The organism is Oceanimonas pelagia, from assembly GCF_030849025.1.
Classification (GTDB): domain Bacteria; phylum Pseudomonadota; class Gammaproteobacteria; order Enterobacterales; family Aeromonadaceae; genus Oceanimonas; species Oceanimonas pelagia.
Genome location: NZ_CP118224.1, coordinates 1,137,393 through 1,591,251, shown reverse-complemented (window position 1 = coordinate 1,591,251; position 453,859 = coordinate 1,137,393). Strand labels below are relative to the sequence as shown.

The 453,859-nt window shown below is 61.1% G+C and carries 420 protein-coding genes, 17 tRNA genes, 1 other RNA gene, 1 riboswitch and 1 other annotated feature (2 of these 440 only partly in view); of the genes, 170 read left to right on the top strand and 268 right to left on the bottom strand.

What is annotated here, in order from left to right; translation table 11 throughout:
* The 6 genes from acnD to PU634_RS07555 all read left to right on the top strand — a co-directional run.
* Positions 1-907, top strand: partial view of a Fe/S-dependent 2-methylisocitrate dehydratase AcnD gene (gene acnD, locus PU634_RS07580; protein WP_306763447.1) — the final stretch only. It extends 1,679 nt beyond the left edge of the window; 907 of the gene's 2,586 nt are visible here — the last part of the coding sequence; its start codon lies off the left edge, out of view; it ends in the stop codon at positions 905-907.
* Positions 908-1,019: 112 nt separating this feature from the next.
* Positions 1,020-2,204 (top strand): 2-methylaconitate cis-trans isomerase PrpF, encoded by a 1,185-nt coding sequence (gene prpF / locus PU634_RS07575; RefSeq protein ID WP_306763446.1) that lies wholly within the window; start codon positions 1,020-1,022, stop codon positions 2,202-2,204.
* Positions 2,205-2,282: 78 nt separating this feature from the next.
* Positions 2,283-4,157, top strand: coding sequence for a propionyl-CoA synthetase (locus PU634_RS07570; RefSeq protein ID WP_306763445.1), 1,875 nt, complete (start codon positions 2,283-2,285; stop codon positions 4,155-4,157).
* Positions 4,158-4,381: 224 nt separating this feature from the next.
* Positions 4,382-5,911 carry an alkaline phosphatase D family protein gene (locus PU634_RS07565; protein WP_306763444.1) on the top strand — a complete coding sequence of 510 codons (1,530 nt, stop codon included), beginning with the start codon at positions 4,382-4,384 and terminating at the stop codon, positions 5,909-5,911.
* Positions 5,912-6,038: 127 nt separating this feature from the next.
* Entirely contained in the window at positions 6,039-6,320 is a 282-nt protein-coding gene (locus tag PU634_RS07560) for a DUF503 domain-containing protein (RefSeq protein WP_306763443.1), read from the top strand.
* Between the two features lie 7 nt (positions 6,321-6,327).
* A complete protein-coding gene (locus PU634_RS07555) occupies positions 6,328-6,975 on the top strand; it encodes a DsbA family oxidoreductase (RefSeq protein ID WP_306763442.1) in 648 nt (215 codons plus the stop codon).
* Between the two features lie 170 nt (positions 6,976-7,145).
* Here the strand turns inward: PU634_RS07555 and PU634_RS07550 are convergent, their stop codons facing one another.
* Complete coding sequence (locus PU634_RS07550) at positions 7,146-8,252, bottom strand: integron integrase (RefSeq protein WP_306763441.1); 1,107 nt, start codon at positions 8,250-8,252, stop codon at positions 7,146-7,148.
* Between the two features lie 197 nt (positions 8,253-8,449).
* Between PU634_RS07550 and PU634_RS07545 the strand changes: the two genes are divergently transcribed.
* The 9 genes from PU634_RS07545 to PU634_RS07505 all read left to right on the top strand — a co-directional run bounded on the left by PU634_RS07545 (position 8,450) and on the right by PU634_RS07505 (position 16,226).
* Positions 8,450-9,751, top strand: a complete 1,302-nt coding sequence (locus PU634_RS07545; RefSeq protein ID WP_306763440.1) for a hypothetical protein — start codon at positions 8,450-8,452, stop codon at positions 9,749-9,751.
* A gap of 103 nt (positions 9,752-9,854) precedes the next feature.
* Entirely contained in the window at positions 9,855-10,451 is a 597-nt protein-coding gene (locus PU634_RS07540; RefSeq protein WP_306763439.1) for a restriction endonuclease, read from the top strand.
* 89 nt (positions 10,452-10,540) lie between these two features.
* On the top strand, positions 10,541-11,398 hold the full coding sequence (locus PU634_RS07535; RefSeq protein WP_306763438.1) for a HamA C-terminal domain-containing protein: 858 nt from the start codon (positions 10,541-10,543) through the stop codon (positions 11,396-11,398).
* Positions 11,389-13,506 carry a DEAD/DEAH box helicase gene (locus tag PU634_RS07530; RefSeq protein WP_306763437.1) on the top strand — a complete coding sequence of 706 codons (2,118 nt, stop codon included), beginning with the start codon at positions 11,389-11,391 and terminating at the stop codon, positions 13,504-13,506. Before PU634_RS07535 ends, PU634_RS07530 begins: the two co-directional genes overlap by 10 nt.
* A gap of 45 nt (positions 13,507-13,551) precedes the next feature.
* Positions 13,552-13,989 (top strand): GFA family protein, encoded by a 438-nt coding sequence (locus PU634_RS07525; protein ID WP_306763436.1) that lies wholly within the window; start codon positions 13,552-13,554, stop codon positions 13,987-13,989.
* Positions 13,990-14,068: 79 nt separating this feature from the next.
* Entirely contained in the window at positions 14,069-14,275 is a 207-nt protein-coding gene (locus tag PU634_RS07520) for a GDCCVxC domain-containing (seleno)protein (protein WP_306763435.1), read from the top strand.
* Positions 14,276-14,407: 132 nt separating this feature from the next.
* On the top strand, positions 14,408-15,316 hold the full coding sequence (locus tag PU634_RS07515) for a M14 family metallopeptidase (protein ID WP_306763434.1): 909 nt from the start codon (positions 14,408-14,410) through the stop codon (positions 15,314-15,316).
* A 15-nt stretch (positions 15,317-15,331) separates the two neighbouring features.
* Positions 15,332-15,736, top strand: coding sequence for a GNAT family N-acetyltransferase (locus tag PU634_RS07510; protein ID WP_306763433.1), 405 nt, complete (start codon positions 15,332-15,334; stop codon positions 15,734-15,736).
* Between the two features lie 157 nt (positions 15,737-15,893).
* Positions 15,894-16,226, top strand: a complete 333-nt coding sequence (locus tag PU634_RS07505) for a nuclear transport factor 2 family protein (protein WP_306763432.1) — start codon at positions 15,894-15,896, stop codon at positions 16,224-16,226.
* A gap of 355 nt (positions 16,227-16,581) precedes the next feature.
* Here the strand turns inward: PU634_RS07505 and hisIE are convergent, their stop codons facing one another.
* From hisIE to hisG, 8 genes are read right to left on the bottom strand one after another with little or no spacing between them, the layout of a single operon-like run.
* Positions 16,582-17,190, bottom strand: coding sequence for a bifunctional phosphoribosyl-AMP cyclohydrolase/phosphoribosyl-ATP diphosphatase HisIE (hisIE, locus tag PU634_RS07500; protein ID WP_306763431.1), 609 nt, complete (start codon positions 17,188-17,190; stop codon positions 16,582-16,584).
* The gene (gene hisF, locus PU634_RS07495; RefSeq protein WP_306763430.1) at positions 17,183-17,956 is read right to left on the bottom strand and encodes an imidazole glycerol phosphate synthase subunit HisF; all 774 of its coding nucleotides are present in this window, start codon (positions 17,954-17,956) and stop codon (positions 17,183-17,185) included. The genes hisIE and hisF overlap by 8 nt, the downstream gene beginning before the upstream one ends.
* The gene (hisA, locus tag PU634_RS07490; RefSeq protein ID WP_306763429.1) at positions 17,938-18,675 is read right to left on the bottom strand and encodes a 1-(5-phosphoribosyl)-5-[(5-phosphoribosylamino)methylideneamino]imidazole-4-carboxamide isomerase; all 738 of its coding nucleotides are present in this window, start codon (positions 18,673-18,675) and stop codon (positions 17,938-17,940) included. Before hisA ends, hisF begins: the two co-directional genes overlap by 19 nt.
* Positions 18,675-19,265 carry an imidazole glycerol phosphate synthase subunit HisH gene (hisH, locus tag PU634_RS07485; protein ID WP_306763428.1) on the bottom strand — a complete coding sequence of 197 codons (591 nt, stop codon included), beginning with the start codon at positions 19,263-19,265 and terminating at the stop codon, positions 18,675-18,677. The genes hisA and hisH overlap by 1 nt, the downstream gene beginning before the upstream one ends.
* The gene (gene hisB, locus PU634_RS07480; RefSeq protein ID WP_306763427.1) at positions 19,262-20,332 is read right to left on the bottom strand and encodes a bifunctional histidinol-phosphatase/imidazoleglycerol-phosphate dehydratase HisB; all 1,071 of its coding nucleotides are present in this window, start codon (positions 20,330-20,332) and stop codon (positions 19,262-19,264) included. Before hisB ends, hisH begins: the two co-directional genes overlap by 4 nt.
* Positions 20,333-21,391: a histidinol-phosphate transaminase gene (gene hisC, locus PU634_RS07475; RefSeq protein ID WP_306763426.1), complete on the bottom strand. Its 1,059-nt coding sequence runs from the start codon at positions 21,389-21,391 to the stop codon at positions 20,333-20,335. It abuts the gene before it with no gap.
* Positions 21,388-22,680 (bottom strand): histidinol dehydrogenase, encoded by a 1,293-nt coding sequence (hisD, locus tag PU634_RS07470; RefSeq protein WP_306763425.1) that lies wholly within the window; start codon positions 22,678-22,680, stop codon positions 21,388-21,390. The genes hisC (PU634_RS07475) and hisD overlap by 4 nt, the downstream gene beginning before the upstream one ends.
* A gap of 3 nt (positions 22,681-22,683) precedes the next feature.
* Positions 22,684-23,580, bottom strand: coding sequence for an ATP phosphoribosyltransferase (gene hisG / locus PU634_RS07465; RefSeq protein ID WP_306763674.1), 897 nt, complete (start codon positions 23,578-23,580; stop codon positions 22,684-22,686).
* A gap of 40 nt (positions 23,581-23,620) precedes the next feature.
* Positions 23,621-23,744: a sequence feature (His leader region), on the bottom strand.
* A 432-nt stretch (positions 23,745-24,176) separates the two neighbouring features.
* Between hisG and PU634_RS07460 the strand changes: the two genes are divergently transcribed.
* From PU634_RS07460 to rnd, 7 genes are all read left to right on the top strand, one after another.
* Positions 24,177-25,124, top strand: coding sequence for an ABC transporter substrate-binding protein (locus tag PU634_RS07460; protein WP_306763424.1), 948 nt, complete (start codon positions 24,177-24,179; stop codon positions 25,122-25,124).
* Positions 25,121-27,829, top strand: coding sequence for a diguanylate cyclase domain-containing protein (locus PU634_RS07455; protein WP_306763423.1), 2,709 nt, complete (start codon positions 25,121-25,123; stop codon positions 27,827-27,829). Before PU634_RS07460 ends, PU634_RS07455 begins: the two co-directional genes overlap by 4 nt.
* Before the next feature lie 54 nt (positions 27,830-27,883).
* Positions 27,884-28,615, top strand: coding sequence for a ZIP family metal transporter (locus tag PU634_RS07450; RefSeq protein ID WP_306763422.1), 732 nt, complete (start codon positions 27,884-27,886; stop codon positions 28,613-28,615).
* A 76-nt stretch (positions 28,616-28,691) separates the two neighbouring features.
* Positions 28,692-30,611, top strand: coding sequence for a DNA repair helicase YoaA (yoaA, locus tag PU634_RS07445; protein ID WP_306763421.1), 1,920 nt, complete (start codon positions 28,692-28,694; stop codon positions 30,609-30,611).
* Between the two features lie 6 nt (positions 30,612-30,617).
* Positions 30,618-31,298 carry a tRNA (adenosine(37)-N6)-threonylcarbamoyltransferase complex dimerization subunit type 1 TsaB gene (tsaB, locus tag PU634_RS07440; RefSeq protein ID WP_306763420.1) on the top strand — a complete coding sequence of 227 codons (681 nt, stop codon included), beginning with the start codon at positions 30,618-30,620 and terminating at the stop codon, positions 31,296-31,298.
* Positions 31,299-31,307: 9 nt separating this feature from the next.
* Positions 31,308-31,454, top strand: coding sequence for a hypothetical protein (locus PU634_RS07435; RefSeq protein WP_306763419.1), 147 nt, complete (start codon positions 31,308-31,310; stop codon positions 31,452-31,454).
* A gap of 54 nt (positions 31,455-31,508) precedes the next feature.
* Positions 31,509-32,603 (top strand): ribonuclease D, encoded by a 1,095-nt coding sequence (rnd, locus tag PU634_RS07430; RefSeq protein WP_306763418.1) that lies wholly within the window; start codon positions 31,509-31,511, stop codon positions 32,601-32,603.
* Positions 32,604-32,677: 74 nt separating this feature from the next.
* On the opposite strand, the gene minE is transcribed toward rnd, so the two are convergent.
* Genes minE through minC form a run of 3 tightly spaced genes read right to left on the bottom strand, consistent with a single transcriptional unit; the run spans position 32,678 to position 34,492 of the window.
* Positions 32,678-32,971, bottom strand: a complete 294-nt coding sequence (minE, locus tag PU634_RS07425; protein WP_306763417.1) for a cell division topological specificity factor MinE — start codon at positions 32,969-32,971, stop codon at positions 32,678-32,680.
* Positions 32,972-32,974: 3 nt separating this feature from the next.
* Positions 32,975-33,787: a septum site-determining protein MinD gene (minD, locus tag PU634_RS07420; protein WP_306763416.1), complete on the bottom strand. Its 813-nt coding sequence runs from the start codon at positions 33,785-33,787 to the stop codon at positions 32,975-32,977.
* A 27-nt stretch (positions 33,788-33,814) separates the two neighbouring features.
* Positions 33,815-34,492 carry a septum site-determining protein MinC gene (minC, locus tag PU634_RS07415; protein ID WP_306763415.1) on the bottom strand — a complete coding sequence of 226 codons (678 nt, stop codon included), beginning with the start codon at positions 34,490-34,492 and terminating at the stop codon, positions 33,815-33,817.
* Positions 34,493-34,597: 105 nt separating this feature from the next.
* Between minC and PU634_RS07410 the strand changes: the two genes are divergently transcribed.
* The 3 genes from PU634_RS07410 to PU634_RS07400 are packed head-to-tail and all read left to right on the top strand — an operon-like array spanning position 34,598 to position 35,994.
* Positions 34,598-34,885 carry a YcgL domain-containing protein gene (locus PU634_RS07410; RefSeq protein ID WP_306763414.1) on the top strand — a complete coding sequence of 96 codons (288 nt, stop codon included), beginning with the start codon at positions 34,598-34,600 and terminating at the stop codon, positions 34,883-34,885.
* Between the two features lie 11 nt (positions 34,886-34,896).
* Positions 34,897-35,559 carry a fumarylacetoacetate hydrolase family protein gene (locus PU634_RS07405; protein WP_306763413.1) on the top strand — a complete coding sequence of 221 codons (663 nt, stop codon included), beginning with the start codon at positions 34,897-34,899 and terminating at the stop codon, positions 35,557-35,559.
* Positions 35,560-35,994, top strand: coding sequence for a YcgN family cysteine cluster protein (locus PU634_RS07400; RefSeq protein WP_306763412.1), 435 nt, complete (start codon positions 35,560-35,562; stop codon positions 35,992-35,994).
* 92 nt (positions 35,995-36,086) lie between these two features.
* Here PU634_RS07400 and dsbB read toward each other — a convergent pair whose 3' ends face one another.
* Positions 36,087-36,590 carry a disulfide bond formation protein DsbB gene (gene dsbB / locus PU634_RS07395; RefSeq protein WP_306763411.1) on the bottom strand — a complete coding sequence of 168 codons (504 nt, stop codon included), beginning with the start codon at positions 36,588-36,590 and terminating at the stop codon, positions 36,087-36,089.
* Between the two features lie 121 nt (positions 36,591-36,711).
* Here dsbB and fadR point away from each other — a divergent pair, with 121 nt between their 5' ends.
* Entirely contained in the window at positions 36,712-37,428 is a 717-nt protein-coding gene (gene fadR, locus PU634_RS07390) for a fatty acid metabolism transcriptional regulator FadR (protein WP_306763410.1), read from the top strand.
* 34 nt (positions 37,429-37,462) lie between these two features.
* Here the strand turns inward: fadR and PU634_RS07385 are convergent, their stop codons facing one another.
* The 3 genes from PU634_RS07385 to PU634_RS07375 are packed head-to-tail and all read right to left on the bottom strand — an operon-like array spanning position 37,463 to position 42,207.
* The gene (locus PU634_RS07385) at positions 37,463-38,986 is read right to left on the bottom strand and encodes a SpoVR family protein (protein ID WP_306763409.1); all 1,524 of its coding nucleotides are present in this window, start codon (positions 38,984-38,986) and stop codon (positions 37,463-37,465) included.
* An 8-nt stretch (positions 38,987-38,994) separates the two neighbouring features.
* A complete protein-coding gene (locus tag PU634_RS07380; protein ID WP_306763408.1) occupies positions 38,995-40,263 on the bottom strand; it encodes a YeaH/YhbH family protein in 1,269 nt (422 codons plus the stop codon).
* Between the two features lie 21 nt (positions 40,264-40,284).
* A complete protein-coding gene (locus tag PU634_RS07375; RefSeq protein ID WP_306763673.1) occupies positions 40,285-42,207 on the bottom strand; it encodes a PrkA family serine protein kinase in 1,923 nt (640 codons plus the stop codon).
* Between the two features lie 668 nt (positions 42,208-42,875).
* Between PU634_RS07375 and PU634_RS07370 the strand changes: the two genes are divergently transcribed.
* Positions 42,876-43,466, top strand: coding sequence for an FMN-dependent NADH-azoreductase (locus PU634_RS07370; protein ID WP_306763407.1), 591 nt, complete (start codon positions 42,876-42,878; stop codon positions 43,464-43,466).
* A 67-nt stretch (positions 43,467-43,533) separates the two neighbouring features.
* Here PU634_RS07370 and aptA read toward each other — a convergent pair whose 3' ends face one another.
* The 6 genes from aptA to PU634_RS07340 form a co-directional block, all read right to left on the bottom strand.
* Complete coding sequence (aptA, locus tag PU634_RS07365; protein ID WP_306763406.1) at positions 43,534-44,856, bottom strand: omega-aminotransferase AptA; 1,323 nt, start codon at positions 44,854-44,856, stop codon at positions 43,534-43,536.
* A gap of 268 nt (positions 44,857-45,124) precedes the next feature.
* Positions 45,125-45,201 (bottom strand) — tRNA-Val (locus PU634_RS07360).
* Between the two features lie 17 nt (positions 45,202-45,218).
* Positions 45,219-45,295: transfer RNA gene (locus tag PU634_RS07355), tRNA-Val, on the bottom strand.
* A gap of 13 nt (positions 45,296-45,308) precedes the next feature.
* A tRNA-Val gene (locus PU634_RS07350) sits at positions 45,309-45,385 on the bottom strand.
* Positions 45,386-45,477: 92 nt separating this feature from the next.
* Positions 45,478-46,509, bottom strand: coding sequence for a DUF3080 domain-containing protein (locus tag PU634_RS07345; protein WP_306763405.1), 1,032 nt, complete (start codon positions 46,507-46,509; stop codon positions 45,478-45,480).
* Entirely contained in the window at positions 46,454-47,842 is a 1,389-nt protein-coding gene (locus PU634_RS07340; protein ID WP_306763404.1) for an MATE family efflux transporter, read from the bottom strand. Before PU634_RS07340 ends, PU634_RS07345 begins: the two co-directional genes overlap by 56 nt.
* A 160-nt stretch (positions 47,843-48,002) precedes the next feature.
* On the opposite strand from PU634_RS07340, the gene PU634_RS07335 reads away from it, so the two are divergent.
* Positions 48,003-48,611, top strand: coding sequence for a riboflavin synthase subunit alpha (locus PU634_RS07335; protein ID WP_306763403.1), 609 nt, complete (start codon positions 48,003-48,005; stop codon positions 48,609-48,611).
* A gap of 73 nt (positions 48,612-48,684) precedes the next feature.
* On the opposite strand, the gene PU634_RS07330 is transcribed toward PU634_RS07335, so the two are convergent.
* Genes PU634_RS07330 through PU634_RS07320 form a run of 3 tightly spaced genes read right to left on the bottom strand, consistent with a single transcriptional unit; the run spans position 48,685 to position 50,533 of the window.
* On the bottom strand, positions 48,685-48,888 hold the full coding sequence (locus tag PU634_RS07330) for a CPXCG motif-containing cysteine-rich protein (RefSeq protein ID WP_306763402.1): 204 nt from the start codon (positions 48,886-48,888) through the stop codon (positions 48,685-48,687).
* A 26-nt stretch (positions 48,889-48,914) separates the two neighbouring features.
* A complete protein-coding gene (locus tag PU634_RS07325) occupies positions 48,915-49,661 on the bottom strand; it encodes a pteridine reductase (protein WP_306763401.1) in 747 nt (248 codons plus the stop codon).
* An 8-nt stretch (positions 49,662-49,669) separates the two neighbouring features.
* Entirely contained in the window at positions 49,670-50,533 is an 864-nt protein-coding gene (locus tag PU634_RS07320) for a fructosamine kinase family protein (protein ID WP_306763400.1), read from the bottom strand.
* 86 nt (positions 50,534-50,619) lie between these two features.
* Here PU634_RS07320 and PU634_RS07315 point away from each other — a divergent pair, with 86 nt between their 5' ends.
* The 9 genes from PU634_RS07315 to cobB all read left to right on the top strand — a co-directional run bounded on the left by PU634_RS07315 (position 50,620) and on the right by cobB (position 59,062).
* Positions 50,620-51,069 (top strand): tellurite resistance TerB family protein, encoded by a 450-nt coding sequence (locus tag PU634_RS07315; protein WP_306763399.1) that lies wholly within the window; start codon positions 50,620-50,622, stop codon positions 51,067-51,069.
* Between the two features lie 186 nt (positions 51,070-51,255).
* Positions 51,256-53,190, top strand: coding sequence for a threonine--tRNA ligase (thrS, locus tag PU634_RS07310; protein WP_306763398.1), 1,935 nt, complete (start codon positions 51,256-51,258; stop codon positions 53,188-53,190).
* Positions 53,187-53,729, top strand: coding sequence for a translation initiation factor IF-3 (infC, locus tag PU634_RS07305; protein ID WP_306763672.1), 543 nt, complete (start codon positions 53,187-53,189; stop codon positions 53,727-53,729). Before thrS ends, infC begins: the two co-directional genes overlap by 4 nt.
* Before the next feature lie 74 nt (positions 53,730-53,803).
* Positions 53,804-54,001, top strand: a complete 198-nt coding sequence (gene rpmI / locus PU634_RS07300) for a 50S ribosomal protein L35 (RefSeq protein ID WP_014292509.1) — start codon at positions 53,804-53,806, stop codon at positions 53,999-54,001.
* A 14-nt stretch (positions 54,002-54,015) separates the two neighbouring features.
* On the top strand, positions 54,016-54,372 hold the full coding sequence (gene rplT / locus PU634_RS07295) for a 50S ribosomal protein L20 (protein WP_306763397.1): 357 nt from the start codon (positions 54,016-54,018) through the stop codon (positions 54,370-54,372).
* A 153-nt stretch (positions 54,373-54,525) separates the two neighbouring features.
* Positions 54,526-55,509 carry a phenylalanine--tRNA ligase subunit alpha gene (gene pheS / locus PU634_RS07290; RefSeq protein ID WP_306763396.1) on the top strand — a complete coding sequence of 328 codons (984 nt, stop codon included), beginning with the start codon at positions 54,526-54,528 and terminating at the stop codon, positions 55,507-55,509.
* A 15-nt stretch (positions 55,510-55,524) separates the two neighbouring features.
* Positions 55,525-57,912 (top strand): phenylalanine--tRNA ligase subunit beta, encoded by a 2,388-nt coding sequence (pheT, locus tag PU634_RS07285; RefSeq protein WP_306763395.1) that lies wholly within the window; start codon positions 55,525-55,527, stop codon positions 57,910-57,912.
* 4 nt (positions 57,913-57,916) lie between these two features.
* Entirely contained in the window at positions 57,917-58,219 is a 303-nt protein-coding gene (locus PU634_RS07280) for an integration host factor subunit alpha (protein ID WP_306763394.1), read from the top strand.
* Positions 58,220-58,327: 108 nt separating this feature from the next.
* Positions 58,328-59,062 (top strand): Sir2 family NAD+-dependent deacetylase, encoded by a 735-nt coding sequence (gene cobB, locus PU634_RS07275; RefSeq protein WP_306763393.1) that lies wholly within the window; start codon positions 58,328-58,330, stop codon positions 59,060-59,062.
* 48 nt (positions 59,063-59,110) lie between these two features.
* On the opposite strand, the gene PU634_RS07270 is transcribed toward cobB, so the two are convergent.
* The 4 genes from PU634_RS07270 to potA are packed head-to-tail and all read right to left on the bottom strand — an operon-like array spanning position 59,111 to position 62,873.
* Entirely contained in the window at positions 59,111-60,160 is a 1,050-nt protein-coding gene (locus tag PU634_RS07270; protein WP_306763392.1) for an extracellular solute-binding protein, read from the bottom strand.
* Between the two features lies 1 nt (position 60,161).
* Entirely contained in the window at positions 60,162-60,929 is a 768-nt protein-coding gene (gene potC / locus PU634_RS07265; RefSeq protein ID WP_306763391.1) for a spermidine/putrescine ABC transporter permease PotC, read from the bottom strand.
* Positions 60,926-61,783 carry a spermidine/putrescine ABC transporter permease PotB gene (gene potB / locus PU634_RS07260; RefSeq protein ID WP_306763390.1) on the bottom strand — a complete coding sequence of 286 codons (858 nt, stop codon included), beginning with the start codon at positions 61,781-61,783 and terminating at the stop codon, positions 60,926-60,928. Before potB ends, potC begins: the two co-directional genes overlap by 4 nt.
* A complete protein-coding gene (gene potA, locus PU634_RS07255) occupies positions 61,770-62,873 on the bottom strand; it encodes a spermidine/putrescine ABC transporter ATP-binding protein PotA (protein WP_306763389.1) in 1,104 nt (367 codons plus the stop codon). The genes potB and potA overlap by 14 nt, the downstream gene beginning before the upstream one ends.
* A 230-nt stretch (positions 62,874-63,103) precedes the next feature.
* Here potA and PU634_RS07250 point away from each other — a divergent pair, with 230 nt between their 5' ends.
* A complete protein-coding gene (locus PU634_RS07250) occupies positions 63,104-63,865 on the top strand; it encodes a hypothetical protein (RefSeq protein WP_306763388.1) in 762 nt (253 codons plus the stop codon).
* Positions 63,862-64,461: a DUF2987 domain-containing protein gene (locus PU634_RS07245; protein WP_306763387.1), complete on the top strand. Its 600-nt coding sequence runs from the start codon at positions 63,862-63,864 to the stop codon at positions 64,459-64,461. Before PU634_RS07250 ends, PU634_RS07245 begins: the two co-directional genes overlap by 4 nt.
* Positions 64,462-64,574: 113 nt before the next feature.
* Here PU634_RS07245 and ttcA read toward each other — a convergent pair whose 3' ends face one another.
* The 11 genes from ttcA to ccoN form a co-directional block, all read right to left on the bottom strand.
* Complete coding sequence (gene ttcA, locus PU634_RS07240; protein ID WP_306763386.1) at positions 64,575-65,492, bottom strand: tRNA 2-thiocytidine(32) synthetase TtcA; 918 nt, start codon at positions 65,490-65,492, stop codon at positions 64,575-64,577.
* A gap of 69 nt (positions 65,493-65,561) precedes the next feature.
* Positions 65,562-66,473, bottom strand: coding sequence for a universal stress protein UspE (uspE, locus tag PU634_RS07235; RefSeq protein WP_306763385.1), 912 nt, complete (start codon positions 66,471-66,473; stop codon positions 65,562-65,564).
* Between the two features lie 22 nt (positions 66,474-66,495).
* Positions 66,496-67,239 (bottom strand): fumarate/nitrate reduction transcriptional regulator Fnr, encoded by a 744-nt coding sequence (gene fnr / locus PU634_RS07230; RefSeq protein ID WP_306763384.1) that lies wholly within the window; start codon positions 67,237-67,239, stop codon positions 66,496-66,498.
* Between the two features lie 63 nt (positions 67,240-67,302).
* Positions 67,303-67,986, bottom strand: coding sequence for a sulfite exporter TauE/SafE family protein (locus PU634_RS07225; protein WP_306763383.1), 684 nt, complete (start codon positions 67,984-67,986; stop codon positions 67,303-67,305).
* Entirely contained in the window at positions 67,970-68,170 is a 201-nt protein-coding gene (ccoS, locus tag PU634_RS07220; RefSeq protein WP_306763382.1) for a cbb3-type cytochrome oxidase assembly protein CcoS, read from the bottom strand. The genes PU634_RS07225 and ccoS overlap by 17 nt, the downstream gene beginning before the upstream one ends.
* A complete protein-coding gene (locus PU634_RS07215; RefSeq protein ID WP_306763381.1) occupies positions 68,167-70,536 on the bottom strand; it encodes a heavy metal translocating P-type ATPase in 2,370 nt (789 codons plus the stop codon). Before PU634_RS07215 ends, ccoS begins: the two co-directional genes overlap by 4 nt.
* A gap of 2 nt (positions 70,537-70,538) precedes the next feature.
* Complete coding sequence (locus PU634_RS07210) at positions 70,539-71,024, bottom strand: FixH family protein (protein WP_306763380.1); 486 nt, start codon at positions 71,022-71,024, stop codon at positions 70,539-70,541.
* Between the two features lie 91 nt (positions 71,025-71,115).
* Positions 71,116-72,087: a cytochrome-c oxidase, cbb3-type subunit III gene (gene ccoP, locus PU634_RS07205; protein ID WP_306763379.1), complete on the bottom strand. Its 972-nt coding sequence runs from the start codon at positions 72,085-72,087 to the stop codon at positions 71,116-71,118.
* On the bottom strand, positions 72,084-72,299 hold the full coding sequence (locus PU634_RS07200; RefSeq protein ID WP_306763378.1) for a cbb3-type cytochrome oxidase subunit 3: 216 nt from the start codon (positions 72,297-72,299) through the stop codon (positions 72,084-72,086). The genes ccoP and PU634_RS07200 overlap by 4 nt, the downstream gene beginning before the upstream one ends.
* An 11-nt stretch (positions 72,300-72,310) precedes the next feature.
* Complete coding sequence (ccoO, locus tag PU634_RS07195; protein WP_306763377.1) at positions 72,311-72,919, bottom strand: cytochrome-c oxidase, cbb3-type subunit II; 609 nt, start codon at positions 72,917-72,919, stop codon at positions 72,311-72,313.
* A gap of 12 nt (positions 72,920-72,931) precedes the next feature.
* On the bottom strand, positions 72,932-74,356 hold the full coding sequence (gene ccoN, locus PU634_RS07190) for a cytochrome-c oxidase, cbb3-type subunit I (protein WP_306763376.1): 1,425 nt from the start codon (positions 74,354-74,356) through the stop codon (positions 72,932-72,934).
* Between the two features lie 306 nt (positions 74,357-74,662).
* On the opposite strand from ccoN, the gene PU634_RS07185 reads away from it, so the two are divergent.
* From PU634_RS07185 to fabA, 6 genes are all read left to right on the top strand, one after another.
* On the top strand, positions 74,663-75,133 hold the full coding sequence (locus tag PU634_RS07185) for a hypothetical protein (RefSeq protein ID WP_306763375.1): 471 nt from the start codon (positions 74,663-74,665) through the stop codon (positions 75,131-75,133).
* Between the two features lie 144 nt (positions 75,134-75,277).
* On the top strand, positions 75,278-76,567 hold the full coding sequence (locus PU634_RS07180) for a tyrosine-type recombinase/integrase (RefSeq protein WP_306763374.1): 1,290 nt from the start codon (positions 75,278-75,280) through the stop codon (positions 76,565-76,567).
* A gap of 296 nt (positions 76,568-76,863) precedes the next feature.
* Positions 76,864-77,166, top strand: coding sequence for an MTH1187 family thiamine-binding protein (locus PU634_RS07175; protein WP_306763373.1), 303 nt, complete (start codon positions 76,864-76,866; stop codon positions 77,164-77,166).
* A 302-nt stretch (positions 77,167-77,468) separates the two neighbouring features.
* The gene (locus tag PU634_RS07170) at positions 77,469-78,212 is read left to right on the top strand and encodes a phosphate/phosphite/phosphonate ABC transporter substrate-binding protein (protein WP_306763372.1); all 744 of its coding nucleotides are present in this window, start codon (positions 77,469-77,471) and stop codon (positions 78,210-78,212) included.
* 78 nt (positions 78,213-78,290) lie between these two features.
* Positions 78,291-80,246 carry an AAA family ATPase gene (locus PU634_RS07165; protein WP_306763371.1) on the top strand — a complete coding sequence of 652 codons (1,956 nt, stop codon included), beginning with the start codon at positions 78,291-78,293 and terminating at the stop codon, positions 80,244-80,246.
* A 92-nt stretch (positions 80,247-80,338) separates the two neighbouring features.
* The gene (fabA, locus tag PU634_RS07160; protein ID WP_014292546.1) at positions 80,339-80,869 is read left to right on the top strand and encodes a 3-hydroxyacyl-[acyl-carrier-protein] dehydratase FabA; all 531 of its coding nucleotides are present in this window, start codon (positions 80,339-80,341) and stop codon (positions 80,867-80,869) included.
* Between the two features lie 72 nt (positions 80,870-80,941).
* Here fabA and rmf read toward each other — a convergent pair whose 3' ends face one another.
* The 4 genes from rmf to rlmKL form a co-directional block, all read right to left on the bottom strand.
* Positions 80,942-81,118: a ribosome modulation factor gene (rmf, locus tag PU634_RS07155; RefSeq protein WP_107852562.1), complete on the bottom strand. Its 177-nt coding sequence runs from the start codon at positions 81,116-81,118 to the stop codon at positions 80,942-80,944.
* Between the two features lie 329 nt (positions 81,119-81,447).
* On the bottom strand, positions 81,448-83,355 hold the full coding sequence (gene uup, locus PU634_RS07150; protein ID WP_306763370.1) for an ATP-binding cassette ATPase Uup: 1,908 nt from the start codon (positions 83,353-83,355) through the stop codon (positions 81,448-81,450).
* On the bottom strand, positions 83,352-83,585 hold the full coding sequence (locus PU634_RS07145; protein WP_306763369.1) for a glutaredoxin family protein: 234 nt from the start codon (positions 83,583-83,585) through the stop codon (positions 83,352-83,354). The genes uup and PU634_RS07145 overlap by 4 nt, the downstream gene beginning before the upstream one ends.
* Positions 83,582-85,684 (bottom strand): bifunctional 23S rRNA (guanine(2069)-N(7))-methyltransferase RlmK/23S rRNA (guanine(2445)-N(2))-methyltransferase RlmL, encoded by a 2,103-nt coding sequence (rlmKL, locus tag PU634_RS07140; RefSeq protein ID WP_306763368.1) that lies wholly within the window; start codon positions 85,682-85,684, stop codon positions 83,582-83,584. Before rlmKL ends, PU634_RS07145 begins: the two co-directional genes overlap by 4 nt.
* A gap of 217 nt (positions 85,685-85,901) precedes the next feature.
* Here rlmKL and PU634_RS07135 point away from each other — a divergent pair.
* From PU634_RS07135 to PU634_RS07120, 4 genes are all read left to right on the top strand, one after another.
* A tRNA-Met gene (locus PU634_RS07135) sits at positions 85,902-85,978 on the top strand.
* A gap of 34 nt (positions 85,979-86,012) precedes the next feature.
* A tRNA-Met gene (locus PU634_RS07130) sits at positions 86,013-86,089 on the top strand.
* Positions 86,090-86,131: 42 nt separating this feature from the next.
* Positions 86,132-86,208, top strand: a tRNA-Met gene (locus PU634_RS07125).
* Between the two features lie 37 nt (positions 86,209-86,245).
* Positions 86,246-86,322, top strand: a tRNA-Met gene (locus PU634_RS07120).
* Between the two features lie 67 nt (positions 86,323-86,389).
* On the opposite strand, the gene PU634_RS07115 is transcribed toward PU634_RS07120, so the two are convergent.
* From PU634_RS07115 to msrC, 8 genes are all read right to left on the bottom strand, one after another.
* Positions 86,390-86,926: a cell division protein ZapC gene (locus PU634_RS07115; RefSeq protein WP_306763367.1), complete on the bottom strand. Its 537-nt coding sequence runs from the start codon at positions 86,924-86,926 to the stop codon at positions 86,390-86,392.
* An 87-nt stretch (positions 86,927-87,013) separates the two neighbouring features.
* The gene (gene pyrD, locus PU634_RS07110) at positions 87,014-88,021 is read right to left on the bottom strand and encodes a quinone-dependent dihydroorotate dehydrogenase (RefSeq protein WP_306763366.1); all 1,008 of its coding nucleotides are present in this window, start codon (positions 88,019-88,021) and stop codon (positions 87,014-87,016) included.
* A 60-nt stretch (positions 88,022-88,081) separates the two neighbouring features.
* Complete coding sequence (locus tag PU634_RS07105; protein ID WP_306763365.1) at positions 88,082-92,917, bottom strand: NAD-glutamate dehydrogenase; 4,836 nt, start codon at positions 92,915-92,917, stop codon at positions 88,082-88,084.
* A 287-nt stretch (positions 92,918-93,204) separates the two neighbouring features.
* Positions 93,205-93,429: a DUF2835 family protein gene (locus PU634_RS07100; protein WP_306763364.1), complete on the bottom strand. Its 225-nt coding sequence runs from the start codon at positions 93,427-93,429 to the stop codon at positions 93,205-93,207.
* Positions 93,429-96,035: an aminopeptidase N gene (gene pepN / locus PU634_RS07095; protein WP_306763363.1), complete on the bottom strand. Its 2,607-nt coding sequence runs from the start codon at positions 96,033-96,035 to the stop codon at positions 93,429-93,431. Before pepN ends, PU634_RS07100 begins: the two co-directional genes overlap by 1 nt.
* Before the next feature lie 74 nt (positions 96,036-96,109).
* Positions 96,110-98,116 carry a carboxy terminal-processing peptidase gene (gene prc / locus PU634_RS07090; protein WP_306763362.1) on the bottom strand — a complete coding sequence of 669 codons (2,007 nt, stop codon included), beginning with the start codon at positions 98,114-98,116 and terminating at the stop codon, positions 96,110-96,112.
* 10 nt (positions 98,117-98,126) lie between these two features.
* Positions 98,127-98,672 (bottom strand): RNA chaperone ProQ, encoded by a 546-nt coding sequence (gene proQ, locus PU634_RS07085; RefSeq protein ID WP_306763361.1) that lies wholly within the window; start codon positions 98,670-98,672, stop codon positions 98,127-98,129.
* Between the two features lie 91 nt (positions 98,673-98,763).
* A complete protein-coding gene (gene msrC, locus PU634_RS07080; protein WP_306763360.1) occupies positions 98,764-99,225 on the bottom strand; it encodes a free L-methionine (R)-S-oxide reductase MsrC in 462 nt (153 codons plus the stop codon).
* A 73-nt stretch (positions 99,226-99,298) separates the two neighbouring features.
* Here msrC and PU634_RS07075 point away from each other — a divergent pair, with 73 nt between their 5' ends.
* Complete coding sequence (locus PU634_RS07075) at positions 99,299-101,086, top strand: ABC transporter ATP-binding protein (RefSeq protein WP_306763359.1); 1,788 nt, start codon at positions 99,299-99,301, stop codon at positions 101,084-101,086.
* A 34-nt stretch (positions 101,087-101,120) separates the two neighbouring features.
* Here the strand turns inward: PU634_RS07075 and PU634_RS07070 are convergent, their stop codons facing one another.
* Complete coding sequence (locus tag PU634_RS07070; RefSeq protein WP_306763358.1) at positions 101,121-101,396, bottom strand: YebG family protein; 276 nt, start codon at positions 101,394-101,396, stop codon at positions 101,121-101,123.
* Between the two features lie 351 nt (positions 101,397-101,747).
* Between PU634_RS07070 and PU634_RS07065 the strand changes: the two genes are divergently transcribed.
* From PU634_RS07065 to PU634_RS07055, 3 genes are all read left to right on the top strand, one after another.
* Positions 101,748-102,647 carry a DNA replication terminus site-binding protein gene (locus PU634_RS07065; RefSeq protein ID WP_306763357.1) on the top strand — a complete coding sequence of 300 codons (900 nt, stop codon included), beginning with the start codon at positions 101,748-101,750 and terminating at the stop codon, positions 102,645-102,647.
* Positions 102,648-102,704: 57 nt separating this feature from the next.
* A complete protein-coding gene (locus tag PU634_RS07060) occupies positions 102,705-103,895 on the top strand; it encodes a Bcr/CflA family multidrug efflux MFS transporter (RefSeq protein WP_306763356.1) in 1,191 nt (396 codons plus the stop codon).
* A gap of 114 nt (positions 103,896-104,009) precedes the next feature.
* Complete coding sequence (locus PU634_RS07055) at positions 104,010-105,200, top strand: amino acid aminotransferase (RefSeq protein WP_306763355.1); 1,191 nt, start codon at positions 104,010-104,012, stop codon at positions 105,198-105,200.
* Between the two features lie 86 nt (positions 105,201-105,286).
* Here the strand turns inward: PU634_RS07055 and PU634_RS07050 are convergent, their stop codons facing one another.
* Complete coding sequence (locus PU634_RS07050; RefSeq protein ID WP_306763354.1) at positions 105,287-106,909, bottom strand: methyl-accepting chemotaxis protein; 1,623 nt, start codon at positions 106,907-106,909, stop codon at positions 105,287-105,289.
* A gap of 192 nt (positions 106,910-107,101) precedes the next feature.
* Between PU634_RS07050 and PU634_RS07045 the strand changes: the two genes are divergently transcribed.
* The 4 genes from PU634_RS07045 to PU634_RS07030 all read left to right on the top strand — a co-directional run bounded on the left by PU634_RS07045 (position 107,102) and on the right by PU634_RS07030 (position 111,397).
* Entirely contained in the window at positions 107,102-108,451 is a 1,350-nt protein-coding gene (locus tag PU634_RS07045) for a paraquat-inducible protein A (protein WP_306763353.1), read from the top strand.
* Entirely contained in the window at positions 108,444-110,081 is a 1,638-nt protein-coding gene (gene pqiB / locus PU634_RS07040) for an intermembrane transport protein PqiB (RefSeq protein WP_306763352.1), read from the top strand. The genes PU634_RS07045 and pqiB overlap by 8 nt, the downstream gene beginning before the upstream one ends.
* Positions 110,078-110,680, top strand: coding sequence for a PqiC family protein (locus PU634_RS07035; RefSeq protein WP_306763351.1), 603 nt, complete (start codon positions 110,078-110,080; stop codon positions 110,678-110,680). Before pqiB ends, PU634_RS07035 begins: the two co-directional genes overlap by 4 nt.
* A 156-nt stretch (positions 110,681-110,836) precedes the next feature.
* Complete coding sequence (locus PU634_RS07030) at positions 110,837-111,397, top strand: histidine phosphatase family protein (protein WP_306763350.1); 561 nt, start codon at positions 110,837-110,839, stop codon at positions 111,395-111,397.
* Positions 111,398-111,439: 42 nt separating this feature from the next.
* Here the strand turns inward: PU634_RS07030 and PU634_RS07025 are convergent, their stop codons facing one another.
* Together PU634_RS07025 and PU634_RS07020 are read right to left on the bottom strand one after the other, a co-directional pair.
* On the bottom strand, positions 111,440-111,949 hold the full coding sequence (locus tag PU634_RS07025; protein ID WP_306763349.1) for a lipocalin family protein: 510 nt from the start codon (positions 111,947-111,949) through the stop codon (positions 111,440-111,442).
* A complete protein-coding gene (locus PU634_RS07020; RefSeq protein WP_306763348.1) occupies positions 111,950-113,107 on the bottom strand; it encodes a mechanosensitive ion channel family protein in 1,158 nt (385 codons plus the stop codon).
* A gap of 332 nt (positions 113,108-113,439) precedes the next feature.
* On the opposite strand from PU634_RS07020, the gene PU634_RS07015 reads away from it, so the two are divergent.
* Positions 113,440-113,997, top strand: a complete 558-nt coding sequence (locus tag PU634_RS07015; protein ID WP_306763347.1) for an OmpA family protein — start codon at positions 113,440-113,442, stop codon at positions 113,995-113,997.
* 47 nt (positions 113,998-114,044) lie between these two features.
* Here the strand turns inward: PU634_RS07015 and PU634_RS07010 are convergent, their stop codons facing one another.
* The 3 genes from PU634_RS07010 to PU634_RS07000 form a co-directional block, all read right to left on the bottom strand.
* On the bottom strand, positions 114,045-114,221 hold the full coding sequence (locus tag PU634_RS07010) for a DUF1289 domain-containing protein (protein ID WP_306763346.1): 177 nt from the start codon (positions 114,219-114,221) through the stop codon (positions 114,045-114,047).
* Positions 114,214-114,576 (bottom strand): hypothetical protein, encoded by a 363-nt coding sequence (locus PU634_RS07005; RefSeq protein WP_306763345.1) that lies wholly within the window; start codon positions 114,574-114,576, stop codon positions 114,214-114,216. Before PU634_RS07005 ends, PU634_RS07010 begins: the two co-directional genes overlap by 8 nt.
* Positions 114,577-114,710: 134 nt before the next feature.
* Entirely contained in the window at positions 114,711-115,007 is a 297-nt protein-coding gene (locus PU634_RS07000) for a sll1863 family stress response protein (RefSeq protein WP_306763344.1), read from the bottom strand.
* A gap of 179 nt (positions 115,008-115,186) precedes the next feature.
* Here PU634_RS07000 and PU634_RS06995 point away from each other — a divergent pair, with 179 nt between their 5' ends.
* A complete protein-coding gene (locus PU634_RS06995) occupies positions 115,187-115,858 on the top strand; it encodes a Dph6-related ATP pyrophosphatase (protein WP_306763343.1) in 672 nt (223 codons plus the stop codon).
* 46 nt (positions 115,859-115,904) lie between these two features.
* Here PU634_RS06995 and PU634_RS06990 read toward each other — a convergent pair whose 3' ends face one another.
* The 4 genes from PU634_RS06990 to PU634_RS06975 form a co-directional block, all read right to left on the bottom strand.
* Positions 115,905-117,839, bottom strand: a complete 1,935-nt coding sequence (locus PU634_RS06990; RefSeq protein ID WP_306763342.1) for a methyl-accepting chemotaxis protein — start codon at positions 117,837-117,839, stop codon at positions 115,905-115,907.
* 196 nt (positions 117,840-118,035) lie between these two features.
* The gene (locus tag PU634_RS06985; protein ID WP_306763341.1) at positions 118,036-118,326 is read right to left on the bottom strand and encodes a DUF1330 domain-containing protein; all 291 of its coding nucleotides are present in this window, start codon (positions 118,324-118,326) and stop codon (positions 118,036-118,038) included.
* A gap of 73 nt (positions 118,327-118,399) precedes the next feature.
* A complete protein-coding gene (locus tag PU634_RS06980) occupies positions 118,400-118,876 on the bottom strand; it encodes a 2-thiouracil desulfurase family protein (protein ID WP_306763340.1) in 477 nt (158 codons plus the stop codon).
* Positions 118,877-118,911: 35 nt separating this feature from the next.
* The gene (locus tag PU634_RS06975; RefSeq protein WP_306763339.1) at positions 118,912-119,250 is read right to left on the bottom strand and encodes a zinc ribbon domain-containing protein YjdM; all 339 of its coding nucleotides are present in this window, start codon (positions 119,248-119,250) and stop codon (positions 118,912-118,914) included.
* A 353-nt stretch (positions 119,251-119,603) separates the two neighbouring features.
* Here PU634_RS06975 and PU634_RS06970 point away from each other — a divergent pair, with 353 nt between their 5' ends.
* Entirely contained in the window at positions 119,604-120,917 is a 1,314-nt protein-coding gene (locus tag PU634_RS06970; RefSeq protein WP_306763338.1) for a DUF945 family protein, read from the top strand.
* 64 nt (positions 120,918-120,981) lie between these two features.
* Here the strand turns inward: PU634_RS06970 and PU634_RS06965 are convergent, their stop codons facing one another.
* The 11 genes from PU634_RS06965 to PU634_RS06915 all read right to left on the bottom strand — a co-directional run bounded on the left by PU634_RS06965 (position 120,982) and on the right by PU634_RS06915 (position 135,048).
* Positions 120,982-121,254, bottom strand: a complete 273-nt coding sequence (locus PU634_RS06965) for a hypothetical protein (RefSeq protein WP_306763337.1) — start codon at positions 121,252-121,254, stop codon at positions 120,982-120,984.
* Between the two features lie 135 nt (positions 121,255-121,389).
* Entirely contained in the window at positions 121,390-121,788 is a 399-nt protein-coding gene (locus PU634_RS06960; protein WP_306763336.1) for a GFA family protein, read from the bottom strand.
* A gap of 56 nt (positions 121,789-121,844) precedes the next feature.
* The gene (locus tag PU634_RS06955) at positions 121,845-122,798 is read right to left on the bottom strand and encodes a hypothetical protein (RefSeq protein WP_306763335.1); all 954 of its coding nucleotides are present in this window, start codon (positions 122,796-122,798) and stop codon (positions 121,845-121,847) included.
* 25 nt (positions 122,799-122,823) lie between these two features.
* Entirely contained in the window at positions 122,824-123,714 is an 891-nt protein-coding gene (locus PU634_RS06950; RefSeq protein ID WP_306763334.1) for a hypothetical protein, read from the bottom strand.
* Between the two features lie 76 nt (positions 123,715-123,790).
* Positions 123,791-124,450 carry an ATP-binding protein gene (locus PU634_RS06945; RefSeq protein ID WP_306763333.1) on the bottom strand — a complete coding sequence of 220 codons (660 nt, stop codon included), beginning with the start codon at positions 124,448-124,450 and terminating at the stop codon, positions 123,791-123,793.
* 74 nt (positions 124,451-124,524) lie between these two features.
* Positions 124,525-125,058 (bottom strand): AlbA family DNA-binding domain-containing protein, encoded by a 534-nt coding sequence (locus tag PU634_RS06940; RefSeq protein WP_306763332.1) that lies wholly within the window; start codon positions 125,056-125,058, stop codon positions 124,525-124,527.
* 93 nt (positions 125,059-125,151) lie between these two features.
* Entirely contained in the window at positions 125,152-126,885 is a 1,734-nt protein-coding gene (locus tag PU634_RS06935; protein ID WP_306763331.1) for an ATP-dependent nuclease, read from the bottom strand.
* 761 nt (positions 126,886-127,646) lie between these two features.
* A complete protein-coding gene (gene mukB / locus PU634_RS06930; protein WP_306763330.1) occupies positions 127,647-132,062 on the bottom strand; it encodes a chromosome partition protein MukB in 4,416 nt (1,471 codons plus the stop codon).
* Positions 132,059-132,745 (bottom strand): chromosome partition protein MukE, encoded by a 687-nt coding sequence (gene mukE, locus PU634_RS06925; RefSeq protein ID WP_306763329.1) that lies wholly within the window; start codon positions 132,743-132,745, stop codon positions 132,059-132,061. The genes mukB and mukE overlap by 4 nt, the downstream gene beginning before the upstream one ends.
* Positions 132,726-134,051 (bottom strand): chromosome partition protein MukF, encoded by a 1,326-nt coding sequence (gene mukF, locus PU634_RS06920; RefSeq protein ID WP_306763328.1) that lies wholly within the window; start codon positions 134,049-134,051, stop codon positions 132,726-132,728. Before mukF ends, mukE begins: the two co-directional genes overlap by 20 nt.
* A gap of 226 nt (positions 134,052-134,277) precedes the next feature.
* Positions 134,278-135,048, bottom strand: a complete 771-nt coding sequence (locus PU634_RS06915; protein WP_306763327.1) for a methyltransferase domain-containing protein — start codon at positions 135,046-135,048, stop codon at positions 134,278-134,280.
* 72 nt (positions 135,049-135,120) lie between these two features.
* Here PU634_RS06915 and elyC point away from each other — a divergent pair, with 72 nt between their 5' ends.
* From elyC to gloA, 12 genes are all read left to right on the top strand, one after another.
* Positions 135,121-135,891, top strand: coding sequence for an envelope biogenesis factor ElyC (gene elyC / locus PU634_RS06910; RefSeq protein WP_306763326.1), 771 nt, complete (start codon positions 135,121-135,123; stop codon positions 135,889-135,891).
* An 85-nt stretch (positions 135,892-135,976) separates the two neighbouring features.
* Positions 135,977-136,729 carry a triose-phosphate isomerase gene (gene tpiA, locus PU634_RS06905; protein ID WP_306763325.1) on the top strand — a complete coding sequence of 251 codons (753 nt, stop codon included), beginning with the start codon at positions 135,977-135,979 and terminating at the stop codon, positions 136,727-136,729.
* Positions 136,730-136,911: 182 nt separating this feature from the next.
* The gene (pfkA, locus tag PU634_RS06900; RefSeq protein ID WP_306763324.1) at positions 136,912-137,874 is read left to right on the top strand and encodes a 6-phosphofructokinase; all 963 of its coding nucleotides are present in this window, start codon (positions 136,912-136,914) and stop codon (positions 137,872-137,874) included.
* Positions 137,875-138,223: 349 nt separating this feature from the next.
* On the top strand, positions 138,224-138,949 hold the full coding sequence (locus PU634_RS06895; RefSeq protein WP_306763323.1) for a sulfite exporter TauE/SafE family protein: 726 nt from the start codon (positions 138,224-138,226) through the stop codon (positions 138,947-138,949).
* A gap of 80 nt (positions 138,950-139,029) precedes the next feature.
* Complete coding sequence (gene rsxA / locus PU634_RS06890; protein WP_306763322.1) at positions 139,030-139,611, top strand: electron transport complex subunit RsxA; 582 nt, start codon at positions 139,030-139,032, stop codon at positions 139,609-139,611.
* Position 139,612: 1 nt separating this feature from the next.
* Positions 139,613-140,167, top strand: coding sequence for an electron transport complex subunit RsxB (gene rsxB / locus PU634_RS06885; RefSeq protein ID WP_306763321.1), 555 nt, complete (start codon positions 139,613-139,615; stop codon positions 140,165-140,167).
* Positions 140,168-142,426, top strand: a complete 2,259-nt coding sequence (gene rsxC / locus PU634_RS06880) for an electron transport complex subunit RsxC (protein ID WP_306763320.1) — start codon at positions 140,168-140,170, stop codon at positions 142,424-142,426. It abuts the gene before it with no gap.
* Positions 142,426-143,475 (top strand): electron transport complex subunit RsxD, encoded by a 1,050-nt coding sequence (gene rsxD, locus PU634_RS06875; RefSeq protein ID WP_306763319.1) that lies wholly within the window; start codon positions 142,426-142,428, stop codon positions 143,473-143,475. Before rsxC ends, rsxD begins: the two co-directional genes overlap by 1 nt.
* Positions 143,475-144,107 (top strand): electron transport complex subunit RsxG, encoded by a 633-nt coding sequence (gene rsxG / locus PU634_RS06870; RefSeq protein WP_306763318.1) that lies wholly within the window; start codon positions 143,475-143,477, stop codon positions 144,105-144,107. The genes rsxD and rsxG overlap by 1 nt, the downstream gene beginning before the upstream one ends.
* Entirely contained in the window at positions 144,104-144,799 is a 696-nt protein-coding gene (locus tag PU634_RS06865; protein WP_306763317.1) for an electron transport complex subunit E, read from the top strand. The genes rsxG and PU634_RS06865 overlap by 4 nt, the downstream gene beginning before the upstream one ends.
* Complete coding sequence (nth, locus tag PU634_RS06860; RefSeq protein WP_306763316.1) at positions 144,796-145,440, top strand: endonuclease III; 645 nt, start codon at positions 144,796-144,798, stop codon at positions 145,438-145,440. Before PU634_RS06865 ends, nth begins: the two co-directional genes overlap by 4 nt.
* A 31-nt stretch (positions 145,441-145,471) precedes the next feature.
* Positions 145,472-145,879, top strand: coding sequence for a lactoylglutathione lyase (gene gloA / locus PU634_RS06855; RefSeq protein WP_306763315.1), 408 nt, complete (start codon positions 145,472-145,474; stop codon positions 145,877-145,879).
* Between the two features lie 113 nt (positions 145,880-145,992).
* On the opposite strand, the gene cysB is transcribed toward gloA, so the two are convergent.
* Complete coding sequence (gene cysB / locus PU634_RS06850; protein WP_306763314.1) at positions 145,993-146,967, bottom strand: HTH-type transcriptional regulator CysB; 975 nt, start codon at positions 146,965-146,967, stop codon at positions 145,993-145,995.
* A gap of 202 nt (positions 146,968-147,169) precedes the next feature.
* Here cysB and PU634_RS06845 point away from each other — a divergent pair, with 202 nt between their 5' ends.
* Positions 147,170-147,934, top strand: coding sequence for a DNA repair ATPase (locus tag PU634_RS06845; RefSeq protein WP_306763313.1), 765 nt, complete (start codon positions 147,170-147,172; stop codon positions 147,932-147,934).
* Positions 147,928-148,458 (top strand): VOC family protein, encoded by a 531-nt coding sequence (locus PU634_RS06840; protein ID WP_306763312.1) that lies wholly within the window; start codon positions 147,928-147,930, stop codon positions 148,456-148,458. The genes PU634_RS06845 and PU634_RS06840 overlap by 7 nt, the downstream gene beginning before the upstream one ends.
* Here PU634_RS06840 and PU634_RS06835 read toward each other — a convergent pair.
* Positions 148,443-149,654 (bottom strand): MFS transporter, encoded by a 1,212-nt coding sequence (locus PU634_RS06835; protein ID WP_306763311.1) that lies wholly within the window; start codon positions 149,652-149,654, stop codon positions 148,443-148,445. The two genes, PU634_RS06840 and PU634_RS06835, sit on opposite strands and share 16 nt — an antisense overlap.
* Before the next feature lie 91 nt (positions 149,655-149,745).
* Here PU634_RS06835 and PU634_RS06830 point away from each other — a divergent pair, with 91 nt between their 5' ends.
* Genes PU634_RS06830 through PU634_RS06810 form a run of 5 tightly spaced genes read left to right on the top strand, consistent with a single transcriptional unit; the run spans position 149,746 to position 153,647 of the window.
* Positions 149,746-150,657, top strand: coding sequence for a LysR family transcriptional regulator (locus PU634_RS06830; RefSeq protein WP_306763310.1), 912 nt, complete (start codon positions 149,746-149,748; stop codon positions 150,655-150,657).
* Between the two features lie 22 nt (positions 150,658-150,679).
* Positions 150,680-151,243: a ZrgA family zinc uptake protein gene (locus tag PU634_RS06825; protein ID WP_306763309.1), complete on the top strand. Its 564-nt coding sequence runs from the start codon at positions 150,680-150,682 to the stop codon at positions 151,241-151,243.
* Between the two features lies 1 nt (position 151,244).
* Positions 151,245-151,943 (top strand): ABC transporter ATP-binding protein, encoded by a 699-nt coding sequence (locus tag PU634_RS06820; RefSeq protein ID WP_306763308.1) that lies wholly within the window; start codon positions 151,245-151,247, stop codon positions 151,941-151,943.
* Positions 151,924-153,171: an ABC transporter permease gene (locus PU634_RS06815; RefSeq protein WP_306763307.1), complete on the top strand. Its 1,248-nt coding sequence runs from the start codon at positions 151,924-151,926 to the stop codon at positions 153,169-153,171. Before PU634_RS06820 ends, PU634_RS06815 begins: the two co-directional genes overlap by 20 nt.
* A complete protein-coding gene (locus tag PU634_RS06810) occupies positions 153,168-153,647 on the top strand; it encodes a DUF3299 domain-containing protein (RefSeq protein WP_306763306.1) in 480 nt (159 codons plus the stop codon). Before PU634_RS06815 ends, PU634_RS06810 begins: the two co-directional genes overlap by 4 nt.
* Here the strand turns inward: PU634_RS06810 and PU634_RS06805 are convergent.
* From PU634_RS06805 to PU634_RS06780, 6 genes are all read right to left on the bottom strand, one after another.
* A complete protein-coding gene (locus tag PU634_RS06805; protein ID WP_306763305.1) occupies positions 153,635-154,708 on the bottom strand; it encodes an NAD(P)H-dependent flavin oxidoreductase in 1,074 nt (357 codons plus the stop codon). The genes PU634_RS06810 and PU634_RS06805 overlap by 13 nt on opposite strands.
* 111 nt (positions 154,709-154,819) lie before the next feature.
* Positions 154,820-155,350: a GNAT family N-acetyltransferase gene (locus PU634_RS06800; protein ID WP_306763304.1), complete on the bottom strand. Its 531-nt coding sequence runs from the start codon at positions 155,348-155,350 to the stop codon at positions 154,820-154,822.
* 12 nt (positions 155,351-155,362) lie between these two features.
* Complete coding sequence (locus tag PU634_RS06795; RefSeq protein WP_306763303.1) at positions 155,363-155,686, bottom strand: cupin domain-containing protein; 324 nt, start codon at positions 155,684-155,686, stop codon at positions 155,363-155,365.
* Between the two features lie 64 nt (positions 155,687-155,750).
* Positions 155,751-156,632 (bottom strand): patatin-like phospholipase family protein, encoded by an 882-nt coding sequence (locus PU634_RS06790; protein ID WP_306763302.1) that lies wholly within the window; start codon positions 156,630-156,632, stop codon positions 155,751-155,753.
* Positions 156,629-159,733 carry an efflux RND transporter permease subunit gene (locus tag PU634_RS06785; protein ID WP_306763301.1) on the bottom strand — a complete coding sequence of 1,035 codons (3,105 nt, stop codon included), beginning with the start codon at positions 159,731-159,733 and terminating at the stop codon, positions 156,629-156,631. Before PU634_RS06785 ends, PU634_RS06790 begins: the two co-directional genes overlap by 4 nt.
* On the bottom strand, positions 159,733-160,857 hold the full coding sequence (locus PU634_RS06780; protein ID WP_306763300.1) for an efflux RND transporter periplasmic adaptor subunit: 1,125 nt from the start codon (positions 160,855-160,857) through the stop codon (positions 159,733-159,735). The genes PU634_RS06785 and PU634_RS06780 overlap by 1 nt, the downstream gene beginning before the upstream one ends.
* 102 nt (positions 160,858-160,959) lie before the next feature.
* On the opposite strand from PU634_RS06780, the gene PU634_RS06775 reads away from it, so the two are divergent.
* Positions 160,960-163,113 (top strand): dihydrolipoyl dehydrogenase family protein, encoded by a 2,154-nt coding sequence (locus PU634_RS06775; protein WP_306763299.1) that lies wholly within the window; start codon positions 160,960-160,962, stop codon positions 163,111-163,113.
* Positions 163,114-163,169: 56 nt separating this feature from the next.
* Here the strand turns inward: PU634_RS06775 and PU634_RS06770 are convergent, their stop codons facing one another.
* On the bottom strand, positions 163,170-163,361 hold the full coding sequence (locus tag PU634_RS06770; protein ID WP_306763298.1) for a hypothetical protein: 192 nt from the start codon (positions 163,359-163,361) through the stop codon (positions 163,170-163,172).
* A 154-nt stretch (positions 163,362-163,515) separates the two neighbouring features.
* Here PU634_RS06770 and PU634_RS06765 point away from each other — a divergent pair, with 154 nt between their 5' ends.
* Together PU634_RS06765 and PU634_RS06760 are read left to right on the top strand one after the other, a co-directional pair.
* Entirely contained in the window at positions 163,516-164,196 is a 681-nt protein-coding gene (locus PU634_RS06765) for a type 1 glutamine amidotransferase domain-containing protein (protein WP_306763297.1), read from the top strand.
* Between the two features lie 46 nt (positions 164,197-164,242).
* The gene (locus tag PU634_RS06760; RefSeq protein ID WP_306763296.1) at positions 164,243-165,682 is read left to right on the top strand and encodes a heavy metal sensor histidine kinase; all 1,440 of its coding nucleotides are present in this window, start codon (positions 164,243-164,245) and stop codon (positions 165,680-165,682) included.
* Here the strand turns inward: PU634_RS06760 and PU634_RS06755 are convergent.
* The 4 genes from PU634_RS06755 to PU634_RS06740 form a co-directional block, all read right to left on the bottom strand.
* Positions 165,636-166,049, bottom strand: coding sequence for a c-type cytochrome (locus tag PU634_RS06755; RefSeq protein ID WP_306763295.1), 414 nt, complete (start codon positions 166,047-166,049; stop codon positions 165,636-165,638). The two genes, PU634_RS06760 and PU634_RS06755, sit on opposite strands and share 47 nt — an antisense overlap.
* Positions 166,050-166,129: 80 nt before the next feature.
* The gene (locus PU634_RS06750; RefSeq protein WP_306763294.1) at positions 166,130-166,621 is read right to left on the bottom strand and encodes a cupredoxin domain-containing protein; all 492 of its coding nucleotides are present in this window, start codon (positions 166,619-166,621) and stop codon (positions 166,130-166,132) included.
* Between the two features lie 39 nt (positions 166,622-166,660).
* A complete protein-coding gene (locus PU634_RS06745) occupies positions 166,661-167,503 on the bottom strand; it encodes a copper resistance protein B (RefSeq protein WP_306763293.1) in 843 nt (280 codons plus the stop codon).
* Positions 167,500-169,353 carry a copper resistance system multicopper oxidase gene (locus PU634_RS06740; protein ID WP_306763292.1) on the bottom strand — a complete coding sequence of 618 codons (1,854 nt, stop codon included), beginning with the start codon at positions 169,351-169,353 and terminating at the stop codon, positions 167,500-167,502. Before PU634_RS06740 ends, PU634_RS06745 begins: the two co-directional genes overlap by 4 nt.
* A 184-nt stretch (positions 169,354-169,537) precedes the next feature.
* Here PU634_RS06740 and PU634_RS06735 point away from each other — a divergent pair, with 184 nt between their 5' ends.
* Positions 169,538-170,215 (top strand): heavy metal response regulator transcription factor, encoded by a 678-nt coding sequence (locus tag PU634_RS06735; RefSeq protein WP_306763291.1) that lies wholly within the window; start codon positions 169,538-169,540, stop codon positions 170,213-170,215.
* A 12-nt stretch (positions 170,216-170,227) separates the two neighbouring features.
* Here PU634_RS06735 and PU634_RS06730 read toward each other — a convergent pair whose 3' ends face one another.
* Positions 170,228-171,196 carry a ribonuclease Z gene (locus PU634_RS06730; RefSeq protein ID WP_306763290.1) on the bottom strand — a complete coding sequence of 323 codons (969 nt, stop codon included), beginning with the start codon at positions 171,194-171,196 and terminating at the stop codon, positions 170,228-170,230.
* A gap of 228 nt (positions 171,197-171,424) precedes the next feature.
* Between PU634_RS06730 and PU634_RS06725 the strand changes: the two genes are divergently transcribed.
* Positions 171,425-172,699: an MFS transporter gene (locus PU634_RS06725; RefSeq protein WP_306763289.1), complete on the top strand. Its 1,275-nt coding sequence runs from the start codon at positions 171,425-171,427 to the stop codon at positions 172,697-172,699.
* 31 nt (positions 172,700-172,730) lie between these two features.
* On the opposite strand, the gene PU634_RS06720 is transcribed toward PU634_RS06725, so the two are convergent.
* From PU634_RS06720 to PU634_RS06710, 3 genes are read right to left on the bottom strand one after another with little or no spacing between them, the layout of a single operon-like run.
* Positions 172,731-173,876, bottom strand: a complete 1,146-nt coding sequence (locus tag PU634_RS06720) for a lipocalin-like domain-containing protein (RefSeq protein ID WP_306763288.1) — start codon at positions 173,874-173,876, stop codon at positions 172,731-172,733.
* Positions 173,873-176,344, bottom strand: a complete 2,472-nt coding sequence (locus tag PU634_RS06715; protein WP_306763287.1) for an ABC transporter permease — start codon at positions 176,342-176,344, stop codon at positions 173,873-173,875. The genes PU634_RS06720 and PU634_RS06715 overlap by 4 nt, the downstream gene beginning before the upstream one ends.
* Positions 176,344-177,012, bottom strand: a complete 669-nt coding sequence (locus PU634_RS06710) for an ABC transporter ATP-binding protein (RefSeq protein WP_306763286.1) — start codon at positions 177,010-177,012, stop codon at positions 176,344-176,346. The genes PU634_RS06715 and PU634_RS06710 overlap by 1 nt, the downstream gene beginning before the upstream one ends.
* Before the next feature lie 139 nt (positions 177,013-177,151).
* Here PU634_RS06710 and PU634_RS06705 point away from each other — a divergent pair, with 139 nt between their 5' ends.
* Positions 177,152-177,523, top strand: coding sequence for a glutathione S-transferase N-terminal domain-containing protein (locus PU634_RS06705; protein ID WP_306763285.1), 372 nt, complete (start codon positions 177,152-177,154; stop codon positions 177,521-177,523).
* A gap of 10 nt (positions 177,524-177,533) precedes the next feature.
* Here the strand turns inward: PU634_RS06705 and PU634_RS06700 are convergent, their stop codons facing one another.
* From PU634_RS06700 to PU634_RS06690, 3 genes are all read right to left on the bottom strand, one after another.
* Positions 177,534-177,854, bottom strand: a complete 321-nt coding sequence (locus PU634_RS06700; RefSeq protein WP_306763284.1) for a helix-turn-helix transcriptional regulator — start codon at positions 177,852-177,854, stop codon at positions 177,534-177,536.
* Between the two features lie 144 nt (positions 177,855-177,998).
* Positions 177,999-178,096: signal recognition particle sRNA small type (ffs, locus tag PU634_RS06695), an RNA gene on the bottom strand.
* A 156-nt stretch (positions 178,097-178,252) separates the two neighbouring features.
* Positions 178,253-179,980, bottom strand: coding sequence for an SLC13 family permease (locus PU634_RS06690; protein ID WP_306763283.1), 1,728 nt, complete (start codon positions 179,978-179,980; stop codon positions 178,253-178,255).
* A gap of 120 nt (positions 179,981-180,100) precedes the next feature.
* Between PU634_RS06690 and cysD the strand changes: the two genes are divergently transcribed.
* Both cysD and cysN read left to right on the top strand, forming a co-directional pair.
* The gene (gene cysD, locus PU634_RS06685) at positions 180,101-181,000 is read left to right on the top strand and encodes a sulfate adenylyltransferase subunit CysD (protein WP_306763282.1); all 900 of its coding nucleotides are present in this window, start codon (positions 180,101-180,103) and stop codon (positions 180,998-181,000) included.
* Positions 181,000-182,922, top strand: a complete 1,923-nt coding sequence (cysN, locus tag PU634_RS06680; RefSeq protein ID WP_306763281.1) for a sulfate adenylyltransferase subunit CysN — start codon at positions 181,000-181,002, stop codon at positions 182,920-182,922. Before cysD ends, cysN begins: the two co-directional genes overlap by 1 nt.
* A 108-nt stretch (positions 182,923-183,030) precedes the next feature.
* Here cysN and PU634_RS06675 read toward each other — a convergent pair whose 3' ends face one another.
* From PU634_RS06675 to prmB, 5 genes are all read right to left on the bottom strand, one after another.
* A complete protein-coding gene (locus tag PU634_RS06675; protein WP_306763280.1) occupies positions 183,031-183,315 on the bottom strand; it encodes a YfcL family protein in 285 nt (94 codons plus the stop codon).
* Positions 183,312-184,445 carry an ATP-NAD kinase family protein gene (locus PU634_RS06670; RefSeq protein ID WP_306763279.1) on the bottom strand — a complete coding sequence of 378 codons (1,134 nt, stop codon included), beginning with the start codon at positions 184,443-184,445 and terminating at the stop codon, positions 183,312-183,314. The genes PU634_RS06675 and PU634_RS06670 overlap by 4 nt, the downstream gene beginning before the upstream one ends.
* A 9-nt stretch (positions 184,446-184,454) precedes the next feature.
* On the bottom strand, positions 184,455-184,979 hold the full coding sequence (locus tag PU634_RS06665) for an elongation factor P hydroxylase (RefSeq protein WP_306763278.1): 525 nt from the start codon (positions 184,977-184,979) through the stop codon (positions 184,455-184,457).
* A 124-nt stretch (positions 184,980-185,103) separates the two neighbouring features.
* Complete coding sequence (gene aroC / locus PU634_RS06660; protein ID WP_306763277.1) at positions 185,104-186,189, bottom strand: chorismate synthase; 1,086 nt, start codon at positions 186,187-186,189, stop codon at positions 185,104-185,106.
* Between the two features lie 24 nt (positions 186,190-186,213).
* Positions 186,214-187,134: a 50S ribosomal protein L3 N(5)-glutamine methyltransferase gene (gene prmB, locus PU634_RS06655; RefSeq protein WP_306763276.1), complete on the bottom strand. Its 921-nt coding sequence runs from the start codon at positions 187,132-187,134 to the stop codon at positions 186,214-186,216.
* A gap of 49 nt (positions 187,135-187,183) precedes the next feature.
* Between prmB and smrB the strand changes: the two genes are divergently transcribed.
* Positions 187,184-187,705, top strand: coding sequence for an endonuclease SmrB (smrB, locus tag PU634_RS06650; RefSeq protein ID WP_306763275.1), 522 nt, complete (start codon positions 187,184-187,186; stop codon positions 187,703-187,705).
* A 57-nt stretch (positions 187,706-187,762) separates the two neighbouring features.
* Here smrB and PU634_RS06645 read toward each other — a convergent pair whose 3' ends face one another.
* From PU634_RS06645 to PU634_RS06630, 4 genes are all read right to left on the bottom strand, one after another.
* Positions 187,763-187,975 carry a DUF1107 domain-containing protein gene (locus PU634_RS06645; RefSeq protein ID WP_306763274.1) on the bottom strand — a complete coding sequence of 71 codons (213 nt, stop codon included), beginning with the start codon at positions 187,973-187,975 and terminating at the stop codon, positions 187,763-187,765.
* 60 nt (positions 187,976-188,035) lie between these two features.
* Entirely contained in the window at positions 188,036-188,548 is a 513-nt protein-coding gene (gene sixA, locus PU634_RS06640) for a phosphohistidine phosphatase SixA (protein WP_306763273.1), read from the bottom strand.
* Between the two features lie 400 nt (positions 188,549-188,948).
* The gene (locus PU634_RS06635) at positions 188,949-189,083 is read right to left on the bottom strand and encodes a TIGR02808 family protein (RefSeq protein ID WP_306763272.1); all 135 of its coding nucleotides are present in this window, start codon (positions 189,081-189,083) and stop codon (positions 188,949-188,951) included.
* Between the two features lie 71 nt (positions 189,084-189,154).
* Positions 189,155-189,355 carry a hypothetical protein gene (locus PU634_RS06630; protein WP_306763271.1) on the bottom strand — a complete coding sequence of 67 codons (201 nt, stop codon included), beginning with the start codon at positions 189,353-189,355 and terminating at the stop codon, positions 189,155-189,157.
* A 139-nt stretch (positions 189,356-189,494) separates the two neighbouring features.
* On the opposite strand from PU634_RS06630, the gene PU634_RS06625 reads away from it, so the two are divergent.
* Positions 189,495-189,971 carry a universal stress protein gene (locus PU634_RS06625; RefSeq protein ID WP_306763270.1) on the top strand — a complete coding sequence of 159 codons (477 nt, stop codon included), beginning with the start codon at positions 189,495-189,497 and terminating at the stop codon, positions 189,969-189,971.
* Here PU634_RS06625 and nfsA read toward each other — a convergent pair.
* Complete coding sequence (gene nfsA, locus PU634_RS06620; protein WP_306763269.1) at positions 189,928-190,653, bottom strand: oxygen-insensitive NADPH nitroreductase; 726 nt, start codon at positions 190,651-190,653, stop codon at positions 189,928-189,930. The two genes, PU634_RS06625 and nfsA, sit on opposite strands and share 44 nt — an antisense overlap.
* 66 nt (positions 190,654-190,719) lie before the next feature.
* Between nfsA and PU634_RS06615 the strand changes: the two genes are divergently transcribed.
* Complete coding sequence (locus tag PU634_RS06615) at positions 190,720-191,400, top strand: DUF2982 domain-containing protein (protein WP_306763268.1); 681 nt, start codon at positions 190,720-190,722, stop codon at positions 191,398-191,400.
* A 19-nt stretch (positions 191,401-191,419) separates the two neighbouring features.
* Complete coding sequence (locus PU634_RS06610; protein WP_306763267.1) at positions 191,420-192,394, top strand: LysR family transcriptional regulator; 975 nt, start codon at positions 191,420-191,422, stop codon at positions 192,392-192,394.
* A gap of 154 nt (positions 192,395-192,548) precedes the next feature.
* Here the strand turns inward: PU634_RS06610 and PU634_RS06605 are convergent, their stop codons facing one another.
* The 3 genes from PU634_RS06605 to PU634_RS06595 form a co-directional block, all read right to left on the bottom strand.
* The gene (locus PU634_RS06605; protein ID WP_306763266.1) at positions 192,549-194,207 is read right to left on the bottom strand and encodes an AMP-binding protein; all 1,659 of its coding nucleotides are present in this window, start codon (positions 194,205-194,207) and stop codon (positions 192,549-192,551) included.
* A 112-nt stretch (positions 194,208-194,319) separates the two neighbouring features.
* Entirely contained in the window at positions 194,320-197,613 is a 3,294-nt protein-coding gene (locus PU634_RS06600; RefSeq protein ID WP_306763265.1) for a bifunctional diguanylate cyclase/phosphodiesterase, read from the bottom strand.
* Positions 197,614-198,240: 627 nt separating this feature from the next.
* Positions 198,241-198,328, bottom strand: a tRNA-Ser gene (locus PU634_RS06595).
* Between the two features lie 200 nt (positions 198,329-198,528).
* On the opposite strand from PU634_RS06595, the gene rnt reads away from it, so the two are divergent.
* Positions 198,529-199,203, top strand: a complete 675-nt coding sequence (gene rnt / locus PU634_RS06590; RefSeq protein ID WP_306763264.1) for a ribonuclease T — start codon at positions 198,529-198,531, stop codon at positions 199,201-199,203.
* 31 nt (positions 199,204-199,234) lie between these two features.
* Here rnt and PU634_RS06585 read toward each other — a convergent pair whose 3' ends face one another.
* Both PU634_RS06585 and modF read right to left on the bottom strand, forming a co-directional pair.
* Complete coding sequence (locus PU634_RS06585) at positions 199,235-199,900, bottom strand: cupin domain-containing protein (protein WP_306763263.1); 666 nt, start codon at positions 199,898-199,900, stop codon at positions 199,235-199,237.
* A gap of 67 nt (positions 199,901-199,967) precedes the next feature.
* Positions 199,968-201,446 (bottom strand): molybdate ABC transporter ATP-binding protein ModF, encoded by a 1,479-nt coding sequence (gene modF / locus PU634_RS06580; protein WP_306763262.1) that lies wholly within the window; start codon positions 201,444-201,446, stop codon positions 199,968-199,970.
* Between the two features lie 171 nt (positions 201,447-201,617).
* On the opposite strand from modF, the gene PU634_RS06575 reads away from it, so the two are divergent.
* Both PU634_RS06575 and PU634_RS06570 read left to right on the top strand, forming a co-directional pair.
* Positions 201,618-201,863: a TIGR02647 family protein gene (locus PU634_RS06575; RefSeq protein WP_306763261.1), complete on the top strand. Its 246-nt coding sequence runs from the start codon at positions 201,618-201,620 to the stop codon at positions 201,861-201,863.
* A gap of 163 nt (positions 201,864-202,026) precedes the next feature.
* Positions 202,027-202,275 carry a hypothetical protein gene (locus PU634_RS06570; RefSeq protein ID WP_306763260.1) on the top strand — a complete coding sequence of 83 codons (249 nt, stop codon included), beginning with the start codon at positions 202,027-202,029 and terminating at the stop codon, positions 202,273-202,275.
* A 44-nt stretch (positions 202,276-202,319) separates the two neighbouring features.
* Here the strand turns inward: PU634_RS06570 and PU634_RS06565 are convergent, their stop codons facing one another.
* Entirely contained in the window at positions 202,320-202,925 is a 606-nt protein-coding gene (locus PU634_RS06565) for a peroxiredoxin C (RefSeq protein ID WP_306763259.1), read from the bottom strand.
* A 232-nt stretch (positions 202,926-203,157) separates the two neighbouring features.
* On the opposite strand from PU634_RS06565, the gene PU634_RS06560 reads away from it, so the two are divergent.
* A complete protein-coding gene (locus tag PU634_RS06560; RefSeq protein ID WP_306763258.1) occupies positions 203,158-204,480 on the top strand; it encodes a Na+/H+ antiporter family protein in 1,323 nt (440 codons plus the stop codon).
* A gap of 106 nt (positions 204,481-204,586) precedes the next feature.
* Here the strand turns inward: PU634_RS06560 and PU634_RS06555 are convergent, their stop codons facing one another.
* Entirely contained in the window at positions 204,587-205,489 is a 903-nt protein-coding gene (locus tag PU634_RS06555; protein ID WP_306763257.1) for a LysR family transcriptional regulator, read from the bottom strand.
* A 131-nt stretch (positions 205,490-205,620) separates the two neighbouring features.
* On the opposite strand from PU634_RS06555, the gene aguB reads away from it, so the two are divergent.
* On the top strand, positions 205,621-206,511 hold the full coding sequence (gene aguB, locus PU634_RS06550) for an N-carbamoylputrescine amidase (protein ID WP_306763256.1): 891 nt from the start codon (positions 205,621-205,623) through the stop codon (positions 206,509-206,511).
* Positions 206,511-207,581 carry an agmatine deiminase gene (aguA, locus tag PU634_RS06545; RefSeq protein ID WP_306763255.1) on the top strand — a complete coding sequence of 357 codons (1,071 nt, stop codon included), beginning with the start codon at positions 206,511-206,513 and terminating at the stop codon, positions 207,579-207,581. The genes aguB and aguA overlap by 1 nt, the downstream gene beginning before the upstream one ends.
* A 134-nt stretch (positions 207,582-207,715) precedes the next feature.
* Here the strand turns inward: aguA and PU634_RS06540 are convergent, their stop codons facing one another.
* The gene (locus PU634_RS06540) at positions 207,716-208,054 is read right to left on the bottom strand and encodes a Grx4 family monothiol glutaredoxin (RefSeq protein ID WP_306763254.1); all 339 of its coding nucleotides are present in this window, start codon (positions 208,052-208,054) and stop codon (positions 207,716-207,718) included.
* Between the two features lie 275 nt (positions 208,055-208,329).
* Between PU634_RS06540 and sodB the strand changes: the two genes are divergently transcribed.
* The 4 genes from sodB to pyk all read left to right on the top strand — a co-directional run bounded on the left by sodB (position 208,330) and on the right by pyk (position 213,546).
* A complete protein-coding gene (sodB, locus tag PU634_RS06535) occupies positions 208,330-208,914 on the top strand; it encodes a superoxide dismutase [Fe] (protein WP_107853100.1) in 585 nt (194 codons plus the stop codon).
* Between the two features lie 133 nt (positions 208,915-209,047).
* Complete coding sequence (gene rimO / locus PU634_RS06530; protein WP_306763671.1) at positions 209,048-210,361, top strand: 30S ribosomal protein S12 methylthiotransferase RimO; 1,314 nt, start codon at positions 209,048-209,050, stop codon at positions 210,359-210,361.
* A gap of 354 nt (positions 210,362-210,715) precedes the next feature.
* Complete coding sequence (locus PU634_RS06525) at positions 210,716-211,567, top strand: MurR/RpiR family transcriptional regulator (protein ID WP_306763253.1); 852 nt, start codon at positions 210,716-210,718, stop codon at positions 211,565-211,567.
* A 539-nt stretch (positions 211,568-212,106) separates the two neighbouring features.
* Entirely contained in the window at positions 212,107-213,546 is a 1,440-nt protein-coding gene (gene pyk / locus PU634_RS06520) for a pyruvate kinase (protein ID WP_306763252.1), read from the top strand.
* 69 nt (positions 213,547-213,615) lie between these two features.
* On the opposite strand, the gene PU634_RS06515 is transcribed toward pyk, so the two are convergent.
* The 3 genes from PU634_RS06515 to psrA form a co-directional block, all read right to left on the bottom strand.
* Complete coding sequence (locus tag PU634_RS06515; RefSeq protein ID WP_306763251.1) at positions 213,616-214,242, bottom strand: bifunctional 4-hydroxy-2-oxoglutarate aldolase/2-dehydro-3-deoxy-phosphogluconate aldolase; 627 nt, start codon at positions 214,240-214,242, stop codon at positions 213,616-213,618.
* Between the two features lie 75 nt (positions 214,243-214,317).
* Positions 214,318-216,582, bottom strand: a complete 2,265-nt coding sequence (locus PU634_RS06510) for an acyl-CoA dehydrogenase (protein ID WP_306763250.1) — start codon at positions 216,580-216,582, stop codon at positions 214,318-214,320.
* Between the two features lie 27 nt (positions 216,583-216,609).
* Complete coding sequence (gene psrA / locus PU634_RS06505; protein ID WP_306763249.1) at positions 216,610-217,239, bottom strand: TetR family transcriptional repressor PsrA; 630 nt, start codon at positions 217,237-217,239, stop codon at positions 216,610-216,612.
* 252 nt (positions 217,240-217,491) lie between these two features.
* On the opposite strand from psrA, the gene rsmS reads away from it, so the two are divergent.
* The gene (gene rsmS, locus PU634_RS06500; RefSeq protein WP_306763248.1) at positions 217,492-217,659 is read left to right on the top strand and encodes a pleiotropic regulatory protein RsmS; all 168 of its coding nucleotides are present in this window, start codon (positions 217,492-217,494) and stop codon (positions 217,657-217,659) included.
* 62 nt (positions 217,660-217,721) lie between these two features.
* Here the strand turns inward: rsmS and speA are convergent, their stop codons facing one another.
* Positions 217,722-219,626: a biosynthetic arginine decarboxylase gene (gene speA / locus PU634_RS06495; RefSeq protein WP_306763247.1), complete on the bottom strand. Its 1,905-nt coding sequence runs from the start codon at positions 219,624-219,626 to the stop codon at positions 217,722-217,724.
* Positions 219,627-219,833: 207 nt separating this feature from the next.
* On the bottom strand, positions 219,834-220,769 hold the full coding sequence (locus PU634_RS06490; protein ID WP_306763246.1) for a patatin-like phospholipase family protein: 936 nt from the start codon (positions 220,767-220,769) through the stop codon (positions 219,834-219,836).
* 93 nt (positions 220,770-220,862) lie between these two features.
* Between PU634_RS06490 and olsF the strand changes: the two genes are divergently transcribed.
* Entirely contained in the window at positions 220,863-222,578 is a 1,716-nt protein-coding gene (gene olsF / locus PU634_RS06485) for a bifunctional ornithine lipid synthase OlsF (RefSeq protein WP_306763245.1), read from the top strand.
* Positions 222,579-222,583: 5 nt separating this feature from the next.
* On the opposite strand, the gene PU634_RS06480 is transcribed toward olsF, so the two are convergent.
* Positions 222,584-222,862 (bottom strand): Rdx family protein, encoded by a 279-nt coding sequence (locus PU634_RS06480; RefSeq protein WP_306763244.1) that lies wholly within the window; start codon positions 222,860-222,862, stop codon positions 222,584-222,586.
* Between the two features lie 53 nt (positions 222,863-222,915).
* On the bottom strand, positions 222,916-223,572 hold the full coding sequence (gene folE, locus PU634_RS06475) for a GTP cyclohydrolase I FolE (RefSeq protein ID WP_306763242.1): 657 nt from the start codon (positions 223,570-223,572) through the stop codon (positions 222,916-222,918).
* Between the two features lie 153 nt (positions 223,573-223,725).
* Between folE and moeA the strand changes: the two genes are divergently transcribed.
* Positions 223,726-224,967 (top strand): molybdopterin molybdotransferase MoeA, encoded by a 1,242-nt coding sequence (gene moeA / locus PU634_RS06470; protein WP_306763241.1) that lies wholly within the window; start codon positions 223,726-223,728, stop codon positions 224,965-224,967.
* A 101-nt stretch (positions 224,968-225,068) separates the two neighbouring features.
* On the opposite strand, the gene moaE is transcribed toward moeA, so the two are convergent.
* The 13 genes from moaE to PU634_RS06405 form a co-directional block, all read right to left on the bottom strand.
* Complete coding sequence (gene moaE, locus PU634_RS06465) at positions 225,069-225,509, bottom strand: molybdopterin synthase catalytic subunit MoaE (RefSeq protein ID WP_306763240.1); 441 nt, start codon at positions 225,507-225,509, stop codon at positions 225,069-225,071.
* Position 225,510: 1 nt separating this feature from the next.
* Entirely contained in the window at positions 225,511-225,756 is a 246-nt protein-coding gene (moaD, locus tag PU634_RS06460; protein ID WP_306763239.1) for a molybdopterin synthase sulfur carrier subunit, read from the bottom strand.
* A complete protein-coding gene (gene moaC / locus PU634_RS06455) occupies positions 225,753-226,229 on the bottom strand; it encodes a cyclic pyranopterin monophosphate synthase MoaC (protein ID WP_306763238.1) in 477 nt (158 codons plus the stop codon). The genes moaD and moaC overlap by 4 nt, the downstream gene beginning before the upstream one ends.
* 3 nt (positions 226,230-226,232) lie before the next feature.
* On the bottom strand, positions 226,233-226,742 hold the full coding sequence (moaB, locus tag PU634_RS06450; RefSeq protein ID WP_306763237.1) for a molybdenum cofactor biosynthesis protein B: 510 nt from the start codon (positions 226,740-226,742) through the stop codon (positions 226,233-226,235).
* Positions 226,743-226,874: 132 nt separating this feature from the next.
* Entirely contained in the window at positions 226,875-227,468 is a 594-nt protein-coding gene (locus PU634_RS06445) for a cytochrome c3 family protein (protein ID WP_306763236.1), read from the bottom strand.
* Between the two features lie 9 nt (positions 227,469-227,477).
* Complete coding sequence (locus tag PU634_RS06440) at positions 227,478-227,924, bottom strand: nitrate reductase cytochrome c-type subunit (RefSeq protein ID WP_306763235.1); 447 nt, start codon at positions 227,922-227,924, stop codon at positions 227,478-227,480.
* Positions 227,925-227,951: 27 nt separating this feature from the next.
* Positions 227,952-230,441, bottom strand: coding sequence for a nitrate reductase catalytic subunit NapA (gene napA / locus PU634_RS06435; RefSeq protein ID WP_306763234.1), 2,490 nt, complete (start codon positions 230,439-230,441; stop codon positions 227,952-227,954).
* Positions 230,438-230,707, bottom strand: coding sequence for a chaperone NapD (locus tag PU634_RS06430; RefSeq protein WP_306763232.1), 270 nt, complete (start codon positions 230,705-230,707; stop codon positions 230,438-230,440). Before PU634_RS06430 ends, napA begins: the two co-directional genes overlap by 4 nt.
* The gene (gene napF, locus PU634_RS06425; protein WP_306763231.1) at positions 230,704-231,204 is read right to left on the bottom strand and encodes a ferredoxin-type protein NapF; all 501 of its coding nucleotides are present in this window, start codon (positions 231,202-231,204) and stop codon (positions 230,704-230,706) included. Before napF ends, PU634_RS06430 begins: the two co-directional genes overlap by 4 nt.
* Positions 231,205-231,402: 198 nt before the next feature.
* The gene (moaA, locus tag PU634_RS06420; protein WP_306763230.1) at positions 231,403-232,383 is read right to left on the bottom strand and encodes a GTP 3',8-cyclase MoaA; all 981 of its coding nucleotides are present in this window, start codon (positions 232,381-232,383) and stop codon (positions 231,403-231,405) included.
* Positions 232,371-232,523, bottom strand: a riboswitch (molybdenum cofactor riboswitch). It overlaps the preceding gene by 13 nt.
* 344 nt (positions 232,524-232,867) lie before the next feature.
* Positions 232,868-233,242, bottom strand: coding sequence for an Hpt domain-containing protein (locus PU634_RS06415; protein WP_306763229.1), 375 nt, complete (start codon positions 233,240-233,242; stop codon positions 232,868-232,870).
* Positions 233,235-234,614 (bottom strand): sigma-54-dependent transcriptional regulator, encoded by a 1,380-nt coding sequence (locus PU634_RS06410; RefSeq protein WP_306763228.1) that lies wholly within the window; start codon positions 234,612-234,614, stop codon positions 233,235-233,237. Before PU634_RS06410 ends, PU634_RS06415 begins: the two co-directional genes overlap by 8 nt.
* Before the next feature lie 228 nt (positions 234,615-234,842).
* Positions 234,843-235,601 (bottom strand): Nif3-like dinuclear metal center hexameric protein, encoded by a 759-nt coding sequence (locus PU634_RS06405; RefSeq protein ID WP_306763227.1) that lies wholly within the window; start codon positions 235,599-235,601, stop codon positions 234,843-234,845.
* 53 nt (positions 235,602-235,654) lie between these two features.
* Between PU634_RS06405 and PU634_RS06400 the strand changes: the two genes are divergently transcribed.
* Entirely contained in the window at positions 235,655-236,497 is an 843-nt protein-coding gene (locus tag PU634_RS06400) for a DUF1853 family protein (RefSeq protein ID WP_306763226.1), read from the top strand.
* Here the strand turns inward: PU634_RS06400 and PU634_RS06395 are convergent.
* The 3 genes from PU634_RS06395 to PU634_RS06385 form a co-directional block, all read right to left on the bottom strand.
* Positions 236,466-236,539 (bottom strand) — tRNA-Cys (locus PU634_RS06395). The two genes, PU634_RS06400 and PU634_RS06395, sit on opposite strands and share 32 nt — an antisense overlap.
* Before the next feature lie 10 nt (positions 236,540-236,549).
* Positions 236,550-236,625 (bottom strand) — tRNA-Gly (locus tag PU634_RS06390).
* Between the two features lie 14 nt (positions 236,626-236,639).
* Positions 236,640-236,804, bottom strand: coding sequence for a hypothetical protein (locus tag PU634_RS06385; protein WP_306763225.1), 165 nt, complete (start codon positions 236,802-236,804; stop codon positions 236,640-236,642).
* A gap of 1 nt (position 236,805) precedes the next feature.
* Here PU634_RS06385 and ggt point away from each other — a divergent pair, with 1 nt between their 5' ends.
* The 3 genes from ggt to PU634_RS06370 all read left to right on the top strand — a co-directional run bounded on the left by ggt (position 236,806) and on the right by PU634_RS06370 (position 240,517).
* Positions 236,806-238,524, top strand: coding sequence for a gamma-glutamyltransferase (ggt, locus tag PU634_RS06380; protein ID WP_306763224.1), 1,719 nt, complete (start codon positions 236,806-236,808; stop codon positions 238,522-238,524).
* A 96-nt stretch (positions 238,525-238,620) separates the two neighbouring features.
* A complete protein-coding gene (locus PU634_RS06375) occupies positions 238,621-240,177 on the top strand; it encodes a methyl-accepting chemotaxis protein (protein WP_306763223.1) in 1,557 nt (518 codons plus the stop codon).
* Position 240,178: 1 nt separating this feature from the next.
* On the top strand, positions 240,179-240,517 hold the full coding sequence (locus tag PU634_RS06370) for an MGMT family protein (protein WP_306763222.1): 339 nt from the start codon (positions 240,179-240,181) through the stop codon (positions 240,515-240,517).
* 15 nt (positions 240,518-240,532) lie between these two features.
* Here the strand turns inward: PU634_RS06370 and PU634_RS06365 are convergent, their stop codons facing one another.
* Positions 240,533-240,697: a hypothetical protein gene (locus PU634_RS06365; protein WP_306763221.1), complete on the bottom strand. Its 165-nt coding sequence runs from the start codon at positions 240,695-240,697 to the stop codon at positions 240,533-240,535.
* Positions 240,698-240,798: 101 nt separating this feature from the next.
* Complete coding sequence (gene topA / locus PU634_RS06360; RefSeq protein ID WP_306763220.1) at positions 240,799-243,426, bottom strand: type I DNA topoisomerase; 2,628 nt, start codon at positions 243,424-243,426, stop codon at positions 240,799-240,801.
* Positions 243,427-243,761: 335 nt separating this feature from the next.
* Here topA and astB point away from each other — a divergent pair, with 335 nt between their 5' ends.
* Positions 243,762-245,096, top strand: a complete 1,335-nt coding sequence (gene astB / locus PU634_RS06355; protein ID WP_306763219.1) for an N-succinylarginine dihydrolase — start codon at positions 243,762-243,764, stop codon at positions 245,094-245,096.
* An 87-nt stretch (positions 245,097-245,183) separates the two neighbouring features.
* On the opposite strand, the gene sohB is transcribed toward astB, so the two are convergent.
* Positions 245,184-246,203: a protease SohB gene (gene sohB, locus PU634_RS06350; RefSeq protein WP_306763670.1), complete on the bottom strand. Its 1,020-nt coding sequence runs from the start codon at positions 246,201-246,203 to the stop codon at positions 245,184-245,186.
* A gap of 146 nt (positions 246,204-246,349) precedes the next feature.
* Between sohB and PU634_RS06345 the strand changes: the two genes are divergently transcribed.
* From PU634_RS06345 to PU634_RS06325, 5 genes are all read left to right on the top strand, one after another.
* On the top strand, positions 246,350-247,150 hold the full coding sequence (locus tag PU634_RS06345) for a YciK family oxidoreductase (RefSeq protein WP_306763218.1): 801 nt from the start codon (positions 246,350-246,352) through the stop codon (positions 247,148-247,150).
* Positions 247,151-247,225: 75 nt separating this feature from the next.
* Entirely contained in the window at positions 247,226-248,125 is a 900-nt protein-coding gene (locus PU634_RS06340; RefSeq protein ID WP_306763217.1) for a LysR family transcriptional regulator, read from the top strand.
* Between the two features lie 62 nt (positions 248,126-248,187).
* Complete coding sequence (locus PU634_RS06335) at positions 248,188-249,324, top strand: MalY/PatB family protein (protein WP_306763216.1); 1,137 nt, start codon at positions 248,188-248,190, stop codon at positions 249,322-249,324.
* A gap of 172 nt (positions 249,325-249,496) precedes the next feature.
* On the top strand, positions 249,497-250,480 hold the full coding sequence (locus PU634_RS06330) for a TAXI family TRAP transporter solute-binding subunit (RefSeq protein WP_306763215.1): 984 nt from the start codon (positions 249,497-249,499) through the stop codon (positions 250,478-250,480).
* Positions 250,481-250,601: 121 nt separating this feature from the next.
* On the top strand, positions 250,602-253,181 hold the full coding sequence (locus PU634_RS06325) for a TRAP transporter permease (RefSeq protein ID WP_306763214.1): 2,580 nt from the start codon (positions 250,602-250,604) through the stop codon (positions 253,179-253,181).
* A gap of 75 nt (positions 253,182-253,256) precedes the next feature.
* On the opposite strand, the gene PU634_RS06320 is transcribed toward PU634_RS06325, so the two are convergent.
* Positions 253,257-253,347: transfer RNA gene (locus PU634_RS06320), tRNA-Ser, on the bottom strand.
* A gap of 53 nt (positions 253,348-253,400) precedes the next feature.
* Positions 253,401-253,601, bottom strand: a complete 201-nt coding sequence (locus PU634_RS06315; protein ID WP_306763213.1) for a hypothetical protein — start codon at positions 253,599-253,601, stop codon at positions 253,401-253,403.
* A 133-nt stretch (positions 253,602-253,734) separates the two neighbouring features.
* On the opposite strand from PU634_RS06315, the gene PU634_RS06310 reads away from it, so the two are divergent.
* Positions 253,735-254,298 (top strand): HPP family protein, encoded by a 564-nt coding sequence (locus tag PU634_RS06310; RefSeq protein ID WP_306763212.1) that lies wholly within the window; start codon positions 253,735-253,737, stop codon positions 254,296-254,298.
* A 266-nt stretch (positions 254,299-254,564) separates the two neighbouring features.
* On the top strand, positions 254,565-255,350 hold the full coding sequence (locus PU634_RS06305) for a nucleoside-binding protein (RefSeq protein ID WP_306763211.1): 786 nt from the start codon (positions 254,565-254,567) through the stop codon (positions 255,348-255,350).
* Positions 255,351-255,445: 95 nt separating this feature from the next.
* Here PU634_RS06305 and PU634_RS06300 read toward each other — a convergent pair whose 3' ends face one another.
* From PU634_RS06300 to PU634_RS06285, 4 genes are all read right to left on the bottom strand, one after another.
* Entirely contained in the window at positions 255,446-256,309 is an 864-nt protein-coding gene (locus PU634_RS06300) for a hypothetical protein (protein ID WP_306763210.1), read from the bottom strand.
* Between the two features lie 184 nt (positions 256,310-256,493).
* Positions 256,494-257,519 carry a succinylglutamate desuccinylase gene (astE, locus tag PU634_RS06295; RefSeq protein WP_306763209.1) on the bottom strand — a complete coding sequence of 342 codons (1,026 nt, stop codon included), beginning with the start codon at positions 257,517-257,519 and terminating at the stop codon, positions 256,494-256,496.
* Between the two features lie 134 nt (positions 257,520-257,653).
* Positions 257,654-259,297 (bottom strand): phosphoglucomutase (alpha-D-glucose-1,6-bisphosphate-dependent), encoded by a 1,644-nt coding sequence (gene pgm, locus PU634_RS06290; RefSeq protein WP_306763208.1) that lies wholly within the window; start codon positions 259,295-259,297, stop codon positions 257,654-257,656.
* Positions 259,298-259,320: 23 nt separating this feature from the next.
* Complete coding sequence (locus PU634_RS06285) at positions 259,321-259,833, bottom strand: replication initiation regulator SeqA (RefSeq protein WP_371319626.1); 513 nt, start codon at positions 259,831-259,833, stop codon at positions 259,321-259,323.
* Between the two features lie 121 nt (positions 259,834-259,954).
* On the opposite strand from PU634_RS06285, the gene PU634_RS06280 reads away from it, so the two are divergent.
* From PU634_RS06280 to PU634_RS06260, 5 genes are all read left to right on the top strand, one after another.
* Entirely contained in the window at positions 259,955-260,719 is a 765-nt protein-coding gene (locus PU634_RS06280) for an alpha/beta fold hydrolase (RefSeq protein WP_306763207.1), read from the top strand.
* 56 nt (positions 260,720-260,775) lie between these two features.
* Positions 260,776-260,997 (top strand): DUF2788 domain-containing protein, encoded by a 222-nt coding sequence (locus PU634_RS06275; protein WP_014292715.1) that lies wholly within the window; start codon positions 260,776-260,778, stop codon positions 260,995-260,997.
* Positions 260,998-261,000: 3 nt separating this feature from the next.
* The gene (gene ybfE, locus PU634_RS06270) at positions 261,001-261,285 is read left to right on the top strand and encodes a LexA regulated protein (protein WP_306763206.1); all 285 of its coding nucleotides are present in this window, start codon (positions 261,001-261,003) and stop codon (positions 261,283-261,285) included.
* Between the two features lie 44 nt (positions 261,286-261,329).
* The gene (gene fldA / locus PU634_RS06265; RefSeq protein WP_306763205.1) at positions 261,330-261,857 is read left to right on the top strand and encodes a flavodoxin FldA; all 528 of its coding nucleotides are present in this window, start codon (positions 261,330-261,332) and stop codon (positions 261,855-261,857) included.
* A 98-nt stretch (positions 261,858-261,955) separates the two neighbouring features.
* Positions 261,956-262,864, top strand: coding sequence for a L,D-transpeptidase family protein (locus tag PU634_RS06260; RefSeq protein ID WP_306763204.1), 909 nt, complete (start codon positions 261,956-261,958; stop codon positions 262,862-262,864).
* A gap of 107 nt (positions 262,865-262,971) precedes the next feature.
* On the opposite strand, the gene PU634_RS06255 is transcribed toward PU634_RS06260, so the two are convergent.
* The gene (locus tag PU634_RS06255) at positions 262,972-263,214 is read right to left on the bottom strand and encodes an LPP leucine zipper domain-containing protein (RefSeq protein WP_306763203.1); all 243 of its coding nucleotides are present in this window, start codon (positions 263,212-263,214) and stop codon (positions 262,972-262,974) included.
* A 441-nt stretch (positions 263,215-263,655) separates the two neighbouring features.
* Here PU634_RS06255 and fur point away from each other — a divergent pair, with 441 nt between their 5' ends.
* Positions 263,656-264,087: a ferric iron uptake transcriptional regulator gene (gene fur, locus PU634_RS06250; protein WP_306763202.1), complete on the top strand. Its 432-nt coding sequence runs from the start codon at positions 263,656-263,658 to the stop codon at positions 264,085-264,087.
* Positions 264,088-264,173: 86 nt separating this feature from the next.
* Here the strand turns inward: fur and glnS are convergent, their stop codons facing one another.
* The 5 genes from glnS to phbB form a co-directional block, all read right to left on the bottom strand.
* Positions 264,174-265,835, bottom strand: a complete 1,662-nt coding sequence (glnS, locus tag PU634_RS06245) for a glutamine--tRNA ligase (protein WP_306763201.1) — start codon at positions 265,833-265,835, stop codon at positions 264,174-264,176.
* 134 nt (positions 265,836-265,969) lie between these two features.
* On the bottom strand, positions 265,970-267,748 hold the full coding sequence (gene phaC, locus PU634_RS06240; RefSeq protein ID WP_306763200.1) for a class I poly(R)-hydroxyalkanoic acid synthase: 1,779 nt from the start codon (positions 267,746-267,748) through the stop codon (positions 265,970-265,972).
* A gap of 117 nt (positions 267,749-267,865) precedes the next feature.
* Positions 267,866-268,201: a phasin family protein gene (locus tag PU634_RS06235; RefSeq protein WP_306763199.1), complete on the bottom strand. Its 336-nt coding sequence runs from the start codon at positions 268,199-268,201 to the stop codon at positions 267,866-267,868.
* A gap of 59 nt (positions 268,202-268,260) precedes the next feature.
* A complete protein-coding gene (locus PU634_RS06230; RefSeq protein WP_306763198.1) occupies positions 268,261-269,472 on the bottom strand; it encodes an acetyl-CoA C-acetyltransferase in 1,212 nt (403 codons plus the stop codon).
* Positions 269,473-269,509: 37 nt separating this feature from the next.
* Positions 269,510-270,256: an acetoacetyl-CoA reductase gene (gene phbB / locus PU634_RS06225; RefSeq protein ID WP_306763197.1), complete on the bottom strand. Its 747-nt coding sequence runs from the start codon at positions 270,254-270,256 to the stop codon at positions 269,510-269,512.
* A gap of 845 nt (positions 270,257-271,101) precedes the next feature.
* Here phbB and PU634_RS06220 point away from each other — a divergent pair.
* The 5 genes from PU634_RS06220 to PU634_RS06200 all read left to right on the top strand — a co-directional run bounded on the left by PU634_RS06220 (position 271,102) and on the right by PU634_RS06200 (position 273,499).
* Positions 271,102-271,177 (top strand) — tRNA-Asn (locus PU634_RS06220).
* Between the two features lie 15 nt (positions 271,178-271,192).
* Positions 271,193-271,268 (top strand) — tRNA-Asn (locus PU634_RS06215).
* Between the two features lie 14 nt (positions 271,269-271,282).
* Positions 271,283-271,358, top strand: a tRNA-Asn gene (locus tag PU634_RS06210).
* A gap of 14 nt (positions 271,359-271,372) precedes the next feature.
* Positions 271,373-271,448: transfer RNA gene (locus tag PU634_RS06205), tRNA-Asn, on the top strand.
* Between the two features lie 230 nt (positions 271,449-271,678).
* Positions 271,679-273,499 (top strand): EAL domain-containing protein, encoded by a 1,821-nt coding sequence (locus tag PU634_RS06200; RefSeq protein ID WP_306763196.1) that lies wholly within the window; start codon positions 271,679-271,681, stop codon positions 273,497-273,499.
* On the opposite strand, the gene PU634_RS06195 is transcribed toward PU634_RS06200, so the two are convergent.
* The gene (locus tag PU634_RS06195; RefSeq protein WP_371319625.1) at positions 273,496-274,005 is read right to left on the bottom strand and encodes a hypothetical protein; all 510 of its coding nucleotides are present in this window, start codon (positions 274,003-274,005) and stop codon (positions 273,496-273,498) included. The genes PU634_RS06200 and PU634_RS06195 overlap by 4 nt on opposite strands.
* 116 nt (positions 274,006-274,121) lie before the next feature.
* Between PU634_RS06195 and PU634_RS06190 the strand changes: the two genes are divergently transcribed.
* Positions 274,122-274,517 (top strand): MerR family transcriptional regulator, encoded by a 396-nt coding sequence (locus tag PU634_RS06190; RefSeq protein ID WP_306763195.1) that lies wholly within the window; start codon positions 274,122-274,124, stop codon positions 274,515-274,517.
* A 63-nt stretch (positions 274,518-274,580) separates the two neighbouring features.
* On the opposite strand, the gene aroA is transcribed toward PU634_RS06190, so the two are convergent.
* The 4 genes from aroA to gyrA form a co-directional block, all read right to left on the bottom strand.
* On the bottom strand, positions 274,581-275,867 hold the full coding sequence (gene aroA, locus PU634_RS06185; RefSeq protein ID WP_306763194.1) for a 3-phosphoshikimate 1-carboxyvinyltransferase: 1,287 nt from the start codon (positions 275,865-275,867) through the stop codon (positions 274,581-274,583).
* Positions 275,868-275,970: 103 nt separating this feature from the next.
* Positions 275,971-277,071 carry a histidinol-phosphate transaminase gene (gene hisC, locus PU634_RS06180; protein ID WP_306763193.1) on the bottom strand — a complete coding sequence of 367 codons (1,101 nt, stop codon included), beginning with the start codon at positions 277,069-277,071 and terminating at the stop codon, positions 275,971-275,973.
* Positions 277,072-277,637: 566 nt separating this feature from the next.
* Positions 277,638-278,720 (bottom strand): 3-phosphoserine/phosphohydroxythreonine transaminase, encoded by a 1,083-nt coding sequence (gene serC / locus PU634_RS06175; RefSeq protein WP_306763192.1) that lies wholly within the window; start codon positions 278,718-278,720, stop codon positions 277,638-277,640.
* A gap of 131 nt (positions 278,721-278,851) precedes the next feature.
* Positions 278,852-281,464, bottom strand: coding sequence for a DNA topoisomerase (ATP-hydrolyzing) subunit A (gyrA, locus tag PU634_RS06170; protein ID WP_306763191.1), 2,613 nt, complete (start codon positions 281,462-281,464; stop codon positions 278,852-278,854).
* A gap of 150 nt (positions 281,465-281,614) precedes the next feature.
* On the opposite strand from gyrA, the gene ubiG reads away from it, so the two are divergent.
* From ubiG to yfaE, 5 genes are all read left to right on the top strand, one after another.
* Positions 281,615-282,313, top strand: a complete 699-nt coding sequence (gene ubiG, locus PU634_RS06165) for a bifunctional 2-polyprenyl-6-hydroxyphenol methylase/3-demethylubiquinol 3-O-methyltransferase UbiG (RefSeq protein ID WP_306763190.1) — start codon at positions 281,615-281,617, stop codon at positions 282,311-282,313.
* 7 nt (positions 282,314-282,320) lie between these two features.
* Entirely contained in the window at positions 282,321-282,995 is a 675-nt protein-coding gene (locus PU634_RS06160) for an HAD family hydrolase (protein WP_306763189.1), read from the top strand.
* A gap of 334 nt (positions 282,996-283,329) precedes the next feature.
* The gene (gene nrdA, locus PU634_RS06155; RefSeq protein WP_306763188.1) at positions 283,330-285,606 is read left to right on the top strand and encodes a class 1a ribonucleoside-diphosphate reductase subunit alpha; all 2,277 of its coding nucleotides are present in this window, start codon (positions 283,330-283,332) and stop codon (positions 285,604-285,606) included.
* Between the two features lie 117 nt (positions 285,607-285,723).
* On the top strand, positions 285,724-286,857 hold the full coding sequence (gene nrdB / locus PU634_RS06150; RefSeq protein ID WP_306763187.1) for a class Ia ribonucleoside-diphosphate reductase subunit beta: 1,134 nt from the start codon (positions 285,724-285,726) through the stop codon (positions 286,855-286,857).
* Positions 286,854-287,126, top strand: coding sequence for a class I ribonucleotide reductase maintenance protein YfaE (gene yfaE, locus PU634_RS06145; RefSeq protein WP_306763186.1), 273 nt, complete (start codon positions 286,854-286,856; stop codon positions 287,124-287,126). The genes nrdB and yfaE overlap by 4 nt, the downstream gene beginning before the upstream one ends.
* Position 287,127: 1 nt before the next feature.
* On the opposite strand, the gene PU634_RS06140 is transcribed toward yfaE, so the two are convergent.
* Positions 287,128-287,388, bottom strand: coding sequence for a DUF1496 domain-containing protein (locus tag PU634_RS06140; RefSeq protein ID WP_306763185.1), 261 nt, complete (start codon positions 287,386-287,388; stop codon positions 287,128-287,130).
* 463 nt (positions 287,389-287,851) lie between these two features.
* Entirely contained in the window at positions 287,852-288,325 is a 474-nt protein-coding gene (locus PU634_RS06135) for a hypothetical protein (protein ID WP_306763184.1), read from the bottom strand.
* 276 nt (positions 288,326-288,601) lie between these two features.
* On the opposite strand from PU634_RS06135, the gene PU634_RS06130 reads away from it, so the two are divergent.
* Both PU634_RS06130 and PU634_RS06125 read left to right on the top strand, forming a co-directional pair.
* Entirely contained in the window at positions 288,602-291,109 is a 2,508-nt protein-coding gene (locus tag PU634_RS06130; protein WP_306763183.1) for an EAL domain-containing protein, read from the top strand.
* 27 nt (positions 291,110-291,136) lie between these two features.
* Positions 291,137-292,969: an ABC transporter ATP-binding protein gene (locus PU634_RS06125; protein WP_306763182.1), complete on the top strand. Its 1,833-nt coding sequence runs from the start codon at positions 291,137-291,139 to the stop codon at positions 292,967-292,969.
* 70 nt (positions 292,970-293,039) lie between these two features.
* Here the strand turns inward: PU634_RS06125 and recD are convergent, their stop codons facing one another.
* Genes recD through recC form a run of 3 tightly spaced genes read right to left on the bottom strand, consistent with a single transcriptional unit; the run spans position 293,040 to position 302,061 of the window.
* Positions 293,040-295,040 (bottom strand): exodeoxyribonuclease V subunit alpha, encoded by a 2,001-nt coding sequence (recD, locus tag PU634_RS06120; protein WP_306763181.1) that lies wholly within the window; start codon positions 295,038-295,040, stop codon positions 293,040-293,042.
* Entirely contained in the window at positions 295,037-298,651 is a 3,615-nt protein-coding gene (gene recB, locus PU634_RS06115; RefSeq protein WP_306763180.1) for an exodeoxyribonuclease V subunit beta, read from the bottom strand. The genes recD and recB overlap by 4 nt, the downstream gene beginning before the upstream one ends.
* The gene (gene recC, locus PU634_RS06110; protein ID WP_306763179.1) at positions 298,648-302,061 is read right to left on the bottom strand and encodes an exodeoxyribonuclease V subunit gamma; all 3,414 of its coding nucleotides are present in this window, start codon (positions 302,059-302,061) and stop codon (positions 298,648-298,650) included. The genes recB and recC overlap by 4 nt, the downstream gene beginning before the upstream one ends.
* Before the next feature lie 221 nt (positions 302,062-302,282).
* On the opposite strand from recC, the gene PU634_RS06105 reads away from it, so the two are divergent.
* Positions 302,283-304,070, top strand: coding sequence for a BCCT family transporter (locus tag PU634_RS06105; protein WP_306763178.1), 1,788 nt, complete (start codon positions 302,283-302,285; stop codon positions 304,068-304,070).
* A gap of 48 nt (positions 304,071-304,118) precedes the next feature.
* Here PU634_RS06105 and PU634_RS06100 read toward each other — a convergent pair whose 3' ends face one another.
* The 8 genes from PU634_RS06100 to PU634_RS06070 form a co-directional block, all read right to left on the bottom strand.
* Positions 304,119-304,940: a mechanosensitive ion channel family protein gene (locus tag PU634_RS06100; protein WP_306763177.1), complete on the bottom strand. Its 822-nt coding sequence runs from the start codon at positions 304,938-304,940 to the stop codon at positions 304,119-304,121.
* A gap of 14 nt (positions 304,941-304,954) precedes the next feature.
* Entirely contained in the window at positions 304,955-305,932 is a 978-nt protein-coding gene (locus tag PU634_RS06095; RefSeq protein ID WP_306763176.1) for a hypothetical protein, read from the bottom strand.
* Positions 305,933-306,017: 85 nt separating this feature from the next.
* Positions 306,018-306,368 carry a GlpM family protein gene (locus tag PU634_RS06090; protein ID WP_306763175.1) on the bottom strand — a complete coding sequence of 117 codons (351 nt, stop codon included), beginning with the start codon at positions 306,366-306,368 and terminating at the stop codon, positions 306,018-306,020.
* Positions 306,369-306,379: 11 nt separating this feature from the next.
* Complete coding sequence (locus tag PU634_RS17225; protein ID WP_371319624.1) at positions 306,380-306,499, bottom strand: DUF3565 domain-containing protein; 120 nt, start codon at positions 306,497-306,499, stop codon at positions 306,380-306,382.
* A complete protein-coding gene (locus PU634_RS06085) occupies positions 306,475-306,570 on the bottom strand; it encodes a DUF3565 domain-containing protein (protein WP_306763174.1) in 96 nt (31 codons plus the stop codon). Before PU634_RS06085 ends, PU634_RS17225 begins: the two co-directional genes overlap by 25 nt.
* Positions 306,571-306,573: 3 nt before the next feature.
* Complete coding sequence (locus PU634_RS06080) at positions 306,574-307,080, bottom strand: DUF3087 domain-containing protein (RefSeq protein WP_306763173.1); 507 nt, start codon at positions 307,078-307,080, stop codon at positions 306,574-306,576.
* A 72-nt stretch (positions 307,081-307,152) separates the two neighbouring features.
* Positions 307,153-307,545, bottom strand: a complete 393-nt coding sequence (locus PU634_RS06075; RefSeq protein ID WP_306763172.1) for a DoxX family protein — start codon at positions 307,543-307,545, stop codon at positions 307,153-307,155.
* Positions 307,546-307,624: 79 nt separating this feature from the next.
* Positions 307,625-308,839 carry an IucA/IucC family C-terminal-domain containing protein gene (locus PU634_RS06070; RefSeq protein WP_306763171.1) on the bottom strand — a complete coding sequence of 405 codons (1,215 nt, stop codon included), beginning with the start codon at positions 308,837-308,839 and terminating at the stop codon, positions 307,625-307,627.
* A gap of 171 nt (positions 308,840-309,010) precedes the next feature.
* Between PU634_RS06070 and yegD the strand changes: the two genes are divergently transcribed.
* Entirely contained in the window at positions 309,011-310,369 is a 1,359-nt protein-coding gene (gene yegD, locus PU634_RS06065) for a molecular chaperone (protein WP_306763170.1), read from the top strand.
* On the opposite strand, the gene PU634_RS06060 is transcribed toward yegD, so the two are convergent.
* From PU634_RS06060 to ectA, 12 genes are all read right to left on the bottom strand, one after another.
* Positions 310,360-310,584: an amphi-Trp domain-containing protein gene (locus tag PU634_RS06060; protein ID WP_306763169.1), complete on the bottom strand. Its 225-nt coding sequence runs from the start codon at positions 310,582-310,584 to the stop codon at positions 310,360-310,362. The two genes, yegD and PU634_RS06060, sit on opposite strands and share 10 nt — an antisense overlap.
* A gap of 210 nt (positions 310,585-310,794) precedes the next feature.
* Positions 310,795-311,082, bottom strand: a complete 288-nt coding sequence (rplY, locus tag PU634_RS06055) for a 50S ribosomal protein L25 (RefSeq protein WP_306763168.1) — start codon at positions 311,080-311,082, stop codon at positions 310,795-310,797.
* A gap of 233 nt (positions 311,083-311,315) precedes the next feature.
* On the bottom strand, positions 311,316-315,194 hold the full coding sequence (hrpA, locus tag PU634_RS06050; RefSeq protein WP_371319623.1) for an ATP-dependent RNA helicase HrpA: 3,879 nt from the start codon (positions 315,192-315,194) through the stop codon (positions 311,316-311,318).
* 698 nt (positions 315,195-315,892) lie between these two features.
* Positions 315,893-316,366, bottom strand: a complete 474-nt coding sequence (locus tag PU634_RS06045) for an outer membrane lipoprotein (RefSeq protein WP_306763167.1) — start codon at positions 316,364-316,366, stop codon at positions 315,893-315,895.
* Positions 316,367-316,535: 169 nt separating this feature from the next.
* Positions 316,536-317,675 carry an MFS transporter gene (locus PU634_RS06040; protein WP_306763166.1) on the bottom strand — a complete coding sequence of 380 codons (1,140 nt, stop codon included), beginning with the start codon at positions 317,673-317,675 and terminating at the stop codon, positions 316,536-316,538.
* 92 nt (positions 317,676-317,767) lie between these two features.
* The gene (locus tag PU634_RS06035) at positions 317,768-318,496 is read right to left on the bottom strand and encodes an HI_1241 family integral membrane domain (protein ID WP_306763165.1); all 729 of its coding nucleotides are present in this window, start codon (positions 318,494-318,496) and stop codon (positions 317,768-317,770) included.
* A 31-nt stretch (positions 318,497-318,527) separates the two neighbouring features.
* The gene (locus PU634_RS06030) at positions 318,528-320,150 is read right to left on the bottom strand and encodes a DUF2813 domain-containing protein (protein ID WP_306763164.1); all 1,623 of its coding nucleotides are present in this window, start codon (positions 320,148-320,150) and stop codon (positions 318,528-318,530) included.
* Between the two features lie 30 nt (positions 320,151-320,180).
* Positions 320,181-320,462 (bottom strand): peptidylprolyl isomerase PpiC, encoded by a 282-nt coding sequence (gene ppiC / locus PU634_RS06025; RefSeq protein ID WP_306763163.1) that lies wholly within the window; start codon positions 320,460-320,462, stop codon positions 320,181-320,183.
* A 130-nt stretch (positions 320,463-320,592) separates the two neighbouring features.
* Entirely contained in the window at positions 320,593-322,029 is a 1,437-nt protein-coding gene (locus PU634_RS06020) for an aspartate kinase (RefSeq protein ID WP_306763162.1), read from the bottom strand.
* A gap of 377 nt (positions 322,030-322,406) precedes the next feature.
* On the bottom strand, positions 322,407-322,814 hold the full coding sequence (locus PU634_RS06015; RefSeq protein WP_306763161.1) for an ectoine synthase: 408 nt from the start codon (positions 322,812-322,814) through the stop codon (positions 322,407-322,409).
* 82 nt (positions 322,815-322,896) lie between these two features.
* Positions 322,897-324,168, bottom strand: coding sequence for a diaminobutyrate--2-oxoglutarate transaminase (gene ectB, locus PU634_RS06010; protein ID WP_306763160.1), 1,272 nt, complete (start codon positions 324,166-324,168; stop codon positions 322,897-322,899).
* A gap of 58 nt (positions 324,169-324,226) precedes the next feature.
* Entirely contained in the window at positions 324,227-324,733 is a 507-nt protein-coding gene (ectA, locus tag PU634_RS06005; RefSeq protein ID WP_306763159.1) for a diaminobutyrate acetyltransferase, read from the bottom strand.
* A gap of 527 nt (positions 324,734-325,260) precedes the next feature.
* Between ectA and PU634_RS06000 the strand changes: the two genes are divergently transcribed.
* From PU634_RS06000 to PU634_RS05975, 6 genes are all read left to right on the top strand, one after another.
* Positions 325,261-326,124: a tetratricopeptide repeat protein gene (locus PU634_RS06000; protein WP_306763158.1), complete on the top strand. Its 864-nt coding sequence runs from the start codon at positions 325,261-325,263 to the stop codon at positions 326,122-326,124.
* Between the two features lie 132 nt (positions 326,125-326,256).
* The gene (locus PU634_RS05995) at positions 326,257-326,592 is read left to right on the top strand and encodes a MaoP family protein (protein WP_306763157.1); all 336 of its coding nucleotides are present in this window, start codon (positions 326,257-326,259) and stop codon (positions 326,590-326,592) included.
* A gap of 111 nt (positions 326,593-326,703) precedes the next feature.
* Positions 326,704-328,119 (top strand): exodeoxyribonuclease I, encoded by a 1,416-nt coding sequence (gene sbcB, locus PU634_RS05990; RefSeq protein ID WP_306763156.1) that lies wholly within the window; start codon positions 326,704-326,706, stop codon positions 328,117-328,119.
* Positions 328,120-328,128: 9 nt separating this feature from the next.
* Complete coding sequence (locus tag PU634_RS05985; protein ID WP_306763155.1) at positions 328,129-328,467, top strand: CidA/LrgA family protein; 339 nt, start codon at positions 328,129-328,131, stop codon at positions 328,465-328,467.
* Positions 328,464-329,153 (top strand): LrgB family protein, encoded by a 690-nt coding sequence (locus PU634_RS05980; protein WP_306763154.1) that lies wholly within the window; start codon positions 328,464-328,466, stop codon positions 329,151-329,153. The genes PU634_RS05985 and PU634_RS05980 overlap by 4 nt, the downstream gene beginning before the upstream one ends.
* A gap of 91 nt (positions 329,154-329,244) precedes the next feature.
* Positions 329,245-329,484 (top strand): hypothetical protein, encoded by a 240-nt coding sequence (locus tag PU634_RS05975; RefSeq protein ID WP_306763153.1) that lies wholly within the window; start codon positions 329,245-329,247, stop codon positions 329,482-329,484.
* A 6-nt stretch (positions 329,485-329,490) separates the two neighbouring features.
* Here the strand turns inward: PU634_RS05975 and recR are convergent, their stop codons facing one another.
* The 5 genes from recR to PU634_RS05950 all read right to left on the bottom strand — a co-directional run bounded on the left by recR (position 329,491) and on the right by PU634_RS05950 (position 333,890).
* Positions 329,491-330,096 carry a recombination mediator RecR gene (recR, locus tag PU634_RS05970; protein WP_306763152.1) on the bottom strand — a complete coding sequence of 202 codons (606 nt, stop codon included), beginning with the start codon at positions 330,094-330,096 and terminating at the stop codon, positions 329,491-329,493.
* 110 nt (positions 330,097-330,206) lie between these two features.
* Positions 330,207-330,536 carry a YbaB/EbfC family nucleoid-associated protein gene (locus tag PU634_RS05965; protein WP_306763151.1) on the bottom strand — a complete coding sequence of 110 codons (330 nt, stop codon included), beginning with the start codon at positions 330,534-330,536 and terminating at the stop codon, positions 330,207-330,209.
* A 13-nt stretch (positions 330,537-330,549) separates the two neighbouring features.
* Positions 330,550-332,883 (bottom strand): DNA polymerase III subunit gamma/tau, encoded by a 2,334-nt coding sequence (gene dnaX / locus PU634_RS05960; protein WP_306763150.1) that lies wholly within the window; start codon positions 332,881-332,883, stop codon positions 330,550-330,552.
* Positions 332,884-332,887: 4 nt separating this feature from the next.
* Complete coding sequence (apt, locus tag PU634_RS05955; protein ID WP_306763149.1) at positions 332,888-333,433, bottom strand: adenine phosphoribosyltransferase; 546 nt, start codon at positions 333,431-333,433, stop codon at positions 332,888-332,890.
* Positions 333,434-333,497: 64 nt separating this feature from the next.
* On the bottom strand, positions 333,498-333,890 hold the full coding sequence (locus PU634_RS05950; protein ID WP_306763148.1) for a YbaN family protein: 393 nt from the start codon (positions 333,888-333,890) through the stop codon (positions 333,498-333,500).
* A 123-nt stretch (positions 333,891-334,013) separates the two neighbouring features.
* Between PU634_RS05950 and dusC the strand changes: the two genes are divergently transcribed.
* Positions 334,014-334,955: a tRNA dihydrouridine(16) synthase DusC gene (gene dusC, locus PU634_RS05945; protein WP_306763147.1), complete on the top strand. Its 942-nt coding sequence runs from the start codon at positions 334,014-334,016 to the stop codon at positions 334,953-334,955.
* A gap of 147 nt (positions 334,956-335,102) precedes the next feature.
* Positions 335,103-335,474 carry a transcriptional regulator, TraR/DksA family protein gene (locus PU634_RS05940; RefSeq protein WP_306763146.1) on the top strand — a complete coding sequence of 124 codons (372 nt, stop codon included), beginning with the start codon at positions 335,103-335,105 and terminating at the stop codon, positions 335,472-335,474.
* A gap of 222 nt (positions 335,475-335,696) precedes the next feature.
* Here the strand turns inward: PU634_RS05940 and ltrA are convergent, their stop codons facing one another.
* Both ltrA and PU634_RS05930 read right to left on the bottom strand, forming a co-directional pair.
* Positions 335,697-337,394 (bottom strand): group II intron reverse transcriptase/maturase, encoded by a 1,698-nt coding sequence (gene ltrA / locus PU634_RS05935; RefSeq protein ID WP_306763145.1) that lies wholly within the window; start codon positions 337,392-337,394, stop codon positions 335,697-335,699.
* A 1,167-nt stretch (positions 337,395-338,561) separates the two neighbouring features.
* Positions 338,562-339,554, bottom strand: coding sequence for a porin (locus PU634_RS05930; RefSeq protein WP_306763144.1), 993 nt, complete (start codon positions 339,552-339,554; stop codon positions 338,562-338,564).
* 255 nt (positions 339,555-339,809) lie between these two features.
* Between PU634_RS05930 and dinG the strand changes: the two genes are divergently transcribed.
* Both dinG and PU634_RS05920 read left to right on the top strand, forming a co-directional pair.
* Positions 339,810-341,864, top strand: a complete 2,055-nt coding sequence (gene dinG, locus PU634_RS05925; RefSeq protein WP_306763143.1) for an ATP-dependent DNA helicase DinG — start codon at positions 339,810-339,812, stop codon at positions 341,862-341,864.
* Positions 341,865-341,974: 110 nt separating this feature from the next.
* Positions 341,975-342,610, top strand: a complete 636-nt coding sequence (locus PU634_RS05920; RefSeq protein WP_306763142.1) for a YccT family protein — start codon at positions 341,975-341,977, stop codon at positions 342,608-342,610.
* Positions 342,611-342,670: 60 nt separating this feature from the next.
* On the opposite strand, the gene PU634_RS05915 is transcribed toward PU634_RS05920, so the two are convergent.
* The 4 genes from PU634_RS05915 to PU634_RS05900 form a co-directional block, all read right to left on the bottom strand.
* Complete coding sequence (locus PU634_RS05915) at positions 342,671-343,207, bottom strand: DUF924 family protein (RefSeq protein WP_306763141.1); 537 nt, start codon at positions 343,205-343,207, stop codon at positions 342,671-342,673.
* Positions 343,208-343,261: 54 nt separating this feature from the next.
* The gene (locus PU634_RS05910) at positions 343,262-344,626 is read right to left on the bottom strand and encodes a YjiH family protein (RefSeq protein ID WP_306763140.1); all 1,365 of its coding nucleotides are present in this window, start codon (positions 344,624-344,626) and stop codon (positions 343,262-343,264) included.
* A 236-nt stretch (positions 344,627-344,862) separates the two neighbouring features.
* Positions 344,863-345,516, bottom strand: coding sequence for a thiopurine S-methyltransferase (locus tag PU634_RS05905; RefSeq protein WP_306763139.1), 654 nt, complete (start codon positions 345,514-345,516; stop codon positions 344,863-344,865).
* A gap of 51 nt (positions 345,517-345,567) precedes the next feature.
* The gene (locus PU634_RS05900; RefSeq protein WP_306763138.1) at positions 345,568-345,762 is read right to left on the bottom strand and encodes a DUF4250 domain-containing protein; all 195 of its coding nucleotides are present in this window, start codon (positions 345,760-345,762) and stop codon (positions 345,568-345,570) included.
* Between the two features lie 140 nt (positions 345,763-345,902).
* Between PU634_RS05900 and PU634_RS05895 the strand changes: the two genes are divergently transcribed.
* Positions 345,903-346,310 (top strand): cell division inhibitor, encoded by a 408-nt coding sequence (locus PU634_RS05895; protein WP_306763137.1) that lies wholly within the window; start codon positions 345,903-345,905, stop codon positions 346,308-346,310.
* Positions 346,311-346,381: 71 nt separating this feature from the next.
* Here the strand turns inward: PU634_RS05895 and maiA are convergent, their stop codons facing one another.
* The 17 genes from maiA to PU634_RS05810 form a co-directional block, all read right to left on the bottom strand.
* Entirely contained in the window at positions 346,382-347,023 is a 642-nt protein-coding gene (maiA, locus tag PU634_RS05890; RefSeq protein WP_306763136.1) for a maleylacetoacetate isomerase, read from the bottom strand.
* A 9-nt stretch (positions 347,024-347,032) separates the two neighbouring features.
* Positions 347,033-347,980, bottom strand: a complete 948-nt coding sequence (locus PU634_RS05885; protein WP_306763135.1) for a tetratricopeptide repeat protein — start codon at positions 347,978-347,980, stop codon at positions 347,033-347,035.
* Between the two features lie 114 nt (positions 347,981-348,094).
* Complete coding sequence (locus PU634_RS05880; protein WP_306763134.1) at positions 348,095-349,036, bottom strand: type II secretion system F family protein; 942 nt, start codon at positions 349,034-349,036, stop codon at positions 348,095-348,097.
* A gap of 1 nt (position 349,037) precedes the next feature.
* On the bottom strand, positions 349,038-350,006 hold the full coding sequence (locus PU634_RS05875) for a type II secretion system F family protein (RefSeq protein WP_306763133.1): 969 nt from the start codon (positions 350,004-350,006) through the stop codon (positions 349,038-349,040).
* A 12-nt stretch (positions 350,007-350,018) separates the two neighbouring features.
* Positions 350,019-351,326, bottom strand: a complete 1,308-nt coding sequence (locus tag PU634_RS05870; RefSeq protein WP_306763132.1) for a TadA family conjugal transfer-associated ATPase — start codon at positions 351,324-351,326, stop codon at positions 350,019-350,021.
* A 20-nt stretch (positions 351,327-351,346) separates the two neighbouring features.
* Positions 351,347-352,555 carry a CpaE/TadZ family protein gene (locus PU634_RS05865; RefSeq protein WP_306763131.1) on the bottom strand — a complete coding sequence of 403 codons (1,209 nt, stop codon included), beginning with the start codon at positions 352,553-352,555 and terminating at the stop codon, positions 351,347-351,349.
* A 14-nt stretch (positions 352,556-352,569) separates the two neighbouring features.
* Positions 352,570-353,046: a TadE/TadG family type IV pilus assembly protein gene (locus PU634_RS05860; RefSeq protein ID WP_306763130.1), complete on the bottom strand. Its 477-nt coding sequence runs from the start codon at positions 353,044-353,046 to the stop codon at positions 352,570-352,572.
* A complete protein-coding gene (locus PU634_RS05855) occupies positions 353,046-353,528 on the bottom strand; it encodes a TadE/TadG family type IV pilus assembly protein (RefSeq protein WP_306763129.1) in 483 nt (160 codons plus the stop codon). The genes PU634_RS05860 and PU634_RS05855 overlap by 1 nt, the downstream gene beginning before the upstream one ends.
* Positions 353,525-354,979 (bottom strand): pilus assembly protein TadG-related protein, encoded by a 1,455-nt coding sequence (locus PU634_RS05850; RefSeq protein ID WP_306763128.1) that lies wholly within the window; start codon positions 354,977-354,979, stop codon positions 353,525-353,527. Before PU634_RS05850 ends, PU634_RS05855 begins: the two co-directional genes overlap by 4 nt.
* Before the next feature lie 11 nt (positions 354,980-354,990).
* Positions 354,991-355,260 carry an addiction module component gene (locus PU634_RS05845; protein WP_306763127.1) on the bottom strand — a complete coding sequence of 90 codons (270 nt, stop codon included), beginning with the start codon at positions 355,258-355,260 and terminating at the stop codon, positions 354,991-354,993.
* A gap of 19 nt (positions 355,261-355,279) precedes the next feature.
* Entirely contained in the window at positions 355,280-356,689 is a 1,410-nt protein-coding gene (locus PU634_RS05840; protein WP_306763126.1) for a type II and III secretion system protein family protein, read from the bottom strand.
* 42 nt (positions 356,690-356,731) lie between these two features.
* The gene (gene cpaB / locus PU634_RS05835; RefSeq protein ID WP_306763125.1) at positions 356,732-357,526 is read right to left on the bottom strand and encodes a Flp pilus assembly protein CpaB; all 795 of its coding nucleotides are present in this window, start codon (positions 357,524-357,526) and stop codon (positions 356,732-356,734) included.
* A gap of 44 nt (positions 357,527-357,570) precedes the next feature.
* Positions 357,571-358,806, bottom strand: a complete 1,236-nt coding sequence (locus PU634_RS05830; RefSeq protein WP_306763124.1) for a DUF8689 domain-containing protein — start codon at positions 358,804-358,806, stop codon at positions 357,571-357,573.
* Positions 358,807-358,859: 53 nt separating this feature from the next.
* Positions 358,860-359,378: an A24 family peptidase gene (locus PU634_RS05825; protein WP_306763123.1), complete on the bottom strand. Its 519-nt coding sequence runs from the start codon at positions 359,376-359,378 to the stop codon at positions 358,860-358,862.
* A gap of 44 nt (positions 359,379-359,422) precedes the next feature.
* The gene (locus tag PU634_RS05820; protein WP_306763122.1) at positions 359,423-359,629 is read right to left on the bottom strand and encodes a Flp family type IVb pilin; all 207 of its coding nucleotides are present in this window, start codon (positions 359,627-359,629) and stop codon (positions 359,423-359,425) included.
* 367 nt (positions 359,630-359,996) lie between these two features.
* Entirely contained in the window at positions 359,997-361,325 is a 1,329-nt protein-coding gene (locus PU634_RS05815) for a L,D-transpeptidase family protein (protein WP_306763121.1), read from the bottom strand.
* 48 nt (positions 361,326-361,373) lie between these two features.
* Entirely contained in the window at positions 361,374-361,718 is a 345-nt protein-coding gene (locus PU634_RS05810; RefSeq protein WP_306763120.1) for a hypothetical protein, read from the bottom strand.
* A gap of 112 nt (positions 361,719-361,830) precedes the next feature.
* On the opposite strand from PU634_RS05810, the gene asnS reads away from it, so the two are divergent.
* Positions 361,831-363,231, top strand: a complete 1,401-nt coding sequence (gene asnS, locus PU634_RS05805; protein WP_306763119.1) for an asparagine--tRNA ligase — start codon at positions 361,831-361,833, stop codon at positions 363,229-363,231.
* An 87-nt stretch (positions 363,232-363,318) separates the two neighbouring features.
* Here the strand turns inward: asnS and PU634_RS05800 are convergent, their stop codons facing one another.
* The 9 genes from PU634_RS05800 to PU634_RS05760 form a co-directional block, all read right to left on the bottom strand.
* Positions 363,319-364,611, bottom strand: a complete 1,293-nt coding sequence (locus tag PU634_RS05800; protein ID WP_306763118.1) for an NCS2 family permease — start codon at positions 364,609-364,611, stop codon at positions 363,319-363,321.
* 209 nt (positions 364,612-364,820) lie between these two features.
* Entirely contained in the window at positions 364,821-365,372 is a 552-nt protein-coding gene (locus tag PU634_RS05795) for a HupE/UreJ family protein (RefSeq protein ID WP_306763117.1), read from the bottom strand.
* The gene (gene ureG, locus PU634_RS05790) at positions 365,369-366,016 is read right to left on the bottom strand and encodes an urease accessory protein UreG (RefSeq protein WP_306763116.1); all 648 of its coding nucleotides are present in this window, start codon (positions 366,014-366,016) and stop codon (positions 365,369-365,371) included. Before ureG ends, PU634_RS05795 begins: the two co-directional genes overlap by 4 nt.
* Positions 366,017-366,020: 4 nt before the next feature.
* Entirely contained in the window at positions 366,021-366,683 is a 663-nt protein-coding gene (locus tag PU634_RS05785) for an urease accessory protein UreF (protein ID WP_306763115.1), read from the bottom strand.
* On the bottom strand, positions 366,673-367,125 hold the full coding sequence (ureE, locus tag PU634_RS05780; RefSeq protein ID WP_306763114.1) for an urease accessory protein UreE: 453 nt from the start codon (positions 367,123-367,125) through the stop codon (positions 366,673-366,675). The genes PU634_RS05785 and ureE overlap by 11 nt, the downstream gene beginning before the upstream one ends.
* 12 nt (positions 367,126-367,137) lie before the next feature.
* The gene (gene ureC, locus PU634_RS05775) at positions 367,138-368,844 is read right to left on the bottom strand and encodes an urease subunit alpha (protein WP_306763113.1); all 1,707 of its coding nucleotides are present in this window, start codon (positions 368,842-368,844) and stop codon (positions 367,138-367,140) included.
* Positions 368,841-369,161 (bottom strand): urease subunit beta, encoded by a 321-nt coding sequence (locus PU634_RS05770; protein WP_306763112.1) that lies wholly within the window; start codon positions 369,159-369,161, stop codon positions 368,841-368,843. Before PU634_RS05770 ends, ureC begins: the two co-directional genes overlap by 4 nt.
* Positions 369,162-369,170: 9 nt before the next feature.
* Positions 369,171-369,473, bottom strand: coding sequence for an urease subunit gamma (locus PU634_RS05765; protein WP_306763111.1), 303 nt, complete (start codon positions 369,471-369,473; stop codon positions 369,171-369,173).
* A gap of 25 nt (positions 369,474-369,498) precedes the next feature.
* Positions 369,499-370,356, bottom strand: coding sequence for an urease accessory protein UreD (locus PU634_RS05760; protein WP_503366775.1), 858 nt, complete (start codon positions 370,354-370,356; stop codon positions 369,499-369,501).
* 363 nt (positions 370,357-370,719) lie between these two features.
* Between PU634_RS05760 and PU634_RS05755 the strand changes: the two genes are divergently transcribed.
* The 4 genes from PU634_RS05755 to torD are packed head-to-tail and all read left to right on the top strand — an operon-like array spanning position 370,720 to position 375,274.
* Positions 370,720-370,887 carry a periplasmic nitrate reductase, NapE protein gene (locus PU634_RS05755; protein WP_306763109.1) on the top strand — a complete coding sequence of 56 codons (168 nt, stop codon included), beginning with the start codon at positions 370,720-370,722 and terminating at the stop codon, positions 370,885-370,887.
* 40 nt (positions 370,888-370,927) lie between these two features.
* Entirely contained in the window at positions 370,928-372,115 is a 1,188-nt protein-coding gene (gene torC / locus PU634_RS05750; protein WP_306763108.1) for a pentaheme c-type cytochrome TorC, read from the top strand.
* A gap of 13 nt (positions 372,116-372,128) precedes the next feature.
* A complete protein-coding gene (torA, locus tag PU634_RS05745) occupies positions 372,129-374,600 on the top strand; it encodes a trimethylamine-N-oxide reductase TorA (protein ID WP_306763107.1) in 2,472 nt (823 codons plus the stop codon).
* A complete protein-coding gene (gene torD / locus PU634_RS05740; RefSeq protein ID WP_306763106.1) occupies positions 374,597-375,274 on the top strand; it encodes a molecular chaperone TorD in 678 nt (225 codons plus the stop codon). The genes torA and torD overlap by 4 nt, the downstream gene beginning before the upstream one ends.
* A 111-nt stretch (positions 375,275-375,385) precedes the next feature.
* Here torD and PU634_RS05735 read toward each other — a convergent pair whose 3' ends face one another.
* The 9 genes from PU634_RS05735 to PU634_RS05695 form a co-directional block, all read right to left on the bottom strand.
* A complete protein-coding gene (locus PU634_RS05735) occupies positions 375,386-376,741 on the bottom strand; it encodes a cytosine permease (RefSeq protein ID WP_306763104.1) in 1,356 nt (451 codons plus the stop codon).
* Between the two features lie 241 nt (positions 376,742-376,982).
* Positions 376,983-378,434, bottom strand: a complete 1,452-nt coding sequence (locus PU634_RS05730; RefSeq protein ID WP_306763103.1) for a bifunctional 2-methylcitrate dehydratase/aconitate hydratase — start codon at positions 378,432-378,434, stop codon at positions 376,983-376,985.
* Positions 378,435-378,501: 67 nt separating this feature from the next.
* Positions 378,502-379,614: a bifunctional 2-methylcitrate synthase/citrate synthase gene (gene prpC, locus PU634_RS05725; RefSeq protein ID WP_306763102.1), complete on the bottom strand. Its 1,113-nt coding sequence runs from the start codon at positions 379,612-379,614 to the stop codon at positions 378,502-378,504.
* 258 nt (positions 379,615-379,872) lie between these two features.
* A complete protein-coding gene (locus PU634_RS05720; protein WP_306763101.1) occupies positions 379,873-381,777 on the bottom strand; it encodes a putative bifunctional diguanylate cyclase/phosphodiesterase in 1,905 nt (634 codons plus the stop codon).
* Positions 381,774-382,313, bottom strand: coding sequence for a putative pterin-binding protein (locus tag PU634_RS05715; protein ID WP_306763100.1), 540 nt, complete (start codon positions 382,311-382,313; stop codon positions 381,774-381,776). Before PU634_RS05715 ends, PU634_RS05720 begins: the two co-directional genes overlap by 4 nt.
* 137 nt (positions 382,314-382,450) lie before the next feature.
* Positions 382,451-382,618 (bottom strand): DUF2256 domain-containing protein, encoded by a 168-nt coding sequence (locus tag PU634_RS05710; protein ID WP_306763099.1) that lies wholly within the window; start codon positions 382,616-382,618, stop codon positions 382,451-382,453.
* Between the two features lie 74 nt (positions 382,619-382,692).
* Positions 382,693-384,639, bottom strand: a complete 1,947-nt coding sequence (locus PU634_RS05705) for a bifunctional metallophosphatase/5'-nucleotidase (protein WP_306763098.1) — start codon at positions 384,637-384,639, stop codon at positions 382,693-382,695.
* Positions 384,640-384,678: 39 nt separating this feature from the next.
* Positions 384,679-385,542 carry a formyltetrahydrofolate deformylase gene (gene purU, locus PU634_RS05700; RefSeq protein WP_371319637.1) on the bottom strand — a complete coding sequence of 288 codons (864 nt, stop codon included), beginning with the start codon at positions 385,540-385,542 and terminating at the stop codon, positions 384,679-384,681.
* 97 nt (positions 385,543-385,639) lie between these two features.
* A complete protein-coding gene (locus PU634_RS05695) occupies positions 385,640-386,110 on the bottom strand; it encodes a GNAT family N-acetyltransferase (RefSeq protein WP_306763096.1) in 471 nt (156 codons plus the stop codon).
* A 228-nt stretch (positions 386,111-386,338) separates the two neighbouring features.
* Between PU634_RS05695 and PU634_RS05690 the strand changes: the two genes are divergently transcribed.
* Positions 386,339-387,589, top strand: a complete 1,251-nt coding sequence (locus PU634_RS05690; protein WP_306763095.1) for a lytic murein transglycosylase — start codon at positions 386,339-386,341, stop codon at positions 387,587-387,589.
* A gap of 174 nt (positions 387,590-387,763) precedes the next feature.
* Positions 387,764-389,146, top strand: coding sequence for an L-cystine transporter (locus PU634_RS05685; RefSeq protein ID WP_306763094.1), 1,383 nt, complete (start codon positions 387,764-387,766; stop codon positions 389,144-389,146).
* 53 nt (positions 389,147-389,199) lie between these two features.
* Here the strand turns inward: PU634_RS05685 and PU634_RS05680 are convergent, their stop codons facing one another.
* Positions 389,200-389,811, bottom strand: coding sequence for a LysE family translocator (locus tag PU634_RS05680; RefSeq protein WP_306763093.1), 612 nt, complete (start codon positions 389,809-389,811; stop codon positions 389,200-389,202).
* Between the two features lie 83 nt (positions 389,812-389,894).
* Here PU634_RS05680 and PU634_RS05675 point away from each other — a divergent pair, with 83 nt between their 5' ends.
* Positions 389,895-390,821, top strand: a complete 927-nt coding sequence (locus PU634_RS05675; RefSeq protein WP_306763092.1) for a DMT family transporter — start codon at positions 389,895-389,897, stop codon at positions 390,819-390,821.
* Between the two features lie 75 nt (positions 390,822-390,896).
* Here the strand turns inward: PU634_RS05675 and rarD are convergent, their stop codons facing one another.
* Positions 390,897-391,802, bottom strand: coding sequence for an EamA family transporter RarD (gene rarD / locus PU634_RS05670; protein ID WP_306763091.1), 906 nt, complete (start codon positions 391,800-391,802; stop codon positions 390,897-390,899).
* A 276-nt stretch (positions 391,803-392,078) separates the two neighbouring features.
* Between rarD and PU634_RS05665 the strand changes: the two genes are divergently transcribed.
* Both PU634_RS05665 and PU634_RS05660 read left to right on the top strand, forming a co-directional pair.
* The gene (locus tag PU634_RS05665; RefSeq protein WP_306763090.1) at positions 392,079-392,939 is read left to right on the top strand and encodes a hypothetical protein; all 861 of its coding nucleotides are present in this window, start codon (positions 392,079-392,081) and stop codon (positions 392,937-392,939) included.
* Positions 392,940-393,008: 69 nt separating this feature from the next.
* A complete protein-coding gene (locus tag PU634_RS05660) occupies positions 393,009-394,766 on the top strand; it encodes a GGDEF domain-containing protein (protein ID WP_306763089.1) in 1,758 nt (585 codons plus the stop codon).
* 100 nt (positions 394,767-394,866) lie between these two features.
* Here PU634_RS05660 and yiaY read toward each other — a convergent pair whose 3' ends face one another.
* Both yiaY and PU634_RS05650 read right to left on the bottom strand, forming a co-directional pair.
* Positions 394,867-396,018 (bottom strand): L-threonine dehydrogenase, encoded by a 1,152-nt coding sequence (gene yiaY, locus PU634_RS05655; protein ID WP_306763088.1) that lies wholly within the window; start codon positions 396,016-396,018, stop codon positions 394,867-394,869.
* A 96-nt stretch (positions 396,019-396,114) separates the two neighbouring features.
* Positions 396,115-397,632, bottom strand: coding sequence for an aldehyde dehydrogenase family protein (locus PU634_RS05650; RefSeq protein ID WP_306763087.1), 1,518 nt, complete (start codon positions 397,630-397,632; stop codon positions 396,115-396,117).
* Between the two features lie 213 nt (positions 397,633-397,845).
* Here PU634_RS05650 and PU634_RS05645 point away from each other — a divergent pair, with 213 nt between their 5' ends.
* Positions 397,846-399,549 carry a sigma-54-dependent Fis family transcriptional regulator gene (locus PU634_RS05645; RefSeq protein WP_306763086.1) on the top strand — a complete coding sequence of 568 codons (1,704 nt, stop codon included), beginning with the start codon at positions 397,846-397,848 and terminating at the stop codon, positions 399,547-399,549.
* Positions 399,550-399,561: 12 nt separating this feature from the next.
* Here the strand turns inward: PU634_RS05645 and PU634_RS05640 are convergent, their stop codons facing one another.
* Positions 399,562-400,212 (bottom strand): L,D-transpeptidase family protein, encoded by a 651-nt coding sequence (locus PU634_RS05640; protein ID WP_306763085.1) that lies wholly within the window; start codon positions 400,210-400,212, stop codon positions 399,562-399,564.
* Between the two features lie 230 nt (positions 400,213-400,442).
* Here PU634_RS05640 and PU634_RS05635 point away from each other — a divergent pair, with 230 nt between their 5' ends.
* Positions 400,443-401,021 carry a hypothetical protein gene (locus PU634_RS05635; protein ID WP_306763084.1) on the top strand — a complete coding sequence of 193 codons (579 nt, stop codon included), beginning with the start codon at positions 400,443-400,445 and terminating at the stop codon, positions 401,019-401,021.
* Between the two features lie 73 nt (positions 401,022-401,094).
* Here the strand turns inward: PU634_RS05635 and PU634_RS05630 are convergent.
* The 18 genes from PU634_RS05630 to PU634_RS05545 form a co-directional block, all read right to left on the bottom strand.
* Positions 401,095-401,181, bottom strand: a tRNA-Leu gene (locus PU634_RS05630).
* 23 nt (positions 401,182-401,204) lie between these two features.
* Positions 401,205-401,278: transfer RNA gene (locus PU634_RS05625), tRNA-Cys, on the bottom strand.
* 115 nt (positions 401,279-401,393) lie between these two features.
* Positions 401,394-401,942 (bottom strand): CDP-diacylglycerol--glycerol-3-phosphate 3-phosphatidyltransferase, encoded by a 549-nt coding sequence (pgsA, locus tag PU634_RS05620; RefSeq protein ID WP_306763083.1) that lies wholly within the window; start codon positions 401,940-401,942, stop codon positions 401,394-401,396.
* A 48-nt stretch (positions 401,943-401,990) separates the two neighbouring features.
* Positions 401,991-403,820, bottom strand: a complete 1,830-nt coding sequence (gene uvrC / locus PU634_RS05615; RefSeq protein WP_306763082.1) for an excinuclease ABC subunit UvrC — start codon at positions 403,818-403,820, stop codon at positions 401,991-401,993.
* A 37-nt stretch (positions 403,821-403,857) separates the two neighbouring features.
* The gene (gene uvrY / locus PU634_RS05610; RefSeq protein ID WP_306763081.1) at positions 403,858-404,499 is read right to left on the bottom strand and encodes a UvrY/SirA/GacA family response regulator transcription factor; all 642 of its coding nucleotides are present in this window, start codon (positions 404,497-404,499) and stop codon (positions 403,858-403,860) included.
* Positions 404,500-404,752: 253 nt separating this feature from the next.
* A complete protein-coding gene (locus tag PU634_RS05605; RefSeq protein ID WP_306763080.1) occupies positions 404,753-406,651 on the bottom strand; it encodes a SurA N-terminal domain-containing protein in 1,899 nt (632 codons plus the stop codon).
* A 113-nt stretch (positions 406,652-406,764) separates the two neighbouring features.
* Positions 406,765-407,037 (bottom strand): non-specific DNA-binding protein Hbs, encoded by a 273-nt coding sequence (hbs, locus tag PU634_RS05600; protein WP_306763079.1) that lies wholly within the window; start codon positions 407,035-407,037, stop codon positions 406,765-406,767.
* Between the two features lie 164 nt (positions 407,038-407,201).
* The gene (gene lon / locus PU634_RS05595; RefSeq protein ID WP_306763078.1) at positions 407,202-409,553 is read right to left on the bottom strand and encodes an endopeptidase La; all 2,352 of its coding nucleotides are present in this window, start codon (positions 409,551-409,553) and stop codon (positions 407,202-407,204) included.
* 136 nt (positions 409,554-409,689) lie between these two features.
* On the bottom strand, positions 409,690-410,970 hold the full coding sequence (gene clpX / locus PU634_RS05590; RefSeq protein ID WP_306763077.1) for an ATP-dependent protease ATP-binding subunit ClpX: 1,281 nt from the start codon (positions 410,968-410,970) through the stop codon (positions 409,690-409,692).
* An 82-nt stretch (positions 410,971-411,052) separates the two neighbouring features.
* Positions 411,053-411,676 carry an ATP-dependent Clp endopeptidase proteolytic subunit ClpP gene (gene clpP, locus PU634_RS05585; protein ID WP_306763076.1) on the bottom strand — a complete coding sequence of 208 codons (624 nt, stop codon included), beginning with the start codon at positions 411,674-411,676 and terminating at the stop codon, positions 411,053-411,055.
* A gap of 87 nt (positions 411,677-411,763) precedes the next feature.
* Complete coding sequence (gene tig, locus PU634_RS05580) at positions 411,764-413,074, bottom strand: trigger factor (protein WP_306763075.1); 1,311 nt, start codon at positions 413,072-413,074, stop codon at positions 411,764-411,766.
* Positions 413,075-413,294: 220 nt separating this feature from the next.
* Entirely contained in the window at positions 413,295-414,275 is a 981-nt protein-coding gene (oppF, locus tag PU634_RS05575; RefSeq protein ID WP_306763074.1) for a murein tripeptide/oligopeptide ABC transporter ATP binding protein OppF, read from the bottom strand.
* Positions 414,268-415,233: an oligopeptide/dipeptide ABC transporter ATP-binding protein gene (locus PU634_RS05570; RefSeq protein ID WP_306763073.1), complete on the bottom strand. Its 966-nt coding sequence runs from the start codon at positions 415,231-415,233 to the stop codon at positions 414,268-414,270. Before PU634_RS05570 ends, oppF begins: the two co-directional genes overlap by 8 nt.
* 11 nt (positions 415,234-415,244) lie before the next feature.
* The gene (gene oppC, locus PU634_RS05565) at positions 415,245-416,153 is read right to left on the bottom strand and encodes an oligopeptide ABC transporter permease OppC (protein WP_306763072.1); all 909 of its coding nucleotides are present in this window, start codon (positions 416,151-416,153) and stop codon (positions 415,245-415,247) included.
* 7 nt (positions 416,154-416,160) lie between these two features.
* The gene (gene oppB / locus PU634_RS05560) at positions 416,161-417,081 is read right to left on the bottom strand and encodes an oligopeptide ABC transporter permease OppB (RefSeq protein ID WP_306763071.1); all 921 of its coding nucleotides are present in this window, start codon (positions 417,079-417,081) and stop codon (positions 416,161-416,163) included.
* A 186-nt stretch (positions 417,082-417,267) separates the two neighbouring features.
* Positions 417,268-418,881: an ABC transporter substrate-binding protein gene (locus PU634_RS05555; RefSeq protein WP_306763070.1), complete on the bottom strand. Its 1,614-nt coding sequence runs from the start codon at positions 418,879-418,881 to the stop codon at positions 417,268-417,270.
* Positions 418,882-419,046: 165 nt separating this feature from the next.
* Positions 419,047-420,744 carry an NAD-dependent malic enzyme gene (locus tag PU634_RS05550; RefSeq protein WP_306763069.1) on the bottom strand — a complete coding sequence of 566 codons (1,698 nt, stop codon included), beginning with the start codon at positions 420,742-420,744 and terminating at the stop codon, positions 419,047-419,049.
* Between the two features lie 120 nt (positions 420,745-420,864).
* A complete protein-coding gene (locus PU634_RS05545; RefSeq protein ID WP_306763068.1) occupies positions 420,865-421,947 on the bottom strand; it encodes a GGDEF domain-containing protein in 1,083 nt (360 codons plus the stop codon).
* Positions 421,948-422,175: 228 nt separating this feature from the next.
* Here PU634_RS05545 and PU634_RS05540 point away from each other — a divergent pair, with 228 nt between their 5' ends.
* From PU634_RS05540 to PU634_RS05525, 4 genes are read left to right on the top strand one after another with little or no spacing between them, the layout of a single operon-like run.
* Positions 422,176-422,526 carry an ArsC family reductase gene (locus PU634_RS05540; RefSeq protein WP_306763067.1) on the top strand — a complete coding sequence of 117 codons (351 nt, stop codon included), beginning with the start codon at positions 422,176-422,178 and terminating at the stop codon, positions 422,524-422,526.
* A gap of 19 nt (positions 422,527-422,545) precedes the next feature.
* Positions 422,546-423,679: a succinyl-diaminopimelate desuccinylase gene (dapE, locus tag PU634_RS05535; RefSeq protein ID WP_306763066.1), complete on the top strand. Its 1,134-nt coding sequence runs from the start codon at positions 422,546-422,548 to the stop codon at positions 423,677-423,679.
* Complete coding sequence (locus PU634_RS05530; RefSeq protein ID WP_306763065.1) at positions 423,676-424,335, top strand: M15 family metallopeptidase; 660 nt, start codon at positions 423,676-423,678, stop codon at positions 424,333-424,335. The genes dapE and PU634_RS05530 overlap by 4 nt, the downstream gene beginning before the upstream one ends.
* A gap of 10 nt (positions 424,336-424,345) precedes the next feature.
* A complete protein-coding gene (locus PU634_RS05525) occupies positions 424,346-424,573 on the top strand; it encodes a hypothetical protein (protein ID WP_306763064.1) in 228 nt (75 codons plus the stop codon).
* Positions 424,574-424,757: 184 nt separating this feature from the next.
* Here the strand turns inward: PU634_RS05525 and PU634_RS05520 are convergent, their stop codons facing one another.
* Entirely contained in the window at positions 424,758-427,100 is a 2,343-nt protein-coding gene (locus PU634_RS05520) for a DNA polymerase II (RefSeq protein ID WP_306763063.1), read from the bottom strand.
* 372 nt (positions 427,101-427,472) lie between these two features.
* Positions 427,473-428,456 (bottom strand): NlpB/DapX family lipoprotein, encoded by a 984-nt coding sequence (gene bamC, locus PU634_RS05515; protein WP_306763062.1) that lies wholly within the window; start codon positions 428,454-428,456, stop codon positions 427,473-427,475.
* Positions 428,457-428,652: 196 nt separating this feature from the next.
* Between bamC and PU634_RS05510 the strand changes: the two genes are divergently transcribed.
* Positions 428,653-429,201: a glycine cleavage system transcriptional repressor gene (locus tag PU634_RS05510; RefSeq protein ID WP_306763061.1), complete on the top strand. Its 549-nt coding sequence runs from the start codon at positions 428,653-428,655 to the stop codon at positions 429,199-429,201.
* On the top strand, positions 429,198-429,665 hold the full coding sequence (bcp, locus tag PU634_RS05505; protein ID WP_306763060.1) for a thioredoxin-dependent thiol peroxidase: 468 nt from the start codon (positions 429,198-429,200) through the stop codon (positions 429,663-429,665). The genes PU634_RS05510 and bcp overlap by 4 nt, the downstream gene beginning before the upstream one ends.
* 143 nt (positions 429,666-429,808) lie before the next feature.
* Here the strand turns inward: bcp and PU634_RS05500 are convergent, their stop codons facing one another.
* Entirely contained in the window at positions 429,809-430,231 is a 423-nt protein-coding gene (locus PU634_RS05500; protein WP_306763059.1) for a DUF6691 family protein, read from the bottom strand.
* Between the two features lie 2 nt (positions 430,232-430,233).
* Positions 430,234-430,653, bottom strand: a complete 420-nt coding sequence (locus PU634_RS05495; RefSeq protein WP_306763058.1) for a YeeE/YedE family protein — start codon at positions 430,651-430,653, stop codon at positions 430,234-430,236.
* A gap of 167 nt (positions 430,654-430,820) precedes the next feature.
* Here PU634_RS05495 and PU634_RS05490 point away from each other — a divergent pair, with 167 nt between their 5' ends.
* Complete coding sequence (locus tag PU634_RS05490; RefSeq protein WP_306763057.1) at positions 430,821-433,778, top strand: bifunctional diguanylate cyclase/phosphodiesterase; 2,958 nt, start codon at positions 430,821-430,823, stop codon at positions 433,776-433,778.
* Between the two features lie 15 nt (positions 433,779-433,793).
* On the opposite strand, the gene PU634_RS05485 is transcribed toward PU634_RS05490, so the two are convergent.
* A complete protein-coding gene (locus tag PU634_RS05485) occupies positions 433,794-434,264 on the bottom strand; it encodes a GlcG/HbpS family heme-binding protein (RefSeq protein WP_306763056.1) in 471 nt (156 codons plus the stop codon).
* An 86-nt stretch (positions 434,265-434,350) separates the two neighbouring features.
* Between PU634_RS05485 and PU634_RS05480 the strand changes: the two genes are divergently transcribed.
* The gene (locus PU634_RS05480) at positions 434,351-435,085 is read left to right on the top strand and encodes a winged helix-turn-helix domain-containing protein (protein ID WP_306763055.1); all 735 of its coding nucleotides are present in this window, start codon (positions 434,351-434,353) and stop codon (positions 435,083-435,085) included.
* Positions 435,066-436,397 (top strand): sensor histidine kinase, encoded by a 1,332-nt coding sequence (locus PU634_RS05475; protein ID WP_306763054.1) that lies wholly within the window; start codon positions 435,066-435,068, stop codon positions 436,395-436,397. Before PU634_RS05480 ends, PU634_RS05475 begins: the two co-directional genes overlap by 20 nt.
* Here PU634_RS05475 and PU634_RS05470 read toward each other — a convergent pair.
* The 14 genes from PU634_RS05470 to tkt form a co-directional block, all read right to left on the bottom strand.
* A complete protein-coding gene (locus PU634_RS05470) occupies positions 436,394-437,347 on the bottom strand; it encodes a bile acid:sodium symporter (RefSeq protein WP_306763053.1) in 954 nt (317 codons plus the stop codon). The genes PU634_RS05475 and PU634_RS05470 overlap by 4 nt on opposite strands.
* Positions 437,348-437,368: 21 nt before the next feature.
* Entirely contained in the window at positions 437,369-438,139 is a 771-nt protein-coding gene (locus PU634_RS05465; protein WP_306763052.1) for a 2-keto-4-pentenoate hydratase, read from the bottom strand.
* A gap of 16 nt (positions 438,140-438,155) precedes the next feature.
* Complete coding sequence (locus tag PU634_RS05460) at positions 438,156-439,565, bottom strand: amidase (protein WP_306763051.1); 1,410 nt, start codon at positions 439,563-439,565, stop codon at positions 438,156-438,158.
* Positions 439,544-440,833, bottom strand: a complete 1,290-nt coding sequence (locus PU634_RS05455; RefSeq protein WP_306763050.1) for a TRAP transporter large permease — start codon at positions 440,831-440,833, stop codon at positions 439,544-439,546. Before PU634_RS05455 ends, PU634_RS05460 begins: the two co-directional genes overlap by 22 nt.
* Positions 440,830-441,441 (bottom strand): TRAP transporter small permease subunit, encoded by a 612-nt coding sequence (locus PU634_RS05450; protein ID WP_306763049.1) that lies wholly within the window; start codon positions 441,439-441,441, stop codon positions 440,830-440,832. Before PU634_RS05450 ends, PU634_RS05455 begins: the two co-directional genes overlap by 4 nt.
* A 141-nt stretch (positions 441,442-441,582) precedes the next feature.
* Positions 441,583-442,617, bottom strand: coding sequence for a TRAP transporter substrate-binding protein (locus PU634_RS05445; RefSeq protein WP_306763048.1), 1,035 nt, complete (start codon positions 442,615-442,617; stop codon positions 441,583-441,585).
* A gap of 75 nt (positions 442,618-442,692) precedes the next feature.
* Entirely contained in the window at positions 442,693-443,859 is a 1,167-nt protein-coding gene (locus PU634_RS05440; protein WP_306763047.1) for a pyridoxal-phosphate-dependent aminotransferase family protein, read from the bottom strand.
* Positions 443,860-443,936: 77 nt separating this feature from the next.
* Complete coding sequence (gene hydA / locus PU634_RS05435) at positions 443,937-445,358, bottom strand: dihydropyrimidinase (protein ID WP_306763046.1); 1,422 nt, start codon at positions 445,356-445,358, stop codon at positions 443,937-443,939.
* A 359-nt stretch (positions 445,359-445,717) separates the two neighbouring features.
* Positions 445,718-446,413 (bottom strand): GntR family transcriptional regulator, encoded by a 696-nt coding sequence (locus tag PU634_RS05430; RefSeq protein WP_306763045.1) that lies wholly within the window; start codon positions 446,411-446,413, stop codon positions 445,718-445,720.
* 189 nt (positions 446,414-446,602) lie between these two features.
* Positions 446,603-447,334 (bottom strand): maleate cis-trans isomerase family protein, encoded by a 732-nt coding sequence (locus PU634_RS05425; RefSeq protein WP_306763044.1) that lies wholly within the window; start codon positions 447,332-447,334, stop codon positions 446,603-446,605.
* Positions 447,335-447,376: 42 nt separating this feature from the next.
* A complete protein-coding gene (locus PU634_RS05420; protein ID WP_306763043.1) occupies positions 447,377-448,657 on the bottom strand; it encodes a TRAP transporter large permease in 1,281 nt (426 codons plus the stop codon).
* Positions 448,654-449,211 (bottom strand): TRAP transporter small permease, encoded by a 558-nt coding sequence (locus tag PU634_RS05415; RefSeq protein WP_306763042.1) that lies wholly within the window; start codon positions 449,209-449,211, stop codon positions 448,654-448,656. The genes PU634_RS05420 and PU634_RS05415 overlap by 4 nt, the downstream gene beginning before the upstream one ends.
* A complete protein-coding gene (locus PU634_RS05410; protein WP_306763041.1) occupies positions 449,208-450,164 on the bottom strand; it encodes a TRAP transporter substrate-binding protein in 957 nt (318 codons plus the stop codon). Before PU634_RS05410 ends, PU634_RS05415 begins: the two co-directional genes overlap by 4 nt.
* A 357-nt stretch (positions 450,165-450,521) precedes the next feature.
* On the bottom strand, positions 450,522-452,519 hold the full coding sequence (gene tkt, locus PU634_RS05405) for a transketolase (RefSeq protein ID WP_306763040.1): 1,998 nt from the start codon (positions 452,517-452,519) through the stop codon (positions 450,522-450,524).
* 238 nt (positions 452,520-452,757) lie between these two features.
* Here tkt and metK point away from each other — a divergent pair, with 238 nt between their 5' ends.
* On the top strand, positions 452,758-453,859 hold the 5' portion of the coding sequence (gene metK / locus PU634_RS05400; RefSeq protein WP_306763039.1) for a methionine adenosyltransferase. 56 nt of this gene lie beyond the right edge of the window; 1,102 of the gene's 1,158 nt are visible here — the first part of the coding sequence; it begins with the start codon at positions 452,758-452,760; its stop codon lies off the right edge, out of view.

The window sequence follows — 453,859 nt, the reverse complement described above, 5'->3', positions numbered from 1 at the left end:
GTGGCCCAGTGATGAAGAAATAGATGCGGTGGTGGGCGAGTGTGTGAAGCCGGAGCAGTTCAACCGGGTGTACATTCAGATGTTCAAGCCGGACGACGGCGCCCGCAGCAGCCAGCCGTTGTACGACTGGCGGCCGCAAAGCACCTATATTCGCCGCCCGCCCTACTGGGAAGGGGCGCTGGCCGGTGAACGCAGTCTTTCCGGCATGCGGCCGCTGGCGATTCTGGGCGACAACATCACCACCGATCACCTGTCGCCTTCCAACGCCATTCTGCCCTCCAGCGCGGCGGGGGAATACCTGGCCCGCATGGGCGTGCCGGAAGAGGACTTCAACTCCTATGCCACCCACCGTGGCGATCACCTGACCGCCCAGCGCGCGACCCTGGCCAACCCCAAGCTGTTTAATGAAATGGTGCGGGAGAACGGCGAGGTGGTGCAGGGGTCGCTGGCGCGTATTGAGCCGGAAGGCAAGGTCACCCGCATGTGGGAAGCCATTGAAACCTACATGAACCGCAAGCAGCCGCTGATCATCGTGGCCGGCGCCGACTACGGCCAGGGCTCGTCCCGGGACTGGGCCGCCAAGGGCGTGCGCCTGGCCGGGGTGGAGGCCATTGTGGCCGAAGGGTTTGAGCGCATTCACCGCACCAACCTGGTGGGCATGGGGGTGCTGCCGCTGGAATTCAAACCCGGCACCAACCGTCACACTCTTGGGCTGGACGGCACCGAACTCTATGACGTGGTTGGCGACATCACCCCCGGCGCCGAGCTGGCGCTGGTGATCACCCGCACCAGCGGCGAAAAGCTGGATGTGCCCGTGACCTGCCGGCTCGACACCGCCGATGAGGTGAAGGTATATGCCGCCGGCGGCGTGTTGCAGCGCTTCGCCCAGGATTTTCTGGCCGGGTGAGAATAGCTCATGCCGGCCTCCGGGCCGTAACCCCGCTTAGCCGTCATTCTGACGAAGGTCGACGTGACCCCACTAATGCCGGCAACAAACGAGCCATTAAAAGGAGTTAACCATGGCAAGCAATGCCTTTCCTCCGCAGCTGAAAGTGCCCGCCACCTATATGCGGGGCGGCACCAGCAAGGGAGTGTTTTTTAATCTGGGCGATCTGCCACCGGCGGCGCAGGTGCCCGGCGAAGCCCGGGACCGGCTGCTGCTGCGGGTGATTGGCAGCCCGGATCCCTACGGCAAGCAGATAGACGGCATGGGCGGCGCCACCTCCAGCACCAGCAAGACGGTGATCGTGTCGAAAAGCGACAAACCCGATCACGATGTGGATTACCTGTTTGGGCAGGTGTCCATCGACCAGCCCTTTGTCGACTGGAGCGGCAACTGCGGTAACCTGACGGCGGCGGTCGGCCCCTTTGCCATTCATGCCGGACTGATCCCGCCCGGGCGGCTGCCGCAAAACGGCATCGCCACCGTGCGGATCTGGCAGGCCAATATTGGCCAGACCCTGCTGGTGCATGTGCCCATGAAAGACGGCCAGGTGCAGGAAAGCGGCGACTTCGCGCTGGACGGTGTGACCTTTGCCGCCGCCGAAATACGGGTGGACTTCATGGCGCCGGGCGAGGGCGCCCTGTTTCCCACCGGTAACCTGGTGAATGTGCTGGAGGTGCCGGGGCTGGGGACGATAAACGCCACCCTGATCAACGCCGGCATTCCCACCATTTTTGTGAATGCTGAATGCCTGGGCCTTGCCGGCACCGAGCTGCAGGACGACATCAACAACCAGGCCGACACCCTGGCGATGTTTGAACAAATTCGCGCTTGCGGCGCCGTGAAAATGGGGCTGATTGCGCGGCCGGAAGATGCCGCCCGCCGCCAGCACACCCCCAAGGTGGCCTTTGTGGCCGGGCCGGCAAGTTACACCGCCTCCGGCGGCCAGCCGGTTGGCGCCAATGATGTGGATCTGCTGGTGCGGGCGCTGTCCATGGGCAAACTGCACCACGCCATGATGGGCACCGCCGCCGTGGCCATTGCCGCCGCCGCCTGCGTGCCGGGCACCCTGGTGAACCTGGCCGCCGGGGGCGGCGACAGGGAATCGGTGAGCTTTGGTCACCCCTCGGGCACGCTCAAGGTGGGAGCCCAGGCCCGGCACACGGCCGAGGGCTGGCAGGTGGAGCGGGCCAGCATGAGCCGCAGTGCCCGCATTTTGATGGAAGGATGGGTGCGGGTGCCCGCCGGCACGCTGCCATAGCAGGTCCGTACTACCGAATCTGCAACACACTCACTGCGCCTCGGCGCTTATGGACAAGCAATGTCAGGAGCACACACCATGGTTACCTATCAGCAGGCATTTGATTCGGCGGCCCGTTCGCCGGAGACCTTCTGGAAGCAGCAGGCCGGCAAGCTGGCCTGGTTCACCTTTCCGCACACCATATTAAGCAAGGACGAGCACGGCATTGAGCGCTGGTTTGCCGATGGCGAGCTCAACACCGCCTATCTGGCGCTGGATCATCATGTGACCCAGGGCCGGGGGGAGCAGACCGCGCTGATCTACGACTCGCCGGTGACCGGCAAAAAAGCCCGATACAGCTATGGCGCGCTGCGGGATCAGGTGGCCAGGGTAGCCGGCATGCTGGCCGGGCTGGGGGTGACCAAAGGCGACCGGGTGGTGATCTACATGCCGATGATCCCCGAGGCCGTTATGGCCATGCTGGCCTGCGCCCGCCTCGGGGCCATTCACTCCGTGGTGTTCGGCGGTTTTGCCCCCAATGAGCTGGCGGTGCGCATTGAGGACGCCGAGCCGAAAGTGGTGCTCACCGCCAGCTGCGGGGTGGAGGTGAACAAGGTGATCCCCTACAAGCCGATGGTGGACAAGGCGGTGATGGACAGCCGCTGGAAGCCGGAGCATGTGGTGGTGGTGCAGCGCCGGGAGTGTCTGGCGGATCTGCACCATGAGCGGGACAAGGACTGGTCGGCACTGCTGCAAAAGGCCGCACCCCACGACTGCGTGCCGGTCAGGGCCACGGATCCGCTCTACATACTGTATACCTCGGGCACCACCGGCAAGCCCAAGGGCGTGGTGCGTGACAACGGCGGTCATGCGGTGGCCATGCATTACAGCATGTCGACCATCTACAACGTGACCCCCGGCGATGTGTTCTGGGCCGCTTCCGACGTGGGCTGGGTGGTGGGCCATTCCTATATCGTTTATGCGCCGCTGATCTACGGCTGCACCACAGTGCTGTATGAAGGCAAGCCGGTGAAAACCCCGGATCCCGGCGCCTTCTGGCGGGTGTGCGATGAATACAAGGTCAAGGTGCTGTTTTCGGCGCCCACGGCGTTTCGCGCCATTAAAAAGGAAGACCCCAACGGCGAGCAGCTGGCCCATTACCCCATGGACAAACTCACCACCATCTTTATGGCCGGCGAGCGGCTCGATCCGCCCACCCTGGAATGGGTGCAGAGCCACACCGGTCGGCCGGTGGTGGATCACTGGTGGCAGACCGAAACCGGCTGGGCCATTGCCGGCAACCCGCTGGGGCTGGAGCGCTTTGCGGTGAAGCCCGGCTCGGCCACCATGCCCACCCCGGGCTACCAGGTGGCGGTGCTGAGTGAAACCGGCGAGGTGCAGCCGCCCGGCGAGCAGGGCTATATCGCCATTAAACGGCCGCTGCCGCCGGGCTGTTTGCCCACCGTATGGCGCAACCACGACCGTTTTGAATCCGGTTATCTGAGCCAGTTCCCCGGCTACTATGTGTCCGGCGACGGCGGCTATGTGGATGAAGACGGTTACCTGTTCGTGATGGGGCGCATGGACGATGTGATCAACGTGGCCGGCCACCGGCTCTCCACCGGCGAGATGGAAGAGATCGTCGGCAGCCACGAGGCGGTGGCGGAATGCGCTGTGATTGGTGTGCACGACGAGCTGAAAGGCCAGCTGCCGCTGGGGCTGGTGGTGCTGAAGGACGGCTATGTGTCGGACAACGGCAGCATCGAGCGGGCACTGCTGCAACTGGTGCGCGATCAGCTGGGCGCGGTGGCCTGCTTCAAGCAGGCGATCATCGTGGACCGGCTGCCCAAAACCCGTTCCGGCAAGATACTGCGCCGGGTGATCCGCCAGATCGCCGACGGCGAGCAGTATGTGGTGCCGTCCACCATCGACGATCCCTCATCCCTCGACGAGCTGGCGCAGCTGCTGGAATAAGCGGTTTCGGTCTGTAATAGCGTGTGGTTTTTGAGCCGGTGCTTCCTGCCACCGGCTCTTGCTGCGCCCGGCGCAGGTGCGGTAATCAAATGTCTTTGCGGCATCAGGTCCTTCGCGCATATCGACTTTCTGGCCAGTGTCTTCAAGGCGTCATGCAGCCTTTATCCGGTGTTCATCTTTGGTCGCCAGAGTAACTCTGCTGATGAACCTGTGGAGGAGGAAACATGAAACGACGCGACTTTATTCAGGGCATGGCGGTGCTGGGTGGCGGTCTGCTGCTGAGCAAGACCCCGGCCATGGCGGCCAACGAGGGCAAACCAGAACAGCAAAGCGGCATTCAGATTGGCGACGTGCTGGCCCACAGCGCCATTGTGTGGGGGCGGTGCGACCGGCCGGCGCGCATGTGGGTGGAATGGAGCACCGCCCCGGACTTTGAACAGGCCCAGCGGGTGCGCGGGCCCTGGGCGCTGTCGCCCGGCGACTTTACCAGCCGGGTGGAGCTCACCGGTTTGCCCGCCGGCCGCCGCATTCATGTGCGGGTGGGCTACAGCGATGCCGGCAATGGCGAGTTCTCCGACTGGGTAACGGGCAGCTTTATGACCGCCCCCGTGGCCGCCGCCCCGGTGCGGTTTTTGTGGTCCGGCGACACCGCCGGCCAGGGCTATGGCATTAACCCAGAAATGGGCGGCATGAAAATTTACCGCACCATGGCCGAGCAGAAGCCCGACTTCTTTGTGCACAGCGGCGACAACATCTATGCCGACGGCCCCATTCCTGCACAAATAGAGGTGGAAGACGGCAGGATCTGGAAAAACCTGGTCACTCCTGAGGTGAGCAAGGTCGCCGAAACCCTCAACGAATTTCGCGGCCGCTACCGCTATAACCTGATGGACGAAAACGTGCGGCTGTTTAACAGCCGGGTGGCGCAGATCTGGCAGTGGGACGATCACGAAGTGGTGAACAACTATTCCGCTTCCAAGGATCTGAGCGGCGACGCCCGCTACCAGGTAAAAAGCGCCACCCTGTTGCAGGCCCGGGCCACCCGTGCCTTTTTTGATTACGCCCCCATTCGTCGCACCGGCCCTGAAGGCAGCGAGCGAATTTACCGCAGTCTGCCCTTTGGCCCGCTGCTCGACCGCTTTGTGCTCGACATGCGCTCCTACCGTGGCCCCAACAGCGCCAACCTGCAAACCCGGGAAGGGGACGACACCGCCATTCTTGGCAACACTCAGGTCGACTGGCTGCTGGCAGAGCTCAAGGCCTCCACCGCCACCTGGAAGGCGGTGTTCTGCGACATGCCCCTGGGCCTGCAGGTGGCCGACGGTGACAAATGGGAGGCGGTGGCCAACGGCGATCACGGCCCGGCCAGGGGCAGGGAGCTGGAAATTGCCCGGCTGCTCAAGGGCATTAAGGATGCCGGCATTCAAAACGTGGTGTGGTTTACCGCCGACGTGCACTACACCGCCGCCCACTTCTATGATCCGGCCAGGGCCAGCTTTAAGGACTTTGCGCCTTTCTGGGAGTTTGTCTCCGGTCCGCTGAACGCCGGCAGTTTTGGCCCCGGTAAGCCGGACGACACCTTTGGCCTGCAGGTGGTCTACGAGAAATCGCCCGCCACCCAGAACCAGTCGCCCCTGGCCGGCCTGCAGTTCTTTGGTCAGGTGGATATAAACCCAGAAAGCCGCGCCATGACCGTGACCCTCAAGGATCTGAACAACGCCACCCTGTTCACCAAGGTGCTGCAACCCGCCTGATACTCCCTTGAAACACACCGGCCCATATAGCGGGCCGGTGTCCTGCATAAAGTCGTTCGCGCTGCTGACCGGGACGTGAAACACTATCCTTGTCTGGCCCTGTAACACCGCCAGCAAGGAGGACGACATGCATATCGGCTTGCTGAGCATCACCTTTTCTCTGCCGGGCTGTGGCTCGTTAAAGGAAAAACGCCAGCGCATTGGGGGCCTGCACGAACGGTTCGGGCGCAACCCGGCGGTAGCGGTGTGCGAGAGCGGTGCACATAACAGTCACGATGCCAGCGAATGGACATTCGTGGTGGTGGCCGCCTCGCGCCGCGAGGTGGAATCGCTGTGCAGCCGCATTGAAGACAAGATACAGTGCACCGTGGAAGCCCGCATCATCAAGGTCACTCACGAATTTCTGTAGGAGCACCATGAAAAAGATACGAATAGATATTGTTTCCGATATCGCCTGCCCCTGGTGTGCCATTGGTTATGCCCGGCTGGCGCAGGCCATGGAGCGGCTGACAACCGAATATGAATTCAGCGTGCAGTGGAAGGCATTTGAACTGAACCCGGATCACACCGGGCAGGGTGAGCCCATTCTGCCTGCCCTGGCAAGAAAATACGGCCGCAGCGAGCAGGAGATGCGGGAAAATCAGCAGCGCATGCAGGCCATTGCTACCGAGCTTGGCCTTAACTTCGCAAAAATACAGGAGCGGTTTACCTGCAATACCTTTGATGCCCACCGGCTGGTGAAGTGGGCAGGGGAGCAGGGCCGGCAAACCGCCATGAAGCAGGCGCTGTTTGAGGTGTATTTTGGCAAGGCCATGGATGTGTCTGATCACGCCGTGCTGCTGAACTGCGTTCAAGCACTGGGGCTGGATCCGGCAAAAGCCAGACAGGTGCTGAACTCGGATCAATACGCCGACCAGGTGCGGGAAGAGGAAGCCACTTACCAGCAAGCCGGGGTAACTTCCGTGCCCGCCTTTATTATCAACAACCAGTATCTGATTGCCGGCGCCCAGGAGCCCGATGCCCTGGTGCAGGCCTTGCGCGAAATTGGTGAAGAATCTGCCTGAATGCTCACGTTATGCCCAACGGCCCGCACTGCGGGCCGTTTTTGTATAGGTCTCAATTGAAATAATCTGCCAGCGCGTCAAAATAGGTCGCAAATTTACAACGCTGCAAACAGGATGATCGCCTGCAAGGTCCGGCGGTAGCGTGGGTGGTGTTCGGAGTGTGTATCTGGTTACTGTTTGTCTGCACTGGCAAGAAAGTCGAGCGGGCTGTGTGTGCCGGCAAAGTGCTGACCGATCACATGGGTGTAAATTTGGGTGGTGCGCACATCGCTGTGGCCAAGCAGCTCCTGTACCGTTCTGATATCGCGACCGCTTTGAAGCAAATGCGTGGCAAAGGAATGGCGAAAGGTATGGCAACTGATGCGCTTGTTGCAGATGCCGGACTGACGAACTGCCGCTTTAAGCGCCCTGCGTGGAACCGAGTCATGCAGGTGATGACGGCAAACTATTCCGGTAACGGGATGTTTGCACAGGCTGACGGACGGGAAAACAAACATCCAGGCCGGTTGACGATAGGCATTGGGGTATTTTTTGCCAATGGCGTAAGGCAGTGACGGGCCAACACCTTTCAGGTTATCTTCCTGCTGAATCGACAAGGCGCCTTCTATCTGCTGGTGCAGCAGGCAATGAAGCCGCTGGCTTAACATGGTTTTTCTGTCTTTATTGCCTTTGCCATTACGCACGGTAACAGAGCCGTCGTTAAAGCCAATGTCCTGCACTCTGAGCCGCAGACACTCGGTGATTCTGAGGCCGCTGCCATACAGCAATGAAAAGATCAGCCGGTTGCGTTCATCCAGTTGTTTGAGGATTAAGGCGACTTCAGCCTGAGTAAGCACAACGGGAAGGCGGCGGTACTGATTGGCGCGATGAAAATCCAGCTCGCCAAGCTCGATGTTCAGTACCTTGTGATACATAAAGGCCAGAGCATTAAGGGCGGTTTTCTGCGTGTTGACGGCAACATGACAATCGGCGGCCAGCCAGGTAAGAAAGCGGCGCACTTCTGGTGCACCCATGTCGGCTGGATGTCGCAATCGATGAAAGCGAATAAACCGTTTGATCCAGTGCAGCCAGGTTTTTTCGGTGCGCAAGCTGTAGCCACCCAGGCGCAGCTCCCGGCGAATGCGATTCAAAAACGGACTGGCAGCCATGCTGTTACCCATCTCACGTTTAACTGTATGCATGTACAGTATATTGCAAACTGTGAGCTTTGCATGCGCGTTATCAACAAAGTGCGCGCGTGTACAGCAGCAAGATGGACTAAAGGTTATTAAAATCAATGAATTAGATCGCGGTGACGAAGATAACGAGCAAAGCTGTGTAGATATTGAGCATGCTTACTTTGATCACGGAGTAATTGCTCTAAGAGAGAGAAAATGATTGTATAATCAGGATTTTATAAAGTTTACTGAGAGTGGGTGTCTGAACATATTTGAGCACGCTCACTATTAAAATGTTAATCACTTAGGAGGTCATAGTGGCATCACCACTGTCCGATCTCGACGAGTTGGTTCTTAAATGTCGAGATTTAAAAGCAAAAAATTACATAAAAGAAGCAGTGGCATGCTACAAGGCTGGTGCTTTTCGGTCTGCCATCGTATCAACGTGGATTGCAGTATCGTTCGATATTATTGACAAGCTAAAAGAGCTCGCTCTAGCCGGTGACAAAGAGGCAGAAAAACAGATAGATTATTTCGATAAAGCTCGCAGAATAGGCGACATTTCAACATCTCTTAAATTTGAGCGCGACATTTTATCCGTTTGTCGAGATAAGCTTGAGTTAATTTCTCCAGTAGAATTTATTGATCTGGAGCGACTGCAAGAAGATCGAAACCGATGCGCTCATCCCTCGATGACTTCTGATGGTGAAGTATTTAATCCGTCTGCCGAGCTGGCAAGGATGCACATACGATCAGCCGTTGAACATTTACTTCAATTTCCTCCTGCTCAAGGAAAGTATGCGCTTGATTCGTTAACCGCTGAAGTTGAATCAGAATACTTTCCCACAGATTTAAAGAAAGCAATCATCGCGTTTGAAAATAGCCCTCTCAAAAAAGCTAGAAATAGCTTGGTAAGAAATTTCACAATAATTCTTCTGAAGAAGCTAATTAATGAAGATCAAGATGATTACAAGGAGATATATAAGATTTCTACAGCGCTTAATGCGGTAGAAAGTTTGCATAGAGAGACATTCAGTGAAACCTTGAAGGAAAAGCTCTCGACGATTATTAGGGCATTAGAAGAGCAGAACCTAGATCGAGTAATTCCACTTATTAGCAACGTAAAAGATAGCTGGACGTACTTTGACCAAGACGTGAAACAGAAAATTGAGTCATACGTTGAGAACTTACCAAAAGAACAGTTTGATGATCTGGAAACAATTCTCTCTGTCAAGGACTTAGTGGCCCCGGCAGAAAGAAGGATTCGCCGAGCGACTCGGTCGGAACTCGATAAACCTCTATTCTTTATTGTTCCACTCCAAATCAGTGAGCGGATAATAGAACTCTATGCCGAGTCTAGATCTTTTGACCAAGCAAATAGTTTTTCATCTACGGTCATCAGGTATGCAGGTGATTATACACGTGACCAAATTCGTAAAATCATTGTTGCTTGTGGTGAAAACGATCAGATTGAGTATAGTTTTGAGGTCGGTACAGTGATAAGTGCCCTTAGGAAAAACAAGAACGTAGACGACGATGAAATAGACGAGTGGTTGAGGGAGGCCGGCCTCAACAAATTCGCTAAAGTGGAGGATGAAGAGCCGGAAGACGAGGATTAACAAGTCATTTCAGTTCGTTCCCGCCCTTTGGGCCTCCACCGGACGGCCTTTTCTCCGCTTCGCTGTGTAAAGGCCGCCGCTGAATATTGGCGTTAGGAGAAAAATGAATACAGTAGCCAAAGGAGATGCTCTGGAAGACAAGACCTTTGATCTCCTCAAAGAAGAACTCGAAAAAGGGCGTTTGGGAATTGATTCATCTTCGGGAAAAATATTTAAGAAAAAGGGATACTATTCTAAAGATCGCGAGAAAGACATCATCGTTGATATCTCAATAGAAGTATGGCTGCCAAATGCTACAAACTATTCTTTACTTTGGGTGTGTGAATGCAAAAACTATGGGCATAAAGTTCCAGTAGATGATGTTGAAGAGTTTAAGGCGAAGTTAGATCAAATTGCAGGTAAAAATGTTAAGGGCGTCATCGCTACGAAAAACTCATTTCAGAGTGGGGCTATCTCCTATGCCAGAAACCAAGGTATAGGTCTTGTACGCATCATGCCTGATGACCAAGTTACTTGGATGATGCATTTTATGACTACCGCATCTCTGAAAGAAAATAGGTTAAATCCAAGAGAATTTAATGCAGCCTTATCAAACTGTAGTCATCAAGCACAGGAAAGGACTTTTTATTCTGCTTACGATGGGTACATTTTTGGTAATTGGCAAAGCTTACTTAGGCACACATTTGAAAGCAGCTCCTAACAAAGCGCTGTTGTCGGACAAATTTTCCGCAGAGCGCGGCGTTAAATGCCTAATTCAAGTTTCGAGTAAACTTCACTAAGGAAAAGATAATGTCTCATGAAGTAACACCTCCTCATCCCGATAATTTTTTAGAAGTGAGGTATCAGCAATACGAGGTCGAACCTTGGTTAGTAGCAATGTGTGTAGGATATGAACTCGGGGAATGGAGAGACGAGCAACTTGCAGAGCATGTAATGGAGTGGTTACCTGAATTTGCTTTGAAATATAGTGAATGGGAATCACTTGGCCCAAGCAACGCCGTAAGATTAATTAAGAAAGCTGCGAAAGCGATATATAAAACAGAAAAATATGGGAGTAGAGGGGAATTTGGTGAGCTATTACTTCACATTGTAATACGCCATGTTTTTAAAACATTTCCAGCCATTAGCAAGATACATTATAAAGATTCAAGAAATGATACAGTAAAAGGCTTTGACTGTGTTCATACAATTGCCAAAGAAGATAAGCTAGAACTATGGCTAGGAGAGGTGAAATTCTACAAGGATATTAGTAGTGCGATCAGAGATGTCATAAAAGAATTAGATGATCATACCAAGCGTGACTATCTAAGAGATGAGTTTTCAGCGATCACAAACAAAATAGATCAGAATTGGCCTAGTTCTGATAAATTGAGCAAACTTCTAGATAACAATACGTCACTAGATGAAATATTTGACTCAGTCACTATTCCTGTTCTTTTGTCATATGATAGTGATACTGTAAATAACCATAATCGAATTACAGACGAATTTAAGCAAGACTTTGCAGTCGAAGTAAATCAACACTGGGATACATTCAAAAATAAAAATATTCCAAAATCAGTTGATATAGTTCTAATTCTATTGCCACTGAAGTCAAAAAAAGATCTTCAGGATAAACTTCATGGAGAGCTTCAAAGATGGAAATGATAGAAGTTGAAAACCATCTTAAAGATGATGACTATATTTTACAAAACTCTTTCGACCTAGCAAAAAGTCTTTGTACTTTGTACAACAATGCGGACTCACAATCAGTCAGTAAAGTACAAAACCTAGTCATAAGGTCATTAGAGAAATATGAGCTATTTGGTTCAAGCAAAATAATAATTGATGATTTGTTAAGGGAGTTGAAATTATTCCCATACTTGAATTCAGATGAATTATCCCTAGCGGATACATTAGCCTATCTTGCACACACCACCGATATTGGCAATGACTCAGAAGCTGTACTGCATGGCCCTCAAGCTGAAATATTTTACAAGCTTTTATCCGGTGTTAGTGTTGTTCTTAGTGCGCCAACAAGTTTCGGTAAAAGCTTGATCATTGACGCTGTAATAGCAAGCCAAAAGTTTAGTAATATCGTAATTGTAGTTCCAACAATATCTCTAATAGATGAAACGAGACGACGACTTTCAAAATTTAAAGAAAATTATAAAGTCATAACTCATTCCTTGCAGGAACGGTTTGACAAGAATATATACGTTCTGACTCAAGAACGAGTAATTGAAGAAGATTTTGTTGGCGATGTTGATTTCTTCGTAATTGATGAGTTTTATAAGTTAAGTACATGGGCCGACGGAGGCAATAGATGCGCATTGCTAAATGAAGCTTTCTATAGGCTTTATAAAAAATGCGAACATTTTTACATGTTAGGGCCAAATATAAATGGTGTGGCTGGTGAATTTATTGAAAATGTAAAATTTGAATTCATCAAGTACAACTATAATACAGTTGTTACTGAAATACATGACTTCACCGGTTCTGATAAAGAAGGTTCGCTAATTGATATATGCAAAAAAGTTGAAGGGCCAACTATTGTATTCTCAAGCTCACCTGATAGAGCAAACAAAGCAGCTGAGTTAATTTACGAGAACATCCAAACAGAACCAGGCAATAAAGCTAAGCAGTTAGCAACATGGGTTTCTGAAAACTATCATGCAGAGTGGATTTTAACAATAGCATTAAGAAATGGTGTGGGTATTCATCATGCGAGAATACCTAGAGGAGTTTCTCAATATATTGTTGATTTGTTTAACTCAGGAGAAATAAAGTATTTAGTATGCACATCTACACTTATTGAAGGTGTAAATACATCAGCAAAAAACATAGTATGTTATGATGACAAGATTAATAGAAAAAAACTAGACATATTTACATTCAATAACATTTCAGGGCGAAGTGGCAGAATGTTTAAACACTTCGTTGGAAATGTATACATACTATCTCCACCTCCAGTAGACCAGCTTCCTCTCGTAGAGCTCCCCTTATATAATCAAGATGAGAATACACCTGATTCTTTGCTATTAAATATTGATGAAAAAGATCTCACTGAAAATGGCAAAGAAAAAATCAAGAAGTATTACGAACAAGATTACTTATCGCTTGAAACAATAAGGTTAAATAAAACCATCGATCCAAATGATCAAGTCAATTTTGCTAAAGCCCTTGAGATGAATTTTCAGAGCTGGAGCCATATGCTGCTTTGGAGGGGATTCCCTGACTATGAGCAATTATCTTTCATCTGTGCACTAGTTTGGAATAACTTTAATGGTAAGAGCCTTGGCAATAGAAGTGTTAGTTCGACTAAACAGCTCGCCTTTAAAATAAACCAGTTAATGTCTAAGCCTACTATTCACGACATTGTTAATGACAGGCTTAGTTATAATGAAAATTCAGATATTACAAGTATAATTTCAAAAGAACTCGACTTTAAACGACTTTGGGCAAATTTTCATTTTCCTAGAATATTGCGAGCAATCGAAACTATCACGAATGAATACTTGAGAAAAAACAATATCAACTACGAGTGTGAGTACACCGCTTATGCTTCGTCAGTTGAAAACTATTTCTATGATTCATCCATAGTTGCTCTAGAAGAGTATGGGCTTCCAGTAGAAATATCAGCACTAATAGAGGATTACCTATCTACAGATGGTGACTTAGATGAAGCTCTAAATCGGCTATCGGAAGTTGATACTTCTGCAATAGAAGACCCTGTCGTTAAAAGCTTCATTGAGAGAGCCGCCTACGGAATTTAACAAAAAAATCCAGGTGACGCCTACGGCGCACCTGATTTAGGCGTTATGTGTGCGTCATATGCAGGCCATAGAAGGAATCCAATGACTAAGCATGCTGGTTCTTGCCTGTGTGGCATAGTGACATTTGAGGTCCATGGGGACTTTGACAGTTTTTACCTGTGTCATTGTAAGCATTGCCAAAAAGATACGGGGTCGGCTCATGCAGCAAATCTATTCTCACAGTCAGCTAAGTTGGTCTGGCGGTCGGGTGCAGATGCTGTGACGACCTTTACGTTTCCAGGCACCAGTCATAACAAGAGCTTTTGCAAGTTGTGTGGGTCTGCATTGCCAAGTACTCAGATCCCAGGTTTACTTGTCGTTCCAGCAGGATGCTTGAATACTGAAATACCTATGGTACCAACAGCGCATATCTTTTTATCCAGCAAAGCTAATTGGGACGAGGGGTTAGGGAACGCTCCAGAATTCGAGGGGCTGCCAGAGTGAACAGCTATCACATAACAAACCGTGGCTCGCTACGCTCGCCGCTGCACAGGGGCGTTAAACCTCAAAATAAAGGTGAATTATGAAACCAAAATTCACATCTGAGGTAACATGCCCAAAGTGCGGTCACAGGGAAACGGAGACCATGCCAGAGGATGCTTGCCAGTATTTTTATGAATGTAAAAACTGCAAAGCCATGCTTAAACCCAGGCATGGCGATTGCTGTGTATTTTGTTCTTATGGCGATACGCCCTGTCCTCCGGTACAACGGGGCCAATCGTGTTGTTAATTGGAGATTGGCCGCGTGATAACATACTTTGCTGAGTTTACATCAGCGTACGTTGTGCTTTGTCAGCCCTGATTGCGACCCTGTTTGCACCTGATAGAATGCCCGAGAGCATGGATTACCCGGAGGCATCACATGAACACCTATCCCATTGGCACGCCGGGCCAGCCCTGGGGCGAGGCGGAGCGCGCCGCGTGGCTGGCACTGCAACGTCGCCAGCGCAGCTATAAAGAAGAGGTGCTTGCGGCCATTGAGCGCCTGGCTTCGCGCTGTGAGGTGCAGCAATATGGTGAACTCAACTATGGCGATGAGCGTTTTCCGCTGATGGCCATTCGCAACCACTGGCAGGAAGGCTTGCCGGTGGTGCTGGTGACCGGCGGGGTGCACGGTTATGAGACCAGTGGCGTGCACGGCGCACTGCAGTTTGTGGAGCAGCATGCCGGGCATTATGCCGGCCGGGTGAATCTGCTGGTGGCACCCTGCGTCAGCCCCTGGGCCTATGAGCGCATTCAGCGCTGGAATGCCAACGCGGTGGATCCAAACCGTTCCTTCCGGGAAAACAGTCCGGCCGCAGAGTCGGCGGCACTGCTGCAACTGGTGGCGCCGGTGCGGGAGCAAGTCTTGCTGCATATCGATCTGCACGAAACCACGGACACCGACGAAAGCGAGTTTCGCCCGGCGCTGGCGGCGCGGGACGGCAAGCCCTATGAGCCCTGTGGCATTCCCGATGGTTTTTATCTGGTGGATGACAGCGAACAGCCGCAGCCCGAATTTCAGCAGGCGGTGATCGCGGCGGTTGAAAAGGTCACCCATATTGCTCCCGCTGATGAGAACAATGAGATCATCGGCTCACCTGTGGTGGCCAGAGGGGTGATTGAATATCCGCTCACAAAACTTGGCCTGTGCGCCGGCATCACCAATGCCCGTTACAAGACCACCACGGAAGTGTACCCCGACAGCCCCCGCGCCACGCCCGAGCAGTGCAATGCTGCCCAGGTGGCGGCGGTGTGCGCGGCCATTGATTATGCACTGGCGCATTGCTAGGTGACCCGGGCGAACGTGAAGGTTGAAGTGCTTACGGTAGAAGAGGTGCTGCCGCTGCGTCATACGGTGTTATGGCCGAATGAGCCGATGGCGTTTTCCAGAGTGCCGGAGGACGACGCCGGTGCGCACGTTGGCGTGCGGCAACACGGCGAGGTGATTTGCGTGGCCTCGGTGTTTTGGGATGGTGACAACGCACGGCTGCGCAAGTTTGCCACCAGCGCCGAGTGTCAGGGGCAGGGCGTGGGCTCTGCGGTGCTTGAGTTTTTGATTGAGCATTTGCGTGCGCGCGGGGTGCGGGTGTTCTGGTTTGATGCCCGGGCCTCGGCCCTGGATTTTTATCAGCGGTTTGGCTTTGCGGTGGAAGGGGAGCGGTTTTACAAGCACGGGGTGGCCTATTACCGCATGAGCCGGGTGTTGTAAGCGTTTTGAGTTTTTATTTTACATAAGGTCGACTTAGGCGAAGTTGTATCGGTGACTGGTTGCCGCGTTGCGGCAATATGCAGGCGAGCCGCCTGCGCTCCAGTGATGGGTGGTGTCTTTTGGGCTGGTATGCATTGAACGAGAACAGGAGGCAGTCATGGTGGATGAAGCGGTACGTAAAGGATGTGAAGCGTTTTCTGAAGGTCGGCTTGAACCCTGTCTGCCACACCTGGATGCTAACGTCAGGTGGGAGGTAGTCGGGCAGAAAACCATTGCCGGGCTCGATTCCGTGCAGGCGTTTTGTGCTCAGATGACGGAGCAGGGCTGCCCCAACTTTCGGAATGAGCACATTACTGTTGGAGCACATTCGGTCGTGGTCGAGGGGCGGGAAGTCGATGGTGACGTGAGATACTGCGATGTTTACCACATTGAGAAGGGAAAGATCGTTTACATTCATTCGTATTGTATTTGCCCAGGCAAGGATGTCTGAACTGGTATGCATTCCCACGCGGAGCGTGGGAACGAGAAAGATGCGCATGAGCTGATTGAGGAGGGTGCGGGGTGTCTGCTTCACGACCGATCAAATGCCAGGGATGGCATTTGCCGAGCGTTACATGGAGGTACTTGAAGCGTGTCGTGAAGTAGTGCCCCAGGGCCGACGAATGTGCACGGCGTTGCAGGCGGGTTGCGATGGTTCAGGCGGCGGGGTGGCCAGGGGAAGTGTTGGGATTCGCTGCGCTCATCGCCAACCTACGGTTAATTCGTTGATTTTGAACTGGTTGCCCTAATAAATTGGGGCCTGCAGGCGTACTAAAAAGCCGGGCGTGAAACCCGGCTTTTGAAAGTTATTTGCTGTGGCGCTCTTTGAGTTTGGCCATGATGTCGGCCAGTTCCAGGCCTTCCTGCTGCAGCAGCACGGTAAGGTGGTAGAGCAGATCGGCGGATTCATTCACCAGCTCTTCCTTGTCGTGCACGGTGGCGGCCAGGGCGGTTTCCACGCCTTCTTCACCCACCTTTTGCGCTATGCGCTTGGTGCCGCTGGCATACAGGCTGGCGGTATAGCTGGACTTGGGGTCGGCGCCCTTGCGGCTGGCGATTACCTGTTCCAGCTCGGCCAAAAAGGTCAGCGCCGGCGCCTGTTGCTCGTTAAAGCAGGACACATTGCCCAAATGGCAGGTGGGGCCCACCGGCTCGGCCATTACCAGCAGGGTGTCCTGGTCGCAGTCGGTGGAAATGTCTTTCAGCTTGAGCACATGGCCGGAGCTTTCACCCTTGGTCCACAGCCGGTTTTTGGTGCGGCTGAAAAAGGTGACGTGACCGGTTTCCTGGGTTTTGGCGAGGGCATCCTGGTTCATATAGCCCAGCATCAGCACCCGGCCGCTGTGGCTGTCCTGCACAATCGCCGGCATCATGCCGTCTACCTTGTTCCAGTCCAGCTTGTTGGCATCAATCACGGATCACCACTCCTTCCTGCTTGAGATACTGCTTGAGCTCACCCATGTTGATGATGCCCTTGTGAAATACCGAGGCGGCCAGTGCGCCGTCCACGTCGGCTTCCAGAAACGCATCACGGAAATGCACCATTTCGCCGGCGCCGCCGGAGGCGATCAGCGGCACATCGCAGATGGCGCGCACCCGCAGCAACTGCTCAATGTCATAACCCTGGCGCACGCCGTCCTGGTTCATCACGTTCAGCACAATTTCGCCGGCGCCCCGTTGCTGTACTTCCTGCACCCAGTCAAAGGTGTTCCAGCGGGTCACCTGGGTGCGGCTTTCGTCACCGGTGAACTGGTGCACCTGATACTGGCCGGTGGCCTCGTCATAGTAGGAGTCGATGCCCACCACGATGCACTGTACGCCAAAGGTGTCGGCCAGCTCGGTGATCAGCGCCGGGTTGGCCAGGGCCGGGGAGTTGATGGAAATCTTGTCGGCGCCAAATTCCAGAATGCGCGCCGCGTCTTCCACCGACTTGATGCCGCCGGCCACGCAGAAGGGAATGTCGATCACTTCCGCCACCCGGCTTACCCAGCTCTTGTCTACCACTCTGTCCTGGCTGGAGGCGGTAATGTCGTAAAACACCAGCTCGTCGGCCCCTTCGGCGGCGTAGCGCTCCGCCAGCGGCACGATATCGCCGATGATTTCATGGTTGCGGAATTTCACGCCTTTAACGACCTGGCCGTCCTTTACGTCCAGGCAGGGAATTATGCGTCTTGCCAGCATGCGATGGCCTCCTTGACGGTGAATTTGCCTTCCAGCAGCGAGCGGCCGAGGATCACGCCGGCCACGCCGGTGCCCTTGAGCGCGTCAATGTCGCCGATGTTGCCTATGCCGCCGGAGGCCTGCCACAGAATGGTGGGGTAGCGGGCGGCCAGCTCGCGGTAGAGCGCCACGTTGGAGCCGGTGAGGGTGCCGTCCTTGGAAATGTCGGTGCACAGCACATGGCACAGGCCCGCGGGCAGGTAGTGCTCGAGCAGGGATTCAATGGTAATGCCACTGTCTTCCTGCCAGCCGGCGATGGCGATTTTCTTTTCACCGTCGGCGGTAATGTTGATGTCGAGCGCCAGCACAATGCGATCGGCGCCGTATTGCTTGAGCCAGCCGGCCACCATTTCCGGGTTTTTCACCGCGGTGGAGCCAATCACCACCCGCTGGGCGCCGATGTCGAGCAGGTCTTTCACGTCCTGCTCGGTGCGAATGCCGCCGCCAATCTGCACCGGTACCGGCGTGTTTTCAATCAGGCTTTTGATCACTTCAAGCTGGCGCTCGCTGCTGTTCTTGGCGCCGTCCAGATCCACCAGGTGCAGCTGAGTGGCCCCTTCGGCCACATACAGATCAAAGCGCTCCTGGGGTGAAGCGGTGTATTCGGTTTTTTGCTGGTAGTCGCCCTGATACAGACGCACTACCTTGCCACCGATAAGGTCTATGGCGGGAATGATCATTACAGCTCCAGAAAGTTTTTCAGCAGTTGGGCGCCGGCGGCACCGGAGCGCTCCGGGTGAAATTGCACGCCAAAGAAGTTTTCCTGGCCAATGGCGGCACTGAAATTCTGGCCGTGCTGGCTGGTGGCCAGGGTGTATTCGCCCACGGGCACCGCGTAGGAGTGCACAAAATAGAAGAAGCTGCCTTCGGGAATGTCCCTGAACAGCGGGTGACCCGGCATGGGAGTAATGCGGTTCCAGCCCATGTGGGGCAGGCGCACGCCGTCGCCGCCCTCCATGTGCCGGCATTCGGCATCCACCTTGCCCAGGCAGGCCACGTCACCCTCTTCCGAGTGCTTCACCAGCATCTGCATGCCAAGACAAATGCCCAGCACCGGCTTTTGCACCTGATCCAGCAGTTCAATCAGGCCGCGGTCGGCTAGGTTTTTCATCGCTTCCCTGGCGGTGCCCACACCGGGCAGCAGCAGCTTGTCGGCGGCCAGCACCACCTCCGGGTCACGGCTCACGGTCACCTCATAACCCAGGCGCTCAATGGCATAGCGCACGGAGGAGAGGTTGGCGCAGCCGGTGTCGATAATGACTGTTTTCACAAAACCCCCTTGCTCGACGGCAGCTCATTGCCTTCCACCCGAATGGCCTGGCGCAGGGCGCGGCCAAAGCTCTTGAATACGCTTTCCACCATGTGGTGGGTATTGTCGCCGGTCACCTTGAGGTGAATGTTGGCGGCCAGGCTGTCGCTCAGGGAGCGGAAGAAGTGGGGCACCATTTCCACGTTGAGATCGCCGGCCTTGGGCTGCTTGAATTCGCCTTCAAACTTCATGTAGGGGCGGCCGGAAAGGTCCAGGGTGACCGCCGCTTCGCATTCGTCCATGGGCAGCACAAAGCCAAAACGGCCAATACCGCGCTTGTTGCCGAGGGCCTTGCGCAGGGCCTCGCCCAGGGCCAGGGCGGTGTCTTCCACCGTGTGGTGATCGTCAATGTGCAGATCGCCGTCCACTTTTACGTTGAGGCGAAAGCCGCCATGGGTGGCGATTTGATCGAGCATGTGGTCGAAAAAGTGCAGGCCGGTGCTGATCTGGCTGCCACCGGTCTGGTCGAGATCCAGCTCCACGCGAATGTCGGTTTCCCTGGTGGTGCGCACCACCTCGGCGGTGCGGCCGCGGCTGGTGAGCCGGGCCACAATTTCGTCCCAGCCCAGGTTGTTGTGGCCATAGTGCAAACCGGGCAGGCCCATGTTTTCGGCCAGCTGCATGTCGGTGTGGCGATCGCCTATTACCCAGGAGTCGGTAAAGTCGATGCGGCCCTGCTGCAGGTAGTCTTTCACCAGCCCCAGGCGCGGCTTGCGGCAGGCGCAGTCGTCGTGCTGAAAGTGCGGGCAGATCAGCACCTCATCAAAGCGCACGCCCTGAGAGCTGAAAATCTGCATCATCAGGTTGTGGGGGGCGTCGAAGTCTTCCTGAGGGAAGCTGTCAGTGCCCAGGCCGTCCTGGTTGGTGACCATCACCAGCCGGTAGCCGGCGTTCTGCAGGGTCAGCAGCGCCGGAATGGCGTTGGGCAGAAACGCCAGTTTGTCGAGGCGGTCCAGCTGCTTGTCGACCGGCGGCTCTTCCACCAGGGTGCCGTCGCGGTCAATAAAAAGAATACGTTCCTTAGACACTTATTGCTCCTTTTGCAGTACGTTCAGTACCGCGTCCATCTCGGCACGGTTGCCGATGGTAATGCGAATGCAGTCGGCCAGTCCCGGCTTGCTTGCAAAGTCGCGCAATATGATACCGGCCCGGCTCATGCGGGCAAACATTTCACTGCCCGGGGCAAAGCGCACCAGCAGGTAGTTGCCATTGGGGGCGAACACCTGTTTCACCTGGTCGTGCCGCTCAAGCTTTCCGGCCAGCCCGGCCTTGAGCCGGTTAATTTCGTCCACCCGGCCGCGCATCAGCACCAGGCCCTGTTCGCTCAGCGCCTGGGCGGCAATCTGTGCCACCGGATCCGGCACCGGGTAGGGGGCAATCACCTTCAGCAGCAGGCCGATCACCTCGGGGCTGGCCAGGGTAAAGCCGCAGCGAATACCCGCCAGACCAAAAGCCTTGGACAGGGTGCGGATGATCACCAGGCCGTCGTAGTCGTTCAGCAGCTCTGCCTGGCTGTGCTCGGGGCAGAACTCGATGTAGGCCTCGTCCACCACCACCAGGGCGCGGCCCCTGGCGGCATTGAGCAGCCGCACCAGACCGGCCTGGTCCACCAGGTCGCCGGTGGGGTTGTTGGGGGAGCACAGAAACACCAGCTTCACCTTGTCGAGGCGGGCGATAATGCCGTCGAAGTCCGGCTGGCGGGCGTCGGTGAGGGGCACTTCCACCACGTCCACGCCGTTGGTCTCGGCGCTGATGGCATACATGCCGTAGGTGGGCGGGCAGATCAGAATGCGGTCTTCACCGGGCTCGCAAAAGGTGCGGATCAACAGCTCAATGCCTTCGTCGCCGCCCCGGCTCACCAGCACCCGCTCCGGTGCCACGCCGGCATAGGCGGCATAGGCGTTGATCACCGCCGGCGGCTGACACTCGGGGTAGCGGTTCAGCCGCCCGCAATCGAGGTTGAACTGGCCGCTGTCGGCGGCTTCGTTGGCGTTCAGCCACACATGACCCTGGCCGCCAATGCGCCGGGCGGACTGATAGGGGGTCAGTTGCTGCACTCTGGCCCGGGCCAGTTGAGTCAGGCTCATGCTTGTTTCTCCAGTTTCGCCAGGCGCAGGGTCACGGCGTTTTTGTGGGCATCCAGGGTTTCGGTGGCGGCCAGCAGTTCCACCGCCGGGCCAATGGCGCGCAGGCCTTGGGGGCTCAGCTCCTGCACCGTGTAGCGGCGCTGGTAGTCGGCCAGCCCCAGGCTGGAGTAGGTGCGCGCATAGCCATAGGTGGGCAGGGTATGGTTGGTGCCGCTGGCGTAGTCGCCCACCGACTCCGGGGTCCAGGCGCCCAGGAAGATGGAGCCGGCATTCTTGAGCCGGGGCAGCAGGGCGCGCGGGTTTTCGGTCTGCACAATCAGGTGCTCGGGGGCATAGGCATTGGAGATCTCCGCCGCCTGCTCCAGGTTGCTGCAAATGAAGGTGCGGCTCTCACTCAGGGCCCGGCGGGCGATGTCGGCCCGGGAGAGGGCGGTGAGCTGGCGCGCCAGGGCCTCATCCACCCTGGCGGCAAAGTCCCGGCTCGGGGTCACCAGGATCACCTGGGAGTCGGGGCCGTGTTCGGCCTGAGACAGCAAGTCGGAGGCAATAAAGTCGGCATCGGCGAACTCGTCGGCGATCACCAGCACTTCCGACGGGCCGGCGGGCATGTCGATGGCGGCGCCGTCCACATCACTCGACACCTGCTGCTTGGCCTCGGTCACCCAGGCATTGCCCGGGCCGAAGATTTTGTCCACCTTGGTGACGGTTTCGCTGCCATAGGCCATGGCCGCCACCGCCTGGGCGCCGCCCAGGGCATAGATGGCGTCTACGCCGCAGCGTTTGGCGGTGTAGACAATGGCGTCGTTGATGGGCGGCGGCGAGCACAGCACCACCCGCTCGCAGCCGGCCAGGCGGGCCGGAATGGCCAGCATCATCACGGTAGACACCAGCGGCGCGCTGCCGCCGGGCACATACAGGCCCACCTTGGTAATGGGCTGAAAGTGCAGCTCGCAGCGCACGCCGGGGCTGGTGTCCTGGATCACGGGGGTGGGCAGCTGGGCGCGGTGAAAGGCCTCGATATTGCCGATGGCCAGCTCAATGGCGGCCTTCAGCTCGTCATCCACTCGCTCGCTGGCGGCGGTGATCTCCGCCTCGGTCAGTTCAAGGGTGTCGCGCTCGGCGCGGTCCAGAGTACGGGTGAGATCGAGCAGGGCGGCATCGCCCCCTTCGCGCACCTTGGTGATAATGCCGGCTACCTGCGCCTCGCGGCCGCTCTGCTCCAGGGCGGGGCGGCGCAGGGCGGCGGCCTGCTCGGCCGCGCTCAGTTGGTTCCAGTCCAGGGTGTTCATGGCTTACTCCATCATCTTCTCAATGGGTAGCACCAGAATGGAGGAGGCGCCCAGGGCCTTGAGGCCTTCCATGGTTTCCCAGAACATGTCTTCGCTGCTTACCATGTGAATGGCCACCTGGTTGGTCTCGCCCGCCAGCTGCATAATGGTGGGGCGCTCGGCGCCGGGCAGCAGATCGATCACCTGCTCCAGCTTGTCCTTGGGAGCGTGCAGCATGATGTATTTGCTTTCCCGCGCCTGTTGCAGGCCCTGAATGCGGGGCAGCAGCTTGTCCACAATTTGCTGCTTGCCGGCGGGCAGGGCGTTGCCGCTCTGGATCAGCACCGCCTTGGAACGGAAGATGACGTCGGCTTCCACCAGGCCGTTGGCCTCCAGGGTGGCGCCGGTCGACACCAGATCGCAGATGGCGTCGGCCACGCCGGCGCGGGGCGCCACTTCCACCGAGCCGTTCAGCATCACGCTCTTGAACTTCACGCCCTGCGCATCCATAAAGCGCTTCAGCAGCCAGGGGTAGGAGGTGGCGATGCGCCTGCCTTCCAGGCTTTGCGGGCCTTGATAGTCGAAGTCGTCGGCCACCGCCAGCGACAGCCGGCAGCCGCCGAAGTCGAGGCGCTTGAGCACACTGTAGTCGGCGGCCTCGCCCTGGGCCTGGCGGTCCATCAGGGTTTCTTCCAGCACGTTTTCACCCACCACGCCGAGATCCACCACGCCGTCCATCACCAGGCCGGGAATGTCGTCGTCGCGCACCAGCAGCAGATCGATGGGCATGTTTTCGGCATGGGCGATCAGCCGCTGCTCGCGCAGGTTGAGCTTGACGCCGCAGCCCTTGAGCAGCTGCTGGCATTCCTTGCTCAGACGACCGGACTTCTGAATCGCAATGCGAAGGCGGGTTTTATCCAAAGTCATAAGCTGTGTTCCTTGTTGGTGATGTGAGTCCTGAAACGAAAAACCCCCGAAAGCGATGCTTCCGGGGGTCATAAATTCTGTCCTGCTGGAAGCCGCCAAGCGCAAGGTCTTCCAGAAAAAGCATTCTGAAAGACTAGTGTGGATGATGATGGTGATGCTTGGCGGTGTGCAGGAAGTTCATGATGCTGTATTCGGCTCGTTCAATTCGTTGAAAACGCAATCACCATAGCAAGCCGGTGCCGTTTTGCCAACCGTCAATTCATGGTTTTGTGTGAGACTGCTCCCGTTTGAGACAGGTGGTGTGTGGCAAGATCTGCGCTATAAGGCCAGCTCGGCCGGCATTAAACATGGCAACGGTATGGTGATTGGCGCAATCCACTGCATTTTCACCACTCGGCAATATGCCGCCGCATCGTTTCGGCTGGTCTTTTTATGGTCAGCGGGCGAATACTTTTTACTCGAATGAATCTATGCAAAAATAGCCGGCCTATTGTGTACATTTGCCCACAGGATTGGGTGCTGCCCGCGTCATCCGGCCTGCGGGGCCGGGCTCAGGGTACCCCGCTTACCGGCCAGGAGAGGCCCACTACATGGAACGCCGTCGTTTTCTTACCGGTTTCGCCAGCCTGGCGGCGCTGCCGCTGCTGGGCTGTGGCCCCGGCGCACCACTGCGTCTTGGCATTCATGCCTGGATCGGCTACGAAACCCTGTATCTTGCCCGCAACCTCAACTGGCTGCCCGACAGTGTGCGCCTGGTGTCGGGGGCCAGCGCCACCGACTCCCTCAAGGGGCTGCGCCGGGGCGAGCTGGACGGAGCCTGCCTGACCCTGGACGAAGTGTTGCTGGCGCGCAGCCAGGACATTCCCCTGACCATTGCCGCTGTGTTTGATGTGTCGGCGGGGGCCGACATGCTGGTGGTCCGCCCCGGCATTCGGCATCTTGAACAGCTGGCCGGCACACGTCTGGGGGTGGAGTCCACCGCCCTGGGGGCACTGATGCTGAACCGGGTGCTGCACAGGGCCGGACTGCCGCGTTCGGCGCTGCAGCTGGTGGAGCTGGCGCCCGACGAGCAACTGGCGGCCTGGCAGGCCGGCCGGGTCGATGCGGTGATCAGTTATGAGCCCATTGCCGGACGGCTGCTGGAAAACGGTGGTGAACGGCTGTTTGACAGCCGCAGCCTGCCCGACACCATTTTCGACGTGCTGGCGGTACGCGCCGATACCGCCGCCGAGCCCCTGGCCAGCCTGGTGCACTATCATTTTCGGGCTCTGGAACATCTTCGCACCAATCGCCAGGATGCCCTCTACCGTATTGCCGGACGACAGCAGGTAACCCCGGCGCAAGTGGAGCAGGCGCTGGCCGGTGTGGTCATGCCCAACCTCTCCGCCAATCGCCGTTATCTGGATAACCCGGACAGCCGGCTGGCCGGGGCGGCCCGGCAACTGCACGACATCATGCTGGACCATGGGCTGCTGCCCAGACCCGACCGGTTGCAGGGGCTGTTTACTTCCCGCTGGCTGCCCGAGGACAAGGCATGAGCCGGCATCGTCTTGCCCTGTTGCTGTTCTGCCTGCTGGCGCTGCCGGCCCGGGCCGAACAGCTGCTTACCCTGGGGGTGTTTGCCTACCGGCCCAAACCCATGATGGTCACCATGTATCAGCCCCTGGCCGACTATCTGAGTGCGCAGTTGCCCGATGCGCGAGTGCGCCTGCTGGTGCTGGATCAGGACGAAATGGAAACCGAGCTGTCCCGCAACGGTCTGGATCTGGTGTTTACCAACCCCAGCCACTACCTGCTGCTGCGCAGCCACAATGCCCTGACCGGGGTGCTGGCCACCAAAATAAGCCGTGAGCAGGGCCGGGCCGCCAGCGCCCTGGGCGGGGTGATCCTGGCTCGCAGGGATCGCACCGAGCTGACGACGCTTGAGGATTTGCGCCATCGCCATATTGCCATTCCCGGCACGCGCTTTCTCGGCGGCTATCAAACCCAGGCGCTGGAGCTGCTGGAGGCGGGCATCAGACCGGAAAAGGACACCACCCTGACCGTGGTGGGCGGGCATGACGGGGTCATTGCCACCCTGCTGGAAGGGCGGGCCGATGCCGGTTTTGTGCGCACCGGTATTCTTGAAAGCCTGCCCGAGGAGCAGCAACGTCAGTTCAGGGTGATCAATGCCCAGAGCCTGCCCGGGTTTCCCTATGCGGTGTCAACCCGCCTGTATCCGGAATGGCCCTTTCTGGCACTGCCGCGCGTGTCGATGCAGCAGGTGCGCCGCATTGCCAGCGCGCTGATGGCGCTGGAGCACAACCACCCGGCGGCGCTGGCCGCCGGCATTGAAGGCTTTGCCCCGCCGGGGGACTATCTGCCGGTGGAAAACCTGGCCCGGCGCCTGCGCCAGCCACCCTTTGACGCCGAAGAAGAGCCCAGCCTGCTGGCGCTGTGGCGCTACTACGGCCCCTGGCTGGTGTTTGTGTGCGTGCTGCTGTTGTTGCTCAGCCTCAGCCTGGCGGCACTGGTGGGCAAACACTATCAGGTGCGCCAGAGCCGCCGTGCCTACCGGGAACAAAGCCGCCGGCTGGAGGAAGTGATCTGGGGTACCGGCATCGGCACCTGGGAATGGCAGCCCGGGCGCGACCGGCTGGACTGCAGCGAGCAATGTGCCGTTCCCGCGGGTTACTCCAGAGTCTGGCCCGGTCCCTTCAGCGGCCGGCAACTGCGCGGCCTGTTTCATGGCCAGGATGCGGCCGCCCTGTTTGCCGCCTGGCAGCGGGTGCAGGCCGGACACGGCGAGCGGCTGGAGGTGGAGCTGCGGCTGCGCCACCGCCGGGGCGGCTACGCCTGGGTGCTGGTCAAGGGCAGGGTGCTGGCGCGCAACGCCGCCGGCGCGGTGGAGCGCATGTCGGGCACCCTGCAGGACATCAGCCAGCGCAAGCAGCAGCAGGCGGTGATTGCCGACAACGAAGAGCGCCTGCGCACCATAGTGGCCTTTTTGCCCATGGGCATTGCCCTGACCGACCGGCAAGGGTTGATCGTGCACTGCAACGCCGCCGCCGAGGGGCTGCTGGGCATGCGCCCACGGCACCGGCTGGAGGAAGTCTATGCCAATCAGGGCTGGCGGGTGCTGCGGGAAGACGGCAGTCCCATGCCCCGGGAAGAGTTTGCCAGCTCCCGGGCCCTGGCCGAAGGCCGGCCGGTGCACGATGTGGTGGTGTCGTTGCAGTCCGGCGAAGAGCGGCGCTGGCTGAACGTCAGCGCCACGCCCCTCGGCCATGCCAGCTACAGCCTGGTGGTGGCCTTCAGCGACATCACCGCCCAGCGCCGGGCCGATCTGGATCTGCGGCTGGCGGCGAGCGTGTTCAGCCACACCCGCGAAGCCATCATGATCACCGACGAAGGCGGCATTATTCTCGATGTGAACGAGTCGTTCACCCGCATTACCGGCTACGGGCGTGAAGAGGTGCTGCACCAGGAGGCCAGCCAGTTGCATTCGGGCCGGCATGCACCGGCCTGCTACGGAGAAATCTGGCAGGCCCTGGCGGCCCATGGTTACTGGCAGGGAGAGGTGTGGAGCCGGCGCCGAAGCGGTGAACAGTATGCGCAGATGCTGAGTGTGAGCCGGGTGCAGGATGCGACCGGTCATTCCCGGCATTTTGTGTTTATGTTTTCGGACATTACCACGCTGCTGGACCAGCAGGAGAAGCTGGAGCGCATTGCTCATTACGACGCCCTGACCGGACTGCCCAACCGGCTGTTGCTGGCCGACCGGCTGCAACAGGCGCTGGCCGCCTGTCGCCGTCAGGGCGGCGCCGTGGGCCTGGTCTACCTGGATCTGGATGGCTTCAAGGCGGTCAACGATACCCACGGTCACGATGCCGGAGACGAGCTGCTCAGGCAGTTGGGGGCCCGCATGCAGCAGTGCCTGCGCGAACACGATACCCTGGCACGCATGGGTGGCGACGAGTTCGTGGCGGTGCTGGCCGCCATGCAGGGGGTGAAGGATGGCGATGAGGTGATGGACCGTCTGCTCGCCGCAGCCAGCACTCCCATCGAGCTGGGCGAGGTGACCTTGCGGGTGTCCGCCAGCCTGGGCCTGGCGGTGTATCCGGCTGACGGGGTGGACGCCGATCAGCTGATGCGCCGGGCCGATCTGGCCATGTATGCCGCCAAGCAGGAGGGCAAAAACCGCTGGCAGCGCTTTGCCGGCCTGCGCCGGGAGCAGCTGGAATACGAGCTGGGCGAGGCGTAGGCGCCGTGATCACGCCGGCGCCCACAGACAGCGATAATAACCAAGGAGCACACCATGACCGATGTTTTGCTGATGATCGTCTTTACCCTGATGGCGGGGCTGGCCATGCCGGCCGGCGCGCTGCTGGCGCGCATTGAACGCATTCATCCCGACTGGCTGGAGAACGAATTCCGGCATTCGGTGGTGGCCTTTGGCGGCGGCGCCCTGCTGTCGGCGGTGGCCCTGGTGCTGGTGCCGGAAGGGGCGGCGCGGCTCGAGGTGAGCACGGTGGCACTGTGTTTTGCCGGCGGCGGCCTGGCCTTTATGGCGCTGGATGTGCTGCTGGCGTATTTCAGAACCCGGGCCGGCCAGCTGGCCGCCATGCTGTCGGACTTTATTCCCGAATCCCTGGCCCTGGGCGCGGCCTTTGCCTATGGCAGCCAGGGCGGCGCCCTGCTGCTGGCCGGACTGATGGCGCTGCAGAACCTGCCCGAAGGCTTTAATGCCTACCGGGAGCTGTCGGAAAGTGCGCGTCCGGGCAATGGCCGGGGGCGGGCGGTCAAATCCTTTGTCGCCATGGCGCTGCTGGGGCCGCTGGCGGCGCTGGCGGGCTATTTCTGGTTGTCGGCCAACCCGGCACTGGTGTCGGGCATCATGCTGTTTGCCGCCGGCGGCATTCTGTATTCGGTGTTTCAGGACATCGCCCCTCAGGCGGTGCTGGAGCGTCACTGGGCGCCGCCCATGGGGGCGGTGTTCGGCTTTCTGCTGGGCATTCTGGGGCACATGCTGCTCACCCACGGTAGCTGAATAAAATCACACGCCGCCTGCCGCCGGTGGGCGGCTTTTGGTATGATTCCCTTTTTTAGCAACGGAACCGCCGCCCGTGCAGCCCACCGACAGTACCGCATTATTTGACCCCGACGGCCCCCTGGCGCAAGCGATAGAGGGCTTTCGCCCCCGCGCCGCCCAGGTGGAGATGGCGGCGGCGGTCACCCGGGCCATGACCGATCGCATTCCGCTGGTGGTGGAGGCGGGCACCGGCACCGGCAAGACCTACGCCTATCTGGCGCCGGCCCTGGCCGCCGGCAAAAAGGTGGTGGTCAGCACCGGCTCGCGCAACCTGCAGGAGCAGCTTTATCACCGGGACCTGCCCACCCTGGTCAAGGCGCTGGGTTATGCCCGGCCGGTGGCGTTGCTCAAGGGCCGGGCCAATTACCTCTGTATCGAGCGGCTGGGCCGGCTTAATGACGCCGTGCCCGGGCTGTCGGCCGAGGCGCTGAATGACCTGCACACCGTGCGCCGCTTTGCCCCGCTCACCACCAGCGGGGATGTGGGCGATATTCCCGGGCTGCCCGAGCGCAGCGAGATTTTGCCGCTGATAACCAGCACCAACGACAACTGCGCCGGCCGCGATTGCGTCCACTATCAGGACTGCTACCTGGTCAGGGCCCGCAACAAGGCCATGGAAGCCCAGGTGGTGGTGGTGAACCACCACCTGTTCTTTGCCGACATGGCGGTGCGCGACACCGGTTTTGGCCAGCTGATCCCCGATGCCGAGGTGTGCATTCTCGACGAGGCCCACCAGTTGCCGGAGATCGCCGGCCAGTATTTCGGTCAGAGCCAGTCGAGCCGGCAGTTTGTGGAGCTGTCGCGGGATCTGCGGCTGGCGCAGAAAACCGAGGCCAAAGACATGGCCCAGCTCGGCAAGGCCGCGGATCAGCTGGAGCGCTGCGCCCAGGACTTTCGCCTGGCCTTTGGCCTGGACACCGGACGCGGCCAGCTGCGTCCGGCACTGGGCCGGCCGGCGGTGGCCCAGGCGCTGGCCCGGCTGAACGACAGCCTGGCCTTTACCCACGAGGTACTGAAGCTGGCACTCGGCCGGGGCGAACAGCTGGATCAGTGCTTTGAACGCTTGATCGGCCTGCGCACCCAGCTGGACGGCCTGACCCGGGTCGAGGAAAACGGCTATTCCTTCTGGTATGACTGCAGCCGGCTGCACGTGGCGCTGCACAAGACGCCGCTGTCGGTGGCCGAGCGTTTTGCGGCCGAGCTGGCGCGGGAACAAACCAGCTGGATCTTCACCTCCGCCACCCTGGCGGTGGGAGACAGCTTTGCCCATTTTTGCGCCGATCTCGGACTCACCGAGTGCCGCACCTTGCAATTGGACAGCCCTTTTGATTACCCTCGCCAGTCGCGCCTGTGCGTGCCCCGTTATCTGCCCGAAACCAGCGGCACGGGGCGGGGCACCTTGCTGGCCAACAGCCTGCTTGAGACGATTGAGCGGGTGCCGGGCGGCACTTTCTTCTTGTGCACCAGCTACCAGGTGATGCGGGAAGTGGCTGAAGTGCTGCGCGCCCGACTGGATCGCACCGTGCTGATGCAGGGAGAAGACAACAAGGTACGGCTGCTGGAGCGCTTCGGCCAGGATGGCCGGGCGGTGCTGGTGGCCACCGGCAGCTTCTGGGAAGGCATAGACGTGCGTGGCCGCGCCCTGCAGTGCGTGGTGATCGACAAGCTGCCCTTTGCCGCCCCCGACGACCCGCTGCTCAGCGCCCGGCTGGAAGACTGCCGCCGCCGGGGCGAAGACGGTTTTGCCCGGGTGCAGTTGCCCAAGGCCATCATCACCCTCAAGCAGGGGGTGGGGCGGCTGATCCGCGACGTGGACGACAGGGGCGTGCTGGTGATCACCGACGCCCGTCTGGTGAACCGGGCCTACGGTGCCGACTTTATCGCCAGCCTGCCGGCCATGCCGCGCACCCGCAGCCTGCCGGCCCTGAACGAATTTTTGTCACATCTGGAGTAATCATCCATGAGCCTGTTACTGGCCATCGACACCGCCACCGAAGCCTGCTCAGCCGCCCTCTGGCACCATGGCGAGGTGCTCAGCCGCTATCAGGTGGCGCCACGGGGACATACCGAACTGATCCTGCCCATGGTGGAGGAGCTGCTGGCCGAGGCGGGTGTACCCCTGAGCCGGCTCGACGGCCTGGCCTTTGGCCGCGGGCCGGGCTCCTTTACCGGTGTGCGCATCACCCTGGGTGTGGCCCAGGGGCTGGCCTTTGGCGCCGATCTGCCGCTGGTCGGGGTGTCCAACCTGCAGGCGCTGGCGCAGGGAGCACACCGTCACACCGGTTGCGACACCGTGCTGGCCACCATCGATGCCCGCATGGGCGAAATCTACGCCGGCGGCTTTACCCTGGAACAAGGGGTGATGGTTGAGCGCGCAGCCGAGGCCGTGCTGCCCCCGGCCGAGTTTCTGGCCGGTGCCGGTGGTCTCTGGCAGCAGGGCGCCGGCAGCGGCTTTGTCACCTATCCTGAACTGACAGGATGCGTGCAGGCGTTGTGCGAGGCGGTGCCCTTTCCCGACGCGCGCGATATGCTGCCCGCCGCCCTGCGGGATCTGGCCGCCGGCCTGGGGGTGAGCGCCGCCGATGCCAGGCCGGTGTATCTGCGTGACAAGGTGACCTGGCAAAAGCTGCCCGGTCGCTGAGGAGTCGGGGTGACCATTTTTTATTCGTTTGCCCGGGAAGAGGTGCCGCTGATGTTTGTGCAGCGGCCTTATCACAGAACCCGTCTGTGCACGCGCCGTCGCCAGCGCCAGCGCCAGCGTCTGCTGCGCCAGTGGCACCGGCAGCGACGCCGCTGAACGATCACCTGTTTTTGTGCCCGGCCAGGCCGGGCCGCATCTGACTGAGCCTGCATGACTTATACATATATTGCCGATAATCACAGCCTGGCGGAGTTTTGCCAGACCGACGCCCGCCTGCTGGCGGTAGACACCGAGTTTGTTCGGACCCGTACCTTTTATGCCCGCCCCGGGCTGTATCAGTTGCACGACGGCCAGCGCACCGCCCTGATCGATCCCCTGGCGGTGACCGACCTGAGCCCTTTGTGGCGGCTGCTGCACGACTCCAGCCGGCTGTGCCTGCTGCACGCCGGCGGCGAGGATCTGGAGTTGTTCCAGCACCAGAGCGGTGCCCTGCCGGCCCGGGTGCACGATACCCAGCTGGCGGCGGCCTTTCTGGGCCTGGGCGCCCAGCTCGGCTTTGCGCCCCTGGTGGAACAACTGCTCGGGGTCAGCCTCGACAAGGCCCATGCCCGTACCGACTGGCTGGCCCGGCCGCTGTCGCCGGCCCAGCTCAGCTATGCCGCCGATGACGTGATTTACCTCTATCCCCTGTACCAGCAGCTGCATGATCAGCTGGAGCACAAGGGGCTGCTCGGCTGGTTCGAGCAGGAGTGCGAAGGGACGGTGAAACGGCGGGCGGTCAGCGTGCAGCCGAAGCTTGCCTACCTGGAAGTTAAAAACGCCTGGACCCTGGATCGGCAGGCGCTGGGTATTTTGCAGCGGCTGTGTGAGTGGCGGCTGAACGAAGCACGCAAGCGCGATCTGGCGGTGAACTTTGTGGTGCGCGAGGCCCATTTGTTCCGCGTGGCCGAGCGGGCACCGCAAAGCCTGACCGATCTCAACCGCCTGGGGCTGGAGCCGATGGAGATAAAACGCCATGGCCAGACCCTGCTGACGCTGGTGCAACAGGCGCTGGCGGCACCGGACAGCTGGCCCGAGCGGGTGCAGCGGCTGGTGGACTTTCCCGGTTACAAGGCCGAGCTCAAGCGCATTCGCGAGCTGGTGGAGCAGGCCGGTGAGGCCTCCGGCGTACCGGCGGAGCTGATTGCCTCCAAGCGGCTGATTCATCAATACCTGAGCTGGAAGTGGCGGCTGGAGCAGAGCGAGGAGGCCAGGCCGGCGCTGTTGCAGGGCTGGCGCGGTGAGTTGCTGCAGGACAGGCTGTAATCTTGTGGTTCAGCCATAAAGACAACGGCGCTGTTGATGCAGCGCCGTTGTGATGAGTGTCCGGTTGCCGATGTTCAGTTGCCGGCCTCGGAGGGAGTGGCGGGTTTGTCTTCCGGCTCGGGCAGCATGATATTAAGCTCCAGCACCGAAAGGTTTTCCCCTTTCTGATCGAGCTGAACCGAGATCTGCTCCAGATCGATATTTACATACTTGCGAATGACTTCCAGGATATCCTGTTTCAGCTGCGGCAGGTAATCGGGGGTGTCCCGCTGACTGCGTTCGTGAGCCACGATGATCTGCAGGCGCTCCTTGGCGATTTTGGCGCTGCTCTGGTTCTTTCTTGAGCGGAAATAGTCCAGTAGAGACATGAGTTAACTCCCAAAAAGTCGGCTGAAAAATCCCTTCTTCCCTTCTTCGAGGAAACGAAACTCCCGCTCTTCACCGAGCAGGCGGGCCACAGTGTCGGTGTAGGCCTGGCCGGCGTCGGACTCGCCGTCGAGGATCACCGGTTCACCGGCGTTGGACGCCTTGAGCACGGCCTGGGACTCGGGGATCACCCCCAGCAGCGGAATGGCCAGGATCTCCTGCACGTCTTCCACGCTCAGCATGTCGCCCCGGTTGACCCGCTCGGGGGAGTAGCGGGTCAGCAACAGGTGCTCCTTGATCGGCTCCAGACCCTGTTCGGCCCGGCGGGATTTGGAGGAAAGAATGCCCAGAATGCGGTCGGAGTCGCGCACCGAAGACACTTCCGGGTTGGTGGTGACAATGGCCTCGTCGGCAAAGTAAAGCGCCATCAGGGCGCCGCTTTCAATGCCGGCGGGCGAGTCGCAAATAATGTAGTCAAAGCCCATTTCGTGCAGGTCGTTGATGACCTTTTCCACGCCGTCCCGGGTCAGGGCATCCTTGTCGCGGGTCTGTGAGGCGGGCAGTATGTAGAGCTGATCAACCCGCTTGTCGCGGATCAGCGCCTGGTTGAGGTTGGCGTCACCGTTGATGACGTTGACAAAGTCGTAGACCACGCGGCGTTCGCAGCCCATGATCAAGTCAAGATTGCGCAGGCCGATGTCAAAGTCGATGACCACCGTCTTATGGCCCAGTTTGGCCAGACCGGTGCTGATGGCTGCGCTGGAGGTGGTTTTACCCACGCCTCCCTTACCAGAAGTGACGACGATTATCCGTGCCATAAAATGTGTTCCTAAGTCGTAAGAAAATCAGATCCTGTCCAGCTTGAGCTGTTCGCCCACCAGAGAAATGCTGACCGGTTGTTCCCATTGCTCGCCCTGAAGCCCGTCGCTGAGCTGATAGTGTCCGGCGATGGACACCAGCTCGGGCATCAGTTGCTGGCAATAAATGCGTGCGTGTTCGTTGCCCTTGGCACCGGCCACGGCCCGGCCCCGCAAGGCGCCGTAAACATGAATGCTGTCGTCGGCAATGACTTCGGCGCCATTACTGACGGCACCCAGTATGACCAGAGAGCCGTTCTGGGCGTAGATTTGCTGGCCGGAACGCACCGGGCCGCGATGTACCCGGGTGCCCGGCTGGTTGAGCAGGGCGGGAGAGGGGGACTGGGCCGGCGTTGCCACCTTGCCGGTGGTCATCACCGCCAGGCCGGCGGCGCGGGCGGCGGCGCGTCCGTTGTCGTCAAGAAGGCCACTGACGCCCACCGGCACCAGCTCCAGTTCGCGCACGGCGGCGGCCAGAGCGGAAAAATCAGGGATATCCGGTAATTTTTCGATATTGATAACCAGTGGTGCGGCGCGAAAAAATTCCGGCGCCTGTGCGATTTTTTCCTGCAGTTGCTGTTTGACCTGCGCAATGTTGGCAGAGGTAATATGCAACACCGACAGGGTAAAGCTGCTGCCTTTCAATTCAATGCCACGCTCCGCCATAAGCGGCTGTCCCCCAAGGAAGTGATCCTTTTTGTTATTGGTCGTGCTGATGTTATAGTTTGCCATCCAGACTGGCAATAAACCCGACGGATTATAGCAATTTCCATGTTGTGTGCAGTGTATAAAAGCCCCAAAAAGGCAGAGACCTATTTGTTTGTGGAGCGTCGCGACGATTTTTCGCGTGTGCCCGCGCCCCTGATGGCCACCTTTGGTACGCCGCAGCTGGCAATGATGATCAACCTGGCCACCAAAACCCGGCTGGCGCTGTCGGATATCGACAAGGTGCGGGAAGCCCTGCGCACCCAGGGGTTCTATCTGCAGTTGCCGCCACCGCCGGAAAACCTGCTCAAGGAACACCTGGCCCGCCAGGCTGCCCGTCGCGACGCTGAATAAAGGATCCCGTTATGTACCAGCATATTGATCAGGAAGGCTTTGTGTTGCCCTATGCCACCGGCAAGGTGGTGTGCGTGGGTCGCAGTTACCGGGATCATGCCGAGGAGCTGAACAATCCGGTGCCCGAGGCCCCCTTGTTATTTATCAAGCCGGCCACCAGTCTGGTTCCCCTGGATGAGCCGCTGGTACTGCCGGCCGGTCAGGGCCCGGTACACCATGAAGTGGAAGTGGCGCTGCTGGTGGGGCGGCGGTTGTGCAAGGCCACTCCCGCCGAAGCCCTGAGCGGGGTGGCGGGCGTGGGGCTGGCGCTGGATCTGACGCTGCGTGCGGTGCAGGACGAGCTGAAGGGCAAGGGCCACCCTTGGGAGCGGGCCAAGGCCTTTGACGGCAGTTGCCCCATGGGCCCCTTTGTGGCGCCAGAGCTGTTGTCGCCGCTGTCGCAGCTGGATTTTTCCCTCACCGTGAACGGTGCGCCGCGCCAGGCGGGCAACACTCGGCTGATGATGTGGCCCATGGGCGAGTTGCTGGCGGAGATAAGCCGGAGCTTTACCCTGATGCCCGGCGACATTGTGCTCACCGGCACCCCCAGGGGCGTGGGAGAACTGCAGGGCGGCGACGAGCTTGTTCTGACTCTGGACAATAAATTCGTCGTTGCGGCGAAGGTAGCAAAATAAATGCAGGCAGATTTCTGGCAGACCAAAACCCTCGACGAAATGAACGACGAGGAATGGGAAGCCCTGTGCGACGGTTGCGGCAAATGCTGCCTCAACAAGCTGATCGACGAAGACACCGATGAGCTGGTGCACACCAACGTGGCCTGTGAGCTGCTCAATACCCACAGCTGCGCCTGCAGCGATTATGCCAATCGGTTTGCCCGCGTGCCGGACTGCCTGAAGATCACCCGTGAGCAGCTTGCCGATTTCTACTGGCTGCCCTCCACCTGTGCTTACCGGGTGCTGTCCGAGGGCAAGTCGCTGCCGTCCTGGCACCCGCTGCGTACCGGCTCCAAAAGCGCCATGCACCGTGCCGGCCAGTCGGTGCGGGGCAAGGTGGTACCGGAATCAAAGGCCGGCGACTGGGAAGATCACATTATTACCTGGGCGGGCTGAATAGCCGCAGGCTCCGTTTTTATCCGGCGCCCAGGGCCGTTCGCCTTTGCTCACAAAATGGATTCCGGCCCGGGGGCCGGAATGACCCGCCTTTAACCTCTTGCTCCCGCCAGCCTCACCACGATAAACAGCGCTGCCAGTGCCGCCAGCAGTGCGAAAACTCCCATCAGCCATTGCGGCATGGACAGCCCCAGCCACTGCCAGTCGATGGAAGAGCAGTCACCACTGGGATAGAACAGGGCCGGCCACCAGGCCTCGAGCCGGAACCAGGCGGGAAACTCGGCCACGGTGGAGCATTGGTGAAAGGGCGAGGGGTTGAGCTGGTAGCCCACATGCTCCCTGGCCAGTAAAAACCCCTCTGCCGACGCCGCCAGCCAGCCGGCCAGGGCCAGGTTGCTCCACAGCGGGTGACGCGGCGCCAGCCAGCCCAGCAGGCCGGCCAGTATCACGCCAGCCAGAGCCGCCCGCTGGTACACACACATCACGCAGGGGGCATAATCTTCCACATACTGATAGTAAAGGGCTGCCAGCAGCAGCGCCGTGCTGCCCAGGGTCAACAGGGCCCAGGCCAGGCGGGTGCGGGAGAACTGGTTCACGAATAAATCCTTGTTGGTAGTGATGCGGCAAGGGTGGGGCCGCTTGTGGGAGACTGGTCCGCTCTGTTATTATTTTTTGTGTTTTTTACCAAATTTAACATTCCTGAGACAGAGTGGTTCCATGGTCATCAAGGCACAAAGCCCCGCCGGTTTTGCGGAAGAATATATCATCGAGTCCATCTGGAACAGTCGCTTTCCTCCCGGCTCCATTTTACCTGCCGAGCGGGAATTGTCGGAGCTGATTGGGGTGACCCGTACCACCCTGCGGGAAGTGCTGCACCGGCTGGCCCGGGACGGCTGGCTGACCATACGGCACGGCAAGCCTACCCGGGTCAACAATTTCTGGGAGACCTCCGGCCTCAATATTCTGGAAACCCTGGCGCGCCTTGACGCCGACAAAACCCCCGAGCTGATTGAGCACTTGCTGTCGGCCCGCACCCATATCAGCAGTATCTTTATTCGTGGCGCCATTCGTCATGATCCCGAAGCGGTGCAGGCGGCGGTAACGGGGCTGGAGCGGCTGAACGACGACGCCGAGGCCTACTCCGCCTTTGACTACCAGGTGCATCATCGTCTGGCCTTTGCCTCGGGCAACCCCATTTATGGCTTGATCCTCAATGGCTTCCGGGGGCTGTATTGCCGGGTGGGGCGTTATTACTTCTCCCGCCCCGGAGCCCGGGCGCTGGCCGCCGACTATTACCGCGGGCTGGCCGAGCACGCCAGGGCGGGCCGGGCGGAAGAGGTGGTGGAGCTGGTGCGGGACTACGGCAAGGCCTCGGGCCGGTTGTGGCAGGAAATGCGCGATCAGCTGCCCGATACCCTGCTGCCGTCCGCCTGATGAAAACGCCTCTCACACGAGAGGCGTTTTGGGTTTAGCCGGCGGAGTCGCCTTTGGGCGGACAGCGGCTCAGCAGGGTGCCGCTGCCGTCGGCCTCTTCCTGCTCCAGCAGTACGTCAAAGCCCCACAGCCGGTGCACATGCTTGATGACCTCATGGCTGGAGTCCGACAGCGGAATGCGGTTGTGAGGCACGTGGCGCAGGGTGAGCGAGCGGTTGCCTTTTACTTCCACGTTGTAGACCTGAATGTTGGGCTCCAGGTTCGAGAGGTTGTACTGGTTCGACAGGGTCTGGCGCAGCTGCCGGTAGCCGGCATCGTCGTGAATGGCGGAAATTTCCAGATAGTTGCGGGTGTCGTCGTCGGCCACGGCAAACAGGTGAAAGTCCCGCATCACCTTGGGGGAGAGAAACTGGCTGATAAAGCTCTCGTCCTTGAAGTTCTCCATGGCAAAGTGCAGGGTTTTGACCCAGTCCGAGCCGGCGATATCCGGAAACCAGGCCCTGTCTTCCTCGGTGGGGGTCTCGCAAATGCGGCGAATGTCCTGAAACATGGCAAAGCCGAGCGCATAGGGGTTGATGCCCGAGTAATACTTGCTGTTGTAGGGCGGCTGATACACCACGTTGGTGTGGCTGTGCAGTATCTCCAGCATAAACTTGTCGGAAACCAGGCCCTCGTCGTACATGTGCTGACAAATGGTGTAGTGCCAGAAGGTGGCCCAGCCCTCGTTCATCACCTGGGTCTGTTTCTGCGGATAGAAGTACTGGCTTATCTTGCGCACAATGCGCACTACCTCCCGTTGCCAGGGCTCCAGCAGCGGGGCGTGCTTTTCAATGAAATACAGCAGGTTTTCTTCCGGCTCCCGGGGGTAGCGCTGTTTCTGTTTCTCTCTGGCATCGTTCATGCGCGGCAGGGTGCGCCACAGCTCGTTGACCTGGGTTTGCAGATAGGCCTCGCGGGCTTTCTGCCGGCGGCGTTCTTCCGCCAGCGACAGCTTCTGCGGCCGCTTGTAGCGGTCGACCCCGTAGTTCATCAGGGCGTGGCAGCTGTCGAGCAGGCTTTCCACTTCCGCCACGCCATATTTTTCCTCGCATTCGTTGATGTAGTGCTTGGCAAACAGCAGGTAGTCGATAATCGACTCGGCATCGGTCCATGCCTTGAACAGATAATTGTTCTTGAAAAAGGAATTGTGACCGTAGCAGGCGTGGGCCATGACCAGCGCCTGCATGGGCATGGTGTTTTCCTCCATCAGGTAGGCGATGCAGGGATTGGAGTTGATCACGATTTCGTAGGCCAGACCCATCTGGCCTCGCTTGTAGGTTTGCTCGGTCTGAATGAACTTTTTGCCGTAGGACCAGTGATGATAGCCAATGGGCATGCCGATGCTGGAATAGGCATCCATCATCTGCTCACCGGTGATGATCTCTATCTGGTTGGGATAGGTGCCGAGGCCGTAATGCTCGGCAATGCGGGCGATTTCCCTGTGATAGGCCTCGAGCAGGTCAAAGGTCCAGTCCGGTCCGTCACTCAGCGGCCGGCTTTTTTTCAGAGCTTGTGCCATAGGTCACCTCATGCCGCCTGTTTTCTGAACAGCTCCCGGAACACGGGATAAATGTCTTCCACCGAGCGAATATGCTCCATGGCAAAGGTAGAAAACTGCCGGGCAATGGATTCATACTCGTGCCACAGGCTCTGGTGGGCCCGGTTGGTGATCTCGATATAGGTGTAGTAGCGCACCAGCGGCATGATGTCTTTCTGCAGCAGCTGCCGGCACAGGGGAGAGTCGTCGGCCCAGTTGTCGCCGTCGGACGCCTGGGCGGCGTAGATGTTCCACTGATCCGCCGGGTAACGTTCGGCCATTACCTCTTTCATCAGCTGCAGCGCGCTGGAAACGATGGTGCCGCCGGTTTCCTGAGAGTAGAAAAACTCCTGCTCGTCCACCTCCTTGGCCTGGGTATGGTGACGAATAAACACCACGTCAACGTTCTTATAGCTGCGGGTCAGGAACAGGTAGAGCAACAGGTAAAAACGCTTGGCCATGTCCTTGGTGGCCTGATCCATGGAGCCGGACACGTCCATCAGGCAGAACATCACCGCCTGGGTTGAAGGCACCGGCCGCTTGACGAAATTGTTGTAGCGCAGATCAAAGGTATCGATAAAGGGCACGGCGGCAATGCGCCGTTTGAGCTCGGTGATTTCGTCCTCCAGCTCCTGAATACGGGCGTAGTTTTCCGCCGGACGTTTGCCCAGCTCCGCCAGCTCCTGTTCCAGCTCGGCCACGGTGCGTTTCTTGCCGGCCTGCAGGGCGGTGCGGCGGGCCAGAGACTGGCGCAGGGAACGCACCACGTTGATGTTGGCCGGCACGCCGTCGGCGGTATAGCCGGCGCGAAAGGTTTTCATTTCACTGATTTTGTTGAGTTTGTTTTTTTCCAGGTTGGGCAGCTCGAGGCCGTCAAACAGCAGATCCAGGTATTCGTCCTTGGAGATCTGGAACACGAAATCGTCCTGACCTTCTCCCTGATTGCTGGCTTCGCCCTGACCGGCGCCCCCGCCTCCGCCGCCGGAGGGGCGGTCGACGCGGTCGCCTTTTACAAATTGATCATTGCCGGGATGCACCTGATCCCGGTGGCCACCCTTGCCGTGATGAAAGAAGGGCTCGGAGATGTCCCGGGTGGGAATGGAGACACTCTCGCCCTTGTCGATATCCTGAATGCTGCGTTTGAGCACCGCGTCCGACACCGCCTTTTTCAGCTGTTGTTTGTAGCGGCGGATGAAGCGCTGCCGGTTGACAGCGCTCTTGTTGCGGCCATTCAGTCGTCTGTCGATAAAATGCGCCATGGTTCCCCCGACTGATAGCGATCAGCTTGACTTGCGTACCCGCAGGTACCATTCGGACAGCAACCGGACCTGCTTGCGGGTGTATCCCTTTTCCATCATGCGATCCACGAAGTCGTCGTGTTTTTTCTGCTCGTCGGCACTGGTTTTCGCATTGAAGGAAATGACCGGCAGCAGCTCCTCGGTATTGGAGAACATTTTCTTCTCGATAACGGTTCTGAGCTTTTCGTAGCTGGTCCAGTTGGGATTTTTGCCGGCATTGTTGGCCCGGGCCCGCAGTACGAAGTTGACGATTTCGTTGCGGAAGTCCTTGGGATTGCTGATGCCGGCGGGCTTTTCGATTTTCTCCAGTTCGGCGTTGAGGGCGGCGCGGTCAAACAGCTGGCCGGTATCCGGATCCCGGTATTCCTGATCCTGAATCCAGAAGTCGGCATAGGTAACATAGCGGTCAAAAATGTTCTGGCCATACTCGGAATAGGACTCGAGGTAGGCGGTTTGAATTTCCTTGCCGATGAATTCCACGTACTTGGGAATCAGGTAGCCCTTGATGAACTCCAGGTAACGGTCGTGTATTTCCTGGGGAAACTGCTCCCGCTCGATTTGCTGCTCGAGCACATAGAACAGATGCACCGGGTTGGCCGCCACTTCGGCGTGATCGAAGTTGAACACCCGGGACAGGATCTTGAAGGCGAAGCGGGTGGAAAGCCCGGTCATGCCTTCGTCGACGCCGGCGTAGTCCCGGTATTCCTGATAGGACTTGGCCTTGGGATCCGTGTCTTTCAGGGTTTCACCGTCGTAGACCCGCATCTTGGAGTAAATGCTGGAGTTCTCCGGCTCCTTGAGCCGCGACAGCACGGTGAACTGGGCCAGGGTTTCCAGGGTGCCCGGCGCACATTTGGCGGTAGACAGCTCACTGTTGGCCAGCAGCTTCTGGTAGATTTCCACTTCTTCGGTTACTCGCAGGCAGTAGGGCACCTTGACGATGTATACCCGGTCGAGAAAGGCCTCGTTGTTCTTGTTGTGCTTGAAATGCTGCCATTCCGACTCGTTGGAGTGGGCCAGAATAATGCCTTCAAAGGGCAGGGCAGACAGTCCCTCTGTGCCGTTGTAGTTGCCTTCCTGGGTGGCGGTCAGCAAGGGGTGCAGCACCTTGATGGGGGCCTTGAACATTTCCACGAATTCCATCATGCCCTGGTTGGCCTTGCACAGGGCGCCGGAATAGGAGTAGGCGTCGGCGTCGTCCTGGGCATAGTGCTCCAGCTTGCGAATGTCGACCTTGCCCACCAGCGAGGAGATGTCCTGGTTATTGTCGTCGCCGGGCTCGGTTTTGGCCACGGCTATCTGGTCGAGTACCGACGGATACACCTTTTCTACCCGGAACCGGGTGATGTCGCCGCCATACTCATGCAGGCGCTTGACCGCCCAGGGCGACATGATGGGGCGCAGATAACGGCGTGGAATGCCGTATTCCTGCTCCAGAACGGGGCCGTCTTCGGTCATGTCAAACAGACAGAAGGGGTGATCGTTGACCGGCGAACCCTTGAGCCGGTAGATGGGCACCTTTTGCATCAGTGCCTTCAGGCATTCGGCCAGGGAGGACTTACCTCCCCCCACCGGGCCCAGCAGATAAAGGATTTGTTTCTTTTCTTCCAGCCCCTGGGCGGCGTGCTTGAGGTAGGAGACAATCTGCTCGATGCTGTCTTCCATACCATAGAAGTCGGCAAAGGCAGGATAGCGGGCGATTACCCGGTTGGAAAACAGCCGGCTGTATCTGGGCACCTGGGCGGTGTCTATCATTTCCGGCTCACCGATGGCCATCAGCAGCCGCTCGGAAGCGGAGGCATAACAGCCCTTGTCGTCGCGGCAAAGGTCGAGGAACTCTTGCAGGCTGTATTCCTCTTCCTTGGCTTTTTCATAGCGCATTTGATAGTGCTCGAAAATACCCATGGTCATTCCCCCTGATTACTAACGGCTCCTGATAGAAGACAGAGCCGTGCGCACACACATTTCACGTCCTGTAGTGATAAGGTTAGTCAGGGTTCGGCCAATGTGCTCGTGTAAGACCCGGAAAAAACTGACATTTATATTCAACGCCACGGAAATTCTCTCTCGGCTGGCATGGCCAGACACCGGGCAAAGGCATGGCGGGCAGGGGAGAGGGGCGGGAGTCTCAGCCGGCGCCGGCACGGCACTGATTGAGCTAACCATGACGTTAACGTAAATCTCTGTCGGGCAAGGGTAAATCCCGGATACATTTGTGATTTTTTACGTTGACTTCACATTTTGCTCCGGTTACATTGAACCAGCATCACGGTCTAGCCACTTGCTACAGCCAATGAAAGCAACTTGTTAGGTGAGATGCGTAGCTCTGTTTAAGCACGTTTCCGTTTGTTTGACCCTCGCCAGTCGAGGGTTTTCTTTTATCTGTAACATTAACTTACGTTAACGTAAGCGGAGGGTATGGGCGCCCTGCTGTTCGAATATTTTGAATATATTGGCCATGAATTTCCGGTTTTTCCTGGCCTTGGTCTGCCTTAGTCTTTATCCAATTCAGTGAACGTTCATGTTTTTGGATGTGTCATTTATTCAATATTTCTGCGTTAAGGAGTCCGCTCATGCCCCACACTCTGGTCCTCAAATCCAGCATTCTTGCTGAACACTCCGAATCCAGCCGTCTGGTTGATGACTTTGTGGCCCGGCTGGATGAACCTAAGGTTACCGTACGGGATCTGGCCGCCGTGCCGCTGCCCTGGCTGGACGGCGAGGGAGCGCAGGCCCTGCGGGGAGCCGGGGAGCTGAATGAACGTCAGCAGGCTCTGCTGGCGCTGTCCAATGAACTGGTTGCCGAGCTCAAGGCCGCCGAACGAGTGGTGATTGCGGCGCCCATGTACAATTTTCATGTGCCGGTGCAGCTCAAGGCCTGGATTGATCTGGTATGCCGGGCCGGTGTGACTTTTCGTTATACCGAGCAGGGGCCGGAAGGCCTTCTCAGGGGCAAGCAGGCCGTGGTGATCAGCACCCGTGGTGGCCAGCACCATGGCAGTGATCGCGACCTGATCACGCCCTACATGGAAACCGTACTGGGTTTTCTGGGCATTTCGGACGTGGAATTTGTGTATGCCGAAGGCCTGAACATGGGCGGCGATGCCCGTGACAGCGGCTTGAACAGTGCCCGTGCCCGGCTGGAGCAACTGGTGGCGGGTTAACCGGCGCAGTCTTCCAAACCGCCAAAAAGGGCTGCGACTGCAGCCCTTTTTTACTGAGCGAAAACCCTTAGCCGAATTGCCGGCGAATGCAGCGCTCCAGAATGCCGATGGTCTGGTCGACATGCTCCTTTTCCAGGATCAGCGGCGGCGACATGGCAATGGCATCGCCCAGAGAGCGCAGCATCAGCCCCTGCTCCCATGCCAGGCTCTGAATTCCCGCGCCTGTGCCGCCGGCCTGACCGGCGGGAGCCTCGAACTCCACCGCGGCAATGAGTGAATAGTTGCGAATGTCGATGACTCCGGGCAGACCCTTAAGGCTGTGCAGTCCCTGCTCGAAGTAACGGCTGATCTCGCCCTCGGCGGCACCGCGTTGATACAGTCCTTCCTGCTCGTAGACATCCAGGGTGGCCATGGCGGCGGCACAGGCCAGCGGGTGGGCGGAATAGGTGTAGCCATGAAAGAACTCCACCCCGCTGGCGCTGGCTGCCATGATGGCGTCATGAATATGATCGCCGGCCAGCACGGCCCCCATGGGCGCCGTGCCATTGGTGAGCCCCTTGGCGGTGGTCATGATGTCGGGCTGTACGTTAAAGGTCTGGCTGGCAAAGACGTTGCCGGTACGGCCAAAGCCACAAATGACTTCATCGAGGATCAGCAGAATCTCGTGCCGATCGCAGATTTCCCGAATGCGCTGCAAATAGCCCACCGGGGGCGGAAGCACGCCGCCGGCACCGGTAATGGGCTCGATGATCACCGCGGCGATGCGGCTGGCATCGTGTAGTTTAATCAGTTTTTCCAGCTCGTTGGCCATTTCCACGCCGCCGTGCAGGGGCAGACCGCGGGAAAAGGCATTGCGTGCCAGATCCTGGGTATGAGACAGGTGATCGGTAGGCAGCCACTGGCCAAAGGCCTTGTAGTTGCTGGTAATGCCACCTACCGAAATGCCGCCGAAGTTGACCCCGTGGTAGCCGCGCTCACGACCGATGAACAGCTGGCGGCCGGTCTCGCCTCGGGCATGGTGGTAGGCCAGCGCCATTTTCAGGGCGGTTTCCACCGACTCGGAGCCGGAGTTGGTATAAAACACGCGGTTGAGGTTGCCCGGAGCCAGGCTGGCAAGGCGCTCCGACAGTTCAAAAGACAGCGGGTGGCCAAAGCCAAAGCAGGGAGCATAGTCCAGTTGCCGGGCCTGACGGGCGATGGCCTCGGCAATGTGCGGGTTGCCGTGACCGGCGTTGCAGCACCACAGGCCGGCGGTCATGTCCAGTACCCGGCGGTTGTCGTCGGTGATCCAGTGCATGCCTTCGGCACCGGTGAGCATGCGAGGGCTGGCTTTGAAGGCCTTGTTGGGAGTAAAGGGCATCCAGTGGGCGTTTAACGGGATTTGATTCATGCTGGTACTCTCTCGGACTCTTGTGATGGGCGCCGGCGGCGCTGTGATTGAAGCCAGTGTGAACAAAAGGGCGCGCAGGGAAAATCATGTCGTTTCAATGTTCAGTTTGGCCGGCTTAAACATGAATGAGCACGAGCGGTCACCGCACCGGAGAGTGTGTTATTCCAACATACAAAGCATCGCAACACCGGCAGATCGGTCGGGCAGCAATGGGGGAAGGGGACATGAAAAGCAAAAAGCCCGCTCGATGAGCGGGCTTTTCTGAATCTGGTGCGTTCTAGTGGATTCGAACCACCGACCCCCACCATGTCAAGGTGGTGCTCTAACCAACTGAGCTAAGAACGCATGTTATGCATAAAAACTGGTGCGTCCTAGTGGACTCGAACCACCGACCCCTACCATGTCAAGGTAGTGCTCTAACCAACTGAGCTAAGGACGCCTGTGCCAGGGAGTGGTGCGTTCTAGTGGATTCGAACCACCGACCCCCACCATGTCAAGGTGGTGCTCTAACCAACTGAGCTAAGAACGCATCGTGCCGTCAGGCGCTGCGTATACTAGCCAATGAGGCTGGCGCTGGGCAAGCCTTTTTTCTTTCGCAACAACCGTATGGAGAACAATTGCTCAGCCCGGCGAAAGATTGCACCGGTGCAGAAATTTCTGCCAGGCCCTGGCGTGATCCAGAGTCAGCCGCCGGTAGTGTGTGTAAATGCGGCTGTCGAGGCCGGAGGCATACCAGTGTACATACTCGGCCATGGCTTCATCACGGGACGGTGGCGGAGAGAGGCTTTGTTCCAGCAGGGGGGCCAGGCGCACGAAATGACGATCCAGCTCGCTCAGGCGGGCCTGAATCTCCTTGATATAGTAATGCTCCATGGCATTACGCAGCCGCTTGGCGTCGGCCTTGCCCGCCGGACCGCAGTCAACATGGGCCAAGCGCGCGAGAAAGGCGAGACTCTGCTCCAGGTAGTGGGCGGCGCTGTGCAGCGAATAATACAGCTCGCCCAGGTAGTCGTTGTTGTAGAGCCCGCCCAGGCGGTCATTGAAGGTGGTGTTGTCGATCACTCCTGGCTGCGGTGTGCCGGTGGCCTGCCGGCGCAGGGTGGTAAACAGGGTGAAGGCATTGAAGGTGGCCTGAAAGCCGCGGTGGTCGCTGAGCACCGGACGCTGGCGCGGTGTGAGGGTGGCCCGGATCTCCGGCTCGGCCACCATCATGTTCCAGTGGTAGCCGGGCAGCAGCGGGGCCTTTTTCTGCTCCAGCGCCATCAGCCAGGCGTTCAGGGTCTCGTCATGCTGCCGGGTGCGGCAGTCCTGCAAACCCTGCTGAAAACGCAAATGATAAAGCAGCACGGCGCCGGCGCTCTGGCTTTTGCCTATGGGGCTGTTGTGTTCGCCCACCAGGGCCAGCAGCCGGCACTCGCCGAGTTTAAGGGTATCGAGCAGACCGGCACTGACGCGTGGTTGCTGCAGCTGCAGCCGGCGTTGAGGTGGAAGCGGTGGCAGGGGGCCCGGCTCCGTCAGGGCCGGGGGGGCGGTATCCAGTACATTGGCTACCCGGGCCAGGTAGGTGTCAAAGGCCGGTTTCAGTGCCAGCCGGTCGTTACAGCCCGTCAACCAGAGGCAGGCCAGCGTTATCGCGATGATGGACCCTTTCATAAATCGTACGTAACCGCCATATCAACAAACAAGCCGCTATGGTCAAGCCTACCAGAAAACCCAGCCAGAAACCGTGAGGGCCCATGGCCGGCACCAGCCAGTTGGTCAGTCCCAGTACCATGCCCACCGGCAGGCCACACAGCCAGTAGGCCACCAGGGTGATGTAAAAAATCACCTGGGTATCCTTGTAGCCCCGCAGGGCGGCGGCGGTGATCACCTGCACCGAGTCGGATATCTGGTAGAGGGAGGCCAGCAACAGCAGGCTGGCGGCCAGCTCGAGCACGTAGCCATTATCGGTATAAATGCCGCTTATCCAGTGGCGGGAGAGGGCGGTGGCCAGGGCCGTGGCGATTGCCAGCAGGGCACCAAAGCCAATGCCGGCCATGCTTGCCATTCTGGCCTGTTCCGCCAGCCCTTCGCCCAGGCTGTGGCCCACGCGAATGGTCAGTGCCATGCCAAGGCTCAGGGGCAGCATAAAGATCAGGCTGGAAAAATTGATGGCAATCTGGTGTCCGGCCACCACATCGGCCCCCAGGGGAGCCAGCAGCAGGGCCACCACGGTAAAAAGGGTGACTTCGCAGAAAATGGCCATGGCAATGGGAAAGCCCAGCCGAAAGATGCGCCCGATGCGGGCCATGTCGGGAGCAACAAGGGCGGTAAATACGCCGAAGCGGTTCAGCAGGGCGGACCGCTGAGTATACACCACCATGGCAATCAGCATGGCCCAGAACACCAGTGCCGAGGCATAGCCACAGCCCACGCCGCCCAGCCGGGGCAGGCCCAGCTTGCCGTGGATCAGTATATAGTTGGCGGGCACGTTCACTGCCAGGCCAATAAAGCCAATGACCATGGTGGGGCGGGTATGGGACAGCCCCTCGCTGAAGTTGCGCAACACCTGGTACAGGGCGTAGGCGGGCATGCCCCAGAGAATGCCGTGCAGGTAACCCGTGGTCTTTTCCGCCAGCAGCGGTTCCACCTCCATCCAGTGCAGCACCATGGGCGAAAAATACAGCGCCAGCCAGGCAGGCAGCATGACCAGCAAGGTCAGCCAGAAGCCCTGGTGCACGGCGCCGGCCACCTCCTGGTGGCGACGGGCACCGTTGAGTTGCGATATGATGGGGGTCAGTGCCATGACCACGCCCTGCACCAGCAAAATGATCGGCAACCAGAAGCTGGTGGCCACCGCTACCGCCGCCATGTCGGTGGCGCTGATCTGCCCGGCCATCACGGTATCTACAAAGCTCATGGTGGTCTGGGCTACCTGGGCCACCAGGATGGGGCCGCACAAGCGCAGCAGGTGCCGGGTTTCGGCCAGGAAAGGTGTAAGAAACATGCTTCTCTCGCTCAGAATAAATGCCGCCGGCGTAACTGGCCGGCGCGGATGACCAGGCGGGGAGTGGTACTATGTTGAGAACATCGCCACAGGCCGTGAATATAACGGTTGCCGGCGTTTTTTCCCATGATTATAAACTGCTTCGATATGGATTTACGCGATGTTTACCGGAATTGTTCAGGGCCAGGGTGTCCTGCTGAGCATCATTGAAAAGGCCGATTTTCGTACCCACGTGGTGAGCCTGCCCGCGGCCCTGCTGCCGGGGCTTGAGCTGGGCGCTTCGGTGGCCCATAACGGCTGTTGCCTGACCGTAACTGCCATCGACGGCGACAGGGTCAGTTTTGATCTGATGCAGGAAACCCTGCGGGTGACCAACCTGGGTCGGCTGAATACCGGCGACAAGGTCAATCTGGAGCGGGCGGCGCGCTTCGGCGACGATATTGGCGGCCATGCCATGTCGGGACACATTATGGGCATGAGCGAGCTGCTCGAGCGCATTGAGACCGATACCAACACCACGCTGCGTTTTGCGGTGCCGGCTGGCCTGGGCAAATATCTGTTTACCAAGGGGTATATCGGTATCGATGGTATCAGCCTGACTCTGGGAGAGGTGACTGCCGAGTTCTTTACGGTGCATCTCATACCCGAAACCCTGGCTCGCACCAACCTGGGCGTGGTGCAGCCCGGTTACCGGGCCAACATAGAAGTGGATCCGCAAACCCAGGCCATTGTGGATACGGTGGAGCGGGTGCTGGCCAGCCGAGCCTGATGGCGAAAAGCCGGGAAACCCCGGCTTCTTACCATAAAAATATTATGCCAACATACAATTGCTGAGCTTACAATCAGAAGTACTGTTCATCGTCCGCATCCACACGCACTTCCACTTCATCACTGTCTTCATGACAGATAAGCCGGATACGCATGGCATTGCAGCAGGCCTGACAATCTTCGTAGTAATCCTGATCCCCCCCGGATGCATCAACCGCGATGCGCGTATGGTGACCACAATGGGGGCAGACAATGCTTTGCTCAAAATAGTCACGCATGGCAGTTCTCCTGATAAAAGACGTGGTCAGGCCTCGGGCAGGCTCTGGCAGGAACGACCGCCGTCCAGGGCGATGATCTGTCCGGTGAGGTAGCCCGGCCCCTCCAGCAAAAAGGCGACGGTGTCGGCAATTTCCTGCGGGCTGCCCAGACGAGCCATGGGCACCGAGTTCAGCACCCTGTGTTTCTGCGCCTCGTTCAGCTCGTGCTCGGGCCAGATAATGGCGCCGGGGGCAATGCCGTTCACCCGCACTTCGGGGGCCAGCTCTGCCGCCAGTGCCCGGGTCAGGGTAGCCAGGGCATTTTTGGCCATGCTGTAGGGCAGATGATGACGCAGGCCATTGGTGGCGTGAATGTCCACCATATTGACGATGGCGCCGTTTTCCCGCTTCAGAGCAGGGGTCAGGGCCTGGCTCAGCAGCAGGGGGGCGGCGGCGTTGGTGGCGGAGAGCTCCAGCCACTGGGCCGGAGTGATCTCACCCAAGCGGGTGGGGTAAAAGGCGGAAGCATTATTGACCAGGGCACTGATGCGCCCAAAACAGCCCAGGGCCCGGTCGGCCATGGCGTTGATGTCTTCCAGACGGGTCAGATCCTGCTGCAGCAGGCAAACAGTGTCCGGGCGGGCCCGGGTCAGGCTGTTGGCCAGACACCTGGCTTCCTGTTCACTGTGGTGGTAGTGCAATACCAGGCTGTATCCCTTGGCATGCAGGCAACGACTGATTTCCGCACCAATACGCCTGGCGGCGCCGGTGATCAACACCACGGGTTGCGACATGGCTTCTCCTAGCTGGCAATAATGGTTAACAGGCTGGACTTGGCCTGCTGAATATATGGCTGACCGAACAGATTAACATGATTGAGCAGGTGATAGAGGTTGTAGATCTCCCGTCGCGCCCGGTAGCCTTCTTCCCGGGGCCAGACCGTGTCATAACCCTGGTAAAACACGCTGGGAAACTGGCCAAACAGCTCGGTCATGGCAATGTCGGTTTCCCGATCGCCAAAATAGCTGGCCGGATCAAACAACACGCCCTGTCGTTCACAAAAACCAAGGTTGCCACGCCACAAATCCCCGTGCAACAGGCAGGCCGTGGGCTGATGGCTGGCCAGGCGGTTTTTGATGGCACCCACTATTTCCTCGATATCGCCGAAATGAATACCCTTGTCTTCCAGTAGTTGCAGTTGCCAGCCAATGCGTTGCTCGGCAAAAAAGGTGGCCCATTTCTTGTGCCAGGCGTTGGGCTGCACCGTGGTGCCGATAAAGTTGTCTTCATCCCAGCCATACATGGGCTGGGTGCAGCCCTTGTGCAAGTGGGCAAGCTGGCGTCCCAGCATGTGCCAGTCCTGCTCTTGTGCCTCGCCGAGTTCCAGGTATTCCAGCACCAGAAAACTGCTGCTGACCGTGGTGCCGCAGCACACCGGGCGCGGTACTTTCAGGGTCTGGCTGTTGAACAGATGCTCCAGGCTCAGCCATTCGGCGCGGAACATATCGACGGCGGCACGGTCATTGAGTTTAACGAAATAGCTGTGCTGGCCATCGCCGATGCGAAACGCCTGGTTGATGTCGCCACCGCTGAGCGGGGTACGCTCGGAGATATTGAACTCGGTGTCGATGGCATCGCTGATCTGTCGGGCAATAACGGGCCACATGGCATCTTTACTCCTGGGTACCGGGTTTTGCCACCAGTATAGGTCAAAAGCGGTAGCCCAAGGGCGGGACACAAACCAGGGGAATCATGATGATAAAACGACTGAAACAATGGCTGACGCTGGTACCGCGCGAGCAGGTTCTGCCGCCAGAGCAGGAAGTGGCGGTGGCGGCGTTGCTGAGCGAGGTGATGATGGCCGACGGTGAGGCCGGTGATGACGAGAGTGCCCGGCTTGAAGTGCTCCTGGGACGGCTGTTCAACCAGCCTCGGGAACAAGTGCACGAGTGGCTGCAACAGGGCAGGGCGAAGCAGGAGGAAGCCGTGTCTTTGTATGAATTTACCAGCCGTCTCAAGGCGCTGCCGGTAACCGAGCGCGAGGCCATTCTGCTGGCCCTTTGGCACATGGCGCTGGCGGACGGCCGGCTGGATCCACAGGAAGAAGCCATTGTGCGTCAGGTGGCGGATCTGCTTTATATTCCCCACAGCCGGTTTATTTGGCTCAAGCACAGGGCTGAAGGCGAGCTGGACGGTGAGTGACGCTGCATGGCAGTGAAGGCCGAATTCTGATAGTCTTGCCCATCCCGACCTGTGCCGCCGGATAACACCCATTGCGTGCCAGGCTGGCCAGGTAACGCCAGATGGTCGGGAACGTGGTGAATCATCATTCTTTTTCAACACATACATGTGCGCTTTGGTAGGGTGCACCACTGTTAAGGACATTTCATGCCGACAATTACTCTTCCCGATGGCAGTCAGCGCCATTTCGAGCAACCCGTCACCATTATGGAAGTGGCTCAGGATATCGGTCCGGGCCTGGCCAAGGCCTGCATCGCCGGCCGCATTGACGGCGAGCTGGCCGATGCCTGCGAGCTGATCAGCCACGATGCCAGCCTGTCCATTATCACCGCCAAGGATCAGGATGGCCTCGAGATCATTCGCCACTCCTGTGCTCACCTGCTGGGGCATGCCATCAAGCAGCTGTGGCCCGAAACCCGCATGGCCATTGGTCCGGTGATCGAAAACGGCTTCTATTACGATGTGGATCTCGAACACACCCTCACCGAGGAAGACATTCAGAAACTCGAAGCCCGCATGCTGGAACTGGCCAAGACCGAATACGCCGTGGTCAAGAAGAAGGTGAGCTGGCAGGAGGCGCGGGACACCTTTGCCCGTCGGCATGAGCCATACAAGATCGAAATTCTCGATCAGAATGTCAGCCAGAACGACAAGCCCGGCCTGTATCACCACGAGGAATACATCGACATGTGCCGGGGTCCGCACGTGCCCAACATGCGTTTCTGCCAGCACTTCAAGCTGCAGAAGGTATCCGGCGCCTACTGGCGGGGTGACTCCAAAAACAAGATGCTGCAGCGTATTTACGGCACCGCCTGGGCCGACAAGAAGTCGCTCAAGGCCTACCTGGTGCAGCTGGAAGAAGCCGCCAAGCGCGATCACCGCAAGATTGGCAAGCAGCTCGACCTCTATCACATGCAGGAAGAGGCCCCGGGCATGGTGTTCTGGCACAACGACGGCTGGACCATCTTCCGCGAGCTGGAAACCTTCGTACGCGACAAGCTCAGGGAATACCAGTACGAAGAGGTCAAGGGTCCCTTCATGATGGACCGGGTGCTGTGGGAGAAGTCCGGCCACTGGGACAAGTACGCCGAGAACATGTTTACCACCCATTCCGAAAGCCGGGATTACGCCATCAAGCCGATGAACTGCCCCGGCCACGTGCAGATCTTCAATCAGGGCCTCAAGTCCTACCGGGATCTGCCTCTGCGCATGGCCGAGTTCGGTTGCTGCCACCGCAATGAGCCCAGCGGCGCCCTGCACGGCCTGATGCGGGTGCGTGGCTTCACTCAGGACGATGCCCATATCTTCTGCACCGAAGATCAGATCCAGAGTGAAGTGTCCGCCTGCATTCGCATGGTTTACGACACTTACGAAACCTTTGGTTTCACCAATATCGCGGTCAAGCTGTCCACCCGTCCGGAGCAGCGTATCGGCAGCGACGAGATCTGGGACAAGGCCGAGCTGGCCCTGGAGGAAGCGCTCAAGGCCTATGGCATCGAGTATGAGCTGCAGCCGGGTGAAGGTGCCTTCTACGGTCCCAAGATCGAATTTACCCTGCACGACTGCCTCAACCGGGCCTGGCAGTGCGGTACCGTTCAGCTCGACTTCGCGCTGCCGGGGCGCCTGGGTGCCAGCTATGTGGGTGAAGACAACGAGCGTCATGTGCCGGTGATGATCCACCGCGCCATCCTGGGTTCCATCGAGCGGTTCATCGGCATTCTTATCGAGGAATACGCCGGTCTGTTCCCGACCTGGCTGGCTCCTACCCAGGCGGTGGTGCTCAATATTACCGATAATCAGGCCGAGTACGCCAAAAACCTGGTCGAGTCCCTCAATAATGTGGGCATTCGGGCCAAGGCGGACTTGAGAAATGAAAAAATTGGCTTTAAAATCCGCGAGCATACTCTCAAGCGGGTACCCTTCATGCTGGTGTGCGGCGACAAAGAAGTCGAGGCCGGCAAGGTTGCAGTCCGTACCCGGAAAGGGCAGGATCTCGGTACCTTTGACGTTGAAGAGCTGACAAGGCTCATTCAGCAGGAGATTCGAACCCGCGGAAAGAAAACAGTGGAGGATAGGTTATAAAAGGCGCCAAAAAAGGGGGCAAGCCCGCTCCCCGCAATCGACTGAATGAAGAAATCCGACTGAAAGAAGTTCGTCTGGTCGGCCTTGAAGGTGAAGCATTGGGGGTCGTGTCCATCAATGAGGCACTGAACGCTGCCAGCGAGGCGGGCGTCGATCTGGTGGAAATCAGTCCCAATGCCGAACCCCCCGTTTGCCGTATCATGGATTACGGCAAGTTCCTCTACGAGAAGAGCAAGGCTTCCAAGGAACAAAAGAAAAAGCAGAAACAAATCCAGGTGAAGGAAGTTAAATTCCGTCCCGGTACCGATGAAGGCGACTATCAGGTAAAGCTACGCAACCTGGTTCGCTTTTTGGAAGAAGGCAACAAGGCCAAGGTCACACTGCGGTTCCGCGGTCGTGAAATGGCGCACCAGGAGCTCGGCTTCGATTTGCTTAACCGCATCAAAGGCGATCTCGATGAACTGGCTCTGGTCGAATCCTTCCCCAAGCTGGAAGGCCGCCAGGCGGTGATGGTGCTTGCCCCTAAAAAGAAACAGTAAGGTTTAACAAGTAGCCGGGCGCTGCGTCCGGCTCGCCTTGTCTGTTTGATTTTATTAACAATGCGGAGTATTTCATGCCTAAGATGAAATCCAACAAGGGCGCTGCCAAGCGCTTCAAGAAGACCGGCTCTGGTGGCTTCAAGCGCAAGCAGTCCCACCTGCGTCACATCCTCACCAAGAAAAGCACCAAGCGTAAGCGTCAGCTGCGCGGTAAGTGTCTGGTAGCGGCGTCTGACGTTGCCCAGATCAAATCCATGCTGCCCACCGCTTAAGAGGAGAGTGAACAATGCCAAGAGTTAAACGTGGTGTCACCGCACGCGCTCGTCACAAGAAAATTCTGAAGCAGGCCAAAGGTTATTACGGCGCCCGTTCACGCGTTTATCGCGTAGCGGTACAAGCGGTAACCAAGGCCGGCCAGTACGCCTACCGTGACCGTCGTCAGAAGAAGCGTCAGTTCCGTCAGCTGTGGATTGCCCGTATCAACGCGGCTTCCCGCCAGAACGGTCTGTCCTACAGCCGCTTCATCAACGGCCTGAAGAAGGCCTCTGTTGAAATCGATCGCAAGATCCTGGCTGACATCGCCGTGCACGACAAAGCCACCTTCACCGCTTTGGTTGCCAAAGCGAAAGAAGCCCTGGCATAAGTCGGTTTACGACAGTTTTCAAAGGAGGCTACGGCCTCCTTTTTTGTTGCCCTTCGCCCGGCTCCGCGCTGGAAGAAAACAGGCATTTCCTTTATTATCAAGCCCTTTCTAATATCAAGCGTCCGTGTATACGGGCAAGTCAACGAGGAATACATGGATCAGCTGGAAGACGTGATCGTCAAGGCGCAGACGGAGATCCAGGCTGCCGCCACCGCCGCCGAACTGGATGAAATCCGGGTTCGCTACATGGGCAAAAAAGGCACCTTCACCGAGCAGTCCAAGGCGCTCGGCAAACTGTCACCGGAAGAACGCCCTGCCGCCGGTCAGGCCATCAACCAGGCCAAGCAGGCGGTCAACGACGCCCTTAACGCCAAGCGCGATGCCCTGCAACTGGCCGAACTCAATCAGAAGCTGGCCAGCGAGACCCTGGACATCAGCCTGCCGGGCCGTCGTCAGGTCAGCGGTGGTCTGCACCCGGTCAGCCGCACCATCAAGCGCATCGAGTCTTTCTTCGGTGAGCTGGGCTTTCAGGTCGCCGAAGGCCCGGAAATCGAAGACGACTTTCACAACTTCGATGCCCTCAACATTCCGGCCCATCACCCGGCCCGGGCGGATCACGATACTTTCTATTTCAATCCCAAGTTGATGCTGCGCACCCAGACCTCCGGCGTGCAGATCCGCACCATGGAACAACAGCAGCCGCCCATTCGCATTATCTCGCCGGGCCGCGTCTATCGTAACGATTACGATCAGACCCACACCCCCATGTTCCATCAGGTGGAAGGCCTGCTGGTGGATGAAAACGTCAGCTTTACTCAGCTCAAGGGGGTGCTGCACGACTTTCTGCACAACTTCTTTGAAGAAGATCTGCAAATCCGTTTCCGCCCGTCCTACTTTCCGTTCACCGAGCCCAGCGCCGAAGTGGACGTGATGGGCAAGAATGGCAAGTGGCTGGAAGTACTGGGCTGCGGCATGGTGCATCCGAACGTGCTGCGTTCCGTGGGCATCGACCCCGAGCGTTACAGCGGCTTTGCCTTTGGCATGGGGGTTGAGCGCCTGACCATGCTGCGTTACGGCGTGAACGATCTGCGCGCCTTCTTCGAAAATGATCTGCGTTTTCTCAAGCAATTCCGGTAAGCGGCAGGAGCAATAATGAAGTTTTCAAAATCATGGCTGGATGAATGGATCAACACCGGTCTTAACGCCGATGCCCTTGCCGAGCAGATCACCATGGCCGGCCTGGAAGTGGACGGTATTGAGCCGGTGGCCGGCGACTTCAGCCAGGTCGTCGTGGGTGAAGTGGTGGAGTGCGGTCAGCACCCGGACGCCGACAAGCTGCGGGTAACCAAGGTCAATGTGGGTGGTGACGAGCTGCTCGACATCGTCTGCGGTGCCCCCAACTGCCGCCAGGGTCTGAAAGTGGCGGTGGCCGTGGTCGGTGCCGTGCTGCCCGGTGATTTCAAGATCAAGAAAGCCAAGCTGCGCGGCCAGCCGTCTCACGGCATGCTGTGCTCCTACGGTGAGCTGGGTATCGACGTGGAGTCCGACGGCATTATCGAACTGCCCGCCGATGCGCCGATCGGCACCGATGTGCGTGACTACCTGGCCCTCAACGACGTCACCATTGAAGTGGATCTGACCCCCAACCGTGCCGACTGCCTGAGCATTGCCGGCCTGGCCCGGGAAGTGGGTGTGCTCAACAATCAGGACGTGGCCTGGCCCGAGATCGCCGCCGTGCCGGCGACCATCGGCGACCGGCTCGACATTCGTCTGGACGCGCCCGCCGCCTGCCCCCGTTACCTGGGCCGGGTGGTGAAGAACATCAACGTCCAGGCCGAAACCCCGCTGTGGATGCAGGAAAAACTGCGCCGCAGCGGCATTCGCAGCATCGATCCGGTGGTCGACATCACCAATTTTGTGCTGCTGGAATGGGGTCAGCCGATGCACGCCTTTGACCTGGCTACCCTCAAGGGCGGTATTCAGGTACGCATGGCGGAGCAGGGTGAAAAACTGACCCTGCTCGACGGCAACGACGTGACCCTGAATGCCGACACCCTGGTGATTGCCGACAGCGAGCGCCCGGTGGCCATGGCCGGTATCTTCGGTGGCGAAGCCACCGGCGTGACCGAGAACACCAAAGACGTGCTGCTGGAATGCGCCTTTTTCAGCCCGCTGGCCATTACCGGCCGGGCGCGCAGCTACGGCCTGCACACCGACTCGTCCCACCGCTTTGAGCGTGGCGTGGACTACCGCCTGCAGCACAAGGTGATGGAGCGGGCTACCGCGCTGCTGCTGGACATCTGCGGCGGCGAAGCCGGCCCGGTGATCGAGGCGGTGTCCGAGGCCGATCTGCCCAAGGCCGCCACCGTAGCTCTGCGCCATGACAAGCTCAACCGCCTGATCGGCATTGACATCGACGCCGGCCAGGTCACCGAAATGCTGACCCGGCTGGGCCTTGATGTGACCACCACCGCCGAGGGCTGGAGCGTGGTAGTGCCGAGCTACCGCTTTGACATCGCCATTGAAGAAGATCTGGTGGAGGAAGTGGCCCGCATCTACGGCTACAACAAGATTCCCAATGTGGCTCCGCGCGCCAGTCTGGCCATGTCGTCCCACCGCGAGGCGCAGCTGCCGCTGAACCGGCTCAAGGATGCGCTGGTGGATCTCGGTTATCAGGAAGCCATTACCTACAGCTTTGTTGATCCGGCCCAGCAGCAACTGCTGTTCCCGGGGGCCGAGCACCTGGTGCTGCCCAACCCGATTGCCGCCGACATGTCCGCCATGCGGGTATCGCTGTGGCCGGGGCTTATTCAGGCGGCGGTGTATAACCAGAACCGTCAGCAGTCGCGGCTGCGTCTGTTTGAGCAGGGCCTGACCTTTATTCCCGATGACACCGCCGAAAACGGCGTGCGCCAGACCCCGGTGCTGGCCGGTCTGGTGCTGGGCCCGGTAGTGGACGAGCACTGGAGCATGAGCAGCCAGGCCGCCGATTTCTTTGATCTCAAAGGCGACGTGGAGAGCCTGCTGGCCCTTTCCGCCGATGAGCTGGCCTTTAGTGTCGAGCGCGCTGAACTGCCGGCACTGCACCCGGGGCAGTCGGCGCGGCTGCTGCGCGGTGGCCAGCCGGTGGGTCACTTTGGCGCCCTGCACCCCAGCCTGCTGAAGAAGCTGGGTCTGAAATCCCAGGTCTTCCTGTTCGAAATCGAGCTGGCGGCACTGACCGAGCGCCGCGTGCCGGACGCGGTGGAAGTATCCCGTTTCCCCGCCAATCGCCGGGATCTGGCACTGGTGGTCGATCAGCACCTGGCTGCTGCCGATATCCTTGATTTGGTTAGGAAAGTTGGCGGTAACCAGCTGGTTGGATTAAACTTGTTTGACGTATACCAGGGGCAGGGCATTGCCGAGGGCAAGAAGAGCCTGGCGCTCAGCCTGGTATTGCAGGACACCCAACGGACGTTGGAAGAAAAGGAAATCGCCGACACCGTTGCCCGCATCGTAACGGCGCTTTCCGACGAGTTTAATGCTTCCTTGAGGGATTGAGCTTATGGCGTTAACCAAGGCCGATATAGCAGAGCATTTGTTCACCCGCCTGGGCATCAGCAAGCGGGATGCCAAAGACATGGTTGAAGCGTTTTTCGAAGAAATTCGCAGTGCGCTCGAGCAGGGTGAACAGGTCAAAATTTCCGGTTTCGGCAATTTTGAGCTGCGCAACAAGGGAGAGCGCCCCGGGCGCAATCCCAAAACCGGGGAAGACATTCCCATTTCGGCCAGGCGGGTGGTGACCTTTCGCCCGGGCCAGAAGCTCAAGGCCCGGGTGGAAAACGCCGACCTGAACAACATGGAATAAAAATCAGAGCCAGGCATTTGCCTGGCTCTGTGCGTTTAGACTAAGGCACTATTGGCTCTGCGCCTCGCCGGCTGTTAGCCTATGAGGCAGGATGGAACTAGCAGAGGCATGCACAGCGTGCAAAAAGGAAATATCGTCATTCTTACCGGGGCGGGCATTTCCGCCGAGTCGGGCATTCGCACCTTTCGGGCCGCCGACGGCCTGTGGGACGAGCACCGCATCGAGGACGTGGCCACGCCGGAAGGCTACCGGCGGGATCCGGAGCTGGTGCAGCGCTTTTACAATGAGCGCCGGGCATTGCTGCAGACGGTGGAGCCCAACGCCGCCCATTACGCCCTGGCCCGGCTCGAGGCCGAATGGCCGGAGCAGGTCACCATTGTCACCCAGAACATCGACGACCTGCACGAACGGGCCGGCAGCCATAATGTGCTGCATATGCACGGCGAACTGCTCAAGGCCCGTTGTCCCCACAGCAACCAGACCGTGAGCTGGAGCGGCGCCCTGCACACCACGGATCTGTGTCATTGCTGCCAGTTTCCCGAGCGGCTGCGGCCCCATGTGGTGTGGTTTGGCGAAATGCCGCTGCTGCTCGATCGTATTTACCAGGCCCTGAGCGAGGCCAGCCTGTTTATCGCCATCGGCACCTCTGGCAATGTTTATCCGGCCGCCGGCTTTGTGCACGAGGCGGCGATGCACAATGCCCACACCCTGGAGATTAACCTGGCCCCGAGCGAAGTGCAGGACAACTTCGACGAGCACCGCTACGGCCCGGCCACCCGGGTGGTGACCGACTACGTCAATGAGCTGCTGGCCGGCCGCAGTAAACAGGCCCTCAGCCGTTAAACCACGTCAGCCCTTACAACAAGGCCCGCACATGCGGGCCTTGTAACATTACTGGGTGCGCAGTTTGACCCAGAATTGCTCGTAAACGGCGAGCACCTCATCCCCCAGATCGTCCTGGAAGTGCCCCTTGCTGACCACCTCCGCCGAAGGGAACAGCACCGGATTACCGGCCAGCTCCGCCGGCAGCAGCGCCTTGGCGCCCTGGTTGGGCACGGCCAGCCCCAGCTCACTGATGATCTGGGCGGCCACCGCCGGGCGCATCAGGTAGTCGAGGAACTGGTGAGCGGCCTCCACCGATTTGGCGTTGGCGGGAATGGCGGCACTGTCCACCCAGAAAATGGCGCCTTCTTCGGGATAGACATACTCCAGATTCAGGCCATCCTGCCGGGTTTTGTAGGCCTGATCGCTCCACAGCAGGCCAATGCTGGTTTCGCCGGTGACGTAGGGCATGCGCGGATTGTCGGAGTTGTACAGCAGCACATTGTCCTTCAGGGTGACCAGCTTTTCATAGGCCGCTTCAATTTCCTGCGGATCCCGGCTGTTGGCGGAGTGACCCAGGGTCAGCAGTGCCATCTGGAAATTCTCGCGAATGTCGTCGGTCAGCATCAGCTGGCCGTTGAAATCCGGGCTCCACAGATCCGCCCAGCCGGTTACCCTGGCATCGGGCAGCTCGTCGCGGTTCACGGCAATGGCGGTGCTGCCAAAGGCGTAGGGCAGGCTGTAGGTGTTGCCCTTGTCAAAGTCCCGATCCAGCAGGCCGGGCTCGAGCTGGGAGAAGTTGGGCAGCTTGCTCTTGTCCAGGGGGTGCAGCATGCCTTCCCGGGCCATCTTGCTCAGCATATAGCTGGACGGAAAAATCACGTCGTAGCTTTCACTGGCGCCACTGCTCTGCAGCAGCTTGAGCTTGGCATAGAGCGCCTCGTTGGAGTCGAAACTGGCGTAGTCCACCGCCACGCCGGTTTCCGCGGTAAAGGCCTGCAACACGTCTTCGGGCAGGTATTCGGCCCAGGCATACACCGACAGGCGCTCTTCGGCCATGGCCAGAGCGGGCAGGGCGGCAGCCAGGGCTACCGCCAGCGGGTAACAGCGAATTTTCATATCAGCGTTTGTCCCTTAACAACAGTTGAGAAATCACCACCAGAACCAGCGACGCCGCCAGCATCAGGGTGGCCAGTGCATTAACCTCGGGGGAAACTCCCACCTTGACCATGGAGTAAATTCTGAGCGGCAGAATGTCGTATCCGGGCCCGGTCACAAAGGAGCTGACAATGACGTCGTCCAGCGACAGGGTAAAGCTCAGCAGCCAGCCGGCGGCTATGGCCGGCCGTGCCAGCGGCAACAGAATGCGCCGCAGGATCACGGTTTCGCCGGCCCCCAGATCCCGGGCAGCTTCAATCATGCGCACATCAAAGCCCTTGAGCCGGGAAAATACCGTGATCACCACAAAGGGCAGGCAAAAGGTAACGTGGGCAAACAGTAACGACCAGAACCCCAGTGACACGCCGATCACCACAAACAGCGCCAGCAGGGAGATGGCCATCACAATGTCCGGCGACATCATCACTACAAACAGCATGCCACCCACAAAGCCTTTACCGCGAAAGCGGTAGCGATACAGCGCCACCGCCGCCAGGGTACCGATCAGGGTGGCGATGGTGGCCGACAGCAGGGCCACGGTCACCGAATGGCGCGCCGCTTCCATCAGCCCGGCGTTATTGGCCAGGCGCTGATACCAGTCCAGGGTAAAGCCGTCCCAGCGAATACCGAAGCGGGAGCTGTTGAAGGAGTTCATCACCAGCACCCCGATGGGCAGATACAGACACCCGAACACCAGCAGCATCAGGCTGCCTTTCAGCCAGTTGATCATGCCAGGGCCTCCTTGCGGTTGAGCAGCTTGCCGGCCTGGTAATAGGCCAGCAGCAGCAGTGCCATCAGCAGGGTCAGGGTCACGCTGGTGGCGGCGCCGAAGGGCCAGTCGCGAATATTGAGGAACTGGGTCTTGATGATGTTGCCGATCAGCAGGTGCTTGGCGCCCCCCAGCAGATCCGAGATGTAGAACATGCCCAGCGCCGGCAGAAACACCAGCAGGCAACCGGCCACGATGCCCGGCAGGGTCAGCGGCAGCACCACCCGCACAAAGCGGGGCAGGGGGCCCGCGCCCAGATCCCGGGCTGCTTCCAGCAGCCGGTGGTCGAGCTTTTCAATGGCGGCATAGAGCGGCAGTATCATGAACGGCAGCAGAATGTACACCAGGCCGATGATCACCGCCGCCTCGGTAAACACGATACGCAGTGGCTGGTCGATCACGCCGAGCGCCAGCAACCCCTGGTTGAGCAGCCCCTTGGTGCCCAGCACCGCTTTCAGCGCATAGGTGCGGATCAGCGAGTTGGTCCAGAACGGCACTATGATCAGAAACAGCAGAAACGGCCGCCAGCGCGCCGGCATGCCGGCCACGGCAAAGGCGAACGGATAACCGATCAGCAGGCACAGCAGGGTGGCGGTACCGGCCATCACCAGCGAGTGCCACAGCACCTTGAAGTACATGGGATCAAACAGCCGGCTGTAATTGTCGGCGGTAAACACCAGGCTCACCAGGCTGGCGTGATCCCGGGTCAGAAAACTGGTGGCGATGATCATCAGGTTGGGCAAAAACACAAACAGCAGCAGCCAGCCCACCACCAGCCCCACCGCCAGATTGCGAAAGCCGTTAGTGGTGTTCATAAGGCAGCACCACTTCCCAGCCGTCCACCCAGCTGATGCTCACCTGCTGGCCAAGGGCATAGTCGACTCCGGGATCGTCTTCATCGAAAAAGGCCGACACCAGAATTTCCTGGCCGCCGTCGAGCCGCACCCGGGAATCCAGGGTGGCCCCCTTGTACTGGCGGTCCACCACCTGGCCACGGAGCCCGGCACCTGTTTCTGCGGCATCGCGCGCCGACATGCGCACATCTTCCGGGCGCAGCAACACGCACACCCGGTCACCGGCGCTGAAGCCGTGGCGGGTGTGCACCAGGCAGTCGCGGCCTTCCACCCGGGCATGCCAGCCCTGCTCGGCCGGGGCGACCAGCTCACCGTCCAGAATATTGATTTCACCGATAAAACGCGCCACAAACAGGTTGGCGGGCGACTCGTAAATGTCGCGGGGGGCCCCTTCCTGCACCACCCGGCCGCCTTGCATGACCAGTATGCGGTCGGACATGGACAGGGCCTCGTCCTGATCGTGGGTCACGAACACAAAGGTAATGCCGAGGCGACGTTGCAGTGCCTTCAGCTCCACCTGCATCTGCTTGCGCAGCTTGTAGTCGAGGGCGCTGAGGGATTCGTCGAGCAGCAGCAACCGCGGGCGGTTGACCACGGCCCGGGCAATGGCAATGCGCTGTTGCTGGCCACCGGACAACTGGTGCGGATAACGCCCGGCCAGGTGCTCGAGCTGCACCATGTTCAGCGCCTCTTCGACCCGCTCGTTAAGTTCCGCCCCTGCCACCTTTTGCATGCGCAGGCCAAAAGCCACGTTGTCGAAAATGGTCATGTGGGGAAACAGGGCGTAGCTCTGGAACACGGTGTTGACGTGGCGTTGCTCGGCGGGCACGTGAGTGATGTCGTCACCGGCCAGGGTAATGCGCCCGGCGTCGGCGGTTTCAAGCCCGGCCAGCAGCCTCAGTACCGTGGTTTTGCCGCAGCCGGAGGGGCCGAGCAGGGTAAGGAACTCCCCGTCGTAAATGGACAGGTCCAGCTTGTCGATGATGGTTTTGCCGTCATAGGCCTTGGTGATGCCGGCAAGGGTAACGATGGGGTCTTTGTGAACGGCCATTTGCCTGAATGCACCTCGATAGGAACGCCCGACGTTCGGTATGGTGAAGGAAGCGCGCATTCTAGGACTCGTGCGGAATGAAGCAAAGCAAATAAAAATTGCCGCATCAAACGGTTTTGTTGTTTAAACAAGGGTCAAAGAGGTTTGTTTTTCAACCTTGCAACAACGGGTTACGGCAGCCGGCCGATGTCGTTATAATGGCGCCATCCCCTGAACCAGATTTCATATCGATGAACGAACCCGAATTTGCCCGCCTGCAGCAGTCGCTGCAACGCGGTTTTTTGCTTAAGCCCAGGGCGGTTTTCCAGGAAGGCTGGGAGCGTATCCAGGGCGCCAAACTGACCCTGTTGCTGGCGGCCATTGGCGTGGCCGGCAGCTGGCTGGTGCTCAACCAGTTGCTGCTGGCCGTGACCGGCGACGGTGAAAGCGGCGACTGGAACGCCAGCCTGCTGGGGTTGCTGATTTCCATGATCATGGCGCCCATGAGCGGCGGTCTGGACATGATGGGCATTCACCGGGCGGTGAGCCGGCCCATTCGCCCCAGCCAGATCTTTGACTACTTTCGCTATGTGCTGCCGCTGGCGGTGGCGAGTCTGATCATGGGCTTTATGACCAGCCTGTTTCTGCCCCTGGGGATGTCCATCGGCTTGCCGGCGGCTTTGTCGATGTTGCCCACCCTGGTGGTGAGCGTGGCGCTGATGTTTGTGTTTCCGCTGATCCTGGAAAAAGGCCTGAGCCCGTTTCAGGCCATTTTGATTTCGCTCAGGCTGTTCGCCCGCCAGTGGCTGAACCTGATTGCCATTCACCTGCTGCTGGCCCTGCTGTTCATGGCCGCCGTGCTGACCTTTGGCATTGGTCTGATCTGGGTCGCGCCGCTGTACATGGTGGTCAAGGGCATTATTTACCGGGAGGCCTGCGGCGTGGATGGCTCGGACAACAGCACGTCGGTTGCACCTTCCTCTTCACCTTCAGGAGATCATTTCGAGGCATGAAATCATCACTGCTTGGCATTACCCTGGCCCTGCTGGCCGCGTCGGCCCACGCCGCTCCCCTCAACCTGGGCTACAGCGGCTTTTACAAACACCTCGACACCGTGGCCGATGCCGGGGTGGAGCACGCCACCCTGGGCTTTTACCTGAGTCGCAACGACGGCAGCGGCTGGTGCGCCGTTCATTCCGGCACCGTGGAGGTGGCGGGGGAAACCCGCGCTGAGGTGACCGTGTTGCCCCACGGCGAATTCGTGCTGCCCTTTGACAAGCAGCTGGATCTGGACAAGGCGGTGGTGCGGCTGGAGGTGGACCGGCCGGAGCGCTGCGAAATTTCCATTCAGATCCAGAGCCTGCTGCCCGCCGGCGAGACGAATGCCACCGAGCTGCGCGGGATTCGTGATGAAATGAAAGCCCTGCTCGAGGAAATGGCCGGCTGGCCGGGCCGCTATTTTGTGCCGGACATCAAGGGGGTACAGCTGCAGCCGCTGAATACGGAAGACTCGATTCAGGGCCTGCCCAAACTGGCGCTCGATGATGCGGCCCTGGCCGGAAGCGGAAACTGGCCACTGCCCGCCACCCGGGTCACGCCCTGGTTATAACTCATTAAAAGGGCGCCGAGGCGGCTTCGTAATGTTTTCTCTGCACACAGTGGTAACCATTGTCATCTCTGTGCAGGCGGAGAAATATGAAAGGCGCCTAAGCGCCTTTTTTATTACTTCACTTCAATGACCTGCAGTCGTTCGCCGAGCTCGGGGGCGTCGTCGTCATCCTGCTCGAAGCGGGGGGCAAAGTCGGGCTTGTCAAAGCCGATGTCACCACCGTCGATCACGCCGGAGTCGCGGTTGACCGATTTGAAGTCAAACAGCTGGTGATCCAGCAGGTGCGAGGGCACCAGGTTCTGCACCGAGCGGAACATGCTTTCAATGCGGCCGGGAAAACGCTTGTCCCAGTCCTGCAGCATGGACTTGATGGCCTGGCGCTGCAGGTTTTCCTGAGAGCCGCACAGGTTGCAGGGAATGATGGGAAATTCCCGGGCCTCGGCGTAGCGCACCAGATCCTTTTCCTTGCAGTAGGCCAGCGGCCGGATCACCACGTGCCTGCCGTCGTCACTCACCAGCTTGGGCGGCATCGACTTCATGGTGCCGCCGTAGAACATGTTGAGCAACAGGGTTTCGAGAATGTCGTCGCGATGATGCCCCAGGGCGATTTTGGTGGCGCCCAGCTCGGTGGCGGTGCGGTACAGAATGCCCCGGCGCAGTCGCGAGCAGAGCGAGCAGGTGGTTTTGCCCTCGGGGATCTTGTCTTTCACGATGGAGTAGGTGTCTTCCTCGACGATTTTGTACTCCACGCCCAGGCCGTCAAGGTAGGCGGGCAGCACGTGCTCGGGAAAGCCGGGCTGCTTCTGATCCAGATTGACCGCGACTATCTCGAAGCGAATGGGGGCGTGGGCCTGCAGGTTACGCAGAATATCGAGCATGGCGTAGCTGTCCTTGCCGCCCGACAGGCACACCATGACCCTGTCACCGTCTTCGATCATGTTGAAGTCGGCGATGGCCTCACCCACGTTGCGGCGCAGCCGCTTTTGCAGCTTGTTGAAGTTGTAGACTTGCTTGGCGGTTTGAACAGACATGATGCCCCCGGCGAAAAAACTGGGGGCTATTATAGTGACTGGCGCCTCAAGGGCAAGGCGCCAACGGGCTCAGACGTCGGGGCGCAGTACCAGCACGTCGCAGTGCAGCTTGTCGATCACGTGCTCGGCGGTGTTGCCGAGCAGCGCCGCCGACAGGCCGGTGCGGCCCACCGAGCCCAGGATCACCAGGCTGGCGTCGATGGCGTCGGCGCACTGGGGGATCACTTCTTCCGCCAGGCCTTCATGCAGGTGCAGACTTTCCGACTCCAGGTTAAAACGCACCGCATATTCGTACAGCGCCCGTTCGTGGTGCTTTTTCACCGCGGCATTGTAGGCGTGGGGATCGAAGTCGGGCAGCTCCAGCGCCATGTTCACCGGGGTAATGGGATAGGCGTTGACCAGATGCAGGGTGGCCGACAACAACCGCGCCACCTCGGCGCTTTCGGTGATGATTTTTTCGTTCAGCGCCTCCTGGGCCTCGTCGTCGCTGCAACAGTTGACCGCCGCCAGCACGGTGCCGCCCATGGGCCAGTCCCGCTCCTTCACCAGCAGCACCGGGCAGGGGCACTTGCGCAACAGGTGCCAGTCGGTGGGGGTAAAGATAAACGACTGGATCATGGCGTGCTTGTGGGTACTTTTCACCACCAGATCGTGTTGCTGCTCCTGCACCTGCTGGTTGATGGCTTCGAACGGCCGGCTGTGCCACACCACCTTGAGCTGAAAGTCGATGTTGCTGTCGGCGTAGGGCTCGAGCAGGGTTTTCAGCCATTCTTCCCGGCCCTGCAGCACGCCCTCGCGCATTTCATCCCGCTCTTCACTGGAGAGCATGGAGGTCATTTCGTAAGAGAAGTCGTAAATGGCCAGAAACAGGGTGATGCGGGCGTTTTCCTGCAGTGCCGCCACCGACACCGCCCGGTGCAGCGCCGGCTGGCTGTCGGCGACCGGATCGATCACCACCAGAATATGTCGATACTTGATCATAAGCACCTCCTTGTGGCGCCGCTTATTCCGCCTCGTGGGCGCCGGCCAGGGTGGCCAGCTCGGGCAGGTTGAGAATGCGAATGTACTTGCCGTCCACCGCGATAAGATCGTTTTTCTGAAACCGGCCCAGCAACCGGCTCACGGTTTCCACCGTCAGCCCCAGGTAGTTGCCGATATCGCCCCGGGTCATGCTCAGGCGAAATTCCCGCGGTGAGAATCCGCGCTTGGAAAAACGGCTGGACAGACCATACAAAAAGGCGGCCAGCCGTTCTTCGGCGGTCTTTTTGGACAGCAGCAGTATCATTTGCTGGTCGTCGTTGATCTCGTGGCTCATCAGCCGCATGATCTGCTGGCGAAGCCGGGGCATCTTGCCCGACAGCTCGTCCAGCACCTCGTAGGGTATTTCGCACACCATGGCGGTTTCCAGTGCCTGGGCGAAGGAGGGGTGGCTGCCGGTGCCGATGGCGTCGAAGCCGACCAGATCGCCGGCCAGGTGAAAAGCGGTGATTTGCTCATCGCCCTGCTCGGTAATGGTGTAGGACTTGACCGTTCCGGCGCGAATGGCATAGAGCGACTTCAGCTCTTCACCCGCCTTGAACAGCTCCTGGCCTTTCTGAATCGGCTTTTTACGCTCGATGATGTTGTCCAGCTCGTCCAGCTCATCGGAGTTGAGACCGAGCGGAATGCACAGCTGGCTGATGCTGCAATCCTGGCAGTGTATGGCGCGACCTGTGGCTGGCTTGCCGGTTTTGATTATTTTTCCCATGTGCTCCGTCGCCTGATTGATACTCAACCTGAATCATAGCATCAAAGAAAAGTGGTTAATAGCTTAGGAAAGCAACAGCACGGCCTGATAAAGGCTGAATAAACCGTAAAAAATCAACAAGATGCCGGAAAAGCGGCGGAATCCGGGGTGGTTCAGCCAGTGCCGCAGCGCGCCCGCCAGCCCCCCCAGGGCCAGCAGGGTGGGCAGGGTGCCGAGGCCGAACAGCGCCATCACCAGGGCGCCCTGACTCGCACCGCCGGAGACGGCACTCCAGGTGAGGGCCGAATACACCAGGCCGCAGGGCAGCCAGCCCCAGATCATGCCGAAGGGCAGCGCCGCCAGCGGGTGGCGAAAGGGCACAAAACGCCCGGCCAGGGGCTTGATGTGGCGCCACAAGCCATGGCCGAGCCGCTCCAGCGCCAGCAGGCCGTTCCACCAGCGCGCCAGGTATAGCCCCAGCAGCACCATCATGAGGCCGGCCAGCCCCCGCAGCCACAACAGTCCCTGCTTGCCCAGGCTGATGTCGGCCAGGCCGGCAAACACGCCGCCCACCAGGGCGCCGGCCAGGGCATAGCTGGCGATGCGCCCGGTGTTGTAACTGAGCAGATAGAGCCAGTGCCAGCGCCGCTGGGTTTGAGGAATGGCCATGGAAAAGGCCGCCGCCACGCCGCCGCACATGGCAATGCAGTGACCGGCGCCGAGCAGGCCGATCAGCAGGGCAGCCACCGGGTCAAGCTGACTGGTCATGGTCGTCCTTGTGCTGGGCCCGGCGGTGGGCGTCCTGGTCGTCGTCAAACAGAATGTTGTTACCGTGACGATCGAGATCCTCGAACTGGTTGCTCTTTACCGACCACAGAAACACGGCAATCACCACCACCAGCAAAATCAGGGCGATGGGCAGGATCAGGTACCAGATGGTGTCACCATTCATAAGCGGGATAACCTCAGGGAGTTGGACATCACAATCAGCGAGCTGGCCGACATGCCGATCATGGCGAACCAGGGCGACACCTGGCCCATGGCCGCCAGTGGCAGCACCACCAGGTTGTAACCCAGCGCCCAGCTGAAGTTCTGCTTGATCACCCGCCGGGCGGCGGCGGCAATGCGCCGGGCGGTGAGCAGGCGCTGCAGGCTGTCGCCGAGCAAAATGGCGTCGGCGCTGTTCTTGGCGATGTCGGTGCCGCCGGCCATGGCAAAGGACACATGGGCACCGGCCAGCACCGGTGCGTCGTTGATACCGTCCCCCACCATCAGGCAGATCTCGCCCTGTTCGGCGCGCTCGCGCAGATAGGCGAGCTTGTCGTCGGGGGTGGCATTTTTGCGCAGCTCGCTCACGCCCAGGGTGGCGGCCACCCGGTCGGCCTGGCCGGAGCCGTCGCCGGTGAGAATGGTGGTTTTCAGGCCCTGCTCATGGCAGCGGCGCACCAGCTCATGGGCTTCCTCGCGCAACGGATCCGCCAGCGCAAAGCGGGCCTGCAGCCCCTGCTCACCGGCCAGGTACACACACAGCTCACTGTCTTCGGCAGCGGGGTTGAGCCAGGCGGCACTGCCCAGACGCCATTCCTGGCCATCGATAAGCCCGCTCACGCCCCGGCCCACGTGGTTCTGCCGCCGTGCCACCTGAAGGGCGGTGCTGGCATGGGGCGCAAAGGCCCGGGCGATGGGGTGCTCGGAGCCCGCTTCAAGAGCCGCGGCCATGGCCAGCAGTTGATCTTCCGAAAGGGCGCCGAGAGTGGTTACCTCGGCCAGCGCCACCTTGCCCTGGGTCAGGGTACCGGTCTTGTCGAACACCATGCGGGTGGCCTTGGGCAGGGTGTCGAGCACATGGGCCCGGCGCACCAGCACGCCGCTTTGGGTCAGGCGCGAGGTGGCCACGGTCAGCGCCGTGGGTGTGGCCAGCGACAGGGCACAGGGGCAGGTGGCCACCAGCACCGACAGCATGACCCAGAAGGCGCGGTCGGCATCGAGCTGCAGCCAGACCAGCCAGGTGCCCAGGGTGGCCAGCAGCAGCGCCGCCACAAAGTAGCGCGACAATTGATCCGCCAGCACCGCCACCCGGGGTTTGTCGAGCAGGGCATCATCCTGGGCCCGCAGAATTTCCGACACCCGGGCGTCGGCCAGGCTGCGGCTCACACGAATGCGCAGGGGCGATTCCACGTTGGTGGTGCCGGCAAACACCGGCTCATTGGGCCCGCGCGATACCGGCAGGTGCTCGCCGGTGAGCATGGACTCGTCAATGCTGGTGTGGCCTTCGATAATATCGCCGTCGGCGGGGATCACCGCGCCGGGAGAGACCCGCACCACCTGGCCCGGCATCAGGGTGCGGGCGGCCACTTCCTGCTCATCCTGGCCGCTTTCCAGCCGGGCCAGCATGGGAATGTGGTGAGTGAGGTTGGCGGTGCTTTCCGAGGCCTTGCGCTTGGCGCGCATTTCCAGAAAACGGCCGGTCAGCAGCAGAAAGGCGAACATGGACACGCACTCGTAATACACCTCGCCACTGGCGGTGACGGTGGCGTACACCGAGGCCACAAAAGCGAACAGCATGGCCAGCGACACCGGCAAGTCCATGTTCAGGGCACGGTGTTTCAGGCCGCGCCAGGCATTGCGGTAAAAGGGCAGGGCGGAGTAGCCCATCACCGGCACCGACAGCCACAGGCTGACCCAGCGAAACAGCTGCACCAGGCCGGCGTCGATGTCGGGGAACAAATCTTCGTACAGGGCAAAGCCCACCATCATCACCTGCATGCTGGCGATGCCGGCCACGCCCATGCGCAGCAGGTAGGACTTCACTTCCCGGTTGTAATCCTGCTCCTGCTGGTGGGGCAGAAAGGGACGGGCCTGATAGCCAATGTGGGCAAAGGCGGCGAGCAGGGTGCTGAGCCGGGTTTCACGGTCGTCCCAGCGCAGCCGGGCCCGCTCGGTGGTGGTGTTCACCTGGATGAGGGTGACCCCCGGCACCTGGGACAGGTGGCGCTCAATCAGCCAGGCGCAGGCGGCGCAGGTCAGGCCGCCGATGGACAGCTGCACCTCGCGGATATGATCCCGTGCCAGCACGAAGTCCTGCTGAATTTCGTCCAGATCGTAGTGCTGCAGGCGGCGCAGCTCGTCGGGCAACGCCTCGGCCCTGGGCGCATTGCCGGTGCGGTGCTGATAATAGCTGCCCAGACCGCAGTCGATGATGGTTTCGGCCACCGCCTGGCAACCGGGGCAGCAGAACCGGCGAGACTCGCCCTCCAGCTCGGCGCTGAAGGCGGCATCGGCCGGCAGTGGCTCGCCGCAATGAAAACAGCCGGTCATGGTCAGCTACCGGCGCGGATCACGAGCCGGTCGGCAATGGGCAGATAAATGCGCTGCTGAATCCGCCAGCGCTGGTCAAAGGCTTCCAGTTGCAGGTTCCACTGGCCCTTGAGCAGCTCGTGCTCGGGGCGGAACCGGTAGATACCGTTGGCATCGCTGGTGAGCAGGGTGCGTACATCCTGCTCGGCCAGGGTGGGGTGGCTGAGCAGCAGGTGAATGGCCTCGCCCTGCTTGTGCGCGCCCTGCATTTCAAGGGTGAGCAGGCCGTCGGTAAAGCGCAGCTCGGCCACCAGCCCCAGGCGCTCGGCTTCCTTCAGCTCGCTCAGATCCTGGTTGATGGCGCGGCCTTTCTTGTAGTAGTCATCCACCACCATGGTATCGGCATGGGTGCTTGCCAGGTGCAGGGTATAGAGGCTGGCCACCACCACGCACAGGGGCAGGGTGATCAGAAACCAGGGCCAGAATTGCTGATACCAGGGACGTTGCATAACAAGAATTCCTACTGCGAAAAAGGTCGGACGCTAATATAACAAAAAAGCCCCGCGAGCGGGGCTTTCAATACAAGCCCGAAGGGCTCGGTTAGTTGCTGTTCAGGCTGTAGATGTAAGACGCCAGCAGGTGCACCTTGTCTTCGCCCAGAATGTCTTTCCAGGCGGGCATGACACCGGCGCGGCCGTGACGGATGGAGTCTTCCACCGCGGCGCGGGAGCCGCCATACAGCCAGATGCCGTCGGTCAGGTTGGGTGCGCCCATGGCGGTGTTGCCCTTGCCGTCCATACCGTGACAGGCGGCACACATGGCGAAGCGGGCCTGACCCTTCTGGGCTTCTACCGGATCCACCTTGCGGCCGGACAGGCTCAGCACATAGGAAGCCACTTCCTGCACGCCTTCTTCACCCAGGCTGTCGCCCCAGGCGGGCATGGCGCCCTTGCGGCCGTGCATGATGGTGGCCTTGATGGCGTCAGGCGAGCCGCCATACAGCCAGTCGGCGTCGGCGAGGTTGGGGAAACCGCGGGCACCACGGGCGTCGGAGCCGTGACACTGGGCACAGTTCTGCAGGAACAGACGCTGGCCCACCTTGGTGGCTTCCTCGTCCTGGGCAATGTCGGCAATGGCGCGGTAGGTCTGACCATCGGCCTCATAGGCCAGTTCGCGGAACTTGGCACCGAACACCTCGTCGGCCTTCACCATTTCACGCTCATACTGCACCAGGCGACCCTCTTCACGGGCGGCGGCAGAGGCGGCGCGGGACTCTTCCAGGGAGCGTACGTCCTGGTTGGAGCTTTCCCAGCCCAGCACACCCTTGAAGTTGCCCAGTCCCGGATACAGCACCAGATAGATCAGGGAAAAGATGATCATGAACACGAACATGTAGCTCCACCACTTGGGCAGCGGATTGTTCAGCTCGGAGATGCCGTCAAAGGTATGCCCGGTGGGCGCGCCTTCTTCCATTCCCATCTTGTCTTTGGTGCACCAGATCAGCAGGAACAGGCAGCCGAAAATGGTGCCCAGGCTGATCACGGTTACAAAAATGCTCAAAAAAGTATTCATTCTTTATTAGCTCCTGCGCGATCCTGCTCAGTACCCCGGCGCTGATTCTGCCGTTCGTCTTCATCAAAGATGGAGTTGGCGGCATCATCAAACTTGCCCTTTCTGCGTTTGCTGTAGGCCCACCACACTATGCCTACGAACAACACCAGCAAGGCCAGGGTCTGAAAGCTTATCAGCATCGGCTTGAGGGCTTCCAAGGTACTGAAATCCATATCGACTCCGGTTATTTAAGGGCGTGTCCCAAGGATTGCAGATAGGCGATGACGGCATCCATTTCGGTCTTGCCCTTCACGGCTGCCTCGGCACCTTCAATGTCGGCGTCGGTGTAGGGTACGCCGAAGTGATCCCGGAAAACGCGCAGTTTTTCGGCGGTGTTGGCACCGTCCAGCACGTTGGTTTCCAGCCAGGGGAACGCCGGCATGTTGGACTCGGGCACCACGTCACGCGGGTTGATCAGGTGCACACGGTGCCACTCGTCGGAGTAGCGGCCACCCACCCGGGCCAGATCCGGACCGGTACGCTTGGAGCCCCACAGGAAGGGGTGTTCCCACACGCTTTCACCGGCCACGGAGTAGTGACCGTAGCGCTCGGTTTCGGCACGGAACGGACGGATCATCTGGCTGTGACACACGGAGCAGCCTTCACGGATGTAAATATCACGACCTTCCATTTCCAGCGCGGTGTAGGGGCGCAGGCCCTCAACCGGCTCGTTGGTCTGCTGCTGGAAAAACAGCGGCACGATTTCTACCAGACCACCGAAACTGATGGCAACAACGGTCAGAATTGCCAACCAGGTGACATTCTTTTCGACCAGTTCATGACGGTTTTTCATTCACGAGTCTCCTTAGGCCGGTTGGGGGATAGCTTGCAGGGAGCCTTTCGGCGCCTTGATGGTGCGGTACACGTTGTACAGCATCAGCAGCATACCGGCGACGAAGAAGCAACCGCCCAGGAAACGCACGAAGTAGAACGGGTAGGAAGCCTGCAGACCTTCAACAAAGCTGTAGGTCAGGGTGCCGTCCTCGTTGACCGCACGCCACATCAGGCCCTGCATTACACCGCTGATCCACATGGACACGATGTACAGCACGGTACCGATGGTGGCCAGCCAGAAGTGGGTGTTGATCAGACCCAGGCTGTACATGCGACTCTGGCCGAACAGGTTCGGAACCAGGTGATATACGGAGCCGATAGACACCATGGCAACCCAGCCCAGGGCGCCGGAGTGCACGTGACCCACGGTCCAGTCGGTGTAGTGGGACAGGGCGTTCACGGTCTTGATCGCCATCATGGGGCCTTCAAAGGTGGACATGCCGTAGAACGACAGGGACACGATCAGGAAGCGCAGAATGGGGTCGTAACGCAGTTTGTGCCAGGCGCCGGACAGGGTCATGATGCCGTTGATCATGCCGCCCCAGGACGGTACGAACAGGATCAGGGACATCACCATGCCCAGAGACTGGGCCCAGTCGGGCAGGGCGGTGTAGTGCAGGTGGTGCGGGCCGGCCCAGATATACAGGGTGATCAGCGCCCAGAAGTGCACGATGGACAGACGATAGGAGTAAACCGGACGACCGGCCTGCTTGGGTACGAAGTAGTACATCATGCCGAGGAAACCGGCGGTCAGCAGGAAGCCCACGGCGTTGTGACCATACCACCACTGGATCATGGCGTCGGCGGCACCGGAGTACATGGAGTAGGACTTCAGGCCCGCTACCGGAATGGCCATGCTGTTAACAATGTGCAGCACGGCGACGGTCAGGATGAAACCACCGTAGAACCAGTTCGCCACATAAATGTGGGAGGTGGTGCGCTTGTACAGGGTACCGAAGAAGACGATGGCGTACGCCACCCAGACCACGGCAATGGCGATGTCGATCGGCCACTCCAGCTCGGCGTATTCCTTGCTGGTGGTGTAGCCCAGGGGCAGGGTGATCACTGCCGAAACAATGATGGCCTGCCAGCCCCAGAACACGAAGGAGGCCAGGGGGCCACCAAACAGCCGGGTGTTACAGGTGCGCTGAACCACGTAGAAGGACGTGGCCATCAGGGCGCTGACACCAAATGCAAAGATAACCGCATTGGTGTGCAACGGACGCAGGCGGCTGTAGGTCAGCCAGGGTGTTTCGAAGTTGAGGGCAGGCCAGATAAGCTGTGCTGCGATCAGCACACCCAACGACATACCTACAACGCCCCAGATTACGGTCATCACCGTAAACTGACGAACTACTGTGTAGTTGTAGTTTGGTTGATTATTAGTTTGACTCATCGTTATAGTTCCGCTTCCACTGCTGTTATTCAGATCTTGTGTTCACGCTAAGTGCTCACGTCGGAAGGATAAAATTACCGGTTTCTAGCTAGGGCCTTCAGCGCCCGCCCGGCTTCGTTAACCCTTTGTTAACAAAGCAAAGGGGCCCGGAAAAACCCGGCACTGATGATAAAGGAGTGGGTGCCAAAAAAACAGTATAAACAGTAATATGATTACTCCTTTAGGCCCCCCACAAGGCATGGCGACGCGCGTTGATCGAGATCAAGCCAGTCCCTGAATACTCCTTCAAACAGGAAACAAACCCCCATGAGAGAGCGACTCACCGGTCCCAAATTGGTGCAAATTCTGTTGGTCATGGCTGTTTTGTCCGCCGCCTTCTGGTTGCGGACCTGCAGCGATGAGCAGGAAACGACTGAATCCGTCACGGAAAAATTTGATTATTGTGATATAGCTCACGAAAAGTGCGCCATTGAACAGCATGGCCTGACCGCCGCGGCCCGTTTGCTCGGGGGAGGGGTTCAGGCGGAAACACCTTTCAAGCTGGAGCTGAGCCTGTCGGATCCGACGGCCAGGGTAACGCACAGCGTGCTGGAAGGGGACACCATGTACATGGGCACGCTGCCGGCGCTGCTTCAGCCCGCAGGCGAGGGGCAGTGGCGGGGGCAGGCGCTGGTGGGCAGCTGCACCGAGGCCCGCATGCTCTGGGCCTGGGTGGTGACAGTGGAGCATCAGGGGCAGACGCTGACCTATCGGTTTTTGTTTGAAGTGCGCCACTGACGGCACAGTCTGTGCCGGCCCGTCAATCCGGCATGTTCCGGCCTCCGCCGGAGTATGCCGGAATGCGCTGACACGGACCTTATTGCCGATAACTGGATTTATCGGCATTATGCCACCCCATGTTTTATCGGCCGTTTACCTCTGATGATCATGCCGCCCGTTTTACCCCTGTTTGATGCCCCCCAGTATCTGGAAGAGGGCAACAGCGCCGTTAACCAGCACATTGCCGACATTACCCTGAACCGGGTGCCCGATGCGGCCTTTATCTATGAACATGCCGTGGACTGGTTGCTGGAAAGCCGCCACAGCGAAAATAACTACAAAACCTACCGCAGCGAGCTCACCACCTTTTTGCACTGGTGCCTGGAGGTGGAGCAGATCTCGCCAATTGAGGTGACCCGGCGCACCATGAACCGCTACGTGGATTATTGTCTGGCGCCGCCCGGGGCGCTGATTGCCTATCGCAACGTGGCCCAGTTTGTGGCCGACAAGGAGCTGGGCGAGCGCCGACCCAATCCGTTGTGGCGGCCGTTTCTGGGTAAAAAGACCAACGGCACCGAGCAGCCGTACCGGCTCAGCGACAAGGCCCTGAAAACCAAGATGGCCGTATTGTCTTCCTTTTATGCCTACCTGATTAATGAAGAAGTCACCGAGCGCAACCCGGCCACCATGTGGATGCGGCACAGCCGTTTTGGCTCGCCGGCACCGGTGACCGCCCGGCTTGGCGAAGAAGACGAGGTTCGGGTATTCAGCGATCTGCAATGGTCCTATGTGATGAGCACGGCACAGGCCCTGGCCGAGGCATCACCGGAACGCCACGAGCGCACCCTGTTTCTGGTGTCGCTGATGTACGGCTGTTACCTGCGTATTTCCGAAGTGGCGGCCCGTCCCGGCTTTTCGCCGGTGATGAGCCAGTTTCGGCGGGATGCCAAAACCGGAATATGGAGCTTTTACATTCCCGTCAGCAAGGGCGGCAAAAAGCGTACCGTGGCGGTATCCCGGGAGCTGCTTGACGCTCTCAAGCGCTACCGGGGATATCTGGGATTATCGGCGCTGCCGGCACCCAACGAAGCCATTCCGCTGTTTGTCCGTCACCGGGCCGCCGGGCGCGGCCGGGAACAGGGTCTTGTCAACGCCAACCTGGGTATTCGCCAGTTGCGCGAATTGCTCAACGAACTGCTGGCCGCCGCCGCCGATGCCGCCATGACCGATGGCTTTGATCAGGACGCCGCCGAGATGCGCACGCTCACGGTACACAGCATTCGCCACACCGGCATCACTCACGACATCAACTACAACGGCCGGCCGTTGTCCCATGTGCAGGCCGATGCCGGCCATGACAGCATCGACACCACGTCGCAATACCTGCACACCGGCAAGGTGGAGCGCTATGAAAGCGCCGTCAACAAGCGCCTGGATCGGTTGCGGGAATAACACCCGCAGCCGGGTGCCTTGGTGGGCACACACCGGCATCCTGGCCGACACAGCCCCGATGACGTTGCTCACACACCACTTCGCATAATGTATATTATGTTAAATAAGGTATTCTTGAGTTCAATGCCGAGCTGGCTTTTGTGGGTTTCAGTCAAAAATGAGATCTTTACAGTGCAGTGAGATCTTTCACCCTGGCCAACTCAAACTCTCCATCTGGCCCTTGTACCGTTTCCGCGCTTTGGCTCGAATGGCGGAGTGATGTATTCACCCGTTTTATTTCAATCCAAGGAGCAGTTATGTACGTATTGATGGATATCATGGTGTCACCCGGTGGTGTTGGCGTGTCGGTGTCGCCCTACGTGGCCATGTGCCAGCAGATTTTTGAGGATGCCGGACTCACCCACACCATGCACGGTTACGGCACCAATGTGGAAGGTGAATGGGACCATGTGATGGCGGCGGTCAAACGCTGCCATGAAGTGCTGCACGATGCCGGTGCCGTACGCATTACCAGCCATATCAAGCTGGGCACCCGCAACGACCGGGAGCAGACCATGGCCGACAAGGTCATCAGCGTGCAGCAAAAGCTCAACAGTTAACGGCTGAGTCACGCCAAAGAGCCGGTATGCGGCTCATTCGTTTCATGAAACAACATCAGGGCGCTTGGCCGAACGCTGCATGGAGGCCGAGCGGCGTTCGGGTGAGGCAACCCTGATGTTGCTTTGCAGGCTCATCATTCAGCATTTTATGCTGGCGAGTCTCAAATATTCCCGGTGCTGTATTCGCGAGTGCAGACATTTATTCTGTCAGACGCACTGAAACCGCCCATTTGTTTACTTGCGGTCATGGGCTGATTAGACTCTGGCTTTTTCATGCCATGATAAGCGGCAAGGAGACTCCGTTGCGCCTGATTGCCAGTCTGCCCTGGTACGATTTACCGCCGGCCCGGACCGGGCTGAATGCCTTCTGGCGTGTGCTGCGAAGCGAGCTGGAACCCATCAGCGCCCTGCCCTTGCCCGATGCCCTTGAGCGTACCATGCCGCTGATGGAGCAATGGTTTCATGCCGGTTTGCTGCTCAGCCAGTGCTGCGGACCGGATCTGTTTACCCCGGCGGCCCGCTATCTGGTGCCGGTGGCACGGCCGGTATTTATGAATCTCGACTGCGCACCCGGGGATTACTACAGCCATATCGTCACCATCCATCGCAGCCTGCCGGCCCGGCCCAGGCTGGTGGTCAATTCACCCAGCTCGCGCTCCGGCTGTGCGGCCCTGTATGAATGGCTGCGCCGGCAACAGATCGAGCCCGGCGCCGTGACCATCAGCGGCGCCCATGCCACCAGTCTTGAACGCCTGCGGAATGGCGATGCCGATGTGGCCGCCATCGATGCTCACAGCTGGCCGCTGCTCAACACGCCAGGCCTGCGCATTATCGGCCGCAGTGCACCCGCGCCCTCGCCGCCTTTTGTTATGCACCAGGGCGCGCCATTCAGCCGGGCACAACTGCAGCATGCACTGCACACCGCCATTGCCGGCGCCGGTGAAGCCATTGGCATCAGCGGGCTGGTCAGTTCCGGCCGGGAGGATTACACCGCCGTTCACGCCGAGCCCGCTAAACGGCAAACCGGCTGCGCCGAACTGGCCTGAGAATATTGCCGGTGCGGCTGTATCGGGCGCCCGGCTGCAGTATACTGGCCGCCATTGACCCCAAGAACGAGTGAACCAGTGCAACCACTGAGCCCGGCCGAGCTGGCCCCCGCATTTTCCTTACCGAATATCACCACCCTTGATGACGCGGCTCCCCTGCCCTTCAGTGCCCTGCAACAGCGGGCCGACTCGGCCTTTGCCACCCTGGCCGGGCTGAACGGCGTCAATCCCATTTTGCTGCTGAACGGCTTCGCCGGCCTGGACGTGGAAGAGCTGGTGCAGGATCTGGTCAAGCGGCACGCCAATCACGCCGATCTGTTCGACCTCTGTTATGCGGAAAACCTGCATCATCCGCAAAAACCCATCTGGCTGCGGCTCAAGGCCGGCACCGGCATTGAGTTTTGCGAGCTGGTGGGCCAGTTGCTGGAGTTGAGCTCCCGCCATCTGGAAGCAGAGCACATCGTGGAGCGCATCCTCAAAAAGCAGGAGCGGGATGAAAAGGTGGCCGACTATCTTTCGAGCCTGGCCCGGCACGTGGCCGCCGGCGGCGGCTTCAGCCACCCTGTTCTGATCAACCTGATGGTGCACCGGCACGACCATAGCATTCCCATCGTGCATGCCCGCCAGTTCACTCCCGAGCAGCTGTTTGGCGCCATTCACTTTCAAACCGAGCAGGGCTCGGTGTTCAGCCATCATCACCTGCTTGAGCCCGGTCTGATCCATCAGGCCAATGGCGGTTATCTGATCGTGCCCATCGAGGAACTGCTGGAGCAGCCTTCGCTGTGGTTCCGGCTGAAAAACGCCCTCGCCACCCGGCGGGTGGAATGGAGCCGGCCCGGCGAGATGGCGGCGTTTTACTTTCAGCCCGAGCCGCCGCCCCTGGATGTGCACCTCATTCTGGTGGGCGATCGCCTCGCCGTGGCCGAGCTGCACCTGCTCGACCGGGAGCTCGACACCCTGGCATTTCTGCGTGCCGACATCATTCCCGAATGGGATGCGGTGGCCGATCTGCCGTCCTACCTGGGCTACCTCTCCCACCTGCGGCACAAGCACAGGCTGCGCAACATGGACGCGGGCGCCGTGGCCCGGCTGTGCCGCTACGGCAGCCGCATTACCGAGCACCAGCACCGGCTGTCGCTGGTGGAAGGCCAGCTGGTGGCCATGATGCAACTGGCGGATGTCATTGCCGCCCGTGAGCACAGCGAGCTGGTTACCGAGCGCCATCTGCGCCTGGCCCAGGAAGAGCAGGATCAACGCCTCAACTTTCTGGTGGAGCAGTCGGATCTGGGGGTGCGCGACGGCCAGTACCTGATCCAGACCCAAGGCCGCGAGGTGGGCCAGATCAACGGCCTGTCGGTGATTCAGATTGCCGGTCATCCCTACGACTTCGGCGAGCCGGTGCGCCTCACCGCTACCGTGCACCTGGGCGACGGCGATGTGGCCGACATCGAGCGCAAGGCCGATCTGGCCGGCCACATTCACGCCAAGGCGATGATGATTATTCACGGCTACCTGGCCAACCTGTTTGGCGCCGAGCATCCCTCGCCGCTGTCGGCCAACCTGGTGTTTGAGCAGTCCTACCACGAGATTGACGGCGACAGCGCCGCCCTGGCCGGACTCTGCGCCCTGCTCTCGGCGCTGGCGCGGGAGCCCATTTACCAGCATTTCGCCATTACCGGCGCGGTGGATCAGTTTGGCAATGTGCTGCCGGTGGGCGGCGTCAACGAAAAAATCGAGGGCTTTTACCGGCTCTGTCGCCTGCAGGGGCTCACCGGTGAGCAGGGGGTGCTGATCCCGGCCAGCAACCGGCTGCAGCTCAACCTGTCGGATGAGGTGGCCGAGGCGGTGGCCGAGGGCCGTTTCCATATTCATCCGGTGGCCCGGGTAGAAGACGCCATCGCCCTGCTGATGGGCTGTGAAGCGGGCAAGGTGGATGATCCCTACACTCTGTTCGGCCGTATTCGCGAACGGCTGGACGACCTCAACGGTCATAATATGGAAAGCGGTTTCTGGCGCCGGTTGTGGCGTCGTTAAGAGATCGGACTTGTCGGGCGCACAGCCGTTCGCTAAAGTGTCGCCAATTTTACACCCGGGCCCAGAGCCCGATGAAAAAACGGAAGAGTGGAATGCCTTCACAAAAAGAACTGGGTAAACACAGCTTTACCAGAGAAGAACTGCTGGCCTGCAGCCAGGGCGAGTTGTTTGGCCCCGGCAACAGTCAGCTGCCCGCCCCCAACATGCTGATGATGGACCGCATTGTGCACATCAGCGACGAGGGCGGCGAGCACGGCAAGGGCGAGATCCTGGCCGAGCTGGATATCACTCCCGACCTGTGGTTTTTTGACTGCCACTTCCCCGGCGACCCGGTCATGCCCGGCTGCCTGGGCCTGGATGCCATGTGGCAGCTGGTGGGTTTCTTCCTGGGCTGGAAAGGCGGCCCCGGCAAGGGCCGTGCCCTGGGCGTGGGTGAAGTGAAGTTCACCGGTCAGATCCTGCCCACCGCCAAAAAGGTCACCTACAAGATCACCCTGAAGCGGGTGATCTGGCGTAAGCTCATCATGGGCATCGCCGACGGCGTGGTGGAAGTGGATGGCCGTCCCATCTATGAAGCCAAGGATCTGAAAGTGGGCCTGTTTACCGACACCTCCACTTTCTGATTTAAACGGTGATAAAGAAAACGAGAAGGCCCCGCGGTTGCGGGGCCTTTTTTGTTGATAATGAATGCTCGTTTATTTGATGAAGAGGCCGGAACCTTTGTCTTCCATGGCATCTCGCCAGCCACCTAACCAATGGCCCTTGGCGTCAAAATCGGTATAGGGGCACTGCTCTTTGGAACGTCCACTGACTCCAGCTTGGTAACCGCGGGTGCGCGCTCTTTCCAAACGGTCACGTTTTTGTCTCTTCATAGGTATTACCCTCGTTTAATCAACAAAAAGTGCGCGGCCTATCAACCTGCCGCTCTTTAGAAATAGATGAGTTGCAGCGCGTTAACAAGGGCTGATTTCTGAGCATAGGGTAAGCCGGTGTTTTAGCGACTGATATTTATGAAGTTTTGATGAAAAAAGAAAACACCGAAATGTGATCTTGATCGCGTTGAAGGGGGCGTCCCGGTGGATGAAGCCGGGGCCATTCCGGCCTTGAGCCGGGAGCCCGGTGGCGAAGCGGCACGCTTGCCCATAAAAATGCCGGCTTCTGGAGCCGGCATGACTGAGTGGCTGTGGCAGAAAAAACAGCGTTAACCCGCCGCCAGCTCCTCCAGCTCTTCCCAGCGGGCAAAGGCCTGCTCCAGCTCGGCCTCCACCGTCGCCAGCTGCTGCAGTTTTTCCTGGGTTACCGCTTCCGGCTGAGTGAAAAAGTCCGGACCGTTGATCTCTTCCTGCAGGGTTTCAATCTGCTGCTCCAGCTGCTCAAGGCGGGCCGGCAGGCCGTTCAGCTCCTGCTGCTGTTTATAAGACAGCTTTTTACCTGACGAGGCCTTGGGTTTCTGGATCTTGGCGGTGGCCGGCTTTTCGGTTTTTTCCGGCACCGGCGCGGCTTCGGTCTGACGGGCCCGCTGGGCCAGCATGTCCTGATAGCCGCCCACAAATTCATCGATACCGCCCTGGCCGTCAAACACCCAGCAGTGGGTGGCGGTGTTGTCGATAAAGTCCCGATCGTGGCTGACCAGCAGCAGGGTACCCTGATAATCGGCGAGCAGCTCTTCCAGCAGCTCCAGGGTTTCCACGTCCAGATCATTGGTGGGCTCGTCGAGCACCAGCAGGTTGCTGGGTTTCAGAAACAGCCGGGCCAGCAGCAGGCGGTTTTTCTCGCCGCCCGACAGGGCCTTCACCGGGGTGCGGGCGCGCTTGGGCTCGAACAGGAAGTCCTGCAGATAACCCAGCACATGGCGGCTCTTGCCACCCACTTCCACTTCCTGCTTGCCGTCGGCCAGGTTGTCCACCACGGTGCGCTCGGGGTCAAGCTGCTCCCGGTACTGGTCAAAGTAGGCCACATCCAGCTTGGTGCCGCACTTGAGCGTGCCCTGTTTGGGCTGCAGCCTGCCCAGCAAGAGTTTTATCAGGGTACTCTTGCCGCAGCCGTTGGGGCCGACCAGGGCGATTTTGTCGCCCCGTTGCACCAGGGCGGAAAAGTCCCGGATCAGCGGCTTGCCTTCATAGTCAAAACTCAGGTGCTCGGCTTCGAACACGATTTTGCCCGAGCGGCGCACGTCGTCCAGGGTCACGGAGACCTTGCCCAGGCTTTCCCGGCGCTGGCTGCGCTCGTTGCGCAGCGCCTTGAGTGCCCGTACCCGGCCTTCGTTACGGGTGCGGCGGGCCTTGATGCCCTGGCGGATCCAGGCTTCTTCCTGAGCTAGGCGCTTGTCGAACAGGGCGTTTTGCTCCGCTTCCACCCGCAGGGCTTCTTCCTTGTTGACCAGGTAATCGTCGTAATTGCCCGGCCAGCTCGACAGTTTGCCCCGGTCGAGATCGAGAATGCGGGTAGCCATCTTGCGAATAAAGGCGCGGTCATGGCTGATAAACACGATGGCGCCACGGAATTCCACCAGAAAGCTTTCCAGCCAGGCGATGGCGTCAATGTCCAGGTGGTTGGTGGGCTCGTCCAGCAGCAGAATATCGGGGTCGTTGGCCAGCGCCCGGGCCAGGGCCACCTTGCGCAGCCAGCCGCCGGACAAGTCCTTGAGCCGGGTGTCGCCGTTCAGACCCAGCAGGGTCAGGCTCTGGTTGATGCGGGTGTCAAACTGCCAGCCGTTGGCGTGCTCCACCTGCTCCTGCAGCCGCATCAGCTCGTTCATGGCCTTGTCCGAGCCGTCGTGGCCGACCTTTTCCAGCTGGTGATGGTAGCGGGCCAGCAGCTCGCCCAGCTCGGCCAGGCCGGCGGAGACATAGTCGAACACCGTCTGATCGTCGTCCACCTGGGGCGGATCCTGCTCCAGGCGGGCGATCACCACGTCCTGCTGCACCTGGCGACGGCCGTCATCAAGCTGAATGTCGCCGGCGATCACCTTCATCAGGGTGGATTTGCCGGCACCGTTGCGGCCGACAATACACAGCCGCTCGCCGGCCTGAATGTTAAGCTCTACCCCGTCCAGCAGCGGCGCGTCGCCGTAGGCCAGCAGGGCGTTTTGCAGGGTCAGCAGACTCATGAATTTTCCCGGTTAAATGCGATAAGGTCATCGGCGCTGAAGGGCCAGTCCAGCTCGGCGCCATCGGCCCGGCGCAGCACCGGAATGCGAATGCGGTAGGCGTCCAGCCACTGGTCGTTGTCGATGATGTCTTTTATTTCGGCGTTGACGGCCAGCCCGGTCTGCTCCAGCAGAGTCCAGGCCTGTTCGCACAGGTGGCAGCCATCGGTGGAAAACAGCGTCAGGCTCATTGTGCACTCCAGCGAATTTCCCAGCAGTTGTGGATTTGCGGATTGCGGGCAAAGTCTTTCGGCAGCGTTGAGCGGGTGATGTCCTTCGCCTCCAGCCCCAGCGCGGCCAGACCGTCAACGTCCATTTTGAAGTTGCGCTTGTTGTTGGAAAAGATCAGCAGCCCCCCCTTGCGCAGGTGCCTGCTCAGCAGGTGCAGCAACGCGATGTGATCCCGCTGCACATCAAAGCTGTCTTCCATACGTTTGGAGTTGGAGAAGGTCGGTGGATCGGCGAAGATCAAATCGTAATCGCCGTCGGTGTGGCTCAGCCAGCTCAGGCAGTCGGCCTGTACGAACTGATGGCGACGCCCACCCTGACCGTTGAGCTGCATGTTGCGCTCGGCCCACTGCAGGTAGGTCTTGGACATGTCCACCGTGGTGGTGGAGCGGGCGCCGCCCAGGGCCGCATGCACGGTGGCAGTGCCGGTGTAGGCAAATACATTGAGCACATCCTTGCCGCTGGCCAGTTCCCCCAGGCGTTTGCGAATGGGCCTGTGATCCAGAAACAGGCCGGTGTCCAGGTAATCATGCAGGTTCACCAGCAGCCGGGCGTTATGCTCCTGCACTTCCATCCACTGTTCGCGCTTGTCGAGCTTTTCATATTGCTCATTGCCCTTCTGGCGGGTACGGACCTTGAGCACCACCTTGTTGCCGGGCACGCCGGTGACCGTCATGGTGGCCTGCACCAGGTCAAAGAAACGGGCACGCGCCTTGTGCTCGGGTACGCTCTTGGGCGCGGCGTATTCCTGAATGACCAGATGATCCTGGTAACGGTCGATGGCTGCGTTGTATTCGGGCAAGTCGGCGTCGTACAGGCGGTAGCAGTCGATGCCCTCGCCCCGGGCCCACTTGTCCAGGGCCTTGATGTTCTTGGCCAGGCGATTGGCGAAGTCTTCCGCCAGCGGCCGTGCCGGCCGGGCGTCTTCGGCCACCAGGTAGTTACGCAGCTCGCAGGCCAGGGCGCCGTTAAACAGCTTGTAGGTTTTTTCCGGGCGCAGGCGCAGGCAGCTGAGCAGCTCGGGGGAGCTGGAAATCAGGCTGACGTGCCAGCCCCTGAACCGCTCCCGCAGGGTGTCACCCAGGCCCTGGTGCAGGCCCAGCAGCGACGGGAACTCGCTCAGGCGCTCGCCATAGGGCGGGTTGGAAATCAGCCAGCCCGGTTGCTCGCTCGGGTTTTGCAGCTCACCCACGGCCCCTTGAGTAAAGTGGATCAGGCGCTCTACCCCGGCCGCCTCGGCGTTTTCCCGGGCAAAGGCCAACACCCGCTGGTCCTGATCAAAGCCATAAAGCACGGCACTGGCCTTGTTCAGGCCGCGGGTAGCGCGCACCGTGGCCTCGGCGTGCAGACTCTGCCACAGCTCCCGGTCGTGACCGGACCAGGCCATAAAGCCAAAACGCGGGCGCAACAGTCCGGGCGCCTGATCGGCGGCCATCAGTGCGGCCTCAATCAGCAGGGTGCCGGAGCCGCACATGGGATCCACCAGCGGGCTTGTGGTATCCCAGCCGCTGCGCAACAAAATGGCGGCGGCCAGATTTTCCTTCAGCGGTGCTTCCCCTGCCTGCTGACGGTAACCGCGCTGGTGCAGGGCAGGACCGGACAAGTCTAGGGTAATGCTCAGCCGGTCCCGTTTGAGGTGGGCCAGAATGCGAATGTCGGGAAAGCGCTTGTCCACGCTGGGACGCTCGCCCCGGCGCTTGTTCAGCCGGTCGACAATGGCGTCCTTGATCTTGAGGGCGCCGTACTGGGTATTGGTAATGGCGCGGTTGCTGCCGGAAAAGTCCACCGCAAAGGTCTGGCCCTGCTGAATGTGGGTTTCCCACTCCACGTTGCTGGCGCCCAGATACAGGTCCATGTCGTCGCGCATGGGAAAGTCGGCCAGCTGCAGCATGATGCGCGAGGCCAGCCGCGACCACAAACAGGCCCGGTAGGCCACGTCCAGCTCGCCTTCAAAGGCAACACCGGCCACGGTTTCCTGCACTCGGCTGGCGCCCAGGGCTTGCAGTTCATCGGAGAGTAAGGATTCCAGCCCCTTGGGGCAGGTAGCAAAAAACGGCAGCATAATCACGCATGGTCAAACAAAAGAGAGGGCACATTATACATGAGTGGTAATGCGATTTCTGCGGATTAATGGTGGGCGGGCGGGTACCGGGTGAGCAAAATAAAGGCAATGTGAGTGACAGGCAAACATACTGCTGCTTTAACCAGCAAACAAAATAAAGTTTCAATCAAGGGCTTGCGTTCAGTGGGCCGGATCACTAGTATACGCCACCTGAGGACGCGGGATGGAGCAGCCTGGTAGCTCGTCGGGCTCATAACCCGAAGGTCGTCGGTTCAAATCCGGCTCCCGCAACCAGTTCTCAGACAGTGTACGTTGATGTGTTACCGGCCGCGGGATGGAGCAGCCTGGTAGCTCGTCGGGCTCATAACCCGAAGGTCGTCGGTTCAAATCCGGCTCCCGCAACCAACCGGTCAACACCAGCGACACAATGGCATTATCAGTTATCGGCGCGGGATGGAGCAGCCTGGTAGCTCGTCGGGCTCATAACCCGAAGGTCGTCGGTTCAAATCCGGCTCCCGCAACCAACTGATATTGCAAGCATCAAAAAGTGATTACACCGGCCGCGGGATGGAGCAGCCTGGTAGCTCGTCGGGCTCATAACCCGAAGGTCGTCGGTTCAAATCCGGCTCCCGCAACCAATCCGGTGAACAGTCACTCCCCTGCTTTCAGATAGATTCCCCCCGAAAAATACATACGCCGGCATCATCAGCCGACGCGGCGCATTTCCTGTACCTGCATGTCTGCTTCCAGGCTGAACAGCCTGTCGTTCATTACCTTGATGGCGCCAAACACCGGTAATTTCTTTGACTCACTCAGCACCACGTCTGCCGACAGGGAAATGCACAAGGACGCCGACGGCGAGGTTTCCACCACCATCATGGTCAGATGACGCTCTCCACAGTCGAGACCAATCAGCTCACCCAACTGGGGCTGGTGGTAGTCGGCCTGAGGCTCAAAAAACCAGCTCTGGGGCATCAGCGGCTTGTAGAAGCGGGCCACGGCCACACCGTTCAGTGCCGCCTGAATTCGCCGTGAGGGCGTGGCCACACAGCTGAGTTTGTCGAGAAAGGTATAATACAGCCCGGTGTCTTCCACCGAGAAATTTTGCCGCAGGTCACCGGCGCAAATCAGTTTATGTTGTAAATAGGGAGTGGCAAACAGCATGTCTTCTCCCAGATCCAGCATCAGGTGCCGGTCTGCGCCGACAAACCAGCACCACTGATCATTTGGTTGTAGCAGCATTCACGCACCTTGTGAAAATAAAGAAATGTCCCCAACGCTCTAAATATATATTGAATTTAGCGGTTGGGGGCAAATAATTATCACAGCTTACAGATGGCTCGCCAGGTTTTGTACCAGTTTCGGGCCATGATAAATAAAGCCGGAATAAACCTGCACCAGGCTGGCGCCGGCGGCCATTTTTTCCCGGGCGGCGGTGAGCGAGTCAATGCCCCCTACCCCGATAATGGGCAGCTTGCCGTCGAGCCGGCGTGACAGCTCGGCAATGACCCGGGTGCTCTTGTTCTGTACCGGGCGGCCGCTGAGCCCGCCCGCTTCCTGGGCGTGGGGCAGCTCAAACACCAGCTCCCGATCCAGAGTGGTATTGGTGGCGATCACACCATCGATATTAAAACGCACCAGGCTGTCGGCGATCTGCTCTATTTCCGCTTCATTCAGATCCGGCGCTATCTTCACCACCAGCGGCACCTGCCTGTGATATTTCCCGGCCAGTTGCGCCTGTTTTTCTTTCAGGGATCCCAGCAGATCGTCGAGGGCGTCGCCATATTGCAGCGAACGCAGATCCGGCGTGTTCGGAGAAGAAATATTTACGGTAATGTAGCTGGCGTGCTCAAAGGACTTTTCCATGCAGATCAGGTAATCGTCCTTGCCGTGCTCAATGGGAGTGTCCTTGTTTTTGCCGATATTGATGCCGAGAATGCCCGTGTAGCGGGCGTTTTTCACGTTCTCGATCAGGTAATCGATGCCCCGGTTGTTGAACCCCATGCGGTTGATAATGCCTTCGGCGGGCTTGACCCGAAACAACCGGGGTTTGGGATTGCCGTCCTGGGGACGGGGGGTGACCGTACCCACTTCCACAAAACCAAAGCCCATGGCAGCGAAGGCGTCGATACACTCGCCGTTCTTGTCGAGGCCCGCGGCCAGGCCCACCGGGTTGCTGAAGGTCAGCCCCATCACGGTCACCGGGTTGTGAATGGCCGGACGACGGTACAGGGCTGCCAGCGGCGTGCGCTGGGTTTTGGCCAGGGCCTTGATGGTCAGCTCGTGGGCATGTTCGGGATCACACTGAAACAGCAGGGGTTTTACCAGGGAGTACACGTTTTGCTTCCTTATAAAAAAGCCCCGGTCATGGCCGGGGCTTTTGTCGTGGCCACCTGATCAGGCGGCGTTCACACAATTGAGATGCAGCAGGTTCAGCTCGCGCAGGGCGACGGAAAACTGGGCGAATTCATGACTGCCGGAGGTTTTGAAGTCTGCCAGCAGATGTCGCCAACGATTGAGCAGCTGCTCATGCTCATCAAGCCACTGGGCGAGCATGGTAGCGCATTCCCCTTTTCCTTTACAGTTTTTCAGCACCACCGAGGTGAGGCTGCGCTGCTGAAAGTCCAGATCCTCCCGGAAGGCCGCCCGGGCCAGGGCCTGCCAGTGGTTGCCCACCGCCTGCTGATTGATCTGATCCAGGAACCAGTGCAGCTCCAGCGCCGCCCCCAGATGGAAATAGACCTGGGCCGCGCCCCGAATGTCCTGCTGGTGCTCATGGCTGATCTGGGCCAGATCCAGCGCCGAGAACAGCGAGCTCATGTGGGTGATCCGGGCCGCCAGCGATTCGGGAACTCCCTGCTCCACCAGCCGTGCCACTTCCTGCTGGTGCTCGGCCACTTCGCTGTCCACCATCACCTCGTACAGGTGCTCGCCCAGAGTATCGTAGGCGGGCTTGAACTGGGCGATGGTTTCTTCCAGCCCCTGGTTGCGGTTGCGGTTGCGCAGGAACCAGCGGGTGGCCCGGCGCACCATGCGGCGGGCCTGGTAGAACATCTGCAGTTGCAGCTCGGCCGGCACCTGGTTGTCCAGCGCCTCGATGTCGCGCAGCAGCTGGTTCATGCCGAACACTTCCCGGGCAATCATAAAGCTCACGGCAATGTCGCCGATGCCGGCACCGGTTTCATCGAGCATGCGGTTGGCAAAGTTGCAGCCCATGTCGTTGACCATGATGTTGGCCAGCCGGGTGGCGATGATCTCGCTGCGCAGCGGGTGTGCCATCAGCGCCTCGCCAAAGCGGGCTACCAGCTTCTCCGGCATGCTGTCCGGCAGCAGCCGGGCGATAAAGTCATTGTTGGTGATCTCGGGAATATTGAGCATGTCCTTCAACACCATCTTGCCGTAGGCCACCAGAATGGCGAGCTCCGGCCGGGTCAGGCCACGGTTGGCGGCCATGCGCTCGGCCAGCTCCTCGTCGCTCGGCAGATATTCCAGCCCGCGATCGAGGCTGCCTTCCCGCTCCAGCCAGTGCATAAAGCGCTGGTGCTCCTTCAGTGCCTGGGCTCCCCTGTGCTGGGTGATGGAGATGGTCTGGGACTGACGGTAGGCGTTGGTCAGCACTATGTCCGCCACCTTGTCGGTCATGTCAAACAACAGCTGATCCCGGTGCTTCTGGGTCAGCTCGCCCTCGGCGACCAGCTTGTTGAGCAGGATCTTGATATTGACTTCATTGTCGGAGCAGTCCACACCGCCCACGTTGTCGGTAAAGTCGGTGTTGATGCGTCCGCCCTTGCTGGCATATTCGATACGACCGAGCTGGGTGCAGCCCAGGTTGCCGCCCTCGCCCACCACACGGGCTCGCAGCTGGTCACCGTTAATGCGCACGGCATCATTGGCCCGGTCGCCCACGTCGGCGTCGGTCTCCCGGCGCGACTTGATATAGGTGCCGATGCCGCCGTTCCACAGCAGATCCACCTGGGCCATCAGCAGCTGGCGAATCACCTCGGTGGGGGTAAGGCTGGCCTTTTGCGTGCCCAGCAGCTTCTTCATCTGGGGCGTCAGCGTGATGGCCTTGGCGGAGCGGGCAAAGACGCCGCCGCCTTCGGAAATCAGTGACTTGTCGTAATCGTCCCAGGTAGTGCCGGGGGTGGTGAACAGGCGCTGACGTTCTTCATAACTGCTGGCAGCATCGGGATCGGGATCGATGAAGATGTGCTGGTGGTTGAAGGCGCCCACCAGCCGAATGTGTTTCGACAGCAACATGCCGTTGCCGAACACATCGCCGCCCATATCGCCAATGCCGACACAGGTAAAGTCGGTGGTCTGACAGTCGATGCCCAGCTCGCGGAAATGGCGCTTGACCGACTCCCAGGCCCCCCGGGCGGTGATGCCCATTTTTTTGTGATCGTAGCCCACGGAGCCACCGGAGGCGAAGGCATCCCCCAGCCAGTGGCCGTATTCGGCGCTGATGCTATTGGCAATGTCGGAGAAGGTGGCGGTGCCCTTGTCGGCGGCCACCACCAGGTAGTAGTCGTCTTCGTCGTGGCGTACCACCTGTTTCGGCGGAATCACCTCGCCGTTGACGATGTTGTCGGTCACGTCGAGCAGGCCGCGAATAAACAGCCGGTAGCAGTCCTGGCCTTCCTTCAGGAAGGCGGCCCTGTCCCCTTCCGGCAGCTGCTTGCACACGAAGCCGCCCTTGGCGCCCACCGGCACGATCACGGTGTTTTTTACCTGCTGCGCTTTTACCAGGCCCAGCACTTCAGTGCGGAAGTCTTCCCGGCGATCGGACCAGCGCAGACCGCCCCGGGCCACCTTGCCCCAGCGCAGATGCACCCCTTCCACCCGCGGCGAATACACGAAGATCTCGTATTTCGGCAACGGCAAGGGCATGTCGCTGATGGACTCGGGGGCCAGCTTGAAGGAAATGTAGTCCTTGGCGCGGCCATCGGCGGCGGGCTGATAGAAGTTGGTGCGCAGGGTGGCTTCAATCATTTCCATGTAACGGCGAATGATGCGGTCGTCGTCCAGATTGGCCACCTTGTCGAGCTCTGCCAGCATTTCCTGGTGCAGGGCCTGCAACTGCTTGGCGCTTTGCCTGCGGGCGGGCGACAGCCGTTGTTCAAACAGGGTAAACAGCAGGCAGGCCAGGTGCGGATAGCGGGACAGGGTTTCTTCGATGTAGGCCTGACTGAAGGTGACCCCGGTCTGACGCATGTAGCGGGCGTAGGCACGCAGCACGCTCACTTCCCGGCCGGTCAGCCGGGTGGCCAGCACCAGGCGGTTGAAGCCGTCGTTTTCCAGCTCGTTGTGCCAGATCTGGGCAAAGGCCTGCTGAAAACGCTGCTGGCTGGCGTCGAGATCGAGCGGACCGCGCGGATGCAGCATGGAGAAGTCGAGGATCCAGAAGGTTTCCTCACCGCAGTCGATTTCGTAGGGGGTTTCTCCGATCACCCGCAGTCCCATGTTTTCCAGCATGGGCAACACGTCGGACAGGTGAATGGGCTCGGCCCTGTGATACAGCTTCAGGCGCACCCGGTTGGAGTCCTGGCCCTGCTCCTGGGCCCGGTAGAACAGCATGCCCAGCCGGTTGTCGTCGCTGAGCGCTTCCAGCTGCTCGATGTCGGCCACCGCCGAGCCCGGCATGACGTCTTCGGTATAGGCACGGGGAAAGGCCTGATGATACTTGGCCTTGAGCCGGTTGCCCTCGGCTTCGCCAAAACTGGCAGACAGGGCCTGCTCGAGCTTGTCTTCCCAGCTGCGGGCGGCTTCAATCAGATTTGACTGGATCTCGTTCACATTGATGTCCATGGTGTTGTTCTGCACGCGGATCAGGTAGTGAGTGCGGGCCAGCACCCCTTCCGAGAAATAGGTGGTGAACTCCACTTCCTCATCCGAGCCGAAATAACGCTGGAAAATGCGCTGGGTTTTTTCCCGCAGAGCGGTGTTGTACCTGTCCTTGGTGACATACACCATGCAGGAAAAGAAACGGCCAAACAGATCCCGGCGCACAAACAGCCGGGTCATGTCCCGCTCCTGCATGCCCAGCACGCCCATGCCGATCTCCAGCAATTCGTCTTCCCGGGCCTGGATCAGTTCGTCGCGGGGATAGGTTTCCAGAATGTTGAGCAGCGCCTTGTAGGCGTGGGAGCCGGCTTCCAGCCCGGAGGCATTGATAATGCGCTTGAGCTTGGCACCGATCAGGGGAATCTGCATGGCGCTGGTGTTGTAGATGCTGGAGGCATACAGGCCGATAAAGCGGTCTTCGCCGACGACATTGCCCTTGCTGTCGAAGCGCTTGATGCCGATGTAGTCGATATAGGCGGGTCTGTGCACCCGGGACTTGTGGTTGGTTTTGGTCAGCACCAGTATGTTCTTGCTGAGCGCCTCTTTTTGCGCGGTGGGCGTCAGGGTGCTCAGGCGCAGGCCGTCGCCGTGCTGAATATGGCGCATCAACCCCAGGCTGGTGTCGTTTTCCGGCACCAGCTCGTAGTCGCCTTCGATGGCGGAGATATGATAGCGGCGGTAACCCATCAGGGTGAAATTGTGATCCGCTATCCAGCGCAGGAACGACATGTTTTCTTCCGCTTCTTCCCTGTCGTGCTGTTTCAGCTGGGCCGGCAGCGCCTCGATCACCTCGTTGAGCCGCTTCACCATGGGCTGCCAGTCATCCACCGCCAGTGCCACTTCCTCCACCACCGACAGCAGTTCGTCACGCAGTTGATCGCGCTTTTTCTTCTCGGGCTGGCGGTCGATTTCAATCAGGAAGGCGGTTTCCACCCGGTTTTGCTGGGCCTTGTCCTTACTGGACAGAATACGCTCCAGCCGGCCTTCCTGGTTTCGCACCAGGTGCATGGGCTGGTGCAGCATCAGGTGTGCGGTAATACCCAGCCGGGTCAGGGCCATACGAATGGAATCCACCTGAAAGGGGGCGTCGCGCAGCACCAGCTCGACGATGGTATGAGGCGACTGCCAGCCGTGGCGGGACAGTTCGGGGTTGTACACCTGCACGTGGGGAGTGTCATCGGGACGGGTTTCAAAGTCGTTCCACAGGTTGATGGCGGCACCATAAAGATCGCTGTCGTTACGATGGTGCAAATCATCATGGGTCATGCCGCTGTAGAGTTTGCGGACAAAGGTCTGCACCAGGGGGGCGGTATGTTCGGGAAATTTTTCACCGACCAGGTGTTCGACATTTTCCAGCAGCACGGAAGTGGTGGCATCATTGAAAATCATGGTTTCGGATTCCTCGAGACAGGCATGGACCATGGAGAAAAGGGTAGCCAATGGGGCAGTCGTTTGACCCCTTGGAATGGGCCCAGTGTATGCCCGGCACCAGGGGAAAGCGAGGCATGAACGGGGAAAGAATGCTAAAAATATCGACCGGATCACTGCCGGGCAGAATATATACAACGGCTTTTGAAAATAACTGAATTTATATTCTTAAAGACGGCATATTTTCCTGGTTAATATTTTTTAACACCGCCCGAAAATAAAAAAGACGGGCACTCAGGCCCGTCTTGTCATCCCTCCACACGCTGCAATTGCTGCAGGGCATTGCTCTCGTTCAGCACCACTTCAAAGCGGCCGTTCAGACCACCATGCCCCACAAAGCGCCGGAAATGGTGCAGCGGCAATTGCAGCCGCAGTCCCTGCTCGGTCATTACCGTCAGCGCCGATACCCGGCCGGTGTAATAGCGCTGCAGCTCGGAGGCAGAAATGGCCAGCCGAAAGCGAAGTCGCCGCATCAGTCCAGGGCCTTGCTGATCTTTTCGAACAAATCCCGGGACAGGTCCGGCAACGCCATCAGCCGTTGGAGCCGTGCCCGGATCAGTGCCTGGCGGGCATCATCCAGCCGGCGGAACTGAATGAGCGGCGTCAGCAGCCGGGACGCCACCTGGGGGTTGCTGCGGTTAAGCTGCTCCAGCACCTCCACCAGCAAATCGTAGCCGGCGCCGTCGAGACGGTGGAACTGCACCGGGTTGCCCTGGCTGAAGGCGCCGATCAATGCCCTCACCCGGTTGGGATTGGTCAGGCTGAAGGTGGGGTGGCCCATCAACTCGCGTACGCGATGCAGGGTATCGGCCCCCGGGGCCGTGGCCTGCAGACGGAACCAGTTATCCAGCACCAGGCCGTCGTGACGCCATTTTTGCTCAAAGTCCGCCAGCATGGCGTGGCGGCAGCCGAGCTCGCCGCGCACCGCGGCGCGCAGGGCCCCAAGCGTATCGGTCATGTTGTCGGCACCGTCGTACTGGCCGGCTACCGCCTGTTCGGCACCGGTCAGGGCCAGATAGCCCAGGGCGGTGTTTTTCAGCGAGCGGCGGGCCATGTCGTGATGATCAATCCGGTATTCCGGCGTCAGATTGTCGTCGAAGGCCTGTTGCCAGGCGGGCATGAGCGCCTCGGCCAGCTCCCGGGCCAGATGACGGCGTACCTCGGCCAGCTGCTCAATGTCCACCTGCTCAAACAGCTCAAGCAGGCTGGCCAGATCCGGCAGGGTCAGCATTTCGGCCTTCAGTGCCCGATCCAGGTTGTCGTCTTCCAGGGTGCAGCGAAACACGTCCAGCAGGCTGCGGGGCAGCACCAGGGGCTCCCCCCGCCGGCACAGCTCGACATTGCGGCGCACGGTTTCGTTTACCAGCATCTGCACCGCATCCCAGCGAACAAACTCGTCCAGGCTGGCACGGGCCAGCAACGACAGCTGCTCGTCGCTGTAGGGATAATCCAGCTTCACCGGCGCCGAAAAGCCCTGCAACAGGGCCGGCACCGGGCGCGACGGCACCTGCTCAAACACAAATTCCTGCTCCCGTTCAAGCACGTCGAGCACCGAGTCCACCGAGCGGCCGTTCATCATCAGCGGCAGCGGTTCACCCTGGCCGGTATACAGCGCCAGACTGAGAGGAATGTGCAGGGGCAGCTTTTCCGGCTGATCCCGGGTCGGGGGCGTGTGCTGAGTCACGCGCAGAGTATAGCGGCCGGTGGCGGCGTCATAATCGTCCCGTACCGTCAGTACCGGGGTGCCCGACTGGCCGTACCAGCGTTTGAACCGGGTCAGATCCCGGCCACTGGCTTCGCTCATGGCGGCAACAAAATCGTCGCAGGTGGCTGCCTGGCCGTCATGACGCTGCAGATACAGGGCCAGCCCTGCCTGAAAGGCCTGCTCACCCAGCAGGGTGTGCAGCATGCGAATGACTTCCGCCCCCTTTTCGTATACGGTCAGGGTGTAGAAGTTGTTCATCTCGATCACCGCATCGGGGCGGATCGGGTGCGCCATGGGCCCGGCGTCTTCGGCGAACTGGGGGCCGCGCAGAATGCGCACATTGTGAATACGGTTCACGGTGCGAGACCCCAGATCGGACGAAAACTCCTGATCCCGGAATACCGTCAGACCTTCCTTCAGCGACAGCTGAAACCAGTCCCGGCAGGTGACCCGGTTGCCGGTCCAGTTATGAAAGTATTCGTGACCGATCACCCGTTCCACGTCCAGGTAGTCGTCGTCGGTGGCGGTCTGGGCATCGGCCAGCACGAACTTGGCGTTGAACACATTCAGGCCCTTGTTTTCCATGGCCCCCATGTTGAAAAAGTCCACCGCCACTATCATGTAGATGTCGAGATCATACTCCAGGTTGCAGCGCTGCTCGTCCCAGCGCATGGAGGCCTTGAGGCTGTCCATGGCGTGGCCGGCCCGGTGCAGGTTGCCCTTGTCGACGAAAATTTCCAGCGTCACCTCACGGCCGCTGTGGGTGGTGTAGCGGTCGCGCAGCACATCGAAGTCCCCCGCCACCAGGGCGAACAGGTAGGCGGGCTTGGGAAAGGGATCCTGCCACTGCACCCAGTGGCGGCCGTCGTCGAGCACCCCCTGCCCCACCCGGTTGCCGTTGGACAGCAGATAGGGACAGGTAATGGCGTCGGCGGTAATGCGGGTAGTGAAACGGGCCAGTACATCGGGCCGGTCCAGGTAATAGGTGATACGCCGGAAACCCTGGGCTTCGCACTGGGTACAGTAGGCATTGCCGGACTTGTACAGACCTTCCAGAGCGGTGTTGGCGGCGGGGTTGATGCGGTTTTTAATGGTCAGCACGAATTCCTGAGGCACCTGGGGCAGCACCAGGCTGCCTTCACCCTGCTCGTACTGGGTGGTTTCCACACCGTTTATCGAGACCGACAACAGCTCCAGCTGCTCACCGTCCAGCACCAGCGGCTCGTTGTGCTCACCGTTGCGGCGCACCCGGCTGATGGCCACCACCTCGGTGGCGGAATCGTGCAGCTGAATGTCCAGATCCAGGGTGTCAATCCAGTAATGGGGCGGCTGATAATCGTCGCGATATTGCACCTGAGGTTGGCTTTGGCTCATAGTGAATCTCGTTAAAATAATGAAGAGGAAAGACGTGAAAAAACGGGGCCGCAAAGGCCCCGATTGGCAAACACTCAGCCCAGCAGCCTGGCCAGATCGGCGGTAATGCGGGCGGCTTCCAGCAAATAGCTGTCTTCGGGCTCAAAGTCCTTGGGCGCTTCGTCCAGGGTGCTGACCGGCTGCTTGTGAGCGCGTTTCAGCCGGGCGTTGAGGCGCTCCAGGGATTTGGCGTCCTGCTCGTTGAGCTCGGCCTTGCGCTCGGCCAGGTTCAGGGATACCGAGTCCTTGTCCTTGAGTTTGCGGTACTCGCGAATGTCCTCAAACACATAGGCGAACTCCGGATCCTGCTCTATGCGCGCCAGGTGACGCTGACGCAGCTTGGGCAGGTAGGGCGACAAGTCCTGCACATGGGCGAATTCCAGGCTCTCTATCTGATCCCAGGGCAACGCGTTTTTCTCCAGACTCTCCCCGGTTTCTTCGGCTTCCACCGCGGTGGGGAACGGAATGTCCGGGCTCACCCCCCGGTTCTGGGTGCTGCCGCCGTTGATGCGGTAAAACTTGGCAATGGTGAACTGCACAAAGCCCATGGGGTTTTCATACAGATCATAGATGCGCGACAGGCTGCGGTGCTGCTGCACCGTGCCCTTGCCAAAGGTGTTTTCGCCCAGGATCACCGCCCGGCCGTAGTCCTTCATGGCGGCGGCAAAAATTTCCGACGCCGAGGCGGAATAGCGATCCACCAGCACTGCCATGGGGCCGTCGTAACTGATGCGGTCATCGTCGTCGCCGTTCACCGAAATTCGGCCCAGGCCGTCGCGGATCTGCACCACCGGGCCGCTGTCGATAAACAGGCCGGTGAGTGCCGAAGCCTCGGTCAGGGCGCCGCCGCCGTTGGCACGCAGGTCGATCACCAGGCCCTGAATCTGTTGCTGCTTGAGCTTGTCGATCTCCCGGGCCACGTCCACGCTCAGGTTGACGTAAAAGCTGGGGATCTCAATCACGCCAATGCGCTGGTCATTCACCTCCAGCACCTTGCCGTTGGCGGCCCTGTCTTCCAGACGCACGGTGTCGCGGGTAAGTTCGATAATACGCGGCGTGGCGGCCACGGCCTGGCCGCGCTGAATTTGCAGCCACACCTTGGTGCCTTTCGGCCCCTTGATGAGATCCACTACTTCATCCAGCCGCCAGCCGATAACATCGGTGATTTTGTCGGCAGACTGCCCCACCCCGATGATGCGGTCGTCGGGCTGCAGCTCGCTGGACTTGGCCGCCGGACCGCCCGGAACCAGAGAGCGGATTACGGTGTAGTCGTCTTCCGCCTGCAACACGGCCCCGATGCCTTCCAGGGAGAGGTTCATTTCGGTTTCAAAACGCTCGGCGTTGCGCGGGCTCAGGTAGCTGGTGTGCGGCTCAATGGCCCGGGCAAAGGCATTGGCAAAACTCTGAAAGGCATCCTCACTTTCGCTCTGGGACAGGCGCTTGATGGCGTTGTTGTAGCGCTTGGTGAGGGTGTTCTTGATTTCGTTCCAGTCCTTGTCGGCCAGGGCCAGGCTCAGGGCGTCAAATTTCACCCGTTTACGCCACAGTTCGTCCAGTTCTCGCTGGCTGGCGGGCCAGTCGGCCTCGGAGCGGTCAAACTGATAGTCTTCGGCGCTGTCGAAGTCCATCGGCTCATCGAGCAACGACAGGGCATAACCGAGACGCTCGTAACGGCGCTTCAGGCTTTCGTTGTACATGTCAAAGGCGGCATCAAGCCGGCCGGCCCGCAGCAGATCGTCAAAGCTGTCGCGGTAGCGCTCAAAGCGGCGAATGTCTTCCCGCGTAAAGATATTGCGACTGTAGTCCAGGCTTTCGATGTAACGATCAAAGATCGCCTCGGAAAAGGCATCATCCAGCCTGAACTGCTTGTAGTGAGAGCGGGTGAACAGCGCGGTAATCCGCTTGGCCGCGACCGCATGCTGGCTTTCCGGGGCCAGAACCGGAATGGCATCGGCCTCAATGGCCGGCGTGACCGCCCGGGCCAGCCCGGCAGCCAGCACGGCGGCGGCCACCAGGGAAAAACGAATTCCGTGACTGATCAAACCCTACTCCTCAGAGAACTATGTGATCGAACTTGACGCGAACCGACATGCCGGTTTTAAGCTCCACCTGAACATCGTCCCGGGTCACTTCCTTAATGGTAGCGGGAACCGGAGACTTGCCCAGCAATACTTTGACATTTTGCTCAACGGCGAGTTTCGCAGGATCGACCTTTTTCACCCGCGGGCGGGGCTTTTTGCCGGCGGGCTTTTCCTTGCGCGGACCGAAGACCTTTTCCTTGCTGTCCTTGAGGGCCTGTTTGGCGTGATCGATGTGCTCCTGAGTCAGCTCGCCACAGGGGTTGCCGTCCAGATCAACGCGGCTCATGCCGGCCTTGAGGCCGTGCAGGTAACGCCAGCTGGAAGTGTACTGGCGCAGGGCGGTGCGCAGCAGGGTTTTGGATACCTTGGGATCCTCGGCCATGCGTTCGGCCAGATCCTGAAAGATACCAATCTTGAGCGGCTTGGCTTCGCCGGCCGCAACAAAACACTCGGGAAAGCGCTCGGCCAGGTAGGCGATGACTTCTTTGCTGTTCTTCAGTTTTTCGGAGTTTTCCATGAAATACCTTGGGGTTTGAAACCAGTGGGCGCACCGCCCGTTGAAACCTTCACATTATAAGGGGACCGCAAACAAAAGCGACCCCGGCATGTTACAGCAAGGGCAGTACCCGCTGCACCAGATCGGCCAGGCCCGCCTCATCCTCTGCGTCAAAGCGGGCGTGAACCGGGCTGTCGATGTCGAGCACCCCCCACACCACACCGTTGTCATCAGCCAGGGGCAGTACAATTTCGGAATTACTGGCCGCATCGCAGGCGATGTGGCCGGCAAAGGCATGCACATCCGCTACCCGCTGCACCGCATTGGCGGCGGCGGCGGTGCCACAGACACCCTTGCCCATGGGAATGCGCACACAGGCCGGCTTGCCCTGAAACGGGCCCAGCACCAGTTCATTCTGCTCGCGCAGGTAAAAACCCACCCAGTTGATCCTGTCGAGCGACAGGTTCAGCAGGGCGGAAAGGTTGGCCAGCTTGGCAATGCGGTTGGGCTCCCCGTCACACAGGGCCAGTGCCTGCGCGGTCAGGCTTTGATAAAATGCGTTTTTTTCACTCATGGTGTCAGCGGGTTGGCAATTTTGGCTTAACTTACCTGCCCTTTGGGAAAATGAAAACCAATGATGGTGATGGATGAATAAAAAAGAACCGAACACCGGGGTTTTGCACTGGTCCGTGCTCACCGGCATGATGCGACGCCACAAAAGCTTGCTGATCCGGGCGCACCTGCTGGCCATTGCCGGCACCCTGCTGGCGGTGCCTGTGCCCTTGCTGATGCCGTTGCTGGTGGACGAAGTGCTGCTGGAGCAACCCGGCACCCTGGTGGCCTGGCTGAGCCCCGTATTACCCGGCCAGTGGCAGACCGGCGTGGGCTACATTCTGGCGGTGCTGCTGCTGACCCTGTTGCTGCGCTTCATGGCGCTGGTGTTCAATATTCTGCAGGGACGGCAATTTGCCCGGGTGGCCAAACACATTACCTTTCAGATCCGGCGCCGGCTCACCCGCCAGCTGATGCGAACGCCCCTGCGCGCCTTTGAGTCGGTGGGCGCCGGCAGCGTCAGCTCTCATTACATCACCGACGTGGAAACCCTCGACCGGTTTCTGGGGGAAACCCTGAGCCGGCTGCTGATCAGCCTGCTGAGCGTGGTGGGCACTGCCGTGGTGCTGCTGTTGCTGAACTGGCAACTGGGGCTCTTTATTCTGCTGCTGAATCCGGTGGTGGTGTTCTTTTCCAGTCGTCTGGGCGCCAAGGTGAAATACCTCAAGCGCAACGAAAACAGGGCCTTTGAACTGTTTCAGCAGGCACTGGTGGAAACCCTGGACGGCATTCAGGAAATCCGCGCGGCCAACCGCGAGCGTCACTATCTGCTGCGGGTGATCGATCGGGCCCGGGGCGTGCGCGACACCGCCATTGAATATCACTGGAAAAGCGAGGCCGCCGGCAAAGCCAGCTTTTTGCTGTTTTTGTCCGGGGTGGAGCTGTTCCGGGCCGTGGGCATGATCATGGTGCTGTACACGGATCTGACCGTGGGCCAGATTTTTGCGGTGTTCAGTTACCTCTGGTTCATGATGGGACCGGTGCAGGAGTTGCTCAATATGCAGTATTCCTTTTACGCCGCCGACGCCGCCCGCAAGCGCATCAACGCCATGCTGGCCCTGGGGGGCGAAGTGGAAGCCACCGGCAAGGTGAACCCCTTTGCCGGCGTCACTACCCTGCCCATCGACGTCCGCAACCTGTGTTTTTCATACGACGGCGAACGGCGGGTACTGGATGATATCAGCCTGAACATCACCGCCGGCGAAAAGGTGGCGCTGGTGGGCGCCAGCGGCGGTGGCAAGTCGACCTTTATTCAGTTGTTGCTGGGCCTCTACCCCGCCGACAGCGGCGACATTCGCTTTGGCGGCGTCAGCAGCCACGACATCGGCTTTGCCACCATTCGCGAGCATGTGGCTACCGTGCTGCAACAGCCGGTGCTGTTTAATGACACGGTGCGTGCCAACCTGAACCTGGGCGATGAGCACAACGACGAAGCCATCTGGCAAGCCCTGAAGGTGGCGCAACTGGATGACGTGGTGGCGGCCATGGACAAGGGCCTGGATACGGAAATCGGCCGGCGCGGCGTGCGCCTTTCGGGCGGCCAGCAACAGCGACTGGCGGTGGCCCGCATGATCCTGAAGGATCCGGCCATCGTGATCCTGGACGAAGCCACCTCGGCCCTCGACACCGACACCGAGCAACGGTTGCATCAGGCGCTGTCGGGCTTTCTGCACGGGCGCACCACCCTGATAGTGGCGCACCGGCTGAGCTCGGTGCGCCAGGCTGACCGGGTTATCGTATTTGAAGACGGCAGGATCAGCCAGTCCGGCACGCACCACGAGCTGCTGGAGCAACCCGGGTTGTACCGCACCCTGTATAGCTAGGCTGGCAGTGCGCTGTGACGCCGGGCGGGCACCATCAGGCCACGGCCTTGGCGGCTTCCGGCGCAGTTTTGGCCGCTTTCCTGGCCGGTGTTTTCTTCGGGCCGGACAACTCCGCCTGGTGCTGAGCCAGGAACAGCGCCAGCGCTTCCCGATCCTGTTCATTCAGGCTGACCGGAGCCTGCTCCAGCACGGTTTCAATGTGTTCGGCCAGATCCAGCAGGCGGTCGTAGGCATCCGCCTCTTTCTTGTTGGTAAAAGTCATTTTTTCGATTCCGTTACGCACTACGCGATATTGTACTTCTACGGCCATGGTGGACTCCTTATCTGTATGTAAATACAGTACTCAAGCCGCTGCCGAGTTGCAAGTTGCCGATGTGCCTCCTTTTTGTGAACATGGCTGGCAGACTCGGGATTAAAGTCTAGAATTTAAACAGAGGGCGCCCGGCGTCGGGTGTTCTCTTACTAGCGCACGGCTCAGCCAATGAGCCATTCCCCTGAGCCAGGTACACGGATTTTGTACCTGGCTTTTTTTATGACATCTACGTACCTCGAGTGTTTATGTTAAATAAAAACCCTGTGAACCGTGCTGCTGCTTAAGGATTGTGTTTTCTTTCAGACGGGCTATTATTAATCGCACCATGTGTATGTTGGCATAAAATATATGTTCACCCTCGCCGCCGAGCTGAATCACACCATGTCCTTGCTGGAGTCGGCCCTCGCCGATTTGCGCGGCCTGATTAACGAACGGGCCGGAACTCCCCCCCTGGCCTGCTGCTATCGCCTGCCCGAGGTACCCCAGGGCAAGGAGCACGATCCCGTTGAGCACATTCCGGTGCAGGAACAAGTCACCGGCAAGGCCGCCCTCAACGCTGCCCTTTCCGCCTATGGCCGCTGGCATCTTCAGCCCGACTGCTCCGCCAAGGCCAGTTTTCGGCTGCCGGGGTTTATCGTGCTGCCCGCCTCTGCTCGGGCCGAGCTTGAGCCTCGGCTCAACGAGGTTAACCGGCTCAAACTCGCCTTTCGTGCCCTGGTGCAGCGGCTGGACGATAAAGACAAGAAATTCACCCTGGTGCACGACACCTTTCCCGGGCTCATTACCCTGCAGGTTTATCGCCAGCTGACCCTGCTGCCTCATGGGGCTTCACGGCTGGGCTTTACCTGGGCCAACAAGCAGATTATTCAAAAAGTCGACAAACAAAAGCTGGTGGCGCAGCTGATGCAAAGCCGGCTGAACCCGCCTCCGCTGACCGATCCACATACCTGGATGCAGTGTGTGGATCGGGAAATTTACGACGTTAAACGCCTGCCGGCACATGTGGAACTGCGCCTGCGCCGGCCGGTAAAAACCCACCCCATGGTCAATGTGCGCTGGAGCGAGCCGCTCACTCCCCGCCAGCAGCAGTACAAAGCCCATTTACCCCTGCTGCTGTGTCAGGACGCCCCCCCGGCGGTGACTCCCCTGTGTGATTACCCGCCCGCCAAACCCCGCAAGCGCCGGGCCGCCCGCATTGGCGGCGAGCCGCTGATCCCCCGGTTGCATATTTATCCTTACACGCCCTGACAAGGGGGCCGACGGCAGTGCTATCATGATGTTTCTTTTGTAACTTCTGGTGACCTTATGGCCCTGCCCTTTTCATTGTTGTTGTTACTGGCCAGCCTGGCCGGGCTGACTCCCCTGGCCATCGACATGTATCTGCCCAGCCTGCCCACCATAGCGCGGGATCTGGGGGTGCCGGTGTCCCAGGCCCAGCTCACCATCAGCGTGTTTCTGGCGGGGTTTGCCCTGGGGCAGCTGTTTTACGGCCCGCTGGCCGACACCGTGGGCCGCAAGCCGGTCATGCTCGGCGGACTGGCGCTGTTTACCCTGGCCAGCATCGGCTGCGCCGTTGCCGACAGCATTGAAACCCTGATGACCTTTCGGCTGTTGCAGGCACTGGGGGGTGCCGCCGGCTCCGTGGTGCTCAACGCCCTGCTGCGAGACATGTTTGAACGGGACATGTTTGCCCGGGTGATGTCATTGGTGATCCTGGTCATGACCCTGGCGCCGCTGGTGGCCCCCATCGTTGGCGGCTACCTGCTGCTGGTCGGTCACTGGCACAGCATTTTCGTGCTGCTGGCGATCATCGGCACCCTGGTGACCCTGGCACTGGCCTGGCGCATACCCGAAACCCTGAAGCCCGAACATCGCCAGCCATTCCGGTTGTGGCCGGTGCTGCAAAACTACGGCAAGGTGCTGCGCCACCGGGCGGCGGTCGGCTATATCGGCTGCGGCGGCCTGACCACCGCCGCCATGTTTGCGTTTATCTCCGGCTCACCACTGGTGTACATCGAACTCTACGGCGTGCCGGCCCAGCACTATGGCCTGTTGTTTGCCATGAACATAGTGCTGATGATGGTGCTGACCTTTGGCAACAGCCGGCTGGTGAAACATCTGGGCAGTGACCGGCTGCTGAAAACCGGCCTCACCCTGGCGGCGCTGGCCGGGATCGTGCTGCTGTTCAATGGCATCACCGGGTTTGGCGGCCTGTGGGGACTGGTGCCGGCGGTGATGGTACTGATTGCGCAAATCAGCCTGGTGGGCGCCAACGCCATGGCCGGGCTGCTCAGTCACTTTCCCGAGGCCGCCGGCACCGCCTCCGCCCTGGCCGGTACGGTGCGCTTTGGCCTGGGGGCGGTGGCCACCTTCGCGGTCAATGTCAGTCATGCGGTCTCCGCCCTGCCCATGGCACTGGTCATGAGTCTGTGTGCCTGGCTGGCCCTGGCCAGTTACTGGCTGCTGGTGCGCCCGGCCCTGGTCGCCGGCGGGTAACAATACCCGGCAAATTCCCCGCAAAGCCATTTTTTAATACCGGCGCAAGTGATATAACTAACAGCCGTCGCTTGGCGACCACACTCGCTTTTACAAGAAGGAATTGACAAGACTATGTTCGAGAAGGTCACTGCTGCACCGGCCGACCCCATTCTGGGTCTGACCGATGCGTTCCGTAAAGATGCCCGTACCGACAAAATCAACCTGGGTGTCGGCATCTACAAAGACGAAGCCGGCCAGACCCCGGTACTGCGTTGCGTGAAGAAAGCCGAAGCGCGCCTGGTGCAGGAGCAAACCACCAAAAACTATCTCAGCATAGAAGGCATTGAGGCCTATGGGCAGGTCGTGCAGAAACTGCTGTTCGGCGCCGACGCCAGCATTATTGCCGAGCAGCGTGCCCGCACCGCCCAGGCGCCGGGCGGCACCGGTGCCCTGCGCATTGCCGGCGAGTTCATCGCCCGCCAGCTCGACACCAACACCATCTGGATTTCCAACCCCACCTGGGCCAACCACCGCGCCGTGTTTACCGCCGCCGGCCTGGAGGTGAAGGAATACGGCTACTACAACGCCGACACCAAGGATCTGGACTTCGACGCCATGCTGGCCAGCCTGGCCGATGCCAAGGCCGGCGATGTGGTACTGTTCCACGGCTGCTGCCACAACCCCACCGGCATTGACCCCACCGCCGAGCAGTGGCAGCAACTGGCCAAACTGGCCGCCGACAAGGGCTGGCTGCCGATGTTCGACTTCGCCTACCAGGGCTTCGCCCGTGGCATTGAAGAAGACGCCTTTGGTTTGCGCGAGTTTGCCAGGCACAACCCCGAGCTGCTGATTGCCAGCTCCTTCTCCAAGAACTTCGGCCTCTACAACGAGCGCGTGGGTGCCTTTACCCTGGTGGCCAGGGATGCCGACACCGCCACTACCAGCTTCAGCCAGATAAAAAGCATTATTCGCGCCAACTACTCCAACCCGCCTTCCCACGGCGCCAATGTGGTGGCCATTATTGCCAACGATCCCGAGCTGTATGCCGACTGGCAGGCCGAGCTTAAGGAAATGCGTGACCGCATTCAGGAAATGCGCACCCTGTTCGTGGAAAAGCTGGCCGCCCGGGGCGTGAGCACCGATTTCAGCTTTATTGCCCGCCAGAACGGCATGTTCTCCTTCTCCGGCCTCACTCCCGAGCAGGTGGCCCGTCTGAAGGACGAGTTCGGCATCTACATCGTCGGCTCCGGCCGCATCAGCGTGGCCGGCATCACCAAGGCCAACATCGACGCCCTGTGCGACGGCATTGCCGCCGTGCTGTAAGCCTTATCTTGCCCATAATCAAAAGCCCCGCTCGGCGGGGCTTTTTTTTTTTGTGAATAAACCGGCGCCGGCCTTGTGCAACAAGGCTAAATCACAAAACGGCCGACCAGAGTACGCAACTCACCGGCCAGACGGGCCAGCTCCTGGCTGGACGCGCTGGTCTGGTTGGCACCGGCGGCGCTTTGCACCGACAAATCACGAATGTTCACCAGGTTGCCATCCACCTCCCGGGACACGTGCGCCTGCTCCTCGGCGGCGCCGGCGATGGCCACATTGCGATCATTGATGCCGGAAATGCTGGTGGCGATCTGCGCCAGGGCTTCACCGGCTTCGCGGGCGATATTCAGGGTATCGGTGGTACGTTCGTTACTGGTCTTCATGGCAACCACCGCCTCCTGAGAGCCGCGCTGCACCGCCTGGATCATCTGCTCGATCTCCTTGGTGGACTCCTGGGTACGATGCGCCAGCGCCCGCACCTCGTCGGCCACCACGGCAAAGCCCCGCCCCGACTCGCCGGCCCGGGCCGCCTCAATGGCGGCGTTCAGGGCCAGCAGGTTGGTTTGATCGGCAATGGCGCGGATCACGTCAAGTACACTGGTGATGTCGTTCACCCGCACCGCCAGGCTCTCGATATTGTGCATGGTGTCGCCAATGTCGCCGGCCAGGCTTTCCATGGCGGTAACGGTCTGGCCAACCCGGTCGCGACCAAACTGGGCCCGTTCATCGGCCAGCTCCGACTCCTGGGAGGTGCTGGAGGCATTGCGTGCCACCTCTTCCACCGCCGCGGTCATTTCGTTCACCGCCGTGGCCGCCTGCTCAAGCTCTTCGCTCTGGCGTTGCAGGCCCCGGGTGGACTCCTGGGTGACCGAACTCAGCTCTTCGGAGGTGGAAGCCAGCTGACGGGAGGAGTCGGCAATCTGCTGCACGGTTTCCTGCAGGCTGCGCTGCATGTTGCCGAGGGCGGTCAGCAGCCGGGCCGGTTCATCGCGTCCGGTGACTGCCACCGGCCGGGTCAGGTTACCGCCGGCAATGACCTCCGCCACCCGCACCGCATCGCCAATGGGTTGCACTATGCTGCGGGTCAGCAGCCAGGCCAGCAGTCCCATGCCCGCCAGGGCCAGCACCAGCAGCCCGATGATCACATTGCGGGAGAAGGCATAAACCTGGTCGGTTTGAGTGTTGGTGCTGTCAATGCGCGCATGCTGTACCCGGTTAAGCTCAAACAGCAGCCCGGCCAGCTCCTCGGCCAGCGGCGCCAGCTCCTGCCGTGAGGCCAGATTGGCACCGGCCACATCGCCGCGGCTGGCCTGCGCCATAATGCGGGTGTGCGCCTGCCAGTAACGGGCCTCGGTGGCATTAAAGCGGGCCAGCAGGGCCCGGGCCTCGGGCAGGCGGGCCAGCCGGTCGTATTGCTGTTTGAACCCCTCCAGCTGTTGTCGGGCGGCCTCCAGGTTGGCCTGGGACTCGGCCCGTTTCTCCGCTTGAGCCGAATTGGCCAGGGCCAGGCTGTGCAGGCGAATACGCAGAAACTCCTTGTCGATATTATCCACTGCGGTCAGGCTGGGCACATCGTGAGTGGCCAGCCGGGTGATCTGATCGTTGAGACTGTTGAGCTGAACCAGACTGAGCCCGCCCAGGATCAGCATCAGTACACCGATGGCACCAAAGGCCAGGGCCGATCTCAGGCCAATATTGATATTGCGAAACACCTTGTTCTCCTACCGCACACGTCAGAATTGATATCGAAAACCTATCGGCAGCGCAGCGGATAACTGAAACAAAAATGTCATAATATGTACACAATCGTTCGCCATTTAACCCCGGTACCGATTCGGCTTTATTCGGGTTACGCTCCTGTCGTAGTATCAAGCTTCTGATTCTTCATTGTTTTAGGTGCCCATTTGTCGGACTCGCCACACTCATCCGCCCTTACCGCACAGCCTCACCGGCGCCGGGCCATTTCCCGCCGGCGCCTGCGGGTGTGCCACGAGTGTGATTTGCTGGTAGTGCTGCCGAGCCTGGCCCCCGGAGAAAAAGCCGACTGCCCCCGTTGCGGCCACACCCTGGTGCGCCGCCATGCCAACCCGGCGGAGCGCTCCCTGGCGCTGGCCCTGGCCACCCTGATTGCGCTGGCGTTGTCGGTGGCCTTTCCCTTTATCGGCTTTGAGCTGAGTGGCATCGGCAATCGCATTGAGCTTACCGACAGTGCCGCCATTCTGATTGGCCTGCACCAGCCGCTGGTGGCCCTGTGCGTACTGCTGACGGTGATTATTCTGCCGCTGGTTTATCTGCTGAGTGTAAGCTGGCTGTGTGCCGGCATGCTGCTGGGCCGGCCGCTGCCCCGCAGCCGGCAAATTGCCCGCACCCTGCGCCATGTCAGCCCCTGGATGATGGCCGACGTGTTCGTGATCGGTACGCTTGTCAGTCTTATCAAGGTGGTGGGCATGGCCGACATTGAACTCGGCCTGTCGTTCTGGACCTTTTGCGCCTTTGCCCTGCTGCTGCTGCTGACCACCCAGTCGGTGGACAAGGACTGGCTGTGGTTTTCCCTCGACCGGCGCGGCATGGCACCGGCCGGCGCCGTGCCCGGCCGCAACGCCAGCGAACAGAATCTGTGCGGCTGCACCACCTGTGGCCTGGTGAACGCCCTGCCGGAACGAGGCAAGGCCCGCTGCCGGCGCTGCGACGAGCCGTTACACCCCTGGCACGGCATCAACAACCAGGCCACCCTGGCCCTGCTGGCGGCGGCGGTGATCATGTATCTGCCCGCCAACCTCTACCCCATTATGGTAACCACCTCCCTGGGCAGCAGCTCGCCCTCCACCATTATCGGCGGCGTGCTGTTGTTTATTCAGCACGGCGACTGGCCCATTGCCTTTATCATTTTTACCGCCAGTGTGGTGGTGCCGGTGAGCAAGATCCTGGCGCTGCTGTGGCTGTGCCATGTGGTCAGGCGCGATCGGGCCGGCCTCAGCGCCATGAGCCGCATTCGCCTTTACCGCATTACCGAGTTCGTGGGGCGCTGGTCGATGGTGGATGTGTTCGTGGTGGCCATACTGGTGGCACTTATTCGCAACGGCAACCTGATGTCCATCGAGCCCGGCCCGGCGGCCCTGGCCTTTGCCGGTGTGGTGGTGCTCACCATGCTGGCGGCCATGCTGTTTGATCAACGCAGCATCTGGGCCGGGGCCCCGCTGGCCGGTGGCGCACCGCATCATAACGAAAACCGCAAGGAACCCAACCATGTCTGACACCCCCCGCGCCGAGCGCAAGAAACAGCGCTCCCTGTCGCCCATCTGGATAGTGCCCCTGGTGGCGGTGTTGATCGGCGCCTGGATGATTTACGACAACCTGAGCAAGCTCGGCCCTTCCATTACCCTGGTAATGGACAACGCCGAAGGCATTGAAGCGGGCAAGACCCTGATCAAGACCCGCAACGTGGAGGTGGGCCGGGTGGAGCGGGTCAGGCTGTCGGACGATCTGCAACATGCGCTGATCACCGCCCGCATGAGCCCCCAGGCGGAAAACATGCTCAACGACGAGACCCGTTTCTGGGTGGTCAAGCCACGCATTGGCCGTGAGGGCATCAGCGGCCTCAATACCGTGCTGTCGGGGGCCTACATTCAGTTGCTGCCGGGCAGCAGCGAACAGCCCAAACGTCGTTTTCAGGTGCTGGAACAACCGCCGGTGGCACCGCCCGATGCCCCCGGTCTGCGCATCAACCTCATCAGCCAGGTAGGCACCGCCGTGTCTACCGGCGATCCGGTCAGCTATCAGGGCTATACCGTGGGCCGGGTGGAGCACAGCGAATTCGATCCGGAAAAACGGGAAATGCAGCTGCGGCTGTATATACAGTCGCCCTACGACGTGCTGGTCACCACCACCACCCGTTTCTGGGCCAGCTCCGGCATCGACATGCGCCTCGACTCCCAGGGGTTCCGGGTCAATGTCGGCTCGCTGGAGTCCCTGGTGGGCGGCGGCGTGACCTTTGGCGTGCCCGAAAACACCGCCATGGGCCACAAGGCCAAACCCAATGCCACCTATGTGCTGTTTGCCGACGAGGAAAGCGCCAACGAGGGCAGCTATGAGCAATATCTGGAATACGTGTTGCTGGTGGACGACACGGTACGGGGCCTGGAGCCGGGCGCGCCGGTGGAATACCGGGGCGTGCGCATTGGCTCCGTGGTCAGTGTGCCCTGGCACTTTACCGCACCGCAACCCGACTCCCTGAGCCGGTTCGCCATTCCCGTGCTGATCCGCATTGAGCCCCAGCGCTTTGACAACACCACCGAAATCATCGACACCAAAGCCTGGTATGCGCGGCTGAACCGTATGTTCGGCCATGGCCTGCGGGCCTCGCTCAAGGCCGGCAACCTGCTCACCGGCGCGCTGTTTGTGGATCTCAACTTCCAGAAGGACGCCGAGCCCTTCAAGGCCATGACCTTTGTCGAGCGGCGGGTATTTCCCACCACCACCGGCGGATTTGCCCAGATTGAGCAGAAAGTCTCGAACCTGCTCGACAAGTTCAACAACCTCGACATCGAGCCCGTGGTCAATAACCTGAACAGCACCCTGGTGGCGACGCAGCAGACCATGGACAAGATCAACCGCATTGCCGCTTCGGTGGATGCGCTGCTGGCGGATCCCGCCACCGGCGAACTGCCCGCCAATGTCAACCAGACCCTGCGCCAGCTCAGCGACACCCTGGCAGGCTTTGCCCCCGACTCGGAAGGTTACAACGAGCTGACCCAGACCCTGTCGCGGCTGGAACAGCTGATGGCAGACATACAGCCGGTGATCCGCACCCTTAACGATCAGCCCAACGCCCTGATCTTCGACCGTACTCCCACTCAGGATCCGCAACCGAGGGCCGCCAAATGATGCCGTTCAACACCAAACGCCTTAGTTCCCTTTCGCTGCTGCTCGGCCTGGCCCTTGCCGGCTGTGCCGGCAGCAATGAGCCCGGCACCGCCGCCTATCTGCTGCCGGCAAGCAGTGCCGAGCAACGGCATGATGCCAGGTTGACGGTATTGGTGGCGCCCGTTGCCCTCGCCGCCTTTCTCGAGGGGGACGGCATTGTGATGCAGCTCGACGACATTGAAGTGCACCAGGCCCGCAACCACCTCTGGGCCGAGGCCCTGCCCGAGCAGTTGCGCCGGCTGTTGCTGGACCGGCTGAGCGCCAGCCTGCCCCAGGCCCAGGTGATTGCCCGCGGGCAACCCAGCGCCGGCAACATGCCGGCCCGTGAAGTTCGCCTGCAACTGGATCGCTTTCAGGGCCGTTTCGATGGCATGGCCCTGATCCAGGGCCACTGGCAATTGCTGAACGGTCGCGGCGAGCTGCTGGAGCAACGGGCCTTCAGGCTGGAAACGCCGCTCACCGCAGACGGTTACCCGGCCCTGGTGCGCGCCCTGGCCGGCGGCTGGGAGCAACTGGCCGATCAGCTTGCCGCCAGCCTGGTGGCCAGTCTGGCATCATAGAGACAAACGACCCCTTCATGGCCGAATATACTGAAGGGATCGTCCGTCATGGTGGCTGACGTGACAAGGATATGATGACAAATGTATGTTGGCATAAAAACTGAAAGCGGCGGCAATGGCGCCCGGTCTGCCTGTTGACGACATCGAGGACACATCATGCTCAGGATACTCATGAAATGGATGCTGTTGCTGCTGTTGCTGCCAACCGGGGTGCAGGCTTCCGACGCCGAGGCCTGGCTGGCGCTGAAGGAAGGCCGTGCCATGCTGCTGATGCGCCATGCCAATGCGCCCGGCGCCGGTGATCCTCCCGGCTTTGTGCTGGAGCGCTGCGACACCCAGCGCAATCTCGACGCCCGTGGCCGGGCGCAGGCCGAGGCCTGGGGCGAACGGCTGCGCAGCCACGGCATTGGCGAGGCCAGGATCTACAGCAGCCAGTTTTGCCGCGCACTGGACACCGCCCGTCTGCTGGGGGTGGGTGAGGTGGTGCCCACACCCGAGCTCAACTCGTTTTTTTACCGGCGAAGCCGGCGCTCGGAGCAAACGCAGGCGTTGCGCCAGTTTGTGGCCGGGCTGGAGCCGGGGCTGCCGGTGGTGCTGGTCAGCCACCAGATCAACATTACCGCCCTCACCAGCCGCTTTCCCGCCTCGGGCGAGGCGCTGATCCTGGCCCTGCCCCTGGAAGAGCGGATCCGGGTACTGGCGAGCATTCGGCCCTGATACGACCGGGTGAATCAAATGGCTCTTGCATGTTGGAATAAGCTATTCATGTTCAACCAGAATCAGCGCGTCGGTATCAAACCCTGCCCTGCCGGCCCGTTCAATCAGCCGTTGGCGTAATTCGGGCGCCAGCTCGGGCCGACGTGCCAGCAACCAGAAGTAATGGCGACTGGGGCCCGACACCAGGGCATATTGATAGTGATCGTCGAGTTCAAACACCACATAGGCACCGTAAAAGGGGCCGAAAAACGACACCTTGAGGTGAGCCAGGTCGGGCGTTTCAACAAAATAGGCCTTGCCTTCCGCCTGCTTCCATTCCCCTTTCTGCACATCAAAGCCCCGGTTAATCACCCGCACGCCGCCATCATCGCGCAGGCTGTATTCCGCCGTCACCCGCGCAAGCCCCCGCTCAAAGGAATGATCGAGCCGCGCAATTTCATACCAGGTGCCCAGATAGCGGTTCAGTTCAAACCCGGTTACCGGGGTAATGCCTTCGGGCTTGCCGGTGCATCCGGCCAGCAGCAACAACAGCGCCAACAGGCTGTGCTTCATTCAATGACTCCTTGTGGTTTCATCATCGGCGGCGCCAGCCCGGCCAAACACCGGCTCCAGCCCACGGGCTTCGTCCAGGTGCAGTTGCAGGTGCGGAAAGGGAATTTCAATGCCAGCGTCATCCAGCCCCTGCTTGATCGCTTCCAGCAGTTCGCAGGATATACGCCCTTTCACCTCCACATCCCGGGCGCTGACCCACACCTGGGCGCTGAGCACCACGGAGGAGTCGGCCAGCTCCCGCAGCTGCACCCTTGGCTCGAGGGTGTCGTTGTTAATGGTGCGCGGATGCGCCGCCAGAATGGGCATGATAACGCTTCTGGCGTGCTCAACCGAATCCTTGTAGGCAATGTGCACCGGAATGCGAATACGGGTAGGCCCTTCGGCGCTGTAATTGATGATGTCGGTGGTGGCCACGCTGTCGTTGGGAATCATGGCAAACACATTATCGCGGGTACGCAGCCAGGTGGTTCGAAAGGCAATACGCACCACCCTGCCCTCCTGGCCATGAATGCAGACCCAGTCGCCAATACGAAAAGGCCGTTCAATCAGCAGGGTGATGCCGGCAATAAAGTTCGACAGGGTAGACTGGGCGGCAAAGCCCACGGCAATGCCCACAATGCCCAGACCGGCAACAATGGAGAGCACGTCAAACCCAAACTGGGCCATCACGGTAATGGCGCCCAGGGCCATGAGTGATACCGACAGGGTGTTTTTGCACAACTGCACCAGGGAAGAGTCGAGATGACGGCGCGACAACCGGTTGATCAGCCCGCGAGACAGCAACTGCCACACCAGATAAAAGGCCAGGGTCATCAACCCGGCCCGGGCCATGCCCTTGATGAGGCCGTCTTCGGCGCCATACTGCGCCAATATGGCCACCAGAGTCGCCAGCCCCAGCAGGTAGCGCAGCACCACCCGGCCGGTGCGGTAGGGGCCGGCGCCGTGCCCCAGCCGACCCAGCAGCCAGCGCATCAGCAGACTGCCGGTCACATACAGCAGCCAGAACAGCATCCCGATCATCAGGGTGACCAGCAATTGTCCCACCGCATACACCAGCAGTTCCTGCCAGTTGTAGCCGCTCAGCCCCAGGGCGTTGCCGGTATCTTCAAGACTTTTGCGAAACTGTTGCCACAGCAGAGCCACTTCGTCGTCGTTCATTCAGCACCTTCCTTGAAGCTGACAGGCTGCTGAAACTATAGCAGCCGCCGCGGCGCCCTTTCGGCGCTCAAAAGTGGCTCACATGAAACACAACGGACACATATTGACCGACGAAAGGTCAAAAAACCAACGCACGGAAGGGATGACTTCTATACTTGCAGTGCTGCGAGCCTGCTGACCGCAGCGATTGGCAAGGACAAATAATGACAAGGATTGACAGCAACAGTGGCACGCTTCGTTTATCGAGCCCGGAACGCCGGGTCCGGTACGTTGTTTTATTCGAAGAGTGGTAAGTGCTTGATTGAAACCAATGATTAATCCGAGGTGTTATCATGAACATGCTCAAAAAAGCTCCGCTGGTCGCAATTATGGGCGCCACCCTGCTGCCTGCCGTGGCCATGGCCAACATGCATGGCCACAGCAGCATAGGACCGAACCAGGGTGATCGGGAGTTCTCGCTTTCGGGTACCGGTAGCAGCAGCAAAGACTTCGACAACAGCAGTTTTGGTATCTCCGCCGATTATGGCTGGTACCTCTCCGACCGCACCCTGGCAGGTATTCGCCAGAGCATCAGCTATGCCGACGTGGAAGGTGAAGGCCTGACCGACGATTTCTGGAACGGCAGCACCCGTGGTTTTGTTGACTACCACTTTGGCCAGAATGCAGCCCGTCCCTTTGTGGGCGCCTCACTGGGTGCCATTTACGGCGACGGTGTGAACGACACCGGCATTGCCGGCCTGGAAGCGGGCCTCAAGTATTATCTGCTGCCCACCACCTTTATTCAGGCCAGGGCCGAATATCAGTTTCTGTTTGACAGCGGCGACAGCGCCAGTGACAACTTCGATGATGGTGCCTGGGCCTATACCTTTGGCATGGGCCTCAATTTCTGAGCCCCCTTTCCGGCTTTGCACACCACAGCCCCGCTACGGGGCTGTTTTTATTGGCCGGCCTGACGGCGTCGCGCCGCACAACGCGCCAGTATGGCCCGCTTGTCGTGATCCGGGCGCTCGCGCCAGCCGCTGATCTCGTCAATGGTACGAAAACAGCCCTCACACACGCGCTCCTCATCAAGCCGGCAGTGGCCGATGCAGGGGCTGGCCAGCGGCTCACTCATCGCCCACCCGCTCCATCAGCACCTTGACCAGGCCGTTGCCTTTCATCAGGGTATGGTCGTCCACTATGGTCCAGACCTCCTCCTGCTCCCCCTGCACGAACACCAGATAACGCTTGCCCGCCGACTCGCGAACAAATATGTCGTCAAAGCGGGTACGTTCGCCGTTGTGCTCGATGTAGTCGGTGCCGATCACGATGTGTTCGCTGCCCACCAGGCCGGCAAAATCGTTCATCAGCTGGGACATCATCTCGTTGGACGAATCCGCCCGGGTCTCATACACCCCTTCGAAGCCGTGATCGCAGGCCGTGAGCAGCAGGGCCAGCGCCAGGCATGCGCCATATTTCAATGATTTCATTCTTTCTCGCCAAACATGCCGTGAATACAGCGGGTTAAAATATGCGGGCATTATAGGCCAAGGTCGCCTGCCAAAAAACAAAGCCCGGCAAGACGGGCGTGACGCAACAGCCGGCCGCGCAGACCGGCCCGGGATTAACGCTGTTGCTTGAACTTGTCGGCGGCCTTGCCGAAGGCATCGCTCAGGGTATTCCATGCACGTTCAAACCCTTGCTTCAGCTCCTGCCAGCTTTGCTCTCCGGCCTCGGATAATTCATCAAGCTTGCTTTCGCCCTGCTCTATTTGAGCCTTCATGGTCTTGATCTGACGGTTGAGTTCAATGCGGGCGTCAGCATCAGCCTGCTCGGCCTGCGCCTTGAGCTTGTCGAGTTCGGCTTTCCACTCATCCAGCTTGGCCCGCGCCTTTTGCTGATACAGCTCTCTCTCATTCATGGGGTGACTCCTCCTGTCGAGATAGAAAGCGGGCGCCTTGACGACGCGCCGGCGGCCACTACCTTCGCCACCGGTATCTCTAGCCTAGCTGCCTGCCTCCGCCAGAACAACCGCCCGGCGTCACCCCCAAGGGTGGGTCGCGACTGTGTTACCATGGCCGCTTTTTCAGGGATGGCATCATGACTCACAAGCGCAAACTGTTAATGTCCTGGAGCAGCGGCAAGGACAGTGCCTGGGCCCTGCAACAACTGTTGCAAGACCCGCACTTTGAGGTGGTGGGGCTGTTCACCACTGTGAATGCAGCCTTTGACCGGGTGGCCATGCACGGAGTACGGGCAGAATTGCTGCGCCGGCAGGCCAGCACCCTTGGCCTGCCGCTGGACATCATTACCCTGCCCTGGCCCTGCACCAATGCAGACTATCAGCAACGCATGGGCGCCTTTATTGCACGGGCAAAAGCACAGGGCATAGAAGCCTTTGGCTTTGGTGATTTGCTGCTGGAAGACGTAAGGCAGTACCGTGAAAACCAGCTGGCAGGCACCGGCATTGAGGCAGTGTTTCCCATCTGGCATACCCCCACCCGTGACCTGCCTTACACCATGTTCGAGAGCGGCCTGCGGGCGGTGATCACCTGCCTGGATCCGAAAAAAGTACCGGTGGAATTCGCCGGCCGGGAGCTGACCGCCGGGCTGCTGGCCCAATTGCCCGAGGGCACCGATCCCTGCGGCGAAAACGGCGAGTTTCACACCTTTGTGTTCGACGGGCCCCTGTTTGACGGGCCCGTGAAAATTAAAACCGGCGAGGTGGTGGAGCGGGACGGCTTTGTATTTGCGGATGTGCTGCCGGCGTAAAAAAGCCCGGCAAGCCGGGCCTTGAACAGCCATTGTTGTTGCCGGCTTACACCCTGAATTGCCCCACCAGGCTGCGCAGGTGCTCGGCCCGCTGCTGCAGCTGGCTGATGGCGGCCAGCTGCTGCTCGGCATTGCTGTGAATACCGGCGGCACTGTCGGAGATCACATGGGCCGACTGGTTGATGTGCTCCGCCACCGCGCCCTGCTCCTCGGTGGCCGCCGCCACCTGATGGCTGCCGGAGCTGATGGCTTCAAAACGCTGCTGAATGCTGGCCAGGGCTTTGGCCGACTGCTCGGTGCTCTCGGCCACCCGGCGGCTGTTGTCGGTGCCTTCACGAATGGCGGCGGTAGACTGACGCGCGGTTTGCTGCAGCCGGGCGATCTGCTCGCTAATCTCCTGGGTGGATGCCTGAGTGCGTTTGGCCAGGTTGCGCACCTCGTCGGCGACCACCGCAAAGCCACGGCCCTGCTCGCCGGCCCGGGCCGCTTCAATGGCCGCATTCAGGGCCAGCAGGTTGGTCTGCTCGGAAATGGCATTGATCACTTCCACCACCGAGTTGATGGCATCGGCCTGATCGGCAAAGTCATTGATGGTGGTTTCGATGTCGTTCATCACGCCGTTGAGTTGAGCCATGGTATGCATGGTAAGCGACATGTTCTGGTTGGTGCTGTGGGCCTCTCCCACCGCCGCCTCGGTGTCACCGGCGGTGCGCTGGGCAATGCCAGACACCTCGGTCACGGTCTGACCCATTTCGGTAATGGAGGTAGCCACCTGCTCGGTTTGGCCCCGTTGCACCTCGGTGGCCCTGAAGGTGTCGTCGGCCAGTTGCGCCAGTTGCTCAATGCCGGACTTCATGGCGGTTTCGGTGTGCTGGATTTCCGCCACCAGCTCACGAATTTTGCCGATAATGGCATTAAAGCCCCGGGCCAGGTGGCCCAGCTCGTTGTCGTGGCGATCATCCAGCCGCTTGGTGAGATCACCACCATTACCCGACATGGCCAGCAAATCGTCTCCCACCCGGCGAATGGCCCGGGCCAGGGCATTGGCAAAGAGCACCGCCACGACAATAAAGGCCAGCGCCAGCACAATGCTGACCAGCACGGAAGACGAGATCACCCGGTTGATGGTGCCGCTGATCTCCGCCGACGGCAGCACCGCCACCAGCTTCAGGCCGGTGTCGCGAATGTTCTGCACGGCCAGATAGACATTTTCACCGTTAAAGTCGGTCTGCTCGAAGTCAAAGCTGCTTTGCTGCTGTTCAAGCAGGCCGGCAACGGGGGCAAACCCGGCCAGCCCGGCCAGTGACTTGCCCACCAGGCCGGCATCGGGATGGGCGTTAATCACGCCCTGACCGTTCACCAGAAACAGGTAACCGTTTTTCCCCAGGTGGTAATTGGACACCAGATCCACAATGGCCGACACATCCTGGCCCATGCCGGCGGCGCCCACGCGCCTGCCATCCACTTCCACCACCGAGTTCACAAACAGCGTGAGCTTGCCGGTGCGCTCGTCCGGCTCCAGGTTCAGCGCCCGTTGCTCATGGCTGTTGATAAAGTCGTAATACCAGCGATCGAGAGGATCGGAAGGTGATATTTGCTTGAACACGCCCGCATCGGTGTAATAGGTGCTGCTCTCGCCCGACACCCAGAACAGGGTGGAGGCGCCGGCCTGGGCCCGCAGCCTGTTAAAATAGCGCAGAGCCTGCCCGTGCATGGGCGACGCCCTTTCCCCTTCCCGCATCCAGTCGTGCAACAGGGTGTTTTCGGCCAGATTATCGGACAGCAGCATGGTGGGCAGCAGCTCGGCGCGCACCTGCTCCGCCACCCGGCCCACACTGTTGGGCAGCAGGTTACTTTCGGTCTGGCCGTAATACAGGCCGGAAAAACGATGAACATTGATAAAGGTGGATACCAGCGTCAGCAACGCCAGTGACATCGCCACAAAGGCGATAAGAATGGTTCTTAACTTGAATGTATGCATGCCGGCTCCAGGCGGGAAACTCCTTCAGACCTCGTACAAAACGACCATTGCAGGCGCAAACTGTAACAAGGTTGTTGACCAAAAAGTCAGGAAAGGCATGCTAATGGATTCGCCTGGACCGGGCAAGTACAAAAATCACCCACAAAAGGGGCGGGGTTTTCATCTAAAAATCCCGCCCGGTGCGTGTTGCGACCGGTTATCCTTTCGTGAGGATCACGTTCACGTCGGCACAGGACTGGCGCAATGCCTTCCAGGGACGATATTCCTCGGAGTGGTACCAGGCCCGAAACCGTTCCACACTGGGAAATTCGTGCACCACCATCAGGTTGGCCGGCCACACCCCTTCCAGCACCTCCCCCCTGTCTCCCTTTACCAGAAAACGACCGCCATATTGCTCGATGGTGGGCGTATGCCCAACAACATACTCATTGAACTTTTCGGCATCATAAATCTTGACGATATTCACGATGCAATACGCCTTTGCCATGCCTGCCCCTCCTCATATGCCTGTATCAATCATAGACAGCGCGCACCGGTATAAACACAGGCAGGAATGACCGTCAGCAACGGTCCCTGAGCCAGGCAATATTGTGCTGGCTGACCACCACAATGCCGTGACGGCGCAGCAAGGCGGCGGTAACACCCTGCCCGGCCACTTTCTCGCCACTGAAGTGGCCGTTATAAATGGTGCCGCTGCCACAGGAAGGGCTGGCTTCGGCCAGAATGGCATGGCGAATATGATGCTGGCGACAAAACGCCAGGGTCTGCTCGGCGCCACGCACAAAGGCGTTGGTTTGATCGGCGCCGGTGTTGTCCACAATACGGGCGGTGCCCAGGAGCACATCGGTCCCTTCGCCGCCGGCAATTTCGGCGGGCGCCCTGGGCACGGGCAAGCCGCCCGCCAGCTCGGGGCACAGGGTTTTAATGCAGAAGTGCTGCTGCAGCCAGGCCAGGTCATTTGGCGCCAGCCCCAGGCTGTTGCCGTTATACCTGACCGGTGCGCCCATCAGGCAGGCGCTGACCAAAATGTTTTTCATAAAAAACGGGCCCCTTTTCAGGAGCCCGACAGAGGTCAGGATTTTTTCACAAAGGCGGCGGTGACCATCATCTCGCCAATGCCGTCTACTTTGCAGTCCAGCTCGTGATCCTTGGCGTCTACAATGCGGCGGATCAGCGCCTTGGTACCGATCTTAATCACCATGGAGCTGCCCTTTACCTTGAGATCCTTGGCCACAGTAACTTTGTCGCCTTCCTGCAGCAGGGTGCCGTTGGCATCCTTGGCGGTAATGGGCGCGTCTTCGGCGGCCACGTCCGCCGGGTTCCACTCATGGCCGCACTCGGGGCAAACCAGCTGCGCCTGATCCTGGTAAACGTATTCGGAGTTGCACTTGGGACACGGAGGTAACGACATGACTTGCTTCTTCTTCAAAGTGAATTTTGTGACTATGGTAACGATAATCCCCTGACTTTTCGAGTGGATTTACACCCATACAGGGTGAACGGCATGGAAATGCGCTAAAAAGCCCGAAAAAGATTAAATAACAGTCACTTCACCATAGTCATTTTCATTCCTCAGCACACGTCATATTACTTTGCCTTGCAATTTGCTTATTCATGCGTCAAATTCCGACACGTGGTGCTGAATGAATCTATCTTTCTTTATGCCAATCCAGTGCAGACAGAGAGACTTAAACCACACTGCATACTGACGAAGGTTCAGTATTTAAATAATTAAAAATTCGAGCACGGAAGAAAGGACTTCAAATGAAAACCAAAAAAATTGCAGCCGCTGTTGCCGCCGTCGTTGCCGTTGGCGCTGTGGCCATCAACCAGGCCGGTTACCGGGAACAGGTAAAAAACGGCGTTGATAATCTTGTTGAGCAGCTGAACGACGCCCGCATGTTTGGCGAAGATCTGCAGGCTGAGCTGGTCTCCCATGAAGAAGGGGTATTTTCATCATCCGGGGTGATTACCGTTAAAGCAGACTCCGGTTACCGGCCTACCGAGTTCCAGCTGACTTACACCGTGAATCACGGCCTTACCACTCTTCTGACCGGCGCCTCCTATCAGGCCGAGCTCATTAACTCCATAATGGACGGCAATGCTCAACAAACCATGACGTCCGTGCTGCTGGATGGCAAACCCGTTGTAATTGAGGGCTCGCTGGGTAGTGACTCCATCGACGGCACCCTTACCGTGCCCGCCATTAGCTTTGCTGAAAGCCGCGGTGGCCTGGAAACCCGCCCCATGGTGGCAGCATTCTCTGCCAGCGAGTTTGATAATGAGGGCACACCCGGAATTTATGAAGTGCAGGCCGATGTTCCCTTTATCAAATTCCGGGACAGACGCGAGGGCTTTGAACTGAAGGATGCCTCGCTTGAGCTGACCAGCGAGTTTGACGGCAAAGAAGGTAATGGTGAGCTTTCTCTGGCTGTGAATGAAGCCATCGTCATCCAGGATGGCTACCGCCGCAACAGCGGAAAAACAAAGCTGAAAGACCTCGCCGTGGCCATGAATTTTGATCTGGAAGAAGAGTTCAGCAGTGAATTCAGCCTGGCGTTTGGTGAATTCAATGCCAACGGCGAGTCACTCTCAAATGTGGAACTCAGCTATACACTGGCCGGCATTGACGGCCAGTCCATTCTTGAGCTCATCAAACTGAGCGAGCAGGCCACTCGGGAAGGCTGGAGCGAGCGCCGGCTGCAGCAGTCCGTTGAGCACGTTTTCAGAGCGCGCGCCGATGACCTTCTGGCGTATAACCCTGAACTGGAAATCAAACGCATGAAAGCCGACATCAACGGTGAACTGCTGATTGATGCCGAAGGCATTGCCAGGCTGGATGCTTCCAAACTGCCGCAGGACTTCCTGAAATCAAGCTTTGAATATAACCGCGCACCCAACCCTCAGGCACTGATAAACGCCATAGTGGTCGACTTTGAAGCCAGGCTGGGTAAAAACGCCAGCAACATGGCCTCTGCTCTCAACCCGATGGCCGCGGCCATTCTGTCCGAATCTGGCGACAGGTTTACTTTCAGGATTGAAGACGGTGAAACCACCCTGAACGGCGAACGGATCTGATTGTTACCGTTGCTAGAAAATGAAAACGCCCGCACTGGCGGGCGTTTTTGCATTCGGAATAGCCTCAGTCCGACTGCCCTGCAATAAACAGCTCTACCGTATCGGGGTGTACGCCGTCATGTTTCATTGCCTCGGCGGCATCGGCACCCTCGAGCGCGGTTTTGAGCGCCTCAAGACTGGGCACATTTTCGATGATCAGCCCTACCCGCTTTCCGCCTTCCGGGCTGACAAAGGTGCGAACCGTCATGCCGTGAGCGGCAAAAAATTCGGCCCGTTTGGGCGAGCTCAGCCAGTGGCCCACATCGTCTACCTCATGCACTGCGATTACCGTGGTCATTTGGGCACCCTCTCTGTTGATCGTTAACCCTTCAAGGAAGCTTTAGTATAAGCCACGGCAAGGGCTCCTTTTCATTGCCCGGCGGCACAAGCAATGAAGGCGCACACCGGCTTGGCACACTGTGATGATTCACGCTTAACCAAGCACTGGCTCATCGTCATGCAAGTTTACCCAGGCTGCCTTGTTTGCGGTATATACCTGAACCTGTGGTGCCAGTGCGGGCATGAACCGCTCCACCGCCCCCAGTGGCAACACCACACAATCGGGAAAGTGCCTGCCGTTCACCAGATGGCAGGCCGAGCCGCAGCGGGAGCAGAATGACTTGCTGGAACGCTTATTGGCCTGGTAGAGGGTGAGCGATTCATGACCGATCAACAGCTCAAACTGTGCCTTGGGCACAATAATCCAGCAGCTGTAATCACTGCCCTGCAACTTTCTGCAGTTATTGCAATGGCACTTGACCACGGTTTTAACGGGCAGGGAAAATGCCCAGGTAACGGTACCGCAATGGCAACGACCTGTGGGCTTAGTCATAAGACACCTCAGATTTTAACGCCTAAAGCAACGGCGCATTTATGCGTCGGCTGACTTTACTTGTTATATTCTCTTGGCAATGGACAGTCATAATTTATGTCTATCATATCCAGATTGGTTATTGAGAAATTGGCATACTTATTTCCAGCTTTTGATACATTTTCCTTTGGCTCGCCATACACGAAAACGAATGCAGTTGGTTTTCCCTGAGCTTTTATCTTCTCAAGTCTTGTTGCAACTAATTTTTTGATTTCATAACTTTCTATCAGGCGATCGGCGATCATTATAGTGCTAGTGTATTCGTCATCGCCTTTTTTAAATTTTTTCTTGAATTTAATTTGATATCCAGCACCGGAAGGAAGCCTATTCACAAAGGCCCAACCATAGTAGATTACTGGGTGGTTTGGGAGATCGTCTAAGTCCTGCTCCCATATGCATTTAAATATACTTCGGTAATATATGTTCTTGCCAAGGATATTGACCCTCCGCTGGTCAATGGAACCATCATTTCTATATCGGATGTATCTACCAACAACAGATCGGACGGAGTATATGTTTCCGATGCTTCCTGCTTCTCTTAATCTTGTATCTTTAGATCTACGGACAAAACCTGGTTTTTTAATAGCCTGGCTATTATTGCCTGCATCAGTTCTGGCCTCATCATAGTAGGAGTCTGGTCGTTCCAGAAGAAATACGTCTACAATGGATTCATCTACCGTGCGTTTTTCTTCTTTTATAGATGTACCATCTTCGCACTTCAAATTGAGAGGCTTATCATTGAATATTTCGCAGCCCTCAGAATGCTTACCATAGATGCGGTAATGCGGAACGACCTTCATATCTTGAAGGTCTTCATCTAGGTTTGCGCATGTTACTTGCGCCGTACAATCTGTTCCCGGACAAATAAACTTCTTCTTGTCAGTAATGATTCCAGACCAATAAAGGTCATATGCCCGGTCAGGATCTATGTAATCATTTGCCTCAATACTAAACGCAACATCTATTGCCAATTCAAGACTCCTTGTGAATATAACGTTATTGCTCAGGTGCGCCGCTTTCTGAAGTCACCTGGAGCGGCGTGTTAGGTTCGCAGCGGTAGGTAACAGCCATGGCCATCAGAGCCTCTAGCGAAAAGCGCCGGTAAAATTTCACAAACCCCATAAACAAAAGAAAGGTTGTTATTGCCGCTGACGATACCGTAACAAGGCCGACTAAGCATGACACCTCGGCCGTGATCACATGCCACACAACAATCCAGAACAGTATCAGCGCGATAAAGGTCAATGTTCTCAGGAAACCGTAAAGCGCAACGTAGTTCTGCATTTTTGGAAGGTGATTTTCGGCATTCTCCACAGCGTAATGATATGCGTATCTAAAGAAATCTAACTGACTAGCCTTTCCATGCTCAGAACGATTTGGAACTTGGGCATGATCGTCTATTAGGCACTCTATACGTCTCCGTAGTACATCGATTAGGAGTTTATCTAGTGCCTTTGCGTATAGATCACGCATACCTGCTTTAGCGCCGAGCAACCAATCAAGAACTGAAATTGGTGCAAGAACCCCGAATACAATGACTCTCATTACCCGTCTAAGGCCTTTGTGCTCTGCTACATGCAGGTATCCTTTAGAGGGAATGCCTAATAAGTATTTTGATGGGTATCCGTGCGCCCAGATTGAATAACGCTCAATGGTTATCGAAGAAAGAAAGCTAAGAAAGTGGCCTATAATGTACGCCAATAAAATGAATGGTATATAAACTTCCGCTTTATCAAAGCTCAATCGAGAGGTAACAAAATCAACGGCCGTTTCCGTTGGCAACAAGTGACCTACCACCAAAAGCGCTCCATAAAGAAACACTGCCCCAGGAATTAGATACCCTAGGAAATCGTAGAATGAAAAAGGATTTTGTTTGACATTCATCATTCTTCTTAATCCATGAACCTAACGCCTCAAACACCGGCGCAGCTTTGCTGCGTCCGAGTGCTTTGACTTGTTAACCCTATGCCTTGATGTACCTATAATTGAATGGTGAAGCACTCTCATCTTCAAGCTTAATCAATCCATTCGCTCTTAGCTTTTGAAGGGCCAATTTAACTTTTTGCATGTCATCTTCGCCGCTAAGCTGGCGAACCAATTTGTTCCCTATTGATGTGCCGGGGTTATCTTCAAAGTACTGCATTACCACATCTTCAATTGAAGCAAGTTTTTGATGACGTATCGTAACTATAAAAGCGTTATCTTTTTCATCAAACTCTGGGTCAACAAGCCCAGCTCTCTTTAGCTCATTCTTTGCAGTATCCAACCCTTCCCCGATGTCATGATTTACCGGATTGGGTAAGTTGTGAAGCATTCTTACTAAGTTTGGATTTCTGGAAAAGCGCTCATCATAAAGGTTATCCAAGTTCATATAACCCGGGAGCTTTCCAGGACTTTGAATTTCGACCCGATTGTCGAATACCCTGACATGAATATCATCGTTCAGACTGTAGTCTCTATGAATTACGGCATTTACTAAAATCTCTTTGAGAGCTTCTGAAGGGTAAGAGAGCCGTACCAGCTTTCCATTGTCCTCGAACGATGCACCGTCAATATAATTAGAAACTTGGGAAATAACCTGATCTATTACCGCCTCAACAGGACCATTAATCGTAATCGGCATCTCGGCGAGCTGCTCTCGCTTATATTCTTTTTCAGTTGTTCGCAGTCTATACACCTTGACTGCGCAACGTGTTTCTAAAGTTGCTTGGGGTTCTTCATCAAAAAGAAGAACACATCCCACATTGGGAACTCTATCTGCGTCCTTCTTTGTAAGAAGCCGCTGCTTTCGTAGAAAGAATAGGCAAGCTGAGTTACCCTTTCACCCTTGATTTTTCTTTTAGAAGCATTAACCCTGATATAACAATCCCCCGAAGCTGTGTAATGAACTTTAGGACTTTTGGGTATCCCTATATGGAGAATCAGCCCTTTTTCTTCAACTTCAAGGAATTCGACGACCAAATTCTCAACTGCGGGGTTAGTTTCTTCAAGAAGAGTAGATATAACACCATTTGCCTCTTCTTGCTCTGAAAAACCAACTACTCTCTCTCCAGCCTCAGCTTTATCCTCAACCCCTATGAAAATATCGCCACCATCCGCATTAGCGAAAGCAACGAATGTTTCTTGTAACTTTGCAGGCGCAATTCTTTTGCTTTTCACATCATTGAAGTGGTCCTCGTTAAGATCAAGAATTGCTTGAATCTCGTCTTGGTCAATCTTTCTTACTTCCATGACATTCCCTATATCTGATTTTCGATAAGTCGAACTGCGTGCTACCCAGTGGGTTAACGCCGCATTCAGCGGCTTGTCCGCTGCAATGCTTTGTTAAGCCAATTGCTCAATTTTGGTCCAATGGATGCAATTTTCGGGTAGCGTCGCGCCCTCTGCCCCAATTAGATAGTCAAGCAAAGATTTAACTCTACTTCGCGCATTCGCATCTGTACGTATTTTAGTTAATGCATTGTATGGCTTTTCACAGCTAATTTCCTCACCAAAAATCGCTGTTTCAAAGCATGTTTTACAAGCAACAAGATTTACTTTCCCGTCTTCGTCTAGAAGAGCTGCTATCGTATTGTTCATTCCCCAAGCAGGATTTCTCTTCCCTTTGGATGTTAGCTCTTCATCGGTATCATGAAGAATAAAAAATGACTTTGAGAATTGCTTTAATACCTTGGCAACTGAAGGGATTATACCTTTACCTCTAGCTCTAACTATTTGCACATCACTATATTCATCAGGGTAGATTTCTTTAATCATTGAGAATGCGGTGTACTCTGTATCGCCTTCGACAATAATCTGGCGTCCACCAAAAAAGAACTCATGAACATAAGGATCACAAATATTCATTAGCTTTAAATTCTTCTTGTCATCATCATCCAGCTTTGCTCTTTCGGGTCTATACAACGTGGTGCTTTTAACCTCGCTATCATTCTCTCGAAAAACTCTAATGATAGTCGTATTGTCTTTTGAAAGATCAATAAAAATTGGCGAGTGGGAAGTAATCATTACTTGCCAATTTCCGCTAGCGGGCAGTTCATAAAGGACATTTCTCGCTTCTCGAATTGCTGATGGATGCAAGCATATTTCTGGTTCATCCAGTAATAATACGTGTGGGCGGGAACCTTTCTTATCTTGGGATTCAGAAAGATACTTTAATGTAGCCCAAAGTAAAGTCCTTCTTGCTCCTGAACCCTGATGTTCAATGGATGAAAAATAACCATTCTCTGGCCCCATTAGCAGGTCAGCGGTGCTTTTAAATGGTTGATATGCACTTTCTAAATCAGCTTCCGGCTTGGCGTCAAATTTGATCTTATGCTTAGGAAAAAGCTTTCCTAAGTAATCTGATATCTCATTCTCAATGACTTTTATTTCATCCTCAGTTGCTTGAACTACTTTTGTCTGAAGATCCTTAATTTTATCAAGAACAAGTTCGTAGTCAGATTTATCCTGATCAGGGTCAGATTTGATATCAGAAAGTTTTTCCTTTAGAAGGCTAGTTATCAGCTTTGTTATTTCAGCAGCTTGTTTGTCTGGCGTAGCGAATGCATCAATCCTGTGAGGCAGTGGTCGGCGAGAATTAGCAACATTTGGAGCCCCCCAAGGAACCTGATCGTCCCAATCACCTTTTTGAACATCAAACCCTTGCCTTTTCGGGTCTTTATTGGGGCTGTCCCACGTCCATTTTTCTCGAATTAACCACTCGCCTGCAGTGGTAGGACTAATCCACCTATCTCCTGGGGCATCATTAAACACGATAGTATGAAGCTCGATCGTTGGCAGGTTATCAGTATCAACTTGCCCATTTGGAAAATCATTAATAGTCAACTTTCCATCTTTAGAGCCATGCGACATCACAGTCTCATATGCCCTCAAAATACCACTTTTTCCAACATTGTTAGGTCCAACCAAGACAACAATGTCATCAAGTTCTATTTCTACTTTCTCAGTACCAATTGATCTGAAATTTTGGATTATGAGTTTATTTAACCTTGGGCGCGGTGAATTTTCTTCTTCACCAACTAGGGCAATTACTTCTTCGATTTTTTTCTTCGTGGCCATGTGATTTCCTTATTGGCTTAACATTATGATAGTAAGCATGCTCATATTTCTTCATGCACACCCACTCAATTTTCACTTATAAGCTTTTGATAATATAAAGCTTTTCACCCATCGACCCTTTGTAGCCATGAACAAAAACACGCATGCTCGTTATCAACGGTCGCTTGCGCACTATCCACATTTGTCTGCCATAACCCGCTCAGATCATAAGCATTTTTCAGCCCGTTTTGCTGTACACGGGCACGGTTTGTAGATAGTGAGCACGAAGCCGGCAAGGCCGCCAATACACTGCATAAATCACCAGCTTTTTGCTTTTGCCACGCTACCGCCCGGATCTTGCGGGCGACCGGGCCACTTGACTTTGGCTGGGATAAGAGCAGTTATTGTGCCTGTCGGGGGAAAGAATTCAAATGGAACTTTTGCATAATAGGGAGCTTGCGTTGCTTTTTAGATGAAAGGCAGCCTGTTGCACAGGTCCTGCCGGCTGAAGCGGCAGCTACAGGTGTGCTGTTATTTGCCGGTGTTCAAGGGAACAGTGGTGTTGTCTGTGGAGTGGATTCCGGCCTTCGCCGGAATGACGGGATGTGGGACCGGTGTTCAGGTGGGCGATGTGGGTTGAATTGCCCGACTGAAGTCGGGCCTACGGAGACCAGGTGCAGATGTCGGGTGGCTGGCGGAATGGATTCCGGCTCGGGGGAAGGAATGACTGAATATAAAAACGCCCGCATTAGCGGGCGTTTGATTTGGAGTGGCTAGCAGGCTTACGCCGCCTCCCCGGCGAAGCCGCGCAGGCCGACCACATGCACATGCTCCTGGTTGCCGTGCACCTTGCGGATCAGCTTGTAGGTGGTGCCTTTTTCCGGGCTGATGTTTTCCGGAGCGGCAATCAGCAGCTGCATGTCCTGGCGCTCGCACAACTCGAACAGGGTGGCGATGGAGCGGGCGTCGAGGCGCGCGGCCTCGTCGAGGAACAGCAAGCGGCAGGGCAGCACGTCGCGGCCGCGCAGGTGGCGGGCTTCTTCTTCCCAGCTTTGCAGCACCATCAGCAGAATGGCCTGGCCGGTGCCAATGGCCTCACCGGTGGAGAGCGCGCCGCTTTCGGCCCGCAGCCAGCCGTCGGCGCCGCGCTGCACTTCAATGTCCAGCTCCAGGTAGTTGCGATAATCCAGCAAAGCCTGGCCCAGCACCTGCGGGCTGCGATCGCCCCGCTCCAGCTCGGGGTTCAGGCGCTGATACAGCTTGCCCATGGCCTCGGAAAAGCTGAGCTCCTTGCTGCTGAACAAGTCCTGATGGCGGCCTTCCGGGTCGCTTAACGCATCCAGCAGGCGCTGGTAGGTATCGCGAATGTTCACGTTCAGGCGCACGCCGGCCACCAGACCAAAGCGAATGTTCTGCAGGCCCTGGTTGAGCTGGCGAATACGGGTCTGCTCCCGGCGAATAATGGTGTTGATCTTGGCGGCCACCTCCACGGACGACAGCGACAACTGACCTTCACGCAGGGTGAGCTCATCGGCCAGGCGCGCCAGCTCCACTTCCATTTCCTCCAAGGCCTCCACCGGATCGTCGGCGCGGATGATGTCGTGGCGAATGCGCGCCTTGAGGTGACGGAACACCAGAATGTAGAACTGCACCTTTTGCAGGGTGTTGCGGTTGCCCTCGGACAGGCGCAGGGCGTCGCGCAGCTCTTCGTCGTGCTCCACCGCCACCCGCAGGGTGCCGAGGGCCTTGTCGGACATGGAGCGCAGCTCGTCGGCATCAAGGTAAGCCAGCTCCGGCCGGTTGAGCCGGCGCTCCACATCGTGCTCCCGCGCCAGCCGCTCCACTCTCGACCAGTTGGCCTTGTGGGCCACCAGCGCCTTGCGAGCGGCAAAGTAACCCTGGCCGTCTTTCGACAGGCGCTGGCTGAGGGAGTCGATTTCCCGCTTGGTTACCTGGCGCTGGGCCTCGGTCTGGCTGCGCTTGTTGCGGGTCTGCACCAGCTCGTTTTCCACCTCGCGCTTGGCATCCCGGGCCTTTTGCTCCATGTCGTCGGCAAGGGTAATGCCCAGGGCCGCCAGCTCGTCGCGGAATTCCCCAAGAGTGCGGTTGCGGGCATCGCGGCCGGTCACCAGGGCGGTGCGCGCCTGCAGGGCGTCGCTTACCCGGCCGGAAAGCTGCTCGGCACGCAGGCCGGCCTTGCGGCGGGCCTCCTCGGCCTGGGCCAGCTTGGCCTTGAGGCTGTCGTTCATGGCGGAGCTCTGGCTCAGCAGCTGCTCGGCATCGGCATAGGCCAGGTGCGGCAGCCGTGCCACCAGCTGGTTAAGGGCATAGGTGCGGGCCCGGGCCTCGCTCAGCTCGGCTTCGGCCTGCTCGGTGGCGGCCTTCAGTGCCTCAACGCCGGCGGGATCCTGACGCAGCACCTGCACCTGCTCCGCCAGCCGGCCCAGGCGCTGGCCATGGGCGGCCATAAAGTTGCGGGCCTCATTGAGTTTGTCGGCCTCGGCCCTGGCGCTTTGCAGCCGTTCGGCCACGCCGTCGTCGGCAAGCCAGGATGCCAGCGGCAGCAGCTTGTGCAGCAGCCCCTGCTGCTCGCGCAGACTCTCCACCTTGCTGGCCCACTGGGCGCGCTGCTCGGCAAGCTGCGCCCGCTCCTGCTCCAGTTGCTGTTGCTGCTCGGCCAGCTCCGCCAGCAATTCTTCCGGGCTGGGGGCAAAGGCCTGTTGCAGGCCGTCACTGACAAAGTCGCTCAGCTGATGATACAGCCGGCTGTGCTTTTGCTGGGCAAAGGCGGCTTCGGCATAACGGGCGCTCTCGGCTTCAAGCTCTTCGCGCAGCTTGTCCACCTGGGCTTCCCGGGCGGCGCGGCCAAACAGCGGCACGGCGGGAAAACGGGAGTAACGCAGCTGGCGCTCGCCGTTTTGCACATACACGGCCCCTTCCAGCTCGGTGGCCTGCAGCAGGTCTTCATCAAAGGCGTCGGGGTTGCCCTGAATGAGGTACACGTCGGTTGGGCAGCTTTCCAGCGCCTGCAGTTTTTCCAGCGCGGCTTGCGGGTCCGCCACCACAATGGCGTTGCGGGCCGGGCCGTACAGCGCCTCGTAGTAAGGGGCGTCTTCCACCGCGATGTCGTCATACACCTCGCACAGCAGGGTGCCGCCCAGGTGCTCGCACAAAGACACCAGCTCGGGAGAGGCATCGCTGCCGCCGCTCAGCACCCGAATGTGCTGCTCCAGCCGTTGCTTGGCGGCCAGCGCCGTTTGCTTGGTCTGCTCGGCCTGATGCTCGTCGCGCAGGGCCTGCTGCATGGCGGCGGTAATTTCGCTGCTGTCGGTCAGCGGCTGGTTTGAAAGCTCCCGCAGCCGCTCCAGCGCCTGCCGGGCCTTGTGCCAGGCCGGCGCCTGAGCCTTCAATGCTTTAATGCGCGGGGCCAGCTGGCCTTCGGCGGACTGCAGCTGGCGCAGGGCCTCAGCACATTCGGCCAGTTGCTCTTCGGCCTCGGCCTTTTGTTCGTCGAGCTCCGCCAGTTGCAGCTCGAGCTCGTCTTCGCTGTTCACCCGGCGGTTGTAACGGGCCAGCTCGGCTTGCAGCTCGCGCACCTTGTGCAGCCGGGCTTCGGCCTGCTCGGCGTCTTTCAGGGTGCGGCGAATGCCCTCTTCCCGGCCGAGCAGGCTCTGGTGCTCCCGGCCCTGCTCAATCAATTGCATGGCCTTGCCGTAGGCGGCGGCGCGGTCCACCGGGCCGGCCACGGCTTCCAGCAGCGCCAGCGCCTGGTCATACTGGGCCCGGGCCGCCTCGGCCAGCGAGAGCTGCTGGCGTTGCTCCAGCACGGTTTGGGTAAGTTCCTGCTCGCGTTGCTGATAGCGCTGCTCTTGTTCTTTCGCCTGCTCCGGCTCAAGGTTTGGCAGCTCGCAGCGGGCACGCACGTCTTCCAGTGCCTGACGGGCCTGACGATACTGAATGGCGCGGGTCTGCTGGGTGTCCAGCGCCTGCTGATAATCCGCCAGCTGGCTCTTCAGGCTGTCTACCTCGGCGTCGGCCTCGGTGCGCGCGTCCTGGGCCTGCTGATACTCATCCTGCAGCTCGGCCAGCATGTCTTCCTGAATGGCGAGCTTTTCTTCCAGCTCGTCCAGCTCCAGCTGGTAGGCCTGAATTTTCTCATTAAGCTTGACCCCGCTCAGCACCTTGGCGAGATGCTCGGACGCGATATCCAGCTCCTGGGTAAGCATGCGCTCTTTGGCCTGCAGGTGCTCGTATTCATCGGCCAGATAAATCAGCCGGGCCTTTTCTTCGGCCAGAATGCGGCGCTCTTCCGCCAGCGCTCGGCGGGCCGACAGGGCGAGATCCGACAACCGCTGCTTTTCGGCGCTGTTGCGCACATAGTCGGCGGCGGCGTAATGGGTGGTTTCGGTAATGAGCTGGCGGAACAGATCCCGCTGACGCTGGGTTTCGCGAATGGACTCCAAAGTGCGGCGGTTTTCAAAGATCGCCGCCTCCATGTCGGTAAAGGCCTTGCGAATGCCGGCGTTTTCCGGCAGCAGGTAGTCTTTCAGGCTGCGGCTGATGGTGCTGGAAATACCGCCATACAGAGACGCTTCGATCAGGCGATAAAACTTCACCCGGTCGCGCTGATCTTTCAGCTTGCGCGGGGTCACGCCCAGGTCGAACAGGAAATTATGATACTCGCTCACCGTATTAAAGCGGCTAAAACGCAGGCCGGCATTCGTGGCGGCGGCCTTCAGCTCGTTGAGGGAGCGCACCTGGCCGCGGCCGTCTTCCAGCCGCTGCAGCAGCAGCTCGGTAGGCGCCGCGCCCTCGCCCACATCCTGTAAAGCAAAGGGCACCATATTGACCTTGTTGTCACGGTTGGCCACCTGCTCCAGGTGCACGCCAAACCACACCCGCTCCTGCTGTGAGGTGGTCACCTCAATCAGCGAATAGCAGTGACCCCGTTGCAGCTTGCCATACAGGCCCTTGTCGCGGCTGCCGGACTGGCTGCCCGCTTCGGTGGTATTGCGAAAGTGCAGCAGGCTGAGATCGGGGATCAGCGCGGCAATAAAGGCCGCCATGGTGGTGGACTTGCCGGCGCCGTTGCCACCGGACAGGGTCGTCACCAGCTGGTCCAGATCAAAGGTGCGGGCGAAAAAGCCGTTCCAGTTGACCATGGTCAGGGATTGAAACTTGCCTCGGGTCACACTCACTGCTCGTTCTCCTGCTCGTCCTGCTGTTCATTTGCTGTGGTGTCGGTGCCGGCCACGGCTTCGCCTTCCCTGATCATGCGCAACTGCAGCTCGCGGGGATCTTCGTCGCTGCGCACGTCGGCGGCAAAGCGGAACACCGCTTCGGTAATACGGAATTTGTCCTGGCTGCCCACGCCGCTCACCATGCCAATGCGCCTGAGCCGGCGAATGGCGCTTTTGAGCTTGTCGGCCAGCTTGCGCTTGTCAAGATCACTGCCGCCGGCGCGCTGATTGACCATGCGCAGCAGCGCCTGCTCGTTGGACAGGGTCAGGATCTCTTCCTGCAAGTCCTCAACGGAGAACACCCCTTCGTTGATCAGCCGGTCCGGGCTCAGGTAGAGGTAGCACAGCACCTTGCCCACCAGCATTTCCAGCTCGGAGAGAATGGAGGTGCCCAACTCGCTGGTAGAGCGCGGCCGCAGGTAATAAAAGCCCTCGGGGGCGCGCACCAGCTCAGCCTGATAGCGCTGATAAAAGGCGTCCAGCTCGGGGTAGTATTCCTGCAGCAGCGAATGCTGCTCCAGCTCATCGGCGGTAATGTGCCGGCCCGCGCGCAGCTGGTTGTCGAGGGCGGGAAACAGCGGGTTGGCAATGGCCTGAACCAGTCTTGAGTCCAGGGCCTGTTCAGTATTGGTCGATAACATGTGCTTGTACCTTGGCCCCGTGGGCATTAATGGGTTGCCAGTCGGGCATGGGCGCGCCCGCCAGTTCGCCGTCGGCATGGCCGAGCTTGACCGCCTCGTCAATCAGCAGGCGCGCAATGTCAAAGTGCTGGTAATGGGGATAATCGTTGAGGTAGTCGCGCAGCACCCCGGCCAGATCAAGCGGCTTGCCGGCGGTGGCAAACACCTCAAGATGCTCGCGAATGCGGCCCGAGAGCTCGGCGGCCACGTCGGTCATGTCCTGATATTCCAGCGCCACCGGCAGCTCGCCGGTCACTTCCTCGGCGTAGGCCGCCATGGTTTCGTCGCGCAGCTCCAGCAGCGGCAGGGTCTGGCTCACCCGCAGCCGCCAGTTGTGATCCTCAAAGTGACGAATGGACTCCCGCAGCCGCTGGCTGAAGGCGCGGTTCTTGTCCATGTCGATGGCGGTGCGGATAAAGCGGTGTACATGGCGATCGTAACGGGACCAGAGTTCAATGCACTGACTGCCCCAGTGAATAATGGCGTCGAGCCGGGCCTGCAGCTGCTGGCACAGCACCGCCACCTCGGCGCCGCGCGGGCTTTGCTGCAGCTGCTCTTCAATATTGAGCAGGCTCTGCTGCAGGCCGTGGCCGGCTTTATCCAGAGTGTCCTGCAGTTCGCGCAGGGTGACACCGGTTTCCCGCAGCAGCTGTTCGCAGGCGTGAATGGCCTCGTGCCAGTTCTTGTTGAGCAGGGAAGCGATGTTGGCCTTGACCGCGTTTTGCTGCTCGTCCATGGTGCGCTGGGTGTCGTCAATGCGCGCCAGCTGCTCGGAGACCGAATACTTGAGCCGGCCTTCCACGTTCTGGGCCCAGCCCCGCTCGTCGGGGTTGGCGGCAATGGCCTCGGCCACCTTGTCCAGCTCCTGGGCAATGTGCTCCAGCAACAGCGAGAGTTTGATCTGGCTCACCTCCCGCTGGGCGGCAAAGAACTCCACAATGGCCAGCCCCAGCCTCGTCAGGCGATAGAGGCTTTCGCCCTCGCCGCCGTCGCCCTGAAAGCGGCTCAGCAGGCGCTGGCGCACCAGATCGTTAATGGCGTTGTTGGCCCGGCTGACCTGCGTATCCTCGGCCTGGTCAAAGCCCTTGCTGACATAGCCAAAGGCGTGATGCAGCTCGGCCTCGGACAGCTGCGGCTGCTCACCGCCCCGGCCAAAGATGTGCACCGCCAGCAAAAAGGCCAGCCGTTCAGGCGGCAGGCTCAGCCCCAGATTTTCCTCTCTGACCCAGCCGATCCAGTCCGGCAGGGTGCGGGACATTTCCGTCATGGTGTTGCTCTCTTCACTTTGAATACCGCCCGGCCTTGACCCGGCGGCGCGTGTTTTTTTCTGTCGGGCCCGGTGTGCCCCTGTGTTGGGATTCGCTGCGCTCATCGCCAACCTACGGCAATGGTTTCGTCACTCCCGCGCAGGCGGGGACGGGAGTCCTTTGTAGGCCCCAATTTATTGGGGCAGCGGTGCAACATGAAGCACCCATGCCCCGTTAAAACGGGGCCTACAACGCCTTCCGCGCCAGCACGTGCATATAACGCCCCAGGTGCATAAAGGGCTCGGTGCGGGAGTGGGCCAGCTCCATCTCAATCAGCTCTTCCTCGGTGGGAAAGGGCCCGTGCACGTTCGACATGTAATCGTGAAACACCCGCACGCCACTGCGCCCGGTTATAACAAAGCCGAGCTCACTCAGCCAGCCATCTACCTCGGCGGGCCGGCAGGGCCAGCCCGGCGTCAGTTTCTGGCGTCGTTTTCTGACCAGGTTGGCGTGCACGTAATCAAAATTGCCTTTTACCAGGCTGTGATACAGCAGGCCGTCGCGGTTGTAATACATCAGCGATAAATGGCCGCCCGGGCGCAGCAGCTCGTTTAATGTCGCCAGCAGGCCGGCCTGATCTTCCACCCATTCCAGCACGGCGTGGCACAAAATCAGGTCAAACTGACCCAGGTCGGCCACGGTTAACGACTGAATGGGGCCGTGAATAAAATCAAACTGCGCACTCAGGCCGATTTCCGCCACCTGGGCCCGGGCTTCATCCAGCATTTCCGCCGACAGATCGCACAGCACCACACTGTGTCCCTCGGCGGCCAGACGCTGGGACACAGGGCCAAAGCCGCCGCCGGCATCCAGAATGCGCAGGGGCGGCTGGCTGGCCGGCAGCCATTCGGCCAGATCCCGGGTCAGCACCCGCAGGCGTATTTGCCCCTTGGTGGTGCCGTAGATATTGCGTGAAAAGGTGCGGCTTTTGCCGTCGAAACTGGTATTGCGCGTCAAGACCGGTATTTCTTGCCATTAAGAGAACGGCTATTCTGGCACAACCGGTACGGTTAACAAATGCGAGACTGCATGAGTCCCCTCTTTTTGGCGAAAAAATGGCTGGGAAGCCTGCTTTTACCCCTGCCCCTGCTGCTTTTTTTGGCGCTGTTCGGCGTGTTTCTGCTACTGATACGGCACCGGCGCAGTGGAATATTCCTGGTCACCCTGCCGCTGCTGGCATTAATGCTGCTCAGCACGCGCCCGGTGGCCAATGCGCTGATTGCCCCGCTGGAAAGTACCTATGCAACCTTTGATGCGGGCAGCCAGCCCGTGGACGACATTATCGTGCTGGGGGCGGCCCAGGTGGCGGACTCTCGCCTGCCGCTGCTGAGCCAGCTGGGCAATGCGGCGCTGGCGCGCATCAGCGAAGGGGTGCGCCTGGCCCAGGCCTACCCCCAGGCCCGGTTGATTGTCAGCGGCTACGCCGGTGGCGAGGGCCGAACCAGCGCCGAGCTCTATGGTGAGGTGGCCCGGGCCTTTGGCATTGAGGCGGCCCGCATTGTGATGCTGCCCGAGCCCCAGGATACCGCCGACGAGGCCGCCGCCATCGCGCCGCTGATCACCGGGCGCCGGGCGGTGCTGGTCTCCTCCGCCAGCCACCTGCCCCGGGCCATGGCGCTGTTTGCCGCCGAGGGCGCGCACCCCGTGCCCGCCCCCGTCGATCATCAGGCCAAAGAAAGCGCCGGCACCTTGCCGCTTTATACCTGGTTGCCCCGGGCCCGATACCTGGAGCGCAGCGAGCTGGCCTGGCACGAATACCTGGGCCGGCTGTGGATGCGTCTGACCGCACAAACTGATTAATTCGCTGGCACTTGACTCGGTAGGCTTGGTTTAATGCGGCCCACATCCCTATAATCCACCCCATTTGACTGAAAGGAAATTTCTGATGCGACAGACTCTGGTAATGGGTAACTGGAAACTGAACGGCAGCAAGACCATGGTGCGCGAGCTGATTTCTGCCCTCAAGGTGCCTGCCGCCGAGGCCGCCAATGTGGCCGTGGCCGTGTGCCCGCCGGTGCTGTTTCTGGGCCAGGCAGAAGCCGAACTGGCTGGCAGCCGGATTGCCCTGGGCGCCCAGGACGCCGACGTACACACCGAGGGGGCCTTTACCGGTGAAAACTCCCCGGCCATGTACCAGGAATTTGGCGTGAAGTACGTGCTGGTGGGCCACAGCGAGCGCCGCACCCTGCACGGTGAAACCGACGCCGTGGTGGCTGCCAAGTTCGCTGCCGTTCAGCAGCAACAGCTGGTGCCGGTGCTGTGCATTGGTGAAACCCTGGAACAGTTTGAAGCGGGTGAAACGCAAACCGTGGTAGAGCGCCAGTTGCAGGCGGTGATCGATGCCTGTGGCATTGAGTCCCTGCAGCACGCCGTGATCGCCTATGAGCCGGTCTGGGCCATTGGCACCGGCAAGACCGCCACCCCCGAGATTGCGCAGGGTGTGCACGGTGCCATTCGCGCCTTTCTGGCGCAGCAGAACGCCGAGGTGGCCGCCGGCGTGCAGATCCTTTATGGTGGCTCGGTCAAGGGCGACAGCGCCGCCGGCCTGTTTGCCATGGCAGACATCGACGGCGCCCTGGTGGGCGGCGCGGCACTGAAGGCCGACGAGTTCGCCGCCATTATTCGCGCAGGGACGTAAGGCTGCAGTCCGCTAAACATGCGTATTGCCCGTAGCCACCACTTCAGTTGGCGGGGTCTGCTTGGCAGGCCTGTAATAACGGCGTTGGTGGATGAATTGCGCCGGCTGAAGCGGCGCCTACAGCACCATTTAACGCCCACCGTCGAGACTTGCAAGGCAAGCCATTGATAACGAGGGATTGCATGATCAAACGCATTGGGGTGCTCACCAGCGGCGGCGACGCGCCCGGCATGAACGCCGCCATTCGTGCCGTGGTGCGGGCCGGCCTGCATCACGGACTGGAAGTATATGGCATTCAGAACGGGTATCTCGGCCTGCATCAGGATCAGATAGTTCCCCTCGACCGCCATAGTGTGTCGGACGTGATCACCCGGGGCGGCACCTTTCTGGGCTCGGCCCGTTTTCCCGAGTTCAAGCAGGAAGCCGTGCGCAAAGAGGCGATAGAAAACCTGAAAAAACACGGCATTGAAGGCCTGGTGGTGATCGGCGGCGACGGCTCCTACATGGGCGCCATGTGCCTGACCGAAATGGGCTTTCCCTGCATCGGCATTCCCGGCACCATCGACAACGACATTGCCGGCACCGACTACACCATCGGCTTTGATACCGCCCTTAACGTGGCGGTGGAAGCCATAGACCGGTTGCGGGACACCTGCAGCTCCCACAACCGCATTTCGGTGGTGGAGATCATGGGCCGCCACTGCGGCGATCTCACCTCCTCCGCCGCCGTGGCCGGTGGCGCCGAATACGTGATAGTGCCGGAAGTGGCCTTTGATCAGGAAGAGCTGATTCAGCAAATTCACGAAGGGGTGGCCAAGGGCAAGAAGCACGCCATTGTGGCCATCTGTGAAAACGTCTGTGACGTCAATCAGCTGGCCAGGAGCATTCAGGCCGCCACCGGCCGCGACACCCGCGCCACCATTCTCGGCCACATTCAGCGCGGCGGCACGCCCACCGCGGCGGATCGCATCATGGCCAGCCGCATGGGCGCCCGCGCCGTGGAGCTGTTGCTGGAAGGCTTTGGCGGCCGCTGCATGGGCCTGCAGAACAACCATATCGTGCATCACGACATCATCGACTGCATCAAGCACCTGCGCCGGCCCTTTAACGAAGAGATGTATCAGCTGTCGAATACCCTGTTCTGACCTGTCAGGGATTAGGGACTGGGGAACAGGGACCCGTCATTCCGTAAATGGGCTCCATTTCCCGGATAGCGGAGCAATCCCGCAAAGGAACGTCACTCCCGCGAAGGCGGGAGTCCATTTCACAGCCAGCGCCGTATTCAAACCAGCGTAGGATTTTCAGACAACAGCGGCGCCTGCCCCTGGATGCCCGCCTGCGCGGGCATGACGAATATCTGGTAACGCCGCACACATTACCGACCGTATTTGGTGCCAGCCCACATTATTGATAAGACCAGCGCCGATTGGGCTTCTGCTTCCCGGGGCCAGTGGCCATAATGGCACTCCTCACCCTGTTTTTGCCGAGCCAACCATGACCAACGTGGACACTTTCACTCTTGTGCTGGCCGCCCTGGCCTGCTTTACCGGCGCCTACGTGCAGACCGCCATCGGTTTTGGCATGGCGGTGGTGGCCGCGCCCATTCTGTTTTATCTGGATCCGGCGCTGGTGCCCGGCCCGCTGATGGTGGTGCTGCTGGTCATGTGCCTGGTGAATGGCTGGCGTTTTCGCAAGGGGCTGGAGCTGAACCTGCTGGCACCGGCGCTGCTGGCACGCATTCCCGGCAGTGCCGTGGGGGTGTGGCTGCTGGCGGTGCTGCCGTTGCAATGGCTGGCGGTGCTCATCGCCATTACCATCATGCTGGGGGTACTGGTGCGGCTGAAGGACATCGCCCTGCCCATGACCAAAACCAACATGGCGCTGGGCGGCTTTCTGTCGGGGGTGATGGGCACCAGCACCACCATCGGCGGCCCCCCCATGGTACTGGTGATGCACGGCGCCGACATGCACCGCATTCGCGCCAACCTGGCGGGCTTTTTTGTGGTCTCCACCCTGATGTCGGTAGGGGCGCTGGCCAGCGGCGGCTTTCTGACCCAGGCCCACCTGATGATGGCCCTGCCGCTGGCGCCGGCGGCGCTGCTGGGCAACTGGCTGGCGGTGCACACCCTGCACCTGGTGTCGCGTCCGGTGATGCACTACGGCTCACTGGGGCTCTGCACCCTGGCGGTGATCGGCATGTTAATCAATACCTTGACCTAATCCCGCGTAAACCGTGGCATTGTTAAACGAGGCATAAAGTCCGATAATAACCGCCGTTTATTGTCGAATGCCGAGTGATCATGTCTGAATACCTGCTGCTGTTTGTCGGCACCGTGCTGGTCAACAACTTCGTGCTGGTGAAGTTTCTTGGCCTGTGCCCCTTTATGGGGGTGTCGGGCAAGCTGGAAACCGCCATCGGCATGGGCCTGGCCACCACCTTTGTGCTGACCCTGGCCGCCGCCTGCTCCTATCTGGTCAACCAGTATATTTTGCTGCCGCTGGATCTGCTGTACCTGCGCACCCTGTCGTTTATTCTGGTGATCGCCGTGGTGGTGCAGTTCACCGAAATGGTGGTGCATAAAACCAGCCCGGCGCTGTACCGGCTGCTGGGTATCTTCCTGCCGCTGATCACCACCAACTGCGCGGTGCTGGGGGTGGCCCTGCTCAACATCAACGAGCAGCATAATTTCATGCAAAGCCTGGTCTACGGCTTTGGCGCGGCGGTGGGCTTTTCCCTGGTGCTGGTGCTGTTTGCCGCCATGCGCGAACGGCTGGCCGGCGCCGACGTACCCGCCCCGTTTCGCGGCCCGGCCCTGGCACTGGTGACCGCCGGCCTGATGTCACTGGCCTTTATGGGCTTTACCGGACTGGTGAAGTTGTAACATGACACACATTCTTATCGCCATTGGCGTGCTGGCGCTGCTGGCATTGATCTTCGGGCTGGTGCTCGGCTTTGCCGCCGTGCGCTTTCGCGTGGAGTCGGATCCCATTGTTGATCAGCTCGACGAGCTGCTGCCCCAGACCCAGTGTGGCCAGTGCGGTTACCCCGGCTGCCGCCCCTACGCCGAGGCCGTGGCCAACGGCGACGACATCAACAAGTGCGTGCCCGGCGGCGACGCCACCATGCGCAAGATCGCCGATCTCATGGGGGTGGAGCCCCAGGCCATGGGGGAAGAGGCCGCCGAGCCGGTAAAAAAAGTCGCCTTTATTCACGAGGACATGTGCATTGGCTGCACCAAGTGCATTCAGGCCTGTCCGGTGGATGCCATTGTCGGCTCCACCAAGGCGCTGCACACGGTGCTCGTTGACGAGTGCACCGGCTGCGATCTGTGCGTGGACCCTTGCCCCACCGACTGCATTGAAATGGTGCCGGTCAAGGTGACTCCCGACAACTGGAAATGGCAGCTCGAGCCCATTGCCATCAAGCAGGTGAACTAAATGTCGCTGTTAGCGAATCTTCAGGCAGGCAAACTGCACGACTTTCATGGCGGCATTCATCCGCCCGAGCGCAAGGCGCCGGCCAACCTTAAGCCCATTGTGGATGCCGGTCTGCCCGACGAGCTGGTGCTGCAAATTCGCCAGCATATCGGCCAGCCCGCCCGGCTGCGGGTCAAGGTGGGCGATCACGTACTCAAGGGCGAGCGCCTGACCGACGCCGACAATCCCATGATGATCCCGGTGCACGCGCCCACCTCGGGCACCGTCAGTGCCATTGAGCGCCGGCCGCTGTGCCATCCGTCCGGCCTGGACGGCGACTGCATTATTATTCAGCCCGACGGCCAGGACCGGTGGCGGCCGCGCTTTCCCATGAGCGACATCGACGCCCTGGGCGCCGACGTGCTGCTGGAGCGCATTCACGAGGCCGGCATCACCGGCCTGGGCGGCGCCGGCTTTCCGTCCCACATCAAGCTGCGCCCGCGCAAAAAGGCCATCGATACCCTGATTATCAACGGAGTGGAATGCGAGCCCTACATCAGCGCCGACGATCGGCTGATGCGCGAACATGCCAGTGAAATTCTTGAAGGCGTGGCCATTTTGCGCCACATCGTTCAGCCCCGGCTTACCGTGATCGCGGTGGAAGACAACAAGCCCGAGGCCCTGGCCGCCCTGCGCGACGCCAATGGCTGTGAACAGGTGCTGGTGGTGGCGGTGCCCACCAAGTATCCCTCCGGCGGAGAAAAACAGCTGATTGAAATTCTCACCGGCCAGCAGGTGCCCCGCAACGGTCTGCCCGCCGACATTGGCATTGTGGTGCAGAACGTGGGCACCGCCTTTGCGGTGAAACGCGCCGTGGTCGACGACGAGCCGCTGATCCAGCGGGTGGTCACCCTGGCCGGCAACGGTTTTGGCGAACAGTGCAACGCCTGGGTGCGCATTGGCACCCCGGTGCGTTACCTGCTGAAGCGCTTTGCCTTTCGCCCCGGTCCCGATCCGCGCATCATCATGGGCGGTCCCATGATGGGCTTTACCCTGCACACCGCCGCCGCCCCGGTGATCAAGGGCAGCAACTGCGTACTGGCCCCCACCCTTGATGAGCTGTCGCCACCGGTGCAGGAGCAGCCCTGCATTCGCTGCAGCCAGTGTGCCGATGTTTGCCCCGCCAGCCTGTTGCCGCAGCAGCTGTACTGGCACGCCCGCGCCAAAGAGCACGACAAGCTCAACAGCCACAACCTGTTTGACTGCATTGAATGCGGCGCCTGTGCCTGGGTGTGCCCCAGCCAGATACCATTGGTGCAGTATTACCGGGTGGCCAAGGCCGACATTCGTCAGGCCCAGCGGGAAGCCGAGCAGGCCGAACGCGCCAGGCAACGCTTTGAAGCTCGCCAGGCCCGGCTGGAGCGGGAAAAGGCCGAACGCCAGGCCCGCCAGCAAAAGGCCGCCGCCGAGCGCAAGGCGCGCATGGCCGAACAGGTGGCCGCCGGTGGTGAAGACCCGGTGGCCGCCGCCCTGGCCCGGGTCAAGGCCCGCCAGCAGGCGGAAGGCACCGACGACATGGCCGCCGCCCGCGCCGCCCGCAAGGAAGAGGCCCGCCGCAACCGCGAACGCAAGGCCGCCGAAGCGGCCGCCAGTGCGGCACCGGCAAGTGATGATAAAAAGGATGCGGTGGCCGCCGCCATCGCCCGTGCCAAGGCGCGCAAGGCCGCTCAGGCTGCGGAGCAGAGCGAACCGGCAACCGCGCCCACCGCCAAGCCGGAAACCCCAGCGGATGACAAGAAAGCCGCGGTGGCCGCCGCCATCGCCCGAGCCAAGGCGCGCAAGGCCGCTCAGGCTGCGGAGCAGAACGAACCGGCAACCGCGCCCACCGCCAAGCCGGAAACCCCGGCGGATGACAAGAAAGCCGCGGTGGCCGCCGCCATCGCCCGTGCCAAGGCGCGCAAGGCCGCTCAGGCTGCGGAGCAGAACGAACCGGCAACCGCGCCCACCGCCAAGCCGGAAGCTCCGGTGGACGACAAAAAGGCCGCGGTGGCCGCTGCCGTCGCCCGTGCCAAGGCGCGCAAGGCTGCGAAAGATGCCGAACAGGCCGATGCCGCCCCGGCCGAGCCAGCGGCAGAGCAGACCACCGAGCAATCCGGGCCAACGCCGGCGGAACAGTCCGACGACAATAAAAAAGCCGCCATTCGTGCCGCCGTGGCCCGGGCCAAGGCCCGCAAGGCCGCGGCCGCCAGTCCACAACCGAAACCGGAAGACGAGTCCTAATGGGTTTTCATATCAGCAGTTCACCCCATGATCACGCACCGCTCAGCACCAGCGTGCTGATGCGCCGGGTCTGCTATTGCCTGCTGCCGGGCATTGCCATGCAGTGGTGGTATTTCGGCTGGGGCAGCCTGGTGCAGATTGCCCTGGCGGTGCTCACCGCCTACGCCGCCGAAGGCCTGGTGCTGAAGCTGCGCCGACGTCCCCTTGGCGTGTTGCGCGACAACTCGGCGCTGCTCACCGCCTTGCTGATTGGCATTGCCATTCCGCCCCTGGCGCCCTGGTGGCTGGTGGTGATCGGCACCGCCTTTGCCATCATCATTGCCAAGCAGCTTTACGGTGGCCTGGGGCAAAATATCTTTAACCCGGCCATGGTGGCCTATGTGCTGCTGCTGGTGTCGTTTCCGCTGCCCATGACCAGCTGGTTGCCGCCGCTTTCGCTGCAGCACTATCCACCGGGGCTGGGCGATGCCCTGTCGGCCATTTTCACCGGCCACACCCTGGACGGTTTCAGCCCGCACCAGTTGCGCGAACTGGCCGACGGCACCACCATGGCCACGCCCCTCGACACCCTGAAAACCGGCTTTACCCAGGGGCACACCGCCAGTGAAATGCTGAATAACCCCATTTTCGCCGGGCTGGCCGGCATTGGCTGGCAGTGGGTGAACCTGGCCTATCTGGCCGGTGGCCTGGCGCTGCTGCGGCTGAAGCTTATCAGCTGGCCCATTCCGGTGGCCATGCTGGCCACCCTGGTGCTGCTGAGTTTTCTGGGCTTTATGATCTCCCCCGACAACACCGCCGGGCCCTTCATTCAGCTGTTTTCCGGCGCCACCATGCTGGGGGCCTTTTTTATCGCCACCGATCCGGTGTCGGCCTCCACCACCTTTAAAGGCCGGCTGATCTACGGCGCACTGATCGGCCTGCTGGTGTACCTGATCCGTACCTTTGGCGGCTACCCGGATGCCATCGCCTTTGCGGTGTTGCTGGCCAACCTGACGGTGCCGATGATCGACAGCCTGACCAAACCCGCCACCTACGGAGCGCAACGCTGATGCTGGAAACAATGCGTAAAAACGCCCTGGTGCTGGCCGCCTTTGCCCTGGTCTGTACCGCCCTGGTGGCCTTTACCAACAGCCTGACCCGGGCCACCATTATCGAGCAGGAGCAGGCCCAGCTGCTGGCGGTATTGAACGAACTGCTGCCCGACAGCACCCACGACGAGCCGCTTTATGAACACTGCGTGATGCTGGAAAGTCCGCAATACCTGGGCAGCCGCGACCCCCTGCCGGTGTTTACTGCGGTCAAGCAGGGCGAGGTGCAGGGCCATGCCATTGAAGCCATCGCCCCCGACGGCTACAGCGGCGAGATCAAACTGGTGGTGGGCGTGAATGCCGACGGCAGCCTCTCGGGCGTGCGGGTACTCAACCACAACGAAACCCCGGGCCTGGGCGACAAGATTGAACTGAAAAAGTCCCGCTGGCTGCTGGACTTTGACGGCAAGCGGCTGAACGGCGCCGAGGACGCCAGCTGGGCGGTGCGCAACGACGGCGGCCAGTTCGACGCCTTTACCGGCGCCACCATCACCCCCCGGGCCGTGGTGGGTGCGGTGCGCAAGGTGCTGCTGCTGGTCCATGAACAACCGCAACTGCTGAGTAATGCGCCTCGCTGTGGAGAGAGCCTGTGAACGAGCAATACAAAGACATCATTCGCCAGGGCCTGTGGGGCAACAACCCGGCCCTGGTGCAAATCCTCGGCCTGTGTCCGGTACTGGCGGTGACCAATACCCTGACCAACGCCCTGGGGCTGGGCCTGGCCACCCTGCTGGTGCTGGTGGGCTCCAACGTCTCGGTGTCGCTGGTGCGCCGGTGGGTACCGAGCGAAGTACGCATTCCCATCTATGTGATGATCATCGCCAGCCTGGTGACCTGCGTGCAGCTGCTGATGAACGCCTACACTTACGGGCTTTACCAGTCGCTGGGTATTTTTATTCCGCTGATCGTCACCAACTGCGTGATCATCGGCCGGGCCGAAGCCTTTGCCTCCAAAAACAGCGCAACCCTGGCCGCGCTGGACGGCCTGATGATGGGACTGGGCTTTACCGCCGTGCTGCTGGTGCTGGGTGGTCTGCGCGAGCTGCTGGGCATGGGCACCCTGTTTGACGGTGCCGAGCTGCTGCTGGGCGACTGGGCCACCGGGCTGCGCGTGGACGTGCTGCACCTGGACAACGGCTTTTTGCTGGCCATTCTGCCCCCGGGGGCCTTTATTGGCCTGGGGCTGCTGGTGGCCGGCAAGAACTGGCTGGACAGCCGGCTGGCGGCACGCCGTGCCCCCGCCCCCAAACCCGAAGTCACCCGAGCCCGAGTAACCTCGTTATGAACATGAACAAACGCCGGCAGATCCTGGAGCGGCTGCGGGCCGAAAACCCGCACCCGACCACGGAGCTGCATTTCAACAACCCGTTCGAGCTGCTGATCGCCGTGCTGCTGTCGGCACAGGCCACCGACGTGAGCGTGAACAAGGCCACCAAGGGCCTGTTTGCCGCCGGCCCCACCCCCGCCGCCATGCTGGCCCTGGGGGTGGACGGGGTCAAGGAGCACATCAAGACCATTGGCCTGTTCAATTCCAAGGCCGAAAACGTCATCAAGACCTGTGCCATACTGCTGGAAAAACACGGCGGCGAGGTGCCGGAAAGCCGCGAGGCGCTGGAAGCCCTGCCCGGTGTGGGCCGCAAAACCGCCAACGTGGTACTGAACACCGCCTTTGGCTGGCCCACCATCGCCGTGGACACCCATATTTTCCGGCTGGCCAACCGCACCCGCTTTGCCCCGGGCAAGAACGTGGACGAAGTCGAGCAAAAACTGCTGAAGTGGGTGCCCGCCGAGTTCAAGCTCGACGTGCACCACTGGTTTATTCTGCACGGACGCTATGTCTGCACCGCACGCAAGCCCCGCTGTGGCGCCTGCGTGATCGAGGATCTGTGCGAGTTTAACGACAAGCAATATCCGGCCGGTGAATAACCGCGCCAACACACACCAACGGGAGCAACACATGCGTATTCTGCACACCATGCTGCGAGTGGGTAACCTGGACAAGTCCATTGCCTTTTACACCAACATCATGGGCATGAAACTGCTGCGCACCAGCGAAAACGCCGAGTACCAATACACCCTGGCCTTTGTGGGCTATGGCGAAGAAAAAGACGAAGCCGTGCTGGAGCTGACCTACAACTGGGGCACCGACAGCTACGATCTGGGCAACGCCTACGGCCATATCGCCATTGAGGCGGAAGACATCTACGGCATGTGCGAGCAAATCCGCGCCGCCGGTGGCAAGGTCACCCGCGAGCCGGGCCCGGTCAAGGGCGGCACCACCGTTATCGCCTTTGTGGAAGACCCCGACGGCTACAAGATTGAGCTGATCGCCAAAAAGGACGCCGGCAAGGGGCTCGGGGACTAGAAGCCAGAAGCTAGAAATAAAACTGAAAAGCCTGCAGTCACCAAGTGTACGCAGGCTTTTTTGTCTTCCAGCTTTCAGCTTCAGGCTTCCAGCTAACCCCCGCAAGGAGGTGGTCAGCGCATGGGCAGTTCGACATCCTCAAACAGCTTTTCGATATCGTCGGGGGATTTCAGGGTAATGGCCTTGTCGACCCGTTCCCGGGTGAGGTGGGGCGCGAAGCGCTCCATAAAGTCATACATGTAGCTGCGCAGAAAGGTCCCCTTGCGAAACCCGATCTTGGTGGTGCTGGCCGCAAACAGGTGGCCGGCGTCGATGGCCACCAGATCGCTGTCTTCCTTCGGATCCACCGCCATGCTGGCGAGCACGCCAATGCCGATGCCGAGGCGCACATAGGTTTTGATGACATCGGCGTCGGTGGCGGTAAACACCACCCTGGGCTCGTAGCCGGCCCGGTTAAAGGCCACATCGAGCTGGGAGCGGCCGGTAAAACCGAACACATAGGTCACCAGCGGAAAACCGGCAATGTCGGCAATGGTGGGCTGGCTGACCGAGGCCAGGGGGTGATCCCTGGGCACCAGAATACAGCGGTTCCAGTGATAACAGGGCAGCATGATCAGGTCCTGAAACAAATGCATGGCCTCGGTGGCAATGGCAAAGTCGGACGAGCCCTTGGCCACCGACTCGCTGATCTGCACCGGCGTGCCCTGATGCATGTGCAGCGACACCTTGGGATAGCGCTGAATAAAGCCCTGAATCACCCCGGGCAGGGCATAGCGGGCCTGGGTGTGGGTGGTGGAAATATTGAGCGAGCCCTGATCCGGATGGGTATGCTGGCTGGCCACGGCCTTGATGCTTTCCACCTTGCCGAGGATCTCACCGGCAATGCGAATAATGTCGCGCCCGGCGGGGGTAATTTGGGTAAGGTGCTTGCCGCTGCGTTCAAACACCTGAATGCCGAGCTCGTCTTCCAGCATGCGTACCTGCTTGCTGATGCCGGGCTGGGAGGTGTAAAGGCTCTCGGCGGTAGCGGAAACATTGAGATTATGGTTGGCAACTTCGACGATATAGCGCAACTGCTGAAGTTTCATGATGGTCCAGATTCACGGTGACTTGTGTAAATACTATCAGACCTTGGCAAAAGATCCTCTGCATTGGCGCCGTTCTGGCATATTAATATGGTGCTAACGGCCTGAAACATCACCATTTATTGATTCAGGACGTTAGCCAAAGCCCATTTGGTGAGTTAACATTTCCGCTCACGCTCAAACCACCATAGCGAGCCCGTTGCCCATGATCCTGACCCTGGTACTGATAACCATAGGCGCCCTGCTGTTTCTCGTTATCGTCTACAACATACTGCAGCAGTACCGGCAAAAGCAGGCGGCGGAAAAGCGTGCCGTTCTGATCAGGCACAGCCGTATCGTGAACGAGACGGAAGAACTGCTGCTGAACGCCAGTCAGCTGCCCTACAGCCGCACGCTGGTGCTGATTTTGTACCAGCGCGTGCAGAACAGCCTGCAGACCATGGTGGAGACGGATCCCGGCAACACCCAGCTGGCCGGGCGGCTGGACAATGTGCGCCAGCAAATCGCCGACGCCCGGGAGAATTTTCCGCCGGTGCAGGGCAGCTTTCGCCGGCCCGAGTCGGATCAGCAGGCGCTGCACATGCTCAAGCTGGTCAAACGGCTGCGCCACGTGGTGCGCCAGGAGCACAACAACGGCAAGGTGGGCTCCCAGACCTTTGTGGCGGAAGACCGTCGCCTGGAGCTGATGCAACTGAAAATCAACCTGAACAACCTGCTCAAGCGGGTACGCATGGCCATCAGCAACCGGGAAACCGCCACCGCCCGGCAAATGCTGGAAAAAGGCAAACGGATCCTCGGCAACCTCACCGACAAGGACGATCAGTTGCTGAACATTGAACAAACCATTCAGGAGTGGATTGACGAGCTCGATACCCGGCAGCATGAGGTGGAGCAACAGAAGGAAAAAGAAGAGCAGGAAAAGGAAAAGTCCGAACTCGACATGCTGTTTGAGCCCAAACGCAAATGGTAAGCCCCATTCACGCCCTGCTGGGCGACACCGACGCCTTTTTCTCTCAGCTGGCCGAGGCCATGGCCGCCCACGGCCTCCCCGCCACCCTTGGCCCCATGGATCACCTCTGCTACCGGGCCGCCAGCAATGCGGAATATGTACTCCTGAAAGAGCGCCTGGCCGAGCACGGACGCGTGCTGGTGGAGGGCATGATCGGGGGCCGGCCCATTATGACCTATGCCCTGCACCGGCCCCTGGCCAGCCCCTTTGGCCCCGTGCCCTGCCTGGAGCTGGCCGCGCCCAAGGCGGGCAAGGCTCACCACACGGGGCTGGAGCACGGTGAAATGGTGGTGCCGAGCCTGCCTGCCCTGCTGGCCCGCTATCCGCATGTGCCCTTTAACCAAAAAGGCATGCCGGACGAGCTCACCCTCGCCCTGCCCCCCTTGCAGGTGAAATTTCACTGCCAAAGCCTGGCGGACACCATTGCCACCGAGATTGCCGAGGGACTGGTGGTGCCGGTGCCCGAGGATTATTTCGCGTTGTAAGATGCCTGTGCCGTGCTGACATTGCGCGGCTCATACCGGCGCAGCCGCCAGGTCAACGCGCCGGTTACCGCCATCACCAGGATCATGCCCACCGTCACCCCGGGCAGGCCGGCCGCCTGCCAGAAGGGGTAAAGGTACAGGCCGCCGAGGCTGGCCCCGGCGTAGTAAAATACCAGGTACAGGGACGACGCCAGGGCCCGGTGCTCGGTCACGCTGCGCCCCACCCAGCTGCTGGCACAGGCATGGGCCAGAAAAAAGGCGAAACTGTCTACCAGCAGCGACACCAGGATCACCGGCAGCCGCCCGCTCAGCAACCCCAGACTACCCAGCGCCATGATCACGATGGCCGCCAGCAGAGTGTTACACAACCCAAAACGACTCACCAGGGCGCCGCTCACGCCAGAGGCAACCGTGCCGGTCAGGTAGGTCAGAAACAGCAATCCGATGGCTGCCGGCGCCAGGGCAATGGGCGGCGCCGACAGGTAAAAGGCCACATAGGTGTACTGGTTGAGAAACACCATGAAATTCAGCCCGCCCACCAGATAAACGGGCCACAGCAACGGATTGCGCACATGGGCCAGCAGGGCGCTGGCCCCTTCCCCCTTGCTCGCCGGCACAAAGCAGCGGGAGCCGGGCAACAGCCTTGGCAACAGACCCCAGAGCAGCAGGCTGACGCCGGCCAGCACCACAAAGCTCGCCTGCCAGTGTCCGGCCCACTCGGCCACCAGACCGCCAAACACCCGGCCGGCAATACCTCCCAGGGAGTTGGCGGCAATGTAGATACCAATGCTGGTCACCAGCGCCCTGGGAGTAAATTCTTCTCCCATGTAGGCCACCGCCGTGGCCGGCAGCCCCGCCAGAAAAAAGCCCTGCAGCCCGCGCAGCGCCACCAGGCTGCCGTAATTCGGCACCCAGGCCAGGCTCAAGCCCAGCAAAATGGCCACCAGCAGGGTGCCCAGCATCACCCGTTTGCGTCCCAGCCGATCCGCCAGGCGCGCCCAGAACAACAGCCCCGCCGCCAGCCCCAGGGTAGCCGCCGACAGCGCCCAGCCCGCCCCCAGAGCCGACAGTGCAAAATCCCGGGCCAGCAGCGGCAGCAGCGGCTGAGCCACGTAGAGGTTGATGAACACCAGCACGGAGCCCAGCCCCAGAGCCAGGGTGGCACGCCACCAGAGGGGAGTTTTTACATCGAGCATGACGTGTCTCCGACAGGATATGCCTTGACCTTACGCCCATCGAAAGAATAATTTAAATATATTAAATTTATCGAAACCATCACGGTTGCTTATGATTGATCCCCGCTGGCTGCGCCAGTTCGCTGCCGTGGCCCACACCGGCAATATCACCCGCGCCGCCGAACAGCTACACCTGGCCCAGCCGGCGGTGACCATGACCATCAAGAAACTGGAGCAACACCTGGGGCTGACCCTGTTTGAGCGCCACCAGGGCCGGTTGCACCTGACCGCCGAGGGCACACGGCTGCTGGAACATGCCGAGCGTATTCTCGCCGCCCTGACCCTGGCCGAGCAGGACATGACGGCACTGCACGATCTCAACGCAGGCGAGGTGACCATTGGCATTCCCAGCATGCTGGGCTCGTTTTACTTTCCGCCGCTGCTGATGGCGTTCAAGCACCGTTACCCGGGCCTGAGCATTCGGGTTGAAGAAGCCGGCACCCAGAACGTGCTGGAGCATCTGCTGCAAGGAGAGCTGGGGCTCGGCATAGTGCTCACCGCCGATCTGCCCGCGGGCCTGTGCGGGCTGCCCCTGCTGCGGGAGGAAATGGTGGCGGTGGTGGCCCGGGATCACCCTCGAGCCCACCAGTCTCACATTCGCCTTGACGACTTTCTGGCCGAGGAGCTGGCGGTGTTTCGCCACGGCTTTTACCACCGGGAATACATTGAGGACATGGCGCGCCAGCGCGGCCTGCGTCCGCGCATCGGCTTTGAAAGCAACCTCATTCCCCTGCTCAAGGCGGTGGTACGCCAAGGCTTTGCGGTGACCACCGTTTTGCGCATGGTGATCGAGCACGACACCGATCTCGTGCCCATCTCCTTTGAAACCCCCTATTTTCTCGATCTCTGCCTGGCCTGGCCCAAAGAGCGGCGCCTGTCCCGGGCCGAACAGGCCTTTATCGACTTTATTCGCGAGCAGCACCAAGGACCTTTACAAGGGGAAGCTGCACTTGTTATAACATAACAAATCAATAACGGAGCCCCTCATGAAGCTGACTTCCATTGCCCTTGCCGCCTCGCTGCTGCCCCTTGCCGCCCACGCCCAGCTCGGCGTACACGAACATGGCTTTGGCCAGCTCAACCTGGCCCAGAGCGACGACCGGCTGGTGCTGGAGCTGTTTGCCCCCGCCGCCGACATTGTGGGTTTTGAACATAATCCGGCAACCGGCGAAGAGCGCGCCGCCTATGAACAGGCCATCGACAAGGGCCTGAATGCCGCCGCGCTGTTTGCCCTGCCCGCCGCCGCCGGCTGCGTGCTGCAGCAGGCAAGTCATATTGCCACCGACGAACACGATGAGCACGATGAGCACGATGAGCACGATGAGCACGATGAGCACGATGAGCACGAGCATCATGATGACCTCGCTCACAGCGACATCAATTTGCGTTACGCCTGGCTGTGCAGCCAGCCCGAGGCCCTGAACGGGCTGAATGCCGCCGGCCTGTTCATGGCCTTTCCGGGCTTTCACCGCATCGAGTTTCAGGGCCTGCTGAGGTCCGGCCAGACCGCCGCCACCCTCACGGCCGAACAGCCCGAGGTCCGCTGGTAACATGGTACCGCTGTTATCCATTCATCAACTGACGTTCGCCTGGCCTGGCCAGGCGGCGTTGCTCAACATCAACAGCCTGTCGCTCGCCCCCGGCGAGCGCCTGTTTATCAAGGGACCCAGTGGCAGCGGCAAAAGCACCCTGCTCGGACTGCTGGCGGGCATTCTTCGGCCCGGGCAGGGCCGGCTCGAAATCCTGGGCCGGGACCTGGTCCGAATGACGGCGAGCCGGCGGGATCGCTTTCGCGCCGATCACCTGGGCTACATCTTTCAGCAGTTCAACCTGCTGCCCTACCTGTCGGTGGTGGACAACGTCACCTCGGCGCTGATCTTTTCGCGGCACAAGCGCCGGCAACTTGCCGCGCCGCCACGGCAGGAAGCCGAGCGCCTGCTGAGCGCGCTGCGACTGCCCCCGTCGCTGTGGCAACAACCGGTACACAAACTCAGCATTGGCCAGCAGCAGCGGGTGGCGGCGGCCCGGGCACTGATCGGCCGGCCGGCGCTGGTCATAGCCGACGAGCCCACCTCGGCGCTGGACGCCGACAGCCGCGCCGCCTTTATGGCATTACTGTTCGCCGAATGCGAACAGGCCGGCAGCGGCCTGGTGTTTGTGAGCCACGACGCCGGGCTGGAGCCACTGTTTACCAACGTCGTGTCCCTCAACCAACTCAACGGAGCCGCCCATGCTGAGCCTGGCCTTTAACAGCCTGCGGGCACGCCGGCTGACTGCCGGTCTGACGGTGCTGGCCATCGCCATCAGCGTGCTGCTGCTGGTGGGCGTGCACAAGGTGCAAAACGAGCTGAAAGACAGCTTTGCCCGCACCATTTCGGGTACGGACCTGATCGTGGGCGCCCGCTCGGGGCAGATCAACCTGCTGTTGTACTCGGTGTTCCGCATCGGCAACCCCACCAACAACATCAGCTGGGCCTCCTATCAGCGCATCAAAAACCAGCCGGGCGTGGCCTGGACGATACCGCTGTCGCTGGGGGACTCCCATCAGGGTTACCGGGTGCTGGGCACCAGCGAAGACTATTTCCGCCATTACGCCTACGGCCGGCAACAGCCGCTGGAGCTGGCCGAGGGCCGTCCCTTTGCCGACACCTTTGAGGCGGTGATCGGCGCCGAGGTGGCACGCCGGCTCGGCTACCGGCTTCAAGACAAGCTGATCATCGCCCACGGCGCCGGCAACACCTCGTTCAGCCTGCACGAGGATCTGCCCTTTACCCTGGTGGGCATTCTGGCCCCCACCGGCACCCCGGTGGACAGAACCGTGCACATTCGTCTGGACGGCCTGGAAGCCATACACCTGGGCTGGCAAAGCGGCCGCCAGACCCGGGAACTCACCCGGGAGCAGGCGCTGGCCGCCAGCCTGGAGCCCGCCGCCATCACCGCCTTTCTGGTGGGGCTCGAAAACCGGGTGCAGGCCTTTGGCCTGCAACGCAGCATCAACAACTACCGGGCCGAGCCCCTGTCCGCCATTCTGCCCGGCGCCGCCCTGCACGAGCTGTGGAGCATGATGAGCCTGGCGGAACAGGCCATAGCCCTGATTGCGCTCTTTGTGGTGGTGGCCGGCCTGCTGGGCATGCTCACCACCCTGCTGGCCGGCCTCGCGGCGCGACGCCGGGAGCTGGCCATATTGCGCTCCCTGGGCGCCGGCCCCCGGCATTTGTTTGGTCTGCTCACCCTGGAAGCGGCCCTGCTCACCTTGCTGGGTATGGCCCTTGGCATGGCGCTGCTTTATGCTGTGCTAATGGTGTCGGCACCGCTGCTGCAGGCACACTACGGCCTGTTGCTGTCGGTGGGTCTACCCTCAGCCGCCGAATGGCGCCTGCTCGGCCTCATCTGGCTGGCGGGCATCATCACCGGCCTGTTGCCGGCGGCCCAGGCCTTTCGTTATTCAGTCAACGATGGAATGAGTATCAGACAGTGAAACTGCGACACACCCTGTTCACGCTGGCGTTGCTGGCCGTGCCGGCGCTGGCCGATGATTACCAGCTTACCGAATGGGACGATCTGATCCCGCTGGAAGAGCAGCTCAACCCGCCGCCCTTTCCCGAGGTGGATCACGAGGATGAATTTGCCATTCCGGCCCAGCCGGTGGGCAAGGTGGTGCCGGCCATGAACGGCAAAAAGGTACGGCTGCCCGGCTTTGTGGTGCCGCTGGAAGGCGACAGTGAAACCATTACCCAGTTTTTTCTGGTGCCCTATTTCGGCGCCTGCATTCACGTGCCCCCTCCGCCTACCAACCAGATTGTGTACGTCAACTACCCCAAGGGGGCCAGGGTTGATGACCTGTGGGACGCGGTCTGGGTGGCCGGCACCCTGAGCACGGTAAGCGCCAGCAACGACATTGCCGACGCCGCCTATTCGCTGGAAGGGGTGTCGGTAGAGCCTTACGATTTGTAAGCCAGCCCCGCCTCCTGCAACAGCCCGGCCACCAGTCCGGCGGCCGGCTGCGCCCGGGCCCTGGCCACGCCCGTGCCGGCCCAGTGGGCGGCGAAGTCATGGCAGCCCAGTGCGACCGCGGCGCCATGCAGCCGCTTGGCGGCGTCATAGGCCACCGGATAGTCGGGAGTTTGCGGCGCGCCAGGCGCTTCGCCATGGGCAATAAAACGGTTGAGCAGGCCCCGGGCCGGACGCCCGGACAGAGTCCGGGTCAGCCGGGTCTGACCGGCGCCGGCACTCAGCAGCCGCCGCCGGTATTCCTCACTGGCCGCCGACTCCGGGCAGGCCACAAAGGCGGTGCCCAGCTGCACCGCCGCCGCCCCCCGCGCCAGCATGGCCTGCATGTCATGACCATCCATGATGCCGCCGGCGGCGATCACCGGCAACCGGACTTCATTCACCAGCAGTTGCACCAGCTCGGCGGTGCCCAGTTGCGGGTCGTGAGCGCCGGGATCAAACATGCCCCTGTGTCCCCCCGCTTCCATGCCCTGGGCCACCAGGGCGTGAACACCGGCGGCTGCAATGGCCTGAGCTTCTTCCAGGCGGGTGGCGCTGGCCAGGGTGATCACACCGGCACTGTGCAGCCGTTCCAACACATTCACCGGTGGCAGGCCGAAATGAAAACTGACCACGGCCGGACGCAGCTCAACCAGCAGATCCTGCATGGCTTCGTTGTGGTTGAAACTCAGGTAGATCTCTTCCAGTTTTACCGGCGGCAACGCCCCCTGCCCGGCAAACAGCGGCTGCAGGTATTGCAGCCAGGCGATCTCGATGGCGGCATCGCGCCGGGCCGGCCGGTGGCAGAACACATTGACGTTAAACGGCCGGTCGGTAAGCCGCCGGGTCTGCTCTATCTGGCGGCGGGCATCCGCCACAGAGCTGGCGCCGAGCCCGAGGGAGCCCAGGCCTCCGGCATTGGACACGGCCGCCGCCAGCGCCGGGGTGGACACGCCCGCCATGGGGGCCTGAATAAGGGGAAAACGTATTCCCAGCAGGTTTAACAGCGCAGAGGTTGACGACATGGGGGCTCCTTGTTGTGCCGGCCTGGGCGAACAAACCCGGCCCAGGGCTCACCCTATCCCGGGGTGAAGGCGAACACAACGACGTTCACCCCGACAGAACCACAAAGACACTCAAATGAGATCCATGTCCGTTTGGGCCGGCGCCGGCCACTCCTTGAGCATCCACACATCGCAACCGCCATGCGCCGACGCCATCAGCGGCGCGTCGAGACGGCAAAAGCCGAGCTTTTCATACAGGGCAATGGCATCGGTCATGGAGCTCAGGGTATCCAGATAACAGGCCGAGAATCCCTGCTTCACGGCAAAGGCCAGGCAGGCCTCGGCAAGCCGCCGGCCAAGACCGTATCCCCGGGCGGCGGGCAGCAGAAACAGCTTTTTCAGCTCGCAGATGCTCCGGCTGCCCCTCAGCGGGGCCAGGCCGGCGCCGCCCACCACCTCGCCGTTCAGCCGGGCAACAAAATAGCGACTGTTCGCCTCGGGGCGGTAATGCCGGCTCATGCAACGCACTTCGTCGTCGCCCGGGCCAAAGCCCTCGCCCACAGCGCCGAATTCGGCGCCCACGTTCCGAATAATCCGGCAAATAGCGGCGTCATCCCGAGGAGTGATGGGGGTAATGGTCAGGGCCGGTGTATGGGTAGTCATCTCTTCAACGCCTTACTGCGCGGGCGGCACAAACACCGCCAGCCAGATGGTGAGTTCATCGGGGGCGGTGTGGCACACCCTGTGTTTTTGATGAGCGGGAATATAAAGGTGATCCCCGGGCGCCAGGGTTTGCCGGCGACCGTGCTCGAACTCCAGGGTGCCGCTACCGGTCAGCACCAGCACCCATTCGTCTTCGTGCTGATCGTACCAGCCTTCGGCCGGCGAGGTGTGGCCCCGAGACACAATGCGCTCGATGCGCACATGGGGAGTGCTCAGCAGTTCGTCAAAGCGTTCTTCGGCGAGGTGCGCCGGCAGAGGATGAAACAGGTTATCCATGATGCCGTTTCGTGCGTGATCAATGCGGCCATGGTAACAGGCAGGCACCGATGTGTGCACGTCGTCATTGAATGCCCGCGCCATGATGATGAGGCCGCAGGCTGTCGGGCACACCGGTGCGGTTCAGCCCCCCTTCCCTGAGCCAGCGCTGGGTATGCAGCCGGGCCCGGCGAATAAGGCCGGCGGTCACCGAAAAATCGAACACCGACACCGCCTGGGGGCACAGGGGCGCCACCACGTGAATATCGGCCTGGTGCTGGTAATGCTCCACGTCGCGCACCAGCTGCCACATGCTGAGCAGATTCAGGGTATGCAGCGCCAGTGACGCCATGCTCGCCGGCACTGCCGGGCAGGCACAGCCAAAACCGGTGGGCAGCACCAGCAACCGCTTGGCACCCAGGGCCACGGCACTGGCGATGGGCGTGTTGCTGGCCACGCTGCCGTCTACCAGCGCCTTGCCGGCCACTTCCCGGTGCGGATACACCAGGGGAATGGCAGCGCTGGCCAGCAGGGCCTCGAGCAGGGGGCCGGCCGACAGCACCGCTTCCCGGCCGGTGAGCAGCTCGGTGGCCACTATGTGCAACGGCAACTGGGTGTCTTCAATGCGCGCCACCGGCAGCCGGCGCTCCAGCAGGTGCGCCAGGGCATCGGCCGGCACCAGATGGTTCTGCCCCAACAGCAGCGATTTGAGCGCGCTGAAGGTATGAATGGGAAACACGTCTTCGCTGCGCAGCGACAGCCAGATGTCGGCCAGCTCCTCCACCCCGTGGCGGTGCGGGCGGGCGGCGAAATAGGCGCCGTTAATGGCCCCCACCGAGGCGCCCACCACCAGCTCGGCGTGAAAACCGTGTTCAATCAGTGCCTGCAGCATGCCCACCTGTACCGCTCCCAGGCTGCCACCACCGGCCAGCACCAGGGCGGTGCGGCCGTGCTCCCGTTCACTCATGTTGTTTCCTCCCGCACATGACGGCGCGCCAGCAGCAGATAGAGCGAGGGCACCACAAACAGGGTGAAAAAGGTCCCCACGGCCATGCCCCCCACCAGCACCAGACCAATGGAGTTGCGCGCCGCCGCGCCCGGACCGTCCACCAGAATGAGCGGAAAATGCCCGGCCACGGTGGCCACCGAGGTCATCAGCACCGGCCTGAGCCGGGTCATGGCCGCCTGCTCAATGGCCTCGGCCTTGGTCAGCCCCTGCTGCTGCAGCTTGTTGGCGAATTCCACGATTAAGATTCCGTTCTTGGCGATGAGGCCCACCAAAGTGACCAGCCCCACCTGGGCGTAAATATTGAGGGTGGTGGTCCAGCCGTCGGTCCAGAACGGCAGATCCGGGTTGGGCATTTTCAGCACCGTAAAAATGAGTGCGCCAAACATGGCCAGGGGCACCGAGCCCAGCAGGATCACCAGCGGATCGCGAAAGGAGTTGAACTGCACCGCCAGCACCAGAAAAATCATCACGATGGCCAGCCCCAGTGCCGGCAGGAACCTGCCGCCTTCGGTGCGCAACTGGCGCGACTCACCGGTGTAATTAATGCTGTAGTCCGCCGGCAGCAGCTCCCGGGCCGCATTTTCCAGCACCGTCAGGCCTTCGTCGAGGCGACCGGTCATGCCCGACAGCTTGATGGCGTTAAGCTGCTGAAAGCGGTTGAGGGAGCGCGGCACCGTGCTGTTTTCGAGCCGGGCGATGGCCGACAGCGGCACCAGCTGGCCGGCGGGCCCGCGCAGGTAAATGTCGCCCAGTTGCTCCGGGTTAAGCCGGTCACGCCGCCGCAGCTGGGGGATCACCTTGTAGGCCCGGCCGTCGATATTGAAGCGGTTGACGTAATTGCCGCCGAGCGCCGCCCCCAGATCCAGCCCCACCTGGCGCTGAGTGAGCCCCAGCGCCGCCAGCTTCTGGTGATCGAGCACGATTTCGGTCTGGGGCTGGTCGATTTTCAGGTCAATCTCCGGCGGAAAATAAAACAGGCCGCTGGCCGTGGCCACCTGCTGCAACTGCCGGGCATAGGCCAGCATGTCGGCGGGCTCGTCGGTGGAGGCGATGATGAACTCCACCGGAAAGTTGCTGCCGCCGGGCAGCGCCGGCGGCTGGGCCACAAACACCTGCAGCCCGGGAATGGCATTCATGCCCGCCTGAATATCCGGCACGATTTCCCGAATGGTGCGCTCCCGCTGCTCCCAGGGCTTGACCACCATGCCGCTGAAGCCGCCCACCCCCAGCGCCGCGGCGAACGGGTCCGAGGGCGACAACAAAATCTGAAAGGTCAACGCCCGCTCCGGCGCATCCAGAAACACCCGCTCGGCGGCCCGGCCAAAGTGCACCTTCTGATCCGCCGAAGCATTGGCGGCGTTGTTGATGATGCCGAACATAAAGCCCTGATCCTCGAGCGGCGCCAGCTCCCGGGGGGAAAACAGGTACATGGGCACCACCAGCAGGCCCAGGCCGCCCCAGAGCACGTATACCGCGGTGCGCCGGGCCAGCACCCGTGCAAGCCAGCGGCCGTAGGCCAGTTTCAGCCGATCAAAGGTGTGGTTCACCCGGCCGGTGAAGCCCCGCTCCTCGCGCTCGGCGCTGCGCAACAGGGTGGCACTCATGGTGGGCGACAGGGTCAGCGCCACCAGCCCGGAGATGGTCACGGCGCCGGCCAGGGTGAGGGCAAACTCCCGAAACAGGGAGCCGGTAAGCCCTCCCTGCAGGCCGATGGGAATGTACACCGCCGCCAGAGTCAGGGTCATGGCGATCACCGGGCCCATCAGCTCCCGGGCACCGATGAGTGCCGCCTCTTTCGGGGTGCGTCCTTCCCGCAGGTGCCGCTCCACGTTTTCCACCATCACGATGGCGTCGTCCACCACCAGCCCCACCGACAGCACAATGGCCAGCAGGGTCAACAGATTGAGGGTAAAGCCGAACAACTGCATCAGGAACACGGCGCCCACCAGCGACACCGGAATGGCCACCACCGGCACCAGCACCGAGCGCCAGGATCCCAGGAACAGGAAAATCACCCCAATCACGATCAGCAGGGTCTCGCTGAGAGTGCCCACCACCTCGCGAATGGCGTTGTCCACGTATTCCGAGGCATCGTAGCCGATCTCCGCCGCCAGCCCCTGGGGCAGGTCTACCCTCAGCTGTTCAAGATCGTCGCGCACCCCGGCGATCACCTCGATCACATTGGTATTGGGCAGGGGAAAAATGCCCATAAACACCGCGTTCTGGCCGTTAAAGCTGACCTCGGTATCGTAGTCTTCCGCCCCCAGCTCCACCCGGGCCACGTCTTCCAGCCGCACCAAGGTGTCGTTGCGGGCGCGGATCACCAGCCGGCGAAACTGCCCGGCACTGTGCAGGTCGGTGTTGGCGGTAAGGAACACCCGCACCAGGGCCCCCTGGGTGCTGCCCACCGCCGACAGAAAGTTGTTGGCGGCCAGGGCCTGGCTCACCTCGGCCGGGCTGATGTCCAGCGCCGCCAGCCGCTCGGGCTCGAGCCACACCCGCATGGCAAAGGTGCGGGCGCCGAAGATCTCGGCCCGCTGCACCCCGGGCAGGGCCGACAAACGCGGCTGCACCACCCGCACCAGATAGTCGGTGATCTCGCTCTGGGACAGGGTGTCGGAAGAAAAACTCAGGTAGGCGGCGGCAAACTCGGAGTCTGCCGACTGCACGCTGATGGCGGGCACCTCGGCCTCGGCGGGCAGCTGGTTGCGCACCTCGTTGACCTTGGCGGTAATGTCCGCCAGTGCCCGGGTGGGCTCGTAATTCAGCTTGAGCCGGGCGGTCACCAGCGACAGCCCCAGCAGACTTTTCGACTCCACATAGTCGATGCCGTCGGCGGCGGCGATGGCCCCTTCGATGGCGGTGGTCACAAAACCACGCACCACCTCGGCACTGGCGCCCACATAGGGGGTGGCCACCACCACAGCGGCGTTTTCACTTTCGGGATACTGGCGCACGCTGAGCGACCACCAGGCCTGGGCGCCGGCGATCAAAATCAGCAGGCTGACCACCAGGGCCAGCACCGGGCGACGCACGAAGATGTCGGTAAAGGCGGGCATCAGCCGTTGTCCGGTTGCGGGTGAAGGGAGAAATCCGGCGCCAGCCGGTTGTCGATCACCACCGCCATGCCCGGAAACAGCTTGAACACCCCGGTGGACACCAGTTGCTGGCCGGCTCGCAGCCCCTCGCTGACCGCCACAAAATCCCCCAGCCGCCGGCCAAGCTTAACCGGCTGGCGACGCAGCACGTGGGTATCGCCGTCACCGGCCTCAATCACCAGCACGGCGTCGTTCTCCGGGCCGTGCAGAATGGCGGTGAGTGGCACCAGCAGCAGGGCTTCGGCCTCGGGCTGAGTCAGTGTCAATTGCACAAACATGCCCGGACGTAGCGCACCATCGGGGTTGGCAAGACTCGCCTGCACCCGCACACTGCGGGTGGCCAGGTCCAGCTCGGGATCAAAGGCACTGATCTCACCGTTAAAGGTGCGTCCGGGCCAGGCGTCGGCGAATACCGCTACCGGCAACCCCGCCCTCAGCCCCGCCAGCCGTCGCTGGGGCAGGGAAAAGTCCACCAGCACCGGATCCAGGGTGTGCAGCGATACTACCGGACTGCCCTTTTCCAGAAACTGCCCCGGGCTGATGCGACGAATGCCCAGTTGTCCGGCAAAGGGCGCGCGTATCACCTTTTGCGCGATCTGCGCCTCGATAAAACGCTGCCGGGCACTGGCCTGGCGATAACGGCTCTGAGCCTCATCGAAATCGCCCTGGGCCAGGCTGCCGCGGTTGCGCAATGCCCGCGCCCGTTGATAGGTGAGCCGGGCCAGCTCGGTGGCGGCGCCGGCTTCGTTCAGTTGCGCCTGCTCAAGGTGGTCGTTCAGGCGCAGCAACAGCTCGCCGGCCTTCACCCGGGCGCCCGCGGCAAAGGCCACCTCGGCCACCACCCCTTCCGCCTCGGTACGCAGCAGCGCTCCCCGCACCGCCGCCACCGAGCCCACCGCGGTCACTTCGGGCTGCCATTGATACTCGCGCACGGCAATGGCGTTCACCCGCTCCGGTGGCATCACCATGTTGTCGGCGGCCTCGGCCATGGCATTGAACTGGGCGAGTTTGGCCACCATCAGCAGGGCCGCAACGGGCAACAACGCCAGCAGCCCGGCCAGGCTCCAGAGCAGGCGTGAACGCATGATCCCTCCTCGCTGAAAACAAACGGCTAGGATCAAGTCTAGTTGTAAGAACCGAGCGCTCCGATCCGACCGCACGGTAAAACAGCCAGAAGGAACACAACCATGAAGAAACTCCTGCTGCTGGCGGTACTTGCCCTGCTGCTGCTGACGTTTTTTGCCTTCGACCTGCAGCAGTGGCTGACCCTGGACGCCCTCAAGCGTCATCAGGCCGCCATTGCCGCCTTTCACGCCGAGTCGCCCTGGCTGATGGCCGGTGGCTTTTTCCTGCTCTACGTGCTGATGGCGGCCTTGTCGCTGCCCGGAGCCGCGGTGATGACCCTCGCCGCCGGCGCCCTGTTTGGCCTGGTAGAAGGGCTGGTGCTGGTGTCGTTTGCTTCCAGCCTGGGGGCCACCCTGGCCTTTCTGGTGGCCCGCTTTCTGCTGCGGCAACAGGTGCAACGCCGTTTCGGCAACCGGCTGCGCGCGGTGAACCGGGGCATTGAACAGGACGGCGCCTTTTACCTGTTTACCCTGCGGCTGGTGCCGGTGTTTCCGTTTTTTATGATCAACCTGCTGATGGGCCTCACCCCGCTGGCCACCCGCACCTTTTACTGGGTGAGCCAGCTGGGCATGCTGCCCGGTACCCTGGTGTACGTAAACGCCGGCACGCAATTGGCCGCCATTGAGCGGCCGGGCGACATACTGTCGCCGGCCTTGCTGATGTCATTTACCCTGCTGGGGCTGTTTCCCTGGCTGGCCCGCGGGCTATTGCGGCACATTCAGCGCCGCCGGCTGTACCGGGGCTGGACGCGACCGCGCCGGTTTGATCGCAACCTGATCGTGCTCGGCGCCGGCGCCGCCGGCCTGGTAAGCGCCTATATCGCCGCCACCGTCAGGGCCAAAGTCACCCTGATTGAAGCCGGCGCCATGGGCGGCGACTGCCTCAACACCGGTTGTGTGCCCAGCAAGGCACTGATTAAAAGCGCGCGGGTGGCCCACCAGCTGCGCCACGCCGACCGCTATGGCCTGAACGCCGGCGAGCCCGAATTCAGCTTTCGGCGCGTGATGGCACGGGTGCAGAACATTATCAATCAGGTGGCTCCCCACGACAGCGTGGAGCGCTACACCAGTCTTGGCGTAGAGGTGATCAAGGGTTACGGCAGGCTGATCGATCCCTGGACGGTGGCGATCACCCAAGCGGATGGCCAGCCCCGGCGGCTGACCGGCCGCAGCATCATTATTGCCACCGGCGCCGAGCCAATTGTTCCGCCGCTGCCGGGCCTGAGCGAAGTGGCTTACCTCACCAGCGACACCCTGTGGCAGGCCATGGCAAGCCGCGACACGCCACCGGCCCGGCTGCTGGTGCTGGGCGGCGGGCCCATTGGCTGCGAGCTGGCCCAGGCCTTTGCCCGGCTGGGATCAAGGGTGACCCTGGTGCAGCGCAATGCCCGGCTGCTGCCAAAGGAAGATTCAGAGGTGAGCGACCGGGTAAAACAGGCGCTGGCCGCCGATGGCGTGCGGGTGCTCACCGGCTGCCAGGCGGAGCGCGTTGCACGAAGCACAGACGGCGTCCGGCTGCGGGCCCGCCAGGGCGATACCGACCTTGAGCTGGATGCCGACACCCTGCTGCTGGCCCTGGGCCGCCGCGCCCGGCTTGAGGGCTACGGCCTGCAGGAGCTCGGCATTGACGCCGAACGGGTGCTCGAGACCAACGACTATCTGGAAACCCTGTACCCCCATATTTACGCCGCCGGCGACGTGGCCGGCCCCTACCAGTTCACCCACACCGCCGCCCACATGGCCTGGTACGCCAGCGTCAACGCCCTGTTTGGCCAGTTCAGACGCTTTGCCGTGGATTACCGGGTGATCCCCTGGTGCACCTTTGTGGATCCGGAAGTGGCCCGGGTGGGCCTGAACGAGCAGGAGGCCGAACAACGGGGGGTGGCCCATGAAGTCACCCGCTTCGACCTGAAGGAACTCGACCGGGCCATTACCGACGGCGCCGAGCAGGGCTTTATCAAGGTGCTCACCGAGCCGGGCCGGGATCGCATTCTGGGGGTGACCATAGTGGCGGAGCACGCCGGAGAGCTGCTGGCGGAATACGTGCTCGCCATGAAGCACAACCTGGGTCTCAACAAAATACTCGGCACCATTCACGTCTATCCCACCCTGGCGGAAGCCAACAAGTATGCCGCCGGCGCATGGAAGCGCGCCCATGCTCCCGAGCGGCTGCTGGGCTGGCTGGCGCGCTACCATGAGTGGCGGCTGGGCCGCTGAGAGCAAAACGGGCCGGGGCTTTACGCCCCGGCCCGCATCATATGACCTGCCTTGCATTACGGCCGGCAATAACCGGGCCGTTTCATGCCCTCTTTTTCCAGCATGCGGCAACGGCGGTTGTCCACCCCGTCCCCCATTGACAGGGTTTTGCCGACAACGGGCGTATCGGACGCCGGCGTTACCGCCTGAGCGGGCACCACGGCCACGGAAAACAGTGCCGCCAGCGCCAGTGACATCAGGGTTTTCATGGTATGCCTCCTTTTTAAACATGGTTCGGCAACCCGACTGCACGGCGTCTGATGCCCTGCAGTGGTTAATGGTTGGTCGCCGCCACCCCGGCGGTTCTTACACTGAAATCCGCTTTCTCTGCCAAAATGTGTTCAGTTCACCAAGGAGACCGACATGAACATTCTGATGGTACTCACTTCCCACGACACCCTGGGTGACACCGGCGAGCCCACCGGCTTCTGGCTGGAAGAGCTGGCCGCGCCCTACTACCGGCTGAAGGACGCCGGCGCCCGCATTACCCTTGCCTCTCCCAAAGGTGGCCGGCCACCGCTGGATCCCAAAAGCCGGGATCCCGACATGATGACCGACGACACCCGGCGCTTTGAGGCCGACAACGAGGCCATGACCGCCCTTGAGCACACCCTGCCCCTCACTCAAGTAAACGAGCAAGAGTTTGATGCGGTGTTCTACCCCGGCGGCCACGGCCCGCTGTGGGATCTGGCGGGCAACGCCGCCTCGGTCAGCCTGATTGAGCGTATGTACAAGCATGGCAAACCGGTGGCGGCGGTCTGCCACGGTCCCGCCGTGCTGTGCCATGCCAGAACCCCAGCCGGAGAGCCGCTGGTAAAGGGCAAGCGGGTCACGGGTTTCAGCAACAGCGAAGAGGCCGCCGTCGGCCTGGCCTCGGTCGTGCCCTTTTCCATTGAAGACATGCTCACCGGCCAGGGCGGGCACTACCGCAAGGGCGCGGACTGGAGCAGCCATGTGGTAACCGACGGCCTGCTGATTACCGGGCAGAACCCGGCCTCATCCAGCGCCACCGCCGAGGCACTGCTGGCAGCCCTCAAAGGTTGACGATACAGTAGGCGCTTTGTCGTTGATTATCGCGGAGCGCCGTATCATGGGCAGTTATCTTTCTCTTACCGCCCGCCTGAGCATGTTGTTCAGCCTCACCATGCTGGCCATCTGGGGGCTGGTGAGCCTGGTGCTGATGCAGTCGCTGGAGCAGCATTTTGCCCGCCAGGATGAAGACGATCTGCAGGGCAAAATGGTGCTGGTGAAAAACCTGCTGACCGCTGGGCTGAAGGATGACGACTTCGGCTGGCCCGAGCTGGCGTCGCGGCTGCAGCATGCGCTGTCCGGCTACGGCGATCACTTTCTGCAAATTCAGGGTGCGCAGGGCGCGCTGCTGGTAGACACCCGCCTCACCCCGACCCCGCTGCCGGCCTTTGCCCGGGCCGACACGGCCCCGCTCACCGAGAGCTGGACCGTCGACGGCACGCACTATCGCAGCATCACCGAGCGGGTTGCCCTGCCGCCCTTGGCCGGCTCCCCCTCATTCGTGCGGGTGCGCGTGGTGCTGAACACCCGTTACCACCAGCATTTTATCGATGACATACACATCGCCCTGCTCTGGCTCACCGGCGGCATTGCCCTGATCTCGATATTGCTGGGCTGGTTTGCCTCCCGCGCCGGGCTCAAGCCCCTGCGCTCCCTGGCCCGCATCTCCAGCCGCATCAGCGCCAGCCAGCTGGACCACCGCCTGCCCCTGAGCGAGGCGCCGGCCGAGCTGCATGCCCCCATCCAGGCCTTTAACAACATGCTGGACCGGCTGGAAGACTCCTTTCGCCGGCTGACCGACTTTTCCGCCGACATCGCCCACGAGCTGCGCACTCCGGTGAACAGCCTGATGATGCAGACCCAGGTGGCCCTGAGCCAGCCCCGTGACGCCGCCGATTACCGCGAAGCCCTCTACGCCAACCTGAGCGCCGCCGAGCGGCTCGGCAGAATGATCAATGAAATGCTGTTTCTGGCCAAATCGGATCAGGGCCGGCTGGCCCTGCAGCGCACGCCGCTGGAGCTGGCCGATGAGCTCGACGAGCTGATTGAATTTTTTGAACCCCTGGCCAGTGAACAACAGGTACGGCTGCACCGTGAAGGACGGGGCGTCGTGCAGGGTGACCGGGCCATGCTGCAACGGGCCTTCAGCAACCTGCTGAGCAACGCCATTCGCTACACGCCGGCACAGGGTGAGGTGCGCATTAGCCTCGAGGATAACCCGCAGGAAGTCACGGTGGCCGTGGCCAACCCGGGCCCGCCCATTCCGCCGGCACAGTGGTCACGGCTGTTTGACCGGTTTTACCGGGCAGACAGCGCCCGTCAGCCCGCCACCGACGGCACCGGCCTGGGACTGGCCATCGCGCACGCCATTGTGACCGGCCACGGCGGCACCCTGTCGGTGCATTCCGACGAGCGGGAAACCTGCTTTACCGCCCGTTTCCCGCGCGCCGGCCTCAGTCTATGCCGTGACGGCGCTGCTGCTCCCGCACATAGGCAATAATGGCGCGCAGCTCGTCTCGGCTCACGCCCGCCACCGGCGGCATGTCGCCAAAGCGCCAGTGATGGGCACGCACGCCGTTGGCGGCGGCCCGGTAAAAGGCCTCATCGCCATGGTGGGACGGCTCGTAAACCTTGTGAATAAAAGGTGGCCCCTGGCGTGTGCCCCTGAGATCGGCGCCATGACAGGCCGCACAGTATTCACCGTAAGCGGCCTGACCCCGTGCCGAGAGGGCCCGGTCGTGGGGCATGTCCCCCCACATAAAACGGCCGCCCATCAGAAAATGGCCGGCGATCATGGCCAGTAATACCAGCGCCACGGCCCCGGCCAGCCAGAGCACCCAGCGGGATGAATCCGATGACTTGCTCACTTCTTTCCCCTTTTGTTCCAGAGTCTTTCGCCCGGCGTCGCCAAAGCACACAGGCCCGCCTGAAGGCGGGCCTGTTTGTGTTATTGCGCGACCTTAACTTGCCCCGTCATGCCGGCTTCCATGTGCCCCGGGATCAGGCAGGCAAAGTCCACGGTGCCGGCCTGGTCAAAATGCCACACCAGCCCCCCTTTCTGACCGGGCTTGAGGCTCAGCATATTGGGCTCGGCATGCTGCATGTGCGGCATTTCTCGCATCATCTCGGCATGCTCCTGCAGCATGGCCAGGTTGCCCAGCACCAGCTCGTGATTGAGCTTGCCGGCGTTCTTCACGAAAAAGCGCACCGTTTCCCCTGCCTTCACCTCGATGGCGGACGGGGTAAAGCGCATGTCGTCGCTCATGGTCACGGCGATGGTCCGGCTGACCTCGGCCGGCTGGCCGGGACGGCCCACGCCGCTCATGTGCTGTTGCATGGCGGCGGCATTATGGCCGTCGTGGTGGCCGCCATGCTCACCGGCGGCCAGCGCCAGGCCGGGCAACAAGGACAGCATTAAAACGGACAGTGTGGTTTTCATGAATAGTGCTCCTGATAAATAAAAAATAATGTCTGCAGCTTAAAACCAGAACCGGACCCCGGCTACCCAGCGGTTTTCCTGGGTGGCCTCGTCTTCTGCCCGCAGCTGATCGGCACGGTCCCCCAGAGCGGCCTGCCATTCCCAGCCCACATAGGGCGCAAACTGCCGAGTTATCTCATAGCGCAGCCGGGCACCGGCCACCAGCTCCGACAGCCCCCGGCCCTGACCGCGCTCGGCGTCGTTGCTGCCATAGGCGGTGAGCTCAATGGCCGGCTGCAGCACCAGCCGCTGGGTCAGCAGCAACTCGTATTCCGCCTCCAGCGCCAGCGCGGTCTGGCCGTCGTCGCCCAGGTAGGCGGTGGCGTCCAGCTCCAGCCAGTAGGGCGCCAGCCCCGACACACCGGCGGCCAGCCAGCCCTGATCCGGGCCATGCCCGGTGTCGTAACGTCCCCCCAGGTCGCTGTTCCAGAACGCGGTCAGGGCATGGCGCCACAGCAGCTCGGTGCTGGCTTCCGCCAGCCGGCCGTGCTCGATGTCGCCTTCCGCCTTGACTACCGCCCGGTCGTAATCCCGCCCGGCCCAGGCGCTCACCTCGTAGGCCAATGCCTGTTCATCGCCATTGTCAACCCGCTCCAGCCGGTCGGCCAGCACACCGTAAAACCAGTGCTCGTCGGCCAGTTTCAGCTGCCGGGGGCCGGTCAGCGCGTAGGGGCCTTGGTCCAGGGTGAAGCCACCGGAGTAAGCATGGGGATCCCGGGCGTCGGCCGGCGGCTGGCCGCCCTGCATTTGCATATCGCCATGATCCATCTGGGCCAGGGCCGGCAGCGCGGTCAGCGCCAGCGCGCCCGCCAGCTGTTTTATTGTTGCTGTGTGTTTGCTCATGACACCACCACCATGCGGAACATGCCCGCGTCCATATGGAACATCAGATGACAATGCCAGGCCCAGCGACCAAGGGCATCGGCGGTCACCAGAAAACTGATGCGCTGGGCCGGCTGCACCGGAATGGTGTGCCGGCGGCACAAAAACTCGCCGTCCGGGCTTTCCAGCTCGCTCCACATGCCGTGCAGATGCATGGGGTGAGTCATCATGGTGTCGTTGTGCAGAATAATGCGCACCCGCTCACCGTAATTCAGGTGAATGGGGGTGGAGCCGCCAAACTCGACACCGTCGAACGACCAGGTGTAGCGCTCCATGTTGCCGGTAAGGTGCAGCTCAATCTCCCGCTCGGGGGGCCGGGGATCCATGGGGCCGCCGGGGGTGCGCAGATCCGCCAGGGTAAGTACCCGCCGGCCGTTATTGCGCAGGCCCACCCCGGGGTCATCCAGGTTGGTGCGGGGCGTGTCTACCCGCATGTCCACACTGGGGCCATATTCGGTGCTGGCGTGCCGCACCTCCTTGCTGGCCGCCGCCAGTCCTCCCGTCATGGCGCCATGGCCCATGGCTGCGTGGTCCATGCCCGCCATGTTCTGCATGGCACCGTGACCCATGGCCGCGTGATCCATGCCCGCCATGTTCTGCATGGCACCGTGACCCATGGCCGAATGATCCATACCCGCCATATTGCCGTGGCCCATGGCGCCATGATCCATGCTGCCCATCATGTCCGCCATGGTCAGGGCTTGAGGTTCATCCAGCGGCGGCACCGCCGCACTCAGCCCTTCGCGGGTGGCCAGGGTGCCCCGGGCGTAACCGGTGCGGTCCATGGCCTGGGCAAACAGGGTGTAGGCCTCGGCGGTGGGCTCCACCAGAACATCGTAGGTTTCACCGGGGCCAAAGCGGAATTCATCCACCTCCACCGGCGCCACGTTGAGGCCATCGGCCTGCACCACGGTCAGCTTCAGCCCGGGAATGCGCACATCGTAAAAGGTGTTGCCGGCGCCGTTGATAAAACGCAGCCGCACCCGCTCCCCGGGCTTGAACAGCCCGGTCCAGTTGCCGGCGGGCGTGGTGCCGTTCATCAGGTAGGTCAGGGTTTCGGCAGACAGGTCCGCCAGATCGCTCGGGCTCATGCGCATCTGGTTCCACATTTGCCGCTTTTCCAGCGCCGCGCCCACACCGCCACTGACCATATCGCGGAAAAAATCCGCCACCGTGGGCTGGTTGAAGTTGTAGTAATCGCCCTGATTTTTCAGCTTGCCAAACACCCGCATGGGGTTTTCGTCGGTCCAGTCCGACAACACCACCACATGCTCCCGATCGGCCTTGATGGTGTCGGCATCGGCCGGATCCACAATCAGCGCACCGTACATGCCGGTCAGCTCCTGCATGCCCGAATGGGAGTGATACCAGTAGCTGCCGCTCTGCTCCAGGGTGTAACGGTAGGTAAAGGTTTCGCCCGGGGGAATGCCGGCAAAGCTGATGCCGGGCACGCCGTCCATTTCAAAGGGCAGAATGATGCCGTGCCAGTGAATGGAAGTGGGCTCCTTGAGCCGGTTGGTCACCCGAATGGTGACGGTATCACCCTCACGCATACGCAGGGTCGGACCCGGAATGGAGCCGTTGATGGTGGTGGCCATGCGCGCCTTGCCGGTGAAATTCACCGGGGTTTCGTCGATCACCAGATCAAACTCGGTGCCGGAGAGCGTGGGCACATGACCGGTAACGGTGCCGGGGGCCGGCTGTCTGGCCGAGGCCAGCATGGGGGCCAGCCCCAGCACCACGCCGCCCGCGGCCAGGCCCTGCACAAAGCGCCGCCGGGGCAGGTTGAGCGTGTTTTTTGGCTGTGTCATCACATTCCCTATTATTGCCAGTCGTCATCTGCACAGCATAGAAAGGCGCACCTGAAGCCAACATGACGGGAAAATGACAAAATTGTCATTCTGTGGCGACAAAAGCCGCAATCCGCCACCACGGGCTTGAGCACAGGCCGCAAAGTGCGCCATCATCGGGTTACCCTGTCCCACGGAGCTGCCCATGAAACTGCTGATCATCGAGGATGAACAAAGCACCGGCGACTATCTGCAAAAGGGCCTGCGCGAAGCCGGCCTGGTGGTGGATCTGGTGCGCAACGGCCTCGACGGCCTGCACCAGGCCAGCGCCGAGCCTTACGATCTGGTGGTGGTGGACGTGATGCTGCCGGATCTGGACGGCTGGCGCATCGTGGCGGCGCTGCGGGAGCAGGGCCGGCAGATGCCGGTGCTGTTTCTGACCGCCCGGGACAGCGTGGAAGACAGAGTGCGCGGCCTGGAGCTGGGCGCCGACGACTATCTGGTGAAGCCCTTTGCCTTTGCCGAGCTGCTGGCCCGGGTACGCAGCCTGCTGCGCCGCGGTGCGCCCCGCCAGGAGGAGCACCGGCTGCAGGTAGCCGATCTGGTGCTGGACTTGCCCCGGCGCCAGGTGTGGCGCGCCGGGAGCCCCATTCACCTCACCAACAAGGAATTCGCCCTGCTGGAGCTGCTGGTGCGCCGGCAAGGGGAAGTGCTGCCCCGCTCGCTGATTGCCTCCCTGGTGTGGGACATGAACTTCGACAGCGACACCAATGTGATCGACGTGTCCATTCGCCGGCTGCGCGGCAAGATAGACGACGGCTTTGAACCCCGGCTGATCCACACGGTGCGGGGCATGGGCTACACCCTGGATACCGACCGGTAACCCTCACGAAGCTCAAACCCGGCTCAGCTCCCCTGCCCTGTTTAACCGGTACATGGCCAGATCTTCGGCCATCAGCAGCCGGCCGCTGTAGTGCGCCCGCGCTTCCCGCTCAAGGCTGGCCACCGTCAGCCCCGCGCCCCCGTCCCGGTAACGGGGGCTGAAGTGGGTCAGTACCAGGTTGGGCACGCCGGCCCGCTCGGCAAAGGCGGCCACGGCGGCAGCACTGCTGTGTTGCGGCTCGGGGCCCACCTTTGCCGCCACTTCCTCGGTGTAGGTGGCCTCGTGCACCAGCACGTCGGCCTCGTTAACCGCCTCCTTCAGCAAGGCGGGGGTGTCGTTGTCGCCGCCGATCACCAGCTTGCGTGGTCTGGGCGGTGCCAGCTGGTAGTCGCGCCCGGCCAGCACCCGGCCATCATCAAGGCTGACCACCTCGCCCCGGTGCAGTTTTCCCCACAACGGACCGGCGGGCACGCCATCGGCTTTAAGCCGGTCGGTGTCGAGCCGCCCCGGCAGGCCGGTTTCGGTAAAGCCATAGGCAAAACACGGCAGCCGGTGCGACAAGGCGCAGGCGGTAATATCGAAGCCCTCCAACGCCAGCGAAGTACGCCCGCCGGCCAGCGTTTCCACGCTGATAAAGCGCAGCGCAAAGTTCAGCTGCAACTGGCTCATGGCCGCGGTATGTTCAATCCAGCCCTGCAAGCCTGCCGGACCGATAAGGGTGAGCGGCGCGGTGCGTCCGTTCAGCCCGGCGCTGGCCAGCAGACCGGGCAGGCCGTAGCAGTGATCGCCGTGCAGGTGGGTAATGCACACCGCCTGCAACCAGTGCAGCGACAGCGGCGCACGCAACAGCCGGTGCTGGGTGCCTTCGCCGCAGTCCACCAGCAGCCAGGACCTGGCCTTGTGCCTGCGCAGCGCCACCGCCGACAGGCTGCGGGTTTTGGTGGGCGTGCCCGACGAGGTGCCGAGAAAAAGCAGTTCCATACCTTGCCCGTGTTGATTTCACGCTGTGTGATTCACTGCATTGTACGTCGGTTTTCACCAATGAGCATGGTCCGGCGCGCCAGCTCCCGCCTCGGCCATTCGTGCCCGGACTGTGAGGCCGCGCACCGTTTTACCGCTTGGAAACGTCGGCCGGCGCACACTAAAATGCTTGCCCGAACCCGTGAGCACGCGCCGAGCCGCGTTGCGAACGATCAACAGGAAATCACAATGGCCCCAGGTACATCCTCTTCTTCTCCTGCCCCTGCGCTGCTGAATCCCGTGCTGCTCGGTGGCTGCATCATCATTCTGGTGAGCTTTTCCGTTCGGGCTTCATTTGGGCTGTTTCAGTTACCCATTGCCGAGGAATTTAACTGGCCACGGGCCGACTTCTCCTTTGCCCTCGCCCTGCAGAACCTGTTCTGGGGCATAGGCCAGCCGCTGTTCAGCGCCCTCGCCGAAAAGTACGGCGACCGCAAGGCGATTGTGGCCGGGGTGGCCTGTTACGTGGTGGGCATGGTGCTCTCCGCCCTGGCCATCACCCCCGGCCAGCATCAGCTGCTGGAAATACTGGTGGGCTTTGGCATTGCCGGCACCGGCTTTGGTGTGATCCTCGCCGTGGTGGGCCGGGCGGCCTCGGATCAGCACCGCTCCCTGGCGCTGGGCATTGTTACCGCCGCCGGCTCGGCCGGGCAGATAGTGGGACCGCCCCTGACCCAGCTGTTGCTGGATCACCTGCCCTGGCAGTCGGTGTTCGTCTGCCTGGCGGGCTTTATTCTGCTTTCGCTGCTGGCCCTGGGGCTGATGCGGGTGCCGCCGCCGGCGGCCAGGGGGGCCCAGGATGAAGACATGAGTGTGGTGCTGAAGCGGGCCCTGAAGGATCCGTCCTTTCTGTTTATTTTTATCGGCTTTTTCTCCTGCGGCTATCAGCTGGCGTTTATTACCGCCCATTTTCCGGCCTTTATCGCCGAAATGTGCAGCGCCATTGCGCCCGACAGCATCATCCAGGCCCTGGGGGTAAGTTCCACTTCCGGTCTGGGCGCCATGGCCATTGCCCTTATCGGCCTGTTCAATATCGGCGGCACCCTGCTGGCCGGCTGGCTGGGTAACCGTTATTCACGCAAGTATCTGCTGGCGGGCATTTACGCCCTGCGCACCCTGGTGTCGGCGGTGTTTATTCTCAACCCGATTACTCCGGAAAGCGTGGTGCTGTTCTCCATGGCCATGGGCGCGCTCTGGCTGGCGACCGTGCCCCTTACCTCCGGCCTGGTGGCCCAGATATACGGACTGCGCTATATGGGCACCCTGTATGGCCTGGTGTTTTTCTCCCATCAGCTGGGCGGTTTCATGGGGGTCTGGCTGGGGGGCACCCTTTATGATCTGCACTCCAATTACCTGATGGTCTGGTGGATTGGCGTGGGCTTTGGTGCCCTCTCGGCCCTGGCGCATCTGCCCATAGAGGAAAAACCCTGGGCCCAGCGGGGCACGCCGCTGGCCACGGCCTGAGCACACGGGAGCCGGCCGCACAAGGTCGGCATTAATATCCGGTCATTTCCAGGTAGCCCTGGCCCAGGGGCTTGCCGCTGGCAACGTCGGTCACATTCACCTCCCCCTCCCAGTAGGGCACCGAGGTGTTCATCCAGCGGTTGGGGTGCCGGGCGCTGACCTCCAGCTCAAGGCCTTGTGCCGGCAGCGTTAACCGCCAGTACAGCGGCAGCCGCCGGCCGGCGACCCCGGCGTTTTTCAGGGGTGTCAGGGTTAACGAATCTGCGCTCAAAGAGGTGACCTCACCCGCTGGCGAGATCCAGCTGCCGGACACATGGTCGCCGAGGTTGTCGCCCCCGCCGCGCAGGCGAAAGGCCATCAGCTTGTGGCCACTCTCAAGGTGCAGGGAAAACCAGTCCCAGCCGCTCTGACCGGGATTCAGCAACTGGCTGCTCCATTCCCGATCCAGCCAGGCCTGTCCGCTCACGGTTATCCGCTCGCCGTTCAGCCACACCTGGCCACGCACCCGGTAAAAGGGCTGGCTGTAATACATGGAGCCCTGGCCGTCGGCAGACTTTTGGCTGAAACCATTCACCCCATGGCGCACCAGAGGGCCACCGGCGTCCAGCTCCAGTTCATAGCCAAAGCTGCCCTGCCCGTCCCTGGCCTCAGCCGTCAGCCGCAGCCTGGCGAGCTCGTCTCCGGTGGTGCTCAGGCTCTCCAGTTGCCAGTTGTCGAGCCAGGCACGAAACGGCCGGAGCACCACCCCGGCCTGCTGATCGGCACCGACCCCGGCCCCCCGGGCAAAGCGTTCGGCCACCCGGTGCTGCGCTCCCCGGGACAGCGCCATGTGCGCCATCCAGATGTGATCCACCGCCCAGGGCCCCGGAGTTTCTTCCGTGGTGTTGGGCCGCTGCGCCTGACGAAACAGGGTCCACTGTACCCCCAGGGGCTCGCCCCGGCGGTCGTGCAGGTTGGCGGTGAGGTACCACCACTCAAGACGGAACCTAGGGTGTGGGCCATGATCCCCGGGAAAGGTGATCCTCATGCCGGAGTGGGCCTCGGCATACCCCTCTGCAGTGGCCCCCAGCCCGGCAAAGCCGGTGTCGCTGCGGTCCTGGTGTCTTCCTTCGCCATCGCAGGCAGCGAGCTGCGCCAGCAGGCACAGGGTGCATAATCCGCGTTGCCCCGGGCTCACGGCCCCTCCTTCACCAGCAGGGCCCGGGGCGGCGTGCGCCACAGCCGGCACAGGGGCAGGGCCGCCGCCAGCCAGGCCACCAGCACCGCCAGCACCAGGGTCAGGACCATGTCAGCAGGAAACAGGTGCAGCGGCAGCCGCCAGCCAAAGGCCGCCACATTGATGCCCCACATCAGACAGGCGGTAAGGGCCATGCCCAACGGCAACGCCAGCAACGCGGTGATCAGCGCCAGCCCGCCCAGCTGCACCAGCTGAATGCCCAGCAACCGCCGCAAGGGCACACCCAGGGCCCAGAGCGCGGCCATGTGCCGGTGCCGCGATTCGGCCTGGGCCAGCAGGGCGGCCAGCAGCGCCAGTGCTGCCACCGCCAGGGTCAGGCCATTCAACGCCCGGGTAATGGCAAAGGTGCGCTCAAAAATGGTACGCGCCCGGGCCTTGACCTCACGCTGCTCCTGCAACTGCGCCGGCGTCAGCGCAAAGCGCTCGGCCAGCCGGCGGCGCAGCAAACCGGCATCCGCACCTGGCCTCATGACGATGCCGATGGCGCCCGGCGCCACCCCGTACCACAGCCGCACCCGCGCCGTGGTCAGCACCAGCTCGCCCCTGGGGTTGCCGTAATCCGGGTAAATGCCCGCCACGGTAACGCGCTTGGTGCCGTCGGGCGTGGTGAGGCCAAGCCGATCGCCCGGGGCAATGCCCTCCCTCCGAGCCAGTTGCTCGTTGATAAAGGCGCCGCCCTGCTGAAGAGCTTGCCAGGCGGCGTTCCGCTCGCCATGCACGGCCAGCAGCGGCCAGTGCGCCATCAGCTCCATTGCCGGAGTTATGCCGGCGATATCTACGGGCAGCCCGGCACGGCGCACCCTCCCTTCGCCGGTGATGTCAAGCAAGCGGGCACTGGCACGGGCGGATATCAGCCGCGCCGCGACCTCATCGCGACCGGCCAGCCAGGCATGAATTGACTCAAAGCGGGCCGGTGGTGGCCGCAGGTAAAGATCCGCCACCAGCCGCTGCTCCAGCCAGTCGAGAAAGGTCAGGCGAAACCCGCCCACCATGCTGTTGACGCCCAGATTGGCCGACAGCGCAATCAGCAGGGCCATCATGGCCAGCGACAGCCGCGGCAGTTGCAGCTGCATGTCCGCCAGGCTCCATTGAAGGAGCGGCCGCCGCTGCACCAGCCGCAACAATAAAGACAGCAGCCCGGCCAGCAAGGGTGGCAACCCCAGTGCCGCGGCCAGCAGCAGGGCTGCCATCAGGCCAAATCCGGCGAGCAGGCCCTGTCCGGGAGCCGAGGCCAGCAACCGAATCCCGCACACCAGCGCCAGCAAGGCAGCGCCACTTCCAAGCCCGGCCTGCCAGCGCAACTGGCGCTGAAAACCGGCCCGCCAGGCCCGGGCCTGCCCCAGGCCGAGCAGTGGCAGCCGGTTGGCCTGCCACAACACGCCGCTACCGGCAATCAGCAGGCCGCACAGCGTAATGCCCATGCCACCCAGCCAGTAATGCCAGGGCAGACGCAGAGTGGCACCAACGTTGGCACCATACAGGCTTTGCAGGGTAGCGGCCACGTCGGGCAGCAGGGCACCGGCCAGCCACAAGCCGCTCACCAGCCCGGCCAGCGCCCCAAGCAACCCGAGCAGCAACAGCTCAAGGGCCAGCGCAGCAACCAGGGTGCGCCCCGGCACGCCCAGCGCCCGCAGGGTACGCAACAACCCAAGGCGTTGCTCCAGAGCCAGCCCCAGCGCCGCCTGCACGATAAACAGGCCAACGATCAGCGCCAGCAGTGCCATGGCAGTCAGGTTAAGATGAAAACTCTGCGTCAGCTCGCCGGGGCTGGCCCGGCTGTCGGCCCGCACCAGAGTGAAGCCCTCGGGAGCCGCCGCCAGCCCGTGGGTGGAGCTGATGATCAAGGTGGAGATCCCGTCGCCGGCATTCAGCAACCGGGCCGCGATGGCCATGTCCATCACCAGCACATTGGGTGGCAGCTCGGGGCTGACCACCCTGGGCGGCAGCGGCGTACCATGGGGCAGGCCGGGAGCGTGACCCAGTTGCGCTCGGGTCTCTGGCGCCAGACGCACCTGCCAGGGCGGCTGCATGAATTCACGCCACCAGCCGGGCCGCCGGCCCAGAGCATGCCCCTGAGGCAGGGTAAGCGGATCCAGACCCATCAGGGTAAGGGGCTTGCCGCTGCCGGTCACCAGTTCCCCTTCCAGCACTGGCGACACAGGCACCCCGGCCCGGCGCAGCCGCACAAAGTCACCGTGAGTCAGCGGCTGGCCGTCCTGGCGCTCCAGCCGGTCAACCCCGCCACCCAGCCAGGCTTCGGCCCGGGCGTAATTGTCCCGTGCCGAGGCATTAATGGCCTGCACCCCGCTCCACAGTGCCCCTGCCAGCCAGAGCCCCAGCAGCACCATGGCCAGTTGCCCGGGATGGCGCCGGTAGTGGGAAAGCAGGGTTGCCAGCACCACCGCCATCACAGGCTCCGTCCGGCCAGCAGCCGGCCACGATGCAGGGTTAAGCACCGATCCAGCGGCGCGGCCACTCGGGCGCTGTGGGTGACCAGCAGCAGACTGCTGCCGCTTTCGGCCACCAGCGCCAGCAGCAATGCCAGTACGGCGTCGGCGCTGGCCTCGTCCAGATTGCCGGTGGGCTCGTCGGCCAGCAACAGCGCCGGACGGACAGCCAGCGCCCGGCCAATGGCCAGCCGCTGCTGCTGGCCGCCCGACAATTGCTCGGGGTAGTGGTATTCCCGGCCGGCCAGTCCCAGCCGTTGCACCAGCCGGGCCGACCAGGCCGCATCTTCCCGCCCCGCCAGCCGGGCCTGCAGGCGCAGGTTGTCGGCCACATTGAGGCTGGGCACCAGGTGAAACTGCTGAAACACCAGCCCGAGGGTATTGCGACGCAACCGGGACCGACCCGCGTCGTTCAGTGTGCTCAGCGGCTGGGCGCCGATAACCACCTCGCCCCGGTCGGGCACATCCAGCCCCGCCGCCAGGTGCAGCAGGGTCGACTTGCCACAGCCCGACTCCCCCATCAACGCCAGGCTCTCGCCGGCGGCCAGGCGCAGGGTTACCCCCGAGAGCACCGGCAGTGCCCCCTGAGGCGTGGCGTAATGTTTGTGAACCTGACGAAACTCGAGCATGGCCATTTCCGTGTGTTTCGTAACCCGTGTGCTTCGTAACCATAGTGGCACGATTCGCCACCGCCCACCCACTGAAAGGGCGAACATGGCCGCGCTTTCGGCTACAATCCCGGTTTTTCATCATCAAGGGAAAGACAAGATGTTGGTAAAGCTGTTACGTAATGGCGTGGGTGGCCTTGTTCAGGTGGGCGACCTGCTGACCCGTCCGGCCAAAATGAAGCGCACAGCCGAAGCGCAGCAAGAAATAAATGAGGCCTGCAAGCAACTGGCGCTCTATCAGCTGCCCCGCTGCCCGTTCTGCATCAAGGTGCGCCGGACCATACACAAGCTGAACCTGCCCATTGAAAAGCGCAACGTGTACCCCGGATCGGTGCACAGAGAGGAATTGCAGGCCGGTGGCGGCCGGGTGAAATCCCCCTGCCTGCGAATTGAGGAAAACGGTGAAACTCGCTGGATGTACGAGTCGAACGACATTATCGCCTACCTGCAGCAGCGGTTTGGTGAGGCATAGCATCATTCCGTCACTCTTCGAACGACGGATGCTCCGGCACCGCAAGCCGTTGCAGCAGCCGGCGCTGCTCTTCGGCAGAGTGACCGGCAACGGCACAGATGAGCCTGGCCAGCAAATCATCGTCGCAGTAAAAATAGGCAACCGGCACCTTCAGCACCCTGGCCAGCCGCTGCATGGTGAGGTAATCAGGGGCATGTTTGCCCCTTTCGTACTGGTTCATTCTGGCGCTGGCCGTGTTTTCATCCAGACCAAGACGCAACCCCAGTTGCTTCTGGGTAAGCTGGCAGTGCAAGCGGGCTGCCTTGAGCCGCCGAGGCAAAACCGAATCCATAGTACCCTTCCGTACAGGTTAACAGCCTGACAGCAAGTGTAATAAAAACAGGTACAAACGGGGCTTATTTAAAGAAAAAACGGATATGGATTGCCGAGGCAATGACAAGGGAGAAGTGGAATACTAAGAGAAATTGGAGGTGGCGCCCGCCAGCCACATCCCGGCACTCGAAGCTCCTTGCCGTGGCTGCTCCCTTCCGGGCCTGACCAGGTAGACAAGGTTTCGATGCGGGAGGACCAACGGGGCCACCATCGAAGCGCCGCCAGTCTAGCAAAACGGGCTTTCAATGCAACCGTTTATAATCCAAGTGCGGGTTTATTGGCCGTTTTCAGGACACAATGCCGGCACTCGAAAGCCCTTGCCGTGGCAGCTTCACTTCCGGGCCTGGCATGATCCACTCAAAACGGAAAGAGCAGGGGCACCAGAGTCAGCACGCCAATGCTGTAGAGCAGGCTCACCGGCAGACCGCTTCGAATGTAATCCAGCACCCGGTAGCGACCCGGTGAATACACCATCAGGTGGGTCTGGTAGCCAAAGGGCACCATAAAGCAGGCGCTGGCACCAAAGGCCACCGCCATGATAAAGGGCATGGGATCCACACCAAACCCCTGGGCGGTAGACAAGCCAATGGGAAACGCCAGGGCGGCGGCGGCGTTGTTGGTCACGGTTTCGGTCAGTATCAGGGTGATGAGATACACTCCCACAAAGGCACCGAACACGCCGTAGCCGTTGAAAAAGCTGCGCATGGCGTCGGCTACCAGCTGGGCGCCGCCGGAACTTTCCAGCGCCTTGGCCACGGTCAACGCCGAGCCGATCACCATCATCAGCTCAAAGGGAAAGCGCCGGCGCAGCTCCGACAGAGTGAGAATACGGGTCAGCAGCAGCGCCGCCAGCAACAGCAGCAGGCCATTCAGCAGCGGCACCAGCCCCAGCGCCGCCAGACCGATCACCAGGCCAAAACCGCTGAAGGCGATCAGGCTCTGACGGGCGCTGAGCCTGGGCCGTTGCAGGCTGTTGCTGAGCAGGTGAAAGTTGCGATCCAGGTTGCGGTGCTGCTTGAAGTCGGGCCCCACCGCCAGCAGCAGGCTGTCGCCTACCCTGAGCGGAATCTTGCCCAGGGTGCCATAAAGCCGGCGCCCTCCCCGGCGAATGCCCACCACGCCGGCATTGAACATGGTGCGAAAGTCCACTTCCTGCAGGGTGCGGTTGGCCAGCTCCGACTCGTTGGAAATCACCACTTCCACCAGATTGGACGCCAGCAGCCGGTCTACCCCGTTGCCGAACAGCTGCAGACCGGCAAACTGCTGCAGTGCCTGCACCTTTTCCACCTCGCCGGTAAACACCAGCACGTCGTCGGCCTCCAGCACTTCGTCGGGGGAAACCGGGCTGATCAGCCGGTCGTTACGGGCAATTTCCAGCAAAAACAGGCCGTTGAGCCGACGCAGGCCATTGTCTTCAATGCTGTGCCCTATCAGCGGCGAGCCGGCTTCCAGCCGCGCTTCCAGAAAATAGGGCTGGGTGCCTTCTTCGCCCTGCATCTGGTGCGAGGGCAAAAAGCGCCGGCTGAACAGCAGGCCCAGCAGGCACAGCAGCGCCACCGGCAGACCCACCAGGGTGAACTGGAACATGCCCAGTGCCGGCAGCCCGGCGTTGACCACGAAGGAGTTCACCACCAGGTTGGTGGAGGTGCCCACCAGGGTAGTGATGCCGCCGAGAATGGAAGCGAACGACAGCGGAATAAGCAACCGCGAGGCAGGAATATGGCGCTGGCGGGAGATCACCCCCAGCAGCGAGCCCACCACGGCGGTGTTGTTGAGAAAGGCGGAAAGCCCGGCGGTCAGTCCCATCAGCCGCAGGCTGGCGCGCCATTCCTGCCCTCTCAGCAGGGTATCGGACAGCCGCTCCAGCAAGGGCGAGCGCTCCAGCGCCAGCGACACCAGCATCAGCACCAGCAGGGTGATCAGTGCCGGGTTGGAAAAACTCGACAGCATGGCCTGCTCGTCCACCACCCCGAGGATCACATAGCCTGCCGCCCAGCTGCTGAACAACACCGCCGGTGACAGCCGGCCATGAATAAGCAACGCCAGCAAGGCGCCAATCGATGCTAATACCAAATATGCTGACATATATAACCACTCGCTCTTTAGCAGGGCTATCATTGTACGCATATATCAAATAAACTTGATATACAGAATATCTATAACATTTTGTTATTAGCATAATCCAAAGGCGAGAACAGTATCACTATGAATCTGACGCACCTGCAACGGCTGGAAGCCGAAAGTATCCACATCATGCGGGAAGTGGTGGCCGAGGCCGACAACCCCGTCATGCTCTACTCCATCGGCAAGGACAGCGCCGTGATGCTGCACCTGGCCATGAAGGCATTCTACCCCTCGGTGCCGCCCTTTCCGCTGCTGCACGTGGACACCCGCTGGAAGTTCCGCGAAATGTACGAGTTCCGCGATCGCATGGCCAAGGAGCTGGGCATGGAGCTGCTGGTGCACATCAACCCGGAAGCCATCGAGAAGGACATCAACCCCTTCACTCACGGCTCCGCCATTCATACCGACATCACCAAGACCGAAGGGCTCAAGCAGGCACTGGACAAGTACGGTTTCGACGCCGCCTTTGGGGGCGCCCGCCGCGATGAGGAAAAGTCCCGGGCCAAGGAGCGCATTTTCTCCTTCCGTACCGCCCAGCACCGCTGGGATCCGAAAAACCAGCGCCCCGAGCTGTGGAAGCAGTACAACACCCGCAAGCACAAGGGCGAGTCCATTCGCGTGTTCCCGCTGTCCAACTGGACCGAGCTCGATATCTGGCAGTACATTCACCTGGAGAATATTCCCATCGTGCCGCTGTATTACGCCGCCCAGCGTCCGGTGGTGGAGCGCGACGGCACCCTGATCATGGTGGACGACGAGCGCATGCCGCTGAAAGAGGGCGAAGTGCCGATGATGAAGAGCGTGCGTTTCCGTACCCTCGGCTGCTACCCGCTCACCGGCGCGGTGGAGTCCGAGGCCGACACCCTGCCCGCCATTATTCAGGAAATGCTGCTGACCAAGACCTCGGAGCGCCAGGGCCGCATGATCGACCACGACTCCGCTGCATCCATGGAAAAGAAAAAACAAGAGGGTTACTTCTGATGGCGCACCAATCCGATCTGATCGCTTCCGATATCGAGCAATACCTGCAACAGCACGAGCACAAGAGCCTGCTGCGCTTTATCACCTGCGGCAGCGTGGACGATGGCAAGAGTACCCTGATCGGGCGCTTGTTGTTCGAGTCCAAGATGCTGTTTGAAGATCAGCTCGCCGCCATGGAGGCCGACTCGAAAAAGTACGGCACTCAGGGTGAGGACATCGACTTTGCGCTGCTGGTGGACGGCCTGGCCGCCGAGCGCGAGCAGGGCATTACCATCGACGTGGCCTACCGCTTCTTCTCCACCGACAAGCGCAAGTTCATTGTGGCCGACACTCCCGGACACGAGCAGTACACCCGCAACATGGTGACCGGCGCCTCCACCGCCGACGCCGCCATTCTGATGGTGGATGCGCGCAAGGGCATTCTCACCCAGACCCGCCGCCACAGCTACCTGATGTCGCTGCTGGGCATTCGCCAGGTGGTGGTGGCCATCAACAAGATGGATCTGGTGAACTACTCGGAAGACACCTTCCGCAAGATTAAGGAAGACTACGCGCAATTTGCCGAGCAGCTCAACCTCGACAACATCACCTATATTCCCATGTCGGCGTTCAAGGGCGACAACATCGTTGAGCCCAGCGCCAACATGCCCTGGTATCACGGCACCACCCTGATGGGCTACCTGGAAACCGTGGAAGTGGACGACACCCGCATGCAGCGCGCGCCCTTCCGCCTGCCGGTGCAGTGGGTCAACCGCCCCAACCTGGACTTCCGCGGCTTTGCCGGCACCATCGCCAGCGGCGTGGTCAAACCCGGCGATCGCATTCGCGTGCTGCCGTCGGGCAAGGAAAGCACCGTCGACCGCATTGTGGTGCACGGCGGCGATCTGCCCGAAGCGGTAGCCGGTCAGTCGGTGACCCTGACCCTGAAAGATGAAATCGACATCTCCCGGGGGGATGTGATCTCCACCGCCGAGGCGCCGGTGGAAACCGCCGATCAGTTCGAGTCCACTCTGGTGTGGATGCACGAAGATCCACTGCTGCCGGGCCGCCCCTACCTGCTGAAGATCGGCACCAAGACGGTGACCGCCTCGGTGACCGACATCAAGTATCAGGTGAACGTCAACACCCTGGAGCACGTGGCCGCCAAGAAGCTGGATCTGAACGGCATTGCGGTGTGTAACCTCAGCCTGGACCGGGCCATTGCCTTTGACGACTACCAGAGCAACAAGGACACCGGCGGCTTTATTCTGATCGACCGGCTGTCCAACAACACCGTGGCCGCCGGCATGCTGCACTTCTCCCTGCGCCGCAGCCAGAACATTCACATGCAGCACGTGGACGTGAACAAGGAAGCGCGGGCGCTCTCCAAGGGCCAGAAACCGGCGGTGCTGTGGTTTACCGGCCTGTCCGGTGCCGGCAAGTCGACCATCGCCAACCTGGTGGAGAAAAAGCTGCACGCGCAGGGCAACCACACCTACCTGCTGGACGGTGACAACGTGCGCCACGGCCTGAACAAGGATCTGGGCTTTACCGACGCCGACCGGGTGGAGAACATTCGCCGGGTGGCGGAAGTGTCGAAGCTGATGGTGGATGCGGGCCTGATCGTGCTCACCGCCTTTATCTCGCCGTTCCGCGCCGAGCGCCGCCTGGCCCGGGAGCTGCTGGAAGACGGTGAATTCATCGAAGTGCACGTGGACACCCCGCTCAACGTGGCGGAAGAGCGCGACGTGAAGGGGCTGTACAAGAAGGCCCGCCGCGGTGAGCTGAAGAACTTCACCGGCATCGACTCCGCCTACGAGCAGCCGGAGAACCCGGAAATCCGCCTCGACACCACCCGGCTGAGTGCCGACGAAGCGGCCGATGCGGTGATCGAACTGCTGAAGGAGAAAGGCATTATCGGCAATGGTGACTGGTCCATCTGACCCCTACCCTGCTGCTAAATGCAAAAGGCCGCCCCTCATGGGTCGGCCTTTTTATTTACTTGAAACCGTCACTCCCGCGGGGCGACGTTATTTCACGAAGCCTGCCACTCAGGCGCCGGCTTCCGCCCGGGCCAGCAGCTGATTCCAGTAGTTGAGCACCAGTTTCTGATCATCGTCGTTGAGCTCGCCGCTCAGAATGGCCTGGTTCAGGCTGGTCTTGACCCGCGCCTTGACGTCGCGCACATGGTTGCGGCCGGCAATTTCGCTCTGGGCCACCGCCAGGGTGATGTGCCCGCGCAGGTAGCCACCGGCAAACAGCTGATCCGGCGTGGCTTCAGCCACCTTACTGTCGATGTCATTCAGCAGCCGCTGTTCAAATTCAAAAATGTTCATTCATTTGCCTCGTATTCCGGGTTTGCCACCCGTACCAGCACTTCATCATGGTAGCCAGTGATCACCCGCATCAGGCCGCCGAGTTCGCGGTCCAGGTCGGGATCATTGGTGTCGACTCGCAGCGGGCGCCCGTTCAGAGAGCTGAGCTTGGACTTGGTCGCCAGCAGCCAGATATTGTCGCGCCCCACGGCGCGTATCACCGCCGGGCTGAGCTGCTGATTGCCGCGGCCAAACACATGGCCCTGGCCCCCGATCAGGGTGATCACCAGCTTGCAGTTTCTGTCCCTGATGTGTTCATACAGGCCCTGAGCATCCAGATCCGAGGCAATTAGTTGTTTTTGATAAACCAGATCCACGCCCAGCAGGGTGTTTTCAAGGCCCAGCCGCTCCATCACCGCCGCCACCGTGCTGCCCGAGCCCATGATAAAGTAGCAGTCGTCTTCCGCCTCCATGCGCTCGATCACCTCGTCGGCGATGTCGGTGAGCACCAGCTCTTCCGACTCTCTGCCGGCCACCTTCACCGCCTGCACATAGCTGAGTTCGCCGGGAATAAGCATTTCGCCGTAGCGCCGGGCACGCACCCGGCCCTGGCGAAAGGCATCTTCGTCGATGTCCATCACGTCCGCTTCCACCAGGCTCACCGGCTCGCCACGCACCAGTTTGGCCAGCAGCCGGCCGGTGCCGGCGGGAGTGACGCCATAGACGCCGGAATGAATTTTCACCCCGGCGGGAATGCCCAGCACGCACAGGCTTTCCGGCGCCACCGCGCAGATGTCCCGGGCGGTGCCATCACCGCCGGCAAACAGCAGCAGATCAATGCCCTGCGCCACCAGGCTGGCCACGGCGGCCTGAGTATCGGCGGCGGTGGTAGGCTCGGCCGGCTGGTGGCACACCTCAAACGGCAGTGCCAGCTCCCGGCACAGATGCTCACCCATGTTGCCGGCCACGGTATAGAGGCAAAACCGGTCTTTCAGTTCACTCAGCTCGGCCAGGGCCAGACCGCTGCGCTGCTGGGCCCGGGGCTCGGCGCCCCGGGCCAGGGCCTCGGCGGCCATGCCATCACTGCCCTTGAGCGCCACGCTGCCCCCAAGACCAGCCAGAGGGTTGATAATCAGTCCGATCCTGAACATGAGTGCTCCTTAAACAAAGTCGGCGGCGGTTAAAGGTGAGCGCCGGTAGTGCCGTTGCAGCACCGCCATCAGCCGCTGGGCCCGGGGCGGAAAACCGGTTTCGAGATAACGCAGGGCCTGCTCGCGCACGCGGGCACGAAAAGCGTGCCGGTCCGGCTCCACCGTGCCTTCCAGGTTGTCGCAGCTCACGTTAAAGGGAAAGCCACAGCTTGCCGACAGTGCCCACTCAATGGCCTGAGGCTTGACCTCCACCGCCTCAAAGGCCGCCTGGGCCGCGGCGTCGCGACCGTCGGGATGATACCAGTAGCCATAATCCACCTGCTGGCGACGGGCCTCACCTGCCAGCAGCCAGTGGGCAATTTCATGCAGGGCGCTGGCAAAAAAGCCGTGGGCAAACACAATGCGATGATGGTCCACCTCGCCATCGGCCGGCAGGTAGATGGGCTCGTCGTCCCCCAATTCCAGGCGGGTATTGTGAGTGTCAAAAAAGGTGTGATCGAACAGGGAGATCAGCTCCCGGTAGCAAAACGACATAAACAGATATAAAAACGGCCCTTCACAGGGCCGCTATTCTACCCGCTGGTTGCGGGCATACAAGTGAATGCCATCAGCTACCGCTCAAAATGAGCGCTGGCACCAGTACCGCCGGGTTTACGCCTCAGCGCAATTGCGGGGTGCCGGTGTGCACGCCGGCGTTCTGGGCGCGGTTCAGCAACAGGTGATCGAGCAGCACAATGGCCATCATGGCCTCGGCAATGGGCACGGCGCGAATGCCCACGCAAGGGTCGTGGCGGCCGCGGGTGACCATTTCGGTGGGGTTACCGTCCTTGTCGATGGTCTTGCCCGGCACCATGATGCTGGAGGTGGGCTTGAGCGCGATGCTGGCGACGATGTCCTGACCGCTGGAAATGCCCCCCAGAATGCCACCGGCGTGGTTGCTGGCAAAGCCTTCCGGCGTCAGCTCGTCGCGGTGCTCGGAGCCCTTTTGCTCCACCACGGCAAAACCGTCACCGATTTCCACGCCCTTGACCGCATTGATGCCCATCAGCGCATGGGCCAGATCGGCGTCAAGGCGGTCAAACACCGGCTCACCCAGGCCCACGGGCACGCCGGTGGCCACCACCTGAATTTTGGCGCCGATGGAATTGCCTTCCTTTTTCAGCTCGCGCATGTACTCGTCCAGCGCCTCCAGTTTGCCGGCATCGGCAAAAAAGAAGGGATTGGTTTCAATGATGCTGCGGTCAAAGCTTTCTGCCTTGATCGGGCCGAGCTGGGTCAGATGGGCGTAGATGGACACGCCGAACCGGGCCAGCACCTTCTTGGCAATGGCGCCGGCGGCTACCCGCATGGCGGTTTCCCGCGCCGAGGAGCGGCCGCCGCCCCGGTAGTCGCGAATGCCGTATTTCTGGTGATAGGTGTAATCGGCATGGCCGGGGCGGAACAGATCCTTGATGGCGGAATAGTCCTTGGAACGCTGATCGGTGTTTTCGATGAGCAGACCAATAGAGGTGCCGGTGGTCCTGCCTTCAAACACGCCGCTCAGAATCTTGACTTCGTCCGCCTCCCGCCGTTGGGTGGTAAAGCGGGAGGTGCCGGGCTTGCGCCGGTCGAGGTCGTGCTGCAAATCTGCTTCGGTCAGCTCCACGCCGGGAGGCACACCATCGACCACGGCGCCCAGCGCCAGGCCGTGGCTCTCGCCAAAGGTGGAGACGCGAAAGAGGGTTCCTATACTGTTCCCTGCCATGAATTTTTCCTTACAACTTTATGATTAAAACTGGTCTTTATGCGGCAGCAGATCCCGCCGGCTGATCACGAACACGCCATGGCCGCCGTGCTCGAATTCCACCCAGGACAGCGGCAACTCGGGAAAGGCAAACTCCATGTGCACCTGGCTGTTGCCCACTTCCACCACCAGCACGCCGTCGTCGGTGAGGAAGTCACAGGCCTGGGCCAGCAGGCGACGGGTAAAGTCGAGGCCGTCGGCCCCGGAGGCCAGCGCCAGCTCCGGCTCGTGGCGGAACTCCTCGGGCAGATCGCTCATGTCCTCTTCGTCCACATAGGGCGGATTGGCCACGATCAGATCGTACTTGTCACCGGCGGGCAGCGCCGAGAACAGATCCGACTCTATGGGAATCACCTGCTGTTCCAGACCGTGGTTCTGAATGTTGATCTCGGCCACGTCGAGGGCATCCCGGGAGATGTCGAGAGCGTCCACTTCCGCCTCGGGAAAGGCATGGGCCAGGGCGATGGCGATGCAGCCGGAGCCGGTGCACATGTCCATGATGCGGGCGGGCTCATGGGCCAGCCAGGGCGCAAAGCGGGTATCGATCAGCTCGGCAATGGGCGAGCGTGGGATCAGCACCCGCTCGTCCACGTAGAATTCATAGCCGGCAAACCAGGCGGTGTGGGTAATGTAGGGCGTGGGCAGGCGTTCTTCCACCCGGCGACGAATGGCGTCCAGCAGCACCCGGCGCTCGGCGGGCACCAGCCGGGCATCCTTCGCCTGGGGCGGACAGTCGAGGGGCAGATGCAGCAACGGCAACACCAGTTGCACCGCATCGTCCCAGGCGTTGTCGGTGCCGTGGCCGTAAAACAGGCCGGCCTGCTGAAAGCGGCTGGCGGCAAACCGCAGCCAGTCACCCATGGTGTGCAGCTCGGTGAGCGCCTCATCGTTAAAAAGCGTGTCCAAAACCCCTCCGCCTCGTTAAAATGGCTGTTTTTTGATTGACTGAGCGAACATGACCGCCTCATCCTCTCCCGAAGACGACAAAACGCTGTTTATGGAAGCGATGAAGGGTATCCGCAGACTGAAGCAGGATACCATAAGTCCGCACCGGTCGCCGGTCAAGGTGAAAGCCGTCCGGGCGGCGGAGCGCAAGGACAGGGCCGAAGCCCATCCGTTTTCCGACCTGTATGAACCCTGGCTGGATCAGGACGGTCCGACCCGCTTTCGCGCCGACGATACCTCGGCCTTTGAACTGAAGCGGCTGCGCCGGGGCGACTATGTGCCCGAGCTGTTCCTGGATTTGCATGGCCTGACTCAGGAAGAGGCCAAGCAGGAGCTGTCGGCACTGCTGCTGGCCGCCCGCCGCAACAACGTGCATTGCGTGTCTATCATGCACGGCCATGGCAAGCACATTCTCAAGCAGCGCCTGCCCATGTGGCTGGCCCAGCACCCGCAGGTGATGGCCTTTCACCAGGCCACCCGGGAATGGGGGGGCGATGCCGCCCTGCTGGTGCTGCTGAAAACCGAGTCGTAATACGGACAAGGCCGGGCAAATGCCCGGCCTTGTCGCAAGATCCCGTATACGCCCTGCTCAGGCGGCGGGTTGTGGTGAGTTCAGCTGACCGATCAGCCGGTTGATTTCACTCACCGTCTTGCGGTGGCGGTCATCGGCCTGCTCGGGCATGATCAGCATGCCCCGGGCGTAGCTGTAGGCGCCACGGCCGTGAATGTAGAGCCTGCCCTTGAAGAAGGTTTTAACGTATTTGGCGATCAACAAAGGCTGATACTTGTTAAAGATTCGCATTTCTCACCCCTGCCTTTTTATCTGTGCTCATGTTTCATATTTTGTTGTTAGTTGAATCATTCAGCCTGTGGTACCGCATAACGGCCAGGCTCCTGCATGCTGGGTACGGACACTGTGCGGTCCCTCCAGCCAGTTAAACAAACCACCGTGCCCCTTTTCCAGGGTGATCCTGGCAATTCCGGCGGTCACGAAAATCGGTGCCAGGGTACCCGGACACAGGCTTTCAATCAGAAAACCCACCAGAGGCATGTGGCTGACCACCAACAGGTTGCCCTCCCGCTCCGGCTCGCAATAGGCCAGGATCAGGCTGGCGGTGAGGTCGGCATCGGTGTCGGGCGTCAGCTCATTGCAATCGTCCACCTGAATGCCCGGAATAAAACGGGACATCTGCTGCCAGGTTTGCTGACTGCGCACATACGGGCTGACCAGCACCCGGTCGAACACCGGCACCTGTGGCGCCAGCCACTGCGCCATCAGGCATACTTCTTCGCATCCCTGCTCGGTTAACGGCCTCAACGCATCGTTCGACGCCTGTGGCGCTGCCTGACCATGACGCATGATAAAGATGTTCATCTCCACCTCACCTTCAGGCGAACCCGCCTTTAAAAATGGCGGGCATCATACCCCTGCGACTCGTGTCGCTCAAGGATCCAGCTCACTCTTTAAACAGCCGGCTGAGCCCTCGATTTGGTTATCACTCTTATAACATATATAGAACATTGCGGTGACATTAATCGTTCAGCCGTCATGCCAATTGGCCAAAACCCAAGCAGCCGTCATGCTGCCCGGATCCGGTGACGTTTTGATGACGGTTCAAAAAAAAACTGGCCGCCAAGGGCCAGTAAATTAACGAGTGAACAGAAACCAGAATCTGAGTTCACCCCCGGTGAGCCTCAGTCTGCTGACGTGGCGTCAACACCGACCAAGGTTACTCCACTGGCGGGAGCGCCCCTTGATCTCGGTCAACAAAGGCTCATCCCCGGCGCTTGTCAAGCCACATGAGTATCAGGCAGGCCGCCACCGACACCGCAATAAAACCAAACAGAAAGATTAACGGCATGGCGGCATAACCCAGCACGTTCCACACCAGTTTTTCCAATGCACTCATAATTCCGCTCCAAACAACACCACGTCAGCGAGTGTAGCAACAAGGTGAACAGAAGGCTTGAGCGGGATCAATCAGGCCCGCAACAGCGCGTAACGCCCTCCCCGGGCACACACCAGCAACCAGCGCCGGCGCGCCATGAACATGGGCAGCACGGCCGGACCAAACAGGCAGCCAAGCATGGCCCAGCGACGCGGGGGCAAGGCACTTTGCAGGGCGGCGATGTAAAACAGCAGCCCGCTCAACAGGGCCAGCAGAATAACGGCAACGTACATGATGAACCTCCTGGGTGGCGAATTTTAACACAGTTTTCCTGCCCTGTGTCAGCCGCTGGCGGTACACTGTTTGTTCTATTCTTTGAACTAATGACGCACCCGGCCAACAGGCCCGGTCATTATCTGGCAGGAGGCGTGTATGCCCTATCGCAACATTCTGGTAGCGCTGGAGCTCAATCACAGGGAAAAGCCCCTGCTCAGGCGGGCGGCAGATCTGGCCGAGAGCAACCAGGCGGAGCTGCACCTGGTACATGTGGAGCCTGATCTGAGCGGAGTGTATGTGGGCAGCCTGAACATGGATCTGCGTCAGCTGAAAATGAAGCTTCGGCTGGAAAGCGGCCACGAGCTGATGCGGCTGCTGCAGGAGGCACAACGACAGGTGAGCAGCATTTCCCTGCCCAGTGGCGATGTACGCCAGGCGGTGCGCCTGGCGGTAAAGCGAGCCGGTGCCGATTTGCTCATCTGCGGTCACCGCCCCCATCACCGCTTCTGGGGGCACCTGTTTTCCAACAGCGCCAGCTTTCTTGATATCAGCGACTGTGACCTGCTGGTGGTCAAGCTCGACAACGAGGCTAGCGCAGACAGAAGCCCTGCTGCCGCAGAAAATCAAGCATAAAGGGGCGGGCCTCACGGGCCAGGGTGGCGGCGATTTGCCCGGTCCAGGTCATGTCCTTGTTGCCACCGGTGCGGGTCTGGTAGTAACGGCGCACCTGCGCATCGTATTCGGCCATTTTCGCCTCATCCGGCTCGGCCTGGTAGCGGTTTTCCATAAACACCAGCGCAGCCGGCAGCCGTGGCTTGGGCTCGGGATCCTGAGCCGGATGCCCCAGACACAGGCCAAACAGGGGGATCACCCCCTGAGGCAACGCCAGCAGTTCGCACAACCGGTGCGGCTGATTGCGCACCGCACCGATAAACACGCCCCCCAGCCCCAGCGACTCGGCAGCGGTGATGGCGTTTTGTCCCATCAATGCGGTGTCGATGGCGCCGATCAGCAACTGTTCGGCAAAGCCGGTTCGGGCGTGCGGCACCCAGTGCAGGTGACGGTGAAAATCGGCGCAGAACACCCAGAATTCGGCGGCACCGGCCACATAGGCCTGCTCGCCGCACAGCACCATGACCTGCCGGCGCAGCTCACTGTCGGTAATACGTATTACACTGGAGGCCTGCAAAAAGCTGGAGCTGGACGCCGACTGGGCGGCGGCCATGATGGCCTGAAGCTGTTCGGGGGCAATGGCTTCGTCGGTAAACTTGCGAATGGATCTGTGGTTGCGCATCACCTCGATGGCGGCTGACATGTTCACCTCTTGCGTTCGGTCTGTGTATCATCACCATAAGGAAACCCACGGGAATTGAAAAGCCACATGCAGCAAACCCGGCACATTGAACCCATGTCGCGCCGCCACGGCCCCACCCTGATCCTGGCCGGCGGCGCCGGCATACTGATGTTGCTGCCCCTGCTTTACTGGCTGGGAGACAGCGCCCGGCTGGTGCTGGTGTTTTTACTGCTGGTGTGTGTGGTCACCCTGGTGCTGGGGCTGCTCAAGCTGCGCGAGCCGGTGTACAGCTTTTCACTGAGCGCAGACAACCTGCATTTTCACCACCGCATCGGTGGCTGGAGCCTGCACTGGAACAACATCATTCGCATCGACCAGCCCAGGGTAAACAGTGGCCTGGAGCTGGTGTCGTTGCCCTATGTGGGCATCAAGATACGGGATTATGACGAATTTCTGCCGCTGATGACACCCAGGCTCATTGTACACCTGCTGACCGAGCAGCGGCCGCTGCTTGCCATGGGTGTGCGCTATGGTGCCATCGACCGCAGCCGGCTGCATGACTGGCTGATCGAAGACAACCACTACCGCTCCGCCGCTGGCCGGCATTACCAAGGGCTGGCCGCCATGCTGGGCCACCGCATGAGCCATCTGCGCGAGCTCTATGGTTATGATTTGCTGGTGCACGAGTCCAGCCTGGACCGGGACACCCGCGACTTTGTACAGTTGCTGCGCCACTATCTTGCCGAGCGGGCCGCTCCTCTTTCCTGAGCCGGCACAAGCAGGCACAATGCAGCCTGGCTTTTACTCCCCGACCGGCACCACCATGAAACATCTCGACGCCCTTTATCTTTTCGTCAAGGTTGTGCAACAGGGCGGCTTTTCCCATGCCGCCACCCAGCTGGGCATGCCCACCGCCACCCTCAGCCGGCGGATTTCCGCGCTGGAGCAGGCCCTGGGCTGCAAGCTGCTGAGCCGGACCACCCGCAAGCTGCAACTGACCGAGGAAGGCCGGCGCTACTACGAGCGCCTCCATCCCCTGCTCAGTGAAATGGAGCAGGTGACCGGCGATATTCAGGGGCAGAGCCAGACCATGAGTGGCCTGATCAAGGTGGCGGCGCCCATCGCCATCTCCAACACCTTTCTGATGGACGGCATTACCGAGTTCTGCCTGCAGTATCCGCAAATTCGCATCGAGCTGCTGCAGAGCAACGACTATACCAGCCTGCTCGACACCGATCTGGATGTGGTATTTTTCAGCGGCGAACTGCCCGACTCCAGCCTGCGTTCGCGCCAGCTGGGCGAGGTGCAGTATGGCCTGTTTGCCGCCCCCGGCTACCTGGCGCAAAAAGGCGATCTGCACAGCCCGGAAGAGCTGGATCAGCACCACATCATTCAGTGCTGGCCGCACCGCAACTGGCAGCTGACCGACAGCCAGGGCCGGCGTTTTCACCTTAAACCGGTGCCGCGCCTGTCGGTAAACCAGATGCAGGCGGCGGTCAAGGCTGCCATCCGCGGGCTGGGCATTGTCAACGTGCCCCGCCACTATGTGGCCCATTACACCGAGGCGGGTTTGTTGCAGCCGGTGCTGCCCGCCTGGCAGGGGGGAAAACGGCCCTTTCACATGGTGTATCACAACCGCGAGCTGGCCCCGGTGCGACTGAACACCTTTATCGAGTTTATCGATCAGCACATGCGCAGCCGGCTGGCTTCAACCTGGGTCACGGGCGGCGAAGGCAAACTCGGGAACGGAAAGCAGGAATAGCGGACAAAAAAATGGGCAGGATCCATTCCTGCCCGACTCCACTAACAAAAGATACTAAGTAAGCTGAACACACGGTAACACAGGCTTCCGGTGTTAATTAGCGGTTATTTTGCAAAACGAAATATGTGATTGTTCCATTTTTGAAATAATCAATTCACAGCTCCTGCTCCCACACAATGCTCTGGCCCTCCGGCCAGCGCTGATCCAGATCGCCGTATTGTTGCTCCAGCAGGTGTCGCTTGATTTTGAGCGTGGGCGTCAGAATGTCGTTTTCCACCGTCCAGGGCGTTTTCATGATCAGTATGCCGCCCAGGCGCTGATGGCTCTCCAGCTTGCGGTTAATGTGCCCCAGGGTGGCCGACAGGACACTTGCCAGCCGCTCCCGGTCCTGACCGGCACAGCCTTCGGCCAGTTGCACCAGGGCCATGGGCTGGGCCTGGCCGCTGCCCACCACGCACACCTGCTCGATCAGGCTGTTTTCAATCAGCATGGCTTCTATGGGCACGGGCAGTACGTATTTGCCCTTGGCGGTTTTAAAGGCATCCTTGAGCCGGCCGGTAATGCTGAGGTAACCGTCTCCGTCCAGCCTGCCCCGATCGCCGGTGTGCAGCCAGCCATCCCGCAGCGCCTCGCGGGTGGCTTCCTCATTCTTGTAATAGCCCTGCATCATGCCGTCGCAGCGGCACAGTATTTCGCCGTTGTCGGCAATGCGGATCTCCACCCCGACCCCGGCCTTGCCCACGGTGCCAATCTTGTCGGAGCGAAACGGATAGTTGAGAGTGGAATAGGCCAGGTTCTCGGTCATGCCCCAGGCCTCGGTGATGGGCATATCGAGCCTTTCATACCAGCGCAGCAGTGAAGGTGCCACCGGCGCCGAGCCGCAGCCGAGAATGCGTGCCTGGTCAAGCCCGAGCCCAGCCCGAATTTTCTTCTTGACCAGCCCAGACAGCAGCGGAATACGCAGCAACAGCTTCAGTTTTGGCTCGGGCACCTTTTCCAGAATGCCGCTGCGAAAGTTGGTCCAGAGCCTCGGCACCGAAATAAATACCGTGGGTGAAATGGTTTTCACGTTATCGACAAAGGTCGTCAGGCTGTGGGCAAAGCCCACCTGGGCACCGGCATAAAGGCTGGCGCCGAGCACATACACCCGCTCGGTAATGTGCGCCAGTGGCAAATAGGAAAAGGCCCGGTCCTCGGCGTTGAGCCCGGTGGTTTCCAGTATGCCGCGACAGGCGGCGGCATAGGCACCGTGCGTGATCATCACCCCCTTGGGCTTGCCGGTACTGCCCGAGGTATACACCAGGGTCATCAGGGTGTCGGCGGCGGGCACCGGCCGCTCGTTTACGGGCTCGTGCACCAGCAGGCTGTCCCAGTGATGGTGGGTTTCCATGGGCGTGGCATAGGGCATGGCCAGGCGGATCAGCGCCTCGGGAATACCCGGCTCCTGGGCCGCCGGCTCATCCAGCTTGCCGATAAACAGCGCCCGGCTTTCACTGTGCTCCAGCACATAGCGCACGGTGTCGGCGCCGGCGGTGGGGTAAATGGGCACACTGATGTAGCCCCCCATCTGCAGGGCAAAATCGCAGATAAACCACTCGGCGCAGTTTTTTGACAGCAGGGCGATTTTGTCTCCCGGCTTCAGGCCAAGCCGGCGCAGCCCCGCCACCAGCCGGGCGGCCATTTCCAGCACCGAGCCCCAGCTGTGCTCGTGCCAGTGATCCTCTCTTGGCTGACGCAGGTAAATTTCATCCGGGCGCTGCCCGGCCCAGTGATACAGCATTTGCAACGGCAGTGTGCGGTCGGAAGTATTCATAACATTCCTTGTTACGGATGAGTGAGCCACAATGGCAAGTATTGCAAACATTGTTTCATGCCGACAATATTTGTGGCCTCCAGGTGACTGATACGACTGATAAAACCCTCCATTACCGGTGCGCCGCCACAAAGGCCGCAAACTCTTCCGGCGGCAGCGGGCGGCTGTACCAGTAGCCCTGAATGGCATCGCAGCCCTTGCGTTGCAGGGTATTCCGCTGCTCCTCGGTTTCCACCCCTTCGGCAATGGTGGTCATGCCCAGGTTGCGGGCCATGTGGATAATGGCATTGACGATGGTTTTGTCTTCGTGGTTGTGAGTGACCTCGTCGATAAAGGACTTGTCGATCTTGTCCACCGAAAAACGCTTGAGATAGCTCATGGAGGAATAGCCGGTACCGAAGTCGTCAATGGAAATGCGGAACCCGGCGGCGCTGAGGCGGGCGATTTTCTCGCCGGTTTCTTCCGGGTTAACCATGGCCACCGACTCGGTCAGCTCCAGGTCGAGGGCCCCGGCGGGCACACCGCTGGCCGCAACCCGGGCCTGCAGTTCGGTCACAAAGTCCGGCTGCACCAGCTGCACCGCCGATACGTTCACCGCAATGGACAGCTCCGCCCTGCCCGCTCGCTGCAGGGCCGCCAGCTGCTCCAGCACCCGGTCGATGATCCACCAGCCAATGCTCACGATCAGGCCGTTCTGCTCCGCCAGGGGAATAAACTCGGCCGGCGACACAACCCCCCACTCGGCATGGCGCCAGCGCAACAGGGCCTCGGCGCCGATCAGGCAATGATGCTGCAAGTCCAGCTGGGGCTGAAAAACCAGCGCCAGCTCGTTGTTGGCAATGGCATTTTTCAGGGCCGTGGCCAGCGCCAGCGCCCGCTCGCTGTGTTTTTGCATTTCCGGCGCATAAAAGCGCAGGCCGTTGCGCCCGTCCTGCTTGACCTTGTACATGGCCAGCTCCGCCGCCTTGAACAGTTCCACGGCATTGCCGCCGTCGTGGGGAAAGGTGGCGATGCCAAGGGAGGTGCTGAGCGACAGGGAATTGTCGTGCAGGATCACCGGCTCCTGTACATGCAACAGGAGCCGTTCGGCCAGCAGGGCCACCGCTTCCTGTTCATTGCCCTCCACCGCCAGTACAAAACTGTCGCCCTCGGGCCGGCCGATCAGGCTGCCCGGGGCCAGCTGGTTTCTCAGGCGGTTGGAAATCTCCACCAGCAGTTCGTCGCCGGCCACATAGCCCAGGGTGTCATTGACCGATTTGAAATTGTCCAGGTCCAGCCACAGCAACGACAACCCCTCACCCCGGCCGCGGGCCCGGGCCATCTGCTGCATCAGCTGCTGTTCAAAGGCATGCTTGTTAAGCACTCCGGTAAGCTGATCGAACTGGGACAGCTGACGCAGCCGCTCCTCGTTTTCCCGGTGTTGGGTAATGTCTTCCTTGTGGGCCACATAATTGATCACCCTGCCGGTCTCGTCACTGATGGGGTAGATGGAGGCGCTTTCCACATACAGGCTGCCGTTGCGGCAACGGTTAATCAGCTCCCCCCGCCACGGCTGACCCCGGTGAAGAGTGGTCCACATATCGGCATATACCTTGCGGTCGGTCTTGCCCGATTTCAGCATTTTCGGATTGCGTCCCATCACTTCCTCGGCGGCATAGCCGCTGACCCGGGTAAAGGCCCGGTTCACATACTGAATGCGCACTTCGGCGTCGGTAATGATGACCGGGTAGGGATTTTGCTCCAGCGCCTTTGACAGCAACTGAATGGTGCGGTGCTGCCGACACTGACTGAGCCGGCTCCACAGGGTGCTGGCCAGCATGTGAAGGGTGTCCCGCTCCTGCTCGCCGTAACCGCCGCGGTTGCCGAACACGCTGATCACCAGGCAGGTGTCACCCTGGCTCTGCACCGGCAGGCTGATGCCACCACCCTGTTCGTGCCAGTCAACCGGCTGCCCGCTGTCGGCGGCCTGCTGCCAGGGTGGCGTGCCGTGCCATGTCCGCTGAAATCCCTGCGCCCCATACTCGACAGGGCTCTCAAGCAGGCCGCCCCGGTAGGCCCCCAGGTGGATCAGCGCCCCGCCACTGGCGGTGAGCCGGGCCGCCTGCTCCGCAGCACGCGCCAGCAACTGTGGCTCATTGCGCTCCAGGGCCAGGTTATTGAGCAACAACAGGGCACTGTTCAAGTGGGTTTCATGCAGAATGCGCCGCTCGTTTGCCGCCTGCTGGCTGATATCGCGAAACAGCACCAGAAAGCTGCCGGCACCTTCATTTTGCTTGGTGGAAACCGACAGGCTCAGATGGCAAGGGCCGGTTTCCGTGTCCGCCTGAATGCGAATGTCATGGGCCACGCCTTTCCGGGCGGAGGTGTGCAGGGCGTCAAAAAATACCGCCGCGGCCGGCACCGACAACCAGTCACGTACATTGGTGTTGGGCCGCAGCCGCCGGGCCGGAAGCGGATGGCTGACGCCACCGGCATGCACCGACAGAATGTCCCCCTGCCGGGTCACCTCCAGCAGGGAGTCGGGCAGTGCCTCCATGGTAGCCTGCAACCGGGAGCGGGTATCACGCAGGTACTGATAGGGCTCGTACACCATCTCCCGGAACAGCGCCCGGTACAGAAAGCCAAAGGTAATGATTTTGTAAAGGTGGCCCAGTATGTTGTTGACGTCGGTAAAATCGACGTAAATAGTAAAAAAATGCTCGGCCATGGCCATGATGATGGCAGACACGGCCAGATACAGATGGCTGACAAATCCTTCGCTGCGGTAACGATTGGCCATCCCCAGTGCCGCCAGCACATGGGCACCGATAATTCCATACTCAAAGTGCACCTTGAAATCGGTCAGCCCTTGCCCCACCACATAGGTGTCGGGCACATGGCCGGGAAACAGCAGAAACCAGACATGCACCAGCGCCACCAGGGCCAGCATCAGCAGCAGCAGCCCCCTGCGCTGGTGGGGTCGGGTCCGTTTTTCCATCAGGGCAGGCAAAAAGGCCACATAAAGCAGAATGGCGGCGGTAAGGGTGCGCGCCGCCAGCCAGAAATTGATCGCTTTCTCCGGCGTATTGGCGGTCACAAAGTCTGGCAGCACCCGATAGGACAGCACATGGGAAAGGTCCAGCAGGCCAATGCCCAGAAACCCGACGCCGATCACCAGGGTCTGCAGCGATGGCCGGTAGCGCTGGGTCACCCAGGCCATGCCAAAAATCATCATGGCAATGGCGAAGGCCGAAATCTCGAAAATGATGTTCAGCGGCACATAGCCGATCAGGAACTCGACACGCCGAAACAGGGGCAACCACTGGGACAAGCCCATGATCAGCGCCAGCAGGACAATCCAGCAGCAGCCCTTGATCACCTCCCGGTGATGTCCGCGTTGCAGGGACATCAGTAATACATCACTCACCAGCCACCTTCCCGAGCAGGATTCCGCATCTGTGCCCCGGTGAAACGGGGCTCCATATGGATTAAGGCGGCCATATTGCCATAAAAACGAAGGCGCTTTTTACCGACAAGCGGCTCTGCCGGTGCGAATGGCGGATATTCGGTCATTCCCTGACGATGGCTCCCCCCGGGCAGGGATCATCGGTTACGTTTTTTTGACGCAGCCGGCTTTTTGGCCATGCTCAGAAACCCTCGTACAGCAACATGAACAAAACATTCAACGCCAACAACAGCCACAAGCACCGCTCTACCCAGTCCGTTTCCATAATGTACGCTCCCGGCTCCTTGCAAGGTATTCACCCTTTGCTTTGCATTCACGCCGTTCACCACAGCAAAAAGCAGGCCAGTCTGGTAAAAATGGCGCCATGGAATGCCAAGGGGCACGCCCTCGCAGGTAAAACCCTGAGGTTGAAAATGTCGCCTTGAGCGGAGCGGTGGAGACGGACTGCGCCCCCGGGGGATAGACGGCGTCAGGGGGTACGACGACGCTCATTCTGTACCACCCTTCTGTACCAATCGGTGAAAGGCGGCCTGGGTTCTGAAACGAAAAAACCCTTGAATCCGTTAAGAATCAAGGGCTTATCTTGTTTGGCGGTGAGGGAGGGATTCGAACCCTCGATACGTTTCCGTATACACACTTTCCAGGCGTGCTCCTTCGGCCACTCGGACACCTCACCAGATTTTGTTGCTGTCGGACCATGCCGCGGCAGCGGGGCGTATAGTAGGCAAGGCCGGCGCCGGGTGCAACCCCTTTTTCTGACCGTGCGTTTCGTTTGCGCATTATTACGCCATTCGTTTGGCTTACCCCCGTGGCGGGCGACGATAGCGGCCGGTTCTGGCATAATGAACGACCATTTTTTGCAGCGACAGGAACAACATGACGGCAACAACGTCAGCAAATCAGCTACACGAGCGTTTTCGAGGCTACTACCCGGTGGTGATCGACGTGGAGACCGGCGGCTTTAATGCCCGCACCGACGCCCTGCTGGAAATTGCCGCCATCACTCTGAAAATGGACAAAAATGGCTGGCTGAGTCCGGATCAGACCTTTCATTTTCATGTTACTCCCTTTGAGGGAGCCAATCTGGAGCCGGCGGCGCTGGAATTTACCGGCATCGACCCCTGGAGCGCCCTGCGCGGCGCCGTAACCGAGCGGGAAGCGCTCGAGCACATCTTCAAGGGGGTGCGCAAGGGCATCAAGGCCAACCAGTGTCAGCGCGCGGTGATCGTGGCCCACAATGCCTCCTTCGACCACGGCTTCGTGATGGCGGCGGCGGAGCGCGCCGAGCTCAAGCGCAACCCCTTTCACCCCTTCGCCACCTTTGACACCGCCAGCCTGGCCGGCCTGGCCCTGGGCCAGACGGTGCTGGCCAAGGCCTGCCGTGCCGCCGGCATGAGCTTTGACAACAAGGAAGCCCACAGCGCCCTGTACGATACCCGCAAGACCGCCGAGCTGTTCTGCACCATCGTCAACCGCTGGAAGCTGCTGGGCGGCTGGCCCCCCGCGCCCGCCGACACGCCGGACTTCGGCGAGCCCGAGCCGCAGCCATAACAAACAGCCCGCCATCCGGCGGGCTGTTTGCCTACATGACCTGGCTCACCGGCCGCGCCCTGGTCAGGTGGCCGGTGCGCACCCACAGCCGGGTATGGCCACTGGCCTGCAGCGCCGGCACCGACATGGGTGGCAGACGCAGCCAGCTGCGCGCGCCAAAACGCGCACTGCCATCGCTCAGCTCTCCTTCCAGCACCAGGATCTCCAGTCCGTCCCGGTAGCAGCAGGCAGGAAAACGGCCGCCCTCGGCAAATTCCAGCAGGCTGGTGTTGACCCCGCCATAACGGTGCAGTGCCAGCCGGCGAAAGCCGTGCTCGCCAGTCAGCCAGAGCCCCTGCTTTTCCACCACCACACGAACGGCATCGTCTGCGGGCTCGAACTGGTTAAGCTTGACGAAAATCACGCAGCCTTCCCGGCTGAAGGCCCGGTGCCGGCTGCCCGGCGGATGGCGTACATAGCTGCCGGCGGCGTGATCGCCATTTTCATCGGAAAAGGTGCCCTCCAGCACCCAGAACTCCTCACCCAGGGGATGGGCATGTTCAGGAAACGCCGCCCCCGGCTCAAACCGCACCAGGCTGGTCACATGGCCGCTTTCTGCGGCTTCGCGCTCCAGCGGATAACGCCACACGCCGGCGGCCGGCGACGGTTGCCAGCGTTCAGCCTGATAGGGAAGGGTCACAGCTTGAGAAAAGTCCATATTCAGCATCGGTCAACATCCCGACGAACAAGTGGGATCCCCATCCTGACCCCGTCCTTGTTTCGGGTCAAGCCTTGTTGAGCGCCTCACCAAGGTAGCGGTAACCACCCTCGCCGTCAGGCACAAAGCTGAGCCGGTGGCTGATACAGGAGGGAGCATCCGACGGATGATGAGACACAAACAGCAACTGAGTGCCGCCTTCGGCCACCAGCAGATCGATCCAGCGTTTGACCCAGTGGCGGTTAAAGGTATCCAGCCCCTGCAGCGGCTCGTCGAGGATAAGAATGGGCGGATGCTTGACCATGGCCCGGGCGATCAGCAGCAGCCGCTGCTGGCCGTAGGAAAGATTACGGAAGGGCTCGTTGGCCAGCCGCTCCATGCCGAGCAGCGCCAGCCACTGATCCGCCAGCTTGAGCTGGGCATCGCCGGGTTGCTGATACACGCCGATGGAGTCGAAAAAGCCCGACAGGATCACCGCTTTGGGCGTGGCGGTCACCCGGTAGTCCTGCTGCATGGTGGTGCTGACGTAGCCGATGTGCTGCTTGATGTCCCAGATGGTCTCACCACTGCCCCGGCGCCGGCCAAACAGGGTGAGATCGTTGCTGTAGCCCTGGGGGTGATCGCCGGTGACCAGGCTCAGCAGGGTAGACTTGCCGGCGCCGTTGGGGCCCATTACCTGCCAGTGCTCCCCCGGATTTACCTGCCAGTTGAGGCCATTGAGGATCACCTTGTCGCCATAGCTGACCTGAATGTCACGCATCACAATGCGCGGCGTTACGGTGTCCAGCTCCCGGCGCTCGGCGTCCGGATCCGCCGGCGGCAGGGCGCGCGTGCAGGCTTCCAGCGCCGCCAGGTGGTGGAGCTGCTGCAGTTCGACCGAGGCGCTCACCGCTTCCCGCGGGCCGGCCTGGATCAGCTCGCATTCGGCCAGCATGCCGAGATGGCTGGCAAAGCCGGGCAGCTCTTCGAAGCGATTAACGATCAGCACCAGGGTCTGGCCGGCAGCCACCAGCTCGGCCAGCAGTCCCATCAGGCCCTCGTGGGAATGGGCGTCCAGGCCGTCAAAGGGCTCGTCGAGCACCAACAGCTCGGGCTGGCTCAGCAGCGCCCGGCACAGCAGCACCTTGCGGGTTTCACCGGTAGAAAGGTACTTGAAACCGCGATCCAGCAGCGCGGTGATGCCAAAGCGCGCCGCCAGCGCCTCAAGCCGGGCCTTGTCATTACCGCCCTCAAGAATAATCTGGCGGGCGCTGTGACCGTCGTCCTGAACGTCGAGCAGATCGCTCTCATCCTCGTCCCGCTCCCGGTCCGCCAGTTGCTGAAGCTGCTCGAACGATACCCATTCTACACGGGAAAAGTGGTGCCCGGCCTGGCCTTCCAGGCACTTCAGCTCCCCCGCCAGGGCCCGGGCCAGTGCCGTTTTGCCGCTGCCATTGGCCCCCACAAAGGCCCAGCACTGGCCGCCGGCCAGGCTCAGTTCGGGAATGTGCAACTGATGACGATCGCTGATGGCAAAACGGGCGTCCTTGATACAAATGGCGCTCATGCGGGCATGTTCCTTGGTGGTTGTGACAAAACTCACATAATCCGCAACCGGGCTGCCGGATGCAAGCCCGAAAAAGACCCGGTCGACTCGGTAATTGTGACCCGCGCCTCACTCCCCGGCGTCATAACAGGCTAACGTGACAGGTGTTTCTCACTCGCTAAAGGACTGCCCATGCGCTATCACCCGGCACTGATGGACGAACTCAACCTGTTGTTGCATTTCAATCTCGATACCACTCAGCAGGGCATCAAGGTGCACCACGATGCCAGCCCCGGCCTGATCGAGGCCGCCGCGCGCCTGCACGAAAAAGGACTGATCACCCAGCCCGATGGCGGCTACCTGACCGAGCTGGGTCGTGAAACCGCCGAGCACGCTCAAATCATGCTGGGCCTACTCAAGGAATCCACGCCCGCCTGATGGGGTAACGGGCGGCCCGGCCGCCCTCACCTGCTCACAATTACGCCAGCGCGATCACAAAATAATCATTTGAGTCCTTTTTAAAATTGTTCAAAATACCACCTGCGGATAATATTGCCGTCGGGGAAGAGAGCCATACGAACAATAAAAAAGGAATCGGGATATGTCGTTGATCCATTGTGAGCAATGCGGCCAACCGTTTTTTGCCCATCACAAGCGTTGCATTCATTGCCGTACCCTGCGGGACGACGTACAGAGCACGTCGCTGCTGCACAGGCCGTTGTCGTGGCTGATGAGCACGGTGGCGATGGCTGCACTGCTGCTGATATGGGGGGTAACCGAGCCCACCCCGCTGCACGCGGCCGATGACCTGGGCGGCCCCGGGGTGGAAATAAGCCAACAGCAGCCATAAAAAATGCCGGCATCATGCCGGCATTGTCGTGCTGTACGGTCGCCTTACAGGCCGGCAGCGTTTTCAGACAGGTAGCTGGCCACACCGTCCGGAGAGGCCTGCATGCCGGCCTTGCCCTTTTCCCACTGGGCGGGGCACACTTCACCGTGCTCTTCGTGGAACTGCAGGGCATCGATCATGCGCAGCATCTCGTCGATGTTACGGCCCAGGGGCAGATCGTTCACTACCTGGTGGCGAACCACGCCGTTGGCGTCGATCAGGAAAGAGCCGCGGAAGGCCACACCGGCTTCCGGATGCTCAACGTCATAGGCCTGGCAGATTTCGTGCTTGACATCGGCCACCAGCGGATAACGCACCTGACCGATGCCGCCCTTGTCGATGGCGGTGTTGCGCCAGGCGTTGTGGGTGAACTGAGAGTCGATGGACACACCAATCACTTCCACACCACGGCTCTGGAACTCTTCAAAACGGTGATCGAAGGCGATCAGCTCGGAAGGACACACAAAGGTGAAGTCCAGCGGATAGAAGAACACCACGGCGGCTTTGCCCTTGGTGAATTCCTTGAGGTTGAAGTTCTCAACGATTTCGCCATTGCCCAGCACGGCGGCAGCGGTAAAGTCGGGTGCCTGACGGCCTACCAGTACGCTCATTTTTATCTCCTTGGGTTTTAACAGAACGGTTTTTTAAAACCATACCGAATCAGTCAGATATTATATGGGTGCCCATCGACAAACCCAAGGGGCAAGGCAGACAAGCCCCGTCACCTGCTCAAAAAACAAACAAAACAACCCGCCGGGGACAAAAACAAAATAATGCTCGACATTCCCGGCTCAATTTGCAAACTACCCGCTTCTTTTTTTGTAAAAACCTGAAGGATATTCCATGAATCCCGTTGTCATCGCCGTGTCTCTGATGCTGGTGCTGAGCCTGCTGCGCATCAACGTGGTGATCTCATTGGCGCTGAGCGCCCTGGTGGGCGGCCTGGTGGCTGGCCTGTCGCTGACCGACACTGCCAAAATTTTTGCCGATGGCCTGGGCGGCGGCGCCACCATCGCCCTCAGCTACGCCATGCTCGGCGCCTTTGCGGTGGCCATTTCCCGCTCCGGCATTACCGATCTGCTGGCGGTACGCATTATTCGTGCCCTCGGCCAGGACGCCAGCCAGGGCCGGGTGCTGTGGATCAAGGCGGTGCTGCTGTGTGCCCTGCTGCTGGCGGCGGTGTCGTCCCAGAACCTGATCCCCATTCACATCGCCTTTATTCCCATTCTGGTGCCGCCGCTGCTGCACGTGATGGCGCGGCTGCAGCTGGACCGCCGGGCGGTGGCCTGCGTGCTCACCTTTGGTCTGACCGCCACCTACATGCTGCTGCCGGTGGGTTTTGGCGGCATTTTTCTCAACAACATTCTGCTGGCCAACCTGGTAGAAAACGGCGTTGAGGCCACCAAGGGCATGCTGCCCCTGGCCATGGGCATTCCGGTGGGCGGCATGTTCCTCGGGCTGCTGGTGGCGCTGTTTATCAGCTACCGCAAGCCCCGCCGCTACGATGAAAGCAAGATCATCGCGGTAGAGCCCGAGCACATTCAAATCAACCCGCTGCACATTGGCATTGCGGTGGTGGCCATTGCCAGTGCGCTGAGCCTGCAACTGTACAGCGATTCCATCATTCTCGGCGCCATGGTGGGCTTTGTGATTTTCACCATGGGCGGGGTGATCAGGTTCCGGGAAAGCCAGGACGCCTTTACTCAGGGGGTAAAGATGATGTCGCTGATCGGCTTTATCATGATCTCCGCCGCCGGCTTTGCCGCCGTGATCAAGGCCACCGATGGCATTGGCAGCCTGGTGCAGGCGGTGGCCAGCGTGCTGGGCGACAACAAGGCGCTGGCGGCGCTGGCCATGCTGGTGGTGGGCCTGCTGATCACCATGGGCATTGGCTCGTCGTTTTCCACCATTCCGATCATCGCCCCCATTTACGTGCCGCTGTGCATGTCGCTGGGCTTTTCACCTCTGGCTACCCTGGCCATTATCGGCACCGCCGGCGCCCTGGGCGATGCCGGCTCGCCCGCCTCCGACTCGACGCTGGGGCCCACTTCTGGCCTGAATGCCGACGGCCAGCACGATCATATCTGGGATTCGGTGGTACCGACCTTCCTGCACTACAACCTTCCGTTGATTGGCTTTGGCTGGCTGGCGGCCATGGTACTTTAAGAAGAGCTTTCAGCGGTAAGCTGTCAGCCATCAGTTGTGCCGGGCCTTTGCCCGGCACAGTGGTTTTCACCCCTTTAACCCTTCCCCCTCACACCTCACCGTCAATTCAAATCAACGAGCGCAGTAGTTCCCGCAACCATTGCAGGGCGGGCTGACGGTCGTGCAGCGGGTGCCAGACGCAGTTGAGGTGATAGACCGGCGCCGTGGCCGGCAGCGCCACCTTTCTTAACGGCCAGGCGCCGGCCAGCAGGCCGGCCACCTTGCTGGGCAGCACCAACAGGTGATCGCTTTGCGCCACGATGGCCGCCGCCGACATGTAACTCTGGCTGTTCACCGAAATCTGCCGTTTCAGCCCCTGCTCTGCCAGCCAGGTATCGATGCTGGCCTCCCGGGTCCCCAGAGGCGAGTGAAACACATGGGGCAGCGCGGTCAGTTGCGTCAGCGTCAACGCATCCCCTACTTCAGAATGATCGGCGGCCACCACTCCCGCCAGGGGCTCGGTCAGCCAGGTCTCGGTGCACAGCGACGCCGGTACCTTCATATATTCATCAAACCCCAGCACCAGATCCACCTCGCCATTGGCCAGCGCCGCCTCGGGCAGTTGATCCCGCAGAATGTCGATTTCAATGCGTACCCCGGGCGCCAGGGTCTTCAGCCGGTTAATCAGTGGCGGGATCAGCACACACTCCACATAGTCGGTGGTGCTGATCACAAAACGCCGGCGGGAGCTGGCCGGCTCGAAATGTTCTTCCCGCCCCAGTTCCTGCTCCAGCAGGGTCAGCGCCCGGCGCACCGCCTGATGCAGGCTCTGGGCCCGCTGGGTAGGTTGCATGCCGGTGGCGCTGCGTACCAGCAGCGGATCTTCAAAGAACTGGCGCAACCGGTTCAGGGCATGGCTCATGGCCGGCTGGCTGATAAAACACTGCTGTGCCGCCCGGGTGACGTTGCGCTGGCTCATCAGGGCGTCAAAGGCCAGCAACAGATTAAGATCGAGTTGATGAAGCTTCATACATAATTCACGCCATGGATAATAAAATTAATATTATTCATTTGATGGATGAGCCGGCAAGCCGCAGACTCAACACAATCCGAACCGGCGCACCGCACCGGTTGTTTGAACCCGATACAAGGAGCCTTGATATGAGCATGGTAACCGTGGCCGCCACCCAGATGGCCTGCAGCTGGAACCGAGACGAAAACATCGCCCGCGCCGAAAAGCTGGTGCGCCAGGCCGCCGGTCAGGGCGCCCAGATCATTCTTATTCAGGAGCTGTTTGAAGCGCCCTACTTCTGCATTGATCAAAGCCCGGAGCACTTTGCCCTGGCTCAGGAAGTGGACAACAGCCCGCTGATTGCCCATTTTCAGGCGCTGGCCAAGGAGCTGGAAGTGGTGCTGCCGCTGAGCTTCTTTGAGCGCGCCGGCAATGCCTATTACAACTCCCTGGTGGTGATCGACGCCGACGGCGCCGTGCTGGATCTGTACCGCAAGACCCACATTCCCAACGGTCCCGGCTACCAGGAAAAGCAGTTTTTTACCCCCGGCGACACCGGCTTCAAGGTGTGGCAGACCCGCTATGCCAAAATCGGCGTGGGCATCTGCTGGGATCAGTGGTTCCCGGAAACCGCCCGCAGCCTGGCGCTGCTGGGGGCCGAGCTGATTTTCTTCCCCACCGCCATCGGCTCAGAGCCCCAGGACGCCAGCATTAACAGCCAGCCCCACTGGACCCGCACCCAGCAGGGCCATGCCGCCGCCAACCTGGTGCCGGTGATCGCCTCCAACCGCATCGGCACCGAGCAGAGCAAGTACCACGACAACCTGGAAATCACCTTCTACGGCTCGTCCTTTATTGCCGATCAGTTCGGCGAGCTGGTGCAGCAGGCCGACAAGACCAGTGAGTGCGTGCTGGTGCACAGTTTCGATCTGGCGGAGATTGCCAAAACCCGCGCCAGCTGGGGCCTGTTCCGGGATCGCCGCCCGGCCATGTACCAGACCCTGCTGACTTCAGACGGCAAACAGAGCGGAGGCCGCTGATGGACGCACTCAAGGGCTTTTACATGCCCGCCGAGTGGGCGCCCCAGCAGGCGGTGTGGATGATCTGGCCCCACCGCCCCGACAACTGGCGGGAAAACGGCGTCCCGGCCCAGGCCACCTTTGCCGGGCTGGCCGAGGCCATCTCAAAGGTGACGCCGGTGTTTATGGCGGTGCCGGCGGCGGAAATGGACAAGGCCAGCGCCACCATGCCGGCGGCGGTGACTCTGGTGCAGATTGAAAGTGACGATGCCTGGGCCCGGGATACCGGTCCCACCGTGGTGGTAGACGGCCAGGGTGGCATCAAGGGCATTGACTGGCGCTTTAACGCCTGGGGCGGTGACCATGGCGGCCTCTATTCCCCCTGGGATCGGGATCAGGCGGTGGCGCAAGCCATGCTGGCCCAGCATGGCATTGCGGCGGTGGAAAGCCCGCTGGTGCTGGAAGGCGGCTCCATTCATGTGGACGGCGAAGGCACCCTGCTCACCACCCGCGAATGCCTGCTCAACCCCAACCGCAACCCGCACCTGAGCCAGGCCGAGATCGAGCAGCACCTGCGCGATACCCTCGGGGTGACCACCTTCATCTGGCTGGACGAAGGGGTGTACATGGACGAAACCGACGGCCATATCGACAACATGGCCTGTTTCGCCCGCCCGGGTGAAGTGATATTGCACGGCTGCGACGACCCGCAGGATCCGCAGTATGTGCGTACCCAGGCGGCATTTGAAGTGCTGAGCTCCGCCACCGATGCCAAAGGCCGCAAGCTCAAGGTGTGGCTGCTGCCCCAACCGGGCCCGCTGTACATCAGCGACGAGGAAGCCGCCGGCGTGGCCAGCGGCAGCGGGGTGCCACGCCCGGCCGGCGAGCGGCTGGCGGCGTCGTATGTGAACTTTCTCATCACCAATGGCCGGCTGCTGTTTCCGCTGCTGGACTCGCGCACCGACGGTGAGGCGCAGTCCCGGCTGGAAACCATCTTCCCGGAGCTGGAAGTGGTGGGCATACCGGCGCGGGAAATTCTGCTCGGTGGCGGCAATATTCACTGCATTACCCAGCAGATCCCGGCGGTTTAAAGGCGATATCGCCACATGCCGGGCTTCGCCCCGGCATCTTCACTCTGACAGCGTTCGAGCTGCACCTGAAAAAATGCCGGCCCAGGGCCGGCATGACGATATCAATACAAAGGCAGGCGCCTGCCTTTTTGCGCTCAGGCCTGCTCGGGCTTGGGGTATTTGGCGGCAGTTTCCTTGATCAGGGTCTGCAGCTCGCCCTGCTGGAACATTTCAATGATGATGTCGCAGCCGCCGATCAGTTCCCCTTCCACCCACAGCTGGGGAAAAGTCGGCCAGTTGGCGTATTTGGGCAGCTCGGCGCGGATCTCGGGGTTTTGCAGAATATCCACGTAGGCGAAGGGCTCGCCGCAGTTCATCAGGGCCTGGGACGCCTGGGCGGAAAAACCGCAGCTCGGAAACTTGGGAGATCCCTTCATGTACAGCAGAATCGGGTTTTCGCTGATCTGGGTTTTGATTTTTTCAATGGTGTCCATGACCACTCCGGACGAAAGTTGCTGAAGGCTTCATTCTACTGCATCCCTTCCCGGTCTCAAGGGCCGCAACCGATTAATTGCACCGCCTCGCCACCGTGGCACGGTACCCGCACAAAAGCTGTTGTTGTTTCATTCATGGGCAAACTGTTACAATTCTGTCAGCAGTTTAGCGGTCTGCGACTATGCTGATAGCGGTCGTAACCGTCACAGAAAGAAGAAAAAGCAGCAATGTCTTCGCCGGGCTCACCCGGCATATAAAAATGGAGAATTGAACAATGGCATTTGAACTTCCCGCACTGCCTTACGCCAAGAACGCGCTGGAGCCGCACATCTCCCAGGAAACCCTGGAATATCACCACGGCAAGCACCACAACACCTATGTGGTTAACCTGAACAACCTGGTTCCCGGCACCGAGTTCGAAGGCAAGTCTCTGGAAGACATCATCAAGACCTCCACCGGCGGTATTTTCAACAACGCCGCGCAGGTCTGGAACCACACCTTCTACTGGAACTGCCTGTCTCCCAATGGTGGCGGCGAGCCCACCGGCGCCCTGGCCGATGCCATCAAGGCCGCCTTCGGCTCCTTCGACGCCTTCAAGGAAGAGTTCACCAAGTCTGCCGTGACCAACTTCGGCTCCGGCTGGACCTGGCTGGTGAAAAAGGCCGACGGCACCGTGGGCCTGGTGAACACTTCCAACGCCGGCTGCCCGCTGACCGAAGAAGGCCTGACTCCCCTGCTGACCTGTGACGTGTGGGAGCACGCCTACTACATCGATTACCGCAACGTGCGTCCCGACTATGTGAAAGCCTTCTGGGCCCTGGTCAACTGGGACTTCGTGGCAGAAAACTTCGCCAAGTAAGTTTTCTTCACGCGTCAAACACCCCGGCCCGCCGGGGTGTTTTTGTTATTGGGGCTTTTTTAATCAACCTGCCCCGGTGTAAAATGCGCCCTTTCTTGTATTCGTTCTTCAAAGTGAGTTCATTCTAGTGAGTATGTCTGTTCCCCGTATCGGCTTTGTGTCTCTCGGCTGCCCGAAAAACCTGGTCGACTCCGAGCGTATTCTGACCCAACTGCGTATCGAAGGTTATGATGTGGTGCCTTCCTACGATGATGCCGATATGGTGATCGTCAATACCTGTGGTTTTATCGACAGCGCCGTACAGGAATCCCTGGAAGCCATCGGTGAGGCCCTCAACGAAAACGGCAAGGTCATCGTCACCGGCTGTCTGGGTGCCAAGGAAGATCAAATTCGTGAAGTGCACCCCAAGGTGCTGGAAATCACCGGCCCCCACTCCTACGAGCAGGTGCTGGAACACGTGCACCGCTATGTGCCGCGTCCGGAGTACAACCCCTTTGTCAACCTGGTGCCCGAGCAGGGCGTCAAGCTGACCCCCAAGCACTATGCCTATCTGAAAATATCCGAAGGCTGCAATCACAAATGCACCTTCTGCATTATTCCGTCCATGCGCGGCGATCTGGACAGCCGCCCTATCGGCGACGTGCTGGCCGAGGCCGGCCGGCTGGCGGATGCCGGGGTCAAGGAGCTGCTGGTGATCTCCCAGGACACCTCCGCCTACGGTGTGGATGTGAAGCACAAAACCGGCTTTGCCAGCGGCATGCCGGTGAAGACCCACATTCAGGCCCTGTGCGAAGAGCTGGGCAAGATGGGCGTGTGGGTGCGCCTGCACTATGTCTACCCCTACCCCCATGTGGACGACCTGATTCCGCTGATGCGCGACGGCAAGCTGCTGCCCTACCTGGACATTCCGATGCAGCACGCCAGCCCGCGCATTCTCAAGCTGATGAAACGCCCCGGTGCGGTGGAACGCACCCTGGAACGCATTCGCCGCTGGCGCGAAATCTGCCCCGAGCTCACTATTCGCTCCACCTTTATCGTGGGCTTCCCCGGCGAGACCGAGGAAGACTTTCAGATGCTGCTCGACTTTATCGAGCAGGCCGAGCTGGATCGGGTGGGCTGCTTTACCTACAGCCCGGTGGAAGGCGCCCGCGCCAACGAGCTGGCCGATCCGGTGCCGGAAGAGGTCAAGCAGGAACGCTATGAGCGCTTTATGGCGCTGCAGCAGCAAATCTCCACCCGTCGCCTGGCGCAGAAGGTGGGCAAGACCATTCAGGTGCTGATCGATGAAGTCGACGAAGAAGGCGCCATCGGTCGCTCCAGCGCCGATGCCCCGGAGATCGACGGCCTGGTGTACCTGAACGGAGAAACCGGTCTCAAGCCCGGCGACATGGTCACCGCCACCGTCACCCACTCCGACGAGTATGATCTCTGGGCCGAACTGGCCTGATCGGCTATTGAGCATGGGTCACTCCCGCGAAGGCGGGAGTCCATGATGATTGCACAGGTTTAAACTTGTGCGGCATTCACTGGATGCCCGCCTTCGCGGGCATGACGGAAAAATTAGACATCGGCCCCGGATAACGGGGCTTTTTTGTAGCTGTGGCTGTCGTCAATTCATTTCATTTGTTGTTTAACTACAGTTTTGTTGGCTTTTTTTTCGCCCATCAAGTAATTTTTTCAGGTTGTCATCATACTTTGGTATGGCAGGGCTCTTACGCCAATCACTTGTCCTGTATAGTGTATCCGTTGTTTTGCATTATTCGGGGCGGCGGCTGCCCGCCTCACTGAGCCGGAAGTTCAGATGAATACATTGGAAAAAATTACCAAAAATCTCGACAGTTTCAGCAAGTCGGAACGCAAGGTGGCGGAAGTGATCCTCGCCTCGCCCCAGACCGCCATTCACTCCAGCATCGCGGCGCTGGCCAAGCTGGCCGACGTCAGCGAGCCCACCGTCAACCGCTTCTGTCGCCGCCTCGACACCAAGGGCTTTCCCGACTTCAAGCTGCACCTGGCCCAGAGCCTGGCCAACGGCACCCCCTACGTGAACCGCCATGTGGAAGAAGACGACGGTCCCGAGTCCTACACCGCCAAGATCTTCGAGTCCAGCATGGCCTGTCTCGACTCGGCACGCCACAGCCTGGATCCTCAGGCGGTGAACCGTTGCGTGGATATTCTGACCCAGGCGCGCAAGCTGTCGTTCTTCGGCCTCGGTGCCTCTTCCGCCGTGGCCCACGACGCCATGAACAAGTTCTTTCGCTTCAACGTGCCGGTATTGTGCTTTGACGACGTGGTGATGATGCGCATGAGCTGCATCGCCAGCACCGAGGGGGACGTGGTGGTGCTGATCTCCCACACCGGCCGCACCAAGGCGCTGGTGGAAGTGGCCCAGCTGGCCCGTCAGAACGACGCCGTGGTCATCGGCCTGACCGCCAGGGACTCACCCCTGGCCCGTGAATGCAGCGTGGTGCTGTCGATGGACGTCCCGGAAGACACCGACGTTTACCTGCCCATGGCCTCACGACTGGCCCAGATGGTACTGATCGACGTACTGGCCACCGGCTTTATTCTGCGCCGGGGCGCCCGCTTCCGGGAGAACCTGAAAAAGGTAAAGGAAGGCATCAAAAACTCCCGCTTCGACGGCCCGCATTACTGACGCCCTCTTTCCGCCTGTTGAGCCGGGCCCCTGGTCCGGCTCGGCGCCGTCATGTTAATTCGCGGCGGGAAATGTTACAGCCAACCCGTGACAACCTCCCCTGATAATTGCGAACAAAAAACAAACAACCTGTATTATTACCGCCTGCCCCGTACGTCGCCCCCTCTGTCGGATTAATGAATATTTCCTTTTTATTTCATTAATTTGACATACGCCGGCAGATTAAAATAGCGCCGCTGAACGAGACGCCTTGACCGCGATCAAGAGCGAGTGAAAACCCCGGCATTTTTGTGATCCCGTCTACACTTTTGCCATGGCTTCGGTTATCATCGATAACAATTTCATAAACCAAGGATGATGTGTCGGACCGTGAGCAACCCATGGCCTTTTCATAATTCGTCAGTTTCGGCCCGTAATGCCGCCGTACCCCCCCTGACTGCCGACACTTTCCGACCGTTTTTCCGGCAACGGCCGACCGGCCTGATGCACAATCCTGTTTTTTCCATCGTATTCATTCTTTCTTCCAATTGGAGTCTCTCATGTTAAGACGCACCAAGATCGTGACCACCCTGGGCCCGGCCACCGACCGTGACAACAACCTCGAAGGCATTATTGCCGCCGGTGCCAACGTGGTTCGTATGAACTTCTCCCACGGCACCCCGGAAGATCACATGAACCGTGCCAACCAGGTACGGGCCATCGCCAAGAAACTGGGCAAGCACGTGGCCATTCTGGGCGATCTGCAGGGACCCAAGATCCGTGTTTCCACCTTCAAGGACGGCAAAATCCAGCTGAACCTCGGTGACAAGTTCGTGCTCGATGCCGACCTGCCCAAGGGTGAAGGCAACCAGCAGAGCGTGGGCATCGACTATAAAGAGCTGCCCCGGGACGTGAAAAACGGCGACATTCTGCTGCTCGACGACGGCCGCGTACAGCTGCGGGTAGAAGGCGTGGAAGGCAACAAGGTGCTGACCGAAGTCACCGTGGCCGGCCCCTTGTCCAACAACAAGGGCATCAACAAGAAGGGCGGCGGCCTGTCCGCTCCGGCCCTGACCGACAAGGACAAGGAAGACATCAAGACCGCCGCCAAGATCGGCGTGGACTACCTGGCCGTGTCCTTTCCCCGTACCGGTGAAGACATGCGCATCGCCCGTGAGCTGGCCCGCGCCGCCGGCAGCAATGCCAAGCTGGTGGCCAAGGTGGAGCGCGCCGAAGCCGTCGCCACCGATGCCGCCATGGAAGACGTGGTCCTGGCCTCCGATGCCGTGATGGTGGCCCGGGGTGACCTGGGTGTGGAAATCGGTGATCCCGAGCTGGTGGGCGTCCAGAAGAAGCTGATCCGCACCAGCCGCCGCCTGAACCGGGTGGTGATCACCGCCACCCAGATGATGGAGTCCATGATCACCGCGCCCCTGCCCACCCGGGCCGAAGTCATGGACGTGGCCAACGCCGTGCTCGACGGCACCGATGCGGTAATGCTGTCCGCCGAAACCGCCGCCGGCCAGTTCCCGGTGGAAACCGTCAAGGCCATGGCCGAGGTGTGCCTGGGCGCCGAAAAGCACCCCAGCATCAATGTGTCCAACCACCGCATGAACTTCACCTTCACCTCGGTGGAAGAAACCGTGGCCATGTCTACCATGTATGCCGCCAACCACCTGCAGGGTGTGAAGGCCATTGTGGCCCTGACCCACTCCGGCACCACCCCGCTGCTGCTGTCCCGCATCAGCTCCGGCCTGCCGATCTTCGCCCTGTCCCAGGAAGAAAAGACCCTGTCCTGGACCAACCTGTACCGCGGTGTCACCCCGGTGTACTTCAAGGCCGACGAGAGCAAAAACATCTCCGAAATCTGCCGTGAGGCCATTGCCACCCTGAAGCAGTCCGGCTATGTCAACAGCGGCGATCTGGTCCTGCTGACCCACGGCGACATGATGGAAGTGGTGGGCAGCACCAACACCTGCAAGATCCTCACCGTCGAGTAAGATGTTCTTACTCCCGTGATGGCAAAAGGCCGGGCATATCGCCCGGCCTTTTTGTGGCTTCGCGCTACCTTATCGCACCAGGGCCACCGCTTCCCGGGTCAAACGACCGATTTCCTCCCAGTTGCCGGCATTGACCAATGCCTTGTCCACCATCCAGGAGCCGCCACAGGCGATCACTCCGGGCAGGGCCAGGTAGTCGCGAATGTTGCCGGCGTTAATGCCTCCGGTGGGCAGGAAATCAAGCCGGCCAAAGGGACCTTGCAATGCCCTGAGCATATTGACGCCGCCGGAGGCTTCCGCCGGAAAGAACTTGAGCGTGGTCAGGCCCATTTCCAGTGCCGCCTCTATGGTACTGGGATTGTTGACCCCGGGGATCAGGGGCATGTCCCGCTCCCGGCAGGCGCGCGCCGTGGTGGGATTGAAACCCGGCGCCACCACAAAATCGGCTCCAGCCTGTTTCGCCGCCTGTACCTGCTCCCGATTGAGCACGGTACCGGCCCCAATCAGCATGGCCGGATGAGCCCGGCGCAACAGGCGAATGGCCTCGGCAGCGGCCGCGGAGCGAAAGGTGATCTCAGCCGCCGGCAGGCCGCTGTCGTGCAGCAGGCGCCCCAGGGGCAGAATGTCTTCGGCCTGGTCCAGCGTGATCACCGGCAGAATTTTCAGTTGCGCCATGCGCTCAGTCAGTGACCTCATGTCGGTATGTTGTTCATCCTCTGATAATAACCACAGGCCGGGCACGGGCCCGGCCTGCCACCTCGTCTGTGGCCGTCAGGCCGCATCGACCTTTTTGCCCTGACGGCGGCCGAGTGCACCGGGAGCGAAGCTGTCCACGGCAATGGCACGCCGGCGCAGCTCGTCGGCCTCCCCCAACCGGTGTGCCTCGGTTTCACTGATAATGCCCGCCTGCCGGGCCTGCTGCCACAACTCGGGCTGTGCCAGCTTGCGGGGCAGCCTCCCGGTCTTTTGGGCCTCGTGAATTTTCTTTTCCACCTCCATCACCCCCACCATGGCCAGAAAGGCGGCTTCCAGCTCACCCAGCCCCGGCTCCTCGGCGGGGGGCAGGTAACACAGGGCCGACAGCCGCTCCCGCACGCCGCCCGGGGTCATCAGATGCTTGCAGATGGCGTGCACATGCCGGTCGGCCGGCATGCGGTAGCGGTTGCCGAGGGGGAAGATCAGCGCCTTCAATGTCCAGGCCACCGGCCGGTTGGGAAAGTTCTGCAGGAAGCCGGTCAGCGCCTGGCCGATCAGGTGCAGGTTACGGCTTACCGCGTAATGCACAAAAGGCAGTTCATCGGCGGGCCGGCCATTGTCTTCGAAATACTTGAGGGTGGCGCTGGCCAGGTACAGGTGGCTGAGCACGTCACCCAGCCGGGCCGAAAGCATTTCCCTGCGCTTGAGGTCGCCGCCCAGCATCAGCATGGAGACATCGGCGCACAGGGCCAGGGCCCGGCTCATTCGACCCAACTGGCGAAAATAGACCGCAGTATCGCCGGACACGGGCGCCCCGTTAAAGCGGGCACCGGTCAGCCCCTGCCAGAGCGCCCCCAGGGCGTTGCCGGCGGCAAAGCCGATATGGCGGACCAGCAGGCGGTCGAACTCGGCCAGCCCGGCCTGCTCGTCGGGGTTGGCGGCGGCGGCCATTTCCTTCAGTACATAAGGATGGCAACGGGTGGCGCCCTGGCCGAAGATCATCAGGTTGCGGGTGAGAATATTGGCCCCTTCCACGGTAATGGCGATGGGCATGCCCATGTAGTTGTGGGCCAGGTAGTTTTTCGGGCCCATCTGAATGGCCTTGCCGGCATGCACGTCCATGGCATCGTTGATCACGGTACGTGCCATCTCGGTCATGTGATATTTGGAAATGGCGGTGACGATGGCCGGGCTTTCATTCATGTCCAGCGCCCGGGTGGTAAGTCGCCGGGTCGCCTCCAGCTGATAGGTCAGGCCGCCAATGCGGGCCAGAGCTTCCTGCACACCTTCAAAGCGGCCGATGGACAGGCCAAACTGCCTGCGCACCACCGCATAGGCGCTGGTACTGCGGGTGGCCAGATGGCCGCTGGCGGTGCCCAGCGCCGGCAGCGAAATGCCCCTTCCTGCCGACAGGCATTCCACCAGCATGCGCCAGCCCCGGCCGGCGTAATCGGGCCCGCCGATGATCCAGTCGAGGGGAATAAATACATCCCGGCCCCGCGTGGTGCCGTTAAGAAAGGCCAGCCCCATGGGCAGGTGCCGGTCACCGGTTTCCACCCCGGGGTGGGAAGTGGGAATGAGGGCGCAGGTAATGCCCAGTTCTTCGGTTTCCCCCAGCAGGTGGTCGGGGTCATACAGCTTGAACGCAAGCCCCAGCACGGTGGCCCTGGGCGCCAGGGTAATGTAGCGCTTGTCCCAGTTCAGGCGCAGCCCCAGCACCTGTTTGCCCTCGAATTCGCCCATGCACACCACGCCACTGTCGGGAATGGAGCCGGCGTCGGAGCCCGCCTCGGGGCCGGTAAGGGCAAAACAGGGGATCTCGGCCCCGCTGGCCAGTCCCGGCAGCCAGCGCTGTTTTTGCGCCTCGGTGCCGTAGTGCATCAGCAGCTCGCCCGGCCCCAGGGAATTGGGCACCATCACGGTGACCGAGGCACTGGTGCTGCGGCTGGCGATGCGCGCCACTATGGTGGAGTTGGCAAAGGCGGAAAAATTCAGCCCGCCATAGGACTCGGGAATGATCAGCGAGAAAAAGCCCTTGTTGCGCAGGTAGTTCCACACCGGCTCGGGCAGCTCCCGGTCGTCGCTGACGATGCGGTAATCGTCGAGCATGGCCAGCAGGGTCTCCACCTCGTTGTCGAGAAAGGCCTGTTCCCGTTCACTCAGCCGTGACGGACCGTAAGAAAGCAGCATATTCCAGTCGGGCCGGCCGCTGAACAGCTCGCCGTCCCACCACACCGAGCCGGCCTCCATGGCTTCGCGTTCGGTTGCCGAGAGCGGCGGCAACACCTTTTTAAAGGTGGCAAAGGCCGGGGCGCTTATCCACTTTCTGCGTAAACTCATCATGACCTCCTCAACCGCCGGGTTGTGTCAATCGGTGCGGGCTTCCATGCCGCTGGCCAGGTAGGGAATGACCTTGCGGACCAGGCCTTCCACGTCGATATGCTCGTTGAAATCGTTTCTGGCAATGTCCCTGAGCGCCTCGCTGGAGGCCATGGTAAACACCACGGTGCCCAGGGTGAAATGCAGCCGCCAGAACAGCTCGGCGGATGACAGCGCCGGCGCCGCCCGCCGCATGCACTGAATAAAGTGCTCAACCACCTCACCATAGTGGTTGATGATAAACCAGCGCAAAAAACCCTGGTTATCCATGTAGCCGCCCCCCAGCAACTGCAAAAAAATTTCCGGGCCTCGCGCGCGAAGGCGGCTCAGCCCCATCAGCGGCGCCACAAAACATTCGAACACCTGCTCCACGGTAAGGCGGGGCTGCTCCAGCAGCCGCACCAGGGCTTCATTGACCGCCGGCATAAACAGCCCGAAATACCTGTCCATCACCGCCTTGATCAGATCCTTGCGCGAGCCGAAATGATAGTTGACCGACGCCAGGTTCACATTCGCGGCCCTGGTGATCCGCCGCAGCGAGGTATCGCCGAAGCCCTGCTCGGCAAACAGCACTTCGGCGGCGTCCAGTATTCTCTGCTTGGTATCCTTTCGGGCCACCGGCTACTCCCACGCAGGTTTAAACACCTGTTTAAAATCTATGTTTGAGCCGGGCGGCTGTCAAGGCAGACGCGAGCGGATAATTTTTGTGCAAATAATTTTGGGCAGGCGGGAACCTTTTCGCGCCGCCGTGTTCTGACTTAGTGCCACTGCAATTAAGCACTAAGTCTTTGCCCAGCACCTTTGCTGGGCGTTTTTTTGCCTGCCGCTTTTGAGTACACTGCACGCCCCTGTTGTCACCACACACCGATCATGAACCTGAACGACGCCCCTGCCCATATTCAACTCGCGGTGGATCTGATTGAACTGCTCGAAATCAACGAGGTAAGGCCCGAGGTGGCACTGGCCGCGCTGGCCATTGTGACCCGGGACTTTGAACACAAACTGGCCGAGCAGCACGACGACTCCGACGCCGGCTGACTGGCCACCGCCACAATAAAAAACGCCCCGTTACGGGGCGTTGACTGGCGGGATACTGCGGTTTAGTGCTCTTCTTCCAGATAGGCATAGCCTTCCAGGCCGGCGGACAATTCCTTCAGCAGCAGCGCCCGGGTTTCTTCGTCCAGATCCGGGTGACTGGCCTGCAGCTCGTACTGGGCGTTGATCACCGAGGGATCGATGTCCACATAACGCAGCAGCTCGGCCACATTGCTGCCTTCCTTGATGTTGGTGATCTGTGCCCTGCCCTGTTCGTCGAGCACCACTTCGGCGCTGTGGGTATCGCCAAACAGGTTGTGCATGTCACCCAGAATCTCCTGATAAGCCCCCACCAGGAAAAAGCCCAGATACTGGGGCTGACCGGGCACGAACTCGGGCATGGGCAGGGTGGTTTCCACACCCTGGCCATCCACATACTGATCGATGGCGCCGTCGGAGTCGCAGGTAATGTCCAGGATCACCGCCCGGCGGCTGGGGGGACGGTCGAGGCCGTCCAGGGGCAGCACCGGAAAAATCTGGTCAATGCCCCAGGCGTCGGGCAGCGACTGGAACAGCGAAAAGTTGACGAAACACTTGTCCGCCAGCTTCTCGTTCAGCTCGTCCATAATGGGCCGGTGCGCCCGGTTCACCGGATCCAGCTTCGCCTTGATGCCGAGGCAAATGTTGAGGTGCACTTCTTCCGCCCAGGCCCTGTCTTCCAGGGTCATCAGGCCCATGTTGTACTGCTCGTGCACATCGGCCAGCTCCGCCACCGTGTCGTGGTAGATTTCCAGCAGCGGCGGATCTTCCCGGCACAAGTCCTCCCAGGTTTCCCACATGTTACCGAGCAGAAAGGGCGCGTCTTGAGGCGGTGCCGCCGGCTTGGTGCTCTGGGCCGACTCGATGCTGATCACGTTGGCCACCAGCATGGCGTGGTGGGCGGTAATGGCCCGGCCCGACTCGCTGATGATGCGCGGATGGGGCAGATCGTATTCCCGGCACACGTTGCCAATGCCCCACACCACGTTGTTGGCGTATTCACGCAGGTTGTAGTTGGCCGAGCAATAGCTCTGGGAGCGGGTGCCTTCATAGTCCACCCCTAGGCCGCCGCCCACGTCCACTATGTTCACCGGTACATCGAGACGGCGCAGCTCGGCATAGAAACGACCGCACTCGCGAATGCCCTTCTGAATATCGCGAATGTTGGCGATCTGGGAGCCAAGGTGAAAATGCAGCAACTGCAGCCAGTCGATGCAGCCGGCGTCCTTCAGCCGGTTGACCAGGCTCAGCACCTGAGTGGCACTCAGGCCGAACTTGGACTTCTCGCCGCCGCTCGACTGCCACTTGCCGGCCCCCTGGGAAGCCAGCCGGGCACGCACGCCCAGGCGCGGCGTGACCTTGAGTCTGGCCGCTTCTTCCATCACCAGCGACAGCTCGGAGAGCTTTTCAATCACAATGTACACCTGGTGGCCCATGCGGGTACCCAGCAGGGCCAGGCGCACGTATTCCTTGTCCTTGTAGCCGTTGCACACGATCACCGACTCGGTCTCGTGAGTGTGGGCCAGCACCGCCAGCAGCTCGGGTTTGGAGCCGGCTTCAAGGCCCAGCCGGGGCTTGTCCTTGTAGGCCTTGGTCACGGCATCGAGCACGCCGCGCTGCTGGTTGACCTTGATCGGATACACGGTCAGGTAATCGCCTTCGTAGCCATAGTCCTCTATGGCGCCGTTAAAGGCGTTGAACAGGGCGTCGATGCGGCTCTTGATGATATCGGGAAAACGCAGCAACACAGGCGCGGCGTAACCCTCGGCCTTGAGTTGCTCCACCACTTCTGCCAATACCACTTTTGCCTCGGGCCGGGTCTTGTCGGGCGTGACACACACACGTCCCTGTTCATCAAGATGAAAAAAACCGGCGCCCCAGTAAGGCAGGTTATATACCTTGAGCGCATCGTTTGCGGACCATTCAGCCATGCTCTTTGCCCCCTTGTCAGTTCAGGGTCACAGAAAATCCGGACCAGGGGTCCGGAGCGATTTTAATTCGATTTTTCATCAGTATAAGGCAAGCCATGCTGCCTTATCGGGTAAACGCAGCTCATTCGGCGATTGCAAAAAATCGGGGGGCGAGTGTACAACTCACGCCGGGCGCTGACCAGTGCCGATCCCGCTTCAATTTCAATTTTATTGGCTCGCCAGCCGTTCCAGCAGGGTGCCGTGCCGGTGCAGAAAGGACTGTCCGCAACTGAATCCCAACGAATAGTCCTGCCCCAGCTGCGCCCGGCTCGAGCCCAGCACTCGGCTGTGCAGGGGGGCCGGTGGCGCGATTTCAAACACCAGTGCATTCTCCGGTGGCCGGCTGATAAAGTGCTGGGCCTGCTCGCAGCAGCGCTGATAGGCACGCACAATGGCCAGCAACTCTCCCAGCCGGTCCCGTCCCAGCCAGCCTTCCAGCCGCCGGACCCAGCTCAGGGTAACCCGCAGATCCCCGGGCTGGGTGCGGATCACCACCAGCACCCCGGCCCCCCGGCGCCAGGCTTCCCGCACCGGAATGGCATCGGCCACACCACCGTCGAGGTAGCGCTCGCCCCGCCACTCCACCCCGGCCCGGTAAAGCAGTGGAATGGCGCTCGAGGCCTTGAGCCCCAACAACCAGTCGGTGTCGGCGGGATGAAAATAATGGGGCTGGTGATCCCGCGCCCGGGTGCTGCAGAACAGCAACTCCCGCCGGCCCAGCCGCCGGCGCCCGGTCACCACATCCAGCGGCAGTTCGTGGCGCAGCACCTCGAAATACCAGTCCAGATCCACCAGATCGCCGCCCCGGGCAAAATGCAGCGGCCGAAAAAAGTCGGCGCGGGTGGTGTAATCGGTGATCACTTCCCGGGCAAAGCCGCGGCTATGGCACACGTAGGCAGACAGGTTCTGGGCGCCGGCGGACGAGCCGATAAAGAGATCAAAGGGGTCAAAGTCTGCCGCCATAAAGGCGTCGAGCACACCGGCGGTAAAAATGCCGCGCTGGCCTCCCCCCTCGCAAATCAGGGCCAGCCGCCCCCGCGTCGGCCCGTCACCGGCGGCAGGCTCAACGATTCTGTGATCTGGTTCCGTTCGTTGTCTTAACATGGACTACCCTGTCATCAAATCATCATGCCGGCGCCACTTTGCCGTCACCACGGCCGTCTAGGCTGGGCCCATCATCAGAACAAGGAGCCCGCCATGTTTTCTGTAGACACCCTGGCCGCCGAGTTTCTGCCCCGCTGGCAACACCTGCCCGGCTGCAAGCCCCTGCTGCGCCACCTGCTGCACGAGCAGGCCTTTATCGACTTCGCCGCCGAGTACCCCCATCTGCGCGGTCTCGACTTTGTCGAGCAGGTGCTCGACTATTTTCATTTTCGCGTACAGGTCCAGGAGCAGGAGCTGGAGCACATTCCGGCCACCGGCCCGGTGGTGATTGTGGCCAACCATCCCATCGGCTCCCTGGATGGCCTGGCCCTGCTGCGGCTGGTGTGCCGGCTGCGTCCGGACACCCGCATTGTGGCCAACCAGTTGCTGGCCCGCATCGAGCCGCTCAGCTCGCTGCTGCTGCCGGTGGACAACCTGGGTGGCCGCACCGGTCGGGCCCAGCTTGGCGCCCTGCAGCATCACCTGAGTGCCGGCGGCGTGGTCATTATTTTTCCCGCCGGCGAGGTGTCCCGCCTTGGCGCCACCGGCGTGCGCGACGGCCGCTGGCATGCCGGCTTCATTCGCCTGGCCATTCGCGCCCGGGCCGACATTGTGCCCATTCACCTGGAAGGCCGTAACTCTGCCTTCTTTTATTTAAGCTCACTGCTGTGCCGTCCGCTGAGCGGTGTGTTGCTGGTGCGTGAAATGTTTCGCCAGCGCAACCGGCAAATCAGCCTGCGCATCGGCCGCCCGGTGGCCTGGCAGCACTGTCGTCGCAGCGGCGTCAGCGACAAGGGGCTGGCCATGCTGTTTCGCAGCCACCTGTACCGGCTGGGCAAGGGCAGAAGCGGACTGTTTGAAACCCAGGTTGCCGTGGCCGCGCCCGAACCGCGCCAGTTACTCAAAAAAGCGGTGGAAAAATGCGAACGGCTGGGGCAAACCCGGGACGGCAAGGCCATTTACCTCACCAGGCGGGATCCGTCCGGGCACTGCGTGATCCTGCGGGAAATTGGCCGGCTGCGGGAGCTGGCGTTTCGGGCGGTGGGGGAAGGCACCGGCAAACGCCGGGACCTGGACCCGTTTGATGATGATTATTACCAGTTGCTGCTGTGGGACCCGCAGGAGCTGGAAGTGATTGGCGCCTATCGCTTTGTGCCCGCCGCCCGGCAACTGGAGCGCCGCGGCGCCGAAGGACTCTACACCCACCAGCTGTTTGAATTCGACCACACCATGGCCCCCGTTCTCGAGCAGGGCATTGAACTGGGCCGCAGCTTTATTCAGCCCGCCTATCAGGGCCGGCGCAGCCTGGATTATCTGTGGTACGGCATTGGCGCTTTTCTGGCCCGCCATCCCCAGTATCGCTACCTGTTCGGCCCGGTATCGCTCAGCGCCGCGCTGCCGGTGGCCGCCCGGGATCTGCTGGTGGCCTTTTACCGGCTGTACTTTTCCGGACGGGCCGGACTGGCCCGCTCCCGCCGGCCCTTGCCGGCCAGTCCCGGGCATTTGCTGGACGCCTTTGCCGGTAATGACTACCGGGCAGACCTGCAACGGTTAAAACAACGGCTGGATCACCTGGGCGTGGCCATTCCCACCCTGTACAAACAGTACGCCGAGCTGTGCGAGCCCGGTGGCGTGCAGTTTGTGGACTTCGGTACGGATCCGGACTTTGCCGACTGTGTGGACGGCCTGGTGATCGTGGATCTGGCCCGGCTCAAGCCGGCCCGCCACGAGCGCTATATTGCGCCGCACCTGGAGCAGGGTCCGCGCTGAATCACTCAGTGATGACGGTCACTGTGACCCAGGTCGCGGTCGGGGGCGATCTTGTCACGAATGCGCTGCTTGATGTCCTTGGCCTCGGGAAAACCCTGATCGGCCACACGGCACCAGATCCGCTCGCCGTCCACAAAGATCTGAAACTGCCCCTTGTCGCCGGGGATCAGCGCCACCTCGCCCACCTCATCGGCAAAGGTCGACAGAATCTCCTGGGCCAGCCAGCCTGAACGCAGCAGCCAGCGGCACAGGCTGCAATAGCGAATTTCCACTCTGGGTTTCATTCATCTTCCTTCAGTGCCATGCCGGGCCAGACCCGGCATGGCAAAGGTTGCGATCAGCGCACCACGCCGCTCAGAAACTCCTGGCGCGTAGCCGGGCGGCTCTTGAAGATACCGCCCAGTGAGGTGGTGGTGGTATTGCTGGTGGCGTCCATCACGCCCCGGGCCTTGACGCAATAGTGGGTGGCGGTAATGCTCACCGCCACATCGTCAGACTCCAGCAGTGTCTGCAGGGCCACCAGCACCTGCTGGGTCAGCCGCTCCTGCACCTGCGGACGGCGGGCAAAGAACTGCACGATGCGGTTGATCTTGGACAGACCAATCACCTTGCCCCGAGGAATGTAGGCTACGGTGGCGGTGCCGTCTATGGTCACGAAATGGTGCTCACAGGTGCTGGTCAGGCTGATATCGCGCACCTGCACCATTTCGTCCACCTTCATCTTGTTGTCGATCAGGGTGATCTTGGGAAAGTGGGCATAATCCAGGCCAGAAAAAATTTCACGGACATACATCTTGGCGATACGCTGGGGGGTTTCGGCCAGACTGTCGTCTTGCAGATCCAGCCCCAGTACGTCCATTACCTGGGTCATCAGGCCGGTGATTCTTTCCTGTTGTTCATCCGTGGTCAGGTTGTGGCTGCGCATGGGGGTTTCCAGGCCCCGGGCTTCCAGGGCCGAGCGGACCCGAATGGCTGCGTCGCTCAATGCGGTCATGATGATCTCCGTGGGGTATACAATCTCTGGGCATGGTAGTGCATTTGGGCTTTGCTGTGAATGGCGGATTAACACTCACTCATCCCCGTGCATGACAATAACCGCCCGAGTCTGAAATAATGAGCCTCATCAACACCATCAGGGAGCCTGAAGATGGCGATTCAAGATTGTTGCAGTCAACCCGGTTTGCGCCCGTTCGACGATGCGCGGGCCGACATGCTGGGTCAGCTCGATGTGGTGGCAGCGGCGGAGCTGGTACCCCTGGAGCAGGCCCTCAACCGGGTGCTGGCCGAGGCGGTGATTTCACCGCTGGATGTGCCGGCCTTTGCCAATTCGGCCATGGACGGTTACGCCCTGCGGGCCGAAGACACGATGACGGGGGAAAAGCTGGAGCTGATTGGCACCAGCCTTGCCGGCCATCCCTTTACCGGCCGGGTTGACGCCGGCCAGTGCGTACGCATCATGACCGGCGCCGCCCTGCCTCTGGGCGCCGACAGCGTGGTCATGCAGGAAAACTGTACCTCGGAGCACAACCGGGTGGCCATTACCGGCAAGGTGGAGCCGGGGCAGCATGTGCGTCAGGCGGCGGAAGATCTGGCCCAGGGCGAAACCGTGTTTCAGGCCGGCATGCGTATCAATGCCCGGGTGCTGTCGGTACTGGCATCGCTCGGGCTGGAGCAGGTCAATGTGCGCCGGCCGCTCAGGGTGGCGCTGCTCTCCACCGGTGACGAGCTCAGATCCCCCGGAGACTTGCTGGCGCCGGGAGAGATCTACGACTCCAACCGCATTGGCCTGGCCGCCATGCTCACCCGGCTGGGCGTGGAGATCACCGACTACGGCATTATTGCCGATGACCCTGAACTCATTCGCAAGGCGTTCCTGAAGGCGGCGGCCAGCCACGACGCCCTTATCACCTCCGGTGGCGTCTCGGTGGGCGATGCGGATCATACCAAGGTAGTGCTGGAAGACGTGGGCCGCATCGGTTTCTGGAAGCTGGCCATCAAGCCGGGCAAGCCCTTTGCCTTTGGCCACATCGACCGTTGTGCCTTTTTCGGTTTGCCGGGCAACCCGGTGTCGGCGGCGGTGACCTTTCATCTGCTGGTGCGCCCTGCCCTGGCCACACTGGCCGGCGAGCGGCTGGCGCCCCCCCTCACCCTGCAGGCCACCGCCCTGATGCCCTTTAAGAAGTCGCCCGGACGCATGGACTTCCAGCGCGGCCGGGTCGAGCGCCAGGCCGACGGCAGCCTGGGCGTGGTGCCCGCCGGCTCACAAAGCTCGGCGGTGTTCAGCGCCATGGCCGAGGCCAACTGCCTGCTGCATCTGGAGCAGGACAGAGGCCCGGTGGAAACCGGCGAAACCGTGACCCTGGAGCTGATCGACGGGCTTTACTGGTAACACAAAGGCCCCTGCCTTGGCTGGGGCCTGAACGTGACCTGGTTAACGGTAATGCCGGCTTGAGGCCGCATTTCACTCCTTCATTGCTCAGCCTTCGCGACCTACCATTTCTTGGCCGCTTCGGTGTCGCTGTCTTTGGCATCCACCCAGCGCTCGCCCTCGCTGGTGCGCTCTTTCTTCCAGAACGGCGCCCGGGTTTTGAGGTAATCCATAATGAAATGGCAGGCGGCAAAAGCCGCTTCCCGGTGAGCGCTCGCCACGCCCACAAACACTATCTGATCCCCCAGCTCAAGGGCGCCCACCCGGTGAATGACCCGGCACTCCAGCAGCGGCCAGCGGCTTTTGGCCTCGGCCACGATGTTTTCCAGGGCGTGCTCGGTCATGCCCGGGTAGTGCTCCAGGGTCATGCCGCTGACCGCATCGCCCTGATTCATGTCCCGCACCTTGCCCACAAAGGTGACCACGGCGCCGGTCTGGTGCGACCGGCTCAGGGCGTCGTATTCGGTGGCGAGGCAAAAGTCGCCGGTCTGTACCCGTATCATCTCAGCCTCCGGTGACCGGCGGAAAGAAGGCCACTTCGTCGCCGTCCTTGAGCATGGTGCCGGGTGTGGCCACCTCGTGGTTCACCGCCACCAGCAGGCTGTTGTCAGCCAGCACCCGGGCCCAGGTGTCATCACGCGCTGCCAGGTGCTGCCGCAGGGCATTTACATCGGTAAACTCCGCCGGTATATCCAGAGTGTCTGTGTCCAGTTGTTCCCGCACGCGGGCAAAAAATACTACCTTGATCATTTGGCCTTGAACTCCCCGGACTTGCCGCCTTTTTTCTCCAGCAGGCGCACACCCTCGATCAGCATGTCTTTCTGTACCGCCTTGCACATGTCGTAAATGGTCAGCGCCGCCACCGAGGCGGCGGTCAGGGCTTCCATCTCGACCCCGGTCTGGCCCGCCAGCTTGCAGTAGCTTTCTATGCGTACCCCGCTCCGCTCGCGGTCGGGCTCGAGCTTCACTTCCACCTTTGACAGCGCCAGCGGATGGCACAGCGGAATGAGATCGGACGTTTTCTTGGCGGCCATGATGCCGGCGATGCGGGCGGTGGCGAACACATCCCCCTTGTGGTGCCGGCCTTCCAGGATCAGCGCCAGGGTCTCGGGGGCCATCCGCACCCAGGCCTCGGCCCGGGCTTCCCGGCTGGTCACCACCTTGTCGCTCACGTCCACCATGTTGGCCTCACCCGAGGCGTTGATGTGGGTCAGTTCACTCATGGCTTACACCAGATGCTGCACAAAGTTGCAGGGCTTGTGACGGGCGTCGAGCTGCTCGGCGAGAATGCCGTTCCAGCCGGTGCGGCAGGCGCCGGTGGAGCCCGGCAGGCAGAACACCGCGGTGCGGTTGGCCAGGCCGCCGAGGGCGCGGCTCTGCACCGTGGAGGTGCCCAGCTCCTGATAGGTGATATGGCGGAACAGCTCGCCAAAGCCGTCGACCACGGTGTCGAGCAGCGGCGCCACCGCTTCGGGGGTGGTGTCGCGGCCGGTAAAGCCGGTGCCGCCGGTGATCAATACCACCTGCACCTCGGGGCTGGCAATCCAGCGGGACACCAGGGCGCGAATGTCATATTTGTCGTCTTTCAGAATGGCCTTTTCCGCCAGCTTGTGGCCGGCTCCGGTGAGCGCGTCCACCAGAAAGCGGCCGGACGTGTCGGTGTCTTCATTGCGGGTATCGGAAACGGTGAGCACCGCGATATTGAGCGGTACCCGCTCCTGGCTTGCATGACTCATGAATGTCCCCCTTAATACTTTCACTTAAAAACATTTACTGCCTGCATTGTTCACCCCGAAGCGGGACAGGTCAATAACAAAAAAGCCTGTGGCCATCATGCCACAGGCTTTTGCACGCTTCATGGATCCAGATCAGAAACCCTCGACACCACGCATGTCGGGCAACCGGTGGGCAATGCCCTTGTGACAGTCGATGCAGGTTTTTTCGCCACTGGCCAGCGAGGTGGAATGGGCCTCGGCGGCACGGTTGCCCTGCACGCTGAAGTCCATGTAGTCGAAGTTGTGGCAGTTGCGGCACTCCCGGGAGTCGGTTTCCTTCATGCGCTGCCATTCCCGCTCGGCCATGTGCCGGCGGTGGGCTTCGAACTTCTCCGGCGTGTCGATAATGCCGGTGATCTTGCCCCATACCTCCTTGGACGCCGCGATTTTACGCACGATTTTGTGGGTCCACTCGTGGGGCACATGGCAGTCGGGACAGCTGGCCCGAACCCCGGAGCGGTTGGCATAGTGAATGGTATCCCGGTATTCCAGGTACACGTTGTCGCGCATTTCATGACAGCCGATGCAGAAGGTCTCGGTGTTGGTCATTTCCAGCGCGGTGTTGAAGCCCCCCCAGAAAATGACCCCGCCGACAAAACCCAGCAGCAACACCACCCCCGCCGCCACCCGGGCGGGGGTGCGAAACACCCGCCACAACCGCCGCAGCAATCCGTTCTTGTTCGCCATAAGACCTCCTCAGCGCAGTGACTCAACCGGCATAAAGGTGCTGTCCACCAGCGGCTCTGCCCCGGTCTGGGGCACATGGCACTGCAGGCAGAAATAGCGCCGGGGGCTGATGTCGCTCAGGGTCAGGCCGTCCCGGTTTTCGTAGTGGGTGGGGCTGACCCGGGGCGCATTGCGGCTGGCGGCGTTTTTCCAGCCGTGGCACGACAGACACTGGTTGACCTTGAGATCCACTTCATAGTCGCGCACCTGATGGGGGATCAGGGGCGGCTGGTGAATGTAGTCTCTGTCCTGAATGCCCTGATCCTTGAGCGGGTCTGCAATGCGGGCCGGAGCCGGATCCCGGTCCAGCGGCAGCTTGCCCCGCAGTGCCTCAAGATTGCCCGCATCGGGAGCGGCCACGGCCAGTCCGGCCAGCAGCAACAGGGGGACGATAAAATATCTTGCAGTGATGTTCATATGCGTTCTCCACCTTGCTTACACCGATCAGGCCTTGGTTACCCTGACAGCACACTTCTTGTAGTCAGTTTCCTTGGACAACGGACAGGTCGCGTCCAGGGTCAGGCGGTTGATCAGCTGGCTTTCGTCAAACCAGGGCACAAACACCAGGCCCCGGGGCGGCCGGTTGCGACCGCGGGTTTCGACTCGGGTTTTCATCTCGCCCCGACGGGAAGCCAGCACCACCTCGTCGCCCCGGCGCAGGCCACGGGCTTTGGCATCGTCCGGATGCATGAACACCTGGGCCGCCGGATAGGAGCGGTGCAGCTCGGGCACCCGCCGGGTCATGGATCCGGAGTGCCAGTGCTCCAGCACCCGGCCGGTGGACAGCCAGAGATCAAACTCGTCGTCGGGCGCTTCCGCCGCCGGCTCGTAGGGCAGCGCAAAGATCACCGCGCGCTTGTCCTTGTGGCCGTAAAACTGCACGCCACTGCCCTTTTCCACATAGGGGTCATAGCCTTCCCGGTAGCGCCACCGGGTTTCCTCGCCGTTCACCACCGGCCAGCGCAGGCCCCGCTCCTGGTGGTAACGGTCGTAGGGCGCCAGATCGTGGCCGTGGCCCCGGCCAAACTCGGCATATTCCTCAAACAGGCCCTTTTGTACATAAAAGCCGAAGTGATCCCGTTCGTCGTTGAGCTCGTTCTTGCAGTCCTCGGCAGGGAAACGATCCACCTGGCCGTTGTTAAACAGCACCTCATACAGCGACTTGCCCCGGTATTCGGGCATTTTCGCCAGCAGCGCCTCGGGCCAGACCTCCTCCATGGTGAAACGTCTGGAGAATTCCATCAGCTGCCACAGATCCGAACGGGCACCCTCTGGCGCTTTCACCTGCTGATACCACACCTGGGTACGGCGCTCGGCATTGCCGTAGCCCCCTTCCTTTTCCACCCACATGGCGGTGGGCAGCACCAGATCCGCCGCCTGGGCGGTGACCGTGGGATACGGATCCGACACCACCACAAAGTTGTCGGGGTGGCGGTAGCCGGGCAGGCTTTCCTCGTTCATGTTGGCCGCCGCCTGCATATTGTTGTTGCACATCACCCAGTAGGCATTGAGCTTGCCGTCCTTGAGCATGCGGTTTTGCAGCACCGCGTGGTAGCCGGGCACGGGATTGATGGTGCCCTCGGGCAGCTTCCAGATTTTTTCGGCCATGGCGCGGTGTTCAGGGTTGGCCACCACCATGTCGGCGGGCAGACGGTGGGCGAAGGTGCCCACCTCCCGGGCGGTACCGCAGGCAGACGGCTGGCCGGTGAGGGAAAACGGACTGTTGCCGGGCTCGGCAATCTTGCCGGTGAGCAGGTGAATGTTGTAGACCATGTTGTTGGCCCAGGTACCCCGGGTATGCTGGTTAAAGCCCATGGTCCAGAACGACACCACCTTGGTAGCGGGATCGGCATAGGCCTGTGCCAGGGCTTCCAGGCGCTCGGCGGGCACGCCGGACAGTTCGGCCACGGTCTCGAGGTCGTAGTCGGCCACAAAGGCGGCAAAGTCTTCAAAGCTGATTGGGCTGGCGGCACCGGAGTCGGGATTGGCGGCCGCCGCCTGACGTGGATGGGTCGGGCGCAGGCCATAACCGATGTCGGTTTCGCCCTTCACAAAACGCACATGGCGATCGACGAAGTCACGGTTTACATGGCCGTTTTCGATAATGTAATGGGCAATGTAGTTAAGAATGGCCAGATCGGTCTGGGGCTCGAACACCATGCCGTTGTCGGCCAGCTCGAAACTGCGGTGCTCAAAGGTGGACAGCACATGCACCCGCACATGGGGTGCGCTCAGGCGGCGGTCGGTCAGCCGCGACCACAGAATGGGGTGCATTTCCGCCATATTGGAGCCCCACAGCACAAAGGCGTCGGTGGCTTCGATGTCGTCGTAGCAGCCCATGGGCTCGTCCATGCCAAAGGTGCGCATAAAGCCGGCCACCGCCGAGGCCATGCAATGGCGCGCGTTGGGATCCAGGTTATTGGAACGAAAGCCGGCCTTGTACAGCTTGGCGGCGGCGTAACCTTCCATGATGGTCCACTGGCCGGAGCCGAACATGCCCACGGCCTCGGGGCCTTGTTCCTTGAGCGCCGCCTTCCATTTTTCCGCCATGATATCAAAGGCCTGATCCCAGCTGACAGGAGTGAATTCGCCGTGCTTGTCGTATTTTCCGTCGGTCATGCGCAGCAAGGGCGTGGTCAGCCGATCCTTGCCATACATGATCTTCGACAGAAAATAGCCCTTGATGCAGTTCAGCCCCCGGTTCACCGGCGCCTCGGGATCCCCCTGGGTGGCCACCACCTTGCCGTTCTGGGAGCCCACCAGCACCGAGCAGCCGGTGCCACAAAAGCGGCAGGGCGCCTTGTCCCACCTGATGGCGGTCTGATCCCGGCTGGTGATCAGATTGGTGGCCCCGGCCGGCAGCGCTAGCCCGGCGGCTGCGGCCGCCGCCGCCACGGCATTGGCTTTCATAAAGTCGCGACGATTCAGTTTCATGCTGGCTCCTTACCGGCCTCAGGCCCGGCAAATTCATGATAAATCAGGGTGGTGGAGAGAATGCCGTCCATCAGGGCAATGGCGTCGATGTGCCGAACAATGTGCTGCTGGTCGGGTCCTTCCAGCGCCACCACCAGTTTGCCCTGCTCGCCGGACACCGGCACCTCGGCACCGGGCAACTGTTCAATGGCGTCTATGGCCGCCGGCATGCTCTCGGGCCGGCAGTGCACCACCAGGCTGGCCACATGCCATTCCTGCTCACTCATGCTTGCTCCTCCTTCACCATGTGAATGGCTCCCACCGGGCAGGCCGCCACGCAGCCGCCGCAGCCGTTGCAGGCGGCTTCGTTCAGCTCGGGCACCGCCACTGCCCCCAGCCGGGGACGAAAGCGAATGGCGGCGGGCTCGCAACCGTCTTCGCAGCTGCGGCAATGCACCCCCTTTTGCGCCAGGCAGGCATCATGAAACGCCGCATACTGCCGCCAGGGGGAGTCGCTTCGCGGGGAAAACAGGGGTTCGGCACAGGCCGTCGCGCACGCTCCGCAAAAGGTGCATGCCCCCCGGGAAAAATCAATGCTCGGAAAGCCGCCGTCGGCGGTAACGATGATCTGCTCGGGACAGGCCCGCAGACAGTCGCCGCAGCGAGTGCAGCCGTCGCTGAACTGCGGCCAGGGCACCGCCCAGGGCAGGGACTGGGCCGGACCTTTTGCGCCCAGCCCTCCTCTGAGCCAGCGCCGCCGTGATAAATCGGGTGTGGTATCCATACTGCTCCCGTTTGTGGTGATCAGCCACGAAATTAGCACACATTTCGTACACGTGAATCTGTTCCGGGCTTACTGGCCACAGAGTAAAACAGCGGGAGAGCAAAAAGAATGATCTGGAATATGTATTTGAGGCGAGCTTGATCAGGATCAAGCTCAGCGTGGCCACGGGGACGGCCACGCCCGTCGTTCAGCAGAAACTCAGCCGCCGATGGAGGCCAGGTGGGGAGTCATGCCGCTTTGGCCTTGGTGCAGAAAATGAGTGGCCTTTTTGTCGGCCAGGGCTTCGCGCAGGCGGCGTTGCAGCGCCGCCTGCTGGCCTTCATGCTGCAGCAGGTCGCGCAGATCCACACCATATTCGCCAAACAGGCACAAATGCAGCTTGCCCAGGGCCGACACCCGCAGCCGGTTACAGCTGGCACAAAAGTCTTTGGCATAGGGCATGATCAGGCCGATTTCGCCCACGTAGTCCGTATGCCAGAATACCTCGGCCGGGCCGTCATTATGGGCGCGCACCTTCTGCTGCCAGCCCGCGGCCAGCAACTTTTCCTTGATGGCGGCCCCGCGCACATGGTGGCGCTCAAACAGCTCGTCCATTTCCCCGGTCTGCATCAGCTCGATAAAGCGCAGCTGAATGGGCGTGGATTTGATCCAGTCCAGAAACCGGCCCAGCTCGCCGTCGTTCAGCCCTCGCATCAGCACGGTATTGACCTTGACCTGCTCAAAGCCGGCGGCAAAGGCGGCATCGATGCCCGCCATCACCTCATGAAAGCGGTTCTGCCCGGTGATCTGGTGAAACATGCGCGGGTCCAGGCTGTCGACACTGACATTGATGGCGCTCAGGCCGGCGCTGCGCCAGTCGGCCACCCGCTCCGCCATGCGGTAGCCATTGGTGGTGGTGGCCACCTTGCGAATGCCCGGGGTCGACGCCACCGCCTCGATAATGTGAGTGAAATCCCGGCGCATGGACGGCTCGCCACCGGTGATGCGCACCTTGTTGGTGCCCATGGCGGCAAAGGTCCGGGTGACACGGCGAATTTCATCCAGGGTCAGAAAGGACTTGCGCCCGTCCGGCCGGTAGCCGTCGGGCAGGCAGTACTGGCAACGAAAATTGCAGACGTCGGTGATCGACAACCGCAAATAATGAAACTTGCGCGCGAACGCGTCTTGTAATTCCAACATAAACACCTTTCCAGAACGGGAGGCGACGACATTTCTCTCGGCACCCTTACGAACCGCAACTTGCGGCTCGAACGGTCCAGCCTCCCTATCGACGGTGTTACGACGACTTAGGCATACCGGACTCGGAGTTTTTAACGGCGATGACAATTATCACTTTCACCTTAGGGGCAAACATTGCTTCAGATCAAGAAATATTTGTTCACGAACAACGGGAAGGCAAACCGGCCGGTACCCAGGTCAGCGGACGGTGTCACTCGGTTCTGGCAGTTTCATATTGCAACAAAAAAGACTTTCACAATGGGAAAATTCGCACTCTGCAATGGCTATTTTTGGGTCCGAAATGCCGCCAACCCTTGTAGCATGGGCTTTTGCAAAGTTGGCACGATACTTTCATATATGTAACCAGTCGTTTTTATCCCGTGCTCTCTTCAGCTCCCGCTGAAGTTCGGCCAACCCATTGGGTTGGCCATTTTTTTTTGCCTCTTTACCGTGAGCCCAGCCGGTTCTGCACGCATGCCAGTGTTTCTTGCAGTGCCTGCTGCCAGGCCTTCATCAGGGCGGCAATCTCCGCTGGTTCATGGCGCCGGCAGGCCGCCTCCAGCTTTTCTGCCAGAAACTGGCAACGCAGCGCCCCGTAACTGCCACAGGCCGACTTCAGGCTGTGACACCAGCGGGCCATGCCGTCCTCATTCTGTTCAGCAAAGGCCTCGGCCAGGGAGGCCCCCTGCTGCACACCGTCTTCCGCAAACAGTCGCAACAACCGTTCCAGTGCTTCGCCACCCAGATCCCGCTCCAGCTGTTCCAGCCGAAGCTCATCCAGCAGTGGCAGACGGCCATGCAGCCGCTGCCAGTCAGCCATGGTCGCCTCCCCAGCTCTGCAACTTGCGGTAAATGGTGGACGGGCTCACTTCCAGCAGGGCCGCCGCCCGGGAAATGTTGCCGTCGCAATGGGCGATGGTGCGTTCAATGGCCTGGCGCTCGATCACCGCCAGCGGCAGGATCGGCTGAGATGCCGGCAGCAGATCCCGCTCTGCGGCGGGCGCCTCGGACAGGGGCCGATCGAGGGGAGCCGGCAGCATGTCCACCTCGATCCACTCTCCCCGGTGCAGCACCACTGCGTTGCGGATCACGTTTTGCAGCTGGCGTACGTTACCCGGCCAGTGATAGGCCTGCAGCCGGTCCTTGGTGGCTTCCGACAGGCCCACAAATTCCTTGCCCTCTTCCCGCGAGGCCTGGCGTACCAGGGCGGTGGCGATGCTGATCACATCGGCCCCCCGCTCGCGCAGTGGCGGCAGGTGCACCGGAATCACATGCAGGCGGTAGTAAAGGTCTTCCCGGAACCGGCCCTGCTCCACCTCCACCAGGGGATCCCGGTTGGTAGCACAGACGATGCGCACATCCACCTTGACATGGTTGGAGCTGCCCACCGGCTGGATCAGGCCGGTCTGCAGAAAGCGCAGCAGCTTGCTTTGCAGCTCCAGATCCATTTCACAGATCTCATCCATAAACAGGGTGCCGCCGTTGGCGCGGATCACGGCGCCGTCCCGATCCTGCAGCGCCCCGGTAAAGGCGCCCTTGATGTGACCAAACAGCTCACTTTCCATCAGATCCCGCGGAATCGCCGCGCAGTTCAGGGCGATAAAGGGGCCATCAGCCCGGCCACTGAGCTGGTGAATGGCCTCGGCACACACCTCCTTGCCGGTGCCGCTTTCTCCGGTGATAAACACGGTAGCGGTGCTGGGAGCGGCATTTTCAATCAGCCGGTAGACCTTTTGCATCGGCAGGCTTTCGCCGATAAAGCCCTGAAACCGTTCCCGCTCCATTTCATGACGGTATTGATCCACCAGCTGGTTGAGGTGGCGGAATTTCATGGTGTTGTGCAGGGTTACCTTGAGCCGCTCGGCTTCCACCGGCTTGCTGATAAAGTCGTGGGCCCCCAGGCGCATGGCGTCTACCGCCACGTCCACCGAGCCGTGGGCCGTCATCACTATGGTGGTGACATTCAGCTGCTCCTGGTGCAGCCATTGCAGAATGTCCATACCAGGCATGTCGGGCAGGATCAGATCCAGCAACAGAATGTCGGGCGGCTGACGACGAATATGCTCCAGCGCCTCCTGGCCACTGCTGACCAGCGTCAGCGACAGAGGCTCGTCCTGCAAAAACATCTGATACATGGCCGCCAGCGATGGCGTGTCTTCCACCATCAGGACATTCAGCCTTTGCTCTACCATCTCGTTTCTCTCGTTGTTTCCATATTTGTTGTTTTCAGCCACCGAACAAAAAAGACTTGCCATTGAGTAACGCCATGTTAACATCATTTCAACATTCGTTATGACTCATTTGTTACTCTTGTAATTCCGCATTTTCATGCGTTAGCGCGATGTGAAGCGAAGCCTGTTTTATGCCCGTGTGGCTGCTGCGAAACCAGGGTCGGATCTCCGCCCTGGTCTTTTTTATGTTCAGGCCGGGTTGTCGATGTCGACAAAATCCACCTGCAAACCATGCTCGGCCGCCAGCCATTCGCCCAGCGCCTTGACGCCGTAACGCTCGGTGGCATGATGCCCCGCCGCAAAAAAATGCACTCCCAGCTCCCGGGCCACATGCACCGTCTGCTCCGACACCTCACCGCTGATAAAGGCGTCCATGCCCTGCTCTGCCGCCAGCTCGATATAGCCCTGACCACCGCCGGTACACCAGCCCACCCGACGGATCCGATTCGGCCCGCCTTCGCCCACGTGCAGCACGCGCCGGCCCAGTTGCTGCTCAATGCGCGCGGCCAGCTCGGGGCCGCTGAGCGGCGACGCCAGCTCGCCGGCCATGGCCACCGACAGCGGATTGCCGGCTTCAAGCGGGCCGGTCACATCAATGCCCAGCAGACTCGCCAGTTGTGCGTTGTTGCCGAGCCCGGGAGCGATGTCCAGCGGCAAATGATAGGCATAGAGATTAATATCGTGACCGAGCAGGGCCTTCAGGCGGTGGCGCTTCATGCCCCGCACCGGCTGGGACTCCCCCTTCCAGAAGTAGCCGTGATGCACCAGCAAGGCATCGGCGCCAAGCTCCACGGCCCGGTCGATCAGTGCCTGACTGGCGGTCACGCCGGTCACCAGGTGGCGCACCTCGGCACGGCCTTCCACTTGCAGGCCGTTCGGGCAATAATCGCGAATAGCATCCACATTCAGCTGGCGGTTAAGCAGCTGTTCGAGCTCCATGTTGTTCATGCTGGCTCCCGTCATTTGAAATTGGCCCATTGTAAATCATAAAGAGAATGGTTATGAGCCCTTTACTCAGCGAGTTGCTGAACCGGCTGACCCACAACGAGGTGCGAGATCTGGCCTGGGCCATTGGCAGCCCGAGCCTGTTGCCCGGACTGGAGCAGGCGCCGGACGACCAGTGGTATTCACAATTGCTCGAGGAGTATCGCCCGCGCCTGCTGGCACTGGATCGGGAGCCGGCGGTGCTGCTGCGTTATTGCGGCAACTGTCGTCGTCTGGGTCAGTATTTCGAGGCCCTGTGGCATTTCTTTCTGCTGGATCACCCGCGCTTTCAGGTGCTTGGCTACAATCGCCAGCAGGTGGTGGCCGGACGCACTTTGGGAGCCTTTGATCTGCTGCTGTGGGATCATCGCCACCGGCGCATCGAACACTGGGAGCTGGCGGTCAAGTTTTACCTGATCACCGACATACAGGCGCCGCACGACAGCGCCCTGGGCATCAATCCTTGCGACAGGCTGCGTCGCAAACTGGATCATATGCAGCAGCATCAGTTGCGTCTGAGCCGGCAGCCGGCGGTGCGCCGGGCGCTGACGGCGGAAGGGCTGATGCCGGACCATACCCGGCTGGTGCTGAAAGGCCGGCTGTTCTATCCCCTGGGAGCCCCCCTGCCCGCCAGCCACGCCGGCAATATTGGCCGGTGGGGCCATGAACTGCCCGGCACCGGCTTTGAGCCGCAACAAAAACTGGGCTGGATGACCGGCGGCCGGCGCACCTGCGAACAACGGGATCGGCAAAACTACCGGGATCGGCACGGCAACTGGTATGTCAGGGTGAACCGCAGTTGGAATAAAGAGGGAGAGCACGGAAAAATGGAGGCGCGTTCCGGAGTCGAACCGGACTGAACGGATTTGCAATCCGCTGCATAACCGCTTTGCTAACGCGCCTGTGCAGAACTGGAGCGGGAAACGAGACTCGAACTCGCGACCCCAACCTTGGCAAGGTTGTGCTCTACCAACTGAGCTATTCCCGCTTATCAAGAAGGTATCAGCCGCTCATCGCCGCTGATGGGTGGGCATTATAGGCAGGACGTTCGCCAATACAAGCGCTTTTTCGCAACATTGTGTCATTTGCTTTAATTTTCAGCATCTTGGGTAATTTTTTAGCGCCCCGGCTGCTAAGCTTGGGGTCCTGTTTCGCGTTGGAGTCCATTATGCCTCTGTTGTTGTTTGCCCTGCTCTGGCTGCCTCTGGCTCATGCCGACAACCGGCCGGCCCCCGAGGCTGCCACCGGCTGGCAGAACCAGCCCCTGGTTCATGCCGACAAGGCCATGGTGGTCACCGCCAACCCGCACGCCAGCCGGGCAGGCCGGGCCATGCTGGCCAGGGGCGGCAGCGCGGTGGACGCCATGATCGCAGCCCAGATGGTGCTGACCCTGGTCGAGCCCCAGTCCTCGGGGCTGGGCGGCGGCGGTTTTCTGGTGCACTGGCAACAGCAGGAGCGGCAACTCATCACCCTGGATGGCCGGGAAACTGCACCCCGCCAGGCACCTCCCGACTTGTTTCTCGACGATCAGGGCCAGCCTCTGGCGTTTATGGACGCCGTGGTCGGCGGTCGCTCGGTAGGCACCCCGGGCACCGTGATGCTGATGTGGCAGGCACACCAGCGTTTCGGCACCCTGCCCTGGCGGGAGCTGTTTGCGCCGGCCATTACCCTGGCGCTGAACGGTTTTGAGGTGTCGCCGCGACTGGCACAATCAATCGCACAACATCGTGACAGCCTGCAACGGGACCCCGCCAGCCGCCTTTACTTTTTTGACAAGCAAGGCCGGCCACTCGCGGCCGGTGATCGTCTGGCCAACCCGGAGCTGGCGGCCCTGCTGACCCGACTCAGCATTGAAGGCCCCTCGGCCTTTTACGCCGGCAAAATCGCCCAACTGATGATAGACAAGGTGCAAGATGCCGGCGGTCATCTGAGCCTGGCCGATCTCGAGCAGTACCGGGTGCAACAGCGCCCGGCGTTATGCTTTCCCTATCGTCAGTACAAGGTGTGCGGCATGGGACCGCCCGGCTCGGGCACCCTGGCCCTGGGCCAGATCATGGGGATTTTGTCCCATTTCGAACTGAGCCGGCTGGGACCCAGCTCATCCGAGGCCTGGCGGCTGATTGCCGATGCCTCGCGGCTGGCCTTTGCCGACCGCGCCCGCTACGTCACCGACAGTGATTTTGTGCCGGTACCGGTAGAAGGCCTGCTCGACGCCGACTACTTGGCCGAACGCGCTCAATTACTGAAAAACACCGAGCGCGCCCTGCCCTCGGTGGCCCCGGGCACCCCCAAGGGACACTGGCCCACGGCGCCCGATGCCTCGCCCGAGTTCCCCTCCACCACACACATCAGCATCATCGATGCCGATGGCAATGCGGTGTCTCTCACATCCACCATTGAGAATGCCTTTGGCTCCCGGCTGATGGTACAGGGCATTCTGCTCAATAACGAGCTGACCGACTTTGCCTTTGAGCCCGAGATCAAGGGGGTGCCGGTGGCCAACCGGCTGCAGCCCGGCAAGCGGCCACGCTCCTCCATGAGCCCGACCCTGGTGTTTGACGATAAGGAGCAATTGCTGCTGGTGCTGGGCTCCCCCGGCGGCAGCAGCATTATCGGTTATGTGCTGCATACCCTGGTGAACCTGCTCGACTGGGGCATGGACGTGCGTGAGGCCGTGCATCAGCCTCATGTGCTGCACCGGGGAAATACCCTGGACATGGAGCCCTTTGGCCGCAACCTGGCCCTGCAGGCGGCGATGACGGCACTCGGCCATGAGGTTCGCACCACCGAGCTTAACTCGGGCCTGCACCTGATTATGCGCACCGCCGAGGGCCTGCGGGGCGTCGCCGACCCACGCCGCGAGGGGCTGGCCCTGGCCGCAGACTGACGGCCCGGCCACCCGTAAAAATTCGGCCCGTGTCCCTCAAGTTTCTTCACCACGGGCCGATACGCCTGCCAAGCCAAGCTCATATGAAAGAAATTCATGAACAGAAGAAACCAGCACGTCATCGATGAAGAAGTAACATACGGCAAGCAGGAGCAGCTGGTGTCCACCACCGACAAGCGCGGTGTGATCACCTACGCCAACGACATTTTCTGCAAGGTAGCGGGGTATACCCCCGACGAGCTGGTCGGCAAGAATCACAATATCGTACGCCATCCCGACATGCCCAGGGCCGCCTTTCGGGATCTCTGGGAACACATGCAAAAGGGCCAGGCCTGGCGCGGCGCCGTCAAAAACCGCTGCAAGGATGGCCGTTACTACTGGGTGGATGCCTACGTCACTCCCATTTATGAAAACGGCGAGGTGACCGGCTATCAGTCAGTGCGTACCCAGCTGGACCCGGCGGTGCGGGCCCGGGCCGAACAGGCCTATGCCGGCCTGCTGGCCGCCGAGCAGCGTAAAACCCGGGCGCTTTCCCCCCGCTGGCGTACGCTGCGGCCCTGGCTGGGGGGAGCCACCCTGCTTGGCCTGCTGGCGGGCGCGTTTGCCAATGGCGGTGCAACGGGGCTTGTCTGGAGCCTGTTGCCTCTGGGCTGGCTGCTGCTTTGCTGTCGCGATCAGCTGTTCGGAACCCGCCACTATTTCCACCGCCTGGGCAAGGAGTACGACAGCCTGTCGCGGCTGGTCTATTCCGGCAACGCGCCCCATTCCATCGCCGACTACCACCTGGGGCTGTGGCAGGCCCGTACCCGCACCATACTGGGCCGGGTTGACGACGCCACCGGCTCGCTCAAGGCTCTGGCGGCGGGCATGATGCAGGCCATGACCGGCGCCCGGGACGATCTCAGCCGCCAGGACAGCGATACCCACCAGATTGCCGCCGCCATCGATGAAATGTCGGCCACCGCCCACGACATTACCCAGAACACCCAGAAGGCCGCCAGCAATGCGGAAGAGGCCCAGCACCAGTGCCATCTGACTCAGGAGCAACTGGAGCAGACCCGGCAGAAAATTGTGCAGCTGGCCCGGGAAGCAGAGCAGGCCGCCCAGGCCACGGTGGCGCTGTCGGAAGAGTCCAACCGCATCGGCACCCTGATGACGGAAATTCAGGGCATTGCCGATCAGACCAACCTGCTGGCCCTCAACGCCGCCATCGAAGCGGCCCGGGCCGGCGAGCACGGCCGGGGCTTTGCGGTGGTGGCGGAAGAAGTGCGAGCCCTGTCCACCCGCACCCACGGCGCGACCGAGCAGATCCAGGGCAGCATCGGCCAGATCCAGCAAACCCTGGCCCGCTGGCGCACCATGATGGATGCCAACATGGCCCACAGCCACGAGTGTGTGGAAGCCGCCGAGGCCGGCACCGAGAGCCTGTCCAGAGTGGTGCAGGAAATTGATCATATCGTGGGCGTAACCGTGGAAATTTCCGCCGCCGCCGGTCAGCAGGCGCTGGTGGCCGAGGAGATCAGCCGCAATGTGCACCAGATCTCCGAGGCCTCTTCCGCCAACCTGGGCAAGATCCTGCAGGTGGAAACCTCCAGCAAGGAGCTGCTGGCGCGCTCTCAGGGGCTGAACGACATGACCCGTACCTTCTCCTGATATGCCCAGGTCTGCCGAGCGGGCCATCCTGCAGCTGCTTGCCCTGGTGCCCGCCGGGCAAGTGGTGAGCTATGGCCAGCTGGCGGATCTGGCCGGCCTGCCCGGCAGGTCCCGGCTGGCGGGACGCGTGCTGCGCAACGCCGACACTCGGGACCTGCCCTGGCACCGGGTGGTGGCAGCCGACGGACGCATCAGCCTGCCGGCAGGCAGCTCGGCGGCGCAGGAGCAACGCGCCCGGCTGCTGGCGGAAGGGGTGACATTCACTGGCGCCCGGGTAAACATGCAAAAGCACCGCTGGCAGCCGGATCTGGCCGCCATGCTGATGCTGCTGAAAGGCTGAAGCGCGCCGGGCCTGTCAGTCCAGCTCGTCGATCAAATCGCTGACATGCACCTGAAAGGGAATGGTTTCGTCTTCCCGCTGCATTAATATCAGCTCGTTCTTGACGTCCACCTCCAGCACATAGCCGGAGCCGTCGGTGGTGTGGCAGATCATGCCGGGTCTCACTTCTCGAATATCCATATTCACTCCTGTTCAGGCCTGGCCTGAATGCATCGCACGTCATTCCCTGTGCTCAAGAGCCCTGCGTTCACGGCCCGGCCATGGCCGGGCCGTGCCCATCGTTATTTTTTGCCTTTCTGGTGCTGCTGCCACTTGCCGTCGACATAGTGGGCCGTCCAGCCGGTCGCTTTTTTATTGACCTCGGTCATCACGTATTGTTCCTTGTTTTTGCGGCTGAAGCGCACCACCGCCTTGTTGCCGTCCGGATCTTCGGTGGGCGCCTCGGCCAGATAACGGAACTTGGGCGGCAGCCTGTCCCTGAAGCGTACCAGCTCTTCCACCAGCGGGGCCCGGGTTTCCCGGGATTTGGGAAAGTTGCTGGCGGCCATAAAGAGACCGGCGGCGCCGTCACGCAGCACAAAGTAGGCATCGGACTGGCTGCAGGGCAGCTCGGGCAGATGCACCGGATCTTCCTTGGGCGGGGCCACTTCGCCGTTTTTCAGGATCTTGCGGGTGTTCTTGCAGTCTTCGTTGGTGCAGGCCATGTACTTGCCAAAGCGGCCGCTCTTGAGCTGCATGTCACTGCCACAACGATCGCAGTCGATCACCGGCCCCTCGTACCCCTTCAGCTTGAACTGCCCCTGCTCCAGCTCGTAGCCGTCGCAGTCCGGATTCTGCCCGCACACATGCAGCTTGCGCTTGTCGTCGATGAGGTAAGCGTCCATGGCGGTGCCGCACTTGCCGCAGCGGTGCTTGGCACGCAGGGCGTCGGTTTCCGCTTCCTCGTCGTTGGCCAGCACAAAGTCGTCACCGGGGATCAGGTTGATGGTCTGCTTGCAGCGCTCCTTGGGCGGCAGGGCATAGCCGGAGCAGCCCAGGAACACCCCGGTGGTGGCGGTGCGAATGCCCATTTTGCGGCCACAGGCCGGGCAGTCGATGTCGGTCAGCACCATTTCATTGGCGCGCATGCCGCCCTCTTCCGCCGGACGCTCGGCCTTGTCGAGCTCTTCGCTGAACTCGGCATAAAAGGCATCGAGCACCTGGGTCCAGTTGAGCTTGCCGCCGGCAATTTCGTCCAGCTTGCTTTCCATCTGGGCGGTAAAGTCGTAGTTCATCAGCTCGGCAAAGCTTTCCTGCAACCGATCGGCCACGATCTCGCCCATTTTCTCGGCATAGAAACGACGGCTTTCCACCTTCACGTAGCCCCGGTCCTGAATGGTGGAGATGATGGAGGCATAGGTGGACGGCCGGCCGATGCCGCGTTTTTCCAGCTCGCGTACCAGCGCCGCTTCGGTGAAGCGGGCCGGCGGCTTGGTGAAATGCTGCTTGGGAGTCAGCTCGTTCAGGGTCAGGGTTTCACCCGCCTGCACCGCCGGCAGCTCGGTGTCTTCCCCCTTGCGGCTCTGGGGCGTCAGCACCCTGGTCCAGCCGGCGAAGCGCAGAATGCGGCCCCGGGCCTTGAGTTCATAGTCGCCGGCGCGCACCGTGATGGTGCTGCTGTCGTACTGGGCCGGGGTCATCTGGCAGGCCACAAACTGGCGCCAGATAAGATCGTACAGCCGCTTGGCGTCGGCCTCCATGCCGTCGAGCTGGTCGGCGGACAGGGTTACGTCGGACGGACGAATGGCCTCGTGCGCTTCCTGGGCGTTGGCCTTGGCGCCATAGACGTTGGCGGACTCGGGCAGATAGGCACTGCCGTGGTGCTCCCGAATAAAGTCGCGCACCGAGGCCACCGCTTCCTGGCTGAGGTTGGTGGAGTCGGTACGCATGTAGGTGATGTAACCGGCCTCGTACAGTCGCTGGGCCAGCATCATGGTGCGCTTCACGCCAAAGCTCAGCCGGGTGCTGGCGGCCTGCTGCAGGGTAGAGGTGATAAAAGGCGCCGGGGGCTTGCTCTGGGTGGGCTTGTCTTCCCGGGAGGCCACTTCAAAGCGGCTTGCCCGCAGGGCGTTCACCGCGGCCATGGCATCGGCCTCGTTGGCGGGACGAAACTCCCTGCCCTGGTATTTGGCCACCATCATCGACAGCGCCAGCTGTTGCTCGTTGCTCAGCGCCACCTGAATGTCCCAGTATTCCTCGGGCACAAACGCCTTGATCTCACGCTCCTTTTCCACGATGAGACGCACCGCCACCGACTGCACCCGGCCGGCGGACAGGCCCCGGGCCACCTTTTTCCACAACAACGGCGACACCATGTAACCCACCACCCGGTCGAGAAAACGCCGGGCCTGCTGGGCGTTCACCCGGTTCAGGTTCAGTTCGGCCGGCTGGCTGAAGGCTTCCTGAATGGCCGACTTGGTGATCTCGTTGAACACCACCCGCTTGAAACGGTCATCGTCGCCGCCAATCAGCTCCTTCAGGTGCCAGGCAATGGCTTCCCCCTCACGGTCCAAATCCGTTGCCAGATAGATGGTGTCGGCCTTTTCGGCCAGGGCCTGCAGCTCGTTGACCACCTTTTCCTTGCCCGGCAACACCTGATAGTCCGCCTTCCAGCCCTGCTCGGGATCCACCCCCATGCGGGCGATCAGCGCCTTGTGCTCCTTTTCCTTTTTCAGCCGGGCCTTTTCTTCAGGACTCAGATGTTTGGTGTCGGTCTTGCGGGCAGCGGGCTTCTTGCCGCTGGCGGAGCCGGCGGTCGGCAGATCGCGCACATGGCCGACACTGGACTTGACCACATAGTTCCTGCCCAGGTACTTGTTGATGGTCTTGGCCTTGGCGGGCGATTCCACAATAACGAGAGATTTGCTCATAAAGCGCGTTGAAATCCTTAAAGTTCGGCCCCGTGCGGGCTGGTCGACGGCAGGGTCTTGACGGCTGTATAAGTGATATAACCGCAAAAAGCAAACTTGCCGGGCCCGGGCCTGAAAAAATTTCGGTGAATTTATATTTATTTATTAACGCCCTCCCATGCGCAGGAATCAACTGCTTTTTTACCGGGCCTGCCTGTTCGCCCGCTTTTTATGCATCATTATTCCCGTGCCATTTGCCCTGATAACTTTTGAGTTACAACCTGGCGGAAAACCCAAATATAATGGCCACACCCGACATTTATTCGGTTTATAAGCCTGTCTTAAAGGAGATTATCATGTCAGCAAGGGAAGCCAACTTTGACGGCCTGGTCGGCCCCACCCACAACTATGCCGGTCTGTCCTGGGGCAATGTGGCCTCGGGCAAGCATGCCCACAGCACCTCCAACCCGCGCCAGGCCGCCCTGCAGGGGCTCGACAAAATGAAGGCCCTTTCCGATCTGGGCCTGGTGCAGGGCGTGCTGGCCCCGCAGGAACGTCCGGATATGGCCACCCTGCGCCGTCTGGGCTTTACCGGCAGCGAAACGCAAGTGCTCGACAAGGCGTTCAGGGAAGCCCCCCTGCTGCTGGCGGCCTGCTGCTCGGCATCCGCCATGTGGACCGCCAACGCCGCCACCGTATCGCCCGGGGCCGACACCGCCGACGGCCGGGTGCATTTCACTCCGGCCAACCTGGTAAACAAGTTTCACCGTTCCCTGGAGCACGAGGTGACCGGACGCATTCTGCGCCGGGTGTTTGCCGACGAGAAACACTTTTGCCACCACTCGGCACTGCCGGCCCACGACGATTTTGGTGACGAAGGCGCCGCCAATCACACTCGCCTGCACGATGCTCAAGGCCGTGGGCTGGAGCTGTTTGTGTATGGTCGCAGCGCCCACCGGCCCGATGCCCCCGCCCCGCGCCGCTATCCGGCGCGCCAGACCCTGGAGGCCTCCCGGGCCGTGGCCCGGCTGCATGGCCTGGGCGAGCACAATACCGCTTTTATTCAGCAAAACCCGGACGTGATCGATCAGGGCGTGTTTCACAACGATGTGATTGCCGTGGGTAACGGCAATGTGCTGTTTTATCACCGGCAGGCCTTTCTCGATACGCACGCCATGCAAAACGAAATCATGGCCAAGCTGCCGGACGCCGGCATGCACTTTATCGAGGTGAGTGACGACGAGGTGCCGGTGGCGGATGCGGTGAGCAGCTACCTGTTCAACACTCAGCTGGTGACCCTGGCCCCCGGCCACATGGCGCTGATTGCCCCCACCGAGTGCGCCGACACACCCCGCGTCAGGGCCTATCTCGACCGCCTGACCGCCATGAATACCCCGGTGAAGGAAGTGCGTTTTATCGACGTGAAGCAAAGCATGCAGAATGGCGGCGGCCCCGCCTGCCTGCGCCTGCGGGTGGCCATGAGCGAGGCCGAGCTGGCCGCGGTCAACCCGGCCTGCCTGATGACGGATGAGCTGCACGGCCGCCTGAGCCAGTGGGTAAACCGTCACTACCGGGATCGCCTGAGTCCGAATGATCTGCGCGATCCGGCGCTGCTGACGGAGTCCCGTACCGCCCTGGACGAGCTGACCCGGATCCTCGACCTGGGCTCCGTATATCCGTTCCAGCGGTAACAGCGGGGAATGGGGAATGGGGAATGGGGAATGGGAAATGGGGCAAAAGTCTCATCACTATTCCCTGCTCCCTATTCCCGGCTTTAATCAGCCAAAGGGCCGCTGGCCGGCTTCATACAGCTTCATCAGTGCCCGGCTGACGCCCGCCTCCGCCGCCTTGCCGAGCTTGTCCTTCAGGGTCTGTTTCGGCTTGAACTGCAAACGGATAATGCGCTTGTCGGCACTTTGGGCCAGCAGGTAGTCGCTGCTGGTCTGCAGGCTGTCCACCAGTCCCAGCGCCTGAGCGTCACTGGCCAGCCAGTGCTCACCGGTGGCCACCTTTTCAAGATCCATTCTGGGCCGGTTTTCGGCGATAAAGGACTTGAAGCGCTGGTGGATTACCTCCAGCTCTTCCCGGAACTTGGCCCGGCCATGATCGTCGTTTTCCCCGAACAGAGTGAGGGTGCGCTTGTATTCTCCGGCGGTGTGCAGCTCAATGTCGATGTCCCGGTTTTTCAGGAACTTGTTGAAATTGGGCAACTGGGCCACCACGCCGATGGAGCCGACAATGGCAAAGGGCGCGGCGATAATGCGCTCGGCCACACAGGCCATCATGTAACCGCCGCTGGCGGCCACCTTGTCTACCGCCACCGTCAGCCTGAGGCCATGTCCCTTGAGCCGTTGCAGCTCGGCCGCCCCCAGGCCATAGCCGTGCACCACACCGCCGCCGGACTCCAGCCGCACCAGCACCTCGTCACCGGGCTCGGCCAGTTGCAGCAGGGCGGTCACCTCCCGGCTGAGGCCCGCCACCTCGTGGGCATCCATGCTGCCCTTGAAATCGAGCACATAGAGCCGGTTGCGGGCGTCACCCTGCTTTTTATCGGCCTTGTCGGCCTGCTTGAATTCCTGCTTCAGCGCCTTGCGCTGGGCCTCGGTGGCGGCGGTTTCCAGGCGCAGCCGCCGGGCCTGGCGGCGCAGCGCCGCGCTCAGATCCTTGACGCTGAGCCCGTCCGCCCCCTGTTTCTGCTTTGCCGCCACCCCGGCCACCAGCGCGATAATGACCGCCACCGCGGCCACCCAGGTCAGGGTTTTGGCCGCAAACAGGCCGTATTCATATAAAAATTCCACCATGTGTCTCCTCAGCTGGCTGTGGGCCTCATTGTAAAAGCCTCAAACAGGAACACCAATCGGCTTTTTTGCATTCGGCACTGGCATAGTGCCCCGGAGTCTGGTTTGATCGGCCCACACAGAATTGCGCACAGAGAACAAGGCACATGCTCGATTATCATCCATCCTCCGATCTGCTCAAGAACAAGGTCATTCTGGTTACCGGTGCCGGAGACGGCATTGGCCGCCAGGCCGCGCTGAGCTTCGGCGCTCACGGCGCCACCGTGGTGCTGCTGGGCAAAACGGTCAAGAAGCTGGAAGCCGTATACGACGAGCTGCTGGCTCAGGGCAGCCCGGAGCCGGCCATCATTCCCCTGGATCTGCAGGGCGCCACCAAGCAGAACTACCTGGACATGACCGCCACCCTGCGCCAGCAATTCGGCCGCCTCGACGGCGTACTGTTCAATGCCGGCCAGCTCGGCGCCCTCGGCCCCTTTGAAATGATTGGTGAAGACGAGTGGGACAAGGTGATGCAGGTCAACGTCAAGTCCCAGATGCTGATGACCCAGGCGCTGCTGCCGCTGCTGAAAGACAGCAAGCCAGCCTCCATCGTGTATACCAGCTCCGGCGTGGGCAAACGGGGCCGGGCCTACTGGGGCAGCTATGCCATCTCCAAATTCGCCACCGAAGGCATGATGCAGGTACTGGCCGCCGAGCTGGCAGACAGCGGGGTGCGTGCCAACTGCATCAACCCGGGCGCCACCCGCACCGGCATGCGCGCCCGCGCCTACCCGGCCGAGGCACCGTCGAGCCTGCGTACCCCCGCCGAGATCATGGGGCCCTACCTCTATTTGATGGGCGACGACAGCCTGAGCGTGAACGGACAGTCCATTGACGCCCAGGGCGATCGGGTGGCCCAGACGGCGCAGCCCCGAGCACAGGCTGACAGCCAGGGTAAAATCGGCTAAAACTGAAGCTGACACCCATAACAAGGGGCCGGGTCCTGGCCCCGTAACGGCACGGCCAAGGCAGGCATTTCAACCATGTATCGTCCCAAAAGCACGGTAGAGCAGTGGCGTATCTTTCAGGCGGTGGTCGACTACGGCGGTTACGCCCAGGCGGCGGAAAAGCTGAACAAGAGCCAGTCTTCCCTTAACCATGCGGTGGCCAAACTGCAGCAGGCGCTGGGGCTGGCCCTGCTGGAAGTGCGTGGCCGCAAGGCCTGCCTCACGCCCCAGGGCGAGGTGTTCCTGCGTCGCTCGCGCAAGCTCACCCAGGATGTGGAAAGCCTGGAGCGGCTGGCGGATATTCTGTCCAGCGGCTGGGAGCCGGTGCTGCGCATTGTGGTGGAAGCGTCCCTGCCCCGGGCGCCGTTGTACCAGGCCCTCGCCGAGTTCCGCCCCCGCTCCCGGGGCTGCCGCATTCATCTGGTGGAAACCCAGCCTTCCGGCTGCCAGACAGTGATCAGCCAGCAGGCCGCCAACCTGGTGTTTGCGTCCCGCGCCTACCCCAATATCACCTCGCTGCCCCTGGCCACCACCGTCTATGTGCCGGTGTGCGCGCCCGACCACCCGCTGGCGGCGCTGGCCGAAGTAGGCCAGACCGAGCTGGAACAACAACTGGAGCTGGTGCTGGCCGACGGCAACGAGCAGGAGGAAGGCTGGGCCCGGGGGGAACAACGCTGGATCATCAACCACCTGCACGACGCGCTGTCGCTGCTGCGCCGGGGGGTGGGCTTTGCCTGGCTGCCCCTGGACGTGGTCTCGCCCATGATCCACGACGGCATTCTGGTGCGACTGAACATGGCCAATCAGGCCCTGCGCAAGCGCTTTACCCACCTGATCCTGCCCGGCACAACCCCGCCCGGGCCGGCCGCCAGCCTGCTGCTGAGCCTTATTCGCCAGCATTACGACGGACACGAAGAGCCGGGCAACACGCCCTGAGCCTTGCCAGCCCGGGCCCGCTTCCTTATGCTCTGGGGCTCGCAGTTGACAAGGATTCACGCATGTTTGATTTCGATCAGTGGATAGACCGCCGCCCTACCCGCGCCCTCAAGTGGCTGAAATACGAAGGCACCGACATTCTGCCCATGTGGGTGGCCGACACCGAGTTCAAGGCGCCGCCCGCCGTGATTGAAGCCCTCAGTGAAAGGGTGGAGCACGGCATTTTCGGCTACAGCCGCCCCACCCCGGCACTGACCGAGCTGATTATCACCCGCCTGCGCGAGCGCTATGGCTGGGAAATTCAGGCCGACTGGCTGGTGTACATGCCCGGCGTGGTGCCGGCGCTGAACCTGGCCTGCCAGACCTTCAGCGAGCCGGGCAGCCACATTCTGATGCCCAGGCCCATCTATTACCCCTTCCTGCACGCGCCCGGTTTTCATGGCCGCAAGGCCGCTCATGTGGAGATGGTGGAAAAGGACGGCCGCTGGCTGCTGGATCTCGAGTCCCTCGAACGCCAGGCCAAGGACAGCGAGCTGCTGCTGTTCTGCAACCCGCACAACCCGGGCGGCACCATCTATACCCGCGAGGAGCTGCAGGCCATCAACGACATCGCCCGGCGCCACAACCTGGTGGTGTGCTCCGACGAAATTCACTGCGATCTGCTGCTGGACGAAGGCAAGCCCCACGTGCCCTATGCCGCCATTGACCAGGACGCCGCCGACCGCAGCATCATTCTGATGGCACCGAGCAAGACCTTCAACATCGCCGGCCTCTGCTGCTCCTTTGCGGTGGTGCCCAACCAGGCGCTGCGCACCCGCTTTATTCGTGCCGCCCGGGGTATCATGGCCGATGTCAACCTGCTCGGTTTTGTCGCTGCCGAGGCCGCCTATGCCGGTGGTGAGGAATGGCTGCAGGCCCAGCTCGACTACCTGCGCCAGAACCGGGACCTGCTGGTGGAACGCCTGAACGGCGTCCCCGGAGTGCGTGTGCTGTCTCCCGAGGCCACCTACCTGGCCTGGATCGACATCAGCGCCCTGAAGCTGGACGATCCCATCGGCTTTTTTGAGCAGGCCGGCGTGGGCCTGTCGCCGGGCGGCCAGTTTGGCGGCAGCGACTTTGTACGGCTGAACTTTGGCTGCCCCCGGGCCATGCTCGACGAGGCCCTGCACCGCATGATTGCCGCCATCAACAGCCGCTAGGCCGGCACTAATGCTGCCAAGGCCGGCCTCGGGGCCGGCCTTTTTGATCTTTGCGGTAATACTCAAAAGGAGCCTTTTCTTCTCGCCTTGTGAAGTTATTTTTTGCTATCTTTGAATGGCTTAGCTAAAAAATAACTACGACTGTTGAACCTTAAGACAAGGAAAAGGAACTATGTCGATCAAAAAAACCATCAGCGGTGCAGCGGCCATCATGAGCCTGGGACTGGGTGCCGGTGTTCCCGGTGCCATGGCGGCAGAGCAGAGTTTTATCACCATCGGTACCGGTGGTGTGACCGGGGTGTATTACCCCACCGGTGGCGCCATCTGCCGGCTGGTCAACCAGGGCCGGGCCGAACACGGCATTCGCTGCTCGGTGGAAAGCACCGGCGGCTCCCCCTACAACCTCAACTCCCTGCGCTCCGGTGAGCTGGAAGTCGGCATTGCCCAGTCGGATCTGGAATATCAGGCCCTGAAGGGCGAAGGCAGCTTTGCCGAGCAAGGGGCATTTGACGATCTGCGGGCCATCTTCGCCCTGCATGGCGAGGCAGTCACCATAGTGGCGCGCAAGGATGCCAACATCAAAACCTTTGAAGATCTCAAGGGCAAGCGGGTCAATATCGGCAACCCCGGCTCCGGCCAGCGCGATACCATGGAAGTGCTGATGCAGGCCTATGGCTGGACCCAGAGCGACTTCAGCCTGGTGTCCGAGCTGCGTCCCGCCGAGCACGGCCAGGCCCTGTGCGACAACCGCATCGATGCCTTTGTGTATGTGGTGGGTCACCCGAACGGCTCCATCAAGGAAGCCACCACCGCCTGTGAGGCCAACCTGGTGACGGTGCAGGGCGAAGTGATCGACAAGCTGCTGGCCGACAAGGCCTATTACCGTCACATCACCATTCCCGGCGGCGAATATGCCGGCGCCGACGAAGACGTGCACACCTTTGGCGTGGGCGCCAACCTGGTCACCAGCGCCAAGGTGCCCGACGAGCAGGTGTACCAGCTCACCAAGGCGGTGTTCGACAACTTTGACCAGTTTGTGCGCCTGCATCCGGCCTTTGCCAACCTCAAGAAAGAGGAAATGGTCAAGGACGGCCTGAGTGCGCCGCTGCATCCCGGCGCCCTCAAGTATTACAAGGAAGCCGGCCTGATCGAGTAACCGGCCTGCATCGGGGAAGCCCGCTTCCCTCACTGTTTCGGTCAGAAAGTATCCGGGGCGGCAAGCATGACTCTTGTCGCCCCGGTTTGTTGTTTATCCCTGACCTTCGGAGGAAAAGTTAATGTCCCATCCGCCTCAGGACAACACCCGGCACAAACTGGAGGAGATGCTGGCCCAGGCCGACACCGGCGGTCGTCATCCCACCGGCATTGGCCACTGGGTGCTGCTGCTGGTGCCCCTGTGCTGGGCCCTGTTTCAGCTGTGGTATGTCTCGCCCCTGCCGTTTATGTTCAATGCCGGCATTTTCAACGATACCGAGGCCCGCTCAATTCACCTGGCGTTTGCGGTGTTCCTGTCGTTCACCGCCTTTCCCGCCCTTACCCACTCGCCCCGGGACCGCATTCCCTGGCACGACTGGGCGCTGGCCCTGGTGGGCGCCTTTTGTGCCGCCTACCTGTTTCTGTTCTACCGGGAGCTGGCCAGCCGCCCGGGCCTGCCCATCATGCAGGATCTGGTGGTGGCCTGCATCGGCATGGTGCTGCTGCTGGAAGCCACCCGCCGGGCGCTGGGGCCACCGCTGATGGTGGTGGCGGCCCTGTTTCTGTTCTACACCTTTGCCGGCCCCTGGATGCCGGAGGTCATCGCCCACCGGGGCGCCAGCCTGGCCCGTACCGTCACCCACCAGTGGCTGACCACCGAAGGGGTATTTGGCGTGGCGTTGGGGGTATCCACCTCGTTTGTGTTCATGTTTGTGCTGTTCGGCTCCCTGCTGGAGCGGGCCGGCGCCGGCAACTACTTCATCAAGCTGGCCTTTTCCCTGCTCGGCCACCTGCGCGGCGGCCCGGCCAAGGCGGCGGTGGTGTCGTCGGGACTGTCGGGGCTGGTATCGGGCTCCTCCATCGCCAACGTGGTGACCACCGGCACCTTTACCATACCGCTGATGAAACGGGTCGGCTTTCCCGCCACCAAGGCCGGCGCAGTGGAAGTGGCCGCCTCCACCAACGGCCAGCTGACGCCGCCGATCATGGGCGCCGCCGCCTTTCTGATGGTGGAGTACGTGGGCATTTCTTACATTGAGGTGATCAAGGCGGCCATACTGCCGGCGCTGATCTCCTATGCGGCACTGATTTACATCGTACACCTGGAAGCGATCAAGGCCGGCATGCAGCCGCTGCAGCAGCGCCGTCAGCGCACCCTGGCCCAGCGCCTGGCCGGCTTTCTGACCATCATCATCGGCCTGATGCTGCTGTCGGCGGGAGTCTATTACGGCATCGGCTGGACCAAGACCCTGTTCGGCCCTCTGGCTACCTGGGTGCTGAGTGTGCTGGCGCTGATCATTTATGTGGCGCTGGTGGCCTGGTCGGCCCGGCTGCCGGACCTGGCCATGGACGATCCGGAAAACCCGGATATTCACATGCCCGAGCCCGGCCCCACCTTCAAGTCGGGCATCTACTATCTGCTGCCCATCGTGGTGCTGGTGTGGTGCCTGACCGTGGAGCGGCTGTCGCCCGGGCTGTCGGCCTTCTGGGCCACCCTGTTCATGATGTTTATCGTGGTGACCCACAAGCCGCTCAAGGCCCTGTTCCGCAAGGAAGCATCCCAAGGCATGCTGAGGGAAGGCGCCTTTGATCTGTTGATGGGGCTGGTGACCGGCGCCCGCAACATGATAGGCATCGGCGTGGCCACCGCCGCCGCCGGTATTGTGGTGGGTACCGTGACCCTCACCGGCATCGGCCTGGTGATGACCGAGTTTGTGGAGTTTATCTCCGGTGGCAGCCTGCTGCTGATGCTGATCTTCACCGCCGTCATCAGCCTGCTGCTGGGCATGGGCCTGCCCACCACCGCCAATTACATCGTGGTGTCCACCCTGATGGCACCGGTAATCGTCAACCTGGGGGCCCAGCACGGACTGATTGTGCCGCTGATTGCGGTCCATTTGTTTGTGTTCTACTTCGGCATACTGGCGGACGACACGCCGCCGGTGGGGCTGGCGGCCTTTGCCGCCGCCGCCATTGCCAAGGCGGATCCGATAAAAACCGGTATTCAGGGGTTCACCTACGACATTCGTACCGCCATTCTGCCCTTCATGTTCATCTTCAACACCCAACTGTTGTTGCTGGGTATCGACAGCTGGGCCGGCCTGCTGCTGACCATTGCCAGCGCCCTGGGGGCCATGCTGCTGTTTGCCGCCGCCACCCAGGGGTTCTGGCTGGTGAAAAGCCGCTGGTGGGAGACCTTGGCGCTGCTGCTGGTGGCCTTTACCCTGTTCCGGCCCGGCTTTTTCTGGGACCGGCTGTTCCCCCCCATGACCCAGTATGAGGCCAGCCGGTGGGAGCAGGTGGTGGAAAGCCTGCCCGCCAGCGAATCGATTATTCTGCAGCTGGGGGGCAACAACCTGTTTGGCGAGCCGGTGAACAAAATCGTCAAGCTCAACTTCGACGCCAGCCGGCCCGGTGCAGCTGAACGCCTGGCCAGCACCGGCATCAGCAGCCTGCGCACTCAGGATGACAAGGTGATCATCGACATGGTCGACTTTGGCAGCCAGGCCGAGCGGCTGGGGGTGGACTTCGATCTGGAAATCGTGGCGCTGCAACGCCCATCGGACCGGCCCGACAAGGAGTGGATGTTTATTCCCGCCCTGGCGCTGGCCGGACTGGTGGCCTGGCTGCAACGCCGGCGCCGGCTGGCCGAAGCCGGCTGAGCACAAGGCCGGCCCCGATGGCCGGCCTGCTGACGCAAAAAAGCCCGCTGCAAATGCAGCGGGCTTTTTGGTGTCTGGCGGAGGAGGTGGGATTTGAACCCACGGTAGGCTATTAACCTACGCCGGTTTTCAAGACCGGTGCATTCAACCACTCTGCCACCCCTCCTGACCCGGCGCATCATACTGCGGCCCGCCTTGTACTGTAAAGAGGGCGCCGGCTCAATTGCTTTTCAAATCATCACTTTGAGGTTTTTTTGAGGGGGCTTGTCTGAGCTGCCTCAGAAAATAGTCTCGCAGAAACTGCTCATCAAGGGGCGACAGATCAAAGTGCCGGCTGGCCTCGGCAATGGCGGCCGCATCGATTCGGGGCTGCTCGGTCAGCCAGTGCAGCGCCTTGCGCAAGGCTTCATGCTCACTCATGGCCTTCTCCTTTGCATCAGTAATGCGCATTTACCAAAGAGGACGGGCTTTTATTTTATATGCATTATAAATACAATTTAGCCGTTTGCTTTATGAGCATAGATTATAAAAACATCCTGTTCACGAGGTCTCGATGCACTTTAAACACCGTTTGCGCGACGCCAGTCTGGCCGGAGTTGCCGGCTTTACCGCCGTGATCTGCCTGAGTTATCTGAAAGACTGGACCCACTTCATGGTACTGAGTGCACCCATGGGCGCCACCCTGGTACTGCTGCTGCTGCTGCCCTCGGCCCCCCTGTCCCGGCCCAAAAACGTGATCCTCGGCCACCTGCTGACCACCTGCCTGACCGTGGCCGGCCTTGGACTGATCCCCGACCCCATGCTGGGCATTGGCATCTGCTTTGGTCTGGGCCTGGCCCTGATGGTATTGACCGACACCCTGCACCCGCCCGCCGGCGCCAACCCCATTCTGATTTACCTGTCGGGCGCGCACCTGAGCCCGCTGGATTTTATTCTGCCCACCCTGGCCGGCACCCTGTTCATGGTGGCCTTTGCCAGCGCCTATCATTATGTGTTTACTCACAGGCGCTATCCGTTTGGCCCCAAGTCTGCCCGGGCCGGCAAACCGCCGCTCGAAGAACCTTCCCGGGAAACGCCGGCACCTCAAACGGCAAAAGCCAGATCGGTCGCCGATTAACAGCAAAAGGAGCCGAAGGGCTCCTTTTTTGTCTGCCTCGCCGTCACCTGCCCCTCACTCCCTTCGAAGGCGGGAATCCATCACCTTCCGCCGCCACAAATCTCCATGACAAGATTCTTCATATAAAGATTAATATCCATTTTGTGACCAGCGTCACAACCATCATTGTTACAGATAAGTAACATCCTTTGTGCCCAAATGTGACCCGCATTTATGGCACTTTGCTTACCCTCTTCAATACAACGGACACAAAGGAACAGGAAGTCATGATAAAAAAATCCGCCCTGGCGCTGCTGATTGCCACCGGCTGCATGCCGGCCCAGGCTGCCGACTGGAGTACCACCGAGCTGCACTACCAGTTGGGTGAGCTCAAACAACAGCCCTTTGGCGCAAACCCGGATCAAACATCAACCACCAACATTTACACCCTGCAACATGCCAGCGGCTGGAAGTACGGCGACAATTTCTTTTTTGTTGACTACGCCGACTGGAAGGACGACCGGCGCCAGCGCGACTGGTATGGCGAAGGCTATTTCAACTTCAGCCTGGGTAAGATCAGCGGCCGCGACCTGAGCTTTGGCCCGGTTAAGGATGTAGGCATCGTCATGGGCGTAAACGCCGGCGGCGACAGCAAGGTACGCAAGTATCTGCCCGGTGTGCAGCTGGCCCTGGATGTGCCCGGAGCCGCCTTCTTCAATACCCTGATCACCGCCTATATCGACGACAATGTCGGTGTTGCCGGCGGCGGTGCCCCCAAGGAAAGCAACAGCTGGATGCTGGACACCGCCTGGGCTTTTCCGTTTGGCCTTGGCAACCACGACTTCAGCCTGGAAGGTCATCTTGAGTACATCGGCAGCCGCACCAACGAGTTTGGCGACAGGGTCAAGGCCCATGTGCTGGCCCAGCCCCAGCTGCGTTACGATCTGGGTAAAACCCTGTTCAATGAGCCCCAGCGGCTGTTTGTGGGAGTGGAATACCAGTACTGGCATAACAAGTACGGCAGCGCGGTGACCGAAAGCGCCGTACAGGGCCTGGCGGTCTGGCGCTTTTGAGCCCCCAACCACAAGTACCCAACAACAAAAGAGCGCCGAGGCGCTCTTTTTCATTACACAGGGAAAGGGGGTTTAACCCGTCAGGCAATGCCGGCTCAGAAATGGTATTCCAGCTGGAAGGTCGGGGCACGGGTGTCCACACCCGGCTTGCCGTGGTTACCGAACTTGTTGTCCCAGTATTCATAACCCACGCCGGCCCACAGGGTGTTGCTCTTGTCAAAGGCCAGTTGACCCACGTCCACCATCAGCGAGGTGCGCACCAGCACTTCCGGCTTGGTTTCGTTAAAGTTGTAATCCTTACCCTTGGCGCCGTTGTAGTTACCGAAGCCCTGGAACTTCATGGGTACCGGACCGGCATTAAAGGGCACGCCCCAGGCCAGATTCACAATGTAGTAGGGATCAAAACTGATATCGCTCTGCTGACAGAAAGGAGCTCCGCAATGGTTACGTTCATAGGCATAAAACAGGCTCAGATCCGCAAAGCCCTTGGGCAGGCCGAACTTCAGGGTCGGGCCCACCACCAGCAGTTGCTTGCGCGGAGCAAATTGAGTGTTTTTGGTATTGAGATCAACACCCGCGGTCACCGCCACTTCCTTGACCGGGCCAAAGCTCAGATCGGTGTCAAACACCTTGCCCAGGTGCAGCTGATGACGGTAGGTCAGGTAGGCTTCCAGCGCGCCATCACCTTCACCACGAGCGCTGCCGTTGGCCGGATCCATGTCGTCGGACTGCAGAATATCCAGATTAAAGAAGTTCTGGCCGTAGGCATAGCCGCTGGCATGGGTCAGCTGCAGTACATGCTTCTCCACATCATTGGGGTTGCTCGGCTCGGTAAATTCGGTACCGTACCGATAACCGATATAGGTGTCGGACCAGGTGGCCGCGCTCACTTGGGGAGCAACAGAAACGGCCAGGGCCAGGGCAGACAGGGTGAAAACGCGCTTGCAGGTGTGCTTCATAACCGTGATTCCTTCACATGGTTCAAAGGGTGAATCCTGACATGGATACAAAATAGTATTTTTTTGTGCTTTATTGCATTCCACATTTCAGCAATTGAATGATTACACAATGACACACCAAAAATCTACATTTTGTTTACAAAAGTGAATCAGCTTCAAAAAAATCCCATTCCCCTGACGCTTTTCATACCAGTTGCCCCTCGCCCAGCCGCACCGGCGAGACCATCAGCGCCGCCCGCTGGCCCAGCGCCACCCCGGCATTGGGGAACACCACCGCCTCGCCGCTGGTCCGGGCATACCAGCGGTGTTCACCGTCACTTGCCAGCAGGGCACCGGGCTCAAAGGACGTGAAATTGGATACATCATTGTTAAAACTGAAGCGAAAGTCCGCGCTGTGCTTGATGATCTCCTGGCTGACGTCAAACACCTCAAGCTCGGCCAGCTTCAGCGCCGGCGGCTGCCAGCCGGGGGTAGACAGCAGCGCACTCAGGCAATGCGCCATGTCTGCCAGCCGGCGCGCGTCGTTTTGGCCAAAGGGCATGACCTTGCCCAGCTCAAGGGTAAAGGCATGGGCGCCGAATGCGTGGGCACTGAAGTAACTGAAGGTGGTGGTGGGCGCCTGGGACAGCAGAATGGTATTCACCCCGGCGGCCTGCAGAAACGCCAGCTGGTTACGGCTGTAGGGCGCACCGTGGGTAAAGGGGTAGACCGCGAACTTCTCGTGCAGAGACGGCCGAATGGCGGTGTGCAGATCGTAATGCAGCCGTTCGCTGCCGGAGCGGGCCTCAAAAAAACGGGTGACATAACCTTCCAGCGCCGCCGCCCGCTGCCGCTCCCGGCTGGTTTTCTCACCCCGGGCGTGAGCCCCGGAAAACAACCGATTGAGATTTTCTTCCAGCTCCCGCACGCCGGCATTCATGGCCGCCGGATTGCCGAAGATCAGCAACAGCCGCTGCCGGCACTTCAGGTGGCCGGTCACCAGTTGTTGCAACAGGCGCTGACACAGCTCGATGGGCGCGGTTTCATTACCGTGAATGCCACAGGAAATGACAATATCCCGCGTCCCCGGCGAGGCCGGCTCCAGGCACAGAACGCCCGTGTCCCACACTTCGGCACGGGTGCCGTCGGCCAGCCGCTCGGTAAAGGGGGCCAGGTGCCAGGGATACTGTCTGCTGAGTTCAAGAAAATGTTCAAGCCGGCTTCCGCTCATAGATACCTCCAAAATTCCATTTCATTGCAATATATTCATATGCAATAAAACACGATTTCAGTATCAATGTCTAAAGCTTGTGGTTTGAACAAGGAAGAAGAAGCGGGCCGGCCATGATGGCCGGCCGCACGGGCTCAGACACCGGCCCTGACGAACACCGCATCCACCAGGCCACGGGCCTCGGCGATCAGCTGATCCAGGTGCGCCTCGCTGCGAAAGCTCTCGGCGTATATCTTGTAGACCTGCTCGGTACCGCTGGGACGGGCGGCAAACCAGCCCTGCCCGGTGACCACCTTGAGGCCCCCGATGGCGGCACCGTTACCGGGAGCGGCGGTGAGGCGGGCGACAATGGCATCACCGGCCAGGGTGTCGGCCTGCACATCTTCCGGGCTCAGCCCGGCCAGCACCCGCTTTTGCTCATGGCTGGCGGGAGCGTCCACCCGGCGGTAATAAGGACGCCCCAGCTCGCTGGTGAGCATGGCGTAATACTGGTGCGGGGTCTTGCCGGTCACCGCCAGCATTTCCGCCGCCAGCAGGGAGGGAATAAAACCGTCCTTGTCGGTGGTCCAGACGCCGCCGTTGCGACGCAGGAAAGACGCACCGGCGCTTTCTTCACCGACAAAGGCCAGCTCCCCCGCCATCAGGGCCTGAACGTACCATTTGAAGCCCACCGGCACTTCCATCAACGGCCGGTTCAGACTGGCCGCCACCCGGTCGATGATGGAAGACGACACCAGGGTCTTGCCCACCGCCAGGTTCGCCGGCCACTCGGGCCTGTGGGTAAACAGATAATGAATGCACACCGCCAGGTAATGATTGGGGTTCATCAGGCCGTCGGCATCCACAATGCCGTGGCGGTCGTAGTCGGGATCGTTGCCGCAGGCGATGTCGAACTGGTCCTTCAGCGCCAGCAGGCTGGTCATGCTCCAGGGACTGGAGCAGTCCATGCGGATTTTGCCGTCGTGATCCAGGGGCATAAAACCGAAATCCGCATCCTGGCGTGGATTGACCACGGTAATGTCGAGACCATAACGCTCGGCAATGTGCGGCCAGTAAGCCAGTCCCGAGCCCCCCAAGGGATCCACGCCAATGCGAATGCCCGCCTCGCGTATGGCGGCCATGTCGATGACGTCGGCCAGCTCGCTCACATAGTTGGCCACATAATCGTGAGGCACGGCGTTTGCGCGGGCCTCGGCAAAGGGCAGGCGGCGCACACCGGCATTGCCGGCGGCCAGCAGCTCGTTGGCCCGTTGCTGAATGCGCCCGGTCGCCTCGGCGCTGGCCGGCCCGCCGTCGGGGCCGTTGTATTTAATGCCACCATCCCGGGGCGGATTGTGAGACGGGGTGATCACAATGCCGTCGGCCACGCCGCCGTTGCCGGCCCGGTTATGGCCCAGAATGGCATGCGAGATCACCGGCGTGGGCGTATAGCCTCCGCCCTGCTGCACCCGCACCTCCACGCCGTTGGCCACCAGCACTTCCAGCGCCGCCCCAAAGGCCGCCTCCGACAGGGCATGGGTATCCATGCCCAGAAACAGCGGGCCGTCCATCCCCTGTTCCCGGCGGTATTCCGCCACCGCCTGGCAAATGGCGTGAATATGTGCCTGGTTAAAGCTGGTATCCAGGGCCGAGCCCCGGTGTCCGGAGGTGCCAAAGGCCACCCGTTGTGCGGGCACGGCGGCATCGGGCACCAGCTGGTAAAAGGCCGCCATCAGTTGAGGAATGTTGACCAGATCACCGGCTTCTGCCGGCTGGCCCGCTCTGGGGTGCGTGCTCATGTGTTATTCGGTCCTTGACGTCATCAGATACTCTGGCTGACCCGCTCGATCAGCCCGTGGGCATAGCCCATGGCGGCCATCAGCTGCGCCACTATGTTGCGCTTGCGGCCGGTATTGGTATTGGTGATCACCCAGTAGGGGCTGCCCTCGATGGCTCGGGGCTTGGTGGTGTTGCCCGCCGCCAGCAGGGCGGCCTCGGAGTCGGCAAAGTAAATGCGCTTGCGGCCCTTGATGTCGGAAGCCTGGGCAAAGGCGGCCGGATTTTCCCGGTACAGCACCGCCAGTATGGTCATAAAGCGTTCAATGGCGGAATCCTGCGCCGCCAGAACCCCGGAGGCCAGCATGTGACGCACGCCCTCACCCTGGGTGACGGCAGGTGCGGCAACCGGCCTGGGGTCGGCGTCGGCCTTGTTTTCCAGATTCAGCAGACGGCGCAATATGTCCGAGGCACTTTCACCGATATGCCGGGTATTGCTGGCGATATAACGGTAAAGCTCTTCATCCACCTCTATGGTTTTCATCATTTTTTCTGGCATATCCACTCCCAGTGAAGAGTGGGCGATTATACATGGAGCCGGGGTCCGGCCCAAGCGGGTTGCGCCCGGGAGTGACCCGGGCAACAATATGACCCTTGTCCTTCAATCAAAACATGATGTCATGCAACTCAACTATCGCCGTCAGGGCCAGGGCGTGCCGGTCATGCTGGTGCACGGCCTGTTTGGCAGCCTGGATAACCTCAATGGCCTGAACCGCGCCCTCGCCGAACACTTTGATGTCATCACCGTGGATCTGCGCAACCACGGCCAGTCTCCCCGCAGCCAGCAAATGACCTACGCCGCCATGGCCGAAGACATTCTCGAGCTGAGTGAACGGCTGCAACTGGACAGACCCGTCCTGGTCGGCCATTCCATGGGTGGCAAGGCGGTGATGATGGCCGCCGGCCTGGCCCCCGAACGGGTGCGTGCCCTGGTGGTGGCCGACATGGCGCCGGTGGCCTACCGCGAGGCCCGCCACCAAAACGTGTTCGCCGGGCTGCAGGCGGTGATCGACGCCGGCTGCCATCACCGCCAGGACGCCGACGCCGTGCTCGCCGAACATGTTGCCATCGCCGGCGTGCGCCAGTTTCTGCTCAAGTCCTTTGTGCCCGGCGAGGCCAACTGGCGCTTTAATGTGCCGGCCCTGCGCGCTGCCTACGACCACATCATGGGCTGGCCCGGCCTGCCCGCACCCTTTGAAGGTCCGGTGCTGTTTATCAAGGGCAGCGAGTCCGATTATCTGCTGCCCGCGCATCAGCCCGAAGTGCTGACCCAGTTTCCTCACGCCCGCGCCCGCGTCATACAGGGTGCCGGGCACTGGCTGCACGCGGAAAAACCGCAGGCATTCAACCGCCTGGTGGAGGATTTCCTGCGCTCAGTCAGTTAACAGGCTTTGGCGCTTTATGCTATAGTGGCGCCCATTCTTAACGGTCGGTCAACATAATGTCATTGGATCAAATCGAGCTGCTGGAAAGCCTGGGGCTGAAGCTGTTTTTCGTGGCCATTTTTCTGCTGATCGGGCTGGCCATTCAGGATGTGCTCAAGCGCGGTAACGTGCCCAAATTTGGTCGCTTTGTGGTGTGGCTGGTGCTGTTTCTCGGCTGTGCCGGCTTTATCGCCAAGGGCATTATCGAGGCGGCCTGGGAAAGCGGTGGTCTGGGCTGATCCATGGCCAAGCAAGAAGCAGACAGAACCACGCTGGACCTGTTCGCCGACGACCGTCGGCCCGGCAGACCCAAAACCAATCCCCTGCCCCGGCAGGTTCAGCTCAAGCTCAACAAGCGCAATCAGCTCAAGCGGGACCGCGAACGCGGTCTTCGGCGCATTGAGCTGAAGGTAGATGAACAACTGTTCAGCAAACTCAATGTTCTGGCCAATGAACGCCGGCTCAGCCGAGCCGAGCTGATCCATGCCCTGCTGTTGCAGCAACTGGCGACGCAGGGTAAGGACTAGGGCCAGGTTTCGATAACACCATTCTCAACAGGTACGGCATAATTATGGCAAGTGTAGGTCTGTTTTTTGGAAGTGATACCGGCAATACCGAAGCCGTGGCCAAGATGATCCAGAAAGAGCTGGGCAAGCATCTGGTCGAGGTTCATGATATTGCCAAAAGCACCAAGGAAGACATCGCCGGTTTCGATCTGCTGCTGCTGGGCATTCCCACCTGGTATTACGGTGAATCCCAGGCCGACTGGGACGATTTCTTTCCCGAGCTGGAGCAAATCGATTTCAACGACAAGCTGGTTGCCATTTTTGGCTGCGGCGACCAGGAAGACTATGCCGAGTACTTCCTCGACGCCATGGGCACCCTGAAAGACATCATCGAGCCCAGGGGCGCCATTATCATCGGTCACTGGCCCACCGAGGGTTACGATTTTGAAGCGTCCCGCGCCCTGGTGGACGATGCCCACTTTGTGGGACTGGGCATCGACGAGGATCGCCAGCCCGAGCTGACCCAGGACAGGGTGAAAGCCTGGTGCAAGCAGATTTATGAAGAAATGTGTCTGAAAGAGCTGGAAGCATAACGCGACAAACCGGGTCTTTAGGGGATGCGCCGGGCGCATCCCTTTTTTGTACAGCAAGGGTATGATCCCGGCTTCAACCGAAGTGAGAGAACCAAGCAATGAAACTGTTAAGCGCCATACTGCTGAGCCTGCTGCTGCCGGTGTCCCTGGCCGAAGCCTCGGTGCGCCCCCTGCCCCTGCCCGAGGACCGGGGCCAGCCGGTAGGACAAATTCTTGTGCACACCGCCCAGGATGGCGACACCCTGGCCGGCCTGGCCCGTTATTACGGCGTCAGCCCCATTCTGATCATGGCCGCCAATCCGGAGCGGGATCTGCTGCTGCTGCGTCCGGGAGACCGGGTGGTGATCCCGAACCAGATGCTGCTGCCCCGGGCCGAAACCCAAGGCATTGTCATCAACCTGGCGGAGCTGCGACTGTATTACTACCCGGAAAGTGGCGATGAAGTTTATGTTTTTCCCATCGGCATCGGCCGGGTAGGCCGGGCCACGCCCGAAATGGTGACCTCCATTTCCCAGATGCGGAAAAACCCCACCTGGACCCCCACCGCCAACACTCGGCGGGAATATGCCGCCAAGGGCATCCCCCTGCCGGCGGTAGTGCCGGCCGGCCCCGACAACCCCCTGGGTAAGTACGCCATGCGCCTGGCCTACGGCAGTGGTGAATACCTGATCCACGGCACCAATGATCCGCTGGACGTGGGCCTGCGCTCCAGCGCCGGCTGCATTCGCATGTATCCGGAGCACGTGGAGTGGCTGTTCGCCCAGGTCGACAAGGGCACGCGAGTGCAGATCGTCAACCAGTCGCTGAAGGTCAGCACGGACGCCTATGGCCAGACCTTTGTGGAGTCTCACGAGCCGCTGACCGCGGAAGGCCAGGTGGATACCCGCCCCATCGACATGAGCCAGCTGGAGCCGCTGCTGCAGAACGGCCTCGACAGAAGCACCCTGGAGCGCATCATCAGCCAGCAACAGGCAACGCCGCAACTGGTGGGCCAGACCTACTACTGAGAGCATGGGGGCGAGCCTGCGGGCCGCCCTCCATTTTTTAAACGTCGTTTTAGATATAAAAAAAGGCCTGACTTTCGTCAGGCCTTTTAATTTTGGAAGAGAGGCGATTACTTGGTGTAACGGCCCATCTGGTCCAGGCGAGAGTTGGCGCGGTCGGCAGAAGCGCGAGCTTCGGCAACGTCGGCAGCCAGACGGTCGATCTTGGCAGCGTTGGATTGCTGACCTTGCTGAACGGCCTGAACGTCCTGAGCCAGGCTGTCCAGTTTCTCTTCCAGAGCGGTAGTGGAGCTACAACCGGCCAGCATCAGGGCACCAACAACACCACCAACCATCATCATTTTATTACGCATTACCTGCTCCTTGTTTTAAATGGGAGTCAAAAAGACCACATTGGCGAGCTAAGTATGAACGAAGTTCCCTACTCACCGCAAATTATTTTATAGACCATGACATTAGGAATTTTTGCTTAACGCCATGATTTAGCGTCTGTTTGCTGCTTTTTTACCCAGCCTGGGTTTTTACTTCATATAGGGGCAGCACAGCACGCTTTTCATTCACCATCATAATATCAAACGCAAAAAATTACTCATCGCCCACCGGCGCGTAGCGTCGGATTTCGTCGAGTCCATCATGCTTCAAACAAATCCTCTGCTTGTTTCGTGGTTACCGTCCCTTCCAACGGTAATGGCCATGACGCCCTTTTGGGCTCAAAGTGAATTCGGGTTGCCTTTAGCGGCAGGAAGACGCAAAATTGACATCAATACCCAAATGAAATGCGAATCGTTGATTTTATGGCCGATAACAACCAAGCACTGAAAAAAGCAGGACTCAAGGTCACACTTCCCCGGGTCAAGATCCTGGAGCTGTTGCAGCAACCCGAAACCCAGCATGTCAGTGCCGAAGAGCTGTACAAGCTGCTGATTGATCAGGGCGAGGAGATCGGCCTGGCCACCGTGTACCGGGTACTGAACCAGTTTGACGATGCCGGCATCGTGACCCGCCACCATTTTGAAGGCGGCAAGTCGGTGTTTGAACTGGCCACCCAGGAGCACCACGACCACCTGGTGTGCCTCGACTGCGGCAAGGTGATCGAGTTCCACGACGAGGTCATCGAGCAGCGTCAGCGGGATATCGCCTCCCAGTTCAATATCAAGCTGACCAACCACAGCCTGTATCTGTACGGTCACTGCACCAACGACGAGTGCAGCCATAACGACGAATAAACCGTTGTCCACCCAATAAAAAAGCCGCAGACATCTGCGGCTTTTTTGGTTTCAGCAACCCGGGCGCCAAGCCCGGGCTGTGAGGCTCAGGCCTCTTCCTTGCCCCAGGAATCGCGCAGGGCCACGGTGAGGTTGAACACCAGGCCGTCTGACTCGCTGTCGCGGCAGAAGTAGCCTTCCCGCTCGAACTGATAGGCGCGCTCCGCCTGCGCCGCCGCCAGCGAGGGCTCCACCACAGCCTGACTCAGCACCTGCAGTGAGGCCGGGTTCAGCGCCGCCTCAAAGGACTCGGCCGCTCCCGGGTTGGGCACGCTGAACAGACGATCGTACAGGCGCACTTCGGCCGGCACACCGTGGCTGGCAGACACCCAGTGGATCACTCCCTTGACCTTGCGGCCGTCGGCCGGATCCTTGCCCAGGGTGTCGGGGTCGTAGCTGCAGTAAATGGTGCTGATGTTACCGGCCTCATCTTTCTCCACCCGTTCGGCCTTGATCACATAGGCATTACGCAGACGCACTTCCTTGCCCAGCACCAGACGCTTGTATTTCTTGTTGGCTTCCTCGCGGAAATCTTCCTGATCGATAAGGATCTCACGGGTAAAGGGCAGCTCACGTTCGCCCATCTCGGGCTTGTTCGGATGATTCGGCGCCTTGAGTATTTCCTCGTGTCCTTCGGGCAGGTTTTCAATCACCAGCCGCACCGGCCGCAGCACCGCCATGGCACGGGGCGCGTTTTCGTTGAGATCATCCCGAATACAGGCTTCCAGCATGCCCATTTCCACCGTGTTGTCCTGCTTGGTTACGCCGATGCGACGGCAGAACTCGCGAATGGCCGCCGGCGTGTAACCGCGACGGCGCAGGCCGGAAATGGTGGGCATGCGCGGATCGTTCCAGCCTTCCACATGGCCGTCCACCACCAGCTGGTTGAGCTTGCGCTTGGACATGACGGTGTATTCCAGGTTGAGCCGGGAAAACTCGTACTGGCGCGGATGACAGTCGATACTGATGTTGTCGAGCACCCAGTCGTAGAGCCGGCGGTTATCCTGGAACTCCAGGGTGCACAGGGAGTGGGTAATGCCTTCCAGCGCATCGGAAATGCAGTGGGTGAAGTCGTACATGGGATAGATGCACCACTGGTCACCGGTCTGGTGATGATGGGCAAAACGCACCCGGTAGATCACCGGATCCCGCATCACCATAAAGGACGAGGCCATGTCGATTTTGGCGCGCAGGCAGGCGGTGCCTTCGGCAAACTCACCGTTGCGCATACGGGTGAACAGGGCGAGGTTTTCTTCCACCGGCCGGTCGCGGTAAGGGCTGTTGCGCCCCGGGCTGGTCAGGGTGCCACGGTATTCGCGGATCTGCTCGGGCGTCAGCTCGTCCACATAGGCCAGCCCCTTTTCAATCAGCTCAACGGCGTAACCATACAGCTTCTCGAAATAGTCGGAGGAGTAATGAATGTCACCGCTCCATTGAAAGCCCAGCCATTGTACGTCACGCTTGATGGACTCGACGTATTCCACGCTTTCCTTTTCAGGGTTGGTGTCGTCAAAGCGCAGGTTGCATTTTCCCTGGTAATCTTCGGCGATGCCGAAATTCAGGCAGATGGACTTGGCGTGGCCGATATGCAGGTAGCCGTTCGGCTCCGGAGGAAAGCGGGTCTGCACCGACTGATGCTTGCCGCTGGCCAGATCTTCATCAATGATCTGACGAATGAAATTGCTGGGACTGTGGTCCGCCTGACTCATTCAATGCACCTCAAAACTGGAATATGGTGTGATGGGATCAAACAACCATGATCCATGATTCCGGCACGAGGCTCAATAGGCCGGCCCCGATATTGCCCCCAAAAGCAAAAAAGCCGCCCGCAGGCGGCTGATTATTATTCTGCTATGGGCAGGGTCTGCTGCACATACCGGCCCGGGGCCGGCATCAGCCCCGGACACTCGGCGTTACCAATGGCCCGGGCGGCGACCTGCTTGCCCAGGTGAGGGGCAACCCACTGTTGCCAGTGGGGCCACCAGGAGCCGCTTTCGCGCCTGGCCGAAGCCAGCCACTGCTCTGGCGACTCAAAACCTGCATCGCTCAGCCAGTAGCCGTACTTGTTTTTGGTGGGCGGATTGACCACCCCGGCCACATGGCCCGATTCGCCCAGCACCAGGGTGGTGTCGCCACCCAGCAGCTTTGAGCCCTTGAAGGTGGCATCCCACAGGGCGATGTGATCGTCCCTGGTCGACAGAAAATAGCTCGGCGTCTGTACCCTGGACAGATCCACCCCGAAGTTGCCCACCTTGACCTCGCCCTTGCTGAGCTTGTTGTCGAGGTAGAGATCCCGCAACAGGAAGCTGGCGCAGGTGGCGCTCAGGTTGGTGCTGTCGCTGTTCCAGTACAGAATGTCGAAGTCCGCCGGCTCTTCACCCTTCAGGTAATTGTCGATGTAGTAGTTCCAGTACAGGCTGTTTTCCCGCAACAGGCTGAAGGTCACCGCCATCTGGCGGCCATCGAAATAGCCCTGGGCGTCGTTCATCTGCTCCATGGCGCTGACCACGGGCTCGTTGATAAAGACCCCCACCTCTCCCGGCTGAGTGAAATCGAGCAGGGTGGTGAGGAAGGTGGCGCTTTTCACGCGCGGCTTCATGCGCCGGGCGGCGTACAGCGCCATGGTGCTGGCCAGCAGGGTGCCACCGATGCAGTAGCCGATGGCGTTGACTTCCTTTTCGCCGGTAATGCGCTCAATGACCCGAATGGCCTCCATGGTGCCGGCGTTAATCAGATCCTGAAAGCCGATGCTGGCCTGCTCTCTGCCCGGATTACGCCAGGACATCAGGAACACGGTGTGGCCCTGATCCCGAAGCCAGCGCACCAGGGAATTCTGCTCGCGCAGATCCAGAATATAGAACTTGTTGATAAAGGGCGGGATCACCAGCAGCGGCGTCTGATGCACCTGCTCGGTGCTGGCGCCGTACTGAATGAGCTCAAACACATCGTTGCGAAACACCACCTCACCCGGGGTAGTGGCCAGATCCTTGCCCAGCTCAAAGGCGGACTGGCGGGTCATGCGGATTTTCAGCAGATTGGCACTGTTGGCCAGGTCCTCCTGAAACAGGCGGATGCCCTTGACCAGGTTGGCGCCCTTCTCTTCCAGGGTGCGATGCAGCAACTCGGGATTGCTCCAGATGAAATTGCTGGGCGACAGGGCATTGATGGTCTGACGGAAAAAGAAGATCAGCCGCTGGCGCACCGGATCCGGCAGGCCTTCCACCACTTCCAGGGTCTGCATCAGGGAACTGGCGAAGTGCAGGTAGGACTGGCGCAGAAAATCAAAGTTGGGATCCTCCTTCCAGCTTTGGTGCTGAAAGCGACGGTCACCGGGCGGATCGGCAATCACGCTCTCGGCGCTGCGGTCCAGCGCCCGCACCATGCTGTTCTGGCAAATGGCCAGCTGGCCCTGCCACCACTGCATCTGCATATCGAGCAGGCGCACCGGATTGCTGGCCACCACTTCATAAAAGGTGTTCAGATCCTCGGCATTGACCCGGGAAAGGGCCTGCGTCACCGGGTTGTCACCCAGACTGGCCTTTTGCAGATCGGACCAGACGGTCTCGTTCCACTGAAAAAACTGGCGAATGGGGTCGCCGCCCTCAAACATGTTCTGCTGCATTGTCTCCCTCCCTGCGTAAAAAGGTAACCGCCGTACGCCGGCACAGGTTGCCCGGCAAACAGGAAGGGGCCCTGCGGCCCCTTCCCTTCAAGCAAGCACTGGAAAGGCCGTGCGGACTCAGCCCTTGCTGGCGTCGGCCGCCAGGCTGTCCAGGCCGGCCTTGAACTCCTGGGCCAGCTCGGCCAGCTTCTTGCCGTCTTCAATCATCTGCTGACTTATGCGGGTCATGGTTTCCAGTTGCTTGGCCCCGCTGGTCACCAGGCCCTGCACGTCGCGGATCTGGCTGTTGGCCTGCAACTGGGCCAGGCCAATGTCGGCATACTGGCGGGCGGCTTCCAGCTGCAGGTTGGTCAGGGCAGTAAAGTTTTTGGCAACCAGCTGGTTGTACTGATACAGGGGACCAAAGGCTTTTTCGGTCTGGTCGTTGAAGGTCTTGAAAATATCCGTGTACATGATGACGTCCTTTAAATGGCTATTTACCCGAAGGCGGTGCCAAAGCACCGCCCAACAATTTACACGCGCTTGAGAATCACCGCGGTACCCATACCGCCGCCCACGCACAGTGACGCCAGGCCAAGACGGGTGTTGCTGCGCTGCAGCTCATACAGCAGGGTAACCATGATGCGGTTGCCCGAGGCACCCAGGGGGTGACCCAGGGCAATGGCGCCGCCGTTTTTGTTGGTTTTTTCCAACAGGACCGGCTCGGCAATGTCGTGCTGCTTCGACAGCTGGCGCACCACGCCCAGGGCCTGGCCGGCAAAGGCTTCGTTCAGTTCAAAACGCTCAATGTCGGCCAGTTTCAGGCCGGCCTTGTCCAGCGCCTGAGCAATGGCGGGCACCGGACCCAGCCCCATGATTTCCGGATCGATACCGCCCTGACCGTAGCTGACCACCTCGGCCAGCGGCGTCAGGCCCAGACGCTCAACGGCAGACTTGCTGGCCACGATAATGGCGCTGCCGCCGTCGTTGATGCCGGAGGCATTGCCGGCAGTCACCGAGCCGCCGTCACGCTTGAATGCCGGCCGCAGCTTGGCCAGACCGTCGGTGGTGGTGCCGGCCTTGGGGTATTCGTCGGTATCAAAGGTGATTACTTCCTTGCGGGTCTGTACTTCCACCGGCACGATTTCGTCCTTGAAGAAGCCCGCTTCGATGGCGGCCACCGCCTTCGACTGGCTGGCCACCGCCAGGGCGTCCTGCTCTTCGCGGCTGATGTTTTCCTGAGCCACCACGTTTTCGGCGGTCACCCCCATGTGGTACTGGTTGAACACATCGGTCAGGCCGTCGCTGATCAGCAGATCGGAGAGGGTCATGTCGCCCATTTTCTGGCCGTTGCGCAGATCGCCCTTCACCACATGAGGAATTTGCGACATGTTTTCGCAACCGGCGGCCACCACCACCTCGGCGTCACCGGCCCTGATATGGGCACAGGCGTCCATCAGGGTTTTCATGCCGCTGCCGCACACCATGTTGAGGGTGTAGGCGGGAATGCCCGCGGGAATGCCGGCGGCCAGGGCGGCCTGACGGCCGATGCCCATGCCCTGGCCGGCGCTGACCACGTTACCGACGATCACTTCATTCACGTCGCTGCCGGACAGTTTGGCCTGCTCCAGCGCCCCCTTGATGGCAACGGCGGCCAGCTCGGCGGGAGAAACGGTTTTCAGCGCACCGAGAAAGGCGCCAATGGGAGTGCGTTTTGCCGCAACAATGTATACAGGTTCAGACATAATGATTTTTCGCTCCGTAAAATAAAAGTCGCAGGGCTTATTGCATGTAAAGGCCGCCGTTGACCGACAGGGTTTCGCCGGTCACGTAGCCGCCGTACTCACCGGCCAGATACAATACGGCACCAGCCACTTCTTCGGTGGTGGCCAGGCGCTTGAGGGGAATGGTGGCCTTGATGGAATCAAGCACGTCTTCACGAATGGCGGTCACCATGGGAGTGGCGGTATACCCCGGCGCCACGGCGTTGACGGTGACGCCAAAACGGGCCCCTTCGGCCGCCAATGCCTTGGTAAAGCCAATCATGCCGGCCTTGGCGGCGGAATAGTTGGCCTGGCCAAACTGGCCCTTGAGACCATTTACGGAGGAAATATTAATAATGCGACCGCTGCCCAGCTCGCACATTTTGTTAAAAATCGGTTGGGTAACGCTGAACAGGCTGTTCAGGTTGGTGTCCATGACTTCTTTCCACTGCTCCCAGGTCATTCTTTTGAAAGTCGCGTCCCGGGTGATGCCGGCATTGTTCACCAGCACATCGATGCGGCCCAGCTCCCGCAGGGTATCCGCAAGCACTTCACCAATCGCTTCATGATCAGACACATCCAGTGCCAGCAGCTGTACGTCCTTGCCGGCCAGGCCTTCTTCCTGCAGCCAGTTGGCGGCCTGCTGCTCTTTACCGGGACGGTGCGTGGCCAGCACCTTGTAGCCGTTGTTTGCAAACAGACGACAAACTTCCGTACCAATTCCACCTGCCGCGCCGGTTACCAAAGCGATTTTCTTGTCGGTCATGAACACTGTACTCCATGTATATACAATAAAAAGAAAGCCAAACTTATTTTTGTGTACACCGCCAACAATCATTGTTGACAATAACAACAACACAATTCGATTTCTATATACCGCATCTGAACCAACTCCCTGCCCAGACCCAAACACTATAACCTTATATTTATGACAAATGCATTAAAATAATTCCTTCCAATAAAAAGACCTCTCCCGCCTCGTTCTTTAATTAAATAACTCCTGTAGAAAAACAACAAGACGGCTCAACGCCCGAGCAAAAGACATGAAAAATTCCTTTTTAACAGCATGTTATCTCCTGTTTTGTCGTGGCTTTTCTCATTGTGTATTGAAAAGGTGCGATGTCGCAGCTTTTATTTGGCGGTTTCGTTTATTAAAAAGTTTTTTAATGATTCAACCGGCCCTGTTTTATTAACAGGCTTTTTACAAACGACCGGTGTAATTCCCTGCTACGGCGTCAATTCCTGACCTGCTTGTCGAAAATATTTTTCATCGTGATGACCGCCACGCTCCGGCAACAATGACAACAGCCGTCAGCCGGCCCACAGGAACAGGCGTAAAAACAGGCTCTCGTCGCGAAGGCCGTTACCTCCTCCATTGTCGTTTGCCTTCTATATAGAGTGAGCAACACACACCTGAATAGCGCTCGTCCTCGCACAGCCCACGAGGCCGAACTCTCGACCATGGTCGGATTTTACTCACCCTGCACGCATTTTCGCCCCCAGCGCACACTATTGCAGCAAACAGACTGATTTTACAGGGAAAGCCATTTTCAGTGTTGACAGCCCCAGGGTCAGCCTTTAACATGCGCCACGCATTCAAGCGATGCCTCTTCCCCCTTAGTTCAGTCGGTAGAACGGCGGACTGTTAATCCGTATGTCGCTGGTTCAAGTCCAGCAGGGGGAGCCAGTTTAAAAAAGTTGTTCCCCCTTAGTTCAGTCGGTAGAACGGCGGACTGTTAATCCGTATGTCGCTGGTTCAAGTCCAGCAGGGGGAGCCAGTTTGAAAAGTTGTTCCCCCTTAGTTCAGTCGGTAGAACGGCGGACTGTTAATCCGTATGTCGCTGGTTCAAGTCCAGCAGGGGGAGCCAGTTTGAAAAGTTGTTCCCCCTTAGTTCAGTCGGTAGAACGGCGGACTGTTAATCCGTATGTCGCTGGTTCAAGTCCAGCAGGGGGAGCCACACACCGAAAAGCCGGCCCAGTGCCGGCTTTTTTGTTGCCATCGGCCTGCAACGGGTCGCATTCCCTGCCGCTGTGCCCTTGTCATTCCCCACGGCTTGACTCATCATGAGCACCAAGTGAGTAACGCCGTTGCCCTGCTTCTGTTTAGTGCGACTCATGCACCATGTTCCCGACAGACAACGGCATGCTTCTTTCTGCGACTTGTCCCGTTATTACAAGGATGCCGATTATGCGGGAATCCCGTTCTTTCAGTCAGTCCCTGCTGCTGGTGGCCGTTTTGCTTGTTGTGCTGAGCCTGTTGCTGCCCTGGTGGTCCACCCTGCGCTCGCTCGGCCACTGGCAGCAGTTGCTGCAACCACAACTGCCGGCCCTGTCCGCCGAAGAAAACAGCCCGCAGCAGGTGCCCGGCCTGGCCGGGCTGAGCCGGACCGGCTCACTGGCGCACAGCCCCGACGCCTGGTGGTTCGGAGAGCTGGGCCAGGTGCAGCAACTGAACAACGAGGCGCTGTTTTACCGCCTCGATACGCAGGCTGCCACCCGTCAGTGGCTGAGCGTGTCCGTTCCGCTGGTACTGGCCAGCCTGCTGCTCTGTGGCGGCCTCTATGGCCGCTACCGGCGCACCATGCATTCACGCCAGGCCTACCTTCACAGCCTGTTGCAAACACCGGAGCAGACCCGCGCCGAGCCCAACGATCCCCTGGCCCAGGAGATTGTGGAACTGCACCAGCGTTACCGCCAGCAACTGGACGAGATACAGCGCGAGCTGGAAGAGGCGCAACAGCAAAGCAACCGGGACAGCCTCACCACCCTGGGCAACCGCTATGCCTTTCGGCGGGATCTGACCCAGTTGCTGACCAACGAAAACCGCCTGGCCACCGCCACCCTGATGCTGGTACGCGCCAGCGCCCTGCAGGACATTAACAGCCGTCATGGCTTTCAGGCCGGCGATCAGTATCTGCAGGATATTTCCCGGCTGGTGCGCAAGGTTATTCAGTCCCGCCTCGGCGCCCATGCCTACCGCATCAGCGGCAGCGACCTTGCCGTGCTGGCCCCCGGGCAGTGCGAGCCGCTGGCCAAGGCCCTGGGCACCGAGTTGCAGCAGGAGCTGTATCACTATCAGGACGTGCACGAGCTGGACTGTGCCGCCTATATCGGCTTTACCCAGCTGCTGCCGGGTCAGTCGCCGGAAAGCATTCTGATCCGCGCCGACTCCGCCCTGGCCCAGGCCCAGAGTGGCGAGCCCAATGGCTGGCGAATCGTGCTGAAAAACAGCGACGACGAAGATCTGGGTGAAAGCCAGTGGCGCCAGCGGCTGCAGAGCATGCTCGACGGCGACCGTATTCGCCTGATGGTGCAGCCGGCCCGGTTGCTCAAACCGTCCCTGCCCGGCTATAACGAGATTTTTACCCACTTCCCCAACGACAGCGGCGGTGTCTACCCCGCGTCCACCGTGTTTGCCATGCTGCAGCGCCTGGGCATGTCGATGCTGTTTGAGCAGAAGATCATTGAGATGATCCTGCGCAAGGTCGCCGCCAACGAGCTGCCGGCTCAGCGCTGGGCCATCAACCTGACCCCCGCCAGCCTGCAGCAGAGCTCCTTTATGATCTGGCTGGAGCGGGTGCTGATGCGCAACCCCAATGTCACCGCCGGCCTGGTCTTTGAGCTGGATGAACATGTACTGGAACACCAGCTGACCAGCGGCAAACGGCTGCTGGAGATGATCCGCCGCAGTGGCGCCCGCTCGGCCATCAGCAAGTTTGGCCACGGCTACGGCTCGTTCCGGCTGCTGAAGGATCTCAAGCCCGATTACGTCAAGCTGGATCCCGAGCTGGTACGCCACCTGCAGGACGACAGCGCCAACCAGCAGTTTGTGCGCATGATCATCGATCTGGCCCAGCGGCTGGGCTGCCACGTGGTCGCGGAAGGGGTGGAAACGGAAGATCAGAAACGGCTGCTGGAGACCATGTACATCGACGGTGTCCAGGGCTATCTGATCAGCAAGCCCGTGCCACTGACCGACTTCAAGGGGCTGACGCTGACCGCGGTTTAGGCCGACTTCAGCTTGATTAAATAGTTGATGAGCTCACCCAGGTGGCGATAGCGGGTGAGCTCTTCCGGGCTGTAGCGGGTAGACATGGTGGACGGGTTTTTACGGTGCTTGAGATAACGCATGATCTGCAACCGGTTAAAGCCCCCCACCTTGTAAACGAGCTGCAGCAGGGTCTGCACCTGCTGCTCGTCCAGGCCACACAGGCCGGCGTAATCTTCGTTCAGCGGGCTGTAGATGTCCACGTCCACTTCCGTAAGCCGCCCCTGCTCCTGCAGGTATTCCAGCCACTGCTCCACGTCCATGGGCTTGGCGCCGGCAAGCAGCGTGAAGTGGCCTCGGCCGCTGCGACAGCCCGACAGCAGAGCCACTGCCAGGGCATCGCTGTTGGCACTGAACGCAACGTCGCCCTGTTCGCTCCAGTCGAGCGCCTGAATGCGGATTTGTGCCTGGCCGCCTTCACCATCCCTGACCTTGAAAATAAACACGCCGTCTCCGCCGGTTGCCATAAAGCAACAATCTTGGCGTAATAGCCGGTGTGAGTCAAAGCCGGACTTCACAGCCTGCCCCCTTGGGTGTAAGGTGCGCCGCTCAAACTTGTTTATTCGCAGTAGCAGGAGTTGTCATGATGCCCAATAAGGAAGTCACCTATACCATATCCGAGCTGGCCGACGAGTTTGACATTACGCCCCGCACCCTGCGCCATTACGAGGAGCTGGGCCTGCTGACCCCCAAGCGCAGGGGCAACAGCCGCATCTACAGCCACAAGGACCGTATTCGCCTCACCCTGACCCTGCGGGGCAAGCGCCTGGGCTTCAGCCTGGCGGAAATGCGCGAGCTGTTTGAGCTCTACGATGCCGAGCACAATACCCGGCCCCAGCTGCACTCCATGATCGCCATGATCGCGGAAAAGCGCATTGTGCTGCAGCAGCAACAGGACGACATTGAAAAGGTGCTGGCCGAGCTGGACGCCGCCGACATCAAGGCCCGGGACGCCCTGGAGAAAATGAAACATCACTGAGGCGGCTCACATGCCATGTGAGACCTGCAGGAAAAAACGCCCCGCAATGGCGGGGCGTTTGCTTTATTCGTGATGGCTGACGCTGGCCAGTTTGTCGAAGTAGTCCGGAAAGGTCTTGGAAGTGCAACCCGGATCCAGGATCACCACAGGGGTGTCGCTGAGGGCCACCAGCGAGAAGCACATGGCAATGCGGTGATCGTTGTAGGTGGCGATGTCCGCCTCCTGCAGCGTCGCTGCGGGATTGACCACCAGGTAGTCTTCCCCTTCTTCCACCTCAACCCCCAGCTTTTTCAGCTCGGTGGCCATGGCGTAAAGCCGGTCGGTTTCCTTCACCCGCCAGTTGTAAATATTACTGATACGGGTGGTGCCCTCGGCAAACAGCGCCGCCGTGGCAATGGTCATGGCCGCATCGGGAATGTGGTTCATGTCCATGTCCACCGCCTTCAGCGGGCCCACATGCTCGGCCTCGATAAAATCGTCGCCCCAGGTGATCTTCGCCCCCATGGCTTCCAGCACATCGGCAAAGCGAATATCGCCCTGAATGCTGTTGCGGCCAATACCGGTGACCCGCACCCGGCCCTTGATGGCACCGGCGGCGAGAAAATAAGAGGCAGACGACGCATCCCCTTCCACCAGGAAGGTACCCGGCGACACATAGGTCTGGTTGCCGGTAATGTAGAAGGTCCGGTAGTGATCGTGCTCCACCACCACCCCGAACTGTTTCATGATGTGCAGAGTAATGTCGATGTAGGGCTTGGACACCAGCTCGCCCTTGATATGAATACGGGTGTCGCCGGACGCCATGGGGGCCGCCATCAGAAAGGCGGTGAGGAACTGGCTGGAGACCGAGCCGTCGATATGCACATCGCCGCCCCACAGGCCCTTGCCATTGATGAACACCGGCGGGTAACCGTCGGTCTTGAGGTAGCTGATGTCGGCGCCGGCTTCGCGCAGGGCATCCACCAGGTGGCCGATGGGACGCTCCCACATGCGCGGCTCGCCGGTCAGGGTAAATTCGCCGGTGCCCAGGCACAGGGCGGCACACAGAGGCCGCATGGCAGTACCGGCATTGCCCAGAAACAGCGACAGCGGCTCGGCGGCGCTGAACGCCCGGCCCAGCCCGTGCACCACGCATTCGGTCTTGTCGGCCGACAGCTCATACTGTACCCCCAGCTGTTTAAGCGCATCCAGCATGTGACGAATGTCGTCGCTGTCGAGCAGGTTGGTCAGGCGGGTGGTGCCCTGGGCCAGGGCGGCCAGCAGCAGCGCCCGGTTCGACACCGACTTGGATCCGGGCAGGTTGACCGTGCCCTCCACCCGGGCAATGGGGAATAGTTTGAGGCTTTCCATAATCTTCCTGGAGATGGGAATAAAACGTTCGAAGCTACCCTGACGTTATCAGGGCTCGCGAATCAGGGCAAGCCACTTGCCCCGTTGCGGCGAGCAAGGCGGATCAGCCCAGCACTTTTTTCAGCGCCTCAATGCAGCGCCGGTTTTCGGCTTCAAGACCAATGCTGATGCGCAGGCAGGTAGGCAGGCCGTAGCCGGCGATGGGCCGCACTATCACCCCTTCACGCAGCAACGCCTGATACACAGGCGCGACATCGCGCTCCAGATCCAGGGTAATAAAGTTGGCCCGGGACGGAATGTACTTCAGGCCCCGCTCCTTGAAAAAGGCTTCATACATGGCCATGCCCTGGTTATTCAGTGCCACCGCCTCGGCCAGATAAGCCTCGTCACTCAAGGCCGCTTCCGCTGCCGCCAGCGCCAGACTGTTGCAGTTAAAGGGCTCACGCACCCGGTTCAGCACCCCCACCAGCTCGGGATGGCACACCATGTAGCCTACCCGCAGGCCCGCCAGACCATAGGCCTTGGAGAAGGTGCGGGACACGATAAGATTCGGGTATTGCTTCAGCCAGTCGATGGACGGCAGCCGCTCGTCTTCGGCCACGTACTCGGTATAGGCTTCATCCAGCACCACCAGCACCTGTTCTGGCACACGGCCCATAAAGGCCTTTACTTCCTCTTTGGTCAGGAAGGTACCGGTGGGGTTGTTGGGGTTGGTGATGCACACCAGCCGGGTAGACGGAGTAATGGCCGCGGCCATGGCGTCGAGATCGTGGCCACAGTCCACCGCCGGCACTTCCACCGCTTGGGCGCCATGGGCCTGAGTGGCCAGGGCATACACAATAAAGGTGTACTGGGAATAGACCACCTCCTGCTGCGGGCCCACAAAGGTGTGGAACAGCAGATCGATCAGCTCGTTGGAGCCGTTACCCAGAATAAGCTGATCGGTGTTGACCCCCAGCTTGCCGGCCAGGGCCGTTTTCAGGCCAAAGCCGTTGGCGTCCGGGTAGCGGGCCAGCTCCGGCAACGCCTTCTGAATGGCGGCAATGGCCTTGGGGCCCGGGCCCAACGGGTTTTCGTTAGAAGCCAGCTTGACGCTGTGGCTGATGCCAAGCTCACGCTCCAGCTCTTCCACCGGCTTGCCCGGCTGATAAGGATGCAGACCCGGTACGCCCGGGTTGGCCAGGGCCAGAAAATCAATACTCACAATGGCTCCTTAAATACTTATTTGAGTAATGCCTAACACAAAGCCAGCCTGAAGCTGGTTGTTGTCAGTTACTCCGCAATGCGAAGCAACAGCGCGGTTGCGCTCCGCCGACACGCTTCAAGCCCATCCATGGGACGCTCGGCAAATGCCATCCCTGGCATTTGACGGTCGGCTCCGGCAATCCCCGCTGCTGCTTCGTGATACGCCGATATTGCCTGCAAGTTGCTTCTGACAACCCAGTGATTACCGAGGAGGCCAAAGGGCGTCTGCTTCGCCGCGCCCTCTGCGCCAGGGCCGAAAATTGCTCCTGCATTTTCGGCATTCCCGCCATCCGTGGCGGTCAGATGCGCAGCGGAGCCTACATGGGGCGAGCTTGCTCGCCATGACGAGATGTTTCAAGCCGACCGAACATTTAGTATGTTCGCAGCGGCTTGAAACATTGAGTGTCATTTCCCACGGCGTGCCGGCGAAGCAGTGCGCTTTGGCAGACGACAGTGCACGGCCTGACAGGCAACAGGCTTTGGGGCTTACAGACAACTCATAAGATCATAGCTTCACACTTCAGCTCAGCTGTTACGCTTGGCGAAGTCGTCCATAAAGTCGACCAGGGCCTGTACGCCTTCAATGGGCATGGCGTTATATACGCTGGCACGCATGCCGCCTACAATGCGGTGACCCTTGAGCGCCAGCAAACCGGCTTCTTTTGACTCTTTCAGGAAGGCCTCGTTGAGAGACTCGTCCTTCAGCTGGAACGGAATGTTCATCCAGGAGCGGGCGCTGGGGTGAACCCGGTTCTCGTAAAAGTCGCTGGCATCCACATAGCTGTACAGCAGTTCGGCCTTGGCCTGATTCTGCCTGCCAATGGCTTCCACACCGCCTTTTTCCTTCAGCCACTGGAATACCAGACCGGCCAGGTACCAGGCATAAGTGGGCGGGGTATTGAGCATGGAGTCAGCCTTGGCCATGGCGGCGTAGTCCATGATCGCCGGCACATTCGGACAGGCCTGATCGAGCAGATCGTCACGCACGATCACCACCGCCAGGCCGGAGGGGCCGATATTCTTCTGGGCGCCGGCATAGATAATGCCGAATTTGCTCACGTCCACCGGGCGGGAAAGAATGGTGGACGACATGTCCGCCACCAGGGGCACGTCGCCGGTATCGGGAATAAAGTCGTACTCGATGCCTTCCACGGTTTCGTTGGGGCAGTAATGCACATAGGCGGCGGAGGGATCCAGATCCCAGCTTGTGGCCAGTTTGCGAGGGCCTTCACCGGGCTCAAAACCGTCCAGCACCCGCACGGTACCCACCTTTTCGGCCTCGGCCACCGCGGCACGGGACCACTGGCCGGTGACAATGTAATCGGCCCTGGCATTCTTGCCCATCAGGTTCAGCGCCACGGCGGCAAACTGGCCGCGACCGCCGCCCTGCAGGAACAGCACCCTGTAGTTGTCGGGGATGTGCATCAGTTCGCGCAGATCCCGCTCGGCCCGCTCCGCCACCGCAATGTAATCGGCACCACGGTGGCTGAGCTCCATCACCGACACGCCCAGCCCGTTGAAATCGCGAAACTCGGCCTGGGCCCGTTGCATCACTTCCACCGGCAACATGGCCGGACCTGCGCTGAAGTTGTAAACCATCTTCTCCATTTTCCCTGAGTTAACCTGCTAATGTATGGCGCCGCAACACCGGCGCTCTGTCGTTTTACACGGCGCTCACGCGCCAAGTCAAAGCAAAATCCGATCCAGAGCACAAAAAAGAGGCCCGCAGGCCTCATTTTTTATTCTTCATCACTGGCCGGTGCAGACGCATCACTCACGTCCCCGGCATCCAGCCCTTCCTCGCCCTCGATGGGCTCGTCGTCTTCCGGTTCTTCAATGCGCTGCAAGCCCACCACCTGCTCGTCTTCTCCGGTACGGATCAAACGCACGCCGGCGGTGTTACGGCTGATCAGGCTCACTTCCGACACCCGGGTACGCACCAGGGTACCGCCATTGGTGATCAGCATGATCTCGTTGGTTTCGTCCACCTGAATGGCCCCCACCACGGCACCGTTGCGATCGCTCACCTTGATGGACACCACGCCCAGAGTGGCCCGGCTCTTGGTCGGGTACTCTTCCAGGGCGGTGCGCTTGCCGTAACCGTTGGCGGTGGCGGTGAGAATGGCGCCCTCGCCGCGGGGCACGATCAGCGACACCACGCTGTCGTTGTCACCCAGACGAATACCGCGCACGCCGGTGGCGGTCCGGCCCATGGCGCGCACCTGATCTTCATGGAAACGCACCACCTTGCCGGCATCGGAGAACAGCATGATCTCGTTGTCGCCGTCGGTAATGTCCACCCCAATCAGCTCGTCGCCCTCCACCAGGTTGATGGCGCGAATGCCCGACGCCAGCGGCCGGCTGAAGGCGGTCAGCTCGGTTTTCTTCACGGTGCCCTGACGGGTGGCAAAGAACACCGCCTTGTCGTCGGCGTATTCCTTCACCGGCAGAATGGCAGTGATGCGCTCGTGCTCGTCCAGCGGCAACAGGTTGACGATGGGACGGCCACGGGCGGTGCGGCTGGCTTCCGGCAACTGATAGACCTTGAGCCAGTACACCTTGCCAGCGGTGGAGAAGCACAGAATGGTGTCGTGGGTATTGGCCACCAGCAGCCGCTCGACGAAGTCTTCTTCCTTCATGCGAGTCGCCGACTTGCCGCGGCCGCCGCGGCGCTGAGCCTCGTAGTCGGTGAGCGGCTGGTACTTGACGTACCCCTGGTGCGACAGGGTCACCACCACATCTTCCTGAGTGATCAGATCCTCGATGTTGATCTCGGCGCTGGAGGTGGTGATTTCGGTGCGGCGCTGGTCGCCAAACTGCTCTTTCAGCGCCTCCAGCTCTTCGCGGATCACTTCCATCAGCCGGGCACTGCTGTTGAGAATGTGCAGCAGCTCGGCGATCTGCTCCAGCAATGCCTTGTATTCTTCCAGGATCTTCTCATGCTCGAGGCCGGTCAGCCGGTGCAGGCGCAGTTCCAGAATGGCCTGGGCCTGCTGCTCGGTCAGGTAGTACTGACCGTCACGAATGCCGTACTCGGGCTCCAGCCATTCCGGACGGGCGGCGTCATCACCGGCACGCTCCAGCATGCTGGCCACATTGCCCAGTTCCCAGCCCTGCGCCAGCAGGCCGGCCTTGGCTTCCGCCGGGGTCGGCGAGCGGCGGATCAGTTCAATCACCGGATCGATGTTGGCCAGGGCAATCGCCAGGCCTTCCAGGATGTGGGCCCGGTCCCGCGCCTTGCGCAGTTCAAACACGGTGCGGCGGGTCACCACTTCGCGGCGGTGCTGAATAAAGCACTCCAGCATTTCCTTCAGGTTGAAGGTGCGCGGCTGGTTGTTGTCCAGCGCCACCATGTTGATGCCGAACACGGTCTGCATCTGGGTCTGGGCGTACAGGTTGTTGAGGATCACCTCACCCACCTCGCCCCGGCGCACTTCGATCACGATGCGCATGCCGTCCTTGTCGGACTCGTCGCGCAGGGCGGAAATGCCCTCGATGCGTTTTTCCTTAACCAGCTCGGCGATCTTTTCGATCAGCCGGGCCTTGTTCACCTGGTAGGGCAGCTCGGAGACAATAATGGTCTCGCGACCGCTTTTCTCATCGGTTTCAATCTCCGCCAGGGCGCGCACGTAGATCTTGCCGCGACCGGTACGGTAGGCATCGAGAATGCCGGACTTGCCGTTGATGATGCCGCCGGTGGGAAAGTCCGGCCCCGGTATCAGCTCGATCAGCTGGTCGATGCTGATGTGCTCGTCATCAATCAGCGCCAGGCAGCCATCCACCACCTCGTTGAGGTTATGGGGCGGAATATTGGTGGCCATGCCCACGGCGATGCCGGAAGAGCCGTTCACCAGCAGGTTGGGTACCTTGGTGGGCATCACCGCCGGGATCAGTTCGGTGCCGTCGTAGTTGGGCACCCAGTCAACGGTTTCCTTGTCCAGGTCCGCCAGCAGCTCGTGGGCGATTTTGTCCATGCGCACTTCGGTGTAACGCATGGCCGCGGCGGAGTCACCGTCCACCGAGCCGAAGTTGCCCTGGCCGTCGACCAGGGTGTAGCGCATGGAAAAGTCCTGTGCCATGCGCACTATGGTGTCGTATACCGCGCTGTCGCCGTGGGGGTGATATTTACCTATTACATCGCCCACCACACGGGCCGACTTTTTATAGGGTTTGTTCCAGTCGTTGCCGAGCTCGTTCATGGCGAACAGCACGCGGCGATGCACCGGTTTCAGGCCGTCTCGAACATCGGGAAGGGCCCGCCCCACGATCACGCTCATGGCGTAATCGAGGTAGGAGCGGGTCAGCTCTTCCTCAATGTTGATCGGCATGATTTCTCGGGCCAAATCGGTCATAGCAAGCCTTGTCCCCAGGTTATTGATTATATGGCTTTAAAAAGCGAGCCATTCTAGCACAGTTCCGGCCCGACGGGACCAGTGAAGCTGGCGACCCCTGCCCGCTTGGTTATAATGGGCTCCCCAATCGCCCAGGCACAAGGCTGTTTCATGAACGTAGATCAACAGGAAATCGACAAATTCGAGGCCATGGCTTCACGCTGGTGGGACATGGACGGCGACTTCAAACCCCTGCACAGCATCAATCCGCTGCGCCTTGGCTGGATTGCCGACAAGGCCGATGGCCTGTTTGGCAAGCGGGTGATCGACATTGGCTGCGGCGGCGGCATTCTCAGTGAAAGCCTGGCCCGGGAAGGCGCCGAGGTCACCGGCGTCGACATGGGCAAGGAGCCGCTGGCGGTGGCCCGGCTGCACGCCCTGGAAAGCGGTGTGAGTGTCGATTACCGCCAGGCCACCGCCGAGCAGATGGCCGGGGAGCAACCCGGGCAATATGATGTGGTCACCTGCATGGAAATGCTGGAGCACGTGCCCGAGCCCGCCTCCGTGGTGGCGGCCTGTGCCCGCCTGGCCAGACCCGGCGCCAATCTGGTGTTTTCCACCATCAACCGTAACCCCAAGGCCTGGCTGCTGATGATCGGCGCCGCCGAGCATCTGCTGAAAATGGTGCCCAAGGGGACCCACGATCACCGCAAATTCATTCGCCCCGCCGAGCTGTGCCGCTTTATCGAGGCCGCCGGTCTGGTGGTGAAGGACATTCAGGGCGTGGTCTACCGGCCGCTGCACGGCGACTTCAGGCTCAGCCACGATGCGGACGTCAACTACATGGTGCACGCCATCAAACCGGAGTAAGACGGTCATGTACAAGGCGGTATTATTTGATCTCGACGGCACCCTGCTCGACACCGCAGGCGACATGGGCGCCGCCGCCAACCATGTGATCACCGGGCTGGGCCTCACCGCCCTGCCCGACGAGGTACTGGCCTGCACCACCTCCGACGGCTCCTATGCCCTGCTGAAAGCCGGCATTCCGCCGGCCCTGATTGAACAGCACGGCCTTGAAGCATTACGGGAGCGCATGCTCGGTTTTTACCGCCAGAACCTGTGCCACCACACTCAGCCTTACGCCGGTGTGCCCGAGCTGCTGGGCTGGCTCAACCAGAATGCCATTCCCTGGGGGGTGGTCACCAACAAGCCGGCGGCGCTCACCGACCCGCTGCTGGCGGCAATGCCGCTGTTCGCGCAGTGTGGTGTGACCGTCAGCGCCGATACCCTGACCGTGAAAAAGCCGCACCCGGCCCCGCTGCTGCACGCCGCCGAGCGCCTGGGCGTGGCCCCCGGCCATTGCGTGTATGTGGGCGATCATCGTCGCGACATCGAGGCGGGACTGGCCGCCGGCATGGCTACCTTGGCCGCCGGCTGGGGCTATGTGTCGGCAGGCGAGGATCCTTACAACTGGCAGGCGAAGGGCGTGATGGAGTCGGTCACGGCACTCAGCCGCTGGCTGCAAGGGGCGTTTGGCGCCCGCTGCTGAAAGATCCCGCGGATCCCCAAGCCCCCGTTTTTTGCAAGCCAAATATTTTAAAAAAAGTTTTTCGCCGGCCACAAAAAAACCAGTGTTTTGGCAATGCCAGAACGCCAACGGCACAGCAGTTAGTGAACGCAAACATAGGCCCGGTTCACACAGATTATCCACAAGCTGCCCAGATCCGGCCCGGGTTGAGAATCGCCCCCCAACCCACTATATTGTGCCCATTCCAACTAAGACAACTAGATGTTGTGTTTCCGCCACACAGCAACCACACTATATAGGGTGGTTGTCACGCACGGGGTGCGCGGCACAACACCACTGGGAGAAGGTCCATCTCATGAATAAACATCTGCTGGTTACCAAACGCGACGGCGCCAAGGAACCCATCGATCTGGACAAGATCCACCGGGTGATCACCTGGGCCGCCGAGGGCCTGGACAACGTGTCCGTTTCCCAGGTGGAGCTGCGCTCCCATATTCAGTTCTACGACGGTATTCGCACCGAAGACATTCACGAGACCATCATCAAGGCCGCCGCGGATCTGATCTCCGAGCAGACCCCGGACTACCAGTATCTGGCCGCCCGCCTGGCCATGTTCCATCTGCGCAAAAAGGCCTACGGCCGCTTTGAGCCGCCTCACTTCCATGACCACGTGGTGCGCCTGACCGAAATGGGCAAGTACGACCAGCATATTCTGGCCGACTACAGCCGCGAAGAATTCGAGGCCATGAATGCGCGCCTGCACCACGAGCGCGACATGGACTTCTCCTACGCCGCCATCAAGCAACTCGAAGGCAAGTACCTGGTGCAGAACCGGGTGACCGGCGACATTTACGAAAGCCCCCAGTTCCTCTATATGCTGGTGGCCGCCTGCCTGTTCTCCAAGTATCCGAAAGAAACCCGGCTGGACTACGTGACCCGTTTCTATGACGCCGTGTCCACCTTCAAGATTTCCCTGCCCACGCCCATCATGTCCGGCGTGCGCACCCCCACCCGCCAGTTCAGCTCCTGCGTGCTGATCGAGTGCGGCGACAGCCTGGACTCCATCAACGCCACCTCCGGCGCCATTGTGCGTTACGTGTCCCAGCGCGCCGGCATCGGCATCAACGCCGGCCGCATTCGCGCCCTGGGCAGCCCCATTCGTGGCGGCGAAGCCTTTCACACCGGCTGCATTCCCTTCTACAAGCACTTTCAGACCGCGGTCAAATGCTGCTCCCAGGGCGGTGTGCGCGGCGGTGCCGCCACCCTGTTCTACCCCATGTGGCACCTGGAGGTGGAGTCGCTGCTGGTACTGAAAAACAACCGGGGCGTGGAAGAAAACCGGGTGCGCCACATGGACTACGGCGTGCAGATCAACCGCCTGATGTACCAGCGCCTGATCAAGGGCGGCGACATTACCCTGTTCAGCCCGTCCGACGTACCCGGCCTGTATGACGCCTTCTTTGAGGATCAGGCCAAATTTGAACAGCTCTACGTTCAGTACGAAGCCGACGACAGCATTCGCAAGCGCACCGTCAAGGCGGTGGAGCTGTTCTCGCTGATGATGCAGGAGCGGGCCGGCACCGGTCGCATCTATGTGCAGAACGTGGATCACTGCAACACCCACAGCCCGTTCGATCCGAGCGTGGCGCCGGTGCGCCAGAGCAACCTGTGCCTGGAAATCGCCCTGCCCACCAAGCCGCTGATGGACATCAACGACGAGAACGGCGAAATCGCCCTGTGCACCCTGTCCGCCTTCAACCTGGGCGCCATCGACAGACTGGAAGATCTGGAAGGCCTGGCGGATCTGGCGGTGCGGGCCCTGGACGCCCTGCTCGACTATCAGGACTACCCGCTGCTGGCGGCCAAAAAAGGCTCCATGAACCGTCGCACCTTGGGTATCGGCGTGATCAACTACGCCTACTACCTGGCCAAAAACGGCGTCAAGTACTCCGACGGCAGCGCCATCGGCCTGACTCACAAGACCTTTGAAGCCATTCAGTACTACCTGCTGAAGGCCTCGGTGCAGCTGGCGAAGGAATTCGGCCCCTGCCCGGCGTTCAACGAAACCACCTACGCTCAGGGTATTCTGCCCATCGACACCTACAAGAAGGATCTCGACGCCATCTGCCAGGAGCCGCTGCACCTGGACTGGGAAGCCCTGCGGGAAGAGATCAAGAGCACCGGCCTGCGCAACAGCACCCTGACCGCGCTGATGCCCTCCGAGACCTCCAGCCAGATCTCCAACGCCACCAACGGCATCGAGCCGCCCCGTGGCCTGGTGTCGGTCAAGGCCTCCAAGGACGGCATTCTCAAGCAGGTGGTGCCCGAGTACGAGCGCCTCAAGAGCCAGTACGAGCTGTTGTGGCAGATGCCGTCCAACGACGGCTACCTGCAGCTGGTGGGCGTGATGCAGAAGTTCGTGGATCAGGCCATTTCCGCCAACACCAACTACGATCCCGCCCGCTTTGACGGCGGCCGGGTGCCGATGAAGCAACTGCTGAAGGATCTGCTCACCGCCTACAAGTTCGGTCTCAAGACCCTGTACTATCACAACACCCGTGACGGTGCGGCAGACGCCCAGAACGACCTGCAGGAAGATGACGGCTGCGCCGGCGGCGCCTGCAAGATATAAAGGCGCCTTACTGAAATAATTCGCGGCGGGTGTGTTCCCGCCGCCGTGCGCAGCGTCGCTGACACCACCCGGAGTGGTTGAGCGGCACTGCGCTCTTGTCTTTGCGGAATGAGAAAAATGTCTTACACCACTTTCAGTCAAATTCAGAACGATCACATGAAAGAGCCCATGTTCCTCGGCAATCCGGTGAACGTGGCCCGCTACGATCAGCAGAAATATGAAATCTTCGAGAAGCTGATTGAAAAGCAGCTGTCCTTCTTCTGGCGTCCGGAAGAAGTGGACGTGTCCCAGGACCGCATCGATTACCAGGCGCTGCCGGATCACGAAAAGCACATTTTCATCAGCAACCTCAAGTACCAGACCCTGCTCGACTCCATTCAGGGCCGCAGCCCCAACGTGGCACTGCTACCGCTGGTGTCGATCCCCGAGCTGGAAACCTGGATTGAAACCTGGGCGTTTTCCGAGACCATTCACTCCCGCTCCTACACCCACATTATTCGCAATATCGTCAACGATCCGTCCAGGGTGTTTGACGATATCGTGGCCAACGAGCACATTCAGAAACGCGCCAGGGACATTGCCCACTACTATGACGAGCTGATTGAATACACCAACTTCTATCACCTCTACGGCGAAGGCGAGCACGAGATCAAGGGCCGCAAGGTGCTGATCAACCTGTATGAGCTGAAGAAAAAGCTCTACCTGTGCCTGATGTGCGTCAACGCCCTGGAAGCCATTCGCTTCTACGTGAGCTTTGCCTGCTCCTTTGCCTTTGCCGAGCGCGAGCTGATGGAAGGCAACGCCAAGATCATCAAGCTGATTGCCCGGGACGAGGCCCTGCACCTGACCGGCACCCAGCACATGCTCAATATTCTGCGCAGCGGTGACGACGATCCCGACATGGCGCAGATCGCCAAGGACTGTGAACAGCAGTGCTTTGAGCTGTTCAAGGCCGCCGCCATTCAGGAAAAGGAATGGGCCGAATACCTGTTCAAGGACGGCTCCATGATCGGCCTGAACAAGGACATTCTGTGCCAGTACGTGGAATACATCACCAACCTGCGCATGCAGGCGGTGGGCCTGGAGCCGGCCTTTGCCGGCGCCAAGCAAAACCCCATTCCCTGGATCAACGCCTGGCTGTCTTCCGACAACGTGCAGGTGGCGCCCCAGGAAGTGGAAGTGAGCTCCTATCTGGTGGGTCAGATTGACTCTCAGGTGAGCCACGACGACCTGGGTGACTTTGAACTGTGAGCAAGGTGCACACGCGGGATCTCAGCTTCGAGCTGCGGGCGGGGGAAACCCTGCTCGACGGCCTGGAGCGCACCGGTCACGCGGTGGAATACCAGTGCCGCAGCGGCTACTGCGGCGCCTGCCGCACGTCGCTGCTGGCCGGCACCGTGCGCTACCAGCAGGAGCCGCTGGCCTTTGTGGCCGGCAGCGACGTGCTGCCCTGCTGCTGCCAGCCCGAGGGCGAGGTGCGGCTCGACATAGCGCTGCTGACCCTGAAACAGCAGGCCTGAATCAGTCGCGACGCTTGCCGGCGGTGGGATCAAAGGGATGCCAGCTCAACCGGCCATTCTGCTCAAACGACTTTTCCCGCTCGCACACAAACCACTGGGATCCCATCTGGATCACCGCCCCCCGGGAATAACGCTTGTCTTCAAAGTAACACACCGGCTCGGTGCCGGTGGCAATGTTCAGCTCCACCGGCGCGGTGGCAAGAGTATTGGCCGTCGCCAGGGCCGACAGCCCCCACAGGGCACCCAACATCAGGTATTTCATCTTTTTTCTCCTCTCACCCTGAGCATTCGGTTTCAGTTTAACACTGGCTGAGCGGGCGCGGCTTGCTTTTCCGCTCGCCCTTGGCTAGGGTAACTGTAATTATTTTTCCTGTTTTTTTAGTCACTTGCAAAGGCATGCTGGCGCTTTGGGATGGTTTGTTCTGTTGGTTTTGCCACCATGGCAACTGATAAGGGAGACATCGCCTTGAAGTAGTGGTTTTGCCGTGATCATGTTGTAACTCTGTCGTGACCACGACAATTTTGCGCCGCGCAAAAGGAAAACGGCACCTTTTGCCGGCGAGAAATAAACGGAGCCAAATCATGAGCAAGGAAAAGGTGAAAAAGAAAGCCCAGAAAACCCTGAAGGAAAAACGTCAGGAGAAACGGGAAAAACGCAATAACGCAGAATAAGCGGACTTTCGGTACCGCTCCGGGGGCGCCATCACGGCGCCCTTTTTGCCGGCTCAGTCAAAATACCACTCCCAGCGCAACTGCCGGATCAGCCCGTCCCGCCACTCTATGGTGACCGTTTCCGTGGTCTCCGCCGAGCCGTAGCGCCAGCGCACGGGATTGCGTTCGGCGGGCGGCCCCAGCCACTCGGCCAGGCCACTGCCCGGGCTGCCGGGCTGCAAAAAGGCGGGCAGCCCGGCATGGGGCCGGCTCACCAGCAAATAAATCGGCATGCCGTCGGGGCGCGCCGCCTCGCTGGACAAGTAGGTCTGGGCTTCCAGCCCGGGGCAGCGCAGGGTTTCTATTTCGTCAATCAGGCCGGGCACATGGGGATTTTCCACCTGGCGATAAACATACTCGGGCTCGGCACAGGGCGCGTTCATTACCTCGCCGGCAATGTGCTCAAGCCGGGCCAGGGCCCGCTCCTGCTGACCGGCGCACCCGGCCAGGGGCAACCACAGCAACAACCAGCCAAGTCTCCTGCTCACGGTATGCCTCCCGCTTGATTCCAATGCCGCCTCTCTGAATATAAATGGCTTTGCCACTGTCCGTGTGCGCCCGCCAAAAGAGAGACATGATAAGCAAAACGACAAGGGCAACCGGTAATCTGTGCCTGCCGGCGGCCCATATCAATGTACGCCGGCGGTTACGGCCCTGACGGTAAAAACCCGGCGGGATCATTGCCAAGGCCAATCACCCCGGATAAGGTATGGGCGCCAAACAATAACCGAAACACCAATAAGAGCACAGTGACACTTTCCAACATGCCCCCTGCCCATCTTACCCTGGAGCGGCTGATGCACACCGGCCTGCTGACCTGTGCCCCCGACACACCGCTCAGGGAAGCCGCCGAGCGCATGGCGTCCCGCCGCTGCAGCTCCATTGTAGTGGTGGACAACAACCGGGCCGTGGGGATCTGGACCGAACGGGACAGCCTGCGGCTGGATCTGACCCGGGCAAACAGCCTGGATCTGCCCATTCGCCACGCCATGAGCCAGCCGGTGCACAGCCTGCCGGGCCATACGCCGCTCGCCGAGGCCGAACAATGGTTTCGCCGGCACCAGTGCCGGCACCTGGTGGTAGTGGACGAGCAGGGCGCGCCCATCGGCATGGTGTCGCAAACCGACATGGCGCTCAAGCAGGGGCTGGAGCCCTATCTCAGCCTGCGCCGCATCAGCGAAGCCATGAACGACACGCCCCTGCTGCTGCCGGGCACCATGTCGCTGGCCCGGGCGGCCGCGGAATTGCTGCGCCACGATCAGGACGCCGCCGTGGTCAGCTGCTCACCGGTACAGCTCGGCATTATCACCGAGCGCGACATGGTGCGCTGCATTGCCCGCCATCCTGGCAACACCCCCATCGGTGAGCTGGCCAGCCGGCCGCTGCTGTCGGTCGGCCCCGACGACAGCCTGCTGCATGCCCGGGATCTGCTGATCGACAACCGGGTACGCCACCTGGTGGTAAAAGAGCGCAACAAGGTAGTGGGCCTGGTGGGCTTTCGTGAAATCATCAACGGCGTGGAGCACCGCTACCTGGAGCAGCTGCAGCAGGCGCTGGCGCAGCGGGATCAGGCGCTGCACAGCTCCCGGCTCAACCTGCAGCTGGCCGAGCGGGTGATTGAGGCGTCACTGGAAAGCATCGTCATCACCGATGCCGACAACCGCATCGTGTTCGTCAATCCGTCCTTTACCCACACCACCGGCTACAGCGCCGAGGAAGTCATCGGCCGCACTCCGGCCCTGCTGTCTTCGGGCCGGCACGATGCCGCCTTTTACCAGGCCATGTGGAAAACCCTGCATGAGCAGGGCTACTGGCGCGGTGAAATCTGGAACCGGCGCAAGAACGGCCAGCTCTACCTGGAGCTGCTGACCATTACCGCCATTCAGGACAACGACGGCAATATCAGTCATTTTGCCGCCCTGTTCACCGACATTACCCATATTCGGGAAAACGAAGACAAAATCCGCAAACTGGCCTATTACGATCCCCTCACCGGCCTGCCCAACCGCCGTCTGCTGGAAGACCGGCTGGAGCTGGCCATTCGCCACGCCAACCGCAGCCAGCAGCATCTGGCGGTGATCTTTCTCGATCTCGACCATTTCAAGCAGGTCAACGACACCCTTGGCCATGCCGCCGGCGACGAGCTGCTGCTCGACGTGTCCCGGCGCATTCGTGGCCGGCTGCGGGAAGACGACACCCTGGCGCGCCTCGGCGGCGACGAGTTTATCGTGCTGCTGCCCGAGCTGAGCGAGCCCGATGAGGCCAGCCGGGTGGCCCGGCGCCTGATCGACGCCATTGCCGAGCCCTTCAACATTCACGATCAGCCCTTTCGCATCGGTTGCAGCCTGGGAGTCAGCCTGTATCCGGACGATGCCGCATCGGCCGAGGAGCTGCTGCACCATGCCGACGCCGCCATGTACCAGGCCAAGCAGGAAGGGCGCAACGACTACCGGCTGTTCAGCCACAACATGAACCGCCAGCAGCACCAGTTGCTGGCCATGGAAACCGCGCTGCGTTATGCGGTGGAAAGCGGCGAAGGCCTGAGCGTGCACTATCAGCCCCAGGTCGACCGCGCCACCCGCACCCTGGCCGGCGCCGAAGCCCTGGCCCGCTGGCACCATCCCGACTTTGGGCCAGTGTCACCGGCCGAGTTCATTCCGCTGGCGGAGCGCGCCGGGCTCATGGTGCCGCTGGGCCTGACCCTGCTGCACCAGGTGGCCGCCCAGCAACGGCGCTGGCTCGACCGGGGCCTGATGCCGGTGCCGGTGTCGGTCAACCTGTCGGCCCAGCAATTCTGGCAGCACAACCTGCTGGTGCAGTTTCGCCTGTTGCTGGCCGAGCACCGCCTGCCCGCCGGGCTTATCGGCATTGAGCTCACCGAAAGCGTGCTGCTCGACAAGCAGCAGCAGGCCATTCCCCTGCTCTATGGCCTGCGCGAGCTGGGCTGCACCATTGCCATCGACGACTTCGGCACCGGCTATTCTTCACTCAGCTATCTGCAGGATCTGCCGGTCAACAGCCTGAAAATCGACCGCAGTTTTATTCAGCGCCTGGGCGAGTCCCGCAGCAGCAATGCCATTCTCGCCGCCGTGGCCGGCCTGGCGCGGGAGCTGGAATTCAAGGTGGTGGCGGAAGGGGTGGAAACCGAGGCGCAGATGCAGGCACTCGGCCGCTACCCGGTGGATCTGGTGCAGGGCTACCTGACCGGCCGGCCGCTGCCGGCGGAGGACTTTGCCAGACACTGGCTGAGCAGGGTAAGGTGCGAAGGATAATCCCCCGGCACACAGGTGACCGCCCCCATGTTCAAACTGTTTGAAGGCCTGACCCGGCCGTTCCCCGAAGAAGCGCCCGCTCAGCCCCCCAAGGGGCTGTATGCTTTTTGCCGCCACTACACCCGTGGCTTTGAATGGCCCCTGGTGGCCATGGCCCTGCTCAGCGCCCTGCTGGCCATTGTCGAGGTCTCTCTGCTCGGCTTTATGGGACAGTTGGTTGATCTGCTGGCCAGCCATAGCCCCGAGTCGTTCTGGGCGCAAGAGCGCAATACCCTCATTTTCATGGGCGTGCTGGTACTGCTGGTCCTGCCGCTGCTGGCCTTCAGCCACGCCATGCTGATGCACCAGTCTTTGCTGGGCAACTATCCCATGGCCATTCGCTGGCTGGCGCACCGCTACCTGCTGAACCAGAGCATGAGTTTTTATCAGGACGAGTTCGCCGGCCGCATCGCCACCAAGGTGATGCAAACGGCGCTGGCGGTGCGGGAAACCGTGATGAAGCTGCTCGACGTGCTGGTTTACGTGTCCGTCTATCTGGTCTCCATGCTGGTGATGGTGGGCCATTCGGATCTGGTGCTGATGCTGCCCATTCTGCTCTGGCTGCTGCTGTATGTGGGCATTCAGTGCTACTTTGTGCCGCGCATGAAACGCATCGCCACCGCCCAGGCCGACGCCCGCTCCATGATGACCGGGCGCATTGTCGACAGCTATGCCAATATCACCACGGTCAAACTGTTCGCCCATGCCGACGCCGAAACCCGCTATGCCAAACAGGGCATGCAGGCCTTTCTCACCACCGTTTACGGCCAGATGCGCCTGGCCACCCGTTTTGTGCTGAGCGTGGACGCCATCAACTACCTGTTGCTGTTCACCATTACCGCCCTGTCGGTGGGGCTGTGGATGAACGCCACCGTCACCGTGGGGGTGATCGCCGTGGCCATCAGCATTGCGCTGCGGCTGCAGGGCATGTCCAAGTGGATCATGTGGGAAATTGGCGCCCTGTTTGAAAACATCGGCACCGTGATCGACGGCATGAACACCCTGTCCAAATCCGTCACCATTGAAGACAAGGCCGGCGCCAGTGAACTGACCGTACGCCAGGGCGCCATTCGCTTCCAGGACGTCACCTTTCACTATGGCCGCGACCAGCCGGTGATCGAGAACTTTAACCTGGACATTCAACCCGGTGAGAAGGTCGGCCTGGTGGGCCGCTCCGGGGCGGGCAAGTCCACCCTGGTCAACCTGCTGCTGCGCCTGCACGAGCTGGAAGGCGGCCGCATCACCATCGACGGTCAGGACATCACCACGGTGACCCAGCATTCACTGCGCGGCCAGATTGGCATGGTGACCCAGGACACCTCCCTGCTGCACCGCTCCATTCGGGAAAACATTGTCTACGGCCGGCCCGGCGCCTCCGAGGAGGAAATGATGGCCGCCAGCCGCCGGGCACACGCCCATGGGTTTATTCAACACCTGGAAGACAAGGACGGCCACCGGGGGTACGACGCCCAGGTGGGCGAGCGGGGCATCAAGCTCTCGGGCGGCCAGCGCATCGGCATCGCCCGGGTGCTGCTCAAGGACGCCCCCATTCTGGTGCTGGACGAAGCCACCTCGGCACTGGACTCCGAGGTGGAGGCCGCCATTCAGGAAAGCCTGTACCAGCTGATGGAGGGCAAAACGGTGATCGCCATCGCCCACCGGCTCTCCACCATCGCCGCCATGGATCGCCTGGTGGTGATCGAGAAAGGCCGCATCGTCGAGCAGGGCTCGCACCAGCAGTTGCTGGCCCGGAACGGCCTCTACGCCCAGCTGTGGAACCACCAGACCGGCGGCTTTCTGGCCGACACGCCACCGGCATAACCGCTCCCTTCAGAAACGGCGCCGTGCCGGCCCGTTGCCGCACCGAACGCGGCAACGAACAGTACGGCCGTCATGGCACCATCAGGCTTTCCAGCAGGCCACTGCGCCGTTCCACCCGCCGGGCGATGGCCTGCTCAAACACGCCGGCCCTGGGCTCCAGCAGGGTGAACCAGTGCCGGGCCCGGGTAATGCCGGTGTAGAGCAGCTCCTTGGTCAGCACCGGGTTCAGTGTCTCGGGCAGGATCAGCGCGGTGTGGGCAAACTCCGAGCCCTGGGACTTGTGCACCGTCATGGCGAACACGGTTTCCATGTCGCCCAGCCGGCTGGGCAGCACAAAGCGCAGCCCGCCGCTGCCATCGTTGCGGGGAAAGGCCACCCGCAGCACCAGCCGGCCGTCTTCCTCGGGCAGGCGCAGGGCAATGCCGATGTCGCCGTTCATCAGCCCCAGGCCGTAGTCATTGCGGGTCACCAGCACCGGCCGGCCTTCATACCAGCCGCTGTCGGCTTCCAGCAGGCCGCGCCGGTGCAGCAGCCCGGCAATGCGCTCATTCAGGCCTTCCACCCCCCAGGGGCCTCGGCGCACCGCACACAGCAGCCGGAACCGGTCAAAGGCGGTGAGCACGGTGCCCGCCCACTCGCTCCAGGCCGCGTCGTCAAAGGCCGTGCCGGCGGCGGGCCGTTCATCGCGCAACCGCCGCAAATAATGGCCGTAGCCCGCGGCCTCGCCCCGCCCGTCACACAGCAGGCGGTTAAGGGCGCGGTCCTGCTCACCCCTGAGCCGCACCGTGGCCACCTCCTGATGGCCGTCGAGCCATGCCCGGGCGGCTGCAGGCTGCTGGCGGTTCACCGCTTCCGCCAGCCGGCCAATGCCGGATCCGCCGGCGAAACGGCGGGAATGGCGCAACATCAGAATGCGCTGGGCCAGACCGTGGCGGCCGGGCTCGCCGGCCTCGAGTGCCGGGTGCGCCACCTTCTCGCCGCTGACCGCTTCCAGCCAGGCCAGGCGCTCGGGGGTATACAAACCCTGCTCGGCGTGACGGCACAGATCCCCCAACAACGCCCCCGCTTCTACCGAAGCCAGCTGATCCTTGTCGCCCAGCAACAGCAGCCGGGCATGGGCCGGCAGCGCCGCCAGCAGGCTGTGCATCATTTCCAGATCGATCATCGAGGCCTCGTCCACCACCAGCACATCGAGCGGCAGCGGATTGCCGGCGTGGTGGCGAAAATGCCGGCTGTCGGGCAGGCTGCCCAGCAGCCGGTGCAGGGTGCTCACCTCGGTGGGAATATGGGCACGCACGGTGTCATTCACCGGCAGCGAAGCCACCTGGGCGCCGATGGACTCGGTCAGCCGGGCCGCCGCCTTGCCGGTGGGCGCCGCCAGCCGAATACGCAGCGGCTGAGCGGCGGTGCCCTGCAGCAGCGCCAGCAGGCGCACCACTGTGGTGGTCTTGCCGGTGCCCGGGCCGCCGGTGATCAGGGTAAAGCCGCTGCTCGCCGCCAGGGCGCAGGCCAGTTTCTGCCAGTCGGTCTGGCGCTCGCCATGGAGCATCAGCGGCTCGGGGAACAACCGCTCCAGCCACTCGGGCAAATCGTCAGGCACGGGTCTGTCGTCGTGAATGCGCGCCGCCAGGGCCTTCGCCACGCCCTGCTCGTAACTCCAGTAACGACGCAGATACAGGCGTTCGCCACTCAGTACCAGCGGCCGGGCCGGTTCACCGGCGGCGGCCACCAGCTCGCTGGCAGACAGCGCCTCGAGCCAGTCGGCCAGGGTCAGGGCCGCCAGCCGGGTTGAGGGCAGCCAGGCATCGGCCAGGCCCTCTTCCCCTTCCGGCGGCAACGACAACGCAAAGTCGGGCTCGGCCAGGGTGGCGGCCAGATCCAGGCACACATGGCCATGGCCGAGCTGATGGCTGGCCAGGGCCGCCGCCAGCAGCACTCCCGCCCCGGCCTCGGGCTGCTGCTCGGCAAAAAAGCCCGCCAGCGCCCGGTCCAGGGGGCGCAGCCAGCCCAGCTCCACCCAGCGATCGAGCAGCGCCAGCAACTCGCCGGCCGGAGTATGGGGGGTGATCATGGCAATGTCTCCTCGGGGTGTTCACCACCGCACAGCCCATGCAGGGTGTCTATCAGTTCACGGGGCGGCCGATCCGCAAACACCGCGCCGGGGCAGCGCACAAAGGCATACAGGGCTCCGCCCATGTGGGTGTCGTAGTCGTAACCGGGCAGGCGCAGCAGCAACTGACGATGCAGCGCCAGCACATAAAGCACGTATTGCAGATCGTAACGGTGCTGAAGGATCTGCGCTGCCATGGCCGTCCCTGTGTAATCGGCGTCACTCGGGCCCAGCCAGTTCGATTTGTAATCCACCACGTAATAGCGGCCATCATGCTCAAACACCAGATCGATAAAGCCCTTGAGCATGCCGTTGAGCCGGCCCGGGGCCAGCGCCGGGCGATCCTGCTGTGGCAGAATATGGCGTCGAACCAGGGCATCCAGCTCGGCAATGGGCACCCGGCTCACCTCCAGCCAGAACTCCATTTCCGATTGAAAGCAAGCCAGCCCCTGCAGCGCCGGGCCATGCGCAAACAGGGGCGTGGCCAGCAGGCCCTGCAGCCAGTCGGTCAGCGGCCCGGCCCACTCCGCCATGCCCCGCAGCTGGCAGCGCCGGGCCAGCTGGCTGGCGAGCGCCTCGGGCTGGCCGGCCAGCCCCTCGTTCAGCGCCAGCTCCAGCAGGCCGTGCAGAAAGGTACCCGCCGCCGGTCCGCGGGGAAAGCGGTGCAGGCTGGGGGTTTCACCGGGGCGCAGCGGCACAAAGGGGCGTTGCAGATCGTCGTCACCGGCCTTGCCCGCCTCGGGCCGCTCCGGGGCGGCATCGTCAAAGCGCTTGCCGGCATCATGCCGGTCCAGCAACGCACTGTAGGACGCAATCCACCAGTGTTCGGCGGCGGGCCGGGCCGGGGTGGCCCACACCGGCGCCGCCGGGGTGGCCCCGGCACTCAGCAGCGGCGTTTCGTTCACCTCGGGCGCCGGGCACAGGGCGGTGTGCTCACAGGCCAGCTCCCCCAGCCAGTCATGCAGCGATCCGGTCAGCACGGCCCCGCCCCCCAGCAGCCGGCCCATGGCCGAGTCGTGCAGGCGCGAGGCCCTGGCATTGCCCACCCGAATGTTCGCCAGCCCCAGCCAGCAGGCGTGGCGGGCCCGGGTCAGCGCCACATAAAGCAAACGCAGATCCTCGCCCAGCCGCTCCCGCTCGGCCCGGGCCTTTTGCTGCTCGCCGGGGCTCAGCACCAGCCGCTTGCGGCCATGCTCGTGCAACTGCACCGGGCCGCCCCGGCTGCCGCTTTCCCGGAACGAGCAGATAAAGGGCAGAAACACCAGCGGGTATTCCAGCCCCTTGGACTTGTGAATGGTCACCACCCGCACCAGGGCGTCATCGCTTTCCAGCCGCAGAACCTGCTCGTCGGCGGCCTGGCGCTCCCCTTCCATGCACTCGGCCAGGTGGCGGATCAACGCCTGTTCACCGTCGAGGCTGGCGGCGGCCTGCTGCATCAGTTCGGCCAGGTGCAGCAGGTTGGTAAGGCTGCGCTCGCCCTCGGTGGCCCGCAACAGCCGGCCCGGCAGGCCGAAGTCGTGCAACAGCCGGTGCACCATGGGCAGCACCCCCTGGCGCTGCCAGATCCGGCGATAGTCGCGAAACTGCATCACTCTGGCCTCCCAGTGGCGCTCGTCCTGATTGAGCCGCTCCAGCTCCGCCAGGCTCAGGCCCAGGGTGGCGGTGGCCAGCGCCGCCCGCAGCCGGCCATCCTGCTCCGGCTCGGCGCAGGCGCGCAGCCAGTGCAGCAGATCGCCGGCCTCGGGACTGGCGAACACCGAGTCCTTGTCGGACAGATACACGCTGCGCACGCCCCGGGCCGCCAGCGCGGTGCGTATGGCCTGGGCCTCGCGAAAGCTGCGCACCAGAACCGCCATGTCGCTGGGCTGCACCGGCGCCAGCCCGCACTCACCGGCAAAGCCGGCCCGACCGGCGCCGCCCAGGTTGAGCAGATGGGTCATATGGCTGGCGCAGCGCGCCGCCATCTGCTCCACATAGGCACTGCCGGACATGGGTGCGCCGTCGTCGCTGTCCAGCTGCCACAGGGTCAGTGCCGGTTGCGGTGCGCCCTCGCACCACCACTGTTCCCCCCTGCCCCGCGCCTTGACCGGCACAAAGGGCAACGGATTGTCGTGGCCGTCACGAAACAGAAAGGCGCCGTCGGCATGGGCCTCGGCCCGCTCAAACAGCCGGTTCACCGCCGACACCATGGGCCGGGACGAGCGAAAGTTGGTGTCCAGACTGTAATGACGCCCCTCGGTGGCGGCCCGGGCCGACAGATAGGTGTAAATATCGGCGCCGCGAAAGGCATAAATGGCCTGCTTGGGATCACCGATCATGAACAGGCCGCTGTCCGGGCTGTTGTCCGCCACGCGGTAAATGGTGTCGAAAATACGGTATTGCAGCGGATCCGTGTCCTGAAACTCGTCGATCAGCGCCACCGGAAACTGCCGCCGGATCACCTCCGCCAGCCGCGGCCCGTTCTCTCCCGCCAGCGCCTCATCGAGCCGGGTAAGCATGTCGTCAAAACCCATTTCGGCCCGGCGGCGTTTTTCCAGTTCAAAGCGCCGGCGCACCCAGGCGGCGGCATGACGCAGGGGCGCCTCCAGCGGCGCGGCCAGAGCCGCCAGCTGCGCGGGCAGGGTCTGCATGGCGTCAAAGGCGGGGTGGCCCGGCGCCTGGGCCGTGTCTTTCCAGGCTTCCGTAATGCCCTCCGGGGTCAGCCGGTAAACCGCCGCCTCACTCAGCGGCAAGGCGATGTCGTCACCGTCGGTCCAGGCGCGCAGAGCGGCCAGCCAGCCCTCGGTCCGCCTGGCCTGCAGCCACTTGCCGTGCACCTGTTTCGCCGCGATCGCGCCCTGCAGAATCCCCTCAATCTCATCCAGCCAGGCTCGCCAGGGCGCCTTGAGCGCGGCAAGCGCCTGCGCACGCTCCCTCAGACTCTGTGCCAGCAGCTCGCCCAGCTCGCCCTCGGCCTCGCCGGGCTCGTGCAGCAACGGCCGCAGGGCGTGCAGCAATTCATTCGGGGTTTTCCACTGCGCCATCACCCAGTCGAGGGCCGTGCCTGCCAGCGGGTAACACTGGCGGCGCCAGTAGTCGCGCACCACTTCCGCCAGCAGCTCGCTGTGATCGGTCTGCAGGGTCTGGGTAAACAGACTGCCGCTGTCAAAGGCGTGCTCACGCAGCATGCGCTGACACCAGCCGTGAATGGTGGACACCGCCGCCTCGTCCATCCACTGGGCGGCAATGTCGAGGCGGTGGGCACAGCCGGGCCACTGCTCGGGGTCAACGTCATCCCGCAGGGTAATGAGCAGCTCGTCGCCGTTGGCCTCGCCGCGAAACACCGCCGCCGCCTCCACCAGCCGGGCGCGTATGCGATCCCGCAGCTCCTGGGTGGCGGCCTCGGTAAAGGTGACCACCAGAATTTCCGGCGGCAGCAACTCCCGGGCGAAGCCGTGCTCACCGCCGTGGCCCAGCACCAGGCGCAAATACAGCGCCGAAATGGTGAAGGTCTTGCCGGTGCCGGCGCTGGCCTCAATCAGCCGGCTGCCATGCAGGGGAAAGGTCAGCGCCAGCGGACGCGATGCGCTCATGATGAAGTCTCCTGTGACAGCGGTTGCGGACCATGCTCCAGCAGCGGCCGGTACAGCCGCTCGCACCAGGCGGCAAAGGTGCCATCGGCGGCCAGAGCGTCAAAGTCGGGAAACTGGCGCGCCAGGGCGCCGCTCTCCGAGCGCTCCCCCCCATGGTGGTAGCCATCTCCCTCATAGGCCTTGCGGGCCGCCTGCAACGCCTTGCCGTCGTCGTCTTGCTCAAGGGCCGCCACGGCGGTTTTCATCGCCACCGGCAGCGGTGTCGTCATGCCCGCCTGCAGGGCCTCCAGCCAGCCCTGCACGATGCGTTGGGCATCCTCTTGCGGCAGCGGTGCGCCGTGCAGGGTCAGGTCTTCCCCGACCACATACAGGCCGAGTTCAATGCCGCAGGCGGAGGCCACCGTCTGGGCCACAAAGGTGCGCAGCAGCCGGTGCCAGCGCAGGCTGTTACCGCCCTGCAGCTCTCCCGGTTGCAGCTCGATCAGCGCCAGCCGCTCACCGCTTCGGCGCAGGCCACCCAGCCAGCCTTCCAGACGCAGCTCGTGGTGCACCAGCGCCAGGGGCAAGGGCGATGCGAGCCGCTCGGGCCAGGCATGGCACAGGGCATGATAACGACCCAGTTGCTCCGGCAGCGCCGCCTGCACTTCCGCCCGCAGACGCTCGCCAAAGCCCGCCAGCGGCAGCCGGCCCTGGCCCTGCAGCCGGGCCGCGGCCCGGGCCAGGGCGGCGTCTGTGTCTTCGGCGCCGGCGGCGCTCTCAAGCAGTTCGCGCTTGATCCCATAACGCTCCAGCCCATCGAGGGCAAAGGGCTCCTCGTCCAGCCCGGCGGCAGCGGTTTCATCCAGAATGACCTTCAGCCGGCGGGAAAAAAAGCTGGCCACCGGCTGGCGCAGAAACTGCTGCAGTTGTTCCAGCGCCACCGGGCCGTCGGGCTGCCAGGGCGGCAGCGCGGTGTCGGCCACGGGCTGACACTCGCTCCGGGCCCACTCCCGGGCATAACTGGTAAACCCGCTGCCGGCGGTAAAGTAATGCCGGCTGAAGGGCTGCAGCGGATGCTCGGTGGTGATGGCATCGAGCAGCTCGCCGCCGTCTGCCAGCCGCCAGCCGCTCAGGTGATCCCTGAGCTGGCCCACCAGCACCGAGGGCGGCCGCTCGCCGTTGTCGCGAATGCTGCGCCCCACCCAGCTGATGTAAAGTCCTTCCCGGGCCGAGAGCAGGGCTTCCAGCATCAGGTAACGGTCGTCTTCCCGGCGGGAGCGATCCCCGGGCCGGTAGTCACCGGCCATCAGGTCAAAATCGAGGGGGGTAACGCTGCGCGGATAGTCACCGTCGTTCATGCCCAGCAGGCAGACCCGGCGAAAGGGAATGGCGCGCATCGGCATCAGGGTGCAGAAGTTCACCGCCCCGGCCAGAAAGCGCTGGCTGAGCCGGCCCTGATCCACCGCCCCCAGCCAGGCTTCGCGCACCACGGTAAGCGGCAGCGGCTCGGTCAGATCCACCCCGGCACACAGCTCCTGCCATTGCTCCAGGGCGTCGGTGAGGCCGGCCATCAGCGCCTGTTCCCGTTCGCTGTCGGGTTCAAAAAACCGCGTCAGCAGCGCCAGCAGCCGCACCGACCAGTCAGCGGCGGGGGCGGGCTCGGCCAGCACATCGTGCAGAGCGTCGATGGCATCGAGCAGGCTCACCAGCGGGCCAATCACGGCGGCGTCCAGGCCGCCGATTTCGTCGTAGGGCTCAATGCCGGCCCAGGCCTCCCCCGCCCCCACGGCGTAGCCCAGCAACATGCGCCGCAGGCCAAAACGCCAGGTGTTCTGCTCAAGACTTGCGGGCAGGCCCAGTCCGGCCCGGCGGCGGGCATCCAGGCCCCAGCGCACCCCGGCGCCCTCGATCCAGCGGCGCAGCACCGGCAAGTCCGCCTCTTTAATGCCAAAGCGCCGGCGCAGGGCGGCCACGTCGAGCAAATCCAGCACCTCGCTCACCGGCAGCCGGCTCTCGGGCAGGCGCAACAGATGCTCCAGGGCGATCAGCAGCGGCTCGCTGCCCCGGCTGCCCTGATCCGCCAGGGTATAGGGAATGAAACGGTCGTCGTCACGCTCATACTGGCCAAACACCGCCTGAATATGGGGGGCGTAAACATTGATGTCGGGCACCATGACGATGATGTCCCGGGGACGCAGGGTCGCATCGGCGGAAAAGCGGGCCAGCAACTGATCGTGCAGAATTTCCACTTCGCGCTGGGCGCTGTGGGCCACATGAAATTCAATGCTGAGCTGTTCCCGGATCAGGGGCGGCCAGTGGGCGCGGCTTTCCGCCGGCGGTCGCAGGTTGAGAATGTCGTCCTGCAACTGGCCCAGCAAATGGCCGGTGTCGCCGTCGTCAAACAGATCGATACGGCTGCCGATGGCGTTAAAGCGCTGCCGGTAGCTGTCGGGATCGTCCAGGCTGTCGAGCAGGTTGATGTAATCCCGCCCCTGCTTGCCCCAGGCCGCCAGCAGCGGATGGGCATGCTGGTGCAGCTCCACCGCATTCAGCCCCGGCGCCTGGCCGGCCTTGCGGGCATGGCGGCGGTACTGGTGCCGTAACAGGTCCTGATCGGGCACGATATCGCCCCAGTGATGCTGGCAGGGGTTGTGCACGCACAGCAGCACCTGGCTGAAGCGGGCCATGGCCGCCAGTGCTTCAAGGGTTTGTGCCGGCAGCGAGGAAATGCCGAACACCACCACCCGGCGCGGCAGCCCGGCGGGGCGTTGTTCGCAATTGCGCAAATGCGCCACAAAGCGCGGATGCACCCCGGCGCGGCTGCCGGCCAGCTCCTGCTCGCCCACATCCGCCAGCAGGGCGCGCCACAGCGCCGGCTGCCACAATACCGCCTCATCCAGCGGCTGCTCGCCCCGGCGACCGTGAATCATCACGTTGTTGCCGTCCGCCCAGGCCGCCAGCCAGTCGGCCCGGTACACCTGGTACTGATCGAACAGATCCGCCAGCCGCTCGGCCAGCTGATAGCGCTTGCGGCCATCGCCGTCGTCCTGCAAAAAGCGCGCAAGGGGGGCAAACACCGGTTCGCTCACCAGCGCCGGCAGCAGCCGCATCAGCCGCCAGGTGAGCGGCGCCTTGTCAAGCGGCGACTGGCGCGGAATGCTGTGGCTGCCCAGCACGGCCCGGTAGCCTTGCCACAGGAAGCGGGCCGGCAGCTCCACCTGCACGGCGGCGGCAATGCCGCCGCTGCGGTGCTCGGCCAGCGCCAGCTTGAGCCACTGGGCAATGCCGTTGCTCTGCACCAGTATCACTTCGTTTTCGAGCGGCGCCAGCGGATAGCGCCGCATCCAGGTCACCGCCAGCTCGCGCAGCGCTTCCAGGTGGTTGCCGTGCACCACCATCAGGCCGGGGCCGAGGCCATTATCGTTATGCATTCCGAGTCCTTGTTTCCCGTGCGTGACGTCTATCATAGTGCCGAATGAACATGACATTAAGCCTTGCCGGCGCCCCTGGTGAACATTCGGCCGGCCGGCGCCGGCGTTGCCAAGCCGCAGAAAAAGGTTACAATCCAAAGGTTTTTTTGTTTGCCGGATCACCGGCTTACCGGCGCATGATGCATCCGGAGCAGCGAATAACAATAACAGGGAGTCATTGAATGACAGCAAAAACGCAACACAGCATCCATTTGGGAAGCTTTGACAAAGATCTGCCCCGGCATCCGCTCGGGCCGGATCATGTTCCCGATACCCGCATTGACCGCTTCACTTTCTTTTCGGTTCTATTCATTCTTGCCGCCGTGACCCTGCCCCTGGTGCTCTATCCCGAGCAGGGCGCCGACTGGGTGGCCCAGGCCAAGACCTGGATCACCGACACCTTTGGCGTATTCTACCTAGCGCTGGGCGTTACCGCGGTGCTGTTCGTGATTTACATTTCGTTTTCGGATATTGGCAACATCAAGCTGGGCAAGCCCGAAGACGAAATGGAATTCTCCAACGGCTCCTGGGCGGCCATGATGTTTTGCGGCGGCATTGGCGCCAGCATCCTGTACTGGGGCATCATTGAGTGGGCCTACTACTATCAGGGCCCGCCCTTTGGCCTGGAAGCCGGCAGCCCCGAGGCCATTCGCTGGGCCGCCACCTACGGCATTTTTCACTGGGGGCCGGTGGCCTGGTCGATTTATCTGATTCCGGCCATTCCCATCGCCTACTTCGCCCACGTGCGCAATTCGCCCCGGCTCAAGGTGAGCCAGAGCCTGGCACCGCTGTTTGGCGAGAAGTTCGCCACCAGCAACTGGGGCAAGCTGGTGGACGTGTTCTTCGTGTTCGGCATGATCGGCGGCGGTGCTACCACCCTGGGGCTGGCTTCGCCCATGGTGACCGAGGGCCTGCACGAACTGTTTGGCGTGCCGGTGAATGCCTGGAGCCGCATTCTGGTGCTGCTCGGCACCACGGCGCTGTTCGCCTACAGCGCCTGGCGCGGCCTGAAAAGCGGCATTCAGTTCTTCTCCAACATCAACTTTTATCTGGCGCTGGCGTTTCTGGCGGTGGTGCTGTTTGCCGGCCCCACCGGCTTTATTCTCAATACCGGGCTGGAAAGCATTGGCCGCTCCCTGACCCAGATGATCACCATGATGACCTGGACCGAGTCGTTCGGCCCCTTTGCCGAGCACGGCTTTCAGGAAACCCGTTTTCCCAAGGACTGGACCATTTTCTACTGGGCCTGGTGGCTGGTGTTTGCGCCCACGGTGGGCCTGTTTATTGCCAAGATCTCCCGCGGCCGCACCATTCGCCAGATGGTGGTGGGCTCGATTTTCTTCGGCTCCCTGGGCTGCGCCGTGTTCTTTGTGGTGCTGGGCAACTATGGCCTGTATCTGCAGCTGTCGGGCGGGCTCGACATTGTGGCCATTCTCAACCAGCAAAGCCCCACGGCGGCGATCTTTGCGGTGCTGAACACCCTGCCCATGAGCTGGCTGATGATCGCCGTGTTCACCCTGCTGGCCATCATCTTTACCGCCACCACCTTTGACTCCATTTCCTACATTCTGGCCTCTGTGGTACAGCGGGAAGTGGACGGCGAGCCCCACCGCTGGAACCGGCTGTTCTGGGCCTTTACCCTGTGCTTTATGCCGGCGGTGCTGATGTTCCTGGGCGGCCTGTCTACCCTGCAGACCGCCTCCATCTTCGCCGGGGCACCGCTCATTGTGATCATGGCCATGATGATGGTATCGATTATTCGGGCCGCCAAGTACGATCTGCACTACCAGCCCGATTACTCCCTGAAAACCATTCATATCGAGGCGCTGCCGCAATCGGCCCCCTGGGAGCAGGGCGAAACCTCGCAGGCGCCGGAAGGCTCGGTGCTGGCTCAGCAGGCCGAATATGAGGAGCTTCGTCAGCAGCAGGAAGGACAGACGGAAGACAAGATCACCCCGCTGAAGGTGTAGCCGGCACCGAAAGCCGGAAGCGTATATTTTGCTTGCCGCTTCCGGCTTTTACCCCGCATTGCTCTCCCCGCCCCGGGCCATGGCCTCCACCCGGGCAAACTCCACGCCCATGGCCAGCAAGGCGGCCTTGCCCCGGGCGGTGAGATCCGAGATAAACAAAAACTGCTGGCGCGGATCCAGGGGGTAGGCCTTGATACGGTAGCGGCTGCCCCAGGGATGATCCTCCATCACCACCAGCACGGGCCGGCTGAGCTTGAGGTAGGGACTGGACAGAGCCACGTCGTGCAGCAGCCGGCGCACCTGGTGGGCATCGTGCTCCGGCGCCAGGTAAAAGCGGGCCACGCACATCAGGCTGGCATCGCCGTTGTTGGCATTGCGGATCAGCCCGTTCCACAGCCTTGAATGGGGTACCACCACCACGGTGTCGTCGGGGGTCACCATTTCCAGAGCCCGCAGCCCGATATGGCGCACCTCGCCGTAGCAGCCGTCCACCTCTATCCAGTCACCGGGCCGGTAGGGCCGTTCATAGGCCGCCACCACGCCGGCAAACAGGCTGCTGACATAATCCTTGAGGGCAAAACCCAGGGCCAGACCAACGGCCCCCAGAATGGCCACCATGTTGCGCAGCGAGGGCTCGATCACCAGGCTGATCACCCAGCCGATGGCCACCAGCACCACCAGAATGCGCAGCGTGGGGATCAGCGCCAGCACCCAGTGCCGGCGCCGGCCATGCAGCCGGGTGGCCAGCCGCGGCAACAGGGTTTGTATCAGCCAGGCCAGCGCCAGCGCCACCAGCACCACCAGCGCCAGCTCGGTGAGCACCGCCGGTGTGATACGGCGAAACAAACGGGTCAGTTGTTCGGCATCCATGACATTACCCCGCGTTAAAAGTCATCCAGGCCGTGCTCCCGCCCGGCCAGAAACTCGCGCACCTCACCATAGGCCGCCGGGCTCACCTGCCAGCCTGTGCTGTTCTGCTGCACCAGACCGGCACCGGCCAGCCGCAACAGGCGGGCAGCCAGCCGCTCCGGCGCCATGATGGGCAGCACCTGCTGCAGACCTGGCTCATCCAGCCCCCGGTGCAGCAACAGGGCATAAAGGATAAAAGCGGCATTATCATCCGCCCAGACCGGTATTTGGGGCAGTGCCTGCTGCTCGTGTTGTCCGCCCCACAACGCCAGCGCCACGCCGGCATTGCCTCTGGCCCGCGCCGCCAGCCGTGCCAGTTGCCGCTCGGTTCCCTTCACCCCCAGCTCCCGCAGCAAGGCGGCCGAGGCCGGCGCAAAGCAATAAACGGCGCCGATCCCGGGCTCAAACCCCTGCACCACAAACCGGTAGGTCCAGCTGTTGCACACCACCAGGCCGGTGCCGAACGCCCCCTGTACCAGCAGCACCAGCAGCCGGCGCAAAAACACCATGCCCCGGGCCGTGCGCAGAAAATAACGGGCGAGATCGTCAATCAGCCAGGGGCCGCGCACCTGCTGCCCCTGCCACCAGGCCATCACATTAGCCTCGTTCAGTTGCGCCCGGGTGGGCGGCGTCAACCTCGGCCATTGCCGCCATTCGGCCCAGTCCCGCGCGATGCTGGCGGTGGTACTGAACGGCGGATCCAGCAAAAAGCGTACTTCCCGGCTGTCTCCCGGCCAGCCTTTAAGAAAGGCGTCCAGGGCTCTGATGGCGGGCAAACGGTTAAATTCACCGTGATCGGGCAGCTGGCCGGCATTGTCATCATTCGGCCGCCCGGCCACACCCAGCAGGCGCTGCAGCCGGTGCCAGCCCCGTTGCAGCCGGGTGCTGGCCGGCGGCTCGGGGCAGTGATACTGATCCGGCGTAATCAGTCGCCAGTGCGTGTTGCCGGCCATCTCGCAGCTCCTTGTGCAGGCATGTTACCGGGGTGTCAGGCCGGCTCGTGCGCCAGCCGTAATACCACCAGTATAGGGAGTCTGCTCAGGCCACCTCGGAATAAAGCCGCATCCATGCCAGCAGCAGACCGGCTGCGCACAGCCCCCACACCAGAGTGGCCAGGGTCAGGGTAGCCAGCAGGCCGAAACGATAACTGAGCCAGTACACCGCCAGCAGATAGGCCGCATAGGGCAACAGGGAATAGAGTCCAAACAGGGCGGTCACCCGCAGGTCCGCCAGGGTGCGCTCCGTGCCCACCAGGTAGTGGGCAATCAGAGCGAAGGTGGGAAACAGGGGCACCAGACCGGCAATGAAAAAGCTTTTGCTTTTCGACAACAGCGCAATCAGCAACACCGCCAGCGCCCCCAGCAACGACTTGAAAAACAGCGACAGCACCTTTCCTCCCGTCAGATAACCGGTTCGTTCCGATCACACTTTTTGCAGTCAAGCCGAACCCCCAGCATGGCCGTTCGGCCTTCGGCGGTGACCACCCAGGGGCGGTTTACAAAGGGCGGCTGGTGACGCACATGCCGCAGGCCAGCCGGGCCACCCAGTCACCTTGTTCGTCCTGCTGAAACCCCACCATGGCCTGTTGCATGGCTTAAAACCGCTCCAGCATGGACGGGTGATACGCGCCGGCATCAAGGGTGACACCGTGCTTCCCGGCCAGGTTGTGGAGCTCGGTCTGTTTGACCGCCAGCTCGTCCATTACTATGGTGTTGTCGTCCAGCTGCCACAGCTGGCGCGAGCCGGCGTAGCAGAACTGCAGCACCTGCATGGCGGTGGCGTCTCCCTCCTTGGCGGCGGCCTCCAGCTGGCGGCGCCTGCGGCTTATTCTGTTGAGCTGCTGCTTCAGCTCCCACACGTACACCACTTCGGTCATGAAAGGGTGCCGGCGCAAACGGCTGAGCCCGGCTCCCACCAGCAGGGCACCGGCCACCACCCCCAGCAGGTTCCAGTGAAAATGGCTGCCGTCGGCGTCGGGAAACAGGGCGATCAACACTTGAGCGATGCCCAGACTGAACGCCGCCAGGGCCAGCGCCGAGCCAATGAACACCCGGTTGAGATGGCCGCGATAACGGCGCTTGTCAATCTCTTTAAGCTTCATAACCACCTGAAAAAATTTAAAAAAACAGCCGCATTATAGACACGGCCGTTTCTTCTTCCCACCCCTCTCTGCTCAGCGCCGGCGTTGCACGCGATCCAGGCTCCAGCTGCCACCGCCGGCAAACACCAGATAAAAGAACACGAAGCAGAACATGATGGCCAGCTCACCGCCGTTGTTCAGCGGCCAGAACCCCTGCGGATGATGGGCAATGAAATAGGCAAAGGCCATCTGCCCCGACAGCACAAAGGCCACCGGTCGGGTATAGAGCCCCACCAGCAGCAGGGCGCCACCAAACAACTCCAGCACACCGGCCGCCCCAATCAGCGAAAACAGCTCAAACTCGCCCCGGGCCGGAGCCGGAAAGCCCAGAATCTTCTGACCGCCATGCTGCATAAACAAAAACGCCGTCACCATGCGCACCAGACTCAGCACCCGGGGGCGCCAGGCACTCAACAGACTGTCCATGACTCTTCTCCTTGATGTGATCACCTGTATCAATACAAGTGCCTTTAACGACCCGGCGCAAGTGAAAATGCAGCCACCATCAGGGCCGCCACTCGGGGGGCCGGCCGGTGTTCCGGTACAGCGGCTTGTGGTATCGATCCCGTCGTTCGCTGAAATACCACTGGGTTCGCGGCAGATAGCGCTCATGCTCGGGAAAAGCGTGCGCGAACGCTTCCCGGCAGGGACCGCAGAAGTCCTCCCGGGCAAGGCCGGCATATTCCGCCAGGCACTCGGCCACAATGCGATCAAAGAAATGGCTGCCCATGAACTTGTCGTAGGTAATGCTGTGAAAGGCGCCGCTTTCCATGCGGTTGTAATGGTTGAGGTGATCACTGCACAGCCCCAGGTCCCGGCGCCGGCGCATGTCGATGCCCACGCTCAGATCCCGGTGCACCAGCCGGGTGATCCGGTGCCGAGCATTCAGCTCCAGCAACAGGTTCTGGCCATGGGGCTCCAGCAAAAAGCCAAATTGCCGAAAACAGCTCACCCAGTGCCGCACCACGGGCAGCAGAATGTGGTCGAGCACAAAGCGGCACGGCTCCTGTTCGCCAATCAGTTCAAACAGCAGCGGCCGGGCCCCGGGATCGTAAAAGTCCCGGCCATAGAGAGCAAAGCCCGGCAGCAGGCCACGTCTGTCCGGTGCCGGCGGAAAGGGCGTCATCTCCCGCACCAGATAGCCCCAGTTTTCCCCACGTGCCCTGTCGTTGGCCAGGCGCTGATGCACCACTCCCAGTACTTCCCGTAAAAAGGCAAAGTGATGATCGAGCCGCCCTGTGCCCCGCTCCAGCTCGAGGGAGACATTGATCGCCTGCTCTATCACCTCGTCGCGCATTTTCCGCTCATAGCGGGACACGCGAAACGGAAAATGCACCTTGAGCGCATGGGGGATCGCCGCACCCTGCACATAAAGGGTACGGGATGACGAGCTGGGCACCACCGCCATGCCGGGCCGGGGCGCTCCCCGGGCCAGGGTATGCTGCACGTAGGGATCGGCACGCTTTTCTGCCAGCACCTGCGGGTGCAGGCAAAACAGCCCCTGATGATCGTTCAGATAGTACGCCAGCAGGGCCGGCGCCGGATTGGCCGCATAGACCTTCAGCTGCGCCCGGGGCAGCGCAAACACCGGCAATGCAAAGCCCGCGTGATCGGCATCGGGCCGGTAGGCCTTCGCGGCCTCGGTGTAGGCGGCATGGCGACTGTAGCTGCGAGTACCTTCATTGCGATAGCGATCGGCATAAATGAATGATGGGATCATGGGCCTGGCACCGAATGTTTCGCGCACACTGATGAGCCAAGTCTATTCGGCAAGCCCTGCCGGCGCCATGGACAACTCGCGCTTCCTTCGCCGTAATGAGACGGCAGGCGCCTTGCCTGAGGCGGCATATGCCGGTATGCTGCGCGGCCTTTTTTTGCTTTGGGGCCCGCTATGATTGGATTTGACTACGGCACATCAAACTGCGCCGTCGGCGTAATGGAAGGCAATCACCCGACCATTCTGCCGCTGGGCAGCCATGGCCGCTATATCGCCTCGAACCTGTATGCCCCGAGCCGCGCGGTAATCGTCAACTGGCTGCATGGCCGGCTGCCCGCGGCCGAGCAGGACACCTTCAAACGGCAACGCACCATTGCACTGCAACAAGGCCAGGCCGCCCTGAGGGAGCTGGCGCTGGATGCTATTCCCGCCGAGCTGGCCTTTGGCCGCGATGCCCTGGCCAGCTACCTGCAAGCGCCCGATGAGGGCTACTACATCAAGTCGCCCAAGTCGTTTCTGGGCGCCAGCGGCCTGATGCCGCAGCAAATTGAACTGTTTGAAGACATAGTGGCGGCCATGATGAGCAACGTGAAAACGCTCACCGAAGCCGCCCTGGGCCGCACCGTCACCCAGACGGTGATTGGCCGGCCGGTGAACTTCCAGGGTTTGCGGGGGGAAGAAAGCAACCGCCAGGCCCTCGCCATTCTCACCCATGCCGCCAAACGGGTGGGTTTCAAGGACGTGGAGTTCCAGTTTGAACCGGTAGCGGCGGGCTTTGAATATGAAGCCGGCCTGAGCCGGGAAACCCGGGTGCTGGTGGTGGACATTGGCGGCGGCACCACCGACTGTTCCCTGCTGCTGATGGGACCAAAGCGGGCCGCGCAACAGGATCGCGGCCCGGATCTGTTAAGCCACAGCGGCGAACGGGTAGGCGGCAACGACCTTGACATTGCCCTGGCGCTGAAAGGCATGATGCCGGCCTTTGGCCTGAATAGCCTGCTGAAAACCGGCAAGGCCATACCGGTACACAGCTACTGGCAGGCGGTGGCCATTAACGACATCAACCTGCAAACCGAGTTCTACAGCGCCGCCAACGGCCGCTTTCTGCAACAACTGGTGCGCGATGCCGCCCAGCCCGAGCTGGTAAACCGGCTGCTGACCATGCAAAAAAACAGGCTCAGCTACCGGGTGGTGAATGCCGCCGAGCAAGGCAAGATTGCGCTCACCGAGCAGAGCGCGCAACAGGTTGGGTTGTCCGACATCGACCAGGAGCTGACCATTCGGCTGGATCGGGACGACTTTGCCCGGGCCTGCCAGCGCGAGCTGAACCGCATTGCCACGCTGATTGCCGAGGCCATTGCTCAGGCCGGCACCAAGCCCGAAGTGGTCTTTGTCACCGGCGGCACCGCCCGCTCCCCGGTACTGAACCGGTTTCTGCAACAGCAGTTTGAGCACACCCCCATAGTGGTTGGCGATCACTTCGGCAGTGTCACCGCCGGCCTCACCCGCTGGGCCGAGAAAATTTATTCATGAGTCCATTTAATCTGAAACTCAATTTCTTCTTCTGAACCTTCCCGCTCGTGCTCAATGCTGTATTTGGCACGAACGGGAACATAGACACGTTCGCCGGCTATCTGTATTTCAAACTTTTCACCACGCTCCAGTGCGTCAGCCAGACGTCGCAGCTTTGCCACAAATTCCGGTGTGGAATAGGCTTTTTCAATATCTCTTTCCGGTTTTGTACTCATGATGTTGCTTCCTTGTTCTTCATGGGAAAGTCCAGGTCTGGTCACCCCGCCTGACAGGCTCAAAGGGTAGTTGCAGCAGCCTGGCTGAAGCTCTCCCATATCACCAAACAAGGCTCATGTTAGGTTACTGGTTTATCGCAACTGGCATGGCATGACATGACAGGCACAAAAAAACCGCCTTGCGGCGGTTTTTTCTGAGGCTCGTTGCGCTTAAACGCGAACGAAGTCCAGGTGAGCCAGCTTGGGCTTGTAGGGGTGACGCTGAACGTCCTGCACCTTCACCTTCACTTCCTGACCATCGATAACCAGGGTCAGTACTTCGTTGTAGAAGGCGTCGTCGGCCTGAGCGATGATGGCTTTTTTGTGGTCCAGAGCAATGGCTACCGGCTCCTGGTTGCCGCCGTAAACGATGGCAGGCACTTTGTCTTCATGACGCAGGCGGCGGCTCGCACCTTTCCCCAGGTCAGAACGCACTTCGGCTTCAAATACAAATGACATAATCTTCTCTCTTTGAGGTTAATGACAAAGGCTGCGACCGGCCTTTGCCTTGATAAAAGCGCGCGGATGGTAACACGCAGCCCCTGACGGGGCAAGCTGTGAAGCCGGAAGCCTGGCGTTTTATCGTTTGCAGAGCAGTGCACTGCCGTCGGTCAGTGCACACTGATGCTTCGCATTGCGCCCTCTTTTTTGGCGATTTGTTTGACCAAAAGGCCAGCTAACGACTTCCAGCTTTAAAGCGCTTCTATCTGCTGCAGTATGCGCTTGTCCGACACCGGATAAGGGGTGCCCAGGGTCTGGGCAAAGTAGGACACCCGCAGCTCTTCAATCATCCAGCGCACGGCTTTCACCTCCGGGTCCAGCGGCTTGCCTCTGGGCTGCTTTTTCAGCAGGGCCTGGTAGGCGGTTTGCACGTTCTGGATTTTCAGCAGGTGTGCCCTGTCCCGGTGCGGATCTATGCCCAGCTTGTCGAGCCGTCGGCTTAACGCCTCCAGGTAGCGGCACAGATCCTTCAGCCGCTCGGCGCCGGTGTCGGTGACAAAGCCGCGGTAAATCAGGCCGTCGAGCTGGGCCTGAATGTCCGACATGGCCATGGCCATGGCCAGATCTATCTTGCCCTTGAGCCGTTTTTTAATGGCCTGCGCCCGGCTCAGCACCTCTTCCACCTGCAGGGCAATGGCCGCTACCGTGGGGTTGAGCTCGCCGGCCACCTTGTTTTTCAGGGTTTCAAATTCCGCCGGGGTCCAGGCCGGCGCGCCGTGCTCACGCATCAGCTGATGAATGCCGGCGCGAATGCAGTCGTCCACCAGATCCAGTACCTTGCCGTAAGGGTTGAAATAGAGCCCCAGCTTGGCCTTGTTGGGCAGCTTGTCCTGCAGGTACTTGATGGGCGACGGCAGTTGCAGCTGCAACAGCTTGCACTGGCCGTCCCACATGGTCCGGGCCTGGCTGGCTTCGTCTTCGCACAGTTGCAGCGCCACGCTGTCGCCCTGATCCGCCAGCGCCGGGTAGGCTTTAACCTCAAACCCGGCCCGTTTGGCGGCAAAGGTCTGCGGAATGGCTTTGGCGGGAAAGGTAAGCAGGCCTTCCTGCTCAAAGCGATCGTCGTCCACCGCCTGGGTGAGCGCGGTCTGCACCTGGCCCTGCAGGCTGAGCTTGATGCTTTCCAGATCCCGCCCGGTGGCAAGTGTATTGCCGTCGGCGTCCACCACCGCAAAGCGCATGATGAGGTGCGCCGGCAGGGCCGACCAGTCCCAGTCTTCACGAGGCACGGTCACGCCGGTCATGCGCCGCAGGTGTTTTTCCATCTGGTCGAGCAGCGGGCCCTCGAATGGGGTCATGGCCGCCAGCAGCGCCTCGGCAAAGTTGGGCGCCGGCACAAAGTGCTTGCGCATGGGCTTGGGCAGGGACTTGATCAGCGCCACCAGCAGCTCCCGGCGCAGGCCCGGCACCTGCCACTCAAAGGGTTCGGCAGCCACCTGGTTGAGCAGCGGCAACGGAATGCGCACGGTCACGCCGTCTTCTTCCTTGCCCGGCTCAAACTGATAGTCCAGGGGCAGGTTCAGGCCGTCGTGCTGCCAGGCATCCGGGTAGTCGCGGGTGGTCACGGCACCGGCACGCTCGCTGAGCAGCATCTCTTCGGTAAAGTGCAGCTGCTCCGGGTTGGCCTTGCGCGCGGTTTTCCACCACTTGTCGAAATGGCGGATGGACACAATGTCGGCGGGCAGGCGCTCATCGTAAAAGCGGAACAGGGTGTCGTCGTCGATCACCAGATCCCGGCGACGCGACTTGTGCTCCAGGGTCTCGGCCTGCTCCAGCAGCGCCTGATTGTGGTGAAAGAACTCGTGCCGAGTGCTGAGCTCCCCTTCCACCAGGGCATGGCGAATAAACAACTCGCGGCACAGTTTGGGGTCCACGGCGGAATAGTTGACCCGGCGGCGCACCACCACCGGCAGGCCAAACAGGGTCTTGCTCACATAGCCCATCACCGCGCCCTGCTTTTTCGACCAGTGCGGCTCGCTGTAACTGGACTTGAGCAGGTGGGCCCCCGCCTCTTCCAGCCACTGCTGATCAATGCGTGCGGCGGTGCGGCCATAAAGCCGGTGGGTTTCGGTAAGCTCGGCCACCATCAGCCAGCGCGGCGGCTTTTTGGCCAGGGCCGAGCCCGGCACCAGCACAAAGCGGGCATTGCGCGCGCCCAGCATTTCCTTTTTGTCGCCGTCGCGCATCCCCACCTGGCTGAGCATGCCGGTCAGCAGGGCCCGGTGCAGGCTGTCGTAACCGGCGGGGGTGCTGTTGAGGGCAAAGCCCAGCTCCCGCACCACCAGCCGCAACTGGCTGTAAATATCCTGCCACTCCCGCACCCGCAGGTAGTTGAGAAATTCGCTCATGCACTGCTTGCGGAACTGGTTGCCACTGAGCACCTTTTGCTGCTCCTTGAGGTAGTTCCACAGGTTGATCCAGGCCACAAAGTCCGAGTCCTTGTCGGCAAAGCGGCGGTGCATTTCGGCGGCGGCCTGCTGTTTGTCCAGGGGGCGTTCGCGGGGGTCCTGAATGCTGAGGGCGGCGGTGATCACCATCACCTCGGTGACGCAGCCGTGGTCGCGGGCCGCCAGCACCATGCGGCCCAGGCGCGGATCCACCGGCAGCCGGGACAAATCCCGCCCCAGCGGGGTCAGGATGAGCTCGTTGTTCTCGTTTTGCACCGCGCCCAGCTCTTCCAGCAGGCGAATGCCGTCGGAGATGTGTTTCTTTTCCGGCGCTTCCACAAAGGGAAAGGCGGAAATGTCGCCCAACCCCAGAGAGAGCATCTGCAAAATGACCGAGGCCAGGTTGGTGCGCAGAATTTCGGGATCGGTAAATTCCGGCCGGTTTAAAAAGTCTTCTTCGCTGTACAGGCGAACGCAGATGCCCGCCTCTACCCGGCCGCAGCGCCCCATTCGCTGGTTGGCGCTGGCCTGGGACACCGGCTCAATGGGCAGCCGCTGCACCTTGGTGCGGTAGGAATAACGGCTGATGCGGGCAGTGCCGGGATCGATCACGTAGCGAATGCCGGGCACGGTGAGCGAGGTTTCCGCCACGTTGGTGGCCAGCACAATGCGCCGGCCGGAGTGGGATTCAAAAATACGGTTCTGCTCGGCGTTCGACAGCCGCGAGAACAGCGGCACAATTTCGGTATGGCGCAGCTCCAGCCTGCGCAGGGCGTCGGCGGTGTCGCGAATTTCCCGCTCGCCGTTCATGAAGATCAGAATGTCACCCGGGCCTTCCCTGGTGAGTTCGGTCACCGCATCGAAAATGCCCTGCAGCTGATCCCGCTCCCGGTTGTTGTCGTCCACCAGCGGCCGGTAGCGCAGCTCCACCGGGTAGGTGCGGCCCGACACCGAGATAATGGGGGCGTCGTTGAAGTGCCTGGAGAAGCGCTCCGGATCTATGGTGGCGGAGGTGATGATCACCTTGAGATCGGGCCGTTTGGGCAGCAGCTGACGCAAGTAGCCCAGAATGAAGTCGATGTTAAGGCTGCGCTCGTGGGCTTCGTCGATAATGATGGTGTCGTACTGGCGCAGCCAACGGTCCTGCTGAATTTCCGCCAGCAGAATACCGTCGGTCATCAGCTTGACCTGGGTCTCGCTGCTTGCCTGATCACTAAAGCGCACCTTGAAACCGACCCGCTCGCCCAGCTCGCAACCCAGCTCCTGAGCCAGACGGGTGGCCACGCTGCGCGCCGCCAGCCGCCGGGGCTGAGTGTGGCCTATGGTGCCATCAATCCCCAGCCCCAGCTCCAGGCACATTTTGGGGATCTGGGTGGTTTTGCCCGAGCCGGTTTCGCCGGCAATGATCACCACCTGATGGTCCTGAATGGCCTGTTTGATGATGTCGCGCTTGTCGCTGACCGGCAGCTGGGGCGGATAGGTAATAGGGCTGTTCAGCAACGCTTGCCGGCGGCTGCGCTCGGCCATGGAGGTGGCCATTTCCAGGGCGATTTTCTCCAGCACCTGTTGCCGTTTGCCTTCATTCAGCTTTGCCACGCCCTGCAGCCGGCGGCGAAACCGCCCGCGCTCCGCGCCCCTGCACTCCTTCAGCCTTGCCTGCAACTGTTCAACCGACTGCGCCAAACTCAACACCCCTGTTTGTTTATCAACATGTTTCTGCCAAAAAATCTGGCGCGCAGTCTAGCAGAAACCGGTGTTTGAATGCAGTGTCCCGGATCGGGCTGCTCAGCCAGAAAGCCGGGCCTGACACCCGGATTTCTGTCTTTCACGTCAGCTTTGGCGGGCACATTTTCACCACAGGGCAGACTCGGAAACGCCCCTTCCTTCCGGCAAGAGGCGTTTCCGCCCTGTTTTTTCAAAATGAGATCGTATTTCTGACCGTAAGACCACCAACCCCAACAAAACCAAACAAACAACACAAGTGTATGATATAAATAAAAAAATTATTTTAAGAACCAAGATAAAAGGTCGTAAATTCAAAGCCTAAAGCAAGATCCCGCCAAAGTTACTGACAAAAATGGACGCTATCCTGCTCACATCACAGAAACCGCAGTTAAAAACAAAAAATGTGATTGAAAAGAAAACAGGGTGTCGCTATAGTGATCACACAGCCCACTGTTGAGGAAGGTAAATAATGAAAGAGTTAGTCATAACCGTCATTTTTACAGTCTGCGCAACCACGCTTGCCGTTTCTGCACCTTCCTTGGCACAATTCTAACTGAGCCCGGGAAGACAGGACTGTAAAACACTAAGAAATAACAATATTTCCTGTGAAACAAGAAAGGCGCCTTGCGGCGCCTTTCTTGTTTTCAACAGTTATCTCAGTATGGCGCCACGCTCATGCTGCTGCCGGAGCCGATCATGCGCACCCGCTGGCCCGGTTGCCAGCTGCGATCCGCCTTTTGCACCACCACCAGGCTCTCGCCGCTGTCGGTGCGGATCTCCAGCTCCACCGCGTTCACCTGGTTGATCTTTTCCTCGGCCTTGGAGCCCACCATGGCACCGGCAATGGCACCGGCGGCCGTGGCCAGCGAGCGGCCGGTGCCCCCCCCGACCGTGCTGCCGGCGATGCCGCCGATCACACCGCCTCCCAGGGTACCGATGACATTGGGATTTTCATCCCCGGCCTGAATTTTCACCGGCCGCACCGACACCAGGGTGCCGTAGGTCACGGTCTGGGCCCGGCCGGCGGCACTGCTGCTGTACACATCACCGGAATACACATCGGTATTGGCGCAACCGGCCAGGCCCAGCATGGCCAGCACGGCAACGGCAGAAAGTGGTTTCAGTTTCATGGAAGCCCCCTGTAATGAAAATACGGATTGTTATTATGGTGACATTACACTCTTAAGACCGGAGCGTCATCCGTGAGGTTTCATCGGCATGAACAGCAAAAGGCCTGCATGTGCAGGCCTTTTCTCATGGTTGCAGGAAAAACGACATATGCCCCGGCAACAAGCCTGGTTACACCGCATCGCCCAGAGGCTTGTCGAGCACCAGCCGCACCAGCAACAGCCACAGGGCCCAGCCCGCCACCAGCAGAATAATGAACAGAAACAACCCGGCCTGGTATTTTTCCAGCAACATGCCGGCGATCACCGGGCCGGTGAGCGAGCCGATGCTGTAGGCAAACATCAGCTTCTGGGTCATGCGCACCAGGGCCCGGCCATGCATTTTGCCACAGGCGTAAGACATGGTGGTGGGATACAGGGTAAAGGCGCCCGCCCCCACCAGGGCAAAGGCCAGGATCAGGGTGCTGTTGTCGCTGAACTCCCACAGCAGCAGGCAGCCGCTGCCGACCATCAGGGTCTGCACCACCATCATGGCCCGCTTGCCAAAGCGATCCGCCAGGCTGCCGTTAGGCAACTGGAACGCCATGCCGCACAAAATCAGCCAGGCCATGTACAGCCCCACTTCCTCGCCCAGGGCCAGCTGCTCCAGCTGAATGGGCATCAGTGCATAAAGACCGCCCAGCAGCATGCCCGCCACCAGACAGCCGGCCAGGCCCAGGGCCCGGTCGGCCCGGGGCGGCTTGCCGGAAACCGCGCCTTCGCCAGCGGTTTCGGCGTCAAGATTGGGGGTGCGCGCCCAGCGCAGCGGCAGCAAGGCCGCGGCACACAGGCCGGTGGCCAGCCAGAAGGCCAGCGGACTGGCAACCGGAATCCAGTCAATAAACAGCTGGCTGGCACCGTAACTGAAGTAATACACCAGCATGTAACGGGCCATGGCACCGGAGCGGCGATTGAGCGGCGCCACCCCCAGCACCCAGCTTTCCACCGCCACAAAGCTCACCGCCGCCGCCATGCCCGCCACCATGCGCAACACCAGCCACAACGGCAACAGGCTGGTCCAGGTCAGCGCCAGTGCCGCCAGCGACAGGGTGGCACTGCACAGCACCAGGGCACGTACATGGCCCAGTTGCTGAATGAGTTTGTCGGCAAAAAAGCTCGCCCCCAGCATGCCCAGGTAAAAGGCCGCCCCCACCAGGCCAATTTGTGCCGCCGGCGCGCCCTGGCCGTTGAGGTAGACGGCCACCAGGGTCACCAGGAAGGCATTGCCCAGGGTCAGCAGGATCAGATGGGTGTAAAGGGGAACAAGATGCATGGCGCCTCCGGATTTCGAGGCGCGCATTCTAGAAATGGCCCAATCACAAGTACAACGAGAAAAATTTGTGATTCGGCCAGAAAAATTGATGTTTAACTAATGTTACCGGCCATGTGCCAGATCATGCCCTGACCAAGGGTGAGCGCCCCCAAAATTAACAGGGCCGCAACCGCAATCACCGGCGGTTTGGTCTGCTCCTTGCGCAGCAAGGGCAGCAACCACACCAGGGCGCCAACCAGCACGGCGGCACTCACCTGCACAAAAGGCATCACCAGCGCCGCCAGGGCCGCGTCCTCAAGACCGGCGGCCCGCACCGCCAGCGCCAGCAGCCAGAGCACGCCAAAGGCAGAGCCGGCCAGGGGCAGCAACACATTAAACGCCTGCAGCCGGTGGCGGGCGCGTACCATAATAAGATGGGCAAACACACAACCACCGGCGCCGGCCGCCAGCAGCGCCCAGCCCGGCCCCATGCGCCAGCTCACCAGGGCACCAAAGAGCAGGGCCAGCACCAGCGCCGGGTAATGCCAGCTCACACTCAGGCTGCGCTTGCCCTGCATGCGGGCCTGATACAACACGGCGCCCAGCCCCACCACCAGGGTGGCCCCCCCCAGCCACAGCATGAAGGCCGGCACGGCCGCTTCAACCCCCAGCATCAGCGCCAGACCAAACACCGCCCACACCGACATGGCGCCGTCGCCGATGCGCCGGCGCTGGCCGGGGCAGAGTTCGCCGTTTTTCAGTATCCACACCAGCAGCGCCAGGGCCGCCACCGCGCTCAGAGCCAAAGGCGCGAACAATCGCGCCGGCAGCAATTCTGTCATGATTTGCCTCCGTCAATTCGTGGGGCGCATTCTACCTTTGTCGGCGGGCGAGCGCGACCATGCGGGCAAACATGCGCCGCAATTCCACCGGCACCCCGTCGATGCCGAGGGGTTCAATGGCTTCCACCATGGCCAGGGCCATGCCCGGCTTGCTACGCCGGCTGAGCGCCCGCTCGATGATGCGCGACGGCGGCGTGTGCTTGTCGTGAATGTTGGCCTCGTGGCGAAACACCTGCTCCAGGCCGTTGAAATACATGTAATGCTCAATGTCGGCCCGGGGCAGCACGGTAAGATGGTCCCCTTCCCGCTCGCCCCGCAGCATGCTGCGCACCCCCTGGGCGTATTTCTGTCCGGCCTCGTCGCCGTCGGTCAGCAGATGCCAGCCAATGCCAAAGTCCCGCGCCACCTTGATAAGCGGGCTGTGGCCACACTGGGCAAACTCGATAATACGAATGCCCTCGGCGGGCAGCACATAACCGCAGATGCGCGCCAGCTCGGAGAGCAGCCAGATTTCGGTTTCCCCTTCCACCAGCAACCAGTAGCGGGCAAACAGCGACATGGGCCGGTTGATGCGCACATGAAAGGCGATGCGGCGCATGTCTTCGGCGCTGTAGCGTTCGTTGCCGATGTGCAGACAACGGGTTTCCTCTTCCAGCCGCACCAGCCGGCGCAAATGGTTGAGAGGAAACGCCGACAGCAGATCCCCGGAATTGGTGGTGACCAGTTTCTGGCCGGGAAAGCGCTCCAGAATGCCCCAGGTGGCCGCCAGCATGGTGGGGTGCAACCGGCTTTCGGGATCTTCTATCAGCAGCAGCGGCCGGGATCCGGTTTCAATGGGCCGCCCACCCCGGGCCTGCAGAATGGTACGGGCCACCGCCGCCAGCGCCAGCGACAGGCCGCTTTCCTCACCCGGCGGCTGCCAGTCGTTGAATTTGCCCAGCTGGCTGAGGGTAACCGGGTGAATGGCGATGTCCCGGGCCCGGCGCGGTGCCCGGCTGGTGGCGCCCTGGGGGGTAAAGTAGTGTTCAAACAGTTGCCGTACCGCGTCCAGGCCTGCCTGGATCTCGGCGCGGCTGAGCTCGTCTTCTTCCGCCAGCTGTTCGCTCAGCCGGCTCAGCAGTTGCTGGTAGTCGCCGTTGAGGTTGACGATGGGCAGATCCCGGGGCGCGCCCCGGGAGTCCCGCAGCCGGAACACCGGGTTCATTTCAATCAGCCGGTGCACCATGGCGTGGGCATCGGCCAGTTCAATGACGTTACCGGCACCGTCGAGAAACTCGTGGCGGCAATGCACGGCACCATTTTCCCGCCGGGCGCTGGCGCGGTAGTGCACCCGGTGATACCTGTCCTTGTGGGCCACCCACACAGGCTCCAGCCGGGCCAGACGACTGGAGTGCTCGCTCACTCCGGGCCTGTGCTCGCGGTAAGTGAGAACAATCAACAGTTCATCGGCAGGCTGGCCGTCTTCGGTACGAAAAAAGTCTTCTTCCGCAAACGCGTAACAGCAGGCGCCCCGCCCCATCAGCCGCCACAGGGCCCGGAACAGACTGGTTTTACCCCAGGCGTTTTCCCCCATCAGCGCCGTGCTCTGATCCAGCGGCAGGGAAAGCCGATTGATACCGAGGAAATTGTGGATCTGAACGTGCTCAAGATACATGAACGCTGTCCGGTGAATGGGTGACGGGGATCAGTGGCGGTAGAGCACCTTGATCAGATGATAGCCAAAACGGGTTTTAACCGGCCCCTGCACCTTGAGCTCGGGCCCGGTGAACACCGCCTTGTCAAACGGGCCGACCATGTCGCCCTTGCTGAATTCGCCCAGATCACCGCCCTTTTTACCGGACGGGCAGAGGGAGTGCTTTTTGGCGAGCTGGTGAAAATCGGCCCCCTTGTCGAGCTGGGCCTTGAGGGCCTGACACTCGGCCTCGGTTTTTACCAGAATATGCAGGGCACAGGCACGTTTTGCCATGAAGGAATCTCATTAAAACAAGCGATAGTGCCAGTGTGCCAAAATGCGGGACCTGCTGCCAGTGTAGCGATGGCCAGGCCGGAACAGCCGTCATGCCCACGAAGGTGGCCATGACGGCTTGTGGTGATGTTTACGCCACCGCCAGCGCTACGGTCTCGGCATGGGTCTGCACCAGTTCATCGTGCAGAGCCACCACCGCCCGCTCGTAGAACTCGTCGTCGACGATAAACTGCATTTCCACCGCCCGCAACGACTGGTGCACGGCGCGCACCGGCACCTCGGCCCGGTTGAGCGCGCCCACCGAGCGGGCCAGCAGGCCGGGAATGCTCATGTCGCTGCCCACCGCCGACACCAGCGAGACCTTGTGGGTGGTGACCTCGGCGTTTTCAAAGCGGCGTTGCAGGGTTCCCACCAGCCGGCGCACCTGCTTGCGGTTGCCCGCCACATAATAGGTGAGGGTGTTGGCATTCATGTCCTTGGCCACCAGGTTCAGGTGCATCTTGTCAAGCTCGTCGGTAAAGCCCTCGGCGTAATGGGACACCCGGCCCACCATGTCCTGATCGAACAGCTCCACCGCAAACAGGTTACGACGGCCGGCCACCATTTCCACACAGGGTGCCGGGCTGCGGTAGTCGGTGGTGATCAGCGTGCCTTCGTGGTCCGGCTCAAAGGTATTGCGCACCCGCAGCGGAATGCCCTGCTGACGCAGCCCCTTGGCGGCCTGGGGGTGAATGGCCTCCATGCCGAGGTTGGACAGCTGATCGGTCACGTCGTAGTTGGTACGGCCAATGGGAATAACCTGGTCCTCGCCGGCCAGGCGCGGATCGGCGCTGCTCAGGTGATACTCCTTGTGAATAATGGCTTCCCGGGCGCCGCTCAGCACCGCCAGCCGGCTGAAGGTCATTTCACTGTAGCCCCGGTCAAAACTGCTCATCAGCCCTTCCTTGCAGTGAGCATAGCCGGTCACCACCGGCAGCTGGGTAGACAAATCCACCCGGGCCAGGGCCTGGTTGAGTACCTCATCCAGCGGCAGCGCCTCGTCGGTGCGCCAGCCGGTCAGATCCATCAAAATGGCGTTCACGCCGCTCTGGCGCAGATACAACACCATATTGTGGGCACTGTGAGCCTCCCCCATGGCCGCCAGCAGCTCGCGAATGGTCTGCAACTGCTCCGCCAGCTGAAACTGACCAAAGGCACAGACCCGGCGCAGGTGATGCAGGCAGTCACGAATGCCGGCAATACGTTCCCGCAAAAAGGCGTCGGCCAGGGCCCGCTCGGGAGTAACGCCAAACATTTGCTCGTTGATCTGCGCCATGCGCTGGCTCACGTTGTCCAGCGCCTGCTCCCAGGCGTGGTCGTCTTCGGCGTCGGCAAAGGTGGCATAGACCCCGGGCGCGCCGGTGCGCTTGCACTCCAGCAGGCCGTCGGTAATGCCGCCAAAGGCCGACACCACCAGCATGCGCTGGTAGTAGTTATCGTTTTTACGGTTATACAGCACGATATTGTCGCGTACCGCCTGATACTGGCTCATGGAGGTGCCGCCGATTTTTTCTACCGTATGTAACACGTTATTGCTCTCCCGTTCCCTGAAATAAAAGTTTGATATTCTGGAGCGCACACTTTCAGTGGGCCTGGGTTTCATAACCCTGCCCAGTGAAAAGGTGCGAAATAATGCCTTTGCAAATCACCGGCGCGGTTGCATTCCGCCGACACGCTTCGGGGGATGCCACTCACCAGTAAAGCCTGCTGCGAACATTCACTGGATGTTCGCTCAGACTTTACTGATTCGTTACGGCGAGCAAGCTCGCCCCATGGGCGCTCGGCAAATGTATCTGACCGCCATGGATGGCGGGAATGCCGAAAATGCAGGAGCAATTATTCGGCCCTGGCATTTGACGGTCGGCTACAGCAATCCCCGCCGATGCTTTGCGCAGCTGACTTGCTTTAGCCTTCCGCTGCTTCCGTTTCCAGCGGATACACGCCGTCGGCGTCGTGCACTTCCTTGCCGGTGAGCGGCGGGTTGAATACACAGGCCAGCTTCATGTCTTCGCTGCCGCCGCGCAGCAGGTGCTCGTCGTGCTGATCGAGAATGTAAAGGGTGCCCGGCTCAATCTGGTAAATCCTGCCGGTGGCCAGATCCTCGATTTCGCCGTTGCCACTCATGCAATACACCGACTCCAGATGGTTCCGGTAATGGATGTGGGTTTCGGTGTTGGCGTAGATGGTGGTGATATGAAACGAAAAACCCATCTTGTCGTCCTTGAGCAACATGCGGGTGCTTTCCCAGGTGCCGGTTTCGGACTCCACGCGACGCTCGGTTTTCTCACAGTCGGCAAGGGTACGTACGATCATGGTGTTTCCTTCAGTTTGTTCGGTATTTGCGACCCCGCCAGGGCGGGGCCGTATTGTTACATTTCAGGGCGATAATGCAGGCTTATGACGCCTTTTTCAGGCGCTTGGCGGCCACGTCGACAATGGCCTGCTCCAGCCAATCCAGGCCCTGGGTCAGCTCGGCTTCGGTGATAATGAGCGGGCACAGGCACTTGACCACTTCGTCGTCGGGGCCGGCGGTTTCGATGACCAGGCCCAGCTCAAAGGCCCGGCTGGTGATCTCGTCGGCAATGTCGCCGTTCACGCAGGCGATGCCCTGCATCATGCCGCGGCCTTTCACCTTGTCGAACAGCTGGGGGTACTTGTCCACCAGGGTTTGCAGACGGCGGGTGAGCAGCTCACCCTTGGCACGCACACCGGCGGCAAAGGCGTCGTCCTGCCAGAAGGTTTCCAGCGCCTTGCGGGCGGTGATAAAGGCGTGGTTGTTGCCCCGGAAGGTGCCGTTGTGCTCGCCCGGCTCCCACTGATCCAGATCCGGACGCAACAGCACCAGCGCAAAGGGCAGGCCCATACCGCTCAGCGACTTGGACAGGGTGATGATGTCGGGCTTGATACCGGCGGGCTCAAAACTGAAGAAGGTGCCGGTGCGGCCGCAGCCGGCCTGAATGTCGTCGGCAATCAGCAGAATGCCGTGGGCGCGGCAGATTTTCTCCAGGCGCTGCAACCACGTGACCGAGGCGGCGTTCAGGCCCCCCTCGCCCTGTACCACTTCAAACAGCACGGCGGCGGGCTTGTCCAGGCCACTGGAGTTGTCGTTCAGCATGGTTTCGAACAGCACCAGGCTGTCTTCACCGGTGCCGGCGTACCCGTCGTAGGGCAAACGGGTCACGTTGGCCAGCACGGTGCCGGCGCCACCGCGATGATGCTGGTTGCCGGTGGCCGCCAGGGCGCCCAGGCTCACACCGTGAAAACCGTTGGTGAAAGCCACGATGTTTTCCCGGCCGGTGACCTTGCGCGCCAGTTTCATCGCCGCTTCCACCGCATTGGTGCCGGTGGGGCCGGTGAACTGGGCCACGTGATCCAGATCACGGGGCTTGAGAATGATGTTCTGCAGCGCGCTCAGGAATTTCGCCTTGGCATCGGTGTGCATGTCCAGGCCGTGGGTGATGCCGTCCCGTTGAATATATTCGATCAGAGCCTCTTTCAGGGCCGGGTGGTTGTGGCCGTAGTTGAGGGTACCGGCACCGGCCAGAAAGTCCAGGTAGCGCTTGCCGCCCTGATCGTGCAGCCACACGCCCCTGGCCTGATTAAACACCACCGGAAACGAGCGGGCATAGGTTTGTACACTGGATTCCATTACGTCAAAAATACTCATCACGACTCCTTAAAGTCTGATTCAAATCGTTAAATGCGAAAAAAGGGAAAAGACGGGCTCAGGCGAGCGGAATGCGATAGAGGATCTCGCTTTTGCTCTCGCCGCCGAAGTGACGTTCCTGATCAAACAGCACATGACGGCTGCCGGCGCCGGCGCCCCGATCCCGGGCCAGACTGTCAAACAGCCCCCAGGATGCGGCGTTGTCGGGGGTAATGGTGGTTTCAATGCGGCGCACGCCCTGGCAGGCGTCGGCATCGAGCAGGTTGTCGAGCAGGCGACGGGCCAGTCCTTCTCCGCGGGCGCGTTTATCTATGGCTACCTGCCACACGAACAGGGTGTCCGGTTCGGCGGGTTTGCGGTAGGCAGAGATAAACCCCAGCAGGGTGCCGTCGTCCTCGTCTTCGGCCAGCATGCAGGTGTCGGCAAAGTGCGAGCACTGCAGCAGATTGCAGTAGGTGGAATTGGTGTCCAGAGGTTTGCAACGGTCAATCAGCAGATTGACGTTACGCCCGTCCGTGGCATTGGGATGTCGCAGCACAAGTTGCAGGTCAACGGTGGTATCCATAATGATTGCTTCAAGCTCTTTTGGTTAGTGGGCTAATCAAAAATCCTTTATTAACCTAACAAACCATTTATCGATTGCAAGGCGAATTCCATGAAATTAATTTGAACAGCATGCATTTCGCCACCCCGTTTTTCTCCTTTTTCGCTTCGCATTGAGCACCCCGAACTCCCGCCAATCCCATGCAACAAAAGGCCTGAACGACTCCTCACCTCGATTCAGCAACGCCGCACCATCAGCCTCACGAACGGCGGTAACCTTTTGTCGCAGGAAACTAACCGGTAACGCCGGCAACCGACACTCTCGCATCACACCCGTTCACTTTTTAATCACCTTCTCATGCAACACCACACCATCTGCTCTGTATTCAAATCAATCAAACCATTCAAAAAATACCGAAGACATCATTAGCACCCTAAATACAGGACAGCGACTGTCACTCGCGACAATAATTTGAAAGCGAATAATCCACGGGTTATCCTTGGCACCGATTTTTACATTCGGTTCACACCAGATTCTTACGGTTTCTCATGCTCAAACATTTCGCCGCCCTGCTGTTGTTGTGCCTTTCCGGGCCCCTGATCGCCGCCGAGCCCGCCGGTCCCTCCGAAGAAGAAGAGCGCACCCGGCTCACTCCCCTGATGGAACGCTACATGCTCGACGAGCTGAAGGCGCTGCGCACCGAAATGGCCCAGTTTCGCGTAAACGTAAAGGAAGAGGTGGTACAGAAGGAGCTGGGGGTGGCCGACAAGGCCATGAGCTACGCCAACATCACCGTGACCTATTTCTTCTACCTGCTGGCGGGGGCAGCCTCGGTGCTGGCCATTGTGGGCTGGCAGTCACTGCGCGAGCTGAAAAAGTCGGCGCGGGATTATGTGGAAACCCAGATGAAGCAGATCACCGATAATTACGAACGCAAGCTGCGGCAAATTGAGCGGGAACTGCAACGAAAAACCAAAGTCATTGCGGAAAACTACCGGGAAATTGAACGTTTTCAGGAGGTGCACGCGCTCTGGCTGCGGGCCAGTCAGGAGCAAAGCCCCCAGGCCAAGATGGAAATTTACGATCAGATCCTGCACATCAAGCCCGGCGATCTCGACGCCCTCACTCACAAGGCCGACGCCGCCCTGATGATGAACGAACGCCAGTGGGCCCTGAGCCTGTGCAACCGGGTCATGCAGGTGGATCCGCAAAATGCCCATGCCCTTTATCAGCGCGCCTGTGCCAATGCCGGCATGGGTCATGAGGAGCAGGCCCTGAGCGATCTGGAACTGGCGGTGGCCAACAATGTGCACCTGCGCCATGTGGCGGCGGAAGACGAGGAATTCGACCCGCTGCGCCAGCACCCGCGTTTTCTTGAACTGACCATGGATGCCGGCGAAACCGCCTCCTGACGACGGCGGGGTTGTTCACTAAAAACTCATAAAACAAATTTTCACGACACGTAAAAAAAATTGATTTTGCGTACCGGACCCGAGTGCCATACTTTCCGCGATCATCAATGCCACGTTAGAGTGAGAGTGCATATGAGCTTTGAGTCAGGCAAGCCGTTCCAGGACTTTACCCACTTCCCGCGCGGGCTGCGCCGCTGTGGCGAGTTCACCGTGACCGAAGCCCAGCTGCTTGAACAATGCGGCCATGCCATGCTGGGCCTGTATACCGGCCAGCGCGCGCCCATGACCGATGAAGAGCAGCGCTTTGTTGAACAGGTGCAGCAGCAGGCCGCCCCCGAACTTCGCCATGCCAAGGTGTGGCTGAAATACCTCAAGGTAATCGGCCCGCGCCGGGTGCACCGTTTGTGCTCCCCCATGAGCGCCGGCAGCGAAGACGACTACGAGCCGGTGGAAGATACCGCCGACTGAGTGCCAAAGGCCGGAGCTGCTCCGGCCTTTTTGTTTTCCCTTCATTCGCTTGGGTTCCCTGTCCGAGTCACGCATAATGATGCACAAACACAGCCAAGTGCATAAAGAACAATGAGCGAGCAGAGCCTGCCCACCTTCTACTTCTACGACTATGAAACCGCCGGCGTCAGCCCGGCCAAAGACAGACCGGTGCAGTTTGCCGGTATTCGCACCGACGCCGACTTCAACGAAATCGGCGAGCCGCTGATGATCTATTGCCGGCTGCCGGCGGACTACCTGCCTTCCCCCGAGGCCACCCTGATCACCGGCATTACCCCGCAGAAGGCGCAGCAGGACGGCCTGTGCGAGGCGGAGTTCATCGCGCGGATCCACGAGCAGTTCAGCCGGCCGCACACCTGTGTGCTGGGCTACAACAATATTCGCTTCGACGACGAAGTGACCCGCTACAGCCTGTACCGCAACTTTTACGATCCCTACGCCTGGAGCTGGCAGCAGGGCAATTCCCGCTGGGATCTGCTGGACGTGGTACGGGCCTTTTACGCCCTGCGGCCCGACGGCATAAACTGGCCGGAAGACGAGGACGGCCGCCCCAGCTTCAAGCTGGAGCGACTCACCCAGGCCAATGGCATTGATCACGGCCAGGCTCACGACGCCCTGGCCGACGTGCGTGCCACCATTGCCCTCGCCCGGCTGCTGAAACAGGCTCAGCCCCGGCTGTTTGACTATCTGTTTGAGCTGCGCAGCAAGCACAGGGTGAAGGCGCTGATCGACATCATTAACAGCAAACCACTGGTGCACGTGTCGGGCATGTTTTCCGCCTGGCAGGGTTGCGCCAGCTGGGTGGCGCCCCTGGCCTGGCACCCGGACAACGCCAATGCGGTGATTTGCGTGGATCTGGCGAAAGACCTGTCGCCCCTGGCGGAGCTCGATGCCGACACCCTGCGCCAGCGTCTTTACACCAAAAAGAGCGAGCTGGGCGAGCTGCCGCCGGTGCCGCTGAAACTGGTGCACATCAACAAGTGCCCGGTGCTGGCCAAGGCGGCCGCACTTACCGAGCAGCGTGCCGACGAGCTGGGCATTGATCGCGCCCAGTGCCGGAAAAGCCTGGATCTGTTGCGCCAGCATCCGGAAATTCGCGAAAAGGTGGAAGCCATATACCGGCAGGACGAGGGCTTTGAAGCCGACGGCGATGTCGACACCGCTCTGTACCAGGGCTTTTTCGGTGACGCCGACAAGGCCGCCATGGCCATGGTGCGCGACAGCCGGCCCGAGGCCCTGGCGGAGCTGCCGCTGCAGTTCAGCGACTCCCGGCTGCCGGAACTGCTGTTCCGCTACCGGGCACGCAACTACCCCCATACCCTCAGCGAGCAGGAGTGGCAGCGCTGGCGCCTGCACTGCCAGGATAAACTTTCGGCCCATGCCGAGGCCTATATGCACCGGCTGGAACAACTGGTGATCGAGCATCAGGACGATGAACCCAGGCTGGCGCTGCTGCAGGCCGTGGCCCGCTATGTACAGTCACTGTAGAATATCCGTATGAAACTGATCCGTGATTTTGCGGTGATCCTGACCTGCCTGCTGGTGGGCAAGGCCGTCGCCGCCCTGCTGCCCTTTGCCTTTCCCGCCAGCATCATTGGCCTGCTGCTGCTGTTTACCCTGCTCAGCACCCAGCTGGTGCGGCTGGAATGGATCTTTGCCGGCGGCCAGCTCATTCTGCGCCACATGGCGCTGCTGTTTATTCCGGTGGCCGCCGGCCTGCTCAGCTACGCGGACGTGCTGAGCCGGGGCCTGGGCTTTATTCTGCTGGCCGCCACCACCGGGCTGGTGCTGATCCTGCTGCTGGTGGGCCGGCTGTATCAGAGGCTGGTGTCATGATGTTCTGGCTGGCCATGCCCGTTACCGTGCTGTTTTACCTGCTCACCCGCAAGCTGGCGCGCCGGCTGAACAGCCCCCTGGTGAACCCCATCATGATACCGGCACTGCTGGTGATCGGCCTGTTGCTGGCCTTGGGAGAGGATCCCGCCAATTACCAGGCCGGTACCCAACCCCTCAGCCTGCTGCTGGAGCTGGCGGTGGTGGCCTTTGCCCTGCCCCTGTACCAGCAGGCCGCCAAGATCCGCAGCCAACTGGTGCCCATTCTGCTGTGCTGCGGCCTGTCGGTGCTGATTTCGGTGGGCACCACCCTGCTGATTGGCGGCCTCATTCATGCCAGCCCCGAGCTGCTGGCATCGGTGGCGACCCGCTCCATTACCACGCCGCTGGCCATGAGCGTAAGCGAAGCCATGGGCGGCATTCCCGCCATTGCTGCCGGTCTGGTGATCATCGTGGGCATGATGGGGGCCATTGCCGGTTTTCCGCTGATGCGGCTGGCGGGCATACACCACCCCGAGGCCCAGGGTCTGGCCATGGGCGCCGGCGCCCATGCCATCGGCACCGGTGCCGCCGCCGAAGTGGGCAGCACGCAGGGGGCCTTCTCTTCACTCGCCATGGTGGTGTGCGGCGTGATCACCGCCCTGCTGGCGCCGCCGCTGTTTCATCTTTATCTGTGGCTGGCGAGCTGACTGCGACCTTTGGCTAATGGCCGGGCCCGCCTGCGCCCGGCTACACTGGCGGCAACAAACCGTTAACAAATGCAAAACAGGGGGCAAGGGAATGATGCTCTGGCTAAAAATCGCCGAACCGCTGCTGTTGGGCCTGGGAATGGCGCTGGTGCTGGTGGGAAGCTGGCGCTACGGCCGGCGCAAGCACGACTGGCTGGCGCTGCCGCGCATCGTGTTCAACCGGGCAAAGGATCTCACCCTGCAGGAATATCGCTGGCTGCGTTACGGCGGCATGCTGCTGTTTGTGGGCGTGCTGGTACGGATTGCCAGCCTGACGCTGTATCCCGCCTGACCCCTTTTAGTCGGTGAAGGCCTTTCTGCCCATCAAGGAATGGCTCAGGGTATTGCCGTCTACCAGCTCCAGCTCGCCGCCAATGGGCACGCCGTGGGCGATGCGGCTCACCGCCACGCCGTGGCTTCGGGCGATATCGGCAATAAAGTAGGCGGTGGCTTCCCCTTCCACCGTGGGGTTGGTGGCCAGGATCAGCTCGCTGAAGTGTTCGGCGGCCAGCCAGTTTTCGAGCACGTCCAGCCCCAGATCTTCCGGGCCCACGCCGTCCAGCGGCGACAAGTGCCCCATCAGCACAAAATAACGGCCCTGGTACTGGCCGGTCTGCTCAATGGCCACCACGTCGGCGGGGCTTTCCACCACACACAACTGACCACTGATCGCCCGCTTGGGGCTGGCACAAATGGTGCAGATGTCTTCTTCGGTGAAGGTGCGGCACTGGCGGCAATGGCCGATGTTATCGAGCGCCTGCTCCAGCACGTGGGCCAGCTTGCGGCCACCGGCGCGCTGGCGCTCCAGCAGGGCAAAGGCCATGCGCTGGGCCGATTTGGGCCCCACACCCGGCAACACCTGCAGGCTTTTGATCAATTCATCCAGTAACGGGCTGAAACGCATGGGAAAACTCTTGAAAGAAAGCTGGAAGCTGGAAGCGGAAGGATAAGCGCCGCGTTTGCAGACGTCAGTGTTTACCTTCCAGCTTCAGGCTTCCAGCTTAAGACTTTGCTTTAGAACGGCATTTTAAAGCCAGGGGGCAGCTGCATGCCGCCGGTGAGCTCGCCCATGCGGGCCTTGTTCTGCTCTTCAATGCGGCGCACGGCGTCGTTGACGGCGGCGGCCAGCAGATCTTCCAGCAGCTCCTTGTCGTCTTCCAGCAGGCTGTCGTCCAGCTCAACCCGGCGTACCGAGTGGCTGCCAGTCATGGTGACCTTCACCAGGCCGGCACCGGCCTCACCCACCACTTCCATCTGGGCCAGCTCTTCCTGCAGCTTCTGCATTTTTTCCTGCATCTGCTGGGCCTGTTTCATGATATTGCCAAGTCCACCTTTACCAAACATAGGTCGTTACTCTTTATTGATGGGTTGATACATGCGCCATGGGCTCGATGCTGTCGACATCCAGCTCGGCAGCAAAACGCGAGATAAGGAATTGTACCGCATCATCGGCCTCGATTTCATCTCTGGCTCGCGCCCGCGCCGCCAGGTAGAGCTGCTGCTCCACCTCGGCCGGAGTCTGACCCTGCTCGCCCAGGGCCACGCTCAGGGTAACGGGCCTGCCCAGGTGCTCAACCAGCATGGCTTGCAGCTCTTCCCGGGTCTTGTCGCTCAGCAGATGCTTGTGCTGCGGGCGCAGCCACAACTGCCACCGCTCGCCGTCTCGCTCCAGGGTGCTGTGCATGGCCAGCTGGCGCAACAGGCCCCCCACCGGCAGTTGCGACACCAGCCGTGCCCAGTCGTCCTCGGCCTGAGGCAACAGTTGCGATGGCCTGAGCGGCTCGGGGCCGTCCTTGATGTTCCAGACTGCCCGCGGCACCGACGGCGACACGGCCGCCTGGGGCGCAGCCTCGGCCTGGGGTTGCACACGCACGGGCGCGGGGCGGACTGGCGCCGGTTGTGACGGCGCGGACGGTGGCGGTGTGCCTTCCGGCTCCCAGGGCGGAACCTCGTTGTCGTCCCAGGGCATGTCGTTGTAGGCATCCAGGGGTGGCAGCTCGTCTTGCGGCCGGGCAGCTTGCCCCTCGGCCACCGGCGCGGCGGGGGCAGATGGCCGGGATGCCACCGCCACAGGGCGCTCCGGAGTAGCCACCGCCGGGCTGGCCGGCCGGGCTGGTGCCGTCCGAACCTTTGGCTCGGGGGCGGCCCTGACCTCGCTGCGCTCCTGGCTCAGCAGCCGGTTACGGGTTTGCAGCAGCCGGCGAATGCGTGCCGCCTGCTCGGCGGCTTCATCCACCAGTGGCGCGGGGGCGGAGTCCGTCGTCTCTGCAGGCTCAGCTGCGGAGACGGACTGCGGCCCGTTGCCGGTGACTTGCGCCACAACCGGGCTGGCCACCGCGGCCGCCGGCGGCTCCCCCAAAGGCGCAGAGGCAACCGGTGCCGGCGCGAACGGTGCCGAGGCTTCCTCTGTTACCACTGGGCCTGCAACGTCCTTGCCCATGCGCGCCGCCTCCTGCCAGATTTGCGCCTGCTCCTGTTCGAGCCTGGCGGTCATGGCCTCGTCGTCTTCATTCGGCGCCGGCGCGGCCACCGGCTCGGGCTTTTTTGCAGACGCAGGCTCCGGCTGAGTAACGGTCACAGAGGGAGTAACGGGGGTTGGCCCGCTCGCAGCGGCGCTTTGAGGCACAAAGGCCAGGGCGCGCAGCAGGGTCATTTCCAGCGCCGAGCGACCGTCGGGGGCAAAGGGCAGATCCTTTCGGCCCTGCAGGCAAATCTGGTAATACAACTGGATTTGATCCGCACTCACCAAAGGCGCCAGCCGGTTCAGCTCATCGGCATGGGGCACTCCCTGGGCCGGCACCACCTGGGCCAGAGCAAGCTGATGCCAGAAGGCGATCAGCTCCTTGTGCACATGGTCATAGTCCGGTCCGAGGCTGGCCAGCTCCGCCACCCGCGCCAGCAGGGCGGCACCGTCGCCGGCCAGCACCGCCTCCACCAGCGCCAGCAGCTGCTCCCGGTTCAGGTTGCCGAGCATGCGCTCCACCTGAGCCAGTTGCAACTGGCCGTTGCCAAAGGCCAGAGCCTGATCGGTGAGACTGAGCGCATCGCGCAGGCTGCCGTCGGCGGCCCGGGCCAGGGCCGCTGTGGCCTCGGGCTCAAAGGCCAGTTGCTCCTGCTGCAGAATATGCTGCAACTGGCCGTCTATCAGCGCCGGCTCCAGGCTTTTGAGATGAAACTGCAGACAGCGGGACAAAATGGTAATGGGCAGTTTTTGCGGATCCGTGGTAGCCAGCAAAAACTTCACATGGGGCGGCGGCTCTTCCAGCGTCTTGAGCAGGGCGTTAAAGCTGTGGCGGGAGAGCATGTGCACCTCGTCGATGAGATACACCTTGAACCGGCCGCGGGCCGGCTGGTACTGCACATTGTCGAGCAGCTCGCGGGTGTCTTCCACCTTGGTGCGGCTGGCAGCGTCGATTTCCAGCAGATCGACAAACCGCCCCTGCTCAATCTCCTGACAGCTGGCACACTGGCCACAAGGATCGGCGCTGACCCCACCCTCACAGTTGAGCGCCTTGGCCAGCAGCCGGGCGATGGAGGTCTTGCCCACCCCCCGGGTGCCGCTGAACAGGTAGGCGTGATGCAACCGGCCCTGGGCCAGGGCGTTCACCAAGGCGGTCAGCACATGCTGCTGCCCCACCACCTCGGCAAAGCGGCGCGGACGCCACTTGCGGGCCAGAACCTGATAACTCATGGGCTTAGTGGCCGTCAAATTCAACCAGGCTGGTCACGCGCACGCCCAGCCGGTTGAGCCGCTGCATTCCGCCCAGGGCCGGCAGACCAATCACAAAAGCCGCATCCTGCACCTCGCCGCCACAGCGGCGCACCAGCTTGACCGCCGCCTCCACGGTGCCGCCGGTGGCCAGCAGATCGTCGATGATCAGCACCTTTTCGCCGGGCACAATGGAGTCGGCGTGGATCTGCAGCTTGTCGGAGCCGTATTCCAGCTCATAGGACACTTCCACCACTTCCCGGGGCAACTTGCCCGGCTTGCGCGCCGGAATAAAGCCCACGCCCAGCGCCGCCGCCACCGGTGCACCAAAAATAAAGCCCCGGGCTTCGGTGCCCAGCACCTTGCGCACACCGGAGTGACGATAGTGCTCCACCAGGGTGTCTATGGTCTGGCGAAAGGCCTCGCCGTTTTCCACCAGGCCGGTGATGTCACGAAACACAATGCCGGGCTTGGGGTAATCGGGAATGGAAACGATGCTGTTTGCAATCAGCTTGAGGGTGTCTTGTTTCATGGGATCTGGCTGCCTCATCGGGCCCGGCGCGAGCGGGCATGGCATTGAATTAAGGAGTGAAATCTTAGGGCCTCGTCTGCTCCATTGCAACCACGGGGCGCTCGGGCACCACCGGCAGCCGGCACATCCACCACGCCAGCGCAATAAAGGTGAGCACCAGCAGGCCGCGTACCCACCACAGCGGCACCAGATAAATGGACAGGGTGAAACTCGCCGCCATCAGCCACAGCGCCCGCCGGCGCACAGGAAGCCGCAGACCCCGGTGGGTTTGCCAGTCCTGAATCATGCCGCCAAACCAGCGGTGGTTAACCAGCCAGCGGTGCACACCGGGAGACGACTTGCCAAAACAAAAGGCCGACAGCAGCACAAACGGCGTGGTGGGCAGCACCGGTAAAAAGGCACCAAGCAACCCCAGCCCCAGTGAAATGCTCCCCAGCAGTGCAAACAATATACGCATGGCGCTCTCCTGCCAGCCAACCTTCTTAAGGGCAATATAGCAAAAACCGGGCCCCGTCAGAACCATGGCGCTTTGCCCGCCGGCCCGGTACACTGCCGCCTTTTGTTGTGGGTAGTTATTGCCATGCGCCTGATCCTGGCCCCGATGGAAGGGGTGCTCGACCATTTAATGCGGGACCTGCTCACCCGCCTGAACCCTTTTGATCTGTGTGTCACCGAATTCGTGCGGGTGGTGGACATGCGCCTGCCGCCAAGAGTGTTTCACCGTTTGTGCCCCGAGCTGCATCAGGGCTGCAAAACCCCCGCCGGCACCCCGGTGCGCATTCAGCTGCTGGGCCAGGAGCCGGACTGGCTGGCGGAAAACGCCGATCAGGCCTGCCGGCTGGGCGCCGAGGGCATAGATCTCAACTTTGGCTGCCCGGCCAAAACCGTGAACAAGCACAGAGGCGGCGCCGCCCTGCTGGCCGACAGCGAACAGCTTTATCGCATTGGCAAGGCGGTGCGCGCGGCCGTGCCCGCGCACCTGCCGGTGAGCGCCAAAATCCGCCTGGGGCTGGAACAGCGCGACAGCTATCTGGAAAACAGCCAGGCCCTGGCCGATGCCGGCATCAGCGAACTGGCGGTGCACGCCCGCAGCAAAAAGGACGGCTACCGTCCGCCGGCCTGGTGGCCCCTGGTGGCGGAAATCAGGCAACGGCTCACCATTCCGGTGATCGTGAACGGCGAAATCTGGAGCGCGGAGCAGGCCGCTCAGGCCCAGCAACAAAGCGGCTGTGCGGATGTGATGCTGGGCCGGGGTGCCCTCGCCCTGCCCAACCTGGCCGCCACCATCAAGACCGGCGGCGCCGCCATGACCTGGCCCGAGGTGATTGAGCTGCTGCAAACCTATTCCGGGCTGGAAGTGGCCGGCGACAAGGGCATGTATTACCCCAACCGCATCAAACAGTGGCTCAACTACCTCAAGCTGCAATATACAGAGGCCAGGGAGCTGTTCGCCGCCATTCGCACTCTGACCCACACCGACGACATACGCCGGGTGCTGGATAACATGCGGGCCGAAGGGTAAGAGCCAACGCGCAGGCAAACCACCGCCCGGGGTTCGCCTTGCCTGCGGCCGTTGCCGGCCCGCGCTTCATTCCCTTGATTTGCATCATGATGTTAACAACTGGCCAACCCTATACTGGACGGCATATTCCACCGACTGGATGTCATCATGAGCAGCAATATTACCGAACACGAGCTTGAGCAGCGGCTGCTGGCGGTGGCGGAAGAACGCCGCCAGGGCTTTTTGCACCGGCTGCGGGAGCTGGATGCCGGACTGGCCGCCCGGCTGCACGCCGTGTCCCCCGACGAATGGGCCGACCACCCGTCCCTGGCGGCCTGGCCGCAACTGCAACCACAACTGACACTGCTGCGTCAGGCAGACGCCGCCCTGTGCCAGTGGCAGCTGGGCCTGTACGGCCTGTGCAGCGACTGTGAAGCCGAGCTCGAGCCGGTGCAACTGCTGGCGGATCCGTGCCGGCAGCGTTGTGACAGCTGTGAACAGAAGTATCAGAAAGCCCAGCATGCCAGCTGGACGCTGTGAGGCGTGGACGTGGGACGTAAAACGTAAGGGGTGAGGCGTGAGGAGAGGTAGAGCGCAGAAAGCCTGAAACACAGGCATTAAAAAGCCGGCTTTCGCCGGCTTTTTACTTCTGTATCAGCTAGTTAGCTGATGTCGGGTAGGAAGGTCACATTACTGCTCCCCTCCCCCCTAAGAACCGGACTTGCCGGTTTCCCGGCATCCGGCTCAAGCCTTCATAAATGCCTACTTAACATAGACACCAGCTTCCTTACTGTCTGTCTTGGCATGGTACTGCCGGTGACAATTTGGATGCAGCATTACCAGGTTCGTGCTTTCATCACCGCCACCCCGTGTCCGGTAGATGATGTGGTGTAAATCCCAGTCATCATTATCCCGGAACGGTTCCCCGCAAAGCGGGCAACGGCGCTGTTGCTTCTCCCATATCAGCTTGAGCTTGCTGGTCCAAAGCCGGTTCTCCTTGAGTCGCTCCAACTGACGCTTCTCAAAGTACTGCTCGAACTTCGGATCATAGGGATTGGCTTCGCTTCTGATCTTGGCGTGCCACTTTATTGTTGTCTGGTTCGCTTGCACCAGAAACAACGTTTTCCCATCCGGGGGCGTTCCGAAGAATACCCACTTCCGGCCCCGCTGCTGCCCAAAGTACTTCTGGGCGATCCAGCGTCTGGGCTTATTGGAGTGCCTGCGTTTCGCCCATCGCCACAGCATGTGCCACAGCCGATGGTCCACGTAGGAGAACGTTTGCGAGGACGACCCATGACGGTGGTAGTTGACCCAGCCCCGAATCATCGGGTTGAGCCGCATCACCACCTGCCATGCCGGTGCCATCCTGTACCGTTTCAGCTCGTCACTGACCTTGCTCAAGAACGCTTTCACATTCTTTTTACTTGGTTTGATCAGCAGCTTACCCTTGTACTTACGCAGGTTCTTGCCGAGAAAGTCAAAACCATCATCAATATGCGTGATCAGGGTTTTCTCTGCCGACAGCTCCACCCCTCTCTCCGCCATAAAGGCCTCGATCAGCGGTTTTACTCTTGTTTCCAGCAGCTCTTTCGAACTGCCGGTCACGATGAAGTCATCGGCATACCTGACATATTTGATGCGCAGCGCCAGTATGTCTGCCCGAGTCTGGCATAACGCAGCCAAACGAGTTTCGAGCCCATCCAGCACCATGTTCGCAATGACCGGCGAGATAATGCCACCTTGCGGTGTACCTGCCGTGGTTGCAAACAGCCTGCCTTTCTCCATGTACCCGGATGCCAGCCATTTTCTGAGTACCTGCCGGTCCAGGGGGACGTGGCGCAGTATCCAGTCGTGGCTGATATTGTCAAAGAACCCCTTGATATCCCCTTCTAGAACCCAAGGGCCCTGTAGCTTTCGTGACAACGCATTACGACATTGCGCTATCGCGTCAGCGGTAGATCTGTGGGGCCGGAAGCCGTAGGAATTAAGGTCTCCCGTGGTTTCCGCCACCGGCTCCAACGCCAGCAGATATAACGCCTGCATGGCCCTGTCGTGCATGGTGGGGATCCCGAGCGGACGGCGTTTACCGTTGCTCTTGGGAATATAAACCCGTCTGAGCGGCTGAGGGCGATACCCCGTTCGCGTCAGACGACCTATGGCCTGCCATTTGGTGTCGGGCGTACTCCAGATTGCTCCGTCCACCCCGGCGGTCCGTTTGCCTCGATTTTCAGTGACTCGTTTGACGGCCAGCGCACGCGCTGCAAACGAGCGTACCAGCAGGCGCTGCAACTGCTTGACGCGTCGCCATTGCTGGTTCTTGGTTGCCTCTGCGATCCGTACCTGTAGCCCCCGCACCCGCCGATGAACCTGACGCCAGTGAATACTGTGCCAGTCGGTCGGATGGGAGAATGCAGATACAACCAGAGTCGCGGCGGCTGCCGCTGGTTTGGATGCACTCATCTTGCTATCCTCCGAAGTGCTTTTGTGTTGAAAGCACCCCGGCGAAGCGGACAGTTCTCCCCTAACGGGGAGAGCTTATCGCCCCGTCAGGGTATTGAGTGAAGGTGCTGCAACACCTTCACTCGCTTTCTTTAGACACGTTGGACGCTTTACACGTTTTCACGCAGTTGAAGACCAGCAGGACGTCTGCTCCCCTTTCGGGTGCGGCATGTTGACCGCTATCCAATCCGTTACAGACTGGCATTCGCTTTTTCCTGCCTCCCATGCCCGCTACCGCAACAGCTCCCCTTGCGGTTCGCCTGCCCGAATGGGCACGATAACGGGATTGCCGAGTTCCGTGTGTTCGAATGATTGCATGGCCTTAGGTGCCACCTGTTCCCCGATAGCCTGATGTCAGCGTAACCCCATCTAACAAAGGGTTAACCGGCTATGTGCCATTTTGGCTCCGGCGAATTCAGCAGCTTGCGCCGGTTTACAATGACGAGGTTTATCAGTGATTCACATACGTTCACCCTAGCCTGCTGGTCTAGCCTCTCATCCACCATTGCTGCTGGCAGAATCTACCGGTTTCTTCACAGAAACCGGGCCCTTGCGGGTGAGTACATTGTCAGGAAGCTTCGGACAAATCCGTTACCAGAAATGCCCTATCCCTGGACCACCATTGGCTGAACAATGGGTTCCCATGTCCGCTGCTCCACAGGGAAGTACAGCAGCGGGTGGAACAATCGAACACACAGCTTGCGCGTGCGAGTTTCAAGAATGGCGTAGGCGGCCATTCTCCCTGGTTGGCATTCAATCACGACGTGACCACTGGACAGACGCAAACACGCGCCTCTTCCGTACATGGAATAGGTCGAAAAATTGAATGTGGATGGTCAGACCGAACCCGTTTGGAGAACAGGATGATCATTCATCACATTTGAGATGTGAGCGGAAAGCTCTCATTGAATAACAGGCAGCCGCAGGCCGCTGTTTGTACCACAGGATTTTCATCCCTGGTTATATTGAGTGCGCAAAGTGCGCTTATTGGATAGTGATGGAACCCTGGAAGGGCCCTCCGATTCAGCCATCTACGGAGGTAAGGGAGTGGTCAGGGGGCAACCCCTGACCACTTTTCCTAGCTAAATCAAAGATTTAGACTAGGACTCGCACGACTCTCGTCGCACGTTAGAAGTTATATTGAATACCAACGCCGTACAGGTCGTCTTCGTCAGCCACGTCGCTGATCAGGTATTCACCGTACAGCTTGGCTTTCGGAGTCAGGCTGTACTGAACACCCAGAGTGATGGCGTCAACAGTATCTTCAGAGGAACCACCAGCGGGGGTGTATTCTTCATTGGAGTACTGAGCCAGTACGGTCCAGGCGTCTACATTGTACTGAGCGTGCAGCTCGTAACCTTCAGACTCGTTTTTGCCACCGCCCAGAACGTCTTTTTCCTGCTCGGTGTAAATGGCGGCTACGTACAGGCCATCCAGGGTGTAGTTCACACCGGCAATCCAGTTGTCCTGGTCTGCGCCATTATTGAAAGCGATTTGCTCGTAGGCAGCACCAAAACCCAGACCCATCGGCAGGGTGTAACCGGCAGACACAGACCAGCGATTTTCTTCGCCAGTGTTAGTGTCTTGTTTGTCGGCATCGTTGAAAGAGTAACCGGCACGCAGGTCAACACCATTGGCGGCGTAAGCTACACGCACCATGTCGTCTACCTTATCGGTAGTACCCAGCTCAGAGCCGTATGCTGCAATACCACCAAACACGTTCAGCACGTCGGTGTAATCCAGCAGCTGAGCATAGGGGCTGTTCACACGGCCCACAGTCAGGTCGGTGGTGTCCATAAAGCGGAAGCCGGCCCAGGCGTAACGGGAATCAAACTTGGAGCCGTCAGACTTCTCAGCAGCAACCTGCCATTCCAGCTTACCGATCAGATCCACGTCGTTGTTCAGGGCATATTTGATGTTGGTACCCAGACGGGCTTCCCCCAAACCACCGAAGTTTTCTGCTTTTTCAGGCTTGGCAGCCTGATAATCCAGAGCGCCAGCTTCGTATTGTACGCGGCCATAGATATCAACCTGGGCGCCTTCGTCGGAGTAAACGGTCACAGCGCTGGCAGAGGTAGCGAACAGCGCAGGGATGGTCAGTGCAAGAATCGTTTTTTTCATGATTTTATTTGCCTACTGTAATTAAACACTAAGTCCTTGTTATTCCCTGTGTTAGCAACGCTAGCGTTACTATGGCGAGCAGCCTATCACCGGTATTTTGCCCGTGCAACAAAATCGCGGGAACTTTTTGTGACAATGACGCTCGTCCGGTAACCAAGTGTGATCCATGCCTCTTTTTCACCCCTGCCGGTTGCAACTGGCATATAACCGTCTACCGGGTATACTTGTGACCGCATTTTATACCGGAAATTTGCCATGCCCAGCGCCGATTACCGCACGCTTGTGCGGGCCAACTACCGCCAGTTAAGTCAGTCGATTCAGGGCTTTAAGCCCAGACGGGAACAAAACTTCCTGGTGGCGGAAATCGGCAAGGTGCTGCTGGGCCAGCACGACCCGGCCCGGCGCATTCTGGTGGCCGAGGCCGGCACCGGCATTGGCAAGTCACTGGCCTATTTGCAGGCCTGCATTCCCTGGGCCCGGCTCAACCATAAAAAGCTGGTGATCTCCACCGCCACCCTGGCGCTGCAGGAGCAACTGGTGAACAAGGATCTGCCGTTGTTCCAGCCCCATTGCCAGCCCGCCTTTACCTTTACCCTGGCCAAGGGCCGGGCCCGCTATTGCTGCCGCCAGCGGCTGCAGAGCCTGGTGCAGGGTAACAGCCAGATGGGCATGTTTGACGCCAGCGAGGCGCTGACCCCGGCCCAGCAGGAGCAACTGGCCGGGTTGTGGCGGGCGCTGGAGGCGGGCGACTGGGCCGGGGATCGGGACAGCTGGCCCGAGCCCATTATTGATGCCCTGTGGGCGCAACTGCAAACCGAACGCCACAGTTGCCAGCCCCAGCTGGGCCACAGCCATTGCCCTTTTCACCTGGCCCGGGCCGAACTCGACAAGGTAGACGTCATTGTGGTGAACCACGCCCTGCTGCTGGCGGATCTGGCCATGGGCGGCGGCATTATTCTGCCCGAGCCGGAAAGCTGCGTGTATGTGCTGGACGAAGCCCACCACATTGCCCACATCGCCCGGGAGCAGGGCTCGGCCCGGCTGGCACTGCGTGCGGCCCGGCGCAACCTGGAGCAGTTCAACAAGCAGTTGCCAAACCTTGCCACCGCACTCAAGGATGACGGCCACAGCGCCGTTAACCGCACCCAGCAGGCGCTGCAACAGCTGATCCCTTCGCTAACGGAGCTGCACAAACAATTGCAGGCGGCCCTGCGCTCGGGAGATCTCGCTCCCGATGATCAGGGTTGCTTGCGCTTTGCCGCCGGCGAGCTGCCCGAGCTGCTGAGCCACACCCTCACCACCCTGAAGGACGAACACAAGCAGCTGGCCCAGGGGCTGGGACGATTGCAGGCCCAGCTTGCCGAAGCACTCAAGCAGCAGCCGGGCAACAGTGTGGTATCGGGCGCCATGGCCGGCGTCAGCCTGCAGCAGTTGCATGCCGACGAAGCCCTCAGCCTGTGCGAGCTGATGCTCAGGGCCGTGGGTCCCAAGCACACGCCGCCGGCACGCTGGCTGGAGCAGAGCAAGAACGACATTACCCTGTGCGCCACGCCGCTGGCGGTGGGTCATTTGCTGGAGCAATGGTGCTGGTCGCGGGCGGCGGCGGTGATCATGGTCTCGGCCACCTTTACCGCGCTCAATGACTTCAGCTATTTTCGCCGGGCGGTGGGCCTGCGGCCCGACGACGGCAGCCAGTATTTGCGGCTGAACTCCCCCTTTGATTACCGGAGCTCGCGCCTGATTATTCCGTCACTGCCCTGCGAACCCCAGGAGGCGGGCTTTGATGAACTACTGATAAAGGAAATTCCCCGCTGGCTGAAGGATGAGCAGGCCAGCCTGGTGCTGTTTTCGTCCTACCGGCAAATGAACGCGGTGGCCGCGGCGCTGCGCGGCAAGGGCCATTCGCTGCTGGTGCAGGGAGAGGCCGGCCGCCAGGCGCTGCTGGAGCTGCACCGCATGAAGTGCGACGGCGGCCAGCCCAGCGTGCTGTTTGGCACCGGCAGCTTTGCCGAGGGGCTGGATTTGCCCGGCCATTACCTCACCAACCTGATCATCACCAAACTGCCCTTTGCCGTGCCCACCTCGCCGGTGGAAGAAGCCATGGCTGAATGGATCAGCATGAGCGGCGGCAATCCCTTTATGCAGCTCACCGTGCCCGAAGCATCGCGCAAACTGATCCAGGCCTGTGGCCGGCTGCTGCGCACCGAAACCGACCGGGGCCGCATTGTGCTGCTGGACCGGCGCCTGCTCACCCGTCGCTATGGCCCGGCGCTGCTCAATGCCCTGCCCCCCTTTACACGGGAAACGTGAGCCGGCACCGGTTTGCCAATTGCGTCCGGTTTTATAAATTGTCACAATCCTCCGGTTTAATTCGTTACTTTACGCCCGAAACGGGCAGAATGGCTCAGGAGCCCTTGTCTATGAAACTGCATGTTACCCTTGCCGCCCTGGCCGCGGCCGGTCTGTGTTTTGGCGCCAGCGCCGCCACCTTTGAAGCCCAGCAGCCTTATCAGATTTTTCTGGTGAATGGCGAGAAAACCGCCAACACCATTACCAAAAGCATTCATGAAGTTACCCTGAACGAAGGCAAGAACCAGCTGGCCATCGGCTACACCAACGACTATTCCAACCGCAACGAAGTGCGGGTGCTGAACGGCGAGCCGGTGATCATTGAACTCGCCGACGTGCCTGCCGATGCCGAGCTGACCATCGACTTCAAGGCGCCGCTTAACTACCAGCTGGCCAAGCAGTTTCTGCGCGAGCAGCCGGAGCAACTGACCGTGGTGGACAAGCGTACCGGCCAGCCCGTTGACGCCGAGCTGTCTACCATTCCCATGCCCGCCGGGCTGGACACCGCCGGTGGCATTCAGGCATACCTGAAGGAAACCCGCCAGGCCTTTAACGGCCGCACCGAGGCCGCCGTGGCCGCCGCCCAGGCCAAGTTCGGTGACGCCGTGGTAGACGCCGACGCCATGGAAATGCTGCAACACTGGTGGAACGCCGCCGACGCCGACACCCGCCGCGCCTTTCAGATCTGGGCCATTCAGCAGCAGTAATAAAAGGTAAAAAGAAAAAAAGGCCGGCGTCATTAAATGACGCCGGCCTTTTTTTTAATGTCAGAATCCCGAGCCGGGCTGTTTGAGAAACACCAGCTCTTCCGCCGTGGACGGCCGGCCCAGAATGGCATTACGGTGCGGATAGCGGCCGAAACGTTCGATAATACGGCGATGGCGGCGCTCGTAATCCAGGTTGTCGGCCAGGCCCAGCCGTTCAAACAACACCAGGGCCTGGTCGTGAATGCCGAGGGATTCGCTGTGCATAAAGGGCATGTACAGAAACAGCCGCTGCTCGCGGCTGAGGCCGTGTTCGGCGCCCTGGCGGATGGCCTCCTGAGCCAGCGCCAGGGCCATGCCGTCGGCGGCAAAGGATGCCGGTTTGCCCCGGTGAATATTGCGGGAAAACTGGTCGAGCACAATGATCTCCGCCAGCCGGCCCAGTGCGCCGCTGCGCCATTGCCACAGCTCGCCTTGGCAGGCCCGCTCATGCAGGGAGCCAAAACGTTCGGCAATGGCGGCATCCAGCTTAGCATCCTTGTGCCACCACTGGGCCGGGCTCAGCTCTTCAAACCAGAATGCCAGCACATTTTGATACATGGGCTTCTCCTGTTCCCGCTGCGCGTGGCGAAAGTATAGAAGCCACGGGGCCGATCAGAATACCCAGTGTGCCACCAGGGCGATCACCGGCAGGGTAACCAGGGTGCGCATCAGGAAGATCACAAACAGCTCAACAATGTTCACCGGGATCTTGCTGCCCAGCAGCAGGGCGCCCACTTCCGACATGTAGATAAGCTGGGTTACCGACAAGGCGGCGATCACAAACCGGGTCATGTCGCTCTCGATGGAGGTGGCGAGAATGGCCGGAATAAACATGTCGGCAAAGCCCACCACCATGGTCTGGGACGCGGCCACCGCTTCGGGAATTTGCAGCAGCTCCAGCAGCGGCACAAAGGGCACGCCCAGCCAGCTGAACAGCGGCGTGGTTTCCGCCACCACCAGCGCCAGGGTGCCGAACGCCATGACCACCGGCAACACACCCAGCAACATGTCGAGGGCATTGTGCACGCCGGTGCGCGCCACCTGCCCCAGGCCTTCCACCCTGTCGGCGCGGGCCAGCGCCAAGCTCAGGCCGTGGCTCAGGCGGGAGTAACCTTCCGGGGTGGTCTCGGCATTGGCCGGACGGGCTTCGCCGTTGATGAAGGTGTCTTTCTTCCAGCACAGCGGCGGCAGCCGCGGCACCACAATGGCCGCCACTATGCCCGCCAAGCACACGGCGCCATAAAAGGGCAGAAACATGTGCTCCAGTTTGACCTGGGCCAGCACCACCAGGCTGAAGGTAATGGACACCGCCGAAAAGGTGGTGCCGATCACCGCCGCTTCCCGCTGAGTGTAGTGGTGTCCCTCATACTGCTTGCTGGTGAGCAGAATGCCCACACTGCCGTCGCCCAGCCAGGAGGCCATGCAGTCTACCGCCGAGCGTCCCGGCAGGCGAAACACCGGTCGCATCACCCCGGTAAGCAGGGTGCCCACCAGCTCCAGCAGACCGAAGTCGAGCAGCAGCGGCAGCAGCAGGCCGGCAAAGATAAACACGGAAAACAGCACCGGCAGCAGATCGTTCAGCACCAGGCCACCGGTGTCGCCGCTGTAGAGCAGCTCGGGGCCGGCCTGAAAGTACACCAGCAACACAAACAGGGCACCCAGCAGCCGGCTCACCAGCCACACCGGCCGCACATTGAACAGGGTATTGAAAAAGGCATGATTTTGCAGCCAGGCGGGCCTGAACAGGCTGCCGAGCAGCGTCAGCAGTGCCGACAGGGTGATAATGCCGGTCACAATGGCAGGCAGGTGTGCCCCCAGAGCGGCCTGCACGCTCTTGGCCAGCACCGCAATCATGATGGTGAGGTTGCCCTGCCAGGCCACGGGGGTCATGAACAGCAGAATGCCCGCCAGCGAGGGCAGCACAAACATCAGCCAGTTGCGGGTGCCACTGGCGCGCGCCGTCAGCGTTTTCTCCATGAATACTCCTTTCCGGCCGGCGCTCGCGGCACGGTAAAAATAACAATTACTGTAAAAAGAAGATGTTACAGCCCATTCATCTGCATAATGCTCATCAAGTGATGCATAATGCAGCATTAACAGCCGCATTCAGTGAATAGTTATTTTACAGATAAAAGTATTACACAGAAAGAACAAGTTGAAACATCAGGCTGCATATTAACATAAAATCAGAATTATGCTTCAATTTGTTAACATCAATATCGCTTCAGCACAAAGCACAGCTCATCAAAAAAGCGGCACTCTCCCGCCGCCACCCGGCGGTTCTGCCGGCCTTCTTCAATGCGCTGCAGCAGCTTCACCTCGAAATGCGGCTCAAACAGCGCTTTTACCTCGGTCTCATCCACCGCAAAGGGCGGTGCCTGCTCTTCGGGGCCATCGTGATTAACGGTGATCAGCAGCATCCGGCCACCGGCTTGCATCAGCGCCGCCAGCAGAGCGGCATAACCGGGCCGCATGGCGGGCGGCAGGGCAATCAGGGCCGCCCGGTCATAGGCCAGTGCAAACTGCCGGCCCAGAGTATCGGCCCTGAAGAAATCACCCTCATACAGGTTGAACGGGGGCCGCTGCCAGCGCACAAAGGGGCCCTCGGATTGGCACAGCGGCGCCAGCCCGGCTTCTGCAAAAAAGTCCCCGATCGCCAGCGGCGACAGCTCAAAGCCGGCCACGGAGTGGCCCTGCTCCGCCAGCCAGTGCATATCGCGACTTTTGCCACACAGGGGCACCAGCACCTCGGTGCCCGGCCGCGCTTCGGTGTGATGCCAGCAGGCACGCAGATGAGTATTGATGTCGCCTTGATGAAAGCCAATGCGCGATGTTTGCCAACGCTGGTGCCAGAACTGTGGATCCATGCCCGTGTCCTCTACAAAAAAACCGGACTATGACAGCCCGGTTTTACCTTCTCAAGCGGCCCGGAACTGATTGGTATGGCTGTCGTAACGGTAGCCAATTTGTGCCATGCGGGCCCTCAGCCAGCCGCCGTCAAGCTCGTAGCGCGACAGCAGTGCATCCAGGCTGTCGCATTCAATGCGCAGCTTTTCGTTGAGAATGCTCAGCACCATGTGAGTGTCCATTCGTTCCAGTTGCGTTCTGTCCATGTGGCTCTCCTGCAGGTAACGGGCCGGTGAAACTGCCGGCAAGATCGAAACACTGTAAATTTAACCAGTTAAATATTGACCAGCCCGCCTCAAGTGAATACTGTATATATAAACAGTAAAACAACAGGCAGGGCCGAACCATGATGCACCTTTCGTTAATCCGCAAGCAGGCACTGATCTCTCAACAAGACCCGCTGCCCCGCTGCAGCACCACCGCCAGTACCGGCAACCGCCCGATGGCCGAACCTCCGGCCGCCTTGCTCGCGAGCCTGGCGGCACTAAGCCACAGCAGCACCGGCTGGATCCTGATTGCCAACGCGCCGGGCCGGTTGTGTCGCCACACCCTGAGCGCCGCCGGCATCAATCCGGCTTACGTGGTGGATGCCCACCGCCTTAGTCCGGACCAGCTGCAAAAAGCCCTGGCCAGCCCGGCCATTGCCGCCGTGGTGTGCTGGCAACAGCAAGATGGAACCTTTTCGCCCCCCGGGCAAGCCAGCAGCCGCCTTTTTGTGATCGGGCCGGCAGCGGCGACCAGCCCGCTGCACTGAGCGGCCTTGTCTGACATGAAAAATAAAGTTGGTGGACGTGCGGACACTTTCGCCCCCGCCAGCAAGCAGGGTTACGAAGTAAAGTCGGGCTGCATGGCCGGCGCAGCCTGCTGAAACGCAGGTTGCTGCAGACAGTGTTGGTAAACGGCCATCACCCTGGCATAGGACGTGAGATCACAGTGCATGCGCATACCGTTGGCCACCTGAGGTACCAGACAGCAGTCGGCAAGGGTGGGCCGGTCGCCAAAACAGTAGTCGCCAAACCCGTACCGGATCAATAATGCTTCGGCAGCCCTCAGCCCTTCTGCTATCCAGTGTTCGTACCAAGCCTGCTTCTGGGCTTCGCTGACGCCCAGCTCGTTTGTCAGGTAGTTAAGCACGCGAAGATTGTTAAGCGGGTGCATGTCGCAGGCCACAAGATGGGCCAGTTCCAGCACTCTGGCCCGGACCAGAGGGTTAGCAGGCAGCAGGGGCGGCTCGGGATGCAGGGCCTCAAGGTAGTCGATAATGGCCAGCGACTGGCCAAGCCCGTTGCCCTGCTCGTCGATCAACAAAGGCACGCCACCGGCCGGGTTCAAAGCCCGGTAGGTTGTTTCTCGCTGTTCACCGGCCCTCAGGTTGACGGCGCAGTAATCCACACTCAGCCCCTTGATCGCCAGGGCAATCCGCACCCGGTAAGAAGTCGAGCTGTTAAAAAAGCTGTATAGCTGCATGGCCAACCCTCAACGCTTGCTGACGGCCTGCATGGACTTCGCCTGGTTCAGGTTCTCCACCGCCTTGGGGTAGTAACGGGGCGAGGCATCAATGGCACGCTGAAACAGGCTCGCCGCGTCTTCATATTCCCCTTCCATCATGGCGATATAGCCCAGATCATTGAGCGCTTCGGCCTGGGACATGATTTTGCGCAGCGCCATCAGTGCTTCCGAGCTGCGGCCCCAGCGGTAATACAACAGCCCCAGGTTGCTCCAGGCACGCTCATATTCAGGCTCCTGGTTCACCGCCCGCAGCAGGGAGCGCTCGGCCTGGGGGTATTCCCCTTCCAGGTAATAGGAGAAACCCAGGTTGGTGTGCAGCATGGCCATGCCAGGCTGAATTTGCAGGGCACACTGATAATATTTCCGGGCCTGCTGGCCCTGCTCCAGAATATCCGCCAGCAACCCCAGACCGTTGTAGCTGCGCCAGGGCGAGTCGGCGTTGGTAACACATTCCCCCGCGTCGGCGGTGCGCTGGCCCAGCCTGGCCTGATCGGTACTGATCACTTCCCTTAACAGGGTTTCGGCTTCGTTGTGGCGTTTCATGTCAATCAGCAGCAGGGCCAGCCCTTCTTTAACATCCAGACGCTTGCTGTCCTGCGCCAGGGCGCTGCGGTAAGCCTGCTCGGCCCGGGCATTATTGTTGCGCTGGCGCTCCAGCCGGGCGATGTTGAGATAAATATCCACCGCCTCGAAATCGTCAAACGCCAGCGCCTGAGTGTAGGCATAGATCATGGCGTCGAGATCACCCGAGGTCTGGGACTGGGCAATCAGCATTTGTGCTTCCTGGCCGTTGGTGGGTTTAATGGCCCCCGCCCCCGGAGTTTTGACGGAAGAAAGTCCGTTTTCGCGAGAGTCCGACATGGCAGAGCAACCGGACAGCAGAATGATTACCAGCGCCATTGCAGTATGTTTCATGTTGTTATCCTCGAGCCGGTTCCGTGGCAAACGCTTTTATTGTTCTTATGCTAGTCGTTGTGTTTCGTTCGGGCCAGTATTGGCCTTCCCCCTTGCCAAGGGGGGAAGGCCCGGCTACATGTTGCCGAACACCCGGAACACCTTGATCAGGGCCGGACCAATGGCCACGATAAAAAACGATGGCCAGATCATGGTGACCAGCGGAAAAATCATCTTGGTACCCACCTTGGCCGCCATTTCTTCCGCTTCCTGTTTGCGCTTGATGCGGTATTCATCGGCGTAGATACGCAGGGTTTCGGCAATGCTGGTGCCCAGCTGAATGCTCTGGTTAATGGCCACACTCAGGCTTTTAAAGTCTTCCAGCCCGGTGCGCAGAATAAACTCGTCAAAGGCCTGCTGCATGCTGAAGCCGGCCCTGAGCTTGGCGGAAATCAGCGTCAGCTCCTCGGCCAGCTCTTCATGACTCATGCTCACCTCCTGGGCCACCCGCTGCAACGCCGCCTTGAACCCCAGGCCGGCCTCGGTGCACACCACCAGCAAGTCGAGGGCATCGGGCATGGCCAGCTTCATGCGGGTCATACGCTTGTTGGCCAGCCGCTCCAGCACAAATACCGGCAGAATATAGGCCACATAACCCACCCCGAGCAGCACCAGCAGAATGCCGCTCAGAGGCAACTGGGTCATCATATTGAGGACAACAAAGGTGACCAGCAAGGACACCAGTATTACCATCACTCTGATCCCCACAAACACCCGGTAGGCAGAACCTTTCTGATAACCGGCGTGCACCAGCAGGGTGCGCACCCGATGGCCGTTAAAGCCGCTGCCGTGCTCCTTGGCGATAACCAGTCGCTGCTCCAGGGATTCTTCGTCTTCATCCACTTCCCGCTGAATTTCCCGCAGCTGACGGCGATAAGGGCTGGCCACCCCGCTGGCCACCAGGGTCAGCCCCCAGAACAGGGTAAGAGCGCTCAGGCCAACCACTCCAATCAGCACCCACTGGCGCAATTGCGGATCGGCCAGCACCTGACCCAACATTTGATTGAGCGTGTCCATATCACACCTCTATCTTGATAATTTTGCTAATCCACCAGGTGCCCAGCGCCATGCCAATGGCCCCCGCAATCAACAGGCGGTTGCCTTCCGGCGTGTTTACCAGCTCGGTAATGTAGCTTGGCGTGGTCACGAAAATCAGCGCAAACAGCGCAAAGGGCGTGAGTACCAGCACCCAGCCGGACATGCGTCCTTCCGCCGACAGGGTGCGCAACTGGCGGTTGAACTTGAACCGGTCACGAATGATGGTGGCCAGCTTGTCGATGTTTTCCACCAGGTTGCCGCCGGTTTCCCGCTGCACCTGCACGGCGCTGACCAGCGCCATGTTGGAGATGCTGGGCACCCGCTCCAGCAGGCCGGTCATGGCCTTGCGCACATCCTTGCGGTAGTTGATGTCGGCAAACACCAGGGCGAACTCGCGGCCGATGGGGTTGGGCATCTGCTCGCTGATGAGCTTGATGGTGTCGGCAAAGGAATAACCCGCCTGCAGGCCCCGTTTCATGATGTCCAGCGCTTCCGGCATTTGCTGCTCGTACAGCGCCAGCCGGTTGAGGTAGCTGCGCTTCAGCTTGATCCAGGCAATCAGTGAGGGCACCACCAGCATAAGCAGACTCAGCCAGAGATTGTGCAGCCACCACCAGCTGCCCACTACCAGCACCAGGGTAATCCCCCCCACTATCAGCACCAGCTGATAGGCATAGAGTCTGGAGCCGGCCAGCTCCAGAGAAAACGCCACCCGCTCCATTAACGGCAGGGTTTCTATGCGGCGCAACGCCGGCGACAGGGCGTCCAGCTTTTTGGTACGAAAAATGGACGCCTGGGCCTGCTCCCGGTTTTCCTCCGCCAGCGCCTGCACCCGGCGCTTGAGCATGGTGGAATATTTCAGCCGGGGCTGGCTGATGGGCACAAACAGCGCCATGCTCAGGCACACCACCGCCAGCCCCACCAGAGCCAGAAAAATCAGCATGTTCATAAGCGCCTCCCGTCAGAAAATGCCCTTGTGCAGCTCGTCGTCACCAAACAGGCTGCGAGGCAGCACCATGCCCCGGCGGGCCAGGCGGTCATAAAAGTTGGGCATGACCCCGGTGGCCTTGTGCCGGCCCTGCACATTGCCTTCGGCATCCATGCCGGTGCGTTCAAAGGTAAAGATTTCCGACATGGTGATGGTTTCCCCTTCCATGCCGTGCACTTCCTGCATGCTGATCATGCGCCGCCTGCCGTCCTCCTGCCGCTCCAGCTGAATGATCAAGTCCAGCGCCGAGGCCACCTGGGTGCGAATGTTTTTTACCGGCATGTCGAACCCGGTCATGGAGACCATGTTTTCAAGACGGCTCAGGGCATCGCGGGGCGTGTTGGCGTGCACCGTGGTCAGCGAGCCTTCGTGGCCGGTGTTCATAGCGGTGAGCATGTCAAAGGCCTCGGCCCCGCGTACCTCCCCCACCACAATGCGGTCGGGGCGCATACGCAGGGTGTTTTTCACCAGATCCCGCAGGCTGACTTCACCTCTGCCCTCAATGTTGGCGGGCCGGCTTTCCAGCTGCACCACATGGGGCTGCTGCAACTGCAGTTCGGCCGAGTCTTCCACCGTGATAATGCGCTGATTGGACGGAATGAAGCTCGACAGAATATTAAGAAAGGTGGTTTTACCTGTGCCGGTACCGCCCGAGATAAGAATGTTGAGCTTGCCCCTGACCACCGCCTCCATCACCTGGGCAATGGCCGGGGTAATGGTGCCAAAATCAATCAGGGTATCGATGGCCAGTTTTTCCACGGTAAAACGACGAATGGACACCGTTGGCCCGTTCAGCGCCAGGGGAGGAATGATGGCGTTTACCCGGGAGCCGTCTTTCAGGCGGGCATCCACCATGGGCGAAAGCTCGTCTATGCGCCGGCCCACGCTGGACACAATGCGCTCAATTACCCCCATCAGGTGCTCATCGTCGTGAAAGGTGAGCGGCACGCGCTCAATGCGGCCCCGGCGCTCCACGTAAATGCTTTTGGCACCGTTTACCATAATATCGGCGATGCCGGCGTCGGCCAGCAGCGGCTCAAGCGGGCCCAGGCCCAGTACCTCGTCGAGAATTTGCCGAATAATTTTCTGGCGCGAGCTCATGGAGAGCGGCACTGGCGAGTCCTGCATCAGCTGATGGGCCAGGCGTTCAATTTGATCGCTGGCCTGCTCTTTGGAAACGGTCTGCAGCATGGGCAGATCGAGCATGTCCATCAGCTTGCCGTGCAAACGCTGCTTGTGACCTTCTTCTTCCTGGCTGAGGATATAGTCTTCAAGGTTCATCCGTGACCCCCTTTGTTCGGTCAGTTACCGAACAGTCGTTTGAATAATCCCGGCCTGTCGTCTCGTTCATGTCCGGGCTTAAGCGCGCTGGAAAGGTGATTAAAGCCCTCCACCAGTTTGTGGTTGCGTTTTTCTTCCGCCACCAGCCGGCCCAGATCGGTGCAGGTTTCGGCCATGGCAAAGTCGTTGGCCAGGGTGGTAATGCGTTTGATCTCGGTGGCTTTTTCTATTTCCTGCAGGGATACGTCCTTTTTTTTATCGTAGCGGTTAACCAGCAGCAGAATACGATCCTTGCCAATGCCCAGTTCGTGGCGCAGCTGGCGCAGCAGGAAAATGGTTTCGCGCAACGCGCTCAGGCTTTGCTGCATGACCACCACCACCTGCTCGGCGTTTTCCAGCAGCGGCAGGTTCCAGGCCTCGGGCCCGCGGGACATGTCCACCACCACCCGCTGATACTGGCCGCGCATAAGATGCAGCAACTGGGCACACTGGCGGGCACTGACGGTATTTTCATCGTGCAGGGGCAGCACGGAGGCAGGCATGACGTCCATGCCGTCCCGGGCCTTGCTGACCATGCCCGCCAGGGCCATGGCGTCCATTTCGCTTGCACGTTGCAGGGCATCGTTCAGGCCACCCTGTTTGTCCCGAATATTGAGGTAGTCGGCCAGCGAGCCGTAATGGCGGCAGGCATCGAGCAGCAGCACCTTTTCGTCGCTGCTCTGAAAGGCATGCCCCAGGTTGGCGCACACAAAACTGGCACCCGAACCGCCCTTGCCGTTTATCACCACGGTGACCGGGGCCAGGCTGATGCTGGCCGATACCTGAGCGGAAATGCGCACCAGGGCGGACCAGAGCTCAATGGGATCGCTGTTTTGCGGTAAAAAGTCGGCGGCGCCCATGCGCATGGCCCGGCGCACCAGGACGGTGTTGGCAGGATCTCCCATAAAAATGAGGCTGCGGCTTTCTCCGGCCTTGCGCTCCAGCTCGTCGTAAACCGGCGCCAGCACGGGGTGATCCACCAGCAGCAACACCTGACGCTCGCCCTTGGGCAGAAAATCCTGATCGTTGAGCTTTTTAAGCTGAAGCTGGCTGCTGTTATGCAGCTTTACCTTGAGCAGAGGCCACAGCCGCTCGTCCGGATCCATTACATTCAGCTGCAAGGGACAGGAAAGGGCGGGCAATGTCTGCATGCTTTCTCGCTCCAGTTCCACTATTTTGGCGTCTGTCATAGCTACTCCATTATTTAGGGAAAACAAGCAACCACGCCATCCGGCGTTTCACCCAGGCTTTCCGCTCTGACCACGGTTGAAAAATTGGGGCTGAACATGGAAAGGTCGACGGACATCGGCAATATCATTTCAAAACGGTAGTTAACAATGCCGGCTCTCACATAATAGGGCAGTTCGGCACCCGACACAGGTATAAAACTGTCTGTCAGATACTCAATATTCACATTACTACCGGTTAACCCCGGCACCCCGCCCCCAAGCCTGCTGGCAACTGAGTTAGCTACTGAAACACTTTCGTCGGGTGAACATACCGTTGCTATCCTAGCAGCTTGCCGAGTGACCTCGTTAAGCACCGACCAGGTATAAAGCAGGCGGCCCAGCTCCATCACCGCAAACAGCACAAGAAAAACCACAGAACCAACAATGGCAAACTCTACTACTGCCAAGCCTTGCTGTTTACCTTTCACTGATTTACTCACCTTGTTAATCATTATTTCACTCTCACTGTCATACTGGTGTTAAGTGGAAAATCAAGTGACATGCTACCGGCAACAAAAGTATTGAATTCATTCCCAAAGATAGGCTGCCAGCTATAACTGATACTGATATCAGAGTAGTAATTACCGCTATCCACAGGAAGTTCGTAAATACCACTGAAAGTGACATTACTTTTAGACAGGCCCTGCAGCACCGGGTTACCGGAGCCGGCAGCATTACCGTAAACAATAATGTTTTTTACAGTATTTTCCTTTTCCGCCCGGGTTGTCGGGTTGTCGACATAAGTACCCATTCTGTCCATTGACAGAGCTCCCCCACGCAGAGCCTGAGTCAAGGTCGCATACTGATACAGAGCCCGACCAAACTCACCAATAGCCAGCATCAGCAACAACATCAACGGCAACACTATGGTCGCTTCAACGGCCGCCAGCCCTTTCTGTTTGCTGGCGTAGCCTGATAACAATAAGCGCATCATGAATCCTCACTGCCGGTATCGTTATATAGAACCAACCTTGGCTGGCTGAAACCTGAGTCATCATCGGTTCCATCACCATCAGCACCACACTCTGGAATCAGCTCGCCCACAATATATTGACTGAGTCCATTACCTGTTACTTGCTGGTTCAGGAAGATACAGGCCACACCGATCACAGGAATATTTTTACCTACACCTTCTCCACCAACGGCAACAGGAACCTTAACAATTCGCCGGCTATCTAAACAACCATGATCATTTCCCTTAACTTCATATTTTTTATTTCTTTCACTAAGCGGATTTTTATAATCAGAGTACAACTGCATTCCATTTATTGCCTTAATATAGTCGTCGATTGCCTTCACCTCATTAGCCTTTAAGCTTGAATCCTCTTTCTTTTCACTCAAAAGAGACAACATCTCATCTTTAGTGGTGCTACCATCATTTAGCAGTACCTCAAGGTAGCCCACAAGGTTATTATCCTTAAAATCAAGAACACCTGATTTGGACAAAGTGCAGTCTGAGTAAAAATCACTTTCACTGGCGTTAGGATCGTCTGGCGCAACTAATGGTTTTTTAAATTTACCTGGATTATAAATGTTAAATCGGGTGTTGAGCCCCTGCCTCGTAGGGCCAGCCATGTTGCCTTGCTCACCGTTGGTAACAGTCAAGGTACAATTACTATCACCCTCTTTACATTCATCCACTTCATAATCTTCATCAAGACTAATACAGTAACCACTTGCCAGTCCTTCACGATAGGCATCAGCCCCCTTTTGTTCTCCCAGCCTTAATGCCTGAAAGTGTCCAGGTGCCATATTGGGTTCCCCGGCAGCCGGCGATTTTATGACCATAATGTCACCAGGTTCTTCAGCTGATGCCATTTTATATCCATAGCCTTCTGTGCCCACATCATTTTGATCAACCAGCATGAGCAATGGCACCACATCACAAATTTCCGTTCCTTTTTCCGGAGCCAATGAACCCACTACAGCCGAAGCCCTCACCTGCCAGACATCCACCATCAACTGGGAAAAAAACTGAGTAACAGGAACAGTTTCCATTCTCACCCTCAGGTATTTGGCTGTTGGATCATCAATAGGATCAAAAGGTACTGGTTTGAGGGAAAATTCTACCGCCACAGTTTCCGCCAGTTTGGTAGTATCTACGTTCATCTTCTGAAAGCCCTCCCCCTGAAAAATGGCTTTCAGCGTCTCTCGAACCGCTTTTTCGGCTTCGGCTTGTGTGTTCTTATCCTCATCAGTCAAGGAAAGTGTTTTTCCTCCGCTCAGCGCTGCAGCATCCACCGCATCCTGCAAACGGTTTTTATTGAGTATCAAATACCCACCATCCAGAGCCAGGGCGGTAAAGCCAAGCAACACGAACAGCGCCACCGTCACCAGAACCAGTACGGCGCCTTTCTGTTTGTTAGGGTGCGGCAGCGCTTTCATGACGTTACTCCTTAATCACCAAAATTCAGGGTTACCTGGGTTTTGCCTTCGGCCGGGGCCTCGGCGCCTTTTACATATTTGTCGTGCAGGGATACGCCGTATTCCCCGTTAAGGGTGAGAGCGGCCAGCTTGCCGTCGTTGCGGGCGGCGGCACCGGGATCGAGCACCTGCAGGGTGTCGAGGGCTTTGGTGTCCTGCCCCATGTCAAAGCCGTAGTAACGTTCACTGGCGCAGCCGGCAAGCACGGCGGTGGTCAGCAGGGTCAGCAATAACTGTTTCATGGTGGTTCTCCTTGTTCCGCTAGAGCGACTGACCATAGGTCTGCTCCATGCCGCCTTCGTTCATGGCCGGATTCACGCCGCTGTTGCCACTCTGTCCGGTGGCCGGCGCGCCTTCGCTTACACGGGAGCGGTGCGACATGCGGCCCAGCAGGTAAAACTCGAGATCGTTGGGCTCAATAAAGCCGTCGGTGGGCAGGGTGACCTGCTGCTTGTCGAAGGGCCGCACCAGGCGGGGAGTGACCATGATCACCAGCTCGGATTCACCTTTGGCAAAACTGCGGCTGGTAAAGAGGTTACCCAGCACGGGAATATCTCCCACAAAGGGCATCTGGCTGATTTGCTCGCGGTTGTTCTCACTGAGCAAACCGGCAATGCTGATGGTCTGGCCATCCCCCAGCTCCACGGTAGTGCCGGCGCTGCGCTTGCTGAGGGCGGTAATGTCGCCAAACAGGGGCACGTTGGCGGAGTTGGCCACCACCGGCTCGCTAACGGTTACGTTGAGGTTAAGGTTGATTTTGCCGCTGCCCAGTACCACGGGGGTGAACTTGAGGCCCACCCCAAATTCCTTGAACTCCACCGCCACACCATCTTCGGTGGGCACCGGCACCGGGTATTCACCCCCGGAAAGAAACTCGGCCGACTGACCGCTGATGGCGGTGATGCGCGGCTCGGCCAGCACTCGGGCCAGACCTCGGGTTTTAGCCAAGTCCAGGGCCACATTGAACACGGTGTCGGCACTGGCAAAGCTGCCGATAACGGTGTTGGTGCCAAAACCGGCCAGCTGGCCCACGCTGTCACGCAGCAGCGAGAATCCCCAGTTGCCGGAGCGCTCCAGCAACTCAAAGGCCGACTCCCAGCTGCGTGACGTATCCCGGGCCACCTCGGCCACGGTGACTTCCAGCATTACCTGCTGGCCGCCTCCCACGCTCATCATGTTCATCACCTCGGAGCGGGCCGTGCCTCCCTCGGCGGCTACCACATAACCCCGGGCCAGTTCATAGGCGGCATTGAGCCGGTCGAGGTTGGACACTTCACCGCTTACCACCAGCTGGCCCTGGGAAGTGTGCACCTGAATGGGCTCATTGGGCAGAAAACGGTACAGGCGCTCTTTCAGGCCCTGCAGATCATGGCTCACTTCAATGTCGTATACCTGCATCAGGTTGTCGTTCATGTCCCACACCATCAGGTTGGTGTGGCCGAGGGACTTGCCCACCAGATACAGCTCGCGGTCCTGCAGCACCAGCACATCGGCAATGGCCGGGTTGCCCACCGACACCCGGCTGGCGGGCCGGTCGAGCATGAGTGAGCGGGACTTGTGAATGGGCAACTGCATTTCGTTGCCCGCCTCGTTCAGGCTGCCGCCGGCCATTGCCGGGCCGGTTGCCGCCAGCAGGGTTAACCCCAGTACGCTTGCCAACAGGGCTCTCATAGCCACCTCCATGTGCACTAATTGGTAGAATTGTGTTTATTTTCAGCTTTTAACCGGCACCTGCTGCTGGCTGGTGCCCTTGATGAGATCGATGGTGGAAGCCCGTGGCCGCACCGTCCGGGGGGCCGGCTCGGGCTCGGCGACGGCCTGCGGCTCACTGGCCACGGCGGCCACGGTTTCAAGCTGCAAATCCTGCTCGTCGTTGGGGTTGCGCAGCGCCAGCTGAATACGGCCATTGGAGCTGGCGTTCACCAGCCGTTCGGCTTGCTCGGGATCCACCTCCAGGGTAACGGCGCGCACCAGCTTGGGACGGTTTTCGTCAGTATGCTGGGTTTGATCCACCGCCAGCACCTTGAGGTTTTTCAGCACGGTGCGGGTCATGCTGCCTTCGGTAAACAGAATATCGACCCGGTTGCCGGGGAGCAGAAACCCGGCCACGCCGATCACGTCGTTTACCCGCACGGTTACCGCCCTCATGCCGGGCTCCAGCAGCACGGACAGGGTGCTGCCCTCGCCCACCGGCGCCAGCCGCTCGCTGCGCAGCACGTCACCCCGGTAGAGGTTGTTCTTGGCCACCATGTTCTGGGCTGCCTCAAGGCTGGTAAGGGCGCCGGGCGGCACCAGGCGGGTGTCGATGTCTTTCAGTTGCACGTGAATGGGCTCAATGGGGGCGCCGGGCACCAGGTCGACCGCCGCCACCACCACTTGGGTGGTGTCGCCCTCGGCCTTGGCCCGGGCGGCTTCGCTTTGCTGATTGAGCCAGTTGTTGGCCATGATGGCGGCCGCGACACCAAAGCCCACGGAGAGAACAAACAATAACAGAGTGCGTGTTTTCATAACCTGATCCTTGGTTTAAACGTTGCTCCACATCGGGAGTATAGTCAGTGCACGCAATACATGTGCCAGGCTTTGGTTAAAACTTCTTCATTCAACGGCTCGTTGGCCTGACCATTGAAATGCATAATGTCGCGGGCGATGCCCAGAATATCCCGCGGATAGCAGGCGATCAGCGGTTTGTTGCTGCCCTGGTGCAGTTTTTTCACCATAAAGTGGAATAATGCATCGGTGGCGGACAGCCGGTATTTTTCCAGGTTCATGTTCCAGACTTTTCGGTAAAGTTCTTCCGGCATGGCCTGCAATTGCAGCTTGTAGCCCAGGCGGCGTAAAAACGCCTCGTCGGCAATGGACTCCGGATCCAGGTTGGTGGAAAACACCAGTATCTGTTCAAAGGGAATATCAAAATGCAGGCCATTGGGAAGGGAAAGAAAATCCCGCTTTTCCTCCATGGGCACAATCCAGCGATTGAAGAGTTCATCGGCGGAAAAACCCTGGCGACCCAGATCGTCAATTAAAAATACGCCATTATTGGCTTTCATTTGCAAGGGCGCGCTGTATTGGCGGGATTGCCGGTCAAAATGCACCTCCAGCATATCAAGCTTGAGTTCGCCGCCCACCATCACCAGCGGCCGCCGGCAGGCAATGTAGCGGGCGTCATGTTCGGGTTCGTCGTGCTCGGTTCGCCAGTGATAAAGGGGATCGAACACCGGAATAATGGTGTTCTGAATGGCAATGGCATGAGGCACATAAATATGCTCGTCAAATACCTTGTTAAAACGGTGGCACAAAAAACTTTTGCCGGTGCCGGCATGGCCGTAAATCAGCAGGGGCCGGCGCGAATTAAGGGCCGGGCCCAGCACGTTGACCAGCTCGGGGCTGATCACCATGTCGGCAAGCGCGGCTTCAAGCCGCTCCCGGCGAATGCTGCGCTCCCCCAGAGACTGGGCCAGCACCAGGCGATTGTAGTCGGCCAGGGGGATGGGCGCCGGGCCTATGTAGCCGTCGCGCTCGTTCAGCACCTGGGCTTCGTACTGCCCTTTTTGAGTAAGGGCAAAGCGAATGGGCTCGTCCATACGGCCCGAGGCGCGCACCTCCACCATTTGCAGGGTTTTCAGCTCCTGCAGCAGGGGCTCGACAATGCTGCCGCGCAGGCACAGGCGCTCGGCCAGTGCGGGCAAAGACAGCGACGCCTCTTCCTGCAGGTGGCGCAGGCAGAGGCGAAACAGTAATTCCTTGGAGAGGCCGGTATCGGCCAGGGTTTTGGGTTTGGGCAGGTACATCCTTGTTACCTCCTTTTAAGCCGGCAGCTGCAAGCTAGCGGCCGACCAGTATGTCAGGACACCAGGGTAAAAAGTTGCAGCTCGTTCAGTACCACCGCCAGCGCCGCGCCCAGGGCCAGGGCCGGACCGTAGGGCACCTTCAGGCCGGCCACTTCATTCTCTGCCGGCGCCAGATAGCGGCGGGAGCCAAGGATAATGCCGTAACGGCTGAAGGTGGTTTTAAAGCCCTGCCAGCCCACCCGGCGCCAGGCCAGTATTAATACCAAGGGCAAACCAATCATCAGGCCATAGAGCAGGGCTTCGAGAAATACCTGCCAGCCTACAAAGGTGGCAATGGCCATGCCGAGCTTGACGTCACCACCGGCAAGAATACGCAATACAAAAAACGGAAACAGAATAATAAAGGAATAAACCAGACCGGTCAGGGCAAAGGCCGGGCCTTCACCAACAAAGGCATGAAAGGCCAACGCCAGGGGAATAAAACTCAGCGTCAGCCAGTTGGGAATCTTTTGGCGGGCCAGATCCATCCAGCACGCCGCCATCAAAAATAGTATTAATGGTAGCTGTTCCATATACCCACCATTAAAAATGGCGGCACTGGCCGCCTTTTTAGATATCAACAATTTTTCGTAGCAGCGGAAGCTGCATCAGATTTACCAACACTTCCACAAAGGTCTGTAATTACCAAATCAACCCTTTCCCCCAATCCCACAAAAGCAGTAACCACACCCGCAGCTACCAACCCACCCGCAATCGCATATTCAACCACGGTCAGACCATCTTCATCATTCACCAGACGCAACAGTTCTTTGGCAATAAACATAAGAAAACCCTCTTTCCTTGCTTGTGTTTTCAGGTCCCTGTTTTACAGAAAACCTTCCTGGTTAAAACTTGCTTTGGCTCTGAGTCACTCAGAGTGCTTTGCTTTCAATCCGGCACCGCCTGTGCCTGTTTGCTTCATATAGTCTCGCGGCCTCCCTTTCGCTTGATTATATGATCCGGTACTTTTCTCTTCTCTTAAGTGCCGGGCCTTAAGCATTGTGCTTGTTATTATTTATAGCTCAGTTCCACGAGCCGCAAGGCAGTTTATTAATGCAAGTTTCCGAAAGTTCACCGCCCGCTCCCGCTCTATTGTTCATGTTTTTCGTTTGGTTCCCATTCAAGGATTCGTTCGAATTCCAATGGTGTTGCTATGCGTCGTTGGCGGCCCGGTTTTTGCCATAAATATCCCCGGCAAACACCAGGCTGCCGCCCTCGCTCCAGGTGGTGAAATACACCATGTAGACCGGCAGCCGCTGTGACGGCGGCAGCACCTGGGTACGCTCGTGCCCGGGTACCTGCCAGCCCAGCCCGCTGGCAAGTGCCGCCGGCTCGGCCAGGCGCACGCAGCCGTGGCTGAGCGCCCGCCGGTCCCGGCCGAACAGGGATTTATGGGGGGTGTCGTGCAAATACACGCTGTGGCGGTTACGCATTTCAAACTTGAGCCGCCCAAGGGCATTGTGAGGGCCAGGCTCTTGCACCAGGCGCAGACCGGGGGGCGGAGCCTGCCAGTTGATGCTGGATGGCAACACGGGCGCACTTTCTCCGGGCAGCCAGGCAATAAAGCCGTTGCGATCCAGATAGCCGGCGTCGCGCCGCTGAGCCGGCAACAGGTCTTCCCGCATTATATTGGCGGTGGGGGTCCAGTCCGGGTTCACCTTGAGGGCGTCTATGTGGGTGGCCAGCTCGGGGGTGGGCCAGTCGGGCCGGCCCACTATTACCTTCATGGCCAGTTGGGGCCGACCGTCCCGTACCAGGGTGAGCCGGTAGGAAGGAATGTTGATCAATACATAGTCACGGGTGGCCGGGGGCAGCCGCAGCCAGCGGTGCAGGTTGATTTTTATTTCGGCGCGCAGTTCGGCGGGCGGACGGTTAATCAGTGCACGGGTGGCCTGATTCAGCCCTCCCGTCACCTCCAGGCCCCCGGCCCGCTGCAGGGTGGAAAGAGTTTCACTTAACGGCGGGTCCAGTACATCGGCCCGGCCGACCGGCACCGGCACTTGCCGGCCGAGCTCCGCCAGCCGTTGGCGCAGCACCGGAATGATCGCGTCCCGCTCGCCGGGGCGTACGTTCGGCCCCGAAGGCAGTGTGGTGTAATGGGTGACATCGGCCAGGCGCTGGTAATGACGCTGCAGTTCGCGGTAACCGTGGTAATCGGGGGCCTGGCCGGCCATGTAGGTAGTGAGCTCCTGCTGGCGAATGGCCTGGTCAAAGCCCTCGGTGCGCCAGTGGGCCGGCAGGGTGTATTGGGCGAAGCGTTCTCTTTCCTGCAACACGGCACGCCATTCCCGGGTTAGCCAGTCGTCCCGTTCGGCCGGACTCATGGCGGCAAACGCAGGCTCATCGGGCAGCAACAGTTGTTGCAACTGCTGCCCGGCCGGATTCAGCGTGTTGCCGTGATGCCACAACAGCTGCGCCCATGCCGGGCCACTCAGCAGCAGGGCCACGGTTATCAACAGCCTGAGCAGTATGTTTATCATCGCATCCCCTCCCTGGGTTGTTGCCACAAGTATGGTCAACTTCTCGCCCTAGGCGGGATAAAAGTAAAACAACAGCAGGGTAAACAGGGCGGCGGCGGCCAGCATCACCAGATACACCTTGAGATACTGGCTGTGGCGCCGGCCCTTGAGGTGCACCAGGGTAAAGGTGGTCACCGCCAGCCCCAGGGCGCCCCAGATGCCCAGGTGAAACCACAGCGTCGGCAGGGTAAGCCAGCCGGTGCGCACTTCCACCTCCAGGTAGCGCAGATAGCCGTAGTGCTGCTCGGGCCGGCCGTAGTGAAACAGGATCAGCAGCAGTATGTAGAGTGTCCAGCCGCCGCCGGTGAGGGCCGCAAGCCAGGCGCCGAGCCAGTCTTTGCGTTGCTTCGCCATAGCCCCTCCCATCTTTTGCTTGAGTCCTGACCCCACACGGGTAACATTAGCTCCCTTATGTATAGTGTATCGGCCAGGGGCCGGTTTAGTTCAAAGCTGGAGAGCGATTTACATGACCCACGCATCCGTAACTGATGTGCTGGCAGGCAAATATGCCGTTGGCACCCCCCTTACCGTTAAGGGGTGGATTCGCACTCGCCGTGACTCCAAGGCGGGAATTTCGTTTTTGGCCATTCACGATGGCAGCTGCTTCAATCCGGTGCAGGCCGTGGTGCCCAATAACGTGGCGAATTATCAGTCTGAAGTGGTGCGTCTGACTACCGGCTGCTCGGTGGAAGTCACCGGCACAGTGGTGGAGTCGCAGGGCCAGGGCCAGGACTTCGAGCTGCAGGCCACCGAGGTCAAGGTGGTGGGCTGGGTAGACGATCCCGACACCTACCCCATGGCCGCCAAGCGCCACTCCATTGAATATCTGCGGGAATACGCCCACCTGCGCCCGCGCACCAACCTGATTGGCGCCGTGGCCCGGGTGCGCAACTGCCTGTCGCAGGCGCTGCACCGCTTCTTTCATGAAAACGGTTACATGTGGGTGGCCACTCCCATCGTGACCGCGTCCGACTGCGAAGGCGCCGGGGAAATGTTCCGGGTATCCACCCTGGATCTGCACAACCTGCCGCGCACCGACAAGGGCGACATCGACTTTGGCGAAGACTTCTTTGGCAAGGAAGCGTTTCTTACCGTGTCCGGCCAGCTCAACGCCGAGACCTACGCCTGCGCCCTGAGCAAGGTGTATACCTTTGGCCCCACCTTCCGCGCCGAAAACTCCAACACCAGCCGCCACCTGGCCGAGTTCTGGATGGTGGAGCCGGAGGTGGCCTTTGCCGATCTGGATGATGCCGCCAAACTGGCCGAAGACATGCTGAAATACGTGTTCCGCGCTGTGCTGGAAGAGCGCATGGACGACATGACCTTCTTCGCCCAGCGTGTGGATAAAGACGCCATTACCCGGCTGCAGAGCTTTGTGGAAAAGGACTTCGCCCAGGTGGACTACACCGATGCGGTGGAGATCCTTAAAAAATCCGGCAGGAAGTTCGAGTTCCCGGTGGAATGGGGCGTGGATTTGTCTTCCGAACACGAGCGCTACCTGGCCGAAGAACACTTCAAGGCGCCGGTGGTGGTGAAGAACTACCCGAAAGACATCAAGGCCTTCTACATGAAGCTGAACCCGGACGGCAAAACCGTGGCGGCCATGGATGTGCTGGCTCCCGGCATTGGCGAGATCATCGGTGGCTCCCAGCGGGAAGAGGTGCTGGAAGTACTGGACGCCCGCCTGGAAGAAATGGGCCTGAACAAGGAAGACTACGGCTGGTACCGGGATCTGCGCCGCTACGGCACCGTGCCTCATGCCGGCTTTGGTCTGGGCTTTGAACGCCTGGTGGCCTACGTCACCGGCATGGGCAACGTGCGGGATGTGATCCCCTTCCCCCGCACCCCGCGCAACGCCGAGTTCTGATTATTCGCGAAAAATGAAAGCAAAAAGCCCCGGTTCCGGGGCTTTTTTGTATTTAATGGCGACTGGCGTCAATGCTGCACCGCGCGCTCACACGCCAAAGGCAAACTTCAGCGCAAACAGCACCGCCAGCGCCCAGACCACCGGGCTCACTTCACTGGCGCGGCCGGACAGCACCTTGACGCCCACAAAGCTGATAAAGCCAAAGGCAATGCCGTGGGCGATGGAGAAGGTAAAGGGCATCATCACCAGTACCACCACGGCGGGCACGGCTTCGGTGAGGTCGTCCCAGTGCAGGTGGGCCAGCTGAGCCAGCATCAGCACCGCCACATACACCAGGGCACCGGCGGTGGCGTAGGCCGGCACCATGCCCGCCAGCGGCGAAAACAGAATGGCGGCAATAAACAGCAGGCCGGTCACCACGGCGGTGAGGCCGCTGCGTCCGCCCACGGCCACGCCGGCGGTGCTTTCCACATAGGAGGTGGTGGTGGAGGTGCCCAGCACCGAGCCGGCAATGGAAGCGGTGCTGTCGGCCAGCAGGGCGCGGCCCAGGCGCGGCAGCCGGCCCTGCTCGTCCAGCAGTTTGGCCCGCTGGGCCACGGCGATCAGGGTGCCGGAAGTATCGAACAGGTCCACAAACAGAAAGGCGAAGATCACCGACAGCATGCCCACGTTAAAGGCACCGGCAATGTCCAGCTGCATAAAGGTGGGCATGATGGAAGGCGGGGCAGACACTATGCCCTGATATTCCACATCGCCAAAAGCCAGGCCAAGGCCGGTGATCGCCAGAATGCCGATCATCACCGCACCGCGCATGCCCCGGGCCGCCATGCCGATGATCAGGAAAAAGCCCAGCACCGCCAGGCCCGCCTGCAGGCCGGTAATGTCGCCCAGCCCCACCAGGGTGGCCGGGTTATCCACGATAATGCCGGCGCTTTTCAGCCCCACCAGTGCCAGAAACAGACCGATGCCGGCGGCAATGCCGAGCTTGAGCGGCTGAGGAATGGCGTTGATGATCCACTCCCGCACCTTGAACAGGCTGAGCAGCACAAAGATACAGCCGGAGAAGAACACGGCGCCCAGGGCGCTTTGCCAGCTGTAGCCTTCGGTAAGCACCACGGTATAGGTGAAAAAGGCGTTCAGGCCCATGCCCGGCGCCAGGGCAATGGGGTAGTTGGCCGCCAGCCCCATGATAAAGCAGCCCAATGCCGCCGCCAGACAGGTGGCCACAAACACGGCGCCATAATCCATGCCCGCCTCCGACAAAATCGCCGGATTGACGAAGATGATGTAGGCCATGGTAAGAAAGGTGGTAATGCCCGCCACCACCTCCTGGCGGACGTTGGTGTTGAGCTCTTTGAGCTTAAAATATTGTTCAAGCATGGGGGGTAACTCTGAAATGATGATTTAAACCGGAATTATCGGCTCAATCGGCACTTTTGGCAACGCGGTGCCGGCGCATTTGACCAGGAAGGCAGCATTTTTGGAAACATGCCGGGCCTGGCCCGGCATGTTTTTAGTGCAGCCATGGTGCATTCTGCTCTGAATGCCGGCTCAAAGGCCGGAATGACTTCGGAAAACTCCTCACGTCATTATATCGCTGCCAGCAGGCCAACGCCGGCCACGGCAAAACCGAACACTCGCAGCAGGGTTTGATGCAGATGGCGGGCGGCAAGCCAGCCGGCGGCATGCAACAAACCGGTGGCCAGCACAAACCCCGCCATAAAGATCAGAGCCGAGCCGGACGCCGGCGTCTCCAGGCCATGGGCATTGCCATGGAACAAACCAAACAGGGCGCACAACAGCAGCAGGCCGCGGCCCGCACCGGCCACATTGGCGGCCAGCAGGCCACCCAGCACCACCATGGACACCAGGATCACCGGCTCCACCGCCGGCAATCCCATGCCCGCCATGCCCAGGATCGCCCCCGCTACCATGGCCGCCACAAAGGTCAGGGGCAGGCGCCAGCCCGCCCGGTTGCCGCCGGCCATGGCCAGCATGCCCACGGCCAGCATGGCCAACAGGTGATCCCCTCCCATCATGGGGTGCAGCAAACCGGCGGCAAGGCCGGCCTCGCCGTGGCCGGGGTGGGCAAAAGCGGCGGCCGGCATCAGGGCGGCCAGGGTAATCAGGGCTTTTTTCATGCTTGTTCTCCGTGAATGGCAAAATCGGCGGGCAGCGGGCGCAGCATGCCTTGGCGCTCTATAAAGAGAATGATTTCGAGCAGGCCGTCGCCGCGCATCAGGTTGGTAAATACAAAGGGCCGCTCGCCGCGCATGCGTCTGGCATCCCTGTCCATCACCTCCAGCGAGGCGTTCACCATGGGCGCCAGATCGGTCTTGTTGATGATCAGCAAATCCGACTTGGTAATGCCGGGGCCGCCCTTGCGGGGGATCTTGTCGCCGGCGCACACGTCGATGACATAGAGGGTGAGATCCGACAGCTCGGGGCTGAAGGTGGCGGACAGGTTGTCGCCGCCGCTTTCCACCAGCACCAGCTCCAGGCCGGGGTGACGCTGTTGCAGGGTGTCGATGGCCGCCAGGTTCATGGAGGCGTCTTCCCGAATGGCGGTATGGGGGCAGCCGCCGGTTTCCACCCCCAGAATGCGGTCTTCTTCCAGCGCCTGGTGGCGCAGCAGAAACTCGGCGTCTTCCCTGGTGTAAATGTCGTTGGTGACCACCGCCAGATCGTAGTGCTGGCGCAGGGCCGCGCACAGCTGGCGCAGCAGCGCCGTTTTGCCCGAGCCCACCGGCCCCCCCACGCCAACGCGCAAACAGTGTGTACTCATATTTTCAGCTCCGGAACAATCGTGAATATTGGGTTTCATGCAGGGCGCTGGCCTGCACCTGACCGGGCAGGCCCAGCCCCAGCCGGTTATCGTCAAGGGATTCGGCCAGCACCAGCGCCTCGCTTAACGCCGGCTTCAGCGCCAGCAGCAGCCGCTGCGCCGCGGTCTGCCCCAATGGCAGAGTCTTGCTGGCTACCGCCAGCTGGTTTTCCAGCCAGCTCCAGGCAAAGCCCAGAGCGGCGGTGCGGGCACTCAGCCCCCACTGCCGGGCCGCCAGTGCCCAGACGCACATCAGGGCCGGCGACGCGGGCAGCATGGCCACATTTACCCCCTGCCCTTTCAGCAGCCGCACCAGCGCCAGGGCCTGCTGCTCGTCTTCAAACAACAACTCCCGGGTTTCGCGGCTGGCGCGAATAAAATCGCTCCAGCAGGCCACCGCCTCGTACTGGCCAGCCGCCAGCGCGCCATACGCACGCAGCAGCACCGGCAGATCAAGGTGGGCCAGCCCCTGCAGGGTGACGGTGAGCCAGTCCCTGAGCTCGGCTTCATGGGTTACCCAGCCCAGCTCAATGGCCGACTCCAGCCCGGCGGACCAGGCAAAGCCGCCAATGGGCAAGGCCGGGCTGGCCAGGTGCAGCAGCCCCAGCAGCTCGCCGTCAGTGATCATGATGATGGTGGCCGCCCAGGCCGTGATAAGCGCCGGACTCGGGATTAAAAGGGGCCTGCTCACGCTCCAGCCGCAGGCCCAGATGCTCGGCCAGGTGCTCGAGCACATGATCCGGCGCAAAACGCAGCCAGCGCTCGCCTATCTCCAGTGTGACGTGACGGTTGCCCAGGTGATAGCAGGCCCGGGCAAAGGCAGGCCAGTCGGGGGCATGGGCGGTGACCACCGGCTCGGCCCCGGCGCGTACCTCAAACACCCGGCCACTTTCGCTTACCAGCTTGTCGCCGGCCCTCAGCACCCGGCCCCGCTCCAGAAACAGGCCCAGCTCGGTGCCGCCGTCACTGACGGCGCGCAGCCGTCCTTTCTGGCGCAACTCAAAGGGCAGGGTCAGGGTGTCGTCGGCAGGCCGGGTACTTTGCCCCTCGTTGTGGGTAATGTTCAGCATGATGGTTCCTTGTTAAAACAGCGAATACAGCTGGGCCAGAGGCAATACCGTGGCGGGCTCGCAGGTAAGCAGCTCGCCGTCGCAGTACACCTCGTAGGTCTGGGCGTCCACCTGAATGTTGGGCGTGGCGCCGTTGTGGATCATGTCGGCCTTGGTAATGGTGCGGGTATGCTCGCAGGCCACCAGCCGACGCTTGAGGCTCAACCGGCCAGGCAGATCGTGGGCCAGCGCCGCACGGCTGACAAAGGTCAGGCTGCTGGCGGCGGCCGCATTGCCAAAGGCACCGAACATGGGGCGGTAGTGCACCGGCTGGGGCGTGGGAATGGAGCCGTTCACGTCGCCCATGGGCGCATACGCAATGGTGCCGCCCTTGAGGATCAGGGCCGGTTTGATGCCGAAAAAGGCCGGGCTCCACAACACCAGATCCGCCAGCTTGCCGGTTTCCACCGAACCCACCTCGTGGCCCACGCCATGGGCAATGGCCGGGTTGATGGTGTATTTGGCGATATAGCGCTTTACCCGGAAGTTGTCGGCACCGGCAATGGGCTCTTCCGGCAGCGGGCCGCGCTGCACCTTCATTTTGTGGGCGGTCTGCCAGGTGCGGCACACCACCTCCCCCACCCGGCCCATGGCCTGGCTGTCGGACGACATCATCGAAATCACCCCCAGATCCTGCAGAATGTCTTCGGCGGCGATGGTTTCCTTGCGAATGCGCGAGTCGGCAAAGGCCACGTCTTCGGGAATATCCGGATCCAGGTGGTGACACACCATCAGCATGTCGAGGTGCTCGTCCACGGTATTGACCGTGTAGGGACGGGTCGGGTTGGTGGACGACGGCAGCACATTGGGCAGGCTGCAGGCGGTGAGAATGTCGGGAGCATGGCCGCCGCCGGCCCCTTCGGTATGAAAGGTGTGAATGGTGCGCCCTTTAAAAGCCCCAAGCGTATCTTCCACAAAACCCGACTCGTTGAGGGTGTCGGAATGAATGGCGATCTGCACGTCGTATTCTTCCGCCACCGACAGACAACAGTCGATGGCCGCCGGGGTGGCACCCCAGTCTTCGTGGATCTTGAGTCCCATGGCACCGGCTTCCAGCTGCTCGCGCAGGGCGTCGGGCTCACTGGCACAGCCCTTGCCGAGAAAGCCGAAGTTCATCGGCAGGCCGTCGGTGGCCTGCAGCATGCGGGCAATGTGCCAGGCTCCCGGGGTACAGGTGGTGGCCTTGGAGCCGGTAGCCGGACCGGTGCCGCCGCCGATCATGGTGGTCATGCCCGAGCACAGGGCCTCGTCCACCTGCTGGGGGCAGATGTAGTGAATATGGGTATCCACCCCGCCGGCGGTAAGAATATGGCCTTCACCGGCAATCACCTCGGTACCCGGCCCCACATTAATGGTAACGCCGTCCTGAATGTCCGGGTTGCCGGCCTTGCCGATGGCGTGAATGCGGCCGTCCTTCAGCGCCACGTCGGCCTTGACGATGCCCCAGTGATCCACAATCAGGGCATTGGTGATCACGGTGTCCACGCTGTCGGCGCGCACCGCCTGACTCTGGCCCATGCCGTCGCGGATCACCTTGCCACCGCCGAACTTGACCTCTTCCCCGTAGCGGGTGAGATCCTGTTCCACGGCTATCCACAGCTCGGTGTCGGCCAGCCGCACCCGGTCGCCGGTAGTGGGGCCAAACATGTCGGCATAGGCCTGGCGGCTGATTTTGCTCATGGCTGCTCTCCTTCCAGCGGGCCCATCACGTCGCCACGAAACCCATACACATGGCGTTTGCCACCCATGGCCACCAGGGTCACGGTGCGGTGCTGGCCCGGCTCAAAGCGCACGGCGGTGCCGGCGGCAATGTCGAGGCGAAAGCCCCGGGCCCGCTCCCGCAGAAACTCCAGCGCCGGATTGACCTCGGCAAAATGGTAATGAGAGCCCACCTGAATGGGCCGGTCACCGGTATTGGCCACGGTAAGGGTGCGCCGCTCGCGTCCGGCACTCAGCTCAATGTCGCCGGCGGCCAGTTGCAGTTCTCCCGGAATCATGGTGTCTCCTTACTGAATCGGATCATGCAATGTCACCAGCTTGGTGCCGTCGGGAAAGGTGGCTTCCACCTGCACTTCCTTCACCAGTTCGGGCACGCCGTCCATCACCTGCTCCCGGCTCAGCCAAGTGCGGCCTTCGCCCATCAGCTCGGCCACGGTGCGGCCGTCGCGGGCGCCTTCCATGATCGCTGCCGACAGGTAGGCCACCGCCTCGGGGTAGTTCAGGCGCAGGCCCCGGGCCAGCCGGCGCTCGGCCAGCAAGGCGGCGGTAAACAGCAGCAGCTTGTCTTTTTCTCTCGGGCTGAGCTCCATTCGTTGTTACTCCACTTGCAAAAATTCAGGTAAACCAGATGCGGGGAAAACTGGCCTCACGCCCCAGCGCGACGGGGCGAAGCTGTTCCCAGGCCGCCCACATGCCGGTGCGGCAGTCGTTCATGTCGTTACCCAGGTAGCGCACCAGCAGCACGCCCAGGCGCTCGGTCACGGCAAAGCCGGCCGGCAGCGTCTCACGCAGGCCGGCAATCAGCTCATCGGTCAGCCCGGGACCCGCCGCCAGCAGGGTGCCGAACACGCAGCCGCCGTTGAGGCCGGCCCGGCCCCGGTGCAGCGCATCCCCGGCTGTGAGCTGCAAGCGTTCGTTAAACAACAGACGCCCGCCCCGCCACAGTTGCAGCCGCTGGGTAAGGCTGCCGTCGTCAAACCAGTGCTCGCCGGCGGGCCGGCCCAGGCACACCAGCTCCCAGCCGATAAAGCGGGCGTCTTCGGCCAGCTCTATATGCAGATCCAGGGCGGCCCTGGCGCCACGGTAGACAATGGTTTCCTGAGGCAGCCATTCACATTCGGCGTTTTCATCCAGTTGCAGGCGCACCTGCTGGCCCTGGGCCACGCCGGCGCTGTCGCGCCGGTAGACCTTGCCCGCCGACGGGGTGGTGAGCAGGCTTTGGCTGCCCGAACCGGCCTGCACCTCTATGCGCAGGCTATCTCCCGATACCAGACCGCCGGGCGGGTGCAGCAGGTAGAGATGGCAAGGCGTTCCTTCCGGATAAAACGGACGTTGAATGCGCAGCGGGCCGCTGAAGGCCATTCGCTTTACCTGGGTTCGTTCCGGTCCCTCGGCCAGTTGCAGGCTAAGGTGGGCCGGCCATTGCCGCTCAGGGCCGTAACCGTTAACGCCGTTTGCATGGCACTGGTGCATAAATTCATTTGAACCGTTGAGAATATAAGTAGTACTGCATTAACCGGGCCAAAATAAAAAAATTGTTTTTAAACAAATGATTAAATAAAAGCGTTCATACCCTGACCACCTAAATTTAATTTCAATTGAATCCAATTCACCAAGCTGGCACAGCGAGCCGGGCTCGAGCCCCAAATTGGTGCAGCCACCTGAGTAAAAAATAGCAGCCGGAGCTGTTCACGCCTTGACCGGTGCGTGTTGGCGGCCATGGTGGCCTTGACCGGGATCAACGTTCCTTTACAGAAAGTAACTAAACTTGAAATCAGGCTTCGGCGGCGGTTGCAGCCTTTCCAGGACGGCCCCGCGCATAACAAGGTACCCACCATGAACAACAAGTCCTACGACAGTGCACCCGGCAAGGGGCGGGAGTGGCTGTCGCTGCTCTTTATGACCCTGGTGCTTTTTCCCCTGCTCAGCATTATCTGTGTCGGCGGTTACGGCTTTGCGGTGTGGATGCTGCAACTGGTGTTCGGCCCCCCCGGACACGGTTGACCCGCCCTACTGAATTCAATCTTGTGAAGCGAGCAGCACCATGAAAAATCTTATTTGCAAACTCTGGAAAACGCTGAAGCGTCCGCCGGTGCACCTCAGTCTGGGGGCCGTGATCCTGGTGAGCTTTGTGGCCGGCATCGTGTTCTGGGGCGGTTTCAATACCGCCCTGGAAGCCACCAATACCGAAGAATTCTGCATCAGCTGTCACGAAATGCAGAACAACCCCTATCAGGAGCTGCAGGGCACGGTGCACTGGTCCAACCGCTCGGGGGTGCGCGCCACCTGCCCCGACTGCCATGTGCCCCACGACTGGACCGACAAGATCGCCCGCAAGATGCAGGCCAGCAAGGAAGTGTGGGGCAAGATCTTCGGCACCATCGACACCCGTGAAAAGTTTCTGGAAAAACGCCTGGAACTGGCCCAGCACGAATGGGCGCGGTTTTCCGCCAACGGCTCGCTGGAATGCCGCAACTGCCACGACTACAACAGCATGAACTGGGAGGTGATGTCCGACCAGGCCAAACGCTTTATGAAGCCCGCCGCCGAGCGCAACCAGAGCTGCATTGACTGTCACAAGGGCATCGCCCACCACCTGCCCGAGCAGATGACCTTCAAGGATCCGGCGCTGGATCAGCTGGAGCAGCGCGCCCAGGGGCTGAGCCCGAATGAAGGTGAAAGCTATTACACCGTCAGGGCCATCACCCTGTATCTGGACGAAGCCCGTACTCAGGCCGCCGGCGAGCTGGAGGCGGCCAGTCCGGTGCAGGTGCTGGAAGAAAGCGGCGACAGCGTCAAACTGCTGGTGCCCGCCTGGCGCAAGACCCGGGGCTTTGGCCGGGTGCTGTATGAAGACTTTGGCATGAACATCACCAGCCTGGTGCTGGAAAAGGACATGGCCCAGGACGAGGCCCTGGTGAAGGTGCTGGACGACGCCAAGGTCGACAGCATGACCGGCCTGCCCTGGGAGCCGGTGGAGGTGGCGCTGTGGGCCGAGCAGGGTGCCCTGCTGCCGGAGGCGGAAGACATCTGGAGCTACGCCCGGGATACCTACCGCACCGCCTGCAGCGTGTGCCACTCCCAGCCCGCCGAGGCGCACTTCGATGCCAACACCTGGCCGGGCATGTTCGCGGGCATGGTGGGCTTTACCAACATGGACGCCGCCACTCAGGCGCTGGTGCTCAAATACCTGCAGAAACATTCGTCCGATTTCGCCGACGGCGCGCATTAAGGAGAGAACAAGCATGGCAATTTCAAGAAGACGTTTTCTTCAGGGGCTGGCGGCGGGCTCTGCCGCGGCCCTGATTGGCCCCGGTTTGCTGGTGCGTACCGCCCGGGCGGCGGTGACCGCCGAGGGCAGCTGGAAAATGGCCGGCTCCCACTGGGGCGCGTTCAAGGCGCTGGTCAAGGGCGGTGTGGTCACCGAGGTCAGGCCCTTTGAGCTGGATCAGCACCCTACCGACATGCTCAACGGCATCAAGGGGCTGATTTACAACCCGTCGCGCATTCGCTACCCCATGGTGCGGCTCGACTGGCTGAAAAACCGTCACAACAGCGACACCACCCGGCGCGGCGACAACCGCTTTGTGCGGCTCACCTGGGACGAAGCCCTGGACCTGTTTTATGAAGAGCTGGAGCGCATACAGACCCAGTATGGTCCCTGGGCGCTGTATGCCGGTGCCACCGGCTGGCGCCAGACCGGCCAGTTTCACAGCTGTGGCAGCCACATGCAGCGGGCCGTGAACCTGCACGGCAACTTTGTCAACAAGGTGGGCGACTACTCCACCGGCGCCGGCCAGGTGATCATGCCCTATGTGCTGGGCTCCACCGAGGTCTATGATCAGGGCACCTCCTGGCCGCTGATCCTGGAAAACACCAACACCCTGGTGCTGTGGGCCAACGATCCGTTCAAGAACCTGCAGGTGGGCTGGAACTGCGAAACCCACCAGTCCTACGGCTATCTGGCACAACTGAAGGAAAAGGTCGCCAGCGGCGATATGCGGGTGATTTGCGTGGATCCGGTGCGCTCCAAGACCCAGCGCTATCTGGAATGCGAGCACCAGTACATTCATCCGCAAACCGACGTGGCCTTTATGCTGGCCCTGGCCCACACCCTGTACAGCGAAAAGCTGCACGATGAAAAATTCCTCGGCACCTACACCCTTGGCTTTGAGCCCTTTATGGACTACGTGCTGGGCAAGACCGAAGACCAGGTGGAAAAGACCCCGGAATGGGCCGCCGCCATCTGCGGCATTGAGGCCGACGCCATTCGCGACTTTGCCCGCCTGCTGGCCGCGGGCCGCACTCAGCTGATGTTTGGCTGGGCCATTCAGCGCCAGCAGCACGGCGAACAACCCTACTGGGCCGGGGCAGTGCTGGCCGCCATGCTGGGCCAGATTGGCCTGCCCGGCGGCGGCATCAGCTATGCCCACCACTACAGCTCCATCGGCGTGCCCGGCACCTCGGCCAGCGCTCCGGGCGGCTTCCCCCGCAACCTGGATCCGGGCAAGAAGCCGGTGCACGATAACGAAGACTTTCAGGGGGCCAGCCGCATTATTCCGGTGGCCCGCTGGATCGACTGCCTGCTGGAGCCGGGCGGAAAAATTCAGTACAACGGCGGCGAGGTCATCTTTCCCGACGTGAAAATGTGCGTGTTCAGCGGCTGCAATCCCTGGCATCACCACCAGGATCACAACCGCATGAAGCAGGCGTTCCGCAAGCTGGAAACCGTGGTCACCATCGATTATTCCTGGAACGCCACCTGCCGCTTCTCGGATCTGGTGCTGCCCGCCTGCACCCAGTTCGAGCGCAACGACATCGACATTTACGGCTCTTATGTGAAGCGCGGCCTGCTGGCCATGCACAAGCTGGTGGACCCGCTGTTCCATTCCCGCAGCGACTTCGACATTTTCACCGATCTGTGCCGCCGTTTTGGCCGCCACGAGGAATACACTCAAGGGAAAGACGAACGCCAGTGGCTGATGCAGCTCTACAACGAGTGCAAAGAGGCCAACAAGGACAGCTACCCCATGCCCGAATTCGACGAGTTCTGGGAAGCCGGCTATGTGGACTTTGGCGAGGGTGAAAACTGGGTGCGTCATGCCGATTTTCGCGAAGATCCGGAAGTGAACGCCGTGGGCACGCCGTCCGGCTTTATCGAGATCAGCAGCCGCAAGATCGGCAGCTACGGCTACGACGACTGCAAGTCCCACCCCATGTGGATGGAAAAGGCCGAGCGCTCCCACGGCGGACCGGGCTCCGACAAATTCCCGCTGTGGCTGCAGTCGGTACACCCGGATCAGCGCCTGCATTCCCAGTTGTGCGAGTCGGACGACTACCGCGCCACCTATACGGTGCAGGGCCGCGAGCCCATTTACATCAACCCCGAGGATGCCGCCGCCCGGGGCATTGCCGACGGCGATCTGGTGCGGGTCTTCAACGGCCGGGGCCAGTTGCTGGCCGGTGCCCGGGTGTCGGATCATTTCCCGCCCGGGGTGGTGCGCATTCACGAAGGCGCCTGGTATGGCCCGGTGGATGCCAGCATTGGCGCCCTGGATACCTATGGTGACCCCAACACCCTGACCCTGGATGTGGGCACCTCCAAACTGGCCCAGGCGCCCAGTGCCAACACCTGCCTGGTGGACATCGAAAAATTCACCGGCGAAGCGCCGGCGGTCACTTCCTTTGGCGGCCCGCAACTGGTGGAGGTGTCATGACACAGGCAACGCAGGCAGGCACCGCCCTGCCCTTTTATTCCAGCGAGCACTGGCAACGGCAGGCGCTGCTGTGCCAGTGGCTGGCCACCCTGATGAGCAAGGAGCTGGACGACGCCAGCCTGGCCGCCTACCGGGCCGGTGAGGCCGCGCCGCTGCTGGACTGGCTGAGAGAAGACGGCCTGACGGAAGAAGCCGGCGCCCTGCAGGCGGCCATCACCGGCCTCGGCCTGTTTGAGCACCCCCGGCTGGAGCTGGCGGCGGACTTCGCCACCCTGTTTTTGAGCGATGCCCGCCACGGCGCCGCGCCCTATGCCTCCTGTTATGTCACCGAGCGCGGTGGCTTTATGGCCGGGCCGGCCCGGCGCATGGCGGACCGGCTGGCGGATGCCGGCGTCACCCTGCCCGCCGACTTCAGGGAGCCGGCGGATCACCTGGCGGTGATGCTGGATTACCTTGCCGGCGGCTACCGCCAGCTCGCCGAGCTGGATGCCCCGGCACAGGCCCGGGTGCTGGCCGGCCTGGCGCAGTTTCTGGAAAAGGAGCTGTGCAACTGGCTGTCCGCCTTCAGCCAGCGCTGCCGGCAACAGGCCACCGCCAGTCCCTTCTACCCGGCACTGGCGCAGCTTGTCACCGCCTTTTGCCGGCAACGGCTGCTTGAGGCAGGTACCCACTGACCCATCTGGTTCCCACTGTTCCGTGGGAACCAGATGCTTTCCCTCATTTTCCCCCCAACAAAAAAGACCCCGCACAGCGGGGCCAAAAGCACACGATTAACAGCGGAATGCTCAGGATTCGGCGGCCACCTCGGGCAGCTCGGCCGGCTTGGCAAGGGGTTTCATCAGCAGGGTGTAACCCACCACGCTGATCACCAGGCCCACAAAGAAGGCCATGTCCACAAAGATCAGGCTGCACACGAAAGACACGCCGTATACCAGGAAGGCCCGCAGGTTGTAGTTATTCTGGTAAACAAAGGGGCCCTTGGGGTCGTAGAAGTCTTCCACCCGAATGCGGCCACGGCGCAGCAGGTAGAAGTCGGCCAGCATGATACCCGCTACCGGACCCAGCAGGCCGGAGGTGACCACGCTGAACCACAGCAGGTTGTCGGCGAACAGCCAGGGCATCATCAGCAGACCAATCACACCGGAGATGGACACGCCCTTGGCAAAGCTCATGCGCGGGAACACGTTCATCAGGATCAACGCCGACGGCATCAGGTTGGCCACGGTATTGGTGGACCACTGGGCGAAGGCGATGGTCAGCATGCTCAGGATCAGCACCACGGGGGAGCTCATGGAGTTGAGCACGATTTCAATGGGGTCCCAGGTGCCGGTGAGAATGCCACCGATCATGCCCACCATCAGAATGCCGGAGCCAATGATGATCAGGCCGGCCAGCTGGGCAATAAAGGGCTTGCGGTTGCGTACGAAGAAGTTCTTGCTGCTGTGATCCCGGGAGCGCTCAAGCTTGCGGGTCAGATCCGGGCTGTTCAGACCCATGGTAATCCAGATACCGGCAATGGCCATGACCGCAAACAGGAAGGAGCCGTTGTCCAGAGACGGGGCCGCCAGCACGTCGCCAATGGTGGCGTTGTTGGTCTGCAGCAGCCAGAAGGTCACCAGGCCGATCAGAATGGTCAGCGCCGGAATGGCCACCCAGTCGAACTTGGCCATGGCCTTCATGCCGTAAATGGCATTCACCACCTGCAGCACGCCGAAGATCAGAATGAGAATGGTGGTATTGCTGTAGCCCACCCACATTTCCAGCACCTTGCCAATGGCCACCGCCGCCACCCAGGTCTGAAAGCCAAACCAGAAGCAGGCCGGAATGGCCCGGAAGGCGGCGGGGATCTTGGCGCCCTTGTAGCCAAAGCAACCACGAATGTAAACGGTAAACGGAATGCCGTAACGAATGCCGATGTCACCGGCCAGGATCAGAATGCTGGTGACGATGGCGTAGGCCGCCAGAATGGCGCCGATAATGGTCCAGGGCGACAGGCCCGGATACAGCTGGGCGCCCATGGTAAAGGCCCCCATGTTGATGGTCATGCCCGCCCAGAGCATGGTGAAGTCCCAGATATTGATGTCTCTGTCCTTGTCGGTGGACGGCATCAGCTCGGGGTTGTTCATCTCGTGTACAGCCATAGCGGCCTCTCCCTGTTACTGCCTGATGATAAATGTTACCCGATCCGGATGAATGTAAATGATCAACCGAATCACAGGTAAACAAAGTACCACCAAAATCGTTAACAATAAAATGCAAATTTGTTGATGCTTTTCATATGTGATGTGAGTCACGGTTTTGGTAACAGCGGTAACACACCAATAAAAAGGCCGGCGCAGAGGCCGGCATGGTGAAGCCGAAGTGAGGCTTACCCTTTCGGGCTCAGTTGATTACCCACAGATCCATGAACGCATTGACCGTGGTCGCCTCCAGCCGGGTCTGATCCTGGCACAGGTCAATAATGCGCCGGCTTTGCGCCCGGGGAAAACGAGTGTGCAGATGGTGCAGAAATTTTTGCTCCAGCACCGGTATGCCATCGTGCCGGCGGCGACGGTGGCCGAGGGGGTATTCCACCTCCACCCGCCCGGTGTGGCTGCCATCCTTAAAGAACACCTGAATGGCGTTGGCAATGGAGCGCTTGTCCGGCTGCAGGTAGTCGGCGCTGTAGCGCGGCTCCTCCGCCACCCGCATCTTGTTGCGCAGCACGTCGATGCGCGCATCTCCCTGATGAAAGGCGTCTTCGTAGTGCTCGGCGGTGAGAGTGCCGTACAACAGTGCCACCGCCACCATGTATTGCAGGCAGTGGTCGCGATCCGCCGGATTGGCCAGGGGGCCGGTCTTGGCGATGATGCGCATGGCCGGCTCCTGGGTGGCAAGCTCGATACGGTCGATCTCCTCGATCCGGTCCGCCACCTGCGGGTGTAATTGCACCGCGCACTCCACCGCGGTCTGGGCATGGAACTCGGCGGGATAGCTCAGCTTGAACAGCACGTTTTCCATTACATGGCTGCCCAGCGGCTGGCTCAGGGTGACGGGCCTGCCTGCAAACAGCACCTCCTGAAAGCCCCACTGGGGCGCGCTCAGCACCGATGGCATGCCCGCCTCCCCTTGCAGGGTGAGCATGGCCAGCCGTACCGCCCGGGCGGTGGCATCCCCCGCCGCCCAGGACTTGCGCGAGCCGGTATTGGGCCCGTGGCGGTAAACACGCAGCGCCGCCCCGTCGGCCCAGGCCTGAGACAGGGCATCCACAATCTGTCCATGGCCGCCGCCCAGCAGGCGGGTAACCACGGCGGTGGACGCCACCCGCACCAGCAACACATGATCCAGTCCCACCCGGTTGAAACTGTTGTTCAGGGCCAGCACGCCCTGAATTTCGTGGGCCTTGATCATGGCGGTAAGCACCTCGCCCATGGTGAGCGGCGCCCGCCCCTCGGCCACCGCCACCCGGCTGAGGTAGTCGGCGGTGGCCAGAATGGCGCCCAGGTTGTCGGACGGGTGGCCCCATTCGGCGGCCAGCCAGGTGTCGTTGAAGTCGAGCCAGCGCACAAGACAGCCAATGTTAAAGGCGGCAGTCACCGGATCCAGCTCGTGGGAGGTGCCGGGCACCCGGGCACCGTGGCGCACATGCATGCCCGGCACCGGGGGCCCCAGCAGCTTGGTGCATTCGGGAAAGCGCAGCGCCAGCAGGCCACAGCCCAGGGTATCCATCAGGCAGTGGCGGGCGGTGCGCCGCGCCTCCGGGCTGCCGCACAGGGAGCCCGCCACATAATCGGCGATGTGCACCAGCAGCGCGTCGGGGGCGGTGCGCCGGTTGCTGTTCACGGTACTGTGCATGGCTCGGCTCCTTGCTTACCGCGGGGATTGGGTGGAAATGTGTGTGTTCCCCCAGCCCCTGCTAGTCTCAGCGCTTGTCGATGGGCACCCAGGCCCGGCGGGCCGGGCCCACATAGTCGGCGCCGGGACGAATAATGCGGTTGTGGGCCCGCTGCTCCATGATGTGGGCACTCCAGCCGGTCACTCGGCTGAGCACGAACAGGGGGGTGAACAACCCGGTGGGAATGCCCATGAAGTGATAGGCGCTGGCATGATAAAAGTCGGCGTTGGCAAACAGCTTTTTCTCTCGCCACATCACCTGCTCCACCCGCTCCGACACCGGATACAGCACCCGGTCGCCCACCGCTTCACCCAGCTTTTTGGCCCAGGATCTGATAATGGCGTTGCGGGGATCCTTACGGGTGTATACCGCATGACCAAAACCCATGACCTTTTCCTTGCGCGCCAGCATCTCGAGCAGGGCGGCTTCTGCCTCATCGGGGCTGCTCCACTGCGCCAGCATGGCCATGGCCGCCTCGTTGGCGCCGCCGTGCAGCGGACCGCGCAGGGTGCCGATGGCGGCGGTCACCGCCGAGTGCAGATCGGTCAGGGTAGAGGCGCACACCCTGGCGGCAAAGGTGGAGGCATTGAACTCGTGCTCGGCATAAAGCACCAGGGAACAGTGCATCACCTGCACGTCCAGCGTCGACGGCGTCCGCCCCCGCAGCATGTGCAGAAAATGACCACCCAGGCTGTCGTCATCCAGGGCGGTGTCGATACGTTCACCGTCATGGGCATGGCGATACCAGTAACACAGCATGGACGGCAGCAGGGCCAGCAGCCGCTCGGCGGCCTGCTGCTGCTCGCTGAATGCACGCTCGGTTTCCAGGTTGCCCAGCATGGAGCAGCCGGTACGCAGCACATCCATGGGGTGGGCCGAGGCCGGAATCTGCTCCAGCACGGTGCGCAGCGCCGCCGGCAGGCCCCGGTTGGCGCGCAGCCGGGTCTTGAAGGCGGCCAGTTCGCCGCCATTGGGCAGGCTTCCCTTCAGCAGCAAAAACGCCACTTCCTCAAACTCGGCATGGGCCGCCAGCGCTTCAATATCGTAACCCCGGTAGCTAAGGCCGGAGCCGGTCTTGTCCACGGTACAGAGGGCGGTCTGGCCGGCGATCTGGCCGCGCAGTCCTTCGGCGTTGGTCATGGCGGGTCTCCTCGGCAGGCTGTTTGATGTGATCCATACCAGGAAGATTAGGCACGCGCCGATGGGGGCTCTGTTGTGGCGGCTGCCGCGGCGTCGTTTGCCCACGGGTGCCGGCCGACCCGGCACCCGCTGCCGGGGTGCCGAAACAGGTGCAGAATTAATCAGCTTGGTATTACTCAACACTAGCAGGTGTTTTGGGCGGCCATGAGGCACGGACAACAAATTGCGGGGCGAAGCAGAGAAGGAAGAAATGGTGCCCTAGCCGGCGGGCGTGTAGCGCTGCAGATCCTGCTGCAGCCAGTCGGCCACCTGGCTGGCGGGCAATGGCCGGGCCAGCAGGTAGCCCTGGCCCAGCTGGCAGCCCAGCCGCTGCAGGTGCTGCTGCTGCTCGGGCAGCTCAATACCCTCGGCGGTCACCTCCATGTCGAGGCTCTCCGCCAGGCGAATAATGGTATGCACCAGATCGGCGGCGCGGGAGTCCGTGGTCAGATCCGACACAAAGGACTTGTCGATCTTGAGCTTGTTCACCGGCAGCTGACGCAGGTGACTGAACGAGGAATAGCCGGTGCCAAAGTCATCGAGCGCAATTTCCACCCCCAGCTGGCGCAGCCTGGCCAGGTTGTCGATGGAGCCGGCGGTATCCCACAGGCTGGTGTCTTCGGTGATCTCCAGCACCAGGGCGCTGGCGGGCAGGCCGGTGCGCTGCAACACCGTTTTCACCGTGCTGCCCAGCTCGCCGCTCATGAAGATTTCCGGGCTGATGTTGACATTCACCTTGAGCCAGCCGTGGCCCTGCTGGTGCCAGTGTTTCAGCTGACGACAGGCGCTCAACAACACCCACTGATTAAGCTGGTGGGCCAGACCATGATGCTCGGCCACGGCAATGATCTCGAGCGGGCTGATATGGCCATGCTCGGCGGAATGCCAGCGCAGCAGGGCCTCAAGGGATTCGATATGGCCGCCGTCCAGGCGGAAAATGGGCTGATAAACCAGGTTCAGCTCGTCATTTTCAATGGCCAGCTGCAACGCCACCGCCAGTTTCTGGCTGCGCAACCGGCGTTCGTCCATGCCCGGCTCAAACAGCCGGGAGGCAAACTTGGGATCGTGCTTGGCGTAATACATGGCGGTGTCGGCATGGCTGAGCAGCTCGGCCATGGTGGTGCCATGCTCGGGATAGCAGCTGGTGCCAATGCTGGCCTGGGGCGACAGGCAACCGTCGGGCAGACGGATCTCCCCCGCCAGGCTGCGCAGCAACTGCTCGCTCAGCCGCTCGACCTTTTCACGCCGGTCAAAAGGCTGGATCACCACAAACTCGTCGCCCCCCAGCCGGGCCACGTGGCCACGCCCGGCCAGCGCCACGCTCAGCCGGGAAGCCACCACCTTGAGCACCCGGTCACCCACGTCGTGGCCCAGGCTGTCGTTGATGGCCTTGAAGCCGTTGAGATCCACCATGTGCACCGCCAGGTTGTGCTGGTCGCGCTGGGCCCGGTTCAGGGACTGTTCCATCATCTGATAGAAGTTCATGCGGTTGGGCAGACCGGTGAGCATGTCGTGGTAGGCAAGGTAACGGTTACGGCGGTTTTCCCTGAGCAGCAGCCACAGCATCAGGCCGCCGCTGATCAGCAGGCCTCCCAGATACATGGTGGAGCGCAGGCGAATGTCGCCGATGATGTCGAGCTGCTGCCAGACGCTGCTGCCGGAAAAGCTGTCCACGTTCAGCTCCCGGGCCCGCTGCAGGTACGGCGCCAGTTCCTGCTTCAGCGCCAGTATGCCCTGACGGTCGCCGGCGTTCAGCCGGTAAACGGCCTCTTCCCACTCCTGCAGGCGCTGGCGAAACTCCAGCAGCAGCGGCTTGACCCCGGGTTGTTCGCGCATGGGCCGGGTTTCTTCACCTTCCAGCAGGGTGTCGATACGGCTCCACAGCAATTCAAACCGCAGCTGGGCATGGTCTTCATCCCGAATGCCGGCCGCCAGTGAGGTCAGCGCGTGGTCAAACTTGAGCACTTCCATTTCCAGCTCGGAGCTGGCCCAGCCCACCGCCTTGATGGTGGCCGACACATAGGTCACCACATCCAGATCGCGGTTATAGCTGTACAGCGAGCTGGCACTGAACAGCAGGGCGGCAATGGTAAGCAGCACCAGCTTGACGGTTTTCACGGTCACTGGATTTCCAGGGTTTTCAGCTGCCACACCAGCATTTCATGAAAACGCTTGGTGTTGTACTGGGCGTTGCCGGACAGCGGCAACATCAGCCATACCGGCCCCTTGTCGCGAATTTTCATGGTTTTGCCATCCATATGGGTCGCCAGTACAAAGGGCATGTTGTTGACCAGGGCCATGTCGATATCGTGATGATAGTCGTTCAGGGCCACCAGCCGGAGCCGCTTGCCCTCGGCGCCAAGGCGCTGCAACAGGGCCCGCAGCTCAACGCCACGAAAGTGGTGCTGGCCGTCGGTCCAGGGCGTGTCGGTAACAAATTCCTGCTGGGGCAGCTGCTCCAGCATGGCCATGTCGAAACGGGCGCCGTGGGCACTGTTGGTGTGTTTGACATTGCCGGTCACGGTGAGAATCACCCGCCCTTCGGGTGTGGGCAGTTCACCGGCGGCCCGGGCGGACCAGCCGGTCAGCAGCAACAGCAGGGCCAGTATGCCGGGCCAGGCCGCCGGGCGGACAGTGGCAAAGCGGATGGTCAAATGCATCTCGGTTTCCTTGAACAATTGCAGACTCAAAAGAGTATAGTCCGCCCCTGCTTCCTTTACATGTCTGCGGTACCTCAAGAGTAAATCAGTCAAAAAAGCAAGTCGAGACGCAACGGCCACGACCGCTGCCAAACGCTTCAATTAACGTCAGTTGCTGACGCGTTTGAGCCCTTGCGATGGCGGCGACAGCGCTCGGAACAATATCTGACGTGTTCCCAGTCCCGCGCCCATTTTTTGCGCCAGCTGAACGGCCGGCCACAGACCGGGCAGGTCTTGTGCGGCAAAGGGGGTTTGCGCAGAGTCATCCGCTTTCGCTCCCGGGGGAGGCATGTTGCCGGTGATGGCGGCGCGGAAAAAGGGACCCGCGCCGCCATGGAACTTACAGCCGGTTGAGGGTAATGCCGGTGTCGGCCAGGGGGGTCAGCAGCGGCCGGCGCTGCTGCACGTAATCCTCAAAGGCCTCGGCATCGGTATTGCAGCGCACGCCAGCGGCGCGGCAGTTCAGCGGCTGGTTGATATAGTGCGCCTCAATGGCGTTGTTGCCGGTCTGGCTCAGGCGCGCCACCGGAAACGCCATCAGCCGGCCGTTGACCCGGGCCAGATCAATACGATCGGTCAGCACCTGCTGCGCCTGGAACAGGGTATTCCAGCCGTCGTTACCCGACGCATGGTAGGCGTTCAGCACCAGGCTGTAGCTGGCGTTGGGGTCCAGTTTGACCCAGCGTTCGCCCTGGCGCACCTCGATCTGCCGCAGGAAGCCGGCGCCCTTGCGGGTTTCGTCGAACTGGTAACGCAGGCCCGCCATATAGGGAAATGCCTGCGCCCGTTTGTCGTCGGTCAGGGCGCCATTGATGGTTTCCAGCAGCAGGCCCGCCAGCTGGCGCCCGGTGAGCGACACCAGGCTGAGCGGCGTGGCAAACGGCAGCAGCTCCTGCCTGACCTTGCCCTGCCTGAGCTCGCCCGGCTCAAGCTGAGTGCGCACCGCGCTGGCGCTCACCAGGGCCACATCGGCCCGGCGACCGGTCACGGCCTGCACCTCGGGCGTATTGACCCAGTACAGCTGGCTGGCGGCCACCAGCGGGGCCAGCTCCGACTGGCTGCCGTCGCGTCCGGGCAGACCACGGTGGGACAGGGTGGCCGGCACATGGCCCAGCACGGCGCCGTAGGCCCTGGTCAGCGCCGGCTTGTACTGCTCATCGATATGGCGGCGCAGTTCGGCGTCTTCCGCCACCACCGCCAGGCGCTTGTCGGCGGCCACCAGCTGGCGCAGGCGCTGCTGTGCGGCCGGGCTCAGACGGTGCTGCTCTCCCCGGCGAATGTCGTGGTAAAACTCGCCGTCGGTGAGCAGGGTGTTGCCCCCCTCACAACGGGTTACCCGGCCGTCGCGGCTGAAGGTAACGCTCACCCGGCCCATGGCCTGGGCAAAGTGGCCGGCCTGCACCACGCAGGTTTTGGCCCGGCCGTCGGGGTTGGTAATGAGCTGGGCGTAAGGCGGATTATTGCCCAGCCCCAGATCGGAAAAGTCGCCCAGCAGGGTTTCGGAACGTCCGCCCACGATCACATCAATGCCGTTGACCCGCGCGGCCAGTCGCTGATCCCGCTCCAGCCCCAGATGAGTGAGCGCTATGATGTGCTTCACGCCCTGGGCACGCAGGGCATTGACGGTGCGCTGGGCGGTTTCCAGCTCGTGCTCAAAGCGCAGTCCGCCGGTGCTGGTGCCGAGCTCGCCCATCTCCTCCGGCAGCAGGCCGATGATCGCCACCACCGGATCCCGGCCGGCGTCGTCCATGCTTTCCAGCCGTTCCTTGTCGTTGCCGTCAAAGGCATAGAGCACGTAAGGATGCAGGTTGGCGGCACCGCTCAGGGCCGGATCCCGGCTGACGTTGAGGTTGGCGGCCAGCACCGGAAAATTGACCCCCTCGATAAAGGCAGCCAGTCGCTGGTTGTCGAGGTCAAACTCGTGCTCGCCCGGCACCATGGCGTCGAGCCCGAGGCGACTCAGCAGATCAGCGTTCATGGCCCCCCGGTTCAGCTGAAAATAGCCGCTGCCCTGCCAGGCGTCGCCACCGTGCACAAACAACAGCGGCTGATCCGCCAGCTTCGCCTGCTCACGCAGGGTGTTGGCGTAATTCAGCAGTCGCGGAAAGCCCCCCAGCCGGGTGTAGACCCGCTGGCCGTCCAGGGTCAGGGGCGCATCGCTCGGGTCGAAGTGGGAATGGGTGTCGTTGATGTGTGCCAGAGTCAGGGTAAAGGGCGCCTCGGGTTGCTGGCTGGCACAGCCGGACAGGGCCAGCGCCAGGGCGCCGGCCACCAGAATTTTTTTCATGAATATACGAACTCCATCGCGTGAAACCGAATAAGGGCCTTAACTGGTAAAGACCACTGTCTTGCCGTTGTGCAGGAACACCCTTTGTTCAATATGGTACTGCACCGCCCGGGCCAGGGTAATGCATTCAATGTCTTTGCCCTTGGCGATCAACTGCTCGGGATAATGGCTGTGATCCACCACTTCCACCCCCTGAGTGATAATCGGGCCTTCGTCCAGATCGTTGTTGATGTAATGGGCGGTGGCTCCCACCAGTTTGACGCCCTTGTCGTAGGCCTGATGATAGGGCTTGGCCCCCCGAAAACCGGGCAGCAGGGAGTGATGAATGTTGATGGCACGGCCGTTGAGCCGGGCACACAACTCCGGACTCAGCACCTGCATGTAGCGCGCCAGCACCACCAGATCCGCCTCGCACTCCTGAATGATGCCCAGCACCTGAGCCTCCTGCTCGGCACGGTTGTTATCGTCCACCGGCAGGTGGTAATAGGGAATATGGTGCCAGTCGGCCAGCCGCTGCAAATCGGGATGGTTGGAGATAATGGCCGGAATCTCCACCGCCAGCTGGCCGGTGCGGTAGCGATACAGCAGATCGTTCAGGCAGTGATCCAGCCGGGACACCATGATCACCACATTGGGCCGGTAGTGGCTGGCGGTGAGCTGCCAGTCCATGGCAAAACCGTCGGCCCGGGGGGCAAAGCCCTGACGAAAGGCGGCCTCATCAAAGGGCTGTTCGGCCGGAGGCCGGAATTCGGCGCGAATAAAGAAATGGCGGCTCAGCACGTCATCAAAGGTCTGCATTTCCACCACGTAGCAGCCCTGCTCGCGCAGGTAGCGGGTTACCACGTCCACTGTGCCCAGGCTGCCCGGGCAGTGGGCGGTCAGATAATAGGTGTCTTTTGGCATGGCCACGGCCTTCTCCGGATTCCTGAATAACACGCCGCGTTGCGGCGGCGCTATTGTGCGGCAAAGCCGGGATGAACACCAGCCGGCGAGCGGGGCGTCAGTCCAGCTTTTTTTCCATGATAAAGCGGGTGAAACTCAGGCCGGCCTTGTGCACCTGCTGCTGATCCACCAGCCGAAAGCCGCGCTGTTCAAACATGGGCCGCGACAGCACGCTGGCGTCCGTGGTCAGGCAGCGCACGCCACGCCGGCGCGCCTCCCGCTCCATTTCCTCGCACAGCCGCCCGGCCAGGCCGCGCCCGGAATGCTCCGCCAGCACATACACCAGCGCCACGCAGTTGTCCGGGGTCAGAGTGGCAAAGGCCACCGGAATATTGTGCAGCGTCATCACCCGGGTGTAACCGGATCGTACCAGCCGGCTGAAATCGTCGCGAAACAGGTAGGGAAAGGCCGCCCACACCTGCACCTGCTCATCGCTGTAGCCGCGTCGCCCCTGCCCCATGACCGAATCGTGATAAATCAGCTCCAGGCTGCTGAAGTCGGTTTCCTGGTAGTTTCTGCTCGAGTACATGGTCACTCCGGAAATTACTATAGTCGCGACAACGTCCCTGTGTTCATTCTTGCGTTTCGCCAGGGGCTTGTCCATGGCCGCCACCGCCGGCGAAGAGGCATGATAACAAAGGCCGGTGCCCGCGTCCGTGCCCAGGCCCGGACTTGCGCCATTTTCCTTTCCGCCCGCCCCTTTTCTTTGCGTGACAATCAGATAAGCTGACACCCATCTTTTTACAGGGACGCTGTCATGACAAGAGCACGCATTTTTTCCCCCCTGCTGGCCGGCCTGCTGCTGGCCGGCTGCGCCAGCCAGGCCGATACCGCCCCGGCCGCGCCCATGGCCGGCGCCAAGGCACAGGTGACCCCCGGGGTTACCTCTCACCCCGACTTTGCCACCTGGCGTGCCGATTTCCGCCGCCGCGCCCTGGCCGAAGGCATCAGCCCCGACGTGTTTGACGCCGCCTTCAGGGGCATCGACCTGAATCACAGCGTCATCAAGCTGGATCGCGGTCAGGCCGAATTCAGCCGCCAGATCTGGGAATATCTGGACAGCGCCGTGTCGGCCACCCGGGTGAGTACCGGCCGGGCAAAACAGCAGGCGCTGAAGGACACCCTGGCCCGCATTGAGCAACGCTACGGCATTGAAGCCGAGGTGGTGCTGGCCATCTGGGGCATGGAAACCAACTATGGCAGCTACCGGGGCAACACCCCCACCATTGAGGGCCTGGCCACCCTGGCCTTTGAGGGCCGCCGCCGCGCGTTTGCCGAAACCCAGCTGATCGCCGCCCTGCGCATTCTGCAGGCGGGGGATGTGAGCGTGAGCGACATGCGCGGCTCCTGGGCCGGCGCCATGGGCCACACCCAGTTCATGCCCACCAGTTACCTGGAATACGCCCAGGACTTTAACCACGACGGCAAGCGCAATGTGTGGAGCGAAGACCCGACCGACGCCCTGGCCTCCACCGCCTATTACCTGTCCCGTTTCGGCTGGCAGGCCGGCGCCCCCTGGGGGCTGGAGGTGCGGCTGCCCGAGGGCTTTGACTACGCCCGGGCCGAGCAGGGCAACCGCCAGCCGGTGACCCACTGGCGCGAGCGCGGCGTAACCCTGGCCGGGGGTGGCGCCCTGCCCGATTTCGGCAAGGCCGCGATCCTGGTGCCGGCGGGCGCCCGGGGCCCGGCCTTTGCGGTGTTTAACAACTTTTATGTGATCAAGCGCTACAACAACGCCACCGCCTACGCCATGGGAGTAGGACATCTTGCCGATAAAATCGCCGGTGGCAGTGATTTTCACCAGGCCTGGCCGCGCCATGAACGGGCACTGAGCCGCACCGAAAAACAGGAGCTGCAACGGCGTCTGAGCGCCCGGGGGTTTGACACCGGTGGCGCCGACGGCGTGATTGGCCCCAATACCATGGCGGCCATTCGCGCCTGGCAGCAGGCGCAGGGACTGGTGGCCGACGGCTACGCCAGCGCCAGCCTGCTGGAGCGCCTGCGCTGACCGCACTCGGCGAAGCCCGGCAACGGGCTTCGCTTGACAACTGGTCAAACTGCCTGCGAAAACAGCATTTCACGCTATTTTTTATAAGTCATAACCAAACGGATTAACGGTGCAGTGAATGGTGCTGTTAGCATCGCCGCCTTTCCCTGTTGTTCCCTGATATTTGGAGTCTTCATGCTGACCATGCTCGTCAACCTGACGATCTTTGTGCTGCTGATGCTGGTGCTCGGCAGACTGGCCCGCCGGGGCCAGTCCCTTTCCCGCCAGGTGCTTACCGGCCTGGTGTTTGGCGTGGCCGCCGGCTTTGCCATGCAGCTGCTGTATGACGCCGGCACCATTGCCCGCACCCTGGAATGGGTGAACGTGGTGGGCGGCGGTTATGTGCGCCTGCTGCAGATGATCGTGATCCCGCTGGTGCTGGTGTCCATTCTCGGCGCCGTATCGCGGCTGCACAACGCCACCTCGCTGGGCAAGATCAGCGTGCTGACCCTGGGAGTGCTGCTGTTCACCACCGCCATTTCGGCGCTGGTGGGCGCCTTTGTGACCTACTCCTTTGGCCTCAGCGCCGCCGATCTGGTGCAGGGCGCCCGCGAGCTGGCCCGGGCCGAACAGCTGGAAGCCTCGGTGGCCAGCGTGGCCAACCTGTCCATGCCCCAGTTGCTGGTGTCCTTTATTCCGCGCAACCCCTTTGCCGACATGACCGGCGCCAGCCCCACCTCCATCATCGGCGTGGTGGTGTTTGCGGTGTTCCTGGGCCTGGCGGTGCTGACCCTGCTGAAGGACGAGCCCGAGCTGGGCAAACGGGTGCTGGGCGGCATTGAGGCGTTGCAGGCACTGATCATGCGGCTGGTGCGGCTGGTGATGAAGCTGACCCCCTATGGTGTGATGGCACTGATGACCAAGGTGATCGCCGGCTCCAACCTGCAGGACGTGCTCAGCCTGGCCGGTTTTCTGGTGGCCTCCTATCTCGCCATTGCCATCATGTTTGGCGTGCACGGGCTGCTGCTGACCCTGGTGGGCGTGAATGCCAGGCGCTTTTTCACCAAGGTATGGCCGGTGCTGGCGTTCGCCTTTACCAGCCGCTCCAGCGCCGCCACCATTCCGCTGAACGTGCAGGCGCAAACCCAGAAGCTGGGCGTACCCGAAAGCATCGCCAACTTCTCCGCTTCCTTTGGGGCCACCATCGGCCAGAACGGCTGTGCCGGCATCTACCCGGCCATGCTGGCGGTGATGATCGCCCCCACCATGGGCATCGACGTGCTGGATCCGCTGTGGCTGGCGACCCTGGTGGGCGTGATCACCCTGGCCTCCTTTGGCGTGGCCGGCGTAGGCGGCGGCGCCACCTTTGCGGCGTTGATCGTGTTGCCGATCATGGGCATGCCGGTGGCGCTGGCGGCGCTGCTGATCTCCATCGAGCCGCTGATCGACATGGCCCGCACCGCCCTGAACGTGAACGGTGCCATGACCGCCGGCACCATCAGCAGCAAGCTGCTGGGCCAGACCGACGAGGCGGTGTTTGCCGCCGAGCGGGAAGAACAGGCTCCGGCCGTGGCCTGAGCCCACTCCGTCAACAAAAAAGCGCCCGCGGGCGCTTTTTTATTGCGTGCCACTCATCGGCTTAACGGCAGCCAGCCGCCAATCAGCATGAACAGGCCGCCACAGGTGCGGTTAAAGCCCCGGCCACAGCGGCCGAGCCAGCCCGACACCCGGCCGGCAAAGCCGGCGATCACGCCCTCGGTGAGGGCTTCCACCACCGCAAAGGTCACCGCCATGACCACAAACTGCTGCCACAGGCTGGCGGCGGGATCGATGAACTGGGGCAGAAAGGCGGCAAAAAACAGCAACGCCTTGGGGTTGGCAAAGGCCGACAGCAGCCCCTGCCGGGCCATGATCCAGGCACTGGCCTGGCCGCTGATGGTACCCACCCCGCCGCCCGGGGCCGGCGAACGCCACACCTGAATGCCCAGCCACACCAGATAGATGCCGCCCAGCACCTTCATCACCAGCAGCAACTCGGACGCCAGGGTCAGCAGCGAGGCGATGCCGAACATCGACAGCCCCACCACGCCGATAAAACCGGCGGCACCGCCGGCAATGGTGGCCAGGGTGCGGCCCGGACCGTAAAGGGCGCCGTGGGTCAGCGCCAGCAGGCTGTTGGGGCCCGGCGTCAGCGACAGGCCAATGCAGGCCGCCAGGTAAACCAGCCAGGTATCAAATGCCATGAAACATGCCTCGTGTAACGGAAAACAGCCTTCTTTCTATCAAATCCCGGGGACGGCGTCACCGCCTGCGCAACTTTGCTAGAATGACCGCCCTCGCCTCACGCTTTGCCGCCCAAGGACGCACCATGCTGTGGATCCCCTTTACCCTGTTCGCCGCCTTTATGCAGGCCTGCCGCAACGCCTTTCAGAAACAACTGAGCCAGAACGCCGGCGCCACCGCCGTGACCCTGGCGCGCTTTGTGCTGGCCTGGCCGCTGGCGGCACTGTACCTGTGGTTGCTGTATCGCTGGCAGCCGGCCCAGCCCCAGCCCGCCTTTACCACGGGCTTTGGCATGCTGATTGTGGCGGCGGCGGTAAGCCAGATCCTGGCCACCGCCCTGATGGTGCGGCTGTTTCAGCTGCGCAACTATGCGGTGGGCGTCGGCCTGGCCAAGAGCGAGGCGGTGCTGGCGGCGGCCCTGGGGGTGTTCTTTTTCAGCGCCCCGCTCACCTCCCCGGGCTGGCTGGGGGTCATGATGGGCGGCGTGGCGGTGTGGTTGCTGAGCGGCCTCAGCCGGGCGGCGGGCCAGGGTGTGCCGGCCGGCACCCTGGTTACCGGGCTGGGCAGCGGCCTGGCCTTTGCCCTGACCTCGCTGTGGGTACGGGAAGCCAGCCTGGCGCTGGCCCTGCCCTTCCCGTTCGGCGCCGCCTGGGTGCTGCTGCTGGTGATCAGCCTGCAGACCCTGCTGCTGCTGGGCTGGCTGGGCCTGCGCAACCCGGCCGCGCTGGGAGCGCTGTGGCGCCGGCCCGGACTGACGGCGCTGGTGAGCCTCACCAGCTGTCTTGGCTCCATTGGCTGGTTTACCGCCATGAGTCTGGAAAGCGTGGCCCTGGTCAAGACCCTGGGCCAGGTGGAGGTACTGTTTACCCTGATGATCTCGGCCTGGTACTTCCGCGAGCCGCTGGGCCGGCGGGATCACGGCGGTCTGGTGCTGATCGTGCTGGCCGCCGTGCTGGTGATGTGGGCCTGATGGCCGGCCCTTTTATCATTGCGCCGGCTGAACAAAGATGCCGGGGCAAGCCCGGTATGACCTGAAGAGCGGCGCTCAGTGGGCGGCGTTCTGACTGAAGGGATAACGCCGGAACGCCAGCATTTTACGCACCCCTTCGAGGATCAACAGAGCCACCGCCGTCCAGATGGCGATGTAGGTGGGCCATTCCTCGGCGGAAATGGTTTCGCCCAGCATCAGTGACACCACCACCAGCAGCACCGGCTCCACGTAGCCGAGCAGACCGAACAGGCTGAACGGCAGCCGCCGGCTGGCGAGAATATAGCAGGCCAGCGCCAGCGCGCTGATCATGCCCAGGCCCAGCACCAGCGGATACAACAGCGGACGCTCGGCAAAGACGGCCATGGGCGAGCCGGCGGCCAGCACAAACCAGGCCGCCACCGGCAGCATCAGCAGCATGTCGCACCACAGGCCGCCCAGGGTGTCGTTGCCGAGCCAGCGCCGCCACACGAAATAGAGCGGGTAGCCCAGGGCCACTACCAGGGTCTCCCAGGACACGCCACCGGCGTGCCACAGCTCATTGGCCACCCCGGCGGCGGCACAGGCCACCGCCAGCCACTGCAGGTGGGTGGGCCGCTCCCGGTAAAGAAACCGCCCTACCAGTACCAGCACCAGCGGCATCATGAAATAACCGAGCGACACCGCCAGCCCCCGGCCGTTGATGGGAGCCCACATAAAAATCCACAGCTGCACCGCCACCAGCGCGGAAGACAGCGGCAGTCCCATCCAGAGCAGGGGCCGGCGTTTCAGTTGCGAAAGCAAAGTGGCCACCAGTCGCCAGTCGCCGCTGTAGAGCAGGAACAGGCCCAGGCAGGGCATGGTCAGCAGCATGCGCCAGCCAAACACCACCTCGCCGCTCATGGGCGTCATCAGGCTGGCGTAGTAATACAGCAGCGCAAACAGCACAGATGAAAACACCGACAACGCAACCCCTCTGGCCACTCGCTTTCCTCCTTATCTGTCATTCCGGTCAATATTTCGCGCGCAGCTTACCAGCTTTACGATGAAATATTGACCTGATTTAAAAAATAAAAGCAGCCATATTTATTGCTTATATCGCGTATTAACAGCACACCAAACCGATTAACAACGGATTTACAGAAACATTCAATACGGCAACCTTTCACCGCGTTTTATTCCTTGTGTATTTGCCTGTCACTGTCATTAATGAAAACGTCATCACAGAATCCGATACACCCGTTCAAGGAGCCCGCACCCATGTCCCGCCTGTTATATGCTTTTTGCCTGCTGCTGACCGCCTGCGCCGGTGCCGGCGAGCAGCGCCTGACCCTGACCCGGGCAGGCAGCTTTCCGCCGGGCCTGTCGGAAAGCTCCGGGCTGGCCGTGCACAAGGGCGGCTTTGTCAGCCACAACGACAGCGGCAAACCCGCCGAGCTGTTTGTGCTCGACCACCGAGGCGCGCTACTGCGGCAGGTGCCGGTATCCGCCCCCAACCGGGACTGGGAAGACATGGCCCGCCACGGCAACACCCTTTATCTGGCCGACACCGGCAACAACGGCGGCCGTCGCCGGGATCTGCGCATTCTGGCCCTGAGCCTGACCGGAGAGGGAGCCAGCGCGCCCGTGCTGCTGCCGGTCAGTTACCGGGAGCAAGACAATTTCCGGCCGCCCCGGCACCAGCACAACTTCGACGCCGAGGCCCTGGCCTGGGTCAACGGCGAACTGTGGCTGCTCACCAAGCGCTGGCTGGATCAGCACAGCGCCATTTACCGGCTGACGCCGGACGCCGCCCCACTGAGTGAGTGGCAACGGCTGAACACCGGCATGCTGGTGACCGGCGCCGACTTTGACGCCGCCAGCCAGACCCTGCTGCTGGTGGGTTACAGCCGTGGCCTACTGGACCGGCGGGCCTTTGTCTGGCTGTATCCGGTGCGCCACAACAGGGTGGTTGAAGCGGCCGGGAAACGCTTTCGTCTGAGCGAAAGCGGGCAGTTCGAGGCCATTGCCCTGGGTCCGGACGGCCACCTGTATGTTTCCCGGGAAGGGAGAGGCGCCCAGCTGTTTCGCAGCCGGTTGCCGCTGACGCGGCTGCTGGCTGCACCGGACTCAGAAGAATAAGCGGCTGTCATATTTGGTTCACGACGCTGCCATATAGTGTCCGTATTAGCCGTTACCACTGAGCTGCAAATGATTCCACTTCCCTGCATCAGCGACGATCTGCCCGGCCTGATTGCCGACAACCGGCTGCGGCCGCTGTTTCAGCCCATTGTCGATGTCAGCGCCGGGCGCATTCTCGGCCACGAGGCGCTGATCCGCGGGCCCGCCGGCCACCGGCTGGAATTTCCGGCGGCCCTGTTTGGCGAAGCCCGCACCCTTGGGCTGCTGTCGGAGCTGGATCTGGCCTGCCGCCAGGCGGCGCTGCGTCGCTATCACCAGCTTGGCATGGGCGGCAGCCTGTTTGTGAACGTCAATCCCAATGTGCTGCTCGACCGCCATCACCCGAGAGGCTGCACCCGCCGGCTGGCGGAAGAGCTGGGCATCGCCCCGGAGCAGATTGTCATTGAGCTGTCGGAACAGGATGCGGTGCAGGACACCGACGGCCTGAAACGCGCCCTCAAGCGCTACCGGGAGCTGGGCTTTCGCATTGCCATCGACGATCTCGGCGCCGGCTACTCCGGGCTCAAACTGTGGTCGGAGCTGCAGCCCGACTTTGTCAAGATTGACCGGCATTTCATTCAGCATCTGGACCAGGATCCGGTGAAGCGGGAATTCGTGCGCAGCATTGCCGCCCTGGCCCGCAGCATGGACTCGGCGGTGGTGGCCGAAGGCATTGAAACCCGCGCCGAGCTCGAGCATCTGCAGGAAATAGGTATTCAGCACTGCCAGGGCTTCTGGCTGGGCCGCCCCGAGGCCAGACCATTGACCCGGGTGCCGGCCTATGTGCCCACCGGTGAGCGCCGTCCCTTTCGCCGCCAGCAGGACACGGTAGACAGCCTGGCCCGCTCCGCGCCGGCCATGGACGTGAACGAGCGGCTGGACACCGCCTTTGAGCGGCTGCTGGCCGACAACCGGCTGCACTCCATTCCGGTGCTGGCCCAGGGCATGCCGGTGGGCATGCTGCACCGCTCCCGGGTGATGGAGCTGTTTTCCACTCCCTTTGGCCGCGCCCTCTACGCCAACAAACCACTGTCGCGGGCCATGGACACCCAGCCGGTGATCGTGGAACGGCACACCTCCCTGGATCGGGCCAGCACGCTGATCACCGACGACGACAGCGTCATCGCCCGTCAGCATTTCATCATTACCCACAACGGCCATTATCACGGTCTGGGCTCGGTGCGGGGACTGCTGCGCACCATTACCGAACAGCGGTTGCAGCATGCCCGCCACGCCAACCCCCTGACCCAGTTGCCGGGCAATGTGCCCATTTACCGGGAAATCGACGAGGCGCTGCAGCAGCAGCGGGACTTTTACGTGGCCTACTTCGACCTCAACCATTTCAAGCCCTACAACGATGTGTACGGCTACGCCCAGGGGGACAAAGTGCTGCAATGGGTGGCGGCGCTGATGCAGCAGATCATCGGCGGTGCCGGCCAGTTTCTCGGCCATGTGGGCGGAGACGACTTCGTGGCGGTGTTTGACGCCCGCTGCGACTGGCAGAGCCTGTGCAACGAGGTGATACGCCGCTTTGACGAAGAAATCGTCGGTTTTTACCGTGCCGAAGACCGGCTGCGACGGGGCATGATGGCGCCCGCCCGCAACGGCGAGCTGAAGCACCATTCACTGCTGGGCATTGCCATTGGCGTGGTGCACCCGGATCCGGCCCGCTGCCACTCCCACGACGACGTGGCCCTGCTGGCCAGTGCCGCCAAGCACAGCGCCAAGCAGCATGAGCAAAGCTGCTGCTGTTTCAGCACCGAGCGGGGACCATGCCGGCAGCCCTAACAATCATGCCGGCGGCGCGCCTCGCCCTTGAGTAAACACCGCTGCCCGCAAAAAAATGCCGGGACCAGGCCCGGCATCACCGCGTGATATCGCCACGCCGTTAATAGGCGGCCCTGAAAATCTCCACCACGTCCTCATGGCTGGGCTGCACCGGGTTGGTGAGGCCGCAGGCGTCCTTCATGGCGTTGCGGGCCAGCTCGGCAAAATCCTCTTCCTTCACCTTGAGCGCGCGCAGGCCGGCGGGAATGCCTACTTCCCGGGCCAGCCGCTCAATGGCGGCAATGCAGCGGTCGGCGCCCTGCTGCTCGGTCAGCCCCTGCACTTCTTCACCCAGGGCGGCGGCCACCTCGGCCAGGCGGGCGGCGGCCGCCCGGCTGTTGAAGCGCTGCACATGGGGCAGCAATACCGCATTGCACACGCCGTGGGGCAGATCGTAAAACCCGCCCAGCTGGTGTGCCATGGCGTGCACATAACCGAGAGAGGCGTTGTTAAAGGCCATGCCCGCCAGCAGCTGGGCATAGGCCATGTTGTTGCGGGCCTCCATGTCGGCGCCGTTGGCCACCGCCCTGGCCAGGTTTTGGCTGATCAGGGTAATGGCCTTGATGGCGCAGGCGTCGGTAATGGGGTTGGCCGCGGTGGACACATAGGCCTCCACCGCGTGGGTGAGCGCATCCATGCCGGTGGCGGCGGTAAGCGAGGCCGGCATGTTTTTCATCAGGCCGGGATCATTCACCGACAGCACCGGGGTGACGTGCTTGTCAACGATGGCCATTTTGATGTGGGTGTGCTCATCGGTGATGATGCAGAAGCGGGTGATTTCCGAGGCGGTGCCGGCAGTGGTGTTGATGGCCACCAGCGGCAACTGGGCCTTGGCGGACTTGTCGACGCCTTCGTAATCGCGAATGTCGCCGCCGTTGCTGGCCACCAGGGCAATGGCCTTGGCACAGTCGTGGGGCGAGCCGCCACCGAGGGAAATCACGAAGTCGCACTGTCTTTGCTTTAGCAGCGCCAGCCCCGCTTCCACGTTGCCGGTGGTGGGGTTGGCCTGCACGCCGTCAAACACACTGGCCTGAATGTCCCTGGCTGCCAGCGCCTGCTGCAGCTGGCCGGCATAGCCCAGCTCCACCAGGGGCGTATCGGTGACGATCAGCGCATGGCGAAAACCGGACTCGCTCACCTGATTCACCGCCTGCTCCAGGGCGCCGTCGCCGATCAGGTTGACCGAGGGCATAAAGAAGGTTGCTGTGCTCATGGGTTTGCTCCCTTGTTGAGGCTGAGCCTCATTGTTGTTGGTCATAGGCGAAAAGAGCGCCGCCGCGGCGGCGCCTGGTTATTCAGAAAAAGTCGCTCAGAAAAAGCCAAGAGGGTTGCTGTCGTAGCTGACCAGCATGCACTTGGTGAGCTGGTAATGATCCAGCATCATCTTGTGGGTTTCCCGGCCAATGCCCGACTTTTTGTAACCGCCAAAGGCGGCGTGGGCGGGATAGGCGTGGTAGCAGTTCATCCATACCCGACCGGCCTGAATGCCCCGGGCCATGCGATAGGCTCGGTTCACGTCGCGGGTCCAGACCCCGGCGCCCAGGCCGAACTCGGTGTCGTTGGCAATGGCCAGGGCCTCGGCCTCGTCCCTGAAGGTGGTGACCCCCACCGCCGGGCCGAAGATTTCCTCCTGAAACACCCGCATGTTGTTACGGCCCTGAAAGATGGTGGGCTGAATGTAGAAGCCGTTTTCCAGCCCGCTAATATGGTTGGCCTGGCCACCCAGCAGCATTTGCGCGCCTTCGGCGCGGCCCACTTCCAGGTAACCGAGGATGCGGTCAAACTGCTCCCGGGACGCCTGCGCGCCCACCTGGGTCTCGGTGTCGAGGGGGTTGCCCTGTTTGATCTCCCGGCCCCGGGCCAGCACCCGCTCCATGAATTCGTCGTAAATGCTTTCCTGCACCAGCGCCCGGGACGGGCAGGTGCACACCTCACCCTGGTTGAAGAAGGTGAGCAGCATGCCCTCAATGCACTTGTCCACGAACTCGGGCTCATGGCGCAGCACGTCTTCAAAGAAGATATTGGGCGACTTGCCGCCCAGCTCCACGGTGGACGGGATCAAGCGCTCGGCGGCGGCCTTGAGCACGTGCTGGCCCACCGGGGTGGAGCCGGTAAAGGCCAGCTTGGCGATGCCCGGGTGGCGCAAAATGGCTTCCCCCGCTTCCGGGCCCAAACCGTTGACCACGTTAACCACGCCGGGCGGCAGCAGATCGCCAATCAGCTCCATCAGCACCAGAATGGACGCCGGGGTCTGCTCGGCGGGCTTGAGCACGGTGCAGCAGCCGGCGGCCAGCACCGGGGCCAGCTTCCAGGCCGCCATCAACAGCGGAAAGTTCCAGGGAATGATCTGTCCCACCACCCCCACCGGCTCGCGAAAGTGATATACGGCGGTACCGGCGTCCAGCTCGGCGGCACTGCCTTCCTGGGCGCGAATGGCACCGGCGAAATAACGGAAGTGATCCACCACCAGGGGAATGTCGGCGGCCAGGGTTTCCCGCACCGCCTTGCCATTGTCCCAGGTTTCCGCCACCGCCAGCATTTCCCTGTTCTGCTCAATGCGATCGGCAATGCGCAGCATCAGGTTGGCGCGCTCCGCCGGCGGCGTGGTGCCCCAGCTGGCAAAGGCCTGAGTGGCGGCCCTGACCGCCAGATCCACGTCATCGGCGTCGGAGCGGGGCACCTCGCAGAACACGGCGCCGTTCACCGGCGAGGTGTTGTCCATGTAGCGGCCATTGACCGGTGCGGTCCACTCACCGCCAATGTAGTTCTGATAACGGGACTTGAAGCTGACAACGGCGCCGGGCTGGCCGGGTTGCTGATAGATCATGGTGCTCTCCTTGCTGTGTGTGTTCAGACAGGCTGAACAGTGCAAGGCCGGTGCCAGCTTTACATTTTAATAACAAGCAGGCGCGGAGCCCTTATGTTGCAAGGCGTTGCGGGCTACACTGGGGCACAGTGTTCGCTGACATGGTTCGGCGAGCTGTAGCGCGAGTGTACGGATGTTCAGTACAAGTGTTCAGTTTCCGCACAGGCGAAGATAATGACCATGATCTATCCTGCTTCCACCCCGCAGCCGGGCGAGCTGCTGATCCGCTCCTGGCAACGCAGCCAGACCTTTGGCCTGCAACGCCACCACACCGCCGACCCCTGCTGCCTGAGTCCGGCCGAGCTGCGCCGGCGCCAGCAGCGCCACCGCCATTTGCTGAGCCTGCTGCAAAAGGCCATGCCGCTGTTTGAACAGTGGCAGCAGGGCCGCCACTGCCGGCTGCTGTTTGCCGATGCCGAAGGCACCATACTGCTCAGCACGGGCGACAGCCGCTTTGGCGACCGGGCCAGGCGGCTGGCCCTGGCCACCGGCGCCCGCTGGCACGAACAGACCATGGGCACCAACGCCATTGGCACCGCGCTCTTGGAGCAACAGGAGGTGTCGGTGCTGGGCGAACAGCACTATATGCATGCCAACGGCACCATCAGTTGCAGTGCCAGCCCGGTGTTTTCGCCTGCCGGCGAGCTGCTGGGGGTGATCGACATTTCCAGCGAGGCCGGCGAGCACAGCACCGACATGCTGCTCACCGCCCGGCTGATGGCGCTGACCATGGAAAACGCCCTGGTCAGCGAGCAGCAGGATGCCTGCTGGCTGGTGAGCCTGGCCAGCGATGCCGCCGGCCTGCAACAGCCCTGGTCGGCGCTGATCGCCTTGCGGGAAGACGGCCGGCTGCTGGGCGCCAACCGCCGGGCCCGGCAGTGGCTGCCAAGGCTGGATCCTGCCGCCCTGTTGCGCCAGCTGCGCCAGGGCGAGCTCACTCCCTGGGGCGAAGGCATGGCGCTGCTGAGCCGCAAGCCGGCCCCGGCCCGCCCTCGCCCGCAGGCTGATCACTCGCCCGAGGCGGCCGCCCTCAAGCTGCTGAACCATGGCGTGCCTCTGCTGCTGCAGGGGGAAACCGGCACCGGCAAGGATCACCGGGTGCGCCGGCTGCACCGGCAAAGCCGGCGGGCACAAGGCCCCCTGGTGGCGGTAAACTGCGGCGCCCTGCCCGCCGAGCTGATCGAGGCCGAGCTCTTTGGCCACGCGCCCGGCGCCTTTACCGGCAGCCACAAGGCCGGACGCACCGGTTATGTGCGCGCCGCGCACCGGGGTATTTTGTTCCTGGATGAAATCGGCGAGCTGCCGCTGGCGGCCCAGACCCGGCTGCTTCGCGTATTGCAGGAAAAAACCGTGGTGCCCCTGGGCTGCCATGAGCCCGAGCCGGTGGACTTTTGTGTGATTGCCGCCAGCCACAAAAACCTGGCGACCATGGTGGCGGAAGGCCGGTTCCGGGAAGACCTGTATTTTCGCCTGAACGGCTACACCCTGACGCTGCCGCCCCTGCGCGAATACACCCGCCCGGCGTTTGAGCAGTTGGTGGAACAATTGCTGAATGAACTGCACGGCGAACATTGCCGGCTGGCGCCCGGGCTGATGGCGCGCCTGTACGCCTGCCCCTGGCCGGGCAATATTCGCCAGCTTCGGCAGGTGCTGGAAGTGGCCGGCATTCTCGCCGACGGCGGCATGATCGAGCTTCATCATTTGCCCGGGCTGCCGACACCGGGTGAGGCAAAACCGGCGGTGCAGGATCTGAAAACCACCACGGAGCAAAGGATCAGGCAGGTGCTGGCCGAGTGCGACGGCAACGTAAGCGAGGCGGCGCGGCGACTGGGCATCAGCCGCACCACCCTGTACGCCCGGCTGAAAGCCCCGCGCTAACGCAATACCGGCTCAGATATCCTCGTTGCGGGGGTACTTGGCAAACTCCCGGGAGATATCGGCATAGAGCTCCACCGCCCAGCGCGGCAGGTTGGCAGCAAAGCCGTCGAGGGGGGCGCGACGCGGATCATGAGGGGCAATAATGACAGAGGTATTGTCCACACCAATCTGGCTGACCAGCACAAACAGCTCTTCAATGGCAATGTCACCGATGGCCAGGCAACCCACCGACTCCGCCTTGCCGTGAATGTAGATGTCACCGCCCGGATCGGTCCGGCCTTCCCGGGCGGCCCGCATCAGATCATAGGAATTGGGGTAATTCAACCGCATCGACAGATGAAAACGGCTGTCGGGGTTGAGGTGGGTAATGCGGTAAATACCCTCGGGCACCTGCTTGTCGCCTTCCCTCAGCTTGGGCCCGGGGCCACCGCTGGCCTTGCGCACCGGATAACTGCGAATAAAACGAAAGTCACCGTCGTCGTTGCGGGCCCACAGCTCCAGGGCCTTTTCTTCCTTGGTGGCCAGCAGCACTATGTCTTTGGGGGGATATTGCACCTCGGCGCGCATAAAATAGGGTTTCATTCGGATTTCCGCCAGCGGGCCATAGGTGGCAACCACGTTCTCCACCGAACCGTGAATGTAGCTGAAAGCGGCGTTTGACATAAACAAAGTCGTTAAAAGAAGGGTTGGCGCGACAAAAGCGGACAGAAAGCGCATAAATATGAGTTAACTCTTAGAATCATCCTGTTTCAATGATAGCCCGGCGCGGGTCGGCTTGTAACCACCCGGCGCACAAATAACGCCATTCGGTTTGTCCTGATCCGGTCCGGCGCCCACACTAAACAGCAGGACGAAGGCATCCCGCCTCAACCAGGAACATTTGGAGGTTCACCATGCTTGCGCTTTTACGGCTGTGGCCGGCCCTGCTGCTGACCGGTTGCGCCCAGCTCTCCCCGCTTGTCGGCAAGACTCCCCTTCCCGTGATCAACGAGTACAGCCCGGGCGTTGCCGTCACTCAAAACGCACCGCCGCGGCTGGCCGCCCTCACCTTTTATGCCGCCACCCCCTTTAACCAGGCCCAGGCCGGCGCCTGCAGCGAAAAGCTGCTGCTGGCGCAGCAGCCCGATACTGGCATTGTGCGCTACACCGGCCGCGACATGTTCAGTGCCGAGGGCCTGGTCAATCACAGCACCAGCGTGTATCGCGTGCTGCCGGTGCAGGATCGCATTCGCTTTGAGCTTACCCTGCTGGCCAAGGTGTCGGGCACCACCTACGGTTTTCGCCGCATTGAGTCGGCCCGTTACGATCCCCTGGGCCTGAACAGCCACGACTTTGCCCCCCTGCCCCCGTCGGGCACCGAAACCCAGCAGGTCTATCAGCGGCTGCAGCGGCTGTTTCGGAATATGGACGGGTGCATCAGGGGCGATGAGGCAGGCATGAACGGGACTGTGCTGCTGAGCGCAAGGGAGTAACAAGAACACATTCAGTGTGTTCCCTGGCGGGTTACCACATTACCCGCGCCATCGCGGAAAGGCTTGATTTACATGGTGCCCGGAGCGGGACTTGAACCCGCACGCCCTTGCGAGCGAGGGATTTTAAATCCCTTGTGTCTACCGATTTCACCATCCGGGCGTAGACGTATTTGAAAGGAAATATGGAGGCGCGTTCCGGAATCGAACCGGACTAAACGGATTTGCAATCCGCTGCATAACCACTTTGCTAACGCGCCGAAGGAAGTCGTTGATATGAGGTGCATTTTAACGGCGAACGTCGCTCAGTCAACCGCTATTCGGTGTTTCGCGTCCGTTCGCACATTTTTTATGCGCGACCCGGTGTTTGCCGTTTTATTCGCTGCGGGTCAGATCGCCCCAGGCCGCTTTCAGGTAATCGTAGGCGGAAAACAGGGTCAGGCCGGTGGCGATGTAAAGCAGCACATAGCTGACCCAGATCATGTAGATACTCTGCTGCCAGATAAGACCGATCAGCGCCAGCATCTGAATGGTGGTTTTCCATTTGCCAATCCAGCTTACCGCCACCCGCGAACGCTGGCCCAGCTCGGCCATCCATTCCCGCAACGCGGAAATCATGATCTCGCGACCGATCATGAACATGGCCGGAATGGTCACCAGCGGGCTGCTGTAATCTTCCACGATCAGTACCAGGGCTGCCGCCACCATCACCTTGTCGGCCACCGGATCGAGAAAGGCACCAAAAGGCGTGCTCTGTTTCAGCTGGCGGGCCAGAAAACCGTCGAACCAGTCGGTCACGGCGGCCAGGGTGAACACCGCAGCCGCCCAGAAATAGGCCCAGTCGAACGGCAGGTAAAACAGCACGATGAAGACCGGGATCAGCAGAATGCGAAAGAACGTCAGGGAATTGGGGACATTTATCATTGTTGTTTAAACCAGAATACGATGCCGGTACATGGTGCATGATGAGACTCAGTGATGCAACGCATCGTGGATCTTTTCTGCCAGTGCCCGGCTGATGCCCGGCACCTTGGACAACTCATCCACACTCGCCCGCTTCACTTCCTGCAGCCCACCCAGATATTTTAGCAGCGCCTGGCGGCGTTTGGCGCCAACCCCGGGAATGGTTTCCAGACTGCTGGTGGTGCGCGCCTTGCCCCGCCGGGCCCGGTGTCCGGTAATGGCAAAGCGGTGGGATTCGTCGCGAATATGCTGAATCAGGTGCAGCGCCGGCAGATCGGCAGGCAAATGGCGCTCCTCGTGGCTGATGCCCATGATCAACGTCTCCAGCCCCGGCTTGCGGGTTACCCCCTTGGCCACACCCACCAGCATCGGCTGCTTTGGACTGTCGGCCAGGGCCTCGCCCACCACCGCCTCGGCACGGCTGAGCTGGCCCAGGCCACCGTCGATAAACAGCACGTCGGGCAGGGTGTCGGGATCGGCGCCCTCAAAGCGCCGGCGCAGGGCCTGCTCCATGGCGGCGTAGTCGTCACCGGGAGTAATGCCGCCGATGTTGAAGCGGCGATAATCGCTCTTGCGCGGGCCGTCCTGATCGAACACCACACAGGAGGCCACGGTTTTCTCGCCCATGGTGTGGGAGATATCAAAACACTCCATGCGGAAGATATCGCCCAGCCCCAGCACCTCCTGCAACTGTACCAGCCGCTGGCGCTGGGTGCTGCGGTGGGCCAGCCGGCTGGCCAGGGCGGTCTCGGCATTGGTGCGGGCCAGCTTCACAAAGCGGGCCCGCTCGCTGCGCACCGCACTGCGTAGCCGCACCTTGCGGCCGTAATGCTGACTCAGGGTGTCACTCAGCACGGTTTCGTCGGACAGGGTCCGGTCCAGCAACACCTCGGAGGGCGCTTCACGGCCGTTGATGCCGGAAAGGTAGAACTGCAGCACAAAGCTCTGCAATATCTCTTCGGCGTCGGTATCCGGGGCCATGCGCGGAAAGTAGCTGCGCCCGCCCAGCACCTTGCCCTGGCGAATAAACAGCACCTGCACACAGGCCTGGCTGCGCTCCACGGCAAGGCCAATCACGTCGAGATCGTCAAGCACATTGCCGCTGACGAACTGCTGCTCCTGCACCCGGCGCAGGGCCAGCAGCTGATCCCGAAACCGGGCCGCGTCTTCAAAGCGCAGTTCGCTGCTGGCGCGCTCCATGCTGTCGGCCAGATCGGTGAGCACCTGCTGGTTCCTGCCCTGCAGAAACAACCGGGCCAGCTGCACCTGGTGGGCGTATTCCTCCTCGCTGACAAGGCCACGCACGCAGGGGCCGGCACAGCGCTTGAGCTGATACAGCAGACAGGGCCGGCTGCGATTGGCATAGACACTGTCTTCACACTGACGCACCGGAAACAGTTTCTGCATCAGGTGCAGGCTTTCGCGCACCGCATTGCCATTGGGATAAGGGCCGAAGTATTCGCCCCGCTTCTTGCGCGCGCCCCGGTGAATGCTGATGCGCGGGTGGGCATGATCGGAGATCAGAATATAGGGATAGGACTTGTCGTCCCGCAGCAGCACGTTGTATTTGGGCAGGTGCTGCTTGATCAGGTTGTGCTCCAGGATCAGCGCCTCGGTTTCGGTGTGGGTCACCGTCACCTGAACGTCGGCAATCTGGCGCACCAGAGCCCGGGTTTTCTCGCCGCTGACATTGGCACGAAAATAGGAAGACAGCCGTTTCTTGAGGTTTTTGGCCTTACCCACATAGATCACCTCACCCCCGGCGTCATACATCAGGTAGACGCCGGGCTGCTCGGTCACGACCTTGAGAAAGGCCTTGGCATCAAAGGGCTGGCTCATGAAGGCTGGCTGACTCGGGCGCTCGCAAGCGCGCCGGTCAGATTTTTTCCGCGTCGAGCATGCCGTAGCGAATGGCCAGGTGGGTCAGCTCCACGTCCCCGTTGATGTTGAGCTTGCTGAACAGCCGGTAGCGGTAACTGTTCACGGTTTTGGGGCTGAGGTTGAGCTGCTCGGAGATGTCGGTCACACGCTGGCCACGGGTGATCATCAGCATGATCTGCAGTTCCCGCTCCGACAGCTCCTTGAACGGGTTTTCCTCGTTGGAAAACTGGCTCAGGGCCATGCGCTGGGCAATTTCCGGCGACAGGTAACGCTGACCACTATGCACCAGGCGAATGGCGTTGATCATTTCTTCCGGCCCGGCACCCTTGGTCAGGTAACCGGCGGCCCCCGCCTGCATCACCTTGGTGGGAAACGGGTTTTCGGTGTGAATGGTAAGCACGATGATTTTCACATCGGGGTTGAAGCGCAGGATCTTGCGGGTGGCTTCCAGCCCGCCGATGCCGGGCATGTTCATGTCCATCAGAATGACGTCGGGATGATGCTCACGACACCACTGCACGGCGTCTTCGCCGCTCTTGGCCTCGCCCATCACCTTCATTCCCTTGACGTCTTCTAAAATGCGTCGGATCCCTGTGCGCACTAACTCATGGTCATCAACCAGGAATACGTTTATCAAAGCTGTTCTCCGACTGCTGTAACCTGCTTAGCATATCTCAAATACCCATGCTTCGCACCTGAACGAAAAACGCAGACCAAACAAAACATTCGGCCGCGAAGGACATCTTTAGTATCAAATCGGCGGAGGCTTGGCAACTCGCGCTCGAGCAGAAAGCAACGCGAAACAGGAAAAACGTGAGAGAGGAAGGCCCTGCCCAAAAAAACGGGCGCCGAAGCGCCCGTGTTTGCCACCTGATACTCTCAGATCCCCATCAGAAAAAGCTGTCGTCTTCGCTTTCCAGCTGACGATACTCGATGTCGGCGGCGGCCTTGAGGGCATTGATCAGACTCTGGTAGTCACGCTGTCCCTGCACCCGGCTCTGTCCCTGACGGATCAGGGCCAGCTGATCGGACGGGCTTTCCGGCGTGATAACCGCGTTCAGGCGCAGCACCGCCAGATCGCCGCCGCTCAGGGGGACGGTGCGCAGGCTGGGCTGCTCGGCCGGCGCTGGCATGGCGAACAGGGCATTGAGCAGGGCCGGATCCTGAGCGCTTTCGCGGGTGACGTCGGCCAGTTCGGTCACACTCAGCTCACGTTCGGTCAGCCAGTCGGCAATGTCTCCCCGAGCCCACAGCTGCATCAGCTCGTCGGCAGCCTGTTGCGCCAGCTCGGCGGCCTTGTCTTTCAGTGCCAGCTCACGCGCTTCGGCCCTGACGTCGTCAAAATCGCGTGTCGCCGCCGGGCGATAGTCCAGCACGCGGATCACCGCCGCCTGGTTGTCTCCCAGCTCAATCAGCTCCGAGTTCATGCGCTGTTCGCGCAGCTCAAGGGAGAACGCCTTGCTGACCACCCGCGCATCGTTCAGTGCAGCGGGCAGCTCATTGGCAGACACAAAGTCGGTGCTGTGCACGGTCAGGCCCAGTTCGTCGGCGGCCATGTCGAGGGAATCGGGAAACTCGAACGCCAGCTCCGCCAGCCGCTGCTCGCGGTGGTAAAAGTCGTCAGCGGCCTGATCGGCGGCCAGTCGCTCAGCAATGGTGTCACGCACGTCTTCCAATGGCTTGGTCTGGGCCGGCCGCACTTCCAGCAGCTTGATCAGGTGCAGACCAAACTCGCTTTCCACCACACCGGATACTTCGCCTTCCGCGGTCAGGGCAAAGGCGGCGGCGTCAAAGGCTGGGTCCAGGGTGCCGGCTTCCATCCAGTCCAGCTCGCCGCCGTCTTCACCGGTAAAGGTGTCATCGGATTCGGTTTTGGCCAGCTCCGCAAACTCTTCACCGGCGGCCAGCCGCTCGGCAATGGCCTGTATCCGCTGCTCGGCCCCCTCACCCTTGCTCACCATGATGTGGGCCACCCGGCGCTGCTCGGGCTGAGTATAGCTGGCCTGGTTGGCGGCGTAGTAGTCGGCAATGGCCTGCTCGTCGATGTCATCGGCGGAAACCGTGTTTGCCGCCAGCAACACATAGTTGAGTTTCACCTGCTCGGGGCGCTGAAAACGCTCCGGATGGGCCTCATGCCAGGCCCGGGCGTCGGCGTCACTCACCTCGGCCCTGGCTTCAAACAGCGCCAGAGGCAGTTTCACCAGGCTGGCACTGCGCTGCTGGTGGTTCAGCCGATCCAGCCAGCCGGCCTCGCTCTGCAGGGAAAACGCCGAGCCCACCACGGCGTTGAGCAGCATCTGACGGTTCAGATCCTGACGAATGCTGTCGCGCAGTTGCTCCGGATTCAGGTTGTTGCGGCCCAGCAGTTGCAGGTAACGGTCGTTGTCGAACTGACCGTCGACCTGAAACTCGGGCAGCGCGCGAATGGCGTTGCGCACCTGATCGTCGCTGGCGCGCAGGCCCAGCTCGGCAATTTTCTGATCGATCAGTTGCTGCTCCACCAGCTGCTCCAGCACCGAGCGACGAATTTGCGCCACATAGGCGGGATCGGCCAGCAGCTGGCTGAACTGCTCGCCCAGCTGGCTTTCCAGCCGGGCACGCTCGTTACGGTAGGCGTTTTCCAGGGTCTGGGCGGCAATCTCGTCGCCGTTGACCACGGCGGCCACTTCCTTGACCGGACGGGTCACATAGCTGCCCACGCCCGCCAGGGCAAAGGACAGTATGATGGCGCCCAGAATGATCTTGGAGGTGGTGCCCTGGGCACCTGCTCTCAATTTGTCAAAAAACATAAGTCGTTGTTGCTCCCGATGGCGCCTTGGCGCCGGTGCCGAAAAAAAAGCGCACCACCGGATGCGCCTTGTTCGGATTCGGTTCAGCCGGCCTGAACGCCGGCGAGCCGATGTCAGTTAACGGCGTCTTTCAGAGCCTTGCCGGCCTTGAATGCCGGGGTCTTGGCGGCGGCGATCTCGATGGTGGCGCCGGTTTGCGGGTTGCGACCGGTACGGGCGGCACGCTCACGCACCTCAAAGGTACCAAAGCCAACCAGAGAGACAGAGTCGCCGTCTTTCAGGGTGTCGGTAATCGCTTCCACGAAGGCGTCCAGTGCGCGGCCGGCCGCGGCCTTGGTGATGTCGGCGCCATCGGCGATTCTGTCAATCAGTTGAGATTTATTCACGGTCATTCCCCTTGTTCATTATTTGGTTTGGTCGGGTGACACCACCCTGTTATTTGAGTGGGCGGTCCGGGGTTCATCCTGACCCGGCCGCCACAAAGCTCTCCAAGGCTACTGCGAGTCTCGGCCACTGACAAGCCTCAAACCGCGGCCCGGGGCGAAAAAGCTCAGGCCGAGGCCACCGCAAAGCCTTCCGGCGGCTGTTCCAGCGCCAGCTCCAGCACCTCGTCGACCCAGCGCACCGGATGAATTTCCAGGTCACCCTTGACGTTATCCGGAATTTCTTCCAGATCGCGCTCGTTCTCCGCCGGAATCACCACCCGCTTGATGCCGCCCCGGTGGGCCGCCAGCAGTTTTTCCTTGAGACCGCCGATGGGCAGCACTTCGCCGCGCAGGGTGATCTCACCGGTCATGGCCACATCGGCGCGCACCGGGTTGCCGGTGAGGCTGGACACCAGCGCGGTGCACATGGCGATACCGGCGCTGGGACCATCCTTGGGGGTGGCGCCTTCGGGCACGTGCACGTGAATGTCGCGCTTTTCATAAAAGTCGGCATTGATGCGCCATTTATCGGCGCGGGAGCGTACCACCGTCATCGCCGCCTGAATGGACTCCTGCATCACGTCACCCAGGGAGCCGGTATAGCTGAGCTTGCCCTTGCCCGGTACGTTGGCCACCTCGATGGTCAGCAGATCGCCGCCCACCTCGGTCCAGGCCAGGCCGGTCACCTGCCCCACCTGGTTGCTCTCTTCCGCCTTGCCGTAGTCAAAGCGGACCACGCCCAGGTAGTTTTTCAGGTTGTCACCATTGATAACGACCTGCTTGATGTCCTTGTTGAGAAGAATTTCCTTTACCGCCTTGCGGCACAGCTTGGAAATTTCCCGCTCCAGGCTGCGCACCCCGGCTTCCCGGGTGTAATAACGAATAATGCCGATAATGGCGGAGTCTTCCACCACCAGCTCGTTTTGCTTCAGGCCGTTGCGGCTGATCTGCTTGGCCAGCAGGTGACGCTTGGCGATGTTGAGCTTTTCGTCCTCGGTGTAGCCCGACAGCCGGATCACTTCCATCCGATCCAGCAGCGGGCCGGGAATGTGCATGGAGTTGGAGGTGGCCACGAACATGACGTCGGACAGATCGTAGTCCACTTCCAGGTAGTGATCGTTAAAGCTGTGATTCTGCTCCGGATCCAGTACTTCCAGCAGCGCCGAGGCCGGATCGCCGCGCATGTCGGACGACATCTTGTCGATTTCATCGAGCAGGAACAGCGGATTGCGCACACCCACCTTGGCCATTTTCTGGATCAGCTTGCCGGGCATGGAGCCGATGTAGGTACGGCGGTGACCGCGGATCTCCGCTTCGTCGCGCACGCCCCCCAGGGCCATACGCACATACTTGCGGCCGGTGGCCTTGGCGATGGACTGACCGAGTGACGTCTTGCCCACCCCGGGCGGTCCCACCAGACACAGAATGGGCCCCTTGAGCTTGCTGGTGCGGCTCTGCACCGCCAGATACTCGATAATGCGTTCCTTGACCTTTTCCAGGCCATAGTGGTCGGCATCGAGCACTTCCTCGGCCTTGGCCAGATCCTTTTTCACCTTGGACTTTTTCTTCCAGGGCACCGACACCATCCAGTCGATGTAGCCACGCACCACGGTGGCTTCCGCCGACATGGGCGACATCATCTTGAGCTTGGCCAGCTCGGCCTCGGTTTTCTGCCGGGCTTCGTCGGTCATGCCCGCTTCGTCGATTTTCTGCTGCAGCGCCTCGAACTCATCGGGCACGTCGTCCAGCTCGCCCAGCTCCTTCTGAATGGCCTTCATCTGCTCGTTCAGGTAGTACTCGCGCTGGCTTTTTTCCATCTGCTTTTTCACGCGGGCGCGAATACGGCGCTCCACCTGCAGCAGATCCATTTCCGCTTCCATCATCGCCATCAGGTACTCGAGGCGTTCGCCCACGTCGGCGATCTCCAGCACCTTCTGCTTGTCTTCCAGCTTCAGCGGCATGTGTGCGGCCATGGTGTCGGCCAGACGGGCGGCGTCTTCAATGGCCGACAGCGAGGTGAGTACCTCGGGCGGAATCTTCTTGTTGAGCTTGATGTAACCTTCAAACTGAGTGATGGCGGAGCGCACCAGCACTTCCTGCTCACGCTCATCCAGGGCCTGGGTGGCCAGGTACTGGGCCTCGGCCACGAAGTAACCGTCATCTTCACGCAGTTGCTCCAGGCGGGCGCGCTGCGCGCCTTCCACCAGCACCTTGACGGTGCCGTCGGGCAGCTTGAGCATCTGCAGCACATTGGCCACGGTGCCCACCTGGTAGACATCATCGGCACCGGGATCGTCGGTGGAGGCGTCTTTCTGGGCAATCAGCAGTACCTTCTTGTCCTGCTCCATGGCCGCTTCCAGGCAGCGGATGGATTTTTCCCGTCCCACAAACAGCGGGATGACCATGTGAGGATAAACCACCACGTCCCTGAGAGGCAGGACGGGAGTTTCGATGCGTTCGGAACGCTCTAGGGTCATAGTGTCCTCTCGGCTTGAATGCAATTATTAGCGCTTGGGTGAGTATATGGGGGCGGGATCGCAAGATTCAATCGTCGGTGCGGCAAAAACGGAAAAAGGGGCAAAATGCCCCTTTTTCAGCTCAAAAAAGCCGCATTCAGTCGCCGGAAGCGGCCTGGGCCTCGCCTTTCTCGTAAATGAGAATGGGGTCGGATTCGCCCTTGATCACGGTTTCATCGATCACCACCTTGGACACGTCGTCCATGGACGGCAAATCATACATGGTGTCGAGCAACACGGCTTCCACGATGGAGCGCAGGCCCCGGGCACCGGTCTTGCGTTCCATGGCCTTGCGGGCAATGGAACGCAGGGCGTCGTCACGGAACTCCAGCTCCACGTCTTCCAGCGCGAACAGCGCCGCATACTGCTTGGTGAGGGCGTTCTTGGGCTCGGACAAAATCTGCACCAGGGCGTCTTCGTCCAGCTCGGTCAGCGTCGCCACCACCGGCAGACGGCCGATGAACTCGGGGATCAGGCCATACTTGACCAGATCTTCCGGCTCCACCCGAGTGAAAATTTCACTCAAGGACGCCTTCTGATCCCGGGCCTTGACCTCGGCGCCAAAGCCGATGCCGGTGCCCTTGTCCATGCGCTGCTCAATCACCTTGTCGAGGCCGGCAAAGGCACCGCCGCAGATAAACAGGATTTTGGAGGTGTCTACCTGCAGAAACTCCTGCTGCGGATGCTTGCGCCCCCCCTGAGGCGGCACCGACGCTACCGTGCCTTCAATCAGCTTGAGCAACGCCTGCTGCACGCCCTCGCCCGACACGTCCCGGGTAATGGACGGGTTGTCGGACTTGCGGGAAATCTTGTCGATTTCATCGATATAAACGATGCCGCGCTGGGCCTTTTCCACGTCGTAATCACACTTCTGCAGCAGCTTCTGAATGATGTTTTCGACGTCTTCCCCCACGTAACCGGCTTCGGTCAGGGTGGTGGCGTCGGCCATGGTAAAGGGCACATCCAGCAGCCGCGCCAGAGTCTCGGCCAGCAGGGTCTTGCCCGAGCCGGTGGGACCGATCAGCAGAATGTTGGACTTGCCCAGCTCCACGCCGTCGGTACCGGTGGCGTTGCGCAGCCGCTTGTAGTGGTTGTACACCGCCACCGCCAGCACCTTCTTGGCATGGTCCTGGCCGATGACGTAATCGTCCAGGTGCGCGCGGATCTCGTGAGGGGTAGGCAGGGCATTGCCATCACGCTTGGGCGAAATATCCTTGATCTCTTCCCGAATGATGTCTTCGCACAGCTCGACACACTCGTCACAAATGTAGACGGAAGGGCCGGCGATCAGCTTGCGTACTTCGTGTTGGCTCTTACCGCAAAAGGAACAGTACAGCAGTTTGCCGCCATCCCCTTCGCCCTTGCGTTTGTCTGTCATTCAGTCACCTCTTGTGGATGCAGCGCGGGGCTCAGCCCTGTCGGCTCTACTGCACAGTGTACAGCACCCCGCCCCGCTTTGCTCAGTCGCGCTTGAGAAGCACCTCGTCAACCAGGCCGTATTCTTTGGCCTGGGCCGCCGACATGAAGTTGTCGCGGTCGGTATCGCGCTCGACCACCGCCAGATCCTGGCCGGTGTGCTCGGCCAGCAGCCGGTTGAGCTTTTCCTTGATATAGAGAATTTCCTTGGCGTGGATCTGAATGTCCGACGCCTGGCCCTGAAAGCCGCCCAGGGGCTGATGGATCATCACCCGGCTGTTGGGCAGCGCAAAGCGCTTGCCCGGTGCGCCGCCGGCCAGCAGGAAAGCGCCCATGGAGCAGGCCTGACCCATGCACACGGTACTGACGTTGGGCTTGATAAACTGCATGGTATCGTAGATGGACATGCCGGCGGTCACCGAGCCACCCGGCGAGTTGATATAGAGGTAAATGTCCTTTTCCGGGTTTTCCGACTCCAGAAACAGCAGCTGGGCGCAGATCAGGTTGGCCATGTGGTCTTCAACCTGACCGGTGAGGAAGATCACCCGCTCCTTCAGCAGGCGCGAGTAGATATCGTAGGAACGCTCGCCCTTGGCCGTCTGCTCCACCACCATGGGGATCAGGGCGGCCAGGGGTCCGTTCATCATCGGATGCTGGTTGTCTGACATAAAATATTGTCCCTAAAACAAAATGGCCCGAGTGCACTTACACTGGGGCCATTATACGCAAGAGCTTGATGCTTAAGTCAAATGATCTTAAGCGCCCATGCCCGGCTTGTTCATCACCTCGTCAAAGGACACCTGCTTGTCGGTGACCTTGGCCTGAGACAGCACGAACTCGATGGCCTGATCTTCCACGGCCAGGCTGCGCACGTTTTCCAGCAGCTGGGGGTTATCGTTGTAGTAGGCCACCACTTCGGCCGGATCTTCGTAGGCGGACGCCATGGAGGCGATGATTTCCTGCACCTTGGCGTCGTCGGCCTTGATCTCGTTGGTCTTGATCAGCTCGCCCAGCACCAGGCCCACGCGCACGCGGCGCTCGGCCTGATCCTTGAACAGCTCGGCGGGCAGCTCGGGGGCGTTCTTGGCATCCAGACCACCAAAGCGCTGCAGCGCCTGCTTGCGCAGGGTGTTCACCTCGCTGTCGATCAGGGACTGAGGCACCTCGATCTGGTTCTGCTCCAGCAGACCGTCGATCACCTGCTCCTTCACGGAGGCTTTCAGGGCCTGGGCCAGTTCGCGCTCCATGTTCTTGCGCACTTCCGCCTTCAGACCGTCCACGGAGCCGTCGGCAATGCCGAAACGCTTGACGAACTCTTCGGTCAGCTCGGGCAGTTGCTGGGCTTCCACCTTGGTCAGGGTGATGGCGAAGCTGGCGGGCTTGCCCTTCAGGTTTTCGGCGTGGTATTCCTCGGGGAAGGTCACTTCAATGGTGAACTCGTCACCGGCCTTCTTACCCAGCAGGCCGTCTTCAAAGCCCGGGATCATGCGGCCGGAACCCAGTACCAGCACGAAGTCGTCGGCCTTGCCACCTTCGAATTCTTCACCGTCTACCGAGCCCACAAAGTTCATGGTCACGCGGTCGCCGTCTTCGGCGGCACGGTCGGCTTCAACCCAGTCGGCGTGCTGCTTGCGCAGGGTGTCGATCATCTTGTCCAGATCGGCATCGGTCACCTCGGCCTGGGGCTTTTCAACGGTTACCGCGTCCAGGCCCTTCACTTCCACTTCCGGGTACACTTCAAAGGTGGCGGTAAAGGTGAAGTCCTCGCCGGCCTTGATGGGGGCAGGCTCCATGGTGGGCATGCCGGCCGGGTTGAGCTTCTCGCTCATCACGGCTTCAAAGAAGTTGCGCTGCATCAGGTCGCCGGCCACGTCGGCTTCCACGGACGCGCCGAACATTTTCTTGATAACGGTCAGCGGGGCCTTGCCAGGACGAAAGCCGTCGATGCGGCGAGTCTTGGCCAGCTGACGCAGACGGTTGTTCACTTCACCGGTCACCTGCTCGGCGGGAACAGTGATGGTCAGGCGGCGCTCCAGGCCCTGGGTCGTCTCTACAGAAACTTGCATTCTTTTACCTCAATTTTCTTCAGCACGGCGGTGCTGACCCTGTGATGTTTGAAACAGCCCGGGCTGCTCCTTGAATCCTGGTGAAGACGTGGTCTTCGCTAAAAACAGACGCGGCATTATAACGGCGCAGTGTGCCAGCGTCGAGGGACGATGGCGCGCCCTGGTGTCTGAATATGGGGCTGGCCGCAGGGTTTTCAAGGCCGATTTGCAAATAGTGGCATTATTCCACCTTGAAACAGGCCACCCGGTGTTCGGCCGGTCCTTTCAGCTCGGGGACGGCCCTGGCGCACTCGTCATCCGCCAAGGGACAGCGGGTGCGAAACACACAGCCCGAGGGCGGGTCGAGGGGCGACGGCGGCTCGCCCTGCAACAGTTGCACCCTTCTGGTTTTTTCCGCATCCGGGTCGGGAACGGGCACCGCACTGAGCAGCGCCTGAGTGTAGGGATGTTTCGGGTTGTTATAGAGGGCCTGCCTGTCGGCCAGCTCCACCCCGTGGCCCAGATACATCACCAGCACTCTGGTCGAGATATGGCGCACCACCGAGAGATCGTGGGCAATAAACACCAGCGCCAGCCCCAGCTCCCGTTGCAGCGCTTTCAGCAGGTTGATAACCTGGGCCTGAATGGATACGTCCAGTGCCGAGACCGGCTCGTCGCAGATGATCAGTTCCGGCTCGAGGATCAGCGCCCGGGCAATGCCAATGCGCTGGCACTGGCCGCCGGAAAACTCGTGAGGGTAGCGGTTGACCAGACTGGGCAGCAGGCCCACCCGCTCCATCATGGCCCACACCCGTTGGCGCACCTCGCCCCTGTTCAGGTGCGGCTGAAAGGTGATCAGCGGCTCGGCGATACTCTCCCCCACCGTCATGCGCGGGTTGAGCGAGGCCAGCGGATCCTGAAAAATCATCTGCATGTACCGGCGCACGGTGCGCCAGTCCTTCGCCGCTTGGCCGGTCAGCTCCCGGCCCTGCCAGCGCAGCGAGCCGGCGGTCACGGGCACCAGGCCAATGATGGCCCGGGCCAGGGTGGACTTGCCGCAGCCCGACTCTCCCACCACCCCCAGGGTTTCGCCCGGTAACAGCGTGAAACTGACGCCGTCTACCGCCTTAAGTCGTTGCGGGGCCTGCCAGGGCCAGGCGCCCTTGCTTCGCACCGGAAAATGCACGTGCAGATCGTGTACCCGCAACAGCGGCTCAGTCATGGCTTGCCTCCAGAAAACAGGCGCTGTGCCGACCGTCACCCATGTCTTCAAGGGGCGGCATCTCTCGCCGGCAGCGGTCAAACACATGCGGGCAGCGGGCCTGAAACGGGCAGCCCGCCGGCAGCCGCAGCAGGTTGGGCGGATTACCGGCCATGGTGGCCAGCGCCTCTTCGTCGCGGTCGAGCCGGGGAATGGCCGCCAGCAACCCCTGCGTATAGGGGTGGGCCGGACGATAGAAGATATCCCGCACCGGCGCCACCTCCATGGCGCGACCGGCGTACATCACCAGCACCCGGTCGCAACTGCCGGCCACCACCCCCAGATCGTGGGTGATCAGCATGATGGCGGTACTGAACTCGGTTTTCAGCTCGTTGAGCAGGCGCATAATCTGGGCCTGCACGGTCACATCCAGCGCCGTGGTGGGCTCGTCGGCAATCAGCAGGCCGGGCCGGCACAACAGCGCCATGGCGATCATCACCCGCTGGCGCATGCCGCCGGAAAACTCGTGCGGGTAGCGGCCCATGCGGTCCCGCGCCTCGGGTATGCTCACCGCCTCCAGCATGCGCACCGACTCGTTAAAGGCATCTTTTCGGCTCATACCCTGGTGCAGCAGCAGCACTTCCATCAGCTGTTCCCCCACTTTCATATAGGGGTTGAGCGAGGTCATGGGGTCCTGAAAAATCATGGCGATTTCTTCGGCGCGAATGCGGTTGAGCGCCCGCTCCGGCAGCCCCAGCAGTTCCCGGCCCCGATAGCGCACGCGGCCGCCAGCGCGGCCGTTGCCGGCCAGCAGTCCCATAATGGCAAAGGCGGTCTGGCTTTTGCCCGAGCCCGACTCGCCCACAATGCCGAGGGTTTCGCCGGCCCGGAGCGAAAAGCCGAGATCGTCCACCGCCGCCACCCGGCCTTCCGGCGTATCAAATTCCACCCTGAGACCATCGACGCTCAGCAGCTCCATGGTTGCCTCCCTCACCGGTCACGGGGATCCAGGGCGTCGCGCAGGCCGTCCCCGAGAAAATTGAAACAAAACAGGGTCACCACCATAAAACCGGCGGGAAACAGCAACTGCCAGGGCGCCACCTCCATCGCCTTGGCGCCCTCGTCAAGCAGGGCTCCCCAGCTGGTCATGGGCTCCTGTACCCCCAGGCCGAGAAAGCTGAGAAAGGACTCGAACAGGATCATGCCCGGTACCAGTAGGGTGGCGTACACCACCACGATGCCAAGCACGTTGGGCACAATATGGCGGACAACAATCCGCAAGCGGCTGACGCCGCACACCTCGGCCGCCTCGATAAATTCCCGCCGTTTCAGGCTCAGGGTCTGACCGCGCACAATACGCGCCATGTCGAGCCAGCTCACCGCGCCGATGGCAAGAAAAATCAGCCCGATGTTGCGGCCAAAAAAGGTGACCAGCAGGATCACGAAAAACATAAAGGGAAAGGAATAGAGAATATCCAGCAGCCGCATCATGACACGGTCGGTGCGTCCGCCCATCACCCCGGCGGTGGCGCCGTAAAGAGTGCCGATCACCACCGCCACCAGGGCGCCGAGCAGCCCCACCATCAGGGAGATGCGCCCGCCCATCAGGGTGCGCACAAACAGATCCCGCCCCAGGGAGTCGGTGCCAAAGTAGTGGGCATTTTCCAGGGTGGGGGCCGCCATCATGGCCCCCCAGTCGGTGTCATCAAAGGCATGGGGTGACCACAGGGGCCCCGCCAGCACCAGCCCGGTCATCAGCAGCAACACCAGCAGGCTGGCCAGGGCCGCCCGGTTGTGAAAAAAGCGCCGGCGGGCATCGGCCCACAGGGAGCGGCCCGGCACCTCCAGCTCGCCGGCAAACCGGGCCAGGGCGGCGGTTTTATCCTTGGTGGTGACCATGCATACCTCAGTAACGGATCTTGGGGTCGATCAGGGCATAGAGAATGTCGACCAGGGCGTTAAAGGTAATGGTGAGGGCACCCACCAGTATGGTGAGCCCCAGCACCATGGAGTAATCACGGTTAAGCGCGCCGTTGACAAACAGCTGACCAATGCCGGGCAGGCCAAAGATGGTTTCAATGACCACGGAGCCGGTGATGATGCCCACAAAGGCCGGCCCCAGGTAGGACACCACCGGCAGCAACGCCGGACGCAGGGCATGGCGCCGCACAATGTGCGCCATGGGCAGGCCCTTGGCCTTTGCTGTGCGAATAAAGGGCGCGTTCAGTACCTCGATCATGCTGCCGCGCATGATGCGGGCGATGGCGGCAATGTAGTGCATCATCATGGCGATGACCGGCAAAATCAGATATTGCCAGCCGCCGTCCTGCCAGCCCCCGGCGGGCAGCCATTTCAGCCCGATGGCAAATACCAGGATCAGCAGCGGTGCCAGCACAAAGGACGGGACCACCACCCCCAGCATGGCGCCGGACATCACCATATGGTCCACCCAGCTGTTCTGCCTGAGCGCCGCCACCACACCCGCCGTCACGCCCAGCAGCACGGCGCCGGCAAACGCCAGCAGGCCGATGCGCGCCGACACCGGCAGTGCCTGGGCCACCAGCTCGTTGACGGTAAAGTCCCGGTACTTGAACGAGGGCCCCAGATCCCCTCGCGCCAGGTTGCCCAGGTAGGTGACATACTGCTGCAGCACCGGCTGGTCGAGGCCGTATTTGGCCTCGATATTGGCCATGACTTCCGGCGACAGCGAACGCTCGGTGCTGAACGGGTTGCCGGGGGCAAAGCGCATCATGAAAAAGGAAATGGTGATCAGCACCAGCAGGGTGGGTATGGCTTCCAGTATTCGCTTCAGTATGAATTTGAACATGGGTTAACCCCTTAACGCCGCAGCCTGACGGCCGTCATCTTCCCGACACCGGCATGACAGGAAAAGTAACGTCACTCCCGCGTAGGCGGGAGTCCAGGGCAAAAGTGCACCCTCTGACACCAGAGCGCCGGCCGGGAAATGGATGCCCGCCTTCGCGGGCATGACGAAATGGTCATCATGCAGGGCCTACTTCGCCCTGATATACATATCCTTGCTGTAAATATTGTCGAGGGGATTGTCGGGGTACCCCCCCACCTGAGGCTGTACCAGCCGCGCCTTGACGTACTGGTAAATGGGCGCAATGGGCATATCCACCGCCAGTATCTCCTCGGCCTGGGCATACAGGGCATTGCGGGCCTTCTCGTCGCTGGCCAGCCTGGAGGCGGCCATCAGCCGGTCAAACTCGGGGTTGCTGTATTGGCCGTCATTGTTGCCATGGCGGCTCTGCATCAGATCCAGCATGCTGGACGCCTCGTTGTAATCGGCAATCCAGCCGGCCCGGGCCACTTCGAAGTTCCCTTGAGTCTTGGTATCCAGGTAGGTTTTCCATTCCTGATTAACCAGCTCCACTTCCACCCCCAGGTGCTTTTTCCACATGGAAGCAATGGCCACCGCCACCTTGCGGTGGTTGTCGTTGGTATTGTAAAGCAGCTCAAAGCGCAGTGGCTTGTCCTTGCCGTAACCGGCTGCTTCGAGCAGCGCCCGGGCCTTTTCATCCCGCTGCTGCTGGGTCCAGCCGGCCCAGACCACCGCCGGCGGCGTAAAGCCGTTCACCCCCTCCGGGGCCAGGGTATAGGCGGGGCGCTCCCCCTGCCCCATCACCTTGCCGGCAATAATGTCGCGATCGATGGCGTAGGACAGGGCATTGCGCACCCGGACGTCGTCAAAGGGTTTTTTTTGCGTGTTGAACACATAGTAATAGGTGCCCACGTAGCCGTTCACCCGAACGGCGTCGGGGTGCTCCTTTTGCAGCCGTTTGAAGTGCTCCAGAGGAATGTCGTAGGTCATGTCCAGCTCGCCGGACAGAAACCGGTTCATCTCGGCGTTCTGCGACGCGATGGGCAGATAGACCACCGTGTCCAGTACCGTGTCGGCGTTGTTCCAGTAGTGAGGGTTGCGCGCCAGCTCAATGCGTTCGTTGACCACCCAGTTGCTGAGCCGGTAGGCACCGTTGGAGACCATGTTACCCACCCGGGTCCACTCGTCACCGAATTTTTCCACCGTGGCCCGGTGCACCGGGTAGGTGGGCGCCAGCGACAGCATGGACACAAAATAGGGCACGGGGCTGGCCAGGGTAATTTCCAGGGTGTGCTCATCCAGCGCCTTCACGCCCAGCTCAGTGGCGGGCTTGTTGCCGTTTACCACCTCGCTGGCGTTGAGAATGGTGGCCTTTTCCAGATACCAGGAATAGGGTGAGGCGGTGGCGGGATCCACCGCCCGCCTGAGGGCATATTCAAAGTCCTGCGCGGTCACCGGATCGCCGTTGGACCAGCGGGCGTTGTCGCGCAGGTGAAACACATACACCAGATTGTCGCTGCTTTCCCAGCGCTCGGCCACGCCGGGCACCACCTCGCCATCGGGACCGGAATTCACCAGCCCCTCAAACAGATCCCGCAGCACGTTGCTCTCGGGCACCCCTTCCACCTTGTGCGGGTCGAGGGACGCCGGCTCAGAGCCATTGCCCCGCACCAGTTGCTGCACCTTGGCAAGCTCGGTGCCTGCGGGCACCACGGCGGCCTGGGCCGGCACACCGAGCGCAGCACAGAGGGAAAGGGCCAGCAGGGAAATTTTAACGGTCATGGTTCTCTCCTTGAATAACCGGGCTCGCCCACCCTGGCTCGCCGCCGGACTCGTGGTTGCTCACCAGTCAGGGTCCAATATACCCAGAGGGTTATATGAATACCAGCCATGGGCCGGGATCAAAAAAGGCATGCCGAAGCATGCCTTTTGCGGTTCACCCCGGGATCAGAACGAAACCCGACGATAATGGCGGTATTCCGGATTCCAGTAGTTGGCCTCAATGGCCTTGTCCAGCACCTCGTCGGAGGTCTGCAGGGCCTGGCCCTGCAACTGGGCGGTCTTGGCCACCATCTTGGCGATGTGACGGCTGACCTGCTGAATTTCGGACAGCGGCGGCAGCAGCGCGCCTTCGCCATCTTTCGCCAGCGGCGAGCAGGCCGCCAGGGCCCGGCTGGACGCCATCAGCATGGCATCGGTCACCCGCTTGGCACCACAGGCCAGCACGCCCAGGCCGATGCCGGGGAAGATGTAGGAGTTGTTGCACTGGGCAATTTCATACAGCTTGCCCTTGTACTCCACCGGCGCGAACGGACTGCCGGTGGCCACCAGCGCCTGGCCGTCGGTCCAGTTGATGATGTCTTCCGGGGTCGCTTCCACCCGGGAGGTGGGGTTGGACAGCGGGAACACGATGGGCCGCTCGCAGTGGGCGTGCATGGTCTGGATCACTTCCTTGGTGAACAGACCCGGCTGGCCGGACACGCCGATCAGAATGTCGGGTTTGGCGTTTTGCATCACCTCCAGCAGGGAGATGTTGTCGCCGGCCACGTTCCAGTCCTGCAGGTTGTCCAGGGACTGGGCCAGCGGACGCTGAAAGTCCACCAGGTTGGGCATGTTGTCGGTGATCAGGCCAAAACGGTCGACCATGAACACCCGCTCCCGGGCCTTGGCGTCGCTCAGGCCTTCGGCCTTCATCTGCGCCACGATCTGCTCGGCAATGCCGCAGCCGGCGGAGCCGGAGCCGAGGAAGGCCACCTTTTTCTCCGACAGCTTGCTGCCGCTGGCCTGACAGGCGGCGATGAGCGACCCCAGGGTGACGGCGGCGGTGCCCTGAATGTCGTCGTTAAAGCAGCACAGCTCATCCTTGTAGCGGTTGAGCAGGGGCATGGCGTTCTTCTGGGCGAAATCTTCAAACTGCAGCAGCACGTTGGGCCAGCGGCGCTTGACCGCCTGAATGAAGGCGTCCACGAACTCTTCGTATTCCTCGCCGGTAATGCGCGGGTTGCGCCAGCCCATGTACATGGGATCCTTCAGCAACTGCGGGTTGTTGGTGCCCGGGTCCAGCACCACCGGCAGGGTATGGGCCGGAGAGATACCGCCACAGGCCACATACAGCGACAGCTTGCCGATGGGAATGCCCATGCCGCCAATGCCCTGGTCACCCAGGCCGAGAATGCGCTCGCCGTCGGTCACCACGATCACCTTGACGTTGCGCTTGGTGGCGTTCTGCAGAATGTCGTCGATATGATCTTTATCGGGGTAGGAAATAAACAGACCCCGGGCACGACGGTAGATGTTGGAGAATTCCTCACAGGCCTGGCCCACGGTGGGGGTGTAGATGATGGGCATCATCTCGGTGAGGTGATCTTCCACCAGACGGTAGAACAGCGTCTCGTTGGTATCCTGAATGTTGCGCAGGTAAATGTGTTTGTCGAGATTGTTCTGAAACCCGCAGTACTGCTTGTAGGCCCGTTCGGCCTGCTCTTCGATGGTTTCAATGTTGTGAGGCAGAAGACCTTCCAGGTTGAATGCCAGCCGTTCTTCCTTGGTGAACGCGCTGCCCTTGTTCAGCAAGGGAGTTTCAAGCAGTGCGGGGCCGGCATAGGGAATGTAAAGGGCACGTTTGTCCTGTTGGTCTTGGGGCATAGACATCTCGCTTAGTTATTTTTCCGCAGGAAAGTCATGATGTGAAATTGGTATACGGGGGCTTGGCACGCAGTATAAGCCAAGCCCCGTATACAAACCACCACTCGAAAGGCTTATTGATCAGGCCGCCGCCTGTACACAGTTTCTGCCGTTTCGCTTGGCGTCATACAGCGCCTCATCGACCTGATTGAGCAACACCTGCAGCTTGCTGTCATGGCGTCCTTCCACCACGCCGGCGCTCAGGGTCACGGTGATTTCGCCCTCGCCCAAGGGGTTTTCCACCGGCTGGGACTCCACCGCCAGACGCAGGGTCTCGGCCCGGCGCAGGCCCTGCTCCAGGGTGGTATTGGGCAGCAGCACGATGAATTCCTCGCCGCCAAAGCGGGCCAGGGTGGCGTCGGGGCCAAAAATGTCTCCCAGAGTGGTGGCCACCCGCACCAGCACCTCGTCCCCCATCAGGTGGCCGTGTTCGTCGTTGATGCGCTTGAACCTGTCCAGATCGAACAAAATCAGGGTAAAGGGCTGATGGCGGCTGTCGCGCTGTGCCTGCTCGAGCTGACGCATAAACAGCCGGCGGTTCATCAGCCGGGTGAGCGGATCCCGGGTCGACTCCCGGTACAGATCCAGCAACATGCGCAACTGGCCCGCCTGCACCCAGATCATGGCCAGGCTGAAGCACAGCAGCAGCCACAGCCGATCCAGCAGGGCGCCGTTGTGCAGGCTGTGCCGGTCCAGCCAGTAGTCGGTGCCAAGCACCGCCAGGGTGACCACCAGCGCCACGCGCAGCCCCGACTTCACCGGCAGTGGCAGCACGCTCAGCAGCGCCAGCAGAAAATAGGGAAAGGCCACATAGCCAATGGGAATGGGCGCGCCGTCGCGAAAGCTCCACAATCCCACCAGATTGAAGGTGAGCAGAATGCCCAGCAGAAAATACAGCGACGCCACCATCCAGCGCCGGTTGAGCTTGCACAGGTAGCTGAGCGGCAACAAGGGCGTGAGCATGGCGCCGGTGATCAGCCGGATTTTCCAGATAAGCTGAAAGTGGGCCGGATCCAGCACCCACCAGTCCACGGCAATCCAGCCGGCAATGCCGATGATAAGCAGGGTCACCAGCCAGCGAAAACGAATGGCCACAAAGCCGATGCGGGTCAGTTTAAAATCGCTGGAGTGGTAACTGTCGCTCCAGTATTCCTTGAGTTCCAAGCCTTTCCCCTTTTGTTCTGAAGGCAAAGCGAATGAAAAGCCGCGTCATGGTGCGAGACCGGGTATCAGGGTCCGGATTCGGCTGGCGGCGGCGACGGGAATTCAAAGTCGCTAACACTAACCAAAGCGGCGGTGATGCGCCAGCGGATTTTGTCGCGACGCCGCCCCGGTTGCAGCCCGGCACCTTAAGTGACAAAATTCCGCCCACCCTCCAGGAGCAACAGCATCATGACCGTGACCCTTTACGGCATCAAAAACTGCGACACCGTCAAAAAGGCCCGCAAGTGGCTGGAGCAGGCGGGCATCGATTACCGTTTTGTGGATCACCGCGCCGATGGCCTCGACCCCGAGCTACTGGCCCACTGGCTGGACGTGCTGGGCTGGGAGCAGGTGCTCAACAAGCGCGGCACCACCTACCGCACCCTGAGCGATGCCGACAAGGCCAGTCTGGGGCCCGACACCGCCGCCGCCCTGCTGCTGGCCCATCCGGCCATGATCAAGCGGCCGCTTTTGAATATCGACGGTGAGCTGCACTTAGGCTTCAAGCCCGAGCTGTATGCCCGCCTGTTCAACCAATAATAAAGAAGTAAGGAAACACATGACCGACTCTGCCGTGCTGGCTCTCACCAAAGAGCTGATCAACCGCCCCTCGGTAACCCCCGAAGACGAAGGCTGCCAGGAGCTGATGGGCCAGCGGCTGGCCGCCCTGGGGTTCAAACTGGAAACCATGGTATTTGAAGACACCACCAACCTGTGGGCCCGCCGTGGCACCGAAGGCCCGCTGTTCTGTTTTGCCGGCCACACCGACGTGGTGCCTCCCGGCCCGCTGGACCAGTGGCACACACCGCCCTTTGAAGCCACCGAGATTGAAGGCTACCTGCACGGCCGCGGCGCCGCCGACATGAAGGGCTCGCTGGCGGCCATGGTGGTGGCCACCGAGCGCTTCGTGGCCCGCTTTCCGGATCACCGAGGCTCCATCGCCTTTCTGATCACCAGCGACGAGGAAGGCCCCTTTATCAACGGCACCACCCGGGTGGTGGACACCCTGGAAGCGCGCAACGAAAAGATCACCTGGTGCCTGGTGGGCGAGCCGTCCTCCACCCACGAGGTGGGCGACGTGGTCAAGAACGGCCGGCGCGGCTCGCTCACCGGTGATCTCACCGTCAAGGGCGTGCAGGGCCACGTGGCCTACCCGCACCTGGCCGACAACCCGGTGCACAGGGCCGCCCCGGCGCTGGCCGAGCTGGCCGCCATCGAGTGGGACAAGGGCAACGACTATTTTCCGCCCACCAGCTTTCAGATTGCCAATATCCAGGCCGGCACCGGTGCCTCCAACGTCATTCCCGGCGAGATGAAGGTGCAGTTCAACTTCCGTTTCAGCACCGAGCTCGACGAAGACAGGATCAAGGCCCGGGTGCACAGCATTCTCGACGCCCACGGCCTCGACTACCGCATCGACTGGCTGCTGAACGGCAAACCCTTCCTCACCGACGCCGGCGATCTGCTCACCGCCACCGTGGGCGCGGTGGAAGCGGTGCGCCATCAGGCACCGGCGCTGCTGACCACCGGCGGCACCTCCGACGGGCGCTTTATCGCCCAGACCGGCGCCCAGGTGATTGAGCTGGGCCCGGTCAACGCCACCATTCACAAGCTCAACGAGTGCGTGAAAATTGCCGATCTGGAACAGCTCACCGACATGTATGAAGGCATTCTGGAGCGGCTGCTGGCATGATGTCCGCCTGCCTGCTGGGCCTCGACGAACGCCATCTGGTGCCCCTGGCCGAGCCGGGGCACCGGCTGCAGGCCGAGGCCAGGGCGGCGTTTGAGGCCCTGCAGGCGGCCGCCGCCGGGGCCGGATTCCATCTGGCACCGGCGTCGAGCTTTCGCGGTTTTGACCGCCAGCTCGCCATCTGGAACGGCAAGTTCGAGGGCCAGCGACCGCTGCTGGATGCGCACAGCCGCCCCCTCGATGCCCTTACCTTGAGCGAGCCCGAGCGCATTCACGCCATTTTGCGCTGGAGCGCCCTGCCCGGCACCAGCCGCCACCACTGGGGCACGGATCTCGATGTTTACGATCCCACCCTGTTGCCCAGCGGCGGCAAGCTGCAACTGGAGCCCTGGGAATATGAAACCGGCGGCTATTTTCACCCGCTGAGCCAGTGGCTGAACGCCAACATGGGCCGCTTTGGCTTTTACCTGCCTTACGCCGTGGCCAGTGGCGTCGGTGCCGAGCCCTGGCACCTCAGCTACCGGCCGCTGGCACAGCACTGTGAACGCCAGTTGACACCGGCGCTGGTGGCCGAGGCCCTGGCCGCCCGGCCAATATCGGGTAAAACACATATCCTTAACATGCTGGACGAAATTTTCGCCCGCTACATTTACCACTGAGGAAACCACCATGAGCGTCTGGCTCTGGATTGCCCTGCCCCTGCTGTTTCTGGTTGGCCTGTTCGTCAGCGCCCTCAAGGACACCAAGCAGATAGAAAAAAGCGTGCAGCGCAATCGCGACAAGATGAAGCTGCGCCGCTGGGACGACAGCAAGGATGACTGGGGCGTGCCCCCGGGCCAATACAAGCCCGATGACGAGAAGAAAAACGGAGACTCGGGAGCAGGGACTAGGGACTAGGGACTTGGGACTTGGGACTTGGGACTTGGGACTTGGGACTTGGGACTTGGGACTTGGGACTTGGGACTTGGGACTTGGGACTTGGGACTTGGTTCATTATAGGCGCCGCTTCAGCCGGCGCAAACTCGCAGACAAGGGTGCACAGCTACCAGTCCCTAATCCCCAATCACTAATCCCTGCACTGTCAGAACAACCCCAGCTGCTGGCCGGTAATGCCCTCAAAGGTCAGCCCCACGAAGGGCAGAATGGCGTCCGCCACCGGCCTGAGCTGCTTGTCCACATAATGCTGGTAGTCGATGGCCGACTGCCGGTATTCCACCGGCTCAGGCCCGTTCACCGTGATCACATAGGCAATCACCCCCTTGCGCTGGTAGCGCAGCGGCCGGCCCAGTCGCGCGTTGTGCGCGTCGGCAAGCCGGGCCGCCCGTACCTGGGGCGGCTGGGATTTCACATACTGGGCCAGGGGCCGGCGCAGCCGCTTGCGATAGACCAGCTGTTCATCCCGCTCGCCGGCCAGGGTCTGTGCCAGGGTTTCCCGCACCAACCCGCTCGGATCTTCATCATGGAACACCAGCCGGTACAGCTCGGTCTGAAAGGCCCGGGCCAGGGGCGTCCAGTCGGAACGCACGGTTTCCAGCCCCCGGAACACCAGCTCAGGCTCACCGTTTTTGACCCGCAGGCCGGCGTAGCGCTTCTTCGAGCCCTCTTCCCGGCCGCGTATGGTCGGCATTAAAAAGCGGGCGAAATAGCTTTCAAACTGCAGCTCCAGAAAGCTTTCCAGCCGCAGCTCCGCCTGCAGCCATTCCCGCCAGTAAGCATTGACCAGCGCCGCCAGCCGCTGTCCTTCGCGGCTGGCCGAGGCTTCGTCGTGCTCGCCCGTGAGCAGCACGAACACCGAGTCGGTGTCGCCGTAGATCACCTCGTGACCCTCGGCCTCAATGCAATGAGCGCTTCGCTGCATGATGTCGTGGCCACGCAGGGTAATCGACGAGGCCAGCCGGGTATCGTAGAAGCGGCAGCCGCCGGAGCCGAGCACGCCGTAAAAGGAGTTCATCAGTATCTTGATGGCCTGGGAGCGGGGGCCATCGCCATCCCGCTTGGCCTGATCCCGCTCGCGCCAGAGCCCGGCGATAATGTCGGGCAGAAAATGGTGGGTGCGGGAAAAGCGCGCGCCCCGGTAACCGGGAATGGCATCGCTTTCTTCGGCGCCCAGCACCAGCCCCAGGGGATCGATACGGAAGGTGCGAATAATGGACGGATACAGGCTTTTGAAGTCGAGCACCAGCACATGGCGGTACAGGCCCGGGCGCGAGTTCATCACATAACCGCCGGGGCTGGCCAGGCCGCCGCCGGGCGGCAGGTTGGGGGCGGCAAACCCGGCCCGGTGCAGATGGGGCAGATACACCTGCACAAAAGCCGCCACCGAGCCGCCGACACGATCCAGCTCCAGCCCGGTCAACTGGCTGCGCAGGCGCAGAAAATCGAGCACTCGAGTGTGCTCAAAAATGTCCCACACCAGCCGGCAGTCTTCCAGGTTGTAGACCGCCAGTTTCGGCTTGTTAAAGCGAAAGTCGTGCAGTATGGTCGCCAGCCGGTTGGTCACGTCCTCGGTCTGCTTGCCCCGGCCCAGCAACGCCTGCGCCACCGACTCCAGGCTGAAACTGTCAAAGGTGTAACAGGCGGTCTTGAGCGCGTCTATGCCGTCGATGGCCACCCGCCCCGGCAGGGTGACAAACACCTGCTCGGTGTGAGTGCGCTCGCGCAGGTAGGCGCCCTCGCCGCCCCGGCCCAGGGCGAGCTTCAGCCCGTGCAGCGCCGCCCGCTTCAGGATCAGCCGCAGATCAAAGGCCACCAGGTTCCAGCCGATGATGATATCGGGATCATAAGCCGTCAGCTCGCTTTCGAGCGCTCGCAGCAACGCCCGCTCGTCGGCCACCCAATGGATGTCGGTGGCGGCGGGCTCGGGGGCGCCAATCATGATCACCCGGGCCAGCCCCTCGCCATAAAGACCGATGGAATAGAGCTCGCCCTGGCCCGAGCATTCGATATCCAGCGACAGCACGCGAAAACGCGGCTGCCAGTCGCCCCTGCGCAGCCGGGCATGATCCACCTGCACAAAGCCATTCCGTGGCCGCAGGGTACCGGTAAATTCGGTACTGCCCCGAATAAACCGGCTGACAAGGTAACGTTCGTGGGGACGAAGGTCGTACTCCAGCACCTCGATGCCCTCGGCCTGCAGCCGCTGCAGCGCCTGCCAGTGCTCGCTCATGGTCGCGAAATAGAGCACCGCCAGGGGTTGTCGCGCAAAGCTTTGCAGGCCGGGCTCGGTCCATTCAAAACCCAGCTCCGCGAGTGCCCGTTCCACCTGAAGACGCTCGGCCACCGGCACCATCAGCAGGGCCCGCTCGCCGCGCACGGTGAGGCGCGCCGGCCCCTGCGGCGTGCACAGCCAGTAGTGCAGTTCGGTGTGGCCGTGGCGATCCCGGCTGTGGCGGGTGAGCACAAAGCCCGGCTGGATGGAGTTCATTTTGGGGAATGGAGAGTCGGGAACAGGGAATGGCACTCGCTGAAAACCCGTGCCACGCGAAACAGCAGTACGGTTGCACTACGCCGACACGCTTCGAATACTTCCCTGTAACGCTCGGCACATGCCTTCCATGGCATGTGCCGGTCGGCTACGGCAATCCCCACTGCTGCTTCGGGCAACATCGATGCTGTCTGTGAGCGGTCAGTCAGCTCCGAGTGTCCCAAGGAGGGCAAAGGGTGTCTGCTTCGCCGTGCCCTTCGCGCCAGGGATGGCGCGACGGAGCCTACAGGGAGGTATTCACGGCGTGCCGGAGAAGCAGTGCGCTTTGTCCGACGAAAGTGCACGGTACCAATTACCTTTCCCCAAAAAAGCTCAGCGAGCCAGATCGGTACGCTCAAAGGCCGGCGCCAGCGTCTTGATAAGCGCGCTCAGTACTCCGGCGGGTACCGGCTCTCTGTCCTTGTTGCTCAGGCTCAGGCTGGTGCGGTTGCCCAAGTCACCGAGCTGAATGCGGTATTCCTGTTCGGGAATATTCAGCGCCGGCAGTTTGAGATCCTGCCAGTCGCCCTTGCTCAGGCCGTCGAACTCCACGTCCACGTAACCCAGCGCCTGCTGACGGTTGCTGATGTCAAAGCCGAGTTTGGGCAGCAGGGTGATCAGCCGCTTCCAGGTACGGTCGTAGCCCTGCCCGGCCAGCAACAGGCCCTGTCCGGGGTCCAGGGTCAGTTCAATGGGGCTTTTATCCAGCAACTCCTGCTGGCGGCTCAGCTCACGCTGGTAAGACAATGAAAAGGCGTTGAGCATGGAGGCCTCGGCCCGCCGCCGGTCCTGGGCCAGGGCATCGGCGCCCTCGGTGGCCTGCACCTGCACCGCCACCGCCCGGCGCACCGCGTCGGGCATCAGCTGCCAGCGAAACTGCTGCCCGGGTGCACCAATGGCCTTGCCGTTGCTTTCAAAGCCGTTGGCCACGGCGCGGTAGTCGGCATCGCTCTGCTCAAAAAACGCCGTCAGCGCCTTGGTCAGCTCCTGCTCCAGGGGCTGGTCCAGGCGCTGCTGATAAAACCACAGGCCGCTGCCCTCGGCCATGGCCTCGGAGCCGCGCACCAGTGGCAGCACCTGGGTGGGCGGACGAATGTCCAGTGCCTTGCCGGTGGCGCCCTGGGCGGCGCCCTTGGGGATCACGTATTCGGTATTGAAACGCGGCGCCTGCAGTCCTTCCGGGATCAGCAGCGGCGCGGTGCGCAGGGTTTCCTGCTCATAGTCAAAACCACGGTTGGCCTGACTGCGGGTTTCCGGGTTGCTGCAGCCGGCCAGTACCGCCATGGCCAGCAGGCTCATCATTGTTTTTGCTTTCACGCTTTGGTTCATGCCCTAAAATTCGCTTCGGTAACGCGCCCCTTGCCTGCTCTCGCTTTGAGCAATCTGAAGTGCAACAAGAATAAAGGCGGCGATGCTAGTGGTGGCCCCTACCCTAATACAAGACAGGCACTGGAGCCAACCGGCTTTTATGCTAACATGCCCGCTCACTCCCACAGCATTATTCGGACTGCCGATGACCCATCATCTCGTGGTGACCGCCATAGGCGAAAACAGAGCCGGCATCGTGAACGAAGTCGCCCGCCATGTTTCCGATTGCGGCTGTAATATCGTCGACAGCCGGCTGGGCATTTTCGGCAACGAGTTTACCTTTATTCTGCTGCTGTCGGGCAGCTGGAACCAGATCACCCGGCTGGAAACCACCCTGCCGCTGTTTGGCCAGAGCCAGCAGCTGATCACCATGATGAAGCGTACCCAGGTGCTGAACCAGCCCAGCTATGTGCTGAGCGCCGATGCCGAAATAGTGCTCGCCGACCGGCCGGGCATCGTCAACCGCTGCACCCAGTTTTTCAGCGACGCCGGCTGGGACATTCAGGCCATGCAGAACCAGACCCTGAGCGGCGAGCACAGCGGCAAGTTTCAGGCCCACTTTCAGCTCAACCTGCCCGAGCAGCTCAGCGACGACCAGGCCCAGCACACCTTTGAGCAACTGTGCGCCGAGCTGGAGTGCGAGCAACACAGCTTTCGTTTAAAACGCAAACCAACCACAGGAAACAGCAAATGACCTATCTGCAGGAAGGCAGCCGGGCTCCGGCCTTTACCCTTTGCGATCAGAACGGCCAGCGCGTCAGCCTGAGCGATTTCAGCGGCAAAAAGGTACTGGTGTATTTCTACCCCAAGGCCATGACCCCGGGCTGCAAGGTACAGGCCTGCGGCCTGCGCGACAGCCGCGCCGAGCTCGATGCCCTCAACGTGGTGGTGCTGGGCATCAGCCCGGATCCGGTGGCCCGGCTGAAAAAGTTTGAAGAAAAGGACGGGCTCAACTTCACCCTGCTCTCCGATGAAGATCACGCCGTGGCCGACGCCTTTGGCGTCTGGGGCCCGAAGAAATTCATGGGCAAGGAATACGACGGCATTCACCGCATCAGCTTTCTGGTTGACGAAACCGGCACCGTGACCAAGGTGTTCAACAAGTTCAAGACCAAGGATCACCACGAAGTGGTGCTGGACTACCTCAAACAGCTTTAAAGCTCGAAGCTCGAAGCTCGAAGCTCGAAGCTCGAAGCTCGAAGCGAATGATATGGCTGTGGCCCCGATGCCAGGGAGCACAGCCTTTTTATTGATTTTGATTGCACACTATAACTGCAAGTGGCCATGTGGAGGCTTCCAGCTTATCGCTTCAAGCTTCCGGCTTTGTTGGCCAGCCAGAAACCGGCGATCATGGCGGCCACAAACAGCCCGGCCTGCCACTGCAGGCTGCCCAGCAGGCCCAGTGCCGGCCCGGGGCAGATGCCCGCCAGGCCCCAGCCGATGCCAAACAGCAGCGCGCCCAGCAACAGTTTGCGATCAAAACGGGCGGCAGGCACATCCGGCAGCTTGTCACCCAGCACACAGCGAGTGTGGCCCTGCCGGCGCCACCACCAGTAGCCGGGGGCAAACACCGCCAGCGCTCCCCCCATCACCAGCGCCAGGCTTGGGTCCCACCGGCCGAACAAGTCGAGAAAGCCCAGTACCTTGGCCGGGTTCATCATGCCCGACACCAGCAGCCCCAACCCGAACAGGGCGCCTGAAAACAGTGCAATCGGTATCAGCATGATCAGCCTCCCAGCCCGCTCAGGGTCACGGTGGCCATGCCCGCCGCCATAAACAGCAGGGTGGCCACCACCGAGCGGGGCGACAGCCGGCCCAGGCCACAAATGCCGTGACCGCTGGTGCAGCCGTTGCCCAGCCGGGTGCCCACGCCCACCAGCAGGCCGGCCAGGGCCAGCCGCCAGGGGGAATAGTGCTGCAACGAAGCCGCCTCCGCCACATTCAGGCCAAACAGCACCAGCGGCACCGCCACCAGCCCCGCCACAAAGGCGAGCCGCCAACCCTTGTTGCGCTGGCTGCCAATGCCGGCAACAATGCCGCTGATGCCGGCAATACGTCCGCCCACCAGCAACAACAGCAGCGCAGCAGCGCCGATCAACAGGCCACCGGCCAGAGCGGTCCAGGGAGTAAAATTGACAATGGTCATCACAGGCCCCCGTTTTCAGGATGAAACTCGTTTTACAAGCAGGCATTAATTTAGAAACCACTAATAAAATAACCCCTGACGCGGCTTTTCGCAATGCGTTACAATGGCCCTCATCATGGTCACCACAAGACAGTTTCACGGCTTGCAAGAACAAGGACGCCCCCATCATGTCGTTGCCTGCGCTATCCCAGGCCCAGCATACCCTGTGCTTTTTCAGGCTGGATCCGCAATTTCACCTGCACCCGCTGACTCCCCTGCCCGCCGATATTGGCTTGTTCGAGCCCGGCTCTTCACTGCTTGCCGGCCTGGAGCAGGGCGATCGTCAACGCCTTGAACAGGCCTGCCAGGCCGGCCAAGCCACGCGGCTGGGACTGACCGTGGGCGGCCGGCGCTGGCGGTGTCATCTGGCCCCGGTGGAGCATGGCCACTGGCTGGTGAGCGCCGACATCCGCCGGCAGGAAACCCGTGACGAACAAGGGCTGCTGGAGTGGCAACTGCAGCGTCAGTGGCGCCAGCAACCGGACGACAGCCAGGCCTCTCTGCCCGCGCTGCTGGATATTCTCGGTGAGCAACTGCAACCGGACCGCATTATATTGTGGCGCCATTACGAGGCCGAGGAACTGCTGCGCCCGCTCTACAGCCAGGGCCTGCCCTTTGCCCTGCGCCCGGTACGGGCCGACCGCCGCTATCTGCGCACCCTGCACCAGCGCGGCGGACTCAGTTTTGGCAACTGTGCCGAGCAACCCCTGCTGAGCGCCTTTGATTACCTGGCCACCGACGGCATTCGCCACCGGCTGGATATGCCCCTGCCCTTTGCCGGCGGCCCCGGCGGCCTGCTCAGCCTGGAATATGCCCAGGCCCACGGGCCCATGTCCGCCACCGACCTGCAGTTTGTGGCTTCCCTGGCCACGCGCATCGCCCAGGTCCTGGAGCAAGCCCCGGCTTTGCCCCCGCCTTCCCGCTATGCCGACGACATCATGGCCCGGCTGATGCCGCTGCTGTGCCGCCACACCGGGCAGGACTTTTTCAACCGGCTGATGCTGCAGCTGGCCAGCCTCACCGGCGCCAGCATGGTGCTGGCCGGACTGCAGCACCCGCGAGCGGAACGGGTGCAGGCCATCGCCTGCCACCTGAAGGGGGAATTGTGCCCGCCCTTTACCTACGATCTGGCCGGCACGCCCTGCGCCTTCAGCCGCCACAGCCGGGAGCGGGTATGCATTCACCCCTGCGGTATTGCCGAACGCTTTCCCGGCGACACCATGCTGAGCGAGCAGGGCATGCAGGCCTACGCCGGCCTCTCCCTCAAGGACAGCGACGGTCAGCCCCTGGGGGTACTGGTGCTGCTGTTCGACCGGCCCCTGACCGACAGCGAAGGCATCACGGCGCTGCTGTCCCAACTGGAGCCCAGAGTGGCCGCCGAGCTCAGGCACCGGCGCGATCAGGAACAGCTGATGGTGGCCGCCGCCGCCTTTGAAACCCGGGAAGGCATTTTCATCGCCAACGAACGCATGCGCATTCAGCGGGCCAACCAGGCCTTTGCCCACATGTGCGGCCTGGAGCCGGACAGCCTGGTGGGCACCAGCCTGCTGTCACTACGGGACAAGGACACGGATACGGCGGAGGTCGGCGTGATCCTGCGGGCGCTGCACCACAGAGGATGGTGGCAGGGCGAGCAGCGGCTGGCCCGGGCCGATGGCCGCTCTCTGCCGGTGAACCTGCGTATCAGCCGCATGCAGGACGGCCTGGGACTGCGCCATTATGTGTGCCACGCCGAGGACATTTCCGAGCAGAAGGCCAGCCGCGAGCGCATCGAGAAAATGGCCTATTTCGACGAGCTTACCGGCCTGCACAACCGCCGTTTCATGGTGGAGCACATTCATCACACGGTGGCGCTGGCCGAGCTCGAGTCCAGCCGGGGCGCCCTGTTGCTGCTGGATCTGGATGGCTTCAAGAACATCAACGACTCCCTCGGCTACGGCCTGGGAGACCGGCTGCTGGTGCAGGTGGCCGGGCGGCTGCAGCAGTTCTGTGACCAGCACGACGACTTCAGCCTGGCACGCATTGCCAGCGACGAATTCGTGCTGCTGTGCCCGCGCCTGGGCCACGGCTATTCCGCTACCAAAACCCGCACCGAGCAACTGGCCAAGGCCCTCAACGAGCTGTTCTCGCTGCCCTTTGAGCTGGACGGGCTGCGCCTGCACCTGAGCATCAGCGCCGGCATCAGCCTGTTTCCCGCCACCGGGGTCGAGCTGGAAGAATATTTGCGCCAGGCCGATACCGCCACCCACATGGCCAAGCGCATCGCCCCGGGCAGCCATGTGTTTTTCAGCCCGGAAATGGCGGAAGAGGTACAGGAGCGGCTGCGGCTGTCCAATGCCCTGCAGCAGGCCCTGAAAAACGAGGAGCTGGCGCTGCACTTTCAGCCTCAGGTCAGCCTGAACGGCCATGGTGTCACCGGTGTGGAAGCGCTGTTGCGCTGGCAGCCACCGGGCCAGCCGCCCATTCCCCCCGGCCATTTCATTCCGGTAGCCGAGGAAACCTCGCTGATCTGCGACATCGGCAACTGGGTGCTGGCCCGGGCCTGCGAGCGGCTGCAACACTGGCACCGTCATGGCAGCGGGCCAGAACGGCTGTCGGTCAACATCAGTGCCCGCCACTTTCACAGCCCCGACTTCACCACCCGGCTGGAAACCCTGCTGCTGCAGTTTCCCGCCTGCCGGCACCGGCTGACCCTGGAGGTGACCGAAAGCGTGATCCTGGAAAACCTCACCGAAAGCCGCACCCGCATGGCCCGGCTGAAGGAGCTGGGGCTGGGGCTGTCCATCGACGACTTCGGCACCGGCTATTCCTCCTTTGCCTACCTGAAGGAGCTGCCGGTGGACGAGCTCAAGCTCGACCGGGCCTTTATTCGCCATGTGGACACGGCGCCGCGAGACAGGGCCATTATCGCCTGCATTCTGGCGCTGGCCCGTGAGCTGAACATGACGGTGGTGGCGGAAGGGGTGGAAACCGAAGCCCAGCGCGACCAGCTGCAGCGGCTGGGCTGTCCGGCCTTTCAGGGCTTTCTCATGGCCCGCCCCATGCCGGAGCAGGCGCTGCTGGAGTGGTTGAGCGGCACCCGCTAGGCCGCTCGGCCAGACTTACTGCAGTACCGCTTTCAGGGCCGCGTCGGCGCAGGCCTGATCCAGGTGACCACCGGGCGCGCCGCCGATGCCAATGCCACCCACCAGCTGGTCATTCACACGAATGGGCAGGCCGCCGCCCAGGATCAGCATATCCGGGTGCATTTCGCGCAGGCCAAACAGCGCCGGCTTGTCGGCGATATTGTTGGCCAGCTCGGCGGTCACCACCCCCATGGAGGCGGAGGTGAAGGCCTTCTTGCGGGCGCTTTCAACGGTATGCGGGCCGGCGTTCTCATGACGGCCCAGGGCCTTGAGGGTGCCGCTGCGATCCACTACCGCCACGGTCACGTTATAGCCGTCTTTGGCGCACTGGCTGATGCCTTCGCTCACCAGCTTCAGCGCGGTGTCGGTGGTCAGCACTTGGGTGTTCACGGTCTGGGCCTGTACACCCAGGCTGGCCAGCACCAGCACGGCGAGAACTTTTTTCATAACGCTTCTCCTTGTAAATGACCCTGTCACTATAGCCGGCCAGCCTTGCGGCTGCCTTGCCGCCGCATTACAGAATGGAAAGGTTCATGGCCACCCGTCTCGATGGCGGTACAATGTGCGCCATGCCCACTACGGAGACCCCGGCCATGGAGCTGTTGCTGGTTGAAGATGATGACAAGATTGCCACCTTTCTTGCCCGCGGCCTGACCGAGCAGGGCTACCGGGTGCAGCACTGCAGCCGGGCCGAAGACGCCGCCCCCCTGGCGCTGGAGCAGCCCCCCGCCCTGGCCATTGTCGATATCATGCTACCGGGCCGGGACGGACTTGAGCTGGTACAGGACTGGCGCGGCCAGGGCGCCGGTTTTCCCATTCTGCTGCTGAGCGCCCGTCGCTCGGTGGACGACCGGGTGCAGGGGCTGCGCCTGGGCGGCGACGACTATCTGACCAAGCCCTTTGCCTTCAGCGAGCTGCTGGCCCGTATCGAGGCGCTGCTGCGCCGGCACCAGCCGGCGCTGGCGCAGGATGTGCTGCAACTGGCGGATTTGCGCCTGGATTCATCCCGCAAACTGGCCTGGCGGGGCGAGCACAGGCTGGCCCTGCAGCCCAGAGAGCTGGTGCTGCTGGAGCTGCTGTTGCGCCAGCAGGGCCGGGTGGTGTCCCGCACCCAGATCCTGGAGCAGGTGTGGGATTACCAGTTTGATCCCCAGACCAATGTGGTGGACGTGCTGGTATGCCGGCTGCGCAACAAGATAGACAAGGGCCAGACCCCAAAATTGCTGCATACCCTGAGAGGCATTGGCTATGTCCTGCGCACCGATTAAACCCCGCTTTACCACCGGCCTGACCCTCACCCTCTGGTATCTGGTACTGATGACCCTGGTCACCGGCGGCCTGCTGCTGGCCGGGGAGCACCTGCTGGGCTCACGCCTGCTCGGCAAGGACAGACAACTGGTGGCCACCCTGCTCGACAACTACCAGCGCATCAGCAACGACGCCGGCCCCGACAAGCTGCTGCACGTGCTGGAGCGGGACCGGGAATTTCTGCTGCTGAGCCACTACCGGGTGCGCTTTACCAATCCGACCGGGCAGTTGCTGTTCAGCGCCGGCCCCGCCCTGCCTCCCCGGGCCGACGGCCAGCTGAGTGATGGCAGCTGGCACCAGGGCCGCACCCTGGACGGCTACCGGCTGCAGGTGGCCCTGTCCGCCGGCCCCCGCCAGCAGGATCTGGCCCGCTACCGCCAGACCATGCTGCAACTGTTGCTGCCCATGCTGCTGATAAGCCTGGGGCTGGTGGCCTGGCTCACCCGGCGCACCCTGCGCCCCATTCGCACCCTTATTCACCGCATTGGCAGCCTGCAGCGGGACGGCCTTGACTGCCCGGTGCCACCCACCGCCTCGCACCGCACCGAGCTGGGCCAGCTGACTCTGCTGTTCAACCAGCAAATGGCGCGCATTCACCGGCTGGTGAGCGGGCTGCGCCACGCCCTCGACAGCGCCGCCCACGATCTGCGCACGCCACTGACCCGCCAGCGCCTCAGCCTGGAGCAGGCGCTGGCAAGCACGGATCCGCAACGCTGGCACGACAGCCTGCTCGACTGCGCCGAGGAGAATCAGCGCATGCAAACCCAGCTCGATTACCTGCTGGCGATCACCGCCGCCGAGCAGGGGCTGGATCCGGCCCGGCTCGAGCCCTGCGATCTGGGCCGGTTGCTGAAAGAGGTGGCCGAACTGTACGAGCTGGCCGCCGAGGACAAGGGCATTGACCTGACCACCCGGCTGGCAACCGGGCTGATCACGCAAGGAGATCCCCAGGCCCTGCGCCAGGCCTTTGCCAATCTGCTCGACAACGCCATCAAGTACACTGAACCCGGCGGCCGGGTGCGGCTGACGGCCAGACGCAACCGGCAAAACATTGAAGTGATGGTGGAAGACACCGGCGTCGGCATCAGCGAGACCGATCTGCCCCATATTTTTGAGCGCCTGTACCGGGGCGATCGCAGCCGGCACAGCCCGGGCCACGGGCTGGGGCTGGCCCTGGTCAAGGCCATTCTCGACGGTCACCGGGCCCCCATCGAGGTAACCCAGGATCGGGGCCTGACCCGGTTTTGCTGTACCTTCAGCGCCGAACGCTAAGCCCCGGCCCGCGTCAGGGCCGCGGTTCGCGCGCCAATACGCGACGCCAGCAGGGAGTCGGCCAGCATGTGCATAAAGTGAAACACCAGGCAGGCCACCACCGCCAGCCCGCCGGCGGCGTTCATCGCCACCAGCACGCTCACCGCCACCGGCGTGGTTTTCTGGGCGGCGGTAAACAACAGCGCCAGTCGCGCCGGCCGCGCCAGCCCGCGTCCCGCCAGCCGGCATACCAGCAGCAGAGCACCGTGCAGCAACAGTGACCAGAGCGCCAGCGCCAGCAAATCACCTCCGCCAAGCTGCAACAGCGCCGGGCGGCTGGTAGACAGGGTGATCCAGGCGGTGGTGACCACGCTCAGGGTGGGCACCACCGTCATCCAGCGGTGTACCACCCGTCCGCCCAGCACCAACCGCAGCAAAAGGCCCAGCACAAAAGGCAACAGCACCATCAGCGACAGCTTGTGCAGCAAGGACCAGGGCGACAGTTCACCGCTGCGGCCGATCAGCAGACTGAGCATCAGCGGAATGGTGACGATGCCGAGCAGGTTCAGCCCCAGGGTCATAAACAGCGACCACTGGGCGTTGCCGCCGCTGAGCCGGGTCAGCACCACGCAGGACGACAGGGTCGGCGGCACCACAGACACCACCAGCAGGCCCAGCGCCAGCCCCGGTGCCAGCCCGCTGTGGTAATACAGCAGCGCCCCCAGCAGCGGCGACAGCAACAGGCTGATCACCAGCGCCAGGCCGAACACCCGGCCAAAGCCCGCCTCGGGCCTGAGCTCGCGCACCTGGGTCTGCAGGCCGTTGACCAGAAAGATCACCGCCACCAGCCAGGGCAGCGGCTGCCACTGGGCCAGCCAGACGCCGGGCCCCGGCAACAGCAGGGCCAGAACAATGGCGGCACACAGGCCGCCGGGAAGCAACCAGGCGATGATGTCCTCCTTACCGGGCACTCCGGCGCCGGTTAATTCAGCTTATGCAATAGTCAGCGCCACCTCGCCGATGCCGGGGAACACCACCCGAATATCGGCGCCGGGCTCGATAAACTTCATGCCGGTCCAGCTGCCGGTGGTGATCAGATCCCCCACGGCCAGCCCGTGGCTGCGCGCCACCAGATGATTCACCGACCAGGTCAGCAGCACGGTCGGGTCGGCCAGCGGATGGCCGCCGCTTTTATCCGCCAGCACCTCACCGTTCAACGTCAGCTGCACCGGCTGCAGAGTCAGATCCCGGCCCTGCCAGTCGTTAATGCCACTGCCCACCACCAGGCCGCCGCTGATCTGGTTGTCGGCCAGCCGCCACAGGGCGCTGGTTTGCTGCCATTGCTGGAGCCGGGTATCCACCAGCTCCAGGGTCACGCACAGCTCCCCCAGCGCCGCCCGCACTTCCTGCTCGCTGTAGGCCTCGGCCCGCACCGGCAGGGCTCTGGTTACCCGAAAGGCCAGCTCCGCTTCTATGCCAATCATGTGAAAGTCATCCCCCCTGAGCCGCACGCCGCTGTCGTATACCTTCTGCGGCGGAATGGGCGCGCTGTAGGGCTCGGTGTCCCGGTCGGGCGCACCCACCTTCCAGCAATGGGTACGGTGTGCCGGCCACAGGTGACGGGCCACGCCATCCTGAATGGCATAGGCCTGCTCCACCGTTTGCGGCCCTTCACCGGCGTCAAACTGCTGCCCGCTCTCATAGGCGGCCAGAACCCGGGCCACCGCTTGCTGTATTTGTTGTGGTTGGATTTGTTGTTCCATGGTGTTCATCCTGTTGTCACCCTTCTGCCAGGGCCGGCCACTGCCAGCCCGCTTGTTGCTGTTCATATTCCGCCGCCAGCCGCAGCAGCAGCGCGTCCTGGCCCATGGCCGCCACCAACTGAAAACCGATGGGCAGGCCGTCCGCCGACGGCGCCGCCGGCAAATTGATGGCCGGATGGCCGCAGGCATTCACCCAGCCGGTATAAATGGCATGACCCCGCGGACCCACCGGCCGGCCATCGATCTCGCCGGGATAGGGCTGCTCCGCCGGCCAGGGCAGGGCCGCCGCCGAGGGCGTGATGATGATGTCGATATCAAGAAAGGCCTCGGCCACGGTACGGCGAAAACGGCCAATGCCGTCCAGGCCGCACAGATAGTCGGTGGCCGACAGCTGCCGGCCCTGCCCGGCCATATCGCGAAAGCGCCCGGCGGCCTCGGACTCGGTCCCGGGAAAGGCCCGGAAAATGGCCGCCACCGCCGCCGCCCCCATCATGGGCCAGAATCTGTCCACCGGCTCGAGAGAAAACGGCAATTCCCCCTGAGTCACCCGGTGCCCCAAGCGCGCAAACACCGCCAGCGCCTGCTCCACGCTCGCGGCAATCTCCGCATCGAGCGGCTGTTCGCCCAAACGGGGCACATAGTGAATACGCAACGGGCGGGCAGGCATCTCGGGACGAGCGCGCCAGGACGCCGGATCCCGCACATCGGGACCGCTGATAATGCGGTACAGGGCCTCGGCATCGGCGGCGCTGCGGGCCAGCGGCCCCACCACTTCAAAGTCGAGCATCACCTGGGGCAGGCTGCCGGCCCGGGCCACGGCGCCGATGGAAGGCTTGAGCCCCACCAGGCCGGTGTGGGACGCCGGCCGGCGAATGGAGCCGCCGCCGTCGGTGCCCAGCGCCAGCGGCGCCAGCCCCGCGGCCAGGCTTGCCACCGCGCCGCCGCTGGAGCCCCCCGGCGTCAGTGCCGGGTTCCAGGGGTTGCGGGTCACGCCGAACAGCCGGTTGTCGGTATAGCCTTCCAGGGTGAACTCGGGCACATTGGTCTTGCCCAGGATCACCAGCCCGGCGGCCCGGCAGCGGGAGACCGCCAGCTCTTCCTCGGTGGCGATATTGCCGGCCAGGGCCCGGTTACCCCAGGTGGTCGCCAGCCCCAGCGTGTTGAGGTGATCCTTGACCGTCAGCGGCACACCATCGAGGGGGCTCAGGGGCCGGCCCTCGGCCCAGCGTGCGGTGGCGGCAGCGGCCTCGTCACGGGCCGCCGGGTTCAGAGTGATAATGGCATTGAGTTCGGGATTAAGCCGGGCGATACGCTCGCCCAGCGCCTCGACCACCGTCAGCGGGGTCAGGGTGCCGGCGGCGTAGGCCGCCGCCAGCTCAAGGGCGCCGAGGCGCCAGCTTTGGGTTACATCATGTTGGGCAGCCACAGGGCGATCTCCGGGAAGGTCATCAGACTGAAGGTGAACAGCATCATGATCAGGATGAACGGCACCACACCCCACATCACATCACTGATATTGCCGCCGTCCTTGCGCACGCTCTGCACCACGAACAGGTTCATGCCCACCGGCGGCGTGATCAGCGCCAGCTCGCACATCAGCACCACGAACACGCCGTACCAGATGGGATCCACACCCAGGGCGGTGACGATGGGATAGGTGATGGGAATGGTCAGCACCTGCATCGACAGCACGTCCATAAACATGCCCAGTGCCAGGTAGAACAGGATGAGAATAAGCAGCAGGCCGGTGGCACTGAGACCGAAGGAGGTCACCCAGGCGGTCAGTTCATCCACCACCCCGGTGAGGCTGATGGTCAGGTTAAGCACAAAGGCGGCGGTGATGATCAGCAGGATCATGCCGGTAATGCGCGCGGTCTGAACGAAACATTCCTGCAGGAAGTTAACCGACAGCCGGCCGGAGCGCCAGGCGAACCAGAGCGCGGTCATAACCCCCAGGGCGGCAGACTCGGTGGCGGTGGCCAGACCGCTGTAGATGCTGCCCATCACGATACCGAATACCACCGCCGGCGGGATCAGGTGACGGGACAGACGCAGCTTTTCGGACAGCGGCAGCTTCTCTTCCCGCACACTGCCCTGGCCGCGGTTGGCGAAGGCGATATACACCATAAACAGCAGGCTCAGCATCACGCCGGGAATAAGCCCCGCCATAAACAGCTTGCCGATGGAGTTATTGGTCAGCGAGCCGTAGATCAGCATGTTGACGCTGGGCGGAATAAGAATGCCCAGAGTACCGCCGGCAGCCAGGCTGCCCAGGGACTGGCGCATGCAGTACTTGCGCTCCTGCAGCGACGGCAGCGCCACCGTGCCGATGGTGGCAGCGGTGGCCACCGAAGAGCCGGAAGTGGCGGCAAACAGCGCACAGGAGCCGATATTGGTGTGCAGCAGACCGCCGGGCAACCTGCCCAGCCAGGCCGACATGGACAGGAACATCTTGTCGGCGATGCCGCTGCGCAGCAGCAGCTCACCCAGCAGAATGAACAGCGGAATGGCGGTCAGCAGCGCCTCGTTGTGCACGCTCCATACCACGGCGCCGATAGAGTCCATAAAGGTCCAGTCAAACACCATGATGCCGCCAATCACCCCGATCAGGGCCATGGCCACGGCGATGGGAACGCCCAGCAACAGCATGCCGAGCATGGCGAAAAAGCCGATAAAAACGGTAGTTACTGTCATTGTGCACCCTCCCCGGCCAGTTTCGGTGCCGCGGTGTTTTGTTCCTGTTGCTGCTGGCGCTGGGCAAAGTCGGCCAGCTCTTCCTTCAGCTCTTCACTCACCCCCTTGGGGTTGAATTCACTGTTCAGCATGTTCACCCGGCCACTGGCCAGCAGCCAGGTGGCGCGCAGGCCATAGCCCAGGGCCACCAGGGCAAACACCACCAGACCCGCCATCCACACACTCTGGGGATAGATAAGCGGCGTGGCCCAGGGCGTCTGGGAGGTGCTGCCGTAGTCCAGGGTTTCCAGCACCACATTCAGGCACACCCACACCATAAACAGACCCAGGCCACACATGAACAGGGCAGACAGCCAGTTCAGCACGCTCTGCAACCCTCTGGGCAGGCGCTCGTGAAAAATGTCGATGCGCATGTGGGCGCGGCCAAACAGGGCGATGGTAAAGGACAGGGTGGCCCCCACCGCCAGCGCATAACCGCTCAGTTCATCCACCCCCTGCAACGATATCTTGAAAAACTTGCGCAGCAGGGTCTCTACCGCAATCATCAGCGACAACAGCAGAAACATGCCGCCAAATACCAGGCTGGTCAGCCGCTCTATTCGCTTCATGTCAACGTCTCCTTGTCACCGGCGCCAGGGCAGCCATCACCCTGTTGCCGGACGCGGGACCGGCGAGGCCCATATCGCCAGCCGGTCCACTTGAGTGTCATTCAGACAAAGACGCCGGCACAGGCCGGCGTTGTTAAGGGGTTACAGGCCCACTATGTCCTTCAGGTCCCGTTTCCAGTTGGCGGAGCAGTCGGCGTTGGACTTGTCGCACTGCTCGGCCCAGGTCGGATAGGACACCTGAGTCACGGTATTGGCCACGGTAGCCAGGTCGGCCTCGTTCACCGGCACTTCCACCAGGTTGAAGGGCTTGCCGGTGTCACAGGGCTGTTCACCCACGTTACAGCGGCTGGCATCCAGGAACAGCTCTTCGGAGTAGCTCCAGATTTCCTCGCTCAGCTCGTCAAAGGCTTTCTGCAGGGTCTGCTGCTGCTCGGCATCGAGCTTGTTCCAGGTCTTGAGGTTGATGCCGTAACCATTCAGCGCCAGCTGGAAGCCCAGGGGCAGCATGTGGGTGGTCACTTCCGGCCAGCCGGCGGAGTTGGCCGAGCTCGGGCCGGTAATGGCGCACTCAATCATGCCCAGCGCCAGACTCTGGTGTACGTCACCAAAGGCCACCGGCACCGGCACCCCGCCCACGGACTCCACAAACTGGGCCAGGTTCTGGTCATACACCCGCACCTTCAGGCCCTTGACGTCTTCCAGGCCGTTGATGGGGTGGTTACAGAACAGCACCTGCGGGCCAAAGGGCCAGACCGCCAGCAGCTTGGTGTTGAACCGCTCCTGCAGGCGCTGATCCACCGTGTCCTTGTAGGCGTCAACCACCTTGCGGCCCTGTTCGAAGTTGGGGTTCAGGCCCACCAGATCCAGACCGAGAATGGTGGGCTCGTCCCGGGACACCTGGGACATCCGCAGGGAAATGAGGTCAAACAGGCCGGACTTCAGCACCCGCAGCTGCTCCACGTCCTTGATGCCGGTGGTGTCCAGCGGCTTGTAGTTGACCTTGAGCGGCAAGCCGGTCTTTTCGGCCAGATTTTCAAAAAACGGCTGCTCCTTGTTTTTCTGGATCAGGCCGGTGGCCAGCGGCTGACCGATCACCTTGAGGTTGATGGTCTCGGCCAGAGCCGGTGTGGATGCCAGGATACTGCCAAGCAAAGTGGCGGTGATCAGTTTTCTCATGATGAGAATCTCCTTCCTTGAATATGCCCGATGGCATGGGTAAGCGGCCCGCCCACTGCGGGCCGCCGCAATCGCTTAGTGATCGGCCAGGAACCGCATGGCGGCATGTACCCCGCCCGGGCTGTGGGGCACACCCGCACAGGTCAGCCCCATTTCCACGCCGGCCAGGGTACCGAGCAGGGTGAGATCATTGATGTCGCCCAGGTGGCCGATGCGGAACACCCGTCCCTTGAGCTTGCCAAGGCCGGCGCCCAGGGACATGTCGAAGCGCGCCAGAATCACCTTACGCAGGGCGTCGGCATCCTGCCCTTCCGGCAGCAGCACAGTAGTCAGCACCGGGCTGTATTCCTCGGGGTTGAGACAGAGCACCTCCAGCCCCCAGGCCTGCACCGCCCGACGGGTGGCTTCGGCATGGCGCTGGTGGCGCGCAAAGACGTTGTCCAGCCCTTCCTCCTCCAGCATGGCGATGGCTTCCTTCAGGCCATAGAGCAGGTTGGTGGCGGGGGTGTAGGGAAAGTAGCCGGTGGCATTGCTCGCCAGCATGGAACTCCAGTCCCAGTAGGACTTCGGCAGCCGGGCCTGCTGGTGGCGGGCCAGGGCCTTGTCGCTGAGGGCGTTGAAACTGATGCCCGGCGGCAGCATCAGCCCCTTCTGGGAGCCGGATACGGTGACGTCCACGCCCCATTCATCGTGCTTGTATTCGGCAGAAGCCAGCCCGGAGATGGTGTCCACCATAAACAGCGCCGGATGACCGGTGCCGTCAATGGCGCGGCGAATGTCGGCAATGCGGCTGGTGACACCGGTGGAGGTTTCGTTGTGCACCACGCACACCGCCTGGATTTGATGGTCACTGTCCCGGCTGAGACGTTCGGCAATGGCTTCCGGGCTGGCACCGTGACGCCAGTCACCGGGCAGAAACTCCACCTCCAGCTCCAGGCGGGTGGCCAGCTCGTGCCAGAGGGTGGCGAACTGGCCGGTTTCACACATCAGCACCTTGTCCCCCGGGCTCAGGGTATTGACCAGGGCCGCTTCCCAGGCGCCGGTGCCGGAGGCGGGATAGATCACCACCGGGCTTTCGGTCTGGAAAATGCGCTTGATGCCGGCCAGCACGTTCCGGCCCAGCTCGCCGAATTCCGGCCCGCGGTGATCGATCACCGCTTTTGACATGGCGCGCACCAGCCGCTCCGGCACCGGTGACGGACCCGGGATCTGCAGAAAATGACGCCCGCTTTGGTATGACATATTCACTCCTTGAACTGCTCGGTTAATGGGCGGACGACCTGTCCTGGCTCGCCCTGCCCGAAATCGTTCCCTGACGCTCAGCGGCGCACCCTGGGTTTGGCCATGTCCGGCTTGCCGCAGGGCAGAAAGCGGCCGTCGCCGGCCTGGCCCAGCACCTCGCCATCGCGCCATACCACTTTGCCCCGGCTCAGGGTCAGCACCGGCCAGCCGGTGACCACCTGGCCCTCGTAGGGGGTGTAATCCACGTCGTGGTGCAGCAATTCGTTCTGAATGACCACCTCACGCCTGGGGTCCCAGATGGCGATGTCGGCATCGGCGCCCACGGCGATGCTGCCCTTTTGCGGATACAGGCCGTAAAGCTTGGCCGGGTTGGTGGCGGTCAGCTCCACAAAGCGGTTGAGGGTAATGCGGCCCTTGTTGACCCCTTCCGAGAACAACAGCGGCAGGCGGGTTTCCAGACCGGGAATGCCGTTGGGAATATAGGGAAAGTCCACTTCCTCACCGTTCGGCTTCTTGCCCTGGGGATCTTCGTAACGGAAGGGGGCATGGTCGGAAGAGAAGATGGTAAACAGGCCGTCTTCCAGACCGTCCCAGATCACCTGCTGATTGGCCTTGTCCCGGGGGGGCGGGCTGCACACGCACTTGGCGCCTTCGTAGCCGTCCAGGCCCAGATCTTCGGCGGTGAGGAACAGGTACTGGGGGCAGGTTTCGGCATAGATGCTGATGCCCTTGCTGCGGGCCCAGCGAATTTGCTCCACCGCTTCTTCACCGGACACATGCACGATAAGAATGGGCACGTCCACCAGCTCGGACAGGGCAATGGCCCGATGGGTGGCTTCCCGCTCCACCAGCATGGGGCGTGAAGCGGCATGGTATTTGGGGGCGGTGTGGCCGGCGTCGAGCAGGCGCTTGGTCAGCCAGCCGATGCAGTCGGCGTTTTCGGCGTGGATCATGGCCATGGCACCTTCGTCCCGGGCCAGGGCCAGCACATCGAGGATCTGGCCGTCGTTGAGCTTGAGGTCGTCGTAGGTCATGTAAATCTTGAAGGAGGTGCAGCCCTGACGGATCAGCTCCGGCAGCTCTTCCTTGAGCACTTTTTCGGTGGGGTCGCTGACGATCAGGTGAAAGGCGTAGTCCACCACCGCCTTGCCTTCAGCGCGCCGATGGTAATCCTCCACCGCCGCCTTCAGGGACTGGCCCTTTTCCTGGGCGGCAAAGGGCATGACGGTGGTGGTGCCGCCGCAGGCGGCGGAGCGGGTGCCGGTATAGAAGTCGTCGGCCATACGCAAACCATCGGGCATGGGCTGATCCAGATGACAGTGAGCATCCACGCCGCCCGGCAGCACCAGCTTGCCACTGGCATCGATTTCTTCCCGGCCCGGGCCCAGGTTCAGGCCCAGGGCCACAATACGGCCGTCCTTGATGCCGATATCGCAGTCGGTTACGTCGGCGGCGGTGGCAATGCGGCCGTTTCGAATCACCAGATCAAACTCGGACATGGGTCACTCCTTGATGTTGCGCTAATCCACTAGATTGCATTCATAATTATGTATACGTAATTAATCATTGCTTGTGGCCACTTTCAAACCGAAGGTAACGAAAATGTGAACAAGATCTCATGATGAGAAACAAATGATTAACAATCGAGGCTTGCATAAAAAACTGGCACACCCTTCCATGAACCGTCGTCAGGCAGGCTCAGGCCGCCCACCGCGGAAGACCGTTCAGGCAGCAGGGCAGCAGCCGGCACTCCGGCTGGCGAAAAACGGAAAACGGAAAACGGAAAACAGGCAGGAAAACGCGATAGGCGGCGTCAGAAAGAAAGGGAGTGGGGCATGAAGCCGCCCCGGTGGGCAACTCAGCCCGCTTTTTGCTGTTTTTGCTCCAGCTCGCGCACCAGCAGATCGCCGGTGTGCATCACATGCTCGGCCAGAATACGACCCGCCCGGTCGCCGTCACCGGCCTTGAGGGCCTCCAGCAGTTGCCGGTGCTCGGTGACGGACTCATCCCAGCGGTGATGAAAGCCAATGGCCAGGTAGCGGCCCCGGCTGACCTTGTTCATCAGCTGGTGATGCAGCTGGGTCAGGGTGTCGTTGCCGGCCAGTTCGATGATCAGCCGGTGAATGTGCTGATTGACTTCAAAGTAATGCTGCTTGTCCTGAGCCTGGTGATAGTCTTCCAGCTGGTGTTGCAGCCGGGTCAGCTGCTCCAGCTCGGCGGCCGTGGCACGCGCGGCGGTGAGCTCGGCGGCGCGACGCTCCAGGGAGCAGATAATCTCGAAATGTTCACGAATCTCTTCCGGCGTGATCACCGCCACCCGGGCGCCCCGGTTCGGCTCTATGGTGACAATGCCTTCGGAGTTCAATACCTTGAGGGCTTCGCGCAACGGGGTGCGGGAAATATCCAGCTGCTGGCACAGTGCCGGCTCGTTGATGCGCTCCCCTTCCTTCAGCTCGCCCTCGATGATCATGGTGCGCACGCAGTCGGCCACTTCCTCGTGCAGCGAGCGTCGCCGCAGAGAACCCTGCCCCAGGGAATTCATACTGCTTGCCATATCGTGCTCCTGTTATATGAATGTGATCGATCGCGTACTCTAATCCGTTGCCGGTCAAAACGGTATGACCGGGAAAGGCAAGGGTGATCCCGATCGAATTATGAATAACAAATCACCACACCAGCCTGACCGGGGCTGTCATTACTCCCCGGCCAGGCTGCTCTTATTTATGAATTATATAATATATAATTACGGTTTAACCAAAAATAAAGAGCCCCACCCTTGAATCTGGCCCGGATCCGCGTCGGCCAGCAGCATGCCCTTCCATACCCCGGTAGACACGGTGTCGTAGATGGGAATGTTCAGCTCTTTTTCCAGCCGTGCGGCCACCCGGGCACCCCGCAGGTTGGTGCAGAAGATGGTGATGGCGTCACACTGGCCCTCGGCGGCCACCTCACGCACCATTTGCTCAATGGTCTCTTCACTCACCTCGGAGAAGGAAAAGTTGCCCTTGTCGTTGAGGTGACGCTCGGCGACACACTCAAAACCGGCACCGGCGTAGGTGGCGATCACCTTCTTCTGCACGTCGCGCAGGTAGGGGGTCACCAGGCCAAAGCGCCTGACGCCGGTCAACGCAAACAGCTCGTTCAGTGCCAGCACGGAAGTGGTGGCCGGAATGCCGGTCTCTTCGGTAATGGCCTGGCACAGGATTTCGTCATCCTGAAAACCGCGCCAGCCGGAAGAGGTTCCGCTCCAGGTAATGGACTGCACCCTGGCATCGGCCAGCAGCCGGGAGGCCTGCAGGAAGGGCTCGTTGTCGAACTGACTCAGGGCCTGGTCGGTCAGGGAAATCTCGGTCACCTTGAGGCGGCCAAAGTGGGCGCTGACATGTTCCACGCCGTGCAGAATGTCGGCGGTTACCGGCTCCAGAGTGGTGTTGGAAGAAGGGGTCAGTACACCCAGCAGAGTACGTTCAGTCATGGTTAGCTCCTTGCTTGTCATTATGTGTAATCAGTTAATCAATCAGTAACCCAGGGCGTGCGGCAGGGCCGTCACTATCTCGGGGAAAATCCAGCACAGAATCAGCACCAGGTATTGCAGGGCAATAAAGGGCCAGACGTAGCGCAACAGTTGCGACATGGGGATCTTGGCGATGCCGCACATCACGAACAGCAACACCCCCACCGGCGGCGTCATCATGCCGATCACCAGGTTGAACACGAACAGAAAGCCGAAATACAGCGGGTCTATGCCGTAGGCCAGGGCAATGGGGGCGAACAGGGGCACCAGCATGATGTAGGCCGCATTCGACTCCAGGAACATGCCCACCACCAGCAGCATTACCATCACCAGCGCCAGGAATACGTCGGGATTGTCGGTCAGCATCTGAATGAACTGGGACAACCGCATCGGGATCAGGTCAATGGTGAACAGGAAGGTCAGCGGTGTTGCAAAGGCAATCAGCGCCCCTACCACGGCCGAGGTCAGCGCGGCGCGGAACATACAGCCCGGCAGGTCGGTCCACTCCAGCTTGCGGGTCACCCACTTGCCGATGACAAAGGCATAGACCACGGCAATGGCGGCCCCTTCGGTGGCGGTAAACACGCCGCCGACAATGCCGCCAATCACGATCACCGGCATCAGCATGATGGCCCCGGCCCGTCTGGTCTGCACCAGCAGGTTTTTCAGGCTGAAGGGTTCACCGGTAGGCGGATAACCCTTGCGGTGCGCAATCCAGCTCGACAGTACCATCATGCCCACCACCAGCAGCACACCGGGCACCACACCGGCCATGAACAGGCCCCCCACGGAGACCGAGGAGCCGGCCATCAGGGCGTATACAATCATGGCCGCGCTGGGCGGAATGATGGGGCCCAGGTTTGACGCCGAGGCCACCACCGCCGAGCCGAAGCCCGCGTCGTAGTGCTTTTTCATCGCCGGCATCATGGTGGTACCCAGGGCACTGGCGCCCGCCACGGCGGCACCGGTCACCGACGCCAGCCCCAGGCCGGAGAGCAGGGTCACATGGGCCAGACCACCCTTTACCCGGCCCACAAAGGCGTTGGCAAAGTCGATGGTACGCTGCATCACCTGACCGCCCACCATCAGCTCACCCGCCAGCATGAACAGCGGAATCGCCATCAGCGGAAAGGAGTTGACCGCGTGCATCATGCGCTGGGGCAGCACCGACAGCTCAATGCCGCTCCAGGCCAGGCCACCGAGGGCTGCCAGCCCCAGTGAAAAGGCCAGGGGCATGCCCAGCAGCGCCAGCACCAGGAACAGAACAATCGCCAGTGTGGTCATGCGGCTTCCTCCTCTTCAATCCAGACGCGCGTGCCCTGCCAGGCCATAAACAACAAGTGCAGCAGGCCGTGGCCGCAGCTCAGCATCACCGGGATATAGAACACCGAGGCGCTGACCGGAATGGTCGGCATCAGCTCGCCCCAGCCGTCGATGGCCACCAGCACCGACTGGTAGCACACCACCACCATCAGCAGCCCGCTGGCCAGCATCATCAGCCGGGCCAACCTCTCCTGCATGCGAAAGCTCAGGCGGTTGGTCATCAGATCGATACCCACATGAATGCCATGCTTGAGGCCATGGGGTATCGCCAGGAACACTGCCCAGACAAAGGCCAGACGCGACATTTCATCGGCCCAGTCAATGGACTCGGACAACAGATAACGGCAGAACACCTGAGCCGAGACCAGCAGCACCATCACCGCCATGCAGGCGCAAATGGTGTAGCGGGAGGCGCTGTCCACCCTCAGCAGCAGCCGGCGGCCAAAGGCCCCCGGCGCTGGCAGGGGCCCGGCTCCGTTCAGCATGTGCGGCTGTTCGGAATGACCGGTTTTCATGACTTGGCGTCCTCCAGAACGGCGTTCACCAGCTCGTCACCCAGGCGCTCTTTCAGCTCGTCGATAATGCCGGCGGTTTTTTCCTGCATCTGCTGATGCAGCTCGGGGCTGACGCTGTTGAATTTCATGCCGGCGGCCACCAGCTGGTCGCGGGACTCGAGATCTTCCTCGGCGGCCTTTTCACGCTGCCACTGCACCGCCTTGGCCATGGACTCCCGCACCGCCTGCTGCTCGGCGTCGGAGAGCTTGTCAAAGCGCTTCTTGTTGGCCACCACCACGATGAAATCAAAGAAGTGGCCGGTGTCGGTGACGTACTGCTGCACTTCCTGGTAGTTGTTCTTGCGAATGATGCTGAAGGGGTTTTCCTGGCCGTCGATCACCTTCTGCTGCAGGGCGGAATATACCTCGTTGATGCCCATGGAGGTGGGGCTGGCCCCCAGGGCACGGAAGGTTTTCAGATGGGTTTCGTTGGGCTGCAGACGGATCTTGAGGCCGTCAAAGTCGTCGATGGACTCGATGGGACGCACACTGTTGGTGACATGGCGCGGGCCCAGCTCCATAAAGCCCAGAGCCACAAAGCCCTTTTCTGCCAGCTTCTCGTTAAGCAGCTCCCCTACCCGGCCGTCGATCACCTTAAAGGCGGTTTCCCGGTCCTTGAACACGAAGGGCAGGCTCACCGCTTCCAGCTCGGGCACGGTGCGGGACAGGAAGGACACGCCAATCCAGGTCATGCTGAGCACGCCGGAGCGCACCTGATCCACGTTCTCGGAGGCACCGCCCAGCTGCATGGCCGGAAACAGGTTCACTTCAATGTCACCGTCGGTGGCCGCTTCCACTTCCTGCTTGAACACTTCCATCGCCAGGGTACTGGAATGATCCACGGCAAAGTTGCCGGCCACCCGCAGGGTCTCGGCCTGCACCGAGGCGGTGGCCAGGGTGGCGCCCAGCGACATTGTTAACAAACTCTTTTTAAAAAATCCGCCAAAAGCGTGTAGATTGTTTCCCATTACCTTCTCCTTGGTTACGACGCCGCCTGCGTCATTATGAATTCATAATTATATATACATTCCATTAACAGACCGAGCAATGCCACTGGCGATAAAAAAGCCTGACTCCCAGCTCAATATTCAACACAAGGCACTGATTAAAATAGACTTTTACTTTGAGAGCGAATTTCAGCAGGTTAAAAAATTGTGATCGGGATCATTCGCTGGCCCTGATGACGGCACGGCCTCACTGCCTGACCAGATCGCAGACATAAAAAAACCGGCTCGAAAGCCGGTTTGTTTTCATTTATGGGTGTAAATGGCTCAGCCCAGCAGGGCTTCGGCCTTTTCCACCACGTTGTCAACGGTAAAGCCGAACAGCTTGAACAGCTCGCCGGCGGGAGCCGACTCGCCAAAGCTGGTCATGCCGATGATGTCGCCACCAAAGCCCACATACTTGAACCAGTAGTCGCGAATGCCGGCTTCCACCGCCAGGCGTTTGGTCACGGCGGCGGGCAGCACGCTTTCACGGTATTCGGCAGACTGAGCGTCGAACACGTCGGTGGACGGCATGGACACCACACGCACGGCGCGGCCCTTTTCGCTCAGTTGCTCGGCGGCGGCCACGGCCAGCTCCACTTCGGAGCCGGTGGCAATGAGGATCAGTTCAGGGGTGCCGGCACAGTCGCGCAGCACATAGCCCCCGCGGGCCACGTCGGCCAGCTGGGCCTCGGTGCGCTCCATCTGGGGCAGGTTCTGACGGGAGAAGATCAACGAGGTGGGGCCATCCTTGCGCTCGATGGCGTGTTTCCAGGCCACGGCGGACTCCACCTGGTCACAGGGGCGCCAGGTGCTCATGTTGGGGGTCAGACGCAGGGAGGCGATCTGCTCCACCGGCTGGTGGGTGGGGCCGTCTTCACCCAGACCAATGGAGTCGTGGGTGTAAACAAAGATGGAGCGCTGCTTCATCAGGGCGGCCATGCGCACCGCGTTGCGGGCGTATTCCACGAACATCAGGAAGGTGCCGCCGTAGGGCACGAAGCCGCCGTGCAGAGCGATGCCGTTCATGATGGCACTCATGCCGAACTCGCGCACACCATAGTGCAGGTAATTGCCGGCGGCATCCTCGGCGCTGATGGCCTTGGAACCCTTGTGCATGGTCAGGTTGGAAGGAGCCAGATCGGCACTGCCACCCAGCAGCTCGGGCAGAACGGCACCAAAAGCGTCGAGGGCGTTCTGAGACGCCTTGCGGGTGGCAATCTTGGCCGGGGCGGCCTGCAGGCCCTTGATAAAATCGGCGCTCTGCTGAGCCCAGTCGGCGGGAAGCTCGCCGTTCAGGCGGCGCTTGAGCTCGGCAGCCAGTGCCGGATATTCGGCGGCATAGGCGTCAAATTTGGCGTTCCAGCCGGCTTCCAGCTCGGCACCCCTGGCCCTGGCGTCCCACTCACCGTAAACCTCGGCGGGAATCTCAAAGGGAGCGTGATTCCAGCCCAGCTGCTCACGGGTGGCGGCGATTTCGGCCGCGCCCAGGGGGGCGCCGTGGCAGTCGTGGCTGCCGCCCTTGTTGGGGGAGCCAAAACCGATCACGGTTTTGCAGCAGATCAGGGTGGGGCGGCCGGTCTCGGCACGGGCGGCCTCAATGGCGGCGGCCACGGCGGCGCTGTCGTGACCGTCTACCGCAGGAATAACATGCCAGCCGTAGGCTTCAAAGCGCTTGGGGGTGTCGTCACTGAACCAGCCGTCCACCTCGCCGTCGATGGAGATGCCGTTGTCATCCCAGAAGGCGATCAGCTTACCCAGGCCCAGCGTGCCGGCCAGGGAGCAGGCCTCGTGGGAGATGCCTTCCATCAGGCAGCCGTCACCCAGGAAGGTATAGGTGTAGTGATCCACCACCTCGTGGCCGGGACGATTGAACTGGGCCGCCAGCGCCTTCTCGGCAATGGCCATGCCTACGGCATTGGTAATGCCCTGGCCCAGCGGGCCGGTGGTGGTTTCCACGCCCGGCGCGTAGCCGTACTCGGGGTGACCCGGGGTCTTGGAGTGCAGCTGGCGGAACTGCTTGAGATCGTCGATGGACAGCTCGTAACCGGTCAGGTGCAGCAGGGAGTACAGCAGCATGGAGCCGTGGCCGTTGGACAGAATAAAGCGGTCGCGGTCGGCCCAGTTCGGGTTGGCCGGGTTGTGCTTCAAGTAATCACGCCACAACACCTCGGCGATATCCGCCATGCCCATGGGGGCTCCGGGGTGACCGGAATTGGCTTTCTGTACCGCATCCATACTGAGCGCGCGCACGGCATTGGCCAGCACTTGACGAGAAGGCATCGACATCTCCTGAGAAATTCTTTAAAGAAAGGTGAACAAAACGGCGGTTATTGTCCCAAAGACGGCCGGGAGGCGCAAATTATTCTCCCCGAGGGCCATGGCCGGGCACCGGACCGGTCACACATTTTGCTGGCAATCCCGCCCTCGCCTCTCTAGAATAGCCGTCCAGATGTTAATACCGCCATTCGGCGGTCCCTGACAGCACCGAATTCATTACATTTTCAGGAAGTGAAGTAACATGGCCAGACTGTTTACCTCCGAGTCCGTGTCCGAAGGTCATCCCGACAAGATTGCCGACCAGATCTCCGATGCGGTCCTCGACGCCATCATCAAGCAGGACCCCAAGGCCCGCGTGGCCTGCGAAACCTACGTCAAGACCGGCATGGTCATCGTGGGTGGCGAAATTTCCACCAGCGCCTGGGTCGACATCGAAGAGCTGGCCCGCCGCACCGTGCGCGAAATCGGCTACACCAGCTCCGACATGGGCTTTGACGGTGACAGCTGCGCCGTGCTCAACGCCATCGGCAAGCAGTCGCCCGACATCGCCATGGGCGTGGACCGGGAAGACGAAGATCCCTACGCTCAGGGCGCCGGCGACCAGGGCCTGATGTTTGGTTACGCCTCCAACGAAACCGATGTGCTGATGCCCGCGCCGGTCACCTACTCCCACCGTCTGGTAAAGCGCCAGGCCCACGTGCGCAAGGCCAAGGAGCTGCCCTGGCTGCGTCCGGATGCCAAGTCTCAGGTGACCTTTGTTTATGACGACGGCAAGCCCGTTGGCATCGATACCGTGGTGCTGTCTACCCAGCACAGCCCGGACATCGATCAGGCCACCCTGCGCGAAGCGGTAATGGAGCTGATCATCAAGCCGGTGCTGCCCGCCGAATGGCTGAGCAAGAACACCAAGTACCACATCAACCCCACCGGCCAGTTCATCATCGGTGGCCCCATGGGTGACTGTGGTCTCACCGGCCGCAAGATCATCGTGGACACCTACGGCGGCATGGCCCGTCACGGTGGCGGTGCCTTCTCCGGCAAGGATCCGTCCAAGGTGGACCGCTCCGCCGCCTACGCCGCCCGCTATGTGGCCAAAAACATCGTGGCCGCCGGCCTGGCCGATCGCTGCGAAATTCAGGTGTCCTACGCCATCGGCGTGGCCGAGCCCACCTCCATCAGCGTGGAAACCTTCGGCACCGGCAAGGTATCCGAGGAGCTCATCGACGCCCTGGTGCGCGAACACTTCGACCTGCGCCCCTACGGTCTCATTCAGATGCTGGACCTGAACCGTCCCATCTACCAGGCCACCGCCGCCTACGGCCACTTCGGCCGGGACGAGTTCC

What these genes read in the sequence shown, in the direction of transcription:
- prpF (WP_306763446.1), top strand. Translation starts at nt 1,020, where the DNA reads ATGGCAAGCAATGCCTTTCCTCCGCAGCTGAAAGTGCCCGCCACCTAT.
- PU634_RS07570 (WP_306763445.1), top strand. Translation starts at nt 2,283, where the DNA reads ATGGTTACCTATCAGCAGGCATTTGATTCGGCGGCCCGTTCGCCGGAG.
- PU634_RS07565 (WP_306763444.1), top strand. Translation starts at nt 4,382, where the DNA reads ATGAAACGACGCGACTTTATTCAGGGCATGGCGGTGCTGGGTGGCGGT.
- PU634_RS07560 (WP_306763443.1), top strand. Translation starts at nt 6,039, where the DNA reads ATGCATATCGGCTTGCTGAGCATCACCTTTTCTCTGCCGGGCTGTGGC.
- PU634_RS07555 (WP_306763442.1), top strand. Translation starts at nt 6,328, where the DNA reads ATGAAAAAGATACGAATAGATATTGTTTCCGATATCGCCTGCCCCTGG.
- PU634_RS07540 (WP_306763439.1), top strand. Translation starts at nt 9,855, where the DNA reads ATGAATACAGTAGCCAAAGGAGATGCTCTGGAAGACAAGACCTTTGAT.
- PU634_RS07535 (WP_306763438.1), top strand. Translation starts at nt 10,541, where the DNA reads ATGTCTCATGAAGTAACACCTCCTCATCCCGATAATTTTTTAGAAGTG.
- PU634_RS07530 (WP_306763437.1), top strand. Translation starts at nt 11,389, where the DNA reads ATGGAAATGATAGAAGTTGAAAACCATCTTAAAGATGATGACTATATT.
- PU634_RS07525 (WP_306763436.1), top strand. Translation starts at nt 13,552, where the DNA reads ATGTGTGCGTCATATGCAGGCCATAGAAGGAATCCAATGACTAAGCAT.
- PU634_RS07520 (WP_306763435.1), top strand. Translation starts at nt 14,069, where the DNA reads ATGAAACCAAAATTCACATCTGAGGTAACATGCCCAAAGTGCGGTCAC.
- PU634_RS07515 (WP_306763434.1), top strand. Translation starts at nt 14,408, where the DNA reads ATGAACACCTATCCCATTGGCACGCCGGGCCAGCCCTGGGGCGAGGCG.
- PU634_RS07505 (WP_306763432.1), top strand. Translation starts at nt 15,894, where the DNA reads ATGGTGGATGAAGCGGTACGTAAAGGATGTGAAGCGTTTTCTGAAGGT.
- hisF (WP_306763430.1), bottom strand. Translation starts at nt 17,956, where the DNA reads ATGCTGGCAAGACGCATAATTCCCTGCCTGGACGTAAAGGACGGCCAG.
- hisA (WP_306763429.1), bottom strand. Translation starts at nt 18,675, where the DNA reads ATGATCATTCCCGCCATAGACCTTATCGGTGGCAAGGTAGTGCGTCTG.
- hisC (WP_306763426.1), bottom strand. Translation starts at nt 21,391, where the DNA reads ATGAGCCTGACTCAACTGGCCCGGGCCAGAGTGCAGCAACTGACCCCC.
- hisD (WP_306763425.1), bottom strand. Translation starts at nt 22,680, where the DNA reads ATGAACACCCTGGACTGGAACCAACTGAGCGCGGCCGAGCAGGCCGCC.
- PU634_RS07460 (WP_306763424.1), top strand. Translation starts at nt 24,177, where the DNA reads ATGGAACGCCGTCGTTTTCTTACCGGTTTCGCCAGCCTGGCGGCGCTG.
- PU634_RS07455 (WP_306763423.1), top strand. Translation starts at nt 25,121, where the DNA reads ATGAGCCGGCATCGTCTTGCCCTGTTGCTGTTCTGCCTGCTGGCGCTG.
- PU634_RS07450 (WP_306763422.1), top strand. Translation starts at nt 27,884, where the DNA reads ATGACCGATGTTTTGCTGATGATCGTCTTTACCCTGATGGCGGGGCTG.
- tsaB (WP_306763420.1), top strand. Translation starts at nt 30,618, where the DNA reads ATGAGCCTGTTACTGGCCATCGACACCGCCACCGAAGCCTGCTCAGCC.
- rnd (WP_306763418.1), top strand. Translation starts at nt 31,509, where the DNA reads ATGACTTATACATATATTGCCGATAATCACAGCCTGGCGGAGTTTTGC.
- minE (WP_306763417.1), bottom strand. Translation starts at nt 32,971, where the DNA reads ATGTCTCTACTGGACTATTTCCGCTCAAGAAAGAACCAGAGCAGCGCC.
- minD (WP_306763416.1), bottom strand. Translation starts at nt 33,787, where the DNA reads ATGGCACGGATAATCGTCGTCACTTCTGGTAAGGGAGGCGTGGGTAAA.
- minC (WP_306763415.1), bottom strand. Translation starts at nt 34,492, where the DNA reads ATGGCGGAGCGTGGCATTGAATTGAAAGGCAGCAGCTTTACCCTGTCG.
- PU634_RS07410 (WP_306763414.1), top strand. Translation starts at nt 34,598, where the DNA reads ATGTTGTGTGCAGTGTATAAAAGCCCCAAAAAGGCAGAGACCTATTTG.
- PU634_RS07405 (WP_306763413.1), top strand. Translation starts at nt 34,897, where the DNA reads ATGTACCAGCATATTGATCAGGAAGGCTTTGTGTTGCCCTATGCCACC.
- PU634_RS07400 (WP_306763412.1), top strand. Translation starts at nt 35,560, where the DNA reads ATGCAGGCAGATTTCTGGCAGACCAAAACCCTCGACGAAATGAACGAC.
- fadR (WP_306763410.1), top strand. Translation starts at nt 36,712, where the DNA reads ATGGTCATCAAGGCACAAAGCCCCGCCGGTTTTGCGGAAGAATATATC.
- PU634_RS07385 (WP_306763409.1), bottom strand. Translation starts at nt 38,986, where the DNA reads ATGGCACAAGCTCTGAAAAAAAGCCGGCCGCTGAGTGACGGACCGGAC.
- PU634_RS07380 (WP_306763408.1), bottom strand. Translation starts at nt 40,263, where the DNA reads ATGGCGCATTTTATCGACAGACGACTGAATGGCCGCAACAAGAGCGCT.
- PU634_RS07375 (WP_306763673.1), bottom strand. Translation starts at nt 42,207, where the DNA reads ATGGGTATTTTCGAGCACTATCAAATGCGCTATGAAAAAGCCAAGGAA.
- PU634_RS07370 (WP_306763407.1), top strand. Translation starts at nt 42,876, where the DNA reads ATGCCCCACACTCTGGTCCTCAAATCCAGCATTCTTGCTGAACACTCC.
- aptA (WP_306763406.1), bottom strand. Translation starts at nt 44,856, where the DNA reads ATGAATCAAATCCCGTTAAACGCCCACTGGATGCCCTTTACTCCCAAC.
- PU634_RS07345 (WP_306763405.1), bottom strand. Translation starts at nt 46,509, where the DNA reads ATGAAAGGGTCCATCATCGCGATAACGCTGGCCTGCCTCTGGTTGACG.
- PU634_RS07340 (WP_306763404.1), bottom strand. Translation starts at nt 47,842, where the DNA reads ATGTTTCTTACACCTTTCCTGGCCGAAACCCGGCACCTGCTGCGCTTG.
- PU634_RS07335 (WP_306763403.1), top strand. Translation starts at nt 48,003, where the DNA reads ATGTTTACCGGAATTGTTCAGGGCCAGGGTGTCCTGCTGAGCATCATT.
- PU634_RS07330 (WP_306763402.1), bottom strand. Translation starts at nt 48,888, where the DNA reads ATGCGTGACTATTTTGAGCAAAGCATTGTCTGCCCCCATTGTGGTCAC.
- PU634_RS07325 (WP_306763401.1), bottom strand. Translation starts at nt 49,661, where the DNA reads ATGTCGCAACCCGTGGTGTTGATCACCGGCGCCGCCAGGCGTATTGGT.
- PU634_RS07320 (WP_306763400.1), bottom strand. Translation starts at nt 50,533, where the DNA reads ATGTGGCCCGTTATTGCCCGACAGATCAGCGATGCCATCGACACCGAG.
- PU634_RS07315 (WP_306763399.1), top strand. Translation starts at nt 50,620, where the DNA reads ATGATGATAAAACGACTGAAACAATGGCTGACGCTGGTACCGCGCGAG.
- thrS (WP_306763398.1), top strand. Translation starts at nt 51,256, where the DNA reads ATGCCGACAATTACTCTTCCCGATGGCAGTCAGCGCCATTTCGAGCAA.
- rpmI (WP_014292509.1), top strand. Translation starts at nt 53,804, where the DNA reads ATGCCTAAGATGAAATCCAACAAGGGCGCTGCCAAGCGCTTCAAGAAG.
- rplT (WP_306763397.1), top strand. Translation starts at nt 54,016, where the DNA reads ATGCCAAGAGTTAAACGTGGTGTCACCGCACGCGCTCGTCACAAGAAA.
- pheS (WP_306763396.1), top strand. Translation starts at nt 54,526, where the DNA reads ATGGATCAGCTGGAAGACGTGATCGTCAAGGCGCAGACGGAGATCCAG.
- pheT (WP_306763395.1), top strand. Translation starts at nt 55,525, where the DNA reads ATGAAGTTTTCAAAATCATGGCTGGATGAATGGATCAACACCGGTCTT.
- PU634_RS07280 (WP_306763394.1), top strand. Translation starts at nt 57,917, where the DNA reads ATGGCGTTAACCAAGGCCGATATAGCAGAGCATTTGTTCACCCGCCTG.
- cobB (WP_306763393.1), top strand. Translation starts at nt 58,328, where the DNA reads ATGCACAGCGTGCAAAAAGGAAATATCGTCATTCTTACCGGGGCGGGC.
- PU634_RS07270 (WP_306763392.1), bottom strand. Translation starts at nt 60,160, where the DNA reads ATGAAAATTCGCTGTTACCCGCTGGCGGTAGCCCTGGCTGCCGCCCTG.
- potC (WP_306763391.1), bottom strand. Translation starts at nt 60,929, where the DNA reads ATGATCAACTGGCTGAAAGGCAGCCTGATGCTGCTGGTGTTCGGGTGT.
- potB (WP_306763390.1), bottom strand. Translation starts at nt 61,783, where the DNA reads ATGAACACCACTAACGGCTTTCGCAATCTGGCGGTGGGGCTGGTGGTG.
- potA (WP_306763389.1), bottom strand. Translation starts at nt 62,873, where the DNA reads ATGGCCGTTCACAAAGACCCCATCGTTACCCTTGCCGGCATCACCAAG.
- PU634_RS07250 (WP_306763388.1), top strand. Translation starts at nt 63,104, where the DNA reads ATGAACGAACCCGAATTTGCCCGCCTGCAGCAGTCGCTGCAACGCGGT.
- PU634_RS07245 (WP_306763387.1), top strand. Translation starts at nt 63,862, where the DNA reads ATGAAATCATCACTGCTTGGCATTACCCTGGCCCTGCTGGCCGCGTCG.
- ttcA (WP_306763386.1), bottom strand. Translation starts at nt 65,492, where the DNA reads ATGTCTGTTCAAACCGCCAAGCAAGTCTACAACTTCAACAAGCTGCAA.
- uspE (WP_306763385.1), bottom strand. Translation starts at nt 66,473, where the DNA reads ATGATCAAGTATCGACATATTCTGGTGGTGATCGATCCGGTCGCCGAC.
- fnr (WP_306763384.1), bottom strand. Translation starts at nt 67,239, where the DNA reads ATGGGAAAAATAATCAAAACCGGCAAGCCAGCCACAGGTCGCGCCATA.
- PU634_RS07225 (WP_306763383.1), bottom strand. Translation starts at nt 67,986, where the DNA reads ATGACCAGTCAGCTTGACCCGGTGGCTGCCCTGCTGATCGGCCTGCTC.
- ccoS (WP_306763382.1), bottom strand. Translation starts at nt 68,170, where the DNA reads ATGAATGGTGACACCATCTGGTACCTGATCCTGCCCATCGCCCTGATT.
- PU634_RS07215 (WP_306763381.1), bottom strand. Translation starts at nt 70,536, where the DNA reads ATGACCGGCTGTTTTCATTGCGGCGAGCCACTGCCGGCCGATGCCGCC.
- PU634_RS07210 (WP_306763380.1), bottom strand. Translation starts at nt 71,024, where the DNA reads ATGCAACGTCCCTGGTATCAGCAATTCTGGCCCTGGTTTCTGATCACC.
- ccoP (WP_306763379.1), bottom strand. Translation starts at nt 72,087, where the DNA reads ATGAATACTTTTTTGAGCATTTTTGTAACCGTGATCAGCCTGGGCACC.
- PU634_RS07200 (WP_306763378.1), bottom strand. Translation starts at nt 72,299, where the DNA reads ATGGATTTCAGTACCTTGGAAGCCCTCAAGCCGATGCTGATAAGCTTT.
- ccoO (WP_306763377.1), bottom strand. Translation starts at nt 72,919, where the DNA reads ATGAAAAACCGTCATGAACTGGTCGAAAAGAATGTCACCTGGTTGGCA.
- ccoN (WP_306763376.1), bottom strand. Translation starts at nt 74,356, where the DNA reads ATGAGTCAAACTAATAATCAACCAAACTACAACTACACAGTAGTTCGT.
- PU634_RS07185 (WP_306763375.1), top strand. Translation starts at nt 74,663, where the DNA reads ATGAGAGAGCGACTCACCGGTCCCAAATTGGTGCAAATTCTGTTGGTC.
- PU634_RS07180 (WP_306763374.1), top strand. Translation starts at nt 75,278, where the DNA reads ATGATCATGCCGCCCGTTTTACCCCTGTTTGATGCCCCCCAGTATCTG.
- PU634_RS07175 (WP_306763373.1), top strand. Translation starts at nt 76,864, where the DNA reads ATGTACGTATTGATGGATATCATGGTGTCACCCGGTGGTGTTGGCGTG.
- fabA (WP_014292546.1), top strand. Translation starts at nt 80,339, where the DNA reads ATGCCTTCACAAAAAGAACTGGGTAAACACAGCTTTACCAGAGAAGAA.
- rmf (WP_107852562.1), bottom strand. Translation starts at nt 81,118, where the DNA reads ATGAAGAGACAAAAACGTGACCGTTTGGAAAGAGCGCGCACCCGCGGT.
- uup (WP_306763370.1), bottom strand. Translation starts at nt 83,355, where the DNA reads ATGAGTCTGCTGACCCTGCAAAACGCCCTGCTGGCCTACGGCGACGCG.
- PU634_RS07145 (WP_306763369.1), bottom strand. Translation starts at nt 83,585, where the DNA reads ATGAGCCTGACGCTGTTTTCCACCGATGGCTGCCACCTGTGCGAACAG.
- rlmKL (WP_306763368.1), bottom strand. Translation starts at nt 85,684, where the DNA reads ATGCTGCCGTTTTTTGCTACCTGCCCCAAGGGGCTGGAATCCTTACTC.
- PU634_RS07115 (WP_306763367.1), bottom strand. Translation starts at nt 86,926, where the DNA reads ATGCTGCTACAACCAAATGATCAGTGGTGCTGGTTTGTCGGCGCAGAC.
- PU634_RS07105 (WP_306763365.1), bottom strand. Translation starts at nt 92,917, where the DNA reads ATGATTTTCAATGATGCCACCACTTCCGTGCTGCTGGAAAATGTCGAA.
- PU634_RS07100 (WP_306763364.1), bottom strand. Translation starts at nt 93,429, where the DNA reads ATGCGGCGACTTCGCTTTCGGCTGGCCATTTCTGCCTCCGAGCTGCAG.
- pepN (WP_306763363.1), bottom strand. Translation starts at nt 96,035, where the DNA reads ATGAGCCAAAGCCAACCTCAGGTGCAATATCGCGACGATTATCAGCCG.
- proQ (WP_306763361.1), bottom strand. Translation starts at nt 98,672, where the DNA reads ATGGAAAACTCCGAAAAACTGAAGAACAGCAAAGAAGTCATCGCCTAC.
- msrC (WP_306763360.1), bottom strand. Translation starts at nt 99,225, where the DNA reads ATGAGTGAAAAAAACGCATTTTATCAAAGCCTGACCGCGCAGGCACTG.
- PU634_RS07075 (WP_306763359.1), top strand. Translation starts at nt 99,299, where the DNA reads ATGAATAAAAAAGAACCGAACACCGGGGTTTTGCACTGGTCCGTGCTC.
- PU634_RS07070 (WP_306763358.1), bottom strand. Translation starts at nt 101,396, where the DNA reads ATGGCCGTAGAAGTACAATATCGCGTAGTGCGTAACGGAATCGAAAAA.
- PU634_RS07065 (WP_306763357.1), top strand. Translation starts at nt 101,748, where the DNA reads ATGTTCACCCTCGCCGCCGAGCTGAATCACACCATGTCCTTGCTGGAG.
- PU634_RS07060 (WP_306763356.1), top strand. Translation starts at nt 102,705, where the DNA reads ATGGCCCTGCCCTTTTCATTGTTGTTGTTACTGGCCAGCCTGGCCGGG.
- PU634_RS07055 (WP_306763355.1), top strand. Translation starts at nt 104,010, where the DNA reads ATGTTCGAGAAGGTCACTGCTGCACCGGCCGACCCCATTCTGGGTCTG.
- pqiB (WP_306763352.1), top strand. Translation starts at nt 108,444, where the DNA reads ATGTCTGACACCCCCCGCGCCGAGCGCAAGAAACAGCGCTCCCTGTCG.
- PU634_RS07035 (WP_306763351.1), top strand. Translation starts at nt 110,078, where the DNA reads ATGATGCCGTTCAACACCAAACGCCTTAGTTCCCTTTCGCTGCTGCTC.
- PU634_RS07030 (WP_306763350.1), top strand. Translation starts at nt 110,837, where the DNA reads ATGCTCAGGATACTCATGAAATGGATGCTGTTGCTGCTGTTGCTGCCA.
- PU634_RS07025 (WP_306763349.1), bottom strand. Translation starts at nt 111,949, where the DNA reads ATGAAGCACAGCCTGTTGGCGCTGTTGTTGCTGCTGGCCGGATGCACC.
- PU634_RS07020 (WP_306763348.1), bottom strand. Translation starts at nt 113,107, where the DNA reads ATGAACGACGACGAAGTGGCTCTGCTGTGGCAACAGTTTCGCAAAAGT.
- PU634_RS07015 (WP_306763347.1), top strand. Translation starts at nt 113,440, where the DNA reads ATGAACATGCTCAAAAAAGCTCCGCTGGTCGCAATTATGGGCGCCACC.
- PU634_RS07010 (WP_306763346.1), bottom strand. Translation starts at nt 114,221, where the DNA reads ATGAGTGAGCCGCTGGCCAGCCCCTGCATCGGCCACTGCCGGCTTGAT.
- PU634_RS07005 (WP_306763345.1), bottom strand. Translation starts at nt 114,576, where the DNA reads ATGAAATCATTGAAATATGGCGCATGCCTGGCGCTGGCCCTGCTGCTC.
- PU634_RS07000 (WP_306763344.1), bottom strand. Translation starts at nt 115,007, where the DNA reads ATGAATGAGAGAGAGCTGTATCAGCAAAAGGCGCGGGCCAAGCTGGAT.
- PU634_RS06995 (WP_306763343.1), top strand. Translation starts at nt 115,187, where the DNA reads ATGACTCACAAGCGCAAACTGTTAATGTCCTGGAGCAGCGGCAAGGAC.
- PU634_RS06990 (WP_306763342.1), bottom strand. Translation starts at nt 117,839, where the DNA reads ATGCATACATTCAAGTTAAGAACCATTCTTATCGCCTTTGTGGCGATG.
- PU634_RS06985 (WP_306763341.1), bottom strand. Translation starts at nt 118,326, where the DNA reads ATGGCAAAGGCGTATTGCATCGTGAATATCGTCAAGATTTATGATGCC.
- PU634_RS06980 (WP_306763340.1), bottom strand. Translation starts at nt 118,876, where the DNA reads ATGAAAAACATTTTGGTCAGCGCCTGCCTGATGGGCGCACCGGTCAGG.
- PU634_RS06975 (WP_306763339.1), bottom strand. Translation starts at nt 119,250, where the DNA reads ATGTCGTTACCTCCGTGTCCCAAGTGCAACTCCGAATACGTTTACCAG.
- PU634_RS06970 (WP_306763338.1), top strand. Translation starts at nt 119,604, where the DNA reads ATGAAAACCAAAAAAATTGCAGCCGCTGTTGCCGCCGTCGTTGCCGTT.
- PU634_RS06965 (WP_306763337.1), bottom strand. Translation starts at nt 121,254, where the DNA reads ATGACCACGGTAATCGCAGTGCATGAGGTAGACGATGTGGGCCACTGG.
- PU634_RS06960 (WP_306763336.1), bottom strand. Translation starts at nt 121,788, where the DNA reads ATGACTAAGCCCACAGGTCGTTGCCATTGCGGTACCGTTACCTGGGCA.
- PU634_RS06950 (WP_306763334.1), bottom strand. Translation starts at nt 123,714, where the DNA reads ATGATGAATGTCAAACAAAATCCTTTTTCATTCTACGATTTCCTAGGG.
- PU634_RS06945 (WP_306763333.1), bottom strand. Translation starts at nt 124,450, where the DNA reads ATGCCGATTACGATTAATGGTCCTGTTGAGGCGGTAATAGATCAGGTT.
- PU634_RS06940 (WP_306763332.1), bottom strand. Translation starts at nt 125,058, where the DNA reads ATGGAAGTAAGAAAGATTGACCAAGACGAGATTCAAGCAATTCTTGAT.
- PU634_RS06935 (WP_306763331.1), bottom strand. Translation starts at nt 126,885, where the DNA reads ATGGCCACGAAGAAAAAAATCGAAGAAGTAATTGCCCTAGTTGGTGAA.
- mukE (WP_306763329.1), bottom strand. Translation starts at nt 132,745, where the DNA reads ATGTTATCGACCAATACTGAACAGGCCCTGGACTCAAGACTGGTTCAG.
- mukF (WP_306763328.1), bottom strand. Translation starts at nt 134,051, where the DNA reads ATGACGGAAATGTCCCGCACCCTGCCGGACTGGATCGGCTGGGTCAGA.
- elyC (WP_306763326.1), top strand. Translation starts at nt 135,121, where the DNA reads ATGAGTCCCCTCTTTTTGGCGAAAAAATGGCTGGGAAGCCTGCTTTTA.
- tpiA (WP_306763325.1), top strand. Translation starts at nt 135,977, where the DNA reads ATGCGACAGACTCTGGTAATGGGTAACTGGAAACTGAACGGCAGCAAG.
- pfkA (WP_306763324.1), top strand. Translation starts at nt 136,912, where the DNA reads ATGATCAAACGCATTGGGGTGCTCACCAGCGGCGGCGACGCGCCCGGC.
- PU634_RS06895 (WP_306763323.1), top strand. Translation starts at nt 138,224, where the DNA reads ATGACCAACGTGGACACTTTCACTCTTGTGCTGGCCGCCCTGGCCTGC.
- rsxA (WP_306763322.1), top strand. Translation starts at nt 139,030, where the DNA reads ATGTCTGAATACCTGCTGCTGTTTGTCGGCACCGTGCTGGTCAACAAC.
- rsxB (WP_306763321.1), top strand. Translation starts at nt 139,613, where the DNA reads ATGACACACATTCTTATCGCCATTGGCGTGCTGGCGCTGCTGGCATTG.
- rsxC (WP_306763320.1), top strand. Translation starts at nt 140,168, where the DNA reads ATGTCGCTGTTAGCGAATCTTCAGGCAGGCAAACTGCACGACTTTCAT.
- rsxD (WP_306763319.1), top strand. Translation starts at nt 142,426, where the DNA reads ATGGGTTTTCATATCAGCAGTTCACCCCATGATCACGCACCGCTCAGC.
- rsxG (WP_306763318.1), top strand. Translation starts at nt 143,475, where the DNA reads ATGCTGGAAACAATGCGTAAAAACGCCCTGGTGCTGGCCGCCTTTGCC.
- nth (WP_306763316.1), top strand. Translation starts at nt 144,796, where the DNA reads ATGAACATGAACAAACGCCGGCAGATCCTGGAGCGGCTGCGGGCCGAA.
- gloA (WP_306763315.1), top strand. Translation starts at nt 145,472, where the DNA reads ATGCGTATTCTGCACACCATGCTGCGAGTGGGTAACCTGGACAAGTCC.
- cysB (WP_306763314.1), bottom strand. Translation starts at nt 146,967, where the DNA reads ATGAAACTTCAGCAGTTGCGCTATATCGTCGAAGTTGCCAACCATAAT.
- PU634_RS06845 (WP_306763313.1), top strand. Translation starts at nt 147,170, where the DNA reads ATGATCCTGACCCTGGTACTGATAACCATAGGCGCCCTGCTGTTTCTC.
- PU634_RS06840 (WP_306763312.1), top strand. Translation starts at nt 147,928, where the DNA reads ATGGTAAGCCCCATTCACGCCCTGCTGGGCGACACCGACGCCTTTTTC.
- PU634_RS06835 (WP_306763311.1), bottom strand. Translation starts at nt 149,654, where the DNA reads ATGCTCGATGTAAAAACTCCCCTCTGGTGGCGTGCCACCCTGGCTCTG.
- PU634_RS06830 (WP_306763310.1), top strand. Translation starts at nt 149,746, where the DNA reads ATGATTGATCCCCGCTGGCTGCGCCAGTTCGCTGCCGTGGCCCACACC.
- PU634_RS06825 (WP_306763309.1), top strand. Translation starts at nt 150,680, where the DNA reads ATGAAGCTGACTTCCATTGCCCTTGCCGCCTCGCTGCTGCCCCTTGCC.
- PU634_RS06820 (WP_306763308.1), top strand. Translation starts at nt 151,245, where the DNA reads ATGGTACCGCTGTTATCCATTCATCAACTGACGTTCGCCTGGCCTGGC.
- PU634_RS06815 (WP_306763307.1), top strand. Translation starts at nt 151,924, where the DNA reads ATGCTGAGCCTGGCCTTTAACAGCCTGCGGGCACGCCGGCTGACTGCC.
- PU634_RS06805 (WP_306763305.1), bottom strand. Translation starts at nt 154,708, where the DNA reads ATGTCGTCAACCTCTGCGCTGTTAAACCTGCTGGGAATACGTTTTCCC.
- PU634_RS06800 (WP_306763304.1), bottom strand. Translation starts at nt 155,350, where the DNA reads ATGACTACCCATACACCGGCCCTGACCATTACCCCCATCACTCCTCGG.
- PU634_RS06795 (WP_306763303.1), bottom strand. Translation starts at nt 155,686, where the DNA reads ATGGATAACCTGTTTCATCCTCTGCCGGCGCACCTCGCCGAAGAACGC.
- PU634_RS06790 (WP_306763302.1), bottom strand. Translation starts at nt 156,632, where the DNA reads ATGAGTGAACGGGAGCACGGCCGCACCGCCCTGGTGCTGGCCGGTGGT.
- PU634_RS06785 (WP_306763301.1), bottom strand. Translation starts at nt 159,733, where the DNA reads ATGCCCGCCTTTACCGACATCTTCGTGCGTCGCCCGGTGCTGGCCCTG.
- PU634_RS06780 (WP_306763300.1), bottom strand. Translation starts at nt 160,857, where the DNA reads ATGCGTTCACGCCTGCTCTGGAGCCTGGCCGGGCTGCTGGCGTTGTTG.
- PU634_RS06775 (WP_306763299.1), top strand. Translation starts at nt 160,960, where the DNA reads ATGAAGAAACTCCTGCTGCTGGCGGTACTTGCCCTGCTGCTGCTGACG.
- PU634_RS06770 (WP_306763298.1), bottom strand. Translation starts at nt 163,361, where the DNA reads ATGAAAACCCTGATGTCACTGGCGCTGGCGGCACTGTTTTCCGTGGCC.
- PU634_RS06765 (WP_306763297.1), top strand. Translation starts at nt 163,516, where the DNA reads ATGAACATTCTGATGGTACTCACTTCCCACGACACCCTGGGTGACACC.
- PU634_RS06760 (WP_306763296.1), top strand. Translation starts at nt 164,243, where the DNA reads ATGGGCAGTTATCTTTCTCTTACCGCCCGCCTGAGCATGTTGTTCAGC.
- PU634_RS06750 (WP_306763294.1), bottom strand. Translation starts at nt 166,621, where the DNA reads ATGAAAACCACACTGTCCGTTTTAATGCTGTCCTTGTTGCCCGGCCTG.
- PU634_RS06745 (WP_306763293.1), bottom strand. Translation starts at nt 167,503, where the DNA reads ATGAGCAAACACACAGCAACAATAAAACAGCTGGCGGGCGCGCTGGCG.
- PU634_RS06740 (WP_306763292.1), bottom strand. Translation starts at nt 169,353, where the DNA reads ATGACACAGCCAAAAAACACGCTCAACCTGCCCCGGCGGCGCTTTGTG.
- PU634_RS06735 (WP_306763291.1), top strand. Translation starts at nt 169,538, where the DNA reads ATGAAACTGCTGATCATCGAGGATGAACAAAGCACCGGCGACTATCTG.
- PU634_RS06730 (WP_306763290.1), bottom strand. Translation starts at nt 171,196, where the DNA reads ATGGAACTGCTTTTTCTCGGCACCTCGTCGGGCACGCCCACCAAAACC.
- PU634_RS06725 (WP_306763289.1), top strand. Translation starts at nt 171,425, where the DNA reads ATGGCCCCAGGTACATCCTCTTCTTCTCCTGCCCCTGCGCTGCTGAAT.
- PU634_RS06715 (WP_306763287.1), bottom strand. Translation starts at nt 176,344, where the DNA reads ATGGCGGTGGTGCTGGCAACCCTGCTTTCCCACTACCGGCGCCATCCC.
- PU634_RS06710 (WP_306763286.1), bottom strand. Translation starts at nt 177,012, where the DNA reads ATGCTCGAGTTTCGTCAGGTTCACAAACATTACGCCACGCCTCAGGGG.
- PU634_RS06705 (WP_306763285.1), top strand. Translation starts at nt 177,152, where the DNA reads ATGTTGGTAAAGCTGTTACGTAATGGCGTGGGTGGCCTTGTTCAGGTG.
- PU634_RS06700 (WP_306763284.1), bottom strand. Translation starts at nt 177,854, where the DNA reads ATGGATTCGGTTTTGCCTCGGCGGCTCAAGGCAGCCCGCTTGCACTGC.
- PU634_RS06690 (WP_306763283.1), bottom strand. Translation starts at nt 179,980, where the DNA reads ATGTCAGCATATTTGGTATTAGCATCGATTGGCGCCTTGCTGGCGTTG.
- cysD (WP_306763282.1), top strand. Translation starts at nt 180,101, where the DNA reads ATGAATCTGACGCACCTGCAACGGCTGGAAGCCGAAAGTATCCACATC.
- cysN (WP_306763281.1), top strand. Translation starts at nt 181,000, where the DNA reads ATGGCGCACCAATCCGATCTGATCGCTTCCGATATCGAGCAATACCTG.
- PU634_RS06675 (WP_306763280.1), bottom strand. Translation starts at nt 183,315, where the DNA reads ATGAACATTTTTGAATTTGAACAGCGGCTGCTGAATGACATCGACAGT.
- PU634_RS06670 (WP_306763279.1), bottom strand. Translation starts at nt 184,445, where the DNA reads ATGTTCAGGATCGGACTGATTATCAACCCTCTGGCTGGTCTTGGGGGC.
- PU634_RS06665 (WP_306763278.1), bottom strand. Translation starts at nt 184,979, where the DNA reads ATGTCGTTTTGCTACCGGGAGCTGATCTCCCTGTTCGATCACACCTTT.
- aroC (WP_306763277.1), bottom strand. Translation starts at nt 186,189, where the DNA reads ATGGCAGGGAACAGTATAGGAACCCTCTTTCGCGTCTCCACCTTTGGC.
- smrB (WP_306763275.1), top strand. Translation starts at nt 187,184, where the DNA reads ATGACCGCCTCATCCTCTCCCGAAGACGACAAAACGCTGTTTATGGAA.
- PU634_RS06645 (WP_306763274.1), bottom strand. Translation starts at nt 187,975, where the DNA reads ATGCGAATCTTTAACAAGTATCAGCCTTTGTTGATCGCCAAATACGTT.
- sixA (WP_306763273.1), bottom strand. Translation starts at nt 188,548, where the DNA reads ATGAACATCTTTATCATGCGTCATGGTCAGGCAGCGCCACAGGCGTCG.
- PU634_RS06635 (WP_306763272.1), bottom strand. Translation starts at nt 189,083, where the DNA reads ATGAGTGCATTGGAAAAACTGGTGTGGAACGTGCTGGGTTATGCCGCC.
- PU634_RS06630 (WP_306763271.1), bottom strand. Translation starts at nt 189,355, where the DNA reads ATGTACGTTGCCGTTATTCTGCTGGCCCTGTTGAGCGGGCTGCTGTTT.
- PU634_RS06625 (WP_306763270.1), top strand. Translation starts at nt 189,495, where the DNA reads ATGCCCTATCGCAACATTCTGGTAGCGCTGGAGCTCAATCACAGGGAA.
- nfsA (WP_306763269.1), bottom strand. Translation starts at nt 190,653, where the DNA reads ATGTCAGCCGCCATCGAGGTGATGCGCAACCACAGATCCATTCGCAAG.
- PU634_RS06615 (WP_306763268.1), top strand. Translation starts at nt 190,720, where the DNA reads ATGCAGCAAACCCGGCACATTGAACCCATGTCGCGCCGCCACGGCCCC.
- PU634_RS06610 (WP_306763267.1), top strand. Translation starts at nt 191,420, where the DNA reads ATGCAGCCTGGCTTTTACTCCCCGACCGGCACCACCATGAAACATCTC.
- PU634_RS06605 (WP_306763266.1), bottom strand. Translation starts at nt 194,207, where the DNA reads ATGAATACTTCCGACCGCACACTGCCGTTGCAAATGCTGTATCACTGG.
- rnt (WP_306763264.1), top strand. Translation starts at nt 198,529, where the DNA reads ATGACGGCAACAACGTCAGCAAATCAGCTACACGAGCGTTTTCGAGGC.
- PU634_RS06585 (WP_306763263.1), bottom strand. Translation starts at nt 199,900, where the DNA reads ATGGACTTTTCTCAAGCTGTGACCCTTCCCTATCAGGCTGAACGCTGG.
- modF (WP_306763262.1), bottom strand. Translation starts at nt 201,446, where the DNA reads ATGAGCGCCATTTGTATCAAGGACGCCCGTTTTGCCATCAGCGATCGT.
- PU634_RS06575 (WP_306763261.1), top strand. Translation starts at nt 201,618, where the DNA reads ATGCGCTATCACCCGGCACTGATGGACGAACTCAACCTGTTGTTGCAT.
- PU634_RS06570 (WP_306763260.1), top strand. Translation starts at nt 202,027, where the DNA reads ATGTCGTTGATCCATTGTGAGCAATGCGGCCAACCGTTTTTTGCCCAT.
- PU634_RS06565 (WP_306763259.1), bottom strand. Translation starts at nt 202,925, where the DNA reads ATGAGCGTACTGGTAGGCCGTCAGGCACCCGACTTTACCGCTGCCGCC.
- PU634_RS06560 (WP_306763258.1), top strand. Translation starts at nt 203,158, where the DNA reads ATGAATCCCGTTGTCATCGCCGTGTCTCTGATGCTGGTGCTGAGCCTG.
- PU634_RS06555 (WP_306763257.1), bottom strand. Translation starts at nt 205,489, where the DNA reads ATGAAGCTTCATCAACTCGATCTTAATCTGTTGCTGGCCTTTGACGCC.
- aguB (WP_306763256.1), top strand. Translation starts at nt 205,621, where the DNA reads ATGAGCATGGTAACCGTGGCCGCCACCCAGATGGCCTGCAGCTGGAAC.
- aguA (WP_306763255.1), top strand. Translation starts at nt 206,511, where the DNA reads ATGGACGCACTCAAGGGCTTTTACATGCCCGCCGAGTGGGCGCCCCAG.
- PU634_RS06540 (WP_306763254.1), bottom strand. Translation starts at nt 208,054, where the DNA reads ATGGACACCATTGAAAAAATCAAAACCCAGATCAGCGAAAACCCGATT.
- sodB (WP_107853100.1), top strand. Translation starts at nt 208,330, where the DNA reads ATGGCATTTGAACTTCCCGCACTGCCTTACGCCAAGAACGCGCTGGAG.
- rimO (WP_306763671.1), top strand. Translation starts at nt 209,048, where the DNA reads ATGTCTGTTCCCCGTATCGGCTTTGTGTCTCTCGGCTGCCCGAAAAAC.
- PU634_RS06525 (WP_306763253.1), top strand. Translation starts at nt 210,716, where the DNA reads ATGAATACATTGGAAAAAATTACCAAAAATCTCGACAGTTTCAGCAAG.
- pyk (WP_306763252.1), top strand. Translation starts at nt 212,107, where the DNA reads ATGTTAAGACGCACCAAGATCGTGACCACCCTGGGCCCGGCCACCGAC.
- PU634_RS06515 (WP_306763251.1), bottom strand. Translation starts at nt 214,242, where the DNA reads ATGAGGTCACTGACTGAGCGCATGGCGCAACTGAAAATTCTGCCGGTG.
- PU634_RS06510 (WP_306763250.1), bottom strand. Translation starts at nt 216,582, where the DNA reads ATGAGTTTACGCAGAAAGTGGATAAGCGCCCCGGCCTTTGCCACCTTT.
- rsmS (WP_306763248.1), top strand. Translation starts at nt 217,492, where the DNA reads ATGAACCTGAACGACGCCCCTGCCCATATTCAACTCGCGGTGGATCTG.
- speA (WP_306763247.1), bottom strand. Translation starts at nt 219,626, where the DNA reads ATGGCTGAATGGTCCGCAAACGATGCGCTCAAGGTATATAACCTGCCT.
- PU634_RS06490 (WP_306763246.1), bottom strand. Translation starts at nt 220,769, where the DNA reads ATGTTAAGACAACGAACGGAACCAGATCACAGAATCGTTGAGCCTGCC.
- olsF (WP_306763245.1), top strand. Translation starts at nt 220,863, where the DNA reads ATGTTTTCTGTAGACACCCTGGCCGCCGAGTTTCTGCCCCGCTGGCAA.
- PU634_RS06480 (WP_306763244.1), bottom strand. Translation starts at nt 222,862, where the DNA reads ATGAAACCCAGAGTGGAAATTCGCTATTGCAGCCTGTGCCGCTGGCTG.
- folE (WP_306763242.1), bottom strand. Translation starts at nt 223,572, where the DNA reads ATGACCGCATTGAGCGACGCAGCCATTCGGGTCCGCTCGGCCCTGGAA.
- moeA (WP_306763241.1), top strand. Translation starts at nt 223,726, where the DNA reads ATGGCGATTCAAGATTGTTGCAGTCAACCCGGTTTGCGCCCGTTCGAC.
- moaE (WP_306763240.1), bottom strand. Translation starts at nt 225,509, where the DNA reads ATGATACGGGTACAGACCGGCGACTTTTGCCTCGCCACCGAATACGAC.
- moaD (WP_306763239.1), bottom strand. Translation starts at nt 225,756, where the DNA reads ATGATCAAGGTAGTATTTTTTGCCCGCGTGCGGGAACAACTGGACACA.
- moaC (WP_306763238.1), bottom strand. Translation starts at nt 226,229, where the DNA reads ATGAGTGAACTGACCCACATCAACGCCTCGGGTGAGGCCAACATGGTG.
- moaB (WP_306763237.1), bottom strand. Translation starts at nt 226,742, where the DNA reads ATGAGTCATGCAAGCCAGGAGCGGGTACCGCTCAATATCGCGGTGCTC.
- PU634_RS06445 (WP_306763236.1), bottom strand. Translation starts at nt 227,468, where the DNA reads ATGGCGAACAAGAACGGATTGCTGCGGCGGTTGTGGCGGGTGTTTCGC.
- PU634_RS06440 (WP_306763235.1), bottom strand. Translation starts at nt 227,924, where the DNA reads ATGAACATCACTGCAAGATATTTTATCGTCCCCCTGTTGCTGCTGGCC.
- napA (WP_306763234.1), bottom strand. Translation starts at nt 230,441, where the DNA reads ATGAAACTGAATCGTCGCGACTTTATGAAAGCCAATGCCGTGGCGGCG.
- PU634_RS06430 (WP_306763232.1), bottom strand. Translation starts at nt 230,707, where the DNA reads ATGAGTGAGCAGGAATGGCATGTGGCCAGCCTGGTGGTGCACTGCCGG.
- napF (WP_306763231.1), bottom strand. Translation starts at nt 231,204, where the DNA reads ATGGATACCACACCCGATTTATCACGGCGGCGCTGGCTCAGAGGAGGG.
- moaA (WP_306763230.1), bottom strand. Translation starts at nt 232,383, where the DNA reads ATGTTGGAATTACAAGACGCGTTCGCGCGCAAGTTTCATTATTTGCGG.
- PU634_RS06415 (WP_306763229.1), bottom strand. Translation starts at nt 233,242, where the DNA reads ATGGCTGACTGGCAGCGGCTGCATGGCCGTCTGCCACTGCTGGATGAG.
- PU634_RS06410 (WP_306763228.1), bottom strand. Translation starts at nt 234,614, where the DNA reads ATGGTAGAGCAAAGGCTGAATGTCCTGATGGTGGAAGACACGCCATCG.
- PU634_RS06405 (WP_306763227.1), bottom strand. Translation starts at nt 235,601, where the DNA reads ATGAACAACATGGAGCTCGAACAGCTGCTTAACCGCCAGCTGAATGTG.
- PU634_RS06400 (WP_306763226.1), top strand. Translation starts at nt 235,655, where the DNA reads ATGAGCCCTTTACTCAGCGAGTTGCTGAACCGGCTGACCCACAACGAG.
- PU634_RS06385 (WP_306763225.1), bottom strand. Translation starts at nt 236,804, where the DNA reads ATGGACTCCAACGCGAAACAGGACCCCAAGCTTAGCAGCCGGGGCGCT.
- ggt (WP_306763224.1), top strand. Translation starts at nt 236,806, where the DNA reads ATGCCTCTGTTGTTGTTTGCCCTGCTCTGGCTGCCTCTGGCTCATGCC.
- PU634_RS06375 (WP_306763223.1), top strand. Translation starts at nt 238,621, where the DNA reads ATGAACAGAAGAAACCAGCACGTCATCGATGAAGAAGTAACATACGGC.
- PU634_RS06370 (WP_306763222.1), top strand. Translation starts at nt 240,179, where the DNA reads ATGCCCAGGTCTGCCGAGCGGGCCATCCTGCAGCTGCTTGCCCTGGTG.
- PU634_RS06365 (WP_306763221.1), bottom strand. Translation starts at nt 240,697, where the DNA reads ATGGATATTCGAGAAGTGAGACCCGGCATGATCTGCCACACCACCGAC.
- topA (WP_306763220.1), bottom strand. Translation starts at nt 243,426, where the DNA reads ATGAGCAAATCTCTCGTTATTGTGGAATCGCCCGCCAAGGCCAAGACC.
- astB (WP_306763219.1), top strand. Translation starts at nt 243,762, where the DNA reads ATGTCAGCAAGGGAAGCCAACTTTGACGGCCTGGTCGGCCCCACCCAC.
- PU634_RS06345 (WP_306763218.1), top strand. Translation starts at nt 246,350, where the DNA reads ATGCTCGATTATCATCCATCCTCCGATCTGCTCAAGAACAAGGTCATT.
- PU634_RS06340 (WP_306763217.1), top strand. Translation starts at nt 247,226, where the DNA reads ATGTATCGTCCCAAAAGCACGGTAGAGCAGTGGCGTATCTTTCAGGCG.
- PU634_RS06335 (WP_306763216.1), top strand. Translation starts at nt 248,188, where the DNA reads ATGTTTGATTTCGATCAGTGGATAGACCGCCGCCCTACCCGCGCCCTC.
- PU634_RS06330 (WP_306763215.1), top strand. Translation starts at nt 249,497, where the DNA reads ATGTCGATCAAAAAAACCATCAGCGGTGCAGCGGCCATCATGAGCCTG.
- PU634_RS06325 (WP_306763214.1), top strand. Translation starts at nt 250,602, where the DNA reads ATGTCCCATCCGCCTCAGGACAACACCCGGCACAAACTGGAGGAGATG.
- PU634_RS06315 (WP_306763213.1), bottom strand. Translation starts at nt 253,601, where the DNA reads ATGAGTGAGCATGAAGCCTTGCGCAAGGCGCTGCACTGGCTGACCGAG.
- PU634_RS06310 (WP_306763212.1), top strand. Translation starts at nt 253,735, where the DNA reads ATGCACTTTAAACACCGTTTGCGCGACGCCAGTCTGGCCGGAGTTGCC.
- PU634_RS06305 (WP_306763211.1), top strand. Translation starts at nt 254,565, where the DNA reads ATGATAAAAAAATCCGCCCTGGCGCTGCTGATTGCCACCGGCTGCATG.
- PU634_RS06300 (WP_306763210.1), bottom strand. Translation starts at nt 256,309, where the DNA reads ATGAAGCACACCTGCAAGCGCGTTTTCACCCTGTCTGCCCTGGCCCTG.
- astE (WP_306763209.1), bottom strand. Translation starts at nt 257,519, where the DNA reads ATGAGCGGAAGCCGGCTTGAACATTTTCTTGAACTCAGCAGACAGTAT.
- pgm (WP_306763208.1), bottom strand. Translation starts at nt 259,297, where the DNA reads ATGAGCACGCACCCCAGAGCGGGCCAGCCGGCAGAAGCCGGTGATCTG.
- PU634_RS06285 (WP_371319626.1), bottom strand. Translation starts at nt 259,833, where the DNA reads ATGCCAGAAAAAATGATGAAAACCATAGAGGTGGATGAAGAGCTTTAC.
- PU634_RS06280 (WP_306763207.1), top strand. Translation starts at nt 259,955, where the DNA reads ATGCAACTCAACTATCGCCGTCAGGGCCAGGGCGTGCCGGTCATGCTG.
- PU634_RS06275 (WP_014292715.1), top strand. Translation starts at nt 260,776, where the DNA reads ATGTCATTGGATCAAATCGAGCTGCTGGAAAGCCTGGGGCTGAAGCTG.
- ybfE (WP_306763206.1), top strand. Translation starts at nt 261,001, where the DNA reads ATGGCCAAGCAAGAAGCAGACAGAACCACGCTGGACCTGTTCGCCGAC.
- fldA (WP_306763205.1), top strand. Translation starts at nt 261,330, where the DNA reads ATGGCAAGTGTAGGTCTGTTTTTTGGAAGTGATACCGGCAATACCGAA.
- PU634_RS06260 (WP_306763204.1), top strand. Translation starts at nt 261,956, where the DNA reads ATGAAACTGTTAAGCGCCATACTGCTGAGCCTGCTGCTGCCGGTGTCC.
- PU634_RS06255 (WP_306763203.1), bottom strand. Translation starts at nt 263,214, where the DNA reads ATGCGTAATAAAATGATGATGGTTGGTGGTGTTGTTGGTGCCCTGATG.
- fur (WP_306763202.1), top strand. Translation starts at nt 263,656, where the DNA reads ATGGCCGATAACAACCAAGCACTGAAAAAAGCAGGACTCAAGGTCACA.
- glnS (WP_306763201.1), bottom strand. Translation starts at nt 265,835, where the DNA reads ATGAGTCAGGCGGACCACAGTCCCAGCAATTTCATTCGTCAGATCATT.
- phaC (WP_306763200.1), bottom strand. Translation starts at nt 267,748, where the DNA reads ATGCAGCAGAACATGTTTGAGGGCGGCGACCCCATTCGCCAGTTTTTT.
- PU634_RS06235 (WP_306763199.1), bottom strand. Translation starts at nt 268,201, where the DNA reads ATGTACACGGATATTTTCAAGACCTTCAACGACCAGACCGAAAAAGCC.
- PU634_RS06230 (WP_306763198.1), bottom strand. Translation starts at nt 269,472, where the DNA reads ATGTCTGAACCTGTATACATTGTTGCGGCAAAACGCACTCCCATTGGC.
- phbB (WP_306763197.1), bottom strand. Translation starts at nt 270,256, where the DNA reads ATGACCGACAAGAAAATCGCTTTGGTAACCGGCGCGGCAGGTGGAATT.
- PU634_RS06200 (WP_306763196.1), top strand. Translation starts at nt 271,679, where the DNA reads ATGCGGGAATCCCGTTCTTTCAGTCAGTCCCTGCTGCTGGTGGCCGTT.
- PU634_RS06195 (WP_371319625.1), bottom strand. Translation starts at nt 274,005, where the DNA reads ATGGCAACCGGCGGAGACGGCGTGTTTATTTTCAAGGTCAGGGATGGT.
- PU634_RS06190 (WP_306763195.1), top strand. Translation starts at nt 274,122, where the DNA reads ATGATGCCCAATAAGGAAGTCACCTATACCATATCCGAGCTGGCCGAC.
- aroA (WP_306763194.1), bottom strand. Translation starts at nt 275,867, where the DNA reads ATGGAAAGCCTCAAACTATTCCCCATTGCCCGGGTGGAGGGCACGGTC.
- serC (WP_306763192.1), bottom strand. Translation starts at nt 278,720, where the DNA reads ATGGAGAAGATGGTTTACAACTTCAGCGCAGGTCCGGCCATGTTGCCG.
- gyrA (WP_306763191.1), bottom strand. Translation starts at nt 281,464, where the DNA reads ATGACCGATTTGGCCCGAGAAATCATGCCGATCAACATTGAGGAAGAG.
- ubiG (WP_306763190.1), top strand. Translation starts at nt 281,615, where the DNA reads ATGAACGTAGATCAACAGGAAATCGACAAATTCGAGGCCATGGCTTCA.
- PU634_RS06160 (WP_306763189.1), top strand. Translation starts at nt 282,321, where the DNA reads ATGTACAAGGCGGTATTATTTGATCTCGACGGCACCCTGCTCGACACC.
- nrdA (WP_306763188.1), top strand. Translation starts at nt 283,330, where the DNA reads ATGAATAAACATCTGCTGGTTACCAAACGCGACGGCGCCAAGGAACCC.
- nrdB (WP_306763187.1), top strand. Translation starts at nt 285,724, where the DNA reads ATGTCTTACACCACTTTCAGTCAAATTCAGAACGATCACATGAAAGAG.
- PU634_RS06140 (WP_306763185.1), bottom strand. Translation starts at nt 287,388, where the DNA reads ATGAAATACCTGATGTTGGGTGCCCTGTGGGGGCTGTCGGCCCTGGCG.
- PU634_RS06130 (WP_306763183.1), top strand. Translation starts at nt 288,602, where the DNA reads ATGCCCCCTGCCCATCTTACCCTGGAGCGGCTGATGCACACCGGCCTG.
- PU634_RS06125 (WP_306763182.1), top strand. Translation starts at nt 291,137, where the DNA reads ATGTTCAAACTGTTTGAAGGCCTGACCCGGCCGTTCCCCGAAGAAGCG.
- recD (WP_306763181.1), bottom strand. Translation starts at nt 295,040, where the DNA reads ATGATCACCCCCCATACTCCGGCCGGCGAGTTGCTGGCGCTGCTCGAT.
- recB (WP_306763180.1), bottom strand. Translation starts at nt 298,651, where the DNA reads ATGAGCGCATCGCGTCCGCTGGCGCTGACCTTTCCCCTGCATGGCAGC.
- recC (WP_306763179.1), bottom strand. Translation starts at nt 302,061, where the DNA reads ATGCATAACGATAATGGCCTCGGCCCCGGCCTGATGGTGGTGCACGGC.
- PU634_RS06105 (WP_306763178.1), top strand. Translation starts at nt 302,283, where the DNA reads ATGACAGCAAAAACGCAACACAGCATCCATTTGGGAAGCTTTGACAAA.
- PU634_RS06100 (WP_306763177.1), bottom strand. Translation starts at nt 304,940, where the DNA reads ATGGATGCCGAACAACTGACCCGTTTGTTTCGCCGTATCACACCGGCG.
- PU634_RS06095 (WP_306763176.1), bottom strand. Translation starts at nt 305,932, where the DNA reads ATGGCCGGCAACACGCACTGGCGACTGATTACGCCGGATCAGTATCAC.
- PU634_RS06085 (WP_306763174.1), bottom strand. Translation starts at nt 306,570, where the DNA reads ATGCAACAGGCCATGGTGGGGTTTCAGCAGGACGAACAAGGTGACTGG.
- PU634_RS06080 (WP_306763173.1), bottom strand. Translation starts at nt 307,080, where the DNA reads ATGAAGCTTAAAGAGATTGACAAGCGCCGTTATCGCGGCCATCTCAAC.
- PU634_RS06075 (WP_306763172.1), bottom strand. Translation starts at nt 307,545, where the DNA reads ATGGACAGTCTGTTGAGTGCCTGGCGCCCCCGGGTGCTGAGTCTGGTG.
- PU634_RS06070 (WP_306763171.1), bottom strand. Translation starts at nt 308,839, where the DNA reads ATGATCCCATCATTCATTTATGCCGATCGCTATCGCAATGAAGGTACT.
- yegD (WP_306763170.1), top strand. Translation starts at nt 309,011, where the DNA reads ATGATTGGATTTGACTACGGCACATCAAACTGCGCCGTCGGCGTAATG.
- PU634_RS06060 (WP_306763169.1), bottom strand. Translation starts at nt 310,584, where the DNA reads ATGAGTACAAAACCGGAAAGAGATATTGAAAAAGCCTATTCCACACCG.
- rplY (WP_306763168.1), bottom strand. Translation starts at nt 311,082, where the DNA reads ATGTCATTTGTATTTGAAGCCGAAGTGCGTTCTGACCTGGGGAAAGGT.
- PU634_RS06045 (WP_306763167.1), bottom strand. Translation starts at nt 316,366, where the DNA reads ATGAAACTGAAACCACTTTCTGCCGTTGCCGTGCTGGCCATGCTGGGC.
- PU634_RS06040 (WP_306763166.1), bottom strand. Translation starts at nt 317,675, where the DNA reads ATGCATCTTGTTCCCCTTTACACCCATCTGATCCTGCTGACCCTGGGC.
- PU634_RS06035 (WP_306763165.1), bottom strand. Translation starts at nt 318,496, where the DNA reads ATGACAGAATTGCTGCCGGCGCGATTGTTCGCGCCTTTGGCTCTGAGC.
- PU634_RS06030 (WP_306763164.1), bottom strand. Translation starts at nt 320,150, where the DNA reads ATGTATCTTGAGCACGTTCAGATCCACAATTTCCTCGGTATCAATCGG.
- ppiC (WP_306763163.1), bottom strand. Translation starts at nt 320,462, where the DNA reads ATGGCAAAACGTGCCTGTGCCCTGCATATTCTGGTAAAAACCGAGGCC.
- PU634_RS06015 (WP_306763161.1), bottom strand. Translation starts at nt 322,814, where the DNA reads ATGATCGTACGTACCCTTGCCGACTGTGAGAAAACCGAGCGTCGCGTG.
- ectB (WP_306763160.1), bottom strand. Translation starts at nt 324,168, where the DNA reads ATGAGTATTTTTGACGTAATGGAATCCAGTGTACAAACCTATGCCCGC.
- ectA (WP_306763159.1), bottom strand. Translation starts at nt 324,733, where the DNA reads ATGGATACCACCGTTGACCTGCAACTTGTGCTGCGACATCCCAATGCC.
- PU634_RS06000 (WP_306763158.1), top strand. Translation starts at nt 325,261, where the DNA reads ATGCTCAAACATTTCGCCGCCCTGCTGTTGTTGTGCCTTTCCGGGCCC.
- PU634_RS05995 (WP_306763157.1), top strand. Translation starts at nt 326,257, where the DNA reads ATGAGCTTTGAGTCAGGCAAGCCGTTCCAGGACTTTACCCACTTCCCG.
- sbcB (WP_306763156.1), top strand. Translation starts at nt 326,704, where the DNA reads ATGAGCGAGCAGAGCCTGCCCACCTTCTACTTCTACGACTATGAAACC.
- PU634_RS05985 (WP_306763155.1), top strand. Translation starts at nt 328,129, where the DNA reads ATGAAACTGATCCGTGATTTTGCGGTGATCCTGACCTGCCTGCTGGTG.
- PU634_RS05980 (WP_306763154.1), top strand. Translation starts at nt 328,464, where the DNA reads ATGATGTTCTGGCTGGCCATGCCCGTTACCGTGCTGTTTTACCTGCTC.
- PU634_RS05975 (WP_306763153.1), top strand. Translation starts at nt 329,245, where the DNA reads ATGATGCTCTGGCTAAAAATCGCCGAACCGCTGCTGTTGGGCCTGGGA.
- recR (WP_306763152.1), bottom strand. Translation starts at nt 330,096, where the DNA reads ATGCGTTTCAGCCCGTTACTGGATGAATTGATCAAAAGCCTGCAGGTG.
- PU634_RS05965 (WP_306763151.1), bottom strand. Translation starts at nt 330,536, where the DNA reads ATGTTTGGTAAAGGTGGACTTGGCAATATCATGAAACAGGCCCAGCAG.
- dnaX (WP_306763150.1), bottom strand. Translation starts at nt 332,883, where the DNA reads ATGAGTTATCAGGTTCTGGCCCGCAAGTGGCGTCCGCGCCGCTTTGCC.
- apt (WP_306763149.1), bottom strand. Translation starts at nt 333,433, where the DNA reads ATGAAACAAGACACCCTCAAGCTGATTGCAAACAGCATCGTTTCCATT.
- PU634_RS05950 (WP_306763148.1), bottom strand. Translation starts at nt 333,890, where the DNA reads ATGCGTATATTGTTTGCACTGCTGGGGAGCATTTCACTGGGGCTGGGG.
- dusC (WP_306763147.1), top strand. Translation starts at nt 334,014, where the DNA reads ATGCGCCTGATCCTGGCCCCGATGGAAGGGGTGCTCGACCATTTAATG.
- PU634_RS05940 (WP_306763146.1), top strand. Translation starts at nt 335,103, where the DNA reads ATGAGCAGCAATATTACCGAACACGAGCTTGAGCAGCGGCTGCTGGCG.
- ltrA (WP_306763145.1), bottom strand. Translation starts at nt 337,394, where the DNA reads ATGAGTGCATCCAAACCAGCGGCAGCCGCCGCGACTCTGGTTGTATCT.
- PU634_RS05930 (WP_306763144.1), bottom strand. Translation starts at nt 339,554, where the DNA reads ATGAAAAAAACGATTCTTGCACTGACCATCCCTGCGCTGTTCGCTACC.
- dinG (WP_306763143.1), top strand. Translation starts at nt 339,810, where the DNA reads ATGCCCAGCGCCGATTACCGCACGCTTGTGCGGGCCAACTACCGCCAG.
- PU634_RS05920 (WP_306763142.1), top strand. Translation starts at nt 341,975, where the DNA reads ATGAAACTGCATGTTACCCTTGCCGCCCTGGCCGCGGCCGGTCTGTGT.
- PU634_RS05915 (WP_306763141.1), bottom strand. Translation starts at nt 343,207, where the DNA reads ATGTATCAAAATGTGCTGGCATTCTGGTTTGAAGAGCTGAGCCCGGCC.
- PU634_RS05910 (WP_306763140.1), bottom strand. Translation starts at nt 344,626, where the DNA reads ATGGAGAAAACGCTGACGGCGCGCGCCAGTGGCACCCGCAACTGGCTG.
- PU634_RS05905 (WP_306763139.1), bottom strand. Translation starts at nt 345,516, where the DNA reads ATGGATCCACAGTTCTGGCACCAGCGTTGGCAAACATCGCGCATTGGC.
- PU634_RS05900 (WP_306763138.1), bottom strand. Translation starts at nt 345,762, where the DNA reads ATGGACAGAACGCAACTGGAACGAATGGACACTCACATGGTGCTGAGC.
- PU634_RS05895 (WP_306763137.1), top strand. Translation starts at nt 345,903, where the DNA reads ATGATGCACCTTTCGTTAATCCGCAAGCAGGCACTGATCTCTCAACAA.
- maiA (WP_306763136.1), bottom strand. Translation starts at nt 347,023, where the DNA reads ATGCAGCTATACAGCTTTTTTAACAGCTCGACTTCTTACCGGGTGCGG.
- PU634_RS05885 (WP_306763135.1), bottom strand. Translation starts at nt 347,980, where the DNA reads ATGAAACATACTGCAATGGCGCTGGTAATCATTCTGCTGTCCGGTTGC.
- PU634_RS05880 (WP_306763134.1), bottom strand. Translation starts at nt 349,036, where the DNA reads ATGGACACGCTCAATCAAATGTTGGGTCAGGTGCTGGCCGATCCGCAA.
- PU634_RS05875 (WP_306763133.1), bottom strand. Translation starts at nt 350,006, where the DNA reads ATGAACATGCTGATTTTTCTGGCTCTGGTGGGGCTGGCGGTGGTGTGC.
- PU634_RS05870 (WP_306763132.1), bottom strand. Translation starts at nt 351,326, where the DNA reads ATGAACCTTGAAGACTATATCCTCAGCCAGGAAGAAGAAGGTCACAAG.
- PU634_RS05865 (WP_306763131.1), bottom strand. Translation starts at nt 352,555, where the DNA reads ATGACAGACGCCAAAATAGTGGAACTGGAGCGAGAAAGCATGCAGACA.
- PU634_RS05860 (WP_306763130.1), bottom strand. Translation starts at nt 353,046, where the DNA reads ATGATTAACAAGGTGAGTAAATCAGTGAAAGGTAAACAGCAAGGCTTG.
- PU634_RS05855 (WP_306763129.1), bottom strand. Translation starts at nt 353,528, where the DNA reads ATGATGCGCTTATTGTTATCAGGCTACGCCAGCAAACAGAAAGGGCTG.
- PU634_RS05850 (WP_306763128.1), bottom strand. Translation starts at nt 354,979, where the DNA reads ATGAAAGCGCTGCCGCACCCTAACAAACAGAAAGGCGCCGTACTGGTT.
- PU634_RS05845 (WP_306763127.1), bottom strand. Translation starts at nt 355,260, where the DNA reads ATGAAACAGTTATTGCTGACCCTGCTGACCACCGCCGTGCTTGCCGGC.
- PU634_RS05840 (WP_306763126.1), bottom strand. Translation starts at nt 356,689, where the DNA reads ATGAGAGCCCTGTTGGCAAGCGTACTGGGGTTAACCCTGCTGGCGGCA.
- cpaB (WP_306763125.1), bottom strand. Translation starts at nt 357,526, where the DNA reads ATGAAAACACGCACTCTGTTATTGTTTGTTCTCTCCGTGGGCTTTGGT.
- PU634_RS05830 (WP_306763124.1), bottom strand. Translation starts at nt 358,806, where the DNA reads ATGTACCTGCCCAAACCCAAAACCCTGGCCGATACCGGCCTCTCCAAG.
- PU634_RS05825 (WP_306763123.1), bottom strand. Translation starts at nt 359,378, where the DNA reads ATGGAACAGCTACCATTAATACTATTTTTGATGGCGGCGTGCTGGATG.
- PU634_RS05820 (WP_306763122.1), bottom strand. Translation starts at nt 359,629, where the DNA reads ATGTTTATTGCCAAAGAACTGTTGCGTCTGGTGAATGATGAAGATGGT.
- PU634_RS05815 (WP_306763121.1), bottom strand. Translation starts at nt 361,325, where the DNA reads ATGATAAACATACTGCTCAGGCTGTTGATAACCGTGGCCCTGCTGCTG.
- PU634_RS05810 (WP_306763120.1), bottom strand. Translation starts at nt 361,718, where the DNA reads ATGGCGAAGCAACGCAAAGACTGGCTCGGCGCCTGGCTTGCGGCCCTC.
- asnS (WP_306763119.1), top strand. Translation starts at nt 361,831, where the DNA reads ATGACCCACGCATCCGTAACTGATGTGCTGGCAGGCAAATATGCCGTT.
- PU634_RS05800 (WP_306763118.1), bottom strand. Translation starts at nt 364,611, where the DNA reads ATGCTTGAACAATATTTTAAGCTCAAAGAGCTCAACACCAACGTCCGC.
- PU634_RS05795 (WP_306763117.1), bottom strand. Translation starts at nt 365,372, where the DNA reads ATGAAAAAAGCCCTGATTACCCTGGCCGCCCTGATGCCGGCCGCCGCT.
- ureG (WP_306763116.1), bottom strand. Translation starts at nt 366,016, where the DNA reads ATGAGTACACACTGTTTGCGCGTTGGCGTGGGGGGGCCGGTGGGCTCG.
- PU634_RS05785 (WP_306763115.1), bottom strand. Translation starts at nt 366,683, where the DNA reads ATGATCACTGACGGCGAGCTGCTGGGGCTGCTGCACCTGGCCAGCCCG.
- ureE (WP_306763114.1), bottom strand. Translation starts at nt 367,125, where the DNA reads ATGCTGAACATTACCCACAACGAGGGGCAAAGTACCCGGCCTGCCGAC.
- ureC (WP_306763113.1), bottom strand. Translation starts at nt 368,844, where the DNA reads ATGAGCAAAATCAGCCGCCAGGCCTATGCCGACATGTTTGGCCCCACT.
- PU634_RS05770 (WP_306763112.1), bottom strand. Translation starts at nt 369,161, where the DNA reads ATGATTCCGGGAGAACTGCAACTGGCCGCCGGCGACATTGAGCTGAGT.
- PU634_RS05765 (WP_306763111.1), bottom strand. Translation starts at nt 369,473, where the DNA reads ATGGAGCTCAGCCCGAGAGAAAAAGACAAGCTGCTGCTGTTTACCGCC.
- PU634_RS05760 (WP_503366775.1), bottom strand. Translation starts at nt 370,356, where the DNA reads ATGCACCAGTGCCATGCAAACGGCGTTAACGGTTACGGCCCTGAGCGG.
- PU634_RS05755 (WP_306763109.1), top strand. Translation starts at nt 370,720, where the DNA reads ATGAACAACAAGTCCTACGACAGTGCACCCGGCAAGGGGCGGGAGTGG.
- torC (WP_306763108.1), top strand. Translation starts at nt 370,928, where the DNA reads ATGAAAAATCTTATTTGCAAACTCTGGAAAACGCTGAAGCGTCCGCCG.
- torA (WP_306763107.1), top strand. Translation starts at nt 372,129, where the DNA reads ATGGCAATTTCAAGAAGACGTTTTCTTCAGGGGCTGGCGGCGGGCTCT.
- torD (WP_306763106.1), top strand. Translation starts at nt 374,597, where the DNA reads ATGACACAGGCAACGCAGGCAGGCACCGCCCTGCCCTTTTATTCCAGC.
- PU634_RS05735 (WP_306763104.1), bottom strand. Translation starts at nt 376,741, where the DNA reads ATGGCTGTACACGAGATGAACAACCCCGAGCTGATGCCGTCCACCGAC.
- PU634_RS05730 (WP_306763103.1), bottom strand. Translation starts at nt 378,434, where the DNA reads ATGCACAGTACCGTGAACAGCAACCGGCGCACCGCCCCCGACGCGCTG.
- prpC (WP_306763102.1), bottom strand. Translation starts at nt 379,614, where the DNA reads ATGACCAACGCCGAAGGACTGCGCGGCCAGATCGCCGGCCAGACCGCC.
- PU634_RS05715 (WP_306763100.1), bottom strand. Translation starts at nt 382,313, where the DNA reads ATGCATTTGACCATCCGCTTTGCCACTGTCCGCCCGGCGGCCTGGCCC.
- PU634_RS05710 (WP_306763099.1), bottom strand. Translation starts at nt 382,618, where the DNA reads ATGACTCTGCGCAAACCCCCTTTGCCGCACAAGACCTGCCCGGTCTGT.
- PU634_RS05705 (WP_306763098.1), bottom strand. Translation starts at nt 384,639, where the DNA reads ATGAAAAAAATTCTGGTGGCCGGCGCCCTGGCGCTGGCCCTGTCCGGC.
- purU (WP_371319637.1), bottom strand. Translation starts at nt 385,542, where the DNA reads ATGCCAAAAGACACCTATTATCTGACCGCCCACTGCCCGGGCAGCCTG.
- PU634_RS05695 (WP_306763096.1), bottom strand. Translation starts at nt 386,110, where the DNA reads ATGTACTCGAGCAGAAACTACCAGGAAACCGACTTCAGCAGCCTGGAG.
- PU634_RS05690 (WP_306763095.1), top strand. Translation starts at nt 386,339, where the DNA reads ATGACAAGAGCACGCATTTTTTCCCCCCTGCTGGCCGGCCTGCTGCTG.
- PU634_RS05685 (WP_306763094.1), top strand. Translation starts at nt 387,764, where the DNA reads ATGCTGACCATGCTCGTCAACCTGACGATCTTTGTGCTGCTGATGCTG.
- PU634_RS05680 (WP_306763093.1), bottom strand. Translation starts at nt 389,811, where the DNA reads ATGGCATTTGATACCTGGCTGGTTTACCTGGCGGCCTGCATTGGCCTG.
- PU634_RS05675 (WP_306763092.1), top strand. Translation starts at nt 389,895, where the DNA reads ATGACCGCCCTCGCCTCACGCTTTGCCGCCCAAGGACGCACCATGCTG.
- PU634_RS05665 (WP_306763090.1), top strand. Translation starts at nt 392,079, where the DNA reads ATGTCCCGCCTGTTATATGCTTTTTGCCTGCTGCTGACCGCCTGCGCC.
- PU634_RS05660 (WP_306763089.1), top strand. Translation starts at nt 393,009, where the DNA reads ATGATTCCACTTCCCTGCATCAGCGACGATCTGCCCGGCCTGATTGCC.
- yiaY (WP_306763088.1), bottom strand. Translation starts at nt 396,018, where the DNA reads ATGAGCACAGCAACCTTCTTTATGCCCTCGGTCAACCTGATCGGCGAC.
- PU634_RS05650 (WP_306763087.1), bottom strand. Translation starts at nt 397,632, where the DNA reads ATGATCTATCAGCAACCCGGCCAGCCCGGCGCCGTTGTCAGCTTCAAG.
- PU634_RS05645 (WP_306763086.1), top strand. Translation starts at nt 397,846, where the DNA reads ATGACCATGATCTATCCTGCTTCCACCCCGCAGCCGGGCGAGCTGCTG.
- PU634_RS05640 (WP_306763085.1), bottom strand. Translation starts at nt 400,212, where the DNA reads ATGTCAAACGCCGCTTTCAGCTACATTCACGGTTCGGTGGAGAACGTG.
- PU634_RS05635 (WP_306763084.1), top strand. Translation starts at nt 400,443, where the DNA reads ATGCTTGCGCTTTTACGGCTGTGGCCGGCCCTGCTGCTGACCGGTTGC.
- pgsA (WP_306763083.1), bottom strand. Translation starts at nt 401,942, where the DNA reads ATGATAAATGTCCCCAATTCCCTGACGTTCTTTCGCATTCTGCTGATC.
- uvrC (WP_306763082.1), bottom strand. Translation starts at nt 403,820, where the DNA reads ATGAGCCAGCCCTTTGATGCCAAGGCCTTTCTCAAGGTCGTGACCGAG.
- PU634_RS05605 (WP_306763080.1), bottom strand. Translation starts at nt 406,651, where the DNA reads ATGTTTTTTGACAAATTGAGAGCAGGTGCCCAGGGCACCACCTCCAAG.
- lon (WP_306763078.1), bottom strand. Translation starts at nt 409,553, where the DNA reads ATGACCCTAGAGCGTTCCGAACGCATCGAAACTCCCGTCCTGCCTCTC.
- clpX (WP_306763077.1), bottom strand. Translation starts at nt 410,970, where the DNA reads ATGACAGACAAACGCAAGGGCGAAGGGGATGGCGGCAAACTGCTGTAC.
- clpP (WP_306763076.1), bottom strand. Translation starts at nt 411,676, where the DNA reads ATGTCAGACAACCAGCATCCGATGATGAACGGACCCCTGGCCGCCCTG.
- tig (WP_306763075.1), bottom strand. Translation starts at nt 413,074, where the DNA reads ATGCAAGTTTCTGTAGAGACGACCCAGGGCCTGGAGCGCCGCCTGACC.
- oppF (WP_306763074.1), bottom strand. Translation starts at nt 414,275, where the DNA reads ATGACTGAGCCGCTGTTGCGGGTACACGATCTGCACGTGCATTTTCCG.
- PU634_RS05570 (WP_306763073.1), bottom strand. Translation starts at nt 415,233, where the DNA reads ATGGAGCTGCTGAGCGTCGATGGTCTCAGGGTGGAATTTGATACGCCG.
- oppC (WP_306763072.1), bottom strand. Translation starts at nt 416,153, where the DNA reads ATGGTCACCACCAAGGATAAAACCGCCGCCCTGGCCCGGTTTGCCGGC.
- oppB (WP_306763071.1), bottom strand. Translation starts at nt 417,081, where the DNA reads ATGTTCAAATTCATACTGAAGCGAATACTGGAAGCCATACCCACCCTG.
- PU634_RS05555 (WP_306763070.1), bottom strand. Translation starts at nt 418,881, where the DNA reads ATGACCGTTAAAATTTCCCTGCTGGCCCTTTCCCTCTGTGCTGCGCTC.
- PU634_RS05550 (WP_306763069.1), bottom strand. Translation starts at nt 420,744, where the DNA reads ATGCCCCAAGACCAACAGGACAAACGTGCCCTTTACATTCCCTATGCC.
- PU634_RS05540 (WP_306763067.1), top strand. Translation starts at nt 422,176, where the DNA reads ATGACCGTGACCCTTTACGGCATCAAAAACTGCGACACCGTCAAAAAG.
- dapE (WP_306763066.1), top strand. Translation starts at nt 422,546, where the DNA reads ATGACCGACTCTGCCGTGCTGGCTCTCACCAAAGAGCTGATCAACCGC.
- PU634_RS05530 (WP_306763065.1), top strand. Translation starts at nt 423,676, where the DNA reads ATGATGTCCGCCTGCCTGCTGGGCCTCGACGAACGCCATCTGGTGCCC.
- PU634_RS05525 (WP_306763064.1), top strand. Translation starts at nt 424,346, where the DNA reads ATGAGCGTCTGGCTCTGGATTGCCCTGCCCCTGCTGTTTCTGGTTGGC.
- PU634_RS05520 (WP_306763063.1), bottom strand. Translation starts at nt 427,100, where the DNA reads ATGAACTCCATCCAGCCGGGCTTTGTGCTCACCCGCCACAGCCGGGAT.
- PU634_RS05510 (WP_306763061.1), top strand. Translation starts at nt 428,653, where the DNA reads ATGACCCATCATCTCGTGGTGACCGCCATAGGCGAAAACAGAGCCGGC.
- bcp (WP_306763060.1), top strand. Translation starts at nt 429,198, where the DNA reads ATGACCTATCTGCAGGAAGGCAGCCGGGCTCCGGCCTTTACCCTTTGC.
- PU634_RS05500 (WP_306763059.1), bottom strand. Translation starts at nt 430,231, where the DNA reads ATGCTGATACCGATTGCACTGTTTTCAGGCGCCCTGTTCGGGTTGGGG.
- PU634_RS05495 (WP_306763058.1), bottom strand. Translation starts at nt 430,653, where the DNA reads ATGACCATTGTCAATTTTACTCCCTGGACCGCTCTGGCCGGTGGCCTG.
- PU634_RS05490 (WP_306763057.1), top strand. Translation starts at nt 430,821, where the DNA reads ATGTCGTTGCCTGCGCTATCCCAGGCCCAGCATACCCTGTGCTTTTTC.
- PU634_RS05485 (WP_306763056.1), bottom strand. Translation starts at nt 434,264, where the DNA reads ATGAAAAAAGTTCTCGCCGTGCTGGTGCTGGCCAGCCTGGGTGTACAG.
- PU634_RS05480 (WP_306763055.1), top strand. Translation starts at nt 434,351, where the DNA reads ATGGCCACCCGTCTCGATGGCGGTACAATGTGCGCCATGCCCACTACG.
- PU634_RS05475 (WP_306763054.1), top strand. Translation starts at nt 435,066, where the DNA reads ATGTCCTGCGCACCGATTAAACCCCGCTTTACCACCGGCCTGACCCTC.
- PU634_RS05465 (WP_306763052.1), bottom strand. Translation starts at nt 438,139, where the DNA reads ATGGAACAACAAATCCAACCACAACAAATACAGCAAGCGGTGGCCCGG.
- PU634_RS05455 (WP_306763050.1), bottom strand. Translation starts at nt 440,833, where the DNA reads ATGACAGTAACTACCGTTTTTATCGGCTTTTTCGCCATGCTCGGCATG.
- PU634_RS05450 (WP_306763049.1), bottom strand. Translation starts at nt 441,441, where the DNA reads ATGAAGCGAATAGAGCGGCTGACCAGCCTGGTATTTGGCGGCATGTTT.
- PU634_RS05445 (WP_306763048.1), bottom strand. Translation starts at nt 442,617, where the DNA reads ATGAGAAAACTGATCACCGCCACTTTGCTTGGCAGTATCCTGGCATCC.
- PU634_RS05440 (WP_306763047.1), bottom strand. Translation starts at nt 443,859, where the DNA reads ATGTCATACCAAAGCGGGCGTCATTTTCTGCAGATCCCGGGTCCGTCA.
- hydA (WP_306763046.1), bottom strand. Translation starts at nt 445,358, where the DNA reads ATGTCCGAGTTTGATCTGGTGATTCGAAACGGCCGCATTGCCACCGCC.
- PU634_RS05430 (WP_306763045.1), bottom strand. Translation starts at nt 446,413, where the DNA reads ATGGCAAGCAGTATGAATTCCCTGGGGCAGGGTTCTCTGCGGCGACGC.
- PU634_RS05425 (WP_306763044.1), bottom strand. Translation starts at nt 447,334, where the DNA reads ATGACTGAACGTACTCTGCTGGGTGTACTGACCCCTTCTTCCAACACC.
- PU634_RS05420 (WP_306763043.1), bottom strand. Translation starts at nt 448,657, where the DNA reads ATGACCACACTGGCGATTGTTCTGTTCCTGGTGCTGGCGCTGCTGGGC.
- PU634_RS05415 (WP_306763042.1), bottom strand. Translation starts at nt 449,211, where the DNA reads ATGAAAACCGGTCATTCCGAACAGCCGCACATGCTGAACGGAGCCGGG.
- PU634_RS05410 (WP_306763041.1), bottom strand. Translation starts at nt 450,164, where the DNA reads ATGTCGCTGGGCGCCACCCTGGCCACCGCCTCGGTGCAGGCCGAGACC.
- tkt (WP_306763040.1), bottom strand. Translation starts at nt 452,519, where the DNA reads ATGCCTTCTCGTCAAGTGCTGGCCAATGCCGTGCGCGCGCTCAGTATG.